The organism is Paenibacillus sp. FSL P4-0338 (assembly GCF_038002365.1).
In the GTDB taxonomy this organism is placed as follows: Bacteria; Bacillota; Bacilli; order Paenibacillales; family Paenibacillaceae; genus Paenibacillus_AQ.
This window is the reverse complement of record NZ_JBBOCG010000001.1, coordinates 576714-1038086: the sequence shown is the minus strand read 5'-3', so window position 1 is coordinate 1038086 and position 461373 is coordinate 576714. Positions and strand designations below refer to the sequence as shown.

At 52.9% G+C, this 461373-nt stretch carries 397 protein-coding genes, 1 tRNA gene and 2 pseudogenes (2 of these 400 running past the window's edge); 87 read left to right on the top strand and 313 right to left on the bottom strand.

Going from position 1 to position 461373, the window contains the following annotated elements:
• From MKZ07_RS04455 to MKZ07_RS04420, 8 genes are all read right to left on the bottom strand, one after another.
• Positions 1-236, bottom strand: the start of a protein-coding gene (locus MKZ07_RS04455; RefSeq protein WP_341024715.1) for a copper amine oxidase N-terminal domain-containing protein. The gene continues 1273 nt to the left of window position 1, outside the view; only the first 236 of its 1509 coding nucleotides appear in the window; the start codon lies at positions 234-236; the stop codon falls past the left edge of the window.
• A gap of 92 nt (positions 237-328) precedes the next feature.
• On the bottom strand, positions 329-997 hold the full coding sequence (locus MKZ07_RS04450; protein WP_036694460.1) for a TraX family protein: 669 nt from the start codon (positions 995-997) through the stop codon (positions 329-331).
• Between the two features lie 155 nt (positions 998-1152).
• The gene (mmsB, locus tag MKZ07_RS04445; RefSeq protein ID WP_036694461.1) at positions 1153-2316 is read right to left on the bottom strand and encodes a multiple monosaccharide ABC transporter permease; all 1164 of its coding nucleotides are present in this window, start codon (positions 2314-2316) and stop codon (positions 1153-1155) included.
• 6 nt (positions 2317-2322) lie between these two features.
• Positions 2323-3852: a multiple monosaccharide ABC transporter ATP-binding protein gene (gene mmsA / locus MKZ07_RS04440; RefSeq protein WP_036694463.1), complete on the bottom strand. Its 1530-nt coding sequence runs from the start codon at positions 3850-3852 to the stop codon at positions 2323-2325.
• 104 nt (positions 3853-3956) lie between these two features.
• On the bottom strand, positions 3957-5066 hold the full coding sequence (gene chvE / locus MKZ07_RS04435) for a multiple monosaccharide ABC transporter substrate-binding protein (protein ID WP_036694464.1): 1110 nt from the start codon (positions 5064-5066) through the stop codon (positions 3957-3959).
• 308 nt (positions 5067-5374) lie between these two features.
• Complete coding sequence (locus tag MKZ07_RS04430) at positions 5375-6604, bottom strand: response regulator transcription factor (protein WP_076154762.1); 1230 nt, start codon at positions 6602-6604, stop codon at positions 5375-5377.
• Between the two features lie 22 nt (positions 6605-6626).
• Positions 6627-8492, bottom strand: coding sequence for a cache domain-containing sensor histidine kinase (locus MKZ07_RS04425; RefSeq protein WP_341024711.1), 1866 nt, complete (start codon positions 8490-8492; stop codon positions 6627-6629).
• A 21-nt stretch (positions 8493-8513) separates the two neighbouring features.
• Positions 8514-9527 (bottom strand): substrate-binding domain-containing protein, encoded by a 1014-nt coding sequence (locus MKZ07_RS04420; RefSeq protein ID WP_036694467.1) that lies wholly within the window; start codon positions 9525-9527, stop codon positions 8514-8516.
• A 217-nt stretch (positions 9528-9744) separates the two neighbouring features.
• On the opposite strand from MKZ07_RS04420, the gene MKZ07_RS04415 reads away from it, so the two are divergent.
• From MKZ07_RS04415 to MKZ07_RS04400, 4 genes are all read left to right on the top strand, one after another.
• Positions 9745-9933, top strand: coding sequence for a hypothetical protein (locus MKZ07_RS04415; protein ID WP_076154758.1), 189 nt, complete (start codon positions 9745-9747; stop codon positions 9931-9933).
• A gap of 145 nt (positions 9934-10078) precedes the next feature.
• Positions 10079-10978 (top strand): helix-turn-helix transcriptional regulator, encoded by a 900-nt coding sequence (locus tag MKZ07_RS04410; protein ID WP_036694470.1) that lies wholly within the window; start codon positions 10079-10081, stop codon positions 10976-10978.
• A gap of 11 nt (positions 10979-10989) precedes the next feature.
• Positions 10990-11997 (top strand): hypothetical protein, encoded by a 1008-nt coding sequence (locus MKZ07_RS04405; protein WP_341024705.1) that lies wholly within the window; start codon positions 10990-10992, stop codon positions 11995-11997.
• Positions 11994-12995, top strand: coding sequence for a hypothetical protein (locus MKZ07_RS04400; protein ID WP_341024703.1), 1002 nt, complete (start codon positions 11994-11996; stop codon positions 12993-12995). The genes MKZ07_RS04405 and MKZ07_RS04400 overlap by 4 nt, the downstream gene beginning before the upstream one ends.
• Positions 12996-13010: 15 nt before the next feature.
• Here the strand turns inward: MKZ07_RS04400 and MKZ07_RS04395 are convergent, their stop codons facing one another.
• From MKZ07_RS04395 to MKZ07_RS04365, 7 genes are all read right to left on the bottom strand, one after another.
• Complete coding sequence (locus MKZ07_RS04395) at positions 13011-14822, bottom strand: LTA synthase family protein (protein WP_162174456.1); 1812 nt, start codon at positions 14820-14822, stop codon at positions 13011-13013.
• Positions 14823-15504: 682 nt separating this feature from the next.
• A complete protein-coding gene (locus tag MKZ07_RS04390) occupies positions 15505-16497 on the bottom strand; it encodes an aldose 1-epimerase (protein WP_036694474.1) in 993 nt (330 codons plus the stop codon).
• An 82-nt stretch (positions 16498-16579) separates the two neighbouring features.
• Positions 16580-17302 carry an MgtC/SapB family protein gene (locus tag MKZ07_RS04385; protein ID WP_036694574.1) on the bottom strand — a complete coding sequence of 241 codons (723 nt, stop codon included), beginning with the start codon at positions 17300-17302 and terminating at the stop codon, positions 16580-16582.
• Positions 17303-17542: 240 nt separating this feature from the next.
• Positions 17543-18334 carry an SDR family oxidoreductase gene (locus tag MKZ07_RS04380; RefSeq protein ID WP_341024700.1) on the bottom strand — a complete coding sequence of 264 codons (792 nt, stop codon included), beginning with the start codon at positions 18332-18334 and terminating at the stop codon, positions 17543-17545.
• 275 nt (positions 18335-18609) lie between these two features.
• On the bottom strand, positions 18610-19404 hold the full coding sequence (locus tag MKZ07_RS04375; protein ID WP_036694476.1) for an ABC transporter ATP-binding protein: 795 nt from the start codon (positions 19402-19404) through the stop codon (positions 18610-18612).
• The gene (locus MKZ07_RS04370) at positions 19391-20320 is read right to left on the bottom strand and encodes an ABC transporter permease (protein WP_036694477.1); all 930 of its coding nucleotides are present in this window, start codon (positions 20318-20320) and stop codon (positions 19391-19393) included. Before MKZ07_RS04370 ends, MKZ07_RS04375 begins: the two co-directional genes overlap by 14 nt.
• A gap of 70 nt (positions 20321-20390) precedes the next feature.
• Entirely contained in the window at positions 20391-21467 is a 1077-nt protein-coding gene (locus tag MKZ07_RS04365; protein WP_036694482.1) for an ABC transporter substrate-binding protein, read from the bottom strand.
• A gap of 325 nt (positions 21468-21792) precedes the next feature.
• Here MKZ07_RS04365 and MKZ07_RS04360 point away from each other — a divergent pair, with 325 nt between their 5' ends.
• Positions 21793-22728, top strand: coding sequence for a C40 family peptidase (locus MKZ07_RS04360; protein ID WP_235218405.1), 936 nt, complete (start codon positions 21793-21795; stop codon positions 22726-22728).
• 142 nt (positions 22729-22870) lie between these two features.
• On the opposite strand, the gene MKZ07_RS04355 is transcribed toward MKZ07_RS04360, so the two are convergent.
• Positions 22871-23296 carry a DUF2500 domain-containing protein gene (locus MKZ07_RS04355; protein WP_162174457.1) on the bottom strand — a complete coding sequence of 142 codons (426 nt, stop codon included), beginning with the start codon at positions 23294-23296 and terminating at the stop codon, positions 22871-22873.
• Positions 23297-23490: 194 nt separating this feature from the next.
• Between MKZ07_RS04355 and MKZ07_RS04350 the strand changes: the two genes are divergently transcribed.
• Both MKZ07_RS04350 and MKZ07_RS04345 read left to right on the top strand, forming a co-directional pair.
• Complete coding sequence (locus MKZ07_RS04350; RefSeq protein ID WP_036694483.1) at positions 23491-23865, top strand: hypothetical protein; 375 nt, start codon at positions 23491-23493, stop codon at positions 23863-23865.
• 65 nt (positions 23866-23930) lie between these two features.
• The gene (locus tag MKZ07_RS04345) at positions 23931-24803 is read left to right on the top strand and encodes a YitT family protein (protein ID WP_051493405.1); all 873 of its coding nucleotides are present in this window, start codon (positions 23931-23933) and stop codon (positions 24801-24803) included.
• Positions 24804-24917: 114 nt separating this feature from the next.
• Here MKZ07_RS04345 and MKZ07_RS04340 read toward each other — a convergent pair whose 3' ends face one another.
• From MKZ07_RS04340 to MKZ07_RS04325, 4 genes are all read right to left on the bottom strand, one after another.
• Complete coding sequence (locus MKZ07_RS04340) at positions 24918-25205, bottom strand: stage VI sporulation protein F (protein ID WP_036694485.1); 288 nt, start codon at positions 25203-25205, stop codon at positions 24918-24920.
• Between the two features lie 66 nt (positions 25206-25271).
• Positions 25272-27323 carry an ATP-dependent DNA helicase RecG gene (gene recG / locus MKZ07_RS04335; RefSeq protein WP_036694487.1) on the bottom strand — a complete coding sequence of 684 codons (2052 nt, stop codon included), beginning with the start codon at positions 27321-27323 and terminating at the stop codon, positions 25272-25274.
• A gap of 15 nt (positions 27324-27338) precedes the next feature.
• Entirely contained in the window at positions 27339-28199 is an 861-nt protein-coding gene (locus MKZ07_RS04330) for a DegV family protein (RefSeq protein ID WP_036694488.1), read from the bottom strand.
• Between the two features lie 64 nt (positions 28200-28263).
• On the bottom strand, positions 28264-30048 hold the full coding sequence (locus MKZ07_RS04325) for a DAK2 domain-containing protein (RefSeq protein ID WP_341024687.1): 1785 nt from the start codon (positions 30046-30048) through the stop codon (positions 28264-28266).
• A gap of 191 nt (positions 30049-30239) precedes the next feature.
• Between MKZ07_RS04325 and rpmB the strand changes: the two genes are divergently transcribed.
• Positions 30240-30428, top strand: coding sequence for a 50S ribosomal protein L28 (gene rpmB, locus MKZ07_RS04320; RefSeq protein WP_076074411.1), 189 nt, complete (start codon positions 30240-30242; stop codon positions 30426-30428).
• A gap of 173 nt (positions 30429-30601) precedes the next feature.
• On the opposite strand, the gene spoVM is transcribed toward rpmB, so the two are convergent.
• From spoVM to MKZ07_RS04240, 16 genes are all read right to left on the bottom strand, one after another.
• Complete coding sequence (gene spoVM / locus MKZ07_RS04315; protein ID WP_020431362.1) at positions 30602-30682, bottom strand: stage V sporulation protein SpoVM; 81 nt, start codon at positions 30680-30682, stop codon at positions 30602-30604.
• 213 nt (positions 30683-30895) lie between these two features.
• A complete protein-coding gene (gene rpe / locus MKZ07_RS04310; RefSeq protein ID WP_036694495.1) occupies positions 30896-31567 on the bottom strand; it encodes a ribulose-phosphate 3-epimerase in 672 nt (223 codons plus the stop codon).
• Positions 31568-31571: 4 nt separating this feature from the next.
• Complete coding sequence (gene rsgA / locus MKZ07_RS04305) at positions 31572-32477, bottom strand: ribosome small subunit-dependent GTPase A (RefSeq protein WP_036694500.1); 906 nt, start codon at positions 32475-32477, stop codon at positions 31572-31574.
• Positions 32478-32602: 125 nt separating this feature from the next.
• Positions 32603-34864 carry a Stk1 family PASTA domain-containing Ser/Thr kinase gene (gene pknB / locus MKZ07_RS04300; protein ID WP_341024681.1) on the bottom strand — a complete coding sequence of 754 codons (2262 nt, stop codon included), beginning with the start codon at positions 34862-34864 and terminating at the stop codon, positions 32603-32605.
• Positions 34861-35637, bottom strand: a complete 777-nt coding sequence (locus MKZ07_RS04295) for a Stp1/IreP family PP2C-type Ser/Thr phosphatase (protein ID WP_036694502.1) — start codon at positions 35635-35637, stop codon at positions 34861-34863. The genes pknB and MKZ07_RS04295 overlap by 4 nt, the downstream gene beginning before the upstream one ends.
• Positions 35638-35643: 6 nt before the next feature.
• Positions 35644-36684 (bottom strand): 23S rRNA (adenine(2503)-C(2))-methyltransferase RlmN, encoded by a 1041-nt coding sequence (gene rlmN, locus MKZ07_RS04290; protein WP_036694503.1) that lies wholly within the window; start codon positions 36682-36684, stop codon positions 35644-35646.
• Positions 36685-36836: 152 nt separating this feature from the next.
• Positions 36837-38150, bottom strand: a complete 1314-nt coding sequence (gene rsmB, locus MKZ07_RS04285; RefSeq protein WP_372238060.1) for a 16S rRNA (cytosine(967)-C(5))-methyltransferase RsmB — start codon at positions 38148-38150, stop codon at positions 36837-36839.
• A 170-nt stretch (positions 38151-38320) separates the two neighbouring features.
• Positions 38321-39262 (bottom strand): methionyl-tRNA formyltransferase, encoded by a 942-nt coding sequence (gene fmt / locus MKZ07_RS04280; RefSeq protein ID WP_341024677.1) that lies wholly within the window; start codon positions 39260-39262, stop codon positions 38321-38323.
• A 5-nt stretch (positions 39263-39267) separates the two neighbouring features.
• The gene (gene def / locus MKZ07_RS04275; protein ID WP_076154736.1) at positions 39268-39753 is read right to left on the bottom strand and encodes a peptide deformylase; all 486 of its coding nucleotides are present in this window, start codon (positions 39751-39753) and stop codon (positions 39268-39270) included.
• A 92-nt stretch (positions 39754-39845) separates the two neighbouring features.
• Positions 39846-42377, bottom strand: a complete 2532-nt coding sequence (priA, locus tag MKZ07_RS04270) for a primosomal protein N' (RefSeq protein ID WP_036694510.1) — start codon at positions 42375-42377, stop codon at positions 39846-39848.
• Positions 42377-43609, bottom strand: coding sequence for a bifunctional phosphopantothenoylcysteine decarboxylase/phosphopantothenate--cysteine ligase CoaBC (gene coaBC / locus MKZ07_RS04265; protein WP_036694511.1), 1233 nt, complete (start codon positions 43607-43609; stop codon positions 42377-42379). Before coaBC ends, priA begins: the two co-directional genes overlap by 1 nt.
• Positions 43610-43848: 239 nt before the next feature.
• Positions 43849-44049 (bottom strand): DNA-directed RNA polymerase subunit omega, encoded by a 201-nt coding sequence (rpoZ, locus tag MKZ07_RS04260; protein WP_076154734.1) that lies wholly within the window; start codon positions 44047-44049, stop codon positions 43849-43851.
• Positions 44050-44104: 55 nt separating this feature from the next.
• Positions 44105-44674 (bottom strand): guanylate kinase, encoded by a 570-nt coding sequence (gene gmk / locus MKZ07_RS04255; protein ID WP_076154732.1) that lies wholly within the window; start codon positions 44672-44674, stop codon positions 44105-44107.
• 18 nt (positions 44675-44692) lie between these two features.
• On the bottom strand, positions 44693-44953 hold the full coding sequence (gene remA / locus MKZ07_RS04250) for an extracellular matrix/biofilm regulator RemA (protein ID WP_006209218.1): 261 nt from the start codon (positions 44951-44953) through the stop codon (positions 44693-44695).
• A gap of 52 nt (positions 44954-45005) precedes the next feature.
• Positions 45006-45896, bottom strand: coding sequence for a YicC/YloC family endoribonuclease (locus MKZ07_RS04245; RefSeq protein ID WP_341024671.1), 891 nt, complete (start codon positions 45894-45896; stop codon positions 45006-45008).
• Positions 45897-45934: 38 nt separating this feature from the next.
• Entirely contained in the window at positions 45935-47809 is a 1875-nt protein-coding gene (locus tag MKZ07_RS04240; protein WP_076154728.1) for a bifunctional homocysteine S-methyltransferase/methylenetetrahydrofolate reductase, read from the bottom strand.
• Between the two features lie 166 nt (positions 47810-47975).
• On the opposite strand from MKZ07_RS04240, the gene MKZ07_RS04235 reads away from it, so the two are divergent.
• Entirely contained in the window at positions 47976-48233 is a 258-nt protein-coding gene (locus MKZ07_RS04235) for a hypothetical protein (protein WP_076154726.1), read from the top strand.
• On the opposite strand, the gene MKZ07_RS04230 is transcribed toward MKZ07_RS04235, so the two are convergent.
• From MKZ07_RS04230 to MKZ07_RS04210, 5 genes are all read right to left on the bottom strand, one after another.
• Positions 48206-49306 (bottom strand): GerAB/ArcD/ProY family transporter, encoded by a 1101-nt coding sequence (locus MKZ07_RS04230; protein WP_076154724.1) that lies wholly within the window; start codon positions 49304-49306, stop codon positions 48206-48208. The two genes, MKZ07_RS04235 and MKZ07_RS04230, sit on opposite strands and share 28 nt — an antisense overlap.
• 40 nt (positions 49307-49346) lie before the next feature.
• The gene (locus tag MKZ07_RS04225; protein ID WP_083677766.1) at positions 49347-50549 is read right to left on the bottom strand and encodes a Ger(x)C family spore germination protein; all 1203 of its coding nucleotides are present in this window, start codon (positions 50547-50549) and stop codon (positions 49347-49349) included.
• Positions 50539-52200 carry a spore germination protein gene (locus MKZ07_RS04220; RefSeq protein ID WP_076154722.1) on the bottom strand — a complete coding sequence of 554 codons (1662 nt, stop codon included), beginning with the start codon at positions 52198-52200 and terminating at the stop codon, positions 50539-50541. Before MKZ07_RS04220 ends, MKZ07_RS04225 begins: the two co-directional genes overlap by 11 nt.
• Positions 52201-52368: 168 nt before the next feature.
• Positions 52369-53205 (bottom strand): diaminopimelate epimerase, encoded by an 837-nt coding sequence (gene dapF, locus MKZ07_RS04215; protein WP_076154720.1) that lies wholly within the window; start codon positions 53203-53205, stop codon positions 52369-52371.
• 115 nt (positions 53206-53320) lie between these two features.
• Positions 53321-56131 (bottom strand): calcium-translocating P-type ATPase, SERCA-type, encoded by a 2811-nt coding sequence (locus MKZ07_RS04210; RefSeq protein ID WP_076154718.1) that lies wholly within the window; start codon positions 56129-56131, stop codon positions 53321-53323.
• Positions 56132-56322: 191 nt separating this feature from the next.
• On the opposite strand from MKZ07_RS04210, the gene MKZ07_RS04205 reads away from it, so the two are divergent.
• On the top strand, positions 56323-58209 hold the full coding sequence (locus tag MKZ07_RS04205; protein ID WP_341024662.1) for an Rqc2 family fibronectin-binding protein: 1887 nt from the start codon (positions 56323-56325) through the stop codon (positions 58207-58209).
• A gap of 333 nt (positions 58210-58542) precedes the next feature.
• Here MKZ07_RS04205 and MKZ07_RS04200 read toward each other — a convergent pair whose 3' ends face one another.
• The 13 genes from MKZ07_RS04200 to MKZ07_RS04140 all read right to left on the bottom strand — a co-directional run bounded on the left by MKZ07_RS04200 (position 58543) and on the right by MKZ07_RS04140 (position 71583).
• Positions 58543-59454 carry a PHP domain-containing protein gene (locus MKZ07_RS04200; protein WP_051493469.1) on the bottom strand — a complete coding sequence of 304 codons (912 nt, stop codon included), beginning with the start codon at positions 59452-59454 and terminating at the stop codon, positions 58543-58545.
• Positions 59455-59526: 72 nt separating this feature from the next.
• Positions 59527-60426 (bottom strand): selenium metabolism-associated LysR family transcriptional regulator, encoded by a 900-nt coding sequence (locus MKZ07_RS04195; RefSeq protein WP_036694991.1) that lies wholly within the window; start codon positions 60424-60426, stop codon positions 59527-59529.
• Positions 60427-60519: 93 nt separating this feature from the next.
• Positions 60520-60957: a hypothetical protein gene (locus tag MKZ07_RS04190; RefSeq protein ID WP_341024659.1), complete on the bottom strand. Its 438-nt coding sequence runs from the start codon at positions 60955-60957 to the stop codon at positions 60520-60522.
• 118 nt (positions 60958-61075) lie between these two features.
• On the bottom strand, positions 61076-62044 hold the full coding sequence (locus tag MKZ07_RS04185; protein ID WP_036694993.1) for a GGDEF domain-containing protein: 969 nt from the start codon (positions 62042-62044) through the stop codon (positions 61076-61078).
• Positions 62025-62933 carry an EAL domain-containing protein gene (locus MKZ07_RS04180; protein ID WP_036694994.1) on the bottom strand — a complete coding sequence of 303 codons (909 nt, stop codon included), beginning with the start codon at positions 62931-62933 and terminating at the stop codon, positions 62025-62027. The genes MKZ07_RS04185 and MKZ07_RS04180 overlap by 20 nt, the downstream gene beginning before the upstream one ends.
• Positions 62934-63061: 128 nt before the next feature.
• Positions 63062-64312, bottom strand: a complete 1251-nt coding sequence (locus MKZ07_RS04175; RefSeq protein ID WP_341024655.1) for an MFS transporter — start codon at positions 64310-64312, stop codon at positions 63062-63064.
• A 158-nt stretch (positions 64313-64470) separates the two neighbouring features.
• Positions 64471-64950: a MarR family transcriptional regulator gene (locus tag MKZ07_RS04170; protein ID WP_036694996.1), complete on the bottom strand. Its 480-nt coding sequence runs from the start codon at positions 64948-64950 to the stop codon at positions 64471-64473.
• Between the two features lie 63 nt (positions 64951-65013).
• Positions 65014-65277, bottom strand: a complete 264-nt coding sequence (locus MKZ07_RS04165) for a YlbG family protein (RefSeq protein WP_036694997.1) — start codon at positions 65275-65277, stop codon at positions 65014-65016.
• A 42-nt stretch (positions 65278-65319) separates the two neighbouring features.
• Positions 65320-65757 carry a YlbF family regulator gene (locus MKZ07_RS04160; protein ID WP_036694998.1) on the bottom strand — a complete coding sequence of 146 codons (438 nt, stop codon included), beginning with the start codon at positions 65755-65757 and terminating at the stop codon, positions 65320-65322.
• A gap of 46 nt (positions 65758-65803) precedes the next feature.
• Complete coding sequence (locus MKZ07_RS04155) at positions 65804-68053, bottom strand: helicase-associated domain-containing protein (RefSeq protein WP_341024652.1); 2250 nt, start codon at positions 68051-68053, stop codon at positions 65804-65806.
• A complete protein-coding gene (locus tag MKZ07_RS04150; protein ID WP_341024649.1) occupies positions 68053-69768 on the bottom strand; it encodes a DNA repair helicase XPB in 1716 nt (571 codons plus the stop codon). Before MKZ07_RS04150 ends, MKZ07_RS04155 begins: the two co-directional genes overlap by 1 nt.
• A gap of 134 nt (positions 69769-69902) precedes the next feature.
• A complete protein-coding gene (locus tag MKZ07_RS04145; RefSeq protein ID WP_076154708.1) occupies positions 69903-70337 on the bottom strand; it encodes a CBS domain-containing protein in 435 nt (144 codons plus the stop codon).
• Positions 70338-70401: 64 nt separating this feature from the next.
• On the bottom strand, positions 70402-71583 hold the full coding sequence (locus tag MKZ07_RS04140; protein ID WP_341024647.1) for an amidohydrolase: 1182 nt from the start codon (positions 71581-71583) through the stop codon (positions 70402-70404).
• Between the two features lie 240 nt (positions 71584-71823).
• On the opposite strand from MKZ07_RS04140, the gene MKZ07_RS04135 reads away from it, so the two are divergent.
• Both MKZ07_RS04135 and ftsW read left to right on the top strand, forming a co-directional pair.
• The gene (locus MKZ07_RS04135) at positions 71824-72171 is read left to right on the top strand and encodes a YugN family protein (protein ID WP_036695003.1); all 348 of its coding nucleotides are present in this window, start codon (positions 71824-71826) and stop codon (positions 72169-72171) included.
• On the top strand, positions 72168-73436 hold the full coding sequence (gene ftsW / locus MKZ07_RS04130) for a putative lipid II flippase FtsW (RefSeq protein WP_036695004.1): 1269 nt from the start codon (positions 72168-72170) through the stop codon (positions 73434-73436). The genes MKZ07_RS04135 and ftsW overlap by 4 nt, the downstream gene beginning before the upstream one ends.
• Positions 73437-73534: 98 nt before the next feature.
• On the opposite strand, the gene MKZ07_RS04125 is transcribed toward ftsW, so the two are convergent.
• Positions 73535-73900 (bottom strand): Asp23/Gls24 family envelope stress response protein, encoded by a 366-nt coding sequence (locus MKZ07_RS04125; protein WP_036695005.1) that lies wholly within the window; start codon positions 73898-73900, stop codon positions 73535-73537.
• Between the two features lie 154 nt (positions 73901-74054).
• Here MKZ07_RS04125 and cax point away from each other — a divergent pair, with 154 nt between their 5' ends.
• Complete coding sequence (cax, locus tag MKZ07_RS04120) at positions 74055-75125, top strand: calcium/proton exchanger (RefSeq protein WP_036695006.1); 1071 nt, start codon at positions 74055-74057, stop codon at positions 75123-75125.
• A 148-nt stretch (positions 75126-75273) separates the two neighbouring features.
• Here cax and MKZ07_RS04115 read toward each other — a convergent pair whose 3' ends face one another.
• From MKZ07_RS04115 to MKZ07_RS04095, 5 genes are all read right to left on the bottom strand, one after another.
• Positions 75274-75576 carry a YlaN family protein gene (locus MKZ07_RS04115; RefSeq protein ID WP_036695007.1) on the bottom strand — a complete coding sequence of 101 codons (303 nt, stop codon included), beginning with the start codon at positions 75574-75576 and terminating at the stop codon, positions 75274-75276.
• A gap of 181 nt (positions 75577-75757) precedes the next feature.
• Positions 75758-76000: an HPr family phosphocarrier protein gene (locus MKZ07_RS04110; protein WP_036695008.1), complete on the bottom strand. Its 243-nt coding sequence runs from the start codon at positions 75998-76000 to the stop codon at positions 75758-75760.
• 140 nt (positions 76001-76140) lie between these two features.
• Positions 76141-77256: an aminopeptidase gene (locus MKZ07_RS04105; protein ID WP_036695009.1), complete on the bottom strand. Its 1116-nt coding sequence runs from the start codon at positions 77254-77256 to the stop codon at positions 76141-76143.
• Between the two features lie 97 nt (positions 77257-77353).
• Complete coding sequence (locus MKZ07_RS04100) at positions 77354-78217, bottom strand: hypothetical protein (RefSeq protein ID WP_341024642.1); 864 nt, start codon at positions 78215-78217, stop codon at positions 77354-77356.
• 201 nt (positions 78218-78418) lie between these two features.
• Entirely contained in the window at positions 78419-80425 is a 2007-nt protein-coding gene (locus tag MKZ07_RS04095; protein WP_341024639.1) for a sensor domain-containing diguanylate cyclase, read from the bottom strand.
• A gap of 474 nt (positions 80426-80899) precedes the next feature.
• Between MKZ07_RS04095 and rpsD the strand changes: the two genes are divergently transcribed.
• Both rpsD and MKZ07_RS04085 read left to right on the top strand, forming a co-directional pair.
• Positions 80900-81499 (top strand): 30S ribosomal protein S4, encoded by a 600-nt coding sequence (rpsD, locus tag MKZ07_RS04090; RefSeq protein WP_340754084.1) that lies wholly within the window; start codon positions 80900-80902, stop codon positions 81497-81499.
• 324 nt (positions 81500-81823) lie between these two features.
• Positions 81824-84796 carry a transglycosylase domain-containing protein gene (locus MKZ07_RS04085; protein WP_076154698.1) on the top strand — a complete coding sequence of 991 codons (2973 nt, stop codon included), beginning with the start codon at positions 81824-81826 and terminating at the stop codon, positions 84794-84796.
• Positions 84797-84874: 78 nt separating this feature from the next.
• On the opposite strand, the gene acsA is transcribed toward MKZ07_RS04085, so the two are convergent.
• Complete coding sequence (gene acsA / locus MKZ07_RS04080) at positions 84875-86599, bottom strand: acetate--CoA ligase (protein WP_076154696.1); 1725 nt, start codon at positions 86597-86599, stop codon at positions 84875-84877.
• A gap of 159 nt (positions 86600-86758) precedes the next feature.
• Between acsA and MKZ07_RS04075 the strand changes: the two genes are divergently transcribed.
• On the top strand, positions 86759-87391 hold the full coding sequence (locus MKZ07_RS04075) for a GNAT family N-acetyltransferase (protein WP_036695015.1): 633 nt from the start codon (positions 86759-86761) through the stop codon (positions 87389-87391).
• Between the two features lie 21 nt (positions 87392-87412).
• On the opposite strand, the gene MKZ07_RS04070 is transcribed toward MKZ07_RS04075, so the two are convergent.
• From MKZ07_RS04070 to MKZ07_RS04060, 3 genes are all read right to left on the bottom strand, one after another.
• Positions 87413-88108 carry a 5'-methylthioadenosine/adenosylhomocysteine nucleosidase gene (locus MKZ07_RS04070; protein WP_341024634.1) on the bottom strand — a complete coding sequence of 232 codons (696 nt, stop codon included), beginning with the start codon at positions 88106-88108 and terminating at the stop codon, positions 87413-87415.
• Positions 88109-88202: 94 nt separating this feature from the next.
• On the bottom strand, positions 88203-89213 hold the full coding sequence (gene ccpA, locus MKZ07_RS04065) for a catabolite control protein A (protein ID WP_036695017.1): 1011 nt from the start codon (positions 89211-89213) through the stop codon (positions 88203-88205).
• A 318-nt stretch (positions 89214-89531) separates the two neighbouring features.
• The gene (locus MKZ07_RS04060; protein WP_036695129.1) at positions 89532-89969 is read right to left on the bottom strand and encodes a hypothetical protein; all 438 of its coding nucleotides are present in this window, start codon (positions 89967-89969) and stop codon (positions 89532-89534) included.
• Positions 89970-90201: 232 nt separating this feature from the next.
• Here MKZ07_RS04060 and MKZ07_RS04055 point away from each other — a divergent pair, with 232 nt between their 5' ends.
• Entirely contained in the window at positions 90202-90726 is a 525-nt protein-coding gene (locus tag MKZ07_RS04055) for a type 1 glutamine amidotransferase domain-containing protein (protein WP_036695018.1), read from the top strand.
• Between the two features lie 87 nt (positions 90727-90813).
• Here MKZ07_RS04055 and MKZ07_RS04050 read toward each other — a convergent pair whose 3' ends face one another.
• From MKZ07_RS04050 to aroA, 8 genes are all read right to left on the bottom strand, one after another.
• The gene (locus MKZ07_RS04050) at positions 90814-92220 is read right to left on the bottom strand and encodes a DUF4179 domain-containing protein (protein ID WP_341024631.1); all 1407 of its coding nucleotides are present in this window, start codon (positions 92218-92220) and stop codon (positions 90814-90816) included.
• 1 nt (position 92221) lies between these two features.
• Entirely contained in the window at positions 92222-92746 is a 525-nt protein-coding gene (locus MKZ07_RS04045) for a sigma-70 family RNA polymerase sigma factor (RefSeq protein WP_051493471.1), read from the bottom strand.
• A 305-nt stretch (positions 92747-93051) separates the two neighbouring features.
• On the bottom strand, positions 93052-94818 hold the full coding sequence (ptsP, locus tag MKZ07_RS04040; RefSeq protein ID WP_036695020.1) for a phosphoenolpyruvate--protein phosphotransferase: 1767 nt from the start codon (positions 94816-94818) through the stop codon (positions 93052-93054).
• Positions 94815-96701: a glucose PTS transporter subunit IIA gene (locus tag MKZ07_RS04035; protein ID WP_036695021.1), complete on the bottom strand. Its 1887-nt coding sequence runs from the start codon at positions 96699-96701 to the stop codon at positions 94815-94817. Before MKZ07_RS04035 ends, ptsP begins: the two co-directional genes overlap by 4 nt.
• 444 nt (positions 96702-97145) lie before the next feature.
• Entirely contained in the window at positions 97146-97817 is a 672-nt protein-coding gene (locus MKZ07_RS04030; RefSeq protein WP_341024625.1) for a hypothetical protein, read from the bottom strand.
• A 226-nt stretch (positions 97818-98043) separates the two neighbouring features.
• Positions 98044-98478, bottom strand: coding sequence for a CoA-binding protein (locus tag MKZ07_RS04025; RefSeq protein ID WP_036695024.1), 435 nt, complete (start codon positions 98476-98478; stop codon positions 98044-98046).
• 164 nt (positions 98479-98642) lie between these two features.
• Complete coding sequence (locus MKZ07_RS04020; RefSeq protein ID WP_051493472.1) at positions 98643-99209, bottom strand: GNAT family N-acetyltransferase; 567 nt, start codon at positions 99207-99209, stop codon at positions 98643-98645.
• Positions 99197-100489 carry a 3-phosphoshikimate 1-carboxyvinyltransferase gene (gene aroA / locus MKZ07_RS04015; protein ID WP_036695025.1) on the bottom strand — a complete coding sequence of 431 codons (1293 nt, stop codon included), beginning with the start codon at positions 100487-100489 and terminating at the stop codon, positions 99197-99199. Before aroA ends, MKZ07_RS04020 begins: the two co-directional genes overlap by 13 nt.
• Positions 100490-100615: 126 nt before the next feature.
• Between aroA and MKZ07_RS04010 the strand changes: the two genes are divergently transcribed.
• Positions 100616-100924, top strand: coding sequence for a rhodanese-like domain-containing protein (locus MKZ07_RS04010; protein ID WP_036695026.1), 309 nt, complete (start codon positions 100616-100618; stop codon positions 100922-100924).
• Positions 100925-100962: 38 nt separating this feature from the next.
• On the opposite strand, the gene MKZ07_RS04005 is transcribed toward MKZ07_RS04010, so the two are convergent.
• From MKZ07_RS04005 to MKZ07_RS03990, 4 genes are all read right to left on the bottom strand, one after another.
• Positions 100963-101469: a shikimate kinase gene (locus MKZ07_RS04005; RefSeq protein WP_036695027.1), complete on the bottom strand. Its 507-nt coding sequence runs from the start codon at positions 101467-101469 to the stop codon at positions 100963-100965.
• A 190-nt stretch (positions 101470-101659) separates the two neighbouring features.
• The gene (gene gndA / locus MKZ07_RS04000) at positions 101660-103072 is read right to left on the bottom strand and encodes an NADP-dependent phosphogluconate dehydrogenase (RefSeq protein ID WP_036695028.1); all 1413 of its coding nucleotides are present in this window, start codon (positions 103070-103072) and stop codon (positions 101660-101662) included.
• Positions 103073-103435: 363 nt separating this feature from the next.
• A complete protein-coding gene (locus tag MKZ07_RS03995; protein ID WP_036695029.1) occupies positions 103436-104032 on the bottom strand; it encodes a hypothetical protein in 597 nt (198 codons plus the stop codon).
• A 328-nt stretch (positions 104033-104360) separates the two neighbouring features.
• Entirely contained in the window at positions 104361-105650 is a 1290-nt protein-coding gene (locus MKZ07_RS03990; RefSeq protein ID WP_051493473.1) for an MFS transporter, read from the bottom strand.
• A 143-nt stretch (positions 105651-105793) separates the two neighbouring features.
• Between MKZ07_RS03990 and MKZ07_RS03985 the strand changes: the two genes are divergently transcribed.
• Positions 105794-107269: an aminotransferase class I/II-fold pyridoxal phosphate-dependent enzyme gene (locus tag MKZ07_RS03985; RefSeq protein WP_036695030.1), complete on the top strand. Its 1476-nt coding sequence runs from the start codon at positions 105794-105796 to the stop codon at positions 107267-107269.
• A 77-nt stretch (positions 107270-107346) separates the two neighbouring features.
• Here the strand turns inward: MKZ07_RS03985 and MKZ07_RS03980 are convergent, their stop codons facing one another.
• The 6 genes from MKZ07_RS03980 to MKZ07_RS03955 all read right to left on the bottom strand — a co-directional run bounded on the left by MKZ07_RS03980 (position 107347) and on the right by MKZ07_RS03955 (position 110814).
• Positions 107347-107670 (bottom strand): DUF1292 domain-containing protein, encoded by a 324-nt coding sequence (locus tag MKZ07_RS03980; RefSeq protein ID WP_019911532.1) that lies wholly within the window; start codon positions 107668-107670, stop codon positions 107347-107349.
• A gap of 83 nt (positions 107671-107753) precedes the next feature.
• Positions 107754-108308, bottom strand: coding sequence for a copper amine oxidase (locus MKZ07_RS03975; protein ID WP_036695031.1), 555 nt, complete (start codon positions 108306-108308; stop codon positions 107754-107756).
• Between the two features lie 255 nt (positions 108309-108563).
• Positions 108564-108800 carry a DUF3892 domain-containing protein gene (locus tag MKZ07_RS03970; RefSeq protein WP_036695032.1) on the bottom strand — a complete coding sequence of 79 codons (237 nt, stop codon included), beginning with the start codon at positions 108798-108800 and terminating at the stop codon, positions 108564-108566.
• A gap of 91 nt (positions 108801-108891) precedes the next feature.
• On the bottom strand, positions 108892-109335 hold the full coding sequence (locus MKZ07_RS03965; RefSeq protein ID WP_341024618.1) for a GNAT family N-acetyltransferase: 444 nt from the start codon (positions 109333-109335) through the stop codon (positions 108892-108894).
• 109 nt (positions 109336-109444) lie between these two features.
• Complete coding sequence (locus MKZ07_RS03960) at positions 109445-109660, bottom strand: hypothetical protein (protein ID WP_036695034.1); 216 nt, start codon at positions 109658-109660, stop codon at positions 109445-109447.
• 77 nt (positions 109661-109737) lie between these two features.
• Positions 109738-110814: a site-2 protease family protein gene (locus tag MKZ07_RS03955; RefSeq protein WP_341024615.1), complete on the bottom strand. Its 1077-nt coding sequence runs from the start codon at positions 110812-110814 to the stop codon at positions 109738-109740.
• 503 nt (positions 110815-111317) lie between these two features.
• Between MKZ07_RS03955 and metG the strand changes: the two genes are divergently transcribed.
• Complete coding sequence (gene metG, locus MKZ07_RS03950; RefSeq protein WP_036695036.1) at positions 111318-112967, top strand: methionine--tRNA ligase; 1650 nt, start codon at positions 111318-111320, stop codon at positions 112965-112967.
• A gap of 208 nt (positions 112968-113175) precedes the next feature.
• Here the strand turns inward: metG and MKZ07_RS03945 are convergent, their stop codons facing one another.
• The 7 genes and pseudogenes from MKZ07_RS03945 to MKZ07_RS03915 all read right to left on the bottom strand — a co-directional run.
• Positions 113176-114129, bottom strand: coding sequence for an aldo/keto reductase (locus MKZ07_RS03945; protein WP_341024610.1), 954 nt, complete (start codon positions 114127-114129; stop codon positions 113176-113178).
• A 157-nt stretch (positions 114130-114286) separates the two neighbouring features.
• Complete coding sequence (locus MKZ07_RS03940) at positions 114287-115096, bottom strand: helix-turn-helix transcriptional regulator (protein ID WP_076154662.1); 810 nt, start codon at positions 115094-115096, stop codon at positions 114287-114289.
• Positions 115097-115158: 62 nt separating this feature from the next.
• The gene (locus MKZ07_RS03935) at positions 115159-115545 is read right to left on the bottom strand and encodes an NUDIX hydrolase (protein ID WP_341024607.1); all 387 of its coding nucleotides are present in this window, start codon (positions 115543-115545) and stop codon (positions 115159-115161) included.
• Positions 115546-115737: 192 nt separating this feature from the next.
• Positions 115738-116583, bottom strand: coding sequence for a lipase family protein (locus tag MKZ07_RS03930; RefSeq protein WP_036695039.1), 846 nt, complete (start codon positions 116581-116583; stop codon positions 115738-115740).
• 45 nt (positions 116584-116628) lie between these two features.
• Positions 116629-117456 (bottom strand): lipase family protein, encoded by an 828-nt coding sequence (locus tag MKZ07_RS03925; RefSeq protein ID WP_036695134.1) that lies wholly within the window; start codon positions 117454-117456, stop codon positions 116629-116631.
• Positions 117457-117715: 259 nt separating this feature from the next.
• Positions 117716-117787: transfer RNA gene (locus tag MKZ07_RS03920), tRNA-Val, on the bottom strand.
• 117 nt (positions 117788-117904) lie between these two features.
• Positions 117905-118393: pseudogene (locus MKZ07_RS03915) on the bottom strand (Rpn family recombination-promoting nuclease/putative transposase); the annotation flags it as partial.
• A 598-nt stretch (positions 118394-118991) separates the two neighbouring features.
• On the opposite strand from MKZ07_RS03915, the gene MKZ07_RS03910 reads away from it, so the two are divergent.
• Positions 118992-119522: a GNAT family N-acetyltransferase gene (locus tag MKZ07_RS03910; protein ID WP_036695040.1), complete on the top strand. Its 531-nt coding sequence runs from the start codon at positions 118992-118994 to the stop codon at positions 119520-119522.
• A 135-nt stretch (positions 119523-119657) separates the two neighbouring features.
• On the opposite strand, the gene MKZ07_RS03905 is transcribed toward MKZ07_RS03910, so the two are convergent.
• From MKZ07_RS03905 to MKZ07_RS03870, 8 genes are all read right to left on the bottom strand, one after another.
• Entirely contained in the window at positions 119658-120053 is a 396-nt protein-coding gene (locus tag MKZ07_RS03905; protein WP_036695041.1) for a LytTR family transcriptional regulator DNA-binding domain-containing protein, read from the bottom strand.
• Positions 120054-120070: 17 nt separating this feature from the next.
• A complete protein-coding gene (locus MKZ07_RS03900) occupies positions 120071-120208 on the bottom strand; it encodes a cyclic lactone autoinducer peptide (protein ID WP_083677765.1) in 138 nt (45 codons plus the stop codon).
• Complete coding sequence (locus tag MKZ07_RS03895; RefSeq protein WP_036695042.1) at positions 120208-120735, bottom strand: accessory gene regulator ArgB-like protein; 528 nt, start codon at positions 120733-120735, stop codon at positions 120208-120210. The genes MKZ07_RS03900 and MKZ07_RS03895 overlap by 1 nt, the downstream gene beginning before the upstream one ends.
• Complete coding sequence (locus MKZ07_RS03890; RefSeq protein ID WP_051493476.1) at positions 120728-121351, bottom strand: hypothetical protein; 624 nt, start codon at positions 121349-121351, stop codon at positions 120728-120730. The genes MKZ07_RS03895 and MKZ07_RS03890 overlap by 8 nt, the downstream gene beginning before the upstream one ends.
• 184 nt (positions 121352-121535) lie before the next feature.
• On the bottom strand, positions 121536-122102 hold the full coding sequence (locus MKZ07_RS03885; protein WP_036695043.1) for a hypothetical protein: 567 nt from the start codon (positions 122100-122102) through the stop codon (positions 121536-121538).
• 165 nt (positions 122103-122267) lie between these two features.
• Positions 122268-122939 (bottom strand): stalk domain-containing protein, encoded by a 672-nt coding sequence (locus tag MKZ07_RS03880; RefSeq protein ID WP_036695044.1) that lies wholly within the window; start codon positions 122937-122939, stop codon positions 122268-122270.
• A gap of 83 nt (positions 122940-123022) precedes the next feature.
• Positions 123023-123232: a hypothetical protein gene (locus MKZ07_RS03875; protein ID WP_200869206.1), complete on the bottom strand. Its 210-nt coding sequence runs from the start codon at positions 123230-123232 to the stop codon at positions 123023-123025.
• Positions 123233-123329: 97 nt separating this feature from the next.
• Positions 123330-123764 carry a VOC family protein gene (locus tag MKZ07_RS03870; RefSeq protein ID WP_036695046.1) on the bottom strand — a complete coding sequence of 145 codons (435 nt, stop codon included), beginning with the start codon at positions 123762-123764 and terminating at the stop codon, positions 123330-123332.
• Positions 123765-123965: 201 nt separating this feature from the next.
• On the opposite strand from MKZ07_RS03870, the gene MKZ07_RS03865 reads away from it, so the two are divergent.
• Entirely contained in the window at positions 123966-125021 is a 1056-nt protein-coding gene (locus MKZ07_RS03865; RefSeq protein ID WP_341024596.1) for a LacI family DNA-binding transcriptional regulator, read from the top strand.
• A gap of 190 nt (positions 125022-125211) precedes the next feature.
• On the top strand, positions 125212-127647 hold the full coding sequence (locus MKZ07_RS03860) for a GH36-type glycosyl hydrolase domain-containing protein (protein WP_341024594.1): 2436 nt from the start codon (positions 125212-125214) through the stop codon (positions 127645-127647).
• A 69-nt stretch (positions 127648-127716) separates the two neighbouring features.
• Here the strand turns inward: MKZ07_RS03860 and MKZ07_RS03855 are convergent, their stop codons facing one another.
• Positions 127717-127938, bottom strand: coding sequence for a hypothetical protein (locus MKZ07_RS03855; protein WP_036695049.1), 222 nt, complete (start codon positions 127936-127938; stop codon positions 127717-127719).
• A gap of 116 nt (positions 127939-128054) precedes the next feature.
• Here MKZ07_RS03855 and MKZ07_RS03850 point away from each other — a divergent pair, with 116 nt between their 5' ends.
• From MKZ07_RS03850 to MKZ07_RS03840, 3 genes are all read left to right on the top strand, one after another.
• Positions 128055-128636 carry a YitT family protein gene (locus MKZ07_RS03850; protein WP_036695050.1) on the top strand — a complete coding sequence of 194 codons (582 nt, stop codon included), beginning with the start codon at positions 128055-128057 and terminating at the stop codon, positions 128634-128636.
• A 150-nt stretch (positions 128637-128786) separates the two neighbouring features.
• Positions 128787-129554 carry a threonine/serine exporter family protein gene (locus MKZ07_RS03845; RefSeq protein WP_036695051.1) on the top strand — a complete coding sequence of 256 codons (768 nt, stop codon included), beginning with the start codon at positions 128787-128789 and terminating at the stop codon, positions 129552-129554.
• 27 nt (positions 129555-129581) lie between these two features.
• Entirely contained in the window at positions 129582-130019 is a 438-nt protein-coding gene (locus MKZ07_RS03840; RefSeq protein ID WP_036695052.1) for a threonine/serine exporter family protein, read from the top strand.
• Between the two features lie 204 nt (positions 130020-130223).
• Here MKZ07_RS03840 and MKZ07_RS03835 read toward each other — a convergent pair whose 3' ends face one another.
• The 13 genes from MKZ07_RS03835 to MKZ07_RS03775 form a co-directional block, all read right to left on the bottom strand.
• Complete coding sequence (locus tag MKZ07_RS03835) at positions 130224-132254, bottom strand: Na+/H+ antiporter (protein WP_036695053.1); 2031 nt, start codon at positions 132252-132254, stop codon at positions 130224-130226.
• A 181-nt stretch (positions 132255-132435) separates the two neighbouring features.
• Positions 132436-133302 (bottom strand): VOC family protein, encoded by an 867-nt coding sequence (locus MKZ07_RS03830; RefSeq protein WP_341024589.1) that lies wholly within the window; start codon positions 133300-133302, stop codon positions 132436-132438.
• A gap of 237 nt (positions 133303-133539) precedes the next feature.
• Positions 133540-134202 carry a DUF4085 family protein gene (locus MKZ07_RS03825; RefSeq protein WP_076154642.1) on the bottom strand — a complete coding sequence of 221 codons (663 nt, stop codon included), beginning with the start codon at positions 134200-134202 and terminating at the stop codon, positions 133540-133542.
• A 30-nt stretch (positions 134203-134232) separates the two neighbouring features.
• Positions 134233-134628: a hypothetical protein gene (locus MKZ07_RS03820; RefSeq protein ID WP_036695056.1), complete on the bottom strand. Its 396-nt coding sequence runs from the start codon at positions 134626-134628 to the stop codon at positions 134233-134235.
• A gap of 29 nt (positions 134629-134657) precedes the next feature.
• Positions 134658-135206 carry a GNAT family N-acetyltransferase gene (locus MKZ07_RS03815; RefSeq protein WP_036695057.1) on the bottom strand — a complete coding sequence of 183 codons (549 nt, stop codon included), beginning with the start codon at positions 135204-135206 and terminating at the stop codon, positions 134658-134660.
• A 390-nt stretch (positions 135207-135596) separates the two neighbouring features.
• Positions 135597-136019, bottom strand: a complete 423-nt coding sequence (locus tag MKZ07_RS03810) for an Rrf2 family transcriptional regulator (RefSeq protein WP_036695058.1) — start codon at positions 136017-136019, stop codon at positions 135597-135599.
• Between the two features lie 107 nt (positions 136020-136126).
• Positions 136127-136486: a carboxymuconolactone decarboxylase family protein gene (locus tag MKZ07_RS03805; protein WP_051493478.1), complete on the bottom strand. Its 360-nt coding sequence runs from the start codon at positions 136484-136486 to the stop codon at positions 136127-136129.
• An 81-nt stretch (positions 136487-136567) separates the two neighbouring features.
• Positions 136568-137314 (bottom strand): type I methionyl aminopeptidase, encoded by a 747-nt coding sequence (gene map, locus MKZ07_RS03800; protein WP_036695059.1) that lies wholly within the window; start codon positions 137312-137314, stop codon positions 136568-136570.
• 80 nt (positions 137315-137394) lie between these two features.
• The gene (locus tag MKZ07_RS03795; protein ID WP_156949628.1) at positions 137395-137556 is read right to left on the bottom strand and encodes a hypothetical protein; all 162 of its coding nucleotides are present in this window, start codon (positions 137554-137556) and stop codon (positions 137395-137397) included.
• 88 nt (positions 137557-137644) lie between these two features.
• A complete protein-coding gene (locus tag MKZ07_RS03790) occupies positions 137645-137944 on the bottom strand; it encodes a hypothetical protein (RefSeq protein WP_036695060.1) in 300 nt (99 codons plus the stop codon).
• Between the two features lie 310 nt (positions 137945-138254).
• Complete coding sequence (locus tag MKZ07_RS03785; protein WP_036695061.1) at positions 138255-138884, bottom strand: SGNH/GDSL hydrolase family protein; 630 nt, start codon at positions 138882-138884, stop codon at positions 138255-138257.
• A 165-nt stretch (positions 138885-139049) separates the two neighbouring features.
• Positions 139050-140228 (bottom strand): NAD(P)/FAD-dependent oxidoreductase, encoded by a 1179-nt coding sequence (locus MKZ07_RS03780; RefSeq protein ID WP_036695062.1) that lies wholly within the window; start codon positions 140226-140228, stop codon positions 139050-139052.
• A gap of 31 nt (positions 140229-140259) precedes the next feature.
• On the bottom strand, positions 140260-140697 hold the full coding sequence (locus MKZ07_RS03775) for a DUF1641 domain-containing protein (RefSeq protein ID WP_036695063.1): 438 nt from the start codon (positions 140695-140697) through the stop codon (positions 140260-140262).
• A gap of 324 nt (positions 140698-141021) precedes the next feature.
• Between MKZ07_RS03775 and MKZ07_RS03770 the strand changes: the two genes are divergently transcribed.
• Entirely contained in the window at positions 141022-141639 is a 618-nt protein-coding gene (locus MKZ07_RS03770; RefSeq protein ID WP_036695064.1) for a nitroreductase family protein, read from the top strand.
• 72 nt (positions 141640-141711) lie between these two features.
• Here MKZ07_RS03770 and MKZ07_RS03765 read toward each other — a convergent pair whose 3' ends face one another.
• The 7 genes from MKZ07_RS03765 to MKZ07_RS03735 form a co-directional block, all read right to left on the bottom strand.
• Positions 141712-142383 carry a hypothetical protein gene (locus tag MKZ07_RS03765; protein WP_036695065.1) on the bottom strand — a complete coding sequence of 224 codons (672 nt, stop codon included), beginning with the start codon at positions 142381-142383 and terminating at the stop codon, positions 141712-141714.
• 606 nt (positions 142384-142989) lie between these two features.
• Positions 142990-146367 carry a X2-like carbohydrate binding domain-containing protein gene (locus tag MKZ07_RS03760; RefSeq protein WP_341024580.1) on the bottom strand — a complete coding sequence of 1126 codons (3378 nt, stop codon included), beginning with the start codon at positions 146365-146367 and terminating at the stop codon, positions 142990-142992.
• A 201-nt stretch (positions 146368-146568) separates the two neighbouring features.
• On the bottom strand, positions 146569-146796 hold the full coding sequence (locus MKZ07_RS03755) for a bacteriocin immunity protein (protein ID WP_036695067.1): 228 nt from the start codon (positions 146794-146796) through the stop codon (positions 146569-146571).
• A 50-nt stretch (positions 146797-146846) separates the two neighbouring features.
• Positions 146847-147113 (bottom strand): hypothetical protein, encoded by a 267-nt coding sequence (locus MKZ07_RS03750; RefSeq protein ID WP_341024576.1) that lies wholly within the window; start codon positions 147111-147113, stop codon positions 146847-146849.
• Positions 147114-147547: 434 nt separating this feature from the next.
• The gene (locus tag MKZ07_RS03745; protein WP_051493483.1) at positions 147548-148207 is read right to left on the bottom strand and encodes a DUF1775 domain-containing protein; all 660 of its coding nucleotides are present in this window, start codon (positions 148205-148207) and stop codon (positions 147548-147550) included.
• Positions 148208-148236: 29 nt separating this feature from the next.
• Positions 148237-148902: a response regulator gene (locus MKZ07_RS03740; protein ID WP_036695068.1), complete on the bottom strand. Its 666-nt coding sequence runs from the start codon at positions 148900-148902 to the stop codon at positions 148237-148239.
• The gene (locus MKZ07_RS03735; protein WP_341024572.1) at positions 148871-149743 is read right to left on the bottom strand and encodes a sensor histidine kinase; all 873 of its coding nucleotides are present in this window, start codon (positions 149741-149743) and stop codon (positions 148871-148873) included. Before MKZ07_RS03735 ends, MKZ07_RS03740 begins: the two co-directional genes overlap by 32 nt.
• A 241-nt stretch (positions 149744-149984) precedes the next feature.
• On the opposite strand from MKZ07_RS03735, the gene MKZ07_RS03730 reads away from it, so the two are divergent.
• The 4 genes from MKZ07_RS03730 (at position 149985) to MKZ07_RS03715 (ending at position 153333) form a co-directional block, all read left to right on the top strand.
• Positions 149985-150680, top strand: a complete 696-nt coding sequence (locus MKZ07_RS03730) for a response regulator transcription factor (protein ID WP_341024570.1) — start codon at positions 149985-149987, stop codon at positions 150678-150680.
• Positions 150673-151770 (top strand): HAMP domain-containing sensor histidine kinase, encoded by a 1098-nt coding sequence (locus MKZ07_RS03725; RefSeq protein ID WP_341024567.1) that lies wholly within the window; start codon positions 150673-150675, stop codon positions 151768-151770. Before MKZ07_RS03730 ends, MKZ07_RS03725 begins: the two co-directional genes overlap by 8 nt.
• A 142-nt stretch (positions 151771-151912) precedes the next feature.
• Complete coding sequence (locus tag MKZ07_RS03720) at positions 151913-152770, top strand: D-Ala-D-Ala carboxypeptidase VanY (protein ID WP_036695073.1); 858 nt, start codon at positions 151913-151915, stop codon at positions 152768-152770.
• Between the two features lie 47 nt (positions 152771-152817).
• Positions 152818-153333, top strand: a complete 516-nt coding sequence (locus MKZ07_RS03715; protein WP_036695074.1) for a VanZ family protein — start codon at positions 152818-152820, stop codon at positions 153331-153333.
• A gap of 29 nt (positions 153334-153362) precedes the next feature.
• On the opposite strand, the gene MKZ07_RS03710 is transcribed toward MKZ07_RS03715, so the two are convergent.
• Together MKZ07_RS03710 and cysK are read right to left on the bottom strand one after the other, a co-directional pair.
• Positions 153363-154379 carry a hypothetical protein gene (locus tag MKZ07_RS03710; protein WP_341024563.1) on the bottom strand — a complete coding sequence of 339 codons (1017 nt, stop codon included), beginning with the start codon at positions 154377-154379 and terminating at the stop codon, positions 153363-153365.
• A gap of 19 nt (positions 154380-154398) precedes the next feature.
• Positions 154399-155322 carry a cysteine synthase A gene (gene cysK, locus MKZ07_RS03705; protein WP_341024562.1) on the bottom strand — a complete coding sequence of 308 codons (924 nt, stop codon included), beginning with the start codon at positions 155320-155322 and terminating at the stop codon, positions 154399-154401.
• A gap of 184 nt (positions 155323-155506) precedes the next feature.
• Here cysK and MKZ07_RS03700 point away from each other — a divergent pair, with 184 nt between their 5' ends.
• Entirely contained in the window at positions 155507-156589 is a 1083-nt protein-coding gene (locus tag MKZ07_RS03700) for a nucleotidyltransferase domain-containing protein (protein ID WP_341024560.1), read from the top strand.
• A gap of 55 nt (positions 156590-156644) precedes the next feature.
• Here MKZ07_RS03700 and MKZ07_RS03695 read toward each other — a convergent pair whose 3' ends face one another.
• The 3 genes from MKZ07_RS03695 to MKZ07_RS03685 form a co-directional block, all read right to left on the bottom strand.
• On the bottom strand, positions 156645-158348 hold the full coding sequence (locus tag MKZ07_RS03695; RefSeq protein ID WP_051493485.1) for a methyl-accepting chemotaxis protein: 1704 nt from the start codon (positions 158346-158348) through the stop codon (positions 156645-156647).
• A gap of 160 nt (positions 158349-158508) precedes the next feature.
• Entirely contained in the window at positions 158509-159207 is a 699-nt protein-coding gene (locus tag MKZ07_RS03690) for a Crp/Fnr family transcriptional regulator (RefSeq protein ID WP_036695078.1), read from the bottom strand.
• Positions 159208-159271: 64 nt separating this feature from the next.
• The gene (locus tag MKZ07_RS03685; protein WP_341024557.1) at positions 159272-160810 is read right to left on the bottom strand and encodes a DUF4153 domain-containing protein; all 1539 of its coding nucleotides are present in this window, start codon (positions 160808-160810) and stop codon (positions 159272-159274) included.
• Between the two features lie 123 nt (positions 160811-160933).
• Here MKZ07_RS03685 and MKZ07_RS03680 point away from each other — a divergent pair, with 123 nt between their 5' ends.
• A complete protein-coding gene (locus MKZ07_RS03680) occupies positions 160934-162610 on the top strand; it encodes an ABC transporter substrate-binding protein (RefSeq protein ID WP_341024556.1) in 1677 nt (558 codons plus the stop codon).
• 66 nt (positions 162611-162676) lie between these two features.
• On the opposite strand, the gene MKZ07_RS03675 is transcribed toward MKZ07_RS03680, so the two are convergent.
• The 3 genes from MKZ07_RS03675 to MKZ07_RS03665 form a co-directional block, all read right to left on the bottom strand.
• Entirely contained in the window at positions 162677-163168 is a 492-nt protein-coding gene (locus MKZ07_RS03675; RefSeq protein WP_076154616.1) for a DinB family protein, read from the bottom strand.
• A gap of 70 nt (positions 163169-163238) precedes the next feature.
• Positions 163239-164303 carry a DUF1835 domain-containing protein gene (locus MKZ07_RS03670; RefSeq protein ID WP_341027878.1) on the bottom strand — a complete coding sequence of 355 codons (1065 nt, stop codon included), beginning with the start codon at positions 164301-164303 and terminating at the stop codon, positions 163239-163241.
• A gap of 43 nt (positions 164304-164346) precedes the next feature.
• Entirely contained in the window at positions 164347-165177 is an 831-nt protein-coding gene (locus MKZ07_RS03665) for a copper amine oxidase N-terminal domain-containing protein (RefSeq protein ID WP_036695082.1), read from the bottom strand.
• A 300-nt stretch (positions 165178-165477) separates the two neighbouring features.
• On the opposite strand from MKZ07_RS03665, the gene MKZ07_RS03660 reads away from it, so the two are divergent.
• The gene (locus MKZ07_RS03660; RefSeq protein WP_036695083.1) at positions 165478-166383 is read left to right on the top strand and encodes an AraC family transcriptional regulator; all 906 of its coding nucleotides are present in this window, start codon (positions 165478-165480) and stop codon (positions 166381-166383) included.
• A 194-nt stretch (positions 166384-166577) separates the two neighbouring features.
• On the opposite strand, the gene ltrA is transcribed toward MKZ07_RS03660, so the two are convergent.
• The 16 genes from ltrA to MKZ07_RS03580 form a co-directional block, all read right to left on the bottom strand.
• Positions 166578-167870, bottom strand: a complete 1293-nt coding sequence (ltrA, locus tag MKZ07_RS03655) for a group II intron reverse transcriptase/maturase (protein WP_036694821.1) — start codon at positions 167868-167870, stop codon at positions 166578-166580.
• 618 nt (positions 167871-168488) lie between these two features.
• Entirely contained in the window at positions 168489-169673 is a 1185-nt protein-coding gene (locus tag MKZ07_RS03650; protein ID WP_341024553.1) for an MFS transporter, read from the bottom strand.
• A gap of 144 nt (positions 169674-169817) precedes the next feature.
• Positions 169818-170120, bottom strand: coding sequence for an ArsR/SmtB family transcription factor (locus tag MKZ07_RS03645; RefSeq protein ID WP_036695142.1), 303 nt, complete (start codon positions 170118-170120; stop codon positions 169818-169820).
• A 316-nt stretch (positions 170121-170436) separates the two neighbouring features.
• The gene (locus MKZ07_RS03640) at positions 170437-171261 is read right to left on the bottom strand and encodes a carbohydrate ABC transporter permease (RefSeq protein WP_076154612.1); all 825 of its coding nucleotides are present in this window, start codon (positions 171259-171261) and stop codon (positions 170437-170439) included.
• Positions 171254-172150, bottom strand: coding sequence for a carbohydrate ABC transporter permease (locus tag MKZ07_RS03635; protein ID WP_036695086.1), 897 nt, complete (start codon positions 172148-172150; stop codon positions 171254-171256). Before MKZ07_RS03635 ends, MKZ07_RS03640 begins: the two co-directional genes overlap by 8 nt.
• Positions 172151-172354: 204 nt before the next feature.
• On the bottom strand, positions 172355-173683 hold the full coding sequence (locus MKZ07_RS03630) for an ABC transporter substrate-binding protein (protein ID WP_341024550.1): 1329 nt from the start codon (positions 173681-173683) through the stop codon (positions 172355-172357).
• Between the two features lie 195 nt (positions 173684-173878).
• Positions 173879-175654, bottom strand: a complete 1776-nt coding sequence (locus tag MKZ07_RS03625; RefSeq protein ID WP_036695088.1) for a cache domain-containing sensor histidine kinase — start codon at positions 175652-175654, stop codon at positions 173879-173881.
• Between the two features lie 5 nt (positions 175655-175659).
• A complete protein-coding gene (locus tag MKZ07_RS03620) occupies positions 175660-177267 on the bottom strand; it encodes a response regulator transcription factor (protein WP_036695089.1) in 1608 nt (535 codons plus the stop codon).
• A 192-nt stretch (positions 177268-177459) separates the two neighbouring features.
• Entirely contained in the window at positions 177460-178359 is a 900-nt protein-coding gene (locus MKZ07_RS03615) for an alpha/beta fold hydrolase (RefSeq protein ID WP_036695090.1), read from the bottom strand.
• Between the two features lie 14 nt (positions 178360-178373).
• On the bottom strand, positions 178374-178817 hold the full coding sequence (locus tag MKZ07_RS03610) for a GNAT family N-acetyltransferase (RefSeq protein WP_036695091.1): 444 nt from the start codon (positions 178815-178817) through the stop codon (positions 178374-178376).
• A 34-nt stretch (positions 178818-178851) separates the two neighbouring features.
• Complete coding sequence (locus tag MKZ07_RS03605; protein ID WP_036695092.1) at positions 178852-179424, bottom strand: histidine phosphatase family protein; 573 nt, start codon at positions 179422-179424, stop codon at positions 178852-178854.
• Positions 179425-179436: 12 nt separating this feature from the next.
• Positions 179437-179874 (bottom strand): hypothetical protein, encoded by a 438-nt coding sequence (locus MKZ07_RS03600; RefSeq protein ID WP_341024547.1) that lies wholly within the window; start codon positions 179872-179874, stop codon positions 179437-179439.
• Positions 179875-179903: 29 nt separating this feature from the next.
• Positions 179904-180443, bottom strand: a complete 540-nt coding sequence (locus tag MKZ07_RS03595) for an AAA family ATPase (protein WP_341024544.1) — start codon at positions 180441-180443, stop codon at positions 179904-179906.
• A 20-nt stretch (positions 180444-180463) separates the two neighbouring features.
• Positions 180464-180739 carry a hypothetical protein gene (locus MKZ07_RS03590; protein WP_341024541.1) on the bottom strand — a complete coding sequence of 92 codons (276 nt, stop codon included), beginning with the start codon at positions 180737-180739 and terminating at the stop codon, positions 180464-180466.
• A 214-nt stretch (positions 180740-180953) separates the two neighbouring features.
• Positions 180954-182360: an NAD-dependent malic enzyme gene (locus tag MKZ07_RS03585; protein WP_341024538.1), complete on the bottom strand. Its 1407-nt coding sequence runs from the start codon at positions 182358-182360 to the stop codon at positions 180954-180956.
• 81 nt (positions 182361-182441) lie between these two features.
• Positions 182442-182933, bottom strand: coding sequence for a hypothetical protein (locus tag MKZ07_RS03580; protein WP_036695096.1), 492 nt, complete (start codon positions 182931-182933; stop codon positions 182442-182444).
• A 134-nt stretch (positions 182934-183067) separates the two neighbouring features.
• Between MKZ07_RS03580 and MKZ07_RS03575 the strand changes: the two genes are divergently transcribed.
• The 3 genes from MKZ07_RS03575 to MKZ07_RS03565 all read left to right on the top strand — a co-directional run bounded on the left by MKZ07_RS03575 (position 183068) and on the right by MKZ07_RS03565 (position 186124).
• Positions 183068-184060, top strand: coding sequence for an acrylyl-CoA reductase family protein (locus tag MKZ07_RS03575; RefSeq protein WP_341024536.1), 993 nt, complete (start codon positions 183068-183070; stop codon positions 184058-184060).
• A gap of 174 nt (positions 184061-184234) precedes the next feature.
• Positions 184235-185689 carry an alpha/beta hydrolase family protein gene (locus MKZ07_RS03570; protein ID WP_036695098.1) on the top strand — a complete coding sequence of 485 codons (1455 nt, stop codon included), beginning with the start codon at positions 184235-184237 and terminating at the stop codon, positions 185687-185689.
• Positions 185690-185725: 36 nt separating this feature from the next.
• Complete coding sequence (locus MKZ07_RS03565) at positions 185726-186124, top strand: MerR family transcriptional regulator (protein WP_036695099.1); 399 nt, start codon at positions 185726-185728, stop codon at positions 186122-186124.
• 110 nt (positions 186125-186234) lie between these two features.
• On the opposite strand, the gene MKZ07_RS03560 is transcribed toward MKZ07_RS03565, so the two are convergent.
• From MKZ07_RS03560 to MKZ07_RS03525, 8 genes are all read right to left on the bottom strand, one after another.
• Positions 186235-187008, bottom strand: coding sequence for a cupin domain-containing protein (locus tag MKZ07_RS03560; RefSeq protein ID WP_442792437.1), 774 nt, complete (start codon positions 187006-187008; stop codon positions 186235-186237).
• A gap of 417 nt (positions 187009-187425) precedes the next feature.
• Entirely contained in the window at positions 187426-187977 is a 552-nt protein-coding gene (locus MKZ07_RS03555) for a YfiT family bacillithiol transferase (RefSeq protein WP_341024530.1), read from the bottom strand.
• 19 nt (positions 187978-187996) lie between these two features.
• On the bottom strand, positions 187997-188668 hold the full coding sequence (locus MKZ07_RS03550; protein WP_051493487.1) for an HAD family hydrolase: 672 nt from the start codon (positions 188666-188668) through the stop codon (positions 187997-187999).
• Positions 188669-188703: 35 nt separating this feature from the next.
• Positions 188704-190329: a glycoside hydrolase family 9 protein gene (locus tag MKZ07_RS03545; protein ID WP_341024526.1), complete on the bottom strand. Its 1626-nt coding sequence runs from the start codon at positions 190327-190329 to the stop codon at positions 188704-188706.
• Positions 190326-191180, bottom strand: coding sequence for an HAD hydrolase family protein (locus MKZ07_RS03540; RefSeq protein WP_341024525.1), 855 nt, complete (start codon positions 191178-191180; stop codon positions 190326-190328). Before MKZ07_RS03540 ends, MKZ07_RS03545 begins: the two co-directional genes overlap by 4 nt.
• 28 nt (positions 191181-191208) lie before the next feature.
• Positions 191209-191949: a GTP pyrophosphokinase gene (locus tag MKZ07_RS03535; protein ID WP_036695103.1), complete on the bottom strand. Its 741-nt coding sequence runs from the start codon at positions 191947-191949 to the stop codon at positions 191209-191211.
• 245 nt (positions 191950-192194) lie between these two features.
• Positions 192195-193229: an HD-GYP domain-containing protein gene (locus MKZ07_RS03530; RefSeq protein ID WP_036695104.1), complete on the bottom strand. Its 1035-nt coding sequence runs from the start codon at positions 193227-193229 to the stop codon at positions 192195-192197.
• Positions 193230-193482: 253 nt separating this feature from the next.
• On the bottom strand, positions 193483-193941 hold the full coding sequence (locus MKZ07_RS03525; RefSeq protein ID WP_036695105.1) for a hypothetical protein: 459 nt from the start codon (positions 193939-193941) through the stop codon (positions 193483-193485).
• 81 nt (positions 193942-194022) lie between these two features.
• On the opposite strand from MKZ07_RS03525, the gene MKZ07_RS03520 reads away from it, so the two are divergent.
• The gene (locus tag MKZ07_RS03520) at positions 194023-194322 is read left to right on the top strand and encodes a Dabb family protein (RefSeq protein ID WP_036695106.1); all 300 of its coding nucleotides are present in this window, start codon (positions 194023-194025) and stop codon (positions 194320-194322) included.
• Here MKZ07_RS03520 and lepB read toward each other — a convergent pair.
• From lepB to MKZ07_RS03465, 11 genes are all read right to left on the bottom strand, one after another.
• A complete protein-coding gene (gene lepB / locus MKZ07_RS03515; RefSeq protein ID WP_341024519.1) occupies positions 194319-194816 on the bottom strand; it encodes a signal peptidase I in 498 nt (165 codons plus the stop codon). The genes MKZ07_RS03520 and lepB overlap by 4 nt on opposite strands.
• A gap of 25 nt (positions 194817-194841) precedes the next feature.
• On the bottom strand, positions 194842-195243 hold the full coding sequence (locus MKZ07_RS03510) for a DUF4265 domain-containing protein (protein ID WP_036695108.1): 402 nt from the start codon (positions 195241-195243) through the stop codon (positions 194842-194844).
• A 33-nt stretch (positions 195244-195276) separates the two neighbouring features.
• Positions 195277-196149 (bottom strand): SDR family oxidoreductase, encoded by an 873-nt coding sequence (locus MKZ07_RS03505; RefSeq protein WP_051493489.1) that lies wholly within the window; start codon positions 196147-196149, stop codon positions 195277-195279.
• Positions 196150-196164: 15 nt separating this feature from the next.
• On the bottom strand, positions 196165-196767 hold the full coding sequence (gene pgsA / locus MKZ07_RS03500; protein ID WP_036695109.1) for a CDP-diacylglycerol--glycerol-3-phosphate 3-phosphatidyltransferase: 603 nt from the start codon (positions 196765-196767) through the stop codon (positions 196165-196167).
• Between the two features lie 34 nt (positions 196768-196801).
• A complete protein-coding gene (locus MKZ07_RS03495; RefSeq protein ID WP_341024514.1) occupies positions 196802-197947 on the bottom strand; it encodes a GNAT family N-acetyltransferase in 1146 nt (381 codons plus the stop codon).
• Positions 197944-199260, bottom strand: a complete 1317-nt coding sequence (locus MKZ07_RS03490; RefSeq protein WP_341024512.1) for a F390 synthetase-related protein — start codon at positions 199258-199260, stop codon at positions 197944-197946. The genes MKZ07_RS03495 and MKZ07_RS03490 overlap by 4 nt, the downstream gene beginning before the upstream one ends.
• The gene (locus MKZ07_RS03485; protein ID WP_036695112.1) at positions 199257-200111 is read right to left on the bottom strand and encodes an MBL fold metallo-hydrolase; all 855 of its coding nucleotides are present in this window, start codon (positions 200109-200111) and stop codon (positions 199257-199259) included. Before MKZ07_RS03485 ends, MKZ07_RS03490 begins: the two co-directional genes overlap by 4 nt.
• On the bottom strand, positions 200108-201100 hold the full coding sequence (locus MKZ07_RS03480; RefSeq protein WP_036695113.1) for an NAD-dependent epimerase/dehydratase family protein: 993 nt from the start codon (positions 201098-201100) through the stop codon (positions 200108-200110). The genes MKZ07_RS03485 and MKZ07_RS03480 overlap by 4 nt, the downstream gene beginning before the upstream one ends.
• A complete protein-coding gene (locus MKZ07_RS03475) occupies positions 201097-202314 on the bottom strand; it encodes an ATP-grasp domain-containing protein (RefSeq protein WP_341024508.1) in 1218 nt (405 codons plus the stop codon). The genes MKZ07_RS03480 and MKZ07_RS03475 overlap by 4 nt, the downstream gene beginning before the upstream one ends.
• Positions 202304-203305 carry a beta-ketoacyl-ACP synthase III gene (locus MKZ07_RS03470; protein ID WP_341024506.1) on the bottom strand — a complete coding sequence of 334 codons (1002 nt, stop codon included), beginning with the start codon at positions 203303-203305 and terminating at the stop codon, positions 202304-202306. Before MKZ07_RS03470 ends, MKZ07_RS03475 begins: the two co-directional genes overlap by 11 nt.
• A gap of 180 nt (positions 203306-203485) precedes the next feature.
• On the bottom strand, positions 203486-204574 hold the full coding sequence (locus MKZ07_RS03465; RefSeq protein ID WP_445670265.1) for an RNA-guided endonuclease InsQ/TnpB family protein: 1089 nt from the start codon (positions 204572-204574) through the stop codon (positions 203486-203488).
• A 408-nt stretch (positions 204575-204982) separates the two neighbouring features.
• Between MKZ07_RS03465 and MKZ07_RS03460 the strand changes: the two genes are divergently transcribed.
• A complete protein-coding gene (locus MKZ07_RS03460) occupies positions 204983-205807 on the top strand; it encodes a hypothetical protein (protein ID WP_341024500.1) in 825 nt (274 codons plus the stop codon).
• A 23-nt stretch (positions 205808-205830) separates the two neighbouring features.
• Here MKZ07_RS03460 and MKZ07_RS03455 read toward each other — a convergent pair whose 3' ends face one another.
• From MKZ07_RS03455 to MKZ07_RS03425, 7 genes are all read right to left on the bottom strand, one after another.
• Complete coding sequence (locus MKZ07_RS03455; RefSeq protein ID WP_340754296.1) at positions 205831-206622, bottom strand: lipid II flippase Amj family protein; 792 nt, start codon at positions 206620-206622, stop codon at positions 205831-205833.
• Between the two features lie 120 nt (positions 206623-206742).
• Positions 206743-207132: a ribosomal maturation YjgA family protein gene (locus tag MKZ07_RS03450; protein ID WP_341024499.1), complete on the bottom strand. Its 390-nt coding sequence runs from the start codon at positions 207130-207132 to the stop codon at positions 206743-206745.
• Between the two features lie 17 nt (positions 207133-207149).
• Entirely contained in the window at positions 207150-207626 is a 477-nt protein-coding gene (locus tag MKZ07_RS03445; protein WP_341024498.1) for an NUDIX domain-containing protein, read from the bottom strand.
• A gap of 54 nt (positions 207627-207680) precedes the next feature.
• A complete protein-coding gene (locus MKZ07_RS03440; RefSeq protein WP_341024496.1) occupies positions 207681-207968 on the bottom strand; it encodes a hypothetical protein in 288 nt (95 codons plus the stop codon).
• A gap of 388 nt (positions 207969-208356) precedes the next feature.
• Positions 208357-208941 (bottom strand): putative ABC transporter permease, encoded by a 585-nt coding sequence (locus MKZ07_RS03435; RefSeq protein WP_341024494.1) that lies wholly within the window; start codon positions 208939-208941, stop codon positions 208357-208359.
• Positions 208942-209179: 238 nt separating this feature from the next.
• Entirely contained in the window at positions 209180-209353 is a 174-nt protein-coding gene (locus MKZ07_RS03430) for a hypothetical protein (protein ID WP_179090391.1), read from the bottom strand.
• Between the two features lie 148 nt (positions 209354-209501).
• Entirely contained in the window at positions 209502-210404 is a 903-nt protein-coding gene (locus tag MKZ07_RS03425) for an ArsR/SmtB family transcription factor (RefSeq protein ID WP_036695121.1), read from the bottom strand.
• A gap of 149 nt (positions 210405-210553) precedes the next feature.
• Here MKZ07_RS03425 and arfA point away from each other — a divergent pair, with 149 nt between their 5' ends.
• Positions 210554-212062 carry an arabinosylfuranosidase ArfA gene (gene arfA / locus MKZ07_RS03420; protein ID WP_341024490.1) on the top strand — a complete coding sequence of 503 codons (1509 nt, stop codon included), beginning with the start codon at positions 210554-210556 and terminating at the stop codon, positions 212060-212062.
• A 19-nt stretch (positions 212063-212081) separates the two neighbouring features.
• Here arfA and MKZ07_RS03415 read toward each other — a convergent pair whose 3' ends face one another.
• From MKZ07_RS03415 to MKZ07_RS03405, 3 genes are all read right to left on the bottom strand, one after another.
• Positions 212082-212771: an LrgB family protein gene (locus MKZ07_RS03415; protein WP_036695123.1), complete on the bottom strand. Its 690-nt coding sequence runs from the start codon at positions 212769-212771 to the stop codon at positions 212082-212084.
• Positions 212768-213184: a CidA/LrgA family protein gene (locus tag MKZ07_RS03410; RefSeq protein WP_341024487.1), complete on the bottom strand. Its 417-nt coding sequence runs from the start codon at positions 213182-213184 to the stop codon at positions 212768-212770. Before MKZ07_RS03410 ends, MKZ07_RS03415 begins: the two co-directional genes overlap by 4 nt.
• Before the next feature lie 207 nt (positions 213185-213391).
• A complete protein-coding gene (locus MKZ07_RS03405) occupies positions 213392-214078 on the bottom strand; it encodes an NAD(P)H-dependent oxidoreductase (RefSeq protein ID WP_083677753.1) in 687 nt (228 codons plus the stop codon).
• Positions 214079-214227: 149 nt separating this feature from the next.
• On the opposite strand from MKZ07_RS03405, the gene MKZ07_RS03400 reads away from it, so the two are divergent.
• A complete protein-coding gene (locus MKZ07_RS03400; RefSeq protein ID WP_036695125.1) occupies positions 214228-214614 on the top strand; it encodes a winged helix-turn-helix transcriptional regulator in 387 nt (128 codons plus the stop codon).
• Between the two features lie 61 nt (positions 214615-214675).
• On the opposite strand, the gene MKZ07_RS03395 is transcribed toward MKZ07_RS03400, so the two are convergent.
• Together MKZ07_RS03395 and MKZ07_RS03390 are read right to left on the bottom strand one after the other, a co-directional pair.
• Positions 214676-215050 (bottom strand): YkvA family protein, encoded by a 375-nt coding sequence (locus MKZ07_RS03395; protein WP_051493493.1) that lies wholly within the window; start codon positions 215048-215050, stop codon positions 214676-214678.
• Between the two features lie 111 nt (positions 215051-215161).
• The gene (locus tag MKZ07_RS03390; protein WP_036695126.1) at positions 215162-216124 is read right to left on the bottom strand and encodes an acetylxylan esterase; all 963 of its coding nucleotides are present in this window, start codon (positions 216122-216124) and stop codon (positions 215162-215164) included.
• 96 nt (positions 216125-216220) lie between these two features.
• On the opposite strand from MKZ07_RS03390, the gene MKZ07_RS03385 reads away from it, so the two are divergent.
• The gene (locus MKZ07_RS03385; RefSeq protein ID WP_083677752.1) at positions 216221-217060 is read left to right on the top strand and encodes a sugar phosphate isomerase/epimerase family protein; all 840 of its coding nucleotides are present in this window, start codon (positions 216221-216223) and stop codon (positions 217058-217060) included.
• Between the two features lie 126 nt (positions 217061-217186).
• A complete protein-coding gene (locus MKZ07_RS03380; RefSeq protein ID WP_341024480.1) occupies positions 217187-218269 on the top strand; it encodes a glycosyltransferase family 4 protein in 1083 nt (360 codons plus the stop codon).
• Positions 218270-218382: 113 nt separating this feature from the next.
• Here MKZ07_RS03380 and MKZ07_RS03375 read toward each other — a convergent pair whose 3' ends face one another.
• The 4 genes from MKZ07_RS03375 to MKZ07_RS03360 all read right to left on the bottom strand — a co-directional run bounded on the left by MKZ07_RS03375 (position 218383) and on the right by MKZ07_RS03360 (position 220982).
• Positions 218383-219615, bottom strand: a complete 1233-nt coding sequence (locus tag MKZ07_RS03375) for a hypothetical protein (RefSeq protein WP_076154553.1) — start codon at positions 219613-219615, stop codon at positions 218383-218385.
• A 16-nt stretch (positions 219616-219631) separates the two neighbouring features.
• Entirely contained in the window at positions 219632-220003 is a 372-nt protein-coding gene (locus MKZ07_RS03370) for a hypothetical protein (protein WP_076154551.1), read from the bottom strand.
• 169 nt (positions 220004-220172) lie between these two features.
• Positions 220173-220574 carry a hypothetical protein gene (locus MKZ07_RS03365; protein WP_076154549.1) on the bottom strand — a complete coding sequence of 134 codons (402 nt, stop codon included), beginning with the start codon at positions 220572-220574 and terminating at the stop codon, positions 220173-220175.
• 3 nt (positions 220575-220577) lie between these two features.
• A complete protein-coding gene (locus MKZ07_RS03360; protein WP_036695154.1) occupies positions 220578-220982 on the bottom strand; it encodes a hypothetical protein in 405 nt (134 codons plus the stop codon).
• A gap of 156 nt (positions 220983-221138) precedes the next feature.
• Between MKZ07_RS03360 and MKZ07_RS03355 the strand changes: the two genes are divergently transcribed.
• Positions 221139-221903: an SGNH/GDSL hydrolase family protein gene (locus tag MKZ07_RS03355; protein ID WP_341024475.1), complete on the top strand. Its 765-nt coding sequence runs from the start codon at positions 221139-221141 to the stop codon at positions 221901-221903.
• Between the two features lie 49 nt (positions 221904-221952).
• Here the strand turns inward: MKZ07_RS03355 and MKZ07_RS03350 are convergent, their stop codons facing one another.
• Positions 221953-223050, bottom strand: coding sequence for a glycosyltransferase family 2 protein (locus tag MKZ07_RS03350; RefSeq protein WP_341024474.1), 1098 nt, complete (start codon positions 223048-223050; stop codon positions 221953-221955).
• 185 nt (positions 223051-223235) lie between these two features.
• On the opposite strand from MKZ07_RS03350, the gene thiD reads away from it, so the two are divergent.
• The gene (gene thiD / locus MKZ07_RS03345; RefSeq protein ID WP_036695156.1) at positions 223236-224048 is read left to right on the top strand and encodes a bifunctional hydroxymethylpyrimidine kinase/phosphomethylpyrimidine kinase; all 813 of its coding nucleotides are present in this window, start codon (positions 223236-223238) and stop codon (positions 224046-224048) included.
• 270 nt (positions 224049-224318) lie between these two features.
• Here the strand turns inward: thiD and MKZ07_RS03340 are convergent, their stop codons facing one another.
• The 3 genes from MKZ07_RS03340 to MKZ07_RS03330 all read right to left on the bottom strand — a co-directional run bounded on the left by MKZ07_RS03340 (position 224319) and on the right by MKZ07_RS03330 (position 226750).
• Positions 224319-225224, bottom strand: coding sequence for a hypothetical protein (locus tag MKZ07_RS03340; protein ID WP_036695157.1), 906 nt, complete (start codon positions 225222-225224; stop codon positions 224319-224321).
• Between the two features lie 74 nt (positions 225225-225298).
• Positions 225299-225829, bottom strand: coding sequence for a GNAT family N-acetyltransferase (locus MKZ07_RS03335; RefSeq protein ID WP_235218430.1), 531 nt, complete (start codon positions 225827-225829; stop codon positions 225299-225301).
• Positions 225830-225928: 99 nt separating this feature from the next.
• Entirely contained in the window at positions 225929-226750 is an 822-nt protein-coding gene (locus MKZ07_RS03330) for an AraC family transcriptional regulator (protein ID WP_036695158.1), read from the bottom strand.
• Between the two features lie 135 nt (positions 226751-226885).
• Between MKZ07_RS03330 and MKZ07_RS03325 the strand changes: the two genes are divergently transcribed.
• The 4 genes from MKZ07_RS03325 (at position 226886) to MKZ07_RS03310 (ending at position 232751) form a co-directional block, all read left to right on the top strand.
• A complete protein-coding gene (locus tag MKZ07_RS03325; RefSeq protein WP_341024466.1) occupies positions 226886-229999 on the top strand; it encodes a glycoside hydrolase family 2 TIM barrel-domain containing protein in 3114 nt (1037 codons plus the stop codon).
• A 174-nt stretch (positions 230000-230173) separates the two neighbouring features.
• On the top strand, positions 230174-231148 hold the full coding sequence (locus MKZ07_RS03320) for a phosphotransferase (protein WP_036695160.1): 975 nt from the start codon (positions 230174-230176) through the stop codon (positions 231146-231148).
• Between the two features lie 149 nt (positions 231149-231297).
• Positions 231298-231792 carry an RNA polymerase sigma factor gene (locus MKZ07_RS03315; RefSeq protein WP_036695161.1) on the top strand — a complete coding sequence of 165 codons (495 nt, stop codon included), beginning with the start codon at positions 231298-231300 and terminating at the stop codon, positions 231790-231792.
• On the top strand, positions 231789-232751 hold the full coding sequence (locus MKZ07_RS03310) for a hypothetical protein (protein ID WP_341024464.1): 963 nt from the start codon (positions 231789-231791) through the stop codon (positions 232749-232751). Before MKZ07_RS03315 ends, MKZ07_RS03310 begins: the two co-directional genes overlap by 4 nt.
• A gap of 36 nt (positions 232752-232787) precedes the next feature.
• Here the strand turns inward: MKZ07_RS03310 and MKZ07_RS03305 are convergent, their stop codons facing one another.
• The 8 genes from MKZ07_RS03305 to MKZ07_RS03270 all read right to left on the bottom strand — a co-directional run bounded on the left by MKZ07_RS03305 (position 232788) and on the right by MKZ07_RS03270 (position 240281).
• Entirely contained in the window at positions 232788-233315 is a 528-nt protein-coding gene (locus MKZ07_RS03305) for an AAA family ATPase (protein WP_036695163.1), read from the bottom strand.
• On the bottom strand, positions 233312-233767 hold the full coding sequence (locus tag MKZ07_RS03300; RefSeq protein WP_143804223.1) for a hypothetical protein: 456 nt from the start codon (positions 233765-233767) through the stop codon (positions 233312-233314). Before MKZ07_RS03300 ends, MKZ07_RS03305 begins: the two co-directional genes overlap by 4 nt.
• Before the next feature lie 101 nt (positions 233768-233868).
• Positions 233869-234597, bottom strand: coding sequence for a CD3324 family protein (locus MKZ07_RS03295; RefSeq protein WP_063829018.1), 729 nt, complete (start codon positions 234595-234597; stop codon positions 233869-233871).
• A gap of 23 nt (positions 234598-234620) precedes the next feature.
• Positions 234621-235160, bottom strand: a complete 540-nt coding sequence (locus tag MKZ07_RS03290; RefSeq protein WP_036695165.1) for a hypothetical protein — start codon at positions 235158-235160, stop codon at positions 234621-234623.
• Positions 235157-235576, bottom strand: a complete 420-nt coding sequence (locus MKZ07_RS03285) for a MerR family transcriptional regulator (protein WP_036695166.1) — start codon at positions 235574-235576, stop codon at positions 235157-235159. Before MKZ07_RS03285 ends, MKZ07_RS03290 begins: the two co-directional genes overlap by 4 nt.
• Before the next feature lie 417 nt (positions 235577-235993).
• On the bottom strand, positions 235994-238423 hold the full coding sequence (helD, locus tag MKZ07_RS03280) for an RNA polymerase recycling motor HelD (RefSeq protein ID WP_341024460.1): 2430 nt from the start codon (positions 238421-238423) through the stop codon (positions 235994-235996).
• 294 nt (positions 238424-238717) lie between these two features.
• A complete protein-coding gene (locus MKZ07_RS03275; protein ID WP_036695168.1) occupies positions 238718-239311 on the bottom strand; it encodes a flavin reductase family protein in 594 nt (197 codons plus the stop codon).
• Between the two features lie 31 nt (positions 239312-239342).
• On the bottom strand, positions 239343-240281 hold the full coding sequence (locus tag MKZ07_RS03270) for a ring-cleaving dioxygenase (RefSeq protein ID WP_076154537.1): 939 nt from the start codon (positions 240279-240281) through the stop codon (positions 239343-239345).
• A gap of 410 nt (positions 240282-240691) precedes the next feature.
• Here MKZ07_RS03270 and MKZ07_RS03265 point away from each other — a divergent pair, with 410 nt between their 5' ends.
• Together MKZ07_RS03265 and MKZ07_RS03260 are read left to right on the top strand one after the other, a co-directional pair.
• The gene (locus tag MKZ07_RS03265; protein WP_036693708.1) at positions 240692-241024 is read left to right on the top strand and encodes a transposase; all 333 of its coding nucleotides are present in this window, start codon (positions 240692-240694) and stop codon (positions 241022-241024) included.
• On the top strand, positions 241021-241884 hold the full coding sequence (locus MKZ07_RS03260; protein ID WP_084648871.1) for an IS3 family transposase: 864 nt from the start codon (positions 241021-241023) through the stop codon (positions 241882-241884). Before MKZ07_RS03265 ends, MKZ07_RS03260 begins: the two co-directional genes overlap by 4 nt.
• Positions 241885-242293: 409 nt before the next feature.
• Here the strand turns inward: MKZ07_RS03260 and MKZ07_RS03255 are convergent, their stop codons facing one another.
• From MKZ07_RS03255 to MKZ07_RS03205, 11 genes are all read right to left on the bottom strand, one after another.
• Positions 242294-242782 (bottom strand): GNAT family N-acetyltransferase, encoded by a 489-nt coding sequence (locus MKZ07_RS03255; RefSeq protein ID WP_341024456.1) that lies wholly within the window; start codon positions 242780-242782, stop codon positions 242294-242296.
• Positions 242783-242800: 18 nt separating this feature from the next.
• A complete protein-coding gene (locus MKZ07_RS03250) occupies positions 242801-243286 on the bottom strand; it encodes a GNAT family N-acetyltransferase (RefSeq protein WP_036695171.1) in 486 nt (161 codons plus the stop codon).
• Between the two features lie 27 nt (positions 243287-243313).
• Positions 243314-244198 carry a MerR family transcriptional regulator gene (locus MKZ07_RS03245; protein WP_341024453.1) on the bottom strand — a complete coding sequence of 295 codons (885 nt, stop codon included), beginning with the start codon at positions 244196-244198 and terminating at the stop codon, positions 243314-243316.
• A gap of 56 nt (positions 244199-244254) precedes the next feature.
• On the bottom strand, positions 244255-245520 hold the full coding sequence (locus tag MKZ07_RS03240; RefSeq protein ID WP_036695173.1) for a serine hydrolase domain-containing protein: 1266 nt from the start codon (positions 245518-245520) through the stop codon (positions 244255-244257).
• Positions 245521-245574: 54 nt separating this feature from the next.
• Positions 245575-247173, bottom strand: coding sequence for a hypothetical protein (locus tag MKZ07_RS03235; protein ID WP_036695174.1), 1599 nt, complete (start codon positions 247171-247173; stop codon positions 245575-245577).
• Positions 247166-247879, bottom strand: a complete 714-nt coding sequence (locus tag MKZ07_RS03230) for an ABC transporter ATP-binding protein (protein WP_036695176.1) — start codon at positions 247877-247879, stop codon at positions 247166-247168. The genes MKZ07_RS03235 and MKZ07_RS03230 overlap by 8 nt, the downstream gene beginning before the upstream one ends.
• 72 nt (positions 247880-247951) lie before the next feature.
• Positions 247952-248710 (bottom strand): ABC transporter ATP-binding protein, encoded by a 759-nt coding sequence (locus tag MKZ07_RS03225; RefSeq protein ID WP_036695177.1) that lies wholly within the window; start codon positions 248708-248710, stop codon positions 247952-247954.
• Positions 248711-248719: 9 nt separating this feature from the next.
• Positions 248720-251038, bottom strand: coding sequence for an ABC transporter permease (locus MKZ07_RS03220; protein ID WP_036695178.1), 2319 nt, complete (start codon positions 251036-251038; stop codon positions 248720-248722).
• A gap of 3 nt (positions 251039-251041) precedes the next feature.
• Positions 251042-252328 (bottom strand): MFS transporter, encoded by a 1287-nt coding sequence (locus MKZ07_RS03215; RefSeq protein WP_156949631.1) that lies wholly within the window; start codon positions 252326-252328, stop codon positions 251042-251044.
• Entirely contained in the window at positions 252315-252977 is a 663-nt protein-coding gene (locus MKZ07_RS03210; RefSeq protein ID WP_076154527.1) for a TetR/AcrR family transcriptional regulator, read from the bottom strand. Before MKZ07_RS03210 ends, MKZ07_RS03215 begins: the two co-directional genes overlap by 14 nt.
• 237 nt (positions 252978-253214) lie before the next feature.
• A complete protein-coding gene (locus tag MKZ07_RS03205) occupies positions 253215-254186 on the bottom strand; it encodes an aldo/keto reductase (protein ID WP_076154526.1) in 972 nt (323 codons plus the stop codon).
• Between the two features lie 140 nt (positions 254187-254326).
• Between MKZ07_RS03205 and MKZ07_RS03200 the strand changes: the two genes are divergently transcribed.
• Positions 254327-254770: a MarR family winged helix-turn-helix transcriptional regulator gene (locus MKZ07_RS03200; protein WP_076154525.1), complete on the top strand. Its 444-nt coding sequence runs from the start codon at positions 254327-254329 to the stop codon at positions 254768-254770.
• A 20-nt stretch (positions 254771-254790) separates the two neighbouring features.
• Here MKZ07_RS03200 and MKZ07_RS03195 read toward each other — a convergent pair whose 3' ends face one another.
• Together MKZ07_RS03195 and MKZ07_RS03190 are read right to left on the bottom strand one after the other, a co-directional pair.
• Entirely contained in the window at positions 254791-255168 is a 378-nt protein-coding gene (locus MKZ07_RS03195; protein ID WP_256706168.1) for an ArsR/SmtB family transcription factor, read from the bottom strand.
• A gap of 45 nt (positions 255169-255213) precedes the next feature.
• Positions 255214-255669, bottom strand: coding sequence for a MarR family winged helix-turn-helix transcriptional regulator (locus MKZ07_RS03190; protein WP_036695181.1), 456 nt, complete (start codon positions 255667-255669; stop codon positions 255214-255216).
• Positions 255670-255845: 176 nt separating this feature from the next.
• Between MKZ07_RS03190 and MKZ07_RS03185 the strand changes: the two genes are divergently transcribed.
• Together MKZ07_RS03185 and MKZ07_RS03180 are read left to right on the top strand one after the other, a co-directional pair.
• Positions 255846-256814: a quinone oxidoreductase family protein gene (locus MKZ07_RS03185; protein ID WP_036695182.1), complete on the top strand. Its 969-nt coding sequence runs from the start codon at positions 255846-255848 to the stop codon at positions 256812-256814.
• A 177-nt stretch (positions 256815-256991) separates the two neighbouring features.
• The gene (locus tag MKZ07_RS03180; RefSeq protein ID WP_076154523.1) at positions 256992-257597 is read left to right on the top strand and encodes a histidine phosphatase family protein; all 606 of its coding nucleotides are present in this window, start codon (positions 256992-256994) and stop codon (positions 257595-257597) included.
• Between the two features lie 134 nt (positions 257598-257731).
• Here the strand turns inward: MKZ07_RS03180 and MKZ07_RS03175 are convergent, their stop codons facing one another.
• Positions 257732-258778, bottom strand: a complete 1047-nt coding sequence (locus tag MKZ07_RS03175) for an aromatic ring-hydroxylating oxygenase subunit alpha (RefSeq protein WP_036695184.1) — start codon at positions 258776-258778, stop codon at positions 257732-257734.
• A gap of 379 nt (positions 258779-259157) precedes the next feature.
• Between MKZ07_RS03175 and MKZ07_RS03170 the strand changes: the two genes are divergently transcribed.
• Positions 259158-259700 (top strand): NADPH-dependent FMN reductase, encoded by a 543-nt coding sequence (locus MKZ07_RS03170; protein WP_036695185.1) that lies wholly within the window; start codon positions 259158-259160, stop codon positions 259698-259700.
• Between the two features lie 93 nt (positions 259701-259793).
• On the opposite strand, the gene MKZ07_RS03165 is transcribed toward MKZ07_RS03170, so the two are convergent.
• Entirely contained in the window at positions 259794-260855 is a 1062-nt protein-coding gene (locus MKZ07_RS03165; protein ID WP_341024445.1) for a LuxR C-terminal-related transcriptional regulator, read from the bottom strand.
• A 123-nt stretch (positions 260856-260978) separates the two neighbouring features.
• Here MKZ07_RS03165 and MKZ07_RS03160 point away from each other — a divergent pair, with 123 nt between their 5' ends.
• Entirely contained in the window at positions 260979-262115 is a 1137-nt protein-coding gene (locus MKZ07_RS03160; RefSeq protein ID WP_341024442.1) for a saccharopine dehydrogenase family protein, read from the top strand.
• Here the strand turns inward: MKZ07_RS03160 and MKZ07_RS03155 are convergent.
• The 3 genes from MKZ07_RS03155 to MKZ07_RS03145 are packed head-to-tail and all read right to left on the bottom strand — an operon-like array spanning position 262078 to position 263595.
• Positions 262078-262851, bottom strand: coding sequence for a DUF817 domain-containing protein (locus MKZ07_RS03155; RefSeq protein WP_179090390.1), 774 nt, complete (start codon positions 262849-262851; stop codon positions 262078-262080). The two genes, MKZ07_RS03160 and MKZ07_RS03155, sit on opposite strands and share 38 nt — an antisense overlap.
• Positions 262852-262880: 29 nt before the next feature.
• Positions 262881-263096, bottom strand: coding sequence for a helix-turn-helix domain-containing protein (locus MKZ07_RS03150; protein WP_036695187.1), 216 nt, complete (start codon positions 263094-263096; stop codon positions 262881-262883).
• Between the two features lie 10 nt (positions 263097-263106).
• The gene (locus MKZ07_RS03145; protein WP_341024438.1) at positions 263107-263595 is read right to left on the bottom strand and encodes a DUF2975 domain-containing protein; all 489 of its coding nucleotides are present in this window, start codon (positions 263593-263595) and stop codon (positions 263107-263109) included.
• A gap of 320 nt (positions 263596-263915) precedes the next feature.
• On the opposite strand from MKZ07_RS03145, the gene MKZ07_RS03140 reads away from it, so the two are divergent.
• Positions 263916-264587, top strand: a complete 672-nt coding sequence (locus tag MKZ07_RS03140; RefSeq protein WP_341024437.1) for an O-methyltransferase — start codon at positions 263916-263918, stop codon at positions 264585-264587.
• 77 nt (positions 264588-264664) lie between these two features.
• On the opposite strand, the gene MKZ07_RS03135 is transcribed toward MKZ07_RS03140, so the two are convergent.
• From MKZ07_RS03135 to MKZ07_RS03090, 10 genes are all read right to left on the bottom strand, one after another.
• Positions 264665-265576 carry a metal ABC transporter substrate-binding protein gene (locus MKZ07_RS03135; protein ID WP_327196382.1) on the bottom strand — a complete coding sequence of 304 codons (912 nt, stop codon included), beginning with the start codon at positions 265574-265576 and terminating at the stop codon, positions 264665-264667.
• A gap of 2 nt (positions 265577-265578) precedes the next feature.
• The gene (locus tag MKZ07_RS03130) at positions 265579-266421 is read right to left on the bottom strand and encodes a metal ABC transporter permease (protein WP_036695192.1); all 843 of its coding nucleotides are present in this window, start codon (positions 266419-266421) and stop codon (positions 265579-265581) included.
• Positions 266414-267157, bottom strand: coding sequence for a metal ABC transporter ATP-binding protein (locus MKZ07_RS03125; RefSeq protein WP_200869207.1), 744 nt, complete (start codon positions 267155-267157; stop codon positions 266414-266416). Before MKZ07_RS03125 ends, MKZ07_RS03130 begins: the two co-directional genes overlap by 8 nt.
• An 856-nt stretch (positions 267158-268013) precedes the next feature.
• Positions 268014-269327, bottom strand: coding sequence for an alkaline phosphatase family protein (locus MKZ07_RS03120; RefSeq protein ID WP_341024435.1), 1314 nt, complete (start codon positions 269325-269327; stop codon positions 268014-268016).
• Position 269328: 1 nt separating this feature from the next.
• Positions 269329-270555 (bottom strand): MFS transporter, encoded by a 1227-nt coding sequence (locus MKZ07_RS03115; RefSeq protein ID WP_036695194.1) that lies wholly within the window; start codon positions 270553-270555, stop codon positions 269329-269331.
• 106 nt (positions 270556-270661) lie between these two features.
• Positions 270662-271369 (bottom strand): response regulator transcription factor, encoded by a 708-nt coding sequence (locus tag MKZ07_RS03110; RefSeq protein ID WP_036695195.1) that lies wholly within the window; start codon positions 271367-271369, stop codon positions 270662-270664.
• Entirely contained in the window at positions 271366-273111 is a 1746-nt protein-coding gene (locus tag MKZ07_RS03105; protein WP_036695196.1) for a sensor histidine kinase, read from the bottom strand. Before MKZ07_RS03105 ends, MKZ07_RS03110 begins: the two co-directional genes overlap by 4 nt.
• 96 nt (positions 273112-273207) lie before the next feature.
• A complete protein-coding gene (locus tag MKZ07_RS03100; RefSeq protein WP_235218432.1) occupies positions 273208-274785 on the bottom strand; it encodes an extracellular solute-binding protein in 1578 nt (525 codons plus the stop codon).
• 69 nt (positions 274786-274854) lie between these two features.
• A complete protein-coding gene (locus MKZ07_RS03095) occupies positions 274855-275736 on the bottom strand; it encodes a carbohydrate ABC transporter permease (RefSeq protein WP_036695198.1) in 882 nt (293 codons plus the stop codon).
• Between the two features lie 17 nt (positions 275737-275753).
• Positions 275754-276737, bottom strand: coding sequence for an ABC transporter permease (locus tag MKZ07_RS03090; RefSeq protein ID WP_036695199.1), 984 nt, complete (start codon positions 276735-276737; stop codon positions 275754-275756).
• 161 nt (positions 276738-276898) lie between these two features.
• Here MKZ07_RS03090 and MKZ07_RS03085 point away from each other — a divergent pair, with 161 nt between their 5' ends.
• The gene (locus tag MKZ07_RS03085) at positions 276899-277735 is read left to right on the top strand and encodes an AraC family transcriptional regulator (RefSeq protein WP_341024429.1); all 837 of its coding nucleotides are present in this window, start codon (positions 276899-276901) and stop codon (positions 277733-277735) included.
• A 598-nt stretch (positions 277736-278333) separates the two neighbouring features.
• Here MKZ07_RS03085 and MKZ07_RS03080 read toward each other — a convergent pair.
• The 8 genes from MKZ07_RS03080 to MKZ07_RS03045 form a co-directional block, all read right to left on the bottom strand.
• The gene (locus MKZ07_RS03080) at positions 278334-279416 is read right to left on the bottom strand and encodes an endo-1,4-beta-xylanase (protein WP_235218433.1); all 1083 of its coding nucleotides are present in this window, start codon (positions 279414-279416) and stop codon (positions 278334-278336) included.
• Between the two features lie 39 nt (positions 279417-279455).
• Positions 279456-281153 (bottom strand): glycoside hydrolase family 43 protein, encoded by a 1698-nt coding sequence (locus MKZ07_RS03075; RefSeq protein ID WP_235218434.1) that lies wholly within the window; start codon positions 281151-281153, stop codon positions 279456-279458.
• Positions 281154-281260: 107 nt separating this feature from the next.
• The gene (locus MKZ07_RS03070) at positions 281261-283180 is read right to left on the bottom strand and encodes a carbohydrate-binding protein (RefSeq protein WP_036695200.1); all 1920 of its coding nucleotides are present in this window, start codon (positions 283178-283180) and stop codon (positions 281261-281263) included.
• A gap of 203 nt (positions 283181-283383) precedes the next feature.
• Entirely contained in the window at positions 283384-284442 is a 1059-nt protein-coding gene (locus MKZ07_RS03065) for an ABC transporter substrate-binding protein (RefSeq protein ID WP_235218435.1), read from the bottom strand.
• Positions 284443-284630: 188 nt separating this feature from the next.
• Positions 284631-285599 (bottom strand): galactofuranose ABC transporter, permease protein YjfF, encoded by a 969-nt coding sequence (gene yjfF / locus MKZ07_RS03060; protein ID WP_036695201.1) that lies wholly within the window; start codon positions 285597-285599, stop codon positions 284631-284633.
• Positions 285589-286629 carry an ABC transporter permease gene (locus tag MKZ07_RS03055; protein WP_235218436.1) on the bottom strand — a complete coding sequence of 347 codons (1041 nt, stop codon included), beginning with the start codon at positions 286627-286629 and terminating at the stop codon, positions 285589-285591. The genes yjfF and MKZ07_RS03055 overlap by 11 nt, the downstream gene beginning before the upstream one ends.
• A gap of 7 nt (positions 286630-286636) precedes the next feature.
• Complete coding sequence (locus MKZ07_RS03050; RefSeq protein WP_327196380.1) at positions 286637-288160, bottom strand: sugar ABC transporter ATP-binding protein; 1524 nt, start codon at positions 288158-288160, stop codon at positions 286637-286639.
• 72 nt (positions 288161-288232) lie between these two features.
• On the bottom strand, positions 288233-289273 hold the full coding sequence (locus MKZ07_RS03045) for an ABC transporter substrate-binding protein (RefSeq protein ID WP_341024423.1): 1041 nt from the start codon (positions 289271-289273) through the stop codon (positions 288233-288235).
• Positions 289274-289542: 269 nt separating this feature from the next.
• Here MKZ07_RS03045 and MKZ07_RS03040 point away from each other — a divergent pair, with 269 nt between their 5' ends.
• From MKZ07_RS03040 to MKZ07_RS03030, 3 genes are read left to right on the top strand one after another with little or no spacing between them, the layout of a single operon-like run.
• Complete coding sequence (locus MKZ07_RS03040) at positions 289543-291345, top strand: cache domain-containing sensor histidine kinase (RefSeq protein WP_341024422.1); 1803 nt, start codon at positions 289543-289545, stop codon at positions 291343-291345.
• Positions 291346-291347: 2 nt separating this feature from the next.
• The gene (locus MKZ07_RS03035; RefSeq protein ID WP_341024420.1) at positions 291348-292946 is read left to right on the top strand and encodes a response regulator; all 1599 of its coding nucleotides are present in this window, start codon (positions 291348-291350) and stop codon (positions 292944-292946) included.
• Positions 292943-293905, top strand: coding sequence for a sugar ABC transporter substrate-binding protein (locus MKZ07_RS03030; RefSeq protein ID WP_063829021.1), 963 nt, complete (start codon positions 292943-292945; stop codon positions 293903-293905). Before MKZ07_RS03035 ends, MKZ07_RS03030 begins: the two co-directional genes overlap by 4 nt.
• 3 nt (positions 293906-293908) lie before the next feature.
• Here MKZ07_RS03030 and MKZ07_RS03025 read toward each other — a convergent pair whose 3' ends face one another.
• From MKZ07_RS03025 to MKZ07_RS02985, 9 genes and pseudogenes are all read right to left on the bottom strand, one after another.
• Positions 293909-295264 carry a hypothetical protein gene (locus tag MKZ07_RS03025; protein ID WP_341024418.1) on the bottom strand — a complete coding sequence of 452 codons (1356 nt, stop codon included), beginning with the start codon at positions 295262-295264 and terminating at the stop codon, positions 293909-293911.
• 324 nt (positions 295265-295588) lie between these two features.
• The gene (locus MKZ07_RS03020; protein WP_341024417.1) at positions 295589-303721 is read right to left on the bottom strand and encodes an endo-1,4-beta-xylanase; all 8133 of its coding nucleotides are present in this window, start codon (positions 303719-303721) and stop codon (positions 295589-295591) included.
• A gap of 235 nt (positions 303722-303956) precedes the next feature.
• Complete coding sequence (locus MKZ07_RS03015) at positions 303957-304874, bottom strand: carbohydrate ABC transporter permease (RefSeq protein ID WP_036695206.1); 918 nt, start codon at positions 304872-304874, stop codon at positions 303957-303959.
• A 15-nt stretch (positions 304875-304889) separates the two neighbouring features.
• Positions 304890-305849, bottom strand: coding sequence for an ABC transporter permease (locus MKZ07_RS03010; RefSeq protein WP_036695207.1), 960 nt, complete (start codon positions 305847-305849; stop codon positions 304890-304892).
• A gap of 114 nt (positions 305850-305963) precedes the next feature.
• Complete coding sequence (locus MKZ07_RS03005) at positions 305964-307643, bottom strand: ABC transporter substrate-binding protein (RefSeq protein ID WP_341024414.1); 1680 nt, start codon at positions 307641-307643, stop codon at positions 305964-305966.
• Positions 307644-307743: 100 nt separating this feature from the next.
• Positions 307744-309498 carry a sensor histidine kinase gene (locus MKZ07_RS03000; protein WP_036695209.1) on the bottom strand — a complete coding sequence of 585 codons (1755 nt, stop codon included), beginning with the start codon at positions 309496-309498 and terminating at the stop codon, positions 307744-307746.
• A gap of 12 nt (positions 309499-309510) precedes the next feature.
• Positions 309511-309837: pseudogene (locus tag MKZ07_RS33515) on the bottom strand (helix-turn-helix transcriptional regulator); the annotation flags it as partial.
• A 352-nt stretch (positions 309838-310189) separates the two neighbouring features.
• On the bottom strand, positions 310190-310741 hold the full coding sequence (locus tag MKZ07_RS02990; protein WP_051493511.1) for a response regulator: 552 nt from the start codon (positions 310739-310741) through the stop codon (positions 310190-310192).
• A 119-nt stretch (positions 310742-310860) separates the two neighbouring features.
• Positions 310861-312210, bottom strand: coding sequence for a glucuronoxylanase (locus tag MKZ07_RS02985; RefSeq protein ID WP_036695210.1), 1350 nt, complete (start codon positions 312208-312210; stop codon positions 310861-310863).
• Between the two features lie 248 nt (positions 312211-312458).
• Between MKZ07_RS02985 and MKZ07_RS02980 the strand changes: the two genes are divergently transcribed.
• The gene (locus MKZ07_RS02980; protein ID WP_036695211.1) at positions 312459-313316 is read left to right on the top strand and encodes a helix-turn-helix domain-containing protein; all 858 of its coding nucleotides are present in this window, start codon (positions 312459-312461) and stop codon (positions 313314-313316) included.
• 114 nt (positions 313317-313430) lie between these two features.
• Positions 313431-313784 (top strand): GNAT family N-acetyltransferase, encoded by a 354-nt coding sequence (locus MKZ07_RS02975; protein ID WP_036695212.1) that lies wholly within the window; start codon positions 313431-313433, stop codon positions 313782-313784.
• A 386-nt stretch (positions 313785-314170) separates the two neighbouring features.
• Here MKZ07_RS02975 and MKZ07_RS02970 read toward each other — a convergent pair whose 3' ends face one another.
• Positions 314171-316147, bottom strand: a complete 1977-nt coding sequence (locus tag MKZ07_RS02970; RefSeq protein ID WP_036695213.1) for a hypothetical protein — start codon at positions 316145-316147, stop codon at positions 314171-314173.
• A 149-nt stretch (positions 316148-316296) separates the two neighbouring features.
• Between MKZ07_RS02970 and MKZ07_RS02965 the strand changes: the two genes are divergently transcribed.
• Positions 316297-317148, top strand: a complete 852-nt coding sequence (locus tag MKZ07_RS02965) for an AraC family transcriptional regulator (RefSeq protein WP_341024411.1) — start codon at positions 316297-316299, stop codon at positions 317146-317148.
• On the opposite strand, the gene MKZ07_RS02960 is transcribed toward MKZ07_RS02965, so the two are convergent.
• From MKZ07_RS02960 to MKZ07_RS02925, 8 genes are all read right to left on the bottom strand, one after another.
• The gene (locus tag MKZ07_RS02960) at positions 317145-319802 is read right to left on the bottom strand and encodes an ABC transporter permease (protein WP_341024409.1); all 2658 of its coding nucleotides are present in this window, start codon (positions 319800-319802) and stop codon (positions 317145-317147) included. The two genes, MKZ07_RS02965 and MKZ07_RS02960, sit on opposite strands and share 4 nt — an antisense overlap.
• Positions 319795-320484 (bottom strand): ABC transporter ATP-binding protein, encoded by a 690-nt coding sequence (locus MKZ07_RS02955; protein WP_036695216.1) that lies wholly within the window; start codon positions 320482-320484, stop codon positions 319795-319797. The genes MKZ07_RS02960 and MKZ07_RS02955 overlap by 8 nt, the downstream gene beginning before the upstream one ends.
• A 109-nt stretch (positions 320485-320593) precedes the next feature.
• On the bottom strand, positions 320594-321838 hold the full coding sequence (locus MKZ07_RS02950; protein WP_036695217.1) for a HAMP domain-containing sensor histidine kinase: 1245 nt from the start codon (positions 321836-321838) through the stop codon (positions 320594-320596).
• Between the two features lie 3 nt (positions 321839-321841).
• Positions 321842-322537: a response regulator transcription factor gene (locus MKZ07_RS02945; protein WP_036695218.1), complete on the bottom strand. Its 696-nt coding sequence runs from the start codon at positions 322535-322537 to the stop codon at positions 321842-321844.
• Positions 322538-322710: 173 nt separating this feature from the next.
• Positions 322711-324507: a beta-glucuronidase gene (uidA, locus tag MKZ07_RS02940; RefSeq protein ID WP_076157296.1), complete on the bottom strand. Its 1797-nt coding sequence runs from the start codon at positions 324505-324507 to the stop codon at positions 322711-322713.
• Between the two features lie 36 nt (positions 324508-324543).
• Entirely contained in the window at positions 324544-325893 is a 1350-nt protein-coding gene (locus tag MKZ07_RS02935) for an ABC transporter substrate-binding protein (RefSeq protein ID WP_051493512.1), read from the bottom strand.
• A 27-nt stretch (positions 325894-325920) separates the two neighbouring features.
• The gene (locus MKZ07_RS02930) at positions 325921-326751 is read right to left on the bottom strand and encodes a carbohydrate ABC transporter permease (RefSeq protein ID WP_036695221.1); all 831 of its coding nucleotides are present in this window, start codon (positions 326749-326751) and stop codon (positions 325921-325923) included.
• Between the two features lie 11 nt (positions 326752-326762).
• The gene (locus MKZ07_RS02925; protein ID WP_084648931.1) at positions 326763-327647 is read right to left on the bottom strand and encodes a carbohydrate ABC transporter permease; all 885 of its coding nucleotides are present in this window, start codon (positions 327645-327647) and stop codon (positions 326763-326765) included.
• A gap of 250 nt (positions 327648-327897) precedes the next feature.
• Between MKZ07_RS02925 and MKZ07_RS02920 the strand changes: the two genes are divergently transcribed.
• Positions 327898-329697: a sensor histidine kinase gene (locus tag MKZ07_RS02920; protein ID WP_036695223.1), complete on the top strand. Its 1800-nt coding sequence runs from the start codon at positions 327898-327900 to the stop codon at positions 329695-329697.
• Positions 329687-331294 carry a response regulator transcription factor gene (locus MKZ07_RS02915; protein WP_036695224.1) on the top strand — a complete coding sequence of 536 codons (1608 nt, stop codon included), beginning with the start codon at positions 329687-329689 and terminating at the stop codon, positions 331292-331294. The genes MKZ07_RS02920 and MKZ07_RS02915 overlap by 11 nt, the downstream gene beginning before the upstream one ends.
• Before the next feature lie 35 nt (positions 331295-331329).
• On the opposite strand, the gene MKZ07_RS02910 is transcribed toward MKZ07_RS02915, so the two are convergent.
• The 7 genes from MKZ07_RS02910 to MKZ07_RS02880 all read right to left on the bottom strand — a co-directional run bounded on the left by MKZ07_RS02910 (position 331330) and on the right by MKZ07_RS02880 (position 340910).
• Entirely contained in the window at positions 331330-332448 is a 1119-nt protein-coding gene (locus MKZ07_RS02910) for a GNAT family N-acetyltransferase (protein ID WP_341024399.1), read from the bottom strand.
• Between the two features lie 80 nt (positions 332449-332528).
• Positions 332529-333830 carry an ABC transporter substrate-binding protein gene (locus tag MKZ07_RS02905; RefSeq protein ID WP_341024398.1) on the bottom strand — a complete coding sequence of 434 codons (1302 nt, stop codon included), beginning with the start codon at positions 333828-333830 and terminating at the stop codon, positions 332529-332531.
• A gap of 71 nt (positions 333831-333901) precedes the next feature.
• Complete coding sequence (locus MKZ07_RS02900; protein WP_341024396.1) at positions 333902-334732, bottom strand: carbohydrate ABC transporter permease; 831 nt, start codon at positions 334730-334732, stop codon at positions 333902-333904.
• A gap of 11 nt (positions 334733-334743) precedes the next feature.
• On the bottom strand, positions 334744-335655 hold the full coding sequence (locus MKZ07_RS02895) for a carbohydrate ABC transporter permease (protein WP_036695228.1): 912 nt from the start codon (positions 335653-335655) through the stop codon (positions 334744-334746).
• Between the two features lie 112 nt (positions 335656-335767).
• Positions 335768-337087: an ABC transporter substrate-binding protein gene (locus MKZ07_RS02890; RefSeq protein ID WP_341024394.1), complete on the bottom strand. Its 1320-nt coding sequence runs from the start codon at positions 337085-337087 to the stop codon at positions 335768-335770.
• Positions 337088-337500: 413 nt separating this feature from the next.
• Positions 337501-339087 carry a response regulator gene (locus tag MKZ07_RS02885; RefSeq protein ID WP_341024392.1) on the bottom strand — a complete coding sequence of 529 codons (1587 nt, stop codon included), beginning with the start codon at positions 339085-339087 and terminating at the stop codon, positions 337501-337503.
• A gap of 2 nt (positions 339088-339089) precedes the next feature.
• Positions 339090-340910 carry a sensor histidine kinase gene (locus MKZ07_RS02880; RefSeq protein WP_341024390.1) on the bottom strand — a complete coding sequence of 607 codons (1821 nt, stop codon included), beginning with the start codon at positions 340908-340910 and terminating at the stop codon, positions 339090-339092.
• A gap of 459 nt (positions 340911-341369) precedes the next feature.
• On the opposite strand from MKZ07_RS02880, the gene MKZ07_RS02875 reads away from it, so the two are divergent.
• The gene (locus tag MKZ07_RS02875; RefSeq protein ID WP_341024388.1) at positions 341370-346508 is read left to right on the top strand and encodes an S-layer homology domain-containing protein; all 5139 of its coding nucleotides are present in this window, start codon (positions 341370-341372) and stop codon (positions 346506-346508) included.
• Between the two features lie 639 nt (positions 346509-347147).
• Here MKZ07_RS02875 and MKZ07_RS02870 read toward each other — a convergent pair.
• The 17 genes from MKZ07_RS02870 to MKZ07_RS02790 form a co-directional block, all read right to left on the bottom strand.
• Complete coding sequence (locus MKZ07_RS02870) at positions 347148-347351, bottom strand: hypothetical protein (protein ID WP_036693380.1); 204 nt, start codon at positions 347349-347351, stop codon at positions 347148-347150.
• 22 nt (positions 347352-347373) lie between these two features.
• Complete coding sequence (locus tag MKZ07_RS02865) at positions 347374-348537, bottom strand: glycoside hydrolase family 27 protein (protein WP_036693382.1); 1164 nt, start codon at positions 348535-348537, stop codon at positions 347374-347376.
• A gap of 392 nt (positions 348538-348929) precedes the next feature.
• A complete protein-coding gene (locus MKZ07_RS02860) occupies positions 348930-349214 on the bottom strand; it encodes a hypothetical protein (RefSeq protein WP_036693383.1) in 285 nt (94 codons plus the stop codon).
• A 101-nt stretch (positions 349215-349315) separates the two neighbouring features.
• The gene (locus MKZ07_RS02855) at positions 349316-351022 is read right to left on the bottom strand and encodes an RICIN domain-containing protein (protein ID WP_235218374.1); all 1707 of its coding nucleotides are present in this window, start codon (positions 351020-351022) and stop codon (positions 349316-349318) included.
• Positions 351023-351172: 150 nt separating this feature from the next.
• Positions 351173-352807, bottom strand: a complete 1635-nt coding sequence (locus MKZ07_RS02850) for a response regulator (protein ID WP_036693385.1) — start codon at positions 352805-352807, stop codon at positions 351173-351175.
• Positions 352785-354542, bottom strand: coding sequence for a sensor histidine kinase (locus tag MKZ07_RS02845; protein ID WP_036693387.1), 1758 nt, complete (start codon positions 354540-354542; stop codon positions 352785-352787). The genes MKZ07_RS02850 and MKZ07_RS02845 overlap by 23 nt, the downstream gene beginning before the upstream one ends.
• 33 nt (positions 354543-354575) lie before the next feature.
• Positions 354576-356252 carry an extracellular solute-binding protein gene (locus MKZ07_RS02840; protein WP_036693525.1) on the bottom strand — a complete coding sequence of 559 codons (1677 nt, stop codon included), beginning with the start codon at positions 356250-356252 and terminating at the stop codon, positions 354576-354578.
• 233 nt (positions 356253-356485) lie between these two features.
• Positions 356486-357745, bottom strand: a complete 1260-nt coding sequence (locus MKZ07_RS02835) for an endo-1,4-beta-xylanase (protein WP_036693389.1) — start codon at positions 357743-357745, stop codon at positions 356486-356488.
• Positions 357746-357764: 19 nt separating this feature from the next.
• Positions 357765-358715, bottom strand: a complete 951-nt coding sequence (locus MKZ07_RS02830) for a carbohydrate ABC transporter permease (protein ID WP_036693392.1) — start codon at positions 358713-358715, stop codon at positions 357765-357767.
• Between the two features lie 16 nt (positions 358716-358731).
• A complete protein-coding gene (locus tag MKZ07_RS02825) occupies positions 358732-359637 on the bottom strand; it encodes a carbohydrate ABC transporter permease (protein ID WP_036693394.1) in 906 nt (301 codons plus the stop codon).
• Positions 359634-362198 carry a DUF5696 domain-containing protein gene (locus MKZ07_RS02820; RefSeq protein WP_341024375.1) on the bottom strand — a complete coding sequence of 855 codons (2565 nt, stop codon included), beginning with the start codon at positions 362196-362198 and terminating at the stop codon, positions 359634-359636. The genes MKZ07_RS02825 and MKZ07_RS02820 overlap by 4 nt, the downstream gene beginning before the upstream one ends.
• A 14-nt stretch (positions 362199-362212) precedes the next feature.
• Positions 362213-362839: a YIP1 family protein gene (locus MKZ07_RS02815; protein WP_036693400.1), complete on the bottom strand. Its 627-nt coding sequence runs from the start codon at positions 362837-362839 to the stop codon at positions 362213-362215.
• A complete protein-coding gene (locus MKZ07_RS02810) occupies positions 362836-364296 on the bottom strand; it encodes a hypothetical protein (RefSeq protein WP_036693403.1) in 1461 nt (486 codons plus the stop codon). Before MKZ07_RS02810 ends, MKZ07_RS02815 begins: the two co-directional genes overlap by 4 nt.
• Positions 364297-364314: 18 nt before the next feature.
• Positions 364315-365196, bottom strand: coding sequence for a carbohydrate ABC transporter permease (locus MKZ07_RS02805; protein WP_036693406.1), 882 nt, complete (start codon positions 365194-365196; stop codon positions 364315-364317).
• A complete protein-coding gene (locus MKZ07_RS02800) occupies positions 365193-366158 on the bottom strand; it encodes a carbohydrate ABC transporter permease (protein WP_051493314.1) in 966 nt (321 codons plus the stop codon). Before MKZ07_RS02800 ends, MKZ07_RS02805 begins: the two co-directional genes overlap by 4 nt.
• A gap of 18 nt (positions 366159-366176) precedes the next feature.
• Positions 366177-369101 carry an extracellular solute-binding protein gene (locus MKZ07_RS02795; protein WP_083677921.1) on the bottom strand — a complete coding sequence of 975 codons (2925 nt, stop codon included), beginning with the start codon at positions 369099-369101 and terminating at the stop codon, positions 366177-366179.
• A 90-nt stretch (positions 369102-369191) separates the two neighbouring features.
• Positions 369192-370583 (bottom strand): ABC transporter substrate-binding protein, encoded by a 1392-nt coding sequence (locus tag MKZ07_RS02790; RefSeq protein WP_036693410.1) that lies wholly within the window; start codon positions 370581-370583, stop codon positions 369192-369194.
• 256 nt (positions 370584-370839) lie between these two features.
• Here MKZ07_RS02790 and MKZ07_RS02785 point away from each other — a divergent pair, with 256 nt between their 5' ends.
• The 4 genes from MKZ07_RS02785 (at position 370840) to MKZ07_RS02770 (ending at position 376005) form a co-directional block, all read left to right on the top strand.
• Positions 370840-371607 carry a helix-turn-helix transcriptional regulator gene (locus MKZ07_RS02785; RefSeq protein WP_036693414.1) on the top strand — a complete coding sequence of 256 codons (768 nt, stop codon included), beginning with the start codon at positions 370840-370842 and terminating at the stop codon, positions 371605-371607.
• 678 nt (positions 371608-372285) lie between these two features.
• Positions 372286-373200 carry an ABC transporter permease subunit gene (locus MKZ07_RS02780; RefSeq protein ID WP_036693417.1) on the top strand — a complete coding sequence of 305 codons (915 nt, stop codon included), beginning with the start codon at positions 372286-372288 and terminating at the stop codon, positions 373198-373200.
• Entirely contained in the window at positions 373197-374162 is a 966-nt protein-coding gene (locus MKZ07_RS02775) for a carbohydrate ABC transporter permease (RefSeq protein WP_200869192.1), read from the top strand. Before MKZ07_RS02780 ends, MKZ07_RS02775 begins: the two co-directional genes overlap by 4 nt.
• A gap of 46 nt (positions 374163-374208) precedes the next feature.
• A complete protein-coding gene (locus MKZ07_RS02770; protein ID WP_051493315.1) occupies positions 374209-376005 on the top strand; it encodes a hypothetical protein in 1797 nt (598 codons plus the stop codon).
• Between the two features lie 419 nt (positions 376006-376424).
• Here MKZ07_RS02770 and MKZ07_RS02765 read toward each other — a convergent pair whose 3' ends face one another.
• The 9 genes from MKZ07_RS02765 to MKZ07_RS02725 form a co-directional block, all read right to left on the bottom strand.
• On the bottom strand, positions 376425-377201 hold the full coding sequence (locus MKZ07_RS02765; protein ID WP_076157560.1) for an alpha/beta hydrolase: 777 nt from the start codon (positions 377199-377201) through the stop codon (positions 376425-376427).
• Between the two features lie 147 nt (positions 377202-377348).
• Entirely contained in the window at positions 377349-378254 is a 906-nt protein-coding gene (locus MKZ07_RS02760; RefSeq protein ID WP_036693422.1) for a GNAT family N-acetyltransferase, read from the bottom strand.
• Between the two features lie 200 nt (positions 378255-378454).
• On the bottom strand, positions 378455-380479 hold the full coding sequence (locus tag MKZ07_RS02755) for a right-handed parallel beta-helix repeat-containing protein (RefSeq protein WP_036693424.1): 2025 nt from the start codon (positions 380477-380479) through the stop codon (positions 378455-378457).
• Between the two features lie 275 nt (positions 380480-380754).
• Positions 380755-381696, bottom strand: coding sequence for a carbohydrate ABC transporter permease (locus MKZ07_RS02750; protein ID WP_051493316.1), 942 nt, complete (start codon positions 381694-381696; stop codon positions 380755-380757).
• A 16-nt stretch (positions 381697-381712) separates the two neighbouring features.
• A complete protein-coding gene (locus MKZ07_RS02745) occupies positions 381713-382687 on the bottom strand; it encodes an ABC transporter permease (protein ID WP_036693425.1) in 975 nt (324 codons plus the stop codon).
• A gap of 94 nt (positions 382688-382781) precedes the next feature.
• The gene (locus MKZ07_RS02740) at positions 382782-384524 is read right to left on the bottom strand and encodes an ABC transporter substrate-binding protein (protein WP_235218376.1); all 1743 of its coding nucleotides are present in this window, start codon (positions 384522-384524) and stop codon (positions 382782-382784) included.
• A 75-nt stretch (positions 384525-384599) separates the two neighbouring features.
• Positions 384600-386342 carry a sensor histidine kinase gene (locus MKZ07_RS02735; RefSeq protein ID WP_036693430.1) on the bottom strand — a complete coding sequence of 581 codons (1743 nt, stop codon included), beginning with the start codon at positions 386340-386342 and terminating at the stop codon, positions 384600-384602.
• Positions 386343-386361: 19 nt separating this feature from the next.
• The gene (locus MKZ07_RS02730) at positions 386362-387927 is read right to left on the bottom strand and encodes a response regulator (RefSeq protein WP_036693432.1); all 1566 of its coding nucleotides are present in this window, start codon (positions 387925-387927) and stop codon (positions 386362-386364) included.
• A 113-nt stretch (positions 387928-388040) separates the two neighbouring features.
• Positions 388041-389855: a family 43 glycosylhydrolase gene (locus MKZ07_RS02725; RefSeq protein ID WP_036693434.1), complete on the bottom strand. Its 1815-nt coding sequence runs from the start codon at positions 389853-389855 to the stop codon at positions 388041-388043.
• 171 nt (positions 389856-390026) lie between these two features.
• On the opposite strand from MKZ07_RS02725, the gene MKZ07_RS02720 reads away from it, so the two are divergent.
• Positions 390027-390818 carry a helix-turn-helix transcriptional regulator gene (locus tag MKZ07_RS02720; protein ID WP_036693436.1) on the top strand — a complete coding sequence of 264 codons (792 nt, stop codon included), beginning with the start codon at positions 390027-390029 and terminating at the stop codon, positions 390816-390818.
• 726 nt (positions 390819-391544) lie between these two features.
• Here the strand turns inward: MKZ07_RS02720 and MKZ07_RS02715 are convergent.
• Positions 391545-393527, bottom strand: a complete 1983-nt coding sequence (locus MKZ07_RS02715) for a glycoside hydrolase family 31 protein (RefSeq protein ID WP_036693437.1) — start codon at positions 393525-393527, stop codon at positions 391545-391547.
• A gap of 125 nt (positions 393528-393652) precedes the next feature.
• Between MKZ07_RS02715 and MKZ07_RS02710 the strand changes: the two genes are divergently transcribed.
• Positions 393653-394543, top strand: coding sequence for a helix-turn-helix transcriptional regulator (locus MKZ07_RS02710; RefSeq protein ID WP_036693440.1), 891 nt, complete (start codon positions 393653-393655; stop codon positions 394541-394543).
• Here the strand turns inward: MKZ07_RS02710 and MKZ07_RS02705 are convergent.
• The 9 genes from MKZ07_RS02705 to MKZ07_RS02665 form a co-directional block, all read right to left on the bottom strand.
• Positions 394540-396051, bottom strand: a complete 1512-nt coding sequence (locus tag MKZ07_RS02705; RefSeq protein WP_341024360.1) for a glycoside hydrolase family 43 protein — start codon at positions 396049-396051, stop codon at positions 394540-394542. The two genes, MKZ07_RS02710 and MKZ07_RS02705, sit on opposite strands and share 4 nt — an antisense overlap.
• 18 nt (positions 396052-396069) lie before the next feature.
• On the bottom strand, positions 396070-397503 hold the full coding sequence (locus MKZ07_RS02700; RefSeq protein ID WP_036693445.1) for a glycoside hydrolase family 43 protein: 1434 nt from the start codon (positions 397501-397503) through the stop codon (positions 396070-396072).
• Between the two features lie 44 nt (positions 397504-397547).
• The gene (locus tag MKZ07_RS02695) at positions 397548-398567 is read right to left on the bottom strand and encodes an endo-1,4-beta-xylanase (RefSeq protein WP_341024359.1); all 1020 of its coding nucleotides are present in this window, start codon (positions 398565-398567) and stop codon (positions 397548-397550) included.
• Between the two features lie 119 nt (positions 398568-398686).
• The gene (locus MKZ07_RS02690; protein WP_341024356.1) at positions 398687-400207 is read right to left on the bottom strand and encodes a response regulator; all 1521 of its coding nucleotides are present in this window, start codon (positions 400205-400207) and stop codon (positions 398687-398689) included.
• A complete protein-coding gene (locus MKZ07_RS02685) occupies positions 400200-402008 on the bottom strand; it encodes a sensor histidine kinase (RefSeq protein WP_341024353.1) in 1809 nt (602 codons plus the stop codon). Before MKZ07_RS02685 ends, MKZ07_RS02690 begins: the two co-directional genes overlap by 8 nt.
• Before the next feature lie 23 nt (positions 402009-402031).
• Positions 402032-403564, bottom strand: coding sequence for a response regulator transcription factor (locus tag MKZ07_RS02680; protein ID WP_341024350.1), 1533 nt, complete (start codon positions 403562-403564; stop codon positions 402032-402034).
• Positions 403565-403695: 131 nt separating this feature from the next.
• Positions 403696-404607, bottom strand: coding sequence for a carbohydrate ABC transporter permease (locus MKZ07_RS02675; protein WP_036693452.1), 912 nt, complete (start codon positions 404605-404607; stop codon positions 403696-403698).
• 14 nt (positions 404608-404621) lie between these two features.
• On the bottom strand, positions 404622-405608 hold the full coding sequence (locus MKZ07_RS02670; protein ID WP_036693453.1) for an ABC transporter permease: 987 nt from the start codon (positions 405606-405608) through the stop codon (positions 404622-404624).
• A 110-nt stretch (positions 405609-405718) separates the two neighbouring features.
• On the bottom strand, positions 405719-407416 hold the full coding sequence (locus MKZ07_RS02665; protein ID WP_036693455.1) for an extracellular solute-binding protein: 1698 nt from the start codon (positions 407414-407416) through the stop codon (positions 405719-405721).
• 253 nt (positions 407417-407669) lie between these two features.
• Here MKZ07_RS02665 and MKZ07_RS02660 point away from each other — a divergent pair, with 253 nt between their 5' ends.
• Positions 407670-407981, top strand: a complete 312-nt coding sequence (locus MKZ07_RS02660; RefSeq protein ID WP_341024345.1) for a hypothetical protein — start codon at positions 407670-407672, stop codon at positions 407979-407981.
• Between the two features lie 88 nt (positions 407982-408069).
• Here the strand turns inward: MKZ07_RS02660 and MKZ07_RS02655 are convergent, their stop codons facing one another.
• Genes MKZ07_RS02655 through MKZ07_RS02640 form a run of 4 tightly spaced genes read right to left on the bottom strand, consistent with a single transcriptional unit; the run spans position 408070 to position 413173 of the window.
• Positions 408070-410316 carry a glycoside hydrolase family 95 protein gene (locus tag MKZ07_RS02655; RefSeq protein ID WP_341024343.1) on the bottom strand — a complete coding sequence of 749 codons (2247 nt, stop codon included), beginning with the start codon at positions 410314-410316 and terminating at the stop codon, positions 408070-408072.
• A gap of 21 nt (positions 410317-410337) precedes the next feature.
• Positions 410338-411357 (bottom strand): zinc-binding alcohol dehydrogenase family protein, encoded by a 1020-nt coding sequence (locus MKZ07_RS02650; RefSeq protein ID WP_036693458.1) that lies wholly within the window; start codon positions 411355-411357, stop codon positions 410338-410340.
• Positions 411357-412316: an aldo/keto reductase gene (locus tag MKZ07_RS02645; RefSeq protein ID WP_036693459.1), complete on the bottom strand. Its 960-nt coding sequence runs from the start codon at positions 412314-412316 to the stop codon at positions 411357-411359. Before MKZ07_RS02645 ends, MKZ07_RS02650 begins: the two co-directional genes overlap by 1 nt.
• A 5-nt stretch (positions 412317-412321) precedes the next feature.
• On the bottom strand, positions 412322-413173 hold the full coding sequence (locus MKZ07_RS02640; protein WP_036693460.1) for an amidohydrolase family protein: 852 nt from the start codon (positions 413171-413173) through the stop codon (positions 412322-412324).
• A gap of 131 nt (positions 413174-413304) precedes the next feature.
• Here MKZ07_RS02640 and MKZ07_RS02635 point away from each other — a divergent pair, with 131 nt between their 5' ends.
• Positions 413305-414174, top strand: a complete 870-nt coding sequence (locus MKZ07_RS02635) for an AraC family transcriptional regulator (protein ID WP_036693462.1) — start codon at positions 413305-413307, stop codon at positions 414172-414174.
• A 54-nt stretch (positions 414175-414228) separates the two neighbouring features.
• On the opposite strand, the gene MKZ07_RS02630 is transcribed toward MKZ07_RS02635, so the two are convergent.
• Positions 414229-416655, bottom strand: a complete 2427-nt coding sequence (locus tag MKZ07_RS02630) for a glycoside hydrolase family 31 protein (protein WP_341024339.1) — start codon at positions 416653-416655, stop codon at positions 414229-414231.
• Between the two features lie 119 nt (positions 416656-416774).
• Between MKZ07_RS02630 and MKZ07_RS02625 the strand changes: the two genes are divergently transcribed.
• Entirely contained in the window at positions 416775-417668 is an 894-nt protein-coding gene (locus MKZ07_RS02625; RefSeq protein ID WP_051493318.1) for a helix-turn-helix transcriptional regulator, read from the top strand.
• A gap of 264 nt (positions 417669-417932) precedes the next feature.
• Here MKZ07_RS02625 and MKZ07_RS02620 read toward each other — a convergent pair whose 3' ends face one another.
• From MKZ07_RS02620 to MKZ07_RS02605, 4 genes are all read right to left on the bottom strand, one after another.
• On the bottom strand, positions 417933-418796 hold the full coding sequence (locus MKZ07_RS02620; RefSeq protein ID WP_084648871.1) for an IS3 family transposase: 864 nt from the start codon (positions 418794-418796) through the stop codon (positions 417933-417935).
• A complete protein-coding gene (locus tag MKZ07_RS02615) occupies positions 418793-419125 on the bottom strand; it encodes a transposase (RefSeq protein WP_036693708.1) in 333 nt (110 codons plus the stop codon). The genes MKZ07_RS02620 and MKZ07_RS02615 overlap by 4 nt, the downstream gene beginning before the upstream one ends.
• A 303-nt stretch (positions 419126-419428) precedes the next feature.
• Entirely contained in the window at positions 419429-420856 is a 1428-nt protein-coding gene (locus MKZ07_RS02610; protein ID WP_341024336.1) for a family 43 glycosylhydrolase, read from the bottom strand.
• A gap of 34 nt (positions 420857-420890) precedes the next feature.
• The gene (locus tag MKZ07_RS02605; RefSeq protein WP_341024335.1) at positions 420891-422708 is read right to left on the bottom strand and encodes a family 43 glycosylhydrolase; all 1818 of its coding nucleotides are present in this window, start codon (positions 422706-422708) and stop codon (positions 420891-420893) included.
• Positions 422709-422930: 222 nt separating this feature from the next.
• Between MKZ07_RS02605 and MKZ07_RS02600 the strand changes: the two genes are divergently transcribed.
• Positions 422931-424076 (top strand): glycosyl hydrolase family 8, encoded by a 1146-nt coding sequence (locus MKZ07_RS02600; protein ID WP_341024333.1) that lies wholly within the window; start codon positions 422931-422933, stop codon positions 424074-424076.
• Positions 424077-424740: 664 nt separating this feature from the next.
• Here the strand turns inward: MKZ07_RS02600 and MKZ07_RS02595 are convergent.
• The 10 genes from MKZ07_RS02595 to MKZ07_RS02550 all read right to left on the bottom strand — a co-directional run bounded on the left by MKZ07_RS02595 (position 424741) and on the right by MKZ07_RS02550 (position 438759).
• The gene (locus MKZ07_RS02595) at positions 424741-426360 is read right to left on the bottom strand and encodes a response regulator transcription factor (RefSeq protein WP_235218380.1); all 1620 of its coding nucleotides are present in this window, start codon (positions 426358-426360) and stop codon (positions 424741-424743) included.
• Entirely contained in the window at positions 426344-428113 is a 1770-nt protein-coding gene (locus MKZ07_RS02590) for a histidine kinase (RefSeq protein WP_036693534.1), read from the bottom strand. Before MKZ07_RS02590 ends, MKZ07_RS02595 begins: the two co-directional genes overlap by 17 nt.
• An 81-nt stretch (positions 428114-428194) precedes the next feature.
• Complete coding sequence (locus MKZ07_RS02585; RefSeq protein WP_341027873.1) at positions 428195-429073, bottom strand: carbohydrate ABC transporter permease; 879 nt, start codon at positions 429071-429073, stop codon at positions 428195-428197.
• A gap of 56 nt (positions 429074-429129) precedes the next feature.
• On the bottom strand, positions 429130-430029 hold the full coding sequence (locus tag MKZ07_RS02580; RefSeq protein ID WP_341024330.1) for an ABC transporter permease: 900 nt from the start codon (positions 430027-430029) through the stop codon (positions 429130-429132).
• Positions 430030-430104: 75 nt separating this feature from the next.
• A complete protein-coding gene (locus MKZ07_RS02575) occupies positions 430105-431832 on the bottom strand; it encodes an extracellular solute-binding protein (protein WP_036693475.1) in 1728 nt (575 codons plus the stop codon).
• 149 nt (positions 431833-431981) lie between these two features.
• Entirely contained in the window at positions 431982-432746 is a 765-nt protein-coding gene (locus MKZ07_RS02570; RefSeq protein WP_051493319.1) for a response regulator transcription factor, read from the bottom strand.
• 83 nt (positions 432747-432829) lie between these two features.
• Positions 432830-434389, bottom strand: a complete 1560-nt coding sequence (locus MKZ07_RS02565; protein ID WP_235218377.1) for an extracellular solute-binding protein — start codon at positions 434387-434389, stop codon at positions 432830-432832.
• A gap of 18 nt (positions 434390-434407) precedes the next feature.
• Positions 434408-436849: a glycoside hydrolase family 2 TIM barrel-domain containing protein gene (locus tag MKZ07_RS02560; RefSeq protein WP_341024325.1), complete on the bottom strand. Its 2442-nt coding sequence runs from the start codon at positions 436847-436849 to the stop codon at positions 434408-434410.
• A gap of 36 nt (positions 436850-436885) precedes the next feature.
• The gene (locus MKZ07_RS02555) at positions 436886-437767 is read right to left on the bottom strand and encodes a carbohydrate ABC transporter permease (RefSeq protein WP_341024323.1); all 882 of its coding nucleotides are present in this window, start codon (positions 437765-437767) and stop codon (positions 436886-436888) included.
• Between the two features lie 17 nt (positions 437768-437784).
• Positions 437785-438759, bottom strand: a complete 975-nt coding sequence (locus tag MKZ07_RS02550) for an ABC transporter permease (RefSeq protein ID WP_341027871.1) — start codon at positions 438757-438759, stop codon at positions 437785-437787.
• 230 nt (positions 438760-438989) lie between these two features.
• Between MKZ07_RS02550 and MKZ07_RS02545 the strand changes: the two genes are divergently transcribed.
• On the top strand, positions 438990-439814 hold the full coding sequence (locus tag MKZ07_RS02545) for a helix-turn-helix transcriptional regulator (RefSeq protein WP_036693481.1): 825 nt from the start codon (positions 438990-438992) through the stop codon (positions 439812-439814).
• Between the two features lie 13 nt (positions 439815-439827).
• The gene (locus tag MKZ07_RS02540; protein ID WP_036693483.1) at positions 439828-440607 is read left to right on the top strand and encodes a helix-turn-helix transcriptional regulator; all 780 of its coding nucleotides are present in this window, start codon (positions 439828-439830) and stop codon (positions 440605-440607) included.
• A gap of 62 nt (positions 440608-440669) precedes the next feature.
• Here the strand turns inward: MKZ07_RS02540 and MKZ07_RS02535 are convergent, their stop codons facing one another.
• Both MKZ07_RS02535 and MKZ07_RS02530 read right to left on the bottom strand, forming a co-directional pair.
• The gene (locus MKZ07_RS02535) at positions 440670-442202 is read right to left on the bottom strand and encodes a carboxylesterase/lipase family protein (protein WP_036693484.1); all 1533 of its coding nucleotides are present in this window, start codon (positions 442200-442202) and stop codon (positions 440670-440672) included.
• A gap of 95 nt (positions 442203-442297) precedes the next feature.
• Positions 442298-443803 carry a WG repeat-containing protein gene (locus MKZ07_RS02530; RefSeq protein ID WP_341024317.1) on the bottom strand — a complete coding sequence of 502 codons (1506 nt, stop codon included), beginning with the start codon at positions 443801-443803 and terminating at the stop codon, positions 442298-442300.
• Positions 443804-443979: 176 nt separating this feature from the next.
• On the opposite strand from MKZ07_RS02530, the gene MKZ07_RS02525 reads away from it, so the two are divergent.
• Genes MKZ07_RS02525 through MKZ07_RS02515 form a run of 3 tightly spaced genes read left to right on the top strand, consistent with a single transcriptional unit; the run spans position 443980 to position 445086 of the window.
• On the top strand, positions 443980-444486 hold the full coding sequence (locus tag MKZ07_RS02525) for a TraX family protein (protein WP_051493320.1): 507 nt from the start codon (positions 443980-443982) through the stop codon (positions 444484-444486).
• Between the two features lie 21 nt (positions 444487-444507).
• Positions 444508-444879 carry a BlaI/MecI/CopY family transcriptional regulator gene (locus MKZ07_RS02520; RefSeq protein ID WP_036693488.1) on the top strand — a complete coding sequence of 124 codons (372 nt, stop codon included), beginning with the start codon at positions 444508-444510 and terminating at the stop codon, positions 444877-444879.
• Positions 444880-445086: a hypothetical protein gene (locus MKZ07_RS02515; RefSeq protein WP_036693490.1), complete on the top strand. Its 207-nt coding sequence runs from the start codon at positions 444880-444882 to the stop codon at positions 445084-445086.
• A gap of 332 nt (positions 445087-445418) precedes the next feature.
• Here the strand turns inward: MKZ07_RS02515 and MKZ07_RS02510 are convergent, their stop codons facing one another.
• The gene (locus MKZ07_RS02510; protein ID WP_036693493.1) at positions 445419-445907 is read right to left on the bottom strand and encodes an LURP-one-related/scramblase family protein; all 489 of its coding nucleotides are present in this window, start codon (positions 445905-445907) and stop codon (positions 445419-445421) included.
• Positions 445908-446220: 313 nt separating this feature from the next.
• On the bottom strand, positions 446221-448929 hold the full coding sequence (locus tag MKZ07_RS02505; protein WP_036693494.1) for a glycosyl hydrolase family 95 catalytic domain-containing protein: 2709 nt from the start codon (positions 448927-448929) through the stop codon (positions 446221-446223).
• A gap of 155 nt (positions 448930-449084) precedes the next feature.
• On the opposite strand from MKZ07_RS02505, the gene MKZ07_RS02500 reads away from it, so the two are divergent.
• Positions 449085-449969, top strand: a complete 885-nt coding sequence (locus MKZ07_RS02500) for an AraC family transcriptional regulator (RefSeq protein ID WP_036693496.1) — start codon at positions 449085-449087, stop codon at positions 449967-449969.
• Between the two features lie 17 nt (positions 449970-449986).
• Here MKZ07_RS02500 and cydC read toward each other — a convergent pair whose 3' ends face one another.
• The 4 genes from cydC to MKZ07_RS02480 are packed head-to-tail and all read right to left on the bottom strand — an operon-like array spanning position 449987 to position 455861.
• Positions 449987-451726, bottom strand: coding sequence for a thiol reductant ABC exporter subunit CydC (cydC, locus tag MKZ07_RS02495; RefSeq protein WP_036693497.1), 1740 nt, complete (start codon positions 451724-451726; stop codon positions 449987-449989).
• A complete protein-coding gene (gene cydD, locus MKZ07_RS02490) occupies positions 451723-453483 on the bottom strand; it encodes a thiol reductant ABC exporter subunit CydD (protein WP_341024306.1) in 1761 nt (586 codons plus the stop codon). The genes cydC and cydD overlap by 4 nt, the downstream gene beginning before the upstream one ends.
• Positions 453484-454497, bottom strand: coding sequence for a cytochrome d ubiquinol oxidase subunit II (locus tag MKZ07_RS02485; protein WP_036693500.1), 1014 nt, complete (start codon positions 454495-454497; stop codon positions 453484-453486).
• Positions 454494-455861, bottom strand: coding sequence for a cytochrome ubiquinol oxidase subunit I (locus MKZ07_RS02480; RefSeq protein ID WP_036693502.1), 1368 nt, complete (start codon positions 455859-455861; stop codon positions 454494-454496). The genes MKZ07_RS02485 and MKZ07_RS02480 overlap by 4 nt, the downstream gene beginning before the upstream one ends.
• A 265-nt stretch (positions 455862-456126) precedes the next feature.
• Here MKZ07_RS02480 and MKZ07_RS02475 point away from each other — a divergent pair, with 265 nt between their 5' ends.
• The 4 genes from MKZ07_RS02475 to MKZ07_RS02460 form a co-directional block, all read left to right on the top strand.
• A complete protein-coding gene (locus MKZ07_RS02475) occupies positions 456127-457122 on the top strand; it encodes a substrate-binding domain-containing protein (RefSeq protein ID WP_036693503.1) in 996 nt (331 codons plus the stop codon).
• Positions 457119-458585 (top strand): sensor histidine kinase, encoded by a 1467-nt coding sequence (locus MKZ07_RS02470; RefSeq protein WP_036693505.1) that lies wholly within the window; start codon positions 457119-457121, stop codon positions 458583-458585. Before MKZ07_RS02475 ends, MKZ07_RS02470 begins: the two co-directional genes overlap by 4 nt.
• Positions 458560-459894, top strand: coding sequence for a response regulator transcription factor (locus tag MKZ07_RS02465; RefSeq protein ID WP_036693508.1), 1335 nt, complete (start codon positions 458560-458562; stop codon positions 459892-459894). Before MKZ07_RS02470 ends, MKZ07_RS02465 begins: the two co-directional genes overlap by 26 nt.
• 212 nt (positions 459895-460106) lie before the next feature.
• Positions 460107-461373: the 5' portion of a sugar porter family MFS transporter gene (locus MKZ07_RS02460; protein ID WP_036693509.1), read on the top strand. Its footprint extends 113 nt past the window's final position; the window shows 1267 of its 1380 coding nt (coding positions 1-1267); it begins with the start codon at positions 460107-460109; the stop codon falls past the right edge of the window.

Below are 461373 nucleotides of genomic sequence, written 5' to 3'. Positions count from 1 at the left end.
AGCGTAAGTGATAAGGAATTAATAAGATCAACAACTTCCCGGTCCTCTGCGGTGATGCCTGCGGCAGGAACAGCGCTCAGGGTCATCGTAGTGCTTGATTCAGAGGATTTAACATCCAGATCCCCCAGCAGTGCCTTATTGACATCGAAGCCGCCAACCGCTTGGCAGCCTGACAGAATCAGCAGCAGGGCGAGAATCGGCACCAGCCATTTGGTTCTTGCTTTCATTTTCTTCATAGCATGTCTCCTCTAGCTCATAATTTGGCAACGTACCCATCATCTCAGAGGAGCATCAATTTGTAAATACAGCACCTGGAAATGATGAACCCTCATACGCTAAATAAACTCCGCCATTCTATAAATACCCATTCTTTGAAAAAGAGAAACTTTACCAAGGCAAGTATTACTAAATGGGCCGGATAAAAGCTCCACCAAACCCAGCGCGGCAGACGTCTCTTCTCCAGCAGCACCCAAAAACCCGGGGTCAGCGCAATCAGAAAGGTCGGAATAATGCTGGCCATCTGCACCAGCCAATTATAATAGAACAGATAGAATACATTCAGCGCCAAATGCGCCAGCACGAGCACATAAGAACGGGTGTATCGGAAGATCAGCACCAGCAGCAGGCCGTAAGCGTTGTAGTCGAGCGGCAGCGCATCCATCAGCAGCACAGCGACTACCACTACCGGAATACCCGCCCACAGATTGGGCAGCTTATCAAGCAGGGCAAGGACCAGCGCTGAGATCAGCAGGGTGAATACGACGTTCCAGCCTCCCGGATGAATCGCCAGATTGTACGGAATCTGCGCCAGCACAGCGATGACAAGCAGCCGCCGCAGATAGCGGGGTCTGGAGGAGGTATGGATATAGCCTTGCGCCAGCGCGTAGCAGTAGATCGGGAAGGCAATTCTCCCCACATATCTCCAGGCAAGCTCACCCGGGAAAAAGATCAGCCCAACATGGTCAATCAGCATGGTAAGCATGGCAATAATCTGCATTTGTAGCCTCCTGTTACTAGCATGAAATATAAAGCACCTTAGGTGCTATTATCCATGCCAGAGGCAGATGCTGCAAGCTGCGCGGGAAGACTTGAACGACAGGTAAGCCGGACCCACTCCCTCAGGAGCAGTTCCGGCCCGTTTTTATCCTTAGATCAGGCTGTCTTCGACTTGTTATAGATATCGAAGCCTACGGCAAGCAGCAACACCAATCCCTTGATTCCCTGTTGCCAGTCAACGCCGAGGCCGACAAGCGACATGCCGTTGTTCATCACGCCCATGACCAGACCGCCGATAATGGCGCCGACCACGGTTCCGATTCCCCCGGACGCAGAGGCTCCGCCGATGAAGCAGGCAGCGATAGCATCCAGCTCGAAGTTCGTACCTGCCTTAGGGGTGGCTGAGTTCAGGCGTGCCGCGAAGACCAGACCGGACAGGGCAGCGAGTACGCCCATGTTGACGAATACCCAGAAGGTCACCCGTTTGGTTTTGACGCCGGAGAGGCTTGCCGCCTTCTCATTGCCGCCCAGGGCGTAGATATGCCGCCCCATGGTCATGTGGTTCATGACGAAGGAGTAAATCACGATCAGCACCATCAGAATCACTAGAATGTTAGGAATCCCGTTATATTGCGCCAGAACATAAGTGAACAGGTTGATGACGATCACCAGTGCAGCGGCCTTAGCAACAGACATCCAAGCTGGCGATTGCTCGAAGCCGTACTTCACCGTGATCCGGCGGCTGCGGATTTCCTGATAGATCACCAGCAGCGACAGCAGAACGCCGATGATCAGAGTCAGCACATTCAGCGAACCCACGCTTGCGACATCGGGAATGAACCCGGAGCTGATCTTCTGAAACGTCTTCGGAAACGGCGCAATTGACTGCCCGTTCAGCACGATCATCGTCAGGCCGCGGAACAACAGCATGCCTGCCAGGGTAACGATGAACGCCGGGATTTTGACATAAGCGACCCAGAAGCCCTGCCAGGCCCCGACCAGAGCACCCATCAACAGCGAAATCACTACAGCCAGTACGGGATTCAGCTCCATATCCACCATCATAATGGCCGACAGGGCGCCGATGAAGGCAGCTACCGAGCCGACGGAGAGGTCGATATGACCGGTGATGATCACTAGCACCATCCCGATCGCCAGCACCAGTATGTAGCTATTCTGCAGAATCAGATTGGTCACGTTCAGCGGCTTCAGCAGGATGCCGTCCGTCATAATTTGAAAGAACACCGAAATAAAGATCAAGGCAATGATCATGCCGTATTGGCGGATATTTTTTTTGAACAGTTCACTAATAGCTCCCATGCGGTGTTACCCCCTGCTTCGTGTCATAAATTTCATCAAAAGCTCCTGCGTGGCGTCCTTCCGCTCCACTTCCCCGCTGATCCGCCCTTCGCACATGGTGTAGATCCGGTCGCACATCCCGATAATTTCCGGCAGCTCGGAAGAGATGACCAGCACGCCCTTCCCCTCTGCGGCAAGGCTGTTGATAATGGAGTAAATTTCATATTTGGCCCCGACATCGATGCCCCGGGTAGGCTCATCGAGGATCAGAACATCTGGTCCGGCGTAGATCCATTTACTGAGCACCACCTTTTGCTGGTTGCCGCCGCTGAGATTCACGGTTTTTTGCAGGATGCTGGGGGTCTTGATGTTCAGCTTCTTGCGGTACTCCTCTGCGACCAGCACTTCCTCGTTCTCATTAATGACGCCATGGCGGGAGAGCTTCTTCAGACTGCTGAGCGAGATGTTCCGTTTGATATCGTCGATCAGGATCAGGCCGTAATGCTTGCGGTCCTCGGTCACGTAGGCTAACCCATGCTCTATCGCCTGGCTGATGTTATTCAGGTGCACTTCCTTGCCGTGCATAAAAGTCTGGCCGCTGATCCGCTTGCCATAAGACTTGCCGAACACACTCATCGCCAGCTCCGTGCGCCCCGCGCCCATTAGCCCGGCAATACCGACTACCTCGCCGCGCCGGATGTGGAGATGGATCTGATCCAGCATTTTGCGGTCCGCCTGCGTCTCGTGATAGACGTTCCAGTCGCGGATCTCGAAGATCGTCTCCCCCAGGTTCGGTGTGCGCTCAGGATAACGGTTCGTCAGATCGCGCCCGACCATGCCTTTGATAATGACATCCTCAGTAACGGCATCCTGCTTCATATCCAGAGTCTTGATGGTCTGTCCATCCCGCAGAATCGTGACCGAATCCGCTATCTTCTCGATTTCGTTCAATTTGTGGGAAATGATAATCGAAGATATCCCCTGCTTCTTCAGCTCCAGAATGAGCAGCAGCAGGTTCTCGCTATCATCCTCATTCAGCGCCGCTGTCGGTTCGTCGAGAATGAGCAGCTTCACTTCCTTGGAGAGCGCCTTCGCGATCTCTACAAGCTGCTGCTTGCCGACACCTATCGTAGAGACTCCTGTAAACGGCGATTCCTTGAGGCCGACGGTGGTTAGCAGCGCCTTGGTCTTGACCGTCGTTTCGTTCCAGTTGATCACCCCGCGTCTGGCCTGTTCATTGCCGAGGAAGATGTTCTCCGAAATCGACAAATACGGAATCAGCGCCAGCTCCTGATGGATAATGACGATTCCCAGGCCCTCGCTGTCCTTAATATCCTTGAACTGGCATACCTGTCCCTGGTACAAAATATCCCCTTCATACGTCCCGTGCGGATACACTCCGCTAAGCACCTTCATCAGTGTGGACTTGCCTGCCCCGTTCTCTCCGCAGAGGGCGTGGATCTCGCCTGCCTTCACCTGCAGATTGACTGACGAGAGCGCTTTGACGCCGGGGAATGTCTTGGTAATGCCTTTCATCTCCAAAATAATTTCACTCAAGTGCCTCTCACCCAGCTTTCCTTGTGACTGTGCAGCGGTTCTCCGGCGGCGCTCCTTGCACTTCACGGCTGCCGCCGGTACCCGCTAGACCTGTAAAATGACGGCTATTGTCCCAGCTGTTCCTTGGTATAGTACCCGCCGTCTACCAGCACTTTATCCACGTTGCCCGCATCCACAGAGACCGGCTCCAGCAGGTAGGACGGGACAATTTTGACTCCGTTGTCGTAGGTAGTGGTATCGTTGACTTCGGCTTCGGTCCCCTTCAGCACACTCTCGGTCATCTCCACCGCCTTCTTAGCCAGCTCGCGGGTATCCTTGAATACCGTCTGAGTCTGCTCTCCAGCCAGAATGGACTTCACGGAGGCCAGCTCGGCGTCCTGTCCGGTAACTACCGGAAGCTTCTTGTCGCCGGAACCGTAGCCTACACCCTTGAGCGAAGACAGGATACCGATGCTGATACCATCGTATGGAGACAAGACGGCGTCCAGATTATCGCTTGCATAGTTCGCGCTCAGCAGGTTATCCATCCGTGACTGGGCGGCAGCGCCGTCCCAGCGCAGCGTAGCTACCTTATCCATCGTAAGCTGCTTGCTGCGGACCACCAGCTTGCCGGAATCGATGTACGGCTTCAGAATCGACATGGCGCCATCGAAGAAGAAGTAGGCATTGTTGTCATCCGGCGATCCGCCGAACAACTCGATGTTGAACGGGCCCTTGCCGTCCTTCAGGCCAAGCTTCTCCTCAATGTAGGAGCCTTGCAGCACGCCCACCTTGAAATTATCGAAAGTCGCATAGTAGTCTACAAATTCACTTTTTTTGATCAGACGGTCATAAGCGATGACCTTAACGTTGGCGTCATGCGCCTTCTGCAGCACATCCGTCAGCGCCTCGCCGTCAATTGAAGCGATTACAATTGCGTTCACGCCTTTGGTGATCATGTTCTCAATCTGCGACACCTGATTCTCGACAACATCCTCCGCATATTGCAGATCCGTGCCGTAGCCCAGCTTCTCGAACTCCTTGACCATGTTGTTGCCGTCATTCACCCAGCGCTCCGAAGATTTGGTTGGCATCGCAATGCCCACCTTGCCCTTGGATGTATCCCCGCCGCCGGAAGAGCTGCCGGCACTGCTGGATGAATTACCGCTGTTACCGCATGCAGATAAGATGAGTACCAGTGTTAGAAGAAGCGTGATCATTGAATATCTTTTCATTCCTGCACTACCCCCTGAACTATTCTGATGTCTTCCACAGGTGTTCCCGTGTGACAAATCGAGTATAGCAACCGGGAGCAGGTGCCGTATTTACACTGAGGCTACTATTTTTGTGAAAATATAACTTATGTGTATCTAACCCCATTAACCTTTGACTAGCCTCTGGAAAGTCGAATTAAGGAAGCGAAGCGATCATAGTTTCACATACGACGAAAAAACGCCTGTAGCCGATTGACCACAGGCGCTTCACAAACAATTATTATAGCTTTGGAGGTAGTTTATAGTAGCTATAATTATAATTCCGATTGCTAATCTCCCTTACTCTCACCGCGTACTTCAGCCTGCACCCCTTTACGGAACTGCAGCGGTGCCACTCCGGTCTGCTTCTTAAAGGCGGTGCTGAAATAATGCTGGGTCTCATAGCCCGACTGCTCCGCCACCTCGCTAATACTGAGCTCGGTTGAATGCAGAAGCTGGGCGGCCCGGCGGATACGGGTCTGGGTCAAATACGTGCCGAAGGATTCGCCCAGCTCCTGCTTGAACAAGCGGCTCAGATAGACCGGGGATGCTTGAAGCAAGCCTGCTGTTGCCTCCAGGGTAAGCCCGTATTCGCTGTAGTGCTCCTGGATATGCTGCTTGGCCCGGCGGACGAGCGGGGACAGCGGCTGCTCCTTGACCAGCGCCACCCGGCAGCTCCGGTAGGCGGCGGCCAGCTCTGTAATCTCTCCCTGGATCAGCCGGGTGCCGACTTCAACGGCGATTTTGAGATGGCGGCGCACAGCGGCCTCCACTCCTGCCAGGATGCGCTCACCGGCGGCATCCCAGAGCAGGATAACGATCAGTCCGGCGGCATCCCGGAACATCACCTTGGGATACGGGTCCAACAGCTCGGCGGCGATATTCTCGATGGCGAACAAGAAGAGCTGCCGCTCCTTCTCCTTCATCGCCGGATGCTGGCCCTCCCACCTCCAGCGGATGATGCCGATCAGCTCCGGCCGCTGCGGAGGAAGCTTGAGGAACTGCAGCTGCTCCCTGATCTCCGCCTGGCTCAGATTGCCGTCCAGCCATTCCTGGCAGAAGCGCTCGCGCAGCAGCGGGAAGTTCTTCATCAGCTGCCGGGAGGCCTGCTCCAGATGCTGGCTCTGCTGCCGCTCGGACTCCAGCTCATCTCGTACGCCCCGCAGCACCTGCATCAATTGCTTCGGCTCCGCAGGCTTGAGAATATAATCATTCACCTGCAGCCGGATCGACTCCTGTGCATACGCGAATTCATCGTGGCCGGTGATCACAATAATCTTGCAGCCGGGCAGCGCTTCCCGCAGCCGCTTCATCAGCTCCATGCCGTGCATAATCGGCATGTTCAGATCGACCAGGGCGATATGTATTGTATGCTCCACGGCCAGCTCCAACGCCTCCTCCCCGTCTTCTGCCTCTGCGGCCACCTCCAGACCGAGGCTATCCCAGTCCACGCATTGCCGGATGCCCTCCCGGATAATGCGTTCATCATCGGCAATGATTACTTTCCATTTGTCTATCATCTGCGTATTCTCCTCCTCTGTCCTAGTACTTCTCAGGGTAACTCTCACGAACAACCGGGTGACGTACGGTTACAAGCGTCCCCTGTCCCGGTCCGCTCTCAATCTGGATACCGTACGGCTCTCCGTAGGTCAGCCGGATCCGCGCCTGCACATTCAATATGCCATAGCCGCTTCCTGCGCTGCCTGTTCCAGCCATGTCCGTCTCCGTGCGCTCCAATTCTTCTGTACCTACCGCTTCGAGCCGCCGCCTGAGCTCCCTCAGCTTATCCGCAGACATCCCTGCACCGTCATCGCGTACGGTAAGATACAGGTCGTTGTCCCGTTCCACGACTGCAATGGAGAGGAGTCCGGGGCCGCGCCGCTCCTTAATGCCGTGATAGATCGCGTTCTCCACCATCGGCTGCAGCAGCAGCTTAAGCACATACAGCTCCTGTAAGTGCGGCTCCACTTCAATGGAATAGGTCAGCTTGGTGCTGTAACGGACATGCTGAATTTTCAGATAGCTGACGATATGCTCCAGTTCATCGGAGAGCGGTATGATATCGCTCCCTTTGCTTAAGCCCAGCCGGAACAGCCTGGAGAGGGACTGGACCACCTCGGCGATATCCTCCGCCCCCTTGCTGCGGGCCATCCAGTGAATCGTATCCAGCGTATTGTACAGAAAATGCGGCTTGATATGCGCCTGAAGACTGCGCAACTCCGCCTCACGCTTTTGCCGCGCCTGAAGCTCGGTCAGAGATAACAGCCGGCCAATCTGGGCCAGCATCGTATTGAAGCTGCGGCCGAGCAGCCCGATCTCATCGGAACGGCTGCCCCAGTAGCGGATCGTCAGATCGCCGGACTGTGCCTTGCTCATGAAGGAGGCCAGCTGGCCGATAGGACGGGAGATCGAATAGGCCAGATAGAACGATGCGGTCATGCCCAGCATACAGACCACAAATACAAAGGTGACAACATTGAACGTGATCTCGCGGATTCCGTAGGCCGATTCATTCATTGGAAATACGCCCATCGTGGTCCAGCCGGTAAACGGCGAGGTCCGGTAGATCAGCTGAAGCTTGCGGCCGTCTACGGTCTCCGAGGTAATGCCCGAGGACTCGGTGAACAAACCTGCCGGGATGGTACGCATTAAAGGGTGCTGCGGCGCATAAATCATCTCTCCGCGATTATCCACCACCGTCAGATATCCGGTTTTGCCGAGCGTGACATCTCTGGCCGTCTCCGCGATCACCCGCAGCTTCAGATCCACCAGCACCACGCCCTGCACCACCTGCGTCTCTGGATTCACAATCGCCCGAACAGCAGAGACTACCTCGCTCTCCTTATAGTCCACATGGGACCTGACCGCACGGCCATACGGATGCCCGACAATCAGGAAGATCCCCTTATTCTCTACCGCCTGCTTGTACCAGCTCTCCTCCGTCAGCCGGGTACCGGAACGGGTATACATCTCATTGCTGATGAAACCGCCTTCACGGTTGACCAGCATAATGCCGGCTATCTCGGAGCTGAGCGTGGTGAAGCCCTGCAGAAATTTGCGGATATTGTATTCCGCCGATTCCCCGTTACCTGCTGCGGGGTCTGGCTGTGCCGGAACCGGCGGCTCTCCCTTCAGGAACTTCTGGACGCCCGGATCGAATGAGATCAGGTATGTAATTTTCTGCAAATTCTCTACGTCACTCTCAATGGCCGTATTCACCTTGCGGATGAGCTGCATCGTGTTCTCAGTGCTCTGCTCCTCTACGATCCGGTCCACCGTCCAGCCAATCAACAGCCCAAGTCCAATGGAAGGCAGGATGCTAATCAGCAGGAAGTGAATAATCAGCTTATAGCGGATCGGCATATTATTCAGCTTCAGCTTCTCCATCGTCACGCCGGTCTTGCGCATCACAGGCTCCCCCTCTGCCGCCTATTTGGCATAATAATTGTCCACATTCTGCCGTGTGACCACATCGATTCCGGTATCTACAGAATCGGGGACAGGCAGGGGCTTGTTATTGGCATAAGCTTCAGGATCGGCTTCCAAATCGCGGTGCAGATGGAACAGCTCGGTCAGCGACCAATACCCCATATTCCAGGTGCCCTGGGCCATGGTTGCGGCAATCTTGCCTTCTTTCACCAGATCGAGTGTGCCTTTATCCGTATCGAAGCTGATAATCTGCGGGACCGGTCCGCTGCCTGGAGCAGCTTCCACGGCTTCCGCAACCCCGATACCGCCATTACTTTCCGTGGCAAAAATCCCGGCCAGCTGCGGATACCGCGCCAGCAGCTGCTCGGCAGCCTCCCTGGACGCCACCTGATCTCCCCGCCCATCCTTGACCGCCACCAGCTTCATCTGCGGGTACTTGCTGCGGATTGTATCCGTGAAGCCGTCCGTCCGCTCCTGATGATTATGCTGATCCGGTGTGGTGATAATGGCGACCTCGCCCTTGCCTCCGGTCAGTTCGGCCATCTTATCCGCCGCCTTCGTTCCGGCATTATAATTGTCCGTTCCCAGGAAGGAATACGCCTTGCTGCCCTCAGCGCCCGAATCAAACAGCACCACTGGAATGCCGCTCTCCACAGCCTTGTTAATCGTCGCAGTAAGCAGCTTGGAATTCACGGCCGAGATGGCAATTCCCGCCGGCTTCTTGGCGATGGTCTGCTCCAGCACCGTCATCTGTTCATTCGCGTTGTGCTGGGTGGAGCCGTGATACTCGACGGATACATTAAGCTCCTCTGCGGCGTCCTCGAAGCCCTTCAGCACGCTTTTCCAGTAATCAATACCGATCTGGAACGTAACCATTACGTATTTGTCCTCAATATTGCCGCGCAGTCCGGTAGTCTCCCACGGATCTGCCGTATTCCCCTGCTGCTTGTAATTCAGCACGTAGAGCACGAAGATGCCGATTAGCAGCACGTAGACGAGCCAAAGCTTTTTCACATATGTAACCCCTTTCATAAAAATGAATGCCGAAGGCACAAGGGCCCCAGGTTCTTCCATCTATGTCCAATCTAGTCTACTGGCTTGGCAGCCGTTCCGTCAATTACGTTACAGGGCCTATAGTTAAAAACTCAATATCTGCTGCGACATTTTATGTCGTACCAGCTATTTTATACTGTACAGGTACCATCAATTCAATGAAACGAGGATTACAAGAATGTCAAAAACCAAACGCGGACGGGTACTCTGGACCCTTCCTTCCCGTGGACGCGGCACCTGTCCGGTCTGCGGAACCACCCGAATCAAGCTGCTCTACACCAAAATAAAATCCGACGGCACCGCCCTGAAGGTCTGCAAGCGCTGTGACAAAGCCGCGCAGGTTAGAGTGGACGCAGCAAACCGGTAAACTGACGCAAGGATGCCCCCTGCTTCATGCTTCGCGCATGGATGCCGGGCAGCATCCTTGTTTCTTGACGGGGAATGCTCACCTCTGGTCTAATGCGTCATCACCAGCTATACTGGAGGCTTACAGAAAGGAGCGGAGCCCTAGTATGAGCCATATTCACCGGATTCAGTGGTTTGACCAGCAGATCCGCCAGCTTGCATATCCGAACAGCAGTAAGCTGGCGGAACAGTTCGAGATCTCGAGGCGCCAGGCGCAGCGGGATATTGAATACCTGACAGAATCCCTGCGGGCTCCGCTCCAGTATGTGGCGAAGCAGCGCGGATATATATATCAGAACAACAGCTTCGTGCTGCCTCATCTGTACATTACGGACGAGGAGCAGCGGGTGCTTAAATATCTGGCTTACCGGTATAGTCACTATGATTATGAGAATGCCCAGAGTATCCGCAAGGTCGGGAGTCTGCTGGAGCGGTTCACCGAGCAGCCGCTTACGGATAGAGAGCTTAAGCTGCCAGTCTTTGAAGTGAATGCCCAGCGCATACAGATGATGGAGATGCTGGAGCAGGCGATCCTGGCCCGCAGGGTGGTCCATGTTCTTTACAGGAACAGACAGGACACTCCGCAGGAGCTATATCTCTGCCCCCAGCAGCTAAGCCGGCGGGTAGAGGAAGATTATCTGGTGGCCGCTGTGGAGGGAGACGGGCGAAACGAGTACTTCAGCCTGTCTGACATCCGCCAGCTAACGCTGACCGGCAGGGTCTTCATCCCCGTGGAGGACGGCCCGGCAGCAACGGCAGAGCAGACCAGACCCTTGAAGCCTTTCACGGCGAGAATCCGTATGAACGGAATACCTCAGGATAGCTCATGGGATGGTTATCAGCTCCGTGCCGCCGCTGATGAGGTCTATGAGGTTGATTTTTATGATACCAGCGCGTTTATTACTCAGTTGCTCCAGGCGGAGTGGAATGCCCTCCTGTCCCCCAAATGGCTTAAGGACAAGCTTCGCAGTATATGTAAGGCAACGCTGAAACGGCTGGATGAATAGGAGAATGAACAGTGAGCAAACGATCAGGCGTAATTCTTGACGTTCAGATGAAGCGTGAATCGAAATCTTTTACCGATGCGCTCTATGCCGTAACCACTGCCGCCGGTTTATTCGAGGGTCCAAAATTCATGCTCTCCGGGCTAAGCGGCATGGCCTTCAAATTCACCGTGCACGAGAAGCTCCTCCCCATGTCTGTTACAGCTTACGGACAGTGGGGCACAGAGCATCGCCGGGCTGTCGATAACCTCGGGATCTTCTTGCTGGATGACGGCGGGCGAACCAGACATGATTCGTTCGGGGAGTATCAGCGCATCGCTATTGACGGTGTCAAGCTGAGTCTCGACCGCGGCCTGGCCTGCATCTACTGGATACCGGAATTCGGAGTGATTCATGGTTATGATGAGGATGACCGCGTGTTCTATGTACAGGATGGCTGGTCCGGCGAGACACAATATGTGTTATATGATAACTTCGGCCTTAACTTTACGCCCTTCTGGGACTGTACGTATGTTGGAGAGCGGGTGAAGATTCCGCTGCAGGATACTGTGCTCGAATCGCTTCGCCTTGCGCTGGAGGATTGGGAGACTCCTCACAAAACACTTCCTGACGTAAGCCTCGGCTCAGGCCGCCTGGCCTACAGCTTCCTGATCCGGGCGCTTCAGCAGGGCGGATTCGACAGCTACGGCGCTGTCTACATCCTGGAATCCTACCTGACATCAAGGATCGAAATCTCCGCTTATCTGCGGGAGGTTCAGTCTGTATTGCCGGGGCTGGAGGAGGTTCAGCACTTGTATGCTGAGCTGGTGGAAGGACTGAGGGGGCCGCTCACGGCTGCAATCTCTGAGAACAACAGCGGCAAGCTGCTGAATGAGGAACAGCTTCCGTCCCTCTGTGCTGCTTTGGAGAGGGCATTGGAGCTTGAGGAGCAGGCCATGGGGCGGGTCAAAATAATCTCCGGACAGTACCCGGACCGTAAGCGGTCCACACTGCCAAGATGGGGGGCGCATACCGCACGATGAATGACCATTATAACAAGCACGTTTCAGCCACTGCGGATCAACCGCGTGTGCCGCTCGCATCTTCTTTTGCGGATGCCATGCATCAGGTCCTGTCGGCTAAAGGCTGGTTCACGCTGTCGAAGCCCATGCTGGCCGGAATGACGGCCTTATGCTTCCGCCTGTCGGTGCACAGGCAGCTTCACCCGGATTCTGCTACGGCTTATAACTGGGCAGCTGAACATTTCGTAGCGGCTGATCTGATCGGCATTATCGCCAGTCAGGGTGCAGGCTTTAACTTCAGCCCCACCTTCCCTCTCTATCAGAAGCAGGCTATTACGGCAATCCGCCAATCCCTTGAGCAGGGCACCGGGGTGGTCTGCTGGAAAGACCGTTTCGTAGTGATTACCCGCTATGATGATGAGCGGCAGCTCTTCTATTACAAGGAGAGTGATGCTGCCGCTGAGCTGGAGCTGCCTTATGATCAACTCGGAAGAAATGAGTCACCATATTGGTACGGCCAGATCTATGAAGGTCAGGTCCAAAAAGATACTCTTCAGGTAATCAGAGAGTCCTTCATTCAAGCGGTGTACAAGGCAGAGGTCCATGATCTGATGCTGCCGGAATCGCAATATGCCTGCGGCCTCAAGGCCTATGACGCTGTGCTGGTAGCCTTAGCGGATAAGAGCTATGATGCTGCCGGAGCCTATGAGACGCTGGTCTTCTATGCTGGTATGAAACAGGATACGGCTGCCTACGCCAGGGAAGCCAGCCTGTACTGGCCCGAACTCGAAGGGATTGCCGAACATTATACGGCTCTAGCCGCTGTCTATAATGAAATTACAGACGCTCTTAACGAGAGGCCCGTGCAAGCTCCAGAGGCACCATGTTCCATTGATGCTGAGAGCCTGCTGCCGCTCCTCCGGGAAGCCAAGCGTATAGAGACCGCAGCGATCCAGTCCATCCGTCTGCTGCTGCGGGAGCCGATCGAGAACCGCTTCCATGATGTGGGGCTGCGCTAAGCCCTGACGGAGTGCTCAGAACATCAGAGACTCCGCGTACTTCTCCCCTTCCAGCAGGTCATATTCTACTAGACGGTAGTCATTCAGCAGCGCCTGCTGCTCCGGGGTTAATTCCTTCAGGATTCCGTTATCGCCCGGCCCGATCAGCACCTTTTTGCTGAGTCCGGGAATTTCCGCCCGCACCTGCTCCAGTAGCTTGTAGAAGGCTGGCAACGTCTGCCCGGATAACCGGAAGACTGCAGGGCCGAGGAAGGCGGGGCTAAGCGTCCCGAGCGGCTCCTTCCCGATCTCAAAGTTAGCGAGCACCAACAGCTTCGTCTCATGCTTCAGCCTTGGCTGCTGATCCCAGCCTGCTGCGGTATAGATCCCGGCGCTGAGCGCAGGCAGATGATCTCCCCAGAACACCGCAAGGGTCGGACGCTTTATCTTCAGCAGCTCCTGCTGGAGATAAGCCATGGCCTCGTCTGTCAGCTTGGTGTCCTGTATATAAGTCTCCAGCTCATCCTTCTGCTCCGGCAGGCCTCCTTGGACGGTGATTGTGTTCGGTCCGTTCAGGCCTTTGGTGAATGGAAAATGATTCTGCATCGTCACCAGATGCAGGAATGCCGGGCCCGAAGCCGCTTGAAGCTGCCGGACTGCCTCCTGTACAGCCGCTTTATCCGAGACATACCCCCCTGGAGTCAGGCGGTCAGCCTCCGGCAGATCCTTCTCACTCGTGAAGCGGTTGAAGCCCAGCACCGGATACACACGGTTCCGGTTATAGAAGGTCTCATCGAACGGATGCAGCGCCAGTGCCTCATACCCTCTGTCCTTCAGAATACTGACGATCGACGGCAGGGAGGACATTTTGACGATGCGCTGTTGATAAGGAATCGTTCCATCCCCCAGAAAATACATCGACAGCCCGGTCAGGGCCTCGAACTCCACATTGGCCGTATTGCCGCCGAATTCCGGGGACAGCAAATAACCGGACGGCGTCTGGCCCGCCACCCCATGGATGAACTTCAGCGGATCTTCGCTTAATGTATACCCAGGCAGACGCGTAGGGTCAAAGAACGCCTCATTCATCATAAACATAATGTTCGGCTGCTCCTCCGGCGCGGCCTGCACCTGCACATCGGGCAATGCCGAATACTTAGCAGCCACCGCTTCAACTGCTTCACGGCTGTAGCCCTCCGGCTTGTCCATCAGGCTCTGCCGCAGATTCCCGGCGAAGGCATATACGAACCCGTTCTGGGTATAATTCACCTTCTGATTCCAGAAGATGTTCTGATAGCTCATCGCTGCAACAACAGGAGATTGACCGGTAACCAGCACAAGAAACCATGCGCTGAGCCCTACAGAGATCCCCGCCAGCGTCACGCGCAAGGACAGTCTGATCCGGTTCTTCGGCAGCTTAATAATCACAAGGACCAGACCGGCAACCAGCAGAACAGCGGCCCCTATAGCAAGCGGAGAGATCATCCCGCTGGTGATTTTACTCATCTCACCGGCATTCTTCAGCAGCATCAGATCCCACGGAAACAGCGGTTCGCCTCTCGTAGCCAGCTTCTGATCACTGGCAATCCCGAGCAGAACGAACAGCGCCGAGACCACTGCCGGTCCCGCATACGCGTTCGGCACAATCACTGAGCTTAAGAGCAGGATGAAGAAAATAAACAGACTTCCAGTACAATACAGCCAAGGATAAGCGCCAACCCACTTTAGCGTATGAAGCACATCCATCCGAAAAGAAGCAGCCTGCAAAAACAAATTCAGCCCAAACCCTATAGCCAGCAAAATAATCAATAAATACGACAAACGCTTCGATGGCAATAACCTTGACAAGTTCATTCACTCCTAACTGTTAAAGGAGTAGTATACGCCTTTTAGCTTAAAACCGCCTTAAAATTCAGCATCCAATTGGGCACACCCTCTATTTTTCTCCTGTTCCACTAGGATTTGGGGAGGAAACGTGCGCTTGCTGGATACCCCCCCTCTTCAAAAAAAAGCTATCGGCGAAGTAGCCGAAGGATAACAAGTTGAAAAACGTAGTTTAATACTCCGGATTCTACCGATTTTGCTGAAGCAATTGGAATAACTACATCTATACAAGCGGATTAGGGCTCTTTTGAAGGAAATCTGGTTCAACAAATGCTATTTTTCCAACTGCTTCTCGACCAGCCTTCTTCCGCCCATCAGCAAGTGGATTTTTTCCAACTGTCTCCGCTTCTGAAAGCACTCAATAAGGCAATGAGCCTACAGCCAGTTACTCCCAGCAAAAAGAGAGCAGCATCCAAATTTCAGACGCTGCTCTCTTATCTTTTCTATTCTCATCCCAGCAGGATAGACTGAAAGGATAATTAATAATTAGGCCAAAGGATTGGAGGGGAATTTTGGAACTGTAGGAGCGGCAGCGACCGCCTTTGTCCCCGGGTTTCCACCGCAGTAAGCGGTACAAATCAAGAAATCTGGGGACAACAGCGGCCGGAAGTCCAAATATTCACCGGAATGACGCCCGAGCCTAAGCCTACTTCACGTATATCCGGCTGCTCTCCTCCCAATATTCCCCAGGCTCCAGCCCGAACAAACCGATGTCATCAGCAGGCAGATCCACCTTCGGCGCATTCACCAGGTTGATCTGCGGTTCAGGGCAGAAGAAGCCTTCGGTCGCGCCGTTGTTCCAGATCATCCATTGCTTATACGAGGTGCCCACATCATACACCAGCGTAACTCCAGCCTTACTGTCGGTAAGCTCCATCCGGTTCCGTCCATTCTGGGCGGCTGCAGTATAGTGGTTGTCCATCGACGCGTAGAACGGATACAATCCTTCGCCGCGCAGAGCCACCTCATCGGCCGTCAGCTCCTGGAATTTACCGGTTGGCAGCATCCGCTCATTAAGCTCCCAACGTTCGCCAATCGTCAGCTTAACACGGTAATCCTGCGCGCTGCTGCCTGGTGCGAATGGAGCATTAATAGCCGTATGGAACGCCAGCAGGCAAGGCATCAGCACATCGCCGTCATTGTGGACCAGCAGCTGCTGGGACAGGCCGCTTTCACCGAGCGAGTAGCGCAGCTTGACCGTGTATTTGAACGGCAGGTACTGATAGGACGGATGATTCTCATCCACCTTAATAGCTACAGTGACAAAGCTTTCACTTTTGCCGGTGCCGAATTCCTCTACCTCCCATGCAGCTGTATGTAGGAAGCCGTGCAGATGATTGCCGGTCTTAGCTTCATTGACTGGCAGGTGGTAGGTCTGTCCGTTCCAAGGGAACTCTCCATCCTCATAGCGGTTAGGCGGAAATAGCACAGGAATGCCGTGAATGCCCGGGTTCGCCTTGAATGCTTCCATCTCCTCCGCGCCCGGCTCATGCAGGAAACGGTAACCGCTCTCAGTATCACGGAAGCAGATCAGATTCCCGCCGATGCCCGGCAGAATAGCCGCTTCATAACGGCCAGCCTTCAGCCAGACAGCAGCTTCGCCCTCATAGTGTCCTTCAAATGCTGTAATCGATGTCATTACATTAATCCCCTTCCATATGTTCAAAATGACTCTCTCATAGATAGAGTACCACATCTGCCGGAATGGAAACATGCCATTTTTATAGCTGCTCCACTTCGACACTCATGACATGCTCGATTTTTTTGACATCATAATAGATTTCCGTAGCATAATCCTTGTCTGGCGCAGAGACGACCATATCGATCATTTGCCTGCCATCATCGAGATCCTTGATCTTCATCCGCCGGATGGTCCGGCCGGTTTTGCGCGTTTTGCGCTGGTCGGTCATGACATTCCGCTGCTCAATCTTCTGGATGACATCCGTCAGGATATAGTTGGGTTCCATAATGATTTTGATGGAGATCTCGTGCTTGTTCAGCACCTCAGGTCCGATGGCCTTGATCAGATGAGGTACAGCGTTAACCGCGAACATAAGCAGTATAACCGCATAACCCGCCTCTACAAAAAAGCCCGCGCCGACCGCAATCCCGATGCCGGAAGCCGTCCAGATCAGCGCCGCCGAGGTCAGCCCGGAGATGGCATCTCCGCCTCTGCGCAGAATGACACCCGCCCCCAAAAAACCGATGCCGCTGACGATCTGCGCCGCCAGACGCATCGGGTCCATGCTCGGATGCTCAGGTCCACCGAATTTGTCATACGCGTGAATAGATACCAGGGTAACCAGACAGCTGGCGATACTGATGACCATACTGGTCCGGATTCCCAGCGGTTTCTGTTTCAATTGGCGGTCAATGCCGATGAACAGCCCGAACAGCATGGCCACAAGCAGCTTAATGATTGATTCTGTATGCAGCAGGTCCATATTCATAATTTATTTTCCTCCTTTCTCGCCCGTCATGGCACATAGAATCAGTATACCTGAAATACGCTGCAATCTTTACTGAAATTTTCTGCCCCCTGTTCAAAAAAAGAAACAGACGCGTATCCCTGCTAACCGGGAGCTTCAGGCAGTACTGCCTGAGGCCCCGGCAAGGAACATCGTCCGCTTCAGAGAAGACCTCACTTATCCCATCATATGAGCGATGAGTGACTTATAGAAGGATTAGCCGTGCAGAAGCGATTCTGCTCCGTCACAGTAGATTTCCGTACCGGTGATATGATCAGAATCCTCAGAAGCCAGGAACAACGCAAGCTTGGCCACCTGATCTGGTCGCCCCGCCCCTTTCTCCAGCGGCTGCCCGCCATCCGGGAACTCCACTTCAATCTGCACTTCCTTAAGATCATCCGAAGGATAGGTATTATCATCTATATTCGTGGTAATGGCTCCCGGACAGATAGCGTTTACACGAATCTTGTACTTGGCCAGCTCAAGCGCAGCCATCTTCATAAAAGCCACCTGCCCCGCCTTGGTTGTACTATATGCAGAGAACCCGACATTGGAGAATACCCGGTTGCCGTTAATCGAGCTGTTGATCAGAATGCTGCCGCCCTTCTCCTTGAGATGGGGAATCGCATATTTGACGGTGGCGAAGGTGCCCCGCAGATTAATCTGAATCGTCTGGTCCCAGGACTCGATGTCCATTGTCTCAATCGGTGTCATGGCGCCGTTGATCCCGGCATTGGCGAAGACCACATCCAGCTGTCCCCACTTCTCCACTACCTGGTTCACGGCATGCTCCACCTGCTGCGGATCAGCAATGTCGCATTCAAACACTGCGGCTTCTCCGCCCTCCTGCTTGATCTGAGCGGCCACCTTCTCCGCATTCTCCACCGTCCGGTCCAGAAGTGCCACCTTGGCTCCGCTTCTGGCGAACTCCAGCACAGATGCCCGGCCGATACCCGAGCCGCCTCCTGTAACAATCGCTACCTTGCCTTCCAGTTTCTTCGCAGTCATATGTGCAGTCGCCTCCATTGGTGTTTGATGTTCAAGTTATGTTCTTTCCCTTAACTTTACCTCTCATACCCGGAAGTGAATCGGAACATAGCGCCTGAAATGGAAAACGGAAACGGCTGCGCCTTCCTTTTAAAGGACGGTACCGTTTCAGTGAGAAATAGAAGGATAAGTTATAGCGTGAAACATATAAATTTTTATATTTCAAAAAAGCTTGACCCGTGCCGGTTGAACCGGCGTCAGATCAAGCCTTAACGCTAAAGAATAATGATCCAAAATCAGCCCAGCATCATCCGGTCGTCAGCCAGCTTATGGCCGCTGATCGCTTCGAATTCGCCAAGCAGACGCTCTACCGTCAGATCCTTCTTGCGTGTCTCATCGAAATCGAGGATGATCGACCCTTTATCCATCATGATAAGCCGGTTGCCCAGCCGGATCGCCTGATCCATGTTATGGGTAACCATCAGCGTAGTCAGCTTCATCTCACGGACAATGGTTTCCGTAAGGGTGGTGATTAGCTCCGCGCGCGATGGGTCAAGCGCGGCTGTATGCTCATCCAGCAGCAGAATCTGCGGCTGGGTGAAGGTTGCCATCAGCAGGCTCAGCGCCTGACGCTCGCCTCCCGAGAGCAGCCCCACCTTGGCCCGGAGCCGGTCCTCGAGGCCGATGCCCAGGCGGCTGAGCTGTTCGCGGAACAGCGTACGTCTCTGCGCGTTGACACCCAAGGACAGCCCGCGGGGCTTGCCCCGCTTGTAGGCCATAGCCAGGTTCTCCTCAATCGTCATATGCGGAGCAGTCCCGGCCATCGGGTCCTGGAAGACCCGGCCGATCCAGCGTGCGCGCTGGTATTCCGCCAGATGGCTGATCGAGCTGCCCTCAATACGCGCTTCCCCCAGATCGGGCTTCATCACGCCTGAGATAATATTCATCAGCGTAGATTTGCCGGCACCGTTACTGCCGATAATCGTTACGAAATCCCCGGCGTTCAGTTCAAGATCAATTCCCAGCAGCGCGACCTTCTCATCCGGTGAGCCGGGGTTGAACAGCTTACATACATTATCAAGCTTCAACATTAGCGGCCCCTCCTCTCTGCTTACTGCGCTGAGCCAGCTCAGCAAGCTCTGCGGTCCGTCTGCGGGCCGTGCTCTTCTGCTTCACATACCGCTGAACCGACGGGAAGACGAGCGCAATAATAACGATAATTGCGGTGATCAGCTTGAGGTCGGAAGCCTTAAGCCAAGATACCCGGAGTGCCAGAGCGACGACGATCCGGTACACGATTGAGCCAAGCAATACAGCCAGTGTCGCCCGGAAGACGTTCTTCGCACCGAAGAGCGCTTCCCCGATAATCACCGATGCAAGCCCGATGACAATCATCCCTATCCCCATTGAAGCATCGGCGAAGGAAGAATACTGGGCGATCAATGCGCCCGAGAGCGCCACCAGCCCGTTCGACAGGCTGATTCCCATAATGGTTGTTGTATCAGTGTTCACTCCGAAGCTGCGGATCATCCGCGAGTTATCGCCGGTGGCCCGCAGGGCCAGCCCCAGATCAGTGCGCAAGAACAGATCCATCAGGATTTTGACCAGCACGACGATAAAAGGCATAACCAGCAGAGGATTAATGGAGCTGAATAACGTATCCTCCCCCATCACGGAGACATTCGGCTTCACCAGAATCCGCAGATTGATCGAATACAGGGCTATCATCATCAGAATCCCTGATAACAGGCCGTTGATTTTACCTTTGGTATGGAGCAGACCAGTACACATTCCTGCCGCCATTCCGCCGAGCAGTGCACACAGAGTCGCCAGTAATGGAGAGTAACCGCTACTGATCATCACTGCAGCAATCGCGCCGCCGGTTGTAAAGCTTCCATCCACCGTCAGATCGGGAAAATCCAGAATACGGAAGGTAATATACACCCCAAGTGCCATGAATGCGTAGAGCAGGCCCATTTCCAGAGCCCCGATTAATGAATTATACATTGCTGACTTCCTCCCTCAAGCGGCAAAGGGCGCCCACCCTCGGACGCGCCCTGTTTATGAACTCTATAGGTTATTGAATAATATTATTGCCCGGGTCAGCCACTTCAGCCTTCATGGCATCGGTCACTTCAATTCCCTGTGCTGCCGCTGCCTTGAGGTTAAGGACCAAGTCCAGCTTCTCCTGCATCGTCACCTTCATATCACCGGGACTCTTTCCGTTCTTAAGCACTTCTACCGCCATTTGGCCGACCTGATAGCCATGATCATAGTATTTGAAACCTACTGTAGCAAAAGCACCCTTCTCCACCGTATCACGGTCTGCCGAGAAGAACGGAAGCTTGTTGTCATTAGCCGTCTGGATAATCGAGTCTACACCGCTGACAACGGAGTTATCAAGCGTAATGTACAGCGCATCTACACGCCCTACAAGCGATTCTGCAGCCTGCTTCACTTCCGAAGTATTGGTAATCGCCGCCTTCACCAGCTCAATCCCGTGCTTGTCCAGCTCACCTTTGGCGATATCCGCCATAACTACAGCATTCGGCTCTCCTTCATTAATGACCAGGCCCAGCTTCTTCACCTTGGGAAATTGCGTGGCAATGAAGTTCATCAGGCGGGTAATCGACTCCGGATTGGTATCCGATGCGCCGGACACATTGCCTCCGGGATGCTCCAGATCACTGACAATCTTGGCATCGAGAGGGTCGGTTACCGCAGCGAATAGAATCGGAGTGTCCTTCACTTTCTGAACAACTGCCTGAGCTGAAGGTGTCGCAATCCCCAGCACCAGATCGTTCTTGTCGCCGGCAATCTTCTGGGCAATGGACAGGTTGTTGGCCTGATCAGCCTGGGCGTTCTGAAGATCCACCTTCAGGTTCTCCCCTTCGACAATCCCTGCATCCTTCAGCGCAGCCAGGAATCCCTCGCGGGTGGCGTCCAGAGACGGATGCTCAACATATTGCGAGATAGCAATCTTGTAGGACTTGGCATCGCCTGAGCCTGCACCCGAGGCTGGAGCTTCCGTTGCTGCGGCCGGAGCATTTCCGGTGCCCGCGTTATTTTTCACTGGAGCATTATTGTTCCCGCAACCGGCAGCAACGAGCATCAACGCCATACTAAGCCCCATCCAAATCTTCTTTGTCTTCATGAGATAACCCCTCTTCTTGTACGGGTTCAGCGCGAGAACCTGGGCTAGCGGTCCAGCATTATCGCTTTCATCTTTAAAAGCATTAAAGCGAAGGCCTGCACCCTGTCCCCATCCGCTCCCCGAATCTATTAAACATATATTATATGTAGGTTGATTTCCCGTCAATCATTTAAGTGGGGGCCATATTTTACAAAATACGCACAATGAATGTCCACCCGCTTCAACAATCTGCAGTTTATCTTGACATTGTTTGCTAAAGCCTGCAGCACATAAAAAAAGCGGTCCTGCACAAACTTACCTTAAAGTTGAAAATGGAGCGTGCCCAATGCCAATAATCAATCTGCGTACAAGCAAAATGTTATTGTCCTCCGCTATCCTGGTTACCGCCATTACGGGAACAACCGCCTGCAGCTACACCAGCAAGGACAGCACTCCCAAGGTTAACTCGCTGACCCCAACCGGAACTTTTGCGGGCAGCTACTATGAGAAGAATTCTTTTACCGACAAGGAAGGCAAGTACTGGATTCCGCTCAAACCGGCTGTCGCCTCCATCGGCTTCCGGATGAAGGATGACACGGCAAGCGGCGGCTATACCAAGCTCGGCTATAGTGATGTAATGTATATGCTGCGGCCGGATTCCAGCCAGGTGTTCTCATTGGGCCAGAAAATCACCCTTCCCGATGTCCCCCTCCGCCGTGAAGGTCAAATCTATATCACCCCTACCGCCTTGTCCAAGCTGCTACAGACTGAGGTCGGCTGGAATCCCGTTACTGGCGAGATTAATATCGCGACTCCTTCCGACAGGGAGAGCACAGAGGATTCCGCCAAGGCAGAAGCTCCGAAGCCGCTGCGGATTCAGAGTGTATCGAATGTGGACACAGGCGAGTTGGTCTCCTATGCCAAAAAGTTTCTTGGGGTACCTTACGATTTCGGCGCCGGACCCTATGAAGAGACCAAGCGCTTCGACTGCTCGTCCTTTACACGCCATGTCTTTCAGAAGTTCGGGGTGGATCTGCCCCGGCTGGCCAAAGATCAGGACAACATCGGCAGACGGGTGTCACGCAGCGCGCTGGAGCCCGGCGATCTGATCTTCTTCACCGTACCCGGACGTTTCGAGAGCGACGCGGTTCCTGGTCACGTCGGTATCTACATCGGCGGTGGGAATTTCATTCACACCTGGGGTGACCCTGGCGTACAGATCAGTGAGCTGGACAGCGGATATTGGAGCAACGTAATTCTGCACATGCAGCGCGTGCTCTAGACCCGGACACAATAAATGCAAGGAAGCTTGCCCGGGCTCGCTCACATAGCGGCCGGTTCACTTCCTTGCATTTTTTTGCTGCAAATCATTATTATTCCAAATGTTACTCCCTACTCTTCTTGGAGGCATGCTCTGTCAATAGTCACCTGCTGACTCCACTGTCCCTCTGCATCCCCGCCCGCACGAACCCTTTGAACCGGCTGCCCTGATACGACAGCTCTCCCCGGTCCCCCTCCACAATCATGGCGTACGCCTTTGGCTTCACTTCAAGCTCTCTGCGGCTGCCATTATGGAATTCAAAGGTCACATAATAACTCGTATGTGTCCCCATATGACCTCTTCCACCCCAGACCTCTGTCCGTTTGGCTACTGCCGTAACGACCCTTGATTGCAGAGGACTGGTCTGGTTCGTCATCCAGGTCTTGAGCCCTCTCCAAATGGTATATGCAACAAAGCCTGCGATCAGCAGCAGAATGAGCTTTAACAAGAACGGCCCCTCCGTGAAAAATCCGCTCTGACTGCTGGCCGCTGCCGGGTACAAACCGTTAAATACGCCTGCATTATGCAAATTATCTGCTCCTTCCGATATTTTTTTCACAAAAAGTTCAATTTACTAGAGAATACGCAGTGTAGCAGCTCCGGTTTCGTTATTTCGCAGTCGTAGGCCTTGAAATAATAGCGTATTATATTTGGTCCTGCTAAGATCCTATGATATGCTTTAAATAAATACATTCTTCTATTTCAAAAAAAGGGGGGGTTCTCATGAGGAAAGATTGGATGCGTCTGTCGCTGCTGGATTTGCTGAAGGCTGTGTTCCTTCCGGTACTGCTGCTGACTTTTCTGATCATGGCCCTCCAGATGCTGCATGAACAAGAGCCTGAGATGCATTCTGTCCGTCTGGACCGCTATGAGCATAAGCTGGCCCAGCCGGTGCGCGTTCATCATATGCAGATTTATGACGCCCAGGCCGTCCGGCTTGCTCCCCATGAGAACCCTCTGACGCTGGAGTCCGGACCTCCCGGGCTGCTGCTCTGTGTATCTCTGCTGCCCTTCATTTACATTCTGCTGAAACGGCTGCTGATGATTCCCCTCAAATATAATTCACATTTCGTAGGAGAGCAGCTAGCTATACGCTGAACGAAGCTGCCATCGCCTTAATCCGCAACACAAATACCGGTTTCCTGCTGAAAGGAGGAAATCTTATGAAAGTCAGATATAGAAAAGCTGCACCCTTACCTTATTCCAAAACCCTGCGTCTGCTCTCCGTTGTAGGCGGAGGATTACTTGCAGCTGTTGGTCTTGAGCTGTTCCTGATGCCGCATAAGCTGCTTCCGGGCGGCATTGCCGGATTATCCGCCCTGCTGTCCCATATGACAGAAATGCGGCTTGGATTATTCCTGTTCCTGTTCAACCTTCCGTTTATTCTAATGTCGCGCAGGCAGATTAATCTCCGCTTTGCCTTGTATACGATGCTTGGCCTGATCTGTCTGACGGCAGGGTCATTGGCCTTGCACCATTTCCCGGCGGCAATCAGCGAGCCGCTGCCCGCGGCTATTGCCGGAGGTCTATGCCTCGGGTTCGGCCTGGGCATCTCTGTGCGCTTCGGTGGCCTGACCGAAGGAAGCGAGAAGCAAAGCGTACGGCTGCTGAACGGAGGACCGCCCAAATCGGCTGAGATGCCGATTATGCTGTTCAACATGCTCATCCTGCTCTACGGCGGATCATTATTCGGCTGGGATCAGGCGATGTATAGTATCATTGCGTATCTGCTCGCCTTTGAAGCGCTGCGATTCTCCCTAAGAGACCTCTCGCTCACCCAGGCGGTGTTCATCACCAGCAGCAAATGCGAGGAGATCCGGCGCAAGCTCCAGCAGTCGCTGGACCGCGAGGTGAAGCTCGTAAAATCCACAGGGCCTGAAGGTGAGCCAGGTACGGTATTCTGTCTGGCCAGCAGGCTGGAGGAAGAGCAGCTAGCCTCTATCGTGCATGACTGTGATCAGGACAGCAAGATTGTAATCAATGCCGCGCGGAACAACCGGATCTCAGCGCTTTTCCGCAATAAGCCGCCGGGCTGAGCAGTATGGCCTTCCAGGACAGCACAGAATAAGTAAAAAGCGTTCCCGTGTGTTACTTACGGGAACGCTTTTTGGATTGCAAGCCTATCAGAGGATTACTGAATCCCGCCTTCGTCAGCGGAACATCCCCCATAAGCGGATTAAGTGAAACGTATTGCCGGGGTCGATCTTTTGGGCAATGACGAATTTCACAATTTGCTCTTCCTGTGCAGACGTCAGCTTCTCATGCATCACCGACGAGGCATTGCGTACCAGCTTGCGCACGACTGCTGTATCCTGCAGCTCCTGTTTGGAGATGCCGGTAATCATATTCTTGACGCGTTCCTTGACCGCCGGATTCTTCATCTTCAACTTGATGCGCTCCACCAGCTGGGGACTGATTCCATATTGCTGATAACCCAATTACAGCACCTCCTGTCATATCCAATCATTCACAGTATATGAAGGCAGGTGCCCGGATGTGCCTGTTCAGTCAATTAAATCCCCCTGGAAAATTTGTTCCTGCTGCAAATACCCGCGCAGCGGCGCAACATCCGCCGAGGTCCAGAAGGAAGTCTCCCGCAGCAGCTCAGCAGCATCATCGCGTGCCAGCTCCAGCGTCTCGAAGTCAGCGGTCATATCCGCCAGCCGGAATTCAGGCAGGCCGCTCTGCTTCGTCCCGAAGAAATCCCCCGGTCCGCGCAGCTCCAGATCCCGCCGTGATACCTCGAACCCGTCATCCGTATCTGTCATTGCAGTCATCCGCTCGCGCCCGATCTCCGACTTCGGATCAGCCATCAGCACACAGTAGGAAGCATGCTCCCCTCTGCCGACCCGGCCGCGCAGCTGATGCAGCTGAGACAGCCCGAAGCGGTCAGCATCCATGATGATCATCAGCGTGGCATTCGGGACATCGACACCAACCTCTACGACCGTTGTAGACACCAGAAGCTGCAATTCGTTGCTGTAAAAGTTCCGCATTACCTCGTCTTTCTCGGACGGTGTCATTCTCCCGTGAAGCAAACCCACCTTATAATCCGGAAAAGCCTGCGACATCTGCACATGCAGATCAATCGCATTCTGCACATCCAGCTTCTCTGACTCCTCAATCAGCGGACAGATCAGGTAGGCTTGCCGCCCCTGCTCAATCTCGCGGCTGATCAGGTTCATCACCCGCTCCAGCAGATCCGGCTTCACCCAGTAGGTGGTAATCGGCACACGGCCCTTCGGCCGTTCAGATAACGTAGACACATCCATATCGCCAAAGACGGTGATCGCCAGCGTCCGCGGGATCGGAGTGGCGGTCATCGTCAGCACATCCGGGTTGTAGCCCTTGCGCCGCAGGACACTGCGCTGGTTCACCCCGAAGCGGTGCTGCTCATCCGTAACCACAAGCCCCAGGCTGCGGAAGAAGACATCCTCCTGGATCAGCGCATGGGTTCCGACAACCACATCTAGCACTCCCATCTGTAGAGAGGCCAGCAGATCCTTCCGTTTGCGGCCGGTTACGCTGCCGGTCAGCAGGCCCACAGTAATGCCGAACGGCTCGAACATCCTCGTGAGCGAGCGCATATGCTGCTCTGCCAGGATTTCAGTCGGCACCATTAGCGCACCTTGAAATCCGGATCTTACAGTCGCGTAGAGCGCTATGGCCGCGAGTACGGTTTTGCCGGAGCCCACATCGCCTTGAAGCAGCCGGTTCATACAATACCCTGAACGCATATCCTGCAGAATCTCCAGCTCCACATGCTTCTGGGCATCGGTCAGCTCAAACGGCAGGCTGCGCACGAATTGCCTTACCGTTGCGTTGTCCACCGTATGAACCACACCATCCATCCGGCCACGGTTCAGCACGCGGAAGGCTTGTACCTTAAGCTGGAAGAGGAACAACTCCTCATACACCATCCGGCGCCTTCCCTGCTGGCCCTCGCGCGTATCTTCCGGCTGATGAATTGTGGCAATGGCCCGCTTGCGTGACATGAAGTCATATTTGCGCATAATGCTGTGCGGCAGAATCTCCGGGATCAGGTCTCCGTACTGCTGCAGAGCCTGGCCGATAATTCTGCGAATCCAGGACTGCGTAATCTTGCCTCCGATTGAGTATACCGGCTGTAGAGTACCTGTCTTGCCTTCTCCGCGGTCCGGGAATTCATAGTTGGTCACCGTAATCTGATTGCGCTTCTGGTCCCACTTCCCCGTCAGCACCACTTCACGGCCGACCGTCAATTGTTCACGCGCATAATGCTGGTTGAACCATGTCGCGGTGAACATCCACGGCTCTGCCACCATCTTGCAGCTCATACGGGATTTGCCCCCGAAGCGCTGCAACACCGGAATGCCGATAACCTTGGCCACCACGGTCGCCTTATCTCCGTGCTTGACCTCACTGAGTGATTTCGGACGGAAATCCTCATACCGGAAAGGGTAATACTCCAGCAGATCCTTCACTGTAAAGACGCCAAAGGCGTGAAGCTCGCTTTGCTTTTGAGCGCTCACGCCAGTTATTTGTTTCACTTCAATTGAATCCAAAGTAAGCACCATGTTCATCCCCTATACTTAGGCGGGCCAGATGAATACGGCTAAGGTCCCGTTCCCGACATGGCTGCCCACAACCGGGCCCACATTGGTCAGAACCTTCTCTTTCAAGGTGAAATGTCCGGCTAATTCCCGCAGGAACTCTTCGCCGGAAGCCGGTTCAGCCGTATGACCCACGGCCACATGTATTGTATTCACACCCGGCAGATCTGCCTTGAACAGTTCGATCATGCGGGCGACTGCCTTCTTGCGCCCTCTGACCTTCTCTACCGCATAGATAATGCCTTCCGCATCAATGGAGAGGATCGGCTTGATGTTGAGCAGTGTACCCAGGATAGCGGACGCTTTGCCGATTCTGCCGCCCTTTTGCAGATATTCAAGGGTATCCACGAGAAAATACAGCTTCCGGGATTGGCGCAGTCTCTCCACCTTCGCCAGAATCTCCGCAGGAGCATGTCCCTGCTCCGCCAGCCGGGCAGCTTCCACAACCATGAATCCGAAGCCGTAGGAGGCGGAGAGGCTATCCACCACAGTGATAGCTTCGCCTTCCTCTTCAAGCATGGATTTGGCCATGACAGCAGACTGGTAGGTTCCACTTAAGCCGGAGGATATGTGGAAGGACAGGATTGAACTGCCCGGATTCTTCTCCTGTATACTACGGTATACATTCATATATTCTACAGGAGAAGGCTGCGAAGTGGTCGGCAGCTGTGTCGAGCGGGGAAGACGCTCGTAGAACTGTTCCGGAGTCATATCCACATTATCCCGAAATGCCTCTTCGCCGAACATCAGCGTCAGCGGAACCACTTCAATGCCGTATTGCTCCGCCAGAGCAGGCGGGATATCGGATGTACTGTCGGTAACGATTACGGTCCGACTCATAATGTTCCTCCCCATACTATAATTTGGCTGCTCCACTCTGCTTGCCTTGAGAACTTAAGCGATTCTATGACTCGACTGAGAAAAGATAATAATACAGCGGCTGGCCGCCTTCATGAATCTCAACCTCAACCTGCGGATACGTCTCTTCCAGCCAGCTGCCGAGGGCATCCGTAATGTCTGCCTCAGTGTCTGCACCAGTGAGTACAGTAACGATCTCGTCACCATTGACCAGCATGCTGGACAGCAGCTCCTTGCTGACCGTGAGCAAATCATCGGCAGCAGCAACAATCTTAGAGCTCTCGATGCCGATATACTGACCGGATTTGATCTCCAGATTCTCCATCACAGTATCACGTACAGCATTGGTGATCTGTCCGGATTTGACCTGGGCAATCGCCTCCAGCATATTGCTGGTGTTAGTATCTACCGCATCCTCTTCCTGGAAGGCAAAGGCTGCCGAGATTCCCTGGGGAATACTCTTGCTCGGAATCACCGTAATCTCACGTTCGCCCTCCAGCAGCTCCTTGGCCTGCTGCGCAGCCAGGACGATATTGGAGTTATTCGGCAGAATGTAGATATGCTTCGCAGAAATCGAAGAGATCGCATTCACGAAATTCTCTGTACTCGGATTCATCGTCTGGCCGCCGGCCAGGATCGCATCGACACCCAGGCTGCGGAAAATATCCGAGATTCCATCTCCTGAGGAGACCGCAATGAAGCCGTACGGCGCCAGATCATCCGCAGGAGGAACCGCCGGCGCCTGCACGCTGGCCTTCTCTTCCGGGATATCAGCGAAGACATCGGGCATCGGTGCGATGTCCATACCGGCAGTCAACAGATCGCGGTGCTGCTCACGCATGTTAAGGATGTGAATCTGGGTAATCTCCCCGTGGACGAGCGCCAGGTTAAGCACCTCTCCGGGAGTCTTGGAATGCACATGAACCTTGATCGTCTCATCATCCGAAATAACGATGATCGAATCCCCGTTAACTGATAACGCTTTCCGAAAAGCTTCCTCATCAAAATCCGCTTTCACGGATGCGCCAAGCTGGCGGTTAATGAAAAATTCCATATCATATAAAAATTCAATGTCTTCCGTATGGAGCTGTGATTGCGCGGAAGACTGTACGGAGGACAACAAATGCTCAGGTTTGGTCAACACCGGTGCCGGCACGGATACAGGGGCCGCAGCTTGTCCTTGCACAGGAGTCTGTACAGATGCTGAGACTGCTCCGCTGGTCAGATGCTGGTGGAAGCCTTCATAGATGTAGACCAGGCCCTGGCCCCCCGAATCCACCACGCCCACCTGCTTCAGCACAGGCAACAGCTCAGGCGTATGCGCCAAGGCTTCCTTGGCTTTGGCCAGGACTTCGGTCATCAGCTCGGTAATATCCGTTGTGCGGCGTGCATAATACACTGCATGCCTTGCAGCTTCCTTGGCAACCGTCAGAATGGTGCCTTCAACCGGCTTCACCACTGCCTTATAGGCGGTATCTACCCCGGTCTGCAGCGCTGCAGCGAACTGCTGTGTGTTAAGCTCATCATATTGGGCCGCATAACGTCCAAGACCTCTGAACAGCTGTGACAAAATAACGCCGGAGTTCCCCCGCGCGCCCATCAATAGTCCCTTCGACAGCACTCCCGCACATTGACCGACAGAGGCCGTGTTGTTTCTCTTCAATTCGTTCGCGCCTGCGGTCATGGTCAGATTCATGTTCGTGCCCGTATCGCCATCCGGCACCGGAAACACATTCAATGAATTGACATGCTCGGCATGCTGCTGCAGCATTTCCGCACCGGCTAGTACCATTGCGGTAAAATCTGTCCCGTTTATAGAACGCTTACTCAATGAGAATTCCCCTTCCTAACTTCATGCCTAATCAATTCGATGATCAACTGGACATAATGCACTAATTTATATTGTACTATAAGAGTCTACAGAAATAAATGTTTTTGAATCGGTTGACGAAGCAATTTTTGCTGTGATATGATATTCAAGTATTGTTTTACGCAGGTGTAAGTAACAAGGAGGTGTAATCTATGTCCCGCACATGTACAGTAACAGGCAAGAAACCGGGCAGCGGTAACCACGTGTCTCACGCTAACAACCGCAACCGTCGCTCTTGGGGAGTTAACGTTCAGAAGGTTCGTATCTTGGTGAACGGCAAACCGAAACGCGTGTACGTCAGCACCCGTGCTTTGAAATCCGGTAAAGTTGAACGCGTCTAGTTTCCGATCATTCCCGGGCCTAGCGATATCTCATACCAAGTAGAAACGGACATGCCGTTCTTTCATAGACGGTATCCGTTTCAGCGAGAATAGAAGAGATATTATATTTGTAGCAAAAAGCACCCTTTACATTCGTAAGGTGCTTTTTTTCATATTTACTTGTCTTCTTTAACTTAACTCTTCTGAAACGTGTTCAAAATCGCTTTAACAAAACCTCCCAAAAATCTTGGCAGCTTGAACGTATAAAATTTCATAATTAACCCTCCCATCAATTCATGCCATGCAGTAGGAGACGATCCTGTCTAGATGAAAAATGTACCATCGATTGCAGACCTCCGCAAAAAAGGCTACATGAGATTTCTGCTCATGTAACCATATTTATGCGACCACAACTTGGCCTATACCTTCCGTATGTGAATCAAGCAGATTGAGGGTTAATTCGTTCATTAGTTAATGGGCATCATTGCCTATTGCCGGACTGCCCTGTCCGCCGCCTCACGTATGGCCTTGATCGCTCCTGCGCGGTCGCTGCGGCCGAACACTGCATTACCTGCCACAAGCACATCCGCCCCCGCTTCAGCTACAAGCGGTGCCGTAGCTTCGGCTACTCCGCCGTCTACCTCGATATACAGACCCTTGTGATGGATCTCTTCCGCCCACTTCCGGAGCTGCGTAATCTTATGCAGTGTGCGCGGAATGAAGGCCTGCCCGCCGAAGCCCGGATTGACGGTCATTACAAGCACCATATCCACATCCTCCAGGACCTCACGCACCGCCGCAGCCGGTGTAGCCGGATTAATGGCCACCCCTGCCATCAGGCCGAGCTCCTTGATTTGATGGATTACACGGTGCAGATGCACGCAGGCTTCGAAGTGAACCGTAATCACAGAAGCGCCTGCAGCGGCAAAATCAGCGATATAGCGTTCCGGGTTCTCAATCATTAAATGTACATCCAGAGGTAAAGAAGTATGGGCTCTCACCGCGGACACAATCGCGGGACCCAGCGTAATATTCGGCACAAAATGTCCGTCCATCACATCTACATGAATCCAGTCCGCACCGCTGGCTTCCGCTTCGGCCACCTCTGCGCCAAGCGCTGCGAAATCTGCTGACAATATGGAAGGAGCAATTTTTACCATGAGTTTAGTACCTCCGCTTTTTATCTTTCATTTCATTAAAGAACAGCTTGTAATGCTCGTAACGGCTATCTGCAATATCCCCGGACTTCCAGGCTCCTATCACCTTACAGCCCGGTTCGTGCAGATGGCTGCAGCCGCGGAATTTGCAGTTCTCCGCATAAGAGGCGAACTCCCGGAAGCACACAGACAGCTCATCCACACCCAGCTCCAGAAAATCCAGCTGGCTGAAGCCCGGAGTGTCGGCCACAAATCCGCTATTACCTATATCCATCAGCTCTACATGGCGTGTAGTGTGACGCCCGCGTCCGAGACGGAGACTGATCTCCCCTGTCTCCAGTGCCAGTCCCGGCACAAGCCGGTTAAGCAGGGTGGACTTCCCTACGCCCGACTGTCCTGAGAAGACGCTGATGATACCTCCCAGACGCTGCCGCAGCTCATCCGCACCTGATCCGTTCAGTGAGCTTGTGACCATGACCTCGTAACCAATCTGCTCATATAGAGCTTTGACGGCCTCCGTAGCCTGTCCTTCATCATCAGCCAGATCCTGCTTCGTGAGCACAATCAGCGTCTCCAGGCCTGAATGCTCGATATGAACCAGGAACTTGTCCAGCAGATTAAGATTCATATCCGGCTCCCGAACGGAGAACAACAGCACCGCCAGCTTAACGTTAGCCACCTGCGGGCGGATCAGCTCCGATTCACGGGGAAGCAGCTCATCTACCATGCCCTCTCCGTTCTCGGTCAGCACATAGATCACCCGGTCACCGACCAGCGGGGCAATTCCTTTCTTCTTCAGAATGCCGCGCCCCCTGCACTGTACCGCCTCTTCCTCAGTTACGATCTGTTGATTTCTGAGCGGCTTAACATAGTAATATCCGCTTAACGCTTTAATTATGATTCCTTCAGGCATACATGGTGAGCCTTCCTCTCCTGTATATTGCGCAAATGACCCAAGTGTGTAGTACCCCGGGTCATTTCGCTGCTTCAGCCCTGCCCGTATTCCCGGCAGCCTGACTGAAGCTTATCTCTGTTCTATTATTTATGTCCTTTATCTTTGCCGGGCCTGTTGTTAGGGCCGTTACCCTTACCATTACTGTTGCCATTGCTGAGGGCGGAAGCCAGCTCGTTGTTAGTCTGTCCGTTACCAGGAACATAACCCGTCTGATTGGTCCCGCCCGTCCCGTCAACTTCCCCGGTGTCTGGAGGAAGTATCTCAGGCTCTGCTGTCGGGTCAGGAGTTGGAGTCTCAGTAGGCTGGGCAGGCACGGTAGGAGCAACTGTCGGTGCAGGAGTCTGCGTCTCCACCGGAGGCGGTTCAGGCTGCTGCACAGTGTTATTCTTGACATCCACATAAGTGATCGGATAAGTCTCCAGGAACTCCCCGTCCCGGTATACGGATACCATGCCGTCTTTGTTAGGGGCAAGCAGCATATTTACGGACAAGGTCTGGCTTTTGCCAATGGTGCGGGTACCCCACTCCTGGTTCTCGCCTCCGTTGCGTGCATCGGCAAACACAATACGGATCTTGCTCTTCTTGCCGTCTGCAGCCGGTGCTACCGGAACATTGAACGTAAATTCCAGAGCTTCCGGAGGATACCCTGTGCTGATGTAGATCGTAATCTTCTCGCCTGGAGGGACCAGATCCCCTGCCTCGTAGGCCCACTGCTTCGTAACCTTACCCTTCTCGTAAGTGAAGCTCGGCTCTTCCTTGACAGCATCCAGCACCAGACCTACACTCTCCAGCGCAGCCTTGGCTTCCTTCTCCGTCTTCCCGAGGAGATCCGGCATCTGGGTGCTCTCTTTGCCTTTGCTCACGATTAGCTTGATAGTTACCGTATCAGGATCGTAATCGGTTCCTGCGGCAGGTTCGGAGCTGATAACCTTGCCCTTGTCAAATTCCTCACTATAGCGCTCATCCGGCTTTGCAATTCTATCCTGGGCAATACCGAGAGCAATGAGCTCTTTGACAGCATCGTCATAGCTCAGGTTAGAGACATCCTTAAGCTTAGGCAGTACCTTGGCGGCACTTACTGTCAGGATAATATGAGTTCCTTCTTTGACCATCGTATTGGTCTTGTTCTGCTTCCAGACAATATTCTCTTCGAAATTAGGATTATACTCAACCAGCGCGGGCTCCTCGGCAAACAGCCCCACAGCCTCAAGCTCAGCCTTGGCCTCCTGGAAGGTCTTCCCTGTCACCGCAGGTACCGAGACTTCATCGACCGACAGCTTGGAATTGACATACCACACAATTCCGGTCATGGCGATCAGCACGACCAGCGTAAGGCTGATCCACAGCGCTGCGCGGCCCTTACGCTTCACAGCAGCAGGCGGCGGAGCTTCCTCCATACTGCGGACTCGCTCCTCTCCGCCGCCACGGCTGCTTAGCCCGCGCTGTAGCGGCTTGATCGCCGGAATGATGCGTGTTCTGTCCTCATCATCATCCTCCTGGAACAGCATCTTGGCTTCGCTGCGCCGTTCAGGCAGCAGACAGGTCTCCAGATCCTGCAGCATTTGCTTGGCAGACTGGTAGCGCTCCTCCGGGTTCTTGCGCATCGACTTCAGAATTACATTCTCCACGCTCTGCGGAATCAACGGATTCAGCAGACGCGGCTCCTCGAATTCCTCCTGCAGATGCTTCAGCGCCACGCTGATCGGGCTCTCCCCTAAGAAAGGCAATACACCCGTAAGCATCTGATACAGTACAATACCCAGGGAGTACAGGTCCGACTTCTCGCCCGTAGTTACGCCCTTGGCATGCTCCGGCGAGAAATAATGCACGGAACCGACCACAGACCCCGTCTGGGTAATCGTAGTAGACGTAACCGCCCGGGCAATCCCGAAGTCGGTAACCTTAACCCGCCCGTTACGTCCAATCAGAATATTATGAGGTTTAATATCGCGGTGAATGATTTGATTCATATGCGCATGATCCAGCGCATCACATATCTGTGAGGCAATCCGCACAGATTCATCCACCTGCATCGGTGCCCGCTCTTTGATAATTTCATTCAGGTTCTTGCCTTCAATATACTCCATAACGATATAATGGACTTCATCTTCCTGGCCTACATCGTATATGCTGACTACGTTGGGATGAGATAACGATGCAGCCGATTGCGCCTCCCGCCGGAACCGGCGGATGAATTCCTCATCATGCACAAATTGATTGCGCAGTACTTTGATAGCAACATTCCGGTTAAGCAGAATATCATGGGCTCTATAGACAAGCGCCATGCCTCCTCCGCCGATCCGTTCGATGACTTGGTAACGGCCGCCCAATTCGTGACCGATCATCTTTCCCACTCCTTTGTCTCGGGCACTGCGGCCTCTCCTTGGTGTTCCAGCATAGCAACGCTTATATTATCGCTGCCGCCCGCAAGCAATGCCAGTTGAAGTAATCGCTCTGCTCTTTCTTCCAGAGATATTTCATTAATTCCGGCTACCTTGCCCAGATGCTCCAGGCTGACATAATTGCTAAGTCCATCGCTGCACAGCAGCAGGAGCTCACCAATTGCAAGCGTAATATATGCCAGATCTGCGGACACCACTGTATCCGTCCCCAGCGCCCTGGTAAGCACATTGCGGCGCGGATGATTATCCAGCTCCTCCAGACTGATCTGGCCGTTCCTGAACAGCTCATTCACCAGCGTATGGTCCTCGGTTAGCTGCCTGGCTTCACCGTCCCGGATCAGATAAGCCCTGCTGTCTCCGATATGGCCGATATAGCCTGCCGACCCTTTCAGCAGTGCAGCAACGATAGTGGTCCCCATATTATGGAGCTTCTCATCGCTCTGCGCTTCTCTGTGAACTGTGTTATTGGCTTCCATGATGGAGGCAGTCAGCGCTTCCTTCAGCTCTGCCTCAGGGAGATCAGGCTCCAGCTGGTCCAGAATTCCCCTGACCGTCTCAAGTGCAAGCCTGCTCGCGGTATCGCCAGCTAGATGTCCCCCCATTCCGTCGGCAATAATGCCGAGGGTATAACCGTGGCGCGTGGCGCCGATCCAGACTGAATCCTCATTGACGGTACGTACCCGTCCAATGTCGCTGGCTTGAACTGTTCTGATCAAATATCCTCACCCCAACTCCATATGTTTGGCGCGCAGCTGTCCGCATGCGGCCGCAATATCATGGCCCTGCTCACGGCGGATGGTAACATTCACGCCCTGATCGGCCAGTATACGCTGAAATTCAAAGATATCATTGCGGGAAGTCCGAACATACTTGCGCTCAGGCACATGATTGACCGGGATCAGATTCACATGGCATAGCATGGTCTTGAGCACCCCGGCCAACTCCTCTGCATGCTCCTTCTGATCATTGACGCCGCCGATCAAGGCATACTCGAAGCTGATCCGGCGGCCTGTCTTAGCCTGATAGTACCGCAAGGACTCGATTACATCATCGAACGGATAGCGGCGGTTCACCGGCATCAGCTTGGAACGGAGGGTATCGTTAGGAGCGTGAATCGAAATCGCCAGATTAATCTGTGTATCTTCATCAGCGAATTTGTAGATGTTCGGCACAATTCCGCTGGTGGATACAGTAATATGGCGCTGGCCAATATTCAGGCCCTTCTCATGGATCATCAGACGGAGGAATCTCATAGTTGCATCATAGTTCTCGAAGGGCTCGCCTGTCCCCATAATGACAATGCTGCTGACACGTTCGCCGCGCGCATCGAGAATCTGCTGGGAACGGACGACCTGGGCAACGATCTCCCCTGCCGTCAGATCCCGCTTGAGACCCCCAAGGGTAGATGCACAGAAGGTACATCCAATCCGGCAGCCTACCTGGGTGGTCACACACACGCTGTTGCCGTAATTATGCTTCATAATAACTGTCTCAATCGCATGATCATCATGCAGACCGAACAGGAATTTCACTGTACCGTCCTTGGACTCCAGCTTCGTAATCTCTGTGAGTGCCGAAATACTGAACTGATCTACCAGCTTGGCTCTGAGGGCCTTAGAGAGGTTGCTCATGGATTCGAAGTCATTGACCCGCTTCACATACAGCCAGTCAAAGATCTGCCCGCCGCGAAAAGCCGGCTCTCCGTTGTCCTTGGCCCATTGCTGCAACTCTTCTAAAGAAAAATCATATATTAAAGGTTTCATTGTATTTTTACACCTGTGCTTTCATAAATTATATGCGTATTGTTTCTCATTCTTCCTATTTTAACACAAAACTCAGAACCGGTAAAAGAAAAGCCCGCCGCGCGAAGGAATCTGCGGGCGGGAAGCTGTAGTCAAGAAGCACAATCGCTATATTACAAGAGTCGCTCCAGCCGGGCGATATAGAAGCCGTCGCTGCCATAATGATGCGGAAGCAGTTGTATTCCGTCACCGGCAGCAAGCGCGGTTCCTTCCAGCCGCTCCCAGACGGCTGACTTGAAGCTGACCGGTGCGAAGCCGGGATTGCGCTCCAGAAAAGCGGCAACAACCTGACTGTTCTCTGACTGCTCGGTAGTACACGTACTGTAGACCAGCACGCCTCCCGGCTTCAGCAGCCCGGAGACCGACTGCAGCAGCTCAAGCTGTAGCGCAGCCACACTTACAATATCCTCCGGCTGCTTGCGCCATTTCAAATCAGGCTTGCGGCGGATGACCCCAAGCCCCGAGCAAGGAGCGTCCAGCAGAATCCGGTCATAGGATCCCGGCTGAAGGGCTGTGCCCAGCTCCAGGGCATCTCCACTTGCAGTAGTGATACATTCCAGGCCTAGGCGTGCTGCCTGCTCGGCAATCAGCTTAGCCTTATGCTCATGCAGGTCATTGGCCAGTATGGAGCCCTCGTCCTTCATCAGCTCGCCCATATGTGCACTTTTGCCGCCGGGGGCAGCGCAGCAATCCAGCACTTTCATCCCGGCTTCGGGAGCGACAACCTCGGCTACCAGCATGGAGCTCTCATCCTGAACGGACAGATAGCCGTCCCGGTACCAGGAGGTCAGCGCCAGATTGCCGCCGCCTCTGATGACCAGCCCTGCAGGGCTCACCTTCGATTCGGCGGCATCCAGACCGGCTTCCAGCAGCTCAGCCAACATGGCTTCCCGGCTAATCATCGTTGTATTGACACGGACACTGACTGCGGGCGGCTCATTATTCGCCGTACACATGGCTTCTGCCGTATCCGGGCCGTATTCCGCCGACCAGCGCTTCACCATCCACAAGGGGTGGGAATGCAGGATGGATATCCGCTCTTCCCGGCTCAGCCCCTCAGGCAATACCGGCAGGTCTCCGGCCCGCAGTACACTGCGCAGCACGCCGTTGACCATACCTGAGATGCCCTGATGGCCGCGTCTCTTGGAAATATTCACAGCCTCGTTAACGGCTGCATGCGAAGGGACCCGGTCCAGATACATGATCTGGTACAGGCTTAGCCGCAGCAGACTCCGTACCCAAGGCTCCAGCTTGGCCATCCCTTTGCTGACGAAGCTGCTGAGGACATAATCGAGGGTAATCATCCGTGAGAGGGTTCCGTACACCAGCTCTGTAACAAGTCCCGTATCCTCCCGGCTGAGGTCCGCCTTCTGGAGGCTGCTTCCCAGCAGCAGGTTGCTGTAAGCGCCCTGCTGCTCTACGCGCATCAGAATATCAAGAGCAACCTCACGCGCAGAAGCCTGCGCAGCGGGCTTGCCGCCCTGCCGATTCCGGCCCGCTCCGCCGGTTCTGCCTGCGGCAGGCTTCCTGCCGGAGGCCGCTGGCTGATTGCCGGAAGTACGCGGACGTTGTCCGCTGCCTCCCTTGCCGCCCGCGCTCAACCGAGCACCGTGCCGGGTGCAAGGGTTGCACCACGGCTGAAGTCGGCTGCGCTCATGGCTTTTTTGCCGGCAGGCTGGACGGTTGTAAGAATGAGCGCCCCGTCGCCGGTCTTCACCTCAACGCCGCATTCGCTCACGGACAGTACGGTGCCAGGAGCCGCGCTGCTCCCCGGCTGTTCCTCCGCCTGCGGCTTCACCGCAGCCCATGTCTTGAAGGTCTCGCCATTCCACAGGGTGAACGCACCCGAGAACGGTACCAGACCGCGAATCTGATTGTAGAGATCCAGCGAGCCCCGGCTCCAGTCGATCCGTTCATCTTCCCGGCTTAGATTCGGCGCATAGGTTGCTTCACTGTCATCCTGCACGGCAGCTTCTACACGGCCGGCTGCCAGTCGCGGCATCTCTGTCATGAGGAGATCCCGTCCGGCAACACTTAGCTTCTCAAACAGTGTGCCTGAAGTATCATCATCCTCTATCGTTACCTCAACCCGTGAGATCATATCTCCGGTGTCCAATCCTTCCGCCATATACATCAGCGTCACACCGGTCACCTTCTCGCCGTTCATGATACAGCGCTGTATCGGAGCACCGCCCCGGTACTTGGGCAGTAGTGAGCCATGAACATTTACACATCCATTCGCCGGCAGCTCAAGAACGCTCTTAGGAAGAATCTGCCCATATGCGGCGGTAACAATCAGATCCGGCTCATAGGCAGCCAGCTCTGCCACTGATTCGGGGCGGCGCAGCCGTTCAGGCTGAAGAACAGGCAGTCCCAGCTCTAGCGCAGCCACCTTCACCGGGGTTGGCGCCAGCGTCTTCTTGCGGCCTTGCGGCCGGTCCGGCTGAGTGACCACAGCCACTACGTCATAGCCCTCTTCCAGCAGCATCCGCAGGGAGGGGACCGCAAAAGCCGGTGTTCCCATGAACACTATTCTCATTTCATTCACTCCTCAGTTTCACTGCGTTCTGCTGTGTATTCATAGACCTTCTCAGCGATATCCGTGAACAGCACGCCATTCAGGTGGTCAATCTCATGCTGAAAAGCCCGGGCCAGCAGGCCGCTTCCGGTAATGGTCACTTCCTCGCCCTCGCGGTTCAGGCCGCGTACAGTCACTGTCTCCGCACGGCGGACATCCCCGTTCAGGCCGGGAATACTCAGGCAGCCTTCAGGTCCGAACTGCTCCCCGTCCATGCTGATAATCTCGGGATTGATCAGCTTGATCAATCCATGCTCCTCATCGGCATCTATTACAATCAGCCGTTTCAGAATGCCTACCTGCGGGGCTGCGAGACCAACACCTTCTGCGTCATACATCGTATCTGCCATATCATCGAGCAATTTTTGTACATTGGGGGTGACGGTGGTTACCGTCTTCGCTTTCTTGTGCAATACTTCATCCGGTTCTTTCACAATCAGCCTGATTGCCATTTACACTAACACCATCCTTGTTCTATACATATCATTAATACTTATCGATTCCTTAGGGCAAAACCGCCTTACTATTGTAACACGCCGGAGAATTACATCAACATCTGCGGATCAACATCAATGCTGATCTGCAGCCCCTTATCGCGGACGGAATCCTCCAGCTCCTCCGCCACCTGGCGGGCCAGCGCAATGGCGTCAATCGCACCGCGCCATTTGATGATGCACTGGAACCGGTAGCGGCCCTTCAGCCGGGGCAGCGGCGAGGCCACCGGTCCCAGCAGATCCAGCGCATCCGAAGAGAGCTTGTCCAGACTGCCGTACCAGCGCAGCTGTCTGGCTTTGCCCTGAATGCTGAGCGCATAGTTCTCCGCAAGCTTCAGCAGCAGCGGAAGCTGCTCATGCGACAGAGTAACCAGAATCAGACGGCAATAGGGCGGGTAATGCAGCTCTTTGCGGTGCTTCAGCTCGTCCCGGACGAATGAACGGTAATCATGCCCGCTGGCATGGATAATCGAGTAATGCTCCGGTGTATACGACTGCACCACCACCTCGCCGGGGAGCTGATGCCGCCCCGCACGGCCGGCAACCTGCGTCAAGAGCTGAAAGGTCTTCTCAGCCGCCCGGAAATCAGGAAGATTGAGCGCAGAATCCGCAGTAATGACCCCAACCAGCGTTACATCGGGGAAGTCGAGTCCTTTGGCGACCATCTGTGTGCCCAGCAGCACATCGGCCTTCTTGTCTCTGAACTGGTTCAGCAGCTTCTCATGTGAGCCCTTCTCCGTGGTCGTGTCCACATCCATACGAATAACCCGGATGCCGGGGAACAGCTTGCCCAGCTCTTCCTCTACCCGTTGTGTCCCTGTCCCGAAGAAGCGGATATGCTCACTGCCGCACTCCGGGCACAGCTTGGGCGCGGGCTCAGCATGCCCACAGTAGTGACAGCGCAGATTGTCGCTACGGCTGTGATAGGTGAGCGAGATATCGCATTCCGGACAGCCGGCAACATAGCCGCAGCTCCGGCACATGACGAAGGTCGAGAAGCCTCTGCGGTTGAGCAGCAGCACCGTCTGTTCACCGCGCTCCAATCTGCTTACCAGAGCGGCATGCAGGCTGCGGCTGAACATGGAGCGGTTGCCTTCCTTCAGCTCTTCACGCATATCAACCACTGCCACCTGCGGCAGCTCGTTGCCGAGTGCACGGCTCGGCATTTCCAGCAGAATCGGCGAGAAGTGGATATCACTCTGCGATCTAGCGGCATGATAGCTCTCCAGTGAAGGTGTTGCAGAGCCCAGAATCACCACGGCACCGCCCTGCTCTGCCCTGCGGACAGCCACATCACGGGCATGATATTTCGGATTCTCCTCCTGCTTATAGGAGCCTTCATGCTCTTCATCCATAATAATGAGGCCCAGATTGGCAAACGGAGCGAACACGGCTGAGCGTGCTCCGACCGCAACCATTGCCTTGCCTTCGCGGATCTTGCGCCACTCGTCATAACGTTCGCCTACAGACAGCCGGCTGTGCATCACCGCCACCCCGCTGCCGAACCGGCCCTTGAACCGTTCCACCATCTGCGGAGTCAGTGCAATCTCAGGCACCAGCACCACTGCCTGCCGTCCCTGCTCGATACAGCGCTGGATCGTCTGGAGATAGATTTCCGTCTTCCCGCTGCCGGTCACCCCGTGCAGCAGGAAGACTTCATGCGTCTGCTGCTCTACAGTGCCCACAATCCGCTTGTATACAATCTCCTGCTCCGCTGTCAGCGGAAGCGGGGTACTTGGCTTAAAGTCCCGTCCCTGGTAGGGGTCACGGTAGACTTCAATTTCACTGATTTCAATATAACCCTTGTCTGCAAGTGCTTTGACCGTGCCCGCAGTAACCTGAAGGATCGCCAGAATATCCTTGAGCGGCATCGGCAGCAGGGCTTCCATATCAATGAGGTAGGAGAGCACCTCCTTCTGGCGCGCCGAACGCGCCGGGAAGCTGGAGAGCGACTCCCGGGCTGCTGACAGGCCAATAGCCAAATCAACGGCCTTGAGCTTCTTTTTGCCCATTTTATCCTTAATCGACTGGCTCTCTGCCAGTACGCCGCGCCGCACCATGAACTTAATCGTCTCTGCAGCCTCAGGGAAGGTGCGGGTCAGCAGCTTCATGGATACCTCACTGTGTCGCTTAACGAAATCAATGATCTGCTGTTCTTCGTTATCCGCCTCCAGGAAGAGCGGAAACAGCTCATCTGCGGGGGCGCTGGACGCCTCTTCTATACTCCCAAGCGAGATCAGACGCTCGGCTTTGCCCTTCAAGGCAGTCGGAAGCATCGCCTGCAGTGCGGAGATCCGTCTGCAGGCGTATCTTTGACTCATCCAATCAGCCAGCTCCACCAGCTCCGGCGACAGGGGCGGCAACAGATCCAGTACTTCTACAATCGGCTTCATCCGGGAGACACTGCCGGTCTCCCCTGATTCCAGGGACACTACGAAACCTTGGACCGTTCGGGGGCCGAACGGAACAGCCACCCGGCTGCCCACTTCAATCCACAGCTTCAGAGCATCCGGGATAATATAGTCAAACGGCCGGTCGGTGCTGCGTACAGGAACATCGACAATGACCTTGGCAATATCCATTATAGTAAAGCTCCGGCTACACGATCTGCAGCCAGCCGCAGAATCCGGCGCGCCACCTCATCCTTGGAGGCCAGCGGAAGATCAAGCACCAGACCTTCGGCATCATACACCTTGACGATGTTGGTATCCGTGCCAAAGCCCGCGCCTTCTACGGCCACATCATTGGCTACGATCAGATCAAGGTTCTTGCGGACCAGCTTATCCTTGGCATAGGCTTCGGCATTTCCGGTCTCAGCGGCAAAGCCGATCAGGAACTGCTTATCCTTGATTCTGCCCAGGCTCTCCAGAATATCAGTTGTCTTCACCAGCTCCAGCGTCATGGTGCTACCGCTCTTCTTAATCTTCGAGTCACTGCTCTCGCGTGGACGGTAATCCGCAACCGCCGCTGCTTTTACAAGAATATCGCAATCCCTCCAGCGGTCCATGACCGCATCGTGCATCTCCTGTGCTGACTGGACACGGACCAGATCGATACCGGCATCACGGGGCGGCGCCTCATCGGTACGCGCGGCAATCAGCGTCACCGCAGCACCCATGGCGCGCGCGGCGCGCGCTAGGGCGAAGCCCATTTTACCCGAGGAATCATTGGAGATATAACGGACGGGATCTATGCGTTCCACCGTACCTCCTGCGGTAATCACCACTTTTTTGCCGGCAAGCGGTCCGGAGGTCTTCTCCTTCTGCAGTACAAAAAAGTTCTCAACCACCTTCACGATCTCCTCCGGCTCCTCCAGCCGTCCCTTGCCCACATACCCGCAGGCCAGCAGCCCTTCTCCAGGCTCAATAAACTGAATACCTCTGTTATAGAGGGTATCCATATTGCTGAGGACCGCCGGATGCTGATACATATGGACATTCATCGCCGGAGCTACCATAATAGGCGCTGTTGTAGCAAGAAGCGTGGTGGACAGCATATCGTCTGCCAGCCCGTGGGCCATTTTGGCGATAATATTGGCCGTAGCCGGAGCAATCAGGACCAGGTCGGCAGCATCTGCCAGATCAATATGCGAAATCGAAGACGGGTCGCGCTCCTGGAACGTATCACTGTACACCCGCTGCTTCGACAACGACTGGAGCGTCAGCTCCGTAATGAACTGCTTGGCCGATGACGTCATAATAACATGTACCTCGGCCCCCTTCTGGGTAAGCTTGCTGGTCAGCGCCGCCGCCTTATACGCAGCAATACCGCCGGTGATTCCGAGTATAATCGACTTCCCTTGTAGGCTCTTCATTTGTGTTCTCCCCCCGCTACAGAATCTATATTAAGCTTCAATATTTCCATATAGATAGAGAAAAAAATAACAACCTTCCGGTTGTCAGGAACAGCCCGGTACGGGCTATTTTGTTTATGAGCAGCCTGCCCGGCAGAAATGGTTCTGCCGCCCTTACTGTGGCGGCACCATTTCAAGCGGGACAAGTGCGGATAGATCATGCACCCAAGCCTCTTCAGGCTTAGGCTACGGAACTGGTCCTATTCTTCACCGCGTGTGACTACAATGCGGTCTTCATAGATTTCTTCAAGGGCAACACCGACATATTTATGCGATTTTGGCGCAACGATATCGGTCTTGCCGCCTTCACGGAGTGCTCTGGCCCGGCGGGCTGAAGCGACTACCAGGGAATACTTGCTGTCGACCTTAGTCACCAGTTCGTCAATGGATGGATATAGCATGTAAGGCACCTCTTCATCTTTTACTGTGGAGCAATGGACCTATCTGCAGAACCTATCATCTAACCTTACAATGTTCGGCGATAATAATGCTTTCTATTCGCTTGCAAGCCAGATCAATCTCGTCATTCACCACGGCGTAATCATAATGCCGGATCAAACCGATCTCATCCTCGGCCACAGACATGCGGTGGCTGATCACATCAGGATGCTCTGTGCCCCGGCCGCGGATGCGGTCCTTCAGCTCGTCCATAGACGGGGGAAGAAGGAACACAAAGATGCCTTCGGGGAATTTCTCCTTGACCTTGAGCGCTCCCTGAACTTCGATCTCCAGAATAATATCTCTTCCGCTCTCCAGGGTTCTCTCTACAAAGTCACGCGGAGTACCGTAATAATTGCCTACGTACTCCGCATATTCCAGCAGCTTGTCGCCTTCAATCATATCGGCGAACTGCTCCCTGGATTTGAAAAAATAATTGACTCCGTTCTCTTCACCCGCACGCGGTAAGCGTGTGGTGGCAGAAACAGAATAGACGAGTTCAGGCATCTTCGGCCGCAGCGCTGTGCATACCGTACCTTTGCCGACACCGGAAGGGCCGGATAGTATAATCAGCAATCCTTTTGACATAGTACACTCCATTTGTTGTTATTCATCGTTATCGTCGTCTTTGCTGGATAGGCGGTGAGCTACCGTCTCAGGCTGTACAGCCGAGAGAATCACATGGTCACTGTCGGTAATAATGACAGCCCGCGTCCGCCTTCCGTAGGTGGCATCGATCAGCATATGCCTGTCTCTGGCCTCCTGGATAATTCTCTTAATCGGTGCCGATTCCGGGCTGACAATGGAAATAATGCGGTTCGCTGACACGATATTCCCAAAGCCGATGTTGATTAATTTGATTGCCATGTTCCGGTTGTTCCCCCCATAAGTAACATCATAGCTTGCTCACTGGTTCCTGTCATTCCAGGTTCGCTGCCTGCTCCCGAATCTTCTCAAGCTCCGCCTTCATATCAAGCGTCAGATTCACAACCGCCAGATGAGTGCATTTCGACCCTATTGTGTTGGTCTCCCTGTTCATCTCCTGGATCAGAAAATCAAGCTTGCGTCCGGCAGGCTCGCTGCCCAGCAGCAAGGCCCGGCACTGGCCGAAATGGCTGTGAAGCCGGGTCAGCTCCTCATCTATATTGCAGCGGTCGGCGAAAATAGCCATCTCCATGCCGAATTTATGCTCATCCCAGGGGAAGCTCCCGTCATTCAGCAGGTTAAGCCGTTGCCGCAGCTTCTCGCGCTGCTCCTCCACAACCAGAGGCGCATATCTGCTGATTCCGGCATGCAGCTCTTCCAGGCGGTCAAGTCTGCGCGTCAGATCAGCCGCCAAATAGGAGCCTTCCCGTCCGCGCATCTCCAGCAGGGCCTCCAGACTAAGCTGGAGACCCTGCTCCAGAAGATCTGTAAGTTCTCCGGAGGCGTCATCAGCAGCCGTCTCTTCCTTCGGTTCCATCACACCGGGCATAGCAAGGATATCCCGCAGGGACAACTCTCCCTTGAAGCCATACTCCCGGACCAGTACCTCCGCTGCATCAAGATAGGCGCTCACCCTGCGGCGGTCCAGCACAGGCTTGTCAGCCGCCCCGTCGGTGAGTTCTCTATTAATAATAACATCTACCCGTCCCCGTCTGATATGAGCCTGAACCATTCTGCGCAGCCTATCCTCATACCCCGTCCATTCCCTGGGCAACCGCAGCACAACTTCGCAGTACCGGTTATTCACCGATTTGACCTCGAACGTTATCTTGTGTCCGCCGGATTGCAGGGCTGACTGACCGTATCCGGTCATACTATATGACAACGGAATCACATCCATTACACTATTGTAATTGATTATTACTAGCGAAACAAGGGGGATAACTTACGTCCTTGCTTCTCCCAAATATACTCCAGCAGCTGCACGCTCATATCATAGAACATAAACGGCGTAATCAGATAGATTCCGTTAAAATGAGCAATGGCCGCATCCAGCAGCTCCTTGGCAATCAGCACCCCTTCGGCCCGGCCCGCTTCGCCTTCGAGTCCGGCCATCCGGCTGCGGACCTCGGCAGAGAGCTGAATGCCGGGAACCTCATTATGCAGATACTCTGCATTGCGTCCGCTGGCCAGCGGCATAATGCCGATGAATATCGGAATATCCAGATGCTCAGTAGCCTTGGCAATCCGGACAATCAATTCAGGATCATACACAGGCTGGGTCATAATATAATCCGCACCCGAGACAATCTTCTTCTCCAGGCGCTCAACCGCTTTGTCCAGATGCTTGACATTGGGATTGAACGCTGCGCCGATGACGAATTTCGCTTTCTGCTTGAGCGGCTTGCCGGAGAAGGCCACGCCGTCATTGAGCTGCTTAATCATACGTATAATTTCAAAGGAAGTCAGGTCATAGATTGAGCTTGAGCCGGGCAGATCCCCGAACCGGGCAGGATCTCCGGTCACGGCCAGCACATGGTCAATCCCCAGCGCATCGAAGCCCATCAGATGCGACTGGGTACCAATCAAGTTGCGGTCGCGGCAGGCAATATGCACCAGCGGCCGCAGGCCTGTGCGGGCCTGCACCAGATGCCCCAGCGCCATATTGCTCATCCGGGTGACAGCAAGCGAATTATCGGCTAGCGTCAGCGCATCGGCTCCAGCCCGGCGCAGCGCTTCTGCCCCCTTCATGAACTTCGCGATGTCCAGATCGCGCGGAGGATCAAGCTCTACGATAACGGTGTGGCGTTCCTTGACCAGATCGACAAGAGTCGGTTCGCCGCCTCCCTGCCCCTCGTCATCGGCCAGATGCTCCTGCACCGCAATTCTCTCAGGCGCACTGAAGGCAGCGGGCTCAGGCAGCGGTTCCACCACATAGCCCTTAAGTGCAGCGGAGATTTCAGCGATATGCTTAGGCGTGGTGCCGCAGCAGCCCCCGATAATCCGGCTGCCCATATCGGCGAACACCGGAGCCATCTGGCCGAAATACTCCGGCGAGGCGCCATAGCGGTACTGACCGTCTACATAATCGGCTACGCCCGCATTCGGATAGATCGACACCGGCAGCGCCAGCTTACCCTGTAGCGTACCCAGCGCTCGCTTGATCCCGTTCGGTCCGGTGTTGCAGTTGAAGCCGATCACGTCCGCTCCGTCCTGCTGCAGAATATGGAAAGCTTCCGGCAGGGTTAACCCGTCCAGCGTCCGCGCCGAATCGTCCACCGCCAGCTGGCAGATTACCGGCAGAGAGCTGAGTTTACGCACAGCCTTCAGCGCCAGATGAAGCTCCTCGACATCATAGAAGGTCTCCAGCATGATTCCGTCCGGCGCTTCCTCCAGGAGCGCAGCAATCTGCTGCGAGAAGAATTTCTTCAGCTCGGAGGAGGACAGATTCGCCCGTTTGCCGGCCCGGATCGAGCCGATGGCTCCGACTACATAACCATTCTCGCCGGCAGCCCGGCGGGCAATGCGGACCCCCGCACGGTTGATATCCGCCACCTTGGCTTCTAATCCGAACTTCGACAGCTTGTCGTAGTTCGCGGAGTAGGTATTACTCTCCAGCAGTACAGCACCTGCATTAATATAGCTGCGGTGTACATCCTCAATGACCTCCGGTGAGGTCAGATTCAATTCTTCGTAGGAGATGCCGACAGGGAAACCCTTTTGATACAAAAAAGTTCCCATCGCTCCGTCTCCGACTAATACATTCTTCTCCCATGCAGAGCGCAAATCCGGCTTCACCGCAAGAACCTCCCCTTGACTGACATTAGTTTCATACTAATGTAACATAAATCGGGATGGTTGATAAGCTTTAGCAGGCAAAAGAGGCCGCCGGCCGTTATTCTTGTATGCTAGTCCGGCAAATGATTCATACTACGGATAAACTTGCCGGAAGGAGACTGCATAAATGAAGAAAAAAATAAGAAAACTGCTGCTGCGCAAATATACCGTAATTCTCCTGCTGTCTGCGCTCTCACTGTTGTACCTGTACCTGCTGGACTTGATGTTCGGCTACGGTGCGGAGAATATCCAATATATTCTCAATTATCTGCTCTATACTACCTCGGAGAAGCTGACTGCGGCTGTGCTAGTGCTGCTTCTAATTGTACCGGATGCCATCTATTGGTTGAGCGGCCGTCAGCCCGGCCGGGGAGCGGAGAAATGATCTCGGACCGCCGTTACAATGACCAGTAGCACTGGAATGACTATCATTAAATAAGGATATACCCTGTACAGCAGGGTCCCGCCCTCATCGAGATGTTCAATGAAGCTGTGTGCATCCAGCATGGAGGTGAAGAGGATGATCAGTCCACAGGGATAGAGCATTCTCCGGTACGGAAGCTTGAACAGGTCCGAGATTCCGATCAGCGCGGCAGCAAAAAAGACGGCCATTTTGAAAAACACCCCGATGATCAGCACCATGACCACGAAAATATCCACGCGCTGGATGATATCCGAAACGGAAATCTTGCTGATCGTCGGCATCAGCGGGAGCGGCGAACGCTCTACAATATCAGCACCCAGGACCGAAACATTCAGCGCCATCGTGAAGCTGAGCAGCAGCGCGGAGAACACCATGGCGGCGGCGATGATCCAGGGCCCTTTTTTGACACTGGACAGATAGGGCATCAGCATAGTGAAGCACACCATTTCCCCGAACGGAAACATATAATTCTGATGAATCACCGAGCTAAGCACGGGCTGGAAGCCATTCTCCAGTACAGGCAACAGTCTGTGCAGATTGATCGTACCGGAGAGTATCAGCATCACTGTCCCGAACAGGCCGATTCCCAGAACGACAAACGCAAAAACCATCGACGTTCTGCTCAGCACCTCTACCCCCTTATGCAGCACATATGCTCCCGAGAGCAGCATCAGGGTGCTTAAGATGAACAGCGGAGTATGGTGCATGGTCGACATTGCGAGCATGGTGCTGCCATCGCGCAGATCCCGGGCGGCCAGGTTTATGTAGAGAACAATGTAGAGCACGCCTACCGGTGCTCCGATATATTTTCCGAGAATTTGCCGTGTATAGCCTGTAAAAGGCTGGTTCGGGTGCTTGCGGTACAGATAGGCGTATCCCGTGAACATGATCAACCCCGCCGCGCAGCCGAGCAGGATCGAGAGCCAGGCATCCCGGCCTGCCCCCATCCCCAGATTAACCACCAGCGCCGTACCCAGCTCGAAGAGCACCGTCAGGCTGAAGAATTCGACGAGTCCGATTTTGACCTTACCCATATTCTATGGACCTCCTCACCCGGTTATCTTACCGGCAGACTTAATGAATCTGAAAAGAGCTGCTGCGCATATCCGTATGCCGGATGACCACATCCGCGTCGAACCGGATTTCACAGTCTGCAAATACGTCCTCCCAGTGGTCCCTGACCTTCTTCCAGCCGCGCGGGTCCTTCCGCTGCAACGCCCGTCCAAAGCCGAGATAATCGCTGCCCAATTCTTTGGCGGTGCTGACAGCTGCATCGATATGCTTTACGCTTTCTTTTATAAGCCGGTCTGACAGCTCTCCCAGCACTTTAGGCGAGGTAAGATCAAGCGGATTCGGAGCTTCCTTGAGCGCAGCCTGCTGCGTAATTTTCACTGTAAAGACGGGATGCTCCGGGTCAGACGACTTGACCGCAAGCGACACCTGGGACTGAAAGATGTTGAAAGAGAGATAGCTGCCCTCCTGCTGCTTGAGCAGAACCGGGAACTCTTTGATCCGATTATGCAAAAGAACGGTACCTAGTGCAGCGTCACCCGTGAGCCAGCCTTTCAGCTTGTCATCCTTGAACGCCGCAAGCGAGGAGACTCTCAGGATCGACCGGGGTTCGATATTCTTCAGGCTGTCATTACTGCCCGATGCCGGAGTCCACTCTCCTCTGGTGTATACCCCGTTGATCACCGGACCGCCTCCTCTAATCTGAATCCCCCGGATCACATCGTCCACGGCCATGCGGAAGTTATAACCGAACTGCTTGGAGGTTGTCTCCAGCTTCTCCACCAGATCATTGGCCGGGATTTTGCTGAACACAGTCATTGTGGACATGATCTCACGCGCAGGCTGTCCCTTGGAGATGAAGATCAGGCTGTTCAGCCGGGTATCGCTCTCCCGCTCCAGCACATCCAGAAGATCCTTGATGCCTTCGCGGGCGAACGCCTCCGAGATCACCAGCACCCGCACATGGCCCAGAGAGAGGAGCCGTGCCGTTTGGCGGGAAGCGTCTGCCAGCGCCTCGAACATCGTGCGGCCTGTTCCAGTGTACAGCGCAACCGGCGATATGCCTCTGCTCTTCTCCCCGGAGATTTCCTCCGCCACTATCACCTGAAAAGACAACTTGTACCGCTCAGCCTCAGAATCGCCCCTATCGATCGCGACCCCCGAGACAATCGCCCGCCGGTTGAGTTCAACACTATCCCAACAGCCGGTAAGCAGCAGCATTGGAAGGACAACCAGCAGCCCCAGGCAAAAAATTCTATTTTTCACGGTTCTCCTCCTCAGCCCTGGCGTTCATGCGGATTAACGGGGGCAGTTCTTCCTCATGTCCAGTCGTTAGCAGCATGTAGTCCGGCATTTCCTCGCGCATCTGCGCCGGCGGCTTGTCCGGCCCCATCAGCCAGAGCGGCAGTCTGAACAGCGTGTCCTTCTGGCTTTTAATGGAGAGCGGCACGAAGGGGAAAAGATAAGGAACGCCGAAGGATCTCAGGCTGCTCATATGTGCCACAAGCAGGATCAGGCCCAGTGTAATTCCATAGAAGCCGAATATACTGGCCATGATCAGAAAAGCAAACCGGATAATTCTCCCGGCAATGGCCAGGTTGTATGCCGGAAGAGCAAAGCTGGCAATCCCGGTCAACGCCACTACGATAACCATGATAGGCGTAATAATCCCGGCCTCTACCACCGCCGTTCCCAAGATAAGCGCACCGACTACTGAGACCGTCTGTCCGATGGCGCGCGGCATGCGTACCCCGGCTTCACGCAGGATTTCAAAGGCCATCTCCATCAAGAGAAGTTCCACAAAGGCCGGGAAGGGCACATTCTCCCGCTGGGAGAGAAGATTAATCAGCAGCGTGGTCGGAATCATCTCATAATGATAGGTAGTCAGCGCAAGGTAGACCGACGGACCCAGAATCAGCACGAGGAAGCTCAAATAACGGATTAGCCGCATCAATATGGTAATGTCGAACCGTTGGGAATAATCCTCGGCAGACTGAAAAAACTGCGTAAACACCGCCGGAAGTATCAGCACAAACGGCGTGCCGTCCACAATAATAACCACCCGGCCTTCGAGCAGATTGCCTGCAGCCACATCCGGCCGTTCCGTGTTGTAGATCGTTGGAAACGGTGTAAAGGTCTTGTCCTGAATTAATTCCTCAATATACCCGGATTCCAGAATCTCATTGATGACAATCTTGTTCAGCCGGTCTCTGGTTTCGCGGATCAGATCCTCCCCCGCAATCCCTTTCATGTACATCAGCGCCACATGGGTATGGGTCTCGGAACCGATCTTCATGACTTCCAGGCGCAGCTTGGCAGATTTGATTCTGCGGCGGATCAGCGAGATGTTCGTGGCCACCGACTCGACGAACCCGTCCTTCGGCCCCCGGACCACGAGCTGGGAGGAAGGCTCACTGACCGCCCGCTGCTCCCCGCCCCTGGTCCCGCACAGAATCGCTGCCCGGCAGCCCTCCAACAGAATCGCAGTGTCCCCGGAGAGAATAGCGAGCATGACATCTTTCCAATCCTCCTTAAGCTCCGCGTCACCTATCTCCATAGCACGGCTAAGGATCTGCTGCGGGAGCGAAGCTTGTTCCTGCGGTCTGTCAGCATTGCCAGCCGTGCTGTCGAGGAATAGCTCCTCCGTATGATTCAACAGTGAGCCCAGCACGAATTCATTCACGGATGCCGGGTCCGCCAGCCCGCTCAGATGAACAGCAGCCGCTTCCAGCCGGCGTTCTCCCCCGATCTGGATTCTGCGGATCAGGAGATCCGGACTGTCACCAAGCTCCGTCTGAATGTAGAGCAGACTCTGGGCGACCGTATCCGCGAGGCCCAAGGGAACACCGCCTTGTGGCCGTCCCGGTGCAGTATCTGCTCCCGCATTCTGCGTTTTTCGGTTAGACCCTGATTTCATACCCGCTCCTCCTCCCTGATTCTATGCAGAGTTCTATTATTCGCAGATACGTCTGCCATTATTCGGCTTTCATTTCATACGCAGGCTCCATTCCGGCTCTGAATTACATAAGAAATCCCCTGCATCTGGCATACAGGGGATTTCAAATAATTATATGGGAATCAGATATCAGATATCTACTGAGCCGGTGTATACCACCTGGGCAGGGCCGGTCATATAGACATGGTTGTCTTCCTCGTTCCATTCGATGAACAAGTCGCCGCCCTTCAGGCTGATGACCGCCGAGCGGTCCGTCACTCCGTTCAGCACGGAGGAGACCAGAGTCGCGCAGGCGCCTGTTCCACACGCCAGGGTAGGACCGGCTCCGCGTTCCCAGACGCGCATATCCACGTGGCTGCGGTTCACCACTGTGGCAAATTCCACGTTAACTTTCCGCGGGAAGAGCGGGTGAACCTCCAGCTTCGGCCCCCATGTAGCGAGATCGAACGTTACGGCATCGTCCACATAAATGACTGCATGCGGATTGCCCATAGAGACTGCGGTGAATCTGAACGCTGTGCCGTCCGCTTCAATCAGCTGGTCGAGCACAGGCTCTGCATCAATCGCTACAGGAATCTGCAGTCCAGACAGAACCGGCTCGCCCATATCCACAGTTACGCTCTCCACGATCCCGTCCTTCACCTTCAGGGAGACCTTCTGTTCTCCGGCACCAATCGTCTCAATGACAATCTGCTCCGATTCCACCAGACCATGCTCATATACATATTTGGATACACAGCGGATCGCATTGCCGCATTGTTCAGCCTCGGAGCCATCGGAGTTCATGATACGCATCATGTAATCGCCGCGCTGCGAAGGGAGAATATATACCAGTCCGTCTGCGCCGATGCCGAAGAACCGGTTGCACAGTGTAACTGCAAGCTCCGCGGCATTGCCCGGCAGCTCATCCTCACCGAATACGATAATAAAATCATTGCCCAATCCGTGCATTTTAGTAAATTCCATTGTCAGGTCCACTCCTATAAGTAATCTCAGCTATTTTCACATTCCTGATTTATCATAAACCAAGCTTCTCAGTGAAACCAGCATACCCTATAGGAGTGGAGTGAGGCTATTGATTTTATGCTGAAAACTTTGTACTTTTTATCATCTGACGTCCGCCGCTGCGGCTGCGGTTCTTCTTACCGCCCAAGACGCTGCCCGCTCCCATCAGAAAGGTCGGGATTCCGGCCATCACCAGCACCAGACACCATTCACGGAAGCTGAGCGGAACGGTCTTGAACACCGGCTGAAGTACAGGGAGGTACATTACAGCCAGCATTAAGAGGACAGAGGACAGGACCGCCAGGACCAGATATCTGTTCTGGAACGGATTCCGGTAGAAGACCGAGCGCGAGCTGCGGCAGTCGAACACATGAATGAGCTGGGCCATCACAAGGGTGGCAAAAGCAACCGACTGCGCACGGATCAACTGCTGCGCACTGCCAGGATCTATCCGCAGCGTCAGCCAGAAGGCGGCCAGGGTACAGAGTCCGATCAGCAGTCCGCGGCTGACAATCTTCCAGCCCAGCCGCCGGGCAAAAATATTCTCCTTCGCCCCGCGCGGCTTGTGCTCCATCAGATCCTTCTCAGGTTGGTCAACTCCTAGCGCCATAGCGGGCAAGCCGTCTGTAACCAGATTGACCCACAGAATCTGGATCGGAACCAGCGGCAGCGGCAGCCCTAGCATCATGGCGAAGAACATGGTCAGAATCTCTCCGACATTCGAGGCCAGCAGGTACCGGATGAACTTGCGGATATTCTCATAGATATTCCGACCCTCTTCAATGGCGGCCACGATGGTCGAGAAGTTATCGTCCCCAAGGACCAGGGCCGAAGCCTCCTTCGTCACATCCGTACCGGTGATTCCCATCGAGATCCCGATATCTGCGGCCTTGATCGCAGGCGCATCGTTCACCCCATCGCCGGTCATTGCTACGACATGGCCGTGGCGCTGCAGCGACTTGACAATCCGCAGCTTATGCTCCGGTGATACCCGTGCGTAGACGAACACACTGTCAGAGACCTTATCCAGCGCATCGTCGTCCATGCGGGTAAGCTGGCTGCCGGTCAGGACCGTGCCGCCGCGCTGTAGAATGCCGAGCTGATGGGCAATAGCCTCTGCCGTTGTCCCATGGTCGCCGGTAATCATGACTGTCTTGATGCCTGCCCGGCGGGTCACGCTGATCGCATCGCGCACTTCCTTGCGCGGCGGATCGATCATCCCGGCCAGACCCACGAAGACAAGCTGGCTCTCCGCTTCCTTCTCGCTGCCGGCCGTTTCTCCGCTCCGCAGATCGCGGTAAGCCATACCGAGCACACGCAGTGCGCCGGAAGCCATCTGTTCATTGGCATCCAGCACCTTCTGGCGCAAGGTCGGCGTGCAAGGCACGACTCCGCCCTCCCATAGCATATACGTGCAACAATTCAGGAGCACGTCAGGTGCGCCTTTGGTGCAGATCATCCGGCCGCCGGGGTGATTCACAACCACGGACATCAGCTTCCGTTCGGAATCGAACGGAAACTCTGTCTCCCGGGTATAGGTTACGGCAAGCGTTTGGGCGGTTAGTCCCATTTTGGCAGACAAAGCGACCAGCGCACCTTCCGTAGGGTCGCCCTTCAGTTCCCATACGGACTGGGTATTCGCCCCTTTATCGGCCTCTGCGCCCTTGCCTTTCTTTTTGCTGCGCGTGTCGGTGAAGCTCTCATAAATCTCAGCATTGCTGCATAATGCACCCACCTGAAGCATGCGCCGGAGACTCTGGTCATTTTTCAGATCAACTGCCCGGCCGTTACGCAGCACACTGCCTACTGGAGCATAGCCTTCCCCTGATACCTCAAGGGTCCGTCCGGCGTTCCAGAGCTGGGTAACTGTCATTTTGTTCTGTGTCAGGGTTCCTGTCTTATCCGAGCAGATGACAGAGGCGCAACCCAGCGTCTCTACCGAAGGCAGCTTGCGGACGATCGCCTTGCGCTTGATCATCCGCTGGACACCCAGCGCGAGCGCAATCGTCACAATGGCCGGAAGTCCTTCAGGAATAGCTGCCACCGCCAGACTCACCCCGGCCAGGAACATCGCCGTTGCAGGCTGACCATGCATAATTCCTGCCAGGACCACAACAATGGTCAGTCCAAGTGAGACGTAGATCAGAATCTTGCCGAGCTGCTCCAAGCGGTGCTGCAACGGGGTCTCCTGGGATTCGGTATTCTGGATCAGATCGGCAATCTTGCCCATCTCGGTAGCCATACCGGTGCGGATAACCACAGCCCGGCCGGTTCCCCGGGTCACCATTGTACCCATGAAGCCGATATTCTTCTGATCGCCCAGCGGAATGTCTTCAGCATAGATCGCCGAGGCATGCTTGGAGACCGGCAGCGACTCCCCTGTCAGCGCCGACTCTTCGGCATAGATGCTGCTGCACTGCAGCCAGCGGACATCTGCCGGAATCCGGTCCCCGCTCTCCAGCAGGACGATATCTCCGGGAACCAGCATTCTGGCCGGAAGTACCTCCTGCTTCCCGCCGCGTATCACTTTGGCCGTAGGTGCGGAGAGCTGCTTCAGCGCTCTTAACGAACGCTCGGCGCGGAACTCCTGCACGAATCCGAGTACCCCGTTAAGCAGAATAATCGCGATAATCGTAATGGCGTCTAAGTATTCGCCGAGCAGGCCGGATACCAGTGTCGCCCCCATCAGCACCAGTACCATGAAATCCTTGAACTGATTGAGCAGCAACGTAAAAGGTGATACCCTTTTACCCTCAGACAGCTCATTGTACCCGCTCTCTTTGCGTCTTGCGGCGGCGTCCTCGGCGCTTAGCCCCGTTCCCGGCTGAACGCCGAACATCTCCTGCAGCTCCTCTGCACCGAGCCGGTGCCAGCTTTTTTGTTCCATAACTAATCTTTCCCCTCCCGGTCGTTTCTTGACTTCCGGCGGCGCACAGCTTTTCCACCTGTTCATGTCCAAGTGTATTCATGGTCGTCCCAAAATATCACCGCATCTAGCGTTCTCCTTTTGCACGAACCGGTAAAAGTATGGCATCATAGAGGGAGTACTTCATTATCAGGCGACAGGAGAACTTTATCATGGCATTAGACGGCATTGTTACCCAAGCGATCGTGCATGAGCTTCAGCCCTTCATCGGTGCACGCGTCGGCAAAATATATCAACCCAGCACACATGACCTCGTCTTCACCCTGCGCGGTGCGGGCGGCGGCGGCAAGCTGCTGCTGTCGGCGAACCCGACATACCCCCGGCTGCATCTGACCGAGAGAAGCAGCATCAACCCGGCGGAAGCGCCGATGTTCTGCATGCTGATGCGCAAGCATTGTGAAGGCGGCACCATCGAGAGCATTACCCAGGTGGGGCTTGAACGGATTATTCATATCACCATCAGAACCCGGGATGAGCTGGGGGATGTCTCCGCCAAAAAAATCATTATCGAGCTAATGGGACGCCACAGCAACATCATTCTGACGGAGCTGGCCACAGGGACGATTATCGACGGCATTCATCATGTCACACCGTCGATCAGCAGCTATCGGGTCGTTATGCCGGGAGCAGCTTATACCCAGCCGCCGCAGCAGCATAAGCTGAATCCCCTGCAGATCAGCCAGCCCGACTTCCTTGCCCTGCTGGCCTCGGCTGAGGAAGCGGCCCGCTACGCCGCCGAGCATCCGCAAGAGCCGGAGGAGGATATGATCGAGGGCGAGATCGCAGAATTACTGGCCTCGCTTGAGGCTCCGCAGGCTGACGGCTCCGGCGGCCCGGCCCCTTCAGCCGATCCGGCCGGCTGGCTGGTTCACGCCTTCAGCGGCCTGAGTCCGCTGATCGCCGGAGAGATCCTCTACCGGTACAAGGAGATAGGCGGAGAAGCTGAGGATTTCAGCAGCGGGATGGATAAACCCGAACAGCTATGGGAAGCCTTCCATTCTGTCATGGAACCAGTAAGCAAGCAGGATTTCGCCCCGGTCACCGGCTGGAATCCCAAGGGTAAGCCTGTCTTCTCAGCCATTCCACTGAAGCTCATGAGCGGAAATGTGAAGCATTACAGCTCCATTAGCCTCTGCCTGGAGGATTATTACGGAGACAAGGCTGAGAAGGACACCGTCAAGCAGCGGGTTAGCGACCTGATCCGCTTCCTCAGCAACGAGCGCAGCAAGAACATCAAGAAGCTGGCCAACCTGCAAAAGGACCTGAACGAAGCCGAGGATGCAGACCAGTTCCGCATCTGGGGCGAGCTGCTGTTCGCTTCCCTGCACACCGTGAACAAAGGCGACAAGCAAGCAAAACTAGTAAACTACTATGATGAGAATCAGGCGGAGATTACCGTTCCGCTTGACCCGCTGCTAAGCCCTACGGACAATGCACAGCGGTATTTCAAGAAATATAACAAATACAAGAACAGCCTGCGGGTGATCGGCGAGCAGGTCCAGAAGACGCACGAAGAGATCGCCTATATGGAGCTGCTGCTCCAGCAATTGGCCCATGCCTCACTGAATGACATTGAGGAGATCCGTGAGGAGCTGGTCAGCCAAGGCTACTTACGCGACCGCAGCAAGAAAGGCAAGAAGAAAAAGAAGGCAGCCAGACCCACGCTGCAAGTCTTCACTTCCTCTGAAGGGGTGGACATCTATGTCGGCAAAAACAATCTGCAAAACGAATATGTCACCAACCGGCTCGCTTCACCGAACGATACCTGGCTGCATACCAAGGATATCCCCGGCTCACATGTGGTGATCCGCAGCGAGGAATTCGGTGATGCTACCCTAGAGGAAGCGGCCCAGCTCGCCGCCTATTACAGCCAGGCCAAGCAATCCAGCAGCGTGCCAGTGGACTGCACGCTCATCCGTTACGTGCGCAAGCCGAGCGGAGCCAAGCCGGGATTCGTTATCTACGATCATCAGCGGACACTATTCGTCACGCCCGATGAAGAGCGGATCAAGCAGCTGCCGAATGTGCTGCGGAGTTAAGGCTCCAGTAGTGTGCAAACAAATTGAGCTCGCGCGAAGGTAATCTTCACCATGTATGCGGAAAACAGCATACAATGAGCTCGAGTGAAGACGCATGAGCCCATTGTGTGAGGAAAACAGCATACAACCGGCTCTCTCAAGGCGCATGGGCCTAATGTATGCGGAAACCTGAACACAATAACAGGCGGTTTCCTCTTACTGATCATGCGCTTTACTAACAGTAAGGATTGCTCTTACCAAAAAACCTCCGTCCTGTAGCGCATTCGCTAAGGGTCGGAGGTTTTTGGTGTCTTGTGTCTTGTGTCTTGTGTCTTACTTCTTATGTCCTGCGGATCAGCCTCTGGCAGCCTTAAGCTGCTCCAGCACAGCGGCAGGCACACTCACACTGCCGATATCCCCGTGGAAAACAACGCCCTGCCGCGCACCGTGGAAATCCGAGCCGCCGGTAACCCGCAGGCCGAATTCCGCAGCCAGTGCAAGGTAGCGCTCATGCTCTGCCGGGCCATGGTCGGAATGGTACACCTCGATGCCGTCCAGATCACATTGCTCCACGATACTGCGTACCAGTGCGTCATCTCCATAGATTCCCGGATGGGCCAGCACCGCTGCACCGCCTGCTTCACGAATCCACTCGCAGGCTGTCCCCGGTGTAATGCGCGGTGGCGAGACATAAGCCGCCGCCCCTTCGCCCAGATACTTGTCGAAGGCATCCCGCATATCTACGGCTGCACCCAACCGTACCAGCTCATCCGCGATGTGCGGCCGGCCGATGCTCTCATCAGGCTTCAGCTCGCGGCCCAGCCCGGCCACTACCTGATCCAGAGTGATCGCAATGCCCAGTCCGCGCAGCTTCTCCATAATCGCTTCATTCCGCCCAAGCCGGGTTCCCCGCTGCTCCTCCAGGCGGGACAGCAGCAGTTCCTGCTCTATGTCGACATAGTAACCGAGGACATGGATCTCTTTGCCGCCCTGCCGTGTGCTGATCTCAACACCAGGGACCACAGTAATCCCGTACCGCTTGCCTGCTTCCAGCGCTTCCGCTATTCCGCTGACCGTGTCATGGTCAGTAATGGCTACTGCGGTCAAACCAGCCTCATAGCCAAGCCGTACATTCTCAGACGGCGGCTGCATGCCGTCCGAGGCCTGGGTATGGGTGTGCAGGTCGCATCTTCCTGCTGAGTCAGCAAGACCTTCCGTAGCTAACGCAGCCACTGATAGCCCGCTATGAATTTTATGGTCTGTCATCGAATTCCTCCATTCTTTCAATTAGGTTTACCTGCTTTCATGCAGCTAGACGCAGCTAGCTATGCATATCCGTTACTGTCCGCCGGCATGCTGGCGCAGGAAGCTCAGGAAGGTTACCGCCGAGATCGGCAATAAGGTCGATTTCAGATGAATCGCGTAGAATTGCCGTTTGAAGGAGGCATCCGTCAGATTAACAATTTTCAGCAGGCCGAGTGCCACTTCATGCTTGACGGAGGAGGTCGAGATGATCGTAATCCCCAGCCCCGCCTCTACCGCCGACTTCACCGCTCCCGTACTGCCCAGCTCCATCACAATTTGCATCGCCGCAGGATCTAGTCCGTTAGCCTCAAGCTGCTCCTCCATCACCCGCCGTGTGCCCGAACCGCGTTCACGCAGCACGAATGGGTAGGCGAGCGCCTGCGCCAGCGTCACTTCCGCCTGGCCGGCCAGCGGATGCTCCCCGGGAACGATCAGCTTCAGCTCATCGCCCATTACCGGTTCAATCACCATGTCCGGATGGGAGACCGGCGCTTCAATCAGCCCGAAATTGAGCTGATGCTTATGAATCTCATCCATAATCTGTGAAGTGTTCATCACCTTCATCATAATCGAGATATTCGGATACTCCTTACCGAAGGGCCCCAGCAGGCGGGGAAGCACATATTCGCCGATGGTCAGGCTGGCTCCTAGCATCAGGCGGCCCTCCAGCATGTGGGTGAAGGCCGACATCGCCTGATCTGTCTCACGCATCAGCTGCATACTGCGCACCGCGAACGGCATCAGCGTCAGGCCGGCCTCAGTGAGTATGATTTTTTTGGTGGAGCGGTCGAACAGCTTGGTTCCGAAATAATCCTCCAGCGCCTGAATCTGCATGGTCACCGCAGGCTGTGTCATATGCAGAGTCTGCGCCGCTGCCGAGAAGCTGCCCCGTTCAGACACAGTATAAAAAATATGAAGCTGATGAAAATTCATACGTTACTGACTCCTTCGCTAATTACAGTTGTAGAGTGTAGAGCAAAAAAGGCACGCAGCCTTAAGCCGCTTGCCTCCCTCGTTTCAAGTATCCTACTTGCGCCTGCGGCGTTTCTTGGACAGCTTCATGTGCCGGGAATAACGCAGCCAGGAATAGTATCTCTTGAGATCCCGAAGCTGCGGAGTCACCGATATTTTGCCCAGAAAAGACACGATCACCATGACATACAGCGGCTCTCCGGAGAGGGCGCTGACGCCCTCAAGCTGCCTGAAATCAGCCACGATCACCGTATCATTATCAATCAGATAGGCATTATAATCACTGTTCGAATATGGCCTCAGCCGGTTCTGCTTCAGGGCTTGCCAAATCCAGGCGGTCACCTCCACATTCCCGCTGTCCTCAGCAGCTACCCGGTCCGCATAACGGCTCTTGGCATGCCGGGTCAATACGATGTCGGCAATCCCGTAGTTATTCAGCATGATATGGAAGGGTTCGTGCACCCCCCACCAGTCCATCCCCTTGCCCTGCATAGTCATCACACTCCACGTAAAAAGGGTCTTGGCATGCTCTTATTGTTGTCAATCTTACCGCACTTACGGCCGTTGTTCAAGCATACCGCCATCCCCGGGAGACTTACATGGCGTAACCTCAGCTGCCCGTCCGGTGCATACTGACATCGCTGTCATCGACGTAGCTGCTGCCTCTGATCATTTTGCAGCTTTTTTTGAAGCGGGCCGCCTCTACCGACAGCTCTTCAATGGAGGCAAACCGGCGGCTGCGGTTCGTAACCACGGCAATCGAGATCGAGACCAGCGGGATCTCCTCCAGTTGTCCCGAACGGCTCTCGGTCAGCACATATTTCTGGGCCAGATGCCCGGCATGATAGAAATCCTTAACCGCCATATCAAACGCCGCGATAATGCTTCTGCAGCATTCCTCATAGTGATAATCGCTGATAAAAATAATAAAATCATCCCCGCCGATATGCCCCAGGAATCCGTTCATCCGCAGCGCCTCATGCTTCAGCAGCTCCGCAGTGGCCTGAATCATCCGGTCGCCTTCCTTGAAACCGTAGGTGTCGTTGTATGCCTTGAAATGGTCAAGATCGATGTAGAGTACACTGAATTCATCCTGAAGCAGCGTCTTCACCATCCACTCGGTAATACTGATATTCCCCGGCAGCCCCGTTAACGGATTCAGGAAGCTGGCGGCCACCGCCTGAATCTCCGCGAAGTTAAGCAGCAGATCCCTTACGCTAACCGCACCGAACAGGGCCTTTTCGTGAGTCACGATCACATAGTCATACAGATTCTCTTCCTGCCTCGACATCGCCTGCCTGCTTACCTCGATAATGGGCGTGTTATAGTCCACCACCAGCGGATTTTTGTCCATCACCAGCTCTACAGGTCTGCCCATATAGAGCGTATATCCGTATAGCGTACCTATTTTCTGATAAAAGCTGATCCTCATAATCAATCCGGCAGTCCGCCCGTTTTCCGTGACGGCTACGCCTTGGAGCTGGGGATTGCTTTTAAAAATCTGGTCCACAAACCCGCATTTATGATGAATCGAAATGTCCGGGATTTGTTCAGCGATTTCACCGATCTGAAGAAACATGCTTACACCCTCCCTTGACTGGATACGGAAGCACCGGAGACGGAAGTGCTCCACGCTCAGGCCGGTGAGCCGGTCTCCCAAGCGCATAGCCCTGACCATATTCCACCCCCGCCATCTGTAAAAAATGCAGCTCCGGCGCTGTCTCAATCCCCTCGGCAATCACCCGGGTAGAGGAACGGTCGGCATATTCCCGGACCAGTCCCAGCAGCTCCTGTTGCTCCCGGCTGGTATGAATTCCCCGGATGAGGGACTTGTCCAGCTTGATGAATTCCGGCTTCAGATAGACCAGCGTCTTGAGACTGTTGTAGCCGGAGCCGGCATCATCCACTGCAATGCGGAAGCCCTGCTCGCGGTAATGGGACAGTACCTTTTCAAACCGGACATAATCCTGCACCGCCTGACGCTCTGTCAGCTCGAAGACGATCCGCTCCGGCGCAAGCCCCAGCTCCTTCAGATAGGCCAGCGTCTCTCCGCTCTTGTGGCGGGGGTCATACAGCACACCAGGCTGCACATTCACGAACAGCAGCTCCCCGTTCCCGGCCTCTGCCTCCGGCAGCCGCTCCATGTACCGGGATAGCGACATCCTCCGGCAGTACTGCTCGAAGCGGAACATCTGATCACTCCGTCCGGCAAAATCATAAAAATGCTCCGTGCTCGGAAACTGCGGCGAAGCGGGCGGACGGTTCAGCGCCTCATGTCCCAGCGTCTCCCCGCTCCGCAAATGCAGAATCGGCTGAAAATACGTATCCAGCAATTCATGCTCCATAATATCCAGCAGCACAGCTAATCTGCCCAGCTCCTGAACCTCATCCCTGAATCTCCCGCTCATATATCTCAGATATTGCGGCAATGCCGCAAGCTTGCGGGACAGGGTTCCTGTCTTATTCATCTAATCCCCCGTATGCTTGTCTTCGTGAATTCAATAACACTCTCCTCAGCATAGATTGGAATTATTAAGCAGGGATAAACTTCGGGACGGGGCATTGCCTTCTGCGCACCTTTTTTCACACTAACGACTTATTTCGACAATACTTCTGTCCGGTTAATTGTATAGAGCACAGGGATCGCCGCTCCAATGAGGATCACCCCCATAAATGCCGGTGCAGCCGGTCCAAGTGACACGTAGAGCTGTCCTCCAACCAGCGGCCCGATCATTCTCGCCAGTGCCTGAATCGATTGACTGCCCCCTTGAACCCGTCCCTGCTCGCCCGCAGCGGCAGATTTGGACAGCATTCCGTTGAACGAAGGCCCGAAGACCGAATCGCCGAAGCCGAAGATAAACATCCCTGCGATAAAAAGAGGATAAAAGGCGAATAAGGCCGACAACGCAAACAGGACGTAGCCAACAATTTCGGAGACCATTCCGAGGAGGGCTATTTGCCTGTCAGTGTATCTTTTGAGGAGCTTTGGCATAATGAATCCTTGGGACAGGATATCCTGCAAGCCCATGATGGAGAACATCACTCCAATGATCACCGGCTTCCAGCTGAAATTATCCAACGTGAACTGTGAAAAAATAGCCTGGAATGATCCATTCGGTATCCATAGCAGGAACGCGGAGACAAGCAGCCTGTTAAGGTTCTTCATGGACAGCAGGTTCGCAAGCTGCGAGAAGGGATTCAGCCTGACTAAGGGGATTACCTTCAGTCTCTTACTTTTCTCCAGACTCTCCGGCATGAACAGGAAGCCATAACCCACATTCAGTAATGTTACGGCTGCGCCAGCATACATGGGCACCGAATACCCGAACTTGGCCAGCAGCCCGCCCATAGATGGACCGATAATCGTCCCCGCCCCTACCACCGCACTCACCCAGCCGAAGTACTTGGTCCGCTGCTCCGGCGGAAGGATGTCTGCAAAATAAGCGAAGATTGTACCGATGCTCCCGCCTGTGATCCCTTCAATGATCCGCCCGGCGAACAGCATCCACAAAGCCCCTCCAAGGCCAAATATGAAGTAACCGGCAGCAGAACCCAGCAGGCATAGGAGAAGCAGCGGACGCCGTCCGTATTTATCACTCAGCGCACCCAGCACAGGCGCCGCACAGAACAGGCAGGCCGCATACGCTGAAGTCAGCAGGGTAACTATCACCGCTTGTTTTCCGGGATCGCTAATGTAAGGCTGGACGAGGAACGGAACCACAGGAGCGATGATACTGAAGCCTATTCCGCATAAAAACACTGAGATTAGACCGAATATAAGCGCGTGCTTATCTACCTTTGGTTCTGAAGATTGATCTTGATGGTGATCAGATCTGGATGTGGACATGTATCTTCTCTCCTTAGAGCTTATGATTTGTTTCCTAAGAAACAATATCATCCTAACACATTTTTGATTCCATGGAAACAAAATATTAACCATAAAAAAACACCCTGCCGGGTGAAGGTAGCTCTGATGAAATATTTTGCCTCAGTCTGGAGGGGAAATTAATCTTCTTCCGTACTGTTCTCCGGCTCCTGCTTCTTAATCTCTTCATCCAAATGCTTATTATACTTCTCCATGAAGCTGAGCATACCGGCATACTGGCTGTCGGTCACCTGCTCAAACACAGGTCTGTCCCGCTCCCGGAACTCACGGTGCAAGTCGTCATGGATCTGATATACAGCCATCCCTTGAACAGTAAGCCTGAAATAGATTTCCTTCTGATTGTCCGGCTTCTGGTAGCTCTCAATAAGCCCCTTATGCAGGAGCTTCCGTGTAATCTTGCTGATCGCCCCCCTGGTCATGTACAAGGCCTCTGCAAGCTTGGTTACGTTGGCGTCCGGATGTGTTCCGATGTATTCAATGCAGTGTACCTCAGAGGGTTTATTGCCCTTAAGGCTGATCTCCATCTTCGACTTGTTCAGCCAGTTCATCTTATTGAATAATTCCCGGAAAGCGGTTAAGACCTGTTCTTCTTTGTTCATTGCGGGTCCCCCTCAAAAAAACAGACGCCAGCGGCGTCTGTCTAAATAACCTTTATCCCTGAACTACAGACCGTAGTACTTGGACTTGTCCGGTCCGTTGCTGGTATATTCCGTCTTCAGTTCATTGCGGTACGAACGCTCAATCTTGCGCACATAAGAAAGTCTGCGGACATTCTTCATGACTTCCTCAGCGCGCTCCGCATTGACGTACATTACCGCATAGTGCATTTTACGGGAAACGTAGTGCAGTGTGCCGTACTTCTCCAGGTTGCGCGCTGCCTTGACGTCGCTAACCCATACAATATAACCTGTCCGTTCCGCAAACATAAGCTCATCCGCCTCTCTTTCTCTATCTCCTCATGGGTCAGCTTATCCGCAGGAGCATTTACCGCCGCTGCCGCATCCGCCTTTGGGGGAGGGGTCATTACTGGGAACCTTAATGCTGTCCGAGACCGAGAATGCGATCGCCTCAGACATGGAATGAAGAATATCATCCAGCGTCTTCTCCGCATTCTTGAACCGGACCACTGCTTCGAACTGCTCCAGTTCCCGCTCTACAGCCTCAACCTCATCCTTGGCCGAGTGATAGTTCGGGTGAAAATGACCAAACCGCTGTGTCTCGTCAAACAGCTCCTTCTTGCTTTGCAGCCGCTTGATCATGGCCTGGATTTGGGGATGGTTATCCACCTGTCCCTTCCAGTATAGGTAATCCGACACTTCTGCGGATTGATTAATCATATCGCCTAATTCATAGGCGTATGTCAGCACTTCGGCCATATCGACCGTATTTAATTCCGCTACGCTCATGAACTTCAACTCTTTTCTGCATTTAATGTTCTACCGCAGCGATAGACTACCTTATCATAACATATCCGCCCGCCTCAGCAGAAGAAGAATTTCTGTCCTTTAGCGGATGCAACAGCTGAATTTCCTGCCAGTCTTCCGCTGCAAGCTCTGTCTCCTCTGCCGTCTCCGTTCCCGGAAGCAGCAGAATGCCCCTTACCTTCCATGGACGTCCGCTGATCCGCTCTGGAATGAAATCCGCCGCCTTGCCCCCGTAGGAGATCCGGACCTTGATTCCCCAGCTTAGGGCTTGCTCCATTACCTTTTGCGCTGTGGTGACATGATACTGCCTCCACTGATTGAACCACATCTGCGGCACGGCCTCCTCACCCGGCAGCTCCAGTATCGAGAGGCCACCTCTATCCAGCGGCAGGAGCTTCGGGGAGGGTCCTGTTCCCAGCAAGCCCCGTTCCCCGGCTGCGGCAGGAAGCACGTAACGCTCCATTGGCCCGGACAGTTCAAACACTTGGGGGTGGGCGGCAGGCCCGTTCTGATTCTCTGCCTTTACGGACGGTGCCAGACCGGCGGCGGCAAGCTCCTTGCGCAGCTGCCCGGCAGCCTCCGGCCGGACGATGAAGTGGAGCGGGCCGATCCGGGTAACGATGTCCTGCAGCCGGGGATGGGCGGCGATATCCTCGCCTTCCTGCTCTCCGGCGCAGGACAGCAGAAGAACCTCCGCCAGCTCCGTCCGTCCGATCGAACTGGCCCACTGCCGGAGCGCCAGTTCGATCTGCTCCGGCAATCCTCCGGCGGCATGGGCGTTCAGCCAGGAGATCACCTCACCCGGAACGAAGCCCTGGTCCGCTGCCGCTTCCAGCCGCTCCCGGGTCAACCGGAAGCTCCAGATATCGTCGTGATGCATTAGCTCCGCACACCCGGCCAAGGTCCAGCGCACCGTATAAGGGACCTCCGGCGGAACCAGCACCTCGAAATCCGGCTGGACTATGAAGCCGGGGGATGCTGAAGCCGGTGCTTGCGGCAGCGGCTCCTGCGCAGCCTCTGCTGCTACGGGACTCTGTGGGCTGAAAACGGTGTCTTGAGCTTCGGAGGCGCTGTCTAGGTCTGCAAGTTCTGAGTTGTTGCCTGCTGTTTCTATGTCACTGTCTACTTGACTTAGGTTTCTACACACTGTTGTTTGGACTCTATCTTGTGGTTTGGTGCCGCTGGCAGCGGTATTTGGGATGCTTTCTGCTATGCTTGGGCTGTTTACGAATATTCTTGGGCTGCTGCTGGTTGTTTCTGTGTCACTGTCTTCTTCCTCTGCCCCCTCTTGATGCTGCGGGATTGTCCCTAGACTACGTCCCGTTAGCTGCGGCTTCACTGCCTTCCAGCGGAAGCACGCCTCCCCTTCCGTTGAAGAGCCCAGCTCACACCAGCCAAAAGCAGCCAGAAGGCGAATCCAGGCACTTGCTGCCCGCTTAAGCCCTGAGTCTGAGTCTGAGTCAGACCCTGCCGCCCCTGGTACAGGCAGCTCCCCGGCAAGACCATTCTGTCTCATCCAGCTTAGAACAGGCGCTACCGCAAACCACTTGTCCGGCCAAAACTCCGTTGCCGAGAGAAAATGTCTGAAATGCTGTTCTTCAGGCAGCGGAGCACCATAACGGCTGATGACCAAGGTATAGAGTATATCAGTCATCTCTTGTGCGGTAAGCGCCAGCCAGCGTTGCAGCATCGGTCTATCTACTACATACCCGCTGCTGTCGCGGGTAATCAGCCCCAGTACGTTCTGCAGATCAATGATTAATGTAACCGGCAGCGGATAGCTCTGGTGACCGGCGGAGGACTCAAGGAGGGCCAGAGACTCCTCCGGTATGGACAACCTTCCGGCTAACCGGCTGAGCTGCTTCTTATGTATCACTCCCTTAGATGTCAGCGGCAGGCCTTCCCGGGCTATGAACAGCAGGCCTTGAAATAACTCTCCTGCCAGTTCTGAACACGCCGCATGCTCAACCCGTACTGCCCCCTCCACCTGTACCTGAGGGCAACCCGTCCAGAAGCTCCGAAGGATCAAGGGATACTGCTGTTGTGGAATCTGATACAGCCTCTCGCCCCACACCTTCTGCCGCAGCTCCAGCATCCCTGCTTGAAGCAATTCGTCCAAGGCAAGCATCTGCTCGGCCCGGCACAGGAATTCAGGCCGCAGACGCTCTATAGAATCTGCTGTACACGGTGAAGCCGCATGCTCTGCCGCTATTCGCAGCAGCACTTCACAAGCGTCCGCAGACAGTCTGCTAATATCATCTGCCGGTTCCAGTTCCATCAGAGAACAACTCCTTCCGCCGGGTCCAGCATCCGAACCCCGTATTCATAGCCTTGCTCTGTCAGGAACATCCGGCGGCGCAGGGCGAAGTCCTGCTCCCGGCTGTCTCCCGTAACCAGTGTGTAGAAATACGCCCGGTTATCCCCCGGCTTCGGACGAAGGATGCGGCCCAGCCGCTGAGCCTCCTCCTGCCGGGAACCGAAGGCGCCGGATACCTCAATTGCCACTGAGGCATCCGGGAGATTCACAGCAAAGTTCGCCACCTTGGAGACGATTAACACCGGCAGCTTGCCTTCATTGAACGCAGCGTACAGTGCATTCCGCTCCTTCTGGGGAGTCTTGCCCGTGATCAGCGGGGCCGCAAGCAGCGCCGCCATCTGCTCCAGCTGGTCGAGGTACTGGCCGATCACCAGAATCGCCGCTGCGGGATGCGCCGAAGCAATCACCGCTGCCGCATGCGTCTTGGCCTGATTGCCCGCAGCCAGCCGGAACTGTTCCTTCGCCCCGGCATACAAATACTGCTGCCGCAGCTTCTGGCTCATCGGGACGATGACCTCGATGCAGTCGACAGCTGCAATCCATCCCTGCCGCTCCAGCACCTTCCAGGGCAGGTCATAGCATCTCGGGCCGATCAGGGAGAACACATCACCCTCCCGCCCGTCCTCCCGGACCAGCGTTGCTGTCAGCCCCAGCCGCCGCGTAGCCTGAATATCTGCGGTCGCCCGGAAGACAGGTGCCGGAAGCAGATGGACCTCGTCATAGATAATCAGCCCCCAGTTCCGTTCATGGAACAGATTCATGTGGACGAACGCTCCTCCCTTGGAGCGCCGGTGGGTCAGCATCTGATAGGTTGTAACGGTTACAGGCCGCACCTCCCGGTGCTCTCCCGTGTATTCCCCGACCTCATCTTCGCTCAGCGAGGTCCGCAGCAGCAGCTCCCCGCGCCACTGTTCCACAGAAGTCGTACTCGAAGTAAGGATCAGCGTCTCACACTGCAGCTGCTCCAGCACCGCAAGGCCCACAACGGTCTTGCCTGCCCCGCAGGGCAGAACCACCACACCGCTGCCGCCATGTCCGCCGGTTCCCTGGAACTTTCGGACAGCCTCCCGTTGATAATCCCGGAGCTCGAATCCACTGCTGCTGCCTGCTTGGACATTGTTCCCCAGAGATTCCCGCCAGGCTATCTTCAGCTGCTGCCCGTCCCGATACCCTGCGTAGTCAAGAACCGGATAGCCCAGTCTAGTCAACTCCTGCTTCAGCAGCCCCCGGTTCATCTTCGGACAATGGCTATGCAGCTCTCCGGCCCGGCGCAGGCCCAGCTCCTTCAGCTTCTGAGAGTTATTCAGTTCATCCAGCAGACTCGCCCGGTCAGCGGTTAATGTTACAAGCTGTGAATCAGTGTCATCCGCATGCAGGTGCAAGCTTCCGTAACGGGACATCAGCAGCTCCATCTCCCCCTCCACTTCGGAAGGAATACCCCACCTGGACAGCCTGCGGAGTCCTTCAATGACCTCTGCCGCTGTCTGTCCCCCGGCTGCGGCGTTCCATAGGGACAACGGTGTGATCCGGTAAGTGTGGTAGGCTGGAGGACTTTTGACAAGCTCGGCAAATCCGCTTAGAACCGCCCGCGCCTCCTCAGATCCCGGATGTCCGCATTCCAGCAGAATCGTCCGGTCGTTCCGTGTAATACATGGTCCTGCCCCTGCTCTGCTCATCCTGTTCCCTCCTTGTCTGCTATAGTGATACAATTCTCTTTTTACCTACCCTCATTTACTCATTCGACCCGCATCTCTCCCTACAACGAAAAAGCCCACCTCCGCCTAACGGATATGAGCCATTCGTCATTCTATTAATGCAGCTGCTGCCGCTGTGAGATTTCGTGAAGCGCCTCAGCAGCCTCATCTGCGAACATTCTCTTATTTGCCAAATCACCTAGGGAGACTACTCCGGTCAGCTTCTTGCCCTCTGTCACCGGAATGCGCCGGATCTGCGCCGAGGCCATCAGCTCTGCCGCTTCCTCCACGGAGGCGGACTCCTGAACGGAGAGGACCTCCCGGCTCATGACTGTCTCCACGGCTGTTGAGCCGGGGTGCTTGGCCGCATACCCGCGGATGACCAGATCGCGGTCTGTAATCACACCAATCAGCGTTGCCCCGTCAGCCGAATCTACCACCGGAATGAAGCCTGTCCCACTATCTCTCATAGCGACGGCAACCTCGTAGATATTGTCCAGCAGAGTAACCGACACCGGCTGCGCGGTCATCACTTCTTTGACTGTCTTCAAGAATGAACCCTCCTGTCCACGTTACCATGGCATTTGAGAGTAGTTTTTCCTGTAGCGGTAACATTTATACGGATAATGACTCATTCAGACAGGAGTCGGCCATACCTACCAGCAGCTTCAAGCCATAGAGCATGGCATCCTCATCGAAATCAAATTTGCTGTGATGATGCGGATAGTCGGCATCCTTGGCCTCATTGCCCGCACCCACGAAGATGAAGCAGCCGGGAATCTCTTGAACATAATAGGAAAAGTCCTCCGCCGGCATTATCTTCTCCATCAGCATCACATTGGCATCTGTACCCAGCGCCTCAGGGGCAACACGGGCAAAACGTTTATACTCAACAATGTCATTCACCAGGGGCGGATACCCCATCAGATAGTCCACCTTCGCCTCTGTACCATACGCTGCGGCCACGGACGCCGCCATTTCTTCAATTCGGCGGCGGATCAGATGACGCGTCTCTCCATCGAATGCCCGCACCGTCCCGGTAATACGGCAGCGCTCGGCAATGATATTCTGGGCCGAGCCGCCTTGAATCGTTCCTACGCTGACCACAGCAGGGCACAGCGGATCAACGTTGCGGCTGACAATCGTCTGCAGCCCGGTGACCAGTGCCGCACCGGCCACAAGGCTGTCTGCTGTGCGGTGGGGCATGCCCCCGTGTCCGCCCCGGCCGACCAGATCGATGAAGAACTCATCGGCCGAAGCCATCAGCGGCCCCGGCGCACTGCCTACCGTCCCCAGCGGGAACGGCGTCCATAGATGCAGCCCGTAGACGGCGTCCGCACCCGCAAGCACGCCTTCCGCAATCATGCCCACTGCGCCGCCGGGACAGATCTCTTCCGCCGGCTGGAAGAGAAAGCGGATTTCCCCCCTCAGCTCCTCACGGCGGGAGCTGTAATACGCTGCCGCAGCCAGCAGCATGGCGGTATGCCCGTCATGCCCGCAGGCATGCATGACCCCGGGATGCTGTGAAGCATATTCCCGGCCGCTCTCCTCCGTAATATTCAGCGCGTCCATATCTGCACGCAGGACTACCGTTCTGCCGGACTCCCGGCCTTTAAGTATCCCTGTCAATCCGTAGCCTGCTGTACTTCGCCGGACCTCAATCCCCAGCTCCGTGAGCCTTGCCCCGACATAAGCGGAGGTCTCCTTCTCCTCATAGGACAGCTCCGGATGACGGTGCAGATGGCGGCGCCATTTGACCATTTCCGGGAGCAGCTCCTCGAACTTTAACCTCTCCATAACTCTCCATTCCCTTCTCGGACAGTATCCTGCGGATAAGCCTGCGGGGCAAGCCCTTGAGTTCAGTCCGCTCCGCAGCCTGCCAACTTTCTTTTATTGTAGCAGAAACGCAAAAAAGTGGGTATCGATCAGCCCGTTCTACCTTGCGCAACCCCCGGAAACAGACTATCATGAGGAAGAACAATAACAAATTTTAATTACAAATGAATCATTATACTTCATTAGGGGGAGTTGTGCGCTATGATATTTGAGAACACGGGCCTCGAAGGATTGAAGAGCGACCTTCTTTATCTCGACGAGAGTGCATCCAAAGCAGGATTCATCAGATGGCAATGGGAATACTACCGCGCGACTTATGACTGCAAGATAGAAGACCGCAAGGATGGCGGCGAATACTTCCTGCGCATTAATACCCGTGCTGTGGAAGGGAAGCTGGAGAAGGCGGACGCGGTGCTGGCGATTGAAGCCGTCTATCTGGGCAAGGCCACCTTCCCCCACGGACTGGAATATGAATCTCCGGTGCCTCAGCCGGTGCTTGAGGTAGCCCAGAAGCATATCGATGAATTGAAAGCGCTGCTGGAAGCTTGAGTACCGCGAAGGGAAAACCGGCCGCCAAAGCCAACCCGCCCAAAAGAGGAACGCCCGATTTCCAGCTGCTTATTCTCACCCTGTTGTTCGTAGGCTTCGGCCTACTTATGGTGTTCAGCTCCAGCTCCAGCTTAACCCTTGCCAGCGGGAAATACAGCAATAATGCATTTTTCTTCGTCAAAAAACAATTGGTCTGGGCCGTGCTGGGTAGCTTCATCATGTTCGTTGTCATGAATATCCACTACAGCAAATTCAAGAAATGGTACGCCCCGATCTTCGTGATTACCCTCGTCCTGCTGCTGTTCGTAGCAACCACTGAGGGGATTAACGGCGCCAAGAGCTGGATGAGTATCGGAACCCTTGGGATTCAGCCTACCGAGCTGGCCAAGATCTCTATCATTCTCTACCTGGCTGCCCTGATCACCAAAAAAGGTGAACGCCTGCGCGATTTGCGGACAGGGTATATCCCGGTCATGATTATCGTCGGAATTGTCGCCGGACTGATTATGATGCAGCCCGATCTGGGCTCGTGCCTCATTCTAGTTGCAACCAGCGGACTTGTCATCTATGCCGGCGGTGCCAGCATGAAGCACATCATGGGATCGATCGCTCTGCTTGTTCTGGGGGTAGCCCTCGTCATAGGCGCGAAGGCAGCCATTGATTCCTTGTCCCCTCACACCGAGAAAGCTGAATTTCAGAAAGACTACAGACAGGGCCGCATTGAAGCCTTCCTTGACCCGGAGAAAGATGCCTCCGGCAGCGGCTACAATATTATGCAATCCCTGATCGCCCTTGGCGAGGGGGGAACACAAGGCTCCGGATTCGGACAGAGTATCCAGAAGCTGCATTATCTGCCGTATCCGTATACCGACTTTATCTTCTCCGTCATTGGTGAGGAGCTCGGCTTTGTCGGAACCGCGTTGTTCCTGCTGCTCTATCTGTACTTCATCTGGAGAGGGATTTTAATTTCACTGCGGTGCACCGATCCCTTTGGCACACTGGTCGGCATCGGGATTATGGGACTGATTGCCATTCAGGCCTTCATCAACATCGGCGGTGTCACTAATACGATCCCGATGACCGGGGTTACCTTGCCCTTTATCAGCTACGGCGGCTCCTCCCTGCTCGTCACCATGCTATGCATGGGGATTATGCTCAGCATCTCACGGGAGACCAACCGTCCTGCCAAGGAGGAAGTCGTGAAGTCTGTGACTACGGTCAGACAAGTGCGCAACAACAGAAGTGCAGGCACACGCGCACGCTAAGAGGCCACCTACATACAGATGAGGGTTGAGCCAAGTTGAAAGGCAGTCCGGAATATATTCCGGACTGCCTTTTGCATGGATGACTAATATAATTGTGCTTAAGAAATCTCGTCGTTCTTGAAGGCTACGCCTTCGACCTTAACGTTAACCTCTACGATGTGAAGTCCGGTCATACTCTCCACAGCCTCGCGAACATTCTGCTGAAGCATGCGGCACACTTCATGAATCGGCGTTTCGTACAGTACGATGATGCGCAGATCGACTGCAGCTTCCAATTGACCCACTTCGACAGTAACACCCTTCTGCACGTTCTTGCCGCTCAGGCGCTTTGCCCAGCCCTCTGACAAACCGCCAGACATAGCTGCAATTCCGGGAGTCTCAAGCGCGGCCAGGCCGGCAATTTTTGAGACAACGTCATTCGATATCCGTATATTTCCCAATTCCAGTTGAAGCTGTTCTGCCATGCCATATCCCCCCTACTCTCATTATCAATTATTGTAATTCCAAAGCAGGCTAAAAAGCAAATGACTTTCTCTCACCCCCGTTTACAGCCAGGAACAATTTGGGTATATTGATTATGAATTCAACCTACATATAGAGACTGGAGAGTGCTTACCCTTGAAAAAATGGATCTCACCGGCGCTGCTGGTCATCAGCTTCATCCTTAGCGCCATAGGGCATTACGCGAATTGGGATCATACGCTTCAGTTCGTATTGTCCGCCGTTTCAGTCATCTTCGTGGCCGGTTTCCTCGGCCGGGCCACTGAGAGTGTAGCCCACTACGCCGGACAGCGGCTTGGAGGGTTCCTGAACGCAACCTTCGGCAATGCGGCCGAGCTGATCATCGCCTTCTTCTTAGTCAAGGAAGGACTGTTTGACATGGTCAAAGCGAGTCTGACCGGCTCCATCATCGGCAACCTGCTGCTCGTCCTCGGACTTAGCATTTTTGCCGGGGGCATGAAGTTCAAGGTTCAGAACTTCAATGTCACACTCGCCGGTCTGAACGGCTCGCTGATGATTGTTGCGGTCATCGCCCTGTTCGTCCCGGCCATGTTCTTCAACACGCATTCCATCACTGAGAAAGACACTGATGTGCTTAGCCTTGTTGTTGCCGGCCTGCTGATTGCCGCCTACCTTGCCTGGCTGGTCTTCTCCATGATCACACACAAGAAGTATTTGGCGGATGTTACGGACGATACTGCGGAAGAGCTGCCGAATGAGCATGCTCCAGTCTGGTCCCGGAACCGTTCAATCCTCTATCTCGTCCTTGCCACTGTGATGGTCGCCTTCGTCAGTGAATGGCTGGTCGGAACGCTGGAGACTCTCACCGAACGCTTTGGCTTCAGCGAGCTGTTCGTCGGTGCATTCCTTGTAGCAATTATCGGTAACGCCGCAGAACACAGCGCTGCCATTATGCTCGCCATGAAGAACAAGATCGGAGCCGCAGTTGAGATCGCCGTAGGCAGCAGTCTGCAGATTGCCCTGTTCGTCGCTCCTGTGCTGATCTTCGCCAGTTATTTCATGGGCAACACCATGTCGATTGTGTTCACCACGATTGAGATCGTAGCCATTGCCGTATCGGTGTTCATCGCCAAATCGATTATTCAGGACGGCGCAACCAACTGGTACGAGGGTCTCCTGCTGCTGGCGGTCTACATGATTCTGGGCGTGTCTTTCTATTTGGTCTGATTGCCCTTCTGAGGCCCTATAGCTCCATTAAAAAAACGCACATGATCGACCACCGGGTCCTTCATGTGCGTTTTGTTGAAAATATAAGAATTAAACGGAACCGTCCTTAACAAGGACGGCAATGCCGTTTCCACTTGATGACCGGGACTTACATCTCCCGCTCCTCAGCCTTCTTGTTCAGCGCCTCATACAGTACAGCCAAATTGCGTTCCAGCTTGCTCAGCACCTGCTTGCCTGTAAGCTCAGGCACCAGCCCCGCTCTGACCGCAAAATCGACCTCTCTGGAGAAGCCGTACATCTGGGTATCCAGCACTTCCTCATAGAGAGGGCAGTAACGGGTTGCCAAATTCTCCATCTGTACTTCAATGAGCTTCTGAATTTTATCGGCATCTTCTTGAAGAAGATTGATTGCTTTGATATTGAGCTGTTCCTGCAAATCCGATGAAGTCATGCATTTTCCCCCCCATGTCCAAAAGTTACAGCAGCGATTGCTTATTATTCTTAATATTAGTCGAAATTAGGACCTAATACAAGATTTCAGTTTGGGTTATTCCTGAAGTTCCTGCAAAATCACCCCGCTGCACAGCAAAGACGCCCAGCCGCAAGGCCGGACGTCTGAGAAGAAACTGGAATTACTCTGCTACTACTGTAAAATTCAAATTGTGTTTGGCAAAAACTTCGCTCATGGCTTTCTTGGCTTCCTCGGCATCTGTGCCATGTACATGCAGCTCGTAGCTTTGGCTGGATACCAGAGTAGTGAACAAGCCCAGGATGCTCTTAACATCAATGTACTTGTTGTCCGCTTGAAGAACGATAGATGAATTAAATTGGCTTGCTGTCTGTGCAATATCCACGATTGCCGCATTGTTGGACATAGGAATCCCTCCGCAACTTGATTATATACTTATGTTCACTTGTTACCAATTCCATGATACATTGAATCCGCTTACTCACGCAAGGTGTTTCTTGGAAACAGGCCATTACGTGCTTTTGGAATCACCGCTTTTGTACCATTTTATTTCAGGTTCTCCGGATTCAGACCTTCCAGTTCCGGCACCACAAAAATCCCATCCTTACGGATCAGCACATCGTCGAAGTAAATTTCGCCGCCGCCGTAATCAGGTCGCTGAATCAGCACGAGGTCCCAGTGAATGGACGAACGGTTGCCGTTATCCGTCACATCATAAGCCTGGCCCGGTGTGAAGTGCAGACTGCCGGCAATTTTCTCATCGAACAGAATATCCTTCATCGGATGCAGAATATAAGGGTTGAAGCCGATGGCGAACTCGCCGATATGGCGCGCGCCGTCATCGGAATCCAGAATTTCATTCAGCCGTGCGCTATCATTGCTGGTAGCCTCTACGATCCGGCCGTTCTCGAAAGTGAACTTCACATTCTCGAAGGTCACCCCGTTGTAGATTGATGCGGCATTATAGCTGATCGTTCCATTCACGGAATCACGGACAGGCGCGCTGTACACTTCTCCGTCCGGAATATTTTTCTGGCCGGAGCATTTCTCCGCCCCGATTCCCTTGATGGAGAATGTAAGGTCTGTTCCGGGACCTTCGATACGCACCTTGTCGGTTCTGCGCATAAGCTCAGCCAGCGAATCCTGGGCTTTGTCCATTTTGGCATAATCCAAGTTGCAGACTTCGAAGTAAAAGTCCTCAAAGGCCTCTGTGCTCGTGTTGGCGAGCTGGGCCATACTGGCGTTAGGGTAACGCAGCACCACCCATTTGGTGTGCTTAACGCGCTGTTCGCTATGTACCGGGTGGGAATACAGGGAGTTGTAGAGCTTCATGTTCTCTTCCGGCACATCGGACAGATCATTGACATTCTCACCGGCACGGATGCCGATATAGCAGTCCATCTGCTTCATCCGGTTCAAATCGATCTCTGCCCAGGTCTTGATTCCTTCAGGTGTTGCATATTTGAGCATACTGCGCAGAACTGTGCGGTCGGTCAGCTGCACAAATGCACGGCCTCCGGCCTTACCCACTTCCTCCACAACAGCTTTGATCAAATCTCGTTCACTGCCGATCATTTCGACGAGCACGTTCTCGCCAGGCTGTACGTTTACGGAGTAACCTACAAGGTTCGCCGCAAGCTTTTGAATCCGGGGATCATTCATCTGTCTCTCTCTTCCTTCCTCTTACTGAAAATAAACATACCGTTATATTGTAGCACGCCTGTCATAGAGCGCAAGCCATCTGCGGGAAGAGAACCGCTCACTTATAACCGTAGAAATCCACCTGCGTAATATAGGCTTCTTCCGTGGTCGCTCCGGCCTTGCCGGGATAGGTTAGGGTGCGGTTCGAGGTCAGCCGGGTGGGCAGATTCCGCTTCGGGTCGACCTTAAGATAATATACCGTACGGATATCCGCCTGGTTCAGCCTCTGCTGCAGCTCTGTCAGCTTCTGTTCCCACAGTGCGCTCTTAGCCGCAAGTGCCTTAGCGTGAGTGTCAGCAGGCACAGCAGCGTCTCCACGGGCAGCCGGCTTGATTGCCTGCATCTTCTGCGTAAGCTCTGCCGAGAGCTGTCTGCGCGCCTCCTCTGCCGTTAATTCAATCCGCAGGACCCGGGTCCCTCTGGCGCTGCCCGCTTCCTCCGTCACCTTCTTGTCCAGCTTCTCCAGCTCCTCCAGCTGGCGCAGCGGATTCAGCGCCTCCAGCGGATTACTGCCGCCCAGGGCCGGAGAGGCCTGCTTCATCGTCCATTTCCCGTCTTCCTTCACCATGCGTGTATAATAGACTGGCGCATCACCCGAGCCCTGCTTCAGAGAATGCGGACCGGACTCCGCCGCAGGAGCGGGTTGTCCGCCGTCCGGCAGAAGCGAATAGAGGCTGATCTCGTTGTGATCCGCAACCTTACCCCCATAGTAGAGCGAAGATTCCGGGACCGTCTTCCCGTCGATCAGCAGCGCAGCCGCTCCTTCGAAGGACACCCCGTCAGTGCCATCCATCCCCGCCATTACCAGATTCAAATCCTCCGCAGCCGGTTTGTCCTTCATCACCGTGCACCCGCAGAATGCAAGGCTGGAGAGCGTCAGCAGTGCAAGAAATCCCGTGCGGACGCGTCGTAAGTTCATCATGGCCATCAAGCCCTTTCCGCAAAAAATAGAGTGTACCTGCATTCTACCTAGGGTCTCCCTGAATACAGGCCTTATACGCCGGATGACGCAAAACACCCCTCAAAGTGACGCTTAAGCTTTGATGTCTATTCAGGGTCTTTGCGGGGACCCCTAAACATATAAGTTCTTAGATTTGCACACAAAAAGAAAAATCCTTAAGGCCTAAGCCCAAGGATTCTTCGAATTATTCTCTGTGGTTTTGTTATCGATCACTACCTGATTGCGCCCGTTGTTCTTAGCTTCGTAGAGCGCCATATCTGCCCGGTAAAAGAGAGATTCGACACTAACCCGGTCATCGGTCCAGCTCCATTCGGCGACCCCGCAGGACACGGTCACACGCGGCTCGGTCTCTCCCATTACACGCTTGCGGATACGCTCCCCTACGAATACGGCCTGCTGCACCCCAAGCTGAGGAAGATAGACCGCAAGCTCTTCCCCGCCCCATCTGGCGGCGACATCCCCCTGACGGATCGAGGTCTTCACGATGTCGCTGACCTGCTTCAGGATTTTGTCCCCCTTCTGGTGTCCATAGGTGTCGTTCACCATCTTGAACTGGTCAATGTCCACCACGATCAGGGTTCCACAAAAATCACTCGACTGTCGCTGCTTAATCTCTTCATCCAGATAGTGACGGGCAAAGAGTCCGGTCAGCGTATCCCGGTTCGCCAGGCGGCGCACCTCGGCATGAAGCCTCGCATTTCCGACAGCCAGTCCGATATGACCGGCCATCGCCTGCAGCAGCCTGTAGCTGTCATAGGAGAAGAAGTGGGCCTGCTTATGCGCCAGCATAATGGCTCCCCGCACCTCTCCGCCCACATTCAGCGGAGTAGCGATCAGCGACTCTGCGCCGGTAGCATCCATCAGCGTCGAAGTCTGCCCCGCAGCATATTTGTAATCGGAGAGCAGCAGCGGCTCTCCCGTAGCGTAAACCTTACCCCCGAGCCCCTGATTGCCATCCAATATTTCACCCAGCAGCGGCAAATAATTGCAGGCTATAACTTCAAGCCCGCCGCGTTCTTCATTCTTATGGAGGATACAGCAATAATCCGCCTCGAACATAGCCAGCAGCTCTTCAAAGGCAAACTGGAAAATATCGCCGAGCCTGAGGCTCTGGTTCAGCCGCTGGGTAAGCTCATTGCTCATACGCAGTTCCCTGATCAGCTGGTTGGAGCGTTCATACAGCTTCGCATTCTCAAACGCTGTACCGGCGGTATCCGCGACCATGGTCAGAAAGCTAAGATCCAGCTCATGGAAGGATGCCTTGTCCATAATCATATGAAATACACCGTATACTCCCTGCTTACCGCCGAGCGGAAGCCCTACCTCAACAGTCCCGTTCTCATCACGCCCGGCATGAAGTGTGACCCGCCCATCCTTGAAGGCCCGGTCACAGACATCATTGCTTGACCATGTCAGCGGAAGCGGCTTGACCTGAGGATGCGTGCTGCGATGGTCCTGTGACATGAACAAATCAAGCCGCGCCCCCGGATACATTGCAGCGATACTGTCAATGACCTCCGTCAGTACGGCGTCTACATCGATGTTGTCATGCATACGCTGGACAATCTGAAAAAGCAGCGAACGGCGGCTGCCCTCACGCTCGGCATGCAGATGAATCCCCGCAAGATCCGAGACAAACACATGCTCAAACTGGTGATAAAAGCAGGTCTGGAAATGCATCGCCATCGCTTCAGCCGTATGCTTCCCGCCCGACTCGTACTGCTCCGCAGGCATTCTGCAGCCAAGCACGGCAAATATTTCCCCGTGCCCGCGCGTAAATACCGGCAAAGCCAGAAATGAATAGGCTTGTCCTTCCTCCAGAACCTCGGCGGCATACATCCCGCCTGTCTGCAGGCAGATTCCCGCCGCTTCTTCCCACTCTGCTCTCCAGCGCCCCTGCCGGAATTCAGAGCCGGGCTCAATCCAATCACCTTTATAATTCAGCACACACCAGCTCCAGGCCTTCGTGAAGGAGGGGACTCCTTGTCCTTGCCATTCCCTGAAGCTCTCGGCAATTAAGCTGGCGGCGTAGGGGAAATCATGAGACACGATATCCGTCTCCTTCAGCCAGGCGGCGGGATCTACATCTCCTCCGCCAGATTGCCTCATGTCCTGTAACAGCATACGGCTGTCCCGATCCTTATGGCCGTATGCCTCCTGCTCTGACATAAAGAGTACCTCCTTTGCATCTTCAATCAGGCCAGACCGGAGTACGCCCCCTGATTCTATAGTAGAGACATTACCAATCCAGCGTATATATAGTCAGGATATTTGAAATCACAGTTTTCCGATAACATCCAATTAGTTATATTTTACTCCCTTTCTTGAGGTATTGCATTATATTTTCCGCAAAACCGGGATTTTTTTTAGGACCAAAGAACTAACGACAAACCTAGACAAAAACTCTTTTAAGTTGCGCTTGACTTTGACTGTCATTTTCATATAATATTTATTGTTGAACAAGACTGTAACAAGTCTTATTGGGCGTAACGTTGTGTCACCCTCTACGCATTTCGTTACTGCCAGGGCAGCGGCTGAACTTCCCTCGGCAGTGTGAAACCATTTAACGCTTTCACGGATACGAATTGCGGCGCAAATAGGCCCTACAATAAATTTTTTTCATTAAAAGGAGTCTACTATAATATGGCACGTTACACCGGACCTAAATTCAAACTCAGCCGCCGTCTGGGCATTTCCCTTAGCGGTACAGGCAAAGACCTGAAACGCCCTTTCCCACCAGGACAGCACGGCGCTAACCAACGCAGAAAAGTAAGTAACTACGGAATGCAGCTTTTGGAAAAACAAAAACTGCGCCACATGTACGGCCTGGGCGAAAAGCAGTTTAAAACTCTTTTCACTAAGGCACAAAAGCTCCAGGGTATTGCGGGCGAAAACTTCATGTTCCTGCTCGAAAGCCGCCTGGACAACCTGGTTTACCGTCTTGGATTCGCTAACTCCCGTGCAGGTGCACGCCAGTTGGTATCCCATGGCCACGTAACCGTTAACGGCAAAAAAGTCGACATCGCTTCTTACCGTGTAAGCATTGGCGACGTTATCGGACTCCGCGAAAGAAGCCGCGCTATGACTTCGATCAAAGAAGCTCTCGACAACCGCTCCCACCTTCCAGGCTACCTGGAATATGCTGACGGATCATTCGAAGGTAAATTCCTTCGTCTGCCAGAACGTGCCGAGCTGTCCCAGGATATCGATGAGAAGCAAATCGTCGAATTCTACAACCGTTAAGATTCGCTTAGAGCGGAATCTGATCAAAGCTCCCGGATTTCTATCCGGGAGCTTTTTTTATGATAAGAATTTATATATTTTGGGGCCTCCGCACAGTATCCGAGTCATCATCGCAAGTGGAATCGGCTTTGCCGTCCTTTTAGAGGACGGTACCGTTTCAACCAGAAATAGAAGGATAATGTATCGTGTGCAACATATAAAATCTTATATTTAAGCTGAAGTCCCCACTTTATGGGGTTATTTTGAAAATCCTCTCCGGCAGAAGCGCATTCAAAATCGCCAAATTGTGCTATAATAGTTCCGTTAAAAGGAGGATTATCGTCGATGGTTGAGGAGAAGAAAAAGAAGACCGCAAAACAGCGTCCACCGCGCAGATCCTGGCTCCGCAGGTTCGGTTCAGTTGTGAAGTGGATGTTCATACTCGGTATACTCGGCTGCCTGTTCGCCGGCGGCGCTGTAGCCGGCTACGTCACTTCAATAGTGAAGGACGACCCGGTCCGGCCCGAAGAACTAATCCAGCAGCAGGTTGGGCTGAACGCCATTACCGGCTTTGCCTATTTCAGTGACGGACAGCCGATCGGCCAGCTCCGCACAGAAGAAGACCGCAGACTTATTGAATTCAACGATATCCCGCAGCTTGTGATTGATGCCGTTCTCGCTATAGAGGACAATAATTTCTACAATCATAAAGGGGTGGATTTCAGCGGCACCCTGCGGGCCGTCAAGCAAAAGGTACTGAACGAATCCGTTCAGACCGGGGGCAGTACCCTGACCCAGCAGCTTGCACGGCGCGTGTTCCTGAACCTGGACCGCACGGAAGACCGCAAGGTGAAGGAAATCCTGCTGTCCCTGCGGCTGGAACGTTTCTTGTCCAAGCAGGAGATTTTAACGGCTTATTTAAATAAGGTTCCTTTCGGGAACGGTTCCAACGGCTATAATGTATTCGGTATCAAGGCCGCCGCCAAAGGCATCTTCGGCCTGGATGATCTGGAGAAGCTGAATGTGGCCCAGGCGGCGTATCTCGCCGGCTTGCCCCAGCTCCCCTCCAAGTATTCCGCATTCAATGGCATAGGTGAATTCAACGAGACGGCCTTCGGCCGGGCGATGGACCGCCAGAAGCTGGTCTTGCGGCGGATGCTGGAGGAGAACAAGATTACCACTTCCCAGTACGACGAGGCGCTGCTCTTCGATATCAAGAGCTCCCTTGCTCCGCATACGAAGAAGGCCTATGCCACCTTCCCTTATCTCATGATGGAGACCGAACGCAAAGCCTCCGAGATCCTGTTGAAGCTGAACCAGGGTACGTCAGACAAGGCGGCCGCTGCCACCGATTCTGCCCAGCTGCTGGAGGAAGCGCGGCAGCAGTTGATGACAGGCGGCTACCGGGTGTACACCACCATAGATAAGAAAGTGTACAGTGCGATGCATAGCATCTCGGATGACAGCAGTAATTTCACCAAGGACAGCAAGGCCAGAGGCAAGGAACAGACAGCCGGTATGATGATCAATAATAAGACCGGCGCGATTCTCGGCATGATTGAAGGGCGCGATTTCAACATCGAGCAGATGAACTACGCCACCCAAATGATTCGCCAGCCCGGCTCCACTATGAAGCCGATTGCGGCGTACCTGCCTGCACTGGATGCAGGGCTCATTCAGCCTGCCGGCATTCTGGATGATGCGCCGATTGTCATGAAGGACGGGGGCAAAGGCTACCATATTCCCAAGAACGCCAACAACCGTTATCAGGGTCTGGTTACCGCCCGTTATGCCCTGAACAAATCCCTGAACCTTCCCGCCTTGAAGCTGTTCAATGACAAGGTGGGAATTGAGAAGGCCTGGACCTTCTCCAAGAAGCTGGGGATTACTACCATCCAGGACAATGATTATAGCGCTCAGACCGGGGTTATCGGGGGTCTGAAATACGGGGTATCCGTGGAAGAGCTGACCAACGCTTATTCCTCCATCGGTAACGGCGGTGCCTTCAATGATGCTTATATGATCGAGAAGATCGTGGACAGTCAGGGTAAAATCGTCTACCAGCATAAAGTTAACCCGGAGCAGGTCTTCTCCAAGCAGACCGCTTATCTGATGACGGATATGCTGCGCACCGTAATTACTGACGGAACAGCAACTACAGTGAAGAGGAACTATAAGCATTTCAAGGAAGTTCCGATTGTCGGCAAAACCGGCTCCACCCAGAACTATGGGGATGTCTGGTTCATGGGCTATTCCCCGGATGTCACCCTTGGAATTTGGGTGGGCTACAAAGAGCAGGTCAATACCCTTCAGGGAGATATGCAGAAGCGTCAAGCGCAAACCCTGTGGGCCAAGGTAATGAATACAGTGATTGACAAGCGTCCAGAGCTGTTCAGTACGAAGGAATTCGCCCAGCCGGAGGGCATCGTCAAAGCGACAGTCTCGGCATACAGCGGCAAGAAGCCTTCCAAGCTGACGGATAGATTCACAACGGATCTGTTCAATGCTAAATTCGTTCCTAAGGAGAGCGACGACGGAATTTCCAATGCCAAATATATCACTTACAACGGGGTGAACTACATCCCTCTGGAAGGAACTCCTGAGGATTTCTTGAAGGAGAAGATCGTAGTCAAGCGCGAGAAGCCGATTCAGGAGCTGGTCAAAGAGCTGCTGGCTGCCTTCCCGGCAATGAAATCACATGAGTCACTGGCGTACTACATGCCGCAGGATGCTAAGACCGACTATCCGACCGAGGTCGATCCGCGGGTCGATGACGGCAACGGGCCAAGTGCTCCCGGTGAAGTCATCGTCTCCTACAGTACCGGCAAAGCTGTAGTTACGTTCACTCCAAGCGGTTCGCCGGATGTTGTCGGCTACCGCCTATACCGTTCCCTGAACGGCGGATCTTTCCAAAAGCAGGCCGTTCTCTCGGCTGGGGAAAGTACCGTCTTCAAGCCGGGTACTCCGGCAGGCGCTAATGCTACCTTCTATGTGGCTGCCGTGGACGTAGCCGGACATGAGACTGCTTCCGGCAGTGTGGCTGGCGGCATTAAGCCTACACCTGAGCCTACGCCAACTCCGGAACAGACGCCGGACGCAGAACCGACACCGGACGCCGGAATCATCCCGGATAGTACGGAAGACCCTGGCATGATCATTGTTCAGCCGCCTGCCGTTGATGATTCAACTCCGTTAGGCGGTACCAATGCAGCCGGCGGAAACAGCGGCGGGAAGCCCGCAGGCAATACCAGCGGGAATACGGGCGGGAATGCCGGAGGCAGTACCGCCACTAACGCACCAGGCAACTCCGGACGTTAAGCAGGGCAGTCAGACTTCAGTAGAAGCTTCAAAAGCCCGTTCCCCGGGATAAGGGGAACGGGCTTTTTTAAATTCTGCCTAGTCTTCGATGGTAGACAAATCGCCTGCCGGAAGATGCAGCTCCCAGGCCTTCAGTACACGGCGCATAATTTTGCCGGACCGGGTCTTGGGCAGCTTATCCTTGAACTCGATTTCACGCGGTGCAGCATGGGCAGACAGGCCGGCTTTGACAAATGCCGCGATCTCTTCTTTCAGCTCCGCGGTTGGACTGTATCCGTCCCGCAGCGAGATGAAGGCCTTGATGATCTCTCCGCGCATGACATCCGGCTTGCCGATGACCCCAGCCTCCGCGACAGCCGGATGCTCCACCAGCTTGCTCTCGACCTCGAAAGGTCCAATCCGCTCCCCGGAGGAATTGATCACATCATCAATCCGGCCCTGGAACCAGAAGTAGCCGTCTTCATCCATATACGCCGAATCCCCGGAGATATACCATCCCGGAATTCGGAAGTATTCATCGTATTTAGCCTGGTTATTCCACACCTTGCCCATCATGGACGGCCAGGGGGTGCGAATAGCCAGATTGCCCATGGCATAAGGCGGCAGCACGTTGCCGCGGTCATCAAGGATAGCTGCCTCAATCCCCGGCAACGGCCGCCCCATGGAGCCTGGTTTGATGTCCATTCCCGGGTAGTTGCAGATGAGCTGCGCTCCCGTCTCGGTCATCCACCACGTATCATGAATCCGCTGCTGATAGATTTTGTCGCCCCAGCGCACGACCTCAGGGTTCAGCGGCTCGCCGACAGACAGCACATGACGCAGACTGCTGAGATCGATCCCCTCCAGAGTCTCCTTACCAGCCCCCATCAGCATCCGGAAAGCCGTAGGCGCACTGTACCATACCGTCACCCCAAAGCGTTCAATCGTCTTATACCAATCCAGCGGACTGAAGCGGCCTCCACGGATTACATTCGCTACCCCATTTAGCCAGGGGGCAAAGATCCCATAAGAGGTTCCAGTCACCCAACCCGGATCGGCCGTGCACCAGTACACATCCTCCGGCCGCAAATCCAGGACTACCTTGCCTGTATAATAGTGTTGGATCATGGCTCTCTGTACATGGTAGATGCCTTTGGGCTTCCCGGTGGAACCGGAGGTATAATGCATAATCAGACCGTCGTCCAGGCTCAGCCATTCCGGTTCCAGCTCAGCGGACGCCTCAGCCATCTCCGCTTCATAGCTCAGCAGCCCCGAATCTTCAGCAGCAGAAGCTCCTACCACAAAGATATGGCGCAGTCCTGGGAGCTGCTCCCGCTTCACCCGGTGCAGCAGCTCCGGCGTGGTCACCAGCGCCACGGCTCCGCTGTCCTCCAGCCGGTCCTTGACCGCCGTCTCCATGAACGCCTCGAACAGAGGACCTGCTACTGCTCCCGTCTTCAGTATGCCGAGCAGGCTGAAATACAGCTCCGGGGTACGCGGCATGAAGATGAACACCCGGTCGCCTTTGCCGATTCCGTATTTGCGTAGTACATTACCGAACTTGTTCGACCGTTCCCTTAAGTCGGCGAAGGTGTACCGCTCCTCTCGCACCGCATCGCTGTAGATCAGTGCCGTAGCAGCCCCACGCCCCTCGTCGACATGACGGTCGATCGCTTCATGTGCCATATTCACCTTGCCGGTCCCATGCCAGGAGAAGCTGCGCTCGACATCCTCCCACCGGAATTCGTCAACTGCCCGGGAATAATCCTCCATATTCGAGCGCTGCACCCGGCCCGGCAAAATTTCGCCTTGAACTTGCCCCATTACTCTTGCCTCCCCTTCTGGTTTGCTTTAAGCTTTAAGGGTACCATCTACTTCTATTAATTGCGTCAACGTTCTAAATGTGAATATTCCGTGTCGGAATCAGTATATCACAGGAAGCGGTTACATTCCATATTATAGTGAACCGGAGGGAGCCCAAGCATGGAGCATTATAAAATCCCTGTATTCCATACGATAGAGCATCAAGGCCGGCTGATTTCTGTCCGCGGACCCTTATCCGCCGAAACGCTTCAGACCTTAAGTATGCACCGAGATCTGGACGCCTTCCGTAAGCCGCAGGAGCAGCTTGAAGCCTTGATAGAGATATCGGGCTTACCTGAAGGACGCATCGTAGCAGCAGTGGTCTCAGACGTTATCGTGGGCTATGTCACTTTTCATTATCCGGATGAACTGGAGTTATGGTCTCAGGGCGGAATGGAAGATCTGATTGAGCTGGGAGCTATAGAAGTGGCTGACGAGTACCGCGGGAGCGGGCTTGCGAAGCTGCTGGTTTCAAGCGCTTTTGAAGAGGGACAACTGGAGAACTGCATCGTATTCACAACCGAATATTATTGGCACTGGGACCTCAAGGGGAGCGGCCTTACCGTATGGGAGTACCGCCAGATGATGGAGAAGCTGATGAAGACGGTAGATATGGTGTGGTATGCTACCGATGATCCGGAGATTTGCTCGCATCCGGCCAATTGCCTCATGGTCCGCATGGGTCAGGAAGTACCGCTATCCTCCCGCGAGACCTTCGACCGGGTGCGCTTCAGACAGCGGTTTATGTATTAATTCAGGCGGCCTGCATGCAGGTTACATTGCCTTAAGCATATGCTCCAGAATGGCATGCGAATGCTGCGAGGCAGTTACGGTGAACTCACTGTAATTTACATGGGCTGAGCCGTCTGCCTTGTCTGACATTGAACGTACGACTACAAAAGGTATCCCGTTCATATGGCAGACTTGGGCAACCGCCGCACCCTCCATCTCTGCACAGGCCCCGTCCAGTTGCTCACGCAGCATAGCTACTGATGCCCTGCTGGCGATGAATTGATCCCCGGACAGTACAATGCCAGTTACAGACTTCTGCTTCAGCTCTTGACAAGCCTCTTCTGCTAACTTCACCAGCAGAGGATCTGCCTGGAAGGCGGAGGTCTCCTGATAGGGAATCACCCCTCTGGCATAACCGAGCGCTGTAACATCCATATCATGCTGAATACAGGAGGACGAAATAACAATATCCCCGATGTTCAGCTCAGGATGCAGCGCTCCGGCCACTCCTGTGAACAGCACCTGCTCTACGTCGAAGCTGTCCAGCAGAATCTGTGTGGTTACTGCGGCGTTCACCTTCCCTACTCCTGATTTGCAGACCACAGCTGCTTTCCCGAACACTGTCCCTGCATAAAAGGTAATTCCGGCCTTCACCGTGGTCTGCCGATTCTCCATCTCTTCCAGCAGCAGCTTGATTTCTTCATCCATTGCGCCAATCAGACCCAGCACTCCGCTCATTTCATAGCCCCCTTGAATTTTCTGACCGCAAACATAAAAAGCTCCCGAAGGAGCTTCTTAAGAAACCTATATTCACGTGCTAGACATACTGATCTTATTTGTTGACATGATTGACAGACAGACGAAGAATGGTCTCATGCGGCAAAATTACCCGCGGATTCTCAACGGTCTCCTTCTTCATCAGCTTCGTCAGCAGTCTCATCGCTACAGCACCGAGATCATACATCGGCTGTGCTACAGTAGTGAGGAGCGGACGAACCATCGAAGCCATCCGGATGTTGTCTACACTGATAATCGAGAAGTCATCCGGTACCTTAAGGCCTTCATCCTGAATACTGTGAATGGCGCCAATTGCCATCTCATCGGTAGCGGCAAAGATAGCTGTCGGCTTCTTCTTCAGACCCAGGAAGTACTTCATCGCTTCGACACCGGATTCGTATCGATAGTTACCGATGCGCACCAGATCCTCCTGATACTCGATACCTGCCGCTTCCAGCGCCTTCTTGTAGCCGTGGAACCGGGCATATCCGTTCGCAGGGTCCTGCAGTGTGCCGCTGATCATGGCGATCTCACGGTGTCCGTGGCGGATCAGCGTATTCACTGCATCAAATGCAGCCGTCTCGTGGTCGATATCCACGGAAGGATACGTTCCCTTCTCATCGCGGGTCGCACAGAGTACGATAGGCACAGCAGAGGTCTGGAACGCCTGAATATGCTCTTCCGTAACGGTTCCGCCCATGAACAGCAGCCCGTCCACCTGCTTCTCGAGCAGTGTGTTAATGACACGAATCTCTTTCTCTTTGCGCTTGTCAGCGTTACAGAGAATAATGTTGTAGTGATACATATTGGCAATATCTTCAATCCCGCGTGCAATTTCCGCAAAAATCGAGTTTGAGATATCAGGGATAACAACCCCTACGGTTGTCGTTTTCTTGCTGGCGAGACCTCTCGCCACAGCATTCGGACGATAGCCCAAACGCTCAATCGCTTCAAAAACCTTCTTCCGGGTCTGCGGTTTCACGTTGGGGTTATTATTCACAACCCGTGATACCGTAGCCATAGATACGCCTGCTTCTCGAGCTACATCGTAAATGGTTACCGTCAAATTACTCTCTCCATTGCGATAAATTTTATCGTTCGACTAATTAAAATTATGATACGACACTTTGTACAATTGTGCAATGATAACGCTTCATTTTCCTTTCAAAATTTCTTTCAAAGGTTGAAACGCCAGTCCTGGCGCGGCTTTAACGCCTTCCGCCAATTTCTGATCCTCCAGTAACTTCCAGATGAAAGCCCTTAAAATTTCAAGATTTCTATAAGCTTTCTCTATCGTATCAAAAAGCGCGTGAAAAATCCAACATTCACTGAAAATTTTTCATTGTTTTTGCAGACTTTTTTTCAAAATGTCAAAAAATACTCTTTATTTGGCACTTTCTGCCGATTGAGCCGTCAACTGGGATAGCCGGAGGCCTATTTCTTCCATCCATTTCCGGTCAGACAGATCCGCAGCCGTGCGGTATACATCCAGCAGCAGATCAATCCGGCTCTGCATAGCCGTGCGGATAGACTCCTCCAGTTCCGGCAAGCCACCGGCAAACAGGCCCGCAGAAAGCGTATCCTTCAGCACACTGGCCCACTCATTGCGGTCCGCAAAGGACAAATGCAGCTTGCCCGCAGGACGCTCTCCAAGCTCCTGGATCAGCAGACCCAGGTCACGCTTGATAACCGGCAAGGGCTCATAGCGGGCGCATTGCCCGCAGGTATATACAGGGACATGAGTAATTTTGATCTTCGCACTATAAATCAGCGTATGCATATGTATGGTCATGATCCCGCCGCAGCCACAAGACTTCTTCATTAATTGTTCCTTATACATCTCCCACACCTCAGAATGATCTTTTAAAAACGCATGGTTTTGCCTTTTCCCTTTCTAGTATTCGACTTCATTCCCCTGAATCCCTGCAAGTTTGCATATCATGTTTTAATTGGCAATGATTTTATTTTTTTCCATATCAAAATGTGACTTCACGTGTCTCTTTTGATAGAATGACATAGATATCAGGAAGTTAAGCCGAAGGGAGCTGTATAGAATGAGACTGTCAGGTAAAAAAGTCATTGCGCTGGTGGACGATGAATTTGAAGATCTTGAGCTGTGGTATCCCGTATACCGCGTCCGCGAGGAAGGGGCCGAGGTTCATTTGGCCGGCCTTGAGAAGGGGAAGACATATGTCGGCAAATATGGCGTCCCGGCCACTGCTGAATACAGCTGGGATGAGCTTAAGGCAGCCGACTATGACGGCATCCTTGTTCCCGGAGGCTGGGCTCCCGACAAAATCCGCCGGTACAGCGCAGTGCTGAAGCTGGTGCAGGATTTCAATACTGCGAAGAAGCCGATTGGACAGATCTGCCATGCAGGCTGGGTCTTAATCTCCGCCAAAATACTTGAAGGGGTCACCGTCACCTCCACACCGGGCATCCGTGACGATATGGAGAACGCTGGAGCCATCTGGAAGGACGAGCCTGTAGTCACTGACGGCCATATCATCTCCGCCCGCCGCCCGCCGGATCTGCCGCCTTACGGCAAAGCGTTCTGCGATGCGCTTGCTGGTGAATAGCAGGCAATAGTGATATCTGATACAAACAACAAGCCCTGCCCTGTCGTCTGACAGGGTTCAGGGCTTGTTCCTGCTTTTAAAGGAGGATTACCGGATTGGAACGGACAGTTTCTCTTTGATCAGGGCAGGATATGCCTTAATGGTGAACGTCAGCGGCTGCGGGTATTTATTACTGCCCAGACCCTGGTAATACATGTGAGGGATTGACTTCGCATTCTCCGGCTCCGTGCGCAGCGGAATATCGATATCAAACTTATCTGCTGAATGAACTGAACCTGCTCCATCGGTGAATTTTCGCCCCAGCATTAAGTTATTGTAGATACTGTTAGTCTGTGCCTGAGAATCATACTCCAGCACCATCGTAGAGCCCCTCTCCGTGTTGTGAACGGACATTTGCAGATACGGATCCGGAGCCTTGATAATTTGTTGCTTATCCGTATCTACAATTAATTGGGTTGCCTTCTTATCCAGCGCCAGAATTCCATTGATTTGCAGCTGGAGCGATTGTGTAGAACTGCTGTCGTTTGCAAATATCAGTCTGCCCCCACTGTCCGTAAAGCTGGCGGCGCGTAAAGCCAGATACGTATAATCACCACTGCCGCCTGCCAAGAGCCCCGGTTTGTACATGGAGAAGATCTGTTTGGAGTTCAGCGGGTCGCAGGTATAGTCCAGATAAATGCCGGAGGCGGCCAGATAGACCTGATTAATTTTAATTTTCTGACCGTCTATTTCCAGTGTTTTGTCTACATGTATGGTTTCTCCTGCCTTGGCGAGCTGCTCCCGGTCCAGCGGAATGGCTACAGACAGTTTAGCGTAAAGGCTGTCTGCTGAAGCTGGGGCAAACTGTTTGTATTTACCAAGCTCCAGCTCAAACGTAAATTGATCGGGAAGAGCGTCTGCATCACTCTCCCACTGCCTTAATTCATACCCGTAGGTTATACGATTTGGGGAAATTGAGTTCTCAGGCCCCAGGGATGTATGCAAAGGATTTGAAACAGCTGATGTTAACTGAATATGTGCTACTCGGGCCTTCTCATCAGTCTTATTCTGCAAGGAATACAAAATGATAATCCCCTTCTGATCTACAGCAATTCCGTCTACAGTCAGGACAAATCCGTTCTGCTCCGCGGTAACACCCGTAATGCGCTGTACAAGGCCAGCCTCGATTGCCGAAGATACGGCGTTTGTGGTCATCACAGCTGGAATGTACTTTTCAAGGGGTCCGTAGCTCTGATATATTGCTGCCTGATCGGGAGCTGCCCCTTGGGTCTTCAACACCTCACCCGCCCGGGGAAAGGAGAATAACAGCACAATCCCAAGTACTGCCGCCGCTGTAGCCAGAGCATAACGCTTCCTTAGTGACATAGAGCTTCTGCGTGAACGCGTTATGCCTTTACGGATTGCCGTATTCAGCTTCATCTCTGCAACCTCATCCGCTTCTGCCGACAGACTGTGGTAGTACTCCTTCAGCAGCTCTTCTTCTGTCTTGACCATGCTATAGTCCCCCTTTGATTCTCATTTTGTCGCGCAACTGCTTAAGTCCCTTGTTCAGCCAGGTCTTAACCGTTCCTTCCGGCTTACCCAGCACCTCGGCAATTTCTGTCAGCGTCATATCCCGGTAGTATTTCAGCACAAGCACCTGACGGTATTTCGGCTTTACCGCTTCCAGGGCCTGCTCCATATCCAGCTTACGGTCACTGGTCATCTCCTGTAGTCCAGCGCTTGCCGGTTCCGGCACAGGAGCAGCCAGCCGCTTCCTCCGTTTCAGTTCATCCTTGCAGCAGTTGATCAGAATCCGGGTCAGCCAGGGTGCGAACCGGCCCTCGTCCTTCAGGCTCCTGCGCTTGACCCAGGCCCGGTATGTAGTTTCCTGAACCATTTCAAGTGACTCAGCCTCGCTGCGCAAGTAGCTGTACGCAATGCTGTAGAGTATTTTCTTCTGCTCCAGTACCCGGCTGATAAACAGCTGCTCCTGTTCATTCAAGTGGCGCACCTGCTCGCCTTCCCACGTATGTTCCATCCAGGCTTAGTCTCCCCTTTCTTTTTTTTGACTTCTGTATATACTGACTGCCGAGTAGTCCAAACGGTTTTGCTTTTTTGACAGCGGGCTTGTTCTCCTGTAATTTCAAAGCAAAATAACCCCACAAAGTGGGGATTAAGCTTCGATGATGACTCAGATACTTTGCGGGAACCCCAAAACATATACATTCTTATCATTGAAAAAAGCCCGGTGTGTATGGCCCCCTTGACCCTCACCCCGGACTTAATATCAATATTCTTGTTCAACTTGTCCTTGTACGCCAATAATATTCGGCCGCTAGAAGGCTATGACGTCTTCTCTTTGGAATCTCCGCCAGCGCCCAGCGGGAATCCGCTCCGTCCTACAAAAGCTGTAAGCTGCTCCTCTGTTTCCGAGCTGGTGCGGTTGCGGAAGCAGACCTTCGCAATCTCTCTGGCCTCAGAAGCCAGGGTGTTCAGCGTACGGTGCTTCACCTTCAGCAAGGCTTGCGGCGACATGCTCAGAACACCGATCCCCAGCTCCAGCCAGAGCGGCAGTGAGCGCTCGTCTGCGGCCATCTCGCCGCATACACTGACATCGATGCCTACGCTGCGTGCCGCATCCACCGTCATGCGGATCATGCGCAGCACTCCCGGATGGTACGGATGATACATATGGGCAATCTGCTCATTCATCCGGTCCACAGCCAGTACATACTGCACCAAATCATTCGTGCCGATACTGAAGAAGTCCACTTCCTCTGCCAGCAGGTCGGCAATCATCACTGCGGCCGGAACCTCGATCATTATACCTACCTTCATCTCGCGGTTATACGGTACTCCCCGGCTGTCCAGCTCACTTTTCACCTCGTTCAGCACCGCTTTGGCCGCCTGCACCTCTTCGACAGAAGAGATCATCGGGAACATCATCCGGACATTGCCGTAATGACTGGCCCGCAGAATGGCTGTAATCTGGGTTTTGAACATGTCCTTGCGGTCCAAGCTGATCCGGATGGCCCGGTAGCCAAGGAACGGGTTCTGCTCCTCCGGCAGCTGGAAGTAATCCAGATGCTTGTCTCCCCCGATATCAAGCGTGCGGATGACCACGGACTCCTTGCCGACTTTTTCCGCGACCAGCTTGTAGACTTCGAACTGCTCCTCCTCTGTCGGAAAAGAACTGCGGTCCATGTACAGAAACTCTGTGCGGAACAGCCCCACTCCCTCGGCCCCGTATTTCAGCGCCATATTCAGCTCCTTCACGGAACTGATATTGCCGGCCAGCCGCAGAGACACACCGTCCTTCGTCACCGCTTCAACGGTTGCAAGCAGCTCCAATTGTTCCCGCTTCCGCTGCTGCTTCGCGCGTCTGGTGTTGAAGTCAAGAAGTGTGGATTCATCCGGATGAATCATGACCGCTCCGGTCTCCCCATCGAGCACCAGCATGTCCCCTGTCTGGATAGGAGTCAGGATCTTGTTCTCCAGGCCCGCCACCAGCGGAATGCCGAGCGCACGGGCCATGATGGAGGAATGCGAGGTTTTGCCGCCCATCATCGTCACGATGCCCAGCACATACGCCGGATTCAAATGCGCCAGCTGTGAGGGGGACAACTCCTTCGCTACCAGGATGTACGGCTGGGTATCCGACGGCAGAGTGACCTCAGGCGCACCCAGGAGATGCTTCAGCAGGCGGTTACCGACATCCTTAATGTCCACAGCCCGCTCCTTCATATATTCATCGTCGAGCAAATCGAACATCGCCACGAAGTGGTCGATCGCTTCCTTGACCGCCACCTCGGCCGCCTTGTATTGGCGTTCGATAATGCCGCGGATTTCGCTCATGAACACCGGATCATCCAGAATTGCCAGATGGGCATCGAAAATACTCGATTCCTCTGGTCCGACGACCTCGCGGAATTCTTTTTTGATAAACTCGATTTCGTCCTTGGAGGTTCGAATGCCTTCGTACAACCGTTCGAACTCCTTCGCCAGATCCACCGGATTGACCTGGGTGTCCGGCAGACTCCATTCCCAGTTCGGCAAGACAAAGGCCTTCCCGATGGCAACACCTGCTGCGGCGCCTATGCCTTGTATCATGCTTCGATCCCTCCAACATTGCTTTCATGTAGTACCACGGACATAACGGAAGACTGCCCCTTTTTCACGTTTTTGAATGGCGCATAGCTCCAGGATTTGACCCGGTCCGGGTTGGTAATCACCATCGGTGTCGCCAGTGAAGCGGCATGCTCCTTCAAGTAGGCCAGATCAAACTTGACCAGCAGCTGCCCCGGCTCCACGCTGTCACCTTCCTGTACAAGCGCCTCAAACGGCCCCTTAAGCTGCGAAGTATCAATCCCGATATGCATGAGCACCTCGAGCCCTTCGGGCGTAGCTATGCCCACTGCGTGCATTGTAGGGTATACGTGCATCACCTTGCCGAATACGGGCGAGACCAGCTCTCCCTTTTCCGGGACAAAGGCCACTCCATCCCCCACCAGCTTCGCGGCAAAAATATGATCCGGCACCTCTTCAATCGGCATCATACGCCCCTGGATCGGCGCACTGAACAGCACCTGCGGCAGATCGCGCAGCATCAGCTTGTCAATCTCCTCACGGATCAGCTCCGAATACGTCCCGAAGACGACCTGCACATTGCCCCCGCCCAGCTTAATAATACCTGCGGAACCCAGCCCCTTAAGCGCCCCTGTATCTATGAAGCGGTCATTATGCACCGTTAATCTCAGCCGGGTGATGCAGGCCTGAACCTGCACAATATTCTCCTTGCCGCCCAGCGCCTCCAGAATCAGCGGAGCCTGATACGGGATATTGCCCGCCCAGTCGCCCAGTTCAGAGCCTTCCTCGCGGCCCGGCGTAGGTATCTGGAACCGGCGGATCGCCCAGCGGAACACGTTATAATAGACAATGCCATAGCCGATCCCGATCGGAATCAGCAGCCAAGCCCGCTGGGACAGATGCATGTTGAGGAAGAAGTCGATGGTCCCCGCAGAATAGGAGAAGCCGTGATGAATCCCGAGCGAGTAGGTCAGCACCATCGCAAGCCCGGACATGACCACATGCAGCGCAAACAAATACGGCGACGCGAACAGGAAGGCAAATTCAATCTGCTCCGACACGCCGGTCAGAAAGCACACCAAAGCTGCACGCAAAAAAGTCTTCTTGATCTTGGGCTTGAGGTCCTCGCGTGCTTCCTGAATGATCGCAAAGGCAATTGCCGGCAGAGCGAACATCATAATCGGGAACAGCCCGGCCATGAACACACCTGCTGTAGGGTCGCCGGCAAAAAAGCGCGGCAAATCCCCCTGTACGACCGCACTGCCGTCAGGCGTCGTAAAGGAGCCCAATTGGAACCAGAACACATTATTCAGAATATGGTGCAGGCCAAAGGCCGTCAGCACCCTGTATAGCACCCCGTAGACAAACACTCCATACCCGCCGGTCACCTGCACTACCCTGAACAGCTCATTGAGTAGCTCCTGCAAGAGCGGTGACACTCCGAGCATGACCCAGGCGAATAACGCCGAGAATAAGCCCATGAACAGCAAAACAAAACGCGACCCTCCAAAAAACTGGATCGCCTCCGGCAGCTTGATATTCTTAAACCGGTTATGCGCTACACCGGCTACAATCCCAAGGATAATCCCAATTAAAGTTGCAGGCTGTACAGCCCCGTCTCCCATGTTGGACACAATCCGGTCATAAGTGAACATCCCTGCGAGCGCGGCCAGTCCGGCCGGTCCGGCCTGATTGGACAACCCCCACGCAACACCGACAGCAAACAAATAAGGCATGAAATAGAATATTCCTTGCCCCGCGTACGTCGTCACTTCGGATACCGAAGAAAGTCCCCATGCAGACCACGGTAAGCTGCCCAGACTCAGCAGGATAGCTGCCGCCGGAAGCACCATGGTAGGAAGCATAATGGCTCTGCCCAACTGCTGCAAAGATCCGAGCCAATTCAAGGCGACCCTCTCCTTTCTTTCTATATTGAATGGTAAGCGTTACAGCAGTTTTTGTCAAAAGAATCTGGGGATGAACCGGAGGTGAAGCGCGCTACGAAGACGGCACCGTCAGCACCCTTCGCACCCTTCGCACCCTTCGCACCCTTCGCACCCTTCGCACCCGCTAAAGTGTAGCATGAGCATAGACAGCCTACCAATAGAGCGGTGATTGTATTTTGTACAACAGATTGGCCGAAATTCCGCTCATATCCACGATCTATTGTATTTCGTACATTAGAATTCTCAGAATTACATCATAACCAACCATAAATAAAAATTCTACTGTATAAAATGCAACAGAAGCTCGAAATCGCGGGTTTTGACTAAATTCTAATGTACAAAATACATTCACACTGGTGCGGCTGCGACTATTCAAAGCCTTTTAACCAATGAAGTTCCGTCTTCTCACCAACTCTGATCCTGATGCATTGGCCTCAGTTCATAGGATCTTATCCCTCTTCCGCCAGCGACAGGCTGGAGCAGTCCTTTCTCGCTCAGAGCGCTGAGCAGCTTGCGCGCCGTTCTATAGTTGATCTGAAAATAGTCTGTAACATCCTTAGGACGAAGGGGTCTTCCAATCTGCCAGGCTAAACGTAATACGTCTTTTCCTCCAGACAACAGTTGTGCTCCGGCCACTCTACTCCGCGCCAAAAACGGTGCCAGCGCCAGCTGCAGCAGCATCCGGCACACTTCGGGAGGCTGCTGAATATCGTCGAACGAGAAGTGCAGCATCTTCCAGCCCATCCCGGTAAGGAAGGTGTCCCGGTTCAGCGCATAGTTGAATTTTTCCCGGTCCATATCCTTGATATGGCTCTGATAACCGTCACATTCGATGCCAAAGCGGGTTCCGTTCTGCGGCAGAAAAGCAAAATCCAGAAACTGCGACTTCCGGTTCCAGTCGTACACCTCATATTCAGGGTGCAGATGCTCCAGTGACTCAAATAGCGGCCACCATACATTCTGCAGAAACAGCTTCTCCGCATAGTTATGTCCGCGCAGCAGCCTCCCCCTCCGTTCACCCGTTCTTTCATTCGTATGTGCCTCCATAAAGCTGCTGTGTGCCATTTCAAATTCCATATCTACCTTCCCCCTCCCGGAAAATGCAAAAAAACGCCCTTCTCCCCTTGTTAATGGAGTAAAGGACGTTCTTCGTCTGTGTAAATCATTTCAATAATTGTTAGCGAGAACTAATCAAGAATACTGCAACCAGGTCTGAGGTACGTTTCCGCAAAATTTAATCTGGATAACTCTGACCTACAAGTATATCCGGCATCTGTGCACCTGATCATGCACACGAATCGTCTTATCCCCGGCTCCGGCCCTTCATCGTGATCGCTTCCTCCACCTTGATGCAGCGGTCCATGATCGCAATCATATGATTCGCAGCGGCAATATCCGCCGCCTCCTGGCTGACAATCCCTTGCTGCAGCCAGAGCACACGTGCGCCGATATCAGCAGCCTCCTGCGCAACAGCCGCGCAGTATTCACTGCGGCGGAACACATTCACAATATCCACCGGCTCCGGAATCTCCGCCAGCGTATGGTAGCATTTCTCGCCCAGGATCTCCCCGTCCACTGACGGATTAACCGGAATGATCCGGTAGCCCCGGCTCTGCATAGCCCCTGCAACCATATATGAGGTGCGGTCTGTTTTGTCGGATAGGCCAACAACAGCGATATTTCCTGCCGCAGCCAGAATCTCGCCGATCTCTTCCCTGCTTGGGTTCTCAAAGCTCATGTGTGTATTTCCCCTTCCGTTTGATTTCGTCCATGCCCCCCGCAGCACTGCTTGCCGCTTAAGCCACAGTTCTGTCATTTTCAGCAACACCTATATCATACAGCGCTGCGCCAGAAGTTCCAAATCCTCATCAGCTTGCGTAACCTGTTAATTTATCTCTGTGCCTAAGAATCCTCTGGGTCCTCCACGCTGCACAGCCATACCATATGAATGGAATCCGGCCCCCAATAATCCTGCACTGCTGCATGGGGCGTTCCGAATTTCCGCAGCCATCTGTCCTGCGCCCGCTTATATCCGCTGTCCAGGCAGAATTCGGAAATCCCCCGCTTTCTGAGAAAGACCGTGACCTCCTCAATTAAAGCTGAGCCTACACCCTGCCCCTGAAATTCAGGCAGGACATACAAGCTTCCCAGCTCACCGACAGCCGATAGGCGGTTATCGGTGCAGTTCCGTATGTCCTCTCCGCAAGGCGCATAAGAAACCGTGCCGATAACCACTCCACCGCTTCTGGCCAGCCAGAAATACACATCCGTATCCTGCGGATTCAGCGCAGCATTGGCCATCTGTATCTTGGCTGCGGTCTCCTGCCGGATGTCTGCCTGCAGGTGCCCCAATCCTTCCCGTTCGAAGGCGTCGGCGATCGTCACCTTGAACAGCTTCGATACAGAAGAGATATCTTCCGGAGCAAGAGGTGTGATGCTTAAAGAACCTAGAATGCTCACTTCACCCATTCCACATCCGCACCCAGCAAGCGCAGATGATCGAAATACTGCGGATAAGACTTCGCCACATGATGGGCATCCTTGATGAGCAGCGGCTGGCGGGCCCGCAGACCTACTACAGTAAGCGCCATAATCACACGGTGGTCATAGTGGGCATTAATCGTTACGCCGCCTTCCACGCCTTCCGGTGTACCATGCACAATGATCTCGTCCCTGCGTTCCTCGACCTTCGCACCGGCCCGGGTCAGCTCAGCCAGGTAGTCCGTGATGCGGTCGCATTCCTTGTAGCGCAGATTCTCCACATTATAGAAGCGTGAGGTCCCTTCGGCAAAAACCGCCGCGGCCACCATAGCCAGCACCGCATCGGTTGCCGCATCACCGTCGAATTCTACTGCCTTCAGAATGCCGTTCCCCTGCACATGCACGGTTCCGTTCTCATGGGTGAGCGGCACCTCCATCATTCGCAGCACATCGACAATAGCCCGCTCCCCCTGCTTGCTTCTCTCAGCCAGCCGGTGAATGGTCACATCCGACTTCGTCACCGCTGCGGCCGCAAGCACTGCGGCTGATCCCGGATAATCGCCTTGCACCGTATAGGTCTTGGCTGCATAGGTCTGGCGTCCAGGCACCTTGAAGGACATATAATCGTCCGCCGCATGTACGATGATCCCGGCCTGCTCCAGCACCTCCAGCGTCTGGCCGATGACCACCTTGGATTTCAGATCATCCAGCACGATGATCTCACTGTCTTCTTCAAGCAGCGGGGTCAGGAATAAGAGTGCGCTGAGATACTGTGAGCTGACAGCGCCGGAGACGGTAATCCGTCCACCCTGCGGCTTGCCCCCGCGGATCGTAATCGGCAGCCTTCCGTTATTATGCTCTACTTCCACGCCGAGCTGCCCCAGTGCCAGAATGAGGTCGTCATGCGGCCGCTTGCCCAGAGAATCGGGATACGTATTCACGAAGGTAACCTCCGGGCTAAGCGCAGCCACTGCCATCAGGAAGCGGAGCACAGCGCCGGCATTCCCGACATTCAGCTCCTTGACGTCACGGGGATGGCGTCCGAACCCCTGCACTACGATTTTCTCATCATCTTCGGTTAGGACTGCGCCAAGATCGGCGATACATCTGCGGATCGCGTCGCTGTCCTCGCTGTGGGCAGGATGGTAGATCGTGCTGACTCCTTCAGAGAGAGCGGCTACCAGCAGGTAGCGCGTGGTGTAATTTTTGGAGGACAGGGCTCCGAATTCTCCTTGCAGCGTCGGCGTAGGCCTAACAATAACGTCCATAGTATAAGCGCTCCTTCATCATATATAGTCTGTATGTACGGGCCTGTTTGACAGGGTAATCCGCAGTTGTGTTATCATTGCGTGAAGAGAATCCATTCCCATTCGGGCAGAAAAGAGGGTACTACCATGAATGAAATTCCGCAAATTACACCGCAGGAGCTGCGTAAGCGGCTCGCTGCCGGCGAAGAGCTTGTACTGATCGATGTCCGTGAAGAGGATGAGGTTGCCTTCGGCATGATTCCCGGCGCGCAGCATATCCCGATGGGCCAGATCCCGCAGCAGACGGAGAAGCTTCCGGCAGACACTGAGATCATCTTCATCTGCCGTTCCGGCAACCGCAGCCAGCGGGTCTGTGAATATCTGCAGCAATTCGGCATTCAAGGCTCTAACCTGAGCGGCGGCATGATCGAGTGGGATGATACCAGTGCGGAATAAGCTTCATCCTGATGCATGTCGCCAACACACATAAAAGCTCAATCGCGGTAACGCAGTAAAATGTATTGCGAGACCTCAGCCACATTCAGCTCCGTTGTATCGACCGTGCAATGCGCGAAACGGTAAGCTTCCCTGCGCTGTTCCAGAATGGAACGGACCCGGTTTGCCGCATTGCCGGCGAGCAGCGGCCGGTTCTCATCCCCGCTGACCCGTTCAATAATGGTATCCTCAGAGGCTGTAAGGGCCACAACGAATCCATGCTCCAACATGACTTCGGCATTTCCGGGCGCAAGTACCGCCCCGCCGCCAGTTGAGATCACTCTGCGTTCTCCCTGCAACATTTCCTGAAGTACTTCTGATTCAATGCTCCGGAATGCCTGCTCTCCGCCATCTGCGAAGATATCCGCAATACTGCGGCCCTCTCTTCCGGTAATCACTGCATCCAGATCAATCAGTTCATAGTCAAGCTCCTCGGCCAGAATGGCGCCTACTGTGGATTTCCCCGTAGCCATCATCCCGACGAGAATGATATTTCGATCGTCCATAACTACCTCCAAGCCGCGACATTTGTCATATCATAACACAGGGTGAAAAGTTTGCACAATGCCGGCAGCCTTCATTTTGAAGCGGGCTATACCTGCCATGGCTATGCCTCATGGATGCAAAAAACCCGAAAGCCCTCCGCATGAAGCGGAAAGCATCTCGGGTTCCTAACATTAACCTGAACGCTGCCTGTTACTCTGCCAGCCAGTTGTGGTGGAACACGCCTTCTTTGTCCACACGCTTGAAGGTGTGAGCGCCGAAGTAATCGCGCTGTGCTTGCAGCAGGTTCGCCGGAAGACGTTCTGTACGGTAGCTGTCGTAGTATGCAAGGGCGCTGGAGAATCCAGGAACCGGAATACCCAGAGTTACAGCCGAAGCGATAACCTTGCGCCATGCCGACTGGTAGTTGTCCATAACATCCTTGAAGAACGGATCAAGCAGAAGGTTCTTCAGCTCTGCATTGCTCTCATAAGCATCCGTGATGTTCTGCAGGAACCGGGAACGGATAATGCAGCCGCCGCGCCAGATCTTGGCCAGCTCGCCGTATTTCAGATTCCAGCCGTATTCGTCAGAAGCCACACGCAGCTGGGCGAAGCCCTGAGCATACGATACGATCTTACTGGCGAACAATGCTTTGCGCACGTTCTCAATGAATTCAGCTTTGTCGCCGTCAAATGGAGCCGTAGCAGGTCCGCTCAGCACCTTGCTGGCTTCAACGCGTTCTTCCTTCATAGCAGACAGGAAGCGGGAGAAGACGGATTCGGTAATCATGGACAGCGGCACGCCGAGATCCAGCGAGCTTTGGCTTGTCCACTTGCCGGTACCCTTTTGTCCGGCAGCGTCAAGGATGACATCCACCATTGGCTTGCCGGTCTCTTCGTCATACTGGGCGAAGATATCCTTCGTAATTTCGATCAGATAGCTGTCCAGCTCGCCGTTGTTCCATTCTGCGAAGGTGCTGTGCAGCTCCTTGGCATCCAGACCCAGGACGTCCTTGAGCAAGTGGTAGGCTTCGCCGATCAGCTGCATGTCACCGTACTCGATGCCGTTATGCACCATTTTCACATAGTGTCCTGCCCCGTCCGGCCCGATATATGTACAGCAAGGCTCTCCGCCCACGTGAGCTGAAATCGCCGTAAGGATAGGTTCAACCAGTTTATACGCGCTTTCTTGACCGCCTGGCATAATAGAAGGACCCTTGAGTGCGCCTTCTTCACCGCCGGACACGCCGGTGCCGACGAAGCGGAAGCCTTTGTCTTCAAGATATTTGCTGCGGCGTACCGTGTCAGGGAAATAAGCGTTCCCGCCATCGATGATGATATCGCCTTGATCCAAGAACGGCAGAAGCTGCTCAATGGTGGCATCCGTAGCCTGGCCTGCCTGAACCATGATCAGAATCTTGCGCGGTACTTCCAGCGACCCTACGAACTCTTCAACGGAGAACGTGCCCACCAGGTTCTTGCCTGCTGCTTCTGCAACCAGATCATGTGTCTTCTCCGGGGAACGGTTAAACACGGATACGCTGAAGCCTTTGCTCTCGATGTTAAGAGCCAAATTTTTGCCCATTACCGCCAAGCCAATAACGCCGATTTGTTGTTTTGACATCTGGTTCTCCACCCTTTACACCCTGTATTTTTGTGAAATCCATTTCTCGCAGTATTAGAATACCACCCTTTGTCAGAGACAGCAAAGTTCTGCCTGCGAAAGAGAGATCAATTTCATTGACAAACTTCGATCCATCAGGGAAATTGCTCACAATGACTATTTTAACGGTTTTGTGCGCAGAAGTGAACCCCCTCCTCCAGAAAGGCACAACAAGTGGAAACGGCTTTGCCGTCCTTTTAAAGGACGGTACCGTTTCAGCGAGAAATAGAAGGATAATGAATAGCGTGAAACCTATACATTCTTATAATTTAAAAGAACACCCCGCTATGGGATGCCCTTAATCGTAATTATTCACTCTGCGTATTACCACTCCAGCGCCGCAAGCTCCCTGGTCAATTGCTCAAGCCTCGCTGTGCTGGCCTGCACCGCTTCCGTATCGAGCTCACGCATAGCTTCATTCAGCAAGTCGAGCTGTTCATCCACGGCAAGCCTGCGGTCGCGGATCCGCTCTTCGCCCTCTATGGAGTAGAACAGCTTCGTCAGCTCCTGATCCGACAGCAGCGGCCCCTTCTGGTACAGCACCCGCTGCTGATAGCCGGAAATCTCCACCAGGCGGATGACTTCACCGAATAAAATATTCTCTATAATGATCTGACGGTCGCGGAAGCGCTTGACAACGGCATGACCTCTCATATCCCCAATCAGCTTCTCCATCCATTCTGACAGGCGCGCATCACGGATCATGTAATCTCCCACCAGCTTGAAGCCGTCCTTAATCCGCTGGAAGCGCAGCTTCACAAGCTTGCGGCCGGTGCGCACCGAAATAAGAAAAACGCTCTCGTTCTCACTCCAGTACAGGGAATAACCTTCCTTGATCAAGTCCTTGATTAGATCCTGGATATGTTGTCTGTCAAACCGCAGCTCCAGATTGCAGTACTCCACCTCATCGTTTTTGTTCACGGCACTCCCCCCTAACTGCTTGATTTAAGCATAGTCAGCTTCATGGCCTAACCTAAGAGTAGAACAGACTGCCGGACCTCCGCTTGCACCTTGGTTCTTTGTTTGGCTTACACTTATTTTATACTTCATATTATGTAGCGGTAACTTGGTTTATTGACTATTTTTACCCGTTTTAGACCTTTTCCAAACGCCGGGACCCACATTAGGAGGTATTCGCCAGTCTTATTATACGCAAAAACAGCAATAAAGCCGCATTTCACCTCCTTTTCAGGGGGTCTGCGGCTTCTTGCCTTTCCACACCAGGTTCACTACCCTGTGCTCGCTCTACTCAGTGCGCTCTGCCGTGCTTCAGCTTCGTCCGGTGAACAATCAGCAGATGCAGACCGAATAACAGAACCATTACTCCGGCACTGGCCAGAAAAGGCGCACCGTGGCTGACCGTATCCCACAGCTTACCTGACACGACCGGACCAGCAACCATGCCTGAGCCCTGGAGCGTCAGGAAGAGCCCCCAGACGGTTCCGCGCTCGCCCTCCGGCACCTGCTTGGCGAGGAAGGCGTTCCACGCCGGAAGAATCAGCGCATAGCTGATCCCGACCATCGCCACCGCTACGAAGGCCAGAGGCAGCCAGCGGACCTGTGAGAAGAAGGCCATGGAGCAGGCTGCCAGCAGGAAGCCGATATTGAGGAAGATGGAGGTGCCGACCTTATCGACCAGCTTCCCTGCAGGAATAAGCGTCAGCACGGTAATCCCTCCACCGGCAATCAGCAGCAGACTGAACTGGTTGGGGGTGACATGCAGCTCCGAGCGTGCGAACAAGGTGACCACCGGCGTCATAAGCCCGATCGCAAAAGCCTGCAGGAACAACGCCGGGAACAGCAGGCGGCTTACCTTCAGTGAGGAGGTGACCTGCTGCCAGGTACGCTTCAGACTCTGGAGCGGCCTTACTGGCTTACGCGGCACCGGCGGCCCCTCCGCCGATATCTCGCGGACAGCGCGCGGCGCATGACCGCCGATCTTCGAAGGCAGGAACAGCGCCACGGCTACAACAGCGGCAGCGAAGCCCATCAGCACCAGGAAGACCGTCCGGTAGCCCTGTCCGCCATGATCCATCATGAAATTGACGATAATCGGACCGACGCCGGTTCCGGCCAGTGAGGCCATCTCCACCGCCCCCATGGCTGCGCCGCTGCTGCCGCTCTGGGTAGAGCCTGCCAATTCGGTGATGCCCGTCATCGTACAAGGCCAGAGCGGCGAGGTACCGATCCCCAGAATCAGACAGGCGATGGACAAGCTTACGGCATCTTTGGCATAGATGATCAGCCCGACAGCCACCACTAGCAGCACCAGAGCACCAGTCATCGTCCAGCGGTAACCGATCCGCTCCATCACCCAGCCGAACGGGCTGCGAAACAGGTTATCTCCAAGATACTGCAGCGCGAAGGCGAACCCCACCACCGTTACGGAGAGGCCCAGAATATTCTCCATATAGACCGGCAGCAGAGCTACCAGCAGCGATCCTTTTACGAATTCGACCAGGAAAATAATGATCCACATTTCTAATATGAACGGTGAGGCTAAACTGATATGCATACGTTGCGCAACTTTGCCAGACATTTCATCACATCCTAGTATTATGTTGATTGATTTGTTATACTGATGCTTGCTCAAGTAGAAATAGGTATTCTGCCCCTCCGGGGACGCCTTTTGCTTCAGCGAAATCTAAAACTACTCTTCGCGAAAGGTTGTGACAGCATTAAATGAATCAACAAGCTACTCCCCTCTTCACTGCTCTCAAAAAGCATGCCGCCGGAAATCCAGTTCAATTCCATATTCCGGGACATAAGAAGGGGCTAGGGACCGATGCCGAATTCCGTGAGTTTATCGGCGATAACGCTCTATCCATAGATTTGATCAATATTGCACCGCTTGATGATCTTCATCAGCCCACCGGGGTTATTCTTGAAGCTCAGAAGCTGGCTGCAGAGGCTTTCGGCGCCGATTACACCTATTTCAGTGTACAAGGCACGAGCAATGCCATCATGACTATGATCCTCTCTGTCTGCTCAGAAGGAGACAAAATTATTGTGCCGCGCAATATTCACAAATCGGTGATGTCGGCCATTATTTTCTCCGGAGCCAAGCCTATTTTCGTCTCTCCTGTACAGGATGAGAATCTTGGGATAGACCACGGCATAACCACCAGCTCGCTGGAACGGGCTTTAAGGCGCCATCCGGATGCCAAGGGTGTCCTCGTTATCAATCCAACGTATTTTGGCGTATGCGCCGACCTCCGTTCGATTGTCGACCTGGCCCATAGTTACGGGGTTCCCGTACTTGTGGACGAGGCACATGGAGTACTGATTCATTTTCATGAGGACTTACCGGTATCGGCCATGCAGGCCGGTGCAGACCTGGCAGCAACCAGTGTGCATAAGCTGGGCGGCTCCATGACGCAGAGCTCGGTACTGAACCTCAATGCCAAGACGGGTCTTGTCAACCCACAGCGGGTACAGACCATTCTCAGCATGCTGACCACCACTTCAACTTCATATATTCTGCTTGCCTCTCTGGATACCTCCAGACGCAACCTTGCCCTGAACGGTCATGAGATGGCGGCGAGAACCATTGCCCTGTCCAATTATGCCCGTAACTCGATTAATGAGATCGAGGGGCTGTACAGCTTCGGCAAAGAAATTCTCGGAACAGAAGCTACCTTCAATCATGATCCGACGAAGCTGAACATCCATGTCCGGCATCTGGGCATTACCGGTTACGAGACTGAGAACTGGCTCCGGCAGAAGTATAACATCGAAGTTGAACTCAGCGACATGTATAATATTCTTTGCCTGATTACCCCTGGAGATACACAGGAATCGGTAGATAAGCTGCTTGCGGCCTTGCAGGTGCTCTCAGCGATCCATTACAGCAAGGGTGAAATCTATGAGCTTAAGGTACAGGTGCCGAATATCCCGCAGCTGGCCCTGATCCCGAGAGATGCCTTCTACGCGGATACGCAGCTGGTTCCTTTCCGGGAATCTGCCGGCTATATCATTGCAGAATTCATCTACGTCTATCCGCCGGGAATTCCAATTCTTCTCCCTGGAGAAGTTATTACCCAGGATAATATCGACTATATCATCGACCATGTAGAAATCGGACTGCCTGTCAAAGGACCCGAGGACCGCAGCATTACCAATGTGAAGGTGATCGTCGAAGCAGAGCCTATCTCCTAAGGCTTGTCCTATAGCAGTGCGACATGCAAAACCCCGATACGTATAGAGTATCGGGGTTTTGCATGAATGCCTGAAATCTATTCTTGCTGGGCAAGCAGCTCGTTATAAGCTTCTTCAACAGCTTTCCATTCAGCCTCATCTTCAATGTTGTACAGAACCATTTCCTCGTCTTCTTCTTCCATACGAAGGATGATTCCGTCTGCTTCAGGATTCTCGCGCTCAAGCAGCAGGGCGTACAACTTCTCGCCTACGTCGAACGTTTCCACCAGTACCATTTCTACATCTTCGCCCTGCTCGTTCGTCAAGGTCAGCACAAACTCCTCGTGCTCATGGTCGTGATCATGTCCGCAACCGCATGCTTCACCATGTTCATGGCCATGCTCATGTTTGTGATCGCTCATTGTAATACCTCACTTTAATTGAATTATCCTACATTTGGTATCGTAACACGTAAGATAAGGACAGGTCAATTTGCAGGAGGGACTTAATTCTTGGATGAGGCCGTAACTACCTTCTCGGACACAAGAATGTAATCTCCGTTCCTCGCTGCCTTCATGAAGAACCCTACGCTATATTTGCCCGGTTCCTTGAAATCATAGGTGAACTCCGGTGTGGAGAACCAGAAATCTTCATTCTTGGAGCCGACGGCATCCTCGAGAATATCCTTCACATTACCGGAAGGGTCGGTGATTGCCACCTTCACGGCAGCGATGCTGTCCTTCAGGCTGTCCACCTGCGTTAGAATCTTCATCTTCAGCTTACCTGTGTTGACATTGCCGAATACCGTGTCGCCTTTGAACAGTACGATATGAACATTCGGCTTGAGGATCGTCACTCTGCCCGAGCCGTCCCAGCTGACGACGCCCCCTGCCTCTCTGGCGGGAATATAGGTCTTGCCATCAATCAAATAGCCGCCATCGGCTATTTCCTTTCCATTGCTCCATACTTTGATCTTCTGGTTCACAGCGTCCGCGAACAAATAGGAGCTTCCCATCATGAAAAACACAACCGTGCACAGAGCAATTTTTCTCCATCTCATTGTAAAGCCCCTCCAAATAATTCATGCTGTTAATGTATACTGTTAAGCCTTCGACAAGTTGCGCAGAATTCAGGGATTTATTTCTTTTTGCAGAAGAAAAGAAAATCAAGCCCTCGTGCAACCGGTTTCGGCTTGTACGCAGACCTTAACGATGCATGGCAAGGGAGTCCGAAGTCGCCCTTAGCACATAGAAACGGCCGAACTTCAGCGCCTGTAAGACGCCTGTCCGGCCGTTCCCCTGTTATCTATGCCCGGCTAAAATTGCGGAAGCTGATCCAGATTATTCGTAGGATCTCCATCTGCATCGCCGCGGATATACATTTCACCGTCTTTGCCCTTAAATACATTGACCCCTGCGATGCTGCCGGACTGAACCTCCTGAAGAGCCTGCTGATAATCCAGCACACGCCCGGAGGAGGTCTGGAACCCGGTCAGGTCCCCGTCACCGTTACGTTTGGCGGCAATAAAGCGTTCCCGTTCTTGATTCATCACTTAGGATCGTCTCCTTCGCACTAGAATTAGCCAGCTACCCTGGCCCTATTCTAGCTTGTCCATCGCAGCGAAAGAGTATGTACCCGGCAGATTACAGAGCCTTACTCATTCTGACATGCAGAATCCCGGCATCATAGAAAGGTTCCTTGGAGATCACTTCATAGCCAAGCTTGCGGTAAAAGGGTTCTGCTTGACACTGGGCATCCAGAATGGATGCTTGCAGACCCAGCTCACGTGCGCGTTCTTCCATAGCCAGCAGCAGGATACGTCCGCATCCCTTAGCGCGGAAGGCCTCCTGAACGGCTATCCGCTGCATCTTGGCTGTGTCCGCTTTATAATAGATCATCCGGCCGGTTGCAGCCGGATGTTCGCCCTCCATGAGCAGGAAATGATGCACATGCTCACTAATGACATCATATTCGTCGATTTCCTCTTCTACCGGCACCTTCTGTTCTTCCACAAATACCTTCTTGCGGATCTCCAGCGCCATTTGAAGCTGCTCCTCTGTAGTAGCATGTACAATTTCCACTGCCATCTCCCTGGCTCCTCTCTATAGGTCCAATCAATATGGAGCATTATACAGAATTATTAATATCCTGTATAGAGCCTGAGAGCTTCCGGGCAGGGAACCACTGACACTGATTTCAGGGAGTGTCATAGACCTCCTCGGGAATCGAGCGGTCATACACATCCCGCAGAACCGGTGAGGTCAGGCTATCCCGTGAATTCAGACTCCCGTCCAGTCCGGTCATGTTGTGAACATCCGAATATTCAGGAATCTCCTTGCCTGACGCACATCCGGCGATTCCCAGAAGGAGACAGGCTCCAATCCATAATAGACATACTCTTGCCATGCGCATTGTTATTACCCCCTCATCCTTCTCGGCTCTTTACAGCTTTGACGAATCGGGAGATTCATAAACGAAATTTTTCAGATTTACAGTTTTACATTGCCGACCACATGGACAAGATACATCATTCCCCCCAGAAAGGCGGCAAGTGCAAAATATGCAGCCCCATATCTCAAGCGGGAAGCAGCAGGCACTTCATAATACTTATCATTGTCATGGATCGTAAAGCTGATCTCACAGGTCATCTTCATATGAAGGCTGGTGTCCACATACAGCTGGTCGAGCTGCACGACTTTGACTTTTCCGATCAACGACTGTACTGGCAGGGTTGTCGTTCCATAGTAATCCAAGTTATCCCAACGTACCCCGACAAACTGCTGGCGGTTCAAATCACTGTAGGTGGTGAACGGCAGCTCCCGTTTATGCTCAGGGCCGGGGATCAGATACCCTTGCTCCTGCAGATCCCCGATGGGGATCAGGAAGCTTTTGAGCACCGTATGCATCTGGCTCTTCGTACGCCGGCTGATGTACTTCTTATACATATCATAGGCGAACATTACCCAGATGATGCCGAACAGGATAGATTTCAGATAGATGATTACAGCTAATCCTCCAATGAGCCCTACCAGCCATAACCAGCGGGTAACTGCCGTGGCAATTCTCCCCCCGTCCAGCGGATGGATCGGCAGCAGATTAATCAGATTTAGGAAGAAGCCGATGTAGGCCAGTGAATATAACAAGGGGCTATGATAATAATAGGCAGCTCCGAACACGATCAGTGCACCGATACTCCCCAATATAGGACCGCCAAAAGCGACATAAGCTTCCTCTCTGGCATCCAGCGGCTGCTTCTTCATCGTAATCAGTGCGCCCATAAAAGGAATGAACAGCGGAGCGCTTACCGGCAGTCCGATCCGCTTGGCAGCGATAACATGACCGATCTCATGAACGAATAATAACGCAACGAAGCCCACAGCGAATTGCCATGGTGAAATTAGTGCATAGGCCCAGATCGATATCATCATGGAGATCAGCGGACCTGCGATTTTCCCCAGCTTAAGCAGAGAGATAATAGCCTTTCCCTTAAGGAGTAGCAGTACCGCCCCGCTGCCCAGCCATCCCCATGCGCCCGAGCTTTTTTTCTCCTGTTTGTTTTCCTGCAATAGTCTCAATCTCCTTTTGATCTCTGTGTCGCTTCACTTCCAGGCCACGGAACAAGCACTCTTCTGCTTCCCGTTGCCCTTACTCTCTACTGTCGCACAGGAGTGCGGTGGATTGCAAATAGACTTATGATGTTGACAAATCTCCCGGCCTGCATATATGATATCCAGTAATTAGGATAACCACAATAGCTGCGAAGAGAAAGAGTACCCTGGTAATTCTTCCACAGAGAGCTCCGGCCGGTGAAAAGGAGCAAAGAAGACCCTCGGGAATATGGTCTCAGAGCTGCGCACCGAACCCCGGCATGAACGGGTCGTAGGCTGCGCCGGAACCCGCATCCGTTACCATGCTAGGGTATACCCGCTTATTTTCTGCGGACGTACCTGAAGAGGTGAATGCTGCGAGGCATTGATGAATTTGGGTGGTAACACGTGAGCACAGGCTCTCGTCCCTTTAGGGGATGAGTGCCTTTTTTGCGTCCAATTAATTTGAGGAGGAGAGAAATATGACTAACATTTTTATCGGAGGGGCTTGGCCTTATGCCAACGGCTCCCTGCATCTGGGCAGACTCGCCAGCATTCTTCCGGGAGATATTCTGGCCCGCTACCACCGTGCCAAAGGTGACGCTGTACTCTATGTATCCGGCAGTGACTGCCATGGGACTCCTGTTGCTGTACAGGCGGCGCAGGAGGGGGTAACGCCGGGTGAATTCGCCAGCCGGTATCATGAGGAGTTCGCCGATTGCTTCCGCGCCTTAGGCTTCACTTATGACTTGTATACCCGGACCGATCAGACACATCACCACAGTACGGTGCAGGAGCTGTTCCTTAAGCTGCTGGATCACGGATATCTGTACCAGAAACCCGGTCTCCAGTGCTATTGTGGGCAAGATCAGCGCTTCTTGCCAGACCGTTATGTCCATGGCCTCTGTCCGGTCTGCGGACAGCAGGCCCGGGGGGACCAATGCGATTACTGTTCAACGATTCTCGATCCGGTGGATCTGCTGGAGCGCATATGTGCCCTCTGCGGCTCTAAGCCTGTGCTGCGCTCAACTCAGCATTACTACCTGTCGCTGTCCAGCTTTCAGCAAGCACTCACAGAATATGCTGATTCCGCACAAGGCTGGAGAGATAATGCCGTCCGGTTAACCCGCAGATATCTGCAGGAAGGCCTGCAGGACCGGGCAGCAACACGCGATCTGGACTGGGGCGTGGATGTCCCCATCGACGGCTTCTCAGACAAAAAAATCTATGTCTGGATCGAAGCCGTCAGCGGATATCTGTCCGCCAGCAAGCAATGGGCGGCGGAGACGGGCAACCGGTGGGAGGATTTCTGGTCTGTAGCGTCCGCACAAGATAACGATGGGCAGCCGCCTATAACTGCTTACTACGTGCACGGCAAGGACAATATTCCCTTTCACAGCCTGATCTGGCCGGCTCTCCTGCTCGGAGCTGAGGAACTGCATCTGCCGGACCGGATCTTCTCTTCTGAATACCTGACCCTGGAAGGGCAGAAATTCTCCACCAGCCGCAACTGGGCGGTCTGGGTGCCGGATATTCTCAGCCGGTATGACCCGGACTCGGTCCGTTATTTCCTGACTGCGAACGGTCCCGAGAAGCGGGATGCCGACTTCTCCTGGAGAGAGTTTATCTATAGCCATAACAGCGAGCTGCTGGGCGCGTTCGGCAATTTCGTCAACCGCAGCCTCGTATTCGTGAATAAGTTCTGGAACGGCAGAGTTCCAGATGGAGTCTTGGACGAAGCATGGGTTAGCAGTCTTAAGGATCTGTATAAGGAGGCAGGAAGTCTGATTGAAGCCGGACATTTCAAGGAAGCTCTGGAATTCATCTTCTCGCATATCCGCCTGGCTAACAAGTATTTCGATCAGCAGCAGCCGTGGCTCCAGATCAAGCATGATCCTGCGGCCGGGGGCAACACGCTGTACACTTGTGTTCAGATTATTGCCAACCTGGCTAACCTGCTGAACCCGTTCATTCCTTTCTCCTGCGAGAAGATTAGAGGCTTCCTGTCCATAGAACAGTCTGTATGGCATCCGGTATCCGTCCTTGCAAAGCAGCCTATACTGGAGCTTGAATTACTGTTTGAGCGGATAGAGGTGCAACGGATAGAAGAGGAGTTGGAGCGGATGGGTTAAGTGGAAACGGTATTTCCGTCCTTTTAGAGGACGGTACCGTTTCAGCGAGAAAGATATGGATACTTATAGCGCGAAGCATATACATTCTTATCTTTAAAAAAAGCGTTCTTCCCCGCATACCGCTCACCAAAGCAAGCGGTGCAGAGAAGAACGCTCCGGGAATTTAATCTGGATGAATACACAACGGCTGTCCGCTCTGTATGATAACTTAGTTCTGGCCGGGGTAACGCGCTCCGGCTGCAACCCCTTGCGGGGATATCTGCTCAATCTGCGCGAGATCCTCCTCAGTTAATGTAACCTGAAGTGCTCCGAGGTTCTCTTCTAAGCGCTCCAGCCGCTTCGTGCCGGGAATCGGTACAATCCGATCTCCTTGTGCCAGAAGCCAGGCTAAGGCAAGCTGTGCCGGGGCGTAGCCTTTCTCAGCTGCCATCTGCCCGATCAGTGAGACGACCTCCAGGTTCCGGGTGAAGTTCTCTCCTTGGAACCGCGGGTAATGCCGGCGGTAATCATCCTCCGGCAGATCATCGAAGCGCTTGATCTGTCCAGTCAGAAAACCACGGCCAAGCGGGCTATAAGGAACGAAGCCGATGCCCAGCTCCTTGACCAGCGGAAGAATCTCATCCTCCACCTCCCGGCTCCAGAGCGAATACTCTGTCTGCAGCGCGGTCAACGGATGCACCGCATGTGCCCGGCGGATCAGTTCAGGCGAAGCCTCAGATAAGCCGATATAGCGGATCTTCCCTTCCTTGACGAGATCAGCCAGTGTACCGGCGGTTTCTTCAATAGGAGTGTTCGGATCAGGACGGTGCTGATAGTACAGATCGATATAATCTGTGCCGAGATGATAGAGGCTGGCATCTACGGATTTTTTGATATAGGCCGGGTCTCCCTTGGGTCCCTGAGTATGCGTAATGCCGAATTTGGTCGCAATCACAGCCTGATCTCTCCGGCCCTTAAGCGCCCGCCCGAGAAGCCGTTCATTGCCGCCGAAGCGCTGCTGCTCGAAGGCTCCATAGATATCCGCTGTGTCCAGCAGAGTTACGCCCAGATCAAGCGCGCCATGAATGGTTCGTACAGACTCTTCATTATCCGGCATCATCATCGTTCCGAGTCCCAGAGCCGATACGCTCAGCCCTTCGTTCCCGAGTGTTCTTGTATGCATATGGTTGCCTCCCTCTTGTACCTGTAATAGATCTTACGAACATGTCCTTATTCTAACTGTCCTGCCGTGGAGCAGCCACAGTACGTTTATGCTAGTAAGATCATTACCAGGGAGCAGCAACAGACCAGTAAGACATGTGCCTTCAGATGATCCTCTGCTAGGTTATGACAGGGGTATAGATACAAATATGCAGGCCCGGGTGATCCGCCAGATTGGCCATCGAATTAATGTCATAGACTACAGGCTCACCTGTAACCAGGCTCTCTATAACTACACGGTTGACCCTTTTCCCCTGAATATTGTGCTGCTTCCACATCTCGGCGAAATCTGCACTGTCCTCCAAAAGCTGATCGACCATCTCCTTGTGCCAAGGATCATGCAGGTTCAAGTCATAATAGGTTCTGTACACACCTACTGAATGTAGGGCGAACTCCTCCCAGTTCAGCATCCGGCAGCGCAGCTCCAGATCCAGGAACAGAAGACGCATCATAATGCGCTCAGAAGCAGACAGACCTCCGAAATCACTAAGCACTTCACTTGCTTTATCATTCCAGGCCAGTACCTCAGACCGCTCATTCGTAATAAAAGACGGATAAGTCAATTGCCGGATAATATCCCGCCACTGCGGGTTCAACTCCGGACTGACCGTATCTATAGAAGCAAGTGTATCCGACAAGCCAGGATTCCAGAGCTCGAATAGGTGTTTACGCTCATCTGCCGACAACCGCAGCGCCTGACTGAGACTCTCCATGACCTCTCTGGAGGCTGTAACCTCCCTGCCTTGCTCCAGCCATGTATAATACGTACTGCTGAGACCGGCCAGAACCGCAACCTCTTCCCGCCGCAGCCCCGGTGTTCTGCGCTGACTGTTCGTTTCCTTAATCCCTACAGCTTCGGGCTGCAGACGGTCCCGGCGTGATCTCAGGTATTCGCCAAGACGCTTAAACCTCGTAATCTCATAACTCATGCGCTGGGCCTCCTTTCAGCCAATCGTGTGTCTATTCTACTAGAAATGCGATTAAGGTTGATTCACAGATGCTTAACATATTCACACACTCTCGCATATAGCGTGGGGTAGATCCCCGGGTAGGTCACCGCCTGCGGCAGCTCGCTGAAGCTTCGAAGCTCCGCCATTTCGTACGGGGGCAAAGTTCCGAACCTTTTGACATCTGCATAATACAACATCCCGTAGCTCTCTGCCAGCTCATCACTGCTGACCGAATAGATGCATAGCGGATGTAGCTCATATTCTTCAGCACCTGTCTCTTCGTAGAGCTCTCTTACCGCAGCTTCTCCGGGACTCTCACCTGCCTCAATATGCCCGCCCGCAAACCCCCACGTGGACCGCTCACGGTGCCGCACCAGCACCCAATCCTCCCCTTGCTTCATAAAAATCACTACATATGTAAGACTCACCTCAGGGCACTCCGCTTCATACAACGTTACGATTATGACTTTACTCCACCTTTTTTGTTGGTTAGAATCTTCCATACAGCTGCAATTATTGTAGTATTATATGGATGGGGTGTCGTGGGTTTTTGTCACTTTTTTCATTGCCCGCAGAGTAACCCGCACGATCAACGCTAGGATCATCCATCTGAGGACAGCCTATTCTTCGTCTTCTTCCTCCGCACTGCATATTCCTATAAACGGAACACATAATCCCGTATCTGGACAAAACCCCGGGTTATCGGCACATAATAATTTGGTGAAATCAGGACTTCGTTGGCTTAGGAATTTGAAATAGCAGACAATCTCATGATTGCGGACAGGCAAACTGTTCAATTGGAAAGAGATCGGAACCTTCGTGTTTACATGCCTATAAAACAAACCGTTCTTGGTAAATGGAGGCGGATACGCAATAGCCGGTAAAGTCGGAATAATGTCATGGATGTTGATAATACGAAAACTATTTTTTACCGTTCGGTTGAATGGGGAAGTGAAGTCCGGGTCTCCGACCCGTGGACTGCCGTACGTATATGCGGCAATATTCTGAAATCGTGTGTTTGCCGAAATATCGAAGGCAGCTAACACGGCTAATGCTCCACCCAAACTGTGGCCTGCAACCCACAGCATTTTGGCTGCGGAAAGCTTGTTCAATGCTCCTATCAGCTCATTTCTTGCCGATTGATAGATGCGAGTGAATCCGCGATGGGTGTTACCGGCATTTCTGACGAAGGGGTAGGGTACTTGATATAAATCCTGATCCGACTCATTGTCCTTGAATGTTCGGGTTCCTCTAAAAACTATCACGATATTATCCTTCGACTCCGCGATATAACCGAATACTTCCTCCTCCGGCTCCTCGACACCGGCAAGAGCGCGAATGGTGAAGCGAAGCAAATAGCCTTTAGGCAATACCAGCTTATCGTGCTCAAATTGCTGATAAGACTGCGCGATCATGGCCGCAAGCAAGATTGCCTGTTCATTGTTGAACATACCTGAACGCTTCATATAGGTAACTCCTTCCTTGCATTCAATTCTCAGGCGGACAGACTTTCAACAACCTTCAAACGGAAAACACATGCTGGTATCAGGACAAAATCCCGGATTATCTTCGCATAATGATTTGGCAAAAAGAGGGTTTTTGCGGCTCAGGTTTTTAAAATAGCAGGCAATTGAGTCATTGCGCGGCACATCGTTCCATTGAAAAGTGATCGGGATCTTCGTTTTTACATGCCGATAGATTAAACCTTTCTTTGTAAATGGAGGCAGATACCTTCGGGCGGGGAAAGTGGGGAATGAATCATGAACGTTGACGATTCGCGCACTGTGTGTGACCGTCCTGTTAAAGCGGGAAACGAAGTCAGGGTCTCCGATGCGCGGACTACCGTATGTATAGACGAATGGATGCTTGAATCGGGTGTTTACCGCAATATCCAAAGCGGCCAGCGTGGCCAAAGCTCCGCCGTAGTTGTGACCGGTAACATACAACTTTTTTGTTGTGGCAAGCTTATTTAATTCCCGGATGATTTGGTTTCGGGTTGATCGATACAGGCAGGTAAAGCCGCGCGACGTTCTCCCACCGTTTCGGACGAATGGATACGGGATCAAAAAGATATCATAGGAGGCAAGAAGATCTGCCGGATACGAAGCGTATCCTCTGAACGCAACAACGATTTGATCCGGCGACTCAGCAATAAATCCGAATACAAGCTCTGTAGGATTCTCAACGTCGGCAAAAGCGCGGATCGTAAAACGAAGTTTGAAGCCTTTGGGCAAAACCAGCTTTCCCTCGAAAAAGAACGGGTACGTCTGATAGCTAATCGCTGAGAGAAATATGGCTGTTTTGCTGTCAAAAACAGGCGGCTTGTATCCGAAACCCATCTTATCATTTCCTTTCCGCTTTTTGGGCTTATTCATCTTCGTTTTTCTCTCATATTCATCTCCTATTACTGTTCCTGGCCCTCGATTATTAATATGTAACTCATCCCTAAATGATGACGTCGCCAGCTGGCAAGGTAGTTGAGAAAGCTTTTATAAGAATGGAATTTACGGTACCAAATAGGCGCCAATTTCAAATTAGGCACGTTTTAAAAGTTCCATAAAAAGCAAAAAAGCCTTGAATCTCAAGGCTTTCTGCGTATAGGACGGATGGGGTTCGAACCCATGACCCCTACCCTGTCAAGATAGTGCTCTCCCGCTGAGCTACCGTCCTGCAACGAGATTTATAATAACACAGGACGTGAGGAAATGGCAAGATATTTTTATGATATGAAAGAAAGTGCTTTGCCCTTGTTAAATTTTCACTGCAACGGTGTTAATTTCGCAATATTTCCGCCAGGAACTCCAGCGTATCCATTGCTTTTTTCAACATCGGTTCATTCATGGTCAGCACCTCCCAGTTTGGTTGTTCAACACCCTTCAGGAATAATAACCAGTTAATCAGTCCGCCAGTTAATGGAACGGCCTGCTCCTCGAGCTTTGTTAATTCCATCACATGAATTTCCAGATCGTTATTCAACTGAATCCCGGTGTGATCTTCACGAAGGTGAAACACATTATGATGACGGTCATTAGGGAGACAGGAGTAGTTCAGTATATTGATCGTCACACACTTCTTCAATTGACTGTAGTCGTCGCCTTTTTGAATTTGGTGGTAATACATCTCGCTCCAGTAGAAAAGTGTCCGCTTCTCCATATTGTATGGATTGAACAGCTGCATTTCGATGTTGATCCGTTTGCCCTCAGCCGTCTTGGCCTTGATGTCCAGAATTGACTGTTTCTCCGCTGGAGCATCCTTATCTGTGTACGGATTCATTAGGGCGTGTCTTAAAACTAGATATTGCTTGCAACACATAACCGTAGCATAATTTTACAAGGACGCAATGACGAGGAGCTTGTAAAAGATGCGAAGACGCCACGAAATCAAAGACCAGATTTTTAAGCTTTGCCTTTCTCGCTTCCGCGATGATTCTGTTGAAGTAGCTTCATTCCCGAGGGGGACGCAATACCAAATAGCGGGGTTCGCCGGCCTCCATAAAGGTACTGTTGAGGAAAGCCAGCCTTTTGTGCCCCATATATTTCTATTTTGTCCCCAAAGCTCAAAGAAAAATACAAGCACATCCTTTATCTTCAGCCCTCTCCATTGCGCAATATATTTGAGAGGAACGAATCATCTAAGTTACTTAGCTCTCACAATAAATAGGACATGTTGATATGTTGATAGATTCGAGGTTGCCACCAAGCAGAGTCCCCCTCTTTGTGAAGACTTGTTGAAGCAGTCCTGAATTGATGTTAACTTCCTCCCCTGTATTCTATATAATAGAGGCAGCTTACACACGGAAAGGACTGAACTATGCGCAGATATCAATAGTTGTACCTCACCAAGACCATATATATTTAATGGAGGTAACTTATTGATGATTACAGAATTACAAACCGAGAGATTAGTATTAAGACAAATGCGCACCGCCGATTCAACCAGTCTCTTCTCGATCTGGTCCGATCCTGAAGTCACCCGGTTTATGAATATCAGCAGCTTCACGGATGAGTGTCAGGCCGTAGAGATGATTGAGCTGCTTGATAATCTAGCCACCGAGAATCAGGCGATCCGCTATTCCATCATGGAAGCAGAATCCGGCCGGATTATCGGCTCCTGTGGTTTCAATACACTGGACTATGACAATGCCAAGGCAGAGATCGGTTATGACCTTAGCCGCGAGTGCTGGGGAAAAGGATATGTGCCTGAAGCCCTTCGCGCGCTAATAGATTATGCGTTTGATACACTGGGCTTCAATAGAATAGAAGCAAAGGCCCAGCCTGCTAATATCAATTCTATTAAAGTACTGCAGAAATTAAACTTCTCGCTGGAAGGAACACTGAGACAGTGCGAGCAGTCCAAAGGAGCCTTCATTGATCTGTGTATGTATTCCAAGTTAGCTACTGATTAGGATAATCTGAATAAAGGCTGGCCCTAGGCGCTTCAGAATGAACAGCGCAGGTCAGCCTTATTTGATGTACCGTTAAAGAATCTACTCCTCGCTTCTCAGCCTGGAAAAGACCGCAAACCCCCATAAAAAATAAAGCTACCACTGGGGCAGCTCCACTAATATAATATCCGATTCGAATGTCTTTACGTATTTGAGAATTTCTTTATAGCCCTTCTCTGACAGAAAACACTTTTGTTCGACTCCTCTGTGGTCTTCCCCAAAATAAGCAATATGAAACGTCTTATCCAACTGGATAATGTTAGAAACCTGAATTAACGTGTTTCTATCTGCTAGAACGAAATTATATCCTGAACTGGCCAGGGTATTAAGCCAATATTTCAGCGTACCTACTGTATAAAAGGTCTGATCGTACGTATGGACAATGATCCGATAGATAGTCCGTTCAAATTCCATAAAAGTTATTTTTTCAATATCTAGCGAGAATACACCAGTGTTTCCCTCTGTGTCTCTAGTAACAGATATAGTGCTCAAAGGGATCAACTCCAATGTTATTTAAGTAGCTCTTCAGGAACCTCTGGTTGGTTAATGTACAGGACACTGGCTGTAACCAACACAAGAATTGCCGCCATAGCAGATAAACCAGAAGCAAGTTTGTACACTGCTTTACGTTGCAAGGATTTCATCATTAAGTATTCACCTCCCTTCTAGCGATAATCAGACTGAGGGATTGTGCCAAAAAGCTGGCCGCGATAACAGATGATCCTGCAACGATATTGGCAGCGACAAGCAGTAACGCCACAATTCTCAGCTTAGGCCAATGCCGCCTGGGAATCCGGGTTTGTCGTTCAATCCCAATGGGCGCCAGCCATAGAACCACTAACAGACTAGCTGCATTCATTAGCATAACGTAAAAGGAGCTAACCTCCACAAAGGACAGGACTGTGAACAAGCTTACCGTAAACAAGACACAGGCTATACCGGATCTGAGATGGGCCCCGCCGGACACTTGACGCAATAAGGCAAAGGAGATCAAAATCTGCAAAGCTTCACTTGTCCTCCCCGTCCAAATAGATACTAACAGTGTCAACGCAATTATAAACACCACATTAAGCACCACACTGATAGCAAACTTCAGGACAGCATAGGATGCCGGGTGCTCTGGAACGATATTTTTAATCGTAAGTGCCAGCTTGGCGGACATGGATTCAAGCATCTTCCCGCTCCTTCCGGGTAGAGTAGTAAAGAAGGAATGCAGACATCACTAGAAAAATCAAAACATTTAGCAGAATGTCATTATAGTAGAGCAGGACGGAAACACCTATCACGAAACCGAAAATCAGCACTGACAGCAGAATATCTTCTAATTTAAACCGAAGCTTATCGAGATCGAACGTGAAGCCCTTGCCTTTACGGTAAATATAGCTAAAAGCCGCGAACACCACTACCGCTGTCATCAGCTGAAGGAAATATCCTTCCGCCACACCGGTAATATTTGAAATGGAGCCAAAGACAAGAAGTACAATAATCGTCTGGATTACGGCAAACATAGCATAACCTGATATCGTTGCGATGATTGACAGGACGAGGGGCATCCTGACTACAGCTGTGAAAAACATGATAAAAATCAAGATTAAAACAAGTGGTGCCACATTCGACATTCCCAGCTCATTTCGCAATAGATAGCTCTGAAGGTTGTTCAGCAAGATGACGAATAGGACCTGCCATATGTACCATCTCCATTTGAATCTATAGAGAGACATAATCAAATAATAGAGCGCAAGCGTCTCTATGGTTGAAAAAAACATAAAACCTACAGGTTCCCATGACAAACCATTTACACCGCCTTACTAATTTCGTTCACAAGATTAATTATATAACTCCACCGTGCTTGACGTATACTACTTAATTACAAAATTCGACACTTTTTGCTCAATGACAAAAAAACATCCGTTGGCCGCTCTGAATCGAGCCTCAACGAATGTTCCTCTGTTTACAACAGCTTGGCTGTCTGTATTATAATTCAGACCAAATCACGTTAACCTCAACGGTTCCCTCCTGAGATGCAAGCGGACCGCCAATGATTGACCAGCTCTGCTTATCGTCCTTCGTCGTGCCTTGAATGATCAGATTCTTGGGATCAATAGTCTTCACAGACTGATCGCCCAGCTTAGAGACCAGATAATCATCATAGAGCTTCGTTACCGATTCCATACTATCCGTTGTTCTAAAAATCAGCAATGCTGTCTTCTTGCCCTCATTCTCCTCCGCATTCGAAAGAATGGTCTCCGTTACATTCTCCGGCATCGGGAAATCCTCCGGCAGGTATTTCGGCAGGTCCGCAGATCCGGCAGCCGTCTCGTTGCTTCCAGCTGTCGCCTCAGGAGTCTGCTCCGGCTCTGCCGTTGGTGCTGGGGTCTGCTCAGCCTCTGTTGTCGGCGCAGGAGTCTGGACACTCTCTGTTGCCGGTGCAGTGGTCTGCATCGATTCGGTTGACGGCTTATCCTCGGCATTACCGCAGGCACTGAGGGCCAATAGAGACAACGTCAAGGATAAGGACATTATTAGTTTTTTGGTATACATCTTCTCACTCCTCATCAATTCTTGAACAGTTACATGGCCAGTTAGATTCACCGGCTTACCGGATAATACCCATTTTCTTCTTCTCCCAAACAACGAATGTAGACAAAAAGATGCCCGGAAACCAAGGCTCCCGGGTCATTCTTGAATGATTTATAAGTTCAGAAATTATTTATAATACGATGTCGTAAGCGGAACGAAGACCGTTGTTCCGTCCTTCACATCCCCGTTGATATACAGGCTGCGGACTCCGGCAATATCCACTTCTATGGTAGTCAGCCCGTTAGCCGGGTCAATGGTCTGCGTCTTCAGTACAGTGTTGGTGTCGCTGTCTTGTACCTCGAAGTCTTTGATCTCTCCGCCGATCGCGGCTACCTGGAGATAAAGCTTCTGATATTTTTTGTTCGGCTCCAGCATGAAGGAACTGCCGCGGTCGCCGCTGCCGTTATCGAAGAAGACGTCCTTGTAGTCCTTGTCTTTATAGACGGTCTTGCCCGGGTCTTTGGTATGATACATATTGTCAAAGCCTGTAGCGATCGGCACACCGGCAGTCTGCTCTCCCAGGGAAATGGTGTTAGTTGCAGCATCAAACTTAACAGTAACTCCCAACAAATCGGATACGGAACGGACTGGCAGATATGTTGTATCTTTATAGGAAATTGGGGCAATCACTGCACCGCTGCCATTCTTAAGCTGCACCGGCTGGCCGTTCATCTTGAATTTGATGCTTGGATTCAGAAAAGCCTTGATCTCCTGCAGGTTGGCTCCGGCATACACGCCCGTGCCCATTCCCCCAAGTACGGCAAATGCCGTCAGTGCAGCAGTCATCTTCTTCTTCATTCGCTCAAACTCCTCTCCAGATATGACAAATTTGAATATTCCATATTCGGAGTATAATAAATCCTGCCAGCAGATGCAATCATTCAGAAATCATCTCTCCGGTGAGCCGATTCATAACGTTCGCGGATCTCCATATTTTTAGAGTGGTTGTACAAGTCCAGTGCAATAATCCCCCTGCGTGCAAGCTTCACCACCAGAACAAATAAATAAATCCCCATCCCCAGACAAAAGAACCAGAGCAAAAGTGCAAAAATACTGAATCCTCCAGCGAGCAAGGACCCAAAACCTGTCATATACACAGCGTACATCCCCCATTCGAAATGATATAAGATCTCTATCCTGATCATAACAAGTTTGGCACATTTATGTAAGCAATGCAAAGTAAAGAGCCTATTCCGGCTTATAATCACCCGTGATTTCAATCAAGTTACCGTCCGGATCTTCCAGCATGAAGCAGTAATACGGACGCACAACATTAATATAGAAAATCTCTGAGACTGCACCGATATTCAGTGATTTTATTCTCTGGTACTCTGCATTCAAATCGGTAACGTTGAAGTTAAGGATTGCATTATTTCCATACCGCAGCCCGCTTTCCTCCTTGTAATTCAAATAGGCTTCATTGAAATGATCCGACACATCGCTGCTGTTCCTTATCAGTTCCTTATCAAATTCGGGATTCCACAAGGCTAGGGTATTCCCGCAGTGGAATTCTACCCAGCGCTCCGGCTTTCTGGATTCCGCTCTCCTATCTAATAATGCTTCGTAAAAGGCAATCGAACCTTTCATATCCCGAACGACTAGATAGGTACAACCCAGTTGCATAGGAATGCATCTCCTCATCTTTAGTAGACTTATTCTTCATAAAAAGACTATAACAAACACATGTTCCCATTAATGTGAGAATTCGTACATCTCGCGGGCAAAAATTATCAAATTAAAATCTTCCGGCAAATGATTGACCTCCAGGCCGGATTATTTTACAATAAGTTCATAAACGCGCGTTTACATTAGAGGGGGTACATTATGCGAAGCGAAGATATTGCCAAGCTAGCCGGGGTTTCGCGAAGCACCGTATCCCGTGTGATCAACAATTATTCCAATGTCCCTGAAGAGACCCGGGCTAAGGTGCTGAAGGTAATTGAACAGCATCAGTACGAGCCGAACAGCTTTGCCCGGGCTCTGGCCGGCAAGAAGACCGACACGATCGGGCTGTTTGCCATCAGTATGAACGAGAAGGAGAATGCGACGCGAATTTATCAGAATAATTACTTCGCCCCGTTCGTCGATGCTGTGGTAGATACGTCGAATGCCCGCGGCTGTTATGTTCTGATTCACACCGTCTATTCTCCCGACGACTTCCTGAAGGTCAAGCAGGCCTTCCTCCAGAAACGGATTGACGGAGGCATCATTGTCGGCACCCAGAAGGATATCGAGATTGTACGGGAGATGGTAGGTCTCGGCTCCCCGCTTGTGCTGATCGATTATGACATTTCGGAGATTATGTCAGAGCATCTGGACCGCAATCATCTCGCCATTGTGAATTCCAAGGATTATGAAGGTACGGCAGAAGCCATTGAGTACTTAATCGGTCTCGGCCATACGGAGATCGGCATGATCTGCGGACGGATGAATACTTATTCCGGGCGGGAGCGCTACATGGCTTACGAGAATACGCTGAAGCGCCATGGACTTGGCCTGCAGAAGGACTTCGTCCTTCAGGGTGATTTTCTCAAGGAGACCGCCTATCAGGAAGTGAAGAAGCTGCTGGATTCCGGCGGCCCGCTGCCGACCGCCTTCTTCTCCTCCAACGATGATATGGCTATCTCGGCGATGGAAGCGTTCTCGGAGCATGGCATTTCCGTGCCGGAGGATATCTCCATTGCGGGGTTCGACGATGTGCAGCTTGCTGCGCGGATTCATCCCAAGCTGACCTCCGTCCGTCTGCCGATTTATGAAATGTCCAAAGCCGCTGTCGAGAAGGTCATTGAGCTATGTGATTCACAGCAGCCCACCTTCAGCACCATCAGTTTCCCGGCGCGTCTGATCACCCGCGATTCCTGTCAGCCGCCGAAGAAGTAGAATCTAGCTTGCCAAGCGGAAACGGCTATGCCGTCCTTTTAAAGGACGGTACCGTTTCAGCGGGAAATAGAAGGATAAGTTATCATGTGCAACATATAATTTCTTATATTTTGAAAAATCCCTTGCCCCGAGGGAATTTTTTCTCCGCTCTGTAAACGCGCGTTCACAATCGAAAGGAGACTTGTCTCTCATGAAATTCGGAACTTTTGACGACACCCGTAAAGAGTATGTAATCAACACCCCCAAAACACCTTATCCTTGGATTAACTACCTCGGCAACGAGCAGTTTTTCGGCCTAATCTCTAATACTGCCGGGGGTTACACCTTCTACCGCGATGCGCGGATGAGAAGACTTACCCGTTACCGGTATAACAATATTCCGCTGGATACCGGCGGCCGCTATTACTACCTGCACGATGGCGGGGACTTCTGGACTCCGGGCTGGATGCCGGTGAAGCGGGATCTCGACTTCTACGAATGCCGCCATGGTCTGGGCTACACTTCAATTACAGGCGAGCGTAACGGCATTTCCGTGAATCAGCTTGCTTTTGTACCGATGGGCCACAATGCGGAAGTCCACCGTCTGATTGTTAAGAACACAGGTGATGTGAAGAAGACTGTGAAGCTCTTCTCTTTTGCCGAGTTCTGTCTGTGGAATGCCAACGATGATATGACCAACTTCCAGCGTAACCTCAGCACCGGCGAAGTCGAAGTGAAGGATTCTGTCATTTATCACAAAACAGAATACCGTGAGCGCAGAAACCACTACGCCTTCTATTCTGTAAATAAGGAAATTGCCGGCTTCGATACGGACCGCGAATCCTTCGTGGGCATGTATAATGGTCTGGATGCTCCTCAGGCAGTTGCTGCCGGTGAGGCTACTAACTCTGTCGCCAGCGGCTGGTCGCCAATCGGCTCCCACGCACTTGACATCACGCTGGAGCCAGGCGAAGCCCAGAGCTTCATCTTCGTGCTCGGCTACATTGAGAACCCTGAGGATGAGAAATGGGAAGCCCTGAACGTTATCAACAAAAAGCCGGCTCAGGCTGTCATTGATCAGTTCGCTACAGACGCCCAGGTGGATGCCGCCCTCGCGGTTCTGGCTGCGCACTGGGATAACCTGCTGTCGAAATACCAGATTAAGAGCGGTGACGACAAGCTGAACCGGATGGTGAACATCTGGAATCCGTACCAGTGTATGGTGACCTTCAACATGTCCCGTTCCGCTTCGTACTTCGAATCCGGAATTGGCCGCGGTATGGGCTTCCGCGACTCCAATCAGGACTTGCTTGGCTTCGTTCACCAGATTCCTGAGCGTGCCAGAGAACGGATTCTCGATATCGCCGCTACCCAGTTCCCTGACGGCAGCGCGTATCACCAGTACCAGCCGCTTACCAAGAAGGGCAACAACGAAGTCGGCTCCGGCTTCAACGATGATCCGCTCTGGCTAATCTCCGGTACAGCAGCTTATATTAAGGAGACCGGCGACTATTCGATTCTCGATGAGCAGGTTCCTTTTGACAGCAATCCGGATCACACTGCAACCTTGTTCGAGCATCTGAAGCTGAGCTTCGAGCATGTGACGAACAACCTCGGTCCTCACGGCCTGCCGCTGATCGGACGCGCGGACTGGAATGACTGTCTGAACCTGAACTGCTTCTCTACTGAACCGGGAGAATCGTTCCAGACCACGGAGAATATCGCAGGCGGCGTAGCGGAATCTGTGTTCATCGCAGGTCTGTTCGTCTTCGTTGGACCGGACTATGCCGAGATCTGCCGGATGCGCGGACTGGATGATGTAGCCGCTGACGCTGTGGCCAAGATTGAGAACATGAGTGCCATCACGTTGTCTCACGGCTTCGACGGCGACTGGTTCCTGCGCGCTTATGACCACTATGGTGACAAGATCGGCAGCAAGGAGAACGAAGAAGGCCAGATCTTTATCGAGCCGCAAGGCATGTGCGTTATGGCCGGAATCGGTGTAGAGAACGGTGAAGCGGCCCGCGCCCTGACTTCCGTGCAGGAACGTCTGGATACGGACTATGGTATCGTTTTGCAGCAGCCTCCGTATTCCAAATACTATGTGAACTTAGGTGAAATCTCCACGTACCCTCCGGGCTACAAAGAGAATGCCGGGATCTTCTGCCATAACAACCCGTGGATCATGATTGCAGAGACGGTCCTTGGACATGGCGACAGAGCTTTTGACATCTACCGCAAAATCGCTCCGGCCTACCTGGAGGACATCAGCGAAGTGCACCGTATGGAGCCTTACGTGTACTCCCAGATGATCGCCGGTAAAGATGCCGTACGTCACGGGGAAGCGAAAAACTCCTGGCTGACAGGTACAGCCGCATGGAACTATGTAGCAATTACACAGTCTATCCTGGGGATTCAGGCGGACTTCGCCGGGCTCAAGGTTGACCCTTGTATCCCTGCGGAGTGGGACGGCTTCGAGATTACCCGCGTCTTCCGCGGCGACACTTATGTGATCTCAATCCAGAATCCTAACCATGTCTCCAAAGGCGTAGCCAGCCTGACCCTCGACGGCGCTGCCGTGGAAGGCAATATTATCGCTCCTGCGGGCGACGGTGCAGTACACCAGGTTGTAGTCACTCTCGGTTAATTATCTATCACTCCTATAAAAGCATAACAACCCGGTTGTCCGCCAAGGCGGTACAGCCGGGTTGTTTGTTTATGGACAGGCGGAACCCGGGGCAAGGATGCGGAACTGATGCAGCTCCCGGCAGTAGGATAACCCGCGAATCCGCACAGATTGCGGCGTGTAGGCTCTGATCGGGCCCGTCTCCAGCTGCTCCTCCGTCCCGCTCTTCAGCAATACTGCCACCGGCACCTCCGATAGTGCAGCAGCCAGCAGCTCCATATCAGTCTCCAGTATTTTATAGAAATCACCCATTTCAGACTTCACCTGCTTTATTGTCAATTGATTCGGGCAGAGCAGAAATTTTAGCTATTTTTTTCCAGATAGGCGCATAAAGATTAAGACATGCCTTAATTCCGGAGATGTTGACTATGAGATCCTTCCCAAGCTATGTGATTATTCTGCTGGCCAGCCTGCTGATTGCAACAGGAACAAACTTCTTCCTGGTCCCCTATAAAATCCTCGATGGAGGAATTATCGGCATTGCCCTCATTATTAATTATATCTCCGGCGCCAAAATCGGACTGTGCATTATGCTATGCAGTCTGCCTATCTTCCTGCTGGCCTGGTTCCGGCAACGGGAAATCTTTTACAACAGTATTCTGGGTCTGCTGGCTTCCTCCCTGCTGATCGAGCTGCTCTACCCGCTCCAGTATTATTTCCTGTACTATATTGAGCTGGGCTCCATTTCAAGCGCCATTATCGGCGGCTTCCTGATGGGCAGCGGACTCGGGCTGATGCTGCGGTTCAAAGCCAGTACAGGCGGAACAGACCTGCTGGCCAGATTCATCCAACGCTATCTTCCGCTGAATGTCGGCCTGATCATCTTCCTGACGGACTTCCTGATCATTGGGGCTGGTGGTATTCTGATCTCCAAGGAGACCTTTTTCCATTCGATTCTGACGATTATTGCAGGAGGGGTGGCTACAGGATTATGCACACTGGAGGAATAGCCGGTAAACATAATGCGGCAAGGAGCATGATTTCTGTACTATTGCTGATAAAAACCCGGGATTTGCCGGAAGCTATGGAATAAAGGTTGAAATTTTCAGACTTTCAGGCGACAATCGAATAGATAACATTCCCGGGGAGGATCAACGAAGTTGGATAGTACAAGCACGAATAACAATACTTCCACACATGACATTATCGATCTGTGCCTGCTGGCAGGCAAGATTATGCTGCAGAGCGGTGCAGAGACCTACCGTGTGGAGGATACCATGAGCCGGATGGCGGCGGCACTCGGCTTCCCCGGTGCGCATAGCTACGTCACGCCGACAGTCATTATGTTCACCACCAGCCGGACAGAGCCGGTGAAGCTGTTCCGGATTGCCGAACGGACAACAGACCTGCAAAAAGTATCCGAGGTGAATGACATCTCCAGGCGGCTGACCGAACGTCAGCTGACAGCCGCTGAAGCGCGGGAGCGTCTGGGCGTGGTCGATGACGCCGCCCATGCTTACCCGGTATGGGTACAGATCGCAGCGGCAGCCTTGACCGGAGCTTGCTTCACGGTCATGTTCAAGGGCAGCCTGCAGGATGCTCTGCCGTCGCTGCTGATTTCCGGTGCAGGCTTCGCAGCGGCCACTTATCTTCACCGCTTGGTGCAGATCCGCTTCTTCGCGGAATTCATTGCTTCCTTCATTATCGGACTGCTGGCCTTCTTCTCCGTCAAGTTCGGCGTAGGACGGGAGATGGACAAGATTATCATCGGCTGTGTAATGCCGCTCGTACCGGGGCTGCTCATCACCAATGCGGTCCGTGACCTGATGGCCGGTCACCTGGTATCCGGCATCTCCAAAGGGGCCGACGCCTTTCTGACTGCGTTCGCCATCGGGACCGGCATTGGGCTGGTCCTGTCGATTTTTTAACACCCATTTGAAAGAGGTCGTCCTGCCATGATTTTGCAATTGATCACCAGTTTCATCGCTGCCTCAACCTTCTGCATTCTATTCAATGCACCGGTGCGCGCGCTGCTGCAATGCGGCTTCGCCGGAATGATCGGCTGGATGCTGTACCTGCTGCTGGATTACAGTTCCGATACTGTCGTCGCAACCTTCGGTGCTACCGTTGTGGTCGGATTGATCAGCCAGTTTTTTGCGCGTTCCTTCAAGATGCCGGTCATAATCTTCAGTGTCGGCGGCATCATCCCGCTTGTGCCGGGCGGTCTTGCGTACGATGCCATGCGCAAGTTCGTGGAGAATGATAATAACCTTGGCATCCAGTTTGGGGTTCAGGCGCTCCTGCTGTCCGGAGCCATTGCGGCCGGTCTGGTGCTTAGCGAGGTGCTCGGACAGATGTTTTTGCGTATCAAGAAATTGCCCAAACAACCGTAACGCTCCATTCCACAGATAACAGCCTGAGCCTTCAGGCAGCACAGACAAGCCCGCTTGCCGCAAGGACCCCGGGTCCCTGCGGCAAGCGGGCTTTATACAAATATAAGAATTTATATGTTGCACACGATACATTATCCTTATATTTCTCGCTGAAACGGTACCGTCCTTTTAAGGACGGCAATGCCGTTTCCACTTGATCTGATCTTAATCCTCCCAGATGGAGGTTTCGAGCTGATCCACGAACCGCCGCAGCCTGCCGGCAATCTTAAGATTAATCGCCCCGTTCTGGTACATCTCCTGCACGGTATTCCGCTGCTCCTGAATTGCCTGCAGCTTCAGCTCCAGCTTGTCATCATCCAGTACGCCGTCATTACTCCAGCCTTCCCCCTGCACCAGCTTGGATTCCAGCCGTTCGTACTTGTCGATGACCTTCTGTGAGGCGAGCCGGTTCTCGTCACTCATTCCTGCACTAACGGCCGATACAGCCGCCTTGCACATCGCAATCTTCGCCGTCCGCGCACTTTCGGCATTCTGCAGGGCGAGCTGTCCTCCTTCTCCGCTGAACTTACCTGAGAACAGACCAGAGAACAGGCGCTGAATTTCTGTAACAGAGAATTTAATCTGTGTATTCAGGCGTTTGCACAGCAGAGACTCCGTATGGTCCAGCAGCTCCTCCATCTTCACGGCAACAGGCTCCGGTAGTGCCCCGTTCTCCATAATCCGCCGCAGCTCTGTGCGTTCGGCTTCGAGCGCGCTCTTGCGTGCCTCGACTCCCAGACGGAGGAACTGCTCATGGGCCGGGTCATGATCCGGTCTTGCAGCACACAGCCTATCAACCTTATCTGTGAATTCCAGCAGTACAGGCTGTGTTGAACGCTCCGGGCTCTCTGAGACCAGGCTTCGCAGCATCGACATCCCGGCGTCAATGACCACATTTCTAGCCGTCAGCTCCGCATTCCCGTGCACTACTCCGACGTTCTGAACTATAGTCTCTTCACTGTCCGCAAGCAGCGGAAGGAAGATACTGGCGATGACCAGCGACATCAGAATCACACCTGCTGCCAGCGCAATAATGAGATCCCGCTCTGGAAAAGGTGTCACCCCGTCCCCAAGCACCAGCGGAATGGAGAAGGCACCCGCAAGGGTTACCGCTCCACGCACCCCTGAGATCGACGTAATAATCTGTGACTTGAGCGGAGCCTTCTCTGCCTTCAGCCGCTTGCTCTCCCATAAGGAGTACCCATAGACCCACAGAAACCGCAGCACAATCAGCAGCGCCGTGATCGCCAGAACATAGCCGGCCACCATGAAGTTATTCAGCGTCTGATCCCGGTAAATAACCTCAATCACATCCGGAACGGACACACCGAGAATCAGGAAGACCAGTCCGTTCAGCACCAGCAGCAGCACTGACCAGGTACTGGCAGATACCAGCTGAAGCTTATATTGCGGAGAGACTGCCCGGTCCTTCTCAATGGCGTACATAACTCCCCCTGCCACCACGGCCAGGATACCCGAGACCCCGATCTCCTCGCTGATCAGATAAATAATGAACGGGGTAAGGATCTGCAGCAGGACATGAATGGTCACATCCTCCATGCCGAATCTGCGGATGAACACGCTGAGCCGGATCAGCAGGAACGACAGCACTGCACCAAGCAGCAGTCCCCCTGCGGCAATCAGCACAAAGCTGAGCGAGGCCTTAGGCAGAGAGAACACGCCGGTAACCATGGCTGCAATCGCAAATTTAAAGGCGACCAGGCCGGAGGCATCGTTCATCAGCGATTCTCCTTCGAGAATCCGGTGGATGCTTTTGGGAAGATGAACCCTTCCAGCCAGCGCACTCACCGCTACCGCATCGGTAGGAGACAGAATAGCCGCCAGTGCGAAGGAGGCCGCCAGCGGAATCGAGGGAATCATCCAGTTAATCGCATAGCCCGCTACAAATACCGTAACAAACACAAGTCCCAGTGCCAGCAGCAGAATCGGTGCCCTAAGGTTCCACAGCTCACCGCGCGGTGTCCGCCGCCCGTCATTGAAGAGCAGCGGAGCGATGAATAATACAAAAAACAGCTCAGGCTCGAAGTGCATATGTATTCCCGTCGGAATGAGTGCAGCAATGATTCCAAGTCCTATCTGAATCAGGGGAACCGGGACAAACGGAATGAAGCGGTTCAAGATATTCGATACGGCGATTAATCCAAGCATTAACAGCACAGCCAGAAAAGTCTCCAAGCCCATCATCTCCCCGTCTGATAATCAATTATAATATTGCAATGACCCGGCTAACGTCAACAAACGGAAGGCACCGCGGAAATTACAATTCTCCGCCCGTACCTTCCGTTGCCTTATCATTCACGGCTTCCGCCGCTGGTCTAGCAGTAGATAGTAATTCGATGCTGTCTGTCCTGTTATTTTAGCGTTTCACTAGCAGCTGTATGCCTATATTCCACGGGTCCCTTAGAGTGACGATACCGCCCTCTTCTTCCACACGGTACCCGGCACGCTTCACACGATCAGCGACTTCATGCACATCCTGAATGTCCGGGAGCAGCAGTGTAAAATAATCAATGCCCGCCGCATTCGCAGGAGCCGCAGGAGCCCCCTTGCCAGCCCAGGTATTCAGTCCCATATGATGATGATAGCCTCCAGCCGAGATGAACATAGCCGCATCGCCGTAATGAGCGGTCACTGTGAATCCAAGCGCATCCACGTAGAATTTCTTGGCCTCTGCCAGATCGCCCACATGGAAGTGAACATGGCCCATTACAGTACCGGCAGGTAGCCCGGTCCAGCTCAGTCCTTCCGAGGCAGCGAGCAGACCATCCACATCCACCGGATCTGTAGTCATGACCACATTGCCTGTTGCTTCATACTTCCAGGTGTCACGGGGCCGGTCGCGGTACAGCTCGATGCCGTTATGATCAGGGTCCTCAATGTACAAGGCTTCGCTGACCAGGTGATCCCCCTGGCCCACCGATATCCCCGAGTCGATCAGATTGCGCAGCACCAGTCCCAGAGAGGGCCGGTCCGGCAGTAGAATCGCAAAATGGTACAGTCCGGCCACCGAGTTCCGGCGCAGCACCTGAGCCTGTTCAATCTCCCGCAGAACCAGCAGCACCCGCCGGCCGTCTGCCGTCAGCTCTGCCGTGCGCCCTTGCTGCCGCAGAATCTTCAGTCCGATCACATTCTGATAAAAGCTGAGCGAGCGCTCCAAATTACTTACACGGATCTGTACAAGTCCAATTTCCAGTGCTTGCGGTAATATAGCTGTTGCTGTCATAGGAATCCCTCCTGAAATGAATATATGCTAATTCAAATACAATCTCCGGTGCATAATAACGGTTAGTGTTAACTGTTACTATCATCTCCATGCAAAGGTAAATTCAATTTCCGTTACACACTAACTTACTTAATATTAGTAGCATTCTATATGTTTGTCAATTACTTTTACAATACAGATCATGTCCAACAAAAAAGCCCAGCCAACAGGCCAGACTCCGAAGCAGTCATTCCGTTATTAAGGTTCACCAAAGATCTCTATCGATACATCCTGTGCAGTAATTATTAGTTCACTTGGCGGGGAATCCATCAGAACTCGTAGCTCGAACCCCTGCTCCGCGGCATAGATCTCGTCATACAGCCAATATTTCTTCTCAAGCGGTTCCGTCAAGTGCAGTCCGCTCACACCGCTGAACGTTAGCTTAATCTCACACTGGTAATGCATCGCCCCGCCGCAGTCCAGAATTATCTCAAGCACACCTTCTGCGGGCATGGCATAGGAGATTACTCTGGCATCATGCAGACTCTTCTCGGCTAATTGTACGGCGCCCTCCGGGAGTTCATTCTTAATGGTTTCGTACCCTTTCCGGTATTCCCTGAAAAGCGCTTGCAACCGTTCATCATATTCCCTGCCCCACTGCAAGGCCCGTTCCTTGAACTCAGACGCAGGATAGGTGGAATTTATCGTTCCGTCATGTATCGAGGCGTGGAAGTACCCGGGAAGATATTTCAGCAGATCTTTTTTCATATATTCCAGAAAATCCTTGGCCCGCTCCTCATAGCTGATCCCTTCCGCCACATGCCAGGCCACATCCTCCACCCAATCCTGCTCCGTCTCCGGGAAGACCATGAACCCGCGCACCTGCATTTCTTCATACCAGGGTATCGTGAAAAATTTCATTCTGCCGCTTCCTCCACTCTGTTGCGATCCTTAATTCCCGGCCAGCTTCTCCCCCATGTATACCCTGTGCTCCTGCGAAGCAGCCAGAACCCAGACGGTTAACTGCTGCTTATTGAACAGGAACTCATTATCTACCTTGAGATATGGGAGCTTCATCCCCTCGAAGGGTCCGTCATTGCGCAACATTGCATTCTCCGCCTTCATAATGTTCTTCACCTGATCTTCACTCAGACGCAGGAACTGTGCAGTCTCTGCAAGTGTCAATAACGGATGTTCCTCAGCTTGAGTTCCGCTCTGCGCTCCGGCAGGTGTCAGCAGCTGCATCTCATAACCCGCCCTAATCCGATCACCGATTACGAAGCTGCTGGCAACCAGACACAGGCCCAGAATCAGAGCAGCTCCAAGAATGGTATATTGATTCTTCATGTACAGTATCTCCTTATATGTATGTTAGATTAATTCGCAGCCTTATACGTAAGGAGCCAACAGTCTCTCCATTCTCCTTCATGTAGTTCATGCTCCGGTAAAAGCTTGCTGCGGATAAACCCGTTTTTCTCGTAGACTCTAAGTGCCCGGTGATTCCAGCACTGCGGGTCCATGACAATCAGGTCTGCCTGCTCCGCTTCAATCAGATGCTTCACCATCCCGCCTACTAATAAGGAACCAATGCCCTGGTTCCAGCTCTGCGGCTCACCGATGAATTGATCCATACCGTAGACTTTTCCCATATACTCTGCGTAACCGTACTCTATTAGCTCTTCCCTTCCGACAGGATAGAACTGGATATAGCCTATGTCCCTGCCTTTGAACTGCACAATTGCCCGATGAATCTCCTCTTCCTCATGAATATAAAAAGTCGTCTGCACCAGCTCCTGATCATGCGGAAGGTCACGGCCCCCGTAATACTCCAGCACCTCCGGGTCCGAGAGCCACCTTACGAGCAGCGGCGCATCTTGCTGTTCCAGCCTGCGGACACTGAGGTCCCCGTTCTGAAAAAGAATCATTATGAGATCACTCCTTATATTCCTGTAGTCCTATCACATATGTGTCAGTCTAAACGATAGAAATTGCCGTGTAAAGTTAATACCAAGCCAGCAGCTCATCAATCAAAAAAGTGGCCCCGCCGGTAACCGGCAGGGCCAAAGTCTATTGTAAGGGGGTCATGGGTCTACTATACTGAGCGAAGCTTAAGGCCAGATGAAAAACACATAAAGGTTTAATGAAAATGAATGAATATATCTGGCAGCAAAAAGAAAGACCCTGCCGAGGCACGGCGGGGTCTTCCACAAATGGTTCCACTGGGGGGTGGAGAACTTCACTATACTCCCCGAACCTTAAAAAAACATAAAACGGGGCTGAAGGTTTCCTTAAATTTACTTGCATCAGAACCAGTCTCAAGCCACAGGAATCTGATGTACAATCTGGTCCAGGGTGACCTCCTGCAGCACATTCTCCATCGCCTTCTGGGCAAGAGAGAACACTGGAACAATAGCGCCTGCAATGTTCTTGCCTACCGGACACTCCGGGTTCGGATGCTCATGGACAGAGAACAGGGAGTCCTCTTCCACCGCATTCACCGCTTTGTAAATCTGCAGCAGCGTAATATCAGCTGCACTGCGGGCAAGCTTCGCTCCAGCCACACCGGGACGTACCTCCACAAGTCCTGCCTTATTAAGCATACCCGTTAGGCGGCGAATCACTACGGGGTTCGTATTCACGCTGCCGGCGATCCACTCGGAGGTGCTTTTGCCGTCTTTGTTGCTGTCGATTAAGGTTAGAATATGAATAGCCACCGCAAACCGCGTGCTAATGTTCATAACAATCACTCCTTCACACTGGCCGGAAAACTTCCGCCAGATGCAACTATAATAGTTACATTTCGAGCAATTGTCAATCCCGCGGGGAGTTTGCAGACAACAGAACACTATTCACTGTCATAAGCCTGCAATGCCACCGGCAGGGCCTGAATCACCACATTGCCTACCGCGGGAAGAGGCAGCAGCACTGCGCTGATAATCTCGTCACGGGTTGCGCCGAGCGCTTTGGCATGCTTGACATGGAAGGGAAGCCCGCTCTCCAGCCTAACCGCCGCGAGTACGGAAATATAGGCAATCTCCTCGGTTTTGGCATCCAGACTGCTTGCGGCATCCAGTTTCTTCACAATTTCGCCAAGGGCCTTCTGCTGCTCCGGCGCTTCCTTCATAAATGTCATAAAGGCATGACTGACTTGCGGTACATTATCCACTTTAATGAACCCTCCGATTTTGGAAAAAGATTCTTGCATCCCATATCATAACATCATCTTTAGTATGAGGGTTTCTTGCGTAATGCATACATTACAACTGTTAAATATTCCTATATATCTTCACGCACTGGTTAGAATAATCGGCTTGCCCTTGGTGACCACAATGGTATGCTCAAACTGGGCCACACGGCTGTTGTCGGCAACGCTGAGCGTCCAGCCATCCGGCTGCTGCTCTACAAAATCAGTGCCTGTGGACAGAAACGGCTCGATGGTAATGACCTGGCCTTCTTTGAGCACTGTTGTCACACGCGGATTATAGAAGGGCAGAATCTCAAACGGCTTCTCATGCAACGCTTTGCCGATGCCGTGGCTGCACAGGTTACGCACTACTTTATAGCCGCGCTTCCGTGCTTCCGACTCCATAACCCGGCCGATCTCGTTAACCTTCATACCCGCCCGGAGATGATTAATCACGCTCATCATAGTCTCTTCCGTACTCCGGCAGAGGTGAACCAGCTTCTCATTATAAGGAGGCAGCTGAAACGATACCCCGGCATCGCCAAAATAACCGTTCAGCTCGGCAGAGACATCAATATTGATCAGATCTCCGGCCTGAATGACGCGTTGTCCCGGAATTCCATGCGCCACCTCTTCATTCACACTGATACAGGTCGTTCCAGGGAAGTTGTAGGTTACCTTTGGAGCAGATTTTGCGCCAAAATGGTTCAGAATCTTCGCACCCACTTCATCCAGCTCCGCAGTCGTCATTCCGGGAACTACACTTTTCTTCATCTCCGCGATGGTGTGGCCTACCACTGCACCCGCCGCTTTCAGTCCTTGCATATCCTGGAGCGTCTCGCTCGTCATTCTATCCACTATCCTCTCGTATTCGAAAGCTCCCCGATTCTTCATCCTGTGCAGCCCGGCACCTAATGGTTCCAGCGTCTCTACTTGGCAGCCTCCTGAAAAGCAGATCCATCCCAGCGATAGGTTGTCTCCACCTGCTTCCCAAGCGAATTAATATATTGCTTCAGCTTGAATACTGAACCGTGGCCCGAACCATATTGGCCTATTGTAAAGTCGGGATTGCCGTCCCCGTTGTAATCCACGAACTGAATCTGGAACAGATCGCCGAACCGCAGCTCTCCGGTGAAATGCCGGCTCAGCGCAAACGTTCCGATGGCCTCGCCCTGTTCATCAGTAAGAAGCAGCCGGAATTGCCCGCTCCAGCTCCGCCCTGCCAGAGGAGAAGGAACAGACCAGTCCTCCTCCGTTGAAGATCAGCTTGTGCAGCTTGTCGGCATTACTGGCGGATACGGTATACCCCGTCCCGCTGCGCTCAGCAGACAGCAGAAGTCCGCTGTTCCCTTCCTCCCGGCCCAGACCCAGAATGTAATCTTCTGTATAGCCGTCATCGTAGACCAGCTTCATGCGGAAATCTGCATCATAATCCAGTTCGCCGGCAATACGCTTGCTTGAATTCACGGCCGCAGCCATCGTCTGGATGAACTCCTCATCACTGAATCTCTTGGATTCAAAAGGAGCCCTCTCTGTAATAGAACAACCAGAAGGGCAGGCAGAATCAGCAGCAACCGCCTAATGGGTTCCACCTCCAAATCTTATGTATCTTCTAAGTATAACAGTCTTACTACGCAGAGTGAAATGAACGCCTCCTTCCTGCCGTTCAGCAGCAAGGCGTCTGTCAGGCAGACGTCAAAAAACCGGCCCCCGCAGACGCTGGAACCGGTGAGTACGGTGATCTCAATAGGCAATAATTGCGCGGCTCAATCTCCCGCTGAACTCCACTTTAGCTTATTGCACCTACGGCCTTCATCCAGGCATCGGCGATTAAGGCATGTCCCGCAGGCGAAGGGTGCACGCCATCCGCCGCCCAGTAGGCAGGTTCAGCCTTGACGGATGCCGCTGCGAACAGACCATCCAACGGCACGAGTACAGCGCCGTATTCACGGGCCAGCTCACGAACTACGTGAATTTTGGGGTCCAAGTCCTGACGCCAGCCCTTGCGGTCTACCGGCACCGGCAATACGAACGGCTCTACCAGCACCAGCTTGGCATCCAGATGCTGCTTGGTCCGTTCAATCAGATCACGGTAGGACGACTCGAATTCAGCCGCTGTAGTCTCCTGCCCGGAATCATACCACCGCCAGGTATCATTTATTCCAATATAAATAGATACCCAGGTTGGCTTCAGCCCAAGACAATCCCTCTCCCAGCGCTCCTGCAGGTCGACCGCCCGGTTGCCGCTGACTCCGCGGTTCAGGAACGTAAGATTCTTCTCTGCATACTGAAGGCCAAGCCGGGCGCCCGCCATCAGCGCGTAACCTACACCCAGCGAAGAGGCATCGGCGTAATTGCGTCCACAATCCGTGATGCTATCCCCCTGGAACAGGATGATATCGTTCTTTTGAAATGGCATGCCTGAAATCCTCCTATGAAAATATCTGTATTATGTAAACATGATCATTATAGCAAATAGATTTTCCTGCGGACACGTTTTAATTGAAAATTATTCCTTATTTTAAATCAGAAAACCCCCTAAGACTGCCATATGACAGCCCTAGGGGGATCTTAGGATAAGAGATTAATAGGCCAGACTGAACAAGCCATGGATATGAGTCAAGTAACGGATATTGCTGGCTTCCTTCATCAGTGTAGCCGGCAGCCCCTTCAGCGGAGTGGAGTTACCGCCGACAATGGCTACCCCGTCTTTGCGTCCTAGGCTGGCGAGTGTGCCGGAATTGACCGGGCTGAAGGCTTCCTGCGGTTTATCATTAAGATGAGCGAACAGATTGTAGCCGATCAGCTCACCCATCTGCCAGGCGATCTGTGCCGTCGGCGGATAAGGACGGCCATCCGGTGCAAAGACAACAGCGCTGTCTCCGGCTACAAATACATTAGGGTGCGAAGTGGACTGCAGGAACTCATTCACCGTGGCCCGGCCGCGGTTGACTTCAAGACCAGATTCGCCAACCAGCGGATTGCCCTGTACCCCGCCGGTCCAGACGAAGGTGTTCGCCACAATCTGCTGCCCATCCTTCAGATCAATCGTATTGTCGGCCACCTTCGTAACCGGAAGACCGGTCAGGAACTGCACCCCGCGCTTCTCCAGACTGGCTGTAGCGCGCTCAATCAGATGATCCGGCAGGACGGGGAGAATCTTCGGACCCGCTTCAACGAGCAGAAGCTTGATCTCAGCAGGATTCACTCCATATTGCTTCGTCAGCTTGGGCAGAATGTCGGCGATTTCGCCTACCAGCTCTACCCCGGTCAATCCGCCGCCTCCGATCAGAATCGTAGCATCTGCTGCGTTGCGGGTTTTGGAATAGTCACGAATCCGGTCTTCAATATGCCGGCGAATCCGGAGCGCATCTGCTGCTGATTTCAGCACCATGCTGTACTCTTCAAGTCCCGGAATACCAAAGTATGCTGTCGTGCTGCCCAGACCGACAACGAGAGCATCATAAGTCAGCATGACGCCGTCCGAGAGAATAATCTGCTTGTTCTCTGCGGAGAACGAATTGACCTTGGCGATTTTCAGATCAATATCTTTACCGGCGAACAGCTTCGCCAGCGGCATGGCAACCGCCTGTTCAGACGCACTGCCCGCTGCAAGCCGGTGCAATTCCGTAATAATCTGGTGAGTCGGATACTGATTGACTACCGTAATTTTGGCTTCCGCTTTGCTCATATATTTACGAACGGTTAAGGCACTTAGCAAGCCGCCGTAGCCTGCACCTAGAATCACTATATGTTTTGACATGATCATTCCTCCATCATTAAGTATTACGGGCTTATTTGCCCGATTGACGTTCACCGCTGACCTGTAGATAAGCATTCATGAACCGGAGAGCCTTCTGCACCTGCGGGTCCTTGATCATCTTCATCATGCCGAACAGGCTGATGGTTTCACTGCTTGCATCCGCGCGGTCTTTCGCTTCAATGACAGTAGCCGCCAGATTCTTGGCAGTGCCCACCACAGGACCCGCCATTTCCTTGATCGCACCGACTGTATCATTCTTAAGTACTTCATCCGTGGCAACCGACTGCACAAAATCTAGTGACTTGGACAATACACTGACCATTTGTGTGATCTGCGGCAACTGCTCGACCAGTGCCATCAGAGATTGCTGAACCTCCGGCTTCAAAAGCTCTTTCAGCACATCCTCTTTGGGAAGGGCAGCTTCTGGTATTTCTTGTTCAGGAAGGTTTTGGGTAACGGTTTCTGACATATCGAAGTCTCCTTTTACAAATCGTATTCTTGCATAATGACATCCAAGTGAAACTATGTGACTATTATAACACTCTATTTGTTATTATTGTCACAATCTTTTTGTCTTTTCAACCTATTTTTGTGATTATTATCACTTCCTTATCGATTTTATCGAACTCAGTTATTTAATCAGGTTAAATTTACAAATTATTATGTATTTGCTCATTGACGTATGCAAAGAGTCGTGATATCTTAAGCAAGTAACTTAATGTAAGTTTATTAATTAATATTAGCAATTAATTTTAACTAAGCAGCATACATAATTAGATGGAGGTAATGATTTATGAGTACTTTTTCCGAATTGGTGCAATCCCGCAGATCGGCTAATAATTTCGTGGAAGGTGTTACCATCCCGCAGAGTGAGCTCGAAGAGATGTTCTCCCTGGCCCGTTTGGCTCCCTCAGCTTATAATCTTCAGCACGCCCATTACAAGGTGATCAGCGATGACAGCGTGAAGGAAGCCATCCGCAAGGACGCGTATGGTCAATACAAGATCCACACCGCATCGGCTGTTATTGTGGTACTGGGTGACAAGAATGCCTATCTGCAGGCTCCTGAAATCTATAGCGGGCTTAAGCTGCTGGGAGCGATGAGCGAGGATGCTTACGAGCAAACCATTCAATCCATCAACGATGCTTATACCGGGAATGATGCGTTCCAGCGGGATGAAGCGATCCGCAATGCTTCTCTGTCGGCGATGCAATTCATGCTGATTGCCAAGGATAAGGGCTGGGATACCTGCCCGATGATCGGCTTCGATCCGGAGGCAGTGAAGGCTACACTCGGTCTCGGCGACCATATGGTTCCGGTGATGCTGATTACGATCGGCAAGGATAACCAGCACAAGATCAGACCGCGCGGCTACCGCAAGCCGGTTAATGAGTTTGTTGAATTTATCTAATAAAAAGGGTCTTCCGGCTAATCTGCCGAAAGACCCTTATCTATATCATCCTGACGTATTCCTAATCCGTACTCACCGCGCATACTGCAAAATCGCCACAGCCGCACGCTCTTGCCGCTCCACATCCGTGCTGTATAGAGCCGCCTTCAGGATAGCTAGCGCCTGCGCTACTGTAGCTTCATCCACCTGAACGCAGCAGGCCCCGGCGGCACTCCCGCCATCCCCTGCCTGATTCCCCAGCCACAGATCGATTCGGGCTGTCGGCAGCACTCCTGAATAAGCAGTTATTCTGCTGTCAGAAGCAAGCAGCTCTGCTGCAGCCAGATTAACCGCAGCAAAAGGCAGACTCTTCAGCCAGGTGACACCGCGCCGGTGGGCTGTACTATCCTCAGTGCCGCTGTGCCGGGTATCATAGAAGTAATCGCCAAGGTCCCCGAGATACACCCACTCTTCATCGGCGATCAGCACATAATCCCCATCCTGCATCGCATTGACGAAGATATCCAGGGTATGGGTTGCGCCCTCCAGCTCCTGCCCGTGATAGCCTGCGGCAGCCAGCTTGCTGCTGATCTCTTCTCTGCTATGCTGCTCCAGATCACCCGTACCGGGATAACCCGCACATATATAATTATCCTCCAAAAAGGATTTCAGCAGCCCGCTGCCGAGTTCCTCAAGCTTCACTCCATACAAGCTCATTTCCGTATCCTTTCCCTCCAGGCAAAGCTGCCGGAGTCTACGCAGCATTGAAACCATCCTTTTCATTATACAGTAAAGGCAGTGGGATTTGAATTCAGCAGATTCTAAGGAAAACGTAGAATAACAGCGCTTACAATACCTTTTCCCAATTAGAAAGTGCAAATTTAAAAATTTCGGCTTTTTACTATTCTCCGTTCGGACGGTATAATTCAGGTATCAGCTCAAGGAAACAGACACTGCAGGAAGAACGTTAGCCAGGACAGAATCTCCGGCAGCTAATCTTAAGCAGCGCTCCACCTTGTGACTGAGACTATATCTTTGATCCTGACATTCCCGCCTTAAGTGAGTCCCTACACGAAACGGTATGAGCTTCTTAAAGCTCACTGGCTTCACAATCCCATCCTATCGTGGTAAGCGGATCAGTTGAGATCAGTTTGAATGTGCAGGATAGGCAAATATACTGCCGCCTCGGACCATTTCTACCCGGCTGAGAACAAAGGATAGGATAAGGAGTCTGAGACTAACATGGGTATAGTGGTAACAATATAAACCTCTATTGTTGATGTACTGATCAACGATAGAGGTTTATATGTGTTCAATGCCCTAGACTAAAAACTGGCAGCCCATGCAATTGTGCATGGGCTGCCGTTCATTCTACAAAGGCTCAATCCCCCATACCAGACTGCCGGAGATGTAAGCCGGCAGCTTGGCCCAATCCGCAGGAGCTGTGCCCGCTGGATTGAAGGAATAATCGCCGGTCTGGGAGTAATTGCTCCAATCTGCCTTGGAGGCCCGCATCTGAATATCGATACTGGCTCCCGGAGCAAGCGAGCCTGCTGCTGCTGTGAAGCCCAGCTCCAGGTAATGGTCCGCGCCGCTCAAGGCTGCTGGCAGCTTCACGAACGTCCCTGTCACATTGGCGCTCCCTACCTGGGACCAGTCACAGAAGAAATTCTGGGCCTGCTCGCCATCACTGGTGTAATAATATCTGAGCTTCACATCAGCGAGGGAGACCGCAGCAGTACCGGTATTCACAAGCTTGATCCGCGGGCAGAGGGCATTGACAGCATTAACGGTGCTGCTATTGAACATCTGGACCTTCAGACCGCCGTCCACCGGCGTTGTCGTATCTGTCACCATGACCGCCAGGCTCTGCGGTGCGCCTGCACTGAACTGGAAGCTCAGCGTGGTTGTTCCCACAGCCTGTGCTGCCAGATAGGCCTTGCGGATCGTTACAACCGATCCGCTCACTGTATAATCCGTTCCGGCGGTTAATACTGCCGGGCCGTTTTTAATAGAAGTTAAAGTATTCCCGTTCAAGGTCATCGCTATTTCGATGTCGCTCTGATTGCCCGTCTTCTTGTCGAAGCTGGCAGTGACTGGTGTGAGGGTTGAATCATTAGCCGTTGATGTCGTATCTGCCACCGTAACCGTTAAGGTCTTCGCAGCTCCGGCACTGAAATGGAAGGTTAGGGTTGTTGCTCCGATGGGCTGTGCTGCCAGATAAGCCTTATGAATCGTTACCGTTGAACCGCTGACTGTATAATCCGTGCCAGCAGTTAGTGCAGTTGCTCCATTGGTTATGGAATCCAGAGTATTTCCGTTCAGGGTCATTGCCACTTCAACGTCGCTCTGATTCCCCGTCTTCTTATCGAAGCTGGCAGTGACCGGCGTAATGACGGAGCCTGCTGCCGGAGGGTTCACCGGATCAGCATATAAAGTCCCGCGGCCATTGGTTCCGAGATAGACACGGCCATAGACGCGCGGATCTCCGGTAATCGCCATATTAATTCTGGCATACTGATGATTATCATCATTAATCCGCACCCAGCTGGCTCCGGCGTCATCCGAACGGAAGACTCCTCTAACACCATCAATCTGGGCTACCGTATAGAGTGCCATGTAATTCTCACCCGGCGCAGCCTTACCGAACCCGATCAGGTCCGCTTCCTCCACATTGCTCAGCTTCGTGAAGCTGGCACCTGAGTTGGTAGAATGCCATATGCCATACTTATCCTGCGGATGTCCTCCGGCAAACCAGATATCTCCTTCAACGCCTGGCATTGCCTTAAGACTGACCTGTGCCTGGCTGGGCTGCAGGCCGTTCACGTTATTGGCAGGCAAGCCGGTGGCTGCCGTAGCAGTGAAGGTAGCTCCACTATCCGTGCTGACATAGAGCTTGCCCTCATAGAAGCCATAGAATTTATTCGGATTCACCCGGTCCGAGGCAATCTTCGCTCCGGCAGGTACGCCGCTGCTTGCGGTCCAGGCATTGCCGCCGGTCTTGGAATAATAGACCCCGATGTCTGACGTACTCCATAAAAGCGCATTGCCGCTCGCAGATACAGCTACCTGGCCTTGCCCAACCGTGGTTGTCCCTCCGTTCGAGGGCTCAGCGTTCGGCATATACCAGTTCTTGCCGTTGTCATTCGAAATCCCGATCGACTTACTGTTCGGATATTTCTCTTTGTCCACACCGCCGACACGGACAACATAGGCCGGGTCCAGCTCCGCATAATCGATACTGTTCGTGCTGGCCCAGGAAGGGCTGGTCTGGAACTTGACGGGTGCCGCTGTCAGATCCTCATACCGGAAGCCGGACACATCGCCAAGCGCGGTAATCAGGTGGGCACCCGCCGGCGGGCTGATCAGCCCGAGCACTGCGGTCTCTTCTACCCCTTTGGCCATCACGGATATCTTGACCTTGCCGCCGGTGTCCCAGGCTCCGAGGTTATTCGTACCGTAGATCGTAGCACCCGTGCCGTACATCATCCGGTCCGAGTTGAACGGGTCAATCTCAAGGTCCCCCATCATCCAGCCCATCTTCGGTGCAGGATCAAGCGAGCTCGAAGTCAGCCCAAGATTGAGCCACGGCGCCGCTGTGATATCCATCTCGAACTTGTAGTTGCGCTCCGGATAGAAGCCCCAATCCCAGATCCGGCTCCAGGTCTCTCCGCCATCCTTACTGCGGAAGATCACCTCGTCCGGCCACCAGGCATTGAGGCTGGCGACCATAAGCGTATTCGGATGCTGGGCATCCAGCGCAAGTCCCCCGAAGCCGTAGAAGTTGTCAGCTCCGGTTGACGGGCTGATGTTTTTCCAGACGCCACTGGTTGTGTTATATTTCCAGACTTCACCCTTGCGTCCGTCATACGGCCCGACCCCGTCACTGTAGGTAAGGTACAGATCGCCGGTTGCCGACAGCTCCCCATGATGCGGAAGCAGGCCTACCGGCTGACCCGGCAGCGCTGACCAGGTTGCACCTCCATCTGTGCTGCGGAACACACTTTTGGCGGTATCCGCGACGCCGACATAGATGGTCTGGGTAGCTTGTCCGGCAGAGCCCGTACTTTTATCAAAAGTAATCCAGGACAAGCCCACGATATCACTCTGATACTCATTCGCCGGATTCTGGACATACGTCCCTACGTTAGTGAAGGAGGTAACCTTAGACCAGGTCACGCCTGAGTCCACACTCTTCCACAGACCGTTCCCGCTACGCGCCCCGAAGAACAGAATGCTGTTCTTATTCGGGTCAATCACCAGCCGTTCCCCGGCTGAACGTCCAGGCATATTACCGCCAACCTTGAAGGGAAGCGCCGTAGACTGCCAGGTATCCCCACGGTCGCTGGAACGCATAATTTGACCATTGCCATCCCAGGAATTCGTGTACGTCCCGGTTGCCATATACACCTTATCCGGATCAACCGGATCGGTAGCCAGCGCGTCTACGCCGTTCTTGTTCCAGTCCACCCAGCCGACCGAGTCATTCAGCGGAATCCAGCTACCGTCCGCCTCATTCCAGCGGTAAGCCCCGCCAATATCCGTCCGCGCATAGATCAGATTCGGTTCCGTCTGGTTGAAAATAATCCCCGGCACAAAACCGCCGCCCGCACCGGTAACCACACTGTTCCAGCTGTAGTCTTCACTGGCTGCGGCATGGGTTACAGCGGGAGCAACGTTAAACAAAGAGCCTGACATCGCTGTCAGTAGGACGAGTATTCCTAGTCTACGGATACGTTTTCGACTCATGATCCTTACCTCCCCAAGCATACTTTGGTAACGCTTCCATTATAGAGCGGATTTCGCCCATGCTGTGAGAGAAAACGGTTGATTCTGCGGGAATTTTGTCAGCAATTAGCGCACCATTTTCACACTTGACGAAATTGGGGATTTAAGTGTTCCATATTATGAAAAAACCTCACGATCAGCAATCGCAAGGCAGTTCTAGTGCTAGTTCTCTATTGGGGGCGGCAGCACAATCGGCTGATAACCCAGCGCAGCATCTACAATCTCCTCCGGTGTCAGCTCCGGCTCATTCCAGAAAATCAGATCACTCACGCCGGGATGAGCTACATTGCTCGCTACGACCTCCAGCCACTCATCCAGCTCGGCCTCTGTTCCTTCGGCGTTCACAATTTTGGTTACGAATGCGATTAGTTGTTGTCGGGATAGGGACATTTTTGGGGGGCTCCTTTATGGTAGAATTTTAAGTAATAAACCTAACTGAATTAGCGGCTTAGAATATCTCCAACATATACGGAGCATTCCTGAACCAGTGCATGTAGCATACCCGCTTCTGTACAACGCTTTTCTAACAACGGATTCTCCCAATCGTAAGCTCTAATTACATATACCGCGAACTCATTTCTATACCAACCAACATCAAGAGTATATTTCCCTTCGAAATAACTGACTTGAAATATATCCTCTTGATCCAAGTCCCTCGTTTCATTAAAAGTAATTATACCCGGCGAAAAATCAATGTCATCAAACATAAATGTATCCTCCTAATGCGCCTAGATTCAAGCTTAACTTAAGGCAAATCTTCTTCAGTATTAGACCCCAGTATATGTAATTATAATAAAAGTTGCTGAAATTGGTATATAGTTAGCTCCTCTATCCAATCACAAGTGCTCGCATTCTAGTGCAACAGATCATAGTCCGGGTCATGGCAGTACTCATACAAAGGACAAAATAATCCTAACGGATGAAAGATTACCTTTGCTCCAACACAACGTATACTGTTTTTCACATACATTCAGGCCGTGAGCCTGCTTGCGAGTACAATGTATACTGTTTTTCACATACATTCAGTCCAACACACCTTCTCCACAGCAGCAAGAAACTATAGTTTCCTATATAAAAACAAACAACCCCGCAGCAGAATTCACATCTGCTGCGGGGTTCTCTCTATACTAGTCACTCCAGCCTACTCCTGCTTCCCCCGAAGCAGAGCTATCGCTGCCAGCAGGAAGGAGACCAGGGAGATGCCGAGGGTAATGTAGAGCATCGGCGAGGTACCGGTGCTGGCGCCTTCCTTCTCCACAATGGCCTGATGCTCGTCCATGGTCATGGTGCCGTTGCCGGACATATCTGCGGCACCGTGGCCGTGACCGCCATCGGCGCTGCCGGAGGCTTCAGCGATGGCGGTGATGGAATGCGGGGATTCCGAACCGGGTTCGCCGGACCATTGCACGAGGCTGCCATCGGCATAGTGCTGGTAGGCATCCCAGGCGATATTGCCTGCGGAGTCGGGGTTCTTGGCTGTGAAGTAGAAGCGCTGGAACTGTCCAGCCTGAATGCCGCCGTCCTTGGCAATCCAGCTCACTTTATTCCCGTCCACGGTTACCTCCCACCCGGGAGTGGCTTCGTATTGCTTGAATTCCGCGCCTGCCGGAATCCGCAGATCCACCTGGACGGTGGGGCTTTCTTTCTCAGATGGTACCTTCAGGGTATATGTCTCCCAGGCCCCCGTGCTGGACTCTGCTGGACTAACGGTTACGTGGGCGCTCGCCACGGCGGCGAACAACAGTAATGCGGCGGCTGCCGGTGCGGCCAGTGCTGCTATTTTGCGAAATATTCTATTCAATGGAATCTCCCCTTCTCTCTTGTGTATGTCTATCTCTTCCCCGGAAAATCCCGCTCCCGCGAAGCCAGCCCCTGCTCCAGGGCGTATCTGGTGAGCTGTGTGCGGTTCTGAAGCTGAAGCTTCTGCAGGATGTTCTTCAGGTGATTCTTGACCGTATGCTCTGAAATCCCGAGGGTGGCGGCAATCTCCTTATTGGTGGACCCGGAGGATACACAGCCCAGTATCTCCTTCTCCCGCGCCGTTAATGCCTCCCGCTCCTCCTTGACGGAGGTGAGCGCGAACTCCTTCAGAATCTGGAACGCCAACTCCCGGCTAAGCGGCACCTCTTCGCTTACAATCGCCAGCAGATATTCGATCCAGGTAGACGGGGCCAGGTTCTTCAGGAGGTACCCCTGCGCCCCCTGCTTAAGCGCCTCGAACAGATAAGAGATCTCATCCGACACGGTGACGATGACAATCCGGACATACGGATATTCCAGCTTAATGCGCCGCGTGGTCTCCAGACCATCCATTCCCGGCATCTCGATATCGATCAGAATGAGATCCGGCATCCATTGCCCGGTCCAGACGATCGCCTCCGCTCCGCTGGCCACCGCACCAATCACTTCAAACCGTTCATCCAGCGCCAGTATCTCGCTCATTGCCTCGCGGGCATGTGCATGGTCATCGACGATTAGTACCCGGCAGCGTTCCATCCTGCGCACCCCCTTTTACAATTGCTACAGTTGTTCCTTCCGCTCCTGAGTGAAGTTGAAGCGCCCAACCCATACTGCGGGACCGTTCCCTCATAATCTGCAGGCCATAGCTGCCGCTCACCGCAAAAGGATCATCATGCTCAATTCCCGCGCCGTCATCTGCAATGGTTACACGCCAGCCGTGCTCATTTCCTTGGCCCGATACGGACACCCTGCCCGCACGTGTGTGCTTACGCACGTTGATAATCGCTTCACGTATGCAGGACAACAGCTCTGCCTGTTCGGCCGGTATCAGTGCCTGCTCTTCCAGATGCCAGTCCAGGGATACCTCGATCATAACTTCTCCGGCTATGGCTGCCAGCTGCTCATGGATAGAACGCTCCAGTGAGAAGCTCTCCGCGCCGCTCACCGGCACCTTCAGATTGGCAATAGCCTGCCGTACATAACGGTTAACCTCGTGAACGGTCTTCTTGATCTGATCCACACTGTCCGCGCTGATCCCGCCGTCCTTGCGGTTATGCTCCAGCCGGTCTATCCGCACGGAGAGAAGGAACAGGGACTGGGCCATTCCGTCATGCAGCTCTTTGGCCAGCGCCTCCCGTGCTTCCATCGCTCCGGTGGCCGCCCGCTCCTGCTCCAGCTCCCGCTGATTGCGCTCCATGAGGCGAAAGAGCGGCAGCAGCAGCATAATACTGAAGAGAAATACCAATACAGGTGTTAAGAAGTTGCCCGTGTCCATAGAGACGTATGGCATCAGGAACTGATGTCTCACCCATTCCCAGATACCGACCATAACCGTGGGAATCAGCAGGATAAGCACTTTAATTCGGGTATACGTCACAGTTCCCTCCCTAATTTCTGTTCGTTATTTTACCATTTCCGGTTGATCCCCGGCATGACTCTTTAGGGCTATGCCCGTCCGCATATGTTACAGAATTAAGTATTTAAAAGTTAATCCATTCCTTTCATAGCTCCCATCGTCCTATCATAACAGTTAGCGAAACCATATCCGATAGGGTACACTAGGAATGACATGCAATCAAGTATACATTCATTCTGACACTATTAGGAGAGATAATGAAATGAAACGGATTACGATTCTAATCGCCGACGATGATCCCGAGATTGCCGATCTGATCGGACTGCATTTGGAAAAAGAAGGCTACCACCCCATAAAGGTTACAAACGGACCGGCGGCGGTGCAGGTCATCCAGTCCAGGCATATCGACCTGGCGATTCTGGATATTATGATGCCCGGGCTGGACGGGTATGAGGTGACCCGGCAGATCCGGGAGCAGCATGGGCTGCCGATTATTTTTGTGAGTGCGAAGACTTCGGATCTGGATAAAATCACCGGGCTTGTCATCGGCGCCGACGATTATATGACCAAGCCCTTCAATCCCATGGAGCTGGTCGCCAGAGTGAACGCACAGCTCAGACGTTCCATGAAGCTGAACCAGCCGGTTACCGAGCAGAAGGCCGTGGTGGAAGCTGGGGGACTGATCGTCGATCCAGACCGTCGTTCCGTGACCTTGTACGGACAGCCCGTGGAGCTGACGCCGAAGGAATTCGATATCCTGTATTTGCTCGCCAGCTACCCGAAGAAAGTATTCAGCGCCGAGCAGCTTTTTCAGCAAATCTGGGGTGAGGCTTATTATGAAGGCGGGAACACCGTGATGGTCCATATCCGCACCCTGCGCAAAAAACTGGGCGATGACCAGAGTAAAAATACATGGATCAAAACGATCTGGGGAGTAGGGTACACGTTCAATGGCTAAACTTGTCCGCAGCTTCCGTTTTAAAATGATATCCCTGCTGGTACTCAGCATGCTCTGCTCCGGCGTTATAACCTTTGTACTCTACAAAAGCCTGCAAATGTATTATACCTCTCAGGTGAAGTATGAAGACAAGCTGACCCGCTTCCGTTACCTAATTGCCGATTTCGGCGACCTGAATTTCTTCCTGATCTTCTTCATTCCGCTGGCGCTGCTGTTCTTCTTCCTGTTCACCAAGCCGTATGCCCGCTATTTCAAAGAAATCTCGCACCATATCCGCCTGCTGGCCAACGGGGATTTCAAAAGCCGGATTCAAATTCATTCGAACGATGAGTTCGAGGATATCGCCGCTGATCTTAACCAGGCCAAAGACAAACTTGAAGAAGCAGTGGAACGCGGAGACTTCGCTGAGAACAGCAAGGACAAGCTGGTGCTGAATCTGGCTCATGATCTGCGGACTCCGCTGACCTCTGTACTCGGCTACCTGGATCTGGTGCTGAAGGACGGGGAGTTAACCGCCGAACAAGCCAGACATTACACCACGATTGCCTACACCAAATCACAGCGGCTGGAAAAGCTGATCGACGAGCTGTTCGAGATTACCCGGATGAACTACGGCATGCTTACCGTGGAGCAGCGCCCCCTTGATCTGAGCGAGCTGCTGGTCCAGCTGAACGAGGAATTGTATCCTCTGCTGGAGAACAACGGGCTGAGCGCCCGCACCCAGGTCACTCCGCAGCTCAAAATCACCGGAGACGGTGAACTGCTGGCCCGGGTGTTCGAGAACCTGCTGACCAATGCGGTGCGTTACGGCAAAGACGGCCGTTATGTCGATGTCCACTGCTACCCGGAGGGTGAGACCATCGTGGTCCAGGTCATGAACTACGGGGATATGATCCCGGCGGAGGACCTGCCTTTTCTGTTCGATATGTTCTATACGGGCGACCGGGCACGGACCCATCAGGAGAGCAGCACCGGGCTGGGCCTGTTCATTGCCAAAAATATCGTCGAGCAGCATCAGGGGACGATCTCCGTACAGAGTGACACGATCCGCACGCTCTTCGAGGTCCGTCTGCCGGGTGTGATCGAGTAGCCTGCTCTGTCTATAGCCGCTGTGTTGCCGTCCTTTTAGAGGGACGGTTTTTTTGCATTTTAAGAAAAACTTTATCTTTTCCCCACTTCTATTTAAACACGCTCCTCTATGCTTAAGTCATTGAAACAAGGAGGACGAGAACATGAAGAAATGGTTAGTGGTAATTGTGATTGCCCTGCTGATCGGTTATGAGTGGATGTCCAGGGATCAAGAGGATGCCACGGCAGACCTGAATATTAAGACAATACGAGTCTCTGCAGATAATGGCTCGAAGACTCTGACCGTGATCCCGAAGGGCCAGATCTATCAGGGGAACCTGCTGCTGGTCAACAAGGATTATCCCGTTCAGCCCTCGGGGGTCAGCGCAGATATTGTAAGGCTTACCGACTATGAGGAGCTGACTTCCGGCTACCTGCTGCTGGATCACAAAACGCTGCTCTCGAGGCAAGTGGCAGAGAAATTCACCAAGATGGTACATGCCGCAGCCGGGGATGACATCAACAGCTTCCTGATCAGCAGCGGTTACCGGGACAATGAGAAGCAGAAGCAGTTATATGAGGAAAAAGGAGCAGATTATGCTCTTCCGCCCGGATACAGCGAGCATAACCTGGGCTTGTCGCTTGACATCGGCTCCTCCCAAATGGCCATGAGCCGCGCCCCTGAAGGACAATGGCTGCGGGAGCATGCATGGGATTACGGCTTTATTCTGCGCTATCCTGAGGATAAAACAGATATCACCGGCATCAAGTATGAGCCCTGGCATTTCAGATATGTAGGACTTCCGCACAGTGTGATTATGCGCGACAAGAACTTCACGCTGGAAGAATATCTTGAATTCCTTAAGGGGAAGAAGTCGATTGCCACTACCGTTAACGGAGTCGAATATCAGATTTCCTATATCGAAATTAACGGGAACACTCCTGTTCCCACCCCTGACGCCCAGCATATTGAGTTCTCCGGCGATAACATGAACGGTGTGATTATGACGGTCTATCCTTAATGACTAAGCCATATAACATTACAATCTACAGAAAGCGGTGATATAAAATGAATAAGGCACACAAGCAGACAAAGTACGGTTTACAGGTACTGTTTACCGTCTACGTGTATATTTTGTTTAAAATTATTTTGTTCAAATTCGGTTCGATGAATCTCCCGTTTCTATGGCAGCAGCTTCAGCACAGCCCGGACCATATTGCCGCCAGTCTGCAACGCGCAAATCTGGTCCCGCTGGCCACCTTAACCAATACCTATCACCATATCAGCACAAGCACCGTCGTTAATTTTCTGGGGAATATCGCCTTATTCATTCCTTATGGCATCTTCCTGGTGCTGCTCAACCCGAATGGAAAAGGCAGCGGCTCCTTCACCGGTGTCCTGCTGTGGTCCTTCGCGTTAAGCGCCGTGCTGGAATGCTCGCAAGCCGTATTCTATATTGGAACGTTTGATGTGGATGACCTTCTTCTAAATACATTCGGCGGGGTGCTGGGATATATGCTGATCCGGCCTATCCTGACGATCTATACGACAGGCAGACAAGGCTCCTCCGTCACCCAGAAGTGACGGGGAGCCTTACTGTCCGTTCGCCCTGCTCACAAGGGAGAGGTATAGCGGCCATATTCGATCGCAAGCTCTGTGAAGCCATTGCCTGCCTGCTTCAGGAAAAAGCTGTTCACACCCTCCGCTCCCCACCAGTTCAGCCCAAGCAGTAGCCCCTCTGCTGTATGTGCCGCGAACAGCAGGGAGAACATCTGCGGGTTCACCTCTCCGCCGTCATCGACACGCCAGACTGAATATTCATTATCCGTAATCTCCGCAGGATAGTCCTTGAAGCTGAGCTTCCCGTCTTCCTCCAGCACCAGGCTAAATAGCATATCCTTATCTTGTCTTACGAACTGCACCAGATAGAGCTGTCTGTCCGGTCCCAGCCCGGCCAGCTTCCAGGCGGCCTGGATCTTCCGCCCTTTGACGGCTGCTATACTCTTACGAAGCGGATCACCGGCTGCAAGCTGCGGGCCTGCCGGGTCGGCGGGCTGAAGCTCCAGCAACGCTGCCTGCGGAAAGACCGCAGAATCAACCAGAACATAGGTCTCATCCCGCATCGCTGCGTCACCCTCTACCTTGAACAGATAACCGGACATATTCGGAATATTATTCGCCAGCTCCCGTCCGTTGTTGTTATCGTTGCCCGTCTGCCATTTCTCCAGCTTCACAGCCAGCACCTGACCTCCGTTCCCGATGGCAGTGTTCAGGGACTTCAACTGCTCTCCGGCTCCCTCCTCTTCCCTGGTGACGATAATATGACTCCCGGTCTCACTAGCGAATCCGAAGACTGGCTGCAGCTTGGCAGGGTCAAGGAAGGTAGCCGGGGCTTGGGAGGCCGTAGCTGACGCTGATGCTGCCGGAACGGCACTTGGCTGGTTATCCGTCGGCTGTGCGGCTGGTGATGGACTGCCGTCAGACGGCCCTGCCGAAGCTGCTGCACTGCTGGTAGCATCATTGCTGTTCGTCCGGGCACACCCGGTCAGACTAGAGGCTATCGCTGCTGTAAGAATAAGACTTCCGGCCGCTCTTACCCCGTACCGGAAACTGCGCTTCGCTTGATTCATAGCGGTCCTCCAATATGATTTAGTCAAAAATCCCCATGCTGAGGTAACGTTCCCCGGTATCCGGCGCGATACATAACACCCGCTTGCCCCGTCCCAGGCGCCGTGCCTCCTGCAAGGCCGTCCAGACTGCGGCTCCGCCGGAAGGTCCGATCAGAATTCCCTCAGTACGGGCCAGTTCTCTTACCATCTCCAAGGCATCCTCATCGGATACCTGCACAATCTCATCGTAGATGCCGGTATTCAGAATCGCCGGCACGAAGCCGGGGCTGGTTCCCACCAGCTTATGCGGCCCGGGCTGGCCGCCGGACAGCACCGGCGAACCCTGCGGCTCCACGACAACCACGCGCAGCTCCGGCAGTCGTGCGCGCAGCGCCTCCCCGGTTCCGGTAATAGTGCCGCCCGTCCCGGAAGTGGCAACGAAGACATCCAGCCGCCCTTCCATCTGTTCCAGAATTTCCGGCGCGGTGGTGGTGCGGTGAATATCCGGGTTCGCCTTATTCTCGAACTGCTGCGGAATGAAGCTGCCGGGGATCTCCCGTCCCAGCTCCACCGCCTTAGCAATCGCGCCGGGCATGCGCTCCGCCGCCGGAGTCAGCACCACTTCCGCCCCATAAGCCTTCAGGATATTGATCCGTTCCTTCGTCATATTATCCGGCATGATCAGGATAGCCTTATATCCCTTCGCTGCCGCGTTCATCGCCAGTCCAATTCCAGTATTTCCGCTGGTCGGCTCAATAATTGTCCCGCCCGGCTGCAGCCGCCCGTCCAGCTCCGCCTGGAGAATCAGATTATAGGCCGCCCGGTCCTTGACGCTGCCGCTGGGATTGAACATCTCCAGCTTCACATACAGCTCCGCATCCGCAGATCCCGTTACCCGGTTCAAGCGCACAACCGGCGTGCCGCCGATCAGCTCTGTAATATTGCTTACTACCCGATTCGTCATGGGTATGCCTCCTTTGTTTCTGCCTCGGTCTTCATGATTTAGCTTCTATTGTATCGCTAACCTGTATTGCTTGTCGATTTTGCATCAGGGAGAGAATGATCCTAACCGAAGTCGGTATACCCGGGGACTCCAGATCCTTTTACAATGAATACAACAACAAGCCACAACGCAGGAGGAATCAGCTATGAACGAAAGTACCAGGCAAGAACTATTATCCAAAAATGAAAAATTAATCAACATGGTGATCGAGCGGGCCAAACGGGATTTTCCGGAAGAGATTGCAGTGATCGGACTTACGGGCTCTTTCAGAACCGGGGATTTCCATGACAAAAGCGATCTCGATCTGATCATCATCAATAACAACAATGAAGGCTGGGACATCTCATCCTGCTTCATTCTCGGGGATGTCGGATATGATATCTACTGCACGCCTTGGGAGACCCGGATTGAAGATCAGGCGGCGCTTGAGAGTCCGATGATCTCCAGTCTGACCGATCTGCTGGTGCTCTACTGCGCGAAGCCGGAATATATGGAGAAGCTGAGAGCCTATCAGCAGCGGGCGCAGGATGCACTGGCGAAGCCTATTGGAAGCGAATGTCTGGAGCGGGCCAAGAAGTGGATTGATCTGGCGAAGCAGGAGTATGCGAATGCATATCTTCATGAGGAGATCGGGGCAGTCAGGCTGGCATCAGCCGAAATGGTGTATAATCTGGTGAACGCTTTGTCGCAAATGAATAATACGTATTTTCAGAGAGGGCTGAAGCGTTATCTGGAGGAGGTGAAGTCCTTCCGGCATCTTCCGGGGGATTTCGAGACGAACTACTGGAATGTGATCCGAGCAAAAAATGTGGATGAGATCAGAAACACTTCCCGTTTCCTGCTGAATAGCATCCTTGAGCTTCACAAAGCGCTGCATCAGCAATATGTGGAACAGCCTGTGCCCACCTATGATAATCTAAAGGGAACCTATGAGGAATTATGGTGCAACTACCGTAACAAGGTGATTTCCAGCGTTGAAAGTAAGGATGCCTCTTACGCCTTTTACGCCGCTATGGGAGCGCAGGGTCTGCTGGATGAGATGACCGAGTCGCGGGGAACGCGGAAGTTCAAACTTATGCAGTATTTTGATGTGGACTATCTGGACCTGTTCAAGGACCGGTTCCTCCTGGCAATGGACGACTATCTGGAGGAATATCACCGGGTCGGACGGCAGCTTCAGCGTTACGATACTTTGGAAGAGCTGTACCGGGAATATATGAAAAAGTAGCGAAAAAGCAAGACGAAGCCCCCTCCCTCTCGTTCAGGGTAGGGGCTTCGTCTAATTATACATTAAAACGTGCTACCAAACCTTGCAGCCCTTGCGCCAGCATGCTAAGTGCACTGGCAGAAGAGGCGATCTGTTCCACTGAAGCCATCTGCTCTTGCGATGCGGCGGATACTTGCTGTGTACTTGCCGCGGTGGTCTCCGAGATATGCGTAACGGTGCGGATGGAATCTACAATCTCCTCCGTCGCTGCCGTGATTTCTTCTACCGCACCGGATACCTCCTGGACCTGTCCCGCCAGTGAATCAATCGAATGGCGGATGGCATTGAAAGACTGCCCTGCCTCTTCTATGATCTTGGTTCCGCCCATTACTTCGTTCATGCTGTTCTTCATCACCTTCACTGCATGATCAGCATCGGCCTGGATTCCAGTCGCCATTTCGGCAATCTGATTGGCGGAATCTGCGGACTGTTCGGCCAGTCTGCGCACTTGATCGGCTACAACAGCAAATCCTCTGCCGTGCTCTCCGGCCCGGGCCGCTTCAATGGTTGCATTCAGTGCCAGCATATTCGTCTCCGAGGCAATCCCCTTGATCACCCCTACAATGCTGCTTATATCCTGTGAACGATTCACGAAGCCCATAACCTTTTGCGATAATGACTGAATGGATTCGTTAATCGATTCCATCTGCCGGACGGCAGATTGCAGAGACAGATCCCCGGCCACCGCATAATCTGAAGAATGCATAGAAGCTTCCGAGATATCCTGTACACTGGCAGCAATCTGTTGAATCCCGTCCGACATTTCAATAATGGTGTTCATGTTGGTCTGCAGATCATTCATCTGCATGCCCGCGCCGCTTGCGACCTCACCCATAATTCCGGCGATCTTCTCGGTAGTATCGGCGGTCGCTCCGCTATCCGAGGTCAGCTTCACTGAAGAAGCCGCCAGACCGTTCGCCGACAGCTTCACCTGGGTGATCATTGCTGCCAGATTATCGGTCATTGTATTGAAATTCCGGGCCAGCTCACCGATCTCATCCTTCGTCTGCACACTAAGCTTGCGGGTTAAGTCGGCATCGCCGCCCACAATCTCCTGGAGCTGCCTGTTCACATCGTTCACCGGCTTCAGAATCCTTGCCGACAATACGAATGCGATCAGCAGAGCCAGCACCACGGATAAGCCTGTCACCCCCATGCTGGTAAACATCGAGGAGCTGCGGTGGGTAGCCGCCTGGCTCTGTTCCTTCATAATTTCATCATGCAGCATCGTCTCGAACACCAGCTGGGAATCGATAATAGTCGTAAGGGAGAGGCTTGTGAACGACTTCTGCGCTTGCGGGAAATCCCCTTCCTTAGCCAAGGCAAAAGCCTTCTTCAGCACCGTCAGATAATTGTCCCACTCCCCCTCCAGCTTCTGAATTCCTGCAAGCTCCGCTTGATTCAGGCCGGCGCCCTTAAGCTCTTCAACTGCGGCTGTAATCTCCGGGATCTTGGCTTCATAGGCGGTCAGATTGGCAGTTCTCTCCTCAGTGGTATTACTCATCACATACCTTGCGGCCAGGCCGTCCGCCGTCCGGATCTCATCGGTTAATTTCTGTACCATCGAGAGCTTGCTGTAATTACGGTTGATCTGATCTGTAAGCATGGTCACCTTACCCTGAAATATAGTACTGCCGGTTATTGCGAGAATGAACACGAGAATAACAGCGGCGAAACCAAACATGATTTTGGCCCGGATTCCTCTAAGTCTGCTCGACATGATAACTACCTCCACTCGATATGTAAGCTCTACTATGTAATCTCTACGTATCGTACATCACAATACTTAAATAAATCTGAAATGCACTGATCACACGAAAAACCCCCATCCCTGCCAAGGCAGAAATAGAGGTTCTCTGAATGACTTCCTATCATCCGGTTCAATCGTACAAATTCCCGTTCGCAAGCCTTGCCAGCCGCTCCTCATCCCGAACAATCAATCGGCCGTTCCTGCGTTCAATAATTCCGTCTTCAATCAGGCGGCGCACCACCCGGTTGAGATGCCGGTAACTGGTGCCAAGCAGATCGGCGGTCTCTGTCAGTGTGGAGGTACGAATCTCTTCTACGCGCTGGGCGCCGGTGTTGTCCGCGAACAGCGACATCAGGTAGCTGGCGAACCGGTTCTCTACCGGATAGAGCACATTCATGGCTGAGGTCTGGCCGAGCGTGTACATTTTGTGGCTCAACTCTCCTACCAGGAAGCGCAACAGCGCAGTATTGTCTTCAATCTCCCGGAGCAGCAGCTTCCTTCCGGCGACAAGCAGCAGGCTGTCCCCTACAGAGACGACCTCATTCTTGACCGGATACTGGCGCAGCAGCTCCACATCCCCGATTACCGACATCGGCCGGGCGAACCGGACCAGCATGGACTTGCCGTTAGGCAGCAGCGTATGAATCTTCAGCTTGCCTTGCATCAGGAAAAACATATGCTCCAGCCGGTCGCCCACTGAGCAGACGGCCTCCCCGCCGCTGTAACGCCGAAGCTCCATCTGGGCAATCGCGCTGCTGCTGAACATGGCTGTGAGTCCATTCTGCTCGGTAAGGCTTCGAACCGCCTCCGGATTTATAATCGATTGCATGAGCTTCTTCTCTCCTTGTGTCATTTCTGCTGAAATTACTGTATCACAAGTCAAAGCCCGGAAGCTATTTGTACACTACCTCTCCTGCAAAATATTCCGCAAGCACTCTACGCTCCCGGTGATTCGCCAGATTGAACGAAGGCCAGCTCTGCTTAGGCTGAGTACGTTCAGACAGTCTGCTGCGCAGCGCCTCGTCCAGAATCCCCTTTTCCTGCTTGCTGAACCTGATCAGCTCTGGAACCACATCTGCGGAGAGTCCGGCCAGATAACCGGCATCCAGTGTGCCGCTTGCTTCATAACGCTGGATATTCTGCTGGGCAATGATATGATCCATTCCTATATAGTTCATCAGCACGTAGGAGATCAGGCCGAGCACGATGTAACATTTGAGAAGCGGGAAGGGTTCCCGGCTAATCCGCACGGCTGCCAGCACCAGCAGCAATCCGAGGAAGATCATGAAGGCGTGCACCAGGAACCGGATGTAGGTATAACCGTAAGCCTCTTCATACAGAGTCAGCCGCGAGTACGCAGAATACAGCATGACCATGGAGCATAACACCAGAATGTACAGCAGGAGCTGAATTACCCGCTTCAGAATGCCGCCCGCTTTACGCACAGCCAGTAAGGACAGCAGCAAGATCGCGAAGTTAATGGATGTGACCAGAATCAACTCCAGAAAACCGCTCCGCGCATAGTCCGCATACGTACTGTTCTCCGGCAGAATCCCGTCCCAGGCGCCGAACAGATACGAGAACTGGACACTAACAAACAGCATGTACACTGCATTGATTGCAGTCAGTACAGTAGTGATAATGACGGGGTCATCAAGACCAATACCCTCGTCCCCTGCTTCAGCTGCTACCAGCTTCTGTCCCATCGAATCAAACTCACTGGCCAGTGGAGTGCGGATATAGGATTTACTCAGTACAAACCCCCAGACGAAGCCGAACATGCCTAGCCCGAGCAGCAGAACCCACAAGCCCCGGAAGATCCAGTCCCCCAGCGAAATATTGTCAAAAATCCTTGGGAGCGCTGCCAGCAGCTGACTGAATACTCCGTCCGCCGTAGAGAGCAGCGAGATCACGATCAGCAACAGCGGCACGGAAATCAGCAGGCCAATCAGCACCCGCATCAATACCTGCTTGCGTTCATTCGGTATCCCGCCTTTGCCCCGGCGCAGCAGTCTCAGTCCCGTCGCCCAGTTGCGCAGACTTTGCGGGAACAGATGCTCCAGGGCCGCGCCGATCAGTGCGATTCCGCTCCAAGCGGGCTTGCGGTAACTAAGCATATACGTCATATGTAATAGAATCAGCACCGGAATAACAACGATATTAAGCGCAAAGAAAAACCAGTTGCCGAACAGCATATAGGTTAGGGACAACAAAAAAATAGAAGCCATCCAAACATAGCTGAACCAGGTCTGCTTGCGAAGCCGCTCCTTGGCGAAATAGAGCATAAAGGCGTAGAACAATGTGACAAAAATCGGGTAAGAGATCCCCGGCATTTTGCCGTAGAACAGGTACTGATGCACAATCGCAAGCAGAAATGCGGCTAATAAGGCTACACGCCCAAGCCCCGGTTTGGATACCATTTGTTCATCCATGGTAAATTCCCCTATCTTTTTACTGTCATATCCTGATTCTAGCTGATAAAATAAGAAGAAAAAGAGAAATATAATATTATTAATTTCCTATTTTAATGTTGAGGCAGGAGGAGAATATCCCAGATGAAGCTGCACAGTCAATTCCTGAAGCTGCATTCGCAGCATGGAGGTCCGGCTGAGATCTCCATCACCCTGGACGAGCTGGCCTTGACCCTTGGCTGCACCCACCGCAATGCATTGCATGTGATCCGCAAAATGGCCGATCTCGGCTGGATCACCTGGACCCCCAGCCGGGGACGGGGACGGCGCTCCAAGCTGGTATTCCTAGCGGCAGCCGAGGACATTGCCCTGGAATCCATGAAGCAGGCCATAAGCAGCAAGGATATCAGCAGTGCGCTGGAGGGCATCCGCGGACATGCCCGAACTTCATCGCTGCAGGACACGCTGCAAGGCTGGCTGCTCGCTTACTTCGGGCATCATGCCGAGGTGCACAGCGACAAGCGGATCGATACGCTGCGGCTGCCGGTCACCCAGCAGCTCCATACCTTCGATCCGCTCTATATGAATTTGCTGGCGGAGTCGTTTGTCTCCAGCCATGTTTTTGACGGGCTGGTCGGCCGCAGCGGTGAACGCGGCAAGGTGATCCCCGGCCTGGCCCATGCCTGGGAGACAGACGGGAGCCGGACGGCCTGGACTTTTCATCTGCGCAAGGAGGTCTTGTTCCATCACGGTAAGGTACTGACCGCGGAGGATGTTGTCTACTCGTTCGAACGGATGATGTCCACCTCGCAGCGCATGCTGTACAGTTATATTGTCAAGGAGATTCAGGAGGTCCAAGCCTTGAATGCCTCTACCGTCCGCATTCTGCTGAAGAACCCGAATGAGCTCTTCCTTCCCTTCCTCTGCACCAGCCGGGCGGCGATTGTGCCACGCGATCTGGAGTCCATCGGAGAGAATCTGTTTGGACGCAGACCGGCGGGCACCGGTCCGTTCAAGGTCGTGGAGATGAATGAAGACACCTGTGTGCTGGAAGTGTTCCCGTATTACTTCCAGGGGCGGGCCCATCTGGACCGTGTGGAGATTATCTATGTCCCGTGGAGCCTTGACCGGGAGCCCTCAGAGACCGGCTCTGCCTTCCATGTCATCCCTAATCCGTCCACAGCGGGCGCAGACTCTCTAAGCAGAATTCATTCCGAGTCCTATGTCCGCAAATTCGTAACCTGCAACACGAAGAAAAAGGGACCGCTAAGCGATCCCCTTCTCCGTGCCGAGCTGCTATCCTGTCTGCAGGAAACTCCGAGAGTGCCCTTCCGGCATTTCGCAGCGCCTCCGGCTGAAGTCTTGCAGATTGCCACGATCCCGCAGTATGCCGGGGATGCCGAATACATCGCCGCAAGGCTAACGCAGCATGGATATTCCTGCAAGGTGTTATCCGTGTCGCCGGAGGAATTCAAAGGCCCGATCCGCCTGAAGTCCGACCTGATCGTCTTCTCGCTGCTCCGCGACCAGGATGAGCAGCTCCGGCTGTACGATCTGTATCTGACCCTCTCGCAGCACATCGAACCGCGCAGCCGTGCGGGCATTGAGGGCAGGCTGCGCCAGATCTCGCGGGAGTCTGACGCCGCCGTCCGGGCGGAAGGCTTCCGGTTGATTGAGGATACTCTAACCCGTGACCACCAGCTGCATATTCTGTACGAACGGCCTGCCGAGACTGCCTATCTGCCCTCCGTACGCGGGGTGACCTTCAACAGCCAGGGCTGGGTCGATCTGCGCCATCTGTGGTTTCCGCCGGAGCTGTAGCTATAGAGTAGAAGGTCGGGGGAGGCTGACTACACCGCCAGACTATAACAAGACCGGCAGCCCCCTTTATTCTCTGCCGGGTAAATACGTAGCCAGACCTCTGCGCACCAGATTAGGGGAGACTGGCTTACGGTCGAGTTCCCTTGACCAGATGGAGAGCTGGCCGATGTGATGAATCTCATGCGCGGCAACATGGCGCATGACTTCGCCCCATCTATGCTGGGTAACCTGCCCATCCGGCCCATCCTCACTTAGAATCCTCCGTTCCAATTCCTCATTCCAGGCCACTACGAAGGACTCCACCTCCGGCCGGAAGCGTGCGTCTACCTCTCTGATTCTCTGCAGAGTGTTGTACTCCGTGAAGTCTAAACGGATATCCGGCTTACCTTCCATATCCCGGACCCAGCTTAATTCCACATCCACAATATGCACTAGCGTCTGCAGGATTCCGCCCACTCCGCCAATCCGTGTCTTCACCAGTTCTTCTTCCGGCAGCTCCTCGCACCATTGATACCATTCCTCGCGGACCTGCCAGTTATAGCGAAATAAAGTTTGCATGGTTGGCCTTCCCCTCCGCTTCTTTTGCTTTTTGTTAAATTCTCTAGTGCTTCTTATATACCTTTATATCTTACCCTTTCTTACGCCGGATGCTATAGAATCTCATCGCAGTGGGAACACCCTTGATCTCCAGCACACCGCTGTAGATCAGCTCCCTCACCCTGTGCTCGAAATAAGCATCACCGATATACTGCTCACAGTATCCGATCGCCTCTCCGACCAGCCGGGCTGATTTCAGGAATCCATCATTCCCTGGCGGCGGCTCCAGCGAGTCCAGCTTCTCCAGCAGATAGCTGTCGTAGTAATCAGCGGGCACTTCCAGCAAGGCATCCTCCCGCCAGATTCGCAGCACGCCGGATTGCCCGGAAATCGTCAGCCAACCCTGAGATAACCGCGCAATATCCGTAGCAGTCAGCCTGCTGCCCCCATCGATCCGCAGAAGCGCTTCCCTAAGCTTGTCTGACGGAATCTCACCGGAATGACAGTAGTTTATAAAAGCATGTGGCTGGTTGAACAACTTCTCACAGATGGCCCCGGCATCAAGCACTATAATCTCATTCTGTCTGTTCCCCAGCAGATGGACCGCAAGACGCTGCCCCGCCTGCTCGGATGCATTACTCCCGGTCCAGATTACAATTTGGGCCTGCTCAGAAATCTGCTCCAGGTTGTCCAGCAGCTCAGTATACTCTCTTTCACATTCATCAGAGACCGTAAAATATTCATGGATATGCTGGCGGAACCAATCGCTGCGCAGTTTCCTTCCCACTGGTGTATCCAACTGATCCAGCGGACCTATAGCATAATTCTCCCGCAGAATAATCAGCTTATGGGTATCCGTCCAGCCAAACTCTTTGAGCACCTGCTTCATGCTGCCCCCGAAGGAGTCGCCGCAGAGGATGTGGACATGGGTGCTGTCAGGAGCCGGGTCCCAGAAGGCACGCTGTGCCGGAAGACTCATCAATGATGAGTACTGTTCAATCAATTCGGCAACCGGCTCCGCCATATGCTCCTCCAGCGGTCTCTCCAGCTGCCCGTACTGCTCCTTCAACTCACCTATCCCCGCCAGAATCTGCGTCAAGTATGACTTGACTTCCTCATCCCTGAGCGTACTTACAGCCTTTTGGATCGCCAGCATGTCCTTCACCGGATTCACCTCTGATTCAAAATCGAAATTGAAATTAATTCTCGGAGCGGTCGAGCAGGCGCCCTTTTACAAGTAAATAAGCAGGAGTACTCGGTGTTTCGGTTTTAACGGTAACCTCAATTGTTCCATCCTTACGGACAGCCGGTCTTTCCCGCTTCTGCGCCGGCAACTGAATCAATTGATCATCATACAGTATATACGCTGCTACATCCGCCGCCCCTTCAGGAACATCCTTACCTGTTATATTCTTCGACTTTACCGTGAAGCTGCCTTTTACAGGGTCAAAGGTGTAAGAAATGGGCCGGAACGCATCGTCGCTAATAATCGTCCCCGGTGGGGAAGTGAAGGGGCCCTTCTCAATGTCCTCTATAGAATACTTGATGATATCCGTCTGCATCAAGGTTTCACCCGTCAGCGTGTAGAGCTGATTCGCCTGATCCCATTTGCTCACAATGCCCAGACGTCCTGCGAGCACACTGACCGGAATGAACATCGAATTCTGCTCCATCACCGGAACCGTGTCCATCGACCCGGCAACCCCGTTAACCGAAACAGATTTAGAACCAATTGTGAACTTAACCGTTACACTATCCTTTTCGATGGCAGCCGTTCTAGCTTTGGCATCATAGCTAACCTTCGCCCCCATCAGCTCGCTGATTGAGCGAAGCGGGATCATCGTCCGGTAGTTGGCATCCACATATGGCGCCTTCGGTGCTGTATAGAGCACATAATAATCGTTGATTTTCAGCAGTGCAGGATATTTCTTAGCCGCCGCCTCTACCTTCCCCGGATTCACCCCCGTCAACATAGCGAAGCTCAATCCCGCAGCCAGTAAGGCTGTCAACACTTTTTTACCTGTCTTCATCCCAGACATCCTCTCTTTTCCTCTATTTCATATAATTTTATTATCTTTCTTATTACTCCAAATCCCCGCCTCAGTTGCGCCTCTCTACTAAAATCTAACAAACCGCCCAGGGATGCATTGTCATTTTTGTGACATACCTTTCTCTGCCTGAACACGTAAAAGCAGTTTGAATACCAACTTGATATATTTATAATAATAGAGAAGTTAATGCAAAGGATGACCACCTGACAATATGCTGCATGGATAATCAGGCTACGATTACAACCCGATGATATGCTTGTTACGAAAGGAGGAATTGCGGTGGAGTGGCTGGAGCGAATGAATCGGGCGATCAGCTATATTGAAGACAACCTGGAACAAGACATTGATTACGATCAAATCGCTAAAATTGCCTTATGTTCGGTTTACCAGTTTCAACGTATGTTTTCATTCGTACTTGAAGTCCCGTTATCCGAATATATCAGGCGCAGAAGACTGACGCTGGCTGCATTTGATCTAAAGGACAGAAAGAACACTGTGATGGAGATAGCCTTGAAGTACAGATATGAATCACCGGAAGCCTTCTCCCGGGCGTTTCACAATTTGCATGGAATGACGCCTACATTAGCGCGCAATGCCGGAAGTGAGTTAAGAGCCTATCCCCGCATCTCCTTTCAAATCATCTTAAAGGGAGTGACCGGAATGAATTACCGGATGGAGAAACGGGATGCTTTTCAAGTGTATGGGCTGGAGGATATCTACCACTACGACAATATTACGAATGAAGCGGGCGTAACGATCCCGGAGGTTTGGCAAAATATCTGCAAGAATGGAGAATTGGAACGTTTAGCCCAGTCAGTAAGCGGGGCTTGGAGAGACGAAGGCAATTTCAGCAAGGAACTTGGAGCGGTCTTTGCATTCGATGCCTATACATTCACAAGCAACTCGACCTTCCCTTATCTAATCGGGTGCTACAAAGCGCCGGGCAGCCAAGTGAACGGATACACTGTGGTTGATGTTCCCGAAGCTACGTGGGTCGTTTTCTCAACACTCCATGATGGGAACGGCAGCGGCAAGTATGATTTGCGGTCTTTGAAGAATCGTATTTTCTCTGAATGGCTGCAAACCTCAACTTATACGATTCTAGATGGCGGTAATTTCGAGATGTATGGTACAAGCGCAGATGGCTATGAATATTGTGAACTATGGTATAGAGTCGGGGAATAGGACAAGTGGAAACGGCTTTGCTGTCCTTTTATAGGACGGTACCGTTTCGGCGAGAAATAGAAGGATAATTTATAGCGTGAAACATATAAATTCTAGAGTAAAGGGCTGGTGCAACCCAGCCCCTCCTCATCAAACCGTACGTGAGGTTTTCCCTCATACGGCTTTCCGATGTTTGTCATTCATCGGCATGCAGATTACAATAGCGTTTTTAGTCCATATTGGATGGTCAAATATCTAACTTCTGACCGGGATCTCATCCATCTTCCTCGTTGTCTCTTCTTCGCATACCACCGGGTAAATCGTTGCAGAATATACCAATCCAGTTTTGCTAACCTCTTTTGGCTGTACTTTGTGTAATAGTAGTTTCTCCATCCTTGAATCTTGGGATTGAGCCATTCCACGTGTTCCGCAAACGATTTCGAACGCATGCTGGGCGGTGCTAATCTTTCTTTAACCACGCCTCGAATTCGTTCCTCCGCCTTCTTCGTTAGCCACTGCTGCGTGGTGTAATACACCTTGCCTTGGGATGTTTCTGCCTTCTTTTTCCGGTGGTGCATTCCTAAGAAGTCGAATCCTTCGTCTCCTGTCCATAAGCCGACAATACGGGTTTTGGTTGGGTGTAGCGTCAGCTCCAGACGTTCCATGATTCTGCGTATGAGTTCATACGCATGTCCGGCGTCCTTTTTAGTTTTACAGACCACCACAAGATCGTCTGCATACCTCGTGAGTTCACCTACTCCTTTCCCGTGTTTTTCCCACAGTCGGTCAAAATAGTTCAGATAGATGTTCGCCAAAAGTGGTGAGATCACTCCACCTTGTGGTGTGCCTAAATCGGAACGTCTTACGTTTCCTTCTTCCATGACTCCCGCCTGAAGCCACTTCCGGATTAACTTCAGGATTCGTCTGTCATTGATACGCATTTGTACCAATTTCATCAGTTTCTCCTGGTTAATATTGTCGAAGTAACCTTGGATGTCGACGTCGACTACCCAATTTCCTTTGCGGTTGCAGGCTTTCCGGATTCGATCCAGTGCTCCTTTCGCACTTCGCTTCGGGCGAAATCCGAAGGATACTTCTTCGAAATCCGCTTCGAAGATCGGTTCAATGACGAGTTTGGTTGCCATCTGCACCACTCGGTCGCGCACGCTGGGTATGCCCAGCGGTCTTGGTTTCCCGTCTTTCTTTGGGATATAGTGCCGCCGTACGGGCTGTGGGTGGTAGTTACCATCCTTTAATGCTCGCTCGCAGTCTTTGAGAAATTGCACTTCTCCTTGTTTCTCAATATCCGCGAGCGTCACCGTATCTACTCCGGCAGCCCCCTTGTTCGCTTTCACCCGTTTCCAGGCTTCACTCAGCACATCCCAGCGGTAGACTTTGTCGTACAGTGCATGGAATTTACGCTTGTTGTTCTCCTTGGCCGCATGACCTAGCTTTTCTTGGAGTTCTTGAACTTTTTCCTTAGGTGTCGTTAGCCTACTGGCATTCACTCACTCGTACCTCCTCCAAAAGCATAAACAAAGCAGGGCTCCTTCTCTCCCTAAGGTTATGTTGTCCTTAGGTTCCTCGGTACTATGAGCCCCTCGGACTCCCTTCCCACAGACGGTTCATTTCATCTTTTGGACTTATAGAGCGTCTTTTTACGGGTTTCTAAAAAAAAAATCCTCCCGTGTGGGGGAGGGTCTCCCCAGTTCACTATGTCTTCTTTCCTTCCATGCCGATCCCCATACGCCGGAGGATTCTTCACTGCCGTTCCAAGTTCTCTGCAGCTTCCATGGTCTTCACCCATATAAGCGAGGTTCGACTTCCTCTCTTCCCCCTTGCGGGGCCTTTATGACGACGCGGCAGGATTCACTTCATGTTACGGCCTGGCGGGTTGCTCGCCCTGTCTCTGACCGGACTTTTGTCGATGCGCTTCTACGCACGGATTTCGCCGTACGCAGGCATCCTAGCTACACGGGGGCTTGGCCCCTCCCGTGACCGGACTTTCACCGGTTAGAAGATACGCGCTTTCTGGGCACGCCTTATATTTTGAAAAAAGCGGTGCCCGGAAAAAACCGGCCACCGCTTTTTTGTCACCAGATGTATTTGTGCAAGGTTAGCAACATTCACTGGTTTTGAACTAGATGTTGAACATTCATCTCTGATTTAGAATTCATTCTATATAAAATGAGCGTAGCGATTATAGCAATTCCAACCCCAACAGCACCAATCCATGTAACAGATGCAAGCGAGACTGCTTCAATAGCTACTCCGCCTATACCGGCACCTGCTGCCATAGCAAGCTGCATCATAGACTGATTAAGGCCAAGCATAATACCTGAGGCTTCGGGTTCAATTGTCGTTAAATGATATTGCTGCGTCGGACCAGAGGACCATGCGGAGAAGGACCACAACAATAGCACAACCATTACACCAATGAGTATATTCGTTACTAAAGACAATAGAATCAGCATTACAATATGGAGTATCAACCCGCTGAATAAGGTTCGGTTAACCCCCCACCGGTCCGTGCTGAAGCCACCGATTTTGGAGCCTATCATACTAGCTATTCCGAATATAAGCAAAGCACCGCTGAGATATTTATCACTTATGCCCGATACTTCAAGCAGATACGGTGAAAGATACGTATATGCTACCGAATATCCACCAAGCCAAAAGAAGGTAATCGAGAGTCCCAAGGCGACCTTAGGCTTTTGTAGCAAACGTAATTGTTGCCGTATTGGAATAGGTTCATCTCCCTTCACACGCGGAATGGCGAAAGAAAGTATAATCATTGCGATAATCCCTAAAAGGGCGATTCCCCCGAACACAGATTTCCAGCCAAGCGTATCCGCTGCAATGCGCCCAAGAGGTACGCCAATGATTAATGATGCAGTAAAGCCCATTACGACCGTTGCAATAGCGCTTGCTTGTTTACCCTCTGGGGCAATTTTCGCGGCAATGTTTAAGGCGGTAACAACCACTACCCCTGCGCCTATGGCCATAATGATGCGGGCAACTACAAACAATCCATACCCGGGCAAAAGAACGGCGAGAATGTTAGATACCACAAACAAACCTAGACCCATCATGATTAATTTCCGTCTATCTATACCTGCGGTTACAGCCATAAGAATTGGAGTGAATATAGCGTAGACTAGCGAAAAAATCGTAATTAATTGCCCGGCTGCAGCAACTGAAACACCAAGTGAAATGGACACCTTATCTAGAATGCCAGACAGAATATACTCGGACGTCCCTACCAAAAAACTAACAATGGCTAAAATATACACTTTCCAGCTTACAGACATAGAATGATACAACTCCTTTGAATATTTTTAAATATACAATTCGTGATTTGTCGATATGATATATAAAAAGAGATATCGCGAAATGTCGAATCATAGTGCTGAGAAAAAGCTGAATTCTGTGTACAGAACTCAGTTTCATCTCTCTTACATGTCAGTCATCGTATACTGAGCTAACTGCCGTATGGCTTCTTCGTCTCTCTGATAATACGTAAATTTGCCTATACGCTTTGTGGTGATCAGCCCTGCCCGCTGCAAGATCGTAAGATATTGAGAGGCCGTTGACTGAGTCATGTTCAGCTTGTCGGTTATTTGACTTACACAAACCCCAATTTCCTCCATATCCACTCCTTCGTGGGGTTTAAAATGAACGTATGGCTCTTTGAGCCATTGTAAGATCTGTAACCTGGATTCATTCGATAAAGCTTTAAATACATCAATTGGATTCATAATTTTTATTATATCGATGATTTGCGATATGTCAATACGGAAGGCATATTGGTTTTCCTTATATTTATCTCGCATCGATAAAATTAGAGGGCTTTCCCACCTGCTTCCCCCCACAGTAAGTGAACTTGAGCTTCCCCTATTTGGGAGGAGTGGCGGAGGGGATGTTTGGAACTGTAGGAGCGATAGCGTCCGCCTTTGTCTCCGGATTTCAACCGCTGGAAGCGGCTTGAATCAAGAAATTTGGAGACAACAGCGGCCGAAAGTCCAAACGATCCCCGGAGCCACGACTATTCCCAATATAGAGAGTAACTCTAGTTCACTTCACCGACCCGATCATCCCAGCCACAAACTGCTTCTGCATCACGAAGAATACCAGCGCAGTAGGAATCGTGCCGATTACAATCGCGATCATAATCATCCCATAGTCCGGGGCGTAGCCCGAGCCGAGAGTGGAGATGAGCAGCGGCATGGTCTTGGTCTGCGGCGTCTGCAATACGATCAGCGGCCAGAGATAGTTATTCCAGCTCGACATGAACGTAATGATCGCCCCAGCGGCGTAAGTCGTCTTCATAGTCGGCAGGTAGATGCGCAGGAAGATGCCCAGCTCGCTAAGCCCATCCATCCGGCCGGCCTCCAGCAGCTCCTTCGGGAACATTTTCGTGCTCTGGCGGAAAAAGAAGATCAGGAATGCGGTAGTCACGGTAGGCAGAATGACCGAGGTCATCGTATCAATGCCCATCCATGGGAAGACGTTCGAGATCTGGCCGAACATCCGGTACAGCGGGATCATCAGCGCGGCGAACGGAATCATCATCGACAGCAGCAGAATGTTGAATACGATATCCTTCGAGCGGCTGCGGAAGACCTCAAAGCCGTAGCCGGCCAGCGAAGCAATCAGCAGCGCCAGCAGCGTGGTGGTTATGGAGATTTTCGCTGAATTCATCAGGGATACCTGCAGGTCCGTGGTGTCCAGCAGCTTGCGCAGATTCTCCATTAGATGGGTACCCGGCAGCAGCCGCCCGCGGGTGACATCCACCGACTGGTTCGTCGAGCTGACAACCATCCACAGGAATGGAAAGATAGAGACAATGGCCGCGATGCTCAGGAACAGATACATGAAGAAACGTTTACTTTTAGCCATTTTTTTCACCTGCCACTTTGAACTGGATGACCGACAGCAGCGCGATCATAATGACGATCGAATACGATACGGTGGCTGCATAGCCGAAGTCTGCTGCATATTTGAACGACAAATTGTAGATGTACTGGGAGATCGTCTGGGTCGCGTTGCCCGGGCCGCCCTTCGTAATATTCATGACCTCGTCGAACAATTGCAGCGTCCCGATGGTTGAGGTAATGGAGGTGAACAGGATGATCGGCTTCAGCAGCGGGACCGTAATTCCGAAGAACTGGCGGGTAGACGATGCTCCGTCAATTTTGGCGGCCTCGTAGATGGAGTGATCGATATTTTGCAGGGCCGACAGGTAAAAAATCATATTGTAACCCGTCCAGCGCCAAGTGATCGCTATGATAATGGTGATTTTGGCCCAGAACGGATCGGTGATCCATTCAATCGGGGCACTGACCAGATGGAGCTTCAGCAGCATCGTATTCACCAGGCCATTGCCGGAGAACAAATACTTGAATACTACAGAATACGCAACCAGTGAAGTGACACAGGGCAGGAAGATCGCCGTCCGGAAAAACCCCTTGAATCTCAGCTTGCTGTCATTCAGCAGCACCGAGATAAACAGCGCAAGGATGATCATCAGCGGCACTTGAACCAGCAGATAGATGAAGGTGTTCTTAACCGATACAATAAATGTCTTGTCAGACAGAAGCCGTGAATAGTTATCGAAGCCGGTAAACGTAAGATTGCTGCCCGTTCCCGTCTGGAACGACAGAATAAGTGCCTGAAGCATCGGGTAGAAATAGAAGACGAAGATCAGAATGACCGCAAGCAGGACGAAGGACCATCCGGTCAAAACGCTTTTGGTGCGGAATCTTAGTTTGGAATTTGTTTGATGCACAGCTGCCCAGTCCTTTCCTTATCATACAAGTGGAAACGGCGTTGCCGTCCTTTTAAGGACGGTACCGTTTCAGCGAGAAATAGAAGGATAATTTATCATGTGAAACATATCAATTCTTATATTTAAAATAAACCCCGGACGCCGCCCGCCTCCTGAACTCCCGGAAGCTGCAGGCCACGCCCAAGGTCACTGTATGAGAGTTAACTATTTAATCTGTGACTCGGCCTGGGCCTGGGCATCGCTCAGCACGCTGTCAATATCCTTGCCGTTCAGATAATTCTGCATCTCTACAATCAGAATGTCTTCAATCGCATACGTGTTGATTCCGTAATTGACGCTTGGGATCTGCTCCGTCCAGGCGGCGAAATCCGATACAATCTTCTGGCCGCTGAAGAATTCATTGGCCTGGCTGTAAGCCTCTCCGCCCGCAGCCGCTTTGAAGGTGCCAATGACACCGATGTCCGTGAGCAGCTTCTGGTACATTTCAACATTCGAGCCGAAGGTCTTCGCCATGAAGTCTGCTGCCGTCTCCTTACCATCCACGTTCATGACATACCAGGAGCTTCCGCCCAGGTTCGAGGCATGAACAGATTTGTTCACAGTAAGCTTCGGAAGCGGTGCGATGCCCCACTTGCCGGATTGTGACGCTTCAGCCGTAATCGATGGGGTGATCCAGTTGCCTGTCGGCACGGATGCTACATCGCCACTGTTCAGGGCGGCTACGAACTGGCTCCAGTCTGCATGCACCTTGGCTACGTTCGATTCCATCAACTCTTTATAGGTTTCAAAAGCTTCCTTAAGCGGTGCATTCCCCGCGATATTCGGCGTCTTGCCGTCTTCCTTCAGGTACCACTCGCCTGCGGATTGAATCATCACCCGGATCAGTCCGAGGTCGTTCGGGTCCAGCGTAATCAACGCCTTGCCGGTTTTCTCTTTCACAGCTTTGCCGATTTCAATATATTGCTTCCAGTCGATATCCTGCAGATCGGCCAGCTTGTAGCCTGCCTGCTCCAGATAGTCGGTTCTGAGATAGAGGCCGGTAACGCCGGAGTCAAAAGGAACTCCATACTGCTTGCCGTCCAGGCTGGTCGGTCCGCTTTTGTAATCCGCAAAGTCGGTGCCCTTGATTGAGCTGCTCAGATCGTAGAAGGAATCCTTGTACGATTGCAGGAAGCTCTGGGAACGGTAATCCTCAATCAGCACGATGTTCGGCAGACCCTTGGTGGTTCCGGAATTCAGCCCAGTGTTAAGCTTCTGGATGATATCTGCCTGTGCATATTCCACAATGTTAATTTTTACATCAGGGTTTGTCTTGGCATAATCTGCTTTGGCCACTTCCAGTGCGGCGATGTTGAATGCAGGGTCCCAAGCCCAAATTGTAATTTCCTTCGCCTGTGAAGGCTCTGTAGCTGCTGTATTCTCTGTCTTTCCTGTGTCCGCAGCCGTATTGCCGGAATTCTTGGACCCGGAGTTCGAACTGCAGGCCGTAAGCAGTAGCAGGCAAATCAGGACTAACGCAAAGCCTTTTTTCATTGGTAAGCCTCCCCTTTGATTGCGCTTTACTATATCTCGTTTGAATGTAAGCGCTTATTTATTACATAAGTAATCTTATCATCCGCTCCGGTGGACCCGTTAGAACTTACTTTATGGGGATTGGTCATTTTATCGCCTAATTGTAAGCGTTACCTTGATTGCTGTTTGTTCTTTTTTTAGAAAATGGTAATAATCTCACTTCTTCATCAGCGGCAGGCGGATTCGGATGGCAGTTCCCTCCCCCGGCGCACTCTTAATGGTGACTCCATACTCTTCGCCGTACATCAGCACCAGCCGGTCATGCACATTCCTAATACCGATTCCGGTGAACAGCTGGCGCTTCCCCGCCAGGCCGGACATAGGCAGATCAGCCGCTCCCATATCCATTCCGTCCCCGTTATCCACCACCTCACAGAGCAGAGATCCGGCATCCTGGGAGATAAGGATATGGATATATCCGCCGTTTTTGCGCGTAAACGCATGGAAGAAGGCATTCTCAATAAACGGCTGAATAATCAGCTTCGGCAGATGACAGTCCATACAATCCGGGGAGACGAAGAAATTCACCCTGATCCGTTCGCCGTACCGCACATGGTTGATGAACACATAGGATTTCAGATTCTCCAGCTCCTGTGTCACTGTGATGCTCTCGCTGACATTGCTCAGCGCATTCTGCAGCATCGAGATCAGGGCATGAATTGTATGCACCGCCTTCTCTTGACTGCCCTGCTGCACCAGGAAGTTGACCGAAGCCAGTGTATTGTACAGAAAATGCGGGTTAATCTGATGCTGCAAGGCCGCAATCTCGGCATTCCGCTGCTCCTTCTGCGTATCCACCAGCTTCTCGACATATTCATTCAGCTCGTCCAGCATATAGTTATAGGCATGCCCCAGCTCCTGAAATTCAAAGCTCCCTGTAACCGTAATGTAATTGTGGAAGTTACGCTCGGTGATTTTGGACATTTGCCGGGTAAGCAGCGTGAGCGACCGGGTCAGCCTTCTGAAGATCAAGAACACCACGATCAGGGCCACGGCCACGATAGCTGAGCAGAACAGCACCACCATTTTACCGTTGACCATCTGGCCGAGGGCCGTCTGCTTATCGATCAGGTTCACAATATAGAAATCATAAGACGGCAGATAATCCGCAATCAGGATTGTATCGGTGCCCTGGAAATCAATGTTCTGGTAAGCAAGCTGCTGCTCCTCAATCTCGCTGGCCACCTGTAATAGATCCCCCGCCTGCTGACCCATCAGATCACTACGGTTGCTTGACACTATCATACCCTGCTTATTGAGGATCAATACATCGTTCCCGGTACTGGCAAAGCTCCCGTAGAAGGAGCGGAAATCCCGTTCATGAATGGTAAAATACAGCGTCCCGTAAATATCGCCGGTCGTCCGGTCCATCAGCGCTTTGCTGCCTACGATCACCGCTTCCTTCTTTGGCGAATCCTGCACCGTCTCCTCATAGAACTGGTACATCAGCCGTTTCGGCTCAGCCAAAGTATTCCGTGTCAGCTCGTGCTGCTGCAGCTCCCGGTCACTCATTAGCAGATTATTCGTATTGGTGGAGTAGCTGCGGCCGTTTTTGCCCATGATTTTGATCCCGACCTGGTAGGCATCGAGAGTGGACTGAATCTTCTTCATCTGCGTGGTCATATTGTAATAGGTCCGCAGCATCCGCAGAGAGTCCGAGTCCTCCTCAGACAGGAAGGAGCGGATCGTGCCGCTTAGCTGGGCATTATTGGTAGCCGTAACGATCGAATAATGAAAAGCTTCAAAGCTTGCCTTAATCTGGCTGATCACCTTGGAATTCGTAATGCTAAAGGTATTCATGAACAACTTCTCCGACATGCGGACGGTCGTCCAGGAGGAAGCGATGGCTACAGCGATGATGCTGATCAGCATGACGATGAAGATTTTGATGAACAGGCTGTGAAATTTGAACCGCTCCCAGTATCTGCGCATACGCTCTACTCCTGCCCGTAATGCTGACGCCGGTAGCTGCTCGGGGACAAACCGTTGTATTTCTTGAACACTTTGCAAAAATAGCTGTGGTCTCCATATCCGACCATGCTGCTAATCTCTGCTATAGGGGCCTCTCCGGCCCGCAGCAGCTCTGCCGCCTTGCCCGTGCGGACCGTATTGAGATGCTCCTTGAAGCCCTCGTGATTGTAGGTCGTGAACAGGCTCGACAGATAGGAAGAGTTGAAATGAAAATGACGGGCCAGCTCCGTAAGGGTTAACGGCTCAGCATAGTGCTCCTCTATGTACTGAAGCAGCTTCGTCATATTGGCATTGCTGCCCGGTGCTGGTGCTGCAGATGAAGTCAGCTCTATGATCCGGCTCAGGTAATCATCCAGTATCTGCATGGCCTGCTCGGCAGTACCCGCTTCATCTATGGCCCGGAACAGGCTGTATTTCCCCTCCTCCAGCTCCCGCAGGTGGCTGAACTGGTTCGTAATATTGAAGATCATATTGCCCAGGAAGGACTTGAACTGATACACATCCCCGTCATTCTGGCGGCTGAGTGCATCTGCATGCTGATGCAGGTCACCGAAAGCTTCCGCCAGCTGCTGCCGCTTCAGCTGCTCTGTGAAGGAGGTGAGATTGAACTTGGGCAGCGCAGTCTCCTGATCTGGACGTTCCGGCTGGATTAGCAGGGTCTGCTCCGGCCGGAAGAACCGGCACTGCTGTAATCTCGAATTGCTCTCCTGCAGGATGGCCGCCAGCTCGCTGAGCGAACTGAATCTCCGGCTCAGCGACAGACGCAGCTCCATTTCTTGCCCGGCCAGTGTATCGGCCAACTGGTGTACAGCCTCCAGCAGCTGCGGCCAATGGGTTTCCTCCAGATTGATCAGCATGAACGTAGTGCCCGAAGGCTCTGCGCATGGAATAACGCACTGTTTCAGTCCGGCAACATGCTGGTTGAGTTCACCGGTGATAGAGCTGAAGATGGTGGAGTCATGGGCGTTGGTACTGCTGGTAGCGTGTAAGGTGCTACGGTTAATGGCTTCGCCGCCCGGTGCTGGTTGCACCGTTTCCCAGCCTAGCAGCGTGAAGCTGTTATGTGGAAGCTGCTGCTTCACATACGCTTCACTCTCCGGCGGCAGCCGGTAACCTGACACCATCCGGCCAAGCAGAGTATCCAGCGGCGATGCTTCTGCCTCCGTTTGTCCTCCGGCGGCACTCAGTCCCGGGATGCGGTCCCTGGTTTTTTTTAACACTTGCAATAAGGCCCCGGCTTCCAGCTTCGGCTTCAGTATATAATCCGCCACACCATGCTGGAACGTCGAGCGCACATAATGAAACTCGCTGAAGCTGCTTAACACAATGACCTCGGTGGCCGGATAATCGCGCTTCACTAGCCGGGTTAACTCCTCGCCATCCATCACCGGCATGACAATATCCGTAATGATGATATGCGGCTGCAGGGTCTGCAGCGAATTCAGCGCTTCCCGCCCGTTGGCCGCTTCACCCACGATCTGAAATCCTTCCTGTTCCCAATCCAGCACATATTTAATCCCTTGCCGGACCAGGATTTCATCGTCCACAATCAGCACCTTGCATATTGGATTCATGATTCTCCCCCGCCTTCTCTATTCTTAACCTCTGGCCCTAGCCACTATGAACGGATTATAAAGCGCTATCATGGAGATGGTCAAATTTAAATTCTGGGAGGAGCGGTGATGAAACCTGACACTTAGTGGAGAATTGAATTGTAACAACAAAAAAAGCTAGAACCTGTGTGTCCCAGCTTTGGAAATAGCTTATTAATGATGGGGCCGCAGCATCTGCACTATTGCATCGATAATAACCTGCGGTTTCTCAATATGTATGTTATGCCCGCTGCCCCGTGCTTCAACCAGCTGGCTGTTAGTTGAGGTATGCTTCAGCTCATTTGCCACTTCCCACAGCTTCTCTCTTATGGTCCGCTTCGTATCTTCCGAAGTCCCCGGATAGAAGTCATTGACTATTTCCGATTTGATAACGGTCAATGGAATATCGGTTTGCTTCAGTTCCCTCACCTGCTCATAGCCGGGCTGAACATTAGCGAACTCGCTGTGCATGGCCGCTATAGTCTTTTTTTGAAAGGATAATCTCCATAACAGCGCTTGCGTCTGCTTCGAAAAAGGCTTAATGGCAGCAGAGAAACCGGGGAAGCTTCTCAATGCGGACAAGACCTTTAACAACCCGGTTCTGGACAGCAAATTCATAGCCCGATAGAACCTCACCGCCATAAGCTGCCCCTTCACATGCTCTTCCGGAAACCGCGCTGTAACTTCATCCTCATGCATCGAATCTACTAGCACCACTCCCGCCACTAGCCCCGGATATCTCCCGGCAAACAGCCTTACATTTAATCCGCCATAGGAATGACCGACCATTAGATAAGGACCTTTCGTTCCAGATTGCTGCAACAGCTCATACAGCTCAGTTACGCACTGCTCATTGGTACGCGGGAACGGTCCTGGCTCACTCCAGCCATAGCCCGCACGATCATATACGATAACTTGGGTGACCTTAGCAACCTCAGGAGCAACAAGCGACCAGAACAACGCGGAAGAACCACAGCCATGCTCCAACACTACTGGAGGCAAGCCTTTGTCTTCACCCATAATACTGTGATACAACTTATGATTTCCTACACTTGTAAGTTTCCCTTGAATCATATGTTTCCCCCACCCTAATGCGAGCTGAGATGCTTGCGGTACCCCTCGACCTTCTCCTCTCTATACCCCATCGTCTCATAGAAAATATGCGCTTCCTTCCGCTTCTCTCCCGACACGAAAATGATATAGTAGCAGTCCCGTTCATGCGCAATATCTTCGATCGCAGTCATCAGCTTCTTGCCAAGCCCCTGCCGCCGTGCGCGCGAAGATACGACCACATTCTCAATGACCATGAACGGGCGGCAATCCCCCACCAAGTCCTGACAGACGATTCCCATCAAAGAGCCTAGCAACTCCCCGTCCACAAAAGCACCCAGCAGCACATACCGCTCATCCTCCCGGATTGTCCGAAAGGCATTCTCCAGCTTCACCGGGTCCGCCCGTCCGCCCATTAATTCATTGTAGAGTGTGTTTAATGCTTCCAGTGATGCGATTTCGATTTGTTCGATGGTTACCATGGCAGGTTGCCTCCGCTCTCATATTGTAGTGGAACTATTCCTTCATTTCATACATAAATAATTGACCATTACGCGGATAAAGCATCCGGTCAGCCTCGTAGCCCCTGCGCCGGAGCCTGCGGTCTAGAACCTTCATGAACGCACCATGACTGACAATTAGGACACAGCCTTCTTGCGCAGCCGCCTCATTATCAACAAGCAGAGAATCAATTACTCTATCCGCTCGCCGCAGAACAGCGGCTTGGCTCTCAGGTTGAGAAGAATGACCTACCGACCAGAACAAACGTCCAAGTATAAGCCAAAAAGATACAGGCAGACGTAGTCTGCTAAGCCTAATTCTCCCGAGCCGCAGTGCCGTCACGCTAATCTCCCTTAACAGCTCTGTATATACAAATCTCTGAGCCTCAAAATAACTTGCCGTATGTACCGCCCTCGCCTGATCACTACACAGACAGAGGGTCCAGCGCTGCCCGCCAAGCTCATGCTCAGGAGCCTGAATAGGTGCTAATTCATACTCTTGGAGCCACTGGTTGAATTCTTCCCCTGTCAGCCAAGTCCGCTGCGGTTTCAGGTCTACTTTGAAATGTCTAATCAATCCCAGCTTCAATCTCCTAATCCCCTACTTCTCATTCTTGAGTTCAAACTCCTCACTCTTTCCGTCCCACTCGACAGTGACTTTAATGGCGGAGTCCTCTTTCTCAACAGATCCATTTCCAAAAGCACTCATTTTCAGCATTGCCACTGCCACAGGTCCTTCGATTGTCTGGCTGCCGCTGCTATGCTTAGCTTTAAACGTATATTTCATCTGTTTAATCTCTTCGAGATCAGACTGGTCGCCTTTGTAGCGCAGTACTAAGTTATACCGCTTAGAGCTTTCACTGCTTACTTTGTTCTTTTTGGTAATCAGCTTCTGGCTGGCCTCCTGCTTATAGACACCCGTCCAGGTGTCCCCCTCGCCCTTGAAGGTATAGTTGAAATAGGTCGTTTCCGTATTGCAGGACGTTAGTAGGAGTAGCAGAATTGCCGGAAGCAGCAGCGCACGCAGTATTTTCTTCATAGTCAGCCCCCCTTTTCCCATTAAATACATTAGCTTGAACGGGATAGGTTTTGCAGTACTGCCTCCACCCGTTCCTCCACCGTAAGATCCCCTTCCAGCCGCAGCAGATCACCGCTTAGCCCGGCCATCCATTCCTCATGAAGCGTCCGGCTGCGGACCTCCGGTCCTGCCGTATCATACAGTGCCGCCCAAGCCATAAACTCTTGTACATCCTTATATTTATCTCCGCCCGGCAGACCCTCATCACCGTATCGTTCATACTCCCGCGCCCGCAGACGTTCCAGACGAACCTGCTCAGGAATCCATAGGAAAACCACCAGGTCAAAGGTATCACGCAGCGAATCCCCCCAGCCGCAGACCGCACCGGACAGAATCCATGGCTCATTCTGCGCCATATCTGCCTGCAATTTGTTCAGACGCTCTGCCACAACACTTTGCTTCGTATACTTCTGCTCCCAGAAATAATCGTCACTATCCAGATTTACATGCGGAAGCCTCGCCGCCAGCGCCTTGCCCAAAGTAGTTGTTCCCGCCCCGGAAGCTCCCATAATATGAATTCTGCGGTACATAAGCCCTCCTGAATGATGAATCATTGTATCCATTTGTATATTTTACCATGCTGCTCCTTATATATAAACAGCTTAGCCTGCCACTGAAGAGCTCGCCGCCCCCCCCAGCTGGAAGCAAGTGGATAAACGCATCTTAATTTCTCGAATTTCGGGAATTCCCAGGAAACAAGTGGAAAAAGCACAACTGTTAACTCAGATTTTGAACACTTTACTTGAATCACGATATTTAAGTGTTGTTTATCCAATTGTTGCCCTGCCATGCCCCCAATGGCCAGCAGCAAGTGTACAAAATCCATCTAATTCCTGCCAGACGTATCTCACACCTCTCCCTTAAGCACCGGCGTAAGCCGTAGTCCAGAACCTATCACTCCCTGACCCTGGCATCCTGGCTTCTATATTTGCCAACTATATACTTTTTCGCAAAAGCAGACGCAAACCAAGCCGCAGCCCCAAGGCCGCAGCTTGTTCACCTTGCCCTTATCCAGAGCTGTTCCGGTTAATGATTCCCGTTCAGCTCACATCCGGCGGAATGCGCCGAGCGATGCCGGTCGCTATGGCGGCCTTAATTACAGCCAGACGTACCTGCTCCACGACCTTCTCGTTGAAAATGCTCGGAATAATATATTGCTCATTCCGCTCATCCGGGTGGACCACTGCTGCAATGGCCTGCGCCGCTGCCAGCTTCATCTCCAGATTCACCGTCTTCGCCCGGCAGTCCAGCGCCCCGCGGAAAATCCCCGGAAAACACAGCACGTTATTAATCTGGTTAGGGTAATCACTTCTGCCGGTTGCCAGCACCCGGACGTAAGGCTCCGCCAGATCCGGTTCAATCTCCGGGGTCGGATTAGCCATAGCGAACACGATGCTGTCCTGGGCCATGCTCTGCAGATGGCTAACCTGCAAAATCCCTCCTCTGGATACACCGATGAAGACATCTGCTCCGCGCACCGCCTCATCCAGTCCTCCGCTCAGATTCTCAGGATTCGTGGCTTCGGCCAGCCAGCTCCATTCAGCATTGGTGTAGGATTCGTTCCGGTTCAGTATCCCCTCCTTGTCTATCGCATAGAGATGCTTGGCACCTGCCGCCAGCAGCAGACGGCATATCGATACGCCTGCCGCACCGATGCCGACGACTACGATTCTGGAGTCTGCAATCTTCTTCTCCACGACCTGGAGCGCGTTCAGTAATCCGGCCAGAGCAACTACTGCTGTTCCGTGCTGGTCATCATGGAAAACCGGAATATCCAGTTCCGCCGACAAGCGCCGTTCAATCTCGAAGCAGCGCGGAGAGCTGATGTCCTCCAGATTAATCCCACCGAAGCCGGGAGCAACCGCTTTCACAATCTGAATGATTTCTTCCGGGTCCTTGGTGTTCAGACACAGCGGGAACCCGTCAATATCTGCCAGCTGCTTGAACAGCATGGCCTTACCCTCCATGACCGGCATCGCCGCCTCCGGTCCGATATCGCCAAGCCCCAGCACTGCGGTGCCGTCGGTGACGACAGCTACCGTATTTCTTTTCATCGTCAGGGAATATGCCTTGGACGGATCTTCGGCAATCGCCGTACAGACACGGGCCACACCTGGGGTATACACCAGCGACAGATCCTCGCGGTTCTTGATCGGCATCTTCGGGGTGACCTCGATTTTGCCGCCGAGATGAGCCAGGAAGGTGCGGTCGGAGACATTGATAACTTTGATTCCAGGCATATTCTTCAGCACGCTGATAATCTCTTCATTCGCCGCATCCTGCACATTCACGGTCAGGTCACGGGTCGTCACATCCTTGCCGCCACGTATAACGTCAATCGCTACAATATCGCCGCCGGCTGCTGCCAGCCTGGACGCCACATCGCCAAAAGAAGCTTCGGCCTTACGGATTTCTAGCCGGATAATCATCGTTGTTGCAATGGACATAGAGTATGCCTCCCTCATCAGACGAATGAATTCTATCCTCAATATACTACAGTTCACATGTTGTTCACAATTAAATCCGGGTTATCCGGGAATTTCCCAATCCTTAGCAAGCTTTAACAGCTCATCCTCGGCCGCTTCTTCATCTTGCCCCAATACTTTCGCTTCTATATAGTAGGTGACCGTATCATCGCTGTCACTCTTGCCGGGACGCTGATAACACAGCCAATAATAAGTAACTTCAGGAGCAGGATAGACCGCACTCCCCTCCTGTATGAACTTGATCAGCTCCCCTTCACCAGCCGGAGTGGGCACTGGCTTCCTCCATAGCAGCTCTGTATGATTAGGGATACTGATATAATTACCCGGACGGCTCTGATCACCCAGCGTCAGCTCCAGCTGATCCAGAGTCACAGCCGCAAGCCCTTGCAGATACCGCGCAGGCTCATCCTCACTTAGCCGCAACCGGTGTACTGCCGGGCCGGGATCGGATGAAGCAGATACGTACAGTGCTCCCCCGCCCAGAACGAGACAAATTGCTGCGGTAAGCACGGTTTTATGCAATTTCACTCTCATATGAACGCTCCTTTGTAACCATTTAGTGTTGGATATCATTGTGTTTCCTTAGTTGACAGGGCACAATAGTAATGGCACGAAGCCTATGAATTCTTATTTAAGAACAATACAGCATGGATTAGGAGCGAGAAGTTATGACGAACTCTTTTCAAGCATTGGTAGTGGACAAGACAGAACCATTCTCCGTAGAGGTTAGACCGGTATCCCTGGAGGAACTGCCTGCCGGTGAAGTGTTAATTAAAGTAGCTTATTCCAGTGTAAACTATAAAGACGGGCTGGCAAGCATCCCGAATGGGAATATTGTGCGAAATTATCCGTTCATTCCGGGGATTGACCTGTCAGGGACGGTAGTCTCATCGAAGGACAGCCGGTTCCGCGAAGGCCAGTCTGTCATTGCTACCAGCTATGGGATCGGCGTCTCCCATTTCGGCGGCTTCAGCGAATACGCCCGTATCCCTCCGGACTGGGTTATTGAACTGCCAGAGGGCTTGACGCTGCGGGAAGCGATGATCTATGGCACGGCCGGATTCACGGCGGCGCTGTCTGTGCAGGCACTGGAAGCTCAAGGCATGACGCCTGACCAGGGAAAAGTGCTCGTCACCGGTGCCACCGGCGGTGTCGGAGGTGCAGCAACCGCCATTCTGGCTAAGCTGGGCTATCAGGTTACTGCCAGTACCGGCAGAACGGATGAAGCCGGGTATCTGCAGGAGCTGGGTGCTGCCGAGGTCATCTCCCGCGAAGAGGTCGCGGGCAGTGCGGTGAAGCCGCTGGACAAGCAGCTCTGGCAGGCAGCAGTAGATTCAGTCGGGGGCGCCCCGCTGGCTGCTGTCCTGAGCAAAATCGCCTACGGCGGTGCAGTGGCCGCAAGCGGCTTAACCGCAGGCACGGCTGTCCCGACCACCGTCCTGCCGTTTATCCTGCGCGGAGTCAGTCTGCTCGGCATCGATTCCGTAGCTTGCCCTATGGAGAAACGGGCCAAGCTCTGGCAGCGCATGGCAGGCGACATGAAGCCTGCGGTGCTGGATACGCTGGTGGACCGTGAGATTTCGCTGACTGAGCTGCCTGCTGCGCTTCAGGATATTCTCCAGTCAGGCACCCGTGGCCGCGTGCTTGTCCGCTTATCTTAGTCTCACATGACGAGTGTCAGCAGTTGGGATGGCAGTTCGCTTCCGAATCCGGAACGGGCTGCCGTCTTTTTTTGCATATGTGCCCGGCATATTAAATCAAGCCTTGACCTTGAAGTATACTTCAACCTTTATACTCTAATTGTTCCAGATGAATAGAGTATGGAGGTAGTACAAATGAGAATATTTGAGATTGTAGTCATTGTGGTGATTCTGGCTGTTACAGCAGGAAGGATAGGGACCAAGAAAAACCGGAGGCTGGATACCTTCATGCTGCTGGCTGTCGTTATAGCTTTGATGCTGCATGGGGTGCTGGAGAATTACCGGATCCAGATGGCTCCAGCCTACGCCGCAGCGCTCGGGCTGTTGACCATACTCGGATTCAGACTTGTGAGGCATCCCCGGACGGGCCCGCCTAAGCGGTATCCGAAGCTATGGAAGAGTCTGCTGCTGATATTCATCCTCCTTCTTACAGGAGTATCCGTCTATGCGTCCAGACTGCTCCCGATGTTCACGCAACCCGAGCCAACTGGGCAATATGCCATCGGAACGATCGCACGCGAGCTTATCGATGAGCAGCGTAACGAGACGCTGAGCGCTGAGGAAGGCGGCAAACGGAAGCTGATGGTTAATGTATGGTATCCAGCCGATCCTGATCAGACTGAGGGCAAGCCTAAGGAGCATTACCCCTCTGCACTGGGCGAAGCGATTAGCCTTGTATTCGGATTGCCGAAGCAGCTATTCAGCCATGTCACCTATATTCCGACTCATGTTGCAAACGGAGTGAAGCTCTCGGCACACGAAGCCAGCTATCCGGTCCTGCTGTTCTCGCCAGGTATCCGCTCCACCAGATTTCAGAGTATGTCGATTATCGAAGAATTAGTCAGCCACGGCTATATTGTCGTAGGGATGGATCATCCTTATACCTCAGCCAAGGTCACTTACCCGGATGGCGCTTCGGTCTACTACGTGCCTGATCCGAAGTTCGATACTTCCGCAGCGCTCTACAACTACAATGTGAGCGGAATTGCCATTCGTGCAGCAGACGCCAGCTTTGTACTCGACACCCTGACCGCATGGAATGTACAGGACCCGAATGGATTGTTCCAGGGCAGGCTGGATCTTAGCCGTACGGGGATCTTCGGCCATTCCTATGGCGGGGCAACAACGGCCGAAGCTTTAGCCCAAGACAAACGGTTCAAGGCAGGTGTCAGTCTGGAAGGCGGGTTCTGGGGCAAGGTTGCCCATGAAGGGCTGACGCAGCCTTTTATGTACGTGATGTCCGGCACGACTGCGCAGAATCTTGCACATCCCGAAGCGAACACAGATCCCCTGATCTATGAAGAGTTCACACCGGATCTGAAGTCGGTTATGAGCCGCAGCACCAGGGATACCTATTATCTGACAGTGGATCATTTCATTCACCAGAGTTTTACGGATATAGCCCTGCTGTCGCCCTCCTTATTCGCCAACGGCCTTGATCCGGTGCATACTGTAGATATAAACAGAACCTATGTCCGGTCATTCTTCGATCAGTATCTGCTAAATGAGCCGCAGGTGCTGCTGAACGGTCCTTCGGCCGAATACCCGGAAGTAACCTTTGACCCGGCCTTCACGCACAAGCGACCATAGGAGGTAGATAGATATCGAATACAGGAGGAATGCCAAATGAAGGGAATGACCCGTGGGGAGCTGGCGCGGCAGGCGGGGCTGAGTGCGGCAACCATCCGTTACTATGAAGACAGCGGGATCCTGCCAGTGCCGGAGCGGACCGCTAAGGGATACCGGATCTACTCTGCAGATGTTCTGGTGAAGCTGAAGTTCATCAAGGATGCCAAAGTACTGGGTTATTCACTGAAAGAAATCCAGGCGGCGCTTGCCCTGCTCGGCTCGAAGATGGATGAAGAGACCTTGAAGGAACTCGTCCGCGACAAAATCACCGAAATCGACGAAAAGGTTGCGGCCCTGTATGCTATTCAAAGCATGCTGGCCGGTCTGCTCGAGACCCCGCAGGAGGATATTCAGAATTATCTGCATTCCTTCCAGGTTCCAGATAAGAATCACTGAAGACAAGCTAAGTTATAATGTGAAACATATAAGTTCTTATATTCGCAAAAAAACGGCAGCGTCATTCTGTATTCACAGAATACGCTGCCGTTGGTGCTGTTTGGATTCTGTTATTCGGTTCCAGCCTCATGTACAGCTTGCGGAGTAGCCTGGACGTATTGCTGCTGGCGGTAGGGCTGGGCATATGGCTGCGCATAATAACCATGTACCGCCATCGGCTGGTATCCGAAGGATTGCGGAGCCTGCTGCTGGTGCATGTAAGGCTGCATGTTCGCATTAGCCATCATCGGCGCCATATTGGCAGGAGCGATGTGGGTTCCCTTCATATTCTCGGCTGCCGCCTTCGCAGTGGGACAGCAATCCGCAGGCGGACCAATGAAGGTCTGAGGCTTCACCGGAGCGAGTGCTTCCTTAACCAGCGCTTCATTAAGGCAATAGGTATGTGCCAACACATTAGCCGGGGTTAGGCTCAGAAGATCCGAACCGAGGATGACCTCCGGTGTAGGGGCATCGAAGATCGCCAGCAGATGGGTGCAATCCATCGTGGCCACTTCATAATGCCACCAGCCCTGCGGCACATTGGCAACCTGACCCGGAGTGATCGGAAAATGCAGCAGCTCGTTCGTAAACGGGTTGATTAGCGACACCACTGCCGCGCCCGAGATACAGTAGACCAGCTCAGCGGCATTTTGATGATAATGCGGCTCGACCACATTGGATCTGCTGAGATAGATATCGAGCAGCGAAGTATTCTCCAGGGTGTTCAGATTTTTGATGCCCAGTACGTTGATATAATTGCAGTCATCCTTCTTGAATAAGGTGTTGCCATTCATATCAAACGTAAACTGTGTATTGGGCGACGTATAGTCCATATAAGAGGTCACACATATCCGTCCTTTCCTCGGGGCCGTTTTTTTATCGTTCTGGTTATAGGATATGTATCCGCCCATGCCCAGGTGACAGGTTCATTCGATAATAGATTAGGCGGACGGGCTGGGCTGGATGGGGCTGCAACCCTAAAAGGAGCAACGTCTCGTAGGGCCCGGTTCCGCCCTGTGCTATTGTATGCTGTTTTCGGCATACATTTTGCCCCGGAAACCTCGTCCCCGCCGAATGTATGCTGTTTTCCGCATACATTTTGCCCGGGAGCCCCGTATCCACCCGAGTGTATGCTGTTTTCCGCATACATCCCAGACTCCTCGTATACTCGTCGGGCCTCCACACCCTTTTCCGGCGGACAAAATAAAAAGACGTAGGGTACACAACCCCTCCGTCTTTTTATGCTAAAACAAAGTTATCATTTACCAGCCGCTTCGCTGGATCAATGCTGTAATCTGCGCGATATGATGACGGCTGTGCCAGATGTACCTCTCCACTGCAGTATCCAGTGTCATCTCACCAAGACCGCCGCTTACGAAGGTCCGGTCATAATCCTCAGGCTGCAAGGACTCCAGTAAGGTCGCGAATCTGCGGTTAAGCAGTCCGATGAGCTGGAGTGAGGATTCCACCGGTTCGTTGGAAGAATCGCTCAATTCCGCCCACAGATCCTGTCTGTAGCTTGGAACCAGCGGCGCTTCCTCCGTCAGTCCACGCTTGAAGCGGAGGTACGCGTACATGCCCGTATCGGCGAGATGATGCACGACCTGAATCACGGTCCAGCCGCCCGGCCGGTAAGGGGTATGCTGCTGTTCCGCCGTTAGCGGCTGGACTGCTGCCCGCAGCTCCTCTGCCAACTGCCTAAAGACCGCAACCGATTCTTCCCGCACCTCTGCTGTCCGGTTCCCCTTAGCGGCGAATCTTCCAATCGGGTATTTTAACAATTCCAGCTCCTGCTCTTCCACATTGTCGTTCATTTCGCTCACGGCTCCTTTGTTATTGTTCTCTGGATATCAGCTCATAGGCCTCTTCCAGTGTTCCCGCTGTAACATCCGGCTTGACTTCAAGCTCCCAGGGCTGACCGTTCCGGTTGAGCCAGCAGGATTTGATTCCGGCTCTGGCTGCTCCGAGAATATCTGACGCAGAGTCTCCAATGTGGATAATTTGCTCCGGCTCCACCCCATAATGGGTTATCACCTCAGTAAACATACGGTTATGCGTGTCATTCTTATATGACTGATACGTCTCAGAGGTGAACAGCGCGATGGGATAATTCCGGTAGAACTCAGGAAGCATTAGATCATCTGTATCACTTACAATGCACACTTGATAATCCCGGCATATGCGCTGTAAGAAGGCCTCTGTGTCTTCGTACATTTCAGACAGCCGGTGTTGGGCAAAGAGGTTATCCACTGCCTGCTCACAATCGCAATCCAAACCGGACTCCTGGAATACGCTCTGAAACCCTCTGTAATAAATCTCTCTACTACTGATAAAAGTACCCGCCTCCCGGGCTTCGCAGGCTGCGGCATAATAACGGCTCAGCAATTGCTTGCCGAGCTGCAGTGCCCTTGCTTCACTGAACTTCTGCTGGAGAATCGGCCTCCAGACCTCTGCCCGCCTGCTCTCAATATTCACCAGGGTCTGGAACATATCCAGACTAATCACTTTGAATGACTGTATGGGTCCGTCTCCTTATCTGATCAGCAATTGAATCTCGCCGTCACGAACAATGCCGGTGAATTCCAGTAGATCGTTACCTCGTTCGTAGAATAACTGTCCTCGTGATCCGCGTAACACTGGGCTGCGGGTTTGCGCCGCAAATGCTCCTTCACATATTCATCATGCAGTCCCCGGTCCGGACCGCCAACCACCAAGCCCGGAACCGGCTCAACCACATGATCGCCCACAGACGGGCGGTGATGGGGATGCATGACCGCATGTTCGCCGAAGCCGCTCACATAGCTGATCCCCAGCACATTGCGGCCCAGCAGGTAATGCAGATGATCCAGAGCACAAGCAGCATATTCCTGTTCCCCGCTGAAATGTTCCGCTGCCAGCAGCAGCATGGCATGGTTCATGACCAGCATATTGCTGCCCCAGATATAGTCCTGCTCCAGCAGCGAGATTCTGTAGCCGTCGTCATGGCTCTGCCGCAGCAGGCGGTCTGCTTCTGCCAGCAAGCCCTCCCTTAGCTCAGCATAGAGAGATGGCTCCGTGCCTGCTTCCCCTATGAGCAGATATGCCAGTGTGCCATAGCCGCCCATATCCCCCCAGCCGAAGCTGTATTTGGGGAACGGCAGCTTGGCAAGCTCAAGCGCCGCACTGTGGAATTGTTCATCTCCTGTCGTGCGGAATAGCTCCGCCGCTGCCCAGAAGCGCTCGTCGCTGTCAACCTTATCGCCATATTCCCCCGTGGTAATCCCTCGCGGATTGGTGAAGCCTGGTACATGCGGATGCGCAGTCAGCCAGCTCCAGGCAGCCCGCGCGGCTTCCAGACACCGCGCCGCATATGCCTCATCGAACGGCTTGTAGATCCGCGCCGCCATAGCCATCACCCCGGCGAAGTCCCCGGTAGCAGCCGCAGAGACCGGCGAGAAATACAGCTCCGCAGTATCCTCCTCCGGCATCACATCAAGGCCGGGGAAATGCGCCGTGGTCAGCTTGTGGTAGACCCCGCCGCTGCCGGACTCCTGCATTTTGAATAGCCAGTCCAGCTCCACTGTGCATTCCAGCAGGACATCCGGCAGGCTGCCGTCACTCTCTGGAAGCGTATGTACACCAGCAAATGCCGCAGGATACAGCTCCCAAGCCAGAAGAAGATCTGCTACGGCCTTCGCTCCCGGCCCGGAGTATTTTCCGTAGTCTCCCGCATCGTGCCACCCTCCGCTGCTGTCCAGACTCAGCCCAGGCTGGCCGATGACTGTACCCTCTGCCAGATGGCAGGCCTTATGCCCCCAGGCTCCCGCATACTCTCCGTCAAGTTCCACGCCGCAGCGGTAGTAATAGAAGGCCTTCAGCAATCCCTGCTGCAGCTCCTGATACGGCTTGTCTGCAATAACAAATGCAGCGGACTGCTCGCCCTCCGCCCCTTCGATCCGGTACTTCCCGGGTGAGGTAAGCGCCGAGAAATCTCCGCTGCGTACACGGCAGCCGCTGGGCTTATCCTCAATATAAGCCCCGGTCTGTCCGGTGAATACCACATTCTCACTTGCTATGTCAATAATATGATAACGTGGGTTATCACCGGAGAACAGAGCCAGCTTATCTCCTCCGCTTGAATAACCCGCCTGGTTCACTGCAATGGTACGAAGACGCTTGTCACTCATCCTGTAATCGCTCCCTTGTTCATAGTCTCCGCGAGAAACACTGCTACACCATCATCATTATTGGATGCTGTAATTACATGTGCAATTACTTTGAGCTCCTCTTGAGCGTTCTCAACCGCAACACTCGTCCCGGCCGCAGCGAACAGGCCCAGATCATTCAAGTGATCGCCGAACACCACAATTTCCGTGGCAAGAAGGTCCATATGCTGTGCCCATAGCTTAAGCCCTTGACTTTTATTCGCATTCGGATGGCTAAATTCCAAAAAATAATGATCCTCTATGTATATATCCTTCATAAAATGAATATGAACTTCTGCGCCAAAGCGCTCAAGCACCTTCTGGTGAAGCGGCTCCAGGTCCTCCAACTTGCCTATAAAAGTCATTACAACGGTCCGGTACCCGGCAGGACATTCAAGCATCTCTACCTGACGGAAACGCACATCATTCTTCCGGGAATTACAGAACTCCACATCACCAGTCCGGGTAGGAGCTTCATACAACACCCGCTCACTGCCTGTTGCATCCAGCAAAAAATGAAAAGGGGTGATTCCATAAGCCCGCCCCAGCGTTATAATTCCCCCGGAAATAGCGGGATCCAGCCAGTAGCCGTCAATCACCCTACGTGCTACGCTGTCATAGATAAGCGCACCATTATAAAGAATCACCGGATACCTCCAAGGGATATCTGCCACTACGCTGTCAGCACTGATAAATCCTCTTGCAGTTGCAAAGCTGATAATCATTCCCTGTTCCATCGCTTCTGTAATCACCTGTACAGTGTATGCCGACAGCTTTTGTTCCGAGTTCAGCAGAGTTCCATCCAGATCAGTAACGTAGGCTTTTCTATGCATGCGCCTTCTAACAGCCACCCTCCATATTCTATTCCTTCAACAACTTAACAAAGTTGTCCGGCAGACTGAACTGCTGATTGCCCAGAATCATATCCCGCAACTCGGAGAATGGATCTTCGTCCTCCTGCGAATCCTTGATTTCCTTAATTTCACGGTGCAGCCGCTCCATCTGCACATCGAGTTCGTACGCCTTGTCAGCCGCATTCTTAAGTTCACGGGTCAGATGCTCAGGAACCGCCTGGCTGTATTTATAGAAAATTTTATGCTCCAGACTGGCCCAGAAATCCATAGCTATCGTGCGGATCTGTACCTCAACACAGACATGCTCCTGACAGTCCGACATGAATACGGGAACCTCGATAAGCAGATGCAGACTCTGATAACCGTTCGGCTTCGGGTTTTTAATATAATCTTTCACCTCAAGCACTTTGAGATCGTCCTGCTTCTGCAGCATGGCGCTAACCTGATAAATATCCGAAATGAACGAACATGTGATCCGCAGCCCGGCGATGTCCTTAATACTGGCTCTGATCTGTGGGAGGGACAACTCACTGTTCTTACGCAGCATTTTCTTCATAATGCTCTCCGGGGATTTGATCCGGGACTTGGTATGCTCAATCGGGCTATAGTCGTGAAGGAGCTGGAATTCCTCTTTGAGGATATCAATCTTGGTCTCCATCTCGGCAAGAGCGAACTTGTAAATCATCATAAAGCGGGTAAGCTCATATTTGAGCTGCTTCAATTTCTCTAACTGGTTGTCGGTATGCATCTTCATTTCTCCTTTATGCTGCTGCACAGACTGACTAGAATCTCTATCTCTATGCAACTCTTCCATCTCTCATTAATCATAGCCAATCTATGGCTTGAACACAAACCTTCCTCCGGTCACCGGGACTCCTGCGTGCTAGCTCCTTTCTTCTTTCTGCACATAAAAAAAAGCCAAACCGTCCAAAAGGACAGTCTGGCCGTTCATTAGAAGAGGACGCTGCGGACAGTGCCTCTTCATCCGGTTATTCAGTTCACCACTTCGTCGATGGACAGGCTGCGTTCACGCGACAAATCCCGGAAGCTCTCGCCCACTTTTACCAGCGGCTTAAAGAGGTCCAGCGGGTTATTCATGACGATCATGCCCACTTCGCCGTTGCTAAGCTGTACATTCTTGCCCACGAAGCTCGGCAGTAAATGTCCGGTCAATGCCTGCACCACCGTCTCGTTCAGCTTGCCGAAGCCCATCTCATGTACCTTGCGCAGCACCGTGACCAGCCCCTGCTTGGGACGGTTCGCAGTAGAGGTGGTGAGCGACATATAGATGTTGGCTACGGAAACAATCTGGGCGTATGGATGGATCTCTTTTTTGAGCAAGTGATTCGGATAGCCTGAACCATCCTCATATTCATGATGCTGGAGGGCTACCAGCGCGGTAACCTCGTCCATTTTGGAGCCGCGGATCAGATCATAGCCATAGAAGGTGTGCCGTGCCAGCTCATCCTTCTCGGAATCCGTCAGCAGACCCTGCTTGTTCAGGATCGACAGGGGCACCTGGCTTTTGCCGATATCATGCAGGTAGCCTGCACGGCTGATCAAGAAGCGCTCCTCCTTGGAGTAACCCATCCACGCAGCAATATAATAGGATAATAAGCCCACCTGTAACGAGTGGTGATATGTATCGATGTCATCCCGGTCCAACAGGAGCAGCAGGGAGACAACATCCTTTTGCCCTTCCAACGTCTCCAGCAGCGGCTTCAGCGTATCATCGACTGCCGACTGCGAGAAGCTGCCCTTCGTCAAGGCTTCCAGAAAAATCGCTTCATAATTCAAAATAGCGAGATCAAAATCATCGTGCAGCCCGTGGCTGGGCGCAGCTTCTTCATCCGTATTCAGCCCGCTGCGCTGCTCGATATCGACATAATCAATTTTGTGCCGGATCAGGATACTAATCTCTTCCCGTTCCACACGCGTCCCCTTGGGGAGAACGTGCAGCCCTACACCATTGAAAGTGTCTGCCATGAGACAATCACCGTGCTTCAGATCCGTGACATGTACTTTCAAGTACCAGCACCCCTTTTGTATTAAATATATGAACTTACAGGTTTCACACGGTAACTTATCCTTCTATTTCTCGCTGAGACGGATGCCGCCCTTGAAAGGACGGCAAAGCTGTTTCCGCTTGATAGGAATATTCCGTTATGCTCCACTTGATCATAGTCAACAGACGGTAAAGTAACAATCCGGTGAAAGTCACAAACTCCAAGCAATCTAGTTCTATAGAATCCCTGTCTTTAGACGCCTTTCCATATTCTGTTCAGAGCCATTTGACAAATCTCTTGTATTTCAGCCTAATTTCGTTCTCTTCCGCCCAGTTCATTAGTCTCTTCCTCACCGCTGCCGTGTCTTCTGTGAACCTGAAACAGAGATTAACCGGGACAATCCGTTTGCCTGCAGGTAATATTCCTACTAACGGACCATCTATGTAAATGACCTTAATCCCTGACGCGGAGATGTGCTCGTTGCGAATAATAAGCGAATCCGTCCCCCACTGAAGCCGGCCTTCCTTCCGCAGCGCGTTAACGAGAATGAAGAGGAAGGCTACGCAGCAGACACCTATCCACCCCAGTCTGAAGTAGTATAAAAAGAAATGCCTATCCGGATCGAGGCCGGGGGATAGCGAAAGAAAAATAATGGGGATCAGAATAGCTATCAAGGTTTGAATAGACTTAGGAGCCTTGATAGGATCGGTTATGGCTAGTGAATCTCTGGTCAACTTGTTCAACCTCCATCCGTCCAATTTGTAGTATAATCGCTAATGCAGTCCAACACTTTGCCCAAGGGGGATCAATCCATTATGTATGAGCATCTCGTCGTCTTCCGCTTCAAAGAGCAATTCGAACCAATCCAGGAGCAAGACCTGTTACAAGCACTGCTGGCGCTAAAAAAGCAAATCCCCGGCATCATCGACCTTACAGCAGGCGTTAATGTGACCGAGGAGCAGGAGAATGTCCACGGCTATACGTTGGGGCTCCGCGTGACCTTTGAGAGTCAGGAAGCCCTGCGTGCCTACGGGCCTCATCCGGCCCATCAGAAGTTCGTATCCATGCTGGAGGGAATCCTGGAGAACGTTGTGGTGGTCGACTACCCGATTTAGAACAACTGGTTCACATCGAACAGTACTTTGCCGATCAGCGCATCCTTGTCTACGAACGGAGTCTCCCATAAGTGAGCATCATAGCTGACGTTACGGTTGTCGCCCAGGAAAAAATAATGGTCTGCGGGAACGGTGACCGGCCCGAAGGTATAGGTCATCGCTTCCTGGAGATACGGCTCAGCAATGGCCTCTTGGTTACGGTACAGCTTGCCTTCCTTGATCTCAATCACATCGCCCGGCAGACCGATCAGCCGTTTTACATATTTTTTATGCGCATCTTCGGCAACCGGCGGATGGAACACCACGATATCGCCATGCTTCAGCGAGGTATTCCAGAGCATTTTGTCCACCACAAGCCGGTCGTTAATCGCTATAGTCGGAATCATCGAGCCGGTAGGCACACGCATTGCTTCCGCTACGTAGGTACGGATAAATAAGGATAGAATAATGCCAATGGCAATGCTCGGCACCCACTGTTTCAAGAATTTCTTCAATTCCCTTCACCTCAGATTCGTATAATTAGCCTTCAAAATGCTCAATAATCCGCGACATTTCCTGCTCCGCGTCTACAGCAGAGTGCTTAGGCAAATAAATCACCAGCAGTCCCCCGAAGATCTGCTCCCATCTGCCCCCATGCTCTGTAACCCGCTCCGTGAAGCTGCGGATCTCGCCGGAAGCCGCCGTTTCTTTGCTCAGCAGCCAGGCATACCGGACAAGCCCGGACTTCTTCACCGTCTCAATGTAATACGCGATCCCCTCACGCTCACTCACCCGGATAATGTCGCCAAGCGCAATCCCCGGGTTAAAAATCGGCGTCTCCTCAATCCGGTAGGTGTCCTTGTCGACCCGGGTCACATCCAGCACCTCAATCTCCCGGCCTTGCTCATCAAAGCATATATGTAATCCAACCGTTCCCGGCAAAAGCATTCCCCCCTATTCTGTTCTGTCATGCTATCATTTCATTGCCCGCAGTGATTTGGAGATAATCCCCTCCAGCACCTTCCAGGGAAGCAGGGCCTTGCCGATCATGAGCACCCGCGAGCCCCGGCCTACAGGATAGCGCAGCTTCGGTGCACGTTTGGCAGTGATCCGTCCAATCAGATCAGCTACCTCCTGCGGATCGGGAGCCGTCTCGGACGCGCGCCGGGAGTACCGCAGCACTTCCTCAAGCCTGGTGTGATACGGGGAGCCTTCATTTCTGTGCATACCTGTAATCCCTTTGTCCCAGATGGGGGTACGGAAGGAGCCCGGTTCAACCAGTACAACGCGGACGCCAAAAGAGAGCATCTCCTGCCGCAGACTCTCGCTGAACCCTTCCACCGCAAACTTCGAGGCGGCATACGGACCATAGCCCGGGAATCCGCTCAGTCCGCTGACACTGCTCACGTTAATGATTAGGCCGCTGCGCTGGACCCGCATTAGAGGAAGCACCGCCTTCGTTACGGCAATCAGGCCAAAAAAGTTAGTCTCCATCTGCCCTCGCCAAGCCTCCATGCTGACCTCCTCCACGAATCCGCCTACGGCGAAGCCGGCGTTGTTCACCAGCACATCAATTCTGCCGGCGAGCTCAAGACTAGCCTGAACAGCAGACGCAATCGAAGCTTCATCCGTGACATCCAGTGCCAGCAGATGAATGCGCTCCCGCACCCCCGCTTGCTCAGCCTGCTGAACCAGCTCCTTGCTGCGGCCAAGATCCCGCATGGTGGCAATGACCCGGTACCCTCTGCGAGCCAGCGTAATTGCCGTCAGCAGCCCGAATCCGCTGGAGGTCCCGGTAATCAGCGCAACCGGTTCATGCCCCAGGGGCTGGCTTGGATTAGTGTTCATGGGGCACCTCCTTTTTTAATGATGTGATTTATGAGTCTCCAATTGCAGCAGCTGATAATTGTTCTTAATGTAGTTGTAACCCGAGTATACGGTAATGATTAATGCACCATACATCAGGGTTAGGTCAACAGGGAAGGAAGTAAACAGGCTGAAGGGCGCATTGTTCAAAAGAATTGCCGAGATTGCAGCAACTTGTAGGACCATCTTCCATTTGCCGTATTTATCGGCTGCCAGAGCTACCTTCTGCGCTGAAGCGGCGATACGGACACCCATCATTATAACTTCCCTCGCCAATATTAAAAAAGCAATCCAAGAAGGAATCATGTGCAAACTCACCATTAGAATCAGCGCGGCAGCAACAAGCAGCTTATCTGCCAACGGATCAAGCAGCTTTCCTAAATTGGTAATCTGGTTATATTTTCTCGCCACGTACCCGTCCAGCTTGTCTGTTATAGAAGCCATAATAAAAACTATAGCTGCATAAAAAACACCATGCACCTCTAAATAGGCCAGGATCGGGAATTGGTTGACCCATCCGTCCGGGTAAATGGGGAAAAGCGCAATGAACAGGGGAATCAGCAATATCCTGAACAAGGTAATACGGTTAGCTAAGTTCATCTTCTGCCTCCTGGCTCACATTCATTGTTCCGGCCTACAGCTTCAGCTTCTGAATAAGCGGAATGCCGATCCGGCGGAGCAGCAGCTCCAGGATGGACCAGCCGCAGCGGTTCAGCAGAGTGGTCCCCCGGTCATACACCGCAGAATATTCAGTGGCACCAGTCGCTCCCCGGTTGCGCTTGAACTGGCCGACGCCGGAGCTCTCGTGCAGTAGTAGCCCCCTGCTGCCTGCAAGCCCGATCAGCACAGCGGACAGCATACGGTAGAGTCCTAGGGACTGAGGCAGACTTGTGTCATAACCGAACAATGGCGCCGTCATCGCGCCCTCCCGCTCATAGAAGCCCAGCACCGCATCCAGCCTTCCTTCCTTACGCAGACCGTAGATCTGCAAGGTTCGCCGTTCCAGCGCCATGGCAATATAGGCTTCGGTGAACTGCGGATTATAAGCCGAATATTTATCGATATACAGCAGTCTGTACAGCTCCACAATGCGGGGAATATCTTCCCGTGTGATCTCCTCCGGACCAACCTCAGTATAGCCATGCTTCGCCAGCAGCTTCATGTCACGTTTGACTAGCCATCTAGCCTTGGAGTCAGCGGTATCCGGGTGCAGCAGGTAGATCTGCCGGCTTGGAACGAGCTTGCAGCCATACCCCTGCAGTCTGCCGATGATTTCTCCCGAGGTCTCCCGGCTAAGCGAACGATAGATTAAGGTATGACCCGGATAAGTCTGGCGGAGGTAATCAAGTATCGCCGTCAGCTGTTCCGCACTTAAGGCAGGATACAGATTGGTGGACAGCAGCCAGTTATTCACCTGAACCACCCGGTTAAACCGTGCTTGCCGCAGCATCCAGCCCATTCCTTTGAGCATTAGCGATAATAAGCCCTCTAGCATCCGGTTATTGAGCAGGGCCAGTTCCTCACGCGCATAGCTGACATAGTGGGTATAGGGTGAGCATACATACGAGTTGTCATAGTCTGCTTCATTGACGGTAATCGGAACCGGCAGCCCATCGATGGTCAGCACCTTAACAGTTGTACTCACATTATCGATAAAAGGTTGCGCTCCCCGCTCCAGCAGCGGTGTAAGATACTCCCGGGCATACCGCCCATACTCCGTATCCGGCCAGTCCAGCCCCTGAGCAGAATCGCGGTCATACTGTGTTACCCGGTTCTTCACAGCTTCCAGCCCCTCTCCACCCGGCGCAGCTTCACAGTTCCGGGCACGAGGCTGTAAGCGGTAAAAGTCAACTGCGGAGGGCGACAGGATAGCCTCGTGAACAAGCGCGTCAGCTCTGTTGTAATCTGCTGCTCCGTGCCTTCATCGGTACCGGTCCGTGTACGATAGGAGATTTCCAGCTCAGTCAGGCTGTGCTGGATGACCCGGTAATGTTCAATGTCTGCGGAAGCCGCCAGCACAGCCCGGGTAACGAAATCAGGGAATACCGTAACGTGCGTGCTCTCTGCCGCATGGGGCAGATACAGAATATCATCGCAGCGTCCTTCGATCCGCTCAATGGCCGTGAACAGCGAACCACAGGGACACGGCTCTGCCGCTTCGGTCAGAATATCATTCAGCCGGTAGCGGACGATGGGCTGCACACTTCTGGAGAAATCGGTCACAATGGGTACGAACCGGCGTGATTGTTCATCCAGCATTTCTTTGCCGATATGTACAATATCTTCATTGAGGTGCAGCGTTCCATGACTGCAGGTCGCACCGAGGAAGCCCTCGGTACACTGATAGGCCTGATGCACCTTCTGCCCGAAAGTCTGCTCAATCTGCTGCCGGTCAAGCGGGTCCAGCACTTCCGCAACCGCAATGATCCGGCGGGGATACAGATTCATCTCACCTGATTGCTGTGCCTCAGCCAGCAGACGCAGCATGGACGGCGGTGCAATCCAGATATCCGGCTGGTACTCCTTCATACGGTTCAAGAGCCGGGGAAGCGGCTCCAGCAGATCGAAATACCGGAACTGCAGCCGTCCCTGCTTCACAGATTCATACAAATTACTGTTTGCCCGTAGAAAAAAAGCAATTCTCGCCCGCTTCCACAGTCCACCCGGCAAAAGCTTCGCCAGTACCGTACCGGTCCAGGCCGCCTGCTCCTCTTCTCCCACGAGAAAAATCCCCCGGTTGCCGGAGGTTCCCGAGGATAACCCGACGGTGACGCCTTGCAGCGTAGGCTTGAAGTTCCTGCTGTTCTCCGCTTCATAGGCCTCGGCAAAGGCCTGCTCCTTCGTAATGCCGACTGTGTTGAGCTGATCGAAATTCTCCATCATCTCCGGCTTCCCGATTACGGGGAAGCTCCGCCAATCCTTGGACGGAATGCCTGCCCACAGCTCCCTGTAGAACTTCGAGTGCTGCCTCACCTTATCTGCATGGAGCCGGATACGCTTCTCCTGCCATTGCTCAAGTGCTGCCCGGTTCTTCCAGCGTCTCCCCCACTTGGTGAGAATGTAATGGGTAATCACCAGCCTGATCCGCTTCATGTCACACTTCCCGTTCCCCAGTGCGCAAGCGCCTCGCGGCAATGACTGGGCACAATCCGAAGCAGGGGAAATTGTTCATGCAGCTGACGCAGCCGCTCGAAATTGCGGTGGTATTCTGTCCGGCTGGACATGATCAGGCCTGCTGCCGGGTGCGGCTTGCGGTTCTCCCGGAACGCCCGGCTCGACCAGACCGTATCTGCGCAGAGCAGATAATCATGCTCACCGGTGGAGACGAATACGCCGATCATCCCGGCGGCGTGGCCTGACAGCTCAACCGCCAGCAGGCTGCCGTCTCCGAGCAGATCATAGGCTTCCGTGAACGGAAGGCCTTGCGGCAGTGCACGCTTCGCCGAAGCTTCATCCACAGGAATGGAGCGGAGTCTGAAATCCTCCGGCAGCAATCCGGGCAGGAATCCCGCCTTCGTAGCCCGCACAGGACCCAGCCCGATTACGGCATCGTAAGATTTCTGCAAATAAATATACTGCGCCTGCGGAAAATCCCGTACCCCACCGATATGGTCGGCATGAAAATGCGACAGCACCACATACCGCACCTCTTCCGGCGAGATCCCGCCTGCCTGCAACCGCCGCACTGCACTCTCTTCCTCCTTGTAGACAACCGGAGTGATCTTGCGGTATAGAGAGGCTGGCAGACTTGCTGTCTCTTGGAAGAAACGCGCGCTGTAGCCTGTATCGAACAGGATGGGTCCGTATTCCGGATGCCGGATCAGGGCATAACCTGCCGGGAAGGCAACCGGCTTCAGTGTGCCTCCGCGCAGCGTCAGCCGCTCGGGGTGCAGGCAATAGCCCGCAGACAATATAGATAATCCAACTGGAATTTCTGTAATCATTGCTGTTCCCTCCACCATTCTGCAAAGGCGCGAAGTCCCTCGTCTGTTGTTATACGCGGTTGATAACCCAGCTGCTCACGGGCCAGTGTAATATCCAGTGTCTGGGAGATGCCGAGTGCGGCTGCAGAATAACGGGTCAGCAGCGGCTCACCCGGGATAGGCAGTACCTTGTAGATCCCCTCCATCAGGGCCGCTGCGGAATAAGCTACCGGGTAGGGCAATCGACGGGTGTGCAGCGGCAGCCCGAGCAGTGAGAATAGCCGGGTAACCAGCTCTTCGAACCTTAGCGGCTCACCATTGGTAATATTATAGACGCTGCCGGTTGCAGAGACCGGGGCTTCACAGCAGAGCAGCATGGCATCGACTACATTATCTACGCATGTGAGGTCAAGCCTCGCCTGTCCGCCATTCATCAGCGGCACCCCCTTACTCTCATTCGCTGCCAGCAGCCGGGGGAACAAAGCGTTGTCCATAGGGCCGAATATGGCTCTGGGCCGGAGCATGAAGGCGGCAAGCCCTTCTCGAGCTGCCTGACGGACAACCTGCTCGGCAATCCGCTTCGTTGCGGCATAAGCATTGGCCGGACGGCCGGGAAGCGGATCACTTTCCCGGATGCCGAAGCGGGACCGCTGGCTGGAATACACACTGGGCGTGGAGATATGAACCAGCCTTCCTACGTCATGCCGTTTGCACCCCTCAACTATATGGCTTGTCGCCTCCACATTGCACGTATAGAACTCCTTATATTTGCCCCAGGGTGACGACAAGGCTGCACAATGGAACACCACATCCATTTCCCGGCAAAAGCTATAGGCAGTCTCCGGGTCACGCAGATCCCCGGCCAGGAACACTGCACCTTCCTGCTCCAGCTGCTTCCCCTGCTCCGGGTTGCGTCCCTGCGCGTAGACCTCCCAGCCCATCCGGGCCAGCCTCCGGGCGGTATGCCGTCCAAGAAATCCGGTTGCACCTGTTACCAGCGCTTTGGTCATGCCTCACCATTCCATTCTATATCTTCTGTTAACGCCTCTGTGATTGAGATGCGGTGCCGCCTGGCTGTCTTCCAGGCGGCGTATACTATGCGGAACTGCTCGCGGGCAGGGCCGCGGTCATCCTTGCGGTAGACCACGTCTGCTGCTCCAAGCAGCGCCCGCCTCCAGCTGCTGAGACCCCCGGGTCCCGGCTTAAATCCGCAGCCCAGCATGAGCAGTGTCAGCATCGCTGTACGGGCTGAACGCGGAACAATCACTGTTCCGCTCTGCACGAGCAGACCGGGATTCAGCAGCGCCTCCGTCAGCCCTTCCTCTGGCGTGAACAGATGAATACCGCTTGTTGCGCGCGGATTGCATTCAATCGGATACAGCATCCCGTTCTCCGGTTCGATGAAATCGAATCCGATCTGGCCGCTGAAGCCGGTTGCTGCGGCGAACCGCTGGACCCATTCCAGAGCCGCAGGATGCTCCAGCGGTTCAAAATACACACTGGCCCCGCTGCGCCCCGTCCTGTACCTGCTGTCATACGCAGCATGCGCCACTACTGTGCCTTCGTGCAGTATGCTGTACGTACAAACCGCTCTGCCCTGAATGTACTCCTGGGACACCCAGGGAGCCTCGGCCGATAGTCCGGCTGGAGTCTCTATTTCTCCCGGAACGCGGCTATGCGGATTAGTTGAAGCGGAGCTTTTATCCGGGAGAATGACCTTCGACGCAAAGCGGGAATATGCAGGCTTATAGACCCGCTGCTCCCCCCTCTGCGCTGCCTGCTTCACAGCTCTCCGCCATTCTTCCGTACTGCTGATCAGCACCGTGTCCGGGACCTTGAATCCAAGCGAACGGAGCAGGACCATGAACTCCCCTTTATGGTGCAGCCCGGCCAGAATTCTCCGGTCTGATGTAAGTACACGGCACCCCGTCAGATGCTCAAGACCGGCAGAGACATAGAAAATCTCCTCACAGGTCGGAATCAGGCAGTGAATGCCTAGCTCTTCCGTTAACGCAGCCAGCCGCTGGACATAGGCCTGCGGCTGATGCCTTGGGGCAGGCACCCGGAAGCTGGCCTCGACGGCAGAGGATACCCGGCACAGATGATACTCAGCACTTTCTGCCACGTATACCCGGTGGCCCGCCGCCTTGAACAGCCTTGCCAGCTCCAGGGCCACCGGAGCGCGTCCGCCGGTAATCAGAATACGACGGGCCTCAGTACTCAATAATCATGCCTCCCAGAGACAGCCCTGCCGCCGTGCCGATCAGCATGATCCGGTCTCCGCGCGATATACGGCCCTGACGGACCGCTTCATGCAGCCCCATGGGGATGGATGCTGCAATCGTATTGCCATGGCCTGCGGTATTGTCGAGGAAGCGGTCCTCGGCAATACCCAGCTTTTTACGCAGGAGACGCATAGCCATTGCACTGCCCTGATGGGGAATGACCAGCGCGAAGTCGTCCATCTTATTGCCTGTGGCGCCCAGCATGTCAGCAATGAAATCCGGAAGCAGCTTGGACGCTTTGCGGAATATAGCCTGTCCATCCATATGGAACAGATAAGGCAGCGCATCCTCGGCTGTATAATTCTGGGGATGCAGTCTGGTCCCGCCCCCGGCAATCTCCGAATAACGCGCACCGCTGCTATAGGTTTTGAGCGAAGCATGGAGTATCCGCGAGGAATCTCCGGTATCCGCAGGCCCGATCACCACCGCCGCTGCTCCGTCACCGAACAAGGCTGAGCTCTCCTTATCCTGCCAGTTCAGCCCCACCGATGCAATCTCAGTGGCCACCAGCAGCACATTCTTATATCTGCCCGCTTCCACCATGTAGGACATCACATCAAGCCCTACCAGAAAGCTGAGACAAGTCGCATCGATATCAAAAGCCGGGACACCCGAATCCGCCTGACCCATGGCCTGCTGAATGAACACGGCTGTACTCGGCAGCGGTTGCTCCTTGGTTCCGCTCGTACACACCAGACAATCGACCTCACTGAAGCTGAGGCCTGCGTCGGCGAGGGCTGCTTCAGCGGCTCTTGCGCCCATGAAGGAGGCGGTTTCATCGGTTCCCACGTAATGACGGGTGCCGACGCCGGTGATTTTGTTCACCCAGCCCGGTGTTGTGCCAAGGATCTTATCAAGCTCTGCATCACTGACTACACGCTCCGGCAAATATTTGCCTGTCCCTTTTATTTTCACATGTCTAAGTTGCATAATGCATCTCCTATTCGTGTGAGTACCAAGATGTCGAACTTTATATATTATTTTGAACCTCCACACCCTTAAAAGGGGGGGATTCTTAGCTAGTTAGCGGGCGCATACGTTTCCGCTTTGCCCTACTGCTAAGTTAAGGGCGAGTTCATTCGCCCATCCTAGATCAGAGCTTATAGCTATCTAGGCTGGCAGACTGTTACCATCTGCCACAGGTTGACGCATGATGTTGATGGCACCGACCCGATCTCGATGTGCTATATAACCGCAGTCGCATTGATACGTTCGATCCTTTGCTTTGTTCCGCTCTCCACAAGAGGGACAGGTTTGCGAGGTGTATGCCGGATTCACTTCAACCACTTGGATTCCAGCAAGTGCCGCCTTATATCCGATGAACATTTGCAACTGATAGAACGACCATTGATGCAGATTTTTAGCGTTTTTACGACTTGTTCTTGTCGTCTTACGAATATTAGTCAGTTTCTCTAGCTTGATGACAGACACCTTTTCTTGAATCGCCATATTCACGATCTGGCGGCTGATTTTGTGATTCTGATCTTTCATAAAACGACTTTCCTTGTCGTTCTGTTTACGGATTGCGGATAGCTTTTTAAGCTTTCCTAATTTGCGGCGATAGGTACTGTACTTACGGCGAATAAACTTGTTTTTACGTCCATTTCCGCAAAATGTGGTCTTGCCGCTAGAGGTTACGACAACAGCAGGCACTTTCAAGCCTAGATCAATCCCCATCACTTCGTCACCATCGACTGGTTTGGTGGGGCGTTCGATTGAAATTTGAACAAACCATTTCGCCGATTTTTGAACCACGCGCAGAAGTCCAAGCTTCCCATTCGAAAGGATGTCCCGCTCCCGATCCGAAAGAAGCGCAGGAACCACAAGACGTTGTACTTTTCCATCAAGGATTACTGGGAACGAAATGTTGTTGCCCCAAATCGTATAATTTTGATTGTTCACGTAGTACACCCTCTTTTGGAGAAGAGGCCGCTTTTTCGTTTTCTTGAATCGCTGAAACAGGCTTTTGGCATCTCGAATCACTTGATTCTTTACGGCAGAGGGTAGATTGGCACGAACGGTTTTTGAAGTTAGTTTCGGAAACGCTCCAGACCTTTCGGCTTGCTCCGTTAATTTGTTGACGGTTCGAATGTATTCGTTGCCCATATCCACCAGTACAGACGGATGGGTTGGACAAATGCGGATTTGAATCGTTACGGTTTGCAGGGTTTCACCCCCTTGTTTTTTGTCCCTCGACATATCGTTTGATAGATTGTCTCATACCTAGATTGTATCAGTTAAAAAATTTAGCTGCTACCAAAAGACGCGCTCGTTTAATACACTTTTTACAACATAAGGATGTTCTTTAAACAAAGACGATTCATCCCCCCCTAAAGGAGTAGGCTTTCTCGGCCAATTTCTGTTAACTACAGATATATTCTACTAGATTTTCCGGCAGAGTCATATACAAAAAGAAGATAAATATCCCATTTCACGAACTTACGTTCTTAAAAATGCTTGACTCGCGCAGGTTCACGGGGTTATAGTAAATGCACAATAGCACATGTTAAGCGGGAGAAGCACCTCGCAGGACAGGCAGTTTATGCCTTTCTTGGAGGTGCTTCTTTGTGTCTATTGCCAAATGAACAATCAGAGGAGCTGAACGAAATGTTTAAATTCATGGGCTTGACGAATTGGAGAGGTATGGGGGTTGTTACACCTTTCCCGGGAAGAGCTGTAAGAAGGCTGTTTGTGCTGGTGATACTGCTGTCACTTTGCACATATCCCTTGCCCGGTGTCTCTGCCGATTCCGGGTGGGATACTGCGCTGAACGAGATTCATAATCTGTATACAGACTATACGGGTCTACAGGCATCGCTGAAGTCTGACCTTCAGCGGAATCAGGAATTGCGCAAGCAGAATAACGCCGCACTTGCTGCAGTGAACAAGCAGCTTCAAGCCACTAATGCTGCCCAGGTCGCCAAGCTTAAGGCCGCCTCGGAAGCGGTGCAGAAGAAGCATGCTCCGCTCCTGGACCAGTATACTGCTCTCAGCAAACAGATCACCGCTGCCCGCAAGGTAAGCAATCTGAAGAGTGCCACTGTGCTTGAGCTGAAGCGCAATAAGCTTAAGGCAGCCGCTGCCGCTGCACGGGCTGAAGTGAAGAAGGCCACCTCAGCCTTGGCAGAAGCCAAAGCGTTAACTGCCGCGAAGAACAAGCCGGCTAAGGATGCCCTTGCCCCGATCACCCTGCTCAAGAAGCAGATCGCAGCCCAGAACAAGCTATTCTCAGCCGCACAATCAGAGAGAACCGAGGCCGACAAGCGCTACAAAGCCGCTGTCCAGGCGGGGGATGCCACCCAGGCTGCAGCTGCAATGAAGCTGTCTTATAACCGGATGAAGGAGATCCGTACTATGGCCGGACAGTTGTACAGTTGGGAGCAACAGATCAGCACGGCGATCTGTGCGGCAGAGCTTAAGCTGCCGAAGTAGGCGAAGCTGCATATTCATGAGGGTCAGAGCAGCTTCACCAGCCAGGTGATAATGAAGGCCCCCGGTACCAGCAGGGCTTGGCCCAGGAGAGATCCCAGGAAGCGCGAGCCCATCAAGAGTACATAGATCTTCCCGAGCTGGTCACGGTATTCCACATTCTCCGTTGCCTTATGGGTGATGATTCCCAGCTGCGGATCGATGAACACCGTCAGCAGTATCGTTGCTATCCCGTTGATCAGGCCGGATGCCTGGGAAGCAGTGGTGCTGAATTCCGGCAGCAGCTTGGCCGCATACATCGAGGACAATACGCCAACCGTGTAGAAGGCCGTCACGAAAACATTCATCACGATGAAGCGCTTGGGAATGCCAAGATAACGGAAGCTGCTCAGCCTGACCTTCGGTCTGCGGATATATTTGCGCGTATTCTTGAGTTGGCTGACCGTTACACTCGTCAGCAGCTTAGGGATAGATCCTTCGATCTCCAGCTTGGAGATTACTCTTGCGAACAGTCCTACGAAGGTCGGAAACAATGCGATGGCGATCAATGTCCCCAGTGAGGAAGCCAGCATAATAATCCGCAGATAGTTGAGCAGCGGGAAGCTGTCGTCAGCTTTGGCATAATCTACGAACTTCGCGGTTAAGGGGCCTTGTACCATATTTGCGGTTCTGGAGACCAGCACGATAATTCCGGTCAGGGATAAGGCGATGGCGATCTTGTTCAGCTTCACTCCGGCAAAACGCACCGAATACGACAAGGTCTCCGCCGTATGAATAATCAGAGTCAACAGACATACCACTAATAAGCTGTTCGTCATTTACGGTTACTCATCTCCACATCACGCAGCATTCGGCAGATGACCGGCATGCTTGTTCCAGATTATTACAGACCGGATCGCCTCACTTAATATATATTCTTCTTCCTATATAATCCAGAATCAATTTTGTAAGATTTGGTCAACCGTCCAGCAGAACAGAATTCCGGCTGTATACCGGACCAGATCAATCCAGAGAAAGCCGTGGCCGAGAATCAAGCTGCCAAGGGTTGTAGCACGCACATGCAGAATCCACTCTGCCTGATAGAGCTGGCTGAACTCAATTCCGAAGCTGAAGCACAGACTAAGGACAAGAGACATCCATAGCGGATGCCGGATGAGCAGCACCCGGAAGGCAAGGTAGATCATTCCTGCCCAGATCGCATCCCCAAAGTGTTCGCTGACAAAGTGCGGCAGCGAGTTCCCGTATGCCCTGGTCCCAAGACCTAGCAGGGCGGATAGCAGTACTGCACCACAGTAGATCATTCTGGATCGTAAATTCAAAATCCTCAATCGAAACTACTCCTTCATCAATCAAATACAATCTTCCGCGGCGCAGATGTATCCCGCACGAACAGCTTCGGGGGATAAGGGATCGTTAGCCCGGGCAGTTCATCCTCCTTGAAGAATCTCAGCTCTTCCGCTTCCCCGTCCAGGCTCCTGAGCTGGCCTTTAACAATGACACATTCAAATACAATAACCGTGTACTCTACCTGATCCCCATTGCTATATTCATATCTGTACTTCTCGCCGCCGAATACACCGATAATCTGTTCAGGCGTCACCATTAAGCCGGTCTCTTCGAACACCTCTCTGCGCAGCGCCCTGGATGGGGTCTCTCCTGGTTCAACCGCTCCGGCCGGCAGGCCCCATAACGTCTCATCCTTTTTGCGGATCAGCAGAATTCGATCCTGTTCATCCCTTACTACAGCCGCTACAGACGGCATCATTAACAGCCCGCCTCCGGCCTTCCCGCGCAGCTCCCGGTAATACTCAGACATTGACATGAAGCTTCCTCCTGACTTGATTTCAATTAGTCCCTGTATCATTTTAATTCAAGTCTATAGCTCATCCTTGCGGAAAGAAACCGGATGAACCACGAAATCATCCGGCTGATTCTCACAATCCGTCAGCTCTACCTTATAGAGTTCCTCAGTCTCAGCAAGCCGGATCGCTCTGCACACATATTCAATCTTCCCGCCGTCTGCTGCCCAGTCCCGGCTATTGTCCACCGTCCAGTGCAGTACCCTGCCATCGTTATAGAAATCATGAATATAGGGCCCGCTGTCAATTCCCCACTGCAGCATGGTGAGGTTATCTCCCTTGCCTTCCTTAAATCTATGTATCATTTCTGTAATTCTGTCCAAATCCAGCTGATCAAAATGCGTAATCAAATTCCGCTGGTCCCTAACCACAGGGACGGGTTTATTGACTTCCCGTATCAGCAATAGTGAGAGTACTACAATAAGTAGCGTTTCAAGAATTATAATAGACCGGCTGTATTTACTGAAAAAGTTGTTCATGTTCCCTCCCGTACTACGGTTTATGAATAAACCGGGTTAGCTCTATATTTGACATGGTTGTATGATATTCCTTGTCTGACGTACAATTGTGATGCTAGTGAATAAAAACTGTTACGAAACAAAAAGTTATGCAACCCAAAAATACCTCCAGACATACGCCGGAGATATCTTTGGGTTCTTTTGCTTTTTGGTATTCACATTCGTCACTAATTCCTTAGCCTTCTCCAAGCTCCGGTGGCTCCAGCAGTTGCATCAGTTGCAGCCCGCGGCGGCGGGTGCGGAAGGTCCACAGCAGATCCGCTGTGAATATAAGTAGGACGATGGGCAGTACAGGCATCCATACTCGCTCCATATGCAGATACAGGAAGTGAACCAGCGGTTGCAAGCCATAGATGCAAGCCACTGACAACCCCCACCAATAAAGCGAGAATTTCAGGCAGATATGCCCTTGCAGCTGAAACGGCATCCCTGAATAATCCCACCACTGTCTTCGAAAGATCCCCTTAAGCAACCAGCCGCTGACAAACTCAACCGCCGAAGGGATAATCAGCGCAAGCAGCAGGAATAACGGAAAGGGAAGCCTAATTTCATGTGCTGCAAGCAGTAGTAAAGGGGCGCAGCCATACATCGGCTTAAATGGCCCTTTGAGAAATCCTTCTTTGCGAAAGGTACCCGTGCTGTAAAGGTTATAGCTGCCTTCAAGGACCCACCCCAGAAACGAGTATACAGTGAAATAGAACAGATAGGGACTTGCCGCAGCCACTACACTGTAACTGTGGTGTAAAAGTAACGGTGTCATCGTAGTTATCCCCGCCTCCGATCCCAATTATTTTCCAATTGGAGCTAGTATGTCTCTAAGTTCGGGACATTATGACGGGAATATCTGTCGGATCTGACCAACAATGTCGGTGCTTTACAAACCAGCAAATCCAAATAGTGTCCGGTCCTATAATAGAAAAAAGACTGCTCCGTGAGGAACAGTCTGCTACGTGCATTTGCCTTATACCCTATTTCCATTATACCCTAGTGCTCTAACCCTAATTCTTAGGAAGCGGGTCGGGATGAGCGGTTTCTGCCGGTTTGGCTTCCCAATCATCGGCTTCCGGTTCAATATCCACACCGTTTTCCATCTTTTTGCGTTCTGCGAGTGAATCCCCGTCTTTATTCTCCTTGTTGCGGATGTCTGCTTCGTTACCTGAATGATCTGACATGTGAATTCCTCCTTGTATGCAAGTTGTGCGCGATTTGGATTACTTAGTTATAGTTACCCGCGGACCCCTTTTGCAAACATCCCATCCGAACAAAGCTCATTTTCCTTGTCTTTTCCATATCGCTTGCCATTCGGCAGACAGGTCCCTCTTACTCATAATACACACGAAACACAATGTCCTGCTCATAATTCCCGAAGCCGCGCCCGAATAACGTTAAGCCGCCCCGCCTTCGGGTGGTGTCTTCTGCCGTGAACCTGAAGCTCCACTGGTCCTCCTGCCAGCCCACCTGATCAATGGTAACTGCCGATATCTGCTGGCCGTCTATATAAGTGCCCCCTGTATTAATTCTGAGCACCTTCAGCAGCCCGTACTGGTTCACATCCGATTTCCACCAGGCAGGAGTCAGCCGGCCTCTCATTACGCCGAAGTCACCGGGGCTGGTCCATTTGCCAAGCGAAATGCCATTCATCATAAAAGAGATATCCGAAGGCCACTTCTCGTTCACACTCGGCGCCTCCGAACCGATCTCCATTGAAAGCTCAATCTCCTGCACCGTCTGATCCATGAACAGATAATTCGGAACTTTATATTCCGCATATCCCTTGGCGAACCAGAGAATGCCGGCATCCACCCGTTGCGGGTCCAGGAAATAACGCGGGTCGTCATAATACCCGATCAGCTTCTCAGTGGTGGCAATGCCGCAGGTCGGAGAGGCTTCAAGATCGGTGTAATGCCCGACAGGGACAGAGACCTCGACCACCTTACGGGCGATTCCTTTGGCCCCGGATAATTTAATCTGCAAGAAATTCGCAGAAAGTGAGCAGAATTTATAAGTCCCCCCATCGATCCGCTTCATCTGGGAGCTGACGATGCCCGCCTTCTGCAGCTTCGCTACATGCGAGCTTACAATGGCGCTGCTGAGATACAGCCTGGCTGCAATCTCCTTGATATGCATCTCCTCGTTGCTAAGCAGATCGATGATCCGCAGCCGCACTTCGCTGGCAAGTGCTTCATAGACCTTCAGCGATTCGGAATCTGTGGTTAAATACATCGGTGGCCCTCCGCGCTCTTTGAATTAGTTATTATGTTAATCCTGAAATTAGTTATTGCTTAGTATACCCTGTAATTCGTATCATGTAATCATAAACGGGCTTGTACGATTAGCTATTTCATTAATCTAACACAAAGGAGATTCTAACTATGAGCATTCAATCCAAGATGATTATCGACAAAGACTTTAAGCTGGCCGAGGTAGATCCAAGGCTGTATGGTTCCTTCATTGAACATTTGGGCCGGGCCGTATATGGCGGAATCTATGAGCCGGGACATCCTACCGCTGATGCGAACGGATTCCGCGGTGATGCCCTTCAGGCTATTAAGGCACTACGTGTACCAATCATCCGTTATCCGGGAGGCAACTTCGTATCCGGCTATAACTGGGAAGACGGCGTTGGTCCCAAGGAGGAACGGAAGCGCTCTCTTGAACTTGCCTGGTGGGTTACAGAGACTAATCAGGTAGGCACGAATGAATTCGCTGATTGGGCCAAGCTGGCCGGTTCCGAAGTGATGATGGCAGTGAACCTCGGCACACGCGGGATCGATGCTGCAAGGAATCTGGTCGAGTACTGCAACCTTCCCTCCGGCTCTTACTGGAGTGACCTGCGGATCTCCCATGGTTACAAGGCTCCGCACAATTTCCGCACCTGGTGTCTGGGTAATGAAATGGACGGTCCTTGGCAGATTGGAGCCAAGACTGCCGTCGAATACGGAAGGCTCGCCAATGAGACCGCCAAAGCGATGCGCTGGGTTGATCCTTCCCTGGAGCTTGTCGCCTGCGGCAGCTCGGGCAGCAATATGAGTACTTTTGCCGAATGGGAAGCTACAGTTCTGGATCTCACCTACGATAATGTCGATTTCCTCTCGCTGCACACTTACTACAATAACAATGATGGAGACACAGCGAACTTCCTGGCCCAATCGCTCGATATGGATCAGTTCATCGACAGCGTAGCAGCAGTATGTGATTATATCAAGGCTAAGAAGAAAAGCAAGAAAAAGATTTACCTCTCCCTCGATGAATGGAATGTGTGGAAGTCGCAGGGTTCTAGCCGTGCTGAGCAGCACTGGCAGATTGCACCGCCTGAATTCGAGGATGTCTATACACTGGAGGATGCGCTGGTGGTGGGCTGCTGCCTGATCAGCCTGCTCAAGCATGCAGACCGGGTCAAGATGGCTTGTATCGCCCAGCTCATTAATGTCATTGCACCGATTATGACGGAGGACGGCGGACCGCTCTGGCTGCAGACTACTTATTATCCTTACATGCATGCCTCCATCTACGGCCGGGGAACGGTGCTTCACCCGCTGATTACAAGCTCGAAATATGATTCCAAGGATTTCACCGACGTTCCATATCTGGAAGCGGTCAGTGTATATAACGAGGAGCTGAACGAGGTTACTGTGTTTGCAGTGAACCGCCATCTGAGCGAAGGCATGGAGCTGGCGGTTGATCTGCGGAGCTTCGGCGCTGTAGAGGTTATTCAGCACACGATTCTTGAGAATGAGGATCTTCAGGCGGCCAATACCCGCTCCAACCCGTCGAATGTGCTTCCGCACAACCGGGGAACGGCAGCCGCAGACGGCGGCCGGGTAAGTGCAATGCTTCCAGCGGCTTCCTGGAATGTGATCCGGCTGCGTGTCAACGGCTGATTACTGAAGGCCTGCAAGCTTAATGGTACATGATCCAGGCGACTAGCGGTCCGGCAATGGAGCCGACAATAGCGCATACGGTCATGGCTACAGAGCTCATGGACACTGACTCCTCGCCGTATTCCAGCGCTTTGGCTGTGCCGAGGGCATGGGAAGCTGTGCCCAGGCCAATGCCGATCCCCGACTCGCTGCGGATTCTGAACAGCTTGATAATATAGGGGCCGCCAATCGCTCCGGTGAAGCCGGCAACCATCACGAAGACGGAGGTCAGCGATGAATCTCCGCCGAGATTACTGGAGATCTGGATCGCTACAGCGGTGGTAATCGACTTAGGCAGAATAGACAGCACATACAGCTTAGAGAAGCCGAGTCCGGCTGCCATCAGCAGTCCGCTGAACATTCCAACCATAAGTCCGGTGACCGTTCCGCCGAGAATGGCAGGGAGATTCTTCCACAGCACATGCCGCTGTTTGTATAAGGGATAAGCAAGCGATACTACCGCTGGTCCCAGCAGCCGGTTAATCCAGTCGCCGCCGATCATATAAGTCTCATAAGAGATATGGAAGCCCATGAGCAGCACAACAACCGTGAACGTTGCCGTCAGTGCAGGCAGCAGAACCGGAAGACGGTAGCGTTTGTACAGTATGGACATGACCAGATAGATCACTACGTTCATCAGCACGAAGCCAACGGCCAGAAGAATTCTCATGCTTCCTTCCCCTTCCCGTGGAGATTACGGGCACGGTACGTCCGGCGTGTTAGACGTTTGACGCTGCGGGCGGCAATCCACTGGCTGGAATGTGCCGTAACAACCATGGTCAGCACACTGCTGATGACGAGAATGCCGATCAGGAGCAGCCCTCTTCCGCTGAAGATATCGAGATGGTTCAGAATGCCCGCGGTGGCGGGGATGAAGAACATGGGCAGATACGCCAGTATAAAGGACGAGCCGTTCTCAATCAGCTTCACGGGCACAATCTTAAGCAGCAGCAGGACGAACAGCAGCAACAGTCCCACGATACTGCCTGGAATCGGCAAATGCAGCAGCTCTTGCAGATAGTCTCCGGCCAGGAAGAACACATACAGCAAGCAGACTTCGGCGATAATACGGATGATTTTCATAATGCAGGAATCCCTTCAGTCTTGAAATGACGATCTTAAGCAGCCGCTCACCGGCAGCAAGTTGACCTCCTAAGAGTAGCAGAATTTTCAGTAAATTTTCAATAAGTTTTCGACTCTTCTATGTACTTTCATAACGGTAATCAAAGAAACGGATGACGCCCTGAGGGGCAGCATCCGTTTTGTATTAGGTTCTCATGATTTAGATTCCTATATCCACTCTACCACCTGAGCAGCGGTCCGCCGGGTCTTGGGACGCGGCTCGCCGGTGCGGTAGCCGAAGGCTACCATGCAGGCCAGCCCGAAATGTTCAGGGTCCATAATCCCCTCGTGGGCCAGAAGCTTCTCCATCTTCAGCTTATCGAAGCCTTCAATTGGACAGGAATCGATGCCAATCAGCGCGGCTGCGGTCATCATATTGCCAAGGGGCAGATACGTCTGACGTGCCCCCCACTCGAAGATCGCCCGCTCATTACCAGCCAGGCCGAAATCGTTTTTCAGGAATGCATCGAAGACCCGCTGCTTGCCCTCTGCAATCTCAACCGGCAGCTTCTGTACCTCCGACATCATACTCTGAATATATTCTGAGTCAGCTGCCAGATCACGCGGCTGTCTGGCCAGAATAAGCACGAAATGGCTTGCGGTCGGAAGCTGCTTCTGGGCGCCCCAGGCGTATGGCAGCAGCTTTTGCCGGAGCTCCGGGTTCTGAACAACTACAAACTTCCAGGGCTCGAACCCGAACGAACTCGGTGACAGGCGTCCCGTCTCCAGAATGAAGCCGAAATCCTCCCCGCTGATCTTCCTGCTGCTGTCGAATTCTTTGGTCGCATGTCTGTACTCGTAGGCTGCCAAAATCTGCTCTTTCGTCATTTCACTTACTGTGCTTGTGTTCTCCATCCTCCATACTCCCTTTCTGTGTACCATTCATGATAAGGAATTGACGTTTTCCTGTTCCCATGCCTATAGTAATGGATATACAATACATTTAGAAGTACGCACATTTTTGTGATGTAGTATACAAAATGATACTAAGGAGCGTGTTCGTGATGCGCGACCGTAAAGGCGGTTTCGGCACCTGCCCTGATGGCAATGCCTTTGCTTGTCCTGTAGAATTCACCCTCGATGTCATCGGCGGCAAATGGAAAGGTGTACTCTTGTACCATATGATGGATTCTACAGTCCGGTTCAATGAATTCCGCCGCATCTGCCCCGCCATCACCCAGCGCATGCTAACACTGCAGCTCCGCGAGCTGGAGGAGGATGGCGTCGTTCACCGTGAGGTCTATCATCAGGTGCCGCCGAAGGTCGAATACTCCTTGACCGAATTCGGCCGCTCTCTGATTCCGATCATCAAGCTGATGAGAGATTGGGGTCTGGAGTACCAGGCGAAGCAGCAGAGTTCTGAGAGTCCGGCTATAGACACCGGAGTGTAGCAGGGCATAGCAAAATAGGGATGCAGCCACCCGCTGCATCCCTTCGCTGTCTTCCAGCCTATTACGAATCTTCGAAAAACTCCTCCGCCTTCTGTTTATGCTCCTCCTTGACCTGTCCGGCAATGGCCCGGATGCCCGCTGCCATGACGGCAGCATCGTCTGTGAAGCCCAGGCCGATCAGCGCATCGGGAATGGCATCGATCGGGGAAATGAAATAAGCCAGCGCTCCAAAGGCAATCCCTTTCGCCCATAGCGGTGTTTTGGCATCCATAGCACAGTAGTACATGGCTATCGCTTCTCTGGTGAAGGGGATTTTACCAGCGGCTTTCCTGGTTTTGCTCCAGAAGCTCTTTTTCACAAGCTCCTCATTCTTCTTGTCATACTCAAAGCTCTCCACCAATACTCCCGCCGGCAGCTTACCTGTCTGATTGTCCATCCGTAGTTCCCTCCCGGTGATTAGACTGCCTACCTATGACCTCGTGCCAACCCTTACTATATCTTCACACCATTCCCTTGCGGCTAATCACTGTGGCCTGTACCACTTCACTTAGGAGCCCAGATGCTCCTGGAAGAACAGTGCCGTCTGTCTGTTCTGGAATTCGCTCACCTCATGCCCGGAGAACGGATAATCCTTAATCTCCTTAGGCGACTCTATCCGGTTATAAGCGGCATAGATCGTCTCCGGCATACATACCGTATCCTTCCAGCCTACAGACATCAGGACAGGGACAGTGAAGCGGTGAGCCAGATTGACGATGTCGAAAAAGGCCAGGTTCTGAAGCGTACGCTCCAGATGCTCCGGATAGCGCTTCAGGTAATCCGCAATCTCTGTGAGTGAGCTGGTGGAATTCAGCACTCCGAAATCCAGACGGCACAGATTAGGAATGTCTGCGGCTACCGCCGCCACGCGGTGGCTGAGCGCCCCTGCCAACAGAGCGATCCCCCCGCCCTGGCTGGCTCCTGTAATCGCAATGCGCGCCGGATCAACCCCGGGCAGCTGCGCTGCCGTCTCAATGGCCCGCACTGTATCTATGGCTAATGCCAGATAATAGGATTGCTCCTTCTCCAGCAGCCCCTGGCTGATCCAGCCTCTCACTATACCGTGCTCCTGCGGCAGCAGATTGCCTGTCTCGCCAAGCTGTCCCCGTACATCTACGGCCAGGACAGTGTATCCAAGCAGCACGAAATGTGCGTAGCGTTCAGGATATCCCCGGTCTCCGGTGTAACCTGGAAAGGTGACGATACACGGCCGGTCTCCCGTGCCCTCTGTATCACCAGCAGGCTGGATATACCAGGCATTGATCGTAGTCTCCCCATAGCTCATGTAGCTGACCTTGCTCACCTTCATGCCCGGATACGGGGTCTTCTCAGGGGTAATCGTCACCTCCAGCGGCTGCTCCTCATCTTCTGCGAGCAGATCATTCCAGAATTCATCAATCGTCTCCCGGTCCAGTGTCGGCTCCGGCCGGCAGTTCTCAAGCTCTTGCTTACGCACTTCTATTGCGTTCATCTCAATTCCTCCTGTATCGCTTGCATTCTTTAACCTTGCATGTCTATGTAAGCGTCATTAATATTATAGATATAAATTCATTGAATTCCAAAGGAGTTGTTTATTATTCGTTACGGAACGTTAGCACATACTGCCGGCTGCCTGCCGCTTAAGGAATTGACTTCCACTCTTCAGACCTACAATATTGATTTCGTACAGCTCGCTCTGTCCAAAGCCATACAGGATATCGACCTCTCCCCGGGCAAGCTGAGTCCTGGACTAGCTTCCTATATCGCTGAGCAATTCGACAGGGCCGGTATCCGCATCGGTGTGCTTGGCTGCTACATCAATCCGATTCACCCTGATCCTGCGGTCCGCCGGGCGGAGATTGACCGCTTCAAGGAGCATCTGCGCTATGCCCGCCTGTTCGGTGCCCCTATGGTCGCCACGGAGACTGGAGCACTTACGACCTTCCAGGAGCTCGACCCTTACCGCTATGAGGAGCTCGGCTGGGATGCCCTTAAGGCAACGGTCGAGGAACTGGCAGAGGAGGCGGAGAAGTGGGGCATATTCTTAGGGCTTGAAGGCGTCAGCACCCATACCCTGTCCTCTCCAGCCAAAATGCGGCGCATCCTCGATGAGGTGCCCTCCAGCTCCATCGGTGTTGTATTCGATCCGTGCAACCTGATCGGTGAAGAGATTCATCTCCAGGATGAGATCGTCGATCAATCCTTCAGTCTGTTCGGCGACCGGATCATCCTCGCCCATCTCAAAGGAATCTATGAGGACGGCGGACGCATTCGTCACGGCGCTCCCGGAGCCGGGCTGTTCCACACCGCTGAGTTCCTGGACAAGCTTGAGGCGCAGAAGCCGATGATCGATGTCTCTCTTGAGGATGTCACTAGCCTGGAGATCCAAGACTGCGTGAACCTGCTGCGCAACCTGCGCAATTCGTGATTATCCGGCCATAACCCCATTTCCTCCAAAAGTACCGCATAGCGGTACTTTTCGCTTTTCACTGAATAAAATAGTATACCTATCGCATTGTTGCAGAGCGATTGTGCAGAAAGGAAGGGATCACAGATGCGGTTCACTTTCCCCATTCTTACCTTATGCCATGGCGGGGCACAACGCATGCTCGTGGAGCTTACGAACGGTCTTACGGCCCGGGGCCACCAGGTTGTGATTGTCATGCCGCTGGGAGGGGATGTTTCCTATGACGTCCGTTCCACTCTGCTGATTACCGACTACACACTGCTCCGTGAATCCGATTTTCCGGTCAGTGATATCATCGTCTCTAACTTCTACACCACGGTTCCGGTCTCACAGGCAGCCAGCCTGAACGGCAAAGGCATGCATATCCGCCTCTCCCTGTGCTATGAACCTCTTTTTTTGCCGCAGAGCGAGATATCCTTCCCCTCCTACCATATTACCGATAAACTAATTGTCCTCTCCAGATGGCAGCAGGAGTTGATTAGACTGGGCCACGGAATCAGCGGAAGCATTGTGCCGGTAGGGATCAGCGCTTCATTCCGAAACATGAATATCCGCAAGGAGCTTCAGGAGCCGCTGAACATAACAGCGATCCTGCGCAAGGTGGAGAACGGGTTCTCCTGGCACCGCGAGCAGGATTATCTGGTGAATCAGCTGGATATCGTGAAGCAGCACTTCCCGTGGGTCAATATCAATTTCATCAGTCCGCCGGATGAATGCTTCAGTTCCGAATCCCTGAGAAGAATGATGGACAGCGGCAAATACCGCTTCTTCACCCCGCTCAATGACGAGGAGCTATGCTATCACTATAACGGTGCTGATATTTTTGTCAGCTCTAGTATTTTCGACACCGGTTCATTGCCAGGACTTGAAGCGATGCGCTGCGGAGCGGCGTTAGTCTCCGTCTATTCGGGAGGAAATCTGGAGTATGCCCGCCATGAGGAGAACTGCCTGTTGTCCTACCGGTATGAGAACCGGCTTGCGGCGGATGTGATGCGGCTTATTCAAGATCCCGTACTCAAGAGCCGGATCGCCGCACGCGGTGAGACCGATTCAAGATCATGGACCTGGGAGAACAGTGTCAAAATCCTGGAGCGGACGGCTGCCGCCTTTTTAAGCGGGAACAGTGCGGGGAAAACACGCTTCAAACGCCCTTTTGCAGAGAACGGTTAGGCAGTTCCGAAGAACGAAGATGATAGACAAAGTAGAATAGCAAGGCAAAACAGGCCCGGCTTGGAGGAACCAGCTGGACCTGTTTTTATGAATATAAACCGCTCCCTTCCCTCTCAATTGCCGAAAATAACATCCTGTTTGTTCAGCCGCGTATCATTCCATACCGCAGCCAGCGTATCCGGGAAAATAGTAGCCGCCGTAATGTAGTCCCCAATCAGCTCAGTCGGAATCGGAGAATTGCCGTTCGGATTCGTGGATACATCCGAGACTCTCCGGTTCGCGAAGGACAAGCCGCTGTTGATAGACTCCGCTACAAACACATCCAGCAGGAAGCCGTCCAGCCGGTTCGTATAGTAGATTACACGCACCGTTCCCGTGGAAGGCGATACCGTGATCGAAGGTGAGAAATTCTGTGATCCGGGCGGAGCCCCTGTAATGCTCACCGGCTGGGACCACAGCAAGCCGTCCGGGGAACGCGAGAAGAAAATATCGGCATAACCAAGCCGGAAATCGTTCCACACCGCATAGACAAAACCCGCAAGAGGGCCGTTCGAGATGTCTGCTCCAAGCGCTAAATTCGTCTGTACGCGGAAGTTATAATTCGGAACAGGCAGCGGACTGGGCACGGGAACAGTACTCGCAAGAAAAGTCGCTCCCCGGGTGACCGGGGGACTGAAGCTGACTCCCCCGTCCTGGGAGACACGGATATAGGCATACTTTGGCCCAGGACCAAGCTGGATATATCCCACATAGACCTCGCCCGCCAGTCCGACAATGAGTGCCGCCCGCTCCAGATCCCCCCGGGGATCAGATATACGCTGCGGCGGCTCCCAGCTGAGTCCCTGATCGACGGAACGCTGGAAAAAGATCGCGGCATTCGTTCCCAAATAGAACAGCGGGGTATAGCCAATGTATGCATTGCCCCGGTACGGGCTGGACGGTGAACGGTCTACAGCAAGGAAGGGTTCGTCATTATGGACGTATAGGCCGTAGCCGCGCTGAACGATAACAGGGGGATTGAACGTCAATCCGTTGTCAAAGGTGGTGTACGTTGCAATCGTCCCGTCTTCAAATTCATTGAAAAAGTGGACAGCAATGATAAAGGTATTGGGAAAGGTATAGTCAATGGTCGGCGCTTCCGCGCTCATGAAGCCCGGTGCCTGCGGCAGAATGGTAGAGCCCCAAGTGGCCCCGCCGTCCACCGACCGGTAGAATCCGGTCAACGCTGTTCCTGTACTGGAATCCACCGCTACCGCACACAGAATGTTGGGGTCCAGCTCATTTACCGCAATCGAAGGCTCTATATGGTTCCCTGGCAGCCCGGCTGTAACGTTGACGTTCGCCAACAGACATCACCCCGTTTCAAGTGTTAATGATAGTCAAACGGTCAATGTATGTAAGTTCTGGTTGAAGAATTTGCCCGATACTATTGCCTGCGGCATCTAATGCAAACACATTTACAATGGTGTTCACCGCACTGTAAAAGTTAATCTGGGCTTCATAATAATTCGCGGCATTTACTGAATAGGTCTGGACCAACAACTGTTGGGGGTTCACTTGAAACAAAGCTTCGCCTACGCCTACCCGCGTGAAACTGCTGCCGAGGAAATGAAAGATCTGCAAATTGATATTTATCGCTACGACAATAGAATCATTCAGGCAGGAAATTTGAATCCGGTCGATATGTGACGTTCCGGCAGGCGGATTATAGACCGCTCCCGTTGTATAGGGCATAAATTCTGTGCTCCCTCCATTTTCCTACTTAATCGGTGCCTTCTCCTCTTTCCAAGCCGCGGACTCACTCCAATTCCATGTATATGTATCGCTTTATTTGTCCCATGAGCGAATAATAATTCTAGAGGAAGCGCCAAAAAACCGGGGAGTATCACTCCCCAGCGTAAGGTTAGGAGACAGACATGCCCGAAAATACCAACGGGCCAATGATCACCGGGGGATTCCCGGTACCGATGGCGGACACAACGAGAGCATAGGCGTAATAACCGGCAGGAATGCCGCTGTCTGTAAAAGATAAATGAACCACTTCATAGCTATCCCCGATCAAGGGACTGGATCTTGCCGTGAAGATCTGCACCGCATTCCGTACAATGGTAAAAATCAGATTGGAGGCGCTGGCCGTGTTGTTCTGGAGGCCGATTGTCGCTTCAAGCAGGACCAGGCCGTTCGCTCCTACGGCCACACCGAACTGTCCCAGAATCGTACTGTTAGGCAGCCTCCTTACGGGGAGTGAAGCGGATTGGCTGAAGCTGGACGGGACACTTTTACCGAAATCAATGATAGCCGCCATCGCTTACACCAGGGAGAGTCCCGAGAAATCTACGGGCCCTATCAGATTGGCAGAGTTCAGTGTAGAGGAATTCACTTGTGAAATCGTCAACGTATAAGCGAAATATCCTGCCGGGAAGTTAAAATCCACATAAGAGAAACTGAGCGGAGCATATTGGCTCCCGCCTGGTGCCGTTGCCAGCAGGGTAAACACAGGGGTTCCCGAACGCAGGATCGTAAGCAGCAGATTGGGATTGCCCAGCGTAGTCTGAACACCGACCGTGGCATTGAGCAGGACACTCCCGCCCAGTAAGGTGGCAAGCCCGAATTCGGTCAGCGTATAGCTGGAGGGGGACAGGGGAACAGGTATCGTGATCGATTGACTGAAGCTGGTAATTGCACTTTTGCTGAAATCAATGATTTGCGTCATCAACGTGGCCTCCTGGTAACAAATTCCTTCTCCATTATTCTATGGTGAATTCAGTCTGCTGACTGGACTAAGAAACCATGACATCTATACATAGGCACGGCGGCATGTATGGTTTACACTGATTGTATATACACTAGGGTTATCGGAGGCGGGAGCATGAACAGGAATGAGGAGCAGCAAGAGCCCATGGGGTCTCAGTTCAAATATATGGTCAGCGGCGATTCTATCTCCAAAGGCGTTGTGTATGACGAGACCAGAAGCAAGTATGTCATTCTGGAGGATAATTATGTATCTATGCTTCAGGGCAAGCTCAAGGGAGCTATGCGCAATACTGCCAGATTCGGCAATACGCTGATGAAGGGCTTCGGCAATCTGAAGCGGGATGTACTGAAGGAGAAGCCGGATGTGGTGCTGATTGAATACGGCGGCAATGACTGTGACTACCACTGGGGAGAGATTGCAAGCAACCCTGAGGCAGAGCATAGTCCTAAAACGGATTTTCCGGCCTTCGAGCGGATGCTGGTTGATATGATTCATTTCTTGAAGAACCAGGGCATCACGCCTATCCTGATGAGTCTGCCTCCGCTGAATGCGGACAACTACTTCAAGTGGGTCAGCGGCAACAATCCCGATTCTGAAGTGAACATTATGAAATTCCTCGGCAGCGTCACCAAGATCTACTGGTGGCAGGAGCGTTACAACTCCGCTATCATCAAGGTCGCTGAGAGCACCAAGACCAAGATTATCGATGTCCGGGGCGCCTTCCTGCAGCAGCCGGATTACACCAAGTTCATCTGCCGGGATGGCATCCACCCTAACCGGGAGGGCCACCGGATTATCTACGACAAGGTGCTGGAATTCATCCGCACGAGTGAACCTCAGCTGTTGCTGGAGCCTGCGGCAATGCCTGGACATCCATAGACAATAGCAAGCGCTCCCCAGCCTCGGCAGGGGAGCGCTTGCTATGTGTTCAGGGCTGCTGCAAGGAGACATACTTGTCGCCCAGGAGCTTCTGGAAGTAATTCCGGTTATACAGCATGCTGGGATGGCCCGGAGAATGAAGCAGCGCAGTCTCATTATACCGGTTGGCCCGTTCATGCTGGCCCAGCCGGTCATAACAGAGCGCTAGCTGCAGATTCGGAATCCAGGTGGCGAAGGCCTCATTCTTCATCGCCATGGACTCCGCCTGTCCGGGCAACTGAATAGCAAGCTCAAACCAGTAGATTGCCGGGTGTAGCTGGCCCTTCTCCAGATGCCAGGTTCCCAGACGGCAGCAGCCCTCGGCACGCGGAGCATCATATTTCAGTGTACGGGTAACCGCAGTGAAGGACGCATCCTTGTCCCCCAGCGCTTCCAGGCATTCGGCCAGCCGCAGGCAGGCCTGAATATTATCTTCAATCCAACCCTGCCCGCCGCTGAGGAACAGCTCGTAATACCGGCAGGCCTCCCTGTGAATTCCGTGGTCGCGCAGCTCATTGGCGTAATAATATTGATCGCGAGCAGAGAAGCTCTCGCCTTCCGCTTCCCGTTTGCGGTAGATCCGCAGATTGCGGTCCGTGTACGCTTTATCCTTCTCATGGGTAACACAGACGGCACTTGCCAGCGACGGGCCATACACCTCCAGATATTCATGCACCGGACCGATCCACCGGAACCCGCACGCCCGGCGAACCAGCCGGTTGCGCCGCAAGGAGGTCGTCACCCTCCCCTCCCCGTCAAAAGCGAGATTATACTGCATATTCACACTGTCCACCTGTTCCGGCAGCGAAGACTTCAGTTCCCTGAACAGCGCCTGATCCTCTTCTCGCAGATAGTCGTCCGCATCCAGCCAGAAGATATAATCCCGGCTCGCCTTGCTGAAGGCGTAATTACGGGCAGCGGAGAAATCCTGAGTCCAGGTAAAATCGTAAATTGCGGATCCAAAGGCACCGGCAATCTCCTTGGTGCGGTCTGCCGATCCCGTATCTACAATGACGATCTCATCGACCAGCCCTTCCACAGAAGCCAGGCAGCGGGGCAGGCTCTTCTCCTCATTGCGGACAATCATGCATAAACTGATCTCAATCATGGCAGCCTCCTGAATAAAGAATCCACTAGACTACCATGATATGCAGTGCAGCAACCGGCAAACCCTTGCTCTTACCTAAGGGCTGCAGTGCGTTTTTGAAGCTTATACTTTTTTTGCGGACTAAGCCGATGATTTTTGTTATAATAAACAGCATACTATTCATATACAAGAAGGGGACGTTACCTTTGTCAAAAATCATTAAGACATTAACCATTGCCGGCAGTGACTCCAGCGGAGGCGCAGGCATTCAGGCAGACCTCAAAACCTTTGAGGAATACGGTACTTACGGCCTTAGTGCCCTGACTACGATTGTAACGATGGACCCTGACCGGGGCTGGCATCATAATGTATACCCTGTCGATGCTGCCATCGTTGCCGAACAGCTCAAGACGATCTTCGCCGGCGGTCCTGTGGATGCCATGAAGACCGGGATGCTCGGCAGTGTGGAGATTGTTAAGGTTGCTGAACAGGCCCTGAAGAGCAACAAGCAGACCAATGTCGTAATCGATCCGGTTATGGTATGCAAAGGCGAGGACGAAGTACTGAACCCGGAGAGTGCAGACGCCATCCGCGATCTGCTGCTGCCGCTGGCTACGGTGGCTACTCCGAATTTGTTCGAAGCCGGAGTGCTCTCCGGTCTCGGCAAGCTGACTACGCTTGATCAGATGAAGGAAGCTGCCCGCCTGATTCATCAGCTCGGCACCCAGAATGTTGTCGTCAAGGGCGGCAAGGCGCTGGGCGGCGACAAGGCGATTGATATCTTCTTCGACGGCAGCGAATATCTGGTCCTTGAGACTGCGAAGATCGAGCCTGCCCATAACCATGGCGCCGGCTGCACCTTCGCCGCAGCGATTACCGGCGGACTGGCTAACGGCTTGTCGGTGAAGGATGCTGTGGTGAAGGCGAAGGATTTCGTATCCGCCGCCATCCGTAACGGATATGCGTTCAATGAATATGTCGGTCCTGTATTCCACGGGGGCTACCGTCTGGAGCAGTAAGGCCGAACGGATAAGGCCGAACGGATAATCAAACAAGCTAACAACCAGCAGACAAAAACCTCTCTTACAGGTGGCTGTAACCAGCCATGGAAGAGAGGTTTTTGTTATTTTTTCAAAAAGAATTTAGATCCAATTCCCGCTTAAACAACGGTCCGTTCGCGGAGCGTCCATCCAAGTGAACACGTACATCCTTCTCCAAACCAAAGGGGCGTCCCTAGAAGCCTTTTCATGGCTTTTGGGACACCCCCTTCTTTTTACTGCGTATCCTGCTTACTTAACGGGCGGCTCCTCCGCAATATGCTTCACGAACTCCAGCATCTTATCCTTGTCCTTGTCATTCAGGACACCGATAATGATCGATTTCGCATTATAATTGATTGGCAGCTCCGAGATGAAGGGGGACTTGAGAATATCCACACCGTATAGCTCATTCTTGCCCGTGTCCTCATTGACTCCCCACTGCATGCGGGTATCGTCTGCGGCAAGCTTCCCGTCCGCTGTGATTGGCTCCAGATTCTGGAATCCGGTCTGTCCGCCGATCCACTTGACGGTAGCCTCATCCAGCACGAGGATATCCGGCCGGTTCGCCGCCAGCTCCACGACTGCCTTTTGCATATAATTCATGTCCAGCGAGTCAGAGCCGTCGCCCGTTCTGGGCAGATAAGTCATCACCGTCTCCACCCGCTTCCACTGCGGGTAAGCCGCGATGATCGCCTTCTCCAGCTCCTCGGTCTTGCCGCTCGTATCCGTGACACCGAAGCTGCCGATGAACATAATCTTCGCATCCACGGGCGGCAGGGAAGCTAGATATTGTCGATGCTGGTAATTGTCATAGAGGGCCTTCCCGCCAAAAATCACCACCAGCAGCCCGATTATGCCGAGAATCACATGTGTTTTGTATAGCCGCATGAAGGTCTCCCACTTGCTCGCCGTACCGGAGAAACGTCCATACTTGGCAAGCCGGTCGTCTTCGGCCTCCTGGATCTCCTGCTCATCCCAGGTATCGAGAATCAGCTTGTACGCCCGGAAATCCGCTTCGTAAGCTGCTATCTCTTCCTCTGTGGTCAGTCCGCGTCTTCGCTTCAGGAGCAGGTCAAACCGCTTGTTCAGTTCCTCTCTGGTTACGGTTTCAGGTAATCCTAACTGCACATACGCTTGCTTCAGGTTCTCGTTCACATTGAATTCTCCTTTGATATGGATGATGCCATAATTCTATATTAACAGACTTCACCGTGTATTCTCCACTCGCGCTATAGGCGGGCAGCCGTGTCCGGTGTCTCCATCAGCAGGAACTCCATTTCGCTCTCCCCGTGCTGATGCACGAAGCTATGTAAAAGGACGAAGCCTGCCTTCTTATACAAGCGGACTGCCCTCAGGTTAAAAGCTGCCACCGACAATCTGAATCGCTTCGCGTCATACGTCTGCTCAGCAAACCTCATCCCCGCCTGCAGGAAAGCCAGTCCATGGCCCTGCCCCGTCAGATCCGGTCTTATCCCCAAGCCGATATCGAGGGCCGTTCCATCGAGGTAGAGTCCGCTCTCTATCCCTTCCCCCACCTGCGCGTTCTGCCCGTAACAGAAGAACCCGATCAACGCTCCGTCCGCAGCAGCTACGCTGAAATAAGAGCCATCCAGCAGCTCCTCGATATCCTCTGCGGCATCAGCCGCATCCAGCATGTTGTACAGGGTATATGGCGGCTCATATCTCCAGTTGACGATCTCTCTGGCCGCCGGCTCATCCATTAACCGGATCTGATAAGCTCTGTTCTGTCCTAGGATCACTATAATATCCCTCCGCTCTCTTGTTTTTTGAATTTGGTGGGCGTAAGCCCGGATGATAATCCAGATGTATAAATGCGCTGTCTCTAATTATAGCAGTCTCTAGTCCAATCCGTGCAGTCCTCTCCACTCTTCCGGCTGCATGCCGGTAATGCGTTTGAAGACAGCGCAGAAATAGCTGACATTCTCGAAGCCTGCCCGCTGGGCGATTTCATAGATCCGCTGCCCCCGGCTGCTGAACATCAGCTGCTTGCTCCGGTTGACGCGCTGCTTGTTAATGTAGGCCACCGGCCGTTCACGGACGGTCCGCTGGAACAGCCGGCACAGATACTGCGGCGAGACAGACGCCACCTCGGCCAGCTCCTTCAGCAGCAGCGGGCGGTGCAGGTGAAGCTCGATATATTGCAGCACCGGCTTCATCCGTGCAAGCTCGTTGTCCTCATTCGAGGCCGGAAGCAGGCTGCGCTTCAGATCCAGCAGCAGAGCATACAGCAGCTTGGAACGCTCCAGATTGTCCTGCAGCCCGCTTGCGGAGGAGAGGGTCAGCATCTCTTCCAGCGGTGCAAGAATGGGCTCAGCCCGCAGACGCCCGACCCCGGACTCGCGGATTCCGGCGTAGAGCAGCATCTGGGCCGCTTCCCTCCCGTTGAAGGAGATGAAGGCCAGCTCCCATTCCCGGCTAAGCGGAGTATAGGAATGAGGAACATCCGGGTAGAGGCAGAATAGATCACCAGCCTCCGCCGTATAGGTCTTGCCCCTGATATTCACTTCACCCTTGCCGCCTAGAACCTGGTGCAGCTGATAATCTGGAAAGCCCGCAGGCCGGATCATCTCCACCTGATGCTCCCAATACCCGATGGTCGTGGCATACAGCGGCAGCAGAAGCATATCTTCCATCTCGCAAAAGATCATCGTGCTATCCATAGCGGTCTCCTTCCAGATGCAATCTCGATTTGATCTGTTGTTTCATATTTTATTATATATGAAGAAAATCATTATATATACCCAGAACATTTTCCATCCTATAATATGAATATAACAATATAAGGAGATGTTAACTTGCGCAACAAACTCTCATATCAGCAGCCTGCCAACGGATATCCCGAATGGAACAATAATCCTGAGATTTTTCAATTGAACCGTATAGACGCCCATGCCTCCATGATGTCCTTCCCGGCAGCGGCCGACGCCCTGCAAGGGGATAAAGTCTCCTCATCCCGTTACCAGACGCTGAACGGTACGTGGAAATTCGCTTTTGCCGAGACACCGGATGCACGGATCAAGGACTTCTATAAGACCGGATACGACGCTGCCGGCTGGGCAGATATCGCCGTTCCTTCCCACTGGCAGTTCCAGGGATATGATTATCCCCAATACACCAATGTACGCTACCCTTGGGAAGTGTCCGAGCCGGATCTGAAGCCTCCTTTCGCTCCGACGGTATACAATCCGGTAGGCTCCTATATCCGTTCCTTCAGCGTTCCGCAGGATTGGGACGGACAACCTGTATTCCTCAGCTTCCAGGGTGTGGAATCGGCCTTCTATGTATGGGTGAACGGAGAACTCGCCGGATACTGTGAGGATACTTTCACACCGTCAGAATTCGATATCACTGCCTACCTGCTTCCCGGCGAGAACAAGCTGGCCGTCGAAGTCTACCGCTGGTGTGATGCGAGCTGGCTGGAAGATCAGGACTTCTGGCGTCTGAGCGGAATTTTCCGCGATGTCTATCTTTACACTGCGCCTCCAGTACGGGTAGCCGACTTCTTCGTCCGCACCGAGCTGGACAAGAGCTTCACCGATGCGGAGCTGCAAGTCGACCTTACCCTGGAGAACTATTATAACCGGGTCACTTCCGCACACTCCGTAGAAGTACAGCTCTACGACAGCAAGCAGCAGCCGGTATGGGCAGCGCCCGTATCAGCCGGATTTGCTTTTGAACAAGAGGGAACTCAGCTGCTTAAGCTGTCTGCAGCCGTGAAGAACCCGCTGAAATGGAGCGCAGAGAAGCCTAACCTCTACACCCTGCTGATTTCGGTGAAGGACGATCAGGGACAACTGCTGGAAGCGCTCAGCTGCAAGACGGGCTTCCGGACCTTCGAGATCCAGGACGGCCTGATGAAGATCAACGGCAAACGGATCGTATTCAAGGGAACGAACCGCCATGAATTCTCCTGCGATACCGGCCGTGCGCTCTCCAAGGAAGATATGATCACCGACATCAAGCTGATGAAGCTGCATAATATCAATGCCGTGCGTACCTCCCACTATCCGAATCAATCGGTATGGTACGAGCTGTGCGACGAATACGGTCTATATGTGATCGACGAGACGAACCTGGAGACTCATGGCTCCTGGCAATACGGGCAGAAAGAACTGCATGAGGGCAACGTTCCCGGCAGCCGCCCGGAATGGCGCGCGAACGTCATTGACCGCTGTAACTCCATGATGCAGCGCGACAAGAACCACACGTCAGTCATCATCTGGTCGCTTGGCAACGAATCCTTCGGCGGCGATAACTTCCTGGCCATGTATGACCACTTGAAGCATGCAGACCCGACCCGTCCGGTGCATTACGAAGGTACTTATCATTACAGACCTTCGGACGCGGCCAGCGATATTGAATCAACGATGTACATCAAGCCGGATGAAGTCGTGGAGTACGCACTCAGCAATCCGAAGAAGCCGTACATTCTGTGCGAATACAGCCATGCCATGGGCAACTCCTGCGGCGGCCTGCATCTGTACACCGAGCTGTTCGACAAATATGACAGCATCCAGGGCGGATTCATCTGGGACTGGGTGGATCAGGCCATCCGCACAACCACTCCTGAAGGTGTGTCTTATCTGGCTTACGGCGGAGATTTCGGGGAAAAGCCGCATGACGGCAACTTCAGCGGCAACGGCCTGCTGTTCGCGGACCGCAGCGTGACGCCTAAGCTCTACGAGGTGAAGAAATGCTATCAGAATATCACCATCACTGCCCTTGATCTGAAGAACGGAAGCTTCGAAGCCCGTAACAACTTCCTGTTCACAGATCTGGCAGACTATCAGCTGAGATGGTCGCTGGCTCTGAACGGCAAGGCGGCCCAGGAAGGACAATTGCCGCTCTCCGCAGCGCCTGGCGAAGCAGCCAGCTTCACGGTTCCTCTGGATTCAGCGCTGCTTGAATCGGACAAGGAAGCAGTGCTAACGGTGTCATTTGTTCAAGAGAACGCAACCGCCTGGTCTGAGGCCGCGCATGAAATTGCCTGGGAACAGTTCGTGTTAACCCCGTACATTCCATCCGGCAACCCGGATAGTTCAGGCAATACGCTACAGGTCAACGAGCAGGATGGCTTCCTGACCTTTGAGGGCAACGGCTTTGCGCTCTCCTTCGAGACTGCAACCGGCGCGCTTACTTCTCTGAAGTCCTCCGGGAAGGAGCTTCTGCTCGCACCGGCCAGACCTAACTTCTGGAGAGCAGTAACGGACAATGATCTCGGCAACAAGCATCCCGAGCGCTGCGCCGTCTGGAAGGAAGCCTCCTATGAGCGTCAGCTGGCCCGGTTCAGCTGCCGTGTGGAAGGCAATCTCGGCTTCGTAACCGCCGACTATCTGCTGGGTGCGCAGCCGCAGTCCACTCTGCGTGTGCATTACGAGATTCGCACAGATGGTTCTGTCGAGATTGTCCAGGAGCTGAACCCGGGCAGCAGCAGCCTGCCGGAGATCCCGGAATTCGGAATGGTCTTCGAACTGGACAGCAGTCTGGACACGATCTCCTGGTATGGCCGCGGGCCGCATGAGAACTATTGGGACCGCCAGACCGGAGCTCCGCTGGGACTCTACACAGGCAAGGTCAGTGAGCAGTTCACGGATTACCTCCGCCCTCAGGAATGCGGCAACAAGACGGATGTCCGGTTCGCTTCCGTTACCGCTGGTCGTGAAGGACACGGATTGTCTGTAGAAGGCGCAGTGCCGCTCGAAGTCAATGCACTACCTTGGTCTCCGGCCGAGCTTGAAGCCAGCGACCACGGCTACAAGCTGCCAGCCTCTGACAAGACCGTGCTGCGTGTCAATTACAAGCAAATGGGCGTCGGCGGCGACGACAGCTGGGGTGCACCAACCCATGAACAGTTCACGCTGCTTGCGGGCCGTCCGTATACCTTCAAGTTCAAGCTGACACTTGTGTAAGCAAGCATAAGATTTTCTGTATAGAGGGCAGTCCCGCAAGCCGTAAATTGGCTGGCGGGACTGCCCTCTTTTGGGCGAACAGGCTGGTGCAGATTTATCTTGATAATCCCCCCAAATCCGGCGAGAATGGAGTCATAATCAGTCTCTTATTCGGTCAGGTAAGGAGATATAGGTATGTCAGATACAGCCGCAAGAATCCGGGAGGAGATCCTGGACTCCATGACAGAACATTTCGGGATGCATGTCACTGAAGCGGTCCAGATTGATCAGGGCTTCCTGAATCTGAAGTGGAGGCTGGAGAGTGATCAGGGCCGTCTGTTCGTGAAGCAATACAGCAAGATCCGTTACCCTGAAGCGCTTACCCGCGGACTGGAGGTCTCCTTAAGCCATCAGGACCATCTATACCTGGAAGGCCTTCCTGTTCCGAAATTATTTTCACACGCGGGGAATTATGTCTTGAGAACGCCTTCACAGGAACGGTATGTGCTGATGACCCTGTGTGACGGGCACAATATTGCCCCCGGCTCGGCCACAGAGCGGCAGATGTATGCGCTGGGCAGAGTAGTCGGTCAGATGCACAAGCTGCTTAATACGCAGCCTGCTTCGTTGCAGCTGTACTGGGAGGTCCGCAGCCAAGCCTCTATGGTGAGAAACTGGGAGGCACGCTATCTTCAGGCAACCGCCCGGCAGAGCGAGGATACGATATCGGCGCTTGAGCTGCAGCGGAAGATCATCGACCGGATGGACACCGGCATTTTCGCGGATTGCGAACGGGGCTGGGGTCACCGGGATCTGTTCGTAGATAATATACTGTTCAGCACGGATCAGGTGGCGGCGATCCTGGATTTCGACAGGCTGCATTTCGTCTACCCCGAGTACGATGTAGCCCGGCCAATCCTATCCTGTGCGTTGTCTGAGGGAGGGATCAGGTTGGATCGGGTAAGAGCCTTTGTGACGGGCTACCGTGAATATACCCCCTTACCTGCAAGTACACTCATCCGGTCGCTGAAATTAACCTGGTGGAAGGAAGCCGAATGGATTGCGGTACCCGGGCAGGATGAATTCCCGCCGCTCGTCCGCTTCCGTCAGGAGAATCAGTGGGTCGCGGCTAACTGGGACCGCTTGAATGATATGTTCGCCGGGATCTGAGGAATCTAAAGAATTGGGATAGGGCCATTAATCATGGCCTTTTTTTTGCTGTATCAGGATGATTATCGCAGGCAGCATAAATTCCCGGAAACAAAATGTGACCGGATGCCGTCCTAAAGGGTGTTATAGATAAAGGAGGGCATAACCTCATGCAGCAACCCATGACCCGGCCGGGCCATCCTGTGATGAAGAGCTACGAACAATATGCAGATATGCTGTACCGGATTGCCCTGGTTCATCTGGGCAGCCGCCAGGATGCCGAAGAGGCTACGCAGGACACCTTCATCAAGCTGATGGAGAAGGCTCCCTTATTCAAGGATGACGAGCACCAGAAGGCCTGGCTGATCCGGGTCATCACCAATCATTGCAAGAATCTGCTGGGCAGAGGCTGGCGCAAGCGCGAGGTCAAGCTCGAAGGGGTGGAGCCGGTTACGGCCGATAACCCCGAGGAGCTGGCGGTCTTGCAGCTTGTGCTTGCCCTGCCGGTGAAGTATAAGGCTGTGATTCATCTGTACTATTACGAGGATTATCCCGTCCAGGAGATCAGCAGAATTCTGCAGATCAGCGAGTCGGCCGTGAAGATGAGACTTCAGCGCGGCCGTCAGCTGTTAAGACTGGAACTGGAAGGAGCAGAAGCGGAATGAAGGAAGATCAGTTTCGAACCCAATATAAGAAAGCGGTGGATACTATGAGTTCAAGCAGCGAAATGAAGCAAGGCTTAGAAGGTAAAATGGAACAAAAACGCCGTCCGCGCAAAATAGTCTATATTGCAGCAAGCGTGCTGGTTGCTGCCGGAATCGGGCTGGCTGGACCAAGCATGATGAAGCAGCTGGGTGGAACGGCTTCCCCGAATCAAGTAGCCCAGGTAGATCCGGGCACACCGGCGGCAGGGAATTCTGCCGGAGTCGTTATTCCCAAGATCGAGCTGCCGGATAAAAGCTCCGGTGCTGCGGCCGATATGATCGGCCTGGTCATCTACCAGGGCAATATCTATACCCAGGCGGCGATCCGCATGGAAGCGGCCGATGCGGCTGCACTGCGCGGAGAGAAGCTGGGACGCACGACCAGCGGGATTGATGAATGGAGCGGCAAGGATGCTTATACGGAACTGGCCTCGAATATCGGGGAGACGGATATCTATGCGGTCAAAGGATATGATTCCGGCTTCCTGGTCATGTCCTATACAGAGGTGGACGGCCAGGTGTTCGCGGAGCTGTACGAGCATACAAATGGAATTACCGTGAACAGCGGAGCCGATCTGATCGGCAAGCTGAACTTGGACGGGCGCATCGCCTCCGCCCAGTGGGAGAGCTTCGACAGCTGGAATAACGGCAAGCAGCAATACCTGCCGCTGCCCGAAGGCGCAGCGCTTGACGGCTTCCTGAGCGCCCTCATGACCGCCAAGCCCCTAGCCGCTGATCCGCTCATGGAACAAGGCATCTATGACCAAGGAGACCGCAAGCTGGTCTACCTCCAGCTGGAGGACAAAACCCGGGTGGAGCTGACCCTGTTCGGCCAGGGACTCGTGCGTTACAGCAACGCTCCGGTATTCTTCGAGGTTGAGCCCGTTGCCTTCCAGGCACTGTGGGATAACCTAAAATAGTTCAAAGGCCATCCCTACCGGGATGGCCTCAAGCTTTTACATACCCTTCCATTTCGACCCGATATACACCTTAATCTGTTCTGCCAGCGCTGGCGGAGGTGTAGAAGTGGAGTCATAAGTAGGCATAGGCGGATCATACTCCGTATCGGCATGGTCCAGCAGCCACTGCGCGAATTCCTCGTGCTGCCTGAGCATATCCTCGGTCCAGATCGCTCTATCCTCCCGGCCCCGCAGGCGGGCATTTCGGGTGGAATCGTCACAATGCAGGTTAATAAAGTGTACTTCACTAAACGCATCATAAACATCACATTTTTTGGCGTCCCAAGGCATCATCGTCCCGCAAATAACCGTTCCTCTCCCGGATAACGCAACCGCACGCGCGCAATGCAGCAGCACATTATACCGGTCCTGATACTCCAGCTTCTTCCCTGTCGTCCCGAAATTATCGTCATCTGTACTGAACAGCACAAATTCCGGCATCTGCTCCCTCAACTCGTGCATGACCGTGGTTTTACCTACTCCGCTTGCTCCGGTGATAATGAATAATGGCAACTTGGTAGTCATATGTCCTCCATCCCCTCTTCACTCAAATATTCCGATATGTACCGCTGATCAGCCTCCGAGCTTGTCCAGAACACCACGGGTGCATGTGTAATGTTCATCCGGCGCAAGGCCACATTCCTGTGGCGTCCGTCATTGATAGCAAACTTCCCGTCAGCATAATTTACAATTAACGGAGGCATATCCCACTTGCTGTAATAGGCTGTCATCGTCTCTACAATACTGAAGAAACGGGCTTTTTCATCTAATTCAGTCAGATACGAGGGTGCGCCTTCCTCTATTCCGAACCTCGTGATATCCACAGCCACCGGACCTGTGTAGACTCGAGGTTCCAGCAATAATCCGTCTGCCAACACTACATTCTTCCCGTCATTCCGCAAAAAAAACTGCAGCCACTCGTGGATAGCCCCCCGCCGGGCATACTCCATTGCACAACCAGCCGTTCCGTATATCATCCTGAATGTCTGCCTTTCCTTGTGGGATGTCTTCATTATAGCCGTGAGAGCAGCAGTCCTCCTATATCGAGAATAATTTAAGCTATTCCCGCCATAGCCGCTCAGTACGGTGTGTACATCGCATACTGCTTCAGATATTGCTCGTCACCGGCTAATTCCGTCATCCAGACAATGACAGGATATTCGCTTACACCAGCACGATGGAGCGCTTCCAGTAACGGATTACCGCAGTTCAGTTCCATTCTCCCTTGCGCAACCTTCGCGATGAGGGGCGGAGTGGCTTCACCCGCTTGAATCTGTTTGGTCCAGTGCATCACCGTTTGCTCAAAATCCTCCCGGTCCACCCTCCACTTCATCCCGCTCTCCGGTCCGCTCGTTCTGTCCAGCAAGGAGAGCGGGATCCACAGCGGACCCTCATACGTTCTGTTCATCAGTGCAAGGCCTTCCGAGAAATTCTTATTGCGGCGGCCGAACAGCACATAGGTATGCACCCACTCCTCCAGCATCCCTGCTTCTGCGTATGCAGCGGCGGATGGTGCTGTGGGATCGTAATCCAGTTTGTTGGTGTCCTTTTTGGAGTATACAATACGTTTAATGGTCTCCTGGGACAGATAGTATTCCTTCGACAGCTCAGCGATTGGGGTTCCGTGAAGATACTTATTGTAGATCAGCTGGTTGCGTCTGACGAGAACCTGGCGGTAGCCCGAAGCCTCACCCCACGCCTTCTTCTCATCGTCCTGCGGAATATACAGCAGCTTGCCCGCCGCATATTTCTTCACTTCCTTAAGCAGCTTCTCCGGTAAAAGCTCCCCGGCATTCTCGTAGTTCATAGGTTCACCTGCCTGTAGATCAATTACAATTCTAGTGCGCCTTCCACGCGGTATTTCTTCTCCCATTCCGATATATGGCTGGAGTCCAAGCGAATCAACTTTGCCGGAGTATATTCGATAGACGTAGACGAATTGGCTCCGCCGCCGTCCGGCAGGAAGCGCAGCTCTTTAATTCTGCGTACAACCTCTTCATCCGTACGGATCTGAGCCGCTTCTTCCTCGGACACCACTAGCAGCGGAATGTCCTCCCTCTCAGTAGTGAACACGCCATTGTCGTACGTGTAAGACAATTCAGCCGCCAGGCTATACTCACCGCAGGGGATCGGCTCCCGTGTGAAGATTTCAATGTACAGGTCAGTTACTGACTGCGTATGGTTAATCCATATTCTCCCGCTGCTGTCTTCAACAGCACCATTCAGATTAGGGGACCGGTGAAGTCCTGCCGGAAGAATTAATTGTAAGCTGATATTCTGTGCAACGCCGGGCGGCACGATCTGAAGCCAGAGATGATTCATCCCTTCTTCGTTCTCCAGTGCAGATTTGGCTGGACGGACCTGAATCATTCCTGTTCCTCCTCTTGAAGCAACCGGGTAACGGCTGCGATCATCTTCTCTTTCAATGATGGTGAGATCCTTGGACTTACCGAGAGAATTACTTCTTCACTGATGACATGCAGCTCACTGTGGAGCATCTGATCCGACTGGTACAGCCGCAGATTATCCCCGAGCTTGATCACATCATCCAGTGGCAGCCCCGCCAATTTCTCCTGTGCCGAAGCCAGTGTCTCCCCGCTCTTGGATAATACAAGAATGGCTCGCAGATAGTGCAGATGATTGTCGGTGTACACCCTTTTATTCCCGGCCAGCGCAAGCGGCGGCAGCATCCCGATCTGCGTATAGTACCTGACCGTCCGCAGATTCATCTGCGGATCTTCACGTTGCAGCACCTCAGCCACTTGCTTCGCAGTGTAGGTATTCATGTGACTCTCCTTCCTTGCGGAATATAGTTACAGTTTGCTGTATTTGTTACAGTTTAGTGTAACAAAAGTCAAAAGTCAACATTACTCCGCGTATTGGGGCGCGTCTGGGCGTTTCAATCTTAAGCGCTTCAGCTAATTGCTTCGCAGTATACATGCCGATCCTACCCCTTATGCTATACTACCTTTATCTGCAGGAAAAGAGGGCCACAACAATGGATATCCGAAAATTACAATACTTCATTGCGGTTGCGGAAGAGCTTCATTTAAGCGTAACAAATCACTATTAATAGGTGAAATATCTTTAAGTAAGCCTTTTGATACGAAATAAATATCACAGAGCCATTCGCTTCGTTCTCATAGTTGAACCAGGCTCAACATGCAAAGGCCCCTCCAGCACCTGGAGAGGCTCTCTTAGATCTATAGCGTAACTACTGTCTGCTCATACAACTCCTCGTCCACCCCACCCACAAACGGCGTCCACTCCCCCGAAGTATACAACTGCAGCCGGTGCATAGCCCGAGTACATGCCGTATAAAAAAGCTTCCGCTCGCTCTCTCTATGGTACGTCTGCGCAGAAGCATCGTAGATTAGCACCGCGTCGAATTCGACGCCTTTGGCGAGATAGGCGGGGATCACCTGTATTCCTTTTTCAAAAGTTGGCGTGTTCTTCGTGATCAGCTTCAGCTCATGCGCCCCTCTACTAGCAGCCAGACTCTCATACGCTTCTCTGCTCTCGGCGGCCGTCTTCGTAATGATAGCGATAGAGCTATAGCCTTCAGCCTGAAGCCCAGCAAGATCCTCCAGGATGCGCTCTGCCTTCATTTCCTTACTTGCCAGCTTAGATAATACAGGCTTACTGCCCCTCCGCTCAAAAGCCACAATCCCTTCACTTCCAGGCAGCAACGGCTTGGTGAACTCCACAATCTCGAAGGTCGAGCGGTAGCTGCGGACCAGCAGGAACTGGCTAGTCTCCTCTTCCCCGTACAGATGAAGCAGCGGTGAATGGTCCCCATACAGATTCGTTGCCTGTGTGAAGATCGCCTGGCTGAAGTCTCCCAGAACGGTCATGCGGGCGCGGGGGAAGAGCTTGCGGAGGAACTCGTATTGGAACATCGAATAATCCTGGCCTTCATCCACGAAAATATGCCGCACCTGCGTATTCGTCCGCACGCCTTCAATCAGCTCCTGCATGTACAAGTGCGGGGTCGCATCTTCATAAAAGAGTGTCCCGCTGTCCAGCATCTCCCGGGTCTGCGCACAGATCTCCGTCCATAGCTCCGGAACCTCCGCTTCACCTGTCATCTTCCTGTAAGCCGTTTCATCGCTGAACAATTGGCGGTAGAGCCCGGCCATGTCGATGAAGGTGAACTTCCTGATCCCCCGTCTCAGCGGTCTGAACTGCTCCTTCACGATCATTTCGCTTAGCAATCCCTCTTCCCGCTCGGCATAATCGAAGTCCCCTTCATCCTGCTCCCGCTTATGCACCAGCAGCTCCTGCAGGCGGAGGTATTTCTCCGCGAAGTCGAACACGCCCTTCTCTCTGTGCAGCTTACGGTGGATTGCAGCGTATTGCTCATTGTCGAGGTAATTCATCTCCTCCTCTACCCACGCCGCCCCCTGCTCCTCCTTCTGTAGTGCCGCCAGCTCGGTGAGCAGCCATTTCTGCACCAGCTCCACCCGGTTCGGCAGACGAATGGAAGGATCGTAGCTATATAACTTGGTCCGGATCTGTTCACCCGATATGAGTATACGATCCCGAAAGCAAATATCCTTGAACAGCATCCCCTCCTGCTTCAGGAAGTAGGCATACCCTTGAAGCGCATGGAGGAACGATTCCGATGCTTTGTACTCCATAGCCTTAAGGCGGGCGTCATAACCCAACTGCTGCTGGGCGGTGAGCACATATTCCATCTGATCGAACGGATCCTCAAGACGGAACGCCGCTCCCAGCCATTTGTCCAGATACTCCTGAAAGGTGGTCTGCTGCATATTCTCTTCCCCCAGCTCCGGGAGCACAGTGGATACATAACTGTTGAACATCGGATTGGGCGAAAAGAGTACAATCTGATCGGCCGTCAGCCGCACGCGGTGTTTGTACAGCAGATAGGCTACGCGCTGGAGCGCTGCCGAGGTTTTGCCGCTGCCCGCCGCTCCCTGTACAATCAGCATCCGGCTCGTATCGTTACGGATAATGGCATTCTGCTCCGCCTGAATCGTAGCTACGATGCTCTTCATTTGGGAGTCAGCGCCCTGACCCAGCACCTGCTGCAGCAGCTCATCTCCGATCGTCACGCTCGAATCGAACAGATGCTGGAGCCGGCCTCCGCGGATCTGGTACTGCCGCTTCAGCTCCATCGTGCCGGTGATTACTCCTCCCGGTGTGTCGAAGGCCGCCTGGCCCGGCGGATAGTCGTAGTACAAGCTCGCAATCGGGGTACGCCAGTCATAGATGATGAAGCTCAGACCGTCCGCACCTACGAAGGAGGAGACCCCGATATAGACCTGTTCTACTGTCTGCTGTCCCTCCTCCCGAAAATCAATCCGCCCGAAATAAGGTGACGGCAGCAGCCGCTGCATGTTTTTCCATTGCCGGAGCTTGCGCGCATGACTGCGTTCCCGTTCAGACAAAACCGCTTCTTGCTGGGTAATGGTGAAGAAGCTCTCCTCGAAATCCTCCTGCGAGTTCGTATCGACCGTGACCTCTTCCCAGAATCCCCGGCGGATATCCGTGGCCTGTTCCTTCAGCTGCCCGACCTCAGGCATAAGCTCCGCGATCCCCGCGATCAGCTTCTCCTTCACCTGCTCCAGCCACTCCTGCTCCTGCTTCCAGACCTTTGTCTCTTCCATCCTCTGAACACTCCTTTTTCTTGCTGAAATAGTCCCACACTGGCGGCTTGACAAACTGGATGTCCATTTGCTATACTTAAGATATAAATAAGATGTATTAATTCTGACCATTTATAATAAAATGGCCGACAGTTTATTAACATTAACATATTCCCTGACACGATGCAATCCTTTTATATGACACAGATAACCCTGGCGCTTCCGCCAGGGTTTTATTGTGTGTATTAGAGACTATAGTAGCTCACTGACTTAAGTGTTCAGATGTCCTAGCCGGATTAGAATGGCTGGGTACAGTTACACCGGCCGCTCAATCTCAAAAATCTCCCCAATCCCCGCATAGCTATTCCCGGCCAGACGGCTGACCGCCCCTAATGCCACCGGATTAATTCTCCCCTGCTCGTAGATCGCCTCGTCCAGATGAAACTGCACGATCCTGCCAATCATCAGATCATTGTTAGGCAATTCAAGACTATGCTCAAGGACACATTCCATCCGTACCTTCGCTTCCTGAACGCCGGGAACCTTAATGCGCAGACTATCTACAGGCGTCATTCCGGCTAAGGTGACCTCACTCTGATCAGGCGGCAACGGCGTAGCAGTCATATTCACTTGTCCGACATTCTGTTGATCCACAATATGAACTACAAACTCCTTCATTTGCTTGATGTTGCGTGCAGTATCCTTGGACTGACCCCCGGCATGCTGAATAGAAACGGAGATCATTGGCGGGTTGGAGGATACGATATTGAAGTAACTGAATGGCGCACCGTTCAAGATCCCATCCTCCGACAAGGTGGTTACAAAAGCTATCGGACGAGGAATAATCGTCCCGACCAGAAGCTTATAATTATCCCGTTCGGTGCCCTGCTGCGGATCTATAGTGATCATGCTCGTGCCTCCTTTGTATTGTCAGATCAGATTAGTTAAGCTCTCTTACAGTAACCGGCAGCAGAACTTGTTCAATCTGTGCTCTATGCGGCTCGTATTGTGCAGGCAGCATCAGGCTGCTTCCCATCGTCTCCGGTGTCTCGTCATGAGCGAAGCCCGGAGGATCGGTAGCGATCTCGAACAGAATCTCCCCATGCTCTCTGAAATAGATGGCGTTGAAATAATTCCGGTCCTGCACCGGCGTTACCCCATATCCATTATCATGCACAACTTCCTGCCATTCAAGCTGATCCTGATCATCCTTTGCTCTCCAGGCGATATGATGGACAGTGCCCACACCCATTTCACCGCGCGGTACAGCCGTTACCTTCAGCTCAACCACATTGCCCAGATCCGCAGCCGAGCGGTAGCGGGCGACATCGCCTTCCTGCCCCACGAATGTAAGTCCCATCACCTTCTCCAGCAGCTCAGCCGTTTGTTCAGGATGCGTGGACAGCAATGTTGCGCCGCCGAAGCCCTTGATTGCCACCTCCGGTGTTACTCCGCTGAAGGTCCATTCATTACGCTCACCCGCCTCCCGTTCCACCAGCTCCAGATGCAGGCCGTGCGGATCATCGAATTCCAGGTACTGCTCCCCGAACCGCTCCATCTCTGTGTAAGCCACCTTGAACGCCGTGAGCCGCGTTCTCCAGAACGCCAGCGCCCCGACCGGAATCACATACGAGGTAACGCCAACCTGGCCCCCGCCGATCTTACCTTGATACGCATCCGCCCACGGGAAGAAGGTAATAATCGTCCCCGGCTTCCCGCCATCATTGCCGAAGTAGAAGTGATACGTTCCCGGATCATCGAAATTAACCGTTTGCTTCACCAGCCGCAGCCCCAGTACTCCTGCATAAAAGTCCATATTCTCCTGCGGATGCTGGGCAATAGCGGTGATATGATGAATACCCATGGTTTGCTTGTTCATTTGAATTGCCTCCTAAGTTGATTCATTCAGATTATATCTTTACTTTAAGATATTTGGCTAAATATTATCTTTAAGTTAAGATATTTTATATCCTCACTCTACTTTTTAATGTTTCAGTTGTCAAGCACTTGTTGAAATCAGCATCTTAGTTACACACGATGCCATCAGGAGGGCAAGTACATGTAGCTGACCCGGAGTTTCACCGATACGCTGGGCGAAGCGCTCAATGTGCCCGGTCTGCCAAAGCCGGGGCGGATGTAGACAATAATAGTGTGTTATGGGGACACAGAGGACCTTATTCGCCGAAAAAGCCTGATTTTCTTCACGCTGCGGACTCAGTGGGTTTAGAATAGATAGTAGACGTCTCTTAACGGACGGAGGGATAATAAGGATCACGGAGGTGTGTTGCCATGGGTGACCAACGAAAACGGTACAATGAAGAGTTTAAAAAGCAGACGGTTAAGTTTCTACAAGAACAGACGAAGAGTTTCGGGGAGTTAGCGGAAGAGCTGGACATCCCCAAGAGCACGCTTCATCAATGGATGGGACAATACCGGGAGCTCAAGAATGAACCTGTAGCCAGTGTGGATCGGGTGAGGGAGCTCGAAGCCGAGTTGAAGGAAGCGAGCCGTCAGCTCCAGGAGCGCCAAGATCAACTCGTCGACCGGGAGGAAGAACTGGCCATCCTAAAAAAAGCAGTGCACATCTTCAGCAAACCAAGGAACGCCGATTCCAGTTCATGAAGGAACATCGCTCCGCGTTTCGCTTGGAGAAGATGTGCATCACCTTGCAGGTATCCAGGAGCGGATATTACAAGTGGCTCGGAGCCAAAACCAGTGCACAGGCTCTCCGTAAAGCGGCCGTGCAGGAGCGAATCCGCTACCATTTTAATGACCATAAGGGGCGGTATGGAAGTCCGAAAATCACTCGACTGCTGCACCAGGAAGGCTATACCCTCACCGAACGTACGGTGAGTGTGTACATGCGGCAAATGAAGCTCCGCTCGGTGGTCTCTAAGCCGTACCGTGTACAGACCACGGATTCCAAGCACAACAACCCTATTGCCCCGAACACACTGAATCAAGAGTTTACCGTCGACAAGCCCAATACCGCCTGGGTGACCGATATTACGTACATCCCCTGCCGTGGAGGCCGCTTGTACCTGGCCAGCGTCATGGATCTGTGCACGCGCGAAATTGTAGGGTGGCGGTTATCGGACCACATGGAAACCAGCTTGGTCTTAGACGCCTTGCAGGCTGCCTATCAAGCCAAGCGACCCGGCCCGGGACTGCTCCACCACTCGGATCGGGGATCGCAGTATACCTCCAAGGAATATACCGAGCAGTTGAGGACGTACCAGATGGAATCAAGTATGAGCCGCAAAGGAAACTGTTACGATAACGCTTGTATTGAATCCTGGCACAGTATCTTGAAGAAGGAGCTCATTTACTGTAACCCGCGTTTTAAAACTCCAGGGCAGGCGTACCAGGACATCTACCAATACATTGAGTTTTACTACAACCGCAAGCGAATGCATGGCACGCTGGGGTATCTTTCCCCCGCCCGATTCGCTAAGCAGTTTACGACGGCATCCGTTGCGTGAGTATCTACTTTCTTGACAGAGGTCCACAGAGGACCTTATCCCACCCTTGGGAGCTGAAATCAGGCCAATTCTGGTTACTTAACGGATTCTCTGTCCGCATCATCTGCGGAATTGCTGTAATCCGCCGAAATAAAGGATTTCCAGTCCGTGAGGTTCGTGCTTAGTCGCTGACGCGCAGGGTTCTCATCCCCCGGACATCCCAGATTACCATTCACAATCCTGCACATATTGCAACTTTCATCTCTTTGTAAAGTCCGAAAACCAAAATTGTTGTACAAAAGGCAGTTTTCCCGCATCTACCAAGCTTCTGAGCGGATTATTCCTGCTTTTTATACAACAATCCTCGCAAAACCTACTATATCAATGAATCGGAGTTGCAATTTATGCAGCATTTCATAGCTCTGGAGCGCTAACCTTTATTTAACCTTTTTTCATAAAAGCACAAGGTCATCTTATCATTGATTTCCCGGGTTTCATGGGTCCTTCTGTAGCCCAGCTTCTCATACAAATAGCAGTTACGCTCCTCCTGCACGACGGTCGCCAGCCCCCAAGTTTTGGCATCCGCATAGATCTTTTCAATGAGGGAGAATGCCTGCTGGGCTATGCCTTGGCCTTGGTATTGCGGCAATACGCATATCTGACCGAGCCAGTAATGATGCTCATCTATCTTCTTGACTCTCATACTGCCTACAGCATTTCCGGCGTTTCGGATGATATAGTAATCAACAAATTCCTGATTCATCCGTTCGACAAGTCTCTCCATCGTTTCATTAGCCGGATTGGTTTCATAATCCTGATATTTCTCCAAGAGCGGCATGAAGGCCTGAAGCTGCATAGCATGAATCGCAGGCGCATCCTTCACCGTAGCTTTACTTAGTGTAACCTCTGACTTTTCCACTCTATGTACCTCCTGACTCTATACCTTATAGACGTAATCCCAATGTTCACCCTTAAGCACTGACTCAGGCCCCATGTCCCGCTTCTGCTGCAAAATAAACCCGACGCGCTCATACATCCGTTGGGCAGGGATCAGGTCATCATTCGTGGTCACCCGAATCTGCCCGACTTCATTCCGCAGGATACGCTTGACCGCTTCTTGCAGCTGCATGGTACTGTAGCCTTTGCCTTTGTGGGCAGCCGCAATACAGTTATGTCCGATTTCAGCGTATCGGGGCATCTGCCTCGGGTCCCAGGATACAAAACCAATCGCCTTACCATGCAGCGTAGTCATGAACCCATAGTTATCCGCAATTTGCAGATTGTCAAAGAAAAAGTTGTCGAACTCCTGCCAATCCTCCAGACAGCTCTGCTCATACCTGCCGTCAAAGGAATAGGCATCTTGTAACAGCTCCAGGAGTGTTCCACGTTCAAACAGGCTGATCTTACTGAACTCAATGCTCATTTACTTCCCTTCTTTTACTGGATTTGGCTACAATGATTTCAACACTACAGGTTCCAGCAGACTCAAATCGTATAGATTGCCACTGCCCGCAGGGCTGTCATTGCGGATATGCTCTTCCAGACAGAGTCTGCTGCGGTCAGAGCGGTACTTTTGACTATGCTCTAACTGATCCATCAGTATTTCCCAGGAGCCTCCAATGTCGTCACTGCTATCCAATCGGGCATAGAGTCCGCCGGGCAGGAGCATTTCCTTGAAAGGCTCAGGGACGCTGATTCCTTCAGGAATTGTCGCACACATTCCATAGCCATAGGGTTTACCTGCACTGCTTGGCATAGGCTTCATATTCCCGCCGAATAACCGGGCCGTACCCAGAAGATTAGCAGATTCCAGCCAATCCATGATAGGACCCATCGCTTTGTCTTCCGGAGATTGGTCCACCACGATATGATAAGCTACTCTCATCGCCGGCAATGTAATCACTTTGAAAGTTGACTGTCCCGTTACATTACTCATAAATACCCTCTCCATTTCGCTAAGCAGTTCCTCCTGAATGGAGGTCCTCTTATTGGAAGTATTCAGGTAATCGAGTACCTGATGTAATTGCTGTCCCATCCGTCCGAGTTCTTCCTGGTGTACCTGTAGAGCCATTATCCTGTTCTGTATAACCTGCTTAAGTGCAGATACAGAATCCTGATCTAGAATAGGCTGTATTTCTCTGATCGGAATATCCATTCTCCGCAGCAGCGCTGTGATCCTGATACACTTAAGCGCATGTTCATCATATGTACGCCAGCCGGAAGATACCTCTCTCTTACTCTGAAACAATCCTACCGCTTCCCAATGCCGCAAGGTGCGGCTCGTCAGCCCCAGTTGCTCCGACAATTGCTGTATGCTAACAACAGTCCTGTTCATTTATGCCTCCTTCCTGTGATCTCATCCCTATCCTATCACTTGACGCCGCGGTAACTTCAAGGGGCAAATCGTGCATATCCGAGAAAAATTTTCTCCCCCTGCGCATTCTCAGTGATCCTGTAGGGCTGGAGCTGGTCATAATGGCGCTGGACAAATTCTCCCTCGCCTACCGGGTAGAGCTCGATATGAACGTTGCCGGTGAATCTGGTGAAGTACAGCTTCCCGCCGGTCAGCTCGATCTCAATTTTGTCTGCGAGATAGGTTCCGCAGTACGCCCTTAAACATTCCTCACTGAGCTGAAGCTCAGGATGCCGGGCCGGAGCCTCCACCTCCACATCATGCATAATATCCGCGAGCGCATTACCCAGTCTGTACTGATTGATGCCCTCATTGTTCGAGAGAATGATAATGCACAGATCTTCCGCAAAAAAATTCTGCATATACGTGCAGATCCCCAGCTGATCGCCCCCATGGGAATACCGGTCTTGCCCGCATATTAGGTGATGCTCGAGGCCGTAGCAGTAGTTGTTCTCGTTCTCATGGAAGAATCGTTCATAGGCCGCAGGCGACAAGAGCTGCCGATCACGAAGACAGACATACCACTTGTACAAATCCCCGCAGTCCGAAACAACCGCAGCAGCACCGATGCTGAACTTCTCGTTATAATACGGGCATTTTACGGTTTCCGCGAAGTCTTTGATGTAATTGCTGGACCTATTCTCAATCACGGCGCAGCCGTCATCCACTGTGCTTCTGCTCATCCCTAGAGGCAAAAAAATATGATGATGCAGAAACTCCCCGTACCTCTCCCCCGAGACATGCTCGATGATCCAGGCCAGAAGATTGTAGTTGGAGTTATTATAATCGTACGCTGCTCCAGCTGGCTTGGTTGGCTTCTTGTTAATGTATTGCCGGAAGAACCTTGTCCGGGAATAGTCCAGCCGGTAGTCTCCGCCGAAGAAATCGTTCTCAAAATTATAAAAGTTATATAGACCGGAGGTATGTGACAGCAAATGATGGACAGTGATGGACTCGTCAATGGCCAACTCTGCCGGGAGATACAGGCGTGCAGGCTGGTCAACATCCAGCAGGCCCTTGTCATGCAGCAGCATGACAGCAAAGGCCGTAAACTGCTTCGACATAGAGGCGAGCGAGAAGCGTGACGCCAGCGTATTTTTAATTCGAAACTCCATGCTTGCATATCCGCAGGCCCGCTCGAAGAGCACCTCGCCCTTCCTGATGACCTGAATCACGCCGAACATATCCCACAGCTTCAAGTACTCATTCACATAATGCTCCAGCTTCTCACGTTGGGTCTGCACATTTTCATCTCCTAACTTAATTGGGACTACTTGATGCGCTCACAACAACCAGGACTACAGCTTCTGAAACAACCGTTCCCCGTTAATCTGGATATATCTGTACATTCCGGCGCAGACCGCTACTAGAAGCACGCCGTATCCCAGCAGGATGAGGTTTCCGCCCACCCCAGGAAGAAGCATGAACAGTACGGCGGGAACAGCCAGCGTTAGGACACCGATTAGCATCGATACCAGCACCGACGCACTCTGCTTGATCGCCGCAACTTCACTTGTCCAGTCGAGCTTAGGCAGCTTCAGGTTCACAAGAACGCCCAGCAGGGCTGAATAGCAGGCATAGATTACCGGAACGGCCAGCATGAATAGACTCTCCATCCACCCGGCATGCAGGGTATACGTCAGTAGCACCCAGCTTATGGCAATCAGCGGTAACGTAATGGTGAGATTCACCGCCACCTTGCTGAATATAATCGCCGGTTTGGGCACGGGGGAGCTGGTCAAGATCCACAGATGATTGCCTTCCAGCGAAATAGAGCAGGCTGTCGTACAGCTCAGAACAACGAATAGAGAAATAACCAGCGGACTCAGCGTACTGAGGGAGTCTGACAACTGCGGGATGTCTAGTATAGTTCCCAGCTGCTCTGAGCTGACGAATAATAAGGAAATGGACATCATCAGGAGCAGCACCATCCCGATCCCTGTGTTCAGCACATAATTGACCGAGCTGAAATAACGCCGCAGCTCCTTAAGATACAAGGCCTTGAATGCTGAATTAGACTGTAACGGCTTCATCTTATATCCACGGCTAGCGCGGCTGGTCATAAGCCCTGTATGAATCGCCTTGTACCGGGTCGCCAGCAGGACCGAGAACAGCATGAAGACCAACACAGACACCGCGATGAAGAAGAGCAAGGCGCTTACCCGGTACGAGCAGACCGCTGCAACATACACAGAAGCCGGAGGATACACCTTGAAGATCATATCACCTAAGGCGGCTCCAACATCTGCAATCGCCTGCTGCCCTTGATTGAGCGTGAACGAGCCCAGCATCAGTACAATGATGAAGGCGAACGTGAGGATCATATTCAGGATTTTGCTCGCCCGGAACCGTGAAGAGACCCAGCTAATGAGGGAGCCCACCAGCGTAGCCGCTATAATCGGCAGCAGGGTAATGAAGAAGAGCGTCATTAGAAAAAACAGATAATAGAGCACACCCGGCTTCACATGTATCGCATACACCGCTCCCGCTGGAAGCATGATCAGCAGCGTGAAGAACAGATTCATCACATAGAGCTGAAGCACCCGGCTTGCCACAACATGGCTGGTCTTCACCGGGAGGGACATGATCATATCGTAATCCTTATAACTGAATAATACCCCGCTTGCCTTATAGACCGTAGTGAAGAAGCTTACCAGCGAAGTAACCGCCATCATCACGGCCAGCAATAGCTCCATCCGCCCGAGCTGCTCGAATGACTGTGCCATCATGAAGCTGTAGCCGAATGACACGGCCCCGATCATGAGTATACCGGCTATCACCAAGAGGCTGATCAGCAGCGCCTTGCGCCTCTGTGCAGGGTCTTTCGTATGGAGCGCCTGATTGAGGCCGAAGGAGGACAACAGCTGCAGCTTCGTTAATCTCCAGACATTAATCATTATCGATCAGCTCCATGAATACGTCCTCCAGGCTGTTCTCGCCCCTTACCGCTTCCGTTAAGCCGTGGGCAATCAGCCGTCCGCCCTTGATGATCGCAATCTTGTTGCAGAGCTTCTCTGCCGTGTCCAGTACATGTGTGGAGAAAAAGATGGCGCTGCCCTTGCTGCACAGATCCGTCATGATGGTCTTCAGCGTATGCGCTGCCTTCGGATCAAGGCCCACAAAAGGCTCATCCAGCACTAAAAGCTTCGGCTCATGAATAAGCGCAGAGATAATGGCCAGCTTCTGCTTCATACCGTGGGAATACGAGGAGATCAGATCGCCCAGACTCGCTGTGAGCTGAAAGGCATCGCCGTATTGCCCGATCAGCCGCTCCCGGGTGGACCCCGGTACACTAAAGAGATCGCCGATGAAGTTCAGGTACTGAATCCCCGTCAGGTGATCGTACAGGTCCGGATTATCCGGGATGTAGGCAATACTCGCCTTGCAGGCTACCGGATTCTTGCGGATCGAGATGCCGTCAATCTCAATCTCCCCTTGTTCAAAATCAAGCACGCCCACCACAGCGCGGATGGTCGTGGTCTTGCCTGCGCCGTTATGGCCGATGAAGCCGTAGATGTCACCCCGTTCAACCTCAAGGCTGAGATCATCTACCGCCTTAGCCCCGCCTTTATAGCTCTTCGTAAAATTCTTGATGGTCAGCATTTCCTTTCACCTCTTCCTTGGTGTTAGCAAATAACTATAATACGAACCATCCGGGCAGATCGTTCATTTCTATTAAATCCCATTCTCCCGCATTTTTGCCGTGATTAATTTCATGCGGGGCTCAAGCGTCCCTCCGCTGTATCTAGGCAGGCGTATCTCATCGACGATCCGGCCGTCACACATGAACATAATCCGCTGCGTCCTGGCCGCCACAGTGGCATCATGGGTGACCAGCATGATGGCCGTCCCTTCTTCATTGATCCCGGACAGCAGGTCCATGATCTCCCCGGCAGCCTTCAGATTCAGCGCACCGGTCGGCTCATCCCCAAAAATAATCCGCGGACTGCCCATCAGCGCCCGGCAGATGCCGGCCCGCTGCAGCTGCCCGCCCGAAGCCTCCGTAATATCACGCTTCGCCAGCTCAGCGATGCCCACTTTCTGCATAAGCTGCTGCGCCTTATCCGTAATCGCCGCAACCTTCCGCCGGTTGCCGCGCATCGATGGCAGAATGATATTATCCAGAATGTTCAGATTCTTCATCAGCGTCGGCTGCTGGAATACGAAGCCCATTCCCGTTCTGCGGAGATCCGCAAGCTCATCCTCGGCAAGTATCCCCAGATCCCTGCCCTCAAAGGTAACCAGACCCCAGTCGATCCGGTCCATTCCGCTCAGTGCAAACAGCAGCGTGGATTTCCCGGAGCCTGAAGGTCCCATCACCGAGACGAATTCACCTTCGTGAATATCTACGGATACTTCATCCAGCACCTTGCGGCGCTCATCGCCGGTACCGTATTGTTTGGTTATATTTTCACCCGAAATAATCTTCTTCATCTTCTTGATCTACTCCTTAATATTGCCGGATATTTGAATTCGGCCGATGCCCGATGTGCCGATAACCGCCCCTATCAGCACAGAACCGGTCATAATCAGCGGGCACAGCAGATACGCGGAGAGCGGATGGACCACGAACTTGAAGGACGAAGCCCCGAAGGAGGAGATCACGGCCCCGGCAAGAGTCTGCCCCAGGGTGTTCGCCAGCAGGGTGCCCAGAACCATCCCGGCCACCAGTACAAATATAGAACGCGCATAATACTGTACAGTCAGATCGGAATTCCGGAAGCCCAGCGATTTCATCACGGCAATAGGGTAACGGTCCTTAGCTACCAGCATCCGCATGAACAAGAGTGTAATCAGTACATTCAGGACCAGCATCACGGCTAGAGCAGCCCATGCGGCCTTACCGACTGAGCGAATGGTGGAGCCAAAGGTCTGCGTCACATATTCCCCGATATCGGACACCTTCGCATAACTGAACCGCTCTGCATATTCGCTCACCTTGCTGCTGATTAGCATGGAATCTGCAAGCTCCGCATAAATCACGGCCCACATGGCCTGATCAGAAGTCGTGGTGAAGGTGGCCTTGGCTGTTTTCCCGCCGTTGGTCACATCCGAATAAATCCCGGACACCGTAAGCTCCTTCGCTTCTCCGTCTACGAGCAAGGTCAGGGAATCACCGGCTTGCTTGCCCAACTCCTTGGCATTCGCGGCGGAGAGGGCAATCTCATTCGCTGCAACCGGGCCATGTCCTTCATCATAGGCAACCGGAAAAATGGAATGGTCGCCCAGCTCAACCTTTATCCGCTCAACGACACCATTGTCCAGCTTCACGTTCAGCGCCTGAGTGGTCAGCACGGCAAAACGGAAGATCATCACATCCTGCTCCATCACCCGCGCAATATCTGCGGCCTTCTCTGCAATATGGTCTGTCTGCTGGATATCCAGGCGCAGATCACTCTCACCGATACCCATGTATGTAATGAAGCTCGGAGAGGAGATCGTATGATAGAGATTCTGGGGCACAATCATCAGGAAGGAAGAGATGACGAGTACCGCAAGCATGGTTGCGTATAGACTTTTTCTGGACAAGACATCCTTAACGCCCAGGTAGACATTCGTGTTCAGCAGCCGGTTGCCGCTCAAGGTAAAACGTCTGGAGCTCCTCCGGCTCTCCTGAGCTGTCCCGAACCGGATGGCTTCGACAGCTGAAATCTTCCGGAAACGCTTCAGCACCCTGTTCACATAGGCAACAATAATGAGGAATACGAGCAGTACGCCAAGGATGCCGCAGGCCAGAGCAAGCGCCGGATGCGCACTTTCACCCATATACAGCCTGATATTCTCAAGCAGCAGACCCCGGAAGCTGAACGCTAACGTGAGACCGAGTATGCTGCCCATAGCCGCTATTGCTGCGTATTTGGCCAGATAGATTCTTTTGAGATCCGAGACACGCAGACCGATGGCCTTCATGACGCCGATCTCCCGGTAATCGCTCTCGATGGTAGCCATGAGGGTGAACCGTATACATAGAAAAGCAATAATAACGACCAGCACGCTCGCCAGCAGGATCACCGCAATCATCAGCCCGTCGGAGATCGCATTAAGCACTCTGAACAGGGGATATGTAATCACCGGGCCGTTGCCTTCAAGTCCTGCTGCGGTATAGTCGGTCTCAAAGGCCCCCAGCATCGACAGGTCCTTCAGTCTGAATTCGATCAGATATTCCGTGGTTCCGTAGTCCGCCAGCTCCGCATAATCCGCCGGGCTGACGAGGAACCGCTTCGACGAAGCAAGCAGCGAGTTCATCTGTGAATCCCGCAGGAACCCCGCTACAGTGAGAGTGGTGTCCCCCACTGTAACCGTCCCTCCAGCTTTGACGGAGCCATCCTTCATATAACTGATCGGGACATACACCTCGCCGCCCCGTACATCAATCACCTTCCCGTCCAGATCAAGCAGATAATCAAACTTCCCGCTCTGTGTGCTGAAGCCGTTATCCTGAACACTGTCCGCAAGCGTATGGCCGTCCATGACAATTCTCGCGCCCTCTACATTCAGGAAGTCAAGCACCTGATGATCTTCAACCTTATTGTTCTGCTCTGCAAAGGCCTTGAGCCGGGCTTGATCCAGCTGGCCGGAATGCATCTGCAGGAAATGCGGCGTCTTCGCCTGTGTCATCAGATGACCGATGGCCCCGCTCAGATTGACGACCAGAATGGCTGACAAAGAGACTAGCATGGCTGCAGCAGCTACGAACAGCATAGTCGTGAGTGTAATTCCCTTACTTGCGCGGATATCTCTGCGGATGATTCGGTAAAACATAAGTTACCCCCTGCTCTCAAGACTTGTAATGGATTTGAGCCGATAGATCATGACCGAAGCGGCGCTTAACAGCAGCCCGGCAATAATAATGAGAAGTCCCATCCCCCGCCCGCTGCCCGTGCCGATAATCCGTCCCACACTATCCGCCAGAACTCCGCCGCTCACCAGCAAGGGAGTAAATACGTAATCTGCCAGCACACCCGCCAGCATATAGGCCGCGACGAATCCGAGCTGTGAGAGCAGTCCGATCAATGACCAGGCTCTCCCTTGAACGGAATTGTCGATGTTGGTGCGGACCAGATAATCCAGGGCAGTGTTCGTAAAGGGCAGCATGGCAAAAAACATAAAGCCCGCAGCGCCGATCAGCAAGATGTTCTCACGCAGTCCGAAGACGGCGATACTGATCCCTGAGCAAAAAAGTGACACTGCCAGCATGCGCACAAAATTCTTTTGTATATGCAGCATCCCTATAATGACACTCGACACCAGCATTCCCGAGGCCATGACCGTCTCCAGCGTCCCCAAGACCGCACTGCTGGAGAACGCCAGAATCATCGGCATGGACAAGGTCTCAATGAACCCGATGAAGAAGGTCATGACCGAGGTCATAATCACTAGCACCAGCACACCCCGGTTCCCGGAGACTGCTCTCCAGCCTTCTTTGAATTCCCGGATAAAGGCCTGTGCCTGTTCCGCCTGCTTGGAGGCTAGACCGCTGCGGACGGCAAGGGTAGTCGGTACGGTTAAGAAAAATGTACAGATATCGATGATCAGCAGCAGCTTCACATCAGACACTGTAAGCAGCAGTCCGGCAATGAGCGGCGAAATCAGATATTTGGCGGAGCCGGCAATCTGCACAAACCCGCTGGCCTTCGTATACTGCTCTTCGGTGAGCAGATCCGTTACCGTAGCCTTATAGGCGGGATCAAGCAGAGAGGAGAACACCGAGCTGACGGTCACGCCTAAGCAGATCTGCCACAGCTGCGCTTCTCCATTCAGCAGGCAGACCAGAATATAGATCAGACCTAAGGCAGAGAGACTGTCCCCAATTACCATCAGCAGCCTGCGGTCATAGCGGTCCGCCAGCACGCCTGCGACAGGACTTAGCAGCAGGGAAGGCATGAATGCCAGCAGGGTCACCAGCGCCATAGCCGATGCCTGCCCGGTCTGCTGTAAGGTATAGATCCCCAGCCCGAACGCGGTAAGCCCGCTGCCGATGGCTGAGATCAGTTGCCCTGACCAGAGAAACAGAAATCTGCCGAATCCTGTCCCGGCTCTATTCACCTCCATTGCCTTCTTCCGCTCCACCCCCGCCGAACATCTGCATCACGCTCATCAGACTTCCGCCCGCAGCACCAAGCAGCCGCTCCACATTGGCAATGAAGGCCAGAATGCGTGACATCCGCTCTTCCTCCGTCATGTCAACCATGTCATTATCAAAAATGGTGGTGGCATAGACTACAACCATCTCCATACATTCATACGGATAGGGAGTACTGAATATCCCCTGCTCTATTCCCTCGCTGATGATGGAGGCCAGAATGGGCGGAACGCTGCGGATGACCGCCTTCTGAACCTTTTGATGCATCAGCGCATTCTGCGGCTTATGGATATGCTCCATAATCTCCGTGCTGCTGCCGACTCCGCTGCTGATGTTCAGTGCCATAACTGCACGGAGAATCCGTTCAATGACGGGTATGCTCTTATCTTCAGCAACCTGCTGCGCGGCATGAAGGATCGTGGCATTCGTCCGCTCAATCAGCGCGTCCATAATATCCTCCTTCGACTTGAAGTGATAATATAACGTCCCGCGTGCAATCCCAACCTTGCCCAGAATATCGCCGGTGCTCGTACCGTCGAAGCCCTTCTGTCCGAACAGCTCCCCGGCTGCATCCAGAATTTCATTTCTGCGGGCTTCCGCTTCTTTGACAACTCTCATGGTCATGTCTCCTTATGGTGAAGCTTTGGATTGTTCTGCCTGTGCTTGGAAATGTGATTATCATAGCTGATTTACCGACCGACTGTCTGTCGGTAAGTAATTATAGCATAATAGGTTTGTATGGAACAAGATGGCTTAATTTACGGATATCCTTCTGCCACAACAGACGAAGTCATTATTTCTAACTTCAACAAGAAACGGACACCGCTAGAGTGTCCGCTCATAGATCCGTATGGTTTATTGTAATGAATGAGGAATATAAAGTTCTTCCAGGCTGATGACTTCTTCAGGTGTCAATTGCACAGATAGTGACGCTACTGCTTCTTCCAGATGGCTGATCCGGGTAGACCCGATGACCGGAGCAGTAACCTCTTGCTTGTGCAGCAGCCAGGCCAGAGCGATTTGTGCGCGCGAAATCCCCCGGTTAGCAGCAACTTCTGCTACTCTGTGTGCAACTTTGCGGTCCGCCTCTTCCGTTCTTGCGAACATCGCCTTGGCAACCTGGTCCTTCTCTGAACGTTCAGTGAACTGATCCCAATCTCTGGTTAAGCGGCCTGCAGCCAGTGGCAAATAAGGAGTAATGCCCACTCCTTGATCCTTACACAGCGGGAGCATCTCCCTCTCCTCTTCCCGGTAGAGCAAGTTCAGCCTATTCTCCATGGAGATGAACCGGGTCCAGCCATTTCGTTCTGCGGCATGCTGGGCCTTCGCAAATTGCCATGCCAGCATAGAAGATGCTCCAATATAACGCGCCTTCCCCGCCTTCACGATATCATGCAGAGCCTCCATCGTCTCCTCAATTGGCGTATTCGGATCATAACGGTGAATTTGATAGAGGTCAATGTAGTCTGTTCCGAGCCGTCTTAGGCTGTGGTCAATCTCGGTCATTATGGTTTTACGGGAGAGACCCATCGCATTCGGACCCTTCCGCATGGGAACGAACACCTTCGTGGCCAGCACAACTTCTTCCCGGCGGGCAAAATCCATGATTGCGCGTCCTAGTATTTCTTCACTGGTGCCATCTGAATACATATTGGCTGTACTGAAGAAGTTAATGCCTAATTCGACTGCTCTTCTAATGATCGGTCTGCTGCTCTCTTCATCCAGCGACCAGGGCGTATTGCCGCGTTCCGGCACACCGAAGCCCATAGTTCCCAGACTTAACCTTGATACATCTAATCCGCTTACTCCAAGCTTCAAATATTCCATAGAATAAAAACACCCCTTCATATCGGATATCGGTTGACATGTCAACCCAAACAACACATCTCTCCTTTGGTTGACGTGTCAACTTGTAAATACACAGTAACATCTTGTGGTTGATACGTCAACCATGATATGATTCTTCTATGGATAATATGAACGAATTAAACGAAGAAGAAATGCGGATTTGGAATATGTGGAAAGGCTCCTACAAACGAATCTTCGGCCGTGTTGTGAAGGATATGTCTGAGCAAACAGGATTATCCGAGGGTGACTTCGGAGTATTAGACAGGCTGGTGCAGTTCGGGGAGGGCAAGCTTCGCCAACAGGAGCTAGCCGACTCCATGGACTGGGACAAGAGCAGGCTATCCCATCATCTGACACGGATGGAGAAGCGCGGTCTGGTACAAAGAAAACCGCTGGATACCGACCGGGGTGTACAGATTAACATTACTCCCGCCGGCCGGTCCATTCTGGATGAGGCACTTCCGGTAGTCTCTACGGCCATACGCAAGCACTTCCTGGCACTGCTGACCGAGCAGGATAAGAAGTCAATTATTGCACTGGCGGAGCGGACCAAGACACCTTAATAGTTCAGATTAGTAATAGCCTAGTCCTCAAGCAGCAATTCTTCCCTAACAGGAGAATCGCTGCTTAGTTCGCATTGTGCCAGAACCTTCTCCAGCCCGTTCACCAAGCTTTTGAGCACCATCAGCTTGCTTCCAGAGTCCAGCCGGTAATAGTTGCGGGTGCCGTCTTTGCGGACGCTAACGATTCCGGCCTCTATCAAGATTCTAAGATGATGGGACACGACCGGACGGGAAAAGTGGGTGGCCCCTCTTATCTCGCCTACACGCATACCCGGATCTTGCGGCCCTTGCAGCAAGGCCATCAGGATGGCTTGCCGGGTCTCAGCACCGACCGCGTTCAGCACCTTCAGCGAATTCCTGAATTGAGACGCCAGTTCATCCATCAGTTCCTGGTCCATGGAAATCCCTCCTATGTGCTTCATCGTCACGAACCCTACCGTTTGTCAGCGGCTCACTCCTGGAGCAGTGACCAGAATCTTGCTGGCCAGGGCAATCATCTGCGCCTGCTCCTCCCCGGTAAGACCATCGGTTATCGCCGTAATCTGACGCTCGATCTGCTCCCCGACCTCGTGAATGATCTTCCAGCCTGCCGGAGTAGCCCTAACATTGAATGCCCGCCGGTCACTCTGTGATACGGTACGTTCTACCAGTCCGCGGCGCTGTGCCCGGTCAACGAGCCCTGTAATGCTGGATTTATCGAGGCCCAGATGCTTGGCCAGCTGCAGCATACCCGGCTCCCGGTCGCGCAGTATCCCCAGCAGACGGATCTGGATAATCGACAGATCATGCTCCGTTCCTATTCGGGCAAGGATATTTTGCACCAGGAAGGATAGCTGCACAAGGCTGTCTACCATCGACAGATCATCCAGCTTATCAAAAGAATTATCATAACTGCTCATTGATTTCACTCCGCACTTTTGTATATTTCAGACCTGTTTGCTCCTATTGTACCACAACAGCCGTTGAATTTGTACGTAATACAAACTATATTGTTTGTATTGCAAACTTTTTAGTTTGTTTCACAAACAAAAATTACTCACCTGGATAAATATCCTGGTAAATTGGAGGCCTATTTATGTACGCTGCTATTGTAAGATCATTCGATTCAGGTCCGAAATACGAAAAGATTGCTGCTCCCGTACCTTCAGGAGAACACGAAGCTTTGGTGGATGTGCTCGCTGCCGGATTGCATCTCAGGGTCCGGGCACAAGCCAATGGATCTCACTACACAAGTACGGATGAACTTCCGCTAATCCCAGGTATCGACGGGGTGGGACGGCTCCCGGATGGCAAGCTGGTCTATTTTGTAGCCACCGATAATGCCCTGGGGTCGTTCGCAGACCAGACCCTCATCGATCTTCGCCGCGCTGTCCCGCTACCCGCAGATGCTGATCCCGTGCTCATCGCCGCCGCAATGAATCCGGCCATGTCCTCCTGGGTGACTCTCCGCCGCCGGATTCAGGCTAAGTCCGGGTTCAAGGTCCTCATTCTTGGCGCTACCGGCAACTCCGGGCAAATGGCCGTTCAGATCGCCAAGCTTATGGGAGCCAGTCAGATCATCGCTGCCGGGCGGAACCCCGAACTTCTCCGTTCGCTTGCACAGCAGGGTGCGGACGTAGTCATATCGCTTGCCGGAGATCCCGGGACAGTGGCCCGGAGCCTCGGCGAAGCCTCAGCCGAAGTTGATATCGTTCTCGACTATCTGTGGGGTGAGCCTGCTGCACTCGCTATGCTCCCGATATTAACCCGCCGTTCCGACCGCAGCCGGCTGTTAACCTGGATTCAGATCGGTTCTATGGCTGGCGCGGACGCTGCAATTCCTTCCGCTGCACTCCGCTCTGCCAACTTCCAGATCATCGGCAGCGGCCAGGGGTCCGTCACGCCAGCCGGATATCTGGCGGAATTCCCGGCGTTGATCCATGCCATTGCAGAGGGCCAGCTCACAGCGAACCCTATCGCTTACCCGCTATCTCAGATTGAAGAAGTATGGAAGACTCCGCCGGGCAGTCAGCAGCGTGTTGTCTTCGTGCCGCACCGCAAGTAGTTTCCGAACCTTCCAAGCAAGCTATGTCCGGGTATTGTCAAGCTGCGTTGCTTCGGTTGTAACTTCTGTTCTTGAACATTCTGGAAAGTAAGTGATAGACTTAGCAGGATATCCTTCTTGAAGGAATCTTCAAAGGAATTATACTAACGCATCATAGAACAGGAGGCCGAGGAGCAGTTGGCGATTTATCTGGTAAGACACGGCAAGGATGACGAAGGATATCGCGGCGGATGGAGTCAGCGGGGGCTGATGACCCAAGGCTACAGACAGGCCGAGAAACTGGGCTGTTTTTTGAGAGAGAATTCGGCTTCATTCCCTATACATCGTATAGTCAGCAGTGATCTGCAGCGGGCGCTGGATACAGCCAGCGAGCTGGCAAGAGAGCTGGAGTTACCCTTAGAGCGTAGTATGGATTGGCGGGAGATGAACAATGGCGTGATTGCCGGTATGCCGAACGAAATCGTGAATGAACGATACCCCGGCTTGTACTTCTCAGGACTGCGGATGGACGAGCGTTACCCCGGCGGAGAGAGTCCGCTCGAATTCTTCACACGGATTCAAGAGACCTTCACCCGGCTCTGCGAAGAGCATGCGGATAGCGGCTCTGATGATAACCTAATTATTGTTACACACGGTGGTGTCATAAATATCATCTATCACATAATCAAAGGGATCGACTGGAATAACCGCGACAGTAAATTCCCGGCTTCCTATGCCAGCCTGCACAGAATTGAGCTTGTGGACGGAAGCTGGAGCCTTTCGCTGGAAAATTATACGGTCTAGCTGCTGCCGCTAACACTACGTTACGCAGGCAGCCTCCACCCAATCGACACAACAGAACACGCCCGGCTGCCGAGATTCTGCTCTCTGCTGCCGGGCGTGTTCGTTCATAATGCCTAAGTAATTGAAATAATGAATCAGGACGTATAATTCTGCCCCAGTCCAAGGCTGCTTAGCAGCTGTCTGTAGGCAATGGATGTGCGGTCTGCCGGAATATGGGCTTCAGCCTGCAGATCCAGCGGCAGATCCTCCGGTGTCTGCGACTCCACCATTTCTGCATCCTCCTGGAACACCTGGAGATTGAACTTGATGGTATCCTCGATCGGGGCGTTCTTGTCGAAGTTGCGCGAGATCGGACAGAACAGCCGGGTATAACGGGCCGACACCGGAGAAGCACAGTTCAGAATCTTAAGCCTACCCTCATCCGGGAAGTAGACAGTCAGCGAAGCGGCGAACGGGGCGAATACCCGGAACTCCCGCAGCCACTGGAAGCCTTCCGGCGCGGGATTCTCCTGCCCTTTGCCATAGTTACTGACTGTGCTCCAGTATTCAGCCACCAGCTCCGTCTCTCCTTCACGCCACACCTTGTACTGCGGGACTTCTGTATTATTGCGGTCACCGAAGGTTGCTGTATGCACGTAGGCGAAATGGGATACGTCCAGGAAGCCCTCCATCTGCCGCCCGGAGGAACCGGCAATATCGAAGCTCGGGATCAGAATATTAATATAGTCGGGATCATCCCAGGCCGGGAAGGCGGGAATCTGCTCCGGCGCATCTGCAAGGCAGGTCCAGATCAGACCGTAGCGTTCGATGGCCGGATAGACGATCAATTTCAATTTGGGCGAGATTTTGGCGCTTGGATGCGCCGGTACCGCAGTACATTTCCCCTCACAGTTATAGCGGAACCCGTGATACGGGCAGACAATCTCCCCGTTCTCCACCCAGCCCTTACTCAGCGGCGCTCCCCGGTGAAAACACAAATCCCGGGCAATAACCACCTTGCCTCCGCTGCGGTAGCATACCAGCTTCATATCCAGCAGCTTCACTGCCACCGGCTGATCCTGTACCTCTGCTGCCGTAGCCACGGGATACCAGTACTGGGCCAGAATACGCCAGTCTTCAGGCGAGAAGGTGCAATCACGCGGGAGTTCAAGCTCTGCCTGCCGTTTCTTTTCCTCTATCATGGCTGCCCCACCTCTCCATCTATTATAGATACTTAAGATTCCTTAATTATATGTCAGAATAACTAACTTGTTGAGTGTATTTTAAGCTATTTTCATCATGACAATCAATTATTTAGCTGAAAATTTTGTTTTCGAGCCTAGAAACAACTATATAATGTTATGCAAAGTGACATATTAACCTTGGCTGGAACAGAGATATAACACCTATAGCGGTCCATTACCTCCCCCTTGATTCGGGACGGTAATTAGGCCGCTTTAATTTTTAGCTAAAAATTTAACTAGGTTTCAAAATTTCACTTTCTTTATTAAAGTTATCAGCTATAATAAAAGCATATTAAGCAAAACAAATTACGGAAAACAAATTCGAGGAGGAATTACAATGACAACACTTAATATCGGAATTATTCTTGGAAGCACACGCCAGGGCCGCGTTAGCCCGCAGGTAGGCGAATGGGTGAAGGGGATCGCTGATGCCCGTGGAGATGCTAATTACGAAATCGTTGATATTGCCGACTTCAAGCTGCCGATGTTTGGGGAAAGCGACAGCTACGCCGAAGCCCAGGCTTGGGCAGCTAAGCTGGCTACCTTGGACGGATTTGTATTCATCGTTCAGGAATATAACCACAGTCTATCCGGAGCACTGAAGAACGCACTGGATTCTGCCCGTGAAGAATGGAACAATAAGGCTGCCGGGATCGTCAGCTACGGCTCCGCCGGAGGCGCACGCGCCGCTGAGCATCTGCGCGGAATCCTCGGCGAATTGTCTGTCGCCGACGTTCGTGTTCACCCGCTGCTCTCACTGTTCACCGACTTCGAGAACGGCTCGGTGTTCAAGCCGGCTGACCTGCATGCTGCCAATGTCAACGCTATGCTGGATCAGGTCTTGGCCTGGAGCGGTGCGCTGAAGACACTACGCCAGTAAGAGTTCATTCGAAGCAGTTCCAGATCTGTAAAAGTCTAAACATGAAGCAAGGGGAATCTCCAGCCAGGCGGCTGTGGAGATTCCCCTTATTTGTTATCGCGGAAGCAACCGGCTGATCAGCTCTCTGCGGCTGGACACGCCTGTCTTGGCGAAGATGGATTTCAAATGATCCTGTACAGTGTAGGCAGAGATGTGCAGCGATTCTGCCAGTTCCTTGGTCGATAACCCCAGCGCCAGCAGCTCCGCAAGCTCCTTCTCCCGTGCGGTCAGGGCGAAGGCTTCGGCCAGCAGCCGGAAGACATCCCCGGAGCGGGCACTCACCAAGGATACGGCGAGCTGTCTCTGGGGACCGCCAAGCAGACTTGCGGTAACCGTCAGATACGCCCCGTCTCCGGCCTGGAGACTTATTCTTGCCTGAGAAATCCCGGTTCCGGCGGGCTTCTCCGCGCCTAGCACCCGCAGGCAAACGGCATGCACCGGTCCGGGAAGCCGGTCTTCCTCCAGCTGATCCAGGTTCCAGATCTGCTTCAGCCAATAACGGGCTGCTGCATTCGCACTAACCGGGACCAGCCGCTCACTCAGCACCAGAATACCGTTATCCTCCGGCACTGCCCGCTCCGCTCCGGATACCGGCAGGACAGAGGCATACGCGCGCAGACGTTCAGCAATCAGTGGAGCTGCCGAAGCCAGCAAGGCGCATTCCTGCTCCTCAAACGGCGGCTGACCCAGCGGACGGAATAGGGTCAGGAACCCCCAGCAGACCCCGCCTGTGCGCAGCGCCACGCGCAGCTCATCCCCGAATCCGGCGGGCTGCAGCACCTTGCGGTAACGCGCGCTTTTCTCCAGGCTTCCCCCGGTCACTCCGCTTAAGCAGACTGCCGGAATATCCGACGCCGCTAACTGCTCATACTTCATATAATCCTCATGCAGATATTCATATTCGAACAATAGCGGATGAACCTCTTCAAGTCCCTGCTCCGTAACCGACCCTGTCGTTAAAAGTGTATGCGGGTCTACTGTCGTACAACAGGCTGCAGCGAATGGAACCAGCAGGCGGAGCCTGGCAATCACTGCTTCGCGGTACTGCTGTGAATTCAGCACCGGGCCGCCCCGGGCAGGGTCAAGCTGTAATAGGCTATGTACTCCCTTGTTCATCTTCTGTCCTCCCCGAAATCCCACAAATGTGGGATAGTCCGCTGCCCGCCTTAGCAGGATAATGATACATAACGTTAATTATACCGCAGATCCTGCAATCCACCACGAAGGACGGGAATAATCATGAAAACAGATATAGTAGTAATCGGCGGTTACGGACATGTCGGATCACAGATATGCCGGATTCTCGGGGCACAGCACCCCGGCAAGGTCTACGCAGCAGGAAGAAACCTGCACCGGGCCGAGGAATTCTCCCGCAGTACGGGCGGATACGTGAAACCGCTGCGCTTGTCGGCGGAGATGCCGCTTTCCCCAGAGCTGCTGGAGAAGGTTAAGCTGGTCGTTATGTGTCTGGATCAGCAGGACACCCGGCTGGCCGAAGCCTGCCTCCAGAGCGGCACCCAATATGTAGATGTCTCGGCAAGCGGAGACTTCCTGACCATGCTGCAAAGGCTCGACCCTGTGAAGCATAAGCTCAAGGGGGCGGCAGTGCTAAGTGTCGGCCTCGCGCCGGGGCTAACGAACCTGCTTGCGGCACGGGCCGCCCAGGAGCTGGACCATACGGAGCAGATCGACATCTCAATCATGCTGGGACTGGGTGACAGCCATGGACAGGCAGCTATGGAGTGGACGGTGGACAACCTCGGAGCCGACTTCGAGATCACCGAGCACGGCAGACCGCGCACCACCTCAAGCTTCACAGAGGCTAAAGCAGCGGATTTCGGCTTTGCACTGCGGACGCATAGAGCCTACCGTTTTCCTTTTTCGGATCAGATCACTCTGCCTCAGACCCTTAATGTCCCTTCTGTCTCGACCCGGCTCTGCTTCGATTCACGGAGCATGACCTCAGCCGCAGCGCTGCTGCGCCGCACCGGACTCTCCCGTCTGCTGCGTAACCGGACGCTCCGCAATCTCGCGGTCCAGGCATTCACCCGCTTCCGCTTCGGCTCCGAGCGCTATGCGGTCAAAGTCGATGCCTGCGGGACGAAGGACGGCCGACCCGCCTCCAGAGAATACGGCATTACAGGCTTGCATGAAGCCTCCATCACGGCTCAAGCGGCGGCCGGGATCGCCTTGAGACTCTATGAGTCAGCTCCGTCTCCCGGTGTCTATCACATTGAGCAGCTATTCTCCCTTGATTCCAACGGGGAACAATGTTCGCTAATCCCGTCGGTTACCGGAGGAACTGGACCATCCTTCCGTTATCCGCTGGACGGACTGGCTATCTGGACCCGCTCCGGCCGGCCTTCACATGCTTAAGCTGGGCAACAATAATCACACTGATAATCACCAGCAGGAACCATGAGCTGATCTTGCCGAAGCCTACCAGGTGCCAGCTCTCGTGCTGGTCCGGGTATTGCCATGCCCCCAGGAAGGTCGCGATATTCTCGGCCAGCCAGATGAAGAACCCCACAATGGCAAAAGCCAGCACAAGCGGCATCCGGTACGTCTTGCCTTGCACCCGGTAAATGATCCAGGTTCTCCAGAATACCACTACTACCAGGGCTGTCAGCCACCAGCGGAAATCGGGAATGAAGTGGTGGGTGAAGAAGTTCAGATAGATCGCGCCGCCCAGCAGTCCCGCCGAAGCCAGACCCGGCCAGCCGGTCAACTCCATCTGCAGCCTGCGCCAGATCTGGCACATGAAGCTGGCCACGCTGGCGTACATGAATCCGCTGTACAGCGGAACGTCGAACAGCTTCGTATAGCCGGGTTCCGGGTAGGCCCAGGAGCCCATTCTTATTTTATACATCTCCAGCACCAGTCCAATCACATGAAACACACAGATAACCTTGATCTCATCCAGCGTCTCCAGCCCGCTCCGGTACATCAGATACTGTACAGTAAGCAGGATCAGCAGAATCAGATCATAGCGGTGGATGAACGGCAGCTCTGCTGTCCGGGTCAGGATTAACGTTCCAAAGATCGCTACAGGAAAGATACAGCTCATCGCCTGATGGTACGCGAAGTGCAGCAGCCGTGTCATGGCTCTCAATACCGTTCCCTCCCCGCTCCCGGCGCCCATTATTCTGTAGCCTCCGGTGTGTATTCCAGAATATCTCCCGGCTGGCAATCCAGCGCCTTACATATTGCCTCAAGCGTTGAGAAACGGATCGCTTTGGCCTTGCCGTTCTTAAGAATGGACAGGTTCGCCATCGTAATTCCCACCCGCTCTGTAAGCTCTGTTACACTCATTTTCCGCTTAGCCAGCATCACATCAATATTAACGATAATCGCCATGGTCGCCACCTCAGACTGTCAGATCATTCTCAGATTTCAATGCTATCGCTTCATTCAGGAGCTTCTGGAGTACCGCCGCGAATACTGCAATCACCATGGAGGCGAAAATAAGGACCAGCCCGATCACAATAATGCCCGGGGCATCGTCCTTCTCCGCCATCAGATAGAACAGCGGCAGCCCTAAGGTGAACATTCCGCTGATCGACACTGCCGCATGCTTGATATGCTTCAGCACCCGTACCGAGTCCTCCGAGAAAGCCTCATTGCGGTCGATTAAGCGTAACAGTCTGTATGCCTGGGACAGTGCTATGAAGAACGGCAGAGCCGCCCCATACAGATCTGTCATCACCAGCACCTGGATATACGAATGGCCGGGATACAGCTCCGCTGCGAAGTCACCGATAGCCGGGACCGCGAAGATACACAGGGCCAGCGCGGCCAGCGCGAACACAATAAGCACCGCCTTCAGAAACGTGGTTGAGCCTGGCTTACGGTTCATTACACATACTCCTCACTTGTTATGGTGAGTTTAATTTAGCATAATATTTATCGTTTATCAATATATTTTAATCGAAAAGAAATATATTATTATTGTTCATCATTCCCGGCAGATATCAATAAACCGCTGTAGCCCGGCTGCATAATAGAAAAGCCTGAGTGGATGAATGTTAATAAATACGCTCCTATTCATAGGTCATATTCATAACCAATACTTATGATTATGACATTATCATATATTAGTATTATGAATTATAATCCCTTATATTTAAAGCAGTTCCAATACAACAATACAAAAAAACAACTAATGGAGGGATTCACATGGAAGAACAGAACAAATGGAGCAACGTAGACGCTTATTTCAATGACCGGTTATTGACGGCTGATCCGGTCCTGGACGCTGTGCTGGATGCGAATACAGGGGCCGGCTTACCGGCGATTGATGTCGCTCCGAATCAAGGGAAGCTGCTGTATCTGCTGGCCAAAATGAAGGGAGCATCCAACATTCTGGAGATCGGCACGCTGGGCGGTTATAGCACCATCTGGCTGGCGCGGGCGTTGCCGGAGGCGGGCAGACTGGTCACACTGGAATTCGAGCACAAGCATGTTGTAGTGGCTGAGGATAACCTTAGAATGGCGGGGCTGGCAGACAAGACGGAAGTACTGGAAGGTCCGGCGCTGGATTCGCTGGCACTGCTGGAAGCCCGGGGATGTGAGCCGTTTGACTTCATCTTCATTGATGCCGACAAACCGAATAATCCGCATTACCTGAAGTGGGTGCTGAAGCTGGCCCGGCCGGGTGCGGTCATTGTGGCGGATAATGTAGTGCGTGACGGCGAGGTAATTGACCCGGACAGTGCGGATGACCGGGTTCAAGGCATCCGGCAATTCATGAAGCTGCTCGCAGAGGAGCCGCGCATAGATGCTACTGCTATACAGACGGTAGGCAGCAAGGGCTATGACGGATTCGTGCTCGGGATTGTCAGCGCTTGAACTATGCACAATATCGGAAATAACCCGCCAAGACTGGATAAGCAATCCATCCACGTTGGCGGGTTATTTGTTGCAGCCTATCGGGACAAGCCCTCTATCACCTGATCGATATTCCACTTGATCATCTTCAGGTAGGTGTCTCCGTCTTCCCCTTCCTTAGCCAGAGAATCTGTGAAAATCCTGGAATGGACCGGCACCCCGGTCTCGCGGGAAATCGTCTCCATCGTCTTGGGATTGACACTCGTCTCCAGGAATAACGCCGGAATCTGCTTCTCCTTGATAATGCCGATGATCCGGTTCATCTGCTCCGGTGTTCCCTGGCTGTCAGTGTTGATCTCCCAGATGAAGGCAGACTCGAAGCCATAGGCCTGGGAAAAGTATTTGAAGGCTCCTTCACTGGTGACCAGGACGCGCTTCTCCTGCGGGACCTTGCTCACAGCTTCCTTGGCATACTGATCCAGCTCCGTCAGCTCCTTCACGTACGCGGTCTGGTTATCCAGATAATATTGCTTGTTGTCCGGGTCCTGTTCGATCACACGTGCGGTAATGACATCCACATACTTGACCGCGTTCTGTATATCCAGCCAGGCATGAGGGTCAACCTGGGACTCCTTCCCCTTCTCGGTTAGGTACATCGGCGTGACCTCTTCGGAGACGGCAAACGCGGCAGCTTCCTTTTTTGTCACCTTGAGCAGATCCTGGAACCAGCCCTTGCCGGTCTCCAGATTCAATCCATTATAGAAAATAAGGTCCGCGCTGGAAACCTTGCCTGTATCTGCAGGCAGCGGATCATACATATGGGGGTCTGTGCCGATAGGTACCATGCTGTAGACCTCCGCCTTATCTCCGGTGATATTCCGGGTCATGTCTGCAATGATCGAATACGTGGCCACAATCTGCAGCTTGCCGTCATCCGCTCCCCCCTTACTGGTGTTGGAGCATGCGGCGAGTAGTAGAATGAGTAAGGATGCCGATATTATTTTGAACAGTCTCATGCTTGCTTCAGTCCTTTCCGCAGAAAATTATTCTTGGGCGATATGATGAATGAAATGCTGAACAAGGTGACGCCTACCAGCACGATTGTTGCACTTGTCGGCAGATTGTAGCGGAAGCTCACGTATACGCCGATGATCCCCGAGGCTGCCCCAACTGAGGAGGCTAATACGATCATATGCAGCAAGGAATTGGACCACAGATACGAGGTGGCTGCCGGGATGACCAGCATCGCGATGACCAGTACAATCCCAACCTGAGACAAGGAGGAGACGGTCACTACGGAGAGCAGCATCATCAGCAGATAATGATAGAAGCCGGTCTTCAGCCCGTAAGCCTTCGCTACCACTGGATCGAATGAGCTGATCAGCAGCTCTTTGTACAGCAGTGTAATAATGGCAAGCACCGCCAGCATGATGATGAAGGATTGCAGCAGCTCGGATTGCGGGACAGCCAGAATGTTACCGAACAGAATATGAGTGAGATCCAGCCCGCTTCGGGCGAACGTAATCAGGACAATCCCGAGTGCAAAGAAGGAGCTGAGAATGATACCGATAGAGGTATCGCTCTTGATATTGCTGCGGCTGGTGATGAATTGAATGAGAATAGCGGCTAACAGGCCGAACAACGAAGCGCCCAGCAGGATGTTGATGCCCAGAATATAAGACAGGGCGACGCCCGGAAGCACTGCGTGAGATAAGGCATCGCCCATCAGCGACATTTTGCGCAGAACGATGAAGCTGCCCAACGCCCCTGAGACAATCCCGAGAATAATTGCAGATAACCCGGCGTTCAGGGCGTAAACTGGAATATTCAGCAGACTGGATAAGGACTCAATCATGAGAAGCACCTCCTGCACCCTGGATCATTACGTTGCCCAAGGATGTACCGTAGGCTCTGCGGATATTCTCTGTGGTGAAGGTATCCTGCACATCTCCGAAGGCGATAAGCCGCTTGTTAAGCAGAATGATTTTGTCAAAATATTCTTCAACTTCATGCAGATCATGGTGCACCACCAGGATGGTCTTGCCTTCCTCACGGAGCTGCTTGAACAGGTTCACAATGATACGCTCACTAACCATATCAATGCCGACAAACGGCTCATCCAGGAAAAACACACTGGCCTCCTGGGCCAGCGCCCGGGCGATAAACACCCGCTGCAGCTGCCCGCCGGACAAATTGCTAATCTGCTTATCAGCAAGGTCACCGATCTCCACCATCGCCATGCTGCGCTCCGCAAAAGTCCTCTCCTTCTTACCCGGACGCCGGAACAGCTTCAGGTTCGGATAAGTTCCGGTCAGCACCGTATCCTTAACTGTAATGGGAAAAGTCAGGTCAATATCGTTCTTCTGCGGCACGTAGGCAATATTCCGTCTGTACAGGGCAATGTCCTTCCCCTCTGCCTTTACCGTTCCGCTTCTCTTCTTGATCACATCCAGCAGCGCCTTAATGAAAGTGGACTTCCCAGCGCCATTGGGCCCGATAATGCCTACCGAATGCCCGAAGGGGATATCGAGCGTCACACCCTCCAGCGCCGAGTTGCCGAAATAATCAACGTTTAAACCCTTAATCTGAATCATGTCAGCACCCCATCTCCTATTTAGCCTAACTGACTAAAATAAACTAATGATTTTTTGGTTTGGGATTGGCCGTGACTCCAGAGAAGTTTTGGACTTCAGGCCGCTGCCCAATTTGGATTTCCTGATTAAAACCGCTCTTCGCGGTAGAAATCCAAATACAAAGGCGGACGCTACCGCTCCTCCAGTTCTAAAATTCCCCTCCGCCACTTTTCCCTTTACGTATATTTTCAAGTTCAATCTCTATAGCAAATTAATGAATCTATTGTGTATATTGTTTCTCATATACACAATTGTTTCTCTAAGGAAACTTTTATTCTTATGGATAATATATTTGATCATAGGCAAAATGTCAACGGTAATTTAAATTTTAATTACAGTCGTGCCGTTGATTAATGTTCAGGGGCGGCGCCCCCCTCTTAGCGGCAAACAGGTGGAAAAACGTATCTTAATCAGCCCGCTTTAGGCAAATATAAGGAAATAAGCGGAAATATTACAACTAAAATAGTTTGTTTGGGCTTCTGCGGCTGGATGGGCTGAAATTAAGTGTTGTTTATACAACTGTTACCCGGGAAGCGCTCATTCGTTCATCAGCAAGTGGAGGAAATCCGCCTGTTTCCTAAGGCTAACGCTACTCTACTAAGCGCCAGCAGATTGTATTTGCTTTTCCGCATACGTTTGGCCTACGGGTACACGCACCCCACCCCGCAACACCGCATGAGCAAGCTATCATCCTATTCGCCGATACAACCAACGATAAAAAAAGCCCGACCCGGCTGCCGCGTGTGCGGACATCCTGATCGGACCGATGGAAGTTGCTCTATTCATCACTCACACTACCATTACTATCCCCCCGCTACTCCTCAAAAATCTCCTCCAGCACACGCCCGTCCCCCGGCCCGAACCGGAGCCCCAGCATCCGTCCCATCGTCGGGGCGATGTCGACCATCTCCAGATCACCGATGGGATAGCTCTGCTTGATCCCTGCGCCTGCGATGACGAGATTGCAGCGGTACCCGCTTGCATCCGGGGAGTAGCCGTGCGTAGCATAGCGAATGCCCTCCGCCTGCAAATCGGTGACCAGCGTGTCCGCCAGCGCTTCATCGAAGCTGTAGCCCCGCTGTGCTTCAAGCATGACTTTTGCCACCGGGCTGGCATGGAGCTGCTTCAGCGTCTCTTCCGTGTATACACTCTCAATTCCCGGTGCTCCGTCACGCCTGTATTCATCCACCGCCGCCAAGGCCAGCTGCTGCGCTTCCTCATCTCCGGGCTGCACATGCAGATAAGCTGAACCGCCGCCGCTCTGGAAGTAGGCCCGCCACTGCATCACGCCGTCCTTCTCATAGATCAGTCCTTTGGCCTGCAAAAGATTGTTCACATGCATCTTGTAGCGCACATTGAACTGACCATGGTCGCCCAGTACCATCATCACCGTCTCCTCCCGGATTCCGGCATCCTCAACAGCCTGCATGATCTCACCCAGCCGATTGTCCATCCGCAGGATGACATCGTCTACTTCCCCGCTGTCCGTGCCGCACAGATGCTTGGTGTCATCCAGGTCGATCAGATGCATCATCAGCAGGTTCGGCTTATGCCGCTTGATCGTATCGGCGGCGCACTTCGTGGTGAAGTTATCGAGCTGCGGCTGGGCGATGCCCTGCCTGATTCGTCCGTATTTCAGCTCCAGCCGGGCGCAGTACAGGGGACTGCCGCTTCGCAGTACCTTAAGCGCCTGGTTCTCCCCTTTTAACGCACGGATCTCTGGAATATTATACTGAATCGAGGACTTTCCGCTTACCGGCCACAGAAGTCCCGCTGTACTCAGCCCCGCTTTACGCGCGGCATCATAGATTGTTGGCACCTGAACCGCCTCACGGAACCAGAACCAGCGCTGCTCCTCCTCCGGCACGAACGGCTGCAGCGGATTGTTGTGATAGATACCGTGTTTATCCGGGTAGACGCCGGTAACGATGGTAGTATGCACAACGTAAGTTAGCGTGGGATAGACACTTCTGAGACGGTTGCTGTAAGCACCGCTGGTGATCAGCTTCGACAGATTGGGCAGGCGGCTGGCCATCTCCCAGTGATCTTCAGAGAAGGCATCATAGGAGATGACGATCAGATGCTTGGCTGCAGAGGGTGGTTGCGGTGGCAAACCAGTGGATTCCATACTATGTCCCCTTTGGCAATGTGATGAAGATGAAGAAGCCGATCAGAAAGAGCGGGATAATCGACAAAATACTATAGCGGGCATCTCCTACCAAGGTAGTGGTCAGAGACATTAAGGCAGGGCCAAGAATCGCCGCGAACTTGCCAAAAATATTATAGAACCCGAAGAATTCATTGGAATTCTCCTTCGGGATGATTTTGGCGAAATAGGACCTGCTGAGTGCCTGAATGCCGCCCTGGGCCGAGCCGATCAGCGCACCCAGCAGGAAGATATGCCACACCGAAGTAATGAAGAACGCTGCGATACAGGAAATAACGTAGGTGAATATCCCGGCAATAATCAGGGCCCGGGCGGAGTAGGTTTTGGCCAGATTGCCATAGAGAATCGCGCAGGGAAAGGCAATAATCTGGATGATGAGCAGAATTCCCAGCAGTGTGAAGGTGTCGAGGGCTTCTGTGCCGAGGACGGAGGTTGCGTAAGGCACAACCATTTTGATAATCGTATCTACTCCGTCAATATAGAAGAAGTAAGCAAGCAGGAACACAAAGACGATTCGGTGCTGGCGGATATTCCCGAAGGTGGCAGCGATGCGTTTGAAGCTCCGGGCCACAGGCTTCGGCTCAGGCTCGATATAATATCTCTGCTTCACATCCCGGATCATCGGCACCGTCAGCAGTCCCCACCAGAGCGCCGTAATGATGAACCCGATCTGGTAGCCGATGGCCTTGTCCATTCCCAGCAGGAAGATCAGCAGCAGACTGATGCCGAACGGAATACAACTGAAGATGTAGCCGTAGGCGAACCCTCGCGTTGACACCTTGTCCATCCGTTCATCCTCCGTAATATCCACCAGGAAGGAGTCGTAGAAGATATTAGACCCGGCGAAGCCGACCGCTGACAGAATGTAAAAGGCAACAAGCAGCTGCCATTGCCCGCTGGCAGGGGACACAAAGGCCAATGAGGCGGTTGAAAGGATACCGAGCGCAGCGAAAAAAATAAAGAACCGCTTCTTCCGGTCCTTATAATCCGCAATCGTGCCGAGAATCGGGCTGAGGACCGCGACCAGAATACTGGCGATCGAGTTGAAATACCCCAGGTCCATGCTGCTGCCCACATTATCGAACATCCCGAAGATAATCGGCAGCAGCGCCGTAGTCACGGCCATCGAATACGCGGAATTCCCGCAGTCGTACAGAATCCACGATCTCTCCTCTTTGCTTAGCTTCATCTCATCTTCTCCTCTTATAACCGATTGTTTCAGTTATATCACGCGAACGTATGAAGCATGTTAATGGGGTGTAAAATCATTGGCGGATGATTACGCAGAAGCAGCTTTAGTGATCTTGCCGGTAAGCCCCAGGGGTGCTGCCGGTGTATTTTTTGAACACCTTGTTGAAGTAATGCTTGTTCTCATACCCGACCCGGCGTCCGATCTCGACTACCGGCAGATCCCGGTGGAGGCTCAGCAGCTTCTGCGCTTCCTTGATCCTGGTGGTATTCAGGTAATGGACGAACGTATCGCCGGTGACCTTCTTGAACAGGCTGCTGATGTAATTCGGATGAAGGTCCATCAGCTCGGCCAGATGATCCAGGGACAGGTCATTCATATAATTCAGCCGGGTGTAGGCAAGAATCCGCTTGGCATGCGGCGGACAGTCCGTACTGTCCACGGAGGGAAGATTCCGCTTCACCTGACTCAGCAGCCGGGCTACCTCCTCCTTATCCACCGGCTTCAGCAGATAATCCACTACCCCGTAGCGGAGCGCCCGGCGGGCATATTCGAAGTCATCATGTCCGGTAAGAATAATGAAGCGCTCACATAAACCGTTCTCCTTCGCCTCCTCCATCATCTCGAACCCGTTCTTCTCCGGCATATGCAAGTCCGTTACCGTCACATCCGGCATATATTCCTTCATGATCTGAAGCGCCTCGAAGGCGTCGCCGGCCTCGCGGATCTCAGCTCCGGCCGGCGCGGCTCCGCCAATCACCTTCACCAGCCCTCCAAGGATAATCGGCTCATCGTCTACGATCAGAATTCTCATGCTTGCTCTGCCGCCCCTTTCGATAGGATGATGGTCAGGCAGGTCCCCTTGCCCTCCTCACTCTCAAGAATCAGCCGTGAGGTCCCGCCATAAAATGATTTAATCCGCTCGCTGACATTATACAGGCCCACGCCTCCCTCTGTCTCTTCCTGAGTGTTCAGCTCCTCCCCGCGGGATAACCGGGCGCGAAGCTGCCGCACCTGTTCTTCAGGAATACCCATGCCGCTGTCCGACACGCTGATTCGGATATCCTCCGCCGTCTCCTTCGCCTGAATCAGGATATGGACCGGCCGCAGTGTCACGGCAGCTCCGTGAATAATACTATTCTCGACCAGGGGCTGGAGGATGAATCTTGGACAAATCAGGGCCTCGGCAGCCACAGCGATATCGACCTCATAGGTGAGTCTTTTTTGCAACCGCATTTTGTGAATATTGAGGTAGAAAACTACGGTCTCAAGCTCTTGGGAGAGCACGGTATGATCGTCCTGGGCGGACAGGCTGTAACGCATCAGCTTACCGAACCAGTAAGAGATCTCCGCCACTTCCTTGTCATTGTTCGATTCGGCCAGCATGCGGATAGTCTCCAGCGTATTATAGAGAAAATGCGGCTTGATCTGGGCCTGGAGCACCTTGTAAGCGGCTTCCTTATTGCGCAGCTCGGCCCGGTGGACATTGTTGATCAGCTCATCCATGCGCAGAAGCATCGAATTATAGGTCTCGGTCAGGAAGCTGATCTCATCCTTGCGGCCCGGCTTATCCTCCTTGCTGACCGACTGCTTCAGGTTGTCGTCGTTCAGATTGCGCATATGTCTGGCGAGCCGGAGAACACGCTTCGTAATCGTTGAAGCAAGAGTGTAATACGCGAACGACAATAACGCAAGCAGTACTGCGAATGTCGTTATCATCACCAGCTCCTGGCTCCGGATCGAGCGAAACACCTCGGATACCTTGCCGATTACGGCAACACGTACGCCCAGTTCCTTCATATATAACTGATTAACAATGACTTCCCGGTTGATAAAATAGGTCTGTGCTTCTCCCGAGGCCAGTCTGCTCCAGGTGGCATCGTCCACTGCTGCGGGAATGCCTTCCCGCTCCAGCGGCTTGCCCTCTGCGGGCAGAAGCAGCGCGGTCCAATCCCCTCCGCCTGTCGCCCGATAGAACTTGCGGATCAGCTCACTGCCGACCCGCAGCTCCAGCAGTCCCACAATCTCGGTAAAGTCATTATTATATATATTCTGATAGAACACCAGCGGGGGAGCTTCCACCTGGGGATCGGGAATCATCCACTTGCCCTGTCCCGGCCGCAGCATACGGGTAGCCTCCGCACCCTGTTCAACCAACGCCGATAGTTCGAGCAGACGGTCAGTAATGGGCAGCACGCCCTGCTTGGTCAGATAGATTCTGAACGTCTCAATTTCAGGACTGATATTAAGCGATTGTATAATCACCGGATTAATATAACGGTTGTAGGCATATACACTCTCTGCGTCCGTCTCATAGCTGCCGTCCAGATAATCGGTTACATATGGATTGTATTGCAGCATCCGCTGCGTGGAATCAATCCGGGCCAGGTCTGCCTTCATATTGGCATAGGCCTGCTCCAGAATCTTCTGACGGCTCTCCACAAACTGGCCGCTTACAGAGTCATAGATCTTACTATAATAATAGTAGCCAAACGTAACTACTGGAATAAAAATCAGAAAGATATATCCTACTATCATTTTGCGTACAATGCTCACGGCAGTCTGTCCCTCCGGTGCCCGACTTATGTTCTCTAATCCTACCATGAACATGTAAAACCCGGTAGAGACAGGTCTCTACCGGCAGGAATCCGCTTACTTGAACAATTCTTTTTTCTTCTGATAGGTTGTATTCGCCCAGTCGGTGAGCTTCTGCAGGCCGATGTTCTCTGCGTTCTTCAGCATATTCTCATAGGCTGCTACTGCGGCTTCCTCCGATTCAGCCAGATAGATTTTGACCTTCTCATTCTTGACCATCTCATCGATCTTGGTCTTAATGGTCTTCTCCTGTGAATCCGGCTGAGTCTGGATCAGGCCGATCTCCGGCTTGTAGATGCGGATCGACTTCAGATCCATCAGCGCCTGAGTTTTCTGCAGCTCAGGAACATAGGACAGCATGCCCTCCGTAACTCCATCGTTATACAGATACCACCACTTAATTCCGTTGCTGTTCACGAAATCGGCATCGGACGGATTGTATTTGAAATCGGGGTGACCTTCTTCATTCCAGGTCCAGTGCACGCCCTCTACCCCGAACATCGTCAGCTTCTTGCCCTCGTCGCTGGCCAGATACTGCATGAATTTGATGGAGGCCTCCGGGTCCTTATTCTTCTTGGTGATGAAGGTTCCGGAGAAGCCGAGTCCTGAGCTGACTACCTTGGCATCCTTCGACAATACGCTTGGCAGCATCTTGAAGGAGAAGTTCCCCTGATTGCTCTTGATCTTGATGTTATCGGTATCTGCGGTGGATACGGTGTGGCTATGGGCGAAGGCTTTGCCGCCCGTAGCATATTGATCATCAATCTGGTCATTGGCCAGTGCGAAATTCTCAGCCAGGATATAGCCGTTACGGTACAGGCTATTCATGAACTTGAAGAAGTCCAGCATCTTGGGCTGCCTGATCGCATATTCCACCTTGCCGTCCTGTTCATACCAGCCGTCGAGCAGAGTCTCCGTACCGAATTGGGCCAGGAAATACTGCTCGATCCAGTCCTTGTCCATGATCAGCGGGACCATCTCGGGATATTTCTCCTTGACCATGCCCAGCACCTTGACGAAATCATCCAGGGTCTTGATCGGCGGATTCCCCAGCTCCTTCAGAATATCCTCCCGGACCGCGATGCCCGGGTTGCCGTCGCTGCCTAACGAATATTTACTATTCTTCATCTCCTCCTGGGTTGCAAAGGAATTCCGCACGGTATAGAAATTGCCGTCATCCATGGTGTGGATGGCAATCCGGGTCTTGTCAATCTTGAAATCCGGCGCATATTTCTCAATCAGTTCATTCCAGGAATACGACAGCTTCGAGTCGGATAACCGGTCTACATTGGATGAGGTGAACACCAGGTCCGGCAGGTCACCGGAGGCAATCATCAGCGGGAGCTGTTTGTCATCGGTAGCGACCGTAACCTTCAGCTTCACCCCCGTCTTCTCGGTAATCATGTCGGCGACCGGACCCTTCCATTCCGTAACCGGGTACCACGACGCATCAATGAAGAGGCTTAACTCCTTCACCTGTCCGGGCTTGGCAGGTGCATTCCCGCCTGCAGCGGCGTCCGGGCTGCCGGACGGGGCGGGCTGGGCGGTATTTCCCCCGTTACCGCCGCAGGCGGATAACACTACGGCCATTGAGAGTGCGGCTGCGACGATCTTAAAGCTTCTGCTTTTGTTCAAGCTAATCCCTCCATGATTGAATTAATGAGCTGTATGAGCGATGGAACATTTGAACACTGAAGCACTGGCCTAGCCTTTTACCGAACCCAGCATGATTCCAGAAACGAAATACTTCTGCAGGAACGGATACACACAGATAATGGGAACAATGGAAACGACCATTGAAGTGACCTGTAAGGAGAAGCTGGTCACACCCGCCGAGGCACTGTTGGCTACCGCCAGCGAATCCATCGGAGAGTTGCTCTTGTTGATGACCTCCATCATGCGGAAGGCCAGCGTACGCAGCTCCTCGGACTGGACGAAATAAGCCGAATCCAGCCAGGAATTCCATTGTCCGACCCCCATGAACAAGGCCATAGTCGCCAGCACCGGCGTTGAGACCGGCAGGATGATGCGGAAGAATATCGTAAGCTCACCGGCCCCGTCTATATGCGCAGATTCTTTTAGCTCAGCGGGAATTTCACGGAAGAATGAGATCGCAATGAGCAGGAAGAACGTGCTGAGCATGGACGGGATGATGTACACCGCAAAGGAATTTAACAAGCCTAGTGAACGCAAGACTACATAATAAGGGATCAGTCCGCCGGAGAAGTACATGGCGAATACGATCACTGTGAAATAGACCTTGCTAAACAACAGATCACGATGTGACAAGCCGTAAGCGACGATGCTGGTAAGCAGCAGTCCGAGCAAGGTGCCGGACACCGTCCGCAGTACGGAGACCAGGAAAGCCTTCACCCACTTGGGATCATCCATGAACACCCGGTAATTCTCCAGGGTAAAGTTCCGGGGCCACAGATACACCCCGCCCAGCAGTGAGTCTGAGCCTTTATTAAATGAAGCTATTAACACGTAATAGAACGGGTACAGCATCGTGAGCATAATAATGAACAATACCACATAGATCACGCTGTCAAAAACAAAATCCTTCTGCCGCTGACTCTTCAGCATAGCCTTCCCTCCTCTCTCTAAAACAGACTGGAGCCCGATACCCGCTTAGCGATATAGTTACTGGAGAAAATCAGCGCTACAGATATCACCGATTGAATTAAATCGATCGCTGCTGCATAGGAGAACCGCCCGTCGCTTAACCCCACCCTGAATGCGTAGGTCTGGACAATCTCTGAGGTTGGATTATTGATACTGTTGCCGAGCAGGTAGGCCTGCTCGAAGTTTGAACCAACCAGTCCGCCGCCGAGAATGCTCCCGATGGTCAGTACCAGCACAACAACGATGGTTCCCTTCATTCCCGGCAGGGTGATATAACGGATACGCGCCAGCCTTCCGGCACCGTCAATCTCAGCAGCCTCATAGAGCGAAGGACTGATCCCCGAGATCGCCGCCAGAAAAATAATCGTCCACCAGCCCATCTCCTTCCACACCGCACTCCCTACCGCCAGCCCCCAAAAGTAATTTGGACTGGTCAGGAAGGCTAGCGGCTCATCCGTGAAGCCCATCGCCATCAGCGCCTTATTGACCACACCGACATCGGCGGATAGGAAGGCATAGGATACGCCAACCACGACCACCCAGGAGATAAAATGCGGCAGATAGCTGATCGTCTGCACAAACCGCTTGAAGGCCATGTGCTTCACTTCGTTCAGCATGATCGCCAGCAGGATCGGCGCCGGGAAGGCGAAGAGGACCTTCAGCAGACTAAGGACCAGCGTGTTGCGGACCAGCTTGCCGAATTGATAGTCATGGACGAATTCATCGAAATACCTCAGCCCGACCCAATCGCTGGTGAAGATTCCTTTGATGCCGCCGGAGATGCTGTAATCCTTGAACGCCATTAGGATGCCGAACATCGGAGTGTACGCGAAGATCAGCAGATAGATCATGCCTAGCCCGACGAACAAATGCAGTACTTTCTGTTTTTTAAACCGCTTCCATAAAAACGACCGCCGGCCGCCGCCGGTTCCGGGACTTTTTGGCTGTGTTTCCAATTCCATATGCGCTCCTCCCTCGTACCTTTAGTTTACCTTCCAGGGGAGGGGCGCCGTAAGCTCACATTCTTAAGAAAGCGTTGTCATTTTTGAATACGCTTCCTTTGTTTATTTGTTGTTTTCGTCATATAGTATAAGTAACATGCTGAAAGATACAGGTGCTGACTATGAATTCTATGGAATACGGACTCAATGAGGGTCCAATGGTAAAAGGGAACGGGTACAAGCCCTCCAATCTGCATAGATGGGGACCCGGCGTCCGTGATGTATATGCGCTGCATTATATCGTAAGCGGCAGAGGTTACTTGAAGACCGGCCAGGCGGTACACCCTGTGGAGACGGGCGAGAGCTTTATGATTTTTCCGCAGACGGAGGTGTATTACTATCCTGATCCGCAGGACCCGTGGGCGTATTGCTGGATTGAATTTAGCGGGCCGGAGGCCTTACGCTTACTTGCTAAGCTTCGTATCTCACCCGACCAGCCCGTTGTAACGACCGCGCCGCAGGATTTCAGGGCCATGTTCGATCAGATTAAGGCCAATGAACTGGAGCCGTATGCACGGGAGCGCTCGGATGCGGTGCTTCATCTGCTGCTGTCGTATTACATGGAGTATTATCCGAGCGAGCAGGCCAGTCTCAAGAAGGACTATGTAGGGTCAGCGAAGGCCTATATCGAGAGTAACTATTGGAAGTCTTCCTTATCGGTGCTGGATGTGGTGGAATATGTGACTATTGAGCGCAGTTACCTGTTCCGGCTGTTCAAAAAAGAGACTGGCACCTCCATCTCCGGCTACCTGACCACCGTGCGCATCCGGCGGGCCTGCGAACTGCTGGCGGAGTCGCGGTTGTCGGTGAAGTCGTTGTCTTACTCGGTCGGCTACCACGACCCGTTGTACTTCTCGAAGATATTCAAGAAGGTTACTTCCTACACGCCTTCACATTACAGGAAGGTGTATAGGGAGGGGCATTTGTCCCTTCCTCCAGCGGATGGGGGTGGGGGGTGAGATTGGCGGATGTCTTGGCGGGTACGGGGATAACTTACTTGTGCGGGTGAGTGGTGCTGGTGGTGTTTGTGTTTGTGTTTGTGTTTGTGTTTGTGTTTGTGTTTGTGTTTGTGTTTGTGTTTGGTTTTTCACATACGATTGGCCTAACATACCTCTGCACCAACACATTTGAGCTGTATCCAACTAAATAAGGTGCACTAATGCACCTTATTTCCGCTCACAGCCGACTTTTGCTAGATTCAGGTGCACTAATGCACCTTATTTCCGCTCACAGCCGACTTTCGCCGGATTCAGGTGCACTAATGCACCTTATTTCCGCTCGCAGCCGACTTTCGCTAGATTCAGGTGCACTAATGCTCCTTATTTCCGCTCACAGCCGACTTTCGCCAGATTCAGGTGCACTAATGCACCTCATTTCCGCTCGCAGCCGACTTTCGCTAGATTCAGGTGCACTAATGCACCTCATTTCCGCTCGCATGCCCAAGGTGTTCGATTTTTCACATACAATACAATCCTAGTCAAAAAAAGGCTGCTCCCGGCGCATTGTGCCACGGGAGCAGCCCTTAAGTAATGTTACATACCGCGTGCCTGCTTCAGCTTATTCAGCCGGAACGGGTTCCAGCACCGGTTGGAGATCCAGTTGAGGGTCTGGCTCAACCACACTGTCCGGCAGGATCACACTGTCAGTGATATCCTGGGCGTCAGTGGTTTCCATCAGGGCTGACGAGCCGCCCAAGTATTGCTTCAGCCACTTCAGGGCAGGGCGCTCTGTGCCGTTGGAATTCACCAGATGGGTACCCGATGCCCAGGTCTGATTCTGGATGTAGCCCCACAGGGTTACGCCCTTAACGGAAGGATGGTTCCAGAGCACAGGGAACTTCTGTTGGTATCTGGCAAGCTGGGTGTTGTCATCACCGGTAATATCCAGCTCGGAGACATAGATTGGCAGGCCTGTAGCGGCAAGCTTATTCAGTACGGTGTTCATGGTAGAGACGCTGACGTTATCCATATTGAAGTAGTGGCACTGAATGCCGATTCCGTCAATCAGTCCTCTGGATTTCAGGATATTGATAATGTTCACGTACTTGTCGGCTGCGCTGGGGTCACCGATAATGCCATAATCATTGAGGTGCAGCTTGGCGTTCGGGAAGGCGGCTCTGGCCTGCTGGAAGGACCAGATGACCCAATCCCAGCCGGTGCTTCCGTCACCGCCGATGGCATTGCGGTACGAAGGCTTGGCGTGCAGCGGTTCATTAACGACATCCACAAAAGCAGTCTTTGCGGAATAACGCTGGCCTGCCTGAGTAATAAATGAGCTGATCTCCGCCTTCTGCTCCGCTGCCGATAAGCCGGCGACCCAGTTAGGCTCCTGGTTTCCCCAGACAAGTGTATGGAACTTGAACGGGATGTTTTTGCTAATGGCATAGTTATAGATCATGTCCGCATTGCCCCAGTTCATCTGGTTGCGGTTGCCTTCGATGGAGCCCCATTTGGTACCGTTCTCAGGGGTGACCTGATTCCAGTAGGTGGTGAAGTTACTTGGAGCACTGCCTGCAATGATATTCCCCAGGAACTTCGATCCATTGGTAATTGCTGCGCTGGCATTGCCTGCCATCACAGAGGTGAGCAGGACACTCGCTAGGGCGAGCCCGCCCACAACCTTTTTAATTCTGTTCTTCAATGAAATACATCTCCTTCTTCTTATTGGATATAAGCGCGCCTATTCCAGACGCAGATAATCAAAATCAGTATAGCCGCCCGCTGACTTCGTCGCATAATTGAACAACGCAAACCGGTAGCCCATAAAGTGAGGCATTGTATAGGACATCTGCAGCGTATTCCCTATGGATGTCCAGTTGTTGCCGTCCAGACTATAGGAGAAGTACGCCTTATCCGTCTGATTAGTAAAATCGCAGAGTACCTTCAGATAGACTCTGTTCTGGCTGAGCGGCACATTGGCCACTTGAGTCATTGACCCGGAGCTGGCATTGACCATCACAATGGACTTGGAATTGCCGGACATCTTCACACCGACGAACCCGTATTTAGCCTGAAAAGCAGCCAGTCCGGCAACATCCCCGTCCTTCATTCCGCCCGTCTCCAGGGCCGTCACGCCTGTGCTCTTCGGACCGAACGTCCGCTGGGTCAGTGTGTTCCGGGCATTCAGCAGGCTTGTACTTACCTTGCCGGTGGTCAGCCGCAGGAATCCGGGACGCTGGGACAGAGACCACTTCGTATTATCAGGATTGTGGTTCCACTGCCAGACCTTGGCCAGCCCTGTTCCTGCCGAGATCGCTCCTGCAAAAGTTTCCTCCTCCGCTGCGGAATATGTCTGGTCAATCACGGCATCCGGCACAGCCAAGTAAGCGTATACATCATCCCGAACGGTTGCAGCAGCGGCAGAAGATGAGGAGAACTCATCGGAGGCGTACACCTTCTTCACCGGATACCCTTCAACAGGCAGGTTCAGGGTTCGCGGTGCCTTGCCCCCGCTTCCGAAGACCGGCCAGTTCCCGGTCCAGGTTACCGGCACCAGATACGGCATCCGTCCAACCGCCCCGCTATCCCTGAAGAGCATCGCATACCAGGAACCGGATGGCGTGTCCACAATGCCGCCCTGGGCAATGCCCGAGTCGTTAAGTGACACCTGCCCTGTATAGCCCCCGGTTAAGCTCGTGGAGCGGTAGGTCAACTGAGTGCGTCCGCTTCCCGAAGGCCAGCAGATTAGGAACACATAATAATAGCCGTTGATCTTCTGGATATGCGCGCCCTCGGCCTTCACAATGAAGTTCGAACCGGCAATATTGCTGGAATTCGGGATGATAACCTGACTGATCCCGCCGGACTTGATGGCCTTGGCATCTGCCGTCAGCTCAATCAGGCTGATATTATCAACTCCGTACACCAGGAAGACACGCCCATTGTCGAACAGCAGTGAAGCATCGTGATAGTAACTGCCCAGGACCGATGAGGTCCAGGGGCCATTTTCAATATTCGAGGTCTGATAGATATAAGTCCGGCCGGTTGAGTTGGACCCGAAGGACACATAATAGATCCCGTTATTGTACCGGATGCTGCTTGCCCAGGAGCCCTTGCCATACTCATTCTGTCCGTTGTTCAGATTCTGTGCATCGCCGTTCGCATACGTATCGTAGACATAATTCACGATTTCCCAGTTCACCAGATCATAGGACTTCATGATAGGAACACCGGGGGTCATATGCATGGTGGTGCTGGTCATGTAATACACATTGCCTACCCTGATGACGTCATTGTCCGGGGCGTCTGCATAAATAAACGGATTGGTAAAGGTCGCAGCAGCAGCCGTAGAAGGATTGAACAGGATACCGAGCGTGAGCGAGAATGCCAGCAGGTACAACCCTGCTTTTTTAAAAATAGAAGAATTTATATGTTGCACACGATAACCTATCCTTCTATTTCCCGCTGAAACTATACCGTTCTTTAAAAGGACGGCAAAGCCGTTTCTACTTGCCATAGCATCCCTCCTTCCGTATGCTTCCCTCGTCACTGGTTCCATTCAATATAATCCACATAGGCATCCCAGCTTCCATTATCCGTGGTAACGACCAGCTTGACCTCCTGATTGCCGGTGGCATGGGCCACATTGGTCAACGTCTGTACCGAGGGGGTTGTTCCGCTGAAATTGAAGGAGCCAACGTTCACTCCGCCGATCAGCAGATCCACCCGCGCCGCAGAGGAATTGTTAGAAGCCCCCCGCACTGAGAAATTGTGCGTGCCATAGGCATAATACTGATTGAACGCAGCAGCGTCATCATTTCCGTACAGTGCCACTCCGCTAAAAGGAGAAGTAATCTTCCCCGCATAGGTTCCGCTGAGCGTCATGTCCTCCGCTTCCACCTTGCTTACCGGAGGAGGTGTCGTGCCGCCATCGCCGCCCGTAGAGAACTGCCAGTAATCGAAGTTGAACAGATTACCGGAGCCTGATCCGGTGAAGACCAGATAGAGTCTGTGCACCCCTACCGCATTGCTGACCGTAGTCTGTACCTCCTGCCAGGACTGCGCTCCTCCTGTATTAGGAACATTCAGCGTGCCGACCAACGGGCCGGTTGCGCTGTCGAGCCGGATTTCGATTTTACCGCCGCCTGTGGCGGAAGCCACATTCGCCTTGAAGCTGGAAGCGCCGGAGCCGAAATCGGCATTGCCCACGGCAACCCAGTCTCCATTGTTAATATTGGTCACATTCATATTGCTGGCAGGACCGCCCGCAGCCTGCGTACGTTCCGTTGTAATGCCTGCATTCCAGCCGATCGTCTCGGCTTCCACCCGGGTGTACGGATTCAGATTGGCAATCTGGGCGATGCCCGCCATGTCTCCCTGAACCTCCTGGATGGTTCCGTTCGCATTATGGACCAGCTTGTTGATATGCGGAGAACGGTAGCCTTTGCCGTCACCAAGGACAGCCTTCGCCACAGTCTGGGCGTGATAGACTACGTACCACCCGTTATTGAAGTTAAATACCGCATGGTGGTTGTTGCCGCCTACCCCGAAGAAGGTGTAAGGATTCTTCAGGAAATGTCCGGTGTACGTAAAAGGTCCCATCGGACTGTTGCTGACCATATACCCGATTTCACCTGCCGGATAGGCAGCCGGGTGCGTGCCGGAGAAGTTGAAGCAATACGAGTAATAATATTTGCCGCCGTACTTATGGATGCCCGAATCCTCGAACATATAGGGAGCATCAATTGTGGATGCGCTTCCAACAATGCTTGTCATATCCGCACCGAGTCTCAGCACACGGGCTGTCTTGGGACTGGCAACAGATGCCGGGTCCGAAGTGTTGGGGATGCCCCCGCCCGCATATAGATAGCCGCTGCCGTCGTCATCGACCAGAACCGCCGGGTCAAACAGCCAAGTTACCCCGGACATTCCCGGTGTATTGCCTGTCACCAGTGCTTTGCCCAGCGGATCGGACCACGGGCCAACCGGAGAGTTGGCTGTCAGTACCCCGATGCCTGACGCGCCGTTGGCGAAGTACAGGAAGAATTTATCCTGTCCGTTGATTTTCTTCACGGCTGCTGAAGGCGCCCAGGAGAGCGAGGCCCATTTGGCAATGCCCGCAGAACCATTGACATTATTGGCTCCGGCTACCGGGATGGCACCATGGTCTGTCCAGTTCACCATATCTGCCGAAGAGATGACATTGATTTTGTTCAGTGCACTGAAATCATTATCCTTCACTGTTCCGTTGCTGTTATAGACATAGGCATCACTCGACATATAGATATAGACTCTTCCGTTATACGTCAATGCGAAGGGATCGGCACCCAGCTTGTGGTCCATCAGCGGATTGGAATTTCCCGGCTGTTTGGCTGTGGCATTTCCTGCCGCCTGAGCAGACAGCATAGGCAGACAGCCCAGCAGCAGAACAAAGGTCATCGCAAGCACCGAGAGCTTTTTGAACATCGGCATTCTCCTCCATTACATTTTTTGTAAACCCTTTCAATCGGATGCGTTACTTATGCCGGAAGCTCACAATCCTCCCCTCCTATTGAATTACTTGAATGAATCTACTAATATTTGTTATTCGAGTTCATCTTAATATACTTCTGCCCAATGAACAATGTAGATTTTTGTTTGAAAAGTTGAAATTTTTTGGTTTTTATGTCTTAATATTTGCGGTTGTTGATCTCCATTGCGGCCAGCTCCCGGGTATATATATCCTCCGGGGTCACCATCCGCTTCGGCAGAGTCCGGCCGGCCATAATCTCCTTCACGGCTTGCATCAGCAGCGGCCCTAGCAGCGGATTACATTCGACCACAGCGTTGATGCTGCCCGCCACCATCTGCTCGAATGCCCGCCGCGTGCCGTCCACCGACACAATAATAATATCCTCTCCCGGCACAAGTCCGGCCTCCTTAATAGCCTCCACCGCGCCAATTGCCATATCGTCATTATGAGAATAAAGCACCTGAGGCCACTGCTCCTTTGGCTGCTGCAGAAAGGTCTTCATCACCTCATGACCGCCGCTGCGCGTGAAATCTGCCGGAGCACTGAGGGTAATCTGCAGGTTCGGCTGATCGGCAAGCATCTTGCGGAACCCGCGCCCGCGGTCGATGGACGGCGTTGAACCTACGGTTCCCTGCAACTCTGCAATGCGGATCTCCCCGTTGTGATGACGCATCTTGTCTCTCACATACTTAGCCGCCTTCACTCCTTCTTCATAGAAGTCAGAGCCGATGAACGTGACATAGAGCGAGCTGTCCGGTACATTCACTGAACGGTCCAGGATAATCACCGGAATTCCAGCCTGCTTAATCTCCAGCAGAATCGGCTCCCAGCCGGTCTGCACCACGGGCGCAATGGCAATCACATCGACCCCGCTGCGGATAAAAGAACGGATGGCCTCGAACTGCTTCTGCTGATCCTGCTCAGCGTTCTTCAGCAGCAGCGTAATCCCCGCCTCCCCGGCAGCTTCGCGGATCGATGCGGTGTTCGCTTCCCGCCAGGTGCTCTCCGATCCGAGCTGGGAGAAGCCGAGCACTACTGGCTTGTTTGCGGCAATCTCTGCTGCGGAGGGCAGCAGGCCTGTAAGTGCCGCAGGAGATGGCCCCTGCATAGGCAGCGCCTGTGGCCCGCCGTTATTCCCGCCACCCGTGCAACCGCCCAGCAGCATTAGTGTCAGGACGATGCACAGCAGCACCAGGCACTCTTTTACTGTTCGCAAGCAGATTCCCCCTTCTGAATGATAGCGATTACAATTATATAGCAAGTGGAAACGGCTTTGTCATCCTTTTAAAGGACGGTACCGTTTCGGTGAGAAATAGAACGATAATGTATAGCGTGAAACCTATACATTATTATATTTCAAAAAAATGGAGAGACAAGTATAAATTGTCTCTCCATGCGTAGTGCTTATTCTTTTAAGGTCAGCCGCCTGGAGCTTAGCACCCGCTGCAGCAGGATGAAGATGAACAGCAGCAGGCCGATGACGATCTTCGTCCACCAGGAGCTAAGCGTGCCCTCGAAGCTGATAATCGTCTGAATCACACCCTGAATCAGTACCCCGAAAAAGGTACCCAGCACATATCCGACCCCTCCGGTCAGCAGCGTGCCACCAATGACGACCGCCGCAATCGTATCCAGCTCGAAGCCGACGGCATGCAGCCCGTACCCCGACAGCATATAAAAGGTGAACACCACGCCTGCCAGCGCTGAGCATAGTCCGCTAAGCGTATAGACCAGCACCTTGGTTCTCGCCACGGGCAGCCCCATCAGCAGCGCCGATTGCTCACTGCCCCCAAGGGCATACACATTGCGCCCGAACCGGGTATAGTGAGCCGTGAAGATAGCGGCTGCTACGACAAGTATAGCGATAACAGCGCTGATGGAGAGGAAGCTGCCGCCCGGCAGGGGAATCCGCGTCTGGGCCATGGCGGTGTAGAAGGCGTTATCAATGGTAATGGTATCGATGCTGATGACATAGCATAAGCCCCGGGCCAGGAACATTCCTGCCAGTGTGACGATGAATGGCTGGATGGCGAAATAATGGATAATCGCGCCCATGACCGTACCGAATACGGCACCCATCAGGAGTACAAGCGGGATAACAACGGCGGGCGGCCAGCCCTGCTGCTGCACGAGGCTTGCCGAGACCATTGTGGATAAGGCAATCACCGAGCCGACCGACAGATCGATGCCGCCTGATAGGATGACGAAGGACATGCCCACCGCCGTGATTAGCAGAAAGGCATTGTCCACCAGCAGATTCATCAGCACCTGAAGGGAGAAGAAGCCTGTGTAACGGAAAGAGCCAGCGGTGAACATGACGATGAACAGCAGAATGGTGACTACTATTGGAATATACTTACGGTTAAGAGGCATGACGGCTCATCTCCTTCTCAGCGGGGTAATGCCGCGACTTCCAGCGGGCGGCAACCGCGGCGCGGAAGGTGTCCGACTGGATCAGGCAGACGGCCAGGACGACACAGGCCTTAACAACCAGCGTAATCTCCGGCGGCACACCGATCATATAGATGGTGGTGGTCAGCGTCTGGATAATCAGCGCTCCGATCACGGTGCCGGTCAGATAGAAGCGGCCGCCGTTCAGCGACGTCCCACCGATGACCACGGCCAGAATAGCGTCCAGCTCATACCAGAGACCGGCATTGTTGCCGTCAGCGCTGGAGACATTCGAGCTGAGCAGCAGGCCGGCGATTCCGGCGCATAAGCCGCAGAACACATAGACGGCCAGTATGACTAAGTGGGCACGGATGCCGGACATCTTGCTGGCTGCCGGATTACAGCCCACCGATTCGATGAACAGGCCGAGGGCCGTCCGCCGGGTAAGTAGCAGGGCGATCCCCAGAACCAGCGCTACGACAAAAATAGAGAAGGGCAGCGCAGCCAGTGAACCGGACCCGATATACGCATACTTGGTGCTGGTTACTGTAATAATCTGTCCGCCGGTAATAAGCTGGGCGATCCCCCTTCCCGCTACCATCAGAATCAGTGTGGCTATAATCGGCTGAATTCCGGCCATGGAGACCAGCAGTCCGTTCCAGGCCCCCAGCATCAGGGACAGGCCTGCGGCCAGCAGCACCGAGGTCAGGATCAGCCCCATACTGTTCTGGTCCGCTCCTCTGCTGATGCTCAGGCAGGCGATAGCGCCCGAGATGGCTACTATGGAACCGACCGACAGGTCGATCCCCTTGGTAGCCACTACCAGCGTCATCCCGATAGCTACCAGGATCAGCGGCGCACCGAAGTTCAGTATGTCGATCAAGCTGCCGTATAAATGCCCGTCATGGACGGTGATGGAGAAGAAATCCGGCGAATAACACAGGTTGAACAGCAGCAGTGCAGCCAGTACGCACAGCGGCCAGAATAAATGATGCTTCATTACTACGCTCATAATTGGTTCAGCCTCCCGCAATCGCCTGCATAATCTGCTGCTGGCTCATGTCCTTCTCTGAAATTTCCTTCACCTTGCGGCGGTCGCGCAGAATGGCGATCCGGTCGCTGACCCGCAGCACCTCCTCCAGCTCCGAGGAGATGAACAGGAACGACATTCCCTGCCGGGAGAGCGTCAGCACCAGCTTCTGAATCTCTGCTTTGGCTCCGATGTCAATCCCCCGCGTCGGCTCATCGAGGATGAACAGCTCCGGCTCCGTCAGCAGCCAGCGGGCCAGAAGCACCTTCTGCTGATTGCCGCCGCTGAGGTTCTTGATCAGATGGTCCGGGCTGGGAGGATTGATATTCAGCATGCGGATGTATTCTCCAGCCAGCTCCTCCTGCCGCCCACGCGGGATCGTCTTGAACATTCCATCCTTGGCCTGGAGCGCCAGAATAATGTTCTCTCTTACCGTCAGATCGCCGATGATCCCCTCGGTCTTGCGATTCTCCGAGCAGAAAGCGATCCGCCGTCCTATGGCTTCCCGGGGAGAGTGCACCCCGCCGCCGGATGACGGCAGGATCACTTGCCCGGAATCCGGCTTGTCGGCACCGAACAACAGGCGGGCCGCCTCCGTCCGCCCGGAACCCAGCAGTCCGGCCAGTCCGACGACCTCTCCCTTGCGGATCGCCAGATCGAACGGCTCGATTCCGCCCCGGCGGCCCAGCCCTTCCGCCCTCAGCAGCTCATCGCCCAGGCTGTTCTTGTCCTGTGCCGCAAGCGTTGGCAGCTCATCCAGCAGATGAAGCTCCTTGCCGATCATCTTGAGTACGAGATCCAGTTGGCTCAGCTCGTTCGCCATGTATTCACCGACCAGCTCGCCGCCGCGCAGAATGGTGACCCGGTCGGAGATTTCATACATCTGGTCCAGAAAATGCGTCACAAACAGGATCGACAGCCCCTCCTGCTGAAGCTTCCTCATAATGCGGAACAGCTGATCCACTTCGTTCTGATCCAGGCTTGAGGTCGGCTCATCCAGAATCAGCACCTTTGCCGAGATATTCAGTGCTCTGGCTATAGCAACCAATTGCTGAACTGCAACAGAATAGCTCTGCAAGGGAAGGGTGACGTCAATGTGCAGATTCATCCGTTCCCGGAGCAGCTCTTCTGCCCGCAGATTCATCTGCTTCCACTGGATACAGCCGAACCGCCGCGGCTCCCGGCCGATGAAGATATTCTCGGCGACCGTCAGGTTGGGGCACAGATTCACCTCCTGATACACGGTGCTGATGCCCGCAGCCTGTGACTCCTGCGGGCTGCGCATGGAGATGGCTGTGCCCTCCATCTCCACAAGGCCTTCATCAATCGAATAGACGCCGGTCAACACCTTGATCAAGGTGGATTTACCGGCGCCATTCTCGCCCATCAAGGCATGCACCTCGCCGGGGAACAGGCGCAGACTCACATCTGTCAGGGCTTTCACCCCCGGAAACCGTTTATGTATCCGGGTCATTTGCAGTATGGGCTGCTGTGTGCTCAAGGCTATATCCACTCCTTATTCTCCTTAGACAACCGCTCCGGCGGTTCAAGGACCGCCGGAGCAAGGTTTCTTTTGGCTTGCTGATTAATACTGGCGGCTAGGCAATGCTTCCTTGGCCTGCTCGGAAGTGAAGGTGGTCTCCTCGGTCACGATCCGCGCTTCTACCTGCTTGCCATCCACCACATCCTTCACCACCTGCATCAGCTGAGGTCCAAGCAGCGGGTTGCACTCGACGATGAAGTTGATTTTCCCTTCACTGGCAGCCTGCATTCCGTCCTTCACGGCATCGACAGAGATAATCTTAATATCCTGGCCCGGCTTGAGGCCTGCTGCTTCAATCGCTTGAATAGCCCCCAGCGCCATATCGTCGTTATGGGCATACAGCACATCAATTTTCTTATTGGCCTTCAGGAAGGCCTGCATGACTTCTTTGCCCTTGGCGCGGGTGAAGTCGCCGGTCTGTGAAGCAATGACCTTGAGGTGCGGGTTATCCTTAATAGTCTCGGCGAAGCCTGCCATCCGGTCATTGGCCGGAGCAGAGCCTGTAGTTCCCTGCAGCTCTACAATATTAACGTCCTCGGAAGCATCCTTATACTGCTCGCTCAGCCACTTCCCTGCCTTGCGTCCTTCTTCCACGAAATCGGAGCCCAGGAAGGTAACATACAGTGAGGTATCCTTGGAATCTACCGCACGGTCTGTCAGAACAACCGGAATGCCCGCCGCTTTCGCCTCCTTCAGAACCGTATCCCAGCCGGATTCCACTACCGGAGAGAAGGAGATGACATCAACCTTTTGCTGGATAAAAGAACGCAGTGCCTTGATCTGATTCTCCTGCTTCTGCTGGGCATCCGAGAATTTCAGCGTGTAGCCCGCTTCCTTGGCTGAATCCTGAATCGACTTCGTATTCGCGCTGCGCCAGCCGCTCTCCGCCCCGACCTGCGAGAAGCCGAGCGTAATGTCCTTGGCCTCCTTGGTGGCATTGGCCGCCGGCGCCTTCGTTACTGCACTGTCAGTCTTGCCCGCATCCGCCGCCGTGTTCCCGCCGTTATTGCTGCTGCATGCCCCCAGCAGGGTCATGGACAGGGTCAGGGCAAGCACAGCCCCCACTTTTCCAAGCTTCTTCATATCTCCTTATTCCTCCCCCTTGACGTTCACCATGTTCCGGTGTTGTGCTCATTATAGAACGCTTACAAAAGGGCATTATACGGGCAGTCTTTGGCGTTTGCTTTCTAATTTTGGGTTTATTCCCTCCGAATAGGTATTTTGGTGTACTTTTTTATTCAAAAAGTGGATATTTTGTTTGCGCTTTCTTTTCTGTTTCGGTATTCCAATATTTGTTATAAAATAGAGCTAGGAACGGCATCTACTCTACTTGTGAAAGGGAATTCCCGATAATGCGGATTACACGCTGGATCTCCTCCAGTCTTAGAGCCAAACTGCTGGCTTTGTTCATAGTGCTGTCCACCATACCGCTGATTGCCGTCGGCCTTATTTCCTACCAGAAATCCTACCAATCCATCTCCAGTCACAGCAAGGCTTCAAGCATGCTTCAGGCCGATATGCTGGGAACGAATATGGACAACCTGTTCAAGGATACCGAGCGTTTGCTGGAGCTTAGCAATAATCCACAGGTCATCCACTTTCTGTTCTCGCAGTCGGAGACCTATCAGGAGGCCAAGGACATTCTGCAGACCTTCACCCTCTACCGGGACACCTACAAGTATGAGAATGTCCTCAACATCAGTCTCATTAATCTGTACGGCAAAGGCATCAGCGAACGCCGGGGAATCTTCCAGTCCGCCAGCAACCCGCTGCGCAATCCGCATTTTCAGGCATTATCCCAGAATCCGGAGCTGATCCTCCGGGTGCCCCCGCCGCTGATCACCGGCTATGACCGGGTAGACGGCTTCACCTACGGGAATGAGGGCGTGATCTCGATTATGAAGGCGGTCAAGCAGCGGATTACGCATGAGGTCATCGGCTATATCATAGTGGATCTGAATGATTCCTTCATTAAAGAGTTCTGCGACAAGGTGACGATCGGCACTACCGGATTCTTCTACCTGCTGGATGAGCAGAACAATCCCCTCTATGTTCCTCCTGTGCGGGCGGGAGAGCTGGCCGTTATTCAGGACAATCTGATCCCTGCGGGGGAACGGGGCAGAAGCGGCAGCTTCGTGCTTCAGACGGGCGGACCGCCCCGGTTCATCGTCCATACCTCCTCACTGGCAACAGGCTGGACGATTATTGGCATAGCCCCGCTGCAGGAGATTGTGGCCGAGGCGAACCGGATCAGACAGCTGATTATTATCAGCGTGGGACTAAGCATTATTTTTGCGATCACGCTCCATTATCTGCTCACCCGGCGGCTGACCCGGCCCATCCAGCTGCTCCAGCACAAGATGCGCCTGACCGCAAGTGGCTATCTGGAGGCCAAAGTCAAGCCGGACGGCACCGATGAGATCGCCGATCTCGGGCAGAGCTTCAACATTATGGTCGAGCAGATCAAAGAGCTGCTGGCCCAGAGCATCCGTAAGCAGCAGCAGCTGCAAAAGGCAGAGCTGCGGACGCTTCAGGCGCAGATTAACCCTCATTTTCTGTATAACACGCTGGATTCTATTGTCTGGATGGCAGAAGCGGGGAATCACGATGGCGTGATCCGGCTGGTGAAGGCGTTATCCGCGTTCTTCCGGCTTAGCCTCAACAACGGGCGCGACTGGGTACAGATCCGCTCTGAGCTTGCCCATGTGCAGAGCTATCTGATTATCCAGCAGATGCGCTACCACGACATCCTGGAGTTCAAGGTGGAGGTGGCGGAGGAGCTGCAGGAGTATCCGATACTGAATATGACTCTGCAGCCGCTGGTTGAGAACGCCCTGTATCACGGAATTAAGAATAAGCGGGGCATGGGGCTAATCCGCATAGGCGGCTACACCGACGGCGGCACCATTATGCTTACGGTCTCGGATAATGGCATCGGCATTCCCGACGAGCGGCTTACGGCGCTGCGGGAATCGGTCGAGCATCCCATCCAGTCGGAGGAACCCGAGGACACCGGTCAGGGCGGCTTCGGCCTGCAGAATGTGCATCAGCGGCTGCGGCTGTATTTTGGGCCCGAATATGGTATCCGTCTGGACAGCTCGGAAGGCTATGGCACACAGATTACGGTTCGCATACCCAAGAACAGGGGGGTCTAGTGATGAAGAAGATTATGCTGGTGGATGACGAGATCCTGATCCGCGAGAATATCCGGGAATGCATCGATTGGGAGAAAGAAGGCTTCCTCTATTGCGGTGACGCTCCCGACGGGGAGCTGGCGCTCCCTATCATTGAAGCGCAGCTGCCCGACATTCTGATTACCGATATCAAAATGCCGTTCATGAACGGCCTGGAGCTTACCTCTGTCGTCCGCCAGAAATTCCCGCAGATCAAAATCATCATTCTAAGCGGTCATGATGACTTCCAGTATGCCCAGAAGGCGCTGCGTCTGGGGGTGGAGGACTACTGCCTGAAGCCGTTCAGCGCTGCCGACCTGCTACAGCTCCTGCGTAGCGTCAGCGCCCGGATTGATGAGGAACTAAGGATCAGGCACAAATATGCCTACACCCCCGAGAATCTGTTCGCGGATCTGTGCGGAGGCCTGATCAGCACCGCTGCCGCTTACGAAGCGGCGGCCCAGCTTGAGCTGCAGTTAACAGCTCCATACTACGCCGCCGCTGTATTTACTCTGCAGCCGCAGAATATGGAGGATTCTCCAGAGCCTCCCCCCGCTTCGCCGGATGCAGAGGCAATGTTAGCAGGCCTGCTCAAGGAGGCGGCCGACAGCTTCATCTACAAGCGCAGCCGCACGGAGACGGTCCTGATCTATAAAGGCAGTGATCCGGCCCAGATGAACCAGACTCTGGATGACCTGTGCGCGGCTGCGAAGCAGCGGCTGAGGGTAGGCTGCGGGCTGGAGCTGTCCGTCAGCCGGGGCAAGGTCTGCGAACGTCTGCAGGGCATTCACCTCTCCTATCTGGAGGCTGAGAATGACCGCATGTTCAAGCAGATGTCCAGAATGCATTCCGCCGCCATGCTTGAGGCGTATTATGACCCTAGCGCCCATGGGGTTCTGCTCGACAGAAGCCGGCTGGTCCAGTTCCTGAAGTCGGGCGACCACAGGCAGATGTCCGGCTTCCTGCTGGAGCTGTCCAAGGAGCTTGAACAAATGAACTGGAGCTCAGGATATGCCTGTTACCTGATGAACGATATCACCCTGGAGCTGGTCCAGACGGCGAAGAACGGGTTCCGCGCAGCTGCGGGCCACGCCGGCATACTCCAGGAATTGCAGACACAGCTGAAGCAAATCTCCAGTAGTGAGGATGGCCTTCAGTATCTCAAGCAGTTATACGAGCGGCTATGGGAATGGCGGTCCGAAGGAGCAGACAAGCACCGTGAGCTGATTGACCGGGTGAAGGAATATATCCGTGAGCAATACGACAAGGAGCAGCTCTCCCTGAATGACATTTCTAAGGTGGTCAGGGTCAGTCCCAGCCATCTGAGCAAGACCTTCAGTCAGGCTACCGGGCAGACCATCACGGAATTCCTGACGGCTACACGTATGGACCGGGCCAAGGAGCTGTTGAAATCCACGGGGCACAAAACCTTTGAAATCGCCTATCTGGTCGGCTATAACGATCAGCATTATTTCTCCAACCTGTTCAAAAAAGTAACGGGGATGACGCCCATGGAATTCCGCAGGCAGGGAAATACCGGGGAGCAGCTGCACACGATCCCAAGAGGGGCGGGAAATGCGTGAGCGTAAACAGGCTTCGGGGATGGTCTGTGGTTCTTCTGCTGCTGACGGCAGGCTTCCTGCTTGGCGGTTGCCTACAGTCCGCCGGAGCAGCGGATACTCCCGAGAAGACAGCGGGAGATTCTCCGTTAAGTGCAGGCGAAGAACCTCCGCTGACATTCGGCATTATCTACCCTATGGTGAATGCCACTTACGAGATGATCACCGAAAAAGCGGAAGCGGTTGCCAAGAAGCATAATGTGGAACTGCTGGTGCAAGCTCCCGATGAAGCCAATCTGGAGCAGCAGATCCGCATCATGGAGATGATGATTAAGCGGGGGGTAGACGGCATTGCGATTGCTCCGGTGGATTCGCAGGCGCTAACCGCCATGATTAACAAAGCGGCCGCCCAAGGGATTCCCGTGGTCTGCTTCGAATCGGATTCGCCTGCCAGCCGGAGAGCAGCCTATATCGGGGCGGATAACCGGGCAACCGGTGCAGTGATGGGACAGACGGTAGAACGTCTGCTAAGCGGTAAAGGAATGATTCTAGTGGAGTCCGGAATGTCCCGGATGCAGAGCACCCGGGAACGCCTGCTTGGACTTGAGACCTACCTGACTAAGCATACGGACATTGATGTACTGGAGATCCGCCACAATGACGGCAGTGAGGAGCGGGCTGCCGGGCAGCTGGAGCAGATGATCTCGGACCATCCCCATTTCAGCGCGCTGGTCAATCTGGATTTTGTCTCCGGCACCAGCTCTGTCCTGGTCTGGAAGGCCAAGGGGCTAAAGCGTTATAACCTTGCCCTCGGCCTGACCCCTGCCTTGCAGCAGGCGCTGGATAACGGCCAGATTACCCGGGTCATCTCACAGAACGAGCAGAACTGGGGCGAGGATATCATCAACACGCTGCTTTTACAGGCCAAGGGGGTAGATACCGCCCAATGGATCAACACGAATATTGCGATTATTGGGGAGTAGCCTTTAATAAGCCCCGGCGCTCAGCTTCAAAATCGTGCCGGTGGAAGCCGGAATGACATCCGCATAACTCCCCAGTCCAAAATAGAAATCGCCATTCTGTTCCTCGAAAGAACGGGCGAACGTATCCCGGCTGAAGCGGAAGACTTCGCTCCAGCCTTCCCCGCTGGCTGCGAAGCTGGCAGTATTTTTGCGGTAAACAGCATTCGTATATTGTCCTGGAGCTTCCTTCACGTAACCGAGCACATATACCGTCTCCCCGCGCTCCAGAATATCCATTGGCACTACAGCAGAGTCAGGCAACCGTTCCTTGCGCACATTCTGGAAGTTAGCTCCGGCCGAGAACAGTCCCTGCGGGATCGATTGAGGATCGTTATAGATCACCCCTGCAATATAGAGCAGCCGGTCGTTCACAGGGGTCGTGCGCAGGAGCTTCAGCCAAGGCTGTCCGCTGACACCGGGAACATTCACTTCACCGGGTTTGGTAACGAAGCTGAGCCCTGGGAACAACTGGGTACTGGTAAAAGTCAGCTTGGACGTCTGAATCCCCCCGCTTGTGCTCTGCTTGATGGAGGTCATATACCCTTTCTCATTGGCAATTCCCTGGGTCTTCCCTGCCGTGGCTGAGGAAGCATACAGTGTATCGCCCAGCTCGAACAGATTGTACGCACGCATAATACCGTACTGGGAGACCGAGCCGAGGCGGGTCCAGGTTGCTCCCTTGTTCGAAGACACGTAAATCAAAGGCCCTTCGTTAGCGCCCAGTGCTGCGTACAGCTTGCCTTTGTAGTAAGCCATGTCGTACACATGAATACCTCCGGGAATGTTCATGTATTGATCCCAGTGATCCCCGTTCAGCCGGTAAAAATTCCCGTAAGCCCACCCCGGTACTCTGGAGTCATGCCCGGGAATATACAGCTCTCCGTTCAGCACCTTGAAGGTATCGATCTGCTCATCCATGACATAGACATTGGTAGTCACCTTGCCTGTCGCCGGGTTCGTATACGTAACATCCTGGACAGAGAATTTATTCTGGGCAAGATCCCAGTAATAGATTGGAACCGGCCCCGCATTGGGCGAAGGCGCATTGTTGCTGCTGTTGCCGTGGCCCAGATAGATTTTGCCGCCAAAAAGCTGCATGTCCCAGACATTACGCGCATAAGCCGCTTTCTTGAACGGGCTGCCCAGCACTGCAATGGAAGAACTGACGTCCACAGCAGCCGGAGCCGCAACCTCTGTCCTGATAACCTGTTCACTCCCGACAGGCGAAGCCAGTACCCGCCCCCCTCCCGCGTAAAATACAGTACCCAGCAGCATAAGCCCCGCACACAACCGGCTTATATGTTTTATTACTCGACGCATAGTAAATCCTCCTAATCTTTGGAATGAAGCAATGATAAACTAATTATTTGTAAAAAAGAAGCTATACAGGAAATATTAGTACTTCCGGTATAACCGCAAGGCGAACGCGTAGCGGCAGAGCTGGGCGGGAAGACCCAGAGTTGCGGGATGCCCGGGTACTATCCAGTAGTGTCCATTCGCTCATCAGCAAGTGTACTTTATCCAACAAAAATACCCTCCAGCCAGCCAGCATCCGGCCCATCTTCCGATGGGTGGACGCTCGCGGCCGTGAGGGGTATTTGATGTAATTCTATGCTTTTACCTGCGGGGTTGTGCTTCTCCGAGTTACTTCTTCAGTATGCGGAAAATCATGACGGCGGCTTCCGCCCGGGTGGTGGCTGCGGCGGGATGAACGGATGTGCCGTCTCCCCTCACGATGCCTTCTCTGACCAGAGCGGCTACACTATTTACGGCATACTTCGCTACCTTATTGCTGTCCGTATAGCCGCTTAAATCTCCGGCACTGCCGCTAACGGTTAATTTGTTCACCGCCTTCAGTGCTCTGGCAGCGATCACCATCATATCCTGTCTGGTGATTTCTCCCTTCGGATTGAAACTGCTTCCGTCTACTCCCTGGATGATTCCGAGCTTCTTGGCAATGCCCAATGCTTCATAATAATAGGCTCCCTGACTGACATCTGTGAAGCTGGAATCTGCCTCCGCTTCAAGTCCCAGAGCTCTCACCAGCATCAGCACGAAATCCGCTCTCGTGATGTTTTCCCCTGGATTAAAGGTCGTACCAGAGGTTCCAGTGACTATACCCAGCCCGTATAGCGTGTCAATCGCCTCCGAAGCCCAGCTATACTTAGCCTGCACATCCCGGAATGGGCTGACAGGCGCTGGTGTCGGTGCTGAAGTCAAGCCTGGTGACGGCGCTGGCGACACTACTGTTCCAGGCACAGGGGTAGGCGTTGGTGCAGATGACGGCATCGATGTCTGCGCTGGTGTAGATATTGGCGTCGGCGTCGGCGTCGGTGTCGGTTTCGGTGTTGGTGTCGGTGTCGGTGTTGGTGTTGGCTCAGACGGACCGCCGCTGTCTTTTAGCGTAGTTACAGAGAGGGCAGGACCATTCTTGCTCCAGTTCCCGGCTTCATCCCCGGCCTGCACCGAGAAATGATACTCTGTTCCCGCAGCAAGCCCGGTTACCTCGTACCGCTGCTCTGTTCCAGATAACGCAGCGATTTCCTCTGCTCCCCTATAGACTTTGTAGCCTGTCACTCCCTTGTCGTCAGCAGCCCGCGTCCACGTTAGTGTCAGAGCGGATGCAGTGATCCGTGAAGCTTCAAGCTTGCTTCCCTCCATCCAGACCGGAGGTGTGGTGTCCGTAGCAGGCAGCGTGGTGGCTGACACAGAAGGCCCGCTCTCGCTCCAATTGCCGCCCGTGTCTCCTGCTTCCACTTTGAACGTATACGGCTTACCCGGCTGTAGTCCCGTTACTTGATGACTGTATACAGCACCCGTTACGGTCTCCGTATACACAGCATCTGTAACCGTAATCGGTTTATCTCCGGTTCCGTTCGTAATCCGGTACCCGTAGATGCCGCTGTCATCAGTGGCCGTAGCCGACCAGGTCAGCGTCAACCCGTTACTCGTGATACCGGAAGCAGCAAGCGTACTTCCTTCCGCCCAGACCGGCGGCGTGACGTCTTGACCCGGAAGGGTGGTCACTATAACGGACGGTCCGTCCTTACTCCAGTTCCCCGCAGCATCGCCTGCCTCTACCTTGAAGGTATACGGCGTGTTCGGCAGCAGTCCGGCTACCTCATAACGATATACGGCTCCGGTTACGGTCTCCACCGGTTCATTGCCGGTTACAAGCACCGGCTCAGCATCGATCCCGTTGTAGATGCGGTAGCCGGTAACGCCCACATTATCCATTGCAGCCGGCCACGATAAGGTAACCCCTGTACGCGTAATATCGGTAGCTGCAAGCTTGCTTCCCTCAGCCCACACGGGCGGTACTGCGTCTCCCTTGCCACTGAGAGTAAGGCTGCCGAACACCTCTGTTGATTTTGCAGCCCGGCCCAGCAGATCATTCCAGGTGGCTACGCCGATCAGGCTGGACCCGGTTGCGTTGTTCACCTGTGCATCGAACCGGATCTGTGTCCCGTTCTCCGGCTTCAGCGTGCGGAACGGAATTTTCATCTCCACCGTATAAGCCGTTCCTTCGGTTACCGCCGCCGATGCAAATCCCGGTGAGACCGCCGGTGTCGAATTACTGAGGAACTTGAAGGACTGCTCACCGGCATAATTGACCCGGTATTGCCCGTCATCCTCGCGGTACGGCCAGGCGTTCATACGGTCTTCGTCCACATAAGCTTCCACGGAGTCCTGCTTCGTCTTATCCGTGCTGGCTTTGCTTAACTGCGTATCTTTGACCTGGAACAGTACATAGAGATTCTCTTCATCCCATAGCGTCCGGGCGGTTCCTGTGGTCTCCGCTGTCGCCATAAGATGATTATCAATCTGGATCTCCGGCGCATTCGCCCAGAGGCCGTCTATGCTTCCATCAATCTCAGGGGTACCATACAGCGCCGTAGAGCTCTTAGTCTCTGGAGTCATATAGAGCGGATGACCGGCCAGATACTTCTCAGGATCAAGGATGGCATAATATGCCGGCTTCGGTGCCAGCGAACTGATGAACGGTAACGGATTCTGGCCCGCTCTCCAGCTCGCGCTGTCCGCATATCCCCAAAGGGTGACACGCGCAATAACATCCGCATGCTTCTTGTAGATCTGGAACAATTGGGCATACAGGCTCGCCTGCTTCTCTGCCCACTCTGCTGAGAGGGAATAATTCATGCCTGCCAGCACATCCAGCTCGCTGATGGAGAGCTCCACGCCCAGCGAAGCATATTTCTCAATCGCCGCTTCCACATTGGCAGGCTTGGTTCTCATATCGTAGTGGGACTGCAGCCCGATGCCGTCAACCAGCAGTTTGCCGGGATGGGCCAGCGCATAACGGTCATTGATCTCTTTGACCATGTCATAGATGGCATCCCGCTTTTCCGGGAAATCATCATTGAAGTCATTGTAATACAGCTTGATATTCCACGCCGGATTGTCATTCAGCACTTCCCTGGCGGCAAGGAATGCCTGCTCTACAAAGTCAGGGCCGACAGAATAGTACCAAGGTGACTTACGCAGCGCATCCTTCCAGTCCGTTACGGCGGGAGGACCATCCTGCATCGCCTCATTGACCACATCCCAAGAGATCACCGAATCCTTGTAATGCTCCATGACAGTACGGATATGGGTTCTCATATTTGCCAGTGCTTCACTGCGGCTAAGATAGACCGGATTCCCCGCCCCATCCTTCACGGCATTGCCTGAGGCATCTACCTGCTGCGTGAACCACGCCGGAGTCTGGCTATGCCATACCAGCACATGCCCATGGACCTCCGCTCCCATCGCCCGGGATTTGGCAACCATATCGTCTGATTTGCTGAAGGTAAAAGTGCCTTTGATCTTCTGCAGCGCATCCGGCTTCATCTCGTTCTCGAAGGTCACGACATTGAAGTGATAATTGAAGAACGCATTCTGTCCGTTGCCCGGATTAAGATCATTAGTGCCGGGTATATTGCCGAGCAGGAAGTCGTTCTTATACACCTCCTGGAGTGGAAGAATGCTCTCCAGCCCTGTGTCTGTGAAGCTGAAATCATCAATATAGTAAGACGCAACCATACTGTTCGGGCTCTCCACATATAAAGTGACATCATCGTGCAGATAACGGTAGGTGCCTTCCAGCTTCACCCAGTCTCCGCCTGCACTAAGCGTCTGTGTAGCCAGACTGACATAGTACGGCGTTGGCGCATTGACCTGTGCCGTCAGCTTGAGCTGTGCGCTTGCCGGGCTGATCAGCTTCACCCAGACTGTTGCCTTGTACTCGTTACCAACGGTGACAGCATCCTTGACCGGGACCGAAGGTCCGTCCGGGTTGGCGGCACGGCCTGTGACCTTCAGAGCATATGCGCCGCCCGCTGTATGGTTAGCTTCTTTGGTCACCTCCAGCTTCACGCCAGCACTTCCCTTTGGCTGGAAGCCTTGCACGGTCCCATCCTCGAAATCTCTTACCGCCTTCATCCCTGCTGTAATAGTGAACGGGCTAACCTTTACACTGACACTTCCCTTAATAACAGTCAGCGTAAATCCGCCTCCCTGGAGGGTAATAACGGTCTTCACTCCCAGTTGCTTCAGCGCTTCATTCCCATCCAGAACAGCCTGTGCTTTGGCCATCAGCTTAGCGTTATCTTCACCCTCTACTGCATTAGGAACGGTAATCCGGGTGCCAATCAAGGTCGCCGCTTCCTCTACCGCCTGCTGATCTGCAGTAATTTCCCCCGTCTCTCCCAGGGTCTTCACCAGGGTAACCCCCGAGAAGGTGACTTTGAAGTCCGTTACAGCGCTGGTATTGGTTCCATACAATTGTACCTTGGCAGCCTTGAAGAATTCCGGAGTATACGTGGACGGACTGCCCATCGTGGTCCAGGAAGAGCCGCTGTTGGTCGAGAAATAGCCTTGCACCACATTGCCTTCTTTTACAATCCGCAAGTAATAGGTAGTCCCGCTCAGATTGGTCTGATTCGTATTGTTGGTGAAGGACTGGGTGCCGCTTTTGCCTGAATTATTTACTTTGATATTGCTGCTGACCTTCCTTGCATTGATCCGGTAAAATTCTCCGCTTGAACTGCCGCTGATGCCAAGCCCAACCTGGGAGTTCTCGCCCATCGATGGATCATTCAGCGGTTTGTCAACGGTAAGCTTCGCCGTCAGCGTCCAGTTCCCTTCAGCGGAGCCTGGAAGCTGCAGCATATTATGGCTGCCCGGATAGTCCGTATCGCTCTTCAAGGTCTGAATCTCTGCACCATCCGCACTATAGCGGAGTGCAGTCTGCGGATCAGCCGGATTTACCACCTCCCAGCCTGCCGGAAGGCCATTCGAGAAATCAACCACCTCGTTCGTACTGAAGAAGATTTTATAGGTCTTCACTTGTTCGCCTTTGATAAACCGGACCACTGCCGTGCCTTGCGCACTGTCTGCCTGCGAGATGCTCACAAGCTCAGCCGGTTCGCTGGTTACCGCCGTAACCTTCGGAATGGCGTTCCCGGTTACTGTATATTTATATTCATATTTCCCTTCGTCAAAATCAGACGGCTGAACGCCATCGATAAAGAGGTTGCGGGAGACAACCGCCTCAGGAGTAAGCGACATTTGGTCCGCATACAGGATGTTGGCATCCTTCGCATACACCGCCAGTACCACCTTTGCTGTACCTGCGGGTTCTTCATACGTGAATGGTTGATTAGGCGTCTCATGCCAGTCCGCCACCTTCACATCCACAGGCTGGAAGGAGCTGAGGCCAAGCGGGCCGCCCTCAAGAATACGCCCAATCAGTTTCCCGTTCTGCCAGTAAGCCGGATCGCCAGCTTCACGGGCAGCGTAGGGTTCCGGCATATCGCGCCCATTAACCGGGTCCATGCCAAGCTGAACTCCATCCTTGTCGTAATACACCAGCGCCACTTCCACATCCCCCGGTTGCTCCGCAGCGACATCATAACTGTCCGGGCGGCTCATCATCGAGAGGAAATAGCCCTTGAAGTTATAGCTCTCTCCCTGGCTCAGCTTGCCGGTCACATCCTGCCAGATGCCGTCATACTGCTCCGCAGCTGCTGTGCGGCCCGCAAGCTTCCCGGACCCGGCAACCTTGGAGGTAGAGCTGTTCTTCAGATAACGGGAGAGTCCCGAGTAACTCTGCACTGTATCTGCCGTGAGTACAGGTCCAGTGACAGCAGGCTCGAAGCTGCCGTTATTGTAACGGCCTGCCGACCAGTGATCGGTACTTACGCCTGTAGCTGTATCGAAATCTCCATTCAGCAGCAGGTTCCCTGGAATCGCCACAACCGAGTTATTGGCAGCCGCACTCCAGTCGGAATCGCCTGCGCCGAACAGGAAGCGGTCAACGGTAATCGTACCCTCGGCCCCATTGGGCTCAGCCACAATATAGAGATCCTTATGCCCGTAAGCACTGAGATCACCAGTATCGACCATAGCCTGGAATTTGCCGTAGCTATCGTTGGCCGGTACCACAATCGCTGCGACCCGCGTACCTTGGGACTGAATATCGGTCCTGCTGCCGACAGCCGTTCCCACCGGAAGGACGTATGCGGCAAGCTTGCCTCCCTGGGCCGACTTCGTCTGGGCAGTAAGGTATAGCAAGTGTCTGCGGACTACACCGCCGTTCGCCGAGCCGTCTGCAAAGTTCACATTGTTGTAAGCGAGGGTTCCGCCTGTCCCAAGCTTCACTGCCTCATTGGCCCGGCCCGCCTGGCCTGCACTGTCGCCGGGCACACGGTTATCATTCCCCTCTGCTTCCAGCGTGGAGAAGACATCGCGTTCCCCGTCCAGTCCCTGATAGGTGGCAAAGGTTCCCTTGGACGGAACGATTGTCACGATGCTGGCGGACGGAATGTCAATAACGAACTTGCCGCCCGATAACGGAATCGTACCCAGCTTCTTCTGGTTCTCGCTTCCCGAGGTGCGGAACACCGTCACACTGTCCGTTCCCGCCGGGAAGTCCTTCAGATTGAATTCCAGCGGCTGGACACTGGCATCGTTGTTCGCGTTGGATACCGTCATCGAGAAATCACCCGTAGCCGGATTCTTGAAGCCGACCACATTCAGATCAGGCGCCGGTACGCGTGTAACCTCAAAGCGCACATCGCCGGGATTCATGAACCGGGAGAAATGCCCGTAGCTGTAAAAGCGCTTGAACAACCGGTATTCACCGGTCAGTGTGCTGATCCGTCCCGGCTCCTGCTGGGAGTTGGTCGTCACGAAGCGGATCAGGTCAGAGCCGTCTGCGCCGTTGCTGTCCCACATGCTCCACCAGACAAAGCCGGTGAAGCCCGGATTACTGGTGAACATATTGGTCATCAGATTGGACCAGCGCACAGCATCATTAATATTCTGATTGCCGTAGCGCTGGGTATACGCCCCAGCCGATCCGTCACCGGTGTCCTGATTCATAAATTCTGCCTGCCAGAGCTTATACTTGGTCAGATATTCGGGATACTTGCTTCCATCCTTGGTGTAATCCAGAGGACTCTTGGAGAAATCTCCGGTGTGGTACAGTTTGTTCTCATCCGTACCAATGCCAACAGTTCCGTAGAGATGGGTGGTGAATACATCGAGATAGGGATTCTTGTCGAGCGCATTATCCGGGTCGGTCTGCGAGAACACCTCGCCGCCTCTGCTTAAGGAAGCGCCCAGATTGGTGCCGTCCACTGCGGCAAGCTGGGGAACGAAGTCAATGAGCTTGCCTTCCGGGTTCTTAATATCATAGAGGTCGCCGCCGGGCTGCATCGATTTTTTCAAGGCAGGACCGATATAGCCGTTAATCAGTTCCGTAACGTAAGCGGCTGAACCGCCCGCCAGATCGACTTCGTTGAAGGGATTGATGTGGGTAACCGGAATCCCCCACTGCTCCCACATGCCGCGGATATAATTGACAAGATAATCTGCATAGGCCTGATAATATATTTTGACGGGTTTTCCGCCAATTGTGGCGATATCGCCGCGGACAATTTTGCTGGGAGAATTGGTGTTGGATTGGCTCATCCAGTAGGGTACAGTCCAGGTGCAGGCGTAGAATTGCTTGACACCATACTGCTGTGCCTGGCGCATGGTCCAGACCTGATCGATATCGAACAGCTCTTTGCGGGTACGCGGGGAATTCTTGATGACTACAGGCTGTTCACCGGGCTTACTGAGGAGATTGGTCGGGCCGCCGTCGTCATTGCCGCTCGGCTGATTCCAGGAGGGATAATCCCATACAAAGTCTTGCACAGGTACAAGCGTTCCAGGAGCATGCTCCGGTTCAACCGGCCAAATGCTGTCGGTATTTCCGTCGTAATAGCGGTTCTCCGCTTCGATCTTGTAGCCGTATTGTCCTGCTGTTCCACGCAGGGGAATGGCATTCCCCTCAATGTCAAAGCCGGGATTATTCACATCAGCCAGGAGACTGGTGAGCGGGTTGAACCCTGGGCTTGCCGCAGTAGCCCCGGAAGTCGTCAGGCCGCCGTTGTCACCGATGATCACCCGGACAATGTCGTGGCCTGTACCCTTCTGTTCACTGAAGGTCAGATCCAGCAGATGCCGGACCGTATCCTGATGGCCGGCCGAAGCGAGCTGCAGCATATGCACGGAATCCGTATACGCATAGGCGGCTCCTACACCATCCATCGTCTGATAACTCTTGTACCAATCGGCGGTTACCTGTGCCGGAGCAATAGCAGACTGCACGGCAGCAGCCGGAGCAGCTTGAAGCGGGTTAGAGAATGGCATAGGGGTAATGACGGATAGCAGCAGCACTCCAGCCATTGAAACTGAGAGTGCCTTTCTCCTGATCTTTTTGCTCATCCTAGAGATTCCTCCTCTTGTATGCGCTTACATTGGTTTTGCCTGGTAATATCCTACCAAATCAGATTGTACATTTGTAGAAGAAGGATGCACGATTCATTTTAAAATAACACTAAAACACTTTAATTTTTAACGATATGAGAACTTCGCTCATCGTCCATCAGCAAGTGAAGAAAAAGGCAGCGATTCTCCATTGACGAGAGAATCGCTGCCATACGTTTTGGATCCTTTTCAGTCAGCCCTTTACCCCGCCAACCGTCATCCCCTGCACGAAATATCTTTGCAGGAACGGATAGACCACCAGGATTGGAACACTGGCTATGATCGTCATCGTTGCCCGCAGCGAAGTAGGCGTTACCCTAACAGCATTCTCAGCAGATTGATAGGCGTCTACCGCCCCTGCCGTTGCAGAGGTGTTCGTGGTCTGCAGGATTTTCATTAATTCGTACTGCAGAGTACTTAATTTGACATTGGAGGAGTTGTACAGAAAGACGTCAAACCATGAATTCCATTGTCCCACCGCAACGAACAAGGATACGGTTGCCATTGCGGGAATGGTTAACGGCAGTACAACGCGGATAAAGGTAGTGAATTCTCCCGCACCGTCTATCCGGGCCGATTCCAGAATCCCTTCGGGAAGGCCTTCGATGAAGGAGCGGATAATGATCATGTTGAACACGCCGATCACCCCCGGAACAATATAGACCCAGAAGGAGTCTGTCATGCCCAGATTGCGGATTAGCAGATATCCTGGAATCAAGCCTCCGCTGAAATACATGGTAATTACGAAGAATAGGGTGACAAACTTGCGTAGCACAAACTCCTGGCGGCTGACGGTGAAGGCCAGCATTGCCGTGCAGAAGACCGATACTGCAGTCCCAATCACCGTACGCAGCAGTGATATTAAGGTCGCGTGATAAATCTCCGATTCTCCGAAGATATATTTATAGTTGTTAAAGGTCCACTCGCGCGGCCACAAATAAATACCGCCTCTCACGGCATCATTGGCATCATTGAAGGACACGGCAATCATATTAACAAAGGGATACATCGTGACAACCATCAGACAAATCATAAAGATTACATTGCAGATATCAAATACCCGGTCCCCCAGACTGGAGTTCCGTAAGCGGGACGCTTTACTTGTTTGCATGACATAAACCTCCTTTTAGAATAATCTGCTTTCTCCCATTCTCTTGGCAATATGATTGGCGGAGAAAAGGAAGATAAAGCTGACTACGGTTTTGAATATGCCTGCCGCGGTCCCTAAGGAAAAGCTGCCCATTCCCAAACCATACTTCAGAACGAAAATATCCAGGTTCTCCGAGTATTCCAAATTCATCCCGTTCCCCAGCAAATATTGCGGCTCAAATCCGGATTCAAGAATATTACCCAAGTTCATAATCAGGAGGATAATGATCACCGGCTTGAGTCCGGGAAGCGTAATATTGAGCATCCGCTGAAAGCGGCCCGCTCCGTCGATTTCAGCCGCCTCATATTGGGAAGGATCAATTGAAGTAATTGCCGCCAAATAGATAATCGTGTTCCAGCCTACGTCTTTCCATACCTGGGCTCCCGCGAGAATCCCCCAGAAATAATTTCCTTTCCCCATCCACAGCACCGGTTTGTCCAGAAGATGCAGCTTCATCAGCAGCAGATTAACGATTCCGTCCGGAGATAACACGGTCAGCACTATACTCGACGCCACAACCCATGAGATAAAGTGCGGCAAATAACTAACCGTCTGAACCACACGTTTAAATACAATATGTTTAAGCTCATTCAGTAAAAGGGCCAGTGTAATTGCGGTTACGAAGCCCAGTATCAGTTGAAGGGTGCTCATCACCAGCGTATTTCGCAGTACCCGGTAGAAGGTGCTATCTTCAAACAGAATCCGAAAATGCTTCAACCCCGCCCATTCCTGCTCGGAAAAGCTTCTGGCCGGTTTATAGTTCTGAAAAGCCATGGTCCAACCCCAAATGGGAAGGTATTTAAACACAAAAGCCCAGATTACGAATGGTATACACATAAATGCCAGCGTTCTCTGCTGGATAAGGCGGTTGAAGAATAATCTGGTTTTATTTAAGCCCACCCCATTGTTGTTGTGGGCTGGGGTTACAGAACTCACTGGTTTCTCCACTTAATCTTACTCCCTTCCGGCTCCTTGGTGTTTAAAGCCTAAGGTCGAAAGTGACAACTCACTTACGACCCCGGGCCTCTAACAACTTATATGATCTCTAGATCACCATTTACCTGCGACGCGGTCCTGTACCTTTTGTGTAATGAAACTCTCGTACGTCTTCTTGTCCAGCTTGTTTAACTGATTCATGTAGTCGTCCCAATTCTTGTTGAAGTTGGCCGGTGTGTCCAGAATCATCGAAGGCAGATGGTTCCGCTGGAGATCATCCGCTTTGGTGATGAACATCTGCTCAGGTGACCCCTGCTCAAGGGCGATGGACCACGCCGGGAACCATGAACGCTCATCCGGATTGCTGAACAGCCCACTGAAGGTCTTCACACCGTATGCAGCAAGGAGCTTCTTGTCACCCTCCGTGTAGCTGAAGGTTGCCACCTCCGGCTGACTGCCGGGACCATAGGCGTTGCCGTCCTGCAGAATGGAGCTGTTTCCGTAACGAGGCCAGCTGTAATTGAAGTAGTCGAACCCGAATTTCATACTCTTTTCAGGATCTTCGTGCATTTGCCGTTGTTCATCGTTGGCATACGTGAAGCGGCCGTTCTCATCAACTGCATAGCTTTGGTCTTTGATGCCCCACTGGACCAGAATCTGATTTTCTTCTTTCAGCAGGTTATCGAAGTACTTGATAATGCGGACCGGATCTTTGGCTTTGACGGTAATGCCTACCCCGTAATTGTTGACAAAGCCGGGAGGGTCAATATATTGATCCTTAGTTCCTTTATCGAACACGATTGGCAATGATACATACCGTTTATCATCATTGCCGGCTTTCTTCAGATTGTTGGTTGCATCCCCAACCTGCCAGGAGTAGCTGAAATAACCGAGTACGCGTCCGGAGGTCAGCTTCGCCAAATACTGGTCTTTGTTCATGGTGAAGGACTCCGGATCAACCAGGCCTTCGGCATTGGCCTCATTCAGCTTCCCGATCCACCGCTTCTGGTATTCAGAGCCCGCGACCAGCTTGGCTTCATGGGTCTTCATGTCTATGATGGAGCTGCCGTCATTTGGAGAGCCTGCCAAGTGCATAGCCGGATTCTGGAGGGTATAGAAGCTGCCCTGCTCACCCGCAAGGGTAGCGAAACCAATTGTATCCTTGCCGTCCACCTGAGGGTGCTTTTCCTTGTACTGCTTGATCAGGTCGAAATATTCATCCAGAGTGGTGATTTTTGGGTAATTGAATTCCTTCAATACTGAGCGCTGAAGATAGAATCCCGTCTGGAAATTAGACTCGGACAGGTAGCCGATATTGGCACCATAAGGGAAGAAGTAAAGTTTACCGTCCTTCTGTCTGAATTTATCAAAATAAGGGCCATAGACACGCTTGATGTTGGGTCCATACTTCTCAATCAGATCATCCAGCGGAATGAAGGCTCCTGCTTCCATCAGCTTGGCCATTTGGCCACTGGAATCAATAATGTCAGGATAATCACCACTGGCAATCATAACTCCAGCCTTCGTATCGCCATCGCCTACCAGATATTCTATGTTCCAGTCCACGCCGGTTTGTGTCTGCAGCTCTTTCCCGATCGTAGTTTCACTGCCCAGGACCTGCTTCTTCGGCCCGCCAAAGCTGAAATACTTGTACGTAACCGCTGAGGTATCTTCTTTTCCTTGATCCTCCTTGCTGTTCGCCGCACTGTCAGACGAGTTTCCGTTACCACAACCTACCAAAGCCGCCGCCATAACGAGTGCCAAACTAGCGGTCATAATCTTGCTTTTTAACATTTCGACTAAATCCCCCTTACGATTCTTAAATTCCTTCAATAATGAAAGCTCTTTCAATATAACAAGTAACCGCTTTCTTGATTACCCAACAAACCATACCTCATACTTTGAAAAGCATACCCAATCCCGTTTCTGACGAGCCCTCTTCTTGTAAGGGAAGAATAATCTCAATCGATGTCCCCTCACCGCTGCGGGCATTCATTGTAAAAGCAAAGCCTGCGGGGTAACAAAGCTTCAGGCGGCAGTACGCATTCTTCATCCCGACACGCTCACCGATATCATCGCTATCCTCCAGATACCGAATCAGTTCCTCCAGCTTGTCCGGGGCCATGCCGATCCCGTTATCCTCGAAGCTGAAGATTAGCTTGTCCGCCTGCACGGTAACTGAGATTACGATAATCCCCTTATCCGGGCTTGATTCAATACCATGGATACTGGCATTCTCCACAAACGGCAGCAGAATCATCTTGGGAATTCGCTGTCCAAGCGCCGCCGGATCAGCAACGATGCTATAATCCAGCTTCTCGCCGAAGCGGTATTGCTGGATCGTAAGGAAGCTCTCAATCAGCTCCAGCTCCTCGCGGACGGTAACATCGTTATGGCTCCAGGAGAGGGATTTGCGGAACATTTGGGCCATATGCTGAATGATCCTCGCGGTCTCCTTCTCCCCCTTGATGATGCTGCGCATGCGGACCGATTCCAGCGAATTGAACAGAAAGTGGGGATTGATCTGGCTGTGCAGGGCATGAAGCTGGGCCTGCTGCTGCTTCAGCTCCAGATTTTTCTTCTGAATATCTGCAACATAGACCTCATTAATCAGACTGTGGATCGTTTCGGTCATCCGGTTGAATTCGGCGGTGAGCTGCCCGATCTCATCTCTGGCGTCTTCAGGGGGAATCGTCTGGAAGTTCTGGGCCTTCACCTTCTTCATATGTCTCAGAATCCGCACCAGCCGCACGTGAATGGACCTTGATATGACAGCTATGATAATCGTAGGCAATACAAAGTTGATGCAGGCCAGCCAGATGAGAAAAGCCCGCGACTCACGGACCTCCTTCAGCACGCTTTCCTCGTCCATCACGCCCTTCAGTGTCCAGCCCTCCAGATAATTAATGCCACTGTACGCTTCATCAAAGATAAGCGAGCTATCGGGAAAGCTGATCTCATGAAAGTAAATATCCTTCGTAAGATTGGCCGTCACATTCCCGAACTGCACTCTGCCCTGAGGGTCCACCAGATAGACCTTGCCGTCGAATCCGTTTCCAAAAAAGATCTGGTGTATCTGCTCCATATTCAGGTCGATCTTGACAAGCTGCTCGAAGCCGCCGGAATTGTAATTATTCAATCGCTGAACCAGGCTGAACTTCTGGTCCGCATAGACAAAGGTTGGATAGGAAGCAGAGGAGGCCAGGGACCGGGTATACCAGCCGGACTTTCGGATTTCGCCGGTTAACCGTTCCATATAGCCGGAGGCTAAGATGGTGGGATTATCCGTATACACCTGATACCAGCGGACCCCCTGCATATTCTGATCGGCCAGCGCGCCCCTCAGATAAGAATTGAAGGTGTCCACATATTCCTTTTGGCTGGCAAATTTGCGGGTAATGGTTTTGTTGAAGATGGCATCGGTATACAGCGAATACGAAAGGCCGACCCCCTGATCAATCGTCACACGCAGGTCGTTTTTCAGATTACTCAGCGCCATATCTGCATCACGGATTTTTTGATTTCGTATATTAGAAGTGGTCACATTATAGAACACGATATTCGTCAGCACGATAGGAAAAAAGACCGACAGCACATACATCAGCAGCAGCTTATCGCGCAGCTTCAAATAATTCAGGAACCTCTTCATAGGACCACCCCGCTATTCTTTGCCGATCAGCAGATTCCGATATTCCGACGGCGTTAGCTGCTCCAGCTTTTCAAATTGGGTCACGAAATAATCAGCATTCTGAAAACCGACCCTGCCTGCAATCTCGTACATTCTCAGATCGCTCTGCCGCAGCAGCTTCTTAGCTTCCTGCACTCTAAGCTCCAGGAGATATTCATTGAAATAGACGCCATAGGTCTTGCGGAATAGCCGTCCCAAATAAACGGCATTCATATAAAACATGGCCGCTATACTCTTAAGGCTGATATTCTCGTGGTAATGAGTGTCTATGTATTGCTTGATCGGCTTGATTCCCCCCAGGCTATTCTCTCTGCGGAGCCGCACCATATATTCCGCCGCTTCATGTATGGCCTGCAGGAAATGCTCCTGCAGCATGGGCAGGCTCCACTGCCCATGGCCCTGTTCTGCCAGCCCCTTAAGCCGGAGGATTTCCGCCTCGTTGCCGTCCATCGCTGTAATCACGCCAAGAATGCCCGTCATACACCGGGCGAGCGAGCCGGTCACGGCTTGCGGGGTGAAGCGCTGTTCCTGGAATAAGGTGAATATGTTGTTCACCGTCTGCTGATAGTCTGTCATGTTGCCCTCCTCCAGCTCCAGGATCAGCTTGTTTGCCAGTACCGGACTCATATCAAACACGTACAGTGCTTTCTCCCTAATCTGCGCATATGTAATGACCCCAGTATTCTCGGCATATTTGTGCCTGCCTGTCCAGCCCCAAGGCTGCTGCATAAGGTTCGGCTTCCTCCGGCTGGAGGTTCTCTTGCACCAGTGCTTCCATAATTGCACTTGTCGTTAAGTCATCATTGGTCAGCGCGGCAATCCGCTTCCGGCCCATGGCATACGACAGCTTCCGGAGCGCAGCAGTCATCTCCTCTTCGTCTATGGGCTTGAGGATGTAGTCGCGAACCCCATAGCGCATGGCCTGCTGTGCATAATTGAAATCGTTGAAGCCGCTGATTATGATGAATATCATAGGCAGTCCGGCCTGTGTATACACACTGCGGATCAGATCCAGCCCATCCAGAGTGGGCATACGGATATCCGTAATCACGAGGTCAGGCTCCAGTTGTTCAATCATCTCCAGCGCTTCAGCGCCATTATTGGCCTCTCCCACAACGCTGAATTTCAACGCTTCCCAAGGAATGATTTCCAGCAGCCCTTTACGAACATACACCTCATCGTCTACCAGCAACACTTTGAACATGATACCCCTCCTTATTTTCCAAAAAAATCCCGGCCCGTAAACGCACTATGCAAGCTGCGGTTTACAGGCCGGGATGCTGGGTCTATCTGCGGTTAAGTCATAAATGCTGCGGCTGTATTCTACTCGGCAAAAACTTCATCAGCCAAGGCAGGATCTACTTCAATGTCATAGATTGCATCCGTTACCGAGCTTTTGCTGCTTCCGAGTGTGGCTACGAAGGTAGTTACACTAAGCGCAGGCAGTTGGGCGGTGAAAGCGCCGTTCGACACATTAATGTTAGAGCCGGCAGCCACCTTCCGGTTGGCGTCGGTAATCCACGAAGCAAAGCTGGAGGCTGTGCCGTTCTGCAGGACGAACCGCTGGCTGACCGCCGAAGTACTTTTATTAATAGCGACAATAACTGCCTTGTTACTGCCCTTGTAAGCCGAGACATAGACATTGGTATTCGGATTCTTGGTCGCGTCCACTCTTACATAACCCGGGCGGACGAACTTGGAGAACTGGGCCATGCTGTCCCCGCGCTTGCTGATACTGCCGTCCTCATTCATCGGGCTGTATTGACGGCGGATATACCACCATACATAAGCCTGGAAATCCCCTTCCACCAGTGCATTGTGCATATGATAGGCTACTTCCAGTGCTTCCGGCCACAGGTTGGCCGAGTTGTTATTGCTGTTAGGGTAATAGACCTCGGTCATCCACAGCTCTTTGCCTGCACCCTTCTGCTTGAAGAGCGGATAGGCAAAGTTGTTCACCTGTGTTCCATACAAATGCGCCCCCAGAATGTCCATATTGGCCAGCGCCTGGGAATCATTCAGAATCGGGTCGGACATATTCTTCAGATATTGGAAGGACTCGGGAGCAATAACCCGGCAATTGATCGAACCGGCATAATTCTTCATAAAGTTCAGGACTTCGGCAGGTGTCCACCAGGTCCAGGTCTCGGCATAGTCCGGTTCATTCTGTATCGAGATCGCATACAGGTTAACCCCGTTATTCTTCATATAGGTCACGAAGTCATTCAGATGCTGGGCGTATGCGCCGTACTGGTTATATTTGAGACGCTTGGCTGAGGTATTCCCATTGTGGTTGAAGGTCTCCGTCATACTTGCAGGAGGATTCCAGGGGGAGGCGAAGACGATGGCTCCCTTGGCAACGGCCGCCTTGGCCGTATCCAGCTCCTTAGACCAGTTATTCTTGTTATCGTCCACAGAGATTCTCAGAATGGATAATCCCAGCTGGTTCGCTCCGTTACCGAAGGCGGTCTCCCGCTGCGCGGCCGTCAGATCGCCGATCCAGACCGGGTGGTTGATGCCCCCGAATCCGCGGATCACCTGCTTCTGGGCGGACAGATTGACCGTCACATCGCTGGCTGCTGAAACTTTGGGCGGCGGCGGCACCACCAGCATTGACAACATAGTAACCGTTGCCAGCAAGGTACATAATGATTTTTTAAACGTTGATTTCATTGCTTCATCTCCTTTTTTATGATTTCCGCACAACATTTCTGCCGAATCCTGCCTCTGGTCGCACCTCCTGTCTAATCGAAGCGGCAGCTGTACCCTGTACAGGCTTGTCCTTTATCCTTGCAACACTTGCAAGCGCTTCCTATTCCTGTATTATATTAAATAGTTGATATATCGTCGTTGCATATCAGCGATACTATATTGCGCGGATACCAATACTCCTTATATATCCAATTAAAGGAATGGATGCCATGGAACAACTTGCCCAGTATGAGTTCACCCCGATCACCGAAGAAATGGTTTGCTTCCACAAATCAACCACCACAGAGCAGCTCAGCCCGGCTCAGCCTTACCACCGGCACGATGCCTACGAAATCTACCTGTTCCTGAGAGGCAATACCTATATGTATGTAGAGCAGTCCTGCTACAAGCTCTCCCCCGGCGATCTGCTGCTGATCCGTCCCGGTGAGATGCACCGCTGTGTCTGTGCCGACAATCAGACCTATGAACGGATCGGGCTGAACCTGAGAAGATCCGCCCTGCGGCGGCTATCCAGCAGCCGTACGAACCTGCTGGCCTGCTTCAACGCCTTTCCCTCCGGGCTGAATACACTGATACGGCTCTCCCGCAACCAGTGCGCCTTCTATTCCAGACTGGCGGACCAATTGATCCGTAGCCTTCACTCCGAGGAGTACGGACAGGATCTGCTGGCCGATTCCTATGCCACCCGGCTGCTTGTGTTCATCAACACTCTGCAGCAGTCTTCTGCCGCCCTGCCGCATAATCTCATGCCGGAGCTGGTCCGCCAGACGATGGCTTACATCGAGGAACATCTGCTCGAACCGATCTACTCCGCTCAGCTGGAGCAGGAATTTCATTACAGCGGCAAATATATAAGCCAGCTGTTCAAAGAGCACACGGGACTTACCGTCCGCTCCTATATTGTGGGCAAGCGCGTCTCTCTGGCCATGAGCCACCTTACCTCCGGCAAGAGCGTCGCGGCCGCCTGCGAGCTGTCCGGCTTCAGCGACTACGCCAACTTCATCCGCAGCTTCACCAAGGTGACCGGCATGTCCCCGGGCAGATACCGGGCCAGTATGCTGTCCTGAGTGCCCGGGCATTCTTTTGAAAAAGGTAACGTTAATTATAGCTGTCTTTTCACCTTACGTTCGACGTAATGTGTGATACTGTATCGTTAGGGCAGCATAGGTCGGGTTAATAAGATGAAGGCGACAATTCAGCAAATAACAGATACAAACAAAGAACAATTTGAAAACTTATTTAATTATTATCTCTATGAGCTTTCTGCTTACTCACAGGAGGATATTGGAGCAGAAGGTACATTCGAAATGGAAGATATCTCGCCGTATTATAGGGACGAACGGTTATATCCTTACTTCATCACGTTTAATGAAAAAATCGTTGGCTTTATTCTGGTTACCTCCCCTCCTTTTGTTGCAAAGGAAGTGGACTATTCAGTGCAGGAGCTATTTGTATTGCCCAAATACAGAGGCACGAATATAGCCAAAGATGTGTCATGCAAATCTTCAAACTGTATTCGGGCCGGTACGAGGTAGGGATGTTCAAATCGAATGTAAAAGCTGTTAAGTTCTGGACTAAGTTGATATCAGCACTTGAAATTCCGGTCTTCGTAGAAGATGCTTCCACTGAAATTCAAGGAAATGTAGTGCAGACGGCTGGTATGAAATTTACGATAGCTTAATTGGAACTGTCTTAGAAGCCATGAAACGGCTGCTTGGGATAGCTCTTTATGCTAGAGGGGATTCAGCGTGAGCACTTGGGAGAGGGGGACGCTCCGCACCAGAACGTTGTTCCCCTCGATGATATTACCTGCGCATCAGAAAAATGTATGCTGTTTTTCGTTCCCACAATAAAAGGGGCTGTCACTTTTGGGACAGCCCCTTATTTTTGGACAAAATATCAACCTTGAGAATTAACAGCGCTACTCGCTGTCCGCCTCCCAGTAATCGCCAACCAGACCTTCAATAATACTGCTGCTGGCCCAGGGCATCAGGCAGAACCAGGTGCTTGCCGGAGAACCGTCACTGTAAGTCTCTGTTACCAGTCCCTCGGAATGACAAAAGCGCTCGGACATCCAACCCGTCAAGCCGTGACCGAACTCCCGGTCATATCTGTTGTAGGTCTGACAGCCCCAGCCCACGGTATCCAGCAGCCGCTGTTTCACATACGGATCTTCACGCTGCTTCACATAATAATACAGCTCATCTACCACGCTGCTCGACATGGGATGAATATGCGGATTGGCGACTGAGGTCACACTCCCTCCGGAGCTGGACCAGCCCAATGTACTGAGCGGCGGCACCTTAACCGGTGAATTATAGGCGAATTTGAAGGTGAACTCATAAGCAAGGGCATCTCTCATATGATCAAGATACAGCTCATCCCCGGTGAGGGCATGCAGATACCGGACCGCCCTGATATACGCCAGAATCCCTTCAGAGTCTACCGCTTTATCCGCATCAAGCGGTGCTCCATAACACTCCAGCCGTCTCACATAGGTCTCATAATAATGCCGCTCACTGCGCTTCAGGCTGTCCAGATGCGACCGGTTTCCGGTAAGCCAGCTATAGTAGGCTATGGCAGCCATGATCCATGTTCCGCTGAAGGAATCGTATTCAAGCCCGGCGCCGGTTCTCTCGGAGAGAATCGTAGGGTATTCATCATCCGAATTCCGGCTTCTCTCCAGTACAGGGAGAATCTTACGCACGAAGTCCACCCAGTCCTCGTGGATGACATGGTTGAGCCGTTTCTCGTATTCATAGGCCTTCATAATATAGAATAAGGCCTGTCCGCACAGATAGGCGGAATGTCCCGGCGTACGCATCCCGTCAAACCACCAGCCGTGAATGCTCCATTTCCCGTCCTGATAGGCCTCGTAAGGGAGACCGGAAGCCGGGTTCAGGGAGTTCCTGATGATATTCTCAATGCAGGAGAGCGCCTGTCTGCGCATAGGCTCATCTCCCAGCCGCAGCGCAGCCATCAGCATAGGAGTGGCTACAGTCAGTCCGTTTGTCCAGCTGGTGGAAATGATTTTGTTGTACCGGTACCCGCCTGTCTCCTTGTCCTCATAGACAAAAGTGGTATAGCTCCGGTCCTCAGGCAGCCACGCATATTGATAGATTGCCTTCGACAGGTCGGCCGCTGAGGTCCGCCTATCACTGCCGGATCTTGGTGGCTGATGATAGCGGCAATAGATCTCTTCCAGCGCAGCATGGATGCCCAGCTCTGACTCGGCCGTGTAATCATACAGATCCAATGTGAACGCTACAGATTCCGAAGCTGCCAGTTCGAAGCAGTTCTCCTCCAGCGGTGCCCGTTCCTTAACGAGACGCGATTTGATGAACAAAAGCGGAGCATTCTCATACCCCAGCGTATACCCGACCGTTCCCTTGGCAAGCGAGCAGGTGAAGCCGCCGTACTGGAAGAACTCTTCCTCTAGCCCTGGCTTCCACTGGATCTTCTCATCCGCCCTGTATATAAAATAAGGGCTGGCGCATAATCCGTACACTTTGCCGGTGTCATATACAAGCGCTGCCGGGTGTGACAGCCGGTCGCTGCGCACCATCCACCAGGAAGATGAAGGACGCGCGGGTTGGCCCTCCCTTAATCTCGGGAATTCGTTCGGAACATTCTGCGGAGCTTCTCCCCGGTTGCGGCCATACATAAACGCAGGAAGAAAAAAGCGCGGATCCGCCTTGGCGAACGGCAGTTCCACGTGAATGACGCCTAACCAGGGCGTGCTGTTCAGATTCGTGAGCTGTACATGAGCCTGAAAGGGATGCTGTGCACTGCCTGTCCCGCCTGTTATCTCTACAGAGGCATGTAGTCCATGCCCGTTTAATCCGGTATATTCAGAATCTTCCTGAGTCTTGCTTCTTGCCGTTATAATCAGTTCCACTATCCTGTCCTCCAGTCTGTTGTAATACGATAAAAGGGTTGCAAATCATATTCCTGCATGCTAGGATAATGTCATTTTAAAGTAATTCCAGAGAAGAATCATTGCTGGTTCCGCTGTTATTATTGCGCGAAATGATCCGGAGGTTACCCATGAACGAGCCATTTGAGCTTCGCTATGACCCTATCCATAAAGATTACCTCTACCTGCACAGGACAACCACCTATAATATGGGAACCTTCTATCACCGCCATGAAGCGTATGAGCTGTACTTATTTCTGCGCGGCAACGTCAAGTTCTATATTGAGAACAGCTGCTACCACCTGCAGCGCGGAGATCTGCTTGTACTGAATCCGGAAGAAATGCATCGTTCCTTCAGCCAGGATGAAGCGGAATATGAACGGATTACGATCAATCTCCAAAAATCTTATCTGCACCGCCTGTCTACTCCGGCTACCCCTCTATCCTGGTGCTTCGATTACCGCCCGAAGGGGAAGGGCAACATCGTTCGTCTGGAGGAAGCCGAGCTTCAGCAGATTCTCCGGTTGACCGGTGATCTGGAGCTGGTCCTCTCATCGGATGCGTATGGGGCAGATATCCTCGCCAACAGCATGCTTGCTCAACTATTGGTGCTGACCAACACCGTGTTTCATAGAACGAGCATCGTTCCTGCGGATATCATGCCGGAGCTGGTGCGCAGGACGATGGAGTATATTGATGCCCATCTGGGGCAGGCCATCACGCTTGAGCAGCTTAGCGGTATCTTTCATTTGAACAGCACCTATATCAGCCGCCAGTTCAAACAACACACAGGCCTGACGCTGCGTTCCTACATACTGGACCGCCGGATTTCGTTAGCCAAGGCTTACCTCCGCGACGGGCTTAGCCTTACCGAGGCCTGCTATCAATCCGGCTTCAGCGATTACGCTAATTTCATCCGCAGCTTCACCAAGGTAGCTGGAGTATCCCCGGGCAGATATGCCAAGCAAGGCACCTTCCTCTAATTCTCTCTCCGGAGGGCCTCCACGATATTCACTTTATTTAACTGATACATTGGCCAAATCGTTGCGAGAAGCGTTGTCAGTATAGCACCTGCAAAAGCAATACCGATACTGTACCACGGGATCGTCCAAGCTGTACTCACAGCACCCGCGAAGAGCATTTGAATGCTGTAGCTAAGAGCCGTACCTAAGGTGATTCCAACAACGGAGGCAAACAAACCGTAAAATATACTTTCTAGAACAATCATTTTCCTGACTTCTTTTTGGGTCATGCCAATGGCCTTAAGGACAGCAAACTCTTTCGTGCGAAGAATAAGATTCGTACTCACGGTATTTACAATGTTCAAGAATGCAATTAACACTATGACACCGATAAAACCGTAAAGGATGATGCTGAAAGTCACTGCGTCGTTTTTGGCCTCAGTGAGCTCCGCTACCCGATCCTGGTAGTTAAATCCCGCGTCTTTTTCAACTAATGCTTTAAGATAATCCGTAATGGCTTGATTCGGTTGATCAGCATCAGCAAGAATAAACATTCTTGAATATGCATCGTTACCTGTAATCTTGGAATATACTTTAGACGTTGTGAAGAATGTAACAACGTGACTCTCGGTATATCCATTTGATAACAAATCTTCGTCCACGATTCCAGCCACGGTTACTGTTTGATATTTGTGATGGCCTCCCTCAACAGTGCGGATATTGATATGATCCCCCACTTTAAATTGGGTTTGGTCGATAATCAGCTCCTGGCCTTTTTGTGTGGTCATGCTTATTTTTTGTTGAACGATAACGCCGTTCTCCTGGTTCATTGTCTCCTTGTCGATCGCCCCTGAGATCAGCTTGGAGCGCATAGCGTCTAATCCATTATCCCCAAAGGACATAAGGAAATTATTGTCTGTTCTATACCCGTCCCCTTCAGCAACAACGTATCGTTCTTTATTTAATTCATAATATTTCGGGTTAATCTTGTCCTTAGGGATAATAGCCGTCACTTGACTATTGTAAAATTTGTAAGCTTGTTGAACAGCCTCCACCTTAGCAATGTGCTGATACACTTTATCATCTATCCGCTTTGAAGGACCCTCATAGGAAAGTGAGTACGAATACTCAGCGCCTGAGACTCGTGTTGCTTGCTGTATGAAATTCACCAAACCGCTAAAGACAATAAAAATAATGATGCTGACAATCATGGAAAAGGCTGTAATCCGGAAACGTTTCTTGTTTCGGCGCAAGTTCCTGCTGGCGAATTGCCCTACGATACCAAACAAATTTGTAACGAACAGGGACTTCTTGACCGTTGTGATCCGATCGATCCTTGTGCTCCCCGAATTCTGTAGCGCTTCTAAAGGAGATACGCGAGCTGCTTGTTTGGCTGGTCCAATAGCGGACAGAAATACGCTCAGCAAGCCTAATAGACCCGCAGCGACTAGAATCGGTACGGAAATGACCATTCTCATATCATTCAAGAAACCTAATGCTAACAAGCTGATATTATAAAACAATACCCTCATAAACAGGGTGCCTGTGAGAATTCCGACGGGTATGCCGATCAAGCTGAGCAGAGCAGCTTCTTGCAAGACAATTTTGCGAATTTGAGCGGGTGTAGCACCAATACATCTCAGCATGCCGAATTGTGATATCCGTTCCAATATAGAGATATTGAATGTATTATAAATCACGGCAATGGTGCAGATCATAATAATCACAATGACAGCAGCAAATGCCAGAATTAAGCTGGTATTCACGCCTTGATAAATGCTTTTACCATATAATCTAAGCAATTCATTATTGTATTCGATCCGCACATTCTTAAAAAAGTTATCTTTATCCAGCTGCTTAGCGGCATCATAATCGACCTGACCCAGCTGTAAAGAGGACATCATAGCTTCTGTTTTCTCCTGGATGCCGTTCATAGATTTCATCTTGACATACATAAAATACTTTTTTTGATTCTCGATGTGTTTATAATCTTGGAATGTAATGGCAGGAAAGATATACCTCGAGCTCCATGTACTTGACCTCGTTGATTTCAAGAAGCCGACTACCGTATATTCCCGTTGAAATTGCCCCTGAAAAAGTTCGTCAAGATCCCAGCCAAAATCGCCAAGTCCGTTTATTTTTTTCACTTCACCCGTTGACTTCACTTTTCGGAGCCCAAGCTCTAATTTAACCTTGTCGCCCAGCTTTGGCTGCGCAGGAAAGTAATTCAGACTTGAGGAGGACAGGATAATTTCAGCCTTGTTCTCCGGCAATCTGCCTGAATCCAGCTGAACTTGAAGCATCTTCATTGCCTCCGCATCATATCCTTTAACATTCAAATACCGGTAAGGTGCAGCGTATGGATCTTCCTGCTTCACCTTCTCTTCATTCTCTTTAATAACAGCATATCCTTCTCTGCTAACTATACCTGTACTCTCTACGGATGAATTATTTTTGATTTTCGGAACAGCTTCTCCCTTAATATCATTAATCGAGACATGGTAATCCCCGAAATCTTGCACGGTTTGTCTGATTAACTTGTCTCTATAGCTCATTCCAATGGTTCCAATGGATGTTAGGAGCGTAACCGACAAAATAATACCAAAGATCGTAAGTAAGGATCTTTTTTTCTGCCCCTTTAAATATTTCCCGGTAAGTCCAGTGTAACTATTCAATACGGCTCACCTCATTTGGCTGTTGAAGGACCCCGTCTTCGATTCTTACGATTCGATCTGCCATTTTAGCAATATTTAAATCATGTGTAATCATAATCAAGGTTTGATGATATTTTTTAACGGAGAATGTAAGCAGGTCCATGATTTCCTTACTGCTTTTACTATCCAGATTTCCTGTAGGCTCATCTGCTAAAATAATGGACGGTTTATTGATTAACGCACGGCCAATCGCCGTCCGTTGCTGTTGTCCGCCTGACAATTCAGAGGGAAGATGATGCTTCCGGTCAGTAAGCCCTAGTAATCCCATTAATTCCTGAACATATTTCTCATCTACCTTTTTATTCTCCAGCAGCAATGGTAACTTGATATTCTCCTCCGTAGATAGGACCGGGATCAAATTATAGGATTGAAAAATAAATCCTATTTTCCGTCTTCGGAATACAGCGAGTTCCTCTTCACTCTTGGTATAGAGATCCGTACCATCGATGATGACCTGTCCGCTGGACGGACGATCCACACCACCTAACTGGTGCATCAAGGTGCTTTTCCCTGATCCGCTAACCCCTACAATAGCGACAAATTCCCCTTGTTGAACAGAAAAATTAATATTTTTCAAAGCTTCAACTCTCGCTTCTGCATTTCCGTAGATTTTGCATAAATCTATAGTCTTTAGTATTTCCATCTTATTGCCGCCTCCTCAAACTAATGCTTCACATTGTATATTGGTTATTATAAATCTCGAAGCTTACAATAGAGTGAAGGGGAAGCTTACATTATTGTAAGCTTCCCCTTCACTTATCTCCTTTATTAAACGAAATTCTGAATTCCGTTCCTATCCCTAGCTGACTGGAAACGGTAATCATACCGCCTTGCTCTTCTATAATGGACTTGGCTAACGGCAGGCCAATGCCAATACTTTGAGGTTTTGCCGTACTTTTCCCTCTATAAAAGCGTTCGAAAATATGAGGCAAATCTTCTGGGGCTATGCCTTCCCCCCGATCTTGAATGATAACTGTCCGGAACAATGAGCTGTCTTCTAATGTAATCGAAATTTCGCCTCCAAGCGGAGAGTGTTCCAGTGCATTTTTAATCAAATTGATAAAGGCTTCTCCCAGCCATTCTTCATCCGCCCGAACGGACATCTCTTCATTACCATGAATATCAATTTGCTGCATCCTTTGATCGGCTAACATTCGCAACGATTGTACGGCATGAACCATGATTGATTTCACTCGAATGTCTTCCTTGCGGAACATGATTGCTCCGGCTTCGACCCGTGCCAGCTTCAGCAAACTGATAATCAGCCATTCCATTCGCTCAAGCTGCTTCGTGCTCCGCTCTAGAAATTTCGATCTCATGTCCAGATTCATATGGGGATCATTCAGCATATTCTCATTAAAAACGATGAGGGATGCCAGCGGTGTTTTGAGCTGATGCGATATATCTGAGAGCAAATTACGAAGAAATGTTTTTTCATGTTGAAGCTGATTAAGACTGTTATGCAGCCTTTCAGCCATCGCATTGAAACTACGGCCTAAGGTGCCAAAGTCACCTTCAATGTTATCCGGGAGCGGCTCGTCCACATGTCGTTCCACCACTTGATCCGCTGCGAAGGAAATGGCTCGAATCTTAGCAAAGATGTTGCGATACTCCCAAAGTATTAACAGCAGCACAGGGATGCCAAACAGCAATACTTGCGCTGAGGTTTTCATAGGTATAGCGGTACCTGAAAGTAAAGGCTGATCACCTATGGGCATATCTTCTTTGTAGGCATATTGAGCTAAGGTTTGTTTTCCCGCTGCAATCTCATTCTCCTTCGCCCCCTGAGTAATATAGTGAATCATACCATCCTCTAACTGTGGGTCTTGCTTCAACACATATCCAATCAGTGCGGCATTTTGATTAACCAAAGCCTTATGGATATGGTTGACTTGATCACTCATAAAAAAGAACATGAAAACCGCAAACAAAACTTGGAGCACGATGACTTTAACGGCGATGGACTTCCACTCTGGATTACGGAATAATTCAATCATGAGTTATCGTCCGATGACTTCTGCATTCCATTTATATCCAACCCCTCGAACAGTAATTATATATTTCGGTATTGCAGGATTATCTTCAATCTTCTCTCTTAATCTTCTAATATGAACCGAAAGGGTATTGTCATCAACGAATTCACCTGACATATCCCACAGGTGATTCAGAAGGCTGCTTCTGCTGCAAATTCTCTTAGGGTGTGTCATTAACATCAATACCAAGCGATACTCCATTCCTGTCAGCAACAGCTCTTGATTATGCTTAAGAACAGCTCTTTCAAAGACTCGAACTTCAATATCACCGGATCTCCATTCCCTTACCTCATCCTTAGACCTATGGTTGCGCCTCAATACAGCCTTCATTCTGGAGATCAGTTCTTTGGTTCGAATCGGTTTAGTCATATAATCATCTGCCCCCAAATCAAGACCGGCAACAACGTTGGCTTCCTCATCCAGAGCAGTCAAGAATATAATGGGAATCTGGGAGGTTGCCCGGATCTCTCTGCACAGGTCATACCCTGAACCGTCAGGCAGATTGACATCCAACAAGATTAAATCGACTGTATTTGTTTTTAATGCTCTTCTGGCTTCTTCCATACTAACTGCTGCAATAACTGTATATCCTTCACTTGTTATCGTATATTCAATACCGAATGCCAAGTTCTCATCATCTTCGACCAGTAAAATCCGATTCATTGTACACCTCATTTAGAGTAGAAGATTATTATGCCACCCTCTGCATTATAATATATCACTAAAATCATTCAACTCTGCATCAAAAGGCTTGCCGGTCTACTAGGAGGACATATAAAAAAGCAAGCCTCCCCTAACAGAAGGCTTGCAGGCTTGCTTGTACATGGCGGTTCAAATTACTTCTTATAGCCAAAATCCGGGATCTCCGTCCATCTCCGGCGCAGCTCGTGGGCTGCCGCCTTGGGCTTGCGGTCACGGGTAAAGATGCCCTTCTTGTTCCCTTGCACACGGATGATGCCCTGGCTGGTGGCAAAGTCGGCGAAATTCCATACCTGCTCGCCCACAAACTCACGGAACTCATCGAAGACTTCATGATTCGCCCGGTAGAACGCCACCTGATATTCTTCCGTGAACATGATCGGCTCCACATCATGGAGTCCGGCCACGGTATCGGTTCCGTATTCAGTCATCATCATTGGCTTGCCAGGGCACCGCTGGCTCCACGCTTCCAGCTCCTGCCGCAGCTTAACCTTCGCAGACTCCAGGTCTCCCCCGTCCACATACCAGCCGTAATACCGGTTGAAGGCCAGTACATCTATCAGCTCAGAGATTCTATCGTTAGCCGGTGAGGCTTCGATATGCGTCACCAGGGTCACCGGACGGTGCTGCGGATCTTCCTCCCGCAGCTGCTCGATCAGCGGTTTGAAGTATTCGTACGCTCCGTCCTCATAGGAGGCCGGTTCGTTGGCTACATTCCACATCACCACACAGGCATGGTTCTTATCCCGGTTGATCAGCTCCCGGATCACCTGCTGGTGATGCCCGAAGGTCTGGACCTCTGCCCAGGTATCCTTCTTCGAACCCCCTGAGAACATCACGAGGAAATTAAGGTCCAGGCCTACTGCCGGGGTCTCATTGATCACGACGAAGCCTTCACGGTCGGCCAGCCGCATCACTTCCTCGGCATACGGATAATGCGCCGTACGGAAGGAGTTGGCCCCGGACCATTTCATCAGATTGAAATCCATAATGTTCGCCGCTTCATCCAGGCCCCGTCCATGGAACGGAGTATCCTCATGTCTGCCGTAGCCCTTGAAGTAGAAGGGCTCGCCATTAATCAGGAACTGCCCGTCCTTCACTTCTACCGTCCGCACACCGAACGGCAGCTCATAGACATCTACCAATTGCCCGGATTGCAGCAGTTCGATTCTCAGGATATACAAGTAAGCGTTCAACGGCTGCCATAGTCTAACAGAGGGAATATCCAGTGTACTGGACCGCTCCGTCCCTGAGCAGACCGTGTTCCCCTCTTCATCCTGTACCGTAACCCGGATATCGGCTTCGCCCGTAATGTCTACACTATACCGGACGATCCCCTGCTCACCCGCATAGTCAGTTACGACAGTGACATCTTGAACGAAGGTCTGCGGGGTGGAGTAGATTCTCACCGGCCGCTGGAGTCCGGCAAAGTTGAAGAAATCGAAGTTCGGCTGGTTCTTCACCTTGATCTTCCCGTCCGGCCCCTCGGTCTCCGTGTACAGGCCAACAGGTAATGTGGTGTAATCCACGACGTTATGAACAGCTACCGTCAACCGGTTCGTTCCCGGCCGGATATAGCCGTTAATCACGCCCTCGAAGGGCAGGAATCCGCCGGAATGCTCCATGACCAAGCTTCCGTTGATATATACCTTGGCCTTATGGGTGGCCGAGCCGAAGCGCAGCACCAGCCGCTCATTCAGGATGCTCGAAGGGAGCGTCAGCTCCCGCTCGTACCACACCCAGCCGACATGATTGCGAATCTCCGGGCTTACGCCCAGATCATTATAAGCCGAAGGCACCGCCATAGGGATTGTATCTGTCAGCTTGGAGGCCTGCCAGTTCTCCTCCCAGCCGGAGCCATCGTCCAGCTTGAAATTCCATATCCCGCCCAGATCGTACAGACTGCGGGTTTCCGTCATTATTGGATACAGCACGGTCAGCACTCCTATCTAATCTGTAATATCTGCTGCTTAGGATTTGGAATCGATAATCTTCTGTATTTTGGTCTGTGCGTGCTCGATAGTATCATCGATGCTTTGACCGGACAGCATCATTTTATCGAATTCCTCCAGCAGCACCTTCTCCAGCTCAGCGTGATAAGGCACCGCTGTAGCTGCCGTAGTCGGTATAGTATTCTCCAGAACATAGAGCAGCGAAGCCTTGTCGATCATTTCCGGGGTTTTGCTGCCTGCGATAATCCGGTCCACCACATCTTTTAAGTCAGCTTTTTTCCAGGACGGAATATTCTTCCCTTGCAGCACAATCCCCTCGGTGGAGAACCAGCGGATGAAGGTGTAGGCTTCGTCTTTATGCTTGGACTTGCTGTAGATGCTCAGGACATCCCCGCTCACGTTCGAGGACATCGGATCTTCGATCTTCATCTTCGGCAGCGGAGCGAACACGGTCTTGAAGCTGGCCGGAATCGTCTCTGTTCCGCCAGTCTCCGGGATCAGGAAGGAGCCGGTGACAAGCATACTGGTATCTTGGTTGAAATATTGCGGTCTGTAGTTCAGCTTCTGGCTGACCACTTCGGAATAAGGGGTAGCGGAGCCTTCCGTTTCTCCCCGAAGCCGCAGCTCAAGCGACTTGCGCATGAATGGATTGTCAATATTGGCGGTCTTGCCATCATCGGTAGTCAGATTCGCATTCACCGCCTGGCCGAAGGTCTGCGCCACATATCCATATTGAATCCAGCTGTGGAAGTAGGTTCCATACCGGGTCTTATCGCCCGTCTTCTTCGTCATCGCCTTGGCGTAATCCATGTACTGATCCCAGGTCCAATCCTTAGGCAGCTCAAGTCCAGCCTCTTTCAGATGTTCCTCGTTGATGATCACCAGACCCTGTGAGGACTTGCCGGGCAGTCCATAGACCTTGCCGTCAATGCTGGTATCCGCTGTATATTCATCCTTGAAATTAATGCCGTCCTTAGCCAGATAATCATCCAGCGGCTGGATCATGCCGAGCCCTGCCCGCTGGGACAGGAAGGTCATGTTACTGAACATGAGGATATCCAGATCGTCGCCGCCGGCCACCGCCAGGTCAAGCTTCTTATAATATTCGTTGGAGTTGTTATCCTCCGCAGAGGCGAATTCCACCTTGATATTCGGATGCTGCTTCTCGAACTCGGCAATCACGACATCCCAGTTGTCCATTTTTTTGGCATACCAGTTACTCAGCTTAATGGTCACCGCTTGTTCTGCACCTGCTCCGGCACCCGTTGCCGCCGGCTCCTTCTCTGCTTTGCCGGCGCCTCCGCACCCGGATACCAGCAGGGATAACAGCGGTACAGCGATGAATAGATTGCGTTTTACTTTTGACATGATACGACCCCCTGTAATGTAATTAGTCTAGCCTTTGACACTGCCCATCGCAACTCCCTCAATCACCTGCTTCTGGCCGATCATGAAAATAATTAACAACGGCAGAATGGCCGATACAGCGCCTGCCATCATCAACGAGTAGAACTCGCCGCTGAAATCAGCGAATTTCCTGATGCCCAGCTGCAGGGTAAACAATGAATCGGAACGAAGGAAGATCAGCGGATTCTGGTAATCATTCCAGGTCCAGATAAAGCGGAGAATCATATAGGTAGCAAGGGCTGGCTGCACCAGTGGCATGGCAATCCGCATGAAGATCGTCCAGTGGCCCGCTGCATCAATCCGCGCCGATTCAATAATTTCATCATGGATTCCCAGGAAGAACTGTCTCAGCAGGAAGGTTCCAAGCACCCCGGAGGCGGCAAGCAGCACCAGCCCGAAATGGCTGTCGAACAGTCCAAGCCAGCGGTACATCATGAACTGCGGAACCAGAATGGCCTGCGTTGGAATCATGAAGGTGGCCAGGACAACCAGGAAGAGAATATCCCGCCCTTTGAAAATGATTTTGGAGAAGCCGTAAGCCGCCATAGCGGAGATTATCAGCGACAGTGCTGTAGACATCAGGGTAACCTTCGTCGTGTTCCAGTAGTAGAGTGTGAACGGCACGGCTCCCGCCCATACCTGCTTATAGTTCTCCACCGCATTCCATTTCGCCGGAATCCACTCTATCGGATATTTCATGACATCCAGCTCGGGCTTGAAGGAAGCGGAGAGCATCCATAAGAATGGCATAATGAACAGAATTCCCGCAACCGCCATGAAGACGGTGACAATAACACGGTTAAGCTTGATCGATCGCATGTGTATACCTCCTAGTAGTTGACCCATTTCTTTTGTCCGACCCATTGAAACAAGGTCACCAGCAGGATGAGGATCAGCAGAATAATGCCCATCGCCGAAGCATAGCCCGACTCCAGATTCACGAACGCCACCTCGTATAGATAGTAAACAATAACTGAGGTTGAGCCTGCCGGACCGCCGCCGGTTAACACCATAATCAGATCGAAGACCTTGAAGGACCCGACAACTCCTGTGATAAGCAGGAAGAAGGACGTAGGCGACAGCATCGGCAGTGTAATTCTGAAGAATTGTCTGAGCGGTGAGGCCCCGTCCACATCGGCGGCTTCATACAGATCCCGTGAGATATTCTGCAGGCCTGCCAGATAGATTACCATATTGAAGCCGAGTGAAGTCCACACCATAATAATCATGACCGAGATCAGGGCGTACTTGGGATCAGCCAGCCACATGGGCGGATGCTCGAACCCTATAGATCTGAGGAAGCCGTTGATCGGCCCGTTGTTCGGGTGATAGAGCACTCTCCAGAGCAGGGCAATCGCCACGAAGCTTGAGATGAAGGGCATGAAGTAGATCACTTTGAAAAAGGTTTTGAAATACGTTGCCTTGTTGATCAGCACCGCCAGCACCAGCGCCAGGAACATCGCAACCGGAACGACGCCGATCATGATCAGGTTGTTGTAGAGCGAGCGGTGAAAGGACTCGTCCTGCACCAGCCGGCTGTAGTTATCCAGACCGACAAATTGAAACCCGTCCAGCCCGGATACAAAGTTCCAGTTCGAGAAGCTGATCACACCGGATAGGAGAATCGGAATAATTACCAGCGTTACGGTCAGAATGAGCATGGGGGCAATGAATAAATACCCTGCAATATTGTCGTAAAAGGATTGCTTGCGCATCTTGCTTATCCCGGGGCTGCCGGACCGTTTTGCCGTTCCCTCTTCAGTAATAACCTCCACTTTATCCACCTCTTTTTATGTTTGTAGCTTTATTATAGAAGGGCAAATTTCATAGCACATGCAACGAATTTATCTGTGGCGAAAACTTTGTATAGCATTATTTTTTCTAAATTGAAAAAATTATTGGATGAGCCGAACCGCAGAATCAAGTACCATAAGTCTGTGAAGGTCTACTACGGGAGGGATATTAATGAAAGAAAAGCACAGGCTCAGTCAGCTCTCCTTCCGGCAAAAGCTAATCCTTACCTCCATCGCCTGCCTGGTCATTCCGGCACTGGGGATGCTCTATATTACCAATGTCTATTCCAAGCTGATTATCCGGGAACATTCCCTGGAGAAATCCACGCAGTCCCTGAGAATTGTCCAGTCGCAGATTGATGTGATCTTCGAAGAGATGGTGTCGGTGTCGAACTTCGTCCATTTCGATCCGGAGATCAAGACCCTGCTGGAGGATGCCAAGACCAATCCCGTAGCTGCGCGGACCCTGACCAGCCGCCTGGAGCAGGTGGCCGGAGACACGATTGATCTGCGGATCACCCTGCTGGACAAGGAAGGACATGCCTACTCCGATTATTCCTTCTATGATTATGATCCCCGGCAATTTCTGAAGCGGCGCTGGTTCTCTATCCTGGAGCAGCTCCCGCCGTATGACACCTTATTTATGGGAGCAGAGGACAATTATCTGACCTCCCTGAAGGCTGAGCAGCCGCATATCTTCATGACAGCGCGTGCCTTAAGAGAAGAAACGACTGCCGCCCCCTACGCTTACCTGATTGTCAGCCGCAGCGAGGCTTCGATCCGTGAGCGGTTTGCTTCACTGGAAGAGGATGTGTATCTGCTGGATGAAGAGGAGAACATTCTGTCGAACAGGAACCAGGAGCTGATAGGCACTAGCTTTGACAATCTGCTGCCAGTAGAAGAGCTGGCCTTCCCTGACATCGTCAAGTTCAAGGGGGAGAACCAGCTCCTCCTCTCGCTGCCGCTGAAATATGCCAAGTGGAGGTTGATCAGTGTCGCTCCCTATGAGCAGCTTACGGAACGGTTGAACGGGATGAACCGGACCGGCCTGATTATTCAGACGGTGTTTGCGGTCAGCTTCTTGTTCGCGCTTACTGTTCTGCTGCGGAGATTCACCAAACCTGTGCTTGTCCTGGGCAAGGCGGCGCGCCGGGTGGAGGACGGAGATCTCATGGTGCGCTCGGGTATCCGGGGAACCGATGAGATCGGCAGCCTCGGGCACTCCTTCGATAACATGCTGGACCGGGTGCAGCTGATGCTCAGGCAGGTGGAGACGGAGCAGGAATTGAAGCGCCAGGCGGAGATTGCGATGCTGCAGGCCCAGATTAACCCGCATTTTCTATTCAACGTTCTTAGCTCGATCCGGTTGAAGCTGCTAATGAAACAGGATGAGGAGAATGCTGCAATTGTCGGCTCCCTCTCCGCGATGCTGCGGGCCAGCTTTTCCAGCCGGGAGGAATTCGTCTCCATTGCCAGTGAGCTTGATTTCACCAAGCAGTATATGGAGTTAATGCGGTTCACGATGAGATATCCTACGGAATATGAGGTGCATGTGGACAAAGAGCTGCTGCTGGAGACGGTGCCAAGGTTCATCCTGCAGCCTATTATTGAGAATGCTTACAAACACGGGTTCCTGCTGGGCGGAGGACGGGTGGTGATCACCATCGGACTCGTTCAGTCCAGACTGACCATTCACATCGAGGACAACGGCACGGGCATGGAGGAGCATACGCTCGCCGCCCTGCTTCAGCACATCAGGCAGAAGGATGCGGAGATAGGCGCCTTGAGTGCTGACGGGACGCCCGTGGCAGAGTCCGCTCACGGCATCGGGTTAATCAACGTCTACCAGCGGCTCAAGCTAATCTACGGGGAGCGCTTCGAGATGAACATTGAGAGCATTCACGGGCAGCGCACCGCCGTACAGTTAATCATGCCCGTGAAGCGGATAGGAGCAGATATTCATGACCTATAAAGTAGTACTAGCAGACGATCATTATCCTGTCCTGGAGTATTTAAGCGCTGCGATTCCCTGGGACACCCTCGGCCTTGAATTGTCGGCTTGCTGCTCGGACGGCAGACAGGCCTGGGAAGCCTGCCAGCTGCATCAGCCGGATATTCTCCTTACGGATATCGGCATGCCGGCGATGAATGGACTGGAATTAATCCAGAAGGCGCGGGAGATGAACCCTCAGCTGCAGACGATTATCCTGTCCTGCCACGGGGAATTCGAATACGCCCAGCAGGCTGTGAAGCTGAATGTAGCCGAATATATATTGAAGGAGAGCCTGCAGATCGATCAGGTGATTGCTGTATTGACGGAGGCGGTGACCCGGCTGGAGGTGAAATTGAAATCCCGTAACCACTATCTCCAGATGGAGAAGCTGGTCAGCCAGAACCACGCCGCCATCCGGACCAGGTTCATCCGCATGTTCGTGGAGCAGCCGGTCTGGGATGAAGCCGAGTGGTTCGGACAAGCCGAAGCGATGGGCATCAGCCTGCACCAAGGCACCCCGTATCTGCCCGTACTGGCCGTCCCGGAGCGCTCCTATGAGCTGGAACGGCGGTTCGGCGGAGTGGTGAACCTGCAGTTCGTGATGGATAATGTCCTGCAGGAATTCCTGGAGATTGACGGCATTATCCAGTTCGCGCTGACGGAACGGCAGTTCATCCTGTTCATTCCTTTGCCGCATATCCTCGTCCGCAATCTTTATGAGGAGTTCCGTGATAAATTCCGGCATGTCCAGAGAATGGCGAAGCTGCATTTGCGGATGGGGATTTCCTTCTTTTACGGGGAGGCTACTCCAAGTCTGATCGACATCAAGAAGCAGATTCAGGCGCTGCTGGATTCCCATGCTCTCCGCTTCTATACTGCCGAGGGAGCGATTATGAAGTATGCGCCTGTCCAGACCAGCGGCGAGGACCTGTTCGTGCATTATTCGGAGATTCTCCAGCAGCTAAGGGACTGCATTCAGCAGGAGGACAGCTTGCAGATTGCGGCCAAGGTCAGGGAGATCAAGCAGTATATCGGGGACCGGAAATATCCGGTGGAGAGTGTGAAGAGCTGGCTGCTCAAGATGGTGATGGAGCTGGAATTGAAATATGTAGTCATGCAGAACTTCGTCAACAACTTCAACAGTGAGCGGCTTCAGCGCTCGATCCAGGAGTTCGAGACGCTGGAGCAGCTCATGGAATGGCTGGAGGAATTCCTGAAGGATAAGATACTCATGTTAAGCTCCATGTGGAAGCAGAATGTGCGCAAAGAGGTAGCCGAAGCCAAACGTTATGTAATGAATCATATCAGCGAGAAGGTTGGAATGGAGGAGATGGCGAAGCGCCTGGGTCTGAACCCCACCCATTTCAGCCGGTTATTCCGTCTGGAGACCGGACTGACCTTCATTGAGTATGTAACGAGGGTGAAAATGGAACAGGCCCGCGATCTCCTGAATCAGACGAACCTGACCATTGTGGAGATCGCGGAGCAGCTGGGCTATGACAACGTCAGCTACTTCATCAAGCTGTTCCGTAACTTCTCCGGCATCACTCCGGCGGAATTCCGCAAGTCACTGTAGGGGGAAACGGGTCGGGATTATCACAGAGCGATGGCTCAGTATTTATCAATCTTGTACCAGAACAGGGGGAGCGGGAACCAGCCTGCGGGTGCAGGTACGGCCATATAACGGCTGTGCTGCGTAAGCAGCAGCGCCTGGGCATCCGGCCGGTCAAGAATCACGGCATCCGGCCGGGCTGACCGCTCAACTGTAACCCCCTCCGCGTCCACCCGCGCCGTCACCGGCTGTCCGTCCATCACTGCTGAGAATTCCCCCCAGGCAATGCCTGTGGTCTTGAACTTCAGCGTAAGGTACGCCTTCAGGACGTTAGCGAAATCCAGAATATGATACATATCCGAATTCTCGATTACGAAGTCTTCGGCAATGCTGCCAAGCACCGTATTCAGCGGAAGATCATATTCCGGCGTATCTGCAGTTATCCTTTCCACCCCGCTATACTCCCGGTAAGCCTTGAGAGTCCGTGCAATATCGCCAGGCTGCTCCACCGCGAATTCAGATACTTCATCACCTGCTTCGTTGACAACCAGATACCCGATCAGCTTATCCTGATCCAGAACGCCTAAGGCATTCTGATGAAGTGAGCTGAATATAAGCGGCAATTGCTCCATCTCACGTTCTACATAAGCCAGCCGCGAGGTGTTCATGCTGTACGCAAATTCTGCTCCGCCTTCAATCTTGAATAACGGGCTGAAGGTGATTCCAGCCGCGTCCACTTCCCTCCAGCCATGACGCACATTGGCCTCTCCAATGGAATACTTGAACTTCACACCGCCCAGCGTAAAGCCGAAATATTCGTAACGCTGGCGCTGTCCGTATAGGACAACCATATCACATGTACCCCGAAGTTCTTCCAGCCACAGGTTCATCAGTGCCTTCATATGCCCTTCGCCGCGAGCCCGCGGATGAACCGAGACGGTACCCAAATAACCGGTTCGCAGGGTATGATCACATATTGTCACAAACTCTGGAAAAACGGCCACCTGTGCGCGCAGCCTGCCCGCCTCATCCACCGCCACCTTATGCAGCGCTGAAGTATCCAGCCCTTTGTCGTACGCCTTAGGCATCAATGTCTCAAAATCCAGGCGGAATGCATAATTGGCCAAATCTATGTACGCCTCGCGCTCATGCGGAGCTGCTGTTCTATAGTTAACCATGGGTCCAATCCTTCCAGTCTATATATTTAATTGCGTTATTGATTGTATTCTGCGAAGCATACCCGATATCCTCCTGCCGGTCACCTGGCGGCCTGCCGCCTCGCAGCGGCTTCATCAATCGCCCGCTGGATGCCAGCTAGAGCGGTCTCCAGCGGCTGTCCGGCCAAATATTGATTGACCCCCTCCAGAATCTTCACCTGGAGTGATTCGGTCGATACCGTATGCGGCCAATAGAGCGTTGCATCCTCGCGCGTCACCGCAGCGGCAATGGACGAGACCGAATCGCTCCGGTCCGTCGGCGCTGAGATGACGGATGGCACAGCCAGAGCGCCTGCGGCCAGCTTCTCCTGCGTGTCCCTGCCGTTCATGAACGCCACGAACTGTTTGGCCTCCTCGGGATGCTCCGTCCGGGAGCTGATCACCCGGTACGTGCCGACATTGATGTTCGGCACCGTCCGCACACTGCCCGGCACCATCATGAAGCGGATATCCTGCGCCGGATTCCGCTCCTTGATGCTGGGAATATCCCAGGTTCCGGTAATGATCATAGCTGCCCGGCCTGTGCCCACCAAATCCTTCGCCTGCTCATGCTTCAGACTCTTCCAGTTCGGCGGCACCAGCCCCTGGTCAATAATCTCCCGGTGCTTCTTGATCGCATCGACAAACACCGGATCACTGATTGTGACCTCCCCGCTCTCCAGCTTCTTTGTCCAGGCGGCATCCGCCCCGTTGTCCGACATGATTGAACCCCAGAAGAACTGGGCCGTAGACCATTCCGCATCCATCGCCACGGGGATCACCCCGGCCTCCTTCAGCTTCAGGCAGAGCGCAAGGAACTCGTCCCAGGTGCGAGGGACAGCCAGTCCCAGCTCATCGAACAGGGTCTTGTTGTAGAGCAGCCCGTCACTGTGCATGACTTCAGGAGCACCGTATACCCTGCCATTAATGGTGACCGGGAGCAGGGAATTGGGGTAGAACTCCTTAAGAAATTCAGCTCCCGTCAGGTCCAGGTACATATCGCTCCGCAAGGCGCGGAATTCCTCGAACAGGCTGGGCGACCACGTATCGAATACATCCACCCTCTCGCCGCCCAACAGCCTGATCTTGATTCCGGCTGTGTAATTGTTGTTCTGAATGAAGTCGGCTTCAATCTTAATCCCGGGATGCAGCCGTTCGAATTCGGCAATCGCATCGAAATACACCTTGCCCGCCTGGGCCGTATCCAGCAGATAGCTGGAGTACCGGAGGGTGACAGGTTCATCTTCACCGGGCAGCTGGCTGGACAGAAGGGAGGCGTCCGTGCGCTCCTGTGCATCACAGCCAGCCAGCGCGAAGAGCAGCATTGCAGCGGCGCACAGTCTTCCGATTTTTCTTGCCATCATGGGCTTCCCTCCCTCCTTCAGCCGTTCTCCCTCTATTCTGACGGATACCGCCGCTTCCCGTCAACGGGTCATCAGAGCTTGCCGCCTGAGGTGGCAATGCCTTCGATAAATTGCCGCTGGAACAAGATGTAGATGAGCAGCATTGGCCAAATCGCCAGCACGGAAGCCGCCATCAGCTCCGGATAGTCTACGGCAAAGGCGCTCTGAATCTTCGCCAGAGCCGAAGAGAGAGTCGCTGCATCCGAGCTGGTGTTGACGATCATTGGCCACATCAGATCTTTGAAAGAGAAGAGCGCAGTGAAGATGCCCAGCGCAACCAGCCCGGAGCGGACCAGCGGGAGCATGATTCTGGCGAAGGTCTGGCCGATGTTACAGCCATCGATCTTCGCCGCCTCCTCCAGCTCTTTCGGCAGCCCCATGAAGAACTGCCGCAGCAGGAACGTGCCGAAGGCGCTGACCAGCCCGGGGAACAGCAGAGCGAAGATCGTATTGCGCATCCCCAGCGCATCCACCATCAGATATTGCGGAATGATGAAGATCTGGGTCGGCACCATCATCTGGAACAGCACCAGACTGAAGCAGAAGTCACGCCCCGGAAATCTTAGTCTGGCAAAAGCATACGCTGCCATCGCGCTGAACATCACCGCGCACAGCACCCGCAGAGCCATCATCGCAAACGTATTCCAGTACAGCATCAAAAAGTTGTTCTGCCGCCACACCTCTATGTAATTCTCCCATCTCCAGGTCCTTGGAATGAATACGAAAGGATTCATGGAGGTCGATTCCGTCACTGTCTTGAATGAGGCGAGCAGCATCCAGGCGAAGGGCAGAATCATTGCGGCCGCTCCCAGGAGGAGCACAGTGTGGGACAGAATACGGTTATAACGCTTCGGATTATCCATGTTGTACCCTCCTACATGTAGTTGACCCATTTTTTCTGCGCGCGCATCTGAAAGAACGTAATGATCATAATCAGTGTGAGCAGCACCAGTACAACCGCCGAGCCATAGCCCTTGTTCGAGTATTTGAACGAATTATTATAGAACAGATACACCAGCGATACGGTATGATCATAAGCCGGGTTGGTCACATCAATCATCATGTAGATCACATCGAAGACCTGCATCGCCTGAATGACCGAGGTCACCACCACGAAGAATAGGGTTGGCGAGACCAGCGGCAGGGTGATCATGAAGAATTGCCGCACTCTGCTGGCCCCGTCAATATCAGACGCTTCATAAAAGTCCTTCGGGATCTCCTGCAGACCGGCGAGCAGCAGCACCATATTGTAGCCGATCACGCTCCAGATGCCGATAATGGCGATGGACATCAGCGCAAAACGCGGATCAGTCGTCCAATTGACAGCCGGAAGGCCCACTCTGGACAGTCCATAATTCATCAGGCCGTAATGCTGGTTGTACATCCACCGCCAGACCATGGTGACCGCTGCGGGCGCAGCGACCATCGGAATGAAGTAGATCGTACGGTACAGCGAGCGGCCGGCCAGCTTGCCGTTCAGCAGGACGGCCACCAGCATAGCGATAGCCACACTAGCAGGCACGACCAGCAGGGTATACAGCAGGGTATTGCCTACAGCATGCCACACCTGCGGATCATGAATCAGCTTGTTGTAATTGTCCCACCCGATGTAGATGTTGCCTTTGCCGAAATCCCCGCTCTTGAAGAAGCTCAGGTACGCGGTCTGGATAATCGGAATAAAATTCAGCACCAGCAGACCAAGCATGGTGGGTGCGATCAGCAGCCAGCCCCAGTACCATTCGTTCCGGGTAGCAGCTCCTATTCTTCTTTTCACGGGTTGATTCATGGACTCACCTCTCAAGCAGAAAAGGATTTGCAGTCCTTGTAGGGGACGCATCGTTATATTTCCAGTCAAACCCGCGGCCACCCTCAGGTCGCCGCGATCCTATGTCTCAAGCTTATTTCTCTTCCGCTAAGCTCTCATTCATCACCTTAGCCGCATTCTTCGCGGCTTCCTCTACCGGCACCTTGCCGGAGAATGCAGGCTTGAGTGCTTCGTACGCCTTGTCTTCCCAGACCGCCGTTGTATTGGAATATGGACGGATCACGCCATAGCTGACCATATCCACGAAGGCTTTGATGTTGAAGGTCTTGTTGGAATCCACCCACTTGTCGGCTGCGCCTGTGTATGCGGAGATCGCTACGCCAAGCTCTGCCTGCCGCTCCTGCCCTGCCTTGGAGCTCAGGTATTCCACGAACTTCCAAGCTTCTTCAGGATGCTTGGTCTTGGCATCAATGGCATTGCCGAGGCCGTTATAGATCGAGGCCTGCTTCTCCTTCTTCGGCAGCACCGCCACATCGAAATTCTTCGCCATATACTCATTCTCCGTGAAGCCGCTCAGGTTCCAGGAGCCGAACAGACCCATGGCCGCCTTACCGTTCTTCAGCAGATCGGCACGCTCGGCATCGCCGTAGACCTCAGGTGACAATCCTTCACGTACCAGGCCGATATAGAAATCAAGCGCTTCAATGGTCTTGGGATCATCGTAGCCTGATTTTTTGTCCGCTGTAATAATGGTTCCGCCGTTCTGATAGACGAAGTTGTAATACCCCTCCTGATTATGCAGCGGGGCAAGGAAGCCGTAGACCCCGTCCTTCGTAAGCGTCTTGGCGGCCTGCTTCAGATCATCCCAGGTCCAATTCTCATCCGGGTGCTGAATGCCTGCCTGATCGAACAGCGTCTTGTTATACCACAGCCCGATCGTGTCAAAATCCTTCGGTACCGCGTACTGCTTGCCGTTCAGATTGTAAATCTGGTTCAGGCCTTCTGGATAATTCTCGAGCTTCACATCGGCACTCTTGCTGATGCGGTCCGTAAGATCAAGCAGCATGCCGTTGCTGGCATAGCGGTAAATCTCGTTCGAGTGCATCCAGAAGACATCCGGCAGCGAGCCGCCGGTAGCCCCGGCCTCCAGCATCGTCCAGTAATCGGACCAGCCCGTCACTTCGATATTGACCTTGATGTCCGGGTTCTTGGCCTCGAATTCATCAGCGATGGTCCGCAGGCCCTTCTCCTGATTGGAATCCCAGATTGCATAGGTCAGCTGGGCCTTCTCTCCGCTTGCCGGCTGGGCAGCCGCCGGTTCAGTTGCCGTGGTTGGCGATGGTGCAGCGGTGCTATTGCTGCTGCTGCTGCTGTTGTTGCCGTTCCCGCAGGCCGACAAGGCGAACGCTGCTAAGCTGATGGACAATACGGCCGCTAATCTTTTTTTCTTCACTAGAATTACCCCCAACTTCCATTTAGGATATGCTGCATCTGCTGCATCTCCAATAGTAGGCGAACCCCGCCGCTCCCGGAATGGCTGTTTTTTACGGAAACATTCCCTTTTTTGACCAATCCCCGGAAACGGCAAAAAGTGCACCCGCAGCGGATGCACTTCTTTTACAGACTCTGTTCTTTTTTTGACAATTGCCGCTATATAAATTGAACTAATGATTTTTTAGGTTTTAGGATTAGCCGTGACTCCAGAGAAGCTTTGGACTTCCGGCCGCTGCCCTTCTGCAGATTTCTTGATTTTATACCGTTTTTAACGGTTGAAATCCGCAGACAAAGGCGGTCGCTACCGCTCCTACAGTTCCAAAATTCCCCTCCGCCACTTTTCCTTTAACTTAAATTTTTAGTTCAATCTATCTAGCCCCGGTACTCCTCCGGACTCATGCCGTTCAGCTTCTTGAACAGCTTGCTGAAATATGCGGTGTTCGGATAGCCCACACGCTCGGCAACCTCATAGACCTTGATGTTCCTGTCCCTGAGCATGCTCTTGGCCTTCTCCATGCGCAGCCGTGTCAGGAAGCTGACGAAATTCTCGCCTGTCTCCTGCTTGAACACCCGGCTGAGATAGGAGGCATTCACGTTAATCTGTTCCGCCACCGACTGCAGCGAGATATCCTCTGCGTAGAGCTGCATCATCAGCTCACTCGCCTGCTCCGCATAGCTCCGGGAGGAATGGCCCTGCGACATCTGCGCTCTGCACTGCTCCAGATAACCGGTAATGAGTCCGTGCAGCCCCTCCAGACTCTCCTCCCCGAGGATGCTCTCGTACAGGGTCAGCCCGGCTTCGTTCGGCTCAGGCAGCGCCGGGAAGCAGGACTGAATCACTGCCAGCATCCTGATATAGACTAAGCGCGCCGCCTGCTTCGTGCAGCCTTCCTCCAGCAAGGACTCCTTCAAGCGGTTCAGGAAGGCTATCGCCTCCCCGCTGCCGCTCTCTGTATCCTGCCTGAATCTGCGCAGGGCAGACTTGTCGATGGTCATCCGTTCTCCGCTTCTCTGCCTGCTGCGGGCCTGATCGTAGAAGCACAGGCCGCTGCCATTCTCCAGGAACAGTGCATCCAGGGCCATGTCGGCCTCCTTGTATGCGCGCTTCAGCCTGTCGAAGCCGGAGGCCGGAGCGCTGACGCCGATCGACAGGGTCAGCTTCAGGAAATCCTTCATCGCCGCCTGGATCTTGGCGGCGGCGCGCTCGATCTCTGCGCGGACAATCCGCCCTTCCTCTCCGAGATCAAGCAGCAGCACATATTCCGCAGAATTCATAACGATGATCTCCTTCGCCCGCTTGCGGGGCAGGATCTCTTCCAGAATATTCGCCACCGAATAGCGCAGCAGCTTCTCGTCCTGCTCCACATACTTGCGCCGCAGCTGGTCGAACCGGTTGATCCGCAGCTTCATCAGTACCATCGGCCCGTCAGGCAGCCGGATGTGCAATGCTTCCCGCCGGGCGAGCACCTCTTCGGCTCCCTTGAAGCCGCTCAGCACTTCCTTGAACAGCGTCTCCTTCAAATGCTCGATGCTCTCCTTGTAGGAGCCGGGCGGCATTCCGGCGGAGCTGCCCGCGGAGAGGCGGACGGCCCGCTTCTTGACCGTCTCCAGCACATGCACCAGCTGCTGCGGCTTCATATCGCTCTTGATCAGATAGTCCGCCGCCCCAAGCCGGAGCGCCTCCTGGGCATACTGGAATTCCTCCAGACAGCTAAGGATGACGAATTGCCCGCTGATGTCCAGCCGCCGGGCCTCCCGGATCAGCTCCAGGCCGTCCATCACCGGCATTTTGATATCCGTAATAATCAGATCCGGCCGGTGCGTCCCGGCCAGCTCCAGTGCTTCGCGCCCGTTAGCGGCCTCCCCCAGAATCGTGAAGCCTTCATCTTCCCATTGGATGATCGACTTCAGACCGATACGCATCAGCAGCTCGTCATCCACGATAATCACACCCAGCATACTCAATAGCCCTCCTTCCTGTCCCGAATGGGAATGGTGATTACGAATACCGCACCCAGTCCCGGGCTGCTCTCGAACGAAACCCCATACGGATCGCCGTATAACCGGCGTACCCTCTGATGCACATTGATCACGCCGATGCCGCCGCTGTCCTCTGCGCCGCCCAGCCTGCTGCGCAGCTTCGCTGATGCCTCAGCGCTCATGCCTGCACCGTTGTCTTTTACCGTAATGGTAAGTTCAGTATTCCCGGCACGCCGGACCTCGATGGACAGCAGCCCGTCCTCCTGGTCGGCAATTCCGTGGAAGATTGCATTCTCGACCAGCGGCTGAATGCTCAGCTTCGGGATCTCCTGCTCCGCAAGCGTCCCCTCCACTTCAGAGTGGAATTCAATCCGGTTGAAATAACGCACCTTCTGAATGACGATATAATGGAGGATGTGCTCCAGTTCCTCACGGATCGGCACCAGCCGGTTGTCCGTTTTGGCGGTATAGCGGAGCATGGAGATCAGCGCCCCGGTCATCTCTACAATTTTGTCCGACTGCTGCATGGTGGCGATCCACTTGACCGAATTCAATGTATTGTACAGGAAATGGGGGCTGATCTGCGCCTGCAAGGCCCGGATCTCGGCCTCGACCTTCTGCCCCTGCTCCACATAGATCCGCTCCACCAGCTGTTTGAGTTCAGCGGACATTTGCTCGAAGCGGCTGGCCATGACACCGATCTCATCATTCGAGCGGACAGCCGGCAGATTATCGAATTTCCCTTGCTCCACCAGCGTCATATTGCGGATCAGCTGCTTGATCGGGCGGGTGATCAGATTCGACATGTACACTGAGCTGGCCAGGGCGAACAGGAGTAGCACAACGGCAATCGTCCACAGGTTCTGCTTCAGGATGTCGCCTTCGACCGCCAGCTCTTCCACCGGCATGTACATATAAGTCTTCCATTTATGTTCCTCGAACGGCGATTGGATGAGAATATAGTTCTTCCCGGCTACGCGGACAATCTGCCTGCCTGAACCTGCGGCGAGTTCTTCCTCACGAACCGGGAAGAGTGTCCTGAACGGCTTGCCGATCAGGTTATAATTGTTATTGAATATAATCATGCCGCTGTCATCGGTAACGGTGAAGGCCGAACGGTTGCCTGCCTCCATCCGCTTGTTCAGCCGGTTGATGAAATCTATGTCTACACTTACCGCCATAACGCCTAGCAGCTTGCCGTTCTCCATATCGAAGATTTTACGCAGATTGTAGATCGTCCAGTTGTTGTCCGCCTTGGTCTGCCGGTCCAGCCGGGTCGGCAAATCGCGCGTAATATCGTCGGAACGCAGGAATTCGGTGAACCAGTCCTCCGCACGGGGGGTATAGGTATAATCGACAGGCTTGTTCGGGGCCACATAGAGGTCGCTGCCATTCACCAGATTATAGACATAGATAGAGATGGCGCGGTCCTTCATCGTGATGTAATTCATCAGCAGCTGTGTGGCCTGAAGTTCGTTCGTCACAGAGCTGTCGTGCAAGAAATTCTGCACCGGATAGTTCTCCTGGGATACAGCAGAGATGTAGCTGTTAATCCCGTAGCTGGCGATGAGGGAGATCTGCTTCGTGTCCTCCAGGAATTCCTCAATGCGGATATTCGACTGTCTCGTCACATCGGCCAGCAGGTCCGTATATTTACGTTCAAGCATCTGTTGGGAGGAGATATAGGAGTTCACGAACAGAATCACAACCGGAATCAGAATGGCCAGCAGAAAAAAGAACAACATCTTGTTCTTCACGCTCACAAAACGGCGGCTGGGCTTCAAGGTGAAGGGTACTTTCAAGTCATAACCTCCAGCGGCAGAGTTAGTGGAATACCTTTAATGATAGACTCCCGGCTGCTTTCCCGCCACCCTGCTCTGCATGTCTTTTTTTTACTCTTTTCGTTCCCTTTTTTACATGTGGGGGATTACGGAGGAAGGTCTGGAGGAATTATGCAGTTTCCACTTCTGCTTCCCCGGCTGCCCGCTCCAGGCGGTAACCCAGACACGTAAAGAAAGGAACAAAAACAGTAAAAAAGCTTGATTTTATAGTATGGATCATTCCCTTAACATTCTCGGTGAAGCGAAGCAGCAATGACAGGGAGGTTGCGGTGCCTATGCGGAGATAGCGGAGCGAAGGTATAGAGAATTGTTGCATGTGCTAGAGATCACTACCGGCAAGCCGTACAGACGATCATCACCGGAAGCACATAAGGACATTAGGTAAAGGTATCCTAAAAAAACAAAAGAGGTGAGTATCTATTGAGGCTATATCTTAAGCGTTCACTGATATCTATACTGGCAATTCTGACTCTCCTGCCCTCCAGTTTAGCAAGCGCTTCCACAGTTTCGACCGCAGACCCGGTTCCAGTAGCGGATTCTGTATGGGTGACTGATTCGGAGTTAGTGACTGATCCGGTTACGGCACCTGATTCCGATGAAGTGCCCGCTTCCCCGGCGGAGCCGGAGGCAGCTGCACTGCCTGAGGCTGCTCCTGTTCAGGAGACTGTGCCGGAGCAAGTCCAGATGAAGACCGCTTCTGAAGCGGCCCCGCTGTTCCAGTGGAGCTTCCGCTCCGGGCAGGTGCTTGACCGCACCACGGTGGTGAACAGCGTCTACCCCAATGCGGCCGCCGAACGCGCCGAGCTGAAGGGAGTAGCTGCCATTGTCTACGACGACCAGCGCGGAGACGTCCTCTCCTTGCCCGGCGGCGCCAACGGAACCGCTTGGCTGAAGCTGCCAGATCAGCTCTACAGCGGAATCAAGGATGAGCTGTCCATCTCCTTTTGGGCTAACATCGACTCTTCGGCTAACGCCTATAACCGTCTGCTGTCCTCCACAATTGCCGAGAAGGGGCTGACGAATGCCGGAGTAAGCGGCTGGCAGGACTCCGAGTTCATTATCATCGCCGGGGACGGCACGTTCAGCAACCGGATCTATACCGGCACGAATCCAAGCCAGATTGCCAGTTACAAAGGCGATATCGTCTGGAACCGCAACCCGGCCAAAGGCAAGTGGCAGCAGGTGACCGTCACCCTGACCAGCAGCGGGGCTTATGAGGTCTACTTGAACGGTATCCCGGTCGGCATCAAGGGTCTGGATCAGAGCAAAAGCTCATCAGGTGCGACGATGGTTTCGGTATTGCAGCACTTTTTCTCGCGCGACTATCTGGACGCCCTGAAGTTCAATGCGTTCGGCAGATCGCTCTATACTTCGGATGGAGATATCAAGGGGAAATTCGACGACCTGCGGATCTACAATGTCCAGCTCACGGCCAGCCAGGTCAGCGCGTTATATACATCAACCAAGCATGAAGAGGTTGTGGTAACCAATCCGGCCAAAATAACGGTCGATCTCGCCGACCGCTCGCTCGGACCTGTATACCACGGGGCCTCCGGTGCGCTCTATGCCATCAGTGAGCCTAACGTGCCGGATATCAATACGCTGATTCCGATCAAGCCCTCACATATCTCCCAGAAGCCGCCCAACGGCATCCAGCATCCTACCGGCGATGCGCTCAGAGTGTCGGATTATTTCTTCGAGGCTGGCGGGGAAGCCGTAAATATCGTCATGCAGGATTATTACCAGCACTGGTATTATCCGTCCAGAACGGCAGAGGAATATATCCAGGAAGCGGTCATTCCGATCACAACGGCAGTCAAGGCCTACAAGGATCAATGGGAGGCGGCGAATCCGGGACGGGATGCGGATGCGAAATTCATCTATATTCCGTTCAATGAGCCTGAGCAGAACAACACCCGTTATCCCCAGCTGCTGTCAGACAGCCAGACGGGGAGAACCTCCAGAGCCGTGTTCAATGCCGACTGGCTTGCCGTAGTCAAGAAGATCAAAGAAATCGATCCCGGGGCCGTGATTTCCGGCGTGAATCTGACCCAGTACGGGGCTAAAGTATTCGAGGATTTCATTCCCTTCTGTGTGGAGAATGATTGCCTGCCCGATATTATCAGCTGGCATATGCTGTGGGACAAAGCTTTCAATCAGGCGGCCTCGAACGTCACAACCTTCCGGGCCGTGGAAGCGAAGTCCTTACAGCGCTATAAAGAGCTGTACCCGGACCGCCCTCTTCCCTTCCCGCTCAAAGTCGATATCAATGAATATGCAGCCACTTCAGAGATCGCTGTGGGCGGCTCGCTTGTACATTACATTGCACGTTACGATGAGCTGAAAATGAACAGCATGCTGCCGTATTGGAATACTGCCAACTCCTACGGGTCCCTACTCGCTGGGCAGAACGAGCCGAACGGGGCATGGTGGCTCTACAAATGGTATGCCGACATGATGGGCGGCGATATGGCCAAGGTCAATGTGATCAACGCCAGAGCTGAGAATGACGCCTTCGGCCCCGGCCTATACGGGTTAACTTCGATTCAAGACCAGAAGCAGCAGGTCAGTATCGCCTTCGGCGGGACCCAAGGAGACGGTCAAATCGTATTCAACAACGTCACCGGTGACGGGAACAGCCCTTCCTTCCTGGCAGGAGCTGAAGAGGTGCATGTCACTGTATTCTATGCGGGCTATACCGGCCTGACCGGCTTCCTGGTAGAGCCTACACAGATTCTGGACCGCAATGTTCCGGTCAAGAATGGTTCGGTCACGCTGGATGTGAGCCTGAATGATTACACCTCAGCCTATTATGCAGTCATCACTCCGGCCGTCACTCATGCTCCGCAGGAGACCTTCGTAAGGCGCTTCGAGGCGGAGAATGCGCAGGTGCAGACCAATGTAGCCACAACGGATCACTATCCGCGTAAAAGCACTGGACGCTCCGCCTCGAACGGCCAGTATGTGTCAGGCATCAAGGCTGCGGACAGCCTCGTGAAATGGACAGAGGTGACCATACCGGCAGACGGAAATTACCGCCTGGATCTGATTGGCGGCAGCGGCGCAACCGCTTCGCTGCGCAATCAATCGAATACGGGTGATGCCAATCAGCGGATCAATTCGGAATGGTTCGTCAAGATTGACGGTCTGCCGGCCACCAAAGTAGTTCTGCGTGCAGATTACAACATGCAGCTGCTTGGCGGCAATACGATATTCGCCGATTTGACGCAAGGCACTCATTCCATCGGCATCAGCAGAACCAACCCGGATACGGGAGAAGCGGGCCAGGGCGAATCCACTCTGGATGCCATCGAGCTGACGTATAACGGGCTGCCTGGCGCACTTCCGAATTATCGTGTGCAGGCGGAATTCGCCGAATATGATTCAGAGCAGGGCTTGTCCCGGGCCGTTAGCCAGGAAGGCTTCGAGGGGGCCGGATATGTGAGCGGCTACGGCGGCAGCCAGGAGGCCAACACCCGGTTCGTTGTCAGCGTGCTGGAAGACGGGATGTATGAGCTGACGGCACGTTACGCCTCTGCGGACAGCGGGAAGCTGCAGCTTGCCCATGACCGTAAGCCTCTGGTTGATCTTCCTGTTGTGAATACGAACGGGCAATGGCAGGATTCCAAAGCTCCAGTCTTCCTAAGGAAAGGTATTAACTTGATCGACGTGCGCTCCAGCGCGGCGCTTAGTCTGGATTACATTAATGCAGCCTTTGTAAGTAAGACTGCTCTATATTCTGTGGAGGCTGAGGCGGCAACAGTGGTTGGAACACCAGCCGGTTCCGAGCTGCCGCTCATCCGGGAGGATGCGTTCGCCAAATACGCCTCCGGCGGCAAATATGTGAACGGCATCACCTCCTACGACGGAGCAGAGCGTTATCTGCAGCTTGGGGACATTAACGTGCTTAAGGCAGGCACCTACAAGCTGGTGGTCACTTATGCTAACGGTGAAAGTGCGGGAACCCATGCTTACAACAATGATGTCGTTGAACGCTATGTGCAAGTAAGCGTCAACGGCGGCGAACCGCAGACGGTCTACTTCAAGAACACCATCTCCTGGCAGCAGTTCGCCACACAGACACTGGATGTGGAGCTGAAGGCAGGCGTCAACACGATCCGCTTCTCGAACAACAATACTTACAACGGCGGCTCCAACCCTTATGGCGGAAGCGGCGCACAAGGCTTCACGCCATACACTGCGGTCCCGCGCCAGTACACACCGGCATTTGACCGGTTCGATCTGTATGCCCGCCACACGATGGAGGTAAGCGGCGGCGGCGATAACGGCGGCGGCAATAACGGCGGTGGCAATAACGGCGGCGGCAATAACGGCGGCGGCAATAACGGCGGCGGCAATAACGGCGGCGGCGATAACGGCGGCGGCGATAATGGCGGCGGCGATAACGGCGGCGGCAATAACGGCGGGATTTCCGGTGGTACTGGTGGCAACACTACCGTCGGTTCGGTGCAGCCTGTAGCTCCAGGCAGCAAGCAGCTTACCGTAGAAGCTACGGTTACCGGCACCTCTACAACAGCCACTCTGGACGCCAAGCAGGTTCAGGCGGCAGAGCAGATCACGATTACCTCTACACTAGGCACCATCCACTTCCCTGTGAGCGCTCTTAATCCGGCAGCGCTGGGGCAGCAACTGGGCAGTGAGAATTGGAAGCTTACCGTCAGCATGACGGTACTCCCGGAAGAGCGGCAGCAAACGATTCGCCAAGCCGCTCTCACGGCCCAAGGCCAGATCATCGGCCAGGCGGTGGAATATACGGTGAAGGCGGAGGCTGGCGGCCGGTCGGTGGAGATCCCGGGCTTCGGCAGCAGCTATGCCCGGCATACCCTGCCGCTCAGCACTCCGGTGAACAGCCGGAATTCGACAGTCGTGCGGGTGGAGAGTAACGGCAGCCTCACCTTCGTCCCGGCAACCTTTAATGGAAGCGAAGTGTCCTTCCATAGTCCAAGCAACGGTACGTTTGTTGTAATCTCAAGCAACAAGACCTTTGCAGATATGAACAGCCACTGGGCACAGGAAGCCATCCACAAGCTGGCCTCCAAATATATCTTGACAGGGCTTACGGACAGCCAATTCGCACCGAACGCTACCACTACGCGTGCTGAATTCGCAGCGATGATCGTCCGTGCGCTCGGCTTCTCCTCTTCCGGTCCGGCTGCAAGTTCGTTCAAGGATATCCCCACTGGTGCATGGTACACCGGAAGCGTCGGGACAGCCGCTGAGCTGGGTCTGGTGCTGGGCGGAACGGACAACACCTTCCGGCCGAGCGACAAGGTTACACGCCAGGAGATGACAGCCATCCTGGTGAAGGCTATGGTCCTTGCAGGTGCGCCGCTCCCAGACTCAGCAGCACAGCCAGCAGCGTTCAAGGACGCAGGCCAGATTGCCGGCTGGGCACAGCAGGATGTCGCCAAGGCAGTTCAGGCAGGTCTGATCACCGGAACACCTGACGGGCAATTCCACCCGGGCCAATCCGCCACCCGTGCAGAGGCGGCGACAGTGATTCTGAGATTGCTGGAGCAGGCGGGCTTCGTGAACTAACCCACTAGATACTGGTTACTTACAGGACACACTTATAGTCAATAACAAACAGAGCAGCAGTCTCGGGGTAGTGAATAATACCGGAGATATGCTGCTCTGTTTGCCTGATATTTGTTTGGTTACTCTGTCTGTTAGGCTGCTCTGTTTAGTCAATTACGCCTCCCTCGCAATTAGCTCAATCTACCATAAGTTCCTCCAATCCCCCCTGTCCCTTCACTCCGGCGCACCCAGAGGGATATATCCCTCTCACTTCCACATTCCGCCTACTTCCAGCCCATTCAGAGGGATTTATACATCTCATTTGCTCACTCTGCCTACTCTCAGTCCAATCAAAGGGATCTATAAATCTCATTTGCTCATTCCACCTACTCTCAGTCCAATCAGAGGGATTTATACATCTCATTTACTCATTCCACCTACTCTCAGTCCAATCAGAGGGATTTATCCCTCTCATTTGCTCATTCTGCCTACTTTTGGCTGCTTCAGAGGGATTTATACATCTTACTTTCACCACCTAGCCTACTGTTGACAGTGTTACAGTTCGTCGGGATTACGGAGCTACGCTCAACCGAAACAGGCCTGTCCCACACAAGCGCTAACGCCTTGCGGGACAGACCTCTTCTTACATTTTGGCAGTTGTTAACGGAACAACACGCATTTGCCCGATTCCCGGAAATACTTGATCAGCCGCTCGATCGGCTCTCGTCCGCATTTCAACTGGACGCCGAGGCAGTCGATGCATAGGAAATCCTGGGCATTGCGCGTGACCAGCTTCAGGTAAATCGCCACATCATCCGTCATCAGCGGAACACCGCATTGTCTGCAGGTTCTGTTCATGCTCATATGCTTCTCTTCTTTCTTGTGTCTATACCAATTTCGCCCGTACGATCAGACAGTCATGGGCTGGCACGACCGGAGCGAAGCGTTCTCTGAACACCCCAAGCTCCTTATGCTCCCAGCAGTCATACAGGGACAGCGATTTGCCGGAGGCATACGGAAGTCCGAAATCCCAGAATTGCAGCGACATCTCTCGCTGACCATCGCTCAAGTTGAAGAAGCCGATCGCCAGGTCACCGTCTGCTAATACTTTTACCAGCATGAATACTTCATTGGTATGGAACCACTGCGGCTCAGGCTTAATGCGGTAAGCTCCGCGGCCCTCGATATCCTGGTTGATAGCAATCAGATCCGGGTTCAGCAGAATCTTCTTGGTAGCTTCATTCGCTTTGCGGATATCACTGCCGATCATCAGCGGAGAGCCCAGCAGGCTCCACAGCGAGAAGTGCGTCTTGTACTCCACATCCGTGCAGCCGCCAATCTGACTTCCGATGAAGTCGCTGTTGCTGCCCCCGTACATGCCCACGACGAGCATATCCAGGTCATTGTGGCAGTAGGCCCCGGTATAGGCGGCTTTGTCGAGCTGCGACAGCGCGAGGGTCTTGATCGATTCCCAGCTATCCTGAATATCGCCGGTGGAACGGTACATATGCGCGCCGGATTCACGAATCCACTGGTAGACGTTATCCTCCCCCCAGTTACAAGCGGAGAAAAGAATATCTCTTCCGCAGTTTTTGAGGGCAAGACTCATCCGTTTGTACAGCAGCTCTCCCGACATATGTCTGGGCTTGAAACAGTAATCATATTTTAGAAAATCTACACCCCACTCCGCCAGCGACGCGGCATCCTGGAATTCATGCTCGAAGCTGCCCGGATACCCGGCGCAGGTATGCGTTCCCACACAAGAGTACATGCCGAACTTCAGTCCCTTGGAGTGAACATAATCTGCAACCGCCTTCATACCGTTCGGGAATTTGACTGGGTCAGCGACCAGTCTGCCCTGCTCATCCCGCTCTTTCAAGCTCCAGCAATCGTCAATCACAATGTAATCATAGCCCGCATCCTTATAACCGTCCGCCACCAGCGTATCGGCCGCTTCGCGGATCAATTGCTCATTAATATCCCAAGTAAAAGTGTTCCACGAATTCCATCCCATCGGCGGCGTTAAGCCGAGCTGTTGCTGTTTGTCCATGATTCGTATTCATCCTTTCGCATTATGACAGGAACTGATTCCTGTGAAAATGCTGTATTATTTATGTATTTAATCACACAAACCCTTTATAATACATAGATTAACGTTGCTTTCATATGGATGTATGTTGCTTTCCTTATATAAGGAATGAGAGAGTCGAAGGTGTAAAGAACCTTGGTATGTTTTATGCGGATTATGATGCTTGTAGGCGCATATGCAGCAACTTCGACGGGAGTGGGCGGGTAGGCTGATTGAAAAATCACACCTTACCTGGCCCTGCCGCAAGCAAAACTACTTGTGTCATCTTCTCTCTCGGAAATAGGTGGACAAAGGTATCATAATTTGCTGGATTCTCAGGATTGGGCGGGAGTAAGTGGAAAAGGAACATCTAATTAGTTTGATCTCGTCACTTTGGTGGATATGCGCAAAATTAAGTGTTGTTTTCCCAACCGTTGGCGCAGGAGGAGGCTTTCGTTCATCAGCAAGTGTATAAAAGGCAACTGTTTCCCTCCGCACATTTGAGCCCTGCCCTCCGCAGCGCCGAATGTAATCGGTTTTTCGATTACATTGAGCCCACGCGCCTCCGCAGCGCCGAATGTAATCGGTTTTTCGATTACATTGAGCCCGCACGCCTCCGCAGCGTCGAATGTAATCGGTTTTTCGATTACATTCGGCACTCGCACCTCCCGCCGCGCAAAAAAGCCCCCTCCCCCTCGCACGGCAATCCGGTACTGTCCGGACCGCCCGCAGATGGAGAAGGGGCTCTTACCATAAAGCTCTAGTTCACCTGAACCAGCTTCCATTGCTGATGGAGATCGCCGCGGTAGAGGTTCTGCTGGAGCTTCGCGCCGTCTGCGGTGGAGGCTCCTGTGACTTCGACTGCCTTGTTACTGTTTACATTAAGAAGGCTCCAGTAGCCATTGCTCAGCTTGATGAGCCGGAACTGCTGGGCGGTGTTGTTCGAATCCTGCATCAGCTGGATGGCTTCGCCGTTATTCTTCGTACCGTTACGCACATCCATCACCTTGTTGTCAGAGGAGTTCACGCTGCGCAGCCGGTAAATATTATTGAACGTGCCCATATCCGTAACCGTCCATTGCTGAGCCAGCGCGGTGTTCTCCGGCCACTGCTGGAGCTGAAGGGAGTTCGTATTCTGCCCGTTCGGAACGTCAATCGCTTTGCCTGACGCCCGGTTGATCAGCTTATACTTCGCATTGTTGGTGACTCCGTTCCACACCCCGTTCCAGGGGTTGAACTGTGCCCGCTCGTAGTACCATTCGAAGATAAAGCGAGCCATGCCGTCGCGGACCGTATTGCCGTCATAGAGCAATCCGCCGTCCGGATCGGCGAAGGAGCTTTTGGGACCAGGATCAAGCAGGAAGCCGTTCATATGGACGGCAATGCTGACATTGCCGGCGGCAGTGAAAATCGCTTTGGTATTCTTGCCGAAGCCTGCGTTCGTACCGTTGAACAGATCCCAGTACGAGGAGTCTCCCGGCTGGTTCTTGAACCAGGTGGTTTCAGTAATATTGATCGGGTAAACATCTGCCGCAGGCTTAATGCTGCTATCCCAGATCTGCTGAAGTGAGTTGTAGTTGTCATAAGCGCCGTAGCCAGGATACCAGTGCACGGCATAGCCGTAATTGTTAAGCGGGTCGGTCAGCGGACTGGATGCCGTCAGCTGATAATGCTGATCCCAGCCTAGTCCTGAAGCCCAGATCACATTGTCCGCGCCTTTGCTGCGGATGGTCGAGATCATCGAATTCTGGAAGTTCTTCAGCGAATTCCAGAACGCCGCGAAGTTCGGCTGGGAGGGATTGCCGCCCCATTGTCCGTTCACATCGCTCAGCACCGGCTCGTTCACCAGCTCGAACATCACATTATCCGCACTCTTGAGTCCCGGCTGGGAGGCCAGGTAACCCCAGATCTGATTGAACTTGTCCAGATTGGCCTGGGTGGTCGCCTTGTTGTCAAGCAGGGTGAAGTCCAGCCCCAGCGTGACATACAGCCCCTTCGTCTTCGCATATTCTACATAAGGAATGATCAGATTCTGGGTAGCTGCCTGAAGGCCCGCGAAGTTATACGTTCCTGCTGCGACATCGCCCATATCCTCCCGGTCGATGAACAGGCGAACCTGATTCGAGTACCAGCCGTGGCTGTTGCCGTATTTGCCGGAGGTGCTGGTGAAGGTATCCGTGATCTCCTTCAGGTACTCCAGAGTGGCCTTATGCCGGTTTCCGCCGTTACGGTTCAGATAATAATTGCTGTTCTGATACGTCCAGTAGGCCCCGGTAGGCTGATGCCAGCCGCTTAGCAGTACAGGCTGTCCGCTGCCGTTCACCAGCTGGTTTCCGCTTACATGCAGCTTGGGAACAGGCGAACCCTCCCAAGCGCTTGCCGTGCCGCCTCCGAACTGCATCGGCGTCAGCAGCAGAGCCAGCATAACCAGCAGCTTCATGGACCAGCTTAACTTCCCTTTTCTCACAGATACCCATCTCCTTCTCATTTCGTGGAATCGGCGGATGCCGTCTTAATGAAAGCGAATACATCTGAATTGTACTCTGCGGGGAGACAGGCGGAAACCTGTGTGATTATAGTTGATAGACTTACAGATTATAGTTGATATACTTACAAATTATAGATTTACATGCACAGACTCCCTGTATTCCTGGGGGGTCATTCCCGTCATTTTTTTGAAGAACCGGGTGAAGGAATGGTGGGCTTCATAGCCGACATACATTGCTACATCGCGGATTTTGAGCGCTTCATTTCCCAGCAGCTCCTTCGCCTTGACCGCCCGGCACTGATCGATGTACTCTGACAGGTTAATGCCTTGCTCCTGCTTGAAGAAGCGGGACAGGTATGACGGATTGAAATAATGCAGCTCAGCCAGCCGCACCAGAGACAGATCCTCGCCCAAGTGGCTGTGGATATAATCGCAGATCCGTTCAATGACCTCCGAGGAGCGTTCCTTCTCGGCTGTGCTTCTCCGCTCGAAGAGATCTGAGGCCAGCCGCTCCAGATAATAGATGCCCTCCCCGAGAGATGAATGCTCATCCAACCGCATCAGCTTGCCGTATTCATTGACAAGGCTGTAGAGCTCCGAGCGGTTCATATGGGACAGCAGCACAAGGGCAACCGTATAATACAGCTCGGCTGCTTCTTCCACGGAGACGCGGGAATGAATGCCTCCCCGGATCTCCTCCAGCGTCTCAGCGAACCGCTCACGCCGTCCGGCATCCAGATGGGCCGCAAGATTCTCCACCCGCTGGTGGAGCCGCACCCCCGTCTCACGGACGATGTCAGGCTCCGGCGGACCGCCGCGGTCAATCTGCACCATGGAGATGCCGTCCCCGATCTTCATCTGCTGCAGCCGGTGAAGCCGCTCGTAATGGCGGCCGGTGTCTGTCCAGGCACAGGCTGAGCCGCTGACCGTAAAAGCAACCGGCAGGCCCAGTGTCTGCCGGCAGGAATCCTGAATCATCTCCAGCGTTCCCTCCAGATACCGCGCGAAATTCCCGCCGAAGGCAGCCCCGGCATTATCCAGTGGCTGCAGCAGCCACAAGAGATCCCCGTGCCGGTCAAGCACCCAGGCATGCCGGGTCATCTCCGCCAGATGGGAATTCCAGATCAGGCGGGAAGAGGTCAGAAGCTCGCGCCGGTCCATGTAAGAGATGCCTTCCGCGTATGTAGGCCGTCCAAGAACGAGCATCACCGGGGATTCGGCTTCCAGACCGATGCCCAGCTTGCTGAAATCTGCACGTAACGCATCCGTATCCGCACACAAGGACTGGCTGTCCTGAAGCAGATGGCGGAGATAATCGCCCTGGGCTGCCGTCTCCATGGAATCACGCTGCTCCCTGGACTGCTGCAGCAGCTCGCTCAGCATATTGCCCTGCTCAATCTCCTGCAGCACCTCCTGCACCGTCTCAATAATCTTGTCGAAGCCTTCCGTCTTCAGCAGATATCGGGCCCCAGGAAGCTGCAGCGCGCTATAGGCATAATCGAATTCACTGTAGCCGGTCAGAAAAACAATCCGCGACCGCGGCCAAAACTCCCGGATCTGCTCAGACATCTCCAGCCCGCTCATGCCGGGCATGCGGATATCCGTCAGCACAATATCGATCCGGGTGCGCGAGAGCCACTCCAAGGCTGCTTTTGCTGAATAGACCTTGTAGACATCTAGCTTGTCCGGAAGCAGCTGGTTGAACGCCTCGTATAAGCCGTCCGTTATAATCTCTTCATCATCAACGATCAATAGTCTGTACAAGACCTTCACCTCCCGTGAGCCTGATCCGGATTGTAACCCGGAGGCCGTTCAATGTGCTTCTGGCCAGGAACAGGCCGCTGCCTTCCCCGTAGATTAACTGGATGCGCCGGTGAATATTGCTCATGCCGGTGACTTCATGCGTGCCGCCGTTCTGATTCAGCCGCCTTCTCAGGGTCTCGATCCGTTCATCAGTCAGCCCGTTTCCGTTATCTTCAACAATAATGCGGATCTCCCGTTCCTCCTGTTCAAAGGAAACCCGCAGCTCCCCATCCTCCGCCTGCTTCTCCAGACAATGCTCATAGGCATTCTCGATAATCGGCTGGAGAATGAGGCGCGGAACCCGCAGCTCCTCCATGGCTTCCGGCAGATCATCGAACTGAACCTGAATGCGCCTGGAGAAGCGCATCTTCTGGATCTCCGTATACATCCGGGAATGGCGCGTCTCCTCCGCAAGCCGGACATTATCCTCTCCGTTACGGGTAATGAACCGGAAATATTCGCCCAGCATGCCAGCGAACTCCTCAATCCGGGAGCTGTCCCCCTGCTTCGCCAGGGCGCTGAGAATGAAGAAGCTGTTATAGAGGAAATGCGGGTTGATCTGCGACTGGAGCTGCTTCAGCTCCGCCCGCTGCATCATCAGCTTCTGGGTGTAATCCTGGTCAATCAGCATCCGCAGCCTGCTGAGCATCTGGTTGAACCGGAGATACAGATAGCCGAATTCATCCTTGCGGCCATGGTCAATCTGAATATCAAGCGAGCCGCTCTCCATCCGCTTGAAGCTGCGGATCAGCACAAGCAGCGGTTTCTGGACGAACTTATAGGTCGCGTAAGAATAGATCAGCACCGCCAGGAAGGACACCGCCGCGAACAGCCACGCCCAGACCACGAACTTGGTCAGCGGGCGCTTGACCGCCTCCTCCGGCAAATAGGTGGCAACAGCCATCCCCAGCCTGTCAGAGGTGAAGCTGTCGATATGATACCGTATTCCGTCCAGCTCCCAATTGTACAGGTTCCCTTCCTCAACCGCCTGGTGATAGCTCTCAATTAGCTCCGGGGAGCTGTTCTCTGTACCGATTGCGTAATCCGTCAGCCGTGAGACCAGCAGCGAGCCGCTCTCTTCGTACGCGTTAATCGCCCGGAGCGAATCCCTCAGCTTCTCGTTGTCCAGCTCGATCTGCACGATGAACAGCGGCGGCTCACCCATTCTCCCGCTCGACTGGGTAACACTGAGCTCCAGGAAGTTGTTCCAGTTGATCAGCCGCCCTTCTTTTCTCAGATCGACCGACCGGAAGAAATTGAACTTGCTGCTGTCAAACTGATCAATGCCGTTCATCGCGGACAGCGTTTTGTCAATGGTACGGATATGAACGAACACATCGCCGATATAGGCGCTGCTGTTCTTCAGGGAGGTGAGCCGCTGCGTGATGTAGTTCAGGCTCTCCCGCTTTTGGACATCGTCCATATAATTCCAGGTAACGGCAATCTTGTTCAGCTCGGTATCCTGGGCAAGATCATACTGCTGGATCTCCATCCACTCCACCTCGCGGTTCAGGTCCTCCAGATAATAGGTTAATTGCGACAGAGTCGCTCTGGACAGGTCCTGGCTTGCATTCCGGTAGCTCCAGTTGTAGAGGTAGAGTCCAAGCAGCAGAATCGGCAGAATAATAGCGAGATAAGTGACAACCATCCGGATAAAAATAGTGTGGCGCATCGACACCGCAGGAAACTTAAGCACGTGTACCGCCTCCACTCTTCTGCTCAGGTCCGATCATTTGCCGCTCCCGCCCTTCTCTGCATACCAGTCGTTGACCTCAGCCGTAATCTGCTCGCCGCCCAGCTTGTTCCACTGTGCCACGAAATTATCGAACTCGCTGATCGGTCTGCCCTGAATGATATCAAGAAAGGCATCAATCTGAAGATTATTTAGAATATTCTGCTTCTCGATCATCGTCTCTGTAGGTGCACCGACGAAGCTCTCATAGAGCAGCTGATGATTACGTCCATAACCGTCCAGGATGGAAAAAGCGCCCGAAGGCCCATACGTCCGCTCCCAGCCCCAGCCTGTCTCGCTGTCCGCACCTCCGGCCTCGTAAGCGGCAATCCGCTTCTGGATCGTCTTCGCTTCATCCTGAAGCACGGAGGCATCGCCGGTGCGCCGGAAGGTCTCCAGCTCCCGGAAGGCCTCAAGGTTCTTCTGCACCGGAAACGGCGTCACCGGCGACAGCTTCCACACCGCCTGCGGAGCGTTATAATACCGCTCCACCTCACTCGTAGTCCCCCAGTTCTTCTCCAGATGCAGGTTAATCAGCTTGATCAGCGCCTCAGGATGCTGGACGCCTTGCTTGACCGCCAGGAACTGGTTGGTGCTGAACGGAAGCGGCACCTTCGGCGCTGCCCCGGACTCCGAGACCAGCGGGAAGGCCTGCCACTCGGCCTGCGGATTATGCTCACGGCTGAGCTGCACGAGAAAGGAGCCCCACTGCTCCCCGTACATCATTCCGACCTGCTCATGCTCAATCCAATCGCTGGCCTTGACCCCGTCTTTGAACGCGAATTCCCTGTCAATCTGCCCCGTCCGATATAAGTCCTGAAGCACCTGCAGAGCATGCTTGACCTCCGGCTGGATACCTCCATAGACCAGTTTGCCGGTCTTGTCCTTAAGCCAGATTCCGGGATACGCACCATAACCGGCCATGAAGCCGGTAAGTCCCATGACCGGGTCCCACAGGTATTTGGTTGCCGCAAGACCGTAGGTATCATGCTTGCCGTTACCATCAGGATCTTGTTGCGTAAACGCTTTCGAAATAGCCAGCACCTCTGCCATCGTCTGCGGCGGCTTAAGGCTGAGCCGCTCCAGCCAATCCGTCCGAATCCACAGGAACATTGCGCCCTCAATGGAAGAATTGGTCTCCGGGATCGCCATAAGCTTGCCGTCAAGGGTAGCTGTCTCGAACGGACCCGTCCCTTCCTCGCTCAGCACCTTGCGGGTTAACGGGGTTGCATACTCGGCATAGACTCCGCTCAGGTCCTGGATCAGACCTGCATTGCTCAGCACCCTGAGCTGTGAAGCATTCACCCGCACAATATCAGGGATATCCCCGGAGGCCAGAGATACCCCCAGCTTACGGGAGTAGATGGAGCTCCACTCCGTCCAGTCATAGGTAACCTTAATACCAAGCACCTCTTCGTACAGCTCGGTCCAGCGGTTATGCTCCAGCGTCTCCCCCGGCAATTCCTTCAATATTTCTTCCAGCGCATCGTTGTTCTCACGTACGAACGACAGCTGAATCGGCGGATCATATTTGCTTAGACCCGGCTCCTCATAGAGCGGAGCGCTCCCCGGCTGTCCCTCAGGGACCGGAGAACGCTCCGCAAGGCTATCGCCCCTCTCACAAGCGGTCAACAGTTGTACGGCCATGCATGCAGCGACAGTCCAGGCCATCATGTTCTTGATTGTTTTGGGCACCAGTTGCAACCTCACTTTGCAAGATTATTACTACCAGAATATTATATTATCCCGGCAAAAATAAAGGAATTGTAAGGTGCAATTCTTGTTTGGCTTACCCGTTCTTTACCAATCAAGTGAAAACGGCTTTGCCGTCCTTTTTAAGGACGGTACCGTTTCAGCGGGAAATAGAAGGATAAGTTATCTTGTACAACATATTAATTCTTATATTTTTAGAAATCGGTGACCGCCTGGAAGGCCGGTTTGGGCTGATGCTGCCGGTCGAACAGCATCGGCGCCTCGGTCCGCTCGGTTGGAAAGGTGCTTAGCCAGGTATGATCATCCGCAATGCCCCAGAACATGACCCCGCTTAACAGCTCCTTCCGGTCTCTTAGAGCAGCGAATATCTCGCCGTACCGCGCGGCCTGCCGCTGCAGGATATCCTCGGGAACTACAGGGCCGACATCGCTGAGATCATTATAGACATATAGGCTCATATCCAGCTCGGTGATCTGATTATCCAGGCCCAGGGAATGGAACTTCTCCATGGACTCGATAATGCTCTCCACCGAAGGATACTCCAGATTAATATGGGTCTGGTGACCAACGCCGTCAATCGGTACTCCCTTCGCCAGCATGTCCTTCACCAGCTCGTAGAGCCGGTCCCGCTTCTCCGGACTCTCTGTGCCGTAATCATTAATGTACAGCTTAAGCTCCGGTCCTCCAGCCTTGCGGGCCGCCCGGAAGGCTGTCTCAATGAATCCGGTGCCGGTAATCTTGTACCAGTCGCTGGCCCGCATACCGTCAGGGTCGTTAGGCTCAATCACCTCATTCACTACATCCCAGGAGGAGATATCGTCCTTGTAACGGCTGACAACAGCGGTGATATAGCTATCGAGTCGCTTCAGCAGCAGCTTCTTGTTCGCTTCGCGTCTTGCTGCATCGGTCTCATCCGCCATCGCCTGACCGGCTTCATCGCGGAAGAACCACTCCGGGGTCTGGCTGTGCCACACCAGGGTGTGGAAGCGCAGCCCCATGCCGTTCGCCTTCGCGAAGGCGACGATCCGGTCCGCCCGTTCCCAGGTGAAGGTGCCCTCAGCCGGTGCAATCGCATCCGGCTTCATGGCATTCTCGGCCACGAGCCAGTTCACATGGCGCTTCAGCAGCTCTGCCGTCGCTCCTTCTGTCTGGTCCGGCTCCACCGCAGCGCCTATGGGGAAGTAATCCGCATAGGCTGCCGCCAGCGGTGCGGCCTCCTGCTGCACCGGAGCATCCGCCGCAGCTTCAGGCGAAGCTGTAGCAGATGCTGCCGGAGTCCCTGCGGGTGAAGCGGCCGGGGATGACGCTGCGCTCTCCTGCGGCCCTGTCGAGGGGGCAGCCGGAGCCGCGTCCCCGCCAGAAGCGGAGCAACCGGATAACCCTAGAAGCGCGGCTGCGAAGACTATACTCCGGGCCAGTCTGGCCGGAGTGCTTGTTCTATTATTTTGGCGCACTGTCATCCTCCTCCTACGGTTAACCCACAATCCCGGTACGTTCAATACTCTCCACGAAATACCGCTGCACGAACAGGTAGATAATGATCAGCGGCAGAATCGCCAGCAGAATCCCTGTATCCTGAACCATGCTGAGATAGAACGGATCGGCCTTGGAATTGGCGCCGTCCTCCAGCAGAATCTGCAGATTATACGGCAGCGAGCCGAGCTGTGTCGCCATCACCTTGCTGGATGTCAGATAGGTCGTGGTGAAGAAGCTGTCGTTCCACTGCCACACAAACGAGAAGAGCAGCACCGTAACAATAGACGGTATCGCATTAGGCAGCATAATCCGGTAGAAGGTCTTGCCTACTCCGGCCCCGTCAATGTAAGCCGCTTCCTCCACCTCTTTGGGAATGCCCCGGAAGAACTGCCGGAAGATGAAAATGTACAGCCCCGCCTTCAGCGAGTTCGCCGTAGCAGAGGTTAGAATAAACGGCCAGTAGGTGTTGAGCAGATTCACCGATTTGCCGCCGGTTAAGAGCGGAATCAGCCCCATCAGGCTGAAATCCTTCAAATTCAGGTAGACCGGAATCAGAATCGTGATCGGCGGGACCAGAATGGTCAATATGACTCCGGCGAACAATAGCTGGCTTCCCTTGAACTTCAGCCGGGCGAAGCCATACCCTGCAAGCGCGCAGGAGATGGCGGTTAAGATCGTAGTCAGCGCTGACAGGCTGAAGGTATTCAGCAAGGCCTGCCAGTAATCCATAATACCAATCGCTTTGACGAAATTGTCAAGCGTGTAATTCTCAGGAAGCCAGACGACAATCGGCGAATACAGATCGCTCTTGGCCTTGAAGGCCGTGGATATCTTCTGGAGCACCGGATAGAGGATTACGAACGACAGGCCTGCAATGAGCGTCAGCCGCACGAAGGACCATATCCATTTCTTCCAGTGTTCGAGCGACAGTAAGCGGGTCGCATGCATTAGTCCCATCCTCCCTTTAATCATAGTAGAAGACCTTCTTCGAGATCAGATAGCTGCTGACGGCCAGAATTAAGGCCACTGCGGCGAAGTACAGCCAGGCCATCGCAGAGCTTAGACCGAAGTTGAACTGGGTGAAGCCGGTCTCCCGGATCAGGTCCGTCATGGCGTTATTCGAGAAGGAATCGATAATTGTATAGATGGAATTCACCAGAATGAGCGGGCTGACCATCGGAAAAGTGATTTTCCAGAAGGCCTCATAGCCGGTTGCCCCTTCCATCTTGGACGCCTCATACAGCTGCGGCGAGATGGTCTGGATGCCGGCCAGGAAAATCAGAATCTGTACGCCGGACTGGCTCACAATACTGTAGATGCGGCCCACAGCGCTGGTCAGATAGTTCACTACCCATTCGCTTAAGCCCGCGTCCAGCATCAGCCCCTCCAGCTCGAAGGTGCCCAGTCCCTGAATCGCCCCCGCACCGGCATTCTGATCGTTGACCGCTTGAATCAGGCTGGTGCTCTCCAGGCTCAGAATGACCCCGGAGGCCAGAATGACAGGCAGGAAGAAGATCGAGCGGGCCAGCGATCGGCCGATGAATTTCTGATTCAGCAGCACCGCCAGAAACAAGCTGAAGATAACGATCAGCGGCACATTGATGACCATATTCATAATGGCATCGGCCAGCGAGCGGTTGAATTCGGTATTCACCGTCAGCGCTTCAACATAATTCTGGAAGCCGCTGAAATGAACAATCAGTCCGTCGGAGTTGGCCTGCACCGAGCTTAAGCTGTAGCGCAGCGAAGACAACAACGGAATCAGGAAGAAGAAGATGAACCCCAGCAGCCAGGGCAGCACATAGAAGAAGCCCATTAATGCCTTTTGCTCATTGTAGGATCTGCGGTCCAGTCTAAGTATGGATTTCAAGATTGCTCACCACCCGTAATATAGCTTTCGGCCTCAACCGTCCGGCCCTCTGCAAGGACTGCGGTCTTATTGTAGTTGACGATGACAGACATCCCGTTACCGTAAGTGCTTTTATAGACACCGTCTGCCAGCTTCTCATGACCGGTCAGCCGCTGATTCTGAACGTTCTTCATCACTCCGTTCACTTCGGTGTACATCTCAGCCGCCTGGTCGATCCACTGCTCATAATGGACCGCATACAGGTTATCGAAGTCGGTATCCTTCACCTTGTAATTAGGCGCATGCATCCATTCATAATAGAGGAAGGAGCCATACTCCAGGCTCTTCAGGATATATTGCCTTGGATTCGTGTACGTGGACAGGTTAAACGGCTTGCCGGTGTAATTCACATATCCCCGCACCACCATCGGATAGAACGGAATCTCCTCATCCTCCAGCTTGAACCGGCTGCTGGACACCGGAGCATCCGTAACGTCAGAGAGATACGGAAGGGCGTAGGCATTCCCGCCGTCCGCGAGAATGCGCATGGACGCTCCGGTGATCTTCTCCAGCGACTGGACCGATATCTGCTCGGACGCAGACCGGTCAATTTCTTGATTTTTACGGAAATCGCTGTTCAATTGATCGGCCATATCCCTCAGGGAGATGCCGCCGGTCTGAAACGGCGCAATCTCCTTCAGCGTGGCATCAACATATCCGCCGACCCTGCTTGGGGAAATAATATAAGCAGGGGTGAAGGAACGGTCCCGCCGGTTCAAGGCCATATTGTACGGATAGACGGCTGCCGGAATCTCACTGAGCATCCGTGAAGCCTTCTGGTTAATCCGGAAGCCTGAGGTCTGATTCGCCCGCAGCAGAGCCACGTCAGGGAAGAGCTCAATATCTTGCTCCTTGGCGTATGCTGCCAGCCGGTTCAGCCCCTTGCTGCCGCCGATAGCCTTATCCACCGACAGCCGGTCCGGCACCTTGTGATCCAGGCCCCGGTTGAACCAGCCGGCATATTTCAGCTTGATATTATCAATGCCGCGCTGCTTCATCTGCTCCAGAATGCTCTCGGCTTGCTCGAAGGTGGTCAGTGCCTCCAGCGATTGATAAGGAATGCCCAGAACATGCTTGGTCTTCGTGATTCCGCCCACCAATTCCAAATAGAACGGCGTATTCACAGAAGCTTCTGCAGAAGCTGCCGGCTGCGCCTCAGGCAGTCCACCATGCTCAGCCAGATAGCTCTGGTAATAACGCGCCATGCCCGGATAAGAGGCCTCCGCTCCGCTCAGGAACGCGTAACGGACGACGTAATCTGTCTTGGGCGGCTCCTGCTGGAATTTCGGCAGGGTGCGGTTCTGATCGCTTGACGTCAGGGTAAGATCCCCCTTGGCAAGCAGGGTGAAGCTCGGATACACATAGTTGTATCCGTTCAATCTGCCGCTGGTATCCGCGTTGATGGTGGCAAGAGAAGCGCCTTGTTCAATAATGCCCAGCATGGCGCCTTCCTCCCGGATCAGGCCGAACACTGGCAGCTTGATCTCCTGCTGCTGCGCATAGGCATCCGTGGTCTCCATCGTCCCGTCCACGCCATACACCGCCTGCTTGTATGCGGGATAACGGATCTTGCCGTTATTGAAATGAATCAGCGCTCCTGAGCCGTCCGGCACCAGGATGGACCCGGAATCCTTGCTCCCTCCGGCACCCAGGAAGCTCAGCAGGGAGATGTCATTCACAGGATAATCCGCAGGATAACGGATATCCGCTACCGGAACCTTGACGACCAGCTGGTCCCCGTCCAGGGCATATTCAATGGCGAGCTGGAAAATACGCGGCTCTGGCTTAGACTGGCTGAGGTTGTTCTCGGCGATATCCTGCTGCAGATCCTCCTCGGTATATCCCGCCTTCTCGAAGCCCTTCAGCGTCCGCTCCAGCTGAAGCCCCTTCAGCGCTTCATCGTTTCGCGTATATACCCCGTTCTCCTCATCGAAGGTATAGGCAATTTTCATCGTCCGCTGCCCGGTCTTATCCATCTTGCTCATGATCTTCTCCTCGAACCGCTCCTTGCCCATCTTCATCGGCAGGTCCTCCGCTGTTGCAGCGGTCGTTCCGAACTGGTAAAAGACCTTGACGCCCTCTGGCGTCAGTTCCATCTTCATTTGCTTATGGGCCACGCTGTCCGTATATGAGTTGACAGAGCTTACCTGACCCAGGTTGTTATAGAAATCCAGCTTGAGCTGCGCGGACAGCAGGTCTTTATTATCCCCGCTGGCCTTGGCATCCGCCTCACGGTCCAGCGGGTTGCTGTACCAGACCGTCCCGTCCGACAGATTCTTGACGGCGATCCCTCCGGTAGCTTCGTCCATGAACAGCCGGAGCTGCGCGTTCTCGAGCACACCTGTCATACCGCTCACCCCAGTATCGGTAAAGGCAGATTTCAGCGCGCTCCCTTCCGTAAAGGACACTTCAAGATTCGGTTCATGCCCGCTGGCCTGGCTGCCTGAACTTGACGCCGAACAGCCGGCCAGCACACTCATACTGAAGAGAATCGAGAGCAGCATGATTAACGGCTTCCTCATTCCCGGTCCTCCTCCTATCTCCTCAAGACAATTTCTTGGTATATGGTCGAGACGAATGCAATCATCTGCTGAACCAGACTGAAGAACAGCAGGGTCAGGAAAGCCATGAAGGCCATAGCGAGCAGCGTCAGCAGAATCGTCCCGATCGTTTTGGACGGGGAGAACTGATGAACGGTCATAATGCCCACATATATCAGCAGTCCCGACCAGAGAAAAGCAAAGTTTTTGAAAAAGTAATAAAAAGAGCTCTCCTGGGCTGAGATTAAATTGCTGATCCAGATCCAGGGGAAATTAATCAGCACGATCGGAAGCAGTGCAAAGCAGGTGGTAATAAAAATCTCCACGAACTTCCCCTCCCCGTCCATCAGCGTGGTCAGCGACCAGTTCGCCACACACCAGAACAGAACAGGAACCAGCACATAGACCGCTTCCAGCAGGCTGTTCAGATACCGCGGATTATTCATGTTTACCAGGAACCCGCTGTATTGATTGCCCAGCACATTCGTCAGAATCAGCATAAACAGAATGCCGAAGGAGATGATCAGACTGGTTTTTTGACTGCGTTCATATTTGAGGTCCCAGTATCCGTTGAACGGATGAACCATCACATACAGCGGATGTTGCAGCGCTTCTCTGTTCAATGGAGCTCCACCTTCTTTCTGGCCTTCATTTTCCGGTACATTTTCAGGCCCTGCCATAGGACTACAAGTGTGATCAGAGCCGTCATAATGGTGGAGAAATGTCCGCGAAGCACTTCTTTACGGTAGAGCAGGAACGCTTTGGAATAGTTGGTCCGGTCCATACTGCGCTCGAAATACTCCGCCGACTCCTTATACTCGCCTTGCCGCAGATACGCCTTGCCTATACCCGCATAGGCATACTCCATATTCGCATTCAAGTTGACGACCTTACTGAACTCCCGGGAGGCCATCGCCTCATCACCGTTATAGTAGCTGCGCACAGCACTGTTCAGCGTTCTTCCATACTCTGTGGTCTGGAATACCGTGATTTCACCCAGCACCTGGTCCAGCACCAGAATATCGTCACCGCTGTGCTCAATGGCAACCGGAGTGTTGAATTCGCCCAGACGGTTACCGATTCCGCCAAAAATGTACAGCAGATAGCCGTCCCCGTTGTACGTGAACACCCGGCCCCGGCTGGCATCCAGCACCGCGTATATTTCACTGTCGCTCACATCAATATCCACGAGCCGCGGGGCACCGCCTGAGCGCGTGGAGTAGAGCAGATCGCCGCTGGGCTTGTAATAACCCTCTCTCCGCAGAATATCCGCACCCTGTGCGTTCAGCTTCTTAATCGGGTCCCCGTAGTCGTCACCGTTGGTAGCGTACAGAAAGCCTTCGTCATTAATGTCCAGATTCGTGAACTCGGTTGGTGTATACATGACCATCTGCTCGCGCTGCGCCTTGGTGGAGATTGATTTCCAGAAATACTCCACCGCATCGACATGCACCCGGTTCGCGCCAATGAACGATTTGAACACACCATCCGCCCCGAATTCCATGAATCCGTCGAAGACGCCGGCCGACATCACATAGATACGGTCCGCCTTGTCTACAGCAACACGGACTGGCTGAAATTCAAAGTTCGCCTGCAATAGCTCGGACTTCGGGGCTTCAATGATCCCCACAGCCTTGAAGCTGCTGTCGAGATGGACGATACGCTTATTGCCCGTATCCGCGACATACACTTCCTTCTGCTGCGTCACATAGATGCCCTGCGGATTGTTAAACTTCTCCGCCTTCCCCTTGAACTGGAACGCATCTACCGTCTTGACGGATTTATAGTCCTGATCCAGTATGACAAACCGGTTATTGCCGCTATCCAGAACATAGATCTGCTGATCCGCCGTAACCTGAATATCCTGCGGATTATTGAATGGGCCCGCACCGGAGCTGGCACCCGTGATGAGCGTAGTAGCCTCGTAGGCGGACGGAGCCGCCACCGCATTCCCCCAGTATGAATAATTGTAGGAAGGGGCTGCGCTCTCTGCCAGGGCCAGCTCTCCGCCAAGCCCCAGACTGACCAGGCAGCACAAGGCCAGCAGGCCGGTTCTCAGTTTCTTTATCCTTGCGACCATTGTCACCGTTCCTCCTATCTACTCTTTCATACCGGATGTAGCCATCGTCTGGATGACACTGCTCTGTGAAATAATGAACAACAGAATCGGCACGGTCATCAGCAGCAGCGCAACTGCCGCTCCGACTCCGGCACGCGCAATCCCGCCCTGGATGACCTGGCTAAGTGCGTAGTGAAGCGTCTTCAGGTTCTCACTGTAGATGAAGCTTCCTCCATCTGTGCCCCACAGCGCCGGAAATTGCAGAATCATCAGCGTCAGCCAGGCCGGCTTTACATTCGGCATTACGATTTGCCAGAACACGCGGTACTCGTTCGCACCGTCGATTTTGGCCGCCTCAATCAGCGCATCCGGGATCTGCTCCATGAACTGCTTCATCAGGAACAAACCTAGTGAAAAGGCCAGTGACGGCACGATAATCGCCGCTTGGGTGTTGATCCACCCCAGCTGTGACATGACCAGATAGTTCGGTATTGCCGTAACATGCGGCGAGAACATCAGGGACAGCACTACAATTTTGAACAGAATGCTTGAGCCCGGGAATTTGAACTTGGCCAGCGGATACGCCGCTGCCGACGCCAGCAGGATATGACCTGCGGTTCCTACCAGTGTGATCAGCAGTGTGTTCGCAATGTATCTGGTGAACGGCACCCAGGAATTGCCCATGATCACCATCAGATCGGTGAAGTTCTCCAGCGTCGGGTTCCGCACCAGGAATCTCGGCGGGAAGATGAACAGCTCATCCAGCGGCTTGAAGGCATTGTTCACCGTGTAGATCAGCGGAAGAACCATGAACGCGCCGAAGCCCAGCAGCAGGCCGAAGAGCATAAAGCTGACAGCAAACGAACGGTTCAGTCTTTTTTGAGGGCGAAATGCCCCTATCACTCTTGAATACAGGGTCATTCACCCACCTTTCTGAGCAGCTTCTGGGTCATCATATTGGTTCCGAGCATAATCGCGAAGAGAATAGTGGCAATCGCCGAGGCATAGCCCATCTCAAAGCGCAGTGTCCCGTAATCCATCAGATGCGTTACCACCGTATGTCCCGCATAGTTGACACTTGGGAAGCCCGCAAGCGCAATAGAGACCTCGGCCACCGCGAAGGAGGCGGTAATCTGCATGACCGCGCCGAACATCAGCTGCGGACGCATGGACGGCAATGTAATGAACCACAGCTCCTGCCAGCGGTTCCTGATCCCGTCCATCGCTCCCGCCTCGAACAGCGTCTGGTCCACGGTCTGAAGTCCGGCGATGAACGCCAGGAAGCTTGTGCCGAGACTCAGCCAGAGCTGCACAATAATGATGATGGGAAGAATGTATTTCTCATTCTGCAGCCATATGACCGGCTCCAGCAGCACCCCGATCTTCATCAGGAAGCCGTTGAGATAACCATAGCTGTCCCCTGAGAAGACAATCAGCCAGATAAAGAACACATTGCCCGAGATCGACGGCGCATAGAAGACCAGCGTCATCAGCGACCGGATAAAGGGCGACAGCTCATTGATCAGCCAGGCGAACAGGAAGCAGGCAATATAGCTTAACGGGCCTGTGATGACAGCGAACAGAAAGGTGTTCTTCAGCGCAATCATGAACACATCATCGCCCAACAGCAGCCTGGAATAGTTCTCCCAGCCTATGAATCTCGGCGTCTCCAGCATGTTGAAGTAGAAGAAGCTCAGCCCGAAGGAGACGACCACCGGGATCACCGTGAACAGGAAGAAGATGATCATATAAGGACTCATCATGAAATAATAATGCTTGCTCTTCTTGATATCTTTCCATAATTGCGCCAGGCGGGATTCCTTGATCGGACCGCCAGCCAGCCCTTGCAAGGCTGGTTCAGTGGTATTGTGTATTTGTACCATCAGCTTGCAGCCTCCAACCTAATACGGAAGTTTGAATTCCTTCCGTTTGATCTGAATTTCATCGTTAATGTAGATCAGATAATCCGACAGGGCTTCACGCGGATTCACCTTCCCGTTGACCACCTTGCGGAACGCATTATCCAGATGCCGGCCTGTGAAGTAGCCGCCCGGAACCTGAGGGTTACCTTTCACCCATTGCCACTGGCTCTCCAGCTCCTTGTAATCCTTCACCGGCCACGGCAGTTCCTCCAGCGCTTCAATGTTCGCGGTCGGATAACGTGCCGCTGCTCCCATAAGCCCTTCCATTTCCCGGCCGTACTGGACCTGGGTGTCCTTGTCTGTCCACCACTTCATGAATTCCCAGGACGAATCCTTGTCCTTGGCATTCTCCAGCAGCATGACACCGGTTGTATGGCTGGCTACGCTATGGTCCACCGTGCCGTCCGCCTGCTTCGTTCCCGGCACCACCGTGAATTCCCACAAATTGCGGATTTCCGGCGCCATTACCGTCAGGCTGTTATAGATGGTATAATCGGCAATCCCGATCGGGATCTCGCCTGTACGGAAGCGGTTCGGAAAGTCCACCTTCACCGGGAACTTGTAATTGGTATAGAACTGGGTCCACTTGTTAAATTCACTCATGGAGGTCTCCGAGTTCAGCGCGCTTCGCTTCTGATCATCCGTATACAACTGCCCGCCGTTCTGATAGAGCAGCATGGTGAAGGCCGCATTGGGCACCAGCGTCGCGTTGTTCAGTGTATCCTCCAGCGGAAGATAGAACTCCAGATTATGTCTCTGCAGAACAGAGACCACATTGTAGACTTCCTCCCACGTAGTAGGCGGCTCCAGGCCAAGCTCCTGCAGAATATCCTTCCGGTAAAAGAGCATCGGGAAGATCTGCTGCTCAGGCAGCCCGTAGACGCTTCCGCTGTACTTATACGGGGTGAGCGCACTGTCCCGGAACCGGTCAGCCACTTCTTTGAAATCGGCGAACTGGGACAGATCGGCCGATGCTTTGCGCATCGCATAGTTCACTGGAAGGTCCTCACCGATCTGCATGGCTACATCCGGCCCTTCTCCCGCCAGGGTTGCCGGCAGCAGAATGTTCGGAGGTACCAGCCGCAGCGCCACGGAGATGCCCGTATCCGGTGTGAAGGTATCGTCAATCATGCTCTTCATCACTTGAGCCTGATCCCGGCCAGTCGAAATCCAGACCGTAATCGCCTTCTGGTTCTTCGTCACATTACCGATACTGTCGTAGTCTTCGGTATACGAGGCACCATAGGCTCTCAGCTCATGCTTCAGCTTCTGGAAGAAGGTCGCCTGCGCAGACGGAAGCGGCTTATCCGGCGCCGAGACCACCAGCGAATCCAGTGTCAGCGGCTGTTCCCGCACGCTAAGAATCCAGGTTCCCAGACCGCCGACATTCGTCTTGAAGGAGACCAGCCGTTTGGCTACCGTGTCCGGGTGCTTAGCCATATCTTCCAGCTGGGTGACCATCGAGTACAGGACTGATACCTTGTCGCTGCGTTCTCCGGTGGCCTGCTCCAGATATTCACCGACACTGCGGATAATCTCCGCCTGCTCCCGGAATACCTTGGTCATGTCCGGTATCCGCTTCTCCAGCTGATAGTCGCGGAACTTATCCGGGTTATTGGAGGTAATCGCCAGAATATTGCGGTACATTTCATTCAAAGTCAGGACACTGGACTGGATGGTGCGGACCAGCGGTGCGATATCGCCCAGGGTCACGGTCAGCCTCAGCTTGTGCTTCCCTTCTGTAAGATGGAACAGATAAGGATCTTCCCCGCCGAGTACATTCATCTGCCAGCCGGGAGAGTAATTGAAGCGGATCTGCTTCATCTCGGTGAACGGATATTCACCGTCAATGGTCAGGCTGCGGTTGGCATAGACGCCCCGGAGCTGATTCTGCTTCTCCTTGAGCGCTATCCGGTACAGACCTTCTTCAGGGACATCAATCTCCCATTCGATCCATTGCCCCGGAAGCTTCCAGTTCACCCCGCCGATAGTGTTGATCCTTAAATTTGAGACTGCATAAGGAACCACTGCCGGGCTGGAGCGGTCGGATAACGGGTATAGGGTAGGCGAGGATTTAGCGGATGCCGCTTCGGCCTGGACCTCGATATATGGCTCTTTTACCGGCTGAAGGCCCTTAGTCTCATACTGCTGCTTAGCCTCTGCATAAGACTGCACTGTCCGGTCCTGGAACAGCTCAATATAATCAATAGCCATCGGCTCACGGAGTGCGGTCAGCGACAGGGTCTGGTTCCCCTGCTCCAGGTAGAAGGCATAGGGCTCCTCATAGAAGCCTTCACTGTCCGCTATGACCGTGGACTGCCACACCGGCTGCTCCACCTGTCTGGGGCGCAAATCGTTGCCGCGGTCATCCTGCTTAATGACCTCTTCACGGTTCCCCCAGACCCGGTCGAAGAGCAAGGTATCCGCTCCCTTGAACGGTACCTCCCGGTTGATAGATAAGGAACGCTCAATCGACGAGCTTTTACCTTCCACCGGATAATAATGAACCCGGATGTTATACAGCCCGGATTCCGGAACCGGCACCTCCCAGGAGATGGTTCCCGATTCCGGGGTAATGACTGCTGTTCCGTCAAGCCCCTCGAATTGCTGCTTCACCTCGAAGGCATCTCCGCTGCCTGGGGAATAGCTCTCCCCTTCGATGCGGATCTCCCGGTCAGGGCGCGGGGCATCCCCGTGTTGCTTCAGATAGGCTTCATAGCTGCCTTCTTCGGCTTCCTGTGCGGCTGCCGTGAACTTGCCTACTGCAGGAGAGTCGGAATGCACAGGCTGCCCCGGGGAATTAAATATCCAGATCGTCCCGGCCAGCAGGACAACAACCAATATAACTGCTATGTTCCTGATTCGAATATTCAATCGTACTCCTCCCCTTAAGCGATGGATCATAAGTTGGTGTATTTCAAGTTCCAGCATATAATTGCCGCAAGAATGGGAACAACAGTCCGCGGGGGACTGTTGTTCCATGCGGGTATCCGTTTATTTTTTGTAGACCGCGTCTACAGAAGCCTGAACCTTCGCCTTGTACTTCTGAATGACAGTAGATGCCGAGGTTCCCTTCTTCAGTTCGTCAATCATCTCGTAGTACGGCATGGTCGAGAAGGTGTTATGGTTCGTAAGCAGCATACCGCCTTCGACCAGCTTGGCATTGTTGATATCGTCCTCGTTGTCATACGTGCTCTCCAGGGAAGCCTGCTTCGGATAATCGTAGATGGACTCGATATCGTTGATCTTCTCCCAGATATACATCAGCTGGTCCGGATTCTCGGCCTTCTTCGGAATGGTCAGGAACTGGACATTGGATTCCACACTATGGTATTCGGTAGCATTAGGTCCTTTTGGAAAAGGAACAAAGCCGATATCATAATCCTTCATATCCGTCTTGAAGCCGTTCGCCTCATAATCTGCTCCCGCATACATCAGCGTGTTCCCCTGGCGGAAGAACTGCGCCGGTTCCTGCCAGTCCCCGCCTTCGGTCGGCCGCGCTACCTTCTCAGCTCCCAGCTTAGCGATGAACTTGAAGACCTCCAGCAGCTTAGGATCATCCAGATTCTGTTTGTCCTCAATGGTCAGATCGGTCTCGTTGGAGGCCATCGCCATTTCCAGGAACCCGCCTGAGGCCAAGCCCCATACATCAAGTTTCCCGTTGTTATCTGTATCCTTGTTCGCTTCTTTGGCGACTTGAGTGAAGGTCTCCCAGTTCCAGTTATCCTCGTTCACATATTCCTGGAGCGGCTTCATGCCCAGCTTCTTCATCAGTGTGCGGTTATAGAATACCCCGCTGATCAGGTTGCCCGCATTCTCCGAGAAGCCATAGCCCCGGCCTTCATATTGCGAGAATTCTGTAGTCATCCGCTGATTGAAGGCATTCTCATTCTTGGTATACTCGTCAACCGGCCAGAACATATCCTGCTTCGTCAGCACCGGAATCATATAGCCCTTGCCCATTCTGACAATATCACCAAGCGGTTCACCGGCGACCAGTGAAGCCACTACCTTCTTCTGGTATTCACCGAAATCCAGCGCTACATATTCAACCTTGAAATTATGCTTGGCCATCAATGCCTTCAGATTCTTAGAACGCTGAATATTATCCGGGTTATCCTCGGGAATCTTCATATCCCACCAAGAGACAATCTTAATCGTTCTGCCGCCCATATCGAAATCCTTTTCCGGTGTAGCATTGCTCGGCGCCGCAGTTGGTGTAGCGTCCGCAGTGGCCTCAGCTGCCGGAGCCTCCGTAGCTGCCGCCGGCTGGGCTGATGCTCCCCCTCCGGCGTTCCCGCCGTTCCCTGCTCCTCCGCCGCAAGCCGTCGTTGCAGCTAATAACAACATACTAATGAATACTGACATTACTTTTTTTGCCCGCATGATCTGTCCCCCCAAGTATGAATGACTTACCTCGAAAGTTTAGCGCTTACATTTTCAGGCAGCAACCCGTCTAACTTCAGGTGTTCACCTGTCAAATTATAGGTCGGGTCCGCAAGTCCTTATCCACCGGGCAACCGGATTTCGATCAGGTAAACAAATGGAGCCTGGTGCAAGAATTGCACATTGTAGCGCCCGGCTCTGTTGCACATAATGAATGAAGGAAGCTTAACTTCTCTCTGAAAGCGGGGTCATCAGGTTGTACAGAATCTTATGTGTAGAGCGAAACCGTCAGGTGCGGGAGATCGCTTCTTATATGGCAGGGAGCAGACTTAAGAATTTCATCATTCATGCGCATGCTGATTATTCATCCGATATTCTGCGGCTGATCCGCAGCGAGGGAATTTCACTGGTTCTTCTGAATATTAGGGACGCCCATACGCCGGGCATGAGAGTCTGTGAGCAGATCAGGCAGGGTAGCTCCGTTCCGATTATCCTGCTCGGGGGCAGCGGGGATTTCGGGTTGGCACGCCAAGCCTTACTCTATAATGTAAGCGATTACTTGACTGATCCAGTAGACCCCGCTGAGCTGGGCAGGAGCCTGGAGGCGGTTAGACGGGCGCTGGCTCCGGCCGGCAGACCGGCTGCTGCGGAGCAGGATTATCCGGAGTTCACCCTTCAAAAAGAGCAGCCCTCCCCGTCTCCAATTGTCAGTACGATCAAGCAATACGTGGATGAGCAGCTCCATCGTAATATTACGCTCAAGCAGATTTCCGACTCCTTGAACTTCAATTGCGCCTATCTCGGACAGAAGTTCAAGCAGCAGGAAAATATGTCCTTCAACGAATACCTCCTGCGCCAGCGGATGGAGAAGGCCAAGCTGCTGCTGGAAACGACCGACATGAAGATCTATGAGATTGCAGACGCTGTGGGGTATTCAGAAATCGACTGGTTCTACAAAAAATTCAGAGAATACACGGGAACCAGCGCCAATGAATACCGCAAGCAATGCTTCATCACCGCCTGAGGCGGAAGAGAATGGAGGGAGCGGCGAGTACGAAATCTGGAACAAGGCTCTGAGTAAGTACGGCCGCTGCCTGCCAGACCATAGAAGCGCTGCTCCCCGTCCATTATTGAAAATAAGTGTACTAATACCCCTCATTCGGCTCATCTGCCCACATTTGATGAAATCAGGTGTATTAATACACTTCATTCCGCTCATCCACCCACATTTGATGAAATCAAGTGTATTTATACTCTTCATTCGGCCGATCCGCCCGCTTTTGATGAAATCAGGTGTATTAATACCCTTCATTTAGCTCATCCGTCCACATTTAATGAATTGGTGCAATAATGCTCCTCACCACTCTTTCGTTTCCCACTAGCCTCCCATATACCTTTCTTCCCACTCCTATGAACTCCCGTTTCATCCGCGTCTCCTGCTTTTCTCCCTTGCCTCTCCCATGCAATTGCCCTTTCCGTCCGCGTCTCCTTCATCTTACAATAGATCAATAATTGGTGAGGATCGGTCATTGTAGGAAGATAGACGATAACTTATTATAGTTTCATACATGAAAGCGTTATCAAAACTGGAGTTGCTTACTGAAGAAGGGGGATGACAGACAGACAAGATGCCAGGGATTGCTTGCCCCGGCTTAGCTTCAGGAAGCAATCATACAAAGAGAATATGATGAGGAGTGAAACAATGCGCAGCCAGAGCATGAGAAGCAATTCGTTCCGGAAATTCCTTTACATCTCTCCCTTTATGCTTTTACTCGCTGTCTTTGCCTACTATCCGCTCTATGGATGGGTCTATGCATTTTTTGATTACACCCCGCCTATCCCATTGTCCCAATCTGAGTTCGTCGGCTTCAAATGGTTCCATTCGTTAGTCGAAAATCAGGTCAAGATCGACCAGTTAATGCAGGTCATCTGGAATACCTTCGGCATCAGCGGACTGGGCATCCTCTTCTCCTGGCTCCCGATGATCTTCGCCATCTTCCTGACCGAGATCAAGGCAGTCCGTTTCCGCAAATTCATCCAGACGGTCACCACGCTGCCGAACTTCATCAGTTGGGTGCTTGTGTACTCCCTCGCCTTCTCCATGTTCTCCAGTGAGGGGATGGTCAACGGCTTCCTGCATATGACTGGGCTGACCGATTCTCCAACCATGTTCCTGCAGAGCTCCGAGCATGTCTGGTGGACGATGTGGGCCTGGGCTACCTGGAAGTCACTCGGCTGGTCCGCCATTCTGTACATCGCAGCCATCATGGGCATCGACGAATCGCTGTATGAAGCGGCTTATGTAGACGGGGCTACCCGGATGCAGGTCATCCGCCATGTCGTGCTGCCAAGCATGATGCCAACCTACTTCGTCCTGCTGATGCTCCAGATTGCAAGCTTCCTGAATAACGGATTGGAGCAGTATTTCGTGTTCCAGAATGCGTTTAACAAGGACACTATTCAGGTTCTTGATCTATATGTGTATAACCTCGCCATGGGCGGCGGCAGCTATTCCGTCTCCGTTGCGATCAGTATGCTGAAGAGTGTAATCAGCGTGGTGCTTCTCTTTTCGGTGAACGGGCTGTCCAAAATGCTGAGAGGAGAGGGCATTGTATGAGTGACAACCAGACCAGTCTTACGCCAAACACCCGGGAGATCGACATCACCAAAAAAACGGTCAAAATGCAGGTCAGTGCTGCCGATAAAATCATCTCCACTATTATCTACATCCTATTCTCACTGTTCGCCTTCATCTGCGTTTATCCGTTCTACTCGATCATTATCAATACGATCAGCGCGAACGACCTAAGCGCCAAGGGCGAAATTATTTTCTGGCCTAAGGGGATTCATTTCCAGAATTATATCGATGTGTTCAAAATCCCCGGTCTGGGCAATGCCTTTATGATCTCTCTCGGCAGAACAGTAATTGGTACGCTGCTGACCGTCGGCGCCTCGGCCTTCCTCGGATTTATGTTCGCCCAGGAGGACATGTGGGGCAAGAAATTCTGGTACCGCTTCACCATCATCACGATGTTCTTCAACGCCGGGATCATCCCTTGGTATCTGACCATGAGATCGCTGCATCTGACGGACAACTTCCTGGCTTATATTCTTCCGTCCGTAGTAGCACCCTTCTTCATTATCCTGGTCAAAACCTTCGTCGAGGCAACACCGAAGGAGCTTCAGCAGGCGGCCAGCATTGACGGCGCAGGAATCTTCACGATTTTCTACAAAATCATTCTGCCAATCAGCAAGCCGATCCTTGCAACCGTTGCCATTTTCTCGGCGGTTAACCAGTGGAACTCCTTCCAGGATACGCTCCTGCTGGTGACGGACAGTAAGCTCTACAGCTTACAGTTCATTCTGTATAACTACATCAACCAGGCAAGCTCCTTGTCGACCATGGTCAATCTGCAGAATGCCGGATCAACGGCCATGGCAACTCTGGCGACCAAGCAGACCTCTACCTCCATCCGCATGACCGTAACCATTATCGTAGTCGCACCTATTCTGCTGGTATATCCGATCTTCCAGAGATTTTTTGTAAAAGGAATTATAATTGGTGCGGTCAAAGGCTAATCCGCCAGCGCCATTTATGATACATTAAACATTCGGGGGGCTACACATGAAAACACATCATAAGCTGGGCAGAAAGTCCGCGCTGTTACTAGGGACGACCATTCTACTGGTAACAACGGCGCTAAGTGGTTGCAGCGGTAATTCCAACAATGGAGGAGCTGCTGCGGGGACGGCCGAACCCGGAACACCTACTGAGTCATCCGATCCGGGCACTAGCAAAGGCATCGATCACAGCAAACCTCTAACCATTACGGTATTCGACAACGCAGCTAACTATCAAGGCGAGCAGACGGGATGGTATGGCAAGCTGCTTAAGGACAAATTCAATATCACGCTGAACATTCTGGCTCCGCAGGTAGCGGGCGACCAGCTGTACAAGACCCGCTCGGCATCCGGTGACCTCGGTGACCTCCTGATTATTGAGAACAGCCAGCTCGAGGAACTGATTCCGGCAGGCATGATTATGGATCTAACCGACATGATTAAGAACACGGAGCATCTGTCCCAATATGTAGACAATCACTTCAAGCCGTTCAATGTGGCCTTCGAGAAGCAGAATCCGGACGGTAAAATCTATGCTCTCCCGGCCTTCACCGCCGATACTTCGCCAACGACCTTTTCGGAAGAGCTGCCTTACTCCAGCCCGATTATGCCTTGGGATTATTACAAAGGAATCGGCGCTCCGAAGCTGAATAATCTGAACGACCTGATGACGGCCCTGAAGGACATGCAGGCTAAATATCCGAAGACTCCGGACGGCAAGCCGATTGTTCCGATTACGCTGTGGAAGGACTGGGACGGCGGAAGCATGGAGAATGTCCGGTGGCTGAGTAACTGGTATGGCTATGAGCAGCCGAACGGCACGACAACTATTCAATTGAATGCCAAAGGCGATATCGTTCCGATCGTGGACGACAACAGTATGTACAAGAAGATTCTGCAGTTCTATTATGACGCTAACAAAATGGGTCTCGTCGACCCGGATTCCCCTTCCCAGGACTGGAACAAGGTATCTGAGAAGCTGACCAACAAGCAGGTGCTGCTCCTGTGGTACTCCTGGCAGAGAGGCTTCTACAACACGATTGAACGCGGCAACCAGGGTGACGGCAACGTAGCCGTTCCGATCGGCGATACCCATCTGATCCAGAACAGTGATGCTTACTTCGGGAACGGCAGAGTGTTCGCCATCGGCTCCAAAGCGAAAGAGCCGGAAAGAATCATGGAACTGATGGACTGGATGTCCTCACCGGAAGGCCTGCGTTACTATACCAACGGCTTCGAAGGCTTCAACTATGAAAAAACACCGGACGGCAAATTTAAGCTGACCGAAGTTGGTCAGACTGCATTCCAGGAAAACACCCCGGTCCCTGCTGAATACGGCGGCGGCGGTTACCAGGATGGCCAGAGTAAAGTCAACTCGATGATTATGAGTGATTTCGTGACCGACCCGGAAACCAAAGAGTTCTATAACAGCACCTACTGGGCTTCCACCATTGAAGCCAACAAGACTGCGCTGACTACAGACTGGCAGAAAACCTATGATGCTACTACTCCGACCGAGTACTATACGAAGAACAACATGATCGACATCGTGCCGAATATCAACACCAGTCTTGGCTCCGATTCCTCTGACGTCAAGAACAAACGCAGCCAGATTTCCGATTATGTCAAGAACACCTCCTGGAAAATGATCTTCGCCAAGGACCAGGCCGAATTCGACCAGCTCTGGACCAAGCTGAAGAGCGATGTCGAAGGACTCGGCTGGAACGATGTCTTCGCCGTAGACAAGGAAAGAGCAGACAAAATCGTTAAAATGCGTGCTGATGCTGTTGCTAATAAGTAAGCAAATGAGCATTACTGCGTAAGCTGTAAAAGTAAAAGAAGAGGCAGCCCCAGAGCCATTATATAATGGCTTGGGACTGCCTTTTTTGGCAACTTCCGTCTCTCAATTCCGGCCAACTAACCAACATCTCCAGCCGTTCAAGTACCTCTCGGGCAAACAACTGGATAAACGTATCTTAATTTCCCGCTTTCTAAGGATTACCCGGCAACAAGTGGAAAAAGCACAACTAATTTTGAGATTTCACCCACTTCAGGTGAATTGCGATGAATTAAGTGCCGTTTATCCATCTCCTGTTCCCGTGAGGGAGATTGGTTCATCAGCAAGTGTATAAAATCCATCTACTCCCGCGCGATTTCTTCTGCCGTAGACTCATCCGGCCAGAATAAGAGACCCCCGTTCCCGGACGCCCCCTACACCCATTAGAAAATAAGCTGAGCGAACTGGTACAAGCCGTTCTTCCAGACCGGCCAGTCATGGTCGCCCTGCTCTTCTACCCAGATATGCGGCACATTATGTTCTAAGAAGTAAGCATGGGTGCGGTCGCTGACATACTTCAGGCTGTCCCGGTCTCCGCAGGATAACCAGAGCAGGTTAAGCGCGTCCGCGACCTTTTGCGGGTCGGGTACCAGCATCTCCGGCTCCTTCGTGTTAGGTGCCGCAGAGAAGGCTCCCACCCAGGCGAAGCGGTCCAGATTATTCAGACCCATGTTGAGCGATTGCCCTCCGCCCATGGACAACCCGGCCAGCGCACGGTGCTCCCGGTCCGTCAGCACAGAATAATTCGCTTCAATATAAGGGATCAGATCGTTCAGCAGATCAGACTCAAAGGCCCCGAAGGCTTCCAACTTGTCAGGCGCAAAGATGTCGCCCTCCGCCCGGTCGTTCTGCATCGCCCGGCCATTCGGCAGCACAACAATCATCGGCTTCAGCTTGTGATCGGCATACAGGTTGTCCAGAATAATCTGCGGCGTGCCGTGAGTGTACCATTCGTCCTCATTTCCGCCAATGCCGTGCAGCAGATACAAGACATTATATTTCTCTGTGCTGGAATAGCCGGGGGGTGTGTATACTCTAGCCTTCCGGGTGTTGCCAACTGTGGCAGAGGGATATTCGATCATCGTGATCTTACCACGCTCAATCCCTGCTTTCTCCTGATCATATCCCGCTGCTTGTATTGTATACTTCTGATGGTTCATGTCCAAAGCTGCTCATTCCTCTCATAGATTATATGTATATCTCTACACTTTGTTTATTCGATAAACTAAGTGTGAAATCCTGCTGAGGAACCTGCTGCGAAAAAATATATATGGAGCATGGAAATCCATTTATAACGCCTGTACGGACTAGATTTGACGTTCATACACATACGAATGGACTGGAATAATCTCCACCGGCTGCAGGGATTGATATAGAGCATTAGCCTCAGCAGAAAACCCCGTGATATAGGCCGTTGTCACCCCATGCTCCTTCAGCCGCAAGAAACACGCGGTAACCACCGCTTTACCGAAGCCGCGTTGCCGGTAATCCGGGTGGGTCCCAATCGTCTCTATAACCGCGAACCCGTTATCCTGATCTACGAATCCGAAACAGAAGGCAACAGGCCGCCCTTTATCATCCACTACCGAGAAATCAAGCTCCGCACGATAGGATTGTAGATCCTTTCTCCAGTAATCTGAGTTCCTGACATTGACATCATCCGGAGAAAAGATCTGCTCAATCAATTCACTCTTCGCGCATTCGTCTGTCCCTTCCGCCATTGAGCGGATATAGAATCCTTCTTCCAGCTTCAAAGTGTAATCCGTATCCGCAAGATCATACCTTCGGGTATTCCCGATATGAGAATCTTGCACAAATCCTTGGTCTAATAATGCCTGAACCTCCAGACCATAGGGATAACAATCGGTGTTGAGCTTCTTTTTCCCCTCGCCCCATATATTCCGGGTACATTCCACCATCTCGCCTGCCAGCTGCGGATCATCCGGGTGGACAATTAAGCTGAAGAAGCTGCCCCCCGATTCGGAAATGAACAAGCCTATGATCTCACCAGCTTCATTCTTCCATAGGTGTGCATTATTTTCCATGAAATTAGGATCTGTACTCTTGGGCGCTTCGTACCGGTTCCAGAACTCGAATCTGACAAATTCCCAAGTCTGAAGCTTACCCGTCAAAGGTACCATTTTTCTCAAAAAGGCATGAACATTGTTGAAGTTTTCCTCGGTGTCTAGGTACTTTTCATTGAATGTCTTCATCTCTTCATCTCCCTTCGACTCTCATCATTTCATCCTTCTTCCATTATATGTAGGCTCACTTCACCTTCATAGGCAGAGATCGGCTATAACCATCTGTACTATTGCATCACCATTGTTGCACTTCATGCAGAATTTCTCATTTCATGCACCACACAAAAGCCTGTCCACAGGGACAGGCTCTCAGTCATAACCATTCCGTTCTACAGCACTATTTTCAACGCAGCATTCTCTGTTAATTCAAACGGTCCAGGCGTCACATTCGAGTCCGGACGCTGCGTACCGAAGAAGTCGCGGTCGAACCGGTACGGTGAGCCGTCCGGCTCCTCATAGCGCATCTCGGCGTGATAGCTTCTGCCCAGCAGATTCGTGGTGACCACGGTCGGCGCGGCTGCACGCAGCAGCTCAGGGTTCACGATATGCACCTGCACCTTGCCGGAAGCCGGATCAACCTCAATCTCAATGCCTTTGTCAGCATAGACCTTCGCGCTGCGCTCATGCGCACCCGGCACCGCATCTTTCAGATACAGATTGCCTTGAATGGCTACAGGAAGGGCCATCTGTTCGGGATGGAACGGCTTGCCGGAATCGATCATCGATTTGATCTCTGCTTTGGTGTATTCCCACCACTGCTTATCCAGCGCATTCGGATGCTCGTTGTAGCCGCCCAATCCGACTGGATGCAGATAACAGCGGGAATTGTCCGGGATACCGTCCATTACCCTCTCACCGTTATCATTAAGCTGCTCTCTCGGGGCAAGCGGCAGATGCTCGAAGAACGTCATCGGCACAACCTCATTGTCCTTGTCCTCATCACGCAGGAAGATATTGTTATAATATCGGTCATCGCCGCCCGTGAAGTTGCTGTACCCGGCAATGGCTGTCTCATGCGGCATATGGTACGGCGTGTATCGGGTAAGCTCGGGGCGCACTACGAACCTGCCAGCGAACAGATTATGGACGAACGCGCCGCCCTGGGCCATATTGCGGAAGTTCATCGGCGACAGGAACAGGTTGTGATCGACCATATAAGGACCGTGGCAGACCTCCATGAAGAAATCCTCGGACAAGTTGTCGTAGAATACGTTCCGGCTGATACGGGTGCCCTGTGCCTGCCAGTCCAGCCATAACGCCCGGTAGGAGCTGTAAATAACATTGTCGCAAATTTGGGTATCCAGTGAAGCATGAAGCTTGATTCCGCCAACCTCTGCCCCGTGGAAAATCCGTTTATGATGGATATTATAAATCCGGTTCTGGACAATCTGGCTGAAGGCCCCGCCCAAATGGCCGACCACTCCGGCCTGCTCACAATCATGAATTACATTATTGCGGACGATATGACTTCCAATGTTGTCCTTATGCCAATCCTGGCGGAGTGCGCGGAAAATAACCTCCTGCTCCCGCTGCGTCCCGCCCTTCATCCGGCCATTTGACCACTCGTTGTGCCCGGTTGAGATTTCTTTGCCCAGGCTCACCCCTGTACATTTGGACTCGCAGATGTGGTTGTCCTCAATGATCCAGCCCTTGCTCCAGTGGGGTCCGATCAGCCCTTCCTGCAACGCCGTCGGCGGTGCCCATTGAGGAGATGCCTGGCGGAGTGTGAAGCCCTTGACGGTTATATAACCCCGTCCCGTCTGCTCCGGCCAGAAGCAATAAGGACGAACGCTGATCTCCACATTCTCCCGGCGCGGGTCCTTGCCCCCGAAGCTCGCCCATATCCTGGTGGAAGCCGCTCCTGCTTCTGCATACCACTGGAGCAGAGAGTCCGCCGGGTACTTGGCCTGCGGCCAAACCTTAGGATCGCGCAGCTTGGTAACGCTATCACATTCATACAGCGATTTGCCGTCCAGATAGACCTCCCCCAGATGCGGCTCGAACGCCCCTTCGAACAGCCAGTCGCCATACAATTTCTCCTTGAAAGGATTGCGCACAGCAAACAGGCTGTTCGGCACCTCCGTGCTCCAGACACCGTCTCCTTCATCCTGCCAATCTGCCACCGGCTCAGCGCCTGTGATGACAACCTCCCCATCTCCGGCAGCCTGATAGATAATCCTCTGATCCTCAGTCCCTCCGTTACCCGGGCTCACCCATTCCCTGTATGTCCCCGCATGAACGGTGACCGTATCTCCTGGCTCCGCCAGCGCCGCAGCGCGGGAAATGGAGCGGAAGGGCTTGTCTGCTGTACCGGGAGCCTGATCGCTCCCTTGCATTGCAACATGATATTCCATATGAACATCCTCCTCTTTCTTATATGTCATATGGACATTTTAAATGAAAATACTATATTATGCTATAACCATGTATACAATCCCAAGTGGAAACGGCTTTGCCGTCCTTTTTAAGGACGGTACCGTTTCAGCGGGAAATAGAAGGATAAGTTATCGTGTGCAACATATAAATTCTTATATTTTAATAGAAAAGACCGCAGGCCTTGTACATCCGGCTTACGATCCTTCTATGATAATTACCCCTAAGGGAGAACTCTTGTATACAATTAGACACTCTATCCTTTAACCCCGCCGACCATCATGCCTTTGACAAAATACTTCTGCAGGAACGGGTACACCATAATAATCGGTACGGAAGCTACAATCGTCATCGTTGCCCGCACGGACATTGGCGTGACCGCATTCTGCTGGCCTCCGGTAGCTCCCTGGATCATTCCGTCCAGCGAAGAGGTGCCGGTGGTGGTATTGGAGTTCTGCAGAATCTTCTGCAGCTCGTATTGCAGGGTGCTCAGCTTCTCATCCGAGGAATTGTAGAGGAACACATCGAACCACGAATTCCACTGGAACACCCCTGAGAACAGCGCCACCGTGGCAAGGACAGGCACTGTTAGCGGCAGAATGAGGCTGAAGAAGGTCCGGTAATCCCCCGCCCCGTCAATTTTCGCCGATTCGATGATGCTCTCCGGCAGATTTTCAATGAAGGAACGGATAATAATCAGGTTGAACACCCCGATGATCCCCGGAAGAATGTAGACCCAGAAGCTGCCGACCAGTCCCATATCCCGTATCAGCAGATAATTGGGAATCAGGCCGCCGTTGAAGTACATCGTCATGATAAAAGCTACCGTGATGAATTTGCGCAGCACATAATCCTGTCTGCTAAGCGTGTAGGCCAGCATGGCCGAGCAGAAGACGGTGACTACCGTTCCGATCACGGTGCGCAGCACGGAGATGAAGGTCGCATGAAAAATCGTGGCCTCTCTCAGAATATAAGTGTAATTCGCAAGCGTCCATTCTCTGGGCAGCAGGTAGATTCCGCCTTTGATAGAGTCTTGCGCGTTGTTAAGCGACACTGCAAGGACATTCACGAACGGATACAGGGTAACGATCATTAGTGCGATCATGAAGCAGTAGTTGCCAATGACAAACAAGCGGTCGCCGGTGGAGGAGCTTATTCGGGGCTTGCGTTTTTTCTTCTGGACAGCTGCGGTTTCCATGCCTGCGCCTCCTTTATTAATACAGTCTGGCTTCGCCCATACGCTTCGCGGCATTGTTCGCCATGAACAGCAGGATGAAGCTGACGACCGTCTTGAACATTCCCGCTGCGATGGACAGGGAGAAGTTACTCTGGGCAATTCCGTATTTCAGCACGAATATGTCAATGTTCTCGGAATAGTCCACATTCATGCCGTTACCCAGCAGGTACTGCGGCTCGAATCCCGATTCCAGCAGATATCCGATATTCATAATGAGTAGGACAATCACAACAGACTTGATGCCCGGAAGCGTGACATAGATCATTTTCTTGAACCGGTTCGCGCCGTCGATCTCTGCTGCTTCATACTGCGTGGGATCAATTGTCGTCATAGCGGCCAGGTAGACGATGGTGTTCCAGCCGATGTCCTTCCAGACGGAGCTGGCTCCGAAGATGGTCCAAAAGTATTCCGGGATACCCAGGAACAGAATTTCATTGCCGCGGTCAAGGAAGCCCAGACCCACCAGCAGCTGGTTAATGGTACCATCCGGGGACAGCGTTGTCTGAATGATGCTCGCCGCCACGACCCAAGAGATAAAATGCGGCAAATAACTGACAGTCTGCACTACACGCTTGAACGCAATATTGCGTATTTCATTAAGCAGCAAGGCCAGGGTGATCGCGGTGACGAAGCCGAAGAACAGGTTAATCGAGCTCATCGCCAGCGTATTGCGTAACACCCGGAGGAAGCGGTCGTCCCCGAACAGAAATTTAAAATGCTCAAAGCCAATCCAGGTCTGTTCCATGAACTTCCTGGCCGGCTTGTAATCCTGGAAGGCGATGCTCCAGCCCCACAGCGGCAAATATTTGAATACAAACAGCCAGATTAGAAAAGGGACCGACATCACTGCCAAGGCCCGCTGCTGGCCCAGCTTTTTGAAAAACAGCCGCATCCGGCCCGGCTCCTTATCCGCCGCCGGCCGGGATAACGCAGGTACCGTATTTTTATCCATCCGTATCTCTCTCCTTCAGCGCACCGGGTGTCTAAGCGGCAAGCAGGAAAGACCAGCACCTCGGTGCAGCCCTGGTCCTTCCCGCCGGTTCCGGCTATTGGTTCGCCATTTCTACCTTCGCTTTGACTTGCTCAGTGGTCCATTTCTCATAACCCGCAGTATCCAGCTTGCCGAATTCCTTCATGTATTCCTCCCAGACTGCATCGAACTTATCGGGAGTCGTCAGCACCAGCTTAGGGAAATATTTCTTCGTCATTTCATCCTTGCTGGCTTCCCAGAGCTGTTCCGGAGAATTCTGCTCCTTCGCGAAGCCCCACGCCGGGAAGTATGGACGCGGAACCGGTTCAGCGAACAGCTGGCTGTAGGTCTGTACGCCGTATTTCTCTAAGATTGCCTTATCCTTGTCGGTCAGCGTCATCTGGAAGACCTCGGGCTGGCTGGCAACGTTCTTGGCATTTCCGTCAGCCAGGGTAGAGGTGGCATTGTACATCGGCCAGTTCCAGCTGAAGTATTTGAAGCCGAAGCTCTCTCTGAACGGCTCGTCAATCTTGTCGATCTGCTCCTGCGTACGGTAGTAGCGGCCCTTCTCATTCACTTCATACGTCTCGCCTTTGATACCCCAAGACATCAGGGTCTGGTTCTCTTCGGTCAGCATGTTGTCGAAGAACTGGATGATGCGGACCGGGTCCTTGGCACTGACGGTAATCCCGATTCCACGGTTCGTTACTAGGCCCCCTGGCGGATCAAGATAAGCATCTGGCGTGCCTTCCTCGAAGGTTACCGGCAGCGGGAAGTACTTGAAGCCGTCCAGGGAAGGATCCTTACGGGCGGCATCCTTCAGCACATTCAGCGCATTATCCACCTGCCAGCGGTAGTCGAAGAAGCCGAGCACCTTGTGGGAGGTTAATTTGGCGATATACTGGTCATAGTTATCGACGAAGGAGGCTTTATCGAACAGACCGGCAGCATTGAGGTCATTCAGCGCCTTCAGCCACTTTTTGGTGGACTCTGCACCGGCATAGGTCTTGGCTTCCCAGGTATTGGTATCCACGGTAACGTTGCCGTCATTCGGATAGCCCATCAGATGCATCGGCGGGTTGGAGGTGGCGAAGAATCTCCAGTCATGCGTAAGAGAGACCATCCCCGTCAGATTCTCATCCTTGTGCTTGTCGCGGTAATTCTTAATCAGCTCTATATATTGATCCAGCGTCTTGATCTTCGGATAACCTGCTTCCTCCAGCACACGGCGCTGAACCCAGAATCCCGCCCCGGCTTCCGGCTCAGGAATGAAATCGTTCACCTGGGCAGCAATCGGCAGGAAATAGATTTTACCGTCCTTGGAGCGCATCTGATTCAGGGATTTGCCATAGACACGCTGGATGTTCGGCCCGTACTTCTCAATCAGCTCATCGAGCGGGATGAATGCGCCGGCATTAAGCACTTCCTCTATAGCGGCATCGGGAATCAGCACATCCGGGTAATCGTTGGCGGCAATCATGGTTCCAATCTTGGTATTGAGGTCGCCCACCACGAATTCCAGCTTGAAATTGACACCGGTCTGATCCTCCAGCAGCTTGCCGATGGTCGTCTCATTGGTATTTCCATCCTTCGAGCCGGCCACCCCGTTGAAGATTTTGAATGTTACCTTATCTTGCTTGGGTTCGGTCTCTGTGGTAGCAGCGGCGCTTGTCGGCTCCGTCGTCCCTGTATTATTCTTCTTGGCATTATTAGGCCCCGAGCAAGCTGTCACCACGGATAATGAGACGACTGCCGTCAGAGCGAGAAGCCATATTCTCTTGCTTTTACCCATTGCCTGTACTCCCCCTTGTAGATTCATGGTTTAGTGCTCCTTTAGTATAAAAGCGTTTACATTCCTTCGTTACCCGTAAAATTATGGCTTCTCCTTTGTAAACTATGGATTCGCCGGGATTCTCAGCTCAATCCGTGTCCCTTCCCCCGGTCTGCTGTCCACCTGGAAGACTGCGCGCCCGCCATACAGCATGGTCACCCTGTAGATTACATTTTGTATACCGATACGCTCGCCGATAATCCCCTCCATGTCGAGGTATCCGTAGAGAGTGTCAACCTGCTCACTGCTCATGCCAATCCCGTTGTCCGACACTTGGAAGACCACCTCATCCCCCGTCACGCTGATGCGGATCTCAATGCTGCCGCCTTTTTTGAGCGGCTCGATGCCATGAATACTGGCGTTCTCCACGAAGGGCAGGAACACCATCTTGGGGACTATACAGGCGTAGGCTTCGGGCTGCACCTCGATATGGTAGCTCAGCTTATCCTCGAACCGGTATTTCTGGATATCCAGAAAACAGTGAATAAAACCCAGCTCCTCCTCCACGCTCACCCACTCCTTATTCCAGGTCAATGAGCTACGCAGGATCATCGCCATGCTCTGGATGATTTTGGCCGTCTCGTTCTCCTGCTTCAGCAGGCTCCGCATCCGAATCGTCTCCAGCGCATTGAACAGGAAGTGCGGGTTAATCTGGCTCTGCAGAGCATTAAGCTGCGCCTTCCGCCGCTCCAGCTCCAGCGACTTCTTCTGAATCTCCGTTAGATACACATCGTTAATCAGAGCCTTAATCTGCATAATCATACTGTTGAACTCCAGGGTCAGCTGGCCGATCTCATCGCGCGACTCCCCGTGCATGATCATCTGGAACTGCTGCGTCTTAACCTTTTTCATATGCTTCAGGATCTCAATAATCCGGAGGTTGATCGAGCGGGTAATGATCAGAATAATAACGGTAGGGACAAGCATCATCAGGCAGGCCGACCACAGGATGAAATAGCGGGATTTCAGCACCTCCTTGATGATCTCCTTCTCATTGACCGTACCGACGATCCGCCAGCCGGACAAATAGCTGATACTGCCATATCCCTTCTCGAAATCAATGATATGCTCCTGCTTCAGTGAGGCATACAGCTGCTGCTCCTTCCCCCGCCAGTCTATGGCCCGGTTAGTTGTATATTCAATCCGGCCCTCCGGCCCCAGCAGATACACATCCCCGTGTACGTTCAGATTAGCGAAGACCTCCATCAGATCAATCGTCTTAAAATCAATCTTCACCAGCTTCTCCTTGAGCATCCGGTCCGCGAAATAATCCATCCGCCGCAGCAGCGAGAACGACTGGAACCGGCCGCCTGCATCCTCGATGCGGACGAACAGCGGCTGGGAGGAAGCCTCCTGCATCCATTCCTTATACCAGAGGCTCTCCCGGATCTCCCTGGACAGGATACCGATATTCCCGGAATTCAGCAGTGTGGGGTTATCCACATAGAGGGTCTTGTTTTGCAGCGAGGAAGAGAACGGAGAATAGTTGTTCAGGGTGGATCGCAGATAGAGGTCGTAGGCCTCAACATAGTCTTCGGTCTGTGTGAAGTTACGGTCAAGCACCTCATTGGTCTTGTAATCCGCGTAGAAAAAAGAGGATAACCCCACGGCCTGATCCACGATCAGCCGGAACTCATTCTTGATCTGCTCCACCGCCAGATCGATGTCCTTGATCCGCTGCGCCTTTACATTTCCGGTAATCGTGTTGTAGAAGATCACATTTGTGAGAATGATCGGAGCGATGACCCCGAGGAAATAGACGAGAAACATTTTATTCCTGAGCCGGATATTATTCAGCAGCTTCATGCTGTGCCTCCTCCTGGCATTAACGGTTGCCCGTCCGGTTTCGGTACTCTGTCGGCGTTCTCTGCTCCAGTTTCTCGAACTGGGTGACGAAATAATCGGCATTCTTGAAGCCGACCTGCTCGGCAATTTCATAGATTCGCAGATCGGTCTGCCGCAGCAGCTTTTTGGCCTCGGTGATGCGCAGCTGGAGCAGGTAGTCATTGAAGTACATGCCGTAATTCTTCTTGAACACCTGGCCAAGATAGGCTGAGTTCATATAGAACTGGCCTGCGATCTGCTTGAGGTTCAGATTCTCATGGAAGTTCCGGTCCACGTAGCACTTGATCCGGTACAGCCCGCTGCTGCCATAGCTCTGGTACAGCCCTTGAATCCGCTCCGCCGCTTCCAGCGCAAAAGCTTCGAACAGGGACCTCAGCTCCGCCAGCGTGATGTTATGATCCGTCCAATTCATCATCGGGACAAGACTTGCCAGCTGCTTCTCATCCCCCTCCATGCTCCGTATGGTATGCAACACACTATGGACGCATTGAATGGCAACCGCCTTCATCGCTTCCCGGGAGAACAGCTTCTCCTGAAATTCTGTGAACAGCTTACCGATCGCATCCATCATCTCTGCCTGCTTATTCTCCTCAATCGCTTCAATCAGCGCCTGAAACACCTCGCTGCTGGCATGAATATAGTTCAGGGACAGACCGGCAATATCCGAGGACATCAGGATTGGCTGGGCAGGCCGGACATATTTGTACTCCACAGTCTCCTTAGCCGAGGTATAGGAATGCTTCAGCTCCTGGAGTGAGCTTACCGGCCCGCCCGTATACGCCTGAATCTCCAGGGGGTAGAGCTGGTAGAGCAGGCTCAGACCATCTGTCAGGAAGGTGCGCAGCTCTCCCTTATGGTTCGCCAGATAATGATCCGGCACAATGAAGCCGAAGAACCGCCGATGTCCGTAGACAATAGGAGTCTCTGCTGTGAGCTGCTGCACCGCCTGCCGGATCGCCTCCTTCAGCTCTGCCTTCCCGGGCATAGGCTGACCGCTCCAAGGGAACACATTGTTCACCTCCAGCAGCACATAGGTGAACTGGCGGGCTCCCGCCTCTATCCACTGCTGCTCCCAGGCATCAAGCGCCTCATCCGCCGCTCCCCCCCGGATCAGCGCCTCCAGCCGCTTCTCTCCCTCATGGATGCTCAGCTGGTCATGGAGTTGCTTGCGCGCAGTGAATTGATCGCGAAATTTATGAAGCGCTTTCACAATTTCATGCTCATTAATCGGCTTCAGCACATAGTCCAGCACGCCATACCGGACCGCCTGCTGGGCATACCGGAAATCGTTATATCCGCTGATAATGATAAACTCCGTTCCAAGCTGCTCCTCCGTCACCGCCTCAATCAGCCCGATGCCATCCAGGACCGGCATGCGGATATCAGTAATCACGAGCTGCGGCCGCTTAGCCCGGATCAGCTCCAGCGCATCCTCCCCGTTGTCCGCCTCATCCACAATCTGAAACCCGCTGCCTGCCCAGTCAATCATTCCAATCAGGCCCTTGCGGACAAACAGCTCATCGTCAACAATAATGATCCCGTACATATTGGCATCCACTCCTCCAGTACAATCTTGAAAAAAAGGGAACCCCGGCCTAAGTGAATGGTCAAGGGTTCCCGGATGTCAAGGAATATTATAGAGTTAGACGGGCCTGGAGTCTAGCCTACGATGACTTCCATCGATACCTGCTTCAGGCTCGGATTCAGGTCCTTCTCTTCGGTAAGATCCAGAACCGGAGCACCATCAATGTCAAAATGCACACGCCGCAGGCCGGAGCTTCGTGGTCCCTCGATTCCCGGTCTGGCGTGGTAGGCGTTCCAGATGACCCCGTCCTCGTCCGTTACATAGGAATTATGACCCGGACCATATTCCCCCGCCACACTTCTGGAGGTCAGCAGCGGATAATTGCCCTTGGTCCAGCTGTTGATATCCAGCAGATCAGCCCCTTTGTCTGCGGTCAGCAGACCGACCACATAAGTGGCATCCACCGCTGCACTGGCAAAAGTCACGTACAGCTTGTCTTCAGTGTACAGAGCAAACGGACCTTCATCCACGAACGTATGGTTATTGGCCCAGCCGTAATCCGGCCGGGTCAGCAGCACCGGATCACTGGTCAGCTTCCACGGCTCCTGCGGGTCAATCGTGGCGATGTAGACCCAGGCTCCCAGATCCACCGGCAGGAATTGGCGCTCCGACCATGCGGCATAGAGCTGGCCGTTCCAGCGGATGACGGTCATATCCAGCGAAATTGTTGCGCCTGCTTCGCACAGATAGCTTCCATCCTTCTTCACTACCCGGCGGGGCCTGGACCAGTCCGCAGCATTCATGGGATTGCCTCCCGGACTCAGCTTCATCACATGTGATTCTTCATGGAAGAACTCGCCGGGTGTTGCAGCATGGAAAATATACAGCTCTTCTTCAATGATATGGAGTTCCGGCGCCCACAGCAGGCCGCCAATCTCTTCATAAGTGAAGGCATCGAGGATCAAGGCTTCCTCGGCTGTCACCAGACCAGGAATCGTATCGGCTTCCCTCATATACAACGTATGTTCCTTATCTGCATCATTAGTCGCAATGAAGTAATATTTCCCCTTCCACTCTGCAATGCAGGGGTCCGCACGGTTAAGTGCAATCGGGAATGGAAAGTGATCCTGATGGATCTCCCCGGAGATGCTGTAGGTTCCGGCCTTGTCCCAGTTGATGGCATCCGTGTTCCAACGGACTCTTTTGGCAGCCTCCGTTCCATCACTGTATAGGGCCGTTGCCCGGATCGCCTTCACATCCTCCACCGATGCCGCATTCACACGGTCCGGTACTACGACAGCAATATTCTCCGGTACCGTAAGCTTGCAGAAGAGTCTGCGGGCTATCTCGGCGGAGACAGCGATCCTATTACGCGGCTGGATTCCTTCGATATCAGTCTGCACAGCTTCCAGCGTGAACGGCTCCGCTTCCACCGGTGCTGAGACATTCGTAAGGCTCATGATGTCGGCAGTGAAATTCTCATAGCCCTGGCCCTGCCCGTCTATCCATTGGATCAGGTAACCGCTGCGCTCCGTGTCATAGGTGCAGGAGACATCGCTTACATGAGTGTCCGCCTTAAGCTCCAGCAGTCCAATCTCACTGTATTGCAGCAGATCGGCCGAAGTGAACAGCAGCACCTTCCCCTTGCTTTGTTCGTCTGCTTCCCCGTCAGCCTCGGTGCGCACAGCAATGACGCCGAAATTCCCGTCTGCCAAGTAGAAAAGATACGGCTTCTTCAGGCTTTTGGCCCGGAGCGTCCCATCCTCATTCTCCTTCGCCTTGGCGAACAGGACACCCGAGTTATGATTCAATGCCTGATACTGGCCCCCATCGGTCTTATAAGCCAGGTGCATACTGTAAGCCAGCTTCGAAGCATACACGATATCCTCCTGCGGCAGTCTTGTATAGCAAAGGATATCTTTCCGATCTTCGTTTTGTTGTGGTATCATGGATTCATAATCTTCCTTCCTATTGATAATTTCTAATAATTATAATTACGAACTGTTCGATTAACCTTCAAATTTACTCTTATGTCCACTACAAATTATAGAGATTCACTGACATGCTAACAATGATATTTACTGACCATTAATTGATCTATCCGAAGAAAGGAGAAGCCCATGCCCACAATTCACTACGTGGAATACGATGCCGCACATCCGGCCAATTTCGTCTACAGTATCCCCGAAGGACTGGACGCCTGGCTTCTTGTCCTGACCCAGACTCCCGCGGTGTTCGAAGTGGACGGTGAATTGAAGGAATTTCCCGCTCACTCTGTCGCTCTGTATCCTCCAGGGCACAACATCTATTACCGCGCCTGCTCCAAAAGATATGTCAACGACTGGGTCCGTTTCGATGCGGATGAATCCTATATCACCGAAAGCGTCCTGCCGCTCGGCAGTCCATTCTCCCTGCCCGACCCCGGATATTGCCATCAGCTGTTCCAGCTGCTGACGCTGGAGAACTCGTTCCAGAACGACTACCGGGAGCTGTCCATTGACTACCTGTTCCGCCTCTTGTTCAACAAGCTGTCCGAAGCGTCCCAGGACAAGCTGACGCCACAGTATTATAATCTGCTGGAGCTGCGCAAGACGCTGTACAGCAATCCCGGCCACCCCTGGACCGTATCCTCAATGGCCGGATATCTGCACATCAGCACCGGCTACCTCCAGACCATCTACAAATCAGCCTTCGGCATCTCCTGCATGGAGGATGTCATTCAATGCCGGATTAGGCTGGCCAAGGAGAAGCTGGGCTTCGGCCAGCACAAAATCGCCGAGATCGCCGCTCTCTGCGGCTACGCCAATGTCGAGCATTTCTGCCGCCAGTTCCGGCAGTTGACCGGCTTCTCTCCCCGCGCCTACCGGGAGCGGCTGGCTTCCAAACAACCGCTGATTCGGAAGGAGACGTAGGGGGGAATCGACATTTCAAGAATGCATGAACTGGCTGCCACAATGGCGCATTCAAGTAACATTAATAATTATATAAATTGAACTACTGGTTTTTATGTTTTAGGAATAGCCGTGACTCCAGAGAAGTTTTGGACTTCCGGCCGCTGTTGTGCTTGGATTTCCTGATTGAAACCGCTCCTCGCGGTAGAAATCCAAACACAAAGGCGGTCGCTACCGCTCCTCCAGTTCCAAAATTCCCCTCCGCCACTTTCCCTTAACTTAAGTTTTTTAGTTCAATCTATATAGTTGGAAAAACGCAACTTAATTGTGATCATTCGCAGCATCTGAAGGAAATAGTTGGATAAACGTCATTTAATTTCGCGCATTTCCTCTGCTCTGATTGATTTGCAGCAGATTAAGTGCTGTTTTTCCATCTGCTATCCGGCGACGGCTCCTCCGTTCCTCAGCAGGTGGAGAATTTCCAACTAAATCCGGCTTAAGGCCAGGAAAGCATCATGCCCAAGCTGATCCAAGGTTTCTTTAACCCCTGTAATGTTTACCTTTGCGCCATGCACCTCTAAGCCGGCCCAATGTGTTCGATTTTTCGCATACATTTGGTCCACACAGTAGAGCAGCGACCCTCCACTATCAGGAGAATCGCTGCTCTACTTAGCTTGTACCGTTGTGAGCAAGCAAGAGTATAGCCGTATTCAATGGCCTTACTCTTCTTGCCTTATAATTTCCGCCTTACTCCTCAACCCCGCCAAGCACAGGCAGCACGGCACCGTCCCGCACAAACAGCGGAATCTGCGTGAGCGGCGCGTCGACCATAATTGCCTGTCCGCCAGCATAGGCAGTACCGGTATAGACATGGGTCCACTCTGAGCCGGACGGCAGGTACACCTTGCGTGCCCGTTCACCCTCGCCCAGCACCGGGGCGACCAGCAGGTCGGGACCGAACATATACTGGTCCTCGATATCCCAGGCCGCCGGGTCCTGAGGGAAATCATAGAACAATGGACGCATAGGCGGCGTGCCCTTCTCATGTGCAGCCTCCATCAGTCCGCGGATATACGGCTTCAGACGCTCCCGCATCTGCATGAACTCCTTGAAGATGACATACGCCTCATCCCCGTAGCTCCACACCTCATTATCCGAGCCGCTTCCGCATACGCCCCCACCCCGTGTTCCGGTAGGCTCAACAAAAGGTGAACGGTCCCCGTGCAGCCTGAATACCGGAGAGAACGCACCATACTGGAACCAGCGGACCATCAGCTCCCGGAAGGAGGCGTCTGCCGGATTGCCGCCGTGGAAGCCGCCAATGTCGGTGGTCCACCATGGAATCCCGGCCACGGCCATATTCAGTCCGGCCCGCACCTGAATGCTGAGCACCTTGAAGCTGGAGTGAATGTCTCCAGACCATACAAGCGCCCCGTAGCGCTGGCTGCCCGCCCAGGCGGTACGGACCAGATTGATAATATTCTCCTGGCCTTCAGCGGCCATGCCGTCATAGAAGGTCTGGCTGTATTTCATCGGATAGATATTGCCGATCTGCTTGCTGGAGCCGATATGATAGCGGTAGATATCATGGTCATAGACCGTCAGCTCCGGCTCCGCCTCATCGAGCCAGAAGACCTTGATCCCTTTGTCATAATAATTCTGCTTAATCAGACCCCACAGGAATTTGCGGGCCTCCGGATTCGTCGCATCGAAGATCGCGTTCTGGCCGAGGAACTGGAATTGGGTCCGCACCCCGCGGTCCGAGCGCAGCAGGTACCCTTTTTCCAGCATCTCCTTATAATTCTCGCTCTCCGTCTGGACAGTCGGCCAGACCGAGACCATCAGCTCAATGCCCAGCTCCTGCAGTTCCTGCACCATCGCCTCAGGATCAGGCCAATATTCCGGGTCGAACCGCCAGTCCCCCTGATTCGTCCAGTGGAAGAAATCAATGACAATGACGTCAAGCGGCAGCCCCCGCCGTTTATGCTCCCTCGCCACCTCCAGCAATTCCTCCTGCGTACGGTAGCGGAGCTTACATTGCCAGAACCCCATGCCATAATCCGGCATCATCGGCACGGTTCCCGTAGCCTTGGCATATGCCTCCTCGATCTCGGCAGGCGAGTCACCGGCAGTGATCCAATAATCCAGCTGCTTGGTGGACGGAGCTGTCCATTCGGTCACATTCAGACTGAAATGCGCTTGTCCGATCGCCGGATTATGCCACAGAAACCCGTAACCGGCGCTGGACAGCACGAACGGAATACTGATTTGACTGTTGCGGTGGGTCAGCTCCAGCGAGCAGCCCTTCAGATTCAGGAAGGAATGCTGATACTGCCCCATGCCGTACAGCTTCTCTTGCGGGTCCGCTTCCAGCCGGAGCTTCACGGAGAAGTCACTGCTGCCGGGGATGGCGCTTAGCTCTCTGCCCCCGTATTTTAACTGATAGGTATCCTCCGTCTCGTTAAGGAGCAGCTTGCCATGCTGGTTATAGAAGAAGATCTGCCCCTTGTCCGTTATTTCCGCCCGGATATTCCCGTTCACAATGCTCGCGCGCTCTGGGGTAATCGATATATGACTCAGCGTCTGCACAGCAGGCAGAAGTGCCCACTGCTCATCGGTAATCTCCGCATACGAAGCCCGGATACGCAGCGAATGCTCTCCCCAAGGCTCTATCCAGACTCTCTCATGATCATATTCTCTGATTAGTCTGCCATTCTCTTCACGAAACATAGCGCGATCCCTCCAACAGTTCTATAATAAGGTTGCAACCACATTATAAAGAGTGCAAAGCCGCTATACTATACATAAAAGTACGCATCTATCATACGATATTACGATTGTGTGGAGGGATTAAGATGAGTGGAGCGTTCGAGGACAAGCCTTATCCATGGAAAAAAGAGCACACGGAAATTCCCGAGGGCCTGTTCCCCATCAATGTATTTCATATCTGCTTTCCGGACCGCAGTATTATTCCGCCTCACTGGCATGACCATCTCGAATGGATTCTCGTGACCAAGGGCCGCTTCCGCGTCCAGGTCGGCCCCCACTCCAGAGAGCTGGTGCAGGGGGAGCTTGCCTTCGTCAGCCGTCCGCAGATTCATGCGGCCTATCCGACAGAGGATGGCAGTGAGCTGTATGCGGTTGTCTACAACGAAGCATTGCTGAACGGTATACGGGACCTGACTGAGCTTCAGCATATCCGGCCGCTGCTCTCCGGTGAAATCAGGCTGCCTGCCTTCTATGGGGCGGACCAGCCGGTTACCCGCCAGATCAGAGGATGCATTGAACAGATTATTTTCAGCTACCAGAGCAAGAGTCCCGGGTATGAATTATGTATAAAAGGCGGCCTGTTCTCTTCCCTGGGTCTGGCTTATCCCCTGGCCGAGTTCACAGCACCGCCTTCCAAAAGAGACCGGCAGGAGACAGGCATCCAGCCCCTGCTGATTCACCTTAGCAACCATTTCCATGAACCGCTGACCGTGGAGGAGGCCGCACGGATCTGCTGCGTAACCCCCAACTACTTTTGTCATCTGTTCAAAAAGAACACCGGCAAGACCTTAATCGAATATGTGAACATGCTGCGGGTGCATGAGGCCAGCCGCCTGCTCCAGCTTCGCCGGTATCCGATTCAGGAGGTGGCCTTCCGGGTCGGCTTCACGGGCCTGACGTATTTCGGAAGAATATTCAAGCAGCATACATCGATGACACCCAGCGAATATGCTTCCCATTTCCAGACCCGGTCTTAATCCTGCCGGTGATAACGGAGATAATCGAAATCGGCATAGCCGCCGGGCTGCCGGGTCGCATAATTGAACAAGCCGATCCGGTAGCCCATGAAATGATCGAGCGTATATTTCATATGCAGCGTCTGCCCGATGGGATGCCAGACCTCACCGCCCCCTGAGTAGAAGAACCGGGCCTCGTCCACACCATCCTCGAAGTTGAAATCGACTCTGAGGCAGATACACTCACCCGTGAACGGGATACTCTCCACCACTTCAACGCCGTCGTCACCCTGGATACACATATCCACGGTGAACTGTCCCTGCGCTCCGGCGGCCACCTCAACCGTGCCGTACCCGGACTGAAGAGCTACCATCCCGGCCCGGTCACCTTCGTTCATGCCGCCCAGATACAGCATCGTCTCGGCACTGCAAGCCGGACCCTCCGTCCGCTGGGTCAGCGTATTGCGCGCCGTTACGACGCTATCAGCTGCCTTGCCTGTACGCAGCCGCAGACAGCCCGGCCGCTCGGTAACCGACCATAGCCCGTTATCGGGATTATGGTTCCATTGCCACTGAAGCGCCAGCCGGTTCTCCGTATAGTCGAACTCATCGCTGATTACAATCGCCTTCGGCTCATCCGCAGGCAGCTTCGTCCCGAAGCTCAGCGGAGCCTTGCCGCCATCCCCGATTACCGGCCAATCGTTCTCCCAGCTCACAGGGAATACGCAGGGAACACGTCCAACTGCCCCGTGATCCTGGAACAGCACGGCGTACCAGTCGCCGTCCTCAGTATCGATCAGCCCGCCTTGCGCTACACCGCGATTCTCGTAGCCCAGGTTATCGTCCAGAATAACCTTGCGCTCATAAGGACCGAGCAGCTCCCGGGACCGGTAGCATAGCTGGCGTCTGCGCATGTTGCCCTCTGCCGGCCATTCAATGAAGAACAGGTAATAATACCCGTCACGCTTATGGGCATGACAGCCTTCCATCCGCAGCATAATGCCCTGCCGCTCGCCTTCCAGCAGCAGCTGCTTCGTTCCGCGGCTCATCCATCCGGTCAGGTCCTCGTTCAGCTCCCGGATGCGGATATCCCCGTTGCCGTAGATCACATAATTGCGGCCGTCCTCATCCAGCAGCAGCGCCGGGTCATGGTGCAGATCCGGGATGACCGAACGCGCCCACGGTCCATGCTCGATATCCCGGGTCTGGTAGATGTAGAACTGGTCTGTATCATTGGAAGAGAAGCATACATAATAGATTCCGTTCCTGCACCGCAGCGAGGCAGCCCAGGAACCGCCGCCGTAAATCCCTTCGCCGTCCTCCAGCCGGAAGGCCGGAGTGTCCTCGAAGGTATCAAAGACGTAACTCACAATCTCCCAGTCCTTCAGATTCACCGATTTCATAATCGGACAGCCCGGCATCGAGTGCATGCTGGTGCTGACCATATAGAACACTGGACCGACCCGGATCACATCCACATCCGGGACATCTGCCCATAGTACTGGATTAGTAATGATGGCTGTATTCAATGTGCCGCCTCCTTGCTGTTAGTTATGCTGTGGTGTGAATTGCCAATGGGCCAGCTTGAACAAGTCCTTACCGCTCTCTGCTGTGAATACCAGATAGAGGTTATGCACTCCCTCCGCTCCCTGGACCACCGTCTTCAGCTCCAGCCATTCCTGCGCTCCGCCTGCCGCCGGAACCTGCAGCTTGCCGATAACTGGACCTGCCGGGTCATTCAGATGCAGCTCCAGCACGCCGCCCGCTTCCAGACTCAGGACCGAGGCCTGGAATGACTCGGCTCCGCTGCCGAAGTCTACCCCGGATAGTCCGATCCAGCCGCCGTGCTCCACATCCGTTACGGCCTGAACTCCGCCCTCGGCCAGGTATTCTGTCTTCACCCCTGCGCTCCAGCCCATCGTTGCCGCCGGAATACGCTCATACGGGTTCAACGCTGCAAGCTGCTGCACACCTTCGTAATCCGCATGGATTTCCGGAATGGAACCGTCCTCATTATGAGTCAGGCGGTTCAAATGTGTGGAGCGGTAGCCGTTCGCAATCCCTTGGGCCTTGGACAAGGTCTGGGCGTGATAAGCAATATACCAGCTGTCATGGAACTGGAAGACCGCATGATGGTTATTCCCGGATACGCCGAAGAAATGTCCCGGATTCTTCAGGATCGTGTGTTGATACGTCCAGGGACCCATCGGATGCTCACTGGTCATATAGGCGATCTCTCCCGCAGGAGGGCTGCCTTCCGGCCGCTGCCCGTCATAGAAGTTCGAGCAGTAGGTATAATAGTAGACTCCGTTCCACTTATGGATTCCGGCATCCTCGAACATGAACGGGGCCGGAATCACTTTCGCGCTGCCCACCACGCTGGTCATGTCCTCACCCAGCGGCATCACCCGTGCTGTGCCCGGCTCGGCGAACTGTCCTTCCGGGACGCCGCCTCCGAAGTAGATATACCCCTTTCCGTCATCATCTAACAGCACCGCCGGATCGAACAACCAGGTAACATCCTCTACCCCAGGTGTAGAGCGCAGAATCAGTGCCTCCCCGATCGGGTCCACCCATGGACCCACCGGACTGTCACTCGACAGAACACCGATGCCGCTGGCATTATTGGCGAAGTAGAGGAAAAACTTGTCCTTGCCGTCAATTACGGTATGAAGCGCTGCCGGTGCCCAGGACTGGGTTGCCCACTTCGCTGCACCCTCCGGTCCGGCTACGGCTATCGGACCATGATCGGTCCAGTTCACCAGGTCAGCGGACGAGATTACGGTAATCGTATTAATGCTGCTGTAGGAGTTCTCCTTCACCACACCATTCTCATCATACTCCAGCGCATCATTGGTCATATACAGATAGACTCTGTTTTCGAATACCAGGGCATAAGGATCGGCTCCGTATCTGTGTGCCACCAGCGGATTGCCGCTTGGCGGTACCTTGCCGGTAGCCTGCTTCAGTTGAGTTGTCATTTGATTCCCTCCAGATATAATAAGGTGTCCAGCTTACAATAATATTAGGATTGCGGTGCGGCCAGCTCGGCCAGCCGGGCGAATGAAGCCTTTGGCTGCTTCTGCTCATCGAACAGGAACGGCCAGTTCTTGCGTCCCCGGACGGGGAAGCCGTCCAGCCAGGTATAATCATCGGCCACGCCCCAGAAGGTCACCGAATCAATGGAGTCTCTGAATTCCAGCAGTAGGGCGAAGATCTCGGCATAACGCTCCTCCTGAAGCTTCAGCATTTCAGCTGTTGGCGCTTTCAAGTCCGTGCGTTTATCGTCATGGTTGAACACGGAGAGATCCAGCTCGGTAATGTGAATCTTGAGCCCCAGTGATGCGTAGAGCTTAAGCGCATTGCGGATTTCCTCAACGGAAGGGCCGTAGATATTCCAGTGTCCCTGCATGCCGATCCCGTGAATCGGCGTATTCTGATCCAGCAGGCTGCGTACAAGCTTGTAGATTTTGCCGCTCTTGACAGGATCGGTCTCATTATAGTCGTTGTAGAACAGCAGCGCGTCTGGGTCTGCCTGATGTGCCATTTCAAAGGCCTGACGGAGATAATCCTCGCCGATGATCTCAAGCCACTGCGTATCCCGCAGGTACTGGTCTGTTTTATCCTCAATCGCTTCATTTACTACATCCCAGGCATACGCCCGGCCCCGGTAACGGCCTACTACCGTGTTAATGTGGGTCTGCAGGCGGGCAAGCAATTGCTCTCTGCTGCAGGCTCTGCCTTCCGCATCCTGGAACATCCAGTCTCCGGTCTGGTTATGCCACAAAAGCGTATGCCCCCGGACACCGATCCCATGCGACTCTGCGAATTCGAAGATACCGTCCGCAGCCTCGAAGGTGAATTCGCCCTCCTGCGGCTGAACCAGAGCCGGCTTCATCTCATTCTCGGCGGTGATGCTGTTGTAATGCTTGGCAATGAAAGGACCCTGGGCAGCTATAATGCCAGTACTGACGGCAGCCCCTATTTTAAAGGCCTCCCGGAACATTTCATGTAATGCAGGAATTTCGCTGCTTGCTTGCTTCATTTTTGCTAACCTCCTGTATTTGACAACATTTTTTTGGACAACTCTCTCTATCATAACGCATTTGTATGCGTTTACCATCACCAAAGTAAATAGATGGACCCCAAATAAATAATTGCACCCTATTTCTTAGCTCCCTGAGCCTGTGCGCGGAACTGAACGGGCTTCAGCGCCGTCCGTTTCTCGAACTCTCTTAAGAAATGGTGATAGTGAACGTAACCGACGCTCTCCACAATGCTTCTGACTGTATCCTGAGTGTCAACGAGCCTCTGCTTGGCCGCTTCAATCCGCAGATTATGAATATACTCAAGAATGCTGATACCGTGCTTTTTAATGAAGGCTTGGCCCAGATACACCGGATTAATATAGAAATGCTCTGCAATCTCTTTGACCGTCAGATGCTCCGCATAATGATCTCTCAGGAAGCATTCCACGCGGATCAGCGGATGCTCGGAGTTACGCTCCTTGTGCTGGCGGATATAGTTCATACTGCTTCCCAGCGCCTTCTCCAGGGTGACTTGCAGGTCTTCCAGGGACTTCGGCTCGGTTCTGAAAAAATCAAGCGTGCCGATCCACTGATCGTCCGCGCCACCGAATTCCTTCAGCAGCTCCATGCTCCGCAGCATGATATCCATGCCCGTCATCTGGACGACTCCGGGATCTGTCCGGTTCTCTTTGAACACGCTGAACAATTCGCCCAGCTTCTCCGCGGCCTTCTGCTCCTGTAGCCGCTCCACTGCGCTGATAATCTCCTCAATCAGCTCTGCGGACGGAAGCGTGTAATTCACCTGTCCCTCAGCTTCACTGGCCGAATCCACCGGGCCGCATTCGTCCGAATAGAAGTAGTGGCGGGCCGCAGCGTCTGCCGCTTCGCGGTAGGAGACCGGCAGCTCGCGGAGGGAGCGCACACTTGGTCCAATGCTGACCGAACCCTTTACTCCGCTGATGGTCAGCCCGGCGTATAGCTGCTCCGCCAGCCCCGCCGCCGCCCCCGAGCTCTCCACGACCAGCCCGGCCTGATCCCCGGGGAGATCAATGAACATCGCACCAGCCGGTCCGGCCAGCTCCCTGCACAGCTCCGTAATCCGGCTGCTATGACCCTCCACATGAACATACGTCCAGCCCGTGGCCGTCTCATCCAGGCAGTCCATCTGCTCAGCTGCTTCTTCATCCGGCTCCGCCCAGTGCCCCTCAAGCATGCGCGCAATTGCAAGCGGCAGCAGCCGGCTGGTCAGCATGCTCTGCTGCATGGTCTGCTTAAGGCGCAGCTCCAGCTCATCCGTAATGTCCGTAAGCACCTTATCCCATTCCGCATCCATGACCGGCTTCAGCAGGTAATGTCTTACCCCGTAACGGATGGCTGTTCTGGCATACTCAAATTCGCCGTAGCCGCTAAGCACGATGAAGACCGGCTGCTCCATATCAAGGCTGCGTACGCGCCGGATCAGCTCAAGCCCGTCGATCTCGGGCATGCGGATATCCGTAATCACCAGATCGGGCGAGCTGCGGATAATGGCAGCCAGCGCTTCCTCCCCGTTCTCACAGGCGCCGCATACCTCGAAGCCCAGCTCCTCCCAGTCAGTCAGCGTCCGCAGCCCCTCTAAGGCAATCGTCTCATCATCAGCAAGCACTACTTTATACATGAGCTCCCTCCCCTATCGGAACCAGACTCAAATCCTCGGGAATCTGGATGGTAATGACCGTGCGTTCGTATTCGATGCTCTCAATACTGAATCCAGCCCTGCCGTCATAGTACAGCATGAGGCGTTTGTACACATTGCGGAGCCCGACATTCTGTCCCGTATCCTCTTCTGTCTCCAGATGGGACTTGATCCATTCCAGCTTCTCCTTCTCAATTCCTTTACCGTTATCAGTCACCATAATCAGCAGACCTGTCTCATTCCGCGAAGCGGACACGTGAATTTCCCTTGCCCATTTGACCGACTGCAGACCATGCTTGCAGGAATTCTCCACCAGAGCCTGTATACTCATCTTGGGAATCCGGCAGTTCAGCACCTCAGGCGCAATATCCAGCACATAAGAGAACCGGTTCTGGAAGCGGAACTTCTCAATCTGCAGATACATCTCGATGAAGGATACTTCCTCCTCCACCGTAATGAGATCATCCTTCCAGCTGAGCAGCCTGCGCATAATCAGGGCCAGATTGCGGATGACATCGGTAACCTGTTCATATTTATACTTCTTACAGATGACCAGGATCGCATTCAGCGTATTAAAAAGGAAATGAGGGTCCACCTGGCTCTCCAGATATTTCAGCTCCGCCCGCACCCGTTCCAGCTCCAGATCCTTCTTCTGAATCTCCAGCTTGTAGACATCATTGATCAGATTGCGGATTTTGCCGGTCATCAGATTGAAGCTGCGGATCAGACCGCCGATCTCATCTTTCCCTTCATACATATCAATGCTCTCGAATTGCTCATATTTGACCTGCTTCATATGTTTGTAGAGCAGCCGTACCCGCAGATTGTAGGAACGTATAATGACGATCATGAGCAGCGTGGGAAGGATGATTGTCAGCAGGAGCAGAATCAGCGAGTTCCTGAGCGCACTCTCCATCTCATGGTTGATCTTACGTCCTTCGGGAGTGCCAACCAGCCGCCAGCCCTTGGTGTAGGCCGCACTGCTGAGCGCCCGGACAATCTGCTTGGGCGCCTGGTCAAGGCTGGTGTCCACATTCAGCAAGGCACTGCCATCCAGTGAGGAGAAGGAACGGTTCGAGTCCAGTACGACCCGGTTCTTCTCATCCAGCAGCTTGAAATCCAGATAGTCACGCTCCTTCTGGAAGAGGTCCTGCACATTGTTCAGCCGCAGATCAATCCTCAGATACTTCGTGTAGGGCTGGCCCGTGAAGTTATCCAGCTTGCGGATCAGGCTGACGAGCACTTCCTGCTGCGGCGGATTCAGCGGGTTGGTTCCCTGATAAGAAGTGAGCAGCACCTTACCTGTGCTGCTTGAGATTTTGCGGTACCATTCACTCTGTTTATCCGCGTACGAAAGAATGAAGTAGCTGTTGCCGTTCTGGATGGTCGGATTAGAGGTATATATGCCCATCCAGGAAATATAGGAGTGGAGCGTGCTGTACTGCCGCAGCTTATCCTTCAGAGAATCATTATAGGCATCATAATAAGCCTCATTATCCGGGTAGGCGTAATCCATCATCTCCATGTAGGGCCGGTCCGCAGCCACAGTATTGCTGATCGCCACACATTCGTTCACGATCTGCATCAGGTCATAGGCCACCCGGTCTACCGAAATCTCCAGATTATCCCTCTCCCGTGCCTCCACATTACGGCTGATCTGCACATAAAAGAGGGCATTGATGCTAAGTATGGGGACAAGCACACACAGTAAGTAGATGAACAAAAACTTGTATTTGAGCGGAATATCATTGATGAAGGCAGATGGCTTCCGGTTATTCTTCATGCAGGCCCCTCCTCCCTCTTGAATTAACTCTTCTTGTACACGGAAGGTGTAACTCCGTTAAGCGCCTTGAACTTGGCGGCGAACACATCGGCGTCTGAATAGCCCACTCTGCTTGAGATGTCCGAAATTCCCATATCGGTCCGGCGCAGCAGCTTCTTCGCCTCTTCAATACGGTATTCATGGAGATAATCGTTAAAAGAACTGCCGTAGTATTTCTTGAACCGCTGTCCCAGGTAGGCCGAGTTCACATGCAGATGCTTGGCAATATCCTGCAGCTTCAGCTTCTCCTGATAATGCCCGCGGACATACTCGATCGCTGCAGCCACAATCTGATCCTCCGCCCTGCCGTCCGCAGCCGCTGCGAACCACTCTGCAGCCTCACACAGCTCCTCCTCTATCTGACGCTCAAGCAGCGGCAGACAATTGGCTGTATGGCGGGACGGGAACCATTTCTGCACCCACTGCGCATAGTCGCCCCCTCTGGCGGTAATTTCACGTAGCAGCTCTGCTTTGATATTAGCCAGAAAAGCGTCGATCCATGAGCTGGAAGCCACCTCCGCCGAGAAAATCTTGAACACCTCGCCAAGCTGATCCGCGAGATGCAGGGCCTTCCCTTCGGTGACGGATTGCAGCAGCGATCGTCTCAGCTCTGCCGGAAGCATGGCCATCTGTGTCTTATCCTGCTTCTCGAAGAAGCCGGCTCCCCCGCCCCCCGGACCATACGGTCTGCACAGCTCAGCAGCCAGCGCCTCTTGGTATGCCGTATTCAGAGCCTCCGGGCCCTGATGCTGAAGACTTGCTGTGAAAAAGACCGGCGCGCTGTACAGTGGCCGCATCTCCTCCATCCACCGGGTAAGCAGTGCCCGGTCAAGCGCCGGTCCTTCCTGCGGGGACACCAGCAGATAGCCGTGCTTCCCGCTTCCTGCGGTGAACGGATAGACCGCAAGGCTGCGCAGCAGTTCATTGCCACTCATGGCGGCGACCTGCTCACGCATCTGCATACTGTCCGGCGCTGCTCCATGGACCAGAATACAGCATAGCCGCGAGGCGGGGGAGATCCCCAGCGTCTTCAGCCCCTGCTCCCGCTCCTCCTCCGTATTCTCCCGCATCAGGAGCCGGGATACCATATCCTCCTGCATCAGAGCCGAGAGCGCATCACGCCGAGAGGACGCCTTGCGTTCTTTAAGGATCTGTGCCGTAACCGTCTGCACCGCCTCCGTCAGCTCCGTTTCATCCAGAGGCTTGGTCAAGTAATTCGCTACTCCGTATTTCAGGGCCCGCTTGGCATACTCAAAGTCAGCATAGCCGCTAAAAATAATAAACTTCGGCCGAAAATCGCTTTCAGAGGTTCTTCGGATGAGCTCAAGGCCGTCGATGACCGGCATACGTACATCGGTGATGACCAGGTCAGGGCGGGTGCTGCCGATCAGCTGCAGCGCATCCTCCCCGTCCAGCGCCTCGCCGCATACTTCATAATTTAGTGCCTCCCAGTCGACCAGGAAGCGGAGCCCTTCCAGCATAATCGGCTCATCGTCGGCAAACAGTACCTTAAGCATGGAATCACCATCTTTATATAAGTAGTTGGAGCCCGGCAGGACTCCATATGATGGAACAGGAGAAACCGCTTCGGCTGCACCCGAAACGGTTATAGTATACATATTTTCCTTACTATAATACGTATTGACAATTACTCTTTTACGCTACCCAGGTTCAATCCTACCACGAAATACTTCTGCAAGAAAGGGTAGACGAACAGAATCGGAACCGCTGTAACGATCGTAATGGCTGCACGCATGGAGGCTGGCGTAACCAGCGACTGGACCTGATTGTTCTGGCCTCCCGCAAGCATCGACGGATCATTGTTCGCACTCATAATGGAGCCAAGCATCTTCATCATTTCATATTGCAGCGTGCTAAGCTTGATATCCGAGGAGGCATAGAGGAATGTGTCAAACCAGGAATTCCATGAGCCTACCGCGATAAACAGTGCGACAGTTGCCAGTACAGGCGTACAGAGCGGGAAGATGATTTTCCAGAAAATTCTGAATTCTCCTGCCCCGTCAATCTTCGCCGATTCGGTAAGGCTGAACGGAAGCCCGCGGATATAGGTCCGCATGATAATCAGGTTGAACGCGCTGACCAGACTCGGCAGGATATAGACCATGAAGTTATGCAGCAGGCCCATATTCTTGATCAGGAAGTAGTTCGGGATCAGCCCGGCATTGAAATACATAGTCAGGATGAACAGCAGGCCGATCTTTTTGCGGAAAATATATTGCGGCTGCGCCAGTGCATAAGCGAGCATCGTTGTAAGGAATACACCGAGCACCGTTGAAATTATAGTACGGGATACCGAGATAAATGCAGCATGATAAATTGTTCCTGATATAAAGACCGCCCGGTAATTCTCCAGCGTCCATACACGGGGCCAGAGGTAGATCCCCCCGGTAAGCGTGTCACTGCCGTCATTGAAGGATACCGCCAGCGTCTGGAGGAACGGATAGAGCGTGACAGTAACCACAAAGAGCATAAATATCGTGTTGAATGTATGAAATACAACCGGCTCAATCCGGCTTGAACCTTTGGTCCCGGCTTTCATATGGGCTTCCTCCTCTATAGTAATCGCTCTTCGCCGAGGCGTTTTGCGACATTGTTTGCGATGAATACGAGAATGACACTGACAATCGTTTTGAAGATCCCTGCGGCCGTAGCCAGCGAGTAGTTACCCATAGCCAGACCATACTTCACTACAAAGATATCAATGGTTTGCGAGTAGTCCACAGTAAGTCCGTTGCCCAGCAGATATTGAAGCTCGAAGCCGGCATCCAGAATATGTCCAATGTTCATAATCAGCAAAATAACGAATGTAGCCTTAATTCCCGGAAGCGTGATATAACGCATCTTTTGAAAACGTTTCGCGCCGTCAATGGAAGCTGCCTCGTACAGGGAAGGATCGATGGAGGTAATGGCCGCCAGATAAATGATCGTACCCCAGCCCACCTCTTTCCACACGTTCGACGCCCCGATGATGCCCCAGAAGTATTTCCCTTCACTGAGCCACATAATCGGATCTTTAATCAGGTGAAGCTTCATTAGAACGACATTGACAATCCCGCCATCGATGGAGAGTGAAGTGGATACAATCCCCGCAGCGATAACCATGGACAGAAAGTGCGGCAAATAAGAAATCGACTGAACGGCACGCTTGAAGAACTTGAGCTTGATCTCATTCAGCAGCAGAGCCAGACCTATAGCCGTAACCGTACCCAGTACAAGGTTAATGAAACTCATGGCAATGGTATTGCGAAGCACCAGCATAAAGGTATCATCAGAGAATAAAAACTTGAATTGCTGCAAGCCTACCCATTCCTGCTGGCCAAAGGACACCGCCGGGCGGTAATTCTGAAAGGCCATCAGCCAGCCCCAGATGGGAACATAGTTGAAGATAATCAGATAGAGTGCAATGGGCACGGACATAAAAATAAGCTGTTTCTGTGTTTTCAGTGTTTTCCAGCTGAGTTCCACACCGATTTCCGGATCGATTTTGCTTTTTCGGGTCTTCTGTTTTTTGACCTGTTTGTCCAGTACGGCATCAGACATGTTGTTTCCCTCCTGTAAAAATCATTCTCTCCACGTTGTCCTATTCACGCATTCCTATTTAGGAAGAGCGGGAAACAGCATTTCCCGCTCCTATTTCTGTATTAAATGGTTTATTTAACGCTCCATTTTTCGATACGCTGCTGAATGCCTTCATTCATCCGGTCTTCATAGGCCTTGATGTCCAGCTTGTGGATTCTGTCCACATAATCCTGCCACACGCCGTCGAACTCAGCAGGGCTGGCCATAATGGCTTTCGGCAAATACTTAATCATGAGGTCATTCAGTTTGGACTGTGCGAGCTGGGCTGGTGAACCATCCTTAAGCACGATGGAATACGCAGGGAAGTAGATGTTGTTCTCTTTCGGTTCCTTGAAGAATTCGGACCATGATTTCTTGTTGTACGCCTTCAGAATCTTCTGGTCGTAAGGCTTCAGGCTGTCGAAGAATTCCTGAGGCTGTGTACCGGCATCTGCTGCGTTACCGTCGCTGTACGTACCTTGAATCTTAGGCATGTAACCGAACATCCCTGAGATTTTGTTAGCTACCTGCCAGCTGGTCTGATCTGCATTCGCCCGTTGCTCAGGCGTACGGTAGAAGGAACCGTCTGCATTCACTTCATAATCTTCGCCTTTGACGCCCCATTGAAGCGTCTTCTGCCAATCCTCGGTGATCATCTTATCCCAGAATTTGATAATGCGGACAGGGTCCTTGGCATTGATCGAAATTCCGAATCCTCGGTTAGTACCGACCGCTCCACGGTCACGATACCATTCTTCTGCGCCCGGATAGAGCAGAGGGAAGCCGATATACGTATTTTCCAGCTTGCCTTGGGAGATCAAGGATTTCTCGCCGTCCTGGAAGTTCCAGTGCTGGTCGAACATCCCGATGACCTTGCCGCTTGCAACCTTGGCCAGATACTGGTCATAGTTCTGTACGAACGCTTCTTTATCCATCAAGCCTTGAGCGTTGATATCATTAAGCTTCTTGTAGTACGTCTTGGACATATCCTTGTCGGCAAAAATCTGTGCAACATTGTTATCTACAACAACGGCCCCGTCATTCGGATGCCCCGACAGATGCTCTGGGGGATTCTGCAGCGGGAACACGCGCCAGTCGAAGTTGAGTGATTCGAACCCGATCATGTCCGGGTGTTTTTCTTTATATTTGGCAATGATGTCGAAGTACTCATCCAGGGTCTTAGGAGTAGGGTAGCCCATTTCCTCAAGCACGCCTTTTTGCAGCCAGAAGCCTGGTCCCTGATAAGTAGGCTCGGTAATTTTACCTTGATAGACGCCATAGCTTGGCAGGACGTAGATGTGGCCGTCACTCTCATCCTTGATCTGGTTCCAGACCGCACCGTAATGCTTCTTCAGGTTAGGAGCGTATTTCTCAATCAGATCCTCAAGCGGAATGTATGCCTTGGCATTGATTAATTTGTCGTCACCTGACAGGATGTCCGGGTAATCGCCCCCGGCAATCATGACCCCGAGCTTCTGCTGCAGGTCGCCGACCAGGAATTCCTGGTTGAATGTGATTCCGGTCTCATCTTTGATCAGCTTCAGAAGCTTATTGTCAGGCGTTGGCTGTTGTCCGGGACCATTCATAAATACCGAGAATGTAACCGGAGCCGTGTCGTCTCCGGCTGCTGCCGGGCTTGCATTGGTTCCGCTGGCGGTATCCTTGCCTGCGGTGTCCTTACTTCCGGTGTTGCTGGTGTTATTGCTTGATCCACAGCCTGTCAGTGCCAGTGTGAGTGCTAATACACCGGCCGCAGCGGCTGCTGCTGAACGTTTTGCCGTTTTGTGCATGTTGTTATGCCTCCCCTTTTTGGCTAATCGCTTATGCTTCTAATTTCTCCTGGTGACAACTTTAATTATACGTTTTCAGAATGCGCTTACAATTCATAGAATATAGGTCTTCCCCCCTATAAATTCATAAAAAGAAAACGGTTGCTTGCAGCGCGGCAGCGGAATTGCCGTTCTTTTTGAGCTGGCTATGTGTGGCGTTGAGCGTAGCGTTGAGCCTGCTTAGGTCCTTTTCGGGTTGGCCGTATTTTGTCGGATGAAGGCGGATAAAGAGGTATTAGTGCTCTTCATTTACCCGATTTGCCCGCTTTCGGCGCATTCAGGGGCACTTGTGCACCTCACCATCAGGCTCGTCCCCGCGCTGCGCAATGTAATCGGTTTTTCGATTACATTTGGTCCGCTCGCCCCCGCGCTGCGCAATGTAATCGGTTTTTCGATTACATTTGGTCCGCTCGCCCCCGCGCTACGCAATGTAATCGGTTTTTCGATTACATTTGCTCCGCTCACCTCCACGCTGCGCAATGTAATCGGTTTTTCGATTACATTTGGCCCACACTCGACGTTCTAGCTAACCACACCAAAAAGGATTGGCACAAATACGCCAACCCTACATAACTATATTATCCTATTCGTCAACTAGCTATCCTAAAGTTACTCTACCCGGTGAAGGTATAAGAATGCCCCGCTTCCCCGGTGAAGGACACCGGAGCCAGCCCCGGACCTTCGAGCCGGCAAGGGCCGGATACGGTACATGTTACCACTGCTTCCGTAACCAGTCCACCGCTCCAAGAGAAATCGAGGGTATAGCCGCCTCTTGCCCGCAGTCCCTTGACACTGCCCTCGTTCCAGTCGGCAGGAAATGCAGGCAGCAGTCTGATCCTATCTGTATGACTCTGCAGCAACATCTCCGCGATACCTGCTGTTCCTCCGAAGTTCCCGTCAATCTGGAACGGCGGATGATTGTCAAACAGGTTAGGCAGGGTCGAATGCTCCAGCAATGCCCGCACATTGGTATAAGCCTTGCCCTCATCCTGCAGTCTGGCCCAGAAGTTAATGATCCAGGCACGGCTCCAGCCGGTATGTCCGCCGCCGCTGGCAAGTCTGCGTTCCAGCGTCGTACGGGCTGCTGCCGCCAGCTCCGGCGTATGCTCCACCGTGAAGGCATCCCCTGGATACAGCGCGAACAGATGCGAAATATGCCGGTGCCCCGGCTCTACCTCTTCATAATCCTCCATCCATTCCTGAATCTGGCCGTATTTACCGATCTGCGGCCCAGGCAAACGGTCCAGCGCTGAACGGAGCTCTTCGCAGAACGCCTCGTCCCGCCCGATGATCTCCGCACTCTGAATGCAGGCCTTGAAAAGGGCTTCAATGATCTGGAAGTCCATAGAGGCTCCGGCACACAGCACGCCCGATTCCCCGCCGGGCAGCTGGTATGTGTTCTCCGGCGAGACGGACGGGCAGGTAATCAACTGGCCCGACTCATCCTCTATCAGGTAATCCAGCAGGAACTGTGCAGATTCCTTCATCGTATCGTAGGCATTCGCCAGATAAAGGCTGTCCTGACTGAACCGGTAATGCTCCCACATATGCAGACACAGCCAAGCTGCTCCCAGCGGCCAGAACGATGCTGGCAGATACGTATCCTGAGGAGCAGTATCTGCCCAGATGTCCGTATTGTGGTGTGCCGTGAAGCCGCCGCAGCCGTACATCACCTTCGCGGTCACCCGTCCCGGCTCACGCATCCGTTCGATCAGATCGAACAACGGCTCATGGCATTCCGCCAGATTGCAGATTTCAGCCGGCCAGTAATTCATTTGCGCGTTGATGTTAATCGTGAATTTGCTGTCCCAAGCCGGGGTGAAGCTGTCATTCCAATTGCCTTGCAGATTCGCAGGCAAGGAGCCCGGACGGCTGGAGGCAATCAGCAGATAACGGCCATATTGAAAATAAGTCGAGATCAGTCCGTGGTCTTCTCCCCCCTGCCGGAACCGATTTAGCCGTTCACTGGTTGGCAGTCCGCTCAGCTCCGGGTTCATCGGGAGCGTCAGCGAGGTCCGGCCGTACAAGCTGCGGTAATCCGCAACATGGCGGGCAAGCAGTTCCTCATAAGGCACCATACTCAAGGCCTCCAACTGCCGCTTGGCATACAGCGCCGGATCGGGATGACGGAACGTGGTTCCTGCGGCAAGCAGCAGCGTAACTGAGCTTGCCCCCTCCACCATCACATATTCGCCGATGTTGCGGCAGGTTCCGTCTCCTGTGACGGCCTTCAATGCAGCAGCGAAGGAGCTGCCCCCGCGCCCGCCGCATTCTCCGCCCATCACCAGCCCGCTGTCATTCCATTTCTCCGTCTTCTCCAGCATTCTCCAGTTCTGGCGGTTAAACCTGGCCTTCAGGGAGATTGCGTTCTTCCGGTCAGAGGTAATCCGCACCACGATGGCTTGATCCGGGTAGCTGGCGAACAGCTCACGGGTATAGCGGACTCCGCCGGTCACATAACTCACCCGGGATACGCCGGATTCGAGATCCAGCTCACGCTGATAATCCTCAGCAGGCTGTTCATGTCCGCTGAATGACAGCAGCAGGTCGCCAAGCGGCAGATAATGGCGCTGTGCTTCCGGCAGCCCCACCATTGTCATTGCCGCCAGCTCCTCCGCCTCCCGCAGCTTGCCTTCCAGAATCAGCTGGCGGAGCTTCGGCAAGTGGGGAAGCGCATCTTCGTTGTTGCGGTCACGCGGACCTCCGTACCATACGGAATCCTCATTAAGCTGCAGCTTCTCCTCAGCCACCCTGCCAAAGATCATCGCCCCCAGTCTGCCGTTGCCGACCGGAAGTGCCTCATTCCATTCCTGTGCCGGCTCCGTGTACCATAACCGCTGGCTCTGTTCCGTGCTTGTCATCGCTTTTCCGCTCCTTCGCAGTTAATTCAGTTCCACCAATGCCTTGATCACTTTGGATTCAGGATTCAGCCAGCTCTCGAACTGCAGGGTCATCTCCCCGAACGAGCAGCGGTGGGAAATATAGCGGTCCACATCAATGTAACCGTCTCTAATGGCGCTAATCACCCGTTCGAAGTCCTCGCGGGTCGCATTTCTGCTGCCCTGCACTGTCATCTCGCGGGCATGGAAATCGGGGTCACTAAAGGTAATATTCCCTTTGACCAAGCCGACATAAGTCAATGTACCGCCATGGCCAACCAGTCCGAAGGCGCCTTCCATAGAGGAGATGTTGCCTGTGGAATCAATGACATGCGGCAGGAAGTTGCCGTCCGTCAGTGCCGATAGCTGTTCCTTCGGCTCCTTCAAGGCGCTTACCGCGTGCTCCGCCTGCGCCCAGCCCTTGCAGAAGGCCAGACGTTCATCGTTGACATCCATCGCAATCACCTTGGCACCTGCATATCTGGCCATCGCCATCACACCCAGCCCGATCGGGCCAGCGCCGATCACCAGCACCTGATCCCCGGCGCTGATGCCTGAGCGCCGAACCGCATGGGCACCTATCGCCAGCGGCTCCAGCATGGCCGCCTGATCCAGCGTCAGCCCGTCTGTCTTCAGCAGATTACCTACAGGCAGACTCACCCGTTCCCGCATGCCGCCGTCCAGATGAACACCGAACACTCTCATTTTCTGGCAGCAATTCGTTTTACCACTCAGACAGGCCCTGCACTCTCCGCAATGCAGATACGGAATGACACTGACCTGATCACCGGCGCGAAGCCCTTGCGGGTTGTCGCCAATGCGCTCAATAATCCCGGACAGCTCATGTCCCAGCACACGCGGATAAGTGAAATAAGGCTGGTTGCCCCGGTAAGCATGCAAGTCCGTCCCGCAGATTCCGATTCTGCGTATGCTTACAACCGCTTCCCCGTCCACCAGCTCCGGCTCCGGCAGATCTTCCTTGAATACGAACTTTCCGATCTCCTCACAAATAATTCCCTTCATTATAAGCGCTCCCCGTTCCGGCTCTGTGCTTCGTTCCACTCCGGCTGTCCGCTCGGCCAGGTTGCTCCGTCGATCGGCTTCAGAATATCGCGCACTTCTGCCAGTAATTGTTGATCTATTGGCTCTTCGGTCCATTTAATATTGTTGCTGATATTCTCCGGCGTTGCCGTACTCACCAGAGTCGTAGGAATCTGCTCATTCGCTGTAGAGAATTGAACCGCCAGCTTGGCGATGTCTTCTCCCTTGTTCCTGCAATATTCAGCAGCACGGTGACACGCGGCCTGAATCTCTGCGCTCGCCGGATGCCAGTCCGGCACCTTGCGGTTACTGAGCAGCCCCATCGAGATAGGTGACGCATTCATCAGCCCCGTGCCGCTCTCCTCCAGCAGCGGAAGGAGCCGGAGCAGTGTGGTATCGTTGAGCGAATAATGGCAATAGGACAGAATGACATCCAGCTTGGTCTGCGGCAGCACCTTCTCGAACACACTCAGCGGCAGGCCGCTGACGCCGAAGTAACGGATTTTGCCCGCCTGCTTCAGCTCTTCCAGCGCCGGTATTCCCTCCTCCATCACCTGCCTAAACGAGCCGAATTCAACATCATGCAGCAGCAGAATATCCAAATAATCTGTGCCCAGTCTGCCCATACTCTCTTCCGCACTGCGGATGATCCGCTCTCTGGAGAAATCGAATTGCCCCTCGCCGTAACGTCCGGCCTTGGTGCTCAGGATATACTTGTCGCGCGGTACCGTCTGCAGTGCCTCGCCCAGCACTGTCTCCGCTTTCATCAGTCCGTAGTACGGGGAGACGTCAACGAGGTTAATCCCCATATCAATCGCCGTATGCACCGTAAGAATCGCCTCATCCTTAGGTACCTCCCGGAACACGCTGCCCAGCGAAGAGGCCCCGAAGCTTAATGCTGAGACCTCAAGTCCCGTATTGCCCAGCTTTCTGTATTTCATATCGCTCAACCTCCTATAATTAGTGAATCCAGCTTATAAAATCTAACAGCATTCGCTCCAAACACCGGCTCCATCTCTTCCGCAGACAATCGGTCTTGCAGTGCTGTGCGCAGAATCCCCACAACCTCCTCATAGGTTGCCGCCATCAGGCACACAGGCCAGTCGCTGCCGAACATCACCCGCTCAGGTCCGAACAGTTCCAGCACGGCATGTACATAAGCAGTGAAATCCTCCTGCTTCCAGCCCTGAGGATCTGCTTCGGTGACCATCCCGGACAGCTTGCAGTAAATTCCCGGATGCTTAGCTACCTCCGTCATCAAGCTTCGCCACGGCTCTAATTGGCCCGAAGCAATCTTCGGCTTAGCCAGATGGTCAATAACTCCCCGCAGCCCCGGAACCTGTTCCAGCATCTCAATGAGCTGCGGAAGCTGATCGGCCAGCACCAGCAGATCCACCGGCACATCCCGCTCCGCAAGATATGATAGCGCTTCTATATAAGGCCGGGTCAAAAGCACACCGGGGTCTGCCATCTCCTGAATCATCACCCGCAGCCCGGTGAACTTCGGATGTCTGCTGAGACGCTCGAATTCGGCCTGGAAGGAAGGGCTTGCAAGATCCAGCCAGCCAATCACACCCGCGACAGACTCCGCCTGCTCGCTCAGTCCCAGAATATATTCCGTTTCCTCCACCGTAGGCGCAGCCTGTACCACAATCGTGCGGCTGATCCCTTGCTTCATTAGCTCCGGCTCCAGGTCAGCGGGCAGATAATCCCGGAACAACACCGGAATCTCCGGCGTAATCCAGCCATAATCATCCCTGTCTATCTTCCAATAATGCTGGTGAGCATCAATATACATGATAACGCCTCCATTCCACCTTATTGTAAACATCCGATAAAGGAATAAAAATAGCTAAAACAAACAAATTTATACCTTATTTTGATATGATGTGGGTAAGAATGTAGAGATTTAACTCAGGGGGCGACTTCATGGAACCGATCCGCAGGCATTTTGACCATCAATTGCCGTTTACGCTGCTGTTGGACTATAAGGAAACGAAAAGCCCGCAGCGCGAGCTGCCCGACCACCAGCATGACTGGTACGAATTCATCTACGTATACAGCGGCAAAGGAAGCTTTTTCATCGATCAGACCTTTTATGAGATGCATCCGGGTGACATCATTGTCGTTCCCGGAAACACGGTGCACCGGGGATTTCCCGACAATGAGGAGCCGGTGACTTCCTCCGCCCTTTTTTTCAGCCCGGCTCTGATCCATAACCATACCTACAGTGAGTCTTATCCCTATCTGAAGCTGTTCGACGCTGCCAAGACCAACAAGCAGTACAAGTATACCCTGTCTCCTGAGCATGCTGAGATTCTGCAAAATGATATCGATGCGATCCACCGGGAACGCGAGCAGAATCAGCTGGACGGCGGGCAGGCGCTTGCGCTGCTGCTTCATCTTACACTGCTGCATCTGAACCGCTACTGTCTGCCGCAAGCCGCCGAGCCGGTTGCTGCAAATCCCTTGCTGCCGGAGTGGTTCCGTGAGGCGCTCAGCTATATCAACGATCATCTGGATCAGCCGCTGGAGCTATGCTCCCTGGCTGCGCGGGCCTCGATCTCACCCGCACACTTCAGCCGGGTCTTCAAGCAGCGTCTGGGTATGAATGTGACCGATTATATTGCCACTAAGCGGATTTTTGCGGCCAAGGACAGCCTGCTGCAATCAAGCGGTACCATCGAGCAGATTGCCATGGCCTGCGGCTTCGAGAGTCTGCCCCACTTCTACCGTACGTTCAAAAGAATCACCAGCATGACACCCGCCGCCTACCGTAAGAGTAACAGAGCTTACTAGAGCTTCTCTATTCAGCTTACAAAACGTTCAGGTTGGTTACAATTAACCTCAGCCTTAGCTCTGAAGTTCCTCTTCGCGGACGGTTACCGCTTCTCCTTCATAAGTGACGACACAGCTTCCCGCATGCCCCGCTAGTTCTACGGCAAATTGCCTTACCGCCTGCATTCCGGCATACTCTCCGGCCCGCTTCCCGATAGTCAGGCTGCGGTCCGCTTCACACCAGCTCAGCTCAATCATGGCATAGGAGCCGGTCTCGTAATTATAATTATCACCTTCATCTTCATACAGGGTGAAGGCTGCATCCTTGCCCCCGTATACCTTGAGCCGGGTCACAGCCTCCGGCTGTTCATCCGTATACTGAACATCGGGGCCGAGCGGAACAATGGACCCGGCGCGGACATACAAGGGAAGCGTCTCCAGATCCGCTTGTGCTACAATCGTCACGCCGCCCTCCAGGCATTCATCGCTCCAATAATCGTACCATTCGCCTTCAGGAAGATATACACTGCGCTGCTTAGGAACCCCTTCAAGCTCGCGGGAGCCGGGACCGTAATACATAGCCTCCGTCACGGGAGCCACCATGAAGGCCGGACCGAACATGAACTGGTCGCCGACAGCATGAACCCGCACATCCTCCCGGTAGTCAAAGGCCAGTGCGCGGAACATAGTATAGCTGCGGTGTGCCACAGCTCCGGCCAGGGAGTAGATGTATGGCATCAGCCGGTAACGGAGCTTCAGGTATTTCACCAGCGTATCATACATCGGCTCACCCTCCTCGCCGAACTGCCAGATTTCCCTTGGAGTATCGGTTCCGTGAGAACGGAACATCGGCAGGAACGCGCCAAGCTGGAACCAGCGGACATATAGCTCCCGGTAGCCCAGATCCGCAACACCCTCGTCATAATCCCCGCTCCAGAACCATTGCTCCTTGTGATTCTTCACGAAGAACGCTCCGATATCCAGCGTCCAGTATGGCGAACCGGTCAGGCAAAAGTTAAGGCCGTCTGCAATCTGCTTCCTCAGCGTCTCCCAGTTGGCGGCTATATCACCAGACCATGTAATCGTGCCATAGCGGTGCTGCCCTGCGAACGCGGAGCGTGTCAGATTGATTACCCGCTTCGCTGAGGTCGCTGCACGCTGGCCTTCATAGATCCCTTTGGAGTGCTGCATGGAATAGGCATTGATCAAGCCCGGATCGAGATACCGCTTCGATTCTGCTGTATTAATCAGCAGCCGCTGCTCCGGCTCCGGCTTGACCGCTCCCTTCCAGTCTGCTTCGAACGGCTCGGTGCAATCACACCACCAGGCATCGACTCCATGTGCGAACAGTCCTTCATTGGCCTGCTTCCAGTACAGCTCGCGCGCTTCCTTCCGGAAGGCATCATAAGTAGCCTGATTACCGAGCAAGAAGCCGCGCGCCTTCATCTCTTCATGATTGTCCCCGCCCGCGCCCATGATCGGCCAGATCGATACCATCAGCTTGGCGTTCATGGCGTGCAGGCTGTTCATCATCTGCAAGGGATCGGGGAAGCGGTCAGGATCGAAAGTCTTTTGCCCCCACAGATTGCCCGTCCAGGACTGCCAGTCGAGTACGATACAGTCGAGGGGAAGCGAACGTTCACGATACTCTTGCACGATGGCAAGCAGTTCCGCCTGGGAGACGTATCTTTCCTTGGACTGTACATACCCGAAGGACCACTTCGGCAGCATCGGCGCTTCTCCGGTCAGATAGCGGATTCCCGCTGTAATCTGATCGAATTCCGGACCATATATGAAATAGTAATCCATCTCTTCATCCGCATCGCTCCAGAGGTACGAGCCAAAGGCATCATCATGAAAAGTCATATAAGACCCCGAATCTACCAGAATCCCGTAGCCCCGTGTAGACACAAGTACCGGTACAACCGCCTTCATATTCTGCTGGTACAAGTATTGCTGCCTTCCCCGGAGGTTCATCATCCCCTCTTCATGGGAGCCAAGTCCGTACAGGGCTTCCCCTTCCTGCCATACGAATTCCAGCTTTGTATGAAAAGCCTCCCGGTCCAGCCTCCGGTTAACCCCCTCCGCTCTGGCACGCAGACCATCAGCACCCTGCCCAGTCTCGACCGTGTCTGCTGAAGCATCGAAGACTGTATGATAGACTTCTGTTCGCTCCAGGGTTTTGCCGCCTCTGGCCGGCTCCCGTGTCAGCAATGTGCCGTCCGCAGCTCTGTAGCTGAACGCACAGGTCTCTTTATCCACTTCAATCGTTAGCTGCGCTGTTGATATCTCCAGATGCCCGGGCAGCTCTGTGATTTTGTATTCTACGTTCCCGGCTTCTGGCCGGCTCAGTACCATCAGACTCTCTTTGCCGCTCAGCTCAGCATTCAGCGTATAGCGGATTCTGGCAATCCCCGGCGTACACCAGCCGATATGCATCATTCCCTCACTAGTCGCAAGCCTTACGCCGGCCTCGCCGGATTGAACAGCTATCAGTTTCACAATGGTTCCACCCTTCCTTATGACTTATCTTGATGATAATGATATTATTATTGGCATCGGTTCATCTAGCATATATTTGCGCGATATCAACACAATATGACGATTCATAGGAGGGCATCATGTACGAACACCGTTACCGGGAGAACAAGCTGCACGGCCAGCCGGAATTCCCGCTGCATATCTACCGGGTGGAGCATCAGGCCCGTGTGCATTCCATTCTTCCCGTACATTGGCATAACGAAATGGAGATTATCTATCTGGCAGAAGGCAAGGCTACCTTCCATATTGAGAGCCGCGAGTTCCCCATTCAATCAGGGGATGCCCTGATCGTTCATCCCGGTGAGCTTCATTCGGGCATGGACACCGCCATGGGCGGCACCTGTTATTATTCCATCGTGTTCAAAGGCTCCTGGCTGTCTTCGCCGCAGCCCGACCGGGTGCAGGAGTTGTTCCTGGACCCGGTCCTGCAAGGGACGGTCCGACTTCCTGCTCTATTATCTGCTGCTGATGCCGCCCACTCCCCCTTGCTTCAGCTGATCAGGGAGCTGTTAAGCCGTTATGAGCGTAAGCCTGGGGCATACGAAATGAGTCTGAAGGCGCTCCTGCTGCTGTTCATCGCAGACAGCTATCAATACGGGCTAACCGGGCTGAACCCGGCGCCGGAGACCCGGCACGGCCGAGAATATAACCGGCAGATCCGGGAGGTGCTGAGTTATATGGAGGCGCATTCCCGCGACCGGCTGGAGCTGGATCAGCTGGCCTCTGTGGTAGCGCTGAGCCGCTCGCATTTTTGCAAGTTTTTCAAGGCTCAGACAGGGATGCGCCCGATGGAGTATCTGAATTATATCCGCATTAGCCAGGCGGCCAGCCTGCTCCGCAGCGGATCATACAATGTGCTGGAGGCTGCGCTGGAGTCAGGCTACCAGCATGTCAGCTATTTCTCCAAATGGTTCAAGCATTATATGAACATGACCCCCTCAGAGTACAAGGCACGGTATTCTTCCGGCGTATAGTCTCCGAAGCGGACTCCATTACCATCTGGTGTGGGCGGGAGTGGACAATAAATAGGCTCCGCACGGTACGAGCTAGATTATTAGGCAAGAGATTTCTTGCACCTGGCTGCAAGCCATGCGGACTCAGAGGCAGCTATCTCCCTGAAAACCGAAGAAATGAGCTATTCGCGGACTCAGTGGCCGTTAATTGACTGTTTCTATCTCATTTGGCTTCCATATCCCCCATTAAGGTCTTCTGTGGACCTCTGTCAAGAAAGTAGATACTCACGCAACGGATGCCGTCGTAAACTGCTTAGCGAATCGGGCGGGGGAAAGATACCCCAGCGTGCCATGCATTCGCTTGCGGTTGTAGTAAAACTCAATGTATTGGTAGATGTCCTGGTACGCCTGCCCTGGAGTTTTAAAACGCGGGTTACAGTAAATGAGCTCCTTCTTCAAGATACTGTGCCAGGATTCAATACAAGCGTTATCGTAACAGTTTCCTTTGCGGCTCATACTTGATTCCATCTGGTACGTCCTCAACTGCTCGGTATATTCCTTGGAGGTATACTGCGATCCCCGATCCGAGTGGTGGAGCAGTCCCGGGCCGGGTCGCTTGGCTTGATAGGCAGCCTGCAAGGCGTCTAAGACCAAGCTGGTTTCCATGTGGTCCGATAACCGCCACCCTACAATTTCGCGCGTGCACAGATCCATGACGCTGGCCAGGTACAAGCGGCCTCCACGGCAGGGGATGTACGTAATATCGGTCACCCAGGCGGTATTGGGCTTGTCGACGGTAAACTCTTGATTCAGTGTGTTCGGGGCAATAGGGTTGTTGTGCTTGGAATCCGTGGTCTGTACACGGTACGGCTTAGAGACCACCGAGCGGAGCTTCATTTGCCGCATGTACACACTCACCGTACGTTCGGTGAGGGTATAGCCTTCCTGGTGCAGCAGTCGAGTGATTTTCGGACTTCCATACCGCCCCTTATGGTCATTAAAATGGTAGCGGATTCGCTCCTGCACGGCCGCTTTACGGAGAGCCTGTGCACTGGTTTTGGCTCCGAGCCACTTGTAATATCCGCTCCTGGATACCTGCAAGGTGATGCACATCTTCTCCAAGCGAAACGCGGAGCGATGTTCCTTCATGAACTGGAATCGGCGTTCCTTGGTTTGCTGAAGATGTGCACTGCTTTTTTTAGGATGGCCAGTTCTTCCTCCCGGTCGACGAGTTGATCTTGGCGCTCCTGGAGCTGACGGCTCGCTTCCTTCAACTCGGCTTCGAGCTCCCTCACCCGATCCACACTGGCTACAGGTTCATTCTTGAGCTCCCGGTATTGTCCCATCCATTGATGAAGCGTGCTCTTGGGGATGTCCAGCTCTTCCGCTAACTCCCCGAAACTCTTCGTCTGTTCTTGTAGAAACTTAACCGTCTGCTTTTTAAACTCTTCATTGTACCGTTTTCGTTGGTCACCCATGGCAACACACCTCCGTGATCCTTATTATCCCTCCGTCCGTTAAGAGACGTCTACTATCTATTCTAAACCCACTGAGTCCGTAACTTGAGAATAATCACATTTTTGGACAAAATAACGGCCCCTGTGTCCGCACTACTCCAGATGTTGGAGCTAAGGCTTACGTTGCAAATGAGTGGAGCCAAATAGGAGGAACCCTCGCTGTCTTCAACTAACTATCCTGCAAGTAGAGAAGCAGTGCCTGAGAAGTCTCTCAGGCACTGCTCCTTGTCATGCTCTATTCCATCCCGCCCCGCCCGCGACTGCTTAAGCCAGCGTAAACGAAGCAAACTGCGCGCCGCCGCCCCCGGTATACGTGAAATACAGTGCCTGAACGCCGTCCGGAATCGCCACGTCCGCAGCATATTCTTTCCAGACATTCGTGAAGCCTACCGGAATGGAGGCAAGCGCAGGCCCGTCCCATGCCGTCTTCACCTGGAACTCCCCATGGCAATATCCGCGCACCTTGATGGAGACCCGGCTAACCCCCTTGCAGTCAAAATACTTGAACCCGGCAGTCGCCGACTCCGTCATATTGGCAATATAACCAACCTCTTCTTCGCCGTCTCTGCCGTCCTGGGTGATTTTCGGGAACCGGCTGTCCATCCAGGCACCCATTGGTCCGAAGCCTCCGGTATACATCTCCTGATCCTTGGTGAACAGGTGGCAAGCCAGATAAGCCGGATATTCTCCGCATCCTTCCAGCGGGCCGCCGTTCGGGCCGGAGGTTGTAATCTCCACCTGCGGGATGGTACCGTCTTCACGGAACGTAATCGGCTCGATGCAGCCCTGGCGCGAGAACGCGGTCCCGTTGGTATGCCGGTGATAGAAGATATACCACGCTCCATTAACCTCCACGATGCTGCCGTGGTTATTGCCGCCGTAATACATCGTCCGGTCCGCAGGCTTATACGTATCGATATGCAGATCACAGTTGCTCACAATGACTCCCTGATACACGAAATCCCGGGTAGGATAACTGCTGGTGGCATAACACAGCTCATGCATGGAGATGGAGGAGTAGATCAGGTAGTAAATATCCCCTCTTTTGCGGATGGAAGGGGCCTCGAAGAACTCATAGCCCTCGAAGCCGGTTCCCTGGCTGTAAGGCTGGCTCGGTGCCACGAACACAGGCTCTTCAATAATCGTAAGCATATCGGGACCGAGTACAGTAGCCATCGCCCCGTGTCTGGACTTGTCGCCGTATCCGCAGAAGCCGGTGTACAGGTAGGTGGTGTCTCCTTCAGTCAATACCCCCGGGTCAAACTGCGGCTCATCGCCTTCCCGTTCGCCCAGTCGCATGCCGTCCCCGTAGGTGACATAGCCGTAGAATTCGTATTTGCCGCCCGGCTTATCGCAGACTGCTACCGATACGACAGAAACCTTGTCCAGTACATAGTAGAGATAGTAGCGCCCGTCCGGTCCCTGCGTCACATCCGGTGCATAGAGACACATGCTGCCTTCCGGGTTCAGCGGGTCATCTGTTGTCTTGTAGATCACGCCTTCATACTGCCAATCGCCCAGATTGTCTTCCGGCGCTGACCAGCATACATAGTCGTTCAGACAGAAGGCATGTCCGTTGAACCGGTCGTGCGAGCCATAGACATATACTCTTCCTTCAAAAACATAAGGCTCCGCATCCGGGACGTACTCCCAGGAAGGCAGATATGGGTTGAATCCTTGTGGTTGTGTCATTCTAACATCCTCCATTTGTTATATAGATTGTTGTTTAAGCAAGCACAGTCGCCTGAATCGTGCAGTTGGCGTAATCCGGATGTACATCTCTCTCCCCAGCCACATCGAGCAGTGGAACGCCGTTATTGTTGTAATGGACTCTGTGGATCGCCGAGCATCTCGTTCCATGCTTCACCAGTTGCTCTTCCCCGTGGTAGAGGACTAGCGTAGTACCGTCTGTATCCTGGAAAAAGGAGTTATGCCCCGGACCGTACACCCCGTCCAGCGAATAATAAGAAAGTGCCGGCGTGCCCGCCTTGCTCCAGGCACCGGCATCCAGATAGTCGCCGCCCCGTGGAATGCTTAACCAGCCTACTGCATAGGTATATCCCGTTGCCGCCCCGCCGGAATAGGCAATATACACGGTATCTTCCGTAAGAAGCGGATACGGGCCTTCGTTATTGATCGTGCCCTGAACGTTCTCCCAGCCGAGCAGCGGACGCGACAGCAGCACCGGCTCACTGGTTAATACCGCCGGATTCGCTTCATCTACAGTGGCGATATACAGCATGGAGCCGGTATCCAGCGGCGTTCCGATCCCTTTGCGGTAAGACCAGACTACACAGGAGGTGCCGTCTGCCTTGAAATAAGTCATATCCAGCGTAATGCCGTCTGCGGCCAAAGGAGTTCCGTCCATTCGTTTCGCCCGGACTGGTGTGCTCCAATCCCCAGCCTTCATAATATCACCGCCGGGATTCAGCTTCATAAGATGGCATTGCGGTCCCCATACCTTGCCGCCAACGGCGAACAGGATGTATAGCTCCCCGCCGATGACATGGAATTCCGGCGCCCAGAAGGTCTGGATGAAATTCAGCTCCTCATTCAGGTCCAGGATAACGGATTCCTGGAAGCCCGGAACGAATAAGTCCTTCAAGGTATCTGCCACGCGGACATAGATGCCGATATTATTGACATTGTCATTGGTAGCCAGGAAATAATACCTGCCGTTCCAAGGGAGAATTACAGGGTCTGCATAGCCGCTTGCCAACGGGAACGGCAAGTCATATGTGACTACTTTGCCATGTATGGTATGCGTTCCCGGCAAGGTGAAATCAATCCCTGTGGTATCCCAAGCGACCTGCTTATCGGCAATGGAGCCGTCCGAATACAGCGCTGTGGCTCTGACCTTTGTCAATTCGTCTGCGGAGTGGACACTGACCTGCTCCTCTACGCGAATACCGGTGTTATATACCGGGGTCCAGGCTGCCTGAACCTTGCGGCCTGTGGGACCGTCCACTGTCAGCACATTCCCCGGACGGGTTCCGGGTAGCGGCTGAACGGGCTGCTCTACCGTGTAAGCTTCCGCAGGCTCCGGCGGCGAGATCCCTTCCGGCTTCCGCAGGTCGGCCAGCCGGTTCACATAATAGTTGCCGTCGTTGTCCTGCCAGCGGATCTCATATCCGCCGGTGCTGTCCAGTGTGCAGACGGCTTCTTTTACATAGCGTTCATTATCGAGCCGGACAAGCCGCTGGACATCGAAGGTCACCAGATCCGGAGAGGTCCACAGCAGAATCTGCCCTTTGCTCTCCCCGTCATCCTCCCCCGAGGCGTCAATCCTTACGGCAATCATCCCGAAAGCACCATCCTGTGTGCGGAACAGATAGGGATTTTTAAGTCCTTTTTCATGGATCACATTCTTCTCATCTACAGTGGCCACGGCAAATAATAGGCCATAGTTCCGGTTAAGCGGCTGAAATTCGTTATGATCATCTGTGCAGGCCATATGAACACTGTTGCTGAGAGACCCGGTATAATCCTGGTTCGATATGCGCGTGTAGACTGTAAGCTTCGTTAGCTCTAACACCTCATTCATAGCTCTATCACCCTAACCTTTTTATTCACCTTGCAGCATGTCCCTACCAGTATAGAGAAGCTTTTGGCGTGAAGTCCATGACATATAGACACCTAAGATTGATCTATCCTTAGATTATTGGCCTGAGCCGGAATCGTCTATAAATTATCTGGAAAACGCTTTAATCTTTATACCGCCGCTTATGATATACTTGGGCAAAATAAAATTCACCTGGAGGATGTTATGATAAATACTACAGAGGGCTCTTTTCACACAGGAGAGTACAGAAATTTGTTCCTTGAGATCGGACTGCGTCCGGAGGCGATTCAGCAGCGGCTGGAAGATACCTGGAACGAAATGTTCTACGGTGCCCCTGATGTCCGGCTCTACCATACTATGGATGATGATAAGGGTTATATCGTAGATACAGGCAATACCGATGTGCGCACAGAGGGCATGTCGTACGGGATGATGACGGCGGTTCAGATGGATAAAAAGGAGGAGTTTGACCGGCTCTGGAATTTCGCTAAAGTCTTCATGCAGCATACGGAGGGCCGTTATAAGGATTATTTTGCCTGGCAATGCAGGCTGGACGGTACAAGGCTGTCGCAAGGACCCGCCCCGGACGGAGAGGAGTTCTTCGCGATGGCACTGTTCTTCGCTTCCAGCCGCTGGGGCGACGGGGCCGCGCCGTTCAATTATTCCGAGCAGGCCAGAATCATTCTCCGCGCCTGTGTGCATAAGGGAGAAGACGGAGAAGGCCATCCGATGTGGGATCCCGAGACCCGGCTGATCAAGTTCATTCCGGAGACTCCGTTCAGCAATCCTTCCTATCATTTGCCGCATTTCTATGATCTGTTCGCCCTGCAGGCGGATGAAGCAGACCGGGCATTCTGGAAGGATGCAGCTGCCCGGAGTCGGGATTACCTGCACAAGGCCTGCCATCCCGTAACCGGCCTGTCGCCGGAATATGCGAACTATGACGGAACTCCGGCGGAACCCCAGCCGCATGGCGACTTCCGCCACTTCTTCAGTGATGCCTACAGGGTAGCCGCCAACATTGGGCTGGATTATGAATGGTTCCGCTGCGATGCTTGGCAGGTAGAGCAGTCTAACCGCATTCAGGCATTCTTCCGCAGTATCGATCCGGCCGATTACCGGCGGTATACGATTGACGGCCAGCCGTTTGACGAGCTGTCCCTGCATCCGGTCGGCCTGCTGTCCACTCTGGCAATGGCCTCGCTCGCTGCCGATGGCCCGGATACCGGGCACTTCGTCAAGCTGTTCTGGAACACCCCGCTGCGCACCGGAGAGCGGCGCTATTATGACAACTGCCTGTACTTCTTCACCATGCTGGCGCTGAGCGGGAATTACCGGATTTATATGTAAAAGAAACTAACTAGAGTTGGTTCATCACTGTACTCCTTTGACCTACTTCTGGCGGGGCTGATGGAGTATGCAGAGAGAAATCAGGGGCACTTGTGCTCCTGATTTGTTCATTTCGCCCGTGTCCGGCATATTCAGGTGCACTAATGCTCCTTATTCCCTCATTTCGCCTACGTCTAACAAATTCAAGTGCACTAATGCTCTTCATTTGCTCATTTCACCTACGTCCGGCAAATTCAAGTGCACTTGTGCTCCTCATTAACTCACTAGGCCCGCATCCACCATATCAATGCACTCATTTAGCCCAAGTCCAGCACCACCAAAGGGATTTATCCCTTTCATTTCATCAGTTACTCCACTTCCAGCACCATCAAAGGGATTTATCCTTTTCCTTCGACCATCCGGCCGACTTTTGGCTGCATTAATTGGATTTATCCCTCTCATTTACTCTCCAACGAACAATCGCTCCCCGGGCGATGGAGGCAACGCCATCCATCCCGAAGGAGCGACTATATCTTCCTTTAATATTTCTCATCCAATGTCTCTCATTCTATATCTCTCATCCAAGATGTCTCATAATTAGTATGCTCTCACCCAATAGACCTTCCCCGTCATCTCTCTCCTGCTCCACCCTCGCAAGCGGCCCCCGGCCACGAGTACAGGCCATTCAACCACCAACCACATCTGCACGGTATTCCTGCGGCGTGGTTCCGGTCCATTTTTTGAATACCCGGGTGAAGGATTGCGGGGTTACGTATCCGATTAATGAGCCGACCTCCGCGACCCTTAGCTCCCCTCTACGGAGCAGTTCCTTGGCCTGGCGGACGCGCATATCCTCGATATACTCGGACAGATTGATTCCCCGTTCCTGCTTGAACAGGCGGGACAGATAGGAGGGATTGAAGTGGATCAAATCGGCCAGACGGACCAGCGACAGGTCCTGGTCGAGATTCTCTTCTATATATAAGCAGATCCGGTCGATGACACCCGCTGCCCGTTTCTGCTCCCCGCTCTTCCTGACAGAGAACAGCAGCTCCGCCGTGTTCCGAAGATATTGGAAGGCTTCGCCAAGCGAACGGTGGATTTCAAGCTGCATCAGCCCGCTTGCCCCGATCTCCTCGTCCGCTTCCCATCTGTTCGTATACGACATAAGCATCAGGGCAATGGTGTAATACAGCTCAGTGAGATACGGATTGCATCTTCCCGGGTCCTGCCCCGCCGGTTCAGCCATCTCCCCGAACAGCTGGAGGAACTCCTCCTTGCGGCCCGCCTCCAGATGCGCAGCCAGAGTCTCCACCTTGCCCTGCATGAACCGGTCACGTACGGTATCCGGCGCCGCCGCTTCATTCAGCTGCACCTTCTGCACCATCCGCTCTCCGTCTCCTGCCCGGTAATGCTGAACCTGCCTGGCTTTATCGTACACTACCTGCAGCCTGGACCAGGCAGACTCCGCCGCACTGAGAGTGATGGCTATCCCGACCTCCAGCGATTCCCGGCACGACTGCTGAATCAGCTCGAAGGTGCCTTCAAGGAATTTAATCATCTGCTCCAGATCCTCCGGCTGCGAAGCCTCTCCCGTCCCGCCCGGCTGAATCAGCCAGATCAGGTCACCGTACCGGTCGATGACCCCGAGGCTGACCGTCCGCTCCTTGAGCAGCTTCTCCGACAGGAACTTCACCGCGAGCGCCGTCTCCCGGCGGTCCATATACGTACGTGAGGATTCAGGATCACTGATGCTGCCCAGTGCGATCAACACCGGCCGCGAAGCATCCAGCGGAATGTTCAGACGGACGAAGTCCCCGGCCATATCCTGATCCGCCTTGACGCTGTGAATGAGATGGCGGAAATAATCTCCCTGTGCCAAGGTCTCCAGTGTGTTAAGCTGCTCCTTCGACTCACGGATCAGATCATTCACCTGCATGGTGTCGTTCAGCTCTTGGAGCGCACGCATCACCGCCTCAATCAGCTTCGGATAACCTTCATTCTTGAGCACATATTGGACGCCCGGAGCCTGAATCGCCTGGTAGACATAATTGAAGTCGCTGTGTCCGGTCAGGAAGACGATTTTGCATTGCGGCCAGCTCCGGTGGATATGCTCCATCAGCTCCAGCCCGTCCATCTCGGGCATACAGATATCAGACAGGACAATGTCCACCCGGGTCCGGTTCAGCAGATTTAACGCTTCGTGGCCTGAATAGGCCTTGTAGATGTCCAGTTCAAGCTCCATTTTGCCGAAAATAACCGCCAGGCCATCTGTGATAATCTCTTCATCATCCACGATAAGCATCCTGTACACCAGAATTCTCACCTCCAGCTCTAAGAAGGATGGTTACCCTTAGTCCGCCAAGCTCACTCCGGTCCGCCAGCAAGCCGCTCTCTTCCCCGAAGGTAATGCGGATGCGCCGGTGAATGTTCACTAGGCCCGTTGTCTCCGCCTGCTCCTGATAGACATTAAGGGACTCTTTCAATTGCTCTAGCGTATCATCGGTCAGCCTATCCCCGTTATCCTCGACGATAATGCGGATGTCCGGGCCTTCCTGTGCGAAGCGGATAATGATCAGGCCCTCCATAGCTTTCTTTTCCAGGCTGTGCTTGAACGCGTTCTCAATAATCGGCTGCACAATCAGCCTCGGAACAGACACCTTCTGCAGTTCCTCGGACAAGGCATCGAACCGGACTCCAATTCTGCGGGAGAAGCGCATGGCCTGAATCTCTGTATACATTCTTGCATGGTGAATCTCCTGCTCCAAGGACACCAGATCGGAAGCGTTACGGGTGACAAACTGGAAGTATTCGCCGAGCATCGTAGTAAGCTGTTCGATCCGCTCGGTATCGCCAGTCTTCGCCATCGTGTTCAGAATGAAGAAGCTATTATACAGAAAATGCGGGTTAATCTGTGACTGCAATTGCTTCAACTCTGCCCGCTGGGCCATAATCTTCTGCTTGTACACCTGATCGATCAAGGAATGCAGATTGCTCACCATCTGGTTGAAGCGGCTGTACAGATAACGGAATTCATCCTTCGACTCATGCTGGATATGAATATCCAGATCGCCCTGCTCCATTCTCCGAAAGCTCTTCACCAGCGTCAGCATCGGCTTATGAATGAACTTGTAGGTCGACAGTGCAAAAGCTATGATGATGGCAAGCGCAGCCACACCGAACACCCAGGCCCAGGTATAGAATTTGCTTAACGGATTCTTGATAATATCCTCCGGGATGATCCGGTAAATGGACAAGCCAAGCTCCTGCGAGCCGGTCTGGACGATATAGTAAGGCGCGCCGGCAATCCTCAGCCTCTCCCCGGAGGCCACCGTGCGGATATCCCGGACATATTGGGACGGTTCCGCCCGCGCCAGCTCGCCGGTCATACTGTAGAGCGCGAATCTCGCACTATCGGAGAGCAATAGCGTTCCACTGCCGGGATACGTATTGAATTGGCCCAGCGCCGCCCGCAGCTCCTGGGTGTCCAGCTCAATCTCGACCGTCAGAACCGGCTCTGCCCCCTTGATGCCCCGCTGCTTCATCGCACTAAGATACAGGCCGCCATCCCACTCAATCACCTGGGAACGGCGGTCCCCGAAGACCGAGCGGATCTCGCGGAAGCGCTTCAGTTCAATCTCACGCACACCGCCGACCGATGAGATAGTCCGGCCTATAGTCATGATATGAACCCTGACGTCCTTAATATACGTACTGCTGTTTTGCACGATGAACAGGCGTTTCATCAGCGAATTCAGATTCTCCGTGCGGTCAATGGTCGGCAGCGCCTCCCAGGTCAGGGCTAGCTTGTTCAGATCCTCATCCTCCAGCAGACTGTACTGCAGCAGCTTCATCCGCTCGATCTCATTCTCCATATCATTTAAGTAAAAGACGGTCTGGGCGCTGGCCGAGCTTCGAATATCGCTGCTGGCCGTTTGCATAATCCATTGATACAGATAAGCGGCGAAGACAAGAATAGGCAGCATAATGAGCAGAAAGGTCACAATCAGCCGCAGAAATATCGTATTGCGCAGTGAGTAATCCTTTTTGAACAACAATCCCAGACCCCCAGCAATCATTTTCACCATTATATCCTGAATCCGGGGGGAGCTGCAGACTTATGCATAACGTCCGGGAGGTTAACCTTTGACACTGCCGAGTACAATTCCCTTCACGAAATATTTCTGCAGGAACGGATAAGCCAGAATAATCGGCAGGGAGCCGAGGAAGATCTGGGAGGACTTCAGCGTCCGGTCTGAGATCAGCGCCAGATCAAGCATGGCATCACGCGACATATTCGACAGGTTCTGCTGGATTACAATCGTCTGAATATAGCTTTGCAGCGGATAGTTGGCCGGATTCCCCATGAGCAGCAGGCCGTCGAACCAGCTGTTCCAGTGCTCCACCATCGAGAATAAGGCCAGTGTAGCCAGTGCCGGCTTTGAGATCGGCACGAAGATGGACCAGACTGTCCGGAAATGGCCGGCCCCGTCAATCAGCGCCGCCTCTTCCAGCTCCTTCGGAATCTCCCGGAAGAAGTTAAGCAGCAGCACTACGCTGAACACAGGAACTGCGCCGGGCAGTACCAGTGCCCAGATGGAATCCAGCAGGCCATACTCCTTGAGCGTGGTATACCAGGGAATCAGCCCGCCATTGAACAGCATCGTGACGAAGAAGGCCCAGGCATAGACGCTGCGGAACCGCAGAGCATGCGATTCCTTGGATAGCGGGTAAGCGACAAGGATCGTTAACAGAAGATTCAGCGGCGTGCCGATGCCGATCCGCGTCAGGGAGACAAGCATCGACTGCCAGAATTCAGTCCGGCTCATCGTATACATATACGAGGCGAACGTGAAGTCTACCGGCCAGAGTCTGACATACCCTGCGGAAGCCGAGGCGCTTGAGCTGAAGGACACCGCTATAATATGAATGAGCGGCAGGATACAGAGCAGTGAGACCAGAATCAGAATGGTTGCGTTCAATACCGCAATCCCGTCAAAGCGTTTTTTGGGGCGAATGGGAGTCCATTCCTCCGGTTTGGGCGTTAGCTGTTGCTCCAAGGGTACTCCCTCCTCTAGAAGATCCGGTATTTGGCAAAACGGTAAGCCAGGAAATACGAACTGGAAATCAAGGTGAGCGATATGATTGCTTTAAAGAAGCCGACGGCAGTCGCTACGCCGTATTGGGCATCCAATAGACCGATCCGGTAGACGAAGGTATCCAGGATATCCCCGCTCTCATAGACCTGCGGACTGTACAGATTGAAGACCTGATCGAAGCCCGCATTCAGCAGTTGACCCAGACTGAGTACCGATAGCAGGACAATGACCATACGTATGCCCGGAATGGTAATATGCCAGGTCTTGTGCCAGCGGTTGGCGCCGTCAATGGTAGCTGCTTCATATAACCCGGGATCAATGCCCGTTATAGCCGCCAGATATACAATCGTGCCGTAGCCAAAGTTCTTCCATACATCCGAGGCAATCAGCGTGAAGGGGAACCAGTCGTTGTCGCCGAGGAAGAAGATCTTGGAGACGCCGAACCATCCGAGGAATTCATTCACAATCCCGCCCGATGGAGACAGAATATCAATCAAGATGCCGCCAAGCACGACCCAGGACAAGAAATACGGCAGATAAATCGCTGTCTGCACGGACCGTTTAATCACATTACTGGCCAGCTCGTTCAGCAGAATCGAGAACACCAGCGGAATAATCAGGCCCAGAATCAGCTTGAGACTCGAAATAAACAGCGTATTCCACAGCACCTGTGTGAAGCTTGGCAGGTTCATCACATATTCGAAGTTATCCAGGCCCACCCACTTCTGATCCCCGAACAAGCCCTTGGCAGGGATGAATTTCTGGAACGCGATCATGACACCGGCCATGGGGACGTAAGAGAACAGAATGATCATCACCAGTCCCGGCAAAAGCATCAAATGAAGCGGCAGTTCTTTTCGCAGTTTTGCTCTCATCGTTATCCTCCACATCTGCAGGGCAAGAATGGAATGGAGGAAGAAAAGGTTGTTTTCTTCCTCCAGAGCAGCGCCTTATTTCTTAGTCGCTGCGTACCAATCGTTGACCTCTTGCGTAATTTGATCGCCGCCCAGCTTCTTCCAGTCCTTCACGAACTGGTCGAACTTATCGATAGGATCACCCAGAATGATTTTGACAAACATTTCATTCTGCTGCTTCTCAAGCGTTGTCTTGCGCTCAACCATGGTCGGAGTCGGAGCGCCGACGAACTTCTCCTGCAGGAACTGGTCATTCTTGATATATTGGTCGGCTATGCCCATGGAACCCTGCTCTCCATAGATCCGCTCCCAGCCCCATAGGGAGAAGCCTTCTGTTGAACCTGAAGCATAGGACTCAAGCTTCTCCTGGATTGTCTTGGCTTCACCTTTCAGGGTGGAGAAATCACCGGCCTTGCGGGCAGCATCAATCTCCCGGAACGCGTCTACGTTCTTCGTTACCGGATACGGTGTAACCGGAGACAACTGCCAGACACTCTCTGCTTCCGGCGGTGCATAGTACTTATCGAATTCGGCCGTCTCGCCCCAGTTCTTCTCCACATGCAGATTGAACAATTTAATGACCGCTTCCGGGTGTGCGGCACCCTTCTTGACCGCGAAGAAGCGGGTCGTGCTGAACTTCAGAGGTACCTTCGGCGTGTCTCCCGATTCCGAGACAATCGGGAAGGCCTGCCACTGGGCTTTGGGATCGTTGTCACGGTTGAGCTGCAGCGGCCAGATGGAATTCCATTGCTCGCCATACTCCATCCCGATCTTGCCGGCTGAGATCAGCTCGGACACCTTGCCCCCGTCCTTCACGCCGAACTCCTGATCCAGCTGCCCCTTCTTGGCCATATCCTGCAGCACCTGAAGCGCTTTCTTCACTTCCGGCTGAATGCTGCCGTAGACCAGCTTGCCGCTGCCGTCATCCACCCAGATGTTCGGGTACGCATTGTATCCGGCCATGAAGCCTTCCAGTCCCATGGCTCCGCCCCACAGATCCTTGGTGATACCGAGGCCGTAGGTATCCTTCTTCCCGTTCCCGTCGGGGTCCTTATCGACGAACGCTTCGGAGATCGCCAGGACATCCGCCATCGTCTTCGGCGGCTGCATACCAAGCTTCTCCAGCCAGTCGGTCCGAATCCAGATATACATCGACCGTTCAATAGAGGATTCCAGGCTCGGAATAGCCATCAGCTTGCCGCCATAGGTCGCGGCATCGAACACACTCGTTCCTTCTCCCGACAGCACCTTCTTGGTGAACGGGGAAGCATACTTTTCATATAACGCCGTCATATCCTCAAGCTGGTCCGAATCGGCCAATTGCTTAAGCTGGGTGGCGTTGACCGGCGTTACATCCGGCAGATCCCCGGAGGCCAGGGTGACATTGATTTTCTGCAAGTATTGATCCGAGGTCTGGCTGCCCTTCACAATCCAGTTATATTTGATCTTGATGCCGAGCTGATCCTCATACAACTTGGTCCAGCGGTTGTTATCAATCGTCTCGTCCTTCAATACGCCAAGCACGTTATTCTCTACCACATCGCTAAGATCTCTGACGAACGACAACTCAATCGGAGGATCGTATTTGCCGAGCGGACTCTCATCTACAGCTGCACTTGGCTTCGGATCATTACCGGCCGGCGTTTCCTTCCCGCCGTTACCGGATTCCAGCTTACCCGAGCATGCGGATAACAGCAGTGCAGACAACAACAGGATGGAAGTACTCTTCAGTAAGCTCTGACCTTTTCTTGTACCTGTGTTCATAGTCAACCCCCAGTTCAATTATTGTGTTCTTTATTTTGGTTACGCTTTCATTATGGAGGAGACGCCTGTTTATTGACAACGCTCACATTTTTACTTCACTTATCCGCTATTGACATAATCCCGGATGCAGCGGTTTAACTGCGCTTATCTTACAGCTCCAGCCCTCCAGCTCCGGTTGCTTCTTCACTACTCGCCGGATACTCCGGTTTGCTCTCATCACGGTAAGCGCCCGGCGTCATTCCTGTATACTTCTTGAAGACTTTAGTGAAATAATGCTTATCCTCGAACCCGACCTTCTTGCCGATGGCGTTCGCGGATAACCGGCCATGGGACCTGAGCAGCCTCTGAGCCTCCTTGATCCGAAATCCGTTCAGATAATTGACAAACGTATCGCCGGTCACTCTTTTAAACAGACTGCTGATATATTTCGGATGAAGATTCATCAATTCCGCCAGATGGTTGAGCGACAGATCGTTCATATAATGGGTTTTGGTATAGGCCAGAATGCGCTTCGCATGGTTCGAATACTCCGGATCGGCTTCAGAGGGAAGCACCTGTTCAATCCGCTCCAGCAGAGCGGCAATCTCATCCTTACCCAGCGGCTTCAGCAGATAATCCACCACCCCCGTGCGGAGCGCTCTGCGGACATATTCAAATTCATCGTAGCCCGTCAGAATAATGAAACGGTCGCAGAGTCCGCTCTCCCTGGCCGCCTCGATGAGCTCGAAGCCATTTTTCTCCGGCATATGAAGATCTGTAATGGTCACATCCGGCATACAGTCTATCATGAGCTCCAAGGCCTCAAACGCATTGTCCGCCCTGAAAACCTCCGTCCCGAGCGGCGCCGCCTCCCCGATAATCTTCACCAGCCCGTTCAGAATCAGCGGTTCATCATCTACAATCAGTACTCTCATGTTTGCCATTCCTCCTGTTGTAACGAGTATCGTCTGACGAAAAATAAGGTAGAGGCTCATCGCCTCTACCGGTTGTCCCTGATTTACTTAAATAGCTCCTTTTTCTTCTGATACGTATCGTTGGCCCAGTCTACCAGTTGCTGCAAGCCCAGACTCTCGGCCGTTTTCACCAGATTCTCGTAATTGGCTACTGCCTCCGCTTCAGAGCCTGCCAGATAGATCTTGACCTTCTCATTCTTAATCATCTCGTCGATTTTGGTCTTGAGCGTCTTCTCCGCAGAATCCGGCTGCGTCTGAATCAGGCCGAGCGCCGGCTTGTAGGTTGTAATCGCCTTTGTCTCCATCAGCGCCTGTGTCTTCTGCTTGCCCGGCACATATCCTCGCATGCCCTCCATGACACCGTCATTGTACAGCACCCACCAGCCGATGCCGTTCGCATTCATGAAGTCCTGATCAGACGAATCATACTTCAGATCCGGGTGTCCCTCTTCATTCCACGTCCAATGCTCGCCCTCTACCCCGAACATCGTCAGCTTCTTCCCTTCGTCGCTGGCCAGATATTGCAGAAGCTTGATCGAGGCCTCCGGGTTCTTATTCTTCTTGGTGATGAAGGTGCCGGCGAAGCCCAGTCCTGTGCTTACCTTCTTGGCTTCTTTGGTCAATGCGCTCGGCAGCATTTTGAAGGTAAACGTACCGTTGTTTTTCTTAACCGCGCTGTTGTCCGTATCCGCAGTGCCTACGGTGTGGCCATGGGCGAACGCTTTGCCGCTTGTCGCATATTGCTCGTCGATCTGATCATTGGCAAACGCAAAGTTCTCAGCCAGAATGTAGCCACCCCGGTACAAGCTGTTCATGAATTTGAAGAACTCCAGCATTTGCGGCTGTCTGATGAAATAATCCACTTTCCCATCTTGTTCAACCCAGTTGTCAAACAGGGCCTCGGCACCGAATTGCTGGAGAAAATACTGCTCGATCCAGTTCTTGTCCAGCACCAGCGGCACCATGTCAGGATACTTCTCCTTGACCATACCGAGCACCTTCACGAAGTCATCCAGTGTCTTGATTGGGGGATTCCCCAGCTCCTTCAGGATGTCTTCACGCACCGCAATCCCCGGATTGCCGTCCCCGCCGAGCGCAAATTTATTCTTGGACATCTCTTCCTGGGTGGCGAAGGCATTGCGGACCGTATAGAAGTTGCCGTCATCCATCGTATTGATGGCAATTCGGGTGGCATCCAGCTTGAAGTCCGGCGCATACTTCTCGATCAGCTCATTCCACGAATACGACAGCTTGGCATCGGACATCCGGCCTACGTTGCTGGAGGTGAGCACCAGATCCGGCAGATCGCCTGAAGCAATCATCAGCGGGAGCTGCTTGTCGTCTGTAGCTACGGTTACATTCAGCTTAACGCCCGTCTTCTCGGTGATTTTCTCCGCAATCGGCCCTTTCCAGTCCTTGGTTGCCCACCAGGGAAAATCAATGAACAAGGATAATTCCTTTACAGCTCCAGCTCCGGGTGTTGCGGCCACTCCCTCCTGCTTGGTACCGCTGTTGTTGCCTCCGCCGCAGGCGGACAATAGTCCCAGCGTCAAGGTAACTGCCATGGTTGCCGCAAGCGTCTTGCGGCTTGTTGTCTTTGTCAATGTAATCCCTCCATAGTATTAGTTCACAGGAATATCCAGGCTAACCGGCTCCAGCCCGTCAACGCTGACTGTCAGCGTGGAGATTCCCGGCTCAACCCCTGCACGGACAACGGCCAGCAGTCTGCCTTTGAAGGAAGTGAACCAGCCGGTAGTATAATTCTCGGTCGTCTGGGGTCTGCCGGTACCGAAGCCAGCCAGAGACGCTGCGCCTTCTACCCGGGCAACCGCCGGCAGCGAGGCTTCCGGCACGCAATGGCCTGCGGCGTCGATAATCTCAACAACCGCGTAACAGAGCGACTGCCCATCTGCAGCAAGCTCCTTCTTCTCTGCAATAATCCGGATTCCCGCCGGCTCTCCGGCCGAGTGGAGCACATCGCTTGAAACTTTGCCGTCCTTGGTATAACTCACTGCCTCCAAGGTACCCGGCATATAGGTAAGAACAAATCGCGCCTTGAAGCGGTTAACCTTGCCTGCGGGTTGCCTGCCCAAGCTTACACCGTTCAGAATGAGCTCGACTTCCTCAGCTGCCGAGTAGACTTCGACAGTAACAGGTTCGCCTTCATACCCGATCCAGCTCCAGGCATGCTCGCATTCCGTCCAGCCCCATCCGCTAATCAGCTCGGTTTTGCCGTAGTTTTCAGGACGGTGTGAAGCAATGAAGGTTTCGTCAGAACCCCAGACAATCCGCCGGTAAGCAAGCTGGGGGCGCGCGAAGCCGCACAGATCGAAATCCGCATCATAGGACAGACGCCAAGGGTAGGGGGACTCATGTAAGGTTTTACGCCGTTCGTCCGCCTCCTCCGGTTCCGCGTATAACGTCTTGCCAAGGCCTGCTTCCCCGATGTAATCGAAGCTGGTCCAGTTGAAATCGCCGATAATATAAGGATGGCGTTCTACACCTTCCCAATATTGATCCATATCTCTGGCTATGCTCTCGGTCGAGCAGATCACCCGGTCAGGATATTTATGGGCAGCGGCATCGAATTGATGAATCAGATAGTTATAGCCCACAATATCGAGCGGAGCGCAGAAGGCTTCCGTATAGCCATCCCACACCTGCTTGCCGAACTCCGTGTCGAAGTTGACGAACCCTGCCGACTCCTTGGGCGGATTCTTGAGATCATCATAGAACCGCTGCTGATCCTCATCCTCCAGCCCGCTGAAGAATGTGCATACCGCGTTGGTAACCGGACGGGTCGGGTCCAGTTCCCTGACCCATGCCGTGAGCCGGGCAGCCCACTCATATCCGCCGGACAATCCTCCGCGCTCATTAACTTCATTGCCTGTTGACCACATGATGATGCTGGGATGATTGCGGTCACGCCGGATAAATGCTTCAATGTCAGACTTCCAGTTGCGCTCAAAATACAAACTGTAATCATGCGGATTTTTGTCCATCGTCCACATATCGAAGGCTTCATTCATCACAAGCAGGCCCAGCCGGTCGCAGGCATCCAGCATATCCCTTGACGGGGGATTGTGGGCGCAGCGGATGGCATTGTATCCGTTATCCTTGTGCAGCTTCATTTTGCGGTACTCGCTGTCTCCGTAGGAAGCGGCGCCAAGAATCCCGTGATCATGGTGCACACAGCCGCCTTTCAGTTTGACCGTGCGCCCGTTCAGCATCAGACCGTTCTTCACATCAACGCTGAGCGTGCGTATGCCGAATAGCGTACTATCGCTGTCATAGTGTCTATCGCTTCCATTCAAAGATGCGGTAATGCGGTATAGAGACGGGGAATCAATATCCCAACATTCGGCATGGTCAACCGCGACTGTCACCCGGCCCACGGCTTTCCCGGCCGCAGGTACATAGACTTGCACCCTTCCGCTTCCCGCCTCAGCTCCTCCGGCTTCCTTCTCCAGTTTGAGGTCTACCCACACACTGGCGGGGGTATCCGCATGATTCGCTACCGTTGTCTCCACAATAATGAACGCTGTGCCGCCCACGATATGCGAGGTGCGGGCATAGATTCCCCATGGTACGATATGCAGCTTCGGACTGGTTAACAGATCGACATGGCGGTATAGGCCTGACCCCGTGTACCAGCGGGAGTTGGGCTGTGCGGCATTATTCACCGTCACCGCGAGCCGGTTCGGCTTACCGGGCCTCATATAAGGTGTGAGGTCAGCATGGAATGGCGTATATCCGTAATGATGCTGGGCTACGGTATGCCCGTTGAGTACCACAGTGGTGTTCATATACGCGCCGTCGAATTCGACCAGCACTCTTTTTCCCTCAGCCTCGGCCGGGATATCCAGCATCTTGGTGTAAGTACCGATCCCGCCGCCGTAATATCCGGTTGCTCTCCCGCCGGGAGCCTCCGCCCACGTATCCGTTTCAATCGTAAAGTCATGCGGCAGATGAACGATCCTCGTCTGCCCGTTTTCCTTGCTTTGAATGTGAAACGGCTTCCCGTGTTCAAACTCCCAATTCCGGTCCAGATTCTCTCTAAGCAATGTTTATCTCTCCCTGTTTTGTTTTCAGCATCCTGATTAACCTTTGACAGAACCTAACATAATCCCGTGTACAAAATACTTCTGCAGGAACGGATACACGCAGATGATCGGCAAGATGGAGACGACCATCGAGGTGACCTGCAAGGAAAAGCTGGTAACTCCGCCGCCAGGCCGGTTGGCTACAGCCACCGAATCCATCGGGGCATTGCTCTGGTTGATGATCTCCATCATGCGGAACGTAAGCGTCCTCAGATTCTCGGATTGGACGAAATACGCGGAGTCCAGCCAGGAATTCCACTGGCCCACCCCCATGAACAGCGCCATTGTGGCAAGCAGCGGCATCGAGACCGGCAGGATGATGCGGAAGTAAATCACGAATTCGCCGGCGCCGTCCATGTGAGCGGATTCCTTCAATTCACCGGGAATCTCCCGGAAGAACGAGATGGCGATGAGCAAGAAAAACGTATTCAGCATAGAAGGAACAATATACACGCCAAACGAATTCAGCAGCCCCAATGAACGCAGCACCACGTAATACGGAATCAGGCCGCCGGAGAAGTACATCGCGAAGATAATCAAGGTGAAATAAAATTTACTGAACAGCAGATCCCGGTGAGACAGCGCGTAGGCTACGAGACTGGTGAGCAGAAGACCGAGCGCGGTGCCGGAGACCGTGCGGGCCACAGTAACCAGGAACGCCTTCATCCATTTGGGGTCCTCCAGAAAAACCCTGTAGTTCTCAAAGGTTACACTCCGGGGCCATAAATATATCCCACCCAATAATGTGTCAGATCCCTTGTTAAACGAAGCAATCAGCACATAATAAAAGGGATATAGCATGGTCAGGGCAATAATGGAAAGAAGCAAATAAACGATGCTGTCCATGACCAGATCTTTTTGTTTTTGACTCTTGAGCACAGTTAACGCTCCTTTCTCTAGAATAGACTTGAGCCAGAGACGCGCTTCGCAATGAAGTTACTGGAGAAGATTAGAATGACCGAGATAACAGACTGGATTAAATCAATCGCACTTGCATAAGAGAACCGGCCGTCGCTTAACCCCACCTTGAACGCATAAGTCTGCACGATTTCCGAGGTCGGATTATTAATACTGTTCCCCAGCAGATACGCCTGCTCAAAGTTAGAGCCGACCAAGCCGCCTCCAAGAATGCTGCCGATGGTCAGAACCAGCACGACGACGATGGTCCCCTTCATTCCCGGAAGTGTGATATGGCGGATGCGGGCCAGCCTGCCAGCCCCGTCAATCTCAGCAGCTTCGTAAAGTGAAGGATTGATGCCTGTAATCGCGGCCAGAAAAATAATCGTCCACCAGCCCATCTCTTTCCACACGGCACTCCCTACAGCGAGGCCCCAGAAATAATTCGGACTCGTCAGAATATTAAGCGGCTGGTCGATGAACCCGGCTTGCAGCAGCGCTTTGTTCACAAGCCCCATATCTGCGGACAGGAACGCATAGGAGACTCCGACCACTACTACCCATGAGATAAAATGAGGCAAATAGCTGATCGTCTGCACGAACCGCTTGAACGGCATGCTTTTCACTTCGTTGAGCAGAATGGCCAGCACGATAGGAGCAGGAAAGGCAAAGATCACCTTTAGGAAGCTGAGCACAAGTGTATTCCTGACGATCTTACCGAACTGATAATCATGGACAAATTCATCGAAATACCGGAACCCTACCCAATCACTTGTAAAAATCCCCTTGATCCCGTCGGAAATGCTGTAGTCCTTAAACGCCATCAGAATACCGAACATTGGAGTGTAGGAAAAAATCACCAGAAAAATCATGCCGAGCCCGACAAATAAATGGAGCACTCTTTGTTTTTTAAACCGCTTCCATATCTGGCCCCGGTGAGCCTCTGCGCCGGTTAAGTTTGTTTCGAGTTGCATCATTCGTTCCTCCTTTACCTGTAGTTTATCTCCCTGAGGATGGCAGCGTAAGCTGACATTTTCTAGAAAGCGTTGTCACTTTTATATATCGGGCACCGTTTTCTGAAACAAAAATATATTATTGTTTTCATTATAATGATCAATAATCCTTGACGAAATAATAATATTATACTATTAATGAAACTATATTAAGATTTTGTCTGGTAAAAGAAGGGTGGGGTGGCGGCTGCATGAAAACTTATTATTTACCCAATTTTACGGAATTCCGTTTTTTCTGCTTTCCGCATTCTATCGGAAATTTCATCCGGCCGGACGATCATAATGTGAACCGGCCGAATGGGGTCAGAGATTTCAGTTTGCATTATATCGCCAGTGGAAGCGGGGATATTGAAATCGGGGATAGAACCTTCACATTAGGCGCTGGAGATGCCTTTCTCCATTTCCCGAACGACCGTATGCGATATTATTGCTCAGAGTCAGACCCGTGGAATATTTTCTGGATTCAGTTTAACGGCAATGCACTCCCGGCTTACTTTCTGGATAACCGGTATACCAGTTCTTCGATCTGGACGCTGAAGAACGCTTCCCTCCTGCATTCGGCATTTGAAGATTTATTTCATGAGGTTGAACATTATAATTTCCTCCGCCCCTCCCGGATCTCAACCTTAACCTATAGCGTAATCATTGAATTTGTGAGCAATTCGCTTCCATTCTCATCCTACCGCAGCACCAATCATCTGGATAAAATAACGGCTCTGTTGCCCAAAATGCAACAAAAAGCCCACCTTCCATTTGAGCTGGAATGGTGGGCGGGTCAAGCAGGGCTGACACCGAATTATTTCTGCAGCCTGTTTAAAAAGGCAACGAAAATGACCCCTGTCACTTATATCACCAAATGCCGGATTCAAAAAAGCAAGCAATTATTGCTGGCCCATCCCTCTATGTCCATCAAAGAGGTTGCCATTCTCTCCGGGTATCCGGGCATCAGCTACTTCAACAAGAAATTCATGGAATCCGAAGGAATTACGCCAGGTGAATTCCGCGAGATTCATTAGGAGGAGTACGGAAATGGCCCTTATTCACTATGTCGAGTGCAATACGATACACGCCTCTAACTTCGTTGTAGATGTTCCCGCTGGTGCGCACTGGCTCCTGGTCATTACCAAGACTCCGGCGCTATTCTGGGTGCATGGCGGACTCCAGCAATACCCTGCCCACAGCGTAGTTCTCTACCAGCCGCAGCAGAAAGTGTATTATCAGGCATGCGCCAGCCAGTTCATTAATGACTGGATCCGCTTTGAATCCAATGAGCCTTATGTTACGGAATCTCCGCTTCCCCTAGGTATCCCCTTTGCGCTTAGCGACCCTGACTATTGCCAAAAACTGCTTGAACTTCTCGCCAGCGAGCACCATATGGGCGGGGACTGCAAAGCCTCCTCCATCGATCTGCTCCTGCGCGCGCTGTTCAACAAGCTGTGGGAATCCTATTTCCAGGACAATATTACCCCGCAATACTATAAGCTGCTGAAGCTGCGCACGCTCATTCAGACGAACCCCGGAGAGTACTGGACCGTGGCCAGAATGGCCGGTGTGCTTGAGATCAGTCCAGGCTATCTCCAGAGTATCTACAAAAAAAACTTCGGACTCTCCTGCATGGAGGATGTCATTAACAGCCGCGTCCGCATGGCCAAGGAATACCTCGTCCACAGCGCCGAGAGCATCGCCGATATCGCCGCACGGTGCGGCTATCCGAATGTGGAGCATTTCTGCCGGCAATTCAAGCAGGTGACCGGGTGTACGCCGCGAAATTACCAGAGACAGGCCAGGGCCGGGGCTTCGCCGCCGTGAATCCAGAGCTTATCGGGCTTCCGGCCGCTGCCCGTTAGCAGCCAGCTTGAATCACGTCCATCTCAGACCGGGCTGCCAGCCTTCTTGAAATACTGCTGCACCAGAAAATTCATGATAGCGCCTGGTTGTTCTCTAGAGAACTCCGCCTTGTCTGCGAACAGCATCCCGTAAGGTGCTTCCGGGGTGTACGGCTCCCAGCGCGGCAATTCTTCGCCTGTAGAATCCTGGCCGTTCGGGTCACCGGTACGGATGAAGTGTGCGGTATAATTGCACATCTGGCGGGCCAGATCATAATGCTTGCCGACAAACGGCCGCCAGCACTTGGCCAGCGTCTCGAAGAAGAACCACAGATCTACCGAGTGGAAGGTGCCCGGGTTATCCCATCCCGGAATCTCCGCATCGAAGTTATAGTAATAGAGCGGCGTTTCGCCTCCGGTATCCGCGTTCGCCTGCGCGGCAATACGAATTGCGTGTTCGATCCCGCTTACCGCTGCCCGCTCCGCCGCTTCCTGAACGGCATCCGGCCGTGCGCCGCTAAGCTTCAGGAAGGTCTCCGCATCTTCCCCGAACATGTCTGCCGCAAGCTGCTTGAGCTCCTCGTAGGACTGCACATTCGGAGTGCTGAAGAATTCGGAGGAGGTATGGCCGAGCATAACCGGCACCTTCAGGCGTCTATTCTGCACGAACAGATCGAACGGATTCCCCACTTGGAACTTCTGGTCGGCAACAGTCCCCCAGAAGCCGCCAAGTGCTACTGCCTTGTCCCGCAGATAGACTGCATCCAGCTTCCGCGCTTCTGCCAGTGAGGATACACCTAAGTATTTGAAGAACTCAATTCCGTCCTGCTCCCCGTCCTGCAGCGTTCCCCGGAGCGGCGGCAGCAGGGTACCCGGATACAGGTCCGTGAAGATACCGCTTTCAACAATCGCACGCTGAAACAATCCTTCGTTCTGCGGAGAGGTAAGCTGGCTCATGACACTGCCGCCGCCTGCTGACTGTCCGCCGATGGTAATGTTGTCCGGGTCGCCGCCAAAGGCTGCAATATTGCGCTTCACCCAGCGGGTTGCCGCCTGTTGGTCAAGGTTGCCGAAGTTAGCGGGCGCCTCCGGCGATTCCGCCGTAATCTCAGGATGGCAGAGGAAGCCGAAGATATTCAGCCGGTAGTTAATCGTCACCACCACAATCCCTCTGCGGGCAATCCGTTCGCCGTCAAATTCCATCTCTGCCGGATGGCCTACCTGCAGCCCGCCGCCGAAATACCATACATAGACGGGGAGCTTCTCGTCCGCCTGCTTGGCCGGGGTCCATACGTTCAGGTACAGGCAATCCTCGCTCATCGCAATATCAGGCTCCACTGCCCATTCACGGGTATAGATATTGTTATCATCCAATTCCTGTCTGACCTGCATGGAGACCGGTGCGAACTCGTGGGCCTGCAGCACGCCTTCCCAGTCTTCGGCAGGCTGCGGTGCCCGCCAGCGGTTCTCGCCTACAGGCGGAGCTGCGAACGGTATTCCCTTGAAGCTCGTAATCCGGGGATCGGCTGCGGGCAAGCCTTTGACCGTACCATTCTCCACATTGACCAATCTAAGCATATTACCGTCTCCTTCACATGCACATAATTGCTTACCCCCAAATTCTAATAGACCCCCTGCCCCAAAACAATGATCTATGCGGGATCATAATTGATCTATTCTAACATGCCGGTGCTCCACACCACTTTACCAGCTTTATTGATCAGATGAGCTTCGTAGACATCATTATAATCAATGAACCCTTTGCCCGCCCCAGCTTTAAAATTCCACATATATGAGTACATGGGTTTTACAATCACCTGTCCTGCGACAGTCTTGAAGCCATATCCGCCCGTATCATTATACGAGACAATACCATCACCGAATCCTGCAAGCTGGCCGGTTCCCGGAACGGTGATGATCTTCCCCTTGGTATCGACAAGACGATGCGTATAATCATGCTCGCCCCTCAGCGTAAGCAGAATGTGCCCGTCCCGGAACTGTCCGAGAAAAGTACTGCCGCTGCTATACTGGGGCTTCACAATCCACTTGCCTGCGGTATCAATGAGACCGCTTTTACCGTTCAAAGTTGCGGTAGCAATTCCCTCCGAGAACGGGGTTGCCGACTCATAGATGGGCTTGCTCACCCACTTGCCTGCGGTGTCAATGAAGCCTGTCCGGAGGATTCTTTTGCCGCCTGCCGTGGTTCGTACGGTTACAGCCGCCAGTCCATCCGAGAAGGACTCACTGTTCTGCAGCCCGGGGATCGGCGGGATCACCATCTGGCCGTTGTGGTTAATATAATAGGTTTTGCCTGCTCTAGTCACCTTCGCCAGCCCGTCCGAGAAATCCTCCGCCCGATTGTAGATCCCCGGAATAATAACCTTACCCGCACGGTTCATGTATCCCATTCGTACAGTGACTCCACCGTTCTCAGTGTTGACCAGATCCTTGAACCAGGCCAGTCCTTCACTGAACAGTCCAAGCTGATAGTGCGGAGCATCAATGGCAAGCTCCCCTGCACGGTTCATGTATCCGGCTGTATAACCGGATTTCTTCACTGGAAGCAGGTCATCATAACCGAAGTCCAGCGGGGAAGTATATAGCGTCTGCAACTTCTCCTGCCCCTGGTTGTTCACGAATACGGTCTGGCCCTTATCCTTGAAGCTGAACCAATACTGGCGTTCCAGTTGCTCCTTCGCATCCCCAGATACGGGACGAAGCTGAATGAAGTTAGTGCCGGGAACGGTAGAGTGGCCTTGGCCGCCCATCGCTCCAGCTAATGCCAGATCAATAAACCATGCTCCGTTAAAATTGCGCGGAATCTGTGCCATGAGCTGTATTTTGGCACCGCCTTCATATTCGAGCAAGGCCGTCTTGGTGCCCAGCCGGATGATTGTTCTAAGCCCCTCTTGAGGAGTCAGCACAATCTCCTTGTTGTTCACCGACACGAACGTATAACCAAACCGCTCCGCGATGGAACGAAGAGGCACCATGACCGCCCCATCCACCTCTACCGGCCCCTCCGGCAAAAATAAATGCTCACCCTGGTCAAAGATCTCCCAGCGGTCGGCATGGGCCGTGGCCCCGCCAAGTCCGAAACAAGCAGCCAGTGCGATCAGGCCTGCGGCCAGAACCGCCGTGAGCGGGTGCTTTTGAAGAAAATAATGATGTAATTGCATAAGGAATGTCCTCCTGTTGAGTATTGCAGAATGGTTAGAACTGGAAGCTACTGATATAGATGCTTACAAGGCAGATTAGTTGCACAATATTGACAACACCATTCTACTGGGATAGAATAAATACAAATATTCTATTGCAATAGAACCGAAGGCGCGCCGTACCCTGGAGGCACTATGTGTTAAACCGTACATTTCCCGGGCAATCAGAGGTCTGGTCGGTCTTGTACACCATTCTCTCATTCGGCTCAAGCCTGATTGGCAGGCTAGCTGCCCCGATCTTTATGTACTGTATCGTGCTGGGATTCATACATACCCGTAATGTGCATAGATACATAGCAAGATTACTGGGCTTTGCGCTGATATCTCAGCTCCCTTATATGCTGCTGTTCGGTGTGACTGTACCCCGGATATATGGGATGGAGCCTGACCCTTGGGGAGAACCTCTTAACATCCTGTTCATCTTGTGCTTAGGGCTGTTCACCCTATGGATCTATAAATATCTGTGCAGATTTCACGTGTCATGGGGGCTGCTCGCTGTGGCAGGATTAGTTGCCTTAGGCTGGCTGCTGCTGGTTGAGGGAGGGAAAGGCGATGTTCTGATTATTTTCCTGTTATATATACTGAGAAGCTTGCCAAGAAGGCATCGGGTGGTTCATGCCACTATGAGCGTAAAATATTCATAAAGGGAAGAGGAGTGTGCAGAAATGGCTGTGAAGCTGTTCGATTCTGAACTGAAGGTCATGCAGATATTATGGGAATTCGGGGAAACAACAGCGAAGCGGATCGCAGAAATCCTGAAGCAGGAGACTGGCTGGAGCAAGACTACCACATACACCGTCATCAAGAAATGCATTGAGAAAGAGGCCATTCAGCGCGTAGATCCCCAGTTCGTCTGCAAGCCGCTAATTACCCGAGAGCAGGCGCAGGCGCAGGAAACGTTGGAGCTGATTGATAAAATGTATGGCGGTGCTGCTGACAAGCTTGTCGCCTCTTTGCTGGACCGTAAGATGTTATCCGCAGAGGAAATCAGCCGTTTAAAGCAGCTGGTGGATCATTTGGAACAGGAGGAGAGTTAGATGGGCATCGGAGCTATGAGCGCTTCTGCTTCGCTGCTGATTGTTGCGGTTGCCGCAGTTCGCGCAATAGGACGCAACACCTTGCCGAAGTACACCTTTGTCATCCTCTGGGCCATTGTCCTGGTGCGGCTGCTGCTGCCTTACTCGCTTCCGCATCAGTTCAGCTTGTTCTCCCTTATCAGGTGGCCCAGCCCGGCTACCTTATAAGGGACCGGGGTGGGAATCATCACCGGAATAGGAGGATCGGGGGCTGCACTGCCAGTTGGTATCCACCGGCTGATTACCGGAATATGGCTGTGCGGAGTGATGTAACGCTAATTGTGGCTACAAGCATTGTCCCTTTGACTGAAGCGCGCTTCATTGAGACGCAGACCGTAACCAACAGCTCCTTCTTCTCAAGTGATACCTATACTGCACCAGGTACTAAGAAAGTCTTGCACGGCGAATCCTTTACTGACGAATCCTTTACTAATGAAATCGGACTCACCGAAGGAACTGATCTCACTTATATTCACCTATCCGGATCGTTGGAAGAATAACTACTGACTAGAAGCCGAGGCTTCATCACTCTTCACACAATCAATGGCAACCACAATCGCGATGATGATAGCCTCCAGCTCCTCATTGAGCACTTGCACACTGTAGCTGTCTCCCCAGGTGAACCACTTCTTGTTCACTTCCCCGACGACGGCCCCGCGCTGCAAAACCTGGAAATCCATGTCCCACCAGTTCCCGTGCACCTCAATATCCGCCGAATCTATCGAATAGCGCGCCTTGAAGAACGACAGCTCCTTCTTGATCGTCAATACCTCACGGCCATCCACTTCCACGAAGAACTTGGGCAGGAAGCTGAACACCTTCTTCGTAATCTGTGCAACTTCCCTTCCGCCGGCATTCATAACCGAGAAGGTCTTGGGAATCCGCATGAAGCTGCCCTCCACGTAATACACATCCTGCTCCCGCTCATCCTTCACCGTGAACTTCTCGCCTATGCTGAATACCTTTTGCTTGATGTAGAGCTGTTTCATGGTTGGTGTCCTCCAATCCTCATTAAATTTATTACCCTTAAACGGAGATATAACTCTAGCTTAACCCCATTTTGGCTAAGCTGCATGTGCCTTTTTTAACTAAATCGCAGCAATTTAATGGCACAAATCCTTGCTCTGACTCTGTAATCCCTTTAAGCACAAGCAAAAAACAGCATTGTCTCCGCTCCTCGTTTAGAGGAAGAGAGGAATGCTGCTTTTCATGTTCCCTGCAATAGCCGTGCTTTGAGTTTGCAACCGGACAGGCCGTTCCTTAATCGGCGGATCTACAGCCTTTGGAATCGGCCCGTCTCTCTTACACTTCAAACGCCACTGTAACCTCTGTTCCTTCACTTAGTGTGATTTGGATATATTTCCCCCGTGAATCCTGTAACACATCCGCCCTATCCCCGTTGATCCGGGCCTCTGTCCAAGGAAGTCCCGCGCTTAACCGGATGACGTTCTCATTCCTGTGGGAACGCAGTACCAGATGCACCGATTTGGCAGGAAGATTCCAGGTTAATGTCTTGACTTCAGCCCTGGTTCTTGCCATAAGCCCATGTATAGAACCCGTCAGCCAATCGGAAGGCAACGCTGGCAGGATCTCTATTTCACCTGTATTCGAGAATAACAGCGCTTCATTAATAGCTCCCACGGTACCGAATAAGGTATCCGTACAATAACAGTTGCATCTTCTGTTAGAATCATGATCTGTCATTAAGGAGCTGTAATAAGCCGCATCTCTCATCATGGGCAGAAGGGATGACAGTACTCCGTCACCATTTTTCAACCTGGCTTGCACCAGTGCCTTATGCATCCAGCCGTGCCCTGCTGTATCGTCGCCTGTATTCAACCGGTCTCTATTATCAATCGCTATCTTAGCTGCCCGTGTCAGCGCAGGATCGGTTTGTGTCTCATAAGCAGGCCATGCCGGATACAGATGACTCAAATGACGATGGTTGTTATTTTCTGTATATTCATTCATAGCCCATTCGCGCAAAGCACCATCGTAGTCATATTTATAATTCGGCAGCAGCTCAAGTAACGCCTTCCACTTAGCTATAGCTGCTTCATAACCCTCGCGTTTGACTTCCCCTTCCATTGCAATAACCATAGAGAGTCCATCTCGTGCAGCTGATATATCCATTGTGGCATTCGCCGTAATTGTGCTGTTATACCCAATAGGATGGTTTTCCGGAGAATATGCAGGAATAATCAAGTATTTCTCTCCCGGAACAAGCCGCACTTTCCCCTGCTGATAACAGGCCTTCCCGTTGATATCCGTGTAATATTCCGGTGTACAGATCTGCTCCCAAAAGTTGGCCTGCTTGGTAAGCAAGGGAAGCAGGATATCTGCTGCAAGATCCAGATAACCTTTGTCTAGCAGCTGGGTGAACTCCTCATCACTCATGCCTCCATCTTGTACACTCAGAATGGGCTGAAGCTCATGAATCCGCATCTTGTCATGAAGAGGTATCTGCTGATTACCGTAACATTGCCAATATTCATAGATGGGCAGAAGGCACCAGCTTGCCCCGGCATTCCAGTACTCAAACGGATAATCATTGTCATATTCGACATGCATGGCCCGGTCCCCGTCAGAGTTAACGGAGACCTGAATTGCATCGTGCATCCCGTATGCCATCCGCGCATTAGCTTCAAAGTCGGGAGTATTCCGGAGGAAAAATGTAATATACCCGAGCGCTGCGTGAGTTAAATGACCAGTATTCATGGCTGCCACCTGCAGATTCACATTGGCATCCAGCGTATAAATCCCCCGCCAGCCAGGATTCCACTCTCCGGTCCACATTCCATATAAGCGTGGAGCGCTTGCACCGCTGCAGCAGATCATGGCATACCGCCCCTGATTGTATACCTGCTCCATAAACGCATGATTAACCCTTACCGGGGTTGATTGTTGCTCAGCGATTAAGGTCTGGTTGTCCGAATTCTTGTGAGGTGCATCGCCTTCAATACGGAAGCTCACTGCATTAAATTCTGCGGAATGCTTCATAGTGTGAGCAGCCAGGGCCGCTTCATAATCTAAATGACCATCCGCCGCTGAATATTTTTGAACAACAGCATGGGTCCCTTCAAAGAGCTCGTCTACAATATTGTAGTGAGCCATTGCACCAAACTCTTCGATTCTTCCTATAGTATGTGTTCTGCATGAGCGCGTAATTAGATACACAGCATCAGCGTCCTTAATCTGGATTGCCGGGTTGGCCTCTTGACCAACGTTCACTGCTTCATGGTTGTCCGGCATCAGTATTCTCTTTTTGGTGCCGTTCACAACAACAACCTGAGTCAAGCCGGCGTATCCCCCGTAAGCCAGTTCACTTCCCGCATAAAAAGGATAATGTACAACCTGGGCGAGAACGCCGGCATTTGCGTCCACCAGCTTTTTATATTGCAGTCCGTTCAGCTCGTTATGACCTTCGTTCGCTCCGCTCATCGCGGATATATCATCAATGGAGAGGGTTATATTTACTTTAGCACCTGTAGAAGAAGCTGTAATCCGGGTAATAGAGACATTATCCTCACGAGAAGTAAAGGATGTACGGACCCACTCCCCATTCTCATCGCTGTACCGCACCCCTGTCTCCGCAGTTTCATAATTCGTCCATCGCTGATACCCGCTTAAGCTGCCGTGGGAGGGTATATTGAACCGGAGCTGATGCCCCGGATGGTAGCTGTAATAAAAGGTTCTGATCCGGGTAGATCCGTCAGCATCTGTAATCTTCCATTTATCGTTCTGCTTGTACACATTTTGCCTGGCGGCATCCAGTTGTCCTGTCAATTCTTGCGGAACCGCACGCGGGTCCCTGGAAGGATAATTAAACCACATATTCTGAAAAATAAAGCAGTCCGTATACGGCGAGCCTGAAGTAATATATCCGTTCTCCCCGTTTCCGCTAACCATACCTTCCCGCCATGCATTTCCGGGATGAACTGTTGAAACTTCTGTATAGGCATTTGCATAATTCCCCTTCGTATACATCCGTGCTGGTTCCGGTACAATCATCAATGGATCTCCTCCTGAGCGGTTTGGGCTAATGACTCACATTACATCGATATTCAGTAATAATTATATCAATGGAGGGTGAGATTCGTTATCCTTAGAGATGACAAGGAAGATCAATGAATGTCGCATTTTGACAAGGGGGAGCGTGCAGAAGAATGAACTTACCTGACATTAACATCGGTGATCTGGATATCAAGCTGACTCTGGGCACAATGGTATTGAACGTATTGTATGTCAAGTTCGGGTACTTCTATAAGGCTATGCCTGCACACAGCCACAGCCAGGGAAGCTATGAGCTGCATTACATTCCAACCGGACAGGGAACTCTGATTGCACAAGGCAACCGTTACCCTATCTCGCCTGGCATGCTCTTTGTAACCGGTCCGGATGTCGTTCACGAGCAGATTCCCGATCTGAAAGACCCCATGGCGGAATATTGCATCTTCTTTGAGATTTTGCCCGGAAATTCTGTTTCTCCGAATGTAAAACATCCCCACTTGAGCGAGCCGTCTCTCCCCGAACTGCTGGTAGCCAACCCCTTCTGGATTGGGCAAGAGGACGGTACAATGCTTGCCTTATTCGAGATGCTTGCCGAAGAACTCTCCCGCGGGCAAATCGGAGTCCATCAGATGGCGACCAACATTCTTGAGATGATTGTGATTTGCCTGTTAAGGCATTATAGAGGGAATTACACCACTATAGCGTCCCTTCCCCTGAAGACTCTCGATGATAGCAGACTGCTCATGATAGAGAACTGCTTTTTATATGATTACAACTCCATTACGCTACAACAGCTTGCCAATCAATTAGGCCTAAGCACCAGACAGACGGAACGAATGGTTCATAAGCAATATGGCATGTCCTTCAAAGATAAGAAGCAGCAAGCCCGGATGGGCGCCGCTTCAAGGCTTCTGCTCACAACACAATTATCTATTGGCGAGATCGCAGCACAAGCTGGTTTTGCCACCCCGGAACAATTCAGCAATGCGTTCAAAAAGTATTTCGGCGAAACCGCTACTCAACACAAAAAGAAGCGTTGAAACGAAGCCTGCTTCGTCTAATCCCGGATGGAGTAAAGGGGGGCTCCAATCATTTGCAGCTCAATCTGCTTCATCCGGTACAAGTAGCCCTCTTGTTCCATTAACTCCGCATACGAACCTGTTTCGATGACCCTGCCCTGCTCCATGACGATAATCCTGTCCATACCTTCCAGTCCGGTAAGCCGGTGGCAAATGAGCAGTAATGTATCTCCAGCGGACTGTTCGTAGAGGCGGGTTAACACGCGCCCTTCTGTTACATAATCCAGCGAAGAGGTCGGTTCATCCAGCAGCCATAACCGCCCTTTGCGGAGCATCACCCGTGCCAGAGCCAGACGCTGCTTCTCGCCGTCGGACAGGTTCTCTCCTTTTTCGAATACAACATCGGTTAATGCCATATCCGGCAATTGGGCCTTAGCCAGAGCTTCTAACAATGCTTCGTCAGACTGTTCTTCTCCATTCAGCAGCAGGTTATCACGGACCGTTCCACGGAAAAAATGACTTTGCTGTAATACGACATTAGACGCTGCCCAAAGGCCTGTCTCATCCAGCTCTTCTACCGAAATGCCGTTAAAACGTATATCCCCGGATACAGGCGAGCGCAGCTTGAGCAGCAGATCGATCAGGGTTGATTTGCCGGAACCGCTCGGTCCGACCACTGCCGTTCTGGAGCCTGCCGGGAGCAGTAGCGACACCTCTGTCAGCGCAGGCCGCCACTCCTCTTCATATTGGAACGTGACACCGGACAGCTCTACCGAAACAGGCTCTCCCGCCGCCAGGGTGCGGCCCGGCTGCACAGGTAAATTACCGGCAGTCAATACGGTATCAGTCAGCCTTTTGGCCGCGTGCTCGCTGTCTTGCTTATAAGCAGGTAAAGTAGCCATGGCCGCGGCTTCTTCGAACACCGTCTGTGAAGCCATGACAAGCATCGCTAGAAATACTCCGGCCAGCGCACCTTCCACAATTAGATAGGCCCCTAACGTCAGTACACTCCAGGAAATAAAAAAGGTCACAAAAGTGTGCATCGCCTGTCCGCGCAGAAGATGGCTTGCTGCACGCTGCTGCTCTGCTGTCAGTGCTGCCGAAGCCGCCTGGAGCTGCTGTTCCCGCTGCGGCAATTGCCCGTACACCTTCAGATCACGGAAGCCGTACAAGACCTCGGTGACTTCCGTTGACAGCAGCGCCCGCTGCTTACGGACGCGGCCGTGTATCGACCGCTGACCCAGCAGTACGATTCCCGGTACCACCCATGCGGTCAGCAGCATTCCTGTTACAAACAGGCAGGCCATCCAGAATGAATAAGAGGCACTAAACACCATGGTTGCCAGAAAGACCGTGATGACGATAACCGGCGGATAAGCGACACGCAAAAAATAATTCTGCAGGCTCTCTACATCCCCGACAATCCGCGCCAGCAGATCTCCGCTGCGGTTCTTGTTCAATATACCGGGCGTTAAAGGGATCAGCCTGGCAAAAAAGCCTGTGCGCAAACGGCTAAGCATGGAAAAAGTTGCCCTGTGCGAATAAAGGCGTTCTCCATAACGGCTCGCCGCCCGGAGCAGGCCCAGCAGCTTGACCAGCGCGGTAAGTACGATCAAGGTATAGAGCGGCGGCATGAAGACCGTCTGTGAAATCAGATACCCGCTCGCGGAGAAGAGAGCCACACCGGCTGCGCCCGCAATAAACCCTCCCAGAATCGATAAGAGAATATCCTTACGCTCCGCTATCATAGCCTTGGACAAAATCGCCAGTTCGTTCATGCTGACCCTCCTTTTCGCTGAATATCAACCATCTCGGCATATTGAGGCACACGTTCAAGGAGCTCGTCGTGAGGTCCTGCCGCCGCCAATACTCCATGCTCCATAAACAAAATGTGATCCGCTTGCCGGATCGTATATAACCGGTGCGCGACTGTGATCATCGTTGCCTTTCGAGCCAGCTCGGTTATGGAGCTTTGCAGGATTTGTTCGGTCTGCAAGTCGAGGCCTACCGTAGGCTCATCGAACAAGATCAGGGCCGGACGTTTCAAGAATGCCCGCGCTAAAGCAAGACGCTGCTTTTCCCCTCCCGACAGTCCCCTGCCGCCCTCCCCAACATGGGTGTCCAGTCCCTGTTCCAGACCGGCAACCAGCGGTGCAAGTCCCGCATCCTCTGCGGCCTGCCTGATTTCTTCTCTGGAGACCTTGCGTCCGGCACCGATTGCGATATTGTCAGCGAATGTGCCGGCAAAAATATAGGGGTGCTGCGTAATGTAGCTCATCTGCTCAAACCATGAATCTTCCTCCCACCCCGTCAGCGGGCTTCCGTCCACCCTCACTGTCCCTGATACCGGCTTCAAAAGCCCGGCAATGAGATGGAGCAAGGTTGTTTTGCCCGAGCCGCTGTGGCCGACGATGGCAACATGCTGTCCTGGTTCTATGGATACGGGCCCAGCCTTAAGCTCAAATGAACCGGGTGCATAATGAAAATGCACATCATCCAGCGCAATGGATGGCGGCATCCGTAGCAGCTTGGCTGAGGACTGCCCGCCCCCTTCCGGCTGTGTGCCGGTGCCGCCGCTTATATCCGCAAGCATCTGCTCCACCTTACGGACCGCCCCCATACTGGTCCGCCCGCTGTGAAAAGCGGTTCCAGTATTCTTGAGCAGGTTAAAGAACTCGGGAACAAGCAGCAGAACAAGAAAGGCCGTGTGGAACGGCATCGATTTGAATACGAGCAGTTGAATAGCCAATTCAAGAGCAACAATCCCGATACCCAGCATGACGATGGATTCCAGCATAAACGTATTCGTAAAGGCAACCTTCAGAATATCCATGGTCGCATCACGGTAACCCAGGCTGCTGCGCTCAATCTGCTGCTGCTGGCGGCGGGATTGTCCAAATATTTTCAAGGTCACCAGCCCTTGAAGCGAATCCAGGAAGGTGCCGGAGAATTCTGCAAGCTGCTCATACTTTTCTTCGGATTTATTCTTCGTTTGCATTCCCACCAGAATCATAAACAAAGGGATGAACGGTGCCGTAAACAGCAGAATGAAGCCGGTATTCGCATGTAAAATAAACGTAACGGCCAGAATCAGAACCGGGATGATCGCTGCTTCGGCCATCCGCGGCATATAGTGACTGAAATAGCTGTCCGCCTCGTCCACTGCATCCAGCGCCACACTGACCTTTCCCCCCGTCTGACCCCGCAGTGTTGAGGGTATGGACGCATGGGTAAGCTTCTGCAGCACGGCTGAACGCATATTTGCCTTAGCGTCGGCAGCCATAGTTAGGCCTACTCTTCCGTTTGCGTATACCAGTAAGGTGCGGATCGCCATCACTGACAGCAGAAGCGCGAGCAGCAGAGCAACCGAGGATAAGGAAGCCCTCTCCACGAACACCCGCTGGACCGCTTCCGCCAGCAGCCCGGCCTGACTTACAATCGCAATGCCGAGCAGGAGCGACAGGAGGGTCAGTATAACAAGTCGTTTTCGTTGCCCAGACATTTGCTCAGCGATCAGGCTTGTTGTCTTGTTCATTTATTTCTTTCCTTTCACATAATCTGCGTCAAAGAGGAACAGCTTGAACACCAGAATCAAGGAAGGAATCAGCAAGCACATACCGCCGATGAACACAATGACCAGCGCCAGGCCCATGGCCGGTGAAGTGATGCTGTTCCCGATCGTTATGAACGGGTCCAGAATATAAGGATACTGCCCGATCCCATAAGCGAAGAAGGCGCATAGGAATTGCAGCATGATGCTTATGAACGCCAAGCCGTAACGGCGTCCGCTGTACAGCAGCCACATAGCAAGCATGAAGAAAGCAACGGACAGCGCAAGCAGCCACCATAAATCCATCATATTTTGAAAATGCCGCGCATTGTGCTGGCCCAAATAAATAAAGGCCGTCAGTGCGGTAATAATGGTCGGGGTGCTCCAGAACAGCGCATAAGTGCGCATCAGCTTCAGTGCATTATGATCCTCAGCCCGGGAAGCATAAAAGGTCAAAAAGGAGGCGCTGATGAACAACACAGATACAATCGCCAAGCCTACAATGCTCCAGGATAAGGGGTTCGTAAACAAGGCCCAGTAATCCAGAGACACGGTCTCTCCCTGCTTAAAGATAAAGCCGCCTTCCGACAGGGTAAGCGCCACGGACAAGGAAGCGGGAATCAGCAGGCCCGAAGCGCCGTACAGAAACAGATATACGATGTTATTTTTGGAGCCGTAATTCTCAAATGCATAGAACGAACCGCGGATCGCAATGAGGATAACGGCAATACTTCCCGGAACTAGCAGCGCCGATCCGTAATAATAAGCGGTATCCGGGAAGAAGCCGACAAGTCCAATGTAAAAAAAGACGAAAAAGACATTGGTAATCTCCCAGACAGGCGATAAGTAGCGGGAGATCAAACGATTGATCAGATGATCCTGCTTCGTCAGGCGGGCATAAAAGGCAAAGAACCCGGCTCCAAAATCAATAGAGGCCACAATTAAATAGCCGTATAAAAACAGCCAGAGCACTGAAATTCCAATCAGCTCGTAACTCATTCTATGTGCTCACCCTTTCCTGTTGATTTGTCGCCGGGATGCTGATTCCACTTCTCCATCTCGGTTTCTGCCGGATTGTCTTTGAACATGCGCCGCAGCACAAGAACACATACAGTTCCCAACAGGATGTACAGCAACAGGAATACAAAAAACAGGATTCTCACGCTCGGGGATGTCGTAGCCCCCTCCTCTACACGCATGTATCCCCTTAAGATCCAGGGCTGCCGACCAATTTCAGCGTAAAACCAGCCTAGCTCGACTCCTACAAAAGCAAGCGGTGCACCTAACGCGATAGCGCGAAGCAGCCATTTGTTATGCTCATTGCGTTTCTTCCAGAATACAAACAGGAAATACAAGAATGAAATGCCTAATAATGCGAACCCTACACCGACCATCAGATCGAACAAATAATGAACCAGGAGCGGCGGCCGCTCATCCGCAGGGAATTCATTCAGACCTGTCACTTCTGCATTGAAATCTCCAAAGGCGAGGAAGCTGAGAAATTTGGGAATGTGAAGTGCGCCCAGAACCTCATGCTCTGCGTTAAGCCACCCCAACAGAACCAGATCTGCTCCGCTTTCCGTTTCAAAATGCCACTCTGCCGCAGCCAGCTTCTCCGGCTGATGCTCAGCCAAAAATTTCGCGGACACATCTCCAGCAAGTAGGTTCAGAAGTCCAAACACCATGACCACGGCCATCATCAGCTTCAGCGCTTTTTTATGGTATTCCGAGGCGCCCTTCCTCAGGAGTGCAAATGCGGCAATACCTGCCAGCAGTGCGGCTCCGGTCAGATAGGCTGAGCTTAAGACATGGAACACCTTGGAGAATGTCGCTGTATTCAGCATCGCCTCCACCGGATTCACTGCTGTGAATTGCCCTCCCGCCATGGCGAAGCCCTCGGGCTGATTCATGAACCCGTTTACAGTTGTGATAAAAACAGCGGACATCCCGGCACCGGCAACAATTGGGATCGTAAGGAGCCAGTGGATATATGGCTTTTTGAAGCGGTCCCAGGTATAGAGGTAAATGCCCAGGAAGATCGCCTCAAAAAAGAAAGCAAACACTTCCATAAATAACGGGAGCGCAATCACGTTACCGGCCAGCTTCATGAAATTCGGCCAGACCAAGGCTAGCTGAAGCGAAATCGCCGTACCTGTCACCACGCCCACGGCCACAGAAATGACAAACCCGCGGGCCCATCTCTTTGCCATAAGCGTGTAGTGAGCGTCTTTTGTACGAATGCCCATGAATTCAGCAATGGCGATCATTAGCGGAACCCCAACGCCAATTGTTGCGAAAATAACATGGAACCCCAGTGTCAAGCCTGTCACCAGTCTGCTCCACAGCACGGTATCAATGCCCATTACGTTAGTGCCTCCTTATAAAAGCTGTTAGATATTTTGAATTATTATATCTTTAATTTTAAGTAAATCGGTTCCGGTCACCTTTTTGCCTTTAAACGTTCATGAAAGGATCAACTCTTTTTAACATCTTGGTGAATACTCCTGAAACTACTCTTTCGGGCTATTGTTTGATAGGAAGTTACATGCTATGGACTGTTTCATATTCCGCCTTTGTCCATTTCATGTATAATGGGCAATACCATGTTGATGATTGAGGGAGATTGTAATGCCAAACCGGAGATGGACCATCGCTTTGGTCCTGATTGTATCCATGTTCGTGGGACTGCTGCTGCAATTCAGCAGTTCGTTCATTCAGATTCACACTCTCGTAAAGCCTTTGCAGACGCAGCCCGCTTCAGGTAGTGACCCGGTCCACATCGTATTGATTGCACAGGAGCTGGACAATTATTCCTGGCGGGCGATTGAGCAAGGGGCCAGGAAGGCGGCCTTGGCCTACGGCATGGAGCTGGAATATATCGGGCCAGACCGGATTAATCCTGAAGAGCAAATCCGTTTGCTGGATAAGGCTATCTCCGCCAAGGCCGATGCTATCCTGTTTCAAGGAATTGATAACGACGAATACCGCCGGTTAATCCGCAAAGCAGCCGGTCTAGGTATCCCGATGATTGCTGTGGACACGGACGAGCCCGGTTCTGAGCGGCTGGCCTATGTGGGCACCGACAACCTCGGCGCCGGCCGGCAAATGGGTGAATTGGTGGCCGAGGCTTCCGGGCAGCAGGGCAGCATCGGCGTCCTGATCAGCAACGAGCAAGCGGAGAATCAGCGCTTGCGGCTGAAGGGCTTCCGTTCGGTCATTGAGCAACACCCCGGACTTCACATCACTGAAATCGCAACTTCCGATATCTCGATGCTCCAGGCCGCTCAGGAAGCCCAGACCATGCTTGTCCGGTATCCGCATATGAACTATATGGTCGGGTTCAGCTCATCCGACGGATTGGGCATCCTGGATGCTGCACGGCGCGTAAGGCCGGGTGGGGTGCAGATCTTCGCTTTTGACGATAAAATCGAGACAGTTGAGGCCGTCCATGCAGGGAACATCAAGCTAACGATTGTTCAGCAGCCGGTAGAAATGGGTATTCAGGCGGTTCAGTTGCTGCACGGCTATTGGCAGGGGAGCAGCCCCCCATCTGTAACCTATACCGGTACCTATGTGTTGAAGGCCGACAGATCAGAGTCTGCACCTAGGGGGACAACACCATGACCATTCGCATGAAGCTGCTGATTTTCATTCCGCTACTCGTCGTACTCGCCAATTCCGTGGCTTACTTCGTGTTCCAGAGCGGGAAAATCGTACAGACCAGCTATGACGAAATGATGGAGCGGATTCTGCTGATTGAGAAAACGACAGAGTCGGCGGAAAGCAATCTCCACTTACTCTATGCTTACCTGGCCAACCCCGCGGAGACCTCAGAACTCCAGTCTGCCGGGAAGGAGCTGCTGGCGCTGCAGCATGAGATCAAGTCGTTGCCCAAGCTTAATTCTCCCACCCACATCTTCGATCCGGAAAGCTACCTCAACCTGGTGTCCACGTTGCTGGAACAGCAGCGCCTCTCCATGGCATCGGCCCAGCGCGGAGATCTGCAGTCTGCTGTCCAGTCTTATATGGAGACGGAGAAAATCGCCGGATTCATCCGCGAAGACGGCCAGCAGCTGGTTCATTCCGAGCTGGCCTTCTACCGCCCCATTATCGAAAGCATTCGTACAGAGAACGAACGGATGAATCAGCGCGGGACTGCTCTGTTCGTGATGAATACACTCATGAGCGTTCTATTGGCCGTCTGGGCTTCCCGCAGTATCACCGTTCCTGTCCGCAAGCTGGTGGAGATGGCGAAGCATATCGCCAAAGGGGACTTAGGGATCAAGCCGGAGCTGCAATGGCACAAGGAGGATGAGCTGGGCTTGCTGTCAAAGGCTATTCAGCAAATGTCTGCCGATCTTGGCGTGCTGATTGAGAAGGACAAAAAAAGCCTGGAAATGCAGCGGATCGTAAAGGAGCTGGAGCTTCAAGCCTTACAGAGCCAGATCAACCCTCATTTTCTGTTCAATACGCTAAATGTCCTCTCCAAGCTGGCCTTCCTGGAGGGCGCGGAGCAAACCAGCGATTTGACTATCTCTTTGTCCAATCTGCTGCGCTACAGCCTGCAGAAGCTGGACCAGCCCGTCACCCTCCAGGAGGAGTTGACGCATATCCGGGAATATGCCGCGATCCAGCAGACCCGGTTCCGGGACCGGATCGGGTTCGAGCTGGAGGCGGACCCCTCTGCTTTGCCGGTGAGGATTCCGGCATTAAGCCTCCAGCCTTTGCTCGAAAATGCTTTTCAGCACGGGGTGGCCAAGCTGGAGGACGGAGGACGGATCTCTCTCATCGTCCAGCGGAGGACGGAGGGCATCTGCATTATAGTAACGGATAACGGAGCCGGGATGACAGAGGAAACCCGGCTCTCGCTGCTGCGCCTCGAAGAAGACCGGGAAGATCAGGAAGTCAAAGCATCCACCGGCATCGGGACCCGCAATGTGTTCAGACGGCTCCAGCTTTTCTATAACCGGGATGATCTGATTGAAATATTCAGCAGTCCGGGACAAGGTACGACCATTCAAATTAAGATTCCTAATGTAGGGGAAGAAGGAGGGACTCCAAATGTACCGGTTATTGATCGTGGATGATGAACCGATTGAACGCGAAGGTCTTGAATGTATGGTGAAGCGCTACCTGCCGGACACCTTTGAGTTCATCCATGCCGCAAACGGCCGGATGGCTATTGAATATGCAGAGAAATACCGGCCGCATATTGCCATAATGGACATTAACATGCCCGGCATCGGCGGGCTGGAGGCGTTACGCGAGATGAAAGAGCGGCTGCCCGGCACCCGCTTTATTGTTGTGACTGCTTATGATTATTTTGCGTATGCCCAGGAAGCGCTGTCGCTCGGGGCGAAGGAGTACATCTTAAAGCCGGCCAAACGGGAGCAGCTTATTGCTGTATTCCAACGGCTGGTCCGGGAGATTGAACAAGAGAGCGAGTCCAGAGCAAGGGAGCTGGATCTGCGTGACAAGGTCTCTCAGCTTCTGCCGGTTGCCGAGAATGAGCTGGCGCTGATGCTTATGCTGGACCACAGCGCCGATGCCAGCACCGGACAACTCGCTGATTGGCTGGGGATGTCTCTTAAGCAGGGGAGTGCGATCGTTATTGCCTATAGCGGTGAGGCTTACGCCCGGATGAAAAACAAGATTTACGACCATCTCCGCAGCTTCATCAAATCGCATGGACCCGGCTCAGTGGTCAGCCCCCTAATCGACCGGCACATGGCCATTTTTCTGCATCAGCCTGCAATCAGCGAACACGACTGGCGCCGGCAGACGAAACAGCTCTCGGAGCAGCTTACTCAGGTCAGCGAACAGACTCTTGGCCTGAAGGCTTCCATCGGAATCGGATCGCTGCACAGCGGAGCGGACGGATTCCGCACCTCCTATTACGAAGCCGTATTTGCCTCTACGCTGCCGGAGCGGACGGAGACGGTCTGCCATTTCGATGAGCTGAAGCAGCAGAATGTCCTGCTCCCCTCACCGGGCGCCGCAGATGGAAATGGTGCAGACGTTCAGCAATCCTACGTAGCCTCCGCCCTGCGCCAGATGCGTGAACAGCGCGAGGAACAGACGTTAAGCGTGCTGGACCGGGCCAAGCAATACATCATAGAGAACTTTACGGAGGACTTGTCACTGGAGGATGTCTCGGAAGTTGTCCATCTGAACCCTCATTATTTCAGTAAAATCTTCAAGCAGCAGTGTGGCGAGACGTTCATTGATTATGTCACCCGGCTGCGGATTGAGAAGGCCATTGCCTTAATACGCTCCACCCCTCTCTCCTTGAAGGAGATCTGCTTCGAGGTCGGCTACAAGGATCCGAACTATTTCAGCCGTGTGTTCAAAAAAATCACGGGTGTCTCTCCCACCTCATACAAGGATCAGTCTTAGCTGTTATGGATTATATTGAGATTACCAATCAAGATAATGCTAGACATTACCCTTCTTCTCTTCCCTGCTTCTGACAGCTTAAAATAGTGCGGGAACGTCCCGAATTAGTGAAGACGATTCCAGACCCCGCGCCGGAAGACGCGTGCTATACTTCTTTCTGAAGATCAAGAATCCTTTAAAGGATACGGTCTGCATAAAGAAGGGAATGGTACATGATGAACAAAGTATCGAGCAAATTTATATTTTTCTTCGGCTCGTTTGCAGGTATTCTATTTGGCTATGATATCGGCATTATTGCCGGTGCGGAAGGACATATTAAAAGCGATTTCAGCCTAAGCTCCCTCTGGATCGGTATCGTAGTCTCTTCGCTGATGGGGGGAGCGATTATCGGGTCGATTCTTAGCGGGTTGCTGGGGGATAAATTCGGCCGCCGGAAGCTGATTCTGATCTCTTCCCTGATCTTCTTCATTGGTGCCATCGGCTCCGCCGTTGCGCCGGACGAAACGACTCTGACTGTGGCCCGGATCTTCCTGGGGATTGCGGTCGGTACAGCTTCTTCCCTGGTTCCCGCCTATATGTCTGAGATTGCTCCAGCTCACATGCGCGGCAAGCTCTCCGGTTTAAACCAGTTGATGATTGTCATTGGTATGCTGCTTAGCTATATTGTGGCCTTCCTCTTTGAACCGGTTCCGGGTAGCTGGCGCTTAATGCTGGGCAGCGCCGCCTTGTTCGCCATTATTCTATTCCTGGGTATGCTAAAGCTGCCGGAATCACCAAGATACTTGATTAAGAACGGCATGAGCGGCAAAGCCCGTGAAGTTCTAAGTGCGCTGCGCACTTCCAAGGATGAGATCAATGCCGAAATTGCCGAGATCGAGGGTGTTGCCGATCATGAACAATCCGGAATCTCTCAGCTCTTCCACTCCAAGTTCCGCATGGCTTTAGTCATCGGGGTCGGCATGGCCACCTTCCAGCAGATCCAAGGCGCCAACTCGATTGTGTACTATGCCACAAGCATTGCCCGCAACGTCGGCTTATCTCCGCGGCTGGCTGCCGGATTCACCGTCATCGTGGGAGTAATTTTCGTGTTAACGACGATCCTCTTCCTGCAGTTTGTGGATAGATTCAACCGCCGGACCATCCTCACTGTGGGCAGTGCGGGGATGGCGCTGTCCTTCTTCACGCCGGCTCTGCTCGGCGGATTCGGAGTCGAAGCAAGCGTACTCAATTGGGTGACCTTAATCGCGCTTTGCAGCTTCATCCTGTGTTATGCCTTTTCTTGGGCGCCGCTTACCTGGATTATCGTCGGGGAGATCTTCCCGCTCTCTGTACGCGGCATTGGCGGCGGCATCTCCTCCGCCTTCAACTGGACGGGTTCGCTGGCTGTGGGTCTGATCTTCCCTATTCTTGCTGACCAGTTCAGCTTCGGAGTCATCTTCTCGGCCTTTGGCTTCATCTGTGTCCTGGGTCTCCTCTTCG

Bases quoted from the DNA above. Each gene is read 5' to 3' on its own strand.
- MKZ07_RS04450 (WP_036694460.1), bottom strand. From the start codon at position 997: ATGCAGATTATTGCCATGCTTACCATGCTGATTGACCATGTTGGGCTG.
- mmsB (WP_036694461.1), bottom strand. From the start codon at position 2,316: ATGGGAGCTATTAGTGAACTGTTCAAAAAAAATATCCGCCAATACGGC.
- chvE (WP_036694464.1), bottom strand. From the start codon at position 5,066: ATGAAAAGATATTCAATGATCACGCTTCTTCTAACACTGGTACTCATC.
- MKZ07_RS04430 (WP_076154762.1), bottom strand. From the start codon at position 6,604: ATGATAGACAAATGGAAAGTAATCATTGCCGATGATGAACGCATTATC.
- MKZ07_RS04425 (WP_341024711.1), bottom strand. From the start codon at position 8,492: ATGCGCAAGACCGGCGTGACGATGGAGAAGCTGAAGCTGAATAATATG.
- MKZ07_RS04415 (WP_076154758.1), top strand. From the start codon at position 9,745: ATGTCAAAAACCAAACGCGGACGGGTACTCTGGACCCTTCCTTCCCGT.
- MKZ07_RS04410 (WP_036694470.1), top strand. From the start codon at position 10,079: ATGAGCCATATTCACCGGATTCAGTGGTTTGACCAGCAGATCCGCCAG.
- MKZ07_RS04400 (WP_341024703.1), top strand. From the start codon at position 11,994: ATGAATGACCATTATAACAAGCACGTTTCAGCCACTGCGGATCAACCG.
- MKZ07_RS04390 (WP_036694474.1), bottom strand. From the start codon at position 16,497: ATGACATCGATTACAGCATTTGAAGGACACTATGAGGGCGAAGCTGCT.
- MKZ07_RS04385 (WP_036694574.1), bottom strand. From the start codon at position 17,302: ATGGACCTGCTGCATACAGAATCAATCATTAAGCTGCTTGTGGCCATG.
- MKZ07_RS04380 (WP_341024700.1), bottom strand. From the start codon at position 18,334: ATGACTGCGAAGAAACTGGAAGGCAAGGTAGCGATTGTTACAGGAGGC.
- MKZ07_RS04375 (WP_036694476.1), bottom strand. From the start codon at position 19,404: ATGTTGAAGCTTGATAATGTATGTAAGCTGTTCAACCCCGGCTCACCG.
- MKZ07_RS04370 (WP_036694477.1), bottom strand. From the start codon at position 20,320: ATGTATAATTCATTAATCGGGGCTCTGGAAATGGGCCTGCTCTACGCA.
- MKZ07_RS04365 (WP_036694482.1), bottom strand. From the start codon at position 21,467: ATGAAGACAAAGAAGATTTGGATGGGGCTTAGTATGGCGTTGATGCTC.
- MKZ07_RS04360 (WP_235218405.1), top strand. From the start codon at position 21,793: ATGCCAATAATCAATCTGCGTACAAGCAAAATGTTATTGTCCTCCGCT.
- MKZ07_RS04350 (WP_036694483.1), top strand. From the start codon at position 23,491: ATGAGGAAAGATTGGATGCGTCTGTCGCTGCTGGATTTGCTGAAGGCT.
- MKZ07_RS04345 (WP_051493405.1), top strand. From the start codon at position 23,931: ATGAAAGTCAGATATAGAAAAGCTGCACCCTTACCTTATTCCAAAACC.
- recG (WP_036694487.1), bottom strand. From the start codon at position 27,323: ATGGTGCTTACTTTGGATTCAATTGAAGTGAAACAAATAACTGGCGTG.
- MKZ07_RS04330 (WP_036694488.1), bottom strand. From the start codon at position 28,199: ATGAGTCGGACCGTAATCGTTACCGACAGTACATCCGATATCCCGCCT.
- rpmB (WP_076074411.1), top strand. From the start codon at position 30,240: ATGTCCCGCACATGTACAGTAACAGGCAAGAAACCGGGCAGCGGTAAC.
- spoVM (WP_020431362.1), bottom strand. From the start codon at position 30,682: ATGAAATTTTATACGTTCAAGCTGCCAAGATTTTTGGGAGGTTTTGTT.
- rpe (WP_036694495.1), bottom strand. From the start codon at position 31,567: ATGGTAAAAATTGCTCCTTCCATATTGTCAGCAGATTTCGCAGCGCTT.
- rsgA (WP_036694500.1), bottom strand. From the start codon at position 32,477: ATGCCTGAAGGAATCATAATTAAAGCGTTAAGCGGATATTACTATGTT.
- pknB (WP_341024681.1), bottom strand. From the start codon at position 34,864: ATGATCGGTCACGAATTGGGCGGCCGTTACCAAGTCATCGAACGGATC.
- rlmN (WP_036694503.1), bottom strand. From the start codon at position 36,684: ATGAAACCTTTAATATATGATTTTTCTTTAGAAGAGTTGCAGCAATGG.
- rsmB (WP_372238060.1), bottom strand. From the start codon at position 38,150: ATGCGCGTAGAGCAGCAGGGCGCTTACAGCAACCTGCTGCTGGGAAGC.
- fmt (WP_341024677.1), bottom strand. From the start codon at position 39,262: ATGAGAATAGTGTTCATGGGAACACCGGCTTTTGCGGTCCCCTCCCTG.
- def (WP_076154736.1), bottom strand. From the start codon at position 39,753: ATGGCAATCAGGCTGATTGTGAAAGAACCGGATGAAGTATTGCACAAG.
- priA (WP_036694510.1), bottom strand. From the start codon at position 42,377: ATGGATATTGCCAAGGTCATTGTCGATGTTCCTGTACGCAGCACCGAC.
- coaBC (WP_036694511.1), bottom strand. From the start codon at position 43,609: ATGAAGAGCCTACAAGGGAAGTCGATTATACTCGGAATCACCGGCGGT.
- rpoZ (WP_076154734.1), bottom strand. From the start codon at position 44,049: ATGCTATATCCATCCATTGACGAACTGGTGACTAAGGTCGACAGCAAG.
- gmk (WP_076154732.1), bottom strand. From the start codon at position 44,674: ATGTCAAAAGGATTGCTGATTATACTATCCGGCCCTTCCGGTGTCGGC.
- remA (WP_006209218.1), bottom strand. From the start codon at position 44,953: ATGGCAATCAAATTAATCAACATCGGCTTTGGGAATATCGTGTCAGCG.
- MKZ07_RS04235 (WP_076154726.1), top strand. From the start codon at position 47,976: ATGAAGAAAAAAATAAGAAAACTGCTGCTGCGCAAATATACCGTAATT.
- MKZ07_RS04230 (WP_076154724.1), bottom strand. From the start codon at position 49,306: ATGGGTAAGGTCAAAATCGGACTCGTCGAATTCTTCAGCCTGACGGTG.
- MKZ07_RS04220 (WP_076154722.1), bottom strand. From the start codon at position 52,200: ATGAAATCAGGGTCTAACCGAAAAACGCAGAATGCGGGAGCAGATACT.
- dapF (WP_076154720.1), bottom strand. From the start codon at position 53,205: ATGGAATTTACTAAAATGCACGGATTGGGCAATGATTTTATTATCGTA.
- MKZ07_RS04210 (WP_076154718.1), bottom strand. From the start codon at position 56,131: ATGGAACAAAAAAGCTGGCACCGGCTCGGTGCAGAGGAGCTGCAGGAG.
- MKZ07_RS04205 (WP_341024662.1), top strand. From the start codon at position 56,323: ATGGCATTAGACGGCATTGTTACCCAAGCGATCGTGCATGAGCTTCAG.
- MKZ07_RS04200 (WP_051493469.1), bottom strand. From the start codon at position 59,454: ATGACAGACCATAAAATTCATAGCGGGCTATCAGTGGCTGCGTTAGCT.
- MKZ07_RS04195 (WP_036694991.1), bottom strand. From the start codon at position 60,426: ATGAATTTTCATCAGCTTCATATTTTTTATACTGTGTCTGAACGGGGC.
- MKZ07_RS04190 (WP_341024659.1), bottom strand. From the start codon at position 60,957: ATGCAGGGCAAGGGGATGGACTGGTGGGGGGTGCACGAACCCTTCCAT.
- MKZ07_RS04185 (WP_036694993.1), bottom strand. From the start codon at position 62,044: ATGTTTCTTCAGATCGGTGAAATCGCTGAACAAATCCCGGACATTTCG.
- MKZ07_RS04180 (WP_036694994.1), bottom strand. From the start codon at position 62,933: ATGAATAAGACAGGAACCCTGTCCCGCAAGCTTGCGGCATTGCCGCAA.
- MKZ07_RS04175 (WP_341024655.1), bottom strand. From the start codon at position 64,312: ATGTCCACATCCAGATCTGATCACCATCAAGATCAATCTTCAGAACCA.
- MKZ07_RS04170 (WP_036694996.1), bottom strand. From the start codon at position 64,950: ATGAACAAAGAAGAACAGGTCTTAACCGCTTTCCGGGAATTATTCAAT.
- MKZ07_RS04165 (WP_036694997.1), bottom strand. From the start codon at position 65,277: ATGTTTGCGGAACGGACAGGTTATATTGTATGGGTTAGCGACGTCAAG.
- MKZ07_RS04160 (WP_036694998.1), bottom strand. From the start codon at position 65,757: ATGAGCGTAGCGGAATTAAATACGGTCGATATGGCCGAAGTGCTGACA.
- MKZ07_RS04155 (WP_341024652.1), bottom strand. From the start codon at position 68,053: ATGGAACTGGAACCGGCAGATGATATTAGCAGACTGTCTGCGGACGCT.
- MKZ07_RS04150 (WP_341024649.1), bottom strand. From the start codon at position 69,768: ATGAGCAGAGCAGGGGCAGGACCATGTATTACACGGAACGACCGGACG.
- MKZ07_RS04140 (WP_341024647.1), bottom strand. From the start codon at position 71,583: ATGGAGAGGTTAAAGTTCGAGGAGCTGCTCCCGGAAATGGTCAAATGG.
- MKZ07_RS04135 (WP_036695003.1), top strand. From the start codon at position 71,824: ATGATATTTGAGAACACGGGCCTCGAAGGATTGAAGAGCGACCTTCTT.
- MKZ07_RS04125 (WP_036695005.1), bottom strand. From the start codon at position 73,900: ATGGCAGAACAGCTTCAACTGGAATTGGGAAATATACGGATATCGAAT.
- MKZ07_RS04115 (WP_036695007.1), bottom strand. From the start codon at position 75,576: ATGACTTCATCGGATTTGCAGGAACAGCTCAATATCAAAGCAATCAAT.
- MKZ07_RS04110 (WP_036695008.1), bottom strand. From the start codon at position 76,000: ATGTCCAACAATGCGGCAATCGTGGATATTGCACAGACAGCAAGCCAA.
- MKZ07_RS04105 (WP_036695009.1), bottom strand. From the start codon at position 77,256: ATGAATGATCCCCGGATTCAAAAGCTTGCGGCGAACCTTGTAGGTTAC.
- MKZ07_RS04100 (WP_341024642.1), bottom strand. From the start codon at position 78,217: ATGATGAACTTACGACGCGTCCGCACGGGATTTCTTGCACTGCTGACG.
- MKZ07_RS04095 (WP_341024639.1), bottom strand. From the start codon at position 80,425: ATGTCAGAGCAGGAGGCATACGGCCATAAGGATCGGGACAGCCGTATG.
- rpsD (WP_340754084.1), top strand. From the start codon at position 80,900: ATGGCACGTTACACCGGACCTAAATTCAAACTCAGCCGCCGTCTGGGC.
- MKZ07_RS04085 (WP_076154698.1), top strand. From the start codon at position 81,824: ATGGTTGAGGAGAAGAAAAAGAAGACCGCAAAACAGCGTCCACCGCGC.
- acsA (WP_076154696.1), bottom strand. From the start codon at position 86,599: ATGGGGCAAGTTCAAGGCGAAATTTTGCCGGGCCGGGTGCAGCGCTCG.
- MKZ07_RS04075 (WP_036695015.1), top strand. From the start codon at position 86,759: ATGGAGCATTATAAAATCCCTGTATTCCATACGATAGAGCATCAAGGC.
- MKZ07_RS04070 (WP_341024634.1), bottom strand. From the start codon at position 88,108: ATGAGCGGAGTGCTGGGTCTGATTGGCGCAATGGATGAAGAAATCAAG.
- MKZ07_RS04060 (WP_036695129.1), bottom strand. From the start codon at position 89,969: ATGAAGAAGTCTTGTGGCTGCGGCGGGATCATGACCATACATATGCAT.
- MKZ07_RS04055 (WP_036695018.1), top strand. From the start codon at position 90,202: ATGAGACTGTCAGGTAAAAAAGTCATTGCGCTGGTGGACGATGAATTT.
- MKZ07_RS04050 (WP_341024631.1), bottom strand. From the start codon at position 92,220: ATGGTCAAGACAGAAGAAGAGCTGCTGAAGGAGTACTACCACAGTCTG.
- MKZ07_RS04045 (WP_051493471.1), bottom strand. From the start codon at position 92,746: ATGGAACATACGTGGGAAGGCGAGCAGGTGCGCCACTTGAATGAACAG.
- ptsP (WP_036695020.1), bottom strand. From the start codon at position 94,818: ATGATACAAGGCATAGGCGCCGCAGCAGGTGTTGCCATCGGGAAGGCC.
- MKZ07_RS04030 (WP_341024625.1), bottom strand. From the start codon at position 97,817: ATGGAATTTGAAATGGCACACAGCAGCTTTATGGAGGCACATACGAAT.
- MKZ07_RS04025 (WP_036695024.1), bottom strand. From the start codon at position 98,478: ATGAGCTTTGAGAACCCAAGCAGGGAAGAGATCGGCGAGATTCTGGCT.
- MKZ07_RS04020 (WP_051493472.1), bottom strand. From the start codon at position 99,209: ATGGGTGAAGTGAGCATTCTAGGTTCTTTAAGCATCACACCTCTTGCT.
- aroA (WP_036695025.1), bottom strand. From the start codon at position 100,489: ATGGACGTTATTGTTAGGCCTACGCCGACGCTGCAAGGAGAATTCGGA.
- MKZ07_RS04010 (WP_036695026.1), top strand. From the start codon at position 100,616: ATGAATGAAATTCCGCAAATTACACCGCAGGAGCTGCGTAAGCGGCTC.
- MKZ07_RS04005 (WP_036695027.1), bottom strand. From the start codon at position 101,469: ATGGACGATCGAAATATCATTCTCGTCGGGATGATGGCTACGGGGAAA.
- gndA (WP_036695028.1), bottom strand. From the start codon at position 103,072: ATGTCAAAACAACAAATCGGCGTTATTGGCTTGGCGGTAATGGGCAAA.
- MKZ07_RS03990 (WP_051493473.1), bottom strand. From the start codon at position 105,650: ATGTCTGGCAAAGTTGCGCAACGTATGCATATCAGTTTAGCCTCACCG.
- MKZ07_RS03985 (WP_036695030.1), top strand. From the start codon at position 105,794: ATGAATCAACAAGCTACTCCCCTCTTCACTGCTCTCAAAAAGCATGCC.
- MKZ07_RS03980 (WP_019911532.1), bottom strand. From the start codon at position 107,670: ATGAGCGATCACAAACATGAGCATGGCCATGAACATGGTGAAGCATGC.
- MKZ07_RS03975 (WP_036695031.1), bottom strand. From the start codon at position 108,308: ATGAGATGGAGAAAAATTGCTCTGTGCACGGTTGTGTTTTTCATGATG.
- MKZ07_RS03965 (WP_341024618.1), bottom strand. From the start codon at position 109,335: ATGGCAGTGGAAATTGTACATGCTACTACAGAGGAGCAGCTTCAAATG.
- MKZ07_RS03960 (WP_036695034.1), bottom strand. From the start codon at position 109,660: ATGCGCATGGCAAGAGTATGTCTATTATGGATTGGAGCCTGTCTCCTT.
- metG (WP_036695036.1), top strand. From the start codon at position 111,318: ATGACTAACATTTTTATCGGAGGGGCTTGGCCTTATGCCAACGGCTCC.
- MKZ07_RS03945 (WP_341024610.1), bottom strand. From the start codon at position 114,129: ATGCATACAAGAACACTCGGGAACGAAGGGCTGAGCGTATCGGCTCTG.
- MKZ07_RS03940 (WP_076154662.1), bottom strand. From the start codon at position 115,096: ATGAGTTATGAGATTACGAGGTTTAAGCGTCTTGGCGAATACCTGAGA.
- MKZ07_RS03930 (WP_036695039.1), bottom strand. From the start codon at position 116,583: ATGAAGCGTTCAGGTATGTTCAACAATGAACAGGCAATCTTGCTTGCG.
- MKZ07_RS03925 (WP_036695134.1), bottom strand. From the start codon at position 117,456: ATGGGTTTCGGATACAAGCCGCCTGTTTTTGACAGCAAAACAGCCATA.
- MKZ07_RS03910 (WP_036695040.1), top strand. From the start codon at position 118,992: ATGATTACAGAATTACAAACCGAGAGATTAGTATTAAGACAAATGCGC.
- MKZ07_RS03900 (WP_083677765.1), bottom strand. From the start codon at position 120,208: ATGATGAAATCCTTGCAACGTAAAGCAGTGTACAAACTTGCTTCTGGT.
- MKZ07_RS03895 (WP_036695042.1), bottom strand. From the start codon at position 120,735: ATGCTTGAATCCATGTCCGCCAAGCTGGCACTTACGATTAAAAATATC.
- MKZ07_RS03885 (WP_036695043.1), bottom strand. From the start codon at position 122,102: ATGTATACCAAAAAACTAATAATGTCCTTATCCTTGACGTTGTCTCTA.
- MKZ07_RS03880 (WP_036695044.1), bottom strand. From the start codon at position 122,939: ATGAAGAAGAAGATGACTGCTGCACTGACGGCATTTGCCGTACTTGGG.
- MKZ07_RS03875 (WP_200869206.1), bottom strand. From the start codon at position 123,232: ATGACAGGTTTTGGGTCCTTGCTCGCTGGAGGATTCAGTATTTTTGCA.
- MKZ07_RS03870 (WP_036695046.1), bottom strand. From the start codon at position 123,764: ATGCAACTGGGTTGTACCTATCTAGTCGTTCGGGATATGAAAGGTTCG.
- MKZ07_RS03865 (WP_341024596.1), top strand. From the start codon at position 123,966: ATGCGAAGCGAAGATATTGCCAAGCTAGCCGGGGTTTCGCGAAGCACC.
- MKZ07_RS03860 (WP_341024594.1), top strand. From the start codon at position 125,212: ATGAAATTCGGAACTTTTGACGACACCCGTAAAGAGTATGTAATCAAC.
- MKZ07_RS03855 (WP_036695049.1), bottom strand. From the start codon at position 127,938: ATGGGTGATTTCTATAAAATACTGGAGACTGATATGGAGCTGCTGGCT.
- MKZ07_RS03850 (WP_036695050.1), top strand. From the start codon at position 128,055: ATGAGATCCTTCCCAAGCTATGTGATTATTCTGCTGGCCAGCCTGCTG.
- MKZ07_RS03840 (WP_036695052.1), top strand. From the start codon at position 129,582: ATGATTTTGCAATTGATCACCAGTTTCATCGCTGCCTCAACCTTCTGC.
- MKZ07_RS03830 (WP_341024589.1), bottom strand. From the start codon at position 133,302: ATGACAGCAACAGCTATATTACCGCAAGCACTGGAAATTGGACTTGTA.
- MKZ07_RS03825 (WP_076154642.1), bottom strand. From the start codon at position 134,202: ATGAAATTTTTCACGATACCCTGGTATGAAGAAATGCAGGTGCGCGGG.
- MKZ07_RS03820 (WP_036695056.1), bottom strand. From the start codon at position 134,628: ATGAAGAATCAATATACCATTCTTGGAGCTGCTCTGATTCTGGGCCTG.
- MKZ07_RS03815 (WP_036695057.1), bottom strand. From the start codon at position 135,206: ATGATTCTTTTTCAGAACGGGGACCTCAGTGTCCGCAGGCTGGAACAG.
- MKZ07_RS03810 (WP_036695058.1), bottom strand. From the start codon at position 136,019: ATGAACATTAGCACGCGGTTTGCGGTGGCTATTCATATTCTAACCTTA.
- MKZ07_RS03805 (WP_051493478.1), bottom strand. From the start codon at position 136,486: ATGCAAGAATCTTTTTCCAAAATCGGAGGGTTCATTAAAGTGGATAAT.
- map (WP_036695059.1), bottom strand. From the start codon at position 137,314: ATGACGAGCGAGACGCTCCAGGATATGCAAGGACTGAAAGCGGCGGGT.
- MKZ07_RS03790 (WP_036695060.1), bottom strand. From the start codon at position 137,944: ATGGCTGCGGCCGTGAATTCAAGCAAGCGTATTGCCGGCGAACTGGAT.
- MKZ07_RS03785 (WP_036695061.1), bottom strand. From the start codon at position 138,884: ATGCCATTTCAAAAGAACGATATCATCCTGTTCCAGGGGGATAGCATC.
- MKZ07_RS03780 (WP_036695062.1), bottom strand. From the start codon at position 140,228: ATGTCAAAACATATAGTGATTCTAGGTGCAGGCTACGGCGGCTTGCTA.
- MKZ07_RS03775 (WP_036695063.1), bottom strand. From the start codon at position 140,697: ATGTCAGAAACCGTTACCCAAAACCTTCCTGAACAAGAAATACCAGAA.
- MKZ07_RS03770 (WP_036695064.1), top strand. From the start codon at position 141,022: ATGAGTACTTTTTCCGAATTGGTGCAATCCCGCAGATCGGCTAATAAT.
- MKZ07_RS03765 (WP_036695065.1), bottom strand. From the start codon at position 142,383: ATGCTGCGTAGACTCCGGCAGCTTTGCCTGGAGGGAAAGGATACGGAA.
- MKZ07_RS03760 (WP_341024580.1), bottom strand. From the start codon at position 146,367: ATGAGTCGAAAACGTATCCGTAGACTAGGAATACTCGTCCTACTGACA.
- MKZ07_RS03755 (WP_036695067.1), bottom strand. From the start codon at position 146,796: ATGTCCCTATCCCGACAACAACTAATCGCATTCGTAACCAAAATTGTG.
- MKZ07_RS03750 (WP_341024576.1), bottom strand. From the start codon at position 147,113: ATGTTTGATGACATTGATTTTTCGCCGGGTATAATTACTTTTAATGAA.
- MKZ07_RS03740 (WP_036695068.1), bottom strand. From the start codon at position 148,902: ATGGAACGCTGCCGGGTACTAATCGTCGATGACCATGCACATGCCCGC.
- MKZ07_RS03730 (WP_341024570.1), top strand. From the start codon at position 149,985: ATGAAACGGATTACGATTCTAATCGCCGACGATGATCCCGAGATTGCC.
- MKZ07_RS03725 (WP_341024567.1), top strand. From the start codon at position 150,673: ATGGCTAAACTTGTCCGCAGCTTCCGTTTTAAAATGATATCCCTGCTG.
- MKZ07_RS03720 (WP_036695073.1), top strand. From the start codon at position 151,913: ATGAAGAAATGGTTAGTGGTAATTGTGATTGCCCTGCTGATCGGTTAT.
- MKZ07_RS03715 (WP_036695074.1), top strand. From the start codon at position 152,818: ATGAATAAGGCACACAAGCAGACAAAGTACGGTTTACAGGTACTGTTT.
- MKZ07_RS03710 (WP_341024563.1), bottom strand. From the start codon at position 154,379: ATGAATCAAGCGAAGCGCAGTTTCCGGTACGGGGTAAGAGCGGCCGGA.
- cysK (WP_341024562.1), bottom strand. From the start codon at position 155,322: ATGACGAATCGGGTAGTAAGCAATATTACAGAGCTGATCGGCGGCACG.
- MKZ07_RS03700 (WP_341024560.1), top strand. From the start codon at position 155,507: ATGAACGAAAGTACCAGGCAAGAACTATTATCCAAAAATGAAAAATTA.
- MKZ07_RS03695 (WP_051493485.1), bottom strand. From the start codon at position 158,348: ATGTCGAGCAGACTTAGAGGAATCCGGGCCAAAATCATGTTTGGTTTC.
- MKZ07_RS03690 (WP_036695078.1), bottom strand. From the start codon at position 159,207: ATGCAATCGATTATAAATCCGGAGGCGGTTCGAAGCCTTACCGAGCAG.
- MKZ07_RS03685 (WP_341024557.1), bottom strand. From the start codon at position 160,810: ATGGATGAACAAATGGTATCCAAACCGGGGCTTGGGCGTGTAGCCTTA.
- MKZ07_RS03680 (WP_341024556.1), top strand. From the start codon at position 160,934: ATGAAGCTGCACAGTCAATTCCTGAAGCTGCATTCGCAGCATGGAGGT.
- MKZ07_RS03675 (WP_076154616.1), bottom strand. From the start codon at position 163,168: ATGCAAACTTTATTTCGCTATAACTGGCAGGTCCGCGAGGAATGGTAT.
- MKZ07_RS03670 (WP_341027878.1), bottom strand. From the start codon at position 164,303: ATGCTGGCGATCCAAAAGGCTGTAAGTACGCTCAGGGATGAGGAAGTC.
- MKZ07_RS03665 (WP_036695082.1), bottom strand. From the start codon at position 165,177: ATGAAGACAGGTAAAAAAGTGTTGACAGCCTTACTGGCTGCGGGATTG.
- MKZ07_RS03650 (WP_341024553.1), bottom strand. From the start codon at position 169,673: ATGTCTGTAAGCTGGAAAGTGTATATTTTAGCCATTGTTAGTTTTTTG.
- MKZ07_RS03645 (WP_036695142.1), bottom strand. From the start codon at position 170,120: ATGAATCCAATTGATGTATTTAAAGCTTTATCGAATGAATCCAGGTTA.
- MKZ07_RS03640 (WP_076154612.1), bottom strand. From the start codon at position 171,261: ATGGCTAAAAGTAAACGTTTCTTCATGTATCTGTTCCTGAGCATCGCG.
- MKZ07_RS03630 (WP_341024550.1), bottom strand. From the start codon at position 173,683: ATGAAAAAAGGCTTTGCGTTAGTCCTGATTTGCCTGCTACTGCTTACG.
- MKZ07_RS03625 (WP_036695088.1), bottom strand. From the start codon at position 175,654: ATGCGCAGATACTGGGAGCGGTTCAAATTTCACAGCCTGTTCATCAAA.
- MKZ07_RS03620 (WP_036695089.1), bottom strand. From the start codon at position 177,267: ATGAATCCAATATGCAAGGTGCTGATTGTGGACGATGAAATCCTGGTC.
- MKZ07_RS03615 (WP_036695090.1), bottom strand. From the start codon at position 178,359: ATGATTCAAGGGAAACTTACAAGTGTAGGAAATCATAAGTTGTATCAC.
- MKZ07_RS03610 (WP_036695091.1), bottom strand. From the start codon at position 178,817: ATGGTAACCATCGAACAAATCGAAATCGCATCACTGGAAGCATTAAAC.
- MKZ07_RS03600 (WP_341024547.1), bottom strand. From the start codon at position 179,874: ATGAAGAAAATACTGCGTGCGCTGCTGCTTCCGGCAATTCTGCTACTC.
- MKZ07_RS03595 (WP_341024544.1), bottom strand. From the start codon at position 180,443: ATGTACCGCAGAATTCATATTATGGGAGCTTCCGGGGCGGGAACAACT.
- MKZ07_RS03590 (WP_341024541.1), bottom strand. From the start codon at position 180,739: ATGGATTTTGTACACTTGCTGCTGGCCATTGGGGGCATGGCAGGGCAA.
- MKZ07_RS03585 (WP_341024538.1), bottom strand. From the start codon at position 182,360: ATGTCCATTGCAACAACGATGATTATCCGGCTAGAAATCCGTAAGGCC.
- MKZ07_RS03580 (WP_036695096.1), bottom strand. From the start codon at position 182,933: ATGAGAGTGAAATTGCATAAAACCGTGCTTACCGCAGCAATTTGTCTC.
- MKZ07_RS03575 (WP_341024536.1), top strand. From the start codon at position 183,068: ATGACGAACTCTTTTCAAGCATTGGTAGTGGACAAGACAGAACCATTC.
- MKZ07_RS03570 (WP_036695098.1), top strand. From the start codon at position 184,235: ATGAGAATATTTGAGATTGTAGTCATTGTGGTGATTCTGGCTGTTACA.
- MKZ07_RS03565 (WP_036695099.1), top strand. From the start codon at position 185,726: ATGAAGGGAATGACCCGTGGGGAGCTGGCGCGGCAGGCGGGGCTGAGT.
- MKZ07_RS03555 (WP_341024530.1), bottom strand. From the start codon at position 187,977: ATGAACGACAATGTGGAAGAGCAGGAGCTGGAATTGTTAAAATACCCG.
- MKZ07_RS03545 (WP_341024526.1), bottom strand. From the start codon at position 190,329: ATGAGTGACAAGCGTCTTCGTACCATTGCAGTGAACCAGGCGGGTTAT.
- MKZ07_RS03540 (WP_341024525.1), bottom strand. From the start codon at position 191,180: ATGCATAGAAAAGCCTACGTTACTGATCTGGATGGAACTCTGCTGAAC.
- MKZ07_RS03535 (WP_036695103.1), bottom strand. From the start codon at position 191,949: ATGCATACCGACAACCAGTTAGAGAAATTGAAGCAGCTCAAATATGAG.
- MKZ07_RS03520 (WP_036695106.1), top strand. From the start codon at position 194,023: ATGTATGAGCATCTCGTCGTCTTCCGCTTCAAAGAGCAATTCGAACCA.
- MKZ07_RS03505 (WP_051493489.1), bottom strand. From the start codon at position 196,149: ATGAACACTAATCCAAGCCAGCCCCTGGGGCATGAACCGGTTGCGCTG.
- pgsA (WP_036695109.1), bottom strand. From the start codon at position 196,767: ATGAACTTAGCTAACCGTATTACCTTGTTCAGGATATTGCTGATTCCC.
- MKZ07_RS03490 (WP_341024512.1), bottom strand. From the start codon at position 199,260: ATGAAGCGGATCAGGCTGGTGATTACCCATTACATTCTCACCAAGTGG.
- MKZ07_RS03485 (WP_036695112.1), bottom strand. From the start codon at position 200,111: ATGATTACAGAAATTCCAGTTGGATTATCTATATTGTCTGCGGGCTAT.
- MKZ07_RS03480 (WP_036695113.1), bottom strand. From the start codon at position 201,100: ATGACCAAAGCGCTGGTAACAGGTGCAACCGGATTTCTTGGACGGCAT.
- MKZ07_RS03470 (WP_341024506.1), bottom strand. From the start codon at position 203,305: ATGCAACTTAGACATGTGAAAATAAAAGGGACAGGCAAATATTTGCCG.
- MKZ07_RS03465 (WP_445670265.1), bottom strand. From the start codon at position 204,574: ATGTCGAGGGACAAAAAACAAGGGGGTGAAACCCTGCAAACCGTAACG.
- MKZ07_RS03460 (WP_341024500.1), top strand. From the start codon at position 204,983: ATGTTTAAATTCATGGGCTTGACGAATTGGAGAGGTATGGGGGTTGTT.
- MKZ07_RS03455 (WP_340754296.1), bottom strand. From the start codon at position 206,622: ATGACGAACAGCTTATTAGTGGTATGTCTGTTGACTCTGATTATTCAT.
- MKZ07_RS03445 (WP_341024498.1), bottom strand. From the start codon at position 207,626: ATGTCAATGTCTGAGTATTACCGGGAGCTGCGCGGGAAGGCCGGAGGC.
- MKZ07_RS03440 (WP_341024496.1), bottom strand. From the start codon at position 207,968: ATGATACATAGATTTAAGGAAGGCAAGGGAGATAACCTCACCATGCTG.
- MKZ07_RS03435 (WP_341024494.1), bottom strand. From the start codon at position 208,941: ATGACACCGTTACTTTTACACCACAGTTACAGTGTAGTGGCTGCGGCA.
- MKZ07_RS03430 (WP_179090391.1), bottom strand. From the start codon at position 209,353: ATGTCAGATCATTCAGGTAACGAAGCAGACATCCGCAACAAGGAGAAT.
- MKZ07_RS03425 (WP_036695121.1), bottom strand. From the start codon at position 210,404: ATGTATTTAACCACAGATTCCGAATCGCTGAAGGTCTATGAAGCACTT.
- arfA (WP_341024490.1), top strand. From the start codon at position 210,554: ATGAGCATTCAATCCAAGATGATTATCGACAAAGACTTTAAGCTGGCC.
- MKZ07_RS03415 (WP_036695123.1), bottom strand. From the start codon at position 212,771: ATGAGAATTCTTCTGGCCGTTGGCTTCGTGCTGATGAACGTAGTGATC.
- MKZ07_RS03410 (WP_341024487.1), bottom strand. From the start codon at position 213,184: ATGAAAATCATCCGTATTATCGCCGAAGTCTGCTTGCTGTATGTGTTC.
- MKZ07_RS03405 (WP_083677753.1), bottom strand. From the start codon at position 214,078: ATGGAGAACACAAGCACAGTAAGTGAAATGACGAAAGAGCAGATTTTG.
- MKZ07_RS03400 (WP_036695125.1), top strand. From the start codon at position 214,228: ATGCGCGACCGTAAAGGCGGTTTCGGCACCTGCCCTGATGGCAATGCC.
- MKZ07_RS03395 (WP_051493493.1), bottom strand. From the start codon at position 215,050: ATGGACAATCAGACAGGTAAGCTGCCGGCGGGAGTATTGGTGGAGAGC.
- MKZ07_RS03390 (WP_036695126.1), bottom strand. From the start codon at position 216,124: ATGAACGCAATAGAAGTGCGTAAGCAAGAGCTTGAGAACTGCCGGCCG.
- MKZ07_RS03380 (WP_341024480.1), top strand. From the start codon at position 217,187: ATGCGGTTCACTTTCCCCATTCTTACCTTATGCCATGGCGGGGCACAA.
- MKZ07_RS03370 (WP_076154551.1), bottom strand. From the start codon at position 220,003: ATGCCCTATACAACGGGAGCGGTCTATAATCCGCCTGCCGGAACGTCA.
- MKZ07_RS03365 (WP_076154549.1), bottom strand. From the start codon at position 220,574: ATGGCGGCTATCATTGATTTCGGTAAAAGTGTCCCGTCCAGCTTCAGC.
- MKZ07_RS03360 (WP_036695154.1), bottom strand. From the start codon at position 220,982: ATGACGCAAATCATTGATTTCAGCAAAAGTGCAATTACCAGCTTCAGT.
- MKZ07_RS03355 (WP_341024475.1), top strand. From the start codon at position 221,139: ATGAACAGGAATGAGGAGCAGCAAGAGCCCATGGGGTCTCAGTTCAAA.
- MKZ07_RS03350 (WP_341024474.1), bottom strand. From the start codon at position 223,050: ATGATTGAGATCAGTTTATGCATGATTGTCCGCAATGAGGAGAAGAGC.
- MKZ07_RS03330 (WP_036695158.1), bottom strand. From the start codon at position 226,750: ATGGATAGCACGATGATCTTTTGCGAGATGGAAGATATGCTTCTGCTG.
- MKZ07_RS03320 (WP_036695160.1), top strand. From the start codon at position 230,174: ATGTCAGATACAGCCGCAAGAATCCGGGAGGAGATCCTGGACTCCATG.
- MKZ07_RS03315 (WP_036695161.1), top strand. From the start codon at position 231,298: ATGCAGCAACCCATGACCCGGCCGGGCCATCCTGTGATGAAGAGCTAC.
- MKZ07_RS03310 (WP_341024464.1), top strand. From the start codon at position 231,789: ATGAAGGAAGATCAGTTTCGAACCCAATATAAGAAAGCGGTGGATACT.
- MKZ07_RS03305 (WP_036695163.1), bottom strand. From the start codon at position 233,315: ATGACTACCAAGTTGCCATTATTCATTATCACCGGAGCAAGCGGAGTA.
- MKZ07_RS03300 (WP_143804223.1), bottom strand. From the start codon at position 233,767: ATGATATACGGAACGGCTGGTTGTGCAATGGAGTATGCCCGGCGGGGG.
- MKZ07_RS03295 (WP_063829018.1), bottom strand. From the start codon at position 234,597: ATGAACTACGAGAATGCCGGGGAGCTTTTACCGGAGAAGCTGCTTAAG.
- MKZ07_RS03290 (WP_036695165.1), bottom strand. From the start codon at position 235,160: ATGATTCAGGTCCGTCCAGCCAAATCTGCACTGGAGAACGAAGAAGGG.
- MKZ07_RS03285 (WP_036695166.1), bottom strand. From the start codon at position 235,576: ATGAATACCTACACTGCGAAGCAAGTGGCTGAGGTGCTGCAACGTGAA.
- helD (WP_341024460.1), bottom strand. From the start codon at position 238,423: ATGGAAGAGACAAAGGTCTGGAAGCAGGAGCAGGAGTGGCTGGAGCAG.
- MKZ07_RS03275 (WP_036695168.1), bottom strand. From the start codon at position 239,311: ATGATCACTATAGATCCGCAGCAGGGCACCGAACGGGATAATTATAAG.
- MKZ07_RS03270 (WP_076154537.1), bottom strand. From the start codon at position 240,281: ATGAACAAGCAAACCATGGGTATTCATCATATCACCGCTATTGCCCAG.
- MKZ07_RS03265 (WP_036693708.1), top strand. From the start codon at position 240,692: ATGGGTGACCAACGAAAACGGTACAATGAAGAGTTTAAAAAGCAGACG.
- MKZ07_RS03260 (WP_084648871.1), top strand. From the start codon at position 241,021: ATGAAGGAACATCGCTCCGCGTTTCGCTTGGAGAAGATGTGCATCACC.
- MKZ07_RS03250 (WP_036695171.1), bottom strand. From the start codon at position 243,286: ATGAGCATTGAGTTCAGTAAGATCAGCCTGTTTGAACGTGGAACACTC.
- MKZ07_RS03245 (WP_341024453.1), bottom strand. From the start codon at position 244,198: ATGAACAGGACTGTTGTTAGCATACAGCAATTGTCGGAGCAACTGGGG.
- MKZ07_RS03235 (WP_036695174.1), bottom strand. From the start codon at position 247,173: ATGATTAATGTCTGGAGATTAACGAAGCTGCAGCTGTTGTCCTCCTTC.
- MKZ07_RS03230 (WP_036695176.1), bottom strand. From the start codon at position 247,879: ATGCTGACCATCAAGAATTTTACGAAGAGCTATAAAGGCGGGGCTAAG.
- MKZ07_RS03225 (WP_036695177.1), bottom strand. From the start codon at position 248,710: ATGAAGAAGATTATTTCGGGTGAAAATATAACCAAACAATACGGTACC.
- MKZ07_RS03220 (WP_036695178.1), bottom strand. From the start codon at position 251,038: ATGTTTTACCGAATCATCCGCAGAGATATCCGCGCAAGTAAGGGAATT.
- MKZ07_RS03215 (WP_156949631.1), bottom strand. From the start codon at position 252,328: ATGGAGGTGAATAGAGCCGGGACAGGATTCGGCAGATTTCTGTTTCTC.
- MKZ07_RS03210 (WP_076154527.1), bottom strand. From the start codon at position 252,977: ATGAGAGTTGTCAAAGAAGCGGAAGCCCGCAGAAATGAAATTCTGGAT.
- MKZ07_RS03205 (WP_076154526.1), bottom strand. From the start codon at position 254,186: ATGGAATATTTGAAGCTTGGAGTAAGCGGATTAGATGTATCAAGGTTA.
- MKZ07_RS03200 (WP_076154525.1), top strand. From the start codon at position 254,327: ATGGATAATATGAACGAATTAAACGAAGAAGAAATGCGGATTTGGAAT.
- MKZ07_RS03195 (WP_256706168.1), bottom strand. From the start codon at position 255,168: ATGGACCAGGAACTGATGGATGAACTGGCGTCTCAATTCAGGAATTCG.
- MKZ07_RS03190 (WP_036695181.1), bottom strand. From the start codon at position 255,669: ATGAGCAGTTATGATAATTCTTTTGATAAGCTGGATGATCTGTCGATG.
- MKZ07_RS03185 (WP_036695182.1), top strand. From the start codon at position 255,846: ATGTACGCTGCTATTGTAAGATCATTCGATTCAGGTCCGAAATACGAA.
- MKZ07_RS03175 (WP_036695184.1), bottom strand. From the start codon at position 258,778: ATGATAGAGGAAAAGAAACGGCAGGCAGAGCTTGAACTCCCGCGTGAT.
- MKZ07_RS03170 (WP_036695185.1), top strand. From the start codon at position 259,158: ATGACAACACTTAATATCGGAATTATTCTTGGAAGCACACGCCAGGGC.
- MKZ07_RS03165 (WP_341024445.1), bottom strand. From the start codon at position 260,855: ATGAACAAGGGAGTACATAGCCTATTACAGCTTGACCCTGCCCGGGGC.
- MKZ07_RS03160 (WP_341024442.1), top strand. From the start codon at position 260,979: ATGAAAACAGATATAGTAGTAATCGGCGGTTACGGACATGTCGGATCA.
- MKZ07_RS03150 (WP_036695187.1), bottom strand. From the start codon at position 263,096: ATGGCGATTATCGTTAATATTGATGTGATGCTGGCTAAGCGGAAAATG.
- MKZ07_RS03145 (WP_341024438.1), bottom strand. From the start codon at position 263,595: ATGAACCGTAAGCCAGGCTCAACCACGTTTCTGAAGGCGGTGCTTATT.
- MKZ07_RS03140 (WP_341024437.1), top strand. From the start codon at position 263,916: ATGGAAGAACAGAACAAATGGAGCAACGTAGACGCTTATTTCAATGAC.
- MKZ07_RS03130 (WP_036695192.1), bottom strand. From the start codon at position 266,421: ATGATTGAGTCCTTATCCAGTCTGCTGAATATTCCAGTTTACGCCCTG.
- MKZ07_RS03120 (WP_341024435.1), bottom strand. From the start codon at position 269,327: ATGGAATCCACTGGTTTGCCACCGCAACCACCCTCTGCAGCCAAGCAT.
- MKZ07_RS03115 (WP_036695194.1), bottom strand. From the start codon at position 270,555: ATGAAGCTAAGCAAAGAGGAGAGATCGTGGATTCTGTACGACTGCGGG.
- MKZ07_RS03110 (WP_036695195.1), bottom strand. From the start codon at position 271,369: ATGAGAATTCTGATCGTAGACGATGAGCCGATTATCCTTGGAGGGCTG.
- MKZ07_RS03095 (WP_036695198.1), bottom strand. From the start codon at position 275,736: ATGCTGAAGAGTCAGCGGCAGAAGGATTTTGTTTTTGACAGCGTGATC.
- MKZ07_RS03090 (WP_036695199.1), bottom strand. From the start codon at position 276,737: ATGGAATTGGAAACACAGCCAAAAAGTCCCGGAACCGGCGGCGGCCGG.
- MKZ07_RS03085 (WP_341024429.1), top strand. From the start codon at position 276,899: ATGAATTCTATGGAATACGGACTCAATGAGGGTCCAATGGTAAAAGGG.
- MKZ07_RS03070 (WP_036695200.1), bottom strand. From the start codon at position 283,180: ATGTTCAAAAAGCTCTCGGTGCTTGCGATGACCTTTGTTCTGCTGCTG.
- yjfF (WP_036695201.1), bottom strand. From the start codon at position 285,599: ATGCCTCTTAACCGTAAGTATATTCCAATAGTAGTCACCATTCTGCTG.
- MKZ07_RS03055 (WP_235218436.1), bottom strand. From the start codon at position 286,629: ATGAGCGTAGTAATGAAGCATCATTTATTCTGGCCGCTGTGCGTACTG.
- MKZ07_RS03045 (WP_341024423.1), bottom strand. From the start codon at position 289,273: ATGAAGAAGCTTGGAAAAGTGGGGGCTGTGCTTGCCCTGACCCTGTCC.
- MKZ07_RS03040 (WP_341024422.1), top strand. From the start codon at position 289,543: ATGCGGATTACACGCTGGATCTCCTCCAGTCTTAGAGCCAAACTGCTG.
- MKZ07_RS03035 (WP_341024420.1), top strand. From the start codon at position 291,348: ATGAAGAAGATTATGCTGGTGGATGACGAGATCCTGATCCGCGAGAAT.
- MKZ07_RS03025 (WP_341024418.1), bottom strand. From the start codon at position 295,264: ATGCGTCGAGTAATAAAACATATAAGCCGGTTGTGTGCGGGGCTTATG.
- MKZ07_RS03020 (WP_341024417.1), bottom strand. From the start codon at position 303,721: ATGAGCAAAAAGATCAGGAGAAAGGCACTCTCAGTTTCAATGGCTGGA.
- MKZ07_RS03015 (WP_036695206.1), bottom strand. From the start codon at position 304,874: ATGCAAACAAGTAAAGCGTCCCGCTTACGGAACTCCAGTCTGGGGGAC.
- MKZ07_RS03005 (WP_341024414.1), bottom strand. From the start codon at position 307,643: ATGTTAAAAAGCAAGATTATGACCGCTAGTTTGGCACTCGTTATGGCG.
- MKZ07_RS03000 (WP_036695209.1), bottom strand. From the start codon at position 309,498: ATGAAGAGGTTCCTGAATTATTTGAAGCTGCGCGATAAGCTGCTGCTG.
- MKZ07_RS02990 (WP_051493511.1), bottom strand. From the start codon at position 310,741: ATGTTCAAAGTGTTGCTGGTAGACGATGAGGTGTATGTTCGTAAAGGG.
- MKZ07_RS02985 (WP_036695210.1), bottom strand. From the start codon at position 312,210: ATGAAATCAACGTTTAAAAAATCATTATGTACCTTGCTGGCAACGGTT.
- MKZ07_RS02980 (WP_036695211.1), top strand. From the start codon at position 312,459: ATGGAACAACTTGCCCAGTATGAGTTCACCCCGATCACCGAAGAAATG.
- MKZ07_RS02975 (WP_036695212.1), top strand. From the start codon at position 313,431: ATGAAGGCGACAATTCAGCAAATAACAGATACAAACAAAGAACAATTT.
- MKZ07_RS02965 (WP_341024411.1), top strand. From the start codon at position 316,297: ATGAACGAGCCATTTGAGCTTCGCTATGACCCTATCCATAAAGATTAC.
- MKZ07_RS02955 (WP_036695216.1), bottom strand. From the start codon at position 320,484: ATGGAAATACTAAAGACTATAGATTTATGCAAAATCTACGGAAATGCA.
- MKZ07_RS02950 (WP_036695217.1), bottom strand. From the start codon at position 321,838: ATGATTGAATTATTCCGTAATCCAGAGTGGAAGTCCATCGCCGTTAAA.
- MKZ07_RS02945 (WP_036695218.1), bottom strand. From the start codon at position 322,537: ATGAATCGGATTTTACTGGTCGAAGATGATGAGAACTTGGCATTCGGT.
- MKZ07_RS02935 (WP_051493512.1), bottom strand. From the start codon at position 325,893: ATGTCAAAAGTAAAACGCAATCTATTCATCGCTGTACCGCTGTTATCC.
- MKZ07_RS02930 (WP_036695221.1), bottom strand. From the start codon at position 326,751: ATGCGATCGATCAAGCTTAACCGTGTTATTGTCACCGTCTTCATGGCG.
- MKZ07_RS02925 (WP_084648931.1), bottom strand. From the start codon at position 327,647: ATGCGCAAGCAATCCTTTTACGACAATATTGCAGGGTATTTATTCATT.
- MKZ07_RS02920 (WP_036695223.1), top strand. From the start codon at position 327,898: ATGAAAGAAAAGCACAGGCTCAGTCAGCTCTCCTTCCGGCAAAAGCTA.
- MKZ07_RS02915 (WP_036695224.1), top strand. From the start codon at position 329,687: ATGACCTATAAAGTAGTACTAGCAGACGATCATTATCCTGTCCTGGAG.
- MKZ07_RS02910 (WP_341024399.1), bottom strand. From the start codon at position 332,448: ATGGTTAACTATAGAACAGCAGCTCCGCATGAGCGCGAGGCGTACATA.
- MKZ07_RS02905 (WP_341024398.1), bottom strand. From the start codon at position 333,830: ATGATGGCAAGAAAAATCGGAAGACTGTGCGCCGCTGCAATGCTGCTC.
- MKZ07_RS02900 (WP_341024396.1), bottom strand. From the start codon at position 334,732: ATGGATAATCCGAAGCGTTATAACCGTATTCTGTCCCACACTGTGCTC.
- MKZ07_RS02895 (WP_036695228.1), bottom strand. From the start codon at position 335,655: ATGAATCAACCCGTGAAAAGAAGAATAGGAGCTGCTACCCGGAACGAA.
- MKZ07_RS02885 (WP_341024392.1), bottom strand. From the start codon at position 339,087: ATGCTGGGTGTGATTATCGTGGATGACGAGCTGCTGATGCGTATCGGT.
- MKZ07_RS02870 (WP_036693380.1), bottom strand. From the start codon at position 347,351: ATGAGCATGAACAGAACCTGCAGACAATGCGGTGTTCCGCTGATGACG.
- MKZ07_RS02865 (WP_036693382.1), bottom strand. From the start codon at position 348,537: ATGGACAAACAGCAACAGCTCGGCTTAACGCCGCCGATGGGATGGAAT.
- MKZ07_RS02840 (WP_036693525.1), bottom strand. From the start codon at position 356,252: ATGATGGCCTGGACTGTCGCTGCATGCATGGCCGTACAACTGTTGACC.
- MKZ07_RS02830 (WP_036693392.1), bottom strand. From the start codon at position 358,715: ATGCATGCGACCCGCTTACTGTCGCTCGAACACTGGAAGAAATGGATA.
- MKZ07_RS02820 (WP_341024375.1), bottom strand. From the start codon at position 362,198: ATGAGGAAGCCGTTAATCATGCTGCTCTCGATTCTCTTCAGTATGAGT.
- MKZ07_RS02810 (WP_036693403.1), bottom strand. From the start codon at position 364,296: ATGGTCGCAAGGATAAAGAAACTGAGAACCGGCCTGCTGGCCTTGTGC.
- MKZ07_RS02805 (WP_036693406.1), bottom strand. From the start codon at position 365,196: ATGACCCTGTATTCAAGAGTGATAGGGGCATTTCGCCCTCAAAAAAGA.
- MKZ07_RS02800 (WP_051493314.1), bottom strand. From the start codon at position 366,158: ATGGTACAAATACACAATACCACTGAACCAGCCTTGCAAGGGCTGGCT.
- MKZ07_RS02795 (WP_083677921.1), bottom strand. From the start codon at position 369,101: ATGATCCATCGCTTAAGGGGAGGAGTACGATTGAATATTCGAATCAGG.
- MKZ07_RS02790 (WP_036693410.1), bottom strand. From the start codon at position 370,583: ATGCGGGCAAAAAAAGTAATGTCAGTATTCATTAGTATGTTGTTATTA.
- MKZ07_RS02780 (WP_036693417.1), top strand. From the start codon at position 372,286: ATGCGCAGCCAGAGCATGAGAAGCAATTCGTTCCGGAAATTCCTTTAC.
- MKZ07_RS02775 (WP_200869192.1), top strand. From the start codon at position 373,197: ATGAGTGACAACCAGACCAGTCTTACGCCAAACACCCGGGAGATCGAC.
- MKZ07_RS02770 (WP_051493315.1), top strand. From the start codon at position 374,209: ATGAAAACACATCATAAGCTGGGCAGAAAGTCCGCGCTGTTACTAGGG.
- MKZ07_RS02765 (WP_076157560.1), bottom strand. From the start codon at position 377,201: ATGAACCATCAGAAGTATACAATACAAGCAGCGGGATATGATCAGGAG.
- MKZ07_RS02760 (WP_036693422.1), bottom strand. From the start codon at position 378,254: ATGAAGACATTCAATGAAAAGTACCTAGACACCGAGGAAAACTTCAAC.
- MKZ07_RS02755 (WP_036693424.1), bottom strand. From the start codon at position 380,479: ATGGAATATCATGTTGCAATGCAAGGGAGCGATCAGGCTCCCGGTACA.
- MKZ07_RS02750 (WP_051493316.1), bottom strand. From the start codon at position 381,696: ATGGAAACCGCAGCTGTCCAGAAGAAAAAACGCAAGCCCCGAATAAGC.
- MKZ07_RS02745 (WP_036693425.1), bottom strand. From the start codon at position 382,687: ATGGATAAAAATACGGTACCTGCGTTATCCCGGCCGGCGGCGGATAAG.
- MKZ07_RS02740 (WP_235218376.1), bottom strand. From the start codon at position 384,524: ATGAATCTACAAGGGGGAGTACAGGCAATGGGTAAAAGCAAGAGAATA.
- MKZ07_RS02735 (WP_036693430.1), bottom strand. From the start codon at position 386,342: ATGAAGCTGCTGAATAATATCCGGCTCAGGAATAAAATGTTTCTCGTC.
- MKZ07_RS02730 (WP_036693432.1), bottom strand. From the start codon at position 387,927: ATGTACGGGATCATTATTGTTGACGATGAGCTGTTTGTCCGCAAGGGC.
- MKZ07_RS02725 (WP_036693434.1), bottom strand. From the start codon at position 389,855: ATGATACCACAACAAAACGAAGATCGGAAAGATATCCTTTGCTATACA.
- MKZ07_RS02720 (WP_036693436.1), top strand. From the start codon at position 390,027: ATGCCCACAATTCACTACGTGGAATACGATGCCGCACATCCGGCCAAT.
- MKZ07_RS02715 (WP_036693437.1), bottom strand. From the start codon at position 393,527: ATGTTTCGTGAAGAGAATGGCAGACTAATCAGAGAATATGATCATGAG.
- MKZ07_RS02710 (WP_036693440.1), top strand. From the start codon at position 393,653: ATGAGTGGAGCGTTCGAGGACAAGCCTTATCCATGGAAAAAAGAGCAC.
- MKZ07_RS02700 (WP_036693445.1), bottom strand. From the start codon at position 397,503: ATGACAACTCAACTGAAGCAGGCTACCGGCAAGGTACCGCCAAGCGGC.
- MKZ07_RS02695 (WP_341024359.1), bottom strand. From the start codon at position 398,567: ATGAAGCAAGCAAGCAGCGAAATTCCTGCATTACATGAAATGTTCCGG.
- MKZ07_RS02690 (WP_341024356.1), bottom strand. From the start codon at position 400,207: ATGTATAAAGTAGTGCTTGCTGATGATGAGACGATTGCCTTAGAGGGG.
- MKZ07_RS02685 (WP_341024353.1), bottom strand. From the start codon at position 402,008: ATGAAGAATAACCGGAAGCCATCTGCCTTCATCAATGATATTCCGCTC.
- MKZ07_RS02680 (WP_341024350.1), bottom strand. From the start codon at position 403,564: ATGCTTAAGGTACTGTTTGCCGACGATGAGCCGATTATGCTGGAAGGG.
- MKZ07_RS02675 (WP_036693452.1), bottom strand. From the start codon at position 404,607: ATGAAAGCCGGGACCAAAGGTTCAAGCCGGATTGAGCCGGTTGTATTT.
- MKZ07_RS02670 (WP_036693453.1), bottom strand. From the start codon at position 405,608: ATGTCTGATGCCGTACTGGACAAACAGGTCAAAAAACAGAAGACCCGA.
- MKZ07_RS02665 (WP_036693455.1), bottom strand. From the start codon at position 407,416: ATGCACAAAACGGCAAAACGTTCAGCAGCAGCCGCTGCGGCCGGTGTA.
- MKZ07_RS02660 (WP_341024345.1), top strand. From the start codon at position 407,670: ATGAAGGCGGATAAAGAGGTATTAGTGCTCTTCATTTACCCGATTTGC.
- MKZ07_RS02655 (WP_341024343.1), bottom strand. From the start codon at position 410,316: ATGACAAGCACGGAACAGAGCCAGCGGTTATGGTACACGGAGCCGGCA.
- MKZ07_RS02650 (WP_036693458.1), bottom strand. From the start codon at position 411,357: ATGAAGGGAATTATTTGTGAGGAGATCGGAAAGTTCGTATTCAAGGAA.
- MKZ07_RS02645 (WP_036693459.1), bottom strand. From the start codon at position 412,316: ATGAAATACAGAAAGCTGGGCAATACGGGACTTGAGGTCTCAGCATTA.
- MKZ07_RS02640 (WP_036693460.1), bottom strand. From the start codon at position 413,173: ATGTATATTGATGCTCACCAGCATTATTGGAAGATAGACAGGGATGAT.
- MKZ07_RS02635 (WP_036693462.1), top strand. From the start codon at position 413,305: ATGGAACCGATCCGCAGGCATTTTGACCATCAATTGCCGTTTACGCTG.
- MKZ07_RS02625 (WP_051493318.1), top strand. From the start codon at position 416,775: ATGTACGAACACCGTTACCGGGAGAACAAGCTGCACGGCCAGCCGGAA.
- MKZ07_RS02620 (WP_084648871.1), bottom strand. From the start codon at position 418,796: ATGAAGGAACATCGCTCCGCGTTTCGCTTGGAGAAGATGTGCATCACC.
- MKZ07_RS02615 (WP_036693708.1), bottom strand. From the start codon at position 419,125: ATGGGTGACCAACGAAAACGGTACAATGAAGAGTTTAAAAAGCAGACG.
- MKZ07_RS02610 (WP_341024336.1), bottom strand. From the start codon at position 420,856: ATGACACAACCACAAGGATTCAACCCATATCTGCCTTCCTGGGAGTAC.
- MKZ07_RS02605 (WP_341024335.1), bottom strand. From the start codon at position 422,708: ATGAATGAGGTGTTAGAGCTAACGAAGCTTACAGTCTACACGCGCATA.
- MKZ07_RS02600 (WP_341024333.1), top strand. From the start codon at position 422,931: ATGATAAATACTACAGAGGGCTCTTTTCACACAGGAGAGTACAGAAAT.
- MKZ07_RS02595 (WP_235218380.1), bottom strand. From the start codon at position 426,360: ATGCTTATCGTGGATGATGAAGAGATTATCACAGATGGCCTGGCGGTT.
- MKZ07_RS02580 (WP_341024330.1), bottom strand. From the start codon at position 430,029: ATGAGAGCAAAACTGCGAAAAGAACTGCCGCTTCATTTGATGCTTTTG.
- MKZ07_RS02575 (WP_036693475.1), bottom strand. From the start codon at position 431,832: ATGAACACAGGTACAAGAAAAGGTCAGAGCTTACTGAAGAGTACTTCC.
- MKZ07_RS02570 (WP_051493319.1), bottom strand. From the start codon at position 432,746: ATGAGAGTACTGATTGTAGATGATGAACCGCTGATTCTGAACGGGCTG.
- MKZ07_RS02550 (WP_341027871.1), bottom strand. From the start codon at position 438,759: ATGCAACTCGAAACAAACTTAACCGGCGCAGAGGCTCACCGGGGCCAG.
- MKZ07_RS02545 (WP_036693481.1), top strand. From the start codon at position 438,990: ATGAAAACTTATTATTTACCCAATTTTACGGAATTCCGTTTTTTCTGC.
- MKZ07_RS02540 (WP_036693483.1), top strand. From the start codon at position 439,828: ATGGCCCTTATTCACTATGTCGAGTGCAATACGATACACGCCTCTAAC.
- MKZ07_RS02535 (WP_036693484.1), bottom strand. From the start codon at position 442,202: ATGCTTAGATTGGTCAATGTGGAGAATGGTACGGTCAAAGGCTTGCCC.
- MKZ07_RS02530 (WP_341024317.1), bottom strand. From the start codon at position 443,803: ATGCAATTACATCATTATTTTCTTCAAAAGCACCCGCTCACGGCGGTT.
- MKZ07_RS02520 (WP_036693488.1), top strand. From the start codon at position 444,508: ATGGCTGTGAAGCTGTTCGATTCTGAACTGAAGGTCATGCAGATATTA.
- MKZ07_RS02515 (WP_036693490.1), top strand. From the start codon at position 444,880: ATGGGCATCGGAGCTATGAGCGCTTCTGCTTCGCTGCTGATTGTTGCG.
- MKZ07_RS02510 (WP_036693493.1), bottom strand. From the start codon at position 445,907: ATGAAACAGCTCTACATCAAGCAAAAGGTATTCAGCATAGGCGAGAAG.
- MKZ07_RS02505 (WP_036693494.1), bottom strand. From the start codon at position 448,929: ATGATTGTACCGGAACCAGCACGGATGTATACGAAGGGGAATTATGCA.
- MKZ07_RS02500 (WP_036693496.1), top strand. From the start codon at position 449,085: ATGAACTTACCTGACATTAACATCGGTGATCTGGATATCAAGCTGACT.
- cydC (WP_036693497.1), bottom strand. From the start codon at position 451,726: ATGAACGAACTGGCGATTTTGTCCAAGGCTATGATAGCGGAGCGTAAG.
- cydD (WP_341024306.1), bottom strand. From the start codon at position 453,483: ATGAACAAGACAACAAGCCTGATCGCTGAGCAAATGTCTGGGCAACGA.
- MKZ07_RS02485 (WP_036693500.1), bottom strand. From the start codon at position 454,497: ATGAGTTACGAGCTGATTGGAATTTCAGTGCTCTGGCTGTTTTTATAC.
- MKZ07_RS02480 (WP_036693502.1), bottom strand. From the start codon at position 455,861: ATGGGCATTGATACCGTGCTGTGGAGCAGACTGGTGACAGGCTTGACA.
- MKZ07_RS02475 (WP_036693503.1), top strand. From the start codon at position 456,127: ATGCCAAACCGGAGATGGACCATCGCTTTGGTCCTGATTGTATCCATG.
- MKZ07_RS02470 (WP_036693505.1), top strand. From the start codon at position 457,119: ATGACCATTCGCATGAAGCTGCTGATTTTCATTCCGCTACTCGTCGTA.
- MKZ07_RS02465 (WP_036693508.1), top strand. From the start codon at position 458,560: ATGTACCGGTTATTGATCGTGGATGATGAACCGATTGAACGCGAAGGT.